This is a genomic window from Paenibacillus sp. LX16 (assembly GCF_036252815.1).
In the GTDB taxonomy this organism is placed as follows: Bacteria; Bacillota; Bacilli; order Paenibacillales; family Paenibacillaceae; genus Paenibacillus; species Paenibacillus polymyxa_B.
Genome location: NZ_CP141152.1, coordinates 3,096,201 through 3,557,573 on the forward strand (window position 1 = coordinate 3,096,201; position 461,373 = coordinate 3,557,573).

Annotated in this window: 442 protein-coding genes, 6 pseudogenes, 3 riboswitches and 1 other annotated feature (2 of these 452 running past the window's edge); of the genes and pseudogenes, 87 read left to right on the plus strand and 361 right to left on the minus strand. The window is 45.5% G+C overall.

Annotation, left to right across the window (positions count from 1 at the left end; all coding sequences use genetic code 11):
- The 6 genes from fumC to T3H97_RS13495 all read right to left on the minus strand — a co-directional run.
- Positions 1 to 16 carry the 5' portion of a class II fumarate hydratase gene (gene fumC, locus T3H97_RS13470; RefSeq protein WP_328799968.1) on the minus strand. It extends 1,373 nt beyond the left edge of the window, so the window shows 16 of its 1,389 coding nt (coding positions 1–16); its start codon is at positions 14 to 16; its stop codon lies beyond the left edge, outside the window.
- A gap of 164 nt (positions 17 to 180) precedes the next feature.
- On the minus strand, positions 181 to 1,725 hold the full coding sequence (locus T3H97_RS13475) for a 2-isopropylmalate synthase (protein WP_328799969.1): 1,545 nt from the start codon (positions 1,723 to 1,725) through the stop codon (positions 181 to 183).
- Positions 1,726 to 1,824: 99 nt separating this feature from the next.
- Positions 1,825 to 2,526, minus strand: coding sequence for a FadR/GntR family transcriptional regulator (locus T3H97_RS13480; protein WP_328799970.1), 702 nt, complete (start codon positions 2,524 to 2,526; stop codon positions 1,825 to 1,827).
- Between the two features lie 155 nt (positions 2,527 to 2,681).
- Positions 2,682 to 3,701 carry an aldose 1-epimerase gene (locus tag T3H97_RS13485; RefSeq protein WP_328799971.1) on the minus strand — a complete coding sequence of 340 codons (1,020 nt, stop codon included), beginning with the start codon at positions 3,699 to 3,701 and terminating at the stop codon, positions 2,682 to 2,684.
- Positions 3,702 to 3,838: 137 nt separating this feature from the next.
- Positions 3,839 to 4,642, minus strand: coding sequence for an MBL fold metallo-hydrolase (locus T3H97_RS13490; RefSeq protein ID WP_328799972.1), 804 nt, complete (start codon positions 4,640 to 4,642; stop codon positions 3,839 to 3,841).
- A gap of 126 nt (positions 4,643 to 4,768) precedes the next feature.
- On the minus strand, positions 4,769 to 5,065 hold the full coding sequence (locus tag T3H97_RS13495; RefSeq protein WP_061828288.1) for a hypothetical protein: 297 nt from the start codon (positions 5,063 to 5,065) through the stop codon (positions 4,769 to 4,771).
- Positions 5,066 to 5,227: 162 nt separating this feature from the next.
- Between T3H97_RS13495 and T3H97_RS13500 the strand changes: the two genes are divergently transcribed.
- Positions 5,228 to 6,460, plus strand: a complete 1,233-nt coding sequence (locus tag T3H97_RS13500) for an aminopeptidase (protein ID WP_328799973.1) — start codon at positions 5,228 to 5,230, stop codon at positions 6,458 to 6,460.
- A gap of 75 nt (positions 6,461 to 6,535) precedes the next feature.
- Here the strand turns inward: T3H97_RS13500 and T3H97_RS13505 are convergent, their stop codons facing one another.
- The 11 genes from T3H97_RS13505 to T3H97_RS13555 all read right to left on the minus strand — a co-directional run bounded on the left by T3H97_RS13505 (position 6,536) and on the right by T3H97_RS13555 (position 16,900).
- A complete protein-coding gene (locus tag T3H97_RS13505; protein WP_328799974.1) occupies positions 6,536 to 7,027 on the minus strand; it encodes a hypothetical protein in 492 nt (163 codons plus the stop codon).
- Positions 7,028 to 7,180: 153 nt separating this feature from the next.
- Positions 7,181 to 8,299, minus strand: coding sequence for a glycerol dehydrogenase (locus T3H97_RS13510; RefSeq protein WP_328799975.1), 1,119 nt, complete (start codon positions 8,297 to 8,299; stop codon positions 7,181 to 7,183).
- Between the two features lie 36 nt (positions 8,300 to 8,335).
- Positions 8,336 to 9,343, minus strand: a complete 1,008-nt coding sequence (gene bioB, locus T3H97_RS13515; protein ID WP_328799976.1) for a biotin synthase BioB — start codon at positions 9,341 to 9,343, stop codon at positions 8,336 to 8,338.
- Between the two features lie 203 nt (positions 9,344 to 9,546).
- Positions 9,547 to 10,848 carry a hemolysin family protein gene (locus T3H97_RS13520; protein ID WP_193373352.1) on the minus strand — a complete coding sequence of 434 codons (1,302 nt, stop codon included), beginning with the start codon at positions 10,846 to 10,848 and terminating at the stop codon, positions 9,547 to 9,549.
- 388 nt (positions 10,849 to 11,236) lie between these two features.
- Positions 11,237 to 11,692, minus strand: coding sequence for a spore coat protein GerQ (gene gerQ, locus T3H97_RS13525; RefSeq protein ID WP_103049198.1), 456 nt, complete (start codon positions 11,690 to 11,692; stop codon positions 11,237 to 11,239).
- 52 nt (positions 11,693 to 11,744) lie between these two features.
- Positions 11,745 to 12,167 carry a cell wall hydrolase gene (locus T3H97_RS13530; protein ID WP_039273182.1) on the minus strand — a complete coding sequence of 141 codons (423 nt, stop codon included), beginning with the start codon at positions 12,165 to 12,167 and terminating at the stop codon, positions 11,745 to 11,747.
- Positions 12,168 to 12,288: 121 nt separating this feature from the next.
- Positions 12,289 to 13,038, minus strand: coding sequence for an SDR family NAD(P)-dependent oxidoreductase (locus tag T3H97_RS13535; RefSeq protein WP_328799977.1), 750 nt, complete (start codon positions 13,036 to 13,038; stop codon positions 12,289 to 12,291).
- Between the two features lie 138 nt (positions 13,039 to 13,176).
- A complete protein-coding gene (locus tag T3H97_RS13540) occupies positions 13,177 to 13,572 on the minus strand; it encodes a DUF2500 domain-containing protein (RefSeq protein ID WP_013371386.1) in 396 nt (131 codons plus the stop codon).
- 187 nt (positions 13,573 to 13,759) lie between these two features.
- Positions 13,760 to 13,942, minus strand: coding sequence for a hypothetical protein (locus T3H97_RS13545; RefSeq protein WP_025720704.1), 183 nt, complete (start codon positions 13,940 to 13,942; stop codon positions 13,760 to 13,762).
- A 153-nt stretch (positions 13,943 to 14,095) separates the two neighbouring features.
- Positions 14,096 to 15,346, minus strand: coding sequence for a WD40/YVTN/BNR-like repeat-containing protein (locus T3H97_RS13550; protein WP_328799978.1), 1,251 nt, complete (start codon positions 15,344 to 15,346; stop codon positions 14,096 to 14,098).
- Between the two features lie 162 nt (positions 15,347 to 15,508).
- Positions 15,509 to 16,900: a branched-chain amino acid transporter BcaP gene (locus T3H97_RS13555; RefSeq protein WP_250271457.1), complete on the minus strand. Its 1,392-nt coding sequence runs from the start codon at positions 16,898 to 16,900 to the stop codon at positions 15,509 to 15,511.
- Positions 16,901 to 17,132: 232 nt separating this feature from the next.
- Here T3H97_RS13555 and T3H97_RS13560 point away from each other — a divergent pair, with 232 nt between their 5' ends.
- Complete coding sequence (locus tag T3H97_RS13560; RefSeq protein WP_013310450.1) at positions 17,133 to 18,062, plus strand: L-lactate dehydrogenase; 930 nt, start codon at positions 17,133 to 17,135, stop codon at positions 18,060 to 18,062.
- Positions 18,063 to 18,180: 118 nt separating this feature from the next.
- Here T3H97_RS13560 and T3H97_RS13565 read toward each other — a convergent pair whose 3' ends face one another.
- Positions 18,181 to 19,284 carry a DUF3900 domain-containing protein gene (locus tag T3H97_RS13565; RefSeq protein ID WP_165176927.1) on the minus strand — a complete coding sequence of 368 codons (1,104 nt, stop codon included), beginning with the start codon at positions 19,282 to 19,284 and terminating at the stop codon, positions 18,181 to 18,183.
- 386 nt (positions 19,285 to 19,670) lie between these two features.
- On the opposite strand from T3H97_RS13565, the gene T3H97_RS13570 reads away from it, so the two are divergent.
- Complete coding sequence (locus tag T3H97_RS13570) at positions 19,671 to 20,888, plus strand: MFS transporter (protein WP_328799979.1); 1,218 nt, start codon at positions 19,671 to 19,673, stop codon at positions 20,886 to 20,888.
- 756 nt (positions 20,889 to 21,644) lie between these two features.
- Positions 21,645 to 23,606 carry an endonuclease MutS2 gene (locus T3H97_RS13575; protein ID WP_328799980.1) on the plus strand — a complete coding sequence of 654 codons (1,962 nt, stop codon included), beginning with the start codon at positions 21,645 to 21,647 and terminating at the stop codon, positions 23,604 to 23,606.
- Between the two features lie 356 nt (positions 23,607 to 23,962).
- On the opposite strand, the gene T3H97_RS13580 is transcribed toward T3H97_RS13575, so the two are convergent.
- The 5 genes from T3H97_RS13580 to T3H97_RS13600 form a co-directional block, all read right to left on the minus strand.
- Complete coding sequence (locus tag T3H97_RS13580) at positions 23,963 to 24,868, minus strand: ROK family protein (RefSeq protein ID WP_250238986.1); 906 nt, start codon at positions 24,866 to 24,868, stop codon at positions 23,963 to 23,965.
- A gap of 63 nt (positions 24,869 to 24,931) precedes the next feature.
- Positions 24,932 to 25,735, minus strand: a complete 804-nt coding sequence (locus T3H97_RS13585) for an HAD-IIB family hydrolase (protein WP_328799981.1) — start codon at positions 25,733 to 25,735, stop codon at positions 24,932 to 24,934.
- A gap of 48 nt (positions 25,736 to 25,783) precedes the next feature.
- A complete protein-coding gene (locus T3H97_RS13590) occupies positions 25,784 to 25,951 on the minus strand; it encodes a hypothetical protein (RefSeq protein WP_328799982.1) in 168 nt (55 codons plus the stop codon).
- 356 nt (positions 25,952 to 26,307) lie between these two features.
- Complete coding sequence (locus T3H97_RS13595; protein ID WP_328799983.1) at positions 26,308 to 27,525, minus strand: MFS transporter; 1,218 nt, start codon at positions 27,523 to 27,525, stop codon at positions 26,308 to 26,310.
- Between the two features lie 33 nt (positions 27,526 to 27,558).
- The gene (locus tag T3H97_RS13600) at positions 27,559 to 28,560 is read right to left on the minus strand and encodes an ROK family protein (protein WP_328799984.1); all 1,002 of its coding nucleotides are present in this window, start codon (positions 28,558 to 28,560) and stop codon (positions 27,559 to 27,561) included.
- 208 nt (positions 28,561 to 28,768) lie between these two features.
- Between T3H97_RS13600 and T3H97_RS13605 the strand changes: the two genes are divergently transcribed.
- Positions 28,769 to 29,176, plus strand: a complete 408-nt coding sequence (locus T3H97_RS13605; protein ID WP_328799985.1) for a DinB family protein — start codon at positions 28,769 to 28,771, stop codon at positions 29,174 to 29,176.
- 106 nt (positions 29,177 to 29,282) lie between these two features.
- Here T3H97_RS13605 and T3H97_RS13610 read toward each other — a convergent pair whose 3' ends face one another.
- A complete protein-coding gene (locus tag T3H97_RS13610) occupies positions 29,283 to 30,239 on the minus strand; it encodes a tyrosine-type recombinase/integrase (RefSeq protein WP_328799986.1) in 957 nt (318 codons plus the stop codon).
- Between the two features lie 315 nt (positions 30,240 to 30,554).
- The gene (locus T3H97_RS13615; protein WP_328799987.1) at positions 30,555 to 30,932 is read right to left on the minus strand and encodes a hypothetical protein; all 378 of its coding nucleotides are present in this window, start codon (positions 30,930 to 30,932) and stop codon (positions 30,555 to 30,557) included.
- Between the two features lie 200 nt (positions 30,933 to 31,132).
- Here T3H97_RS13615 and aiiA point away from each other — a divergent pair, with 200 nt between their 5' ends.
- Together aiiA and T3H97_RS13625 are read left to right on the plus strand one after the other, a co-directional pair.
- Positions 31,133 to 31,888, plus strand: a complete 756-nt coding sequence (aiiA, locus tag T3H97_RS13620) for a quorum-quenching N-acyl homoserine lactonase AiiA (protein ID WP_328799988.1) — start codon at positions 31,133 to 31,135, stop codon at positions 31,886 to 31,888.
- Positions 31,889 to 31,957: 69 nt separating this feature from the next.
- Positions 31,958 to 32,092, plus strand: coding sequence for a hypothetical protein (locus tag T3H97_RS13625; protein WP_272638135.1), 135 nt, complete (start codon positions 31,958 to 31,960; stop codon positions 32,090 to 32,092).
- 38 nt (positions 32,093 to 32,130) lie between these two features.
- On the opposite strand, the gene T3H97_RS13630 is transcribed toward T3H97_RS13625, so the two are convergent.
- Positions 32,131 to 32,451: a hypothetical protein gene (locus T3H97_RS13630; RefSeq protein WP_328799990.1), complete on the minus strand. Its 321-nt coding sequence runs from the start codon at positions 32,449 to 32,451 to the stop codon at positions 32,131 to 32,133.
- Between the two features lie 367 nt (positions 32,452 to 32,818).
- Between T3H97_RS13630 and T3H97_RS13635 the strand changes: the two genes are divergently transcribed.
- Complete coding sequence (locus T3H97_RS13635; protein WP_007432475.1) at positions 32,819 to 32,986, plus strand: hypothetical protein; 168 nt, start codon at positions 32,819 to 32,821, stop codon at positions 32,984 to 32,986.
- Positions 32,987 to 33,105: 119 nt separating this feature from the next.
- On the opposite strand, the gene T3H97_RS13640 is transcribed toward T3H97_RS13635, so the two are convergent.
- The 11 genes from T3H97_RS13640 to T3H97_RS13690 form a co-directional block, all read right to left on the minus strand.
- Entirely contained in the window at positions 33,106 to 34,152 is a 1,047-nt protein-coding gene (locus T3H97_RS13640) for a FecCD family ABC transporter permease (protein ID WP_190299421.1), read from the minus strand.
- A gap of 1 nt (position 34,153) precedes the next feature.
- Positions 34,154 to 35,218 (minus strand): FecCD family ABC transporter permease, encoded by a 1,065-nt coding sequence (locus T3H97_RS13645; protein WP_103049184.1) that lies wholly within the window; start codon positions 35,216 to 35,218, stop codon positions 34,154 to 34,156.
- Positions 35,219 to 35,446: 228 nt separating this feature from the next.
- On the minus strand, positions 35,447 to 36,409 hold the full coding sequence (locus T3H97_RS13650) for an ABC transporter substrate-binding protein (protein ID WP_328802824.1): 963 nt from the start codon (positions 36,407 to 36,409) through the stop codon (positions 35,447 to 35,449).
- Between the two features lie 56 nt (positions 36,410 to 36,465).
- The gene (locus tag T3H97_RS13655; protein ID WP_328799991.1) at positions 36,466 to 38,181 is read right to left on the minus strand and encodes an ABC transporter ATP-binding protein; all 1,716 of its coding nucleotides are present in this window, start codon (positions 38,179 to 38,181) and stop codon (positions 36,466 to 36,468) included.
- A 38-nt stretch (positions 38,182 to 38,219) separates the two neighbouring features.
- Positions 38,220 to 39,227: an ABC transporter substrate-binding protein gene (locus T3H97_RS13660; protein ID WP_328799992.1), complete on the minus strand. Its 1,008-nt coding sequence runs from the start codon at positions 39,225 to 39,227 to the stop codon at positions 38,220 to 38,222.
- A gap of 219 nt (positions 39,228 to 39,446) precedes the next feature.
- Positions 39,447 to 40,367, minus strand: a complete 921-nt coding sequence (gene rbsB, locus T3H97_RS13665; RefSeq protein WP_328799993.1) for a ribose ABC transporter substrate-binding protein RbsB — start codon at positions 40,365 to 40,367, stop codon at positions 39,447 to 39,449.
- Positions 40,368 to 40,400: 33 nt separating this feature from the next.
- Positions 40,401 to 41,369, minus strand: a complete 969-nt coding sequence (locus T3H97_RS13670; RefSeq protein ID WP_013310465.1) for an ABC transporter permease subunit — start codon at positions 41,367 to 41,369, stop codon at positions 40,401 to 40,403.
- Between the two features lies 1 nt (position 41,370).
- Positions 41,371 to 42,852 (minus strand): sugar ABC transporter ATP-binding protein, encoded by a 1,482-nt coding sequence (locus T3H97_RS13675; protein ID WP_328799994.1) that lies wholly within the window; start codon positions 42,850 to 42,852, stop codon positions 41,371 to 41,373.
- Between the two features lie 29 nt (positions 42,853 to 42,881).
- Positions 42,882 to 43,316 carry a D-ribose pyranase gene (rbsD, locus tag T3H97_RS13680; protein WP_328799995.1) on the minus strand — a complete coding sequence of 145 codons (435 nt, stop codon included), beginning with the start codon at positions 43,314 to 43,316 and terminating at the stop codon, positions 42,882 to 42,884.
- The gene (rbsK, locus tag T3H97_RS13685) at positions 43,316 to 44,194 is read right to left on the minus strand and encodes a ribokinase (RefSeq protein ID WP_328802825.1); all 879 of its coding nucleotides are present in this window, start codon (positions 44,192 to 44,194) and stop codon (positions 43,316 to 43,318) included. Before rbsK ends, rbsD begins: the two co-directional genes overlap by 1 nt.
- On the minus strand, positions 44,187 to 45,215 hold the full coding sequence (locus T3H97_RS13690) for a LacI family DNA-binding transcriptional regulator (protein ID WP_134904186.1): 1,029 nt from the start codon (positions 45,213 to 45,215) through the stop codon (positions 44,187 to 44,189). Before T3H97_RS13690 ends, rbsK begins: the two co-directional genes overlap by 8 nt.
- Before the next feature lie 211 nt (positions 45,216 to 45,426).
- On the opposite strand from T3H97_RS13690, the gene T3H97_RS13695 reads away from it, so the two are divergent.
- Positions 45,427 to 46,155 (plus strand): DsbA family oxidoreductase, encoded by a 729-nt coding sequence (locus T3H97_RS13695; protein WP_190299426.1) that lies wholly within the window; start codon positions 45,427 to 45,429, stop codon positions 46,153 to 46,155.
- 94 nt (positions 46,156 to 46,249) lie between these two features.
- Here T3H97_RS13695 and T3H97_RS13700 read toward each other — a convergent pair whose 3' ends face one another.
- Positions 46,250 to 47,038 carry an SDR family oxidoreductase gene (locus T3H97_RS13700; RefSeq protein ID WP_328799996.1) on the minus strand — a complete coding sequence of 263 codons (789 nt, stop codon included), beginning with the start codon at positions 47,036 to 47,038 and terminating at the stop codon, positions 46,250 to 46,252.
- A 208-nt stretch (positions 47,039 to 47,246) separates the two neighbouring features.
- Positions 47,247 to 48,251 carry a copper amine oxidase N-terminal domain-containing protein gene (locus tag T3H97_RS13705; protein ID WP_328799997.1) on the minus strand — a complete coding sequence of 335 codons (1,005 nt, stop codon included), beginning with the start codon at positions 48,249 to 48,251 and terminating at the stop codon, positions 47,247 to 47,249.
- A gap of 249 nt (positions 48,252 to 48,500) precedes the next feature.
- Here T3H97_RS13705 and T3H97_RS13710 point away from each other — a divergent pair, with 249 nt between their 5' ends.
- Positions 48,501 to 49,418, plus strand: a complete 918-nt coding sequence (locus T3H97_RS13710) for an AEC family transporter (protein WP_328799998.1) — start codon at positions 48,501 to 48,503, stop codon at positions 49,416 to 49,418.
- Between the two features lie 342 nt (positions 49,419 to 49,760).
- On the opposite strand, the gene T3H97_RS13715 is transcribed toward T3H97_RS13710, so the two are convergent.
- From T3H97_RS13715 to T3H97_RS13745, 7 genes are all read right to left on the minus strand, one after another.
- Positions 49,761 to 52,832 carry a cellulose binding domain-containing protein gene (locus T3H97_RS13715; RefSeq protein ID WP_328799999.1) on the minus strand — a complete coding sequence of 1,024 codons (3,072 nt, stop codon included), beginning with the start codon at positions 52,830 to 52,832 and terminating at the stop codon, positions 49,761 to 49,763.
- Positions 52,833 to 53,313: 481 nt separating this feature from the next.
- Positions 53,314 to 54,486 (minus strand): M20 metallopeptidase family protein, encoded by a 1,173-nt coding sequence (locus tag T3H97_RS13720; protein ID WP_328800000.1) that lies wholly within the window; start codon positions 54,484 to 54,486, stop codon positions 53,314 to 53,316.
- Between the two features lie 114 nt (positions 54,487 to 54,600).
- The gene (locus T3H97_RS13725) at positions 54,601 to 56,733 is read right to left on the minus strand and encodes an ABC transporter ATP-binding protein (RefSeq protein ID WP_328800001.1); all 2,133 of its coding nucleotides are present in this window, start codon (positions 56,731 to 56,733) and stop codon (positions 54,601 to 54,603) included.
- 45 nt (positions 56,734 to 56,778) lie between these two features.
- Positions 56,779 to 57,675 (minus strand): ABC transporter permease, encoded by an 897-nt coding sequence (locus T3H97_RS13730; protein ID WP_328800002.1) that lies wholly within the window; start codon positions 57,673 to 57,675, stop codon positions 56,779 to 56,781.
- Positions 57,676 to 57,705: 30 nt separating this feature from the next.
- Positions 57,706 to 58,632, minus strand: a complete 927-nt coding sequence (locus tag T3H97_RS13735; protein WP_134902415.1) for an ABC transporter permease — start codon at positions 58,630 to 58,632, stop codon at positions 57,706 to 57,708.
- 49 nt (positions 58,633 to 58,681) lie between these two features.
- Complete coding sequence (locus tag T3H97_RS13740) at positions 58,682 to 60,325, minus strand: ABC transporter substrate-binding protein (RefSeq protein ID WP_328800003.1); 1,644 nt, start codon at positions 60,323 to 60,325, stop codon at positions 58,682 to 58,684.
- A 258-nt stretch (positions 60,326 to 60,583) separates the two neighbouring features.
- The gene (locus T3H97_RS13745) at positions 60,584 to 61,093 is read right to left on the minus strand and encodes a GNAT family N-acetyltransferase (protein WP_328800004.1); all 510 of its coding nucleotides are present in this window, start codon (positions 61,091 to 61,093) and stop codon (positions 60,584 to 60,586) included.
- Positions 61,094 to 61,209: 116 nt separating this feature from the next.
- On the opposite strand from T3H97_RS13745, the gene xerS reads away from it, so the two are divergent.
- The gene (gene xerS, locus T3H97_RS13750) at positions 61,210 to 62,310 is read left to right on the plus strand and encodes a tyrosine recombinase XerS (RefSeq protein WP_134903412.1); all 1,101 of its coding nucleotides are present in this window, start codon (positions 61,210 to 61,212) and stop codon (positions 62,308 to 62,310) included.
- A 14-nt stretch (positions 62,311 to 62,324) separates the two neighbouring features.
- Here the strand turns inward: xerS and mobB are convergent, their stop codons facing one another.
- From mobB to T3H97_RS13805, 11 genes are all read right to left on the minus strand, one after another.
- Positions 62,325 to 62,861: a molybdopterin-guanine dinucleotide biosynthesis protein B gene (mobB, locus tag T3H97_RS13755; protein ID WP_134903413.1), complete on the minus strand. Its 537-nt coding sequence runs from the start codon at positions 62,859 to 62,861 to the stop codon at positions 62,325 to 62,327.
- On the minus strand, positions 62,858 to 64,135 hold the full coding sequence (locus tag T3H97_RS13760) for a molybdopterin molybdotransferase MoeA (protein ID WP_328800005.1): 1,278 nt from the start codon (positions 64,133 to 64,135) through the stop codon (positions 62,858 to 62,860). Before T3H97_RS13760 ends, mobB begins: the two co-directional genes overlap by 4 nt.
- 323 nt (positions 64,136 to 64,458) lie before the next feature.
- Positions 64,459 to 64,590, minus strand: a complete 132-nt coding sequence (locus tag T3H97_RS13765; protein WP_257785361.1) for a hypothetical protein — start codon at positions 64,588 to 64,590, stop codon at positions 64,459 to 64,461.
- Complete coding sequence (locus T3H97_RS13770; protein WP_328800006.1) at positions 64,563 to 65,111, minus strand: accessory gene regulator ArgB-like protein; 549 nt, start codon at positions 65,109 to 65,111, stop codon at positions 64,563 to 64,565. Before T3H97_RS13770 ends, T3H97_RS13765 begins: the two co-directional genes overlap by 28 nt.
- Positions 65,062 to 65,775, minus strand: a complete 714-nt coding sequence (locus T3H97_RS13775) for a hypothetical protein (RefSeq protein WP_250239048.1) — start codon at positions 65,773 to 65,775, stop codon at positions 65,062 to 65,064. The genes T3H97_RS13770 and T3H97_RS13775 overlap by 50 nt, the downstream gene beginning before the upstream one ends.
- A 191-nt stretch (positions 65,776 to 65,966) precedes the next feature.
- Positions 65,967 to 66,419: an SRPBCC family protein gene (locus T3H97_RS13780; RefSeq protein ID WP_328800007.1), complete on the minus strand. Its 453-nt coding sequence runs from the start codon at positions 66,417 to 66,419 to the stop codon at positions 65,967 to 65,969.
- 221 nt (positions 66,420 to 66,640) lie between these two features.
- A complete protein-coding gene (locus T3H97_RS13785) occupies positions 66,641 to 67,396 on the minus strand; it encodes a DUF4247 domain-containing protein (protein ID WP_250239050.1) in 756 nt (251 codons plus the stop codon).
- A 13-nt stretch (positions 67,397 to 67,409) separates the two neighbouring features.
- Positions 67,410 to 67,916 (minus strand): DUF4178 domain-containing protein, encoded by a 507-nt coding sequence (locus T3H97_RS13790; protein WP_272638154.1) that lies wholly within the window; start codon positions 67,914 to 67,916, stop codon positions 67,410 to 67,412.
- 24 nt (positions 67,917 to 67,940) lie between these two features.
- On the minus strand, positions 67,941 to 68,348 hold the full coding sequence (locus T3H97_RS13795; RefSeq protein WP_013310484.1) for a DUF350 domain-containing protein: 408 nt from the start codon (positions 68,346 to 68,348) through the stop codon (positions 67,941 to 67,943).
- 131 nt (positions 68,349 to 68,479) lie between these two features.
- Complete coding sequence (locus T3H97_RS13800) at positions 68,480 to 69,148, minus strand: PspA/IM30 family protein (RefSeq protein ID WP_013310486.1); 669 nt, start codon at positions 69,146 to 69,148, stop codon at positions 68,480 to 68,482.
- 87 nt (positions 69,149 to 69,235) lie between these two features.
- Positions 69,236 to 70,258: an NADH:flavin oxidoreductase/NADH oxidase gene (locus tag T3H97_RS13805; protein WP_328800008.1), complete on the minus strand. Its 1,023-nt coding sequence runs from the start codon at positions 70,256 to 70,258 to the stop codon at positions 69,236 to 69,238.
- Between the two features lie 305 nt (positions 70,259 to 70,563).
- Here T3H97_RS13805 and T3H97_RS13810 point away from each other — a divergent pair, with 305 nt between their 5' ends.
- Positions 70,564 to 71,370, plus strand: a complete 807-nt coding sequence (locus tag T3H97_RS13810; RefSeq protein ID WP_328800009.1) for a polysaccharide deacetylase family protein — start codon at positions 70,564 to 70,566, stop codon at positions 71,368 to 71,370.
- 200 nt (positions 71,371 to 71,570) lie between these two features.
- Here the strand turns inward: T3H97_RS13810 and T3H97_RS13815 are convergent, their stop codons facing one another.
- The 3 genes from T3H97_RS13815 to T3H97_RS13825 form a co-directional block, all read right to left on the minus strand.
- On the minus strand, positions 71,571 to 72,239 hold the full coding sequence (locus T3H97_RS13815) for a 3D domain-containing protein (protein ID WP_165176983.1): 669 nt from the start codon (positions 72,237 to 72,239) through the stop codon (positions 71,571 to 71,573).
- A 6-nt stretch (positions 72,240 to 72,245) separates the two neighbouring features.
- Positions 72,246 to 72,420, minus strand: a riboswitch (cyclic di-AMP (ydaO/yuaA leader).
- 230 nt (positions 72,421 to 72,650) lie between these two features.
- Positions 72,651 to 73,373, minus strand: a complete 723-nt coding sequence (locus tag T3H97_RS13820; RefSeq protein WP_250239054.1) for an amino acid ABC transporter ATP-binding protein — start codon at positions 73,371 to 73,373, stop codon at positions 72,651 to 72,653.
- Positions 73,360 to 74,823: an ABC transporter substrate-binding protein/permease gene (locus tag T3H97_RS13825; protein ID WP_103049161.1), complete on the minus strand. Its 1,464-nt coding sequence runs from the start codon at positions 74,821 to 74,823 to the stop codon at positions 73,360 to 73,362. The genes T3H97_RS13820 and T3H97_RS13825 overlap by 14 nt, the downstream gene beginning before the upstream one ends.
- A gap of 148 nt (positions 74,824 to 74,971) precedes the next feature.
- Here T3H97_RS13825 and T3H97_RS13830 point away from each other — a divergent pair, with 148 nt between their 5' ends.
- Positions 74,972 to 76,150 carry a M20 family metallopeptidase gene (locus T3H97_RS13830; RefSeq protein WP_328800010.1) on the plus strand — a complete coding sequence of 393 codons (1,179 nt, stop codon included), beginning with the start codon at positions 74,972 to 74,974 and terminating at the stop codon, positions 76,148 to 76,150.
- 42 nt (positions 76,151 to 76,192) lie between these two features.
- On the plus strand, positions 76,193 to 77,263 hold the full coding sequence (locus T3H97_RS13835; RefSeq protein ID WP_328800011.1) for a glycine-rich domain-containing protein: 1,071 nt from the start codon (positions 76,193 to 76,195) through the stop codon (positions 77,261 to 77,263).
- An 87-nt stretch (positions 77,264 to 77,350) separates the two neighbouring features.
- Here T3H97_RS13835 and glgA read toward each other — a convergent pair whose 3' ends face one another.
- Both glgA and glgB read right to left on the minus strand, forming a co-directional pair.
- Positions 77,351 to 78,793 (minus strand): glycogen synthase GlgA, encoded by a 1,443-nt coding sequence (gene glgA, locus T3H97_RS13840; protein WP_328800012.1) that lies wholly within the window; start codon positions 78,791 to 78,793, stop codon positions 77,351 to 77,353.
- 21 nt (positions 78,794 to 78,814) lie between these two features.
- On the minus strand, positions 78,815 to 80,737 hold the full coding sequence (gene glgB / locus T3H97_RS13845; RefSeq protein WP_328800013.1) for a 1,4-alpha-glucan branching protein GlgB: 1,923 nt from the start codon (positions 80,735 to 80,737) through the stop codon (positions 78,815 to 78,817).
- Between the two features lie 235 nt (positions 80,738 to 80,972).
- On the opposite strand from glgB, the gene T3H97_RS13850 reads away from it, so the two are divergent.
- Positions 80,973 to 82,199 carry a glucose-1-phosphate adenylyltransferase gene (locus T3H97_RS13850; protein ID WP_328800014.1) on the plus strand — a complete coding sequence of 409 codons (1,227 nt, stop codon included), beginning with the start codon at positions 80,973 to 80,975 and terminating at the stop codon, positions 82,197 to 82,199.
- 80 nt (positions 82,200 to 82,279) lie between these two features.
- Here the strand turns inward: T3H97_RS13850 and T3H97_RS13855 are convergent, their stop codons facing one another.
- From T3H97_RS13855 to T3H97_RS13875, 5 genes are all read right to left on the minus strand, one after another.
- On the minus strand, positions 82,280 to 83,710 hold the full coding sequence (locus T3H97_RS13855; protein WP_250245242.1) for a sensor histidine kinase: 1,431 nt from the start codon (positions 83,708 to 83,710) through the stop codon (positions 82,280 to 82,282).
- Positions 83,707 to 84,405 carry a response regulator transcription factor gene (locus T3H97_RS13860; protein WP_023988960.1) on the minus strand — a complete coding sequence of 233 codons (699 nt, stop codon included), beginning with the start codon at positions 84,403 to 84,405 and terminating at the stop codon, positions 83,707 to 83,709. The genes T3H97_RS13855 and T3H97_RS13860 overlap by 4 nt, the downstream gene beginning before the upstream one ends.
- 1 nt (position 84,406) lies before the next feature.
- The gene (locus T3H97_RS13865) at positions 84,407 to 85,741 is read right to left on the minus strand and encodes a hypothetical protein (RefSeq protein ID WP_328800015.1); all 1,335 of its coding nucleotides are present in this window, start codon (positions 85,739 to 85,741) and stop codon (positions 84,407 to 84,409) included.
- Positions 85,738 to 86,463, minus strand: a complete 726-nt coding sequence (locus T3H97_RS13870; protein WP_328800016.1) for a phosphonate ABC transporter ATP-binding protein — start codon at positions 86,461 to 86,463, stop codon at positions 85,738 to 85,740. Before T3H97_RS13870 ends, T3H97_RS13865 begins: the two co-directional genes overlap by 4 nt.
- A gap of 82 nt (positions 86,464 to 86,545) precedes the next feature.
- Positions 86,546 to 87,703 carry an MFS transporter gene (locus T3H97_RS13875; RefSeq protein WP_254349638.1) on the minus strand — a complete coding sequence of 386 codons (1,158 nt, stop codon included), beginning with the start codon at positions 87,701 to 87,703 and terminating at the stop codon, positions 86,546 to 86,548.
- A 440-nt stretch (positions 87,704 to 88,143) separates the two neighbouring features.
- On the opposite strand from T3H97_RS13875, the gene T3H97_RS13880 reads away from it, so the two are divergent.
- Positions 88,144 to 89,061: an ArsR family transcriptional regulator gene (locus T3H97_RS13880; protein ID WP_328800017.1), complete on the plus strand. Its 918-nt coding sequence runs from the start codon at positions 88,144 to 88,146 to the stop codon at positions 89,059 to 89,061.
- Between the two features lie 66 nt (positions 89,062 to 89,127).
- Positions 89,128 to 89,892, plus strand: coding sequence for an HAD family hydrolase (locus tag T3H97_RS13885; RefSeq protein ID WP_328800018.1), 765 nt, complete (start codon positions 89,128 to 89,130; stop codon positions 89,890 to 89,892).
- 69 nt (positions 89,893 to 89,961) lie between these two features.
- Here the strand turns inward: T3H97_RS13885 and T3H97_RS13890 are convergent, their stop codons facing one another.
- From T3H97_RS13890 to pdhA, 8 genes are all read right to left on the minus strand, one after another.
- Positions 89,962 to 92,310 carry a type IA DNA topoisomerase gene (locus tag T3H97_RS13890; RefSeq protein ID WP_328800019.1) on the minus strand — a complete coding sequence of 783 codons (2,349 nt, stop codon included), beginning with the start codon at positions 92,308 to 92,310 and terminating at the stop codon, positions 89,962 to 89,964.
- 527 nt (positions 92,311 to 92,837) lie between these two features.
- Entirely contained in the window at positions 92,838 to 94,325 is a 1,488-nt protein-coding gene (locus T3H97_RS13895) for a glutamate synthase subunit beta (RefSeq protein WP_103049150.1), read from the minus strand.
- A 237-nt stretch (positions 94,326 to 94,562) separates the two neighbouring features.
- On the minus strand, positions 94,563 to 95,051 hold the full coding sequence (locus T3H97_RS13900; RefSeq protein WP_272638164.1) for a dihydrofolate reductase: 489 nt from the start codon (positions 95,049 to 95,051) through the stop codon (positions 94,563 to 94,565).
- 17 nt (positions 95,052 to 95,068) lie between these two features.
- Positions 95,069 to 95,863: a thymidylate synthase gene (gene thyA, locus T3H97_RS13905; RefSeq protein ID WP_013310507.1), complete on the minus strand. Its 795-nt coding sequence runs from the start codon at positions 95,861 to 95,863 to the stop codon at positions 95,069 to 95,071.
- Between the two features lie 254 nt (positions 95,864 to 96,117).
- Complete coding sequence (lpdA, locus tag T3H97_RS13910) at positions 96,118 to 97,539, minus strand: dihydrolipoyl dehydrogenase (RefSeq protein WP_134903213.1); 1,422 nt, start codon at positions 97,537 to 97,539, stop codon at positions 96,118 to 96,120.
- 3 nt (positions 97,540 to 97,542) lie between these two features.
- Positions 97,543 to 99,156, minus strand: coding sequence for a 2-oxo acid dehydrogenase subunit E2 (locus T3H97_RS13915; RefSeq protein ID WP_328800021.1), 1,614 nt, complete (start codon positions 99,154 to 99,156; stop codon positions 97,543 to 97,545).
- A 34-nt stretch (positions 99,157 to 99,190) separates the two neighbouring features.
- Positions 99,191 to 100,171 carry an alpha-ketoacid dehydrogenase subunit beta gene (locus tag T3H97_RS13920; RefSeq protein WP_039271308.1) on the minus strand — a complete coding sequence of 327 codons (981 nt, stop codon included), beginning with the start codon at positions 100,169 to 100,171 and terminating at the stop codon, positions 99,191 to 99,193.
- 100 nt (positions 100,172 to 100,271) lie between these two features.
- Positions 100,272 to 101,339, minus strand: a complete 1,068-nt coding sequence (gene pdhA, locus T3H97_RS13925; protein WP_013310511.1) for a pyruvate dehydrogenase (acetyl-transferring) E1 component subunit alpha — start codon at positions 101,337 to 101,339, stop codon at positions 100,272 to 100,274.
- A 255-nt stretch (positions 101,340 to 101,594) separates the two neighbouring features.
- Here pdhA and T3H97_RS13930 point away from each other — a divergent pair, with 255 nt between their 5' ends.
- Positions 101,595 to 102,329: an alpha/beta hydrolase gene (locus tag T3H97_RS13930; RefSeq protein ID WP_103049146.1), complete on the plus strand. Its 735-nt coding sequence runs from the start codon at positions 101,595 to 101,597 to the stop codon at positions 102,327 to 102,329.
- A gap of 143 nt (positions 102,330 to 102,472) precedes the next feature.
- Here T3H97_RS13930 and T3H97_RS13935 read toward each other — a convergent pair whose 3' ends face one another.
- Positions 102,473 to 102,937, minus strand: a complete 465-nt coding sequence (locus T3H97_RS13935; RefSeq protein ID WP_029517442.1) for a low molecular weight protein-tyrosine-phosphatase — start codon at positions 102,935 to 102,937, stop codon at positions 102,473 to 102,475.
- Between the two features lie 149 nt (positions 102,938 to 103,086).
- On the opposite strand from T3H97_RS13935, the gene T3H97_RS13940 reads away from it, so the two are divergent.
- Positions 103,087 to 103,728 (plus strand): thiamine diphosphokinase, encoded by a 642-nt coding sequence (locus T3H97_RS13940; protein WP_328800023.1) that lies wholly within the window; start codon positions 103,087 to 103,089, stop codon positions 103,726 to 103,728.
- A gap of 280 nt (positions 103,729 to 104,008) precedes the next feature.
- Complete coding sequence (locus tag T3H97_RS13945) at positions 104,009 to 104,506, plus strand: C40 family peptidase (protein WP_025724146.1); 498 nt, start codon at positions 104,009 to 104,011, stop codon at positions 104,504 to 104,506.
- A gap of 66 nt (positions 104,507 to 104,572) precedes the next feature.
- On the opposite strand, the gene T3H97_RS13950 is transcribed toward T3H97_RS13945, so the two are convergent.
- From T3H97_RS13950 to T3H97_RS13980, 7 genes are all read right to left on the minus strand, one after another.
- Positions 104,573 to 105,265 carry a response regulator transcription factor gene (locus T3H97_RS13950; RefSeq protein WP_328800024.1) on the minus strand — a complete coding sequence of 231 codons (693 nt, stop codon included), beginning with the start codon at positions 105,263 to 105,265 and terminating at the stop codon, positions 104,573 to 104,575.
- Between the two features lie 140 nt (positions 105,266 to 105,405).
- The gene (locus T3H97_RS13955) at positions 105,406 to 106,467 is read right to left on the minus strand and encodes a ThiF family adenylyltransferase (protein WP_134904740.1); all 1,062 of its coding nucleotides are present in this window, start codon (positions 106,465 to 106,467) and stop codon (positions 105,406 to 105,408) included.
- Entirely contained in the window at positions 106,464 to 107,231 is a 768-nt protein-coding gene (locus T3H97_RS13960) for a thiazole synthase (RefSeq protein ID WP_025724142.1), read from the minus strand. The genes T3H97_RS13955 and T3H97_RS13960 overlap by 4 nt, the downstream gene beginning before the upstream one ends.
- Before the next feature lie 2 nt (positions 107,232 to 107,233).
- Positions 107,234 to 107,437: a sulfur carrier protein ThiS gene (gene thiS / locus T3H97_RS13965; RefSeq protein WP_134904739.1), complete on the minus strand. Its 204-nt coding sequence runs from the start codon at positions 107,435 to 107,437 to the stop codon at positions 107,234 to 107,236.
- Positions 107,434 to 108,582: a glycine oxidase ThiO gene (gene thiO, locus T3H97_RS13970; protein ID WP_328800025.1), complete on the minus strand. Its 1,149-nt coding sequence runs from the start codon at positions 108,580 to 108,582 to the stop codon at positions 107,434 to 107,436. The genes thiS and thiO overlap by 4 nt, the downstream gene beginning before the upstream one ends.
- Positions 108,583 to 108,646: 64 nt before the next feature.
- Entirely contained in the window at positions 108,647 to 109,240 is a 594-nt protein-coding gene (locus T3H97_RS13975) for a thiamine phosphate synthase (RefSeq protein WP_328800026.1), read from the minus strand.
- 265 nt (positions 109,241 to 109,505) lie between these two features.
- A riboswitch (TPP riboswitch) is annotated at positions 109,506 to 109,614 on the minus strand.
- 93 nt (positions 109,615 to 109,707) lie between these two features.
- Complete coding sequence (locus tag T3H97_RS13980) at positions 109,708 to 111,261, minus strand: ABC-F family ATP-binding cassette domain-containing protein (RefSeq protein WP_023988981.1); 1,554 nt, start codon at positions 111,259 to 111,261, stop codon at positions 109,708 to 109,710.
- A 1,180-nt stretch (positions 111,262 to 112,441) separates the two neighbouring features.
- Here T3H97_RS13980 and T3H97_RS13985 point away from each other — a divergent pair.
- Positions 112,442 to 112,669: pseudogene (locus T3H97_RS13985) on the plus strand (helix-turn-helix domain-containing protein); the annotation flags it as partial.
- 89 nt (positions 112,670 to 112,758) lie between these two features.
- On the opposite strand, the gene T3H97_RS13990 reads toward T3H97_RS13985, so the two are convergent.
- Positions 112,759 to 113,352, minus strand: coding sequence for a TetR/AcrR family transcriptional regulator (locus T3H97_RS13990; protein ID WP_328800027.1), 594 nt, complete (start codon positions 113,350 to 113,352; stop codon positions 112,759 to 112,761).
- A 166-nt stretch (positions 113,353 to 113,518) separates the two neighbouring features.
- Between T3H97_RS13990 and T3H97_RS13995 the strand changes: the two genes are divergently transcribed.
- Entirely contained in the window at positions 113,519 to 114,514 is a 996-nt protein-coding gene (locus T3H97_RS13995) for an NADPH:quinone oxidoreductase family protein (protein WP_328800028.1), read from the plus strand.
- Positions 114,515 to 114,808: 294 nt separating this feature from the next.
- Here the strand turns inward: T3H97_RS13995 and T3H97_RS14000 are convergent, their stop codons facing one another.
- The 20 genes from T3H97_RS14000 to metH form a co-directional block, all read right to left on the minus strand.
- The gene (locus T3H97_RS14000) at positions 114,809 to 115,987 is read right to left on the minus strand and encodes an IS110 family RNA-guided transposase (protein ID WP_328800029.1); all 1,179 of its coding nucleotides are present in this window, start codon (positions 115,985 to 115,987) and stop codon (positions 114,809 to 114,811) included.
- 259 nt (positions 115,988 to 116,246) lie between these two features.
- Positions 116,247 to 117,236 carry a hypothetical protein gene (locus T3H97_RS14005; protein ID WP_328800030.1) on the minus strand — a complete coding sequence of 330 codons (990 nt, stop codon included), beginning with the start codon at positions 117,234 to 117,236 and terminating at the stop codon, positions 116,247 to 116,249.
- Positions 117,223 to 117,777, minus strand: a complete 555-nt coding sequence (locus T3H97_RS14010; RefSeq protein WP_250239088.1) for a hypothetical protein — start codon at positions 117,775 to 117,777, stop codon at positions 117,223 to 117,225. Before T3H97_RS14010 ends, T3H97_RS14005 begins: the two co-directional genes overlap by 14 nt.
- 1 nt (position 117,778) lies before the next feature.
- Positions 117,779 to 118,174: a hypothetical protein gene (locus T3H97_RS14015; protein WP_328800031.1), complete on the minus strand. Its 396-nt coding sequence runs from the start codon at positions 118,172 to 118,174 to the stop codon at positions 117,779 to 117,781.
- Positions 118,175 to 118,214: 40 nt separating this feature from the next.
- Entirely contained in the window at positions 118,215 to 118,694 is a 480-nt protein-coding gene (locus T3H97_RS14020) for a hypothetical protein (protein WP_023988985.1), read from the minus strand.
- A gap of 51 nt (positions 118,695 to 118,745) precedes the next feature.
- A complete protein-coding gene (locus T3H97_RS14025) occupies positions 118,746 to 120,830 on the minus strand; it encodes a hypothetical protein (protein ID WP_328800032.1) in 2,085 nt (694 codons plus the stop codon).
- Positions 120,820 to 122,655 (minus strand): ATPase, T2SS/T4P/T4SS family, encoded by a 1,836-nt coding sequence (locus tag T3H97_RS14030; RefSeq protein ID WP_328800033.1) that lies wholly within the window; start codon positions 122,653 to 122,655, stop codon positions 120,820 to 120,822. The genes T3H97_RS14025 and T3H97_RS14030 overlap by 11 nt, the downstream gene beginning before the upstream one ends.
- Positions 122,656 to 123,513: a hypothetical protein gene (locus tag T3H97_RS14035; RefSeq protein WP_328800034.1), complete on the minus strand. Its 858-nt coding sequence runs from the start codon at positions 123,511 to 123,513 to the stop codon at positions 122,656 to 122,658.
- Entirely contained in the window at positions 123,510 to 124,223 is a 714-nt protein-coding gene (locus T3H97_RS14040) for a hypothetical protein (protein ID WP_328800035.1), read from the minus strand. Before T3H97_RS14040 ends, T3H97_RS14035 begins: the two co-directional genes overlap by 4 nt.
- Positions 124,224 to 124,245: 22 nt before the next feature.
- The gene (locus tag T3H97_RS14045; RefSeq protein WP_328800036.1) at positions 124,246 to 125,232 is read right to left on the minus strand and encodes an SAF domain-containing protein; all 987 of its coding nucleotides are present in this window, start codon (positions 125,230 to 125,232) and stop codon (positions 124,246 to 124,248) included.
- 41 nt (positions 125,233 to 125,273) lie between these two features.
- Positions 125,274 to 126,764 (minus strand): protein kinase domain-containing protein, encoded by a 1,491-nt coding sequence (locus T3H97_RS14050; RefSeq protein ID WP_442955619.1) that lies wholly within the window; start codon positions 126,762 to 126,764, stop codon positions 125,274 to 125,276.
- A 183-nt stretch (positions 126,765 to 126,947) separates the two neighbouring features.
- Positions 126,948 to 128,006, minus strand: a complete 1,059-nt coding sequence (locus T3H97_RS14055; RefSeq protein WP_328800037.1) for a 23S rRNA (cytidine(2498)-2'-O)-methyltransferase RlmM — start codon at positions 128,004 to 128,006, stop codon at positions 126,948 to 126,950.
- Between the two features lie 22 nt (positions 128,007 to 128,028).
- Entirely contained in the window at positions 128,029 to 128,802 is a 774-nt protein-coding gene (locus T3H97_RS14060) for an ABC transporter ATP-binding protein (protein ID WP_328800038.1), read from the minus strand.
- Positions 128,799 to 129,113, minus strand: coding sequence for a thioredoxin family protein (locus tag T3H97_RS14065; RefSeq protein ID WP_328800039.1), 315 nt, complete (start codon positions 129,111 to 129,113; stop codon positions 128,799 to 128,801). Before T3H97_RS14065 ends, T3H97_RS14060 begins: the two co-directional genes overlap by 4 nt.
- Entirely contained in the window at positions 129,110 to 129,448 is a 339-nt protein-coding gene (locus T3H97_RS14070; protein ID WP_134903167.1) for a cyclic-phosphate processing receiver domain-containing protein, read from the minus strand. Before T3H97_RS14070 ends, T3H97_RS14065 begins: the two co-directional genes overlap by 4 nt.
- Before the next feature lie 71 nt (positions 129,449 to 129,519).
- Entirely contained in the window at positions 129,520 to 130,368 is an 849-nt protein-coding gene (locus T3H97_RS14075; protein WP_328802827.1) for a deoxyribonuclease IV, read from the minus strand.
- Complete coding sequence (locus T3H97_RS14080) at positions 130,358 to 131,176, minus strand: Fpg/Nei family DNA glycosylase (RefSeq protein ID WP_328800040.1); 819 nt, start codon at positions 131,174 to 131,176, stop codon at positions 130,358 to 130,360. The genes T3H97_RS14075 and T3H97_RS14080 overlap by 11 nt, the downstream gene beginning before the upstream one ends.
- Positions 131,177 to 131,246: 70 nt before the next feature.
- Positions 131,247 to 132,053, minus strand: coding sequence for a TIGR01457 family HAD-type hydrolase (locus T3H97_RS14085; RefSeq protein WP_328802828.1), 807 nt, complete (start codon positions 132,051 to 132,053; stop codon positions 131,247 to 131,249).
- Between the two features lie 506 nt (positions 132,054 to 132,559).
- Positions 132,560 to 133,489 carry a ribonuclease Z gene (gene rnz / locus T3H97_RS14090; protein ID WP_103049124.1) on the minus strand — a complete coding sequence of 310 codons (930 nt, stop codon included), beginning with the start codon at positions 133,487 to 133,489 and terminating at the stop codon, positions 132,560 to 132,562.
- 79 nt (positions 133,490 to 133,568) lie between these two features.
- Entirely contained in the window at positions 133,569 to 137,009 is a 3,441-nt protein-coding gene (metH, locus tag T3H97_RS14095; protein ID WP_328800041.1) for a methionine synthase, read from the minus strand.
- A 280-nt stretch (positions 137,010 to 137,289) separates the two neighbouring features.
- Here metH and T3H97_RS14100 point away from each other — a divergent pair, with 280 nt between their 5' ends.
- Positions 137,290 to 137,832, plus strand: coding sequence for a 1,2-dihydroxy-3-keto-5-methylthiopentene dioxygenase (locus T3H97_RS14100; RefSeq protein ID WP_328800042.1), 543 nt, complete (start codon positions 137,290 to 137,292; stop codon positions 137,830 to 137,832).
- A gap of 102 nt (positions 137,833 to 137,934) precedes the next feature.
- Here T3H97_RS14100 and T3H97_RS14105 read toward each other — a convergent pair whose 3' ends face one another.
- The 4 genes from T3H97_RS14105 to T3H97_RS14120 form a co-directional block, all read right to left on the minus strand.
- On the minus strand, positions 137,935 to 138,729 hold the full coding sequence (locus T3H97_RS14105) for an HAD family hydrolase (protein ID WP_328802830.1): 795 nt from the start codon (positions 138,727 to 138,729) through the stop codon (positions 137,935 to 137,937).
- Between the two features lie 155 nt (positions 138,730 to 138,884).
- On the minus strand, positions 138,885 to 139,394 hold the full coding sequence (locus T3H97_RS14110) for a hypothetical protein (protein WP_061831521.1): 510 nt from the start codon (positions 139,392 to 139,394) through the stop codon (positions 138,885 to 138,887).
- A gap of 120 nt (positions 139,395 to 139,514) precedes the next feature.
- A complete protein-coding gene (locus T3H97_RS14115) occupies positions 139,515 to 139,721 on the minus strand; it encodes a DUF896 domain-containing protein (protein ID WP_013310543.1) in 207 nt (68 codons plus the stop codon).
- A 108-nt stretch (positions 139,722 to 139,829) separates the two neighbouring features.
- Positions 139,830 to 140,198 (minus strand): LysM peptidoglycan-binding domain-containing protein, encoded by a 369-nt coding sequence (locus tag T3H97_RS14120; protein WP_328802831.1) that lies wholly within the window; start codon positions 140,196 to 140,198, stop codon positions 139,830 to 139,832.
- 188 nt (positions 140,199 to 140,386) lie between these two features.
- On the opposite strand from T3H97_RS14120, the gene lexA reads away from it, so the two are divergent.
- From lexA to T3H97_RS14145, 5 genes are all read left to right on the plus strand, one after another.
- Positions 140,387 to 141,013, plus strand: coding sequence for a transcriptional repressor LexA (gene lexA, locus T3H97_RS14125; RefSeq protein ID WP_013310545.1), 627 nt, complete (start codon positions 140,387 to 140,389; stop codon positions 141,011 to 141,013).
- Between the two features lie 282 nt (positions 141,014 to 141,295).
- A complete protein-coding gene (locus T3H97_RS14130) occupies positions 141,296 to 141,598 on the plus strand; it encodes a hypothetical protein (protein ID WP_328800043.1) in 303 nt (100 codons plus the stop codon).
- Positions 141,599 to 141,834: 236 nt separating this feature from the next.
- Positions 141,835 to 141,999, plus strand: coding sequence for a hypothetical protein (locus T3H97_RS14135; protein WP_013310546.1), 165 nt, complete (start codon positions 141,835 to 141,837; stop codon positions 141,997 to 141,999).
- A 41-nt stretch (positions 142,000 to 142,040) separates the two neighbouring features.
- On the plus strand, positions 142,041 to 142,181 hold the full coding sequence (locus tag T3H97_RS14140; protein WP_167348633.1) for a hypothetical protein: 141 nt from the start codon (positions 142,041 to 142,043) through the stop codon (positions 142,179 to 142,181).
- 699 nt (positions 142,182 to 142,880) lie between these two features.
- Entirely contained in the window at positions 142,881 to 143,372 is a 492-nt protein-coding gene (locus tag T3H97_RS14145) for a PLAT/LH2 domain-containing protein (RefSeq protein WP_328800044.1), read from the plus strand.
- A gap of 854 nt (positions 143,373 to 144,226) precedes the next feature.
- Here the strand turns inward: T3H97_RS14145 and T3H97_RS14150 are convergent.
- A complete protein-coding gene (locus T3H97_RS14150; protein WP_023989007.1) occupies positions 144,227 to 144,334 on the minus strand; it encodes a hypothetical protein in 108 nt (35 codons plus the stop codon).
- Positions 144,335 to 145,058: 724 nt separating this feature from the next.
- Positions 145,059 to 145,148, minus strand: a pseudogene (locus T3H97_RS14160) (YolD-like family protein); the annotation flags it as partial.
- Positions 145,149 to 146,031: 883 nt separating this feature from the next.
- On the opposite strand from T3H97_RS14160, the gene T3H97_RS14165 reads away from it, so the two are divergent.
- Complete coding sequence (locus T3H97_RS14165) at positions 146,032 to 146,358, plus strand: hypothetical protein (protein ID WP_328800045.1); 327 nt, start codon at positions 146,032 to 146,034, stop codon at positions 146,356 to 146,358.
- Between the two features lie 57 nt (positions 146,359 to 146,415).
- Here T3H97_RS14165 and T3H97_RS14170 read toward each other — a convergent pair whose 3' ends face one another.
- The 3 genes and pseudogenes from T3H97_RS14170 to T3H97_RS14180 all read right to left on the minus strand — a co-directional run bounded on the left by T3H97_RS14170 (position 146,416) and on the right by T3H97_RS14180 (position 148,782).
- Positions 146,416 to 147,708 (minus strand): Kelch repeat-containing protein, encoded by a 1,293-nt coding sequence (locus T3H97_RS14170; protein ID WP_328800046.1) that lies wholly within the window; start codon positions 147,706 to 147,708, stop codon positions 146,416 to 146,418.
- 279 nt (positions 147,709 to 147,987) lie between these two features.
- Complete coding sequence (locus tag T3H97_RS14175) at positions 147,988 to 148,458, minus strand: hypothetical protein (protein ID WP_328800047.1); 471 nt, start codon at positions 148,456 to 148,458, stop codon at positions 147,988 to 147,990.
- A 100-nt stretch (positions 148,459 to 148,558) separates the two neighbouring features.
- Positions 148,559 to 148,782: pseudogene (locus T3H97_RS14180) on the minus strand (hypothetical protein).
- Positions 148,783 to 148,920: 138 nt separating this feature from the next.
- On the opposite strand from T3H97_RS14180, the gene T3H97_RS14185 reads away from it, so the two are divergent.
- The 4 genes from T3H97_RS14185 to T3H97_RS26445 all read left to right on the plus strand — a co-directional run bounded on the left by T3H97_RS14185 (position 148,921) and on the right by T3H97_RS26445 (position 150,682).
- Entirely contained in the window at positions 148,921 to 149,316 is a 396-nt protein-coding gene (locus tag T3H97_RS14185; protein ID WP_328800048.1) for a hypothetical protein, read from the plus strand.
- A complete protein-coding gene (locus T3H97_RS14190; RefSeq protein ID WP_328802832.1) occupies positions 149,259 to 149,408 on the plus strand; it encodes a hypothetical protein in 150 nt (49 codons plus the stop codon). The genes T3H97_RS14185 and T3H97_RS14190 overlap by 58 nt, the downstream gene beginning before the upstream one ends.
- A 115-nt stretch (positions 149,409 to 149,523) precedes the next feature.
- The gene (locus T3H97_RS14195; RefSeq protein ID WP_328800049.1) at positions 149,524 to 149,865 is read left to right on the plus strand and encodes a transposase; all 342 of its coding nucleotides are present in this window, start codon (positions 149,524 to 149,526) and stop codon (positions 149,863 to 149,865) included.
- Between the two features lie 619 nt (positions 149,866 to 150,484).
- The gene (locus T3H97_RS26445) at positions 150,485 to 150,682 is read left to right on the plus strand and encodes an IS3 family transposase (RefSeq protein WP_180984606.1); all 198 of its coding nucleotides are present in this window, start codon (positions 150,485 to 150,487) and stop codon (positions 150,680 to 150,682) included.
- Positions 150,683 to 151,558: 876 nt separating this feature from the next.
- Here T3H97_RS26445 and T3H97_RS14200 read toward each other — a convergent pair.
- On the minus strand, positions 151,559 to 152,320 hold the full coding sequence (locus tag T3H97_RS14200; protein ID WP_328800050.1) for a collagen-like protein: 762 nt from the start codon (positions 152,318 to 152,320) through the stop codon (positions 151,559 to 151,561).
- 239 nt (positions 152,321 to 152,559) lie between these two features.
- Here T3H97_RS14200 and T3H97_RS14205 point away from each other — a divergent pair, with 239 nt between their 5' ends.
- The gene (locus T3H97_RS14205; RefSeq protein WP_328800051.1) at positions 152,560 to 152,994 is read left to right on the plus strand and encodes a hypothetical protein; all 435 of its coding nucleotides are present in this window, start codon (positions 152,560 to 152,562) and stop codon (positions 152,992 to 152,994) included.
- Between the two features lie 119 nt (positions 152,995 to 153,113).
- Complete coding sequence (locus tag T3H97_RS14210; RefSeq protein WP_328800052.1) at positions 153,114 to 153,335, plus strand: DUF6199 family natural product biosynthesis protein; 222 nt, start codon at positions 153,114 to 153,116, stop codon at positions 153,333 to 153,335.
- An 81-nt stretch (positions 153,336 to 153,416) separates the two neighbouring features.
- On the opposite strand, the gene T3H97_RS14215 is transcribed toward T3H97_RS14210, so the two are convergent.
- From T3H97_RS14215 to T3H97_RS14300, 17 genes are all read right to left on the minus strand, one after another.
- Complete coding sequence (locus tag T3H97_RS14215; RefSeq protein WP_328802833.1) at positions 153,417 to 153,650, minus strand: hypothetical protein; 234 nt, start codon at positions 153,648 to 153,650, stop codon at positions 153,417 to 153,419.
- A gap of 270 nt (positions 153,651 to 153,920) precedes the next feature.
- The gene (glnA, locus tag T3H97_RS14225) at positions 153,921 to 155,249 is read right to left on the minus strand and encodes a type I glutamate--ammonia ligase (RefSeq protein ID WP_013310575.1); all 1,329 of its coding nucleotides are present in this window, start codon (positions 155,247 to 155,249) and stop codon (positions 153,921 to 153,923) included.
- A 117-nt stretch (positions 155,250 to 155,366) separates the two neighbouring features.
- Complete coding sequence (locus T3H97_RS14230) at positions 155,367 to 155,780, minus strand: MerR family transcriptional regulator (protein ID WP_007430683.1); 414 nt, start codon at positions 155,778 to 155,780, stop codon at positions 155,367 to 155,369.
- Between the two features lie 83 nt (positions 155,781 to 155,863).
- Entirely contained in the window at positions 155,864 to 157,117 is a 1,254-nt protein-coding gene (locus tag T3H97_RS14235) for a methionine gamma-lyase family protein (RefSeq protein WP_328800053.1), read from the minus strand.
- A gap of 111 nt (positions 157,118 to 157,228) precedes the next feature.
- A complete protein-coding gene (hflX, locus tag T3H97_RS14240) occupies positions 157,229 to 158,515 on the minus strand; it encodes a GTPase HflX (protein ID WP_328800054.1) in 1,287 nt (428 codons plus the stop codon).
- A 113-nt stretch (positions 158,516 to 158,628) separates the two neighbouring features.
- On the minus strand, positions 158,629 to 159,612 hold the full coding sequence (locus T3H97_RS14245) for an AAA family ATPase (protein ID WP_328800055.1): 984 nt from the start codon (positions 159,610 to 159,612) through the stop codon (positions 158,629 to 158,631).
- A 115-nt stretch (positions 159,613 to 159,727) separates the two neighbouring features.
- Positions 159,728 to 160,423: a YdcF family protein gene (locus T3H97_RS14250; protein ID WP_328800056.1), complete on the minus strand. Its 696-nt coding sequence runs from the start codon at positions 160,421 to 160,423 to the stop codon at positions 159,728 to 159,730.
- Complete coding sequence (locus T3H97_RS14255) at positions 160,420 to 160,977, minus strand: ribonuclease FAU-1 family protein (protein WP_328800057.1); 558 nt, start codon at positions 160,975 to 160,977, stop codon at positions 160,420 to 160,422. Before T3H97_RS14255 ends, T3H97_RS14250 begins: the two co-directional genes overlap by 4 nt.
- Positions 160,978 to 161,142: 165 nt before the next feature.
- Positions 161,143 to 163,803: a PBP1A family penicillin-binding protein gene (locus T3H97_RS14260; RefSeq protein WP_328800058.1), complete on the minus strand. Its 2,661-nt coding sequence runs from the start codon at positions 163,801 to 163,803 to the stop codon at positions 161,143 to 161,145.
- A 190-nt stretch (positions 163,804 to 163,993) separates the two neighbouring features.
- The gene (hfq, locus tag T3H97_RS14265) at positions 163,994 to 164,239 is read right to left on the minus strand and encodes an RNA chaperone Hfq (RefSeq protein WP_023989043.1); all 246 of its coding nucleotides are present in this window, start codon (positions 164,237 to 164,239) and stop codon (positions 163,994 to 163,996) included.
- A 20-nt stretch (positions 164,240 to 164,259) separates the two neighbouring features.
- Positions 164,260 to 165,240, minus strand: coding sequence for a tRNA (adenosine(37)-N6)-dimethylallyltransferase MiaA (miaA, locus tag T3H97_RS14270; RefSeq protein WP_069289755.1), 981 nt, complete (start codon positions 165,238 to 165,240; stop codon positions 164,260 to 164,262).
- Positions 165,224 to 166,075: a class I SAM-dependent methyltransferase gene (locus T3H97_RS14275; RefSeq protein ID WP_328800059.1), complete on the minus strand. Its 852-nt coding sequence runs from the start codon at positions 166,073 to 166,075 to the stop codon at positions 165,224 to 165,226. The genes miaA and T3H97_RS14275 overlap by 17 nt, the downstream gene beginning before the upstream one ends.
- A 12-nt stretch (positions 166,076 to 166,087) precedes the next feature.
- Positions 166,088 to 168,262: a DNA mismatch repair endonuclease MutL gene (gene mutL, locus T3H97_RS14280; protein WP_328800060.1), complete on the minus strand. Its 2,175-nt coding sequence runs from the start codon at positions 168,260 to 168,262 to the stop codon at positions 166,088 to 166,090.
- A 63-nt stretch (positions 168,263 to 168,325) separates the two neighbouring features.
- Positions 168,326 to 171,145, minus strand: coding sequence for a DNA mismatch repair protein MutS (mutS, locus tag T3H97_RS14285; RefSeq protein ID WP_328800061.1), 2,820 nt, complete (start codon positions 171,143 to 171,145; stop codon positions 168,326 to 168,328).
- A 110-nt stretch (positions 171,146 to 171,255) separates the two neighbouring features.
- Entirely contained in the window at positions 171,256 to 172,491 is a 1,236-nt protein-coding gene (locus T3H97_RS14290; RefSeq protein WP_328800062.1) for a putative amidoligase domain-containing protein, read from the minus strand.
- 130 nt (positions 172,492 to 172,621) lie between these two features.
- Positions 172,622 to 173,179 (minus strand): outer spore coat protein CotE, encoded by a 558-nt coding sequence (locus T3H97_RS14295; protein ID WP_013310588.1) that lies wholly within the window; start codon positions 173,177 to 173,179, stop codon positions 172,622 to 172,624.
- Between the two features lie 126 nt (positions 173,180 to 173,305).
- Complete coding sequence (locus tag T3H97_RS14300; RefSeq protein WP_328800063.1) at positions 173,306 to 174,202, minus strand: LysR family transcriptional regulator; 897 nt, start codon at positions 174,200 to 174,202, stop codon at positions 173,306 to 173,308.
- 115 nt (positions 174,203 to 174,317) lie between these two features.
- On the opposite strand from T3H97_RS14300, the gene T3H97_RS14305 reads away from it, so the two are divergent.
- Entirely contained in the window at positions 174,318 to 175,634 is a 1,317-nt protein-coding gene (locus T3H97_RS14305; RefSeq protein WP_328800064.1) for an amino acid permease, read from the plus strand.
- Positions 175,635 to 175,655: 21 nt separating this feature from the next.
- On the opposite strand, the gene T3H97_RS14310 is transcribed toward T3H97_RS14305, so the two are convergent.
- From T3H97_RS14310 to T3H97_RS14330, 5 genes are all read right to left on the minus strand, one after another.
- Entirely contained in the window at positions 175,656 to 176,612 is a 957-nt protein-coding gene (locus T3H97_RS14310; protein WP_023989050.1) for an aromatic acid exporter family protein, read from the minus strand.
- A 119-nt stretch (positions 176,613 to 176,731) separates the two neighbouring features.
- Positions 176,732 to 177,565 (minus strand): ABC transporter permease, encoded by an 834-nt coding sequence (locus T3H97_RS14315; protein ID WP_013310592.1) that lies wholly within the window; start codon positions 177,563 to 177,565, stop codon positions 176,732 to 176,734.
- An 8-nt stretch (positions 177,566 to 177,573) separates the two neighbouring features.
- Complete coding sequence (locus T3H97_RS14320) at positions 177,574 to 178,386, minus strand: ABC transporter ATP-binding protein (protein ID WP_328800065.1); 813 nt, start codon at positions 178,384 to 178,386, stop codon at positions 177,574 to 177,576.
- Positions 178,383 to 179,471: an ABC transporter substrate-binding protein gene (locus tag T3H97_RS14325; protein WP_328800066.1), complete on the minus strand. Its 1,089-nt coding sequence runs from the start codon at positions 179,469 to 179,471 to the stop codon at positions 178,383 to 178,385. The genes T3H97_RS14320 and T3H97_RS14325 overlap by 4 nt, the downstream gene beginning before the upstream one ends.
- A 146-nt stretch (positions 179,472 to 179,617) precedes the next feature.
- Positions 179,618 to 181,135 (minus strand): carboxypeptidase M32, encoded by a 1,518-nt coding sequence (locus T3H97_RS14330; RefSeq protein WP_328800067.1) that lies wholly within the window; start codon positions 181,133 to 181,135, stop codon positions 179,618 to 179,620.
- A gap of 173 nt (positions 181,136 to 181,308) precedes the next feature.
- Between T3H97_RS14330 and T3H97_RS14335 the strand changes: the two genes are divergently transcribed.
- The 4 genes from T3H97_RS14335 to T3H97_RS14350 all read left to right on the plus strand — a co-directional run bounded on the left by T3H97_RS14335 (position 181,309) and on the right by T3H97_RS14350 (position 183,585).
- Positions 181,309 to 181,872, plus strand: a complete 564-nt coding sequence (locus T3H97_RS14335) for a beta-class carbonic anhydrase (RefSeq protein WP_061831592.1) — start codon at positions 181,309 to 181,311, stop codon at positions 181,870 to 181,872.
- Between the two features lie 251 nt (positions 181,873 to 182,123).
- Positions 182,124 to 182,696 (plus strand): PadR family transcriptional regulator, encoded by a 573-nt coding sequence (locus tag T3H97_RS14340; RefSeq protein ID WP_013310597.1) that lies wholly within the window; start codon positions 182,124 to 182,126, stop codon positions 182,694 to 182,696.
- A gap of 151 nt (positions 182,697 to 182,847) precedes the next feature.
- The gene (locus tag T3H97_RS14345) at positions 182,848 to 183,303 is read left to right on the plus strand and encodes a hypothetical protein (protein ID WP_328800068.1); all 456 of its coding nucleotides are present in this window, start codon (positions 182,848 to 182,850) and stop codon (positions 183,301 to 183,303) included.
- Positions 183,304 to 183,306: 3 nt separating this feature from the next.
- On the plus strand, positions 183,307 to 183,585 hold the full coding sequence (locus T3H97_RS14350; protein WP_013310599.1) for a YxcD family protein: 279 nt from the start codon (positions 183,307 to 183,309) through the stop codon (positions 183,583 to 183,585).
- 135 nt (positions 183,586 to 183,720) lie between these two features.
- Here the strand turns inward: T3H97_RS14350 and T3H97_RS14355 are convergent, their stop codons facing one another.
- The 11 genes and pseudogenes from T3H97_RS14355 to T3H97_RS14405 form a co-directional block, all read right to left on the minus strand.
- Entirely contained in the window at positions 183,721 to 184,635 is a 915-nt protein-coding gene (locus tag T3H97_RS14355; RefSeq protein ID WP_328800069.1) for an STM4011 family radical SAM protein, read from the minus strand.
- Positions 184,632 to 186,050 (minus strand): STM4012 family radical SAM protein, encoded by a 1,419-nt coding sequence (locus tag T3H97_RS14360; RefSeq protein ID WP_328800070.1) that lies wholly within the window; start codon positions 186,048 to 186,050, stop codon positions 184,632 to 184,634. The genes T3H97_RS14355 and T3H97_RS14360 overlap by 4 nt, the downstream gene beginning before the upstream one ends.
- A gap of 69 nt (positions 186,051 to 186,119) precedes the next feature.
- Positions 186,120 to 186,902 (minus strand): STM4013/SEN3800 family hydrolase, encoded by a 783-nt coding sequence (locus T3H97_RS14365; RefSeq protein ID WP_328800071.1) that lies wholly within the window; start codon positions 186,900 to 186,902, stop codon positions 186,120 to 186,122.
- Positions 186,895 to 188,235: an STM4014 family protein gene (locus tag T3H97_RS14370; protein WP_328800072.1), complete on the minus strand. Its 1,341-nt coding sequence runs from the start codon at positions 188,233 to 188,235 to the stop codon at positions 186,895 to 186,897. Before T3H97_RS14370 ends, T3H97_RS14365 begins: the two co-directional genes overlap by 8 nt.
- 67 nt (positions 188,236 to 188,302) lie before the next feature.
- Complete coding sequence (locus T3H97_RS14375) at positions 188,303 to 189,145, minus strand: STM4015 family protein (protein ID WP_328800073.1); 843 nt, start codon at positions 189,143 to 189,145, stop codon at positions 188,303 to 188,305.
- 232 nt (positions 189,146 to 189,377) lie between these two features.
- Positions 189,378 to 190,844, minus strand: coding sequence for an efflux RND transporter periplasmic adaptor subunit (locus T3H97_RS14380; protein ID WP_250239156.1), 1,467 nt, complete (start codon positions 190,842 to 190,844; stop codon positions 189,378 to 189,380).
- A 69-nt stretch (positions 190,845 to 190,913) separates the two neighbouring features.
- The gene (locus T3H97_RS14385) at positions 190,914 to 192,431 is read right to left on the minus strand and encodes a DHA2 family efflux MFS transporter permease subunit (protein WP_023989064.1); all 1,518 of its coding nucleotides are present in this window, start codon (positions 192,429 to 192,431) and stop codon (positions 190,914 to 190,916) included.
- Positions 192,432 to 192,446: 15 nt separating this feature from the next.
- Complete coding sequence (locus T3H97_RS14390) at positions 192,447 to 193,100, minus strand: HlyD family secretion protein (protein ID WP_328800074.1); 654 nt, start codon at positions 193,098 to 193,100, stop codon at positions 192,447 to 192,449.
- Positions 193,101 to 193,457: 357 nt separating this feature from the next.
- Positions 193,458 to 194,270, minus strand: coding sequence for a hypothetical protein (locus T3H97_RS14395; RefSeq protein ID WP_328800075.1), 813 nt, complete (start codon positions 194,268 to 194,270; stop codon positions 193,458 to 193,460).
- A gap of 20 nt (positions 194,271 to 194,290) precedes the next feature.
- Complete coding sequence (locus T3H97_RS14400) at positions 194,291 to 194,749, minus strand: flavodoxin (RefSeq protein WP_069289771.1); 459 nt, start codon at positions 194,747 to 194,749, stop codon at positions 194,291 to 194,293.
- 182 nt (positions 194,750 to 194,931) lie between these two features.
- A pseudogene (locus T3H97_RS14405) lies at positions 194,932 to 195,051 on the minus strand (hypothetical protein); the annotation flags it as partial.
- 312 nt (positions 195,052 to 195,363) lie between these two features.
- Here T3H97_RS14405 and T3H97_RS14410 point away from each other — a divergent pair.
- Complete coding sequence (locus T3H97_RS14410) at positions 195,364 to 196,227, plus strand: class I SAM-dependent methyltransferase (RefSeq protein WP_328800076.1); 864 nt, start codon at positions 195,364 to 195,366, stop codon at positions 196,225 to 196,227.
- Between the two features lie 9 nt (positions 196,228 to 196,236).
- A complete protein-coding gene (locus T3H97_RS14415) occupies positions 196,237 to 196,983 on the plus strand; it encodes an RluA family pseudouridine synthase (protein WP_328800077.1) in 747 nt (248 codons plus the stop codon).
- 135 nt (positions 196,984 to 197,118) lie between these two features.
- Here T3H97_RS14415 and T3H97_RS14420 read toward each other — a convergent pair whose 3' ends face one another.
- The 25 genes and pseudogenes from T3H97_RS14420 to T3H97_RS14540 all read right to left on the minus strand — a co-directional run bounded on the left by T3H97_RS14420 (position 197,119) and on the right by T3H97_RS14540 (position 229,991).
- A complete protein-coding gene (locus tag T3H97_RS14420; protein ID WP_328802834.1) occupies positions 197,119 to 198,621 on the minus strand; it encodes a DHA2 family efflux MFS transporter permease subunit in 1,503 nt (500 codons plus the stop codon).
- Complete coding sequence (locus T3H97_RS14425) at positions 198,605 to 199,090, minus strand: MarR family winged helix-turn-helix transcriptional regulator (RefSeq protein WP_328800078.1); 486 nt, start codon at positions 199,088 to 199,090, stop codon at positions 198,605 to 198,607. Before T3H97_RS14425 ends, T3H97_RS14420 begins: the two co-directional genes overlap by 17 nt.
- A 288-nt stretch (positions 199,091 to 199,378) precedes the next feature.
- Positions 199,379 to 199,849 carry a MarR family winged helix-turn-helix transcriptional regulator gene (locus T3H97_RS14430; RefSeq protein WP_328800079.1) on the minus strand — a complete coding sequence of 157 codons (471 nt, stop codon included), beginning with the start codon at positions 199,847 to 199,849 and terminating at the stop codon, positions 199,379 to 199,381.
- A 275-nt stretch (positions 199,850 to 200,124) separates the two neighbouring features.
- On the minus strand, positions 200,125 to 202,587 hold the full coding sequence (gene gyrA, locus T3H97_RS14435) for a DNA gyrase subunit A (RefSeq protein WP_328800080.1): 2,463 nt from the start codon (positions 202,585 to 202,587) through the stop codon (positions 200,125 to 200,127).
- A 22-nt stretch (positions 202,588 to 202,609) separates the two neighbouring features.
- Positions 202,610 to 204,589: a DNA topoisomerase IV subunit B gene (parE, locus tag T3H97_RS14440; protein ID WP_013310617.1), complete on the minus strand. Its 1,980-nt coding sequence runs from the start codon at positions 204,587 to 204,589 to the stop codon at positions 202,610 to 202,612.
- Between the two features lie 98 nt (positions 204,590 to 204,687).
- The gene (locus tag T3H97_RS14445; protein ID WP_013310618.1) at positions 204,688 to 205,677 is read right to left on the minus strand and encodes an ABC transporter permease; all 990 of its coding nucleotides are present in this window, start codon (positions 205,675 to 205,677) and stop codon (positions 204,688 to 204,690) included.
- Entirely contained in the window at positions 205,670 to 206,746 is a 1,077-nt protein-coding gene (locus tag T3H97_RS14450; RefSeq protein ID WP_328800081.1) for an ABC transporter ATP-binding protein, read from the minus strand. The genes T3H97_RS14445 and T3H97_RS14450 overlap by 8 nt, the downstream gene beginning before the upstream one ends.
- Positions 206,743 to 207,693: a GDSL-type esterase/lipase family protein gene (locus tag T3H97_RS14455; RefSeq protein WP_328800082.1), complete on the minus strand. Its 951-nt coding sequence runs from the start codon at positions 207,691 to 207,693 to the stop codon at positions 206,743 to 206,745. The genes T3H97_RS14450 and T3H97_RS14455 overlap by 4 nt, the downstream gene beginning before the upstream one ends.
- 174 nt (positions 207,694 to 207,867) lie before the next feature.
- Positions 207,868 to 208,548 (minus strand): TIGR00266 family protein, encoded by a 681-nt coding sequence (locus T3H97_RS14460; protein WP_013310621.1) that lies wholly within the window; start codon positions 208,546 to 208,548, stop codon positions 207,868 to 207,870.
- Positions 208,549 to 208,774: 226 nt separating this feature from the next.
- Complete coding sequence (locus T3H97_RS14465; RefSeq protein WP_328800083.1) at positions 208,775 to 209,515, minus strand: CAP domain-containing protein; 741 nt, start codon at positions 209,513 to 209,515, stop codon at positions 208,775 to 208,777.
- Between the two features lie 208 nt (positions 209,516 to 209,723).
- Complete coding sequence (locus T3H97_RS14470; protein ID WP_061831569.1) at positions 209,724 to 210,185, minus strand: GNAT family N-acetyltransferase; 462 nt, start codon at positions 210,183 to 210,185, stop codon at positions 209,724 to 209,726.
- On the minus strand, positions 210,178 to 211,362 hold the full coding sequence (gene purT / locus T3H97_RS14475) for a formate-dependent phosphoribosylglycinamide formyltransferase (RefSeq protein WP_328800084.1): 1,185 nt from the start codon (positions 211,360 to 211,362) through the stop codon (positions 210,178 to 210,180). The genes T3H97_RS14470 and purT overlap by 8 nt, the downstream gene beginning before the upstream one ends.
- A 129-nt stretch (positions 211,363 to 211,491) precedes the next feature.
- On the minus strand, positions 211,492 to 213,330 hold the full coding sequence (locus tag T3H97_RS14480; protein WP_328800085.1) for an ABC transporter ATP-binding protein: 1,839 nt from the start codon (positions 213,328 to 213,330) through the stop codon (positions 211,492 to 211,494).
- Positions 213,327 to 215,102 (minus strand): ABC transporter ATP-binding protein, encoded by a 1,776-nt coding sequence (locus tag T3H97_RS14485; RefSeq protein ID WP_029518158.1) that lies wholly within the window; start codon positions 215,100 to 215,102, stop codon positions 213,327 to 213,329. Before T3H97_RS14485 ends, T3H97_RS14480 begins: the two co-directional genes overlap by 4 nt.
- Positions 215,103 to 215,365: 263 nt before the next feature.
- Positions 215,366 to 219,025: a dynamin family protein gene (locus T3H97_RS14490; RefSeq protein ID WP_328800086.1), complete on the minus strand. Its 3,660-nt coding sequence runs from the start codon at positions 219,023 to 219,025 to the stop codon at positions 215,366 to 215,368.
- A gap of 484 nt (positions 219,026 to 219,509) precedes the next feature.
- Positions 219,510 to 219,782 carry a hypothetical protein gene (locus tag T3H97_RS14495; protein ID WP_013310628.1) on the minus strand — a complete coding sequence of 91 codons (273 nt, stop codon included), beginning with the start codon at positions 219,780 to 219,782 and terminating at the stop codon, positions 219,510 to 219,512.
- Between the two features lie 57 nt (positions 219,783 to 219,839).
- Positions 219,840 to 220,514 carry an endonuclease III gene (nth, locus tag T3H97_RS14500; protein ID WP_328800087.1) on the minus strand — a complete coding sequence of 225 codons (675 nt, stop codon included), beginning with the start codon at positions 220,512 to 220,514 and terminating at the stop codon, positions 219,840 to 219,842.
- Between the two features lie 213 nt (positions 220,515 to 220,727).
- Positions 220,728 to 221,378 carry a GerMN domain-containing protein gene (locus T3H97_RS14505; protein ID WP_250239189.1) on the minus strand — a complete coding sequence of 217 codons (651 nt, stop codon included), beginning with the start codon at positions 221,376 to 221,378 and terminating at the stop codon, positions 220,728 to 220,730.
- A 45-nt stretch (positions 221,379 to 221,423) separates the two neighbouring features.
- Complete coding sequence (locus T3H97_RS14510; RefSeq protein ID WP_328800088.1) at positions 221,424 to 222,923, minus strand: N-acetylmuramoyl-L-alanine amidase family protein; 1,500 nt, start codon at positions 222,921 to 222,923, stop codon at positions 221,424 to 221,426.
- 294 nt (positions 222,924 to 223,217) lie between these two features.
- Positions 223,218 to 224,792 (minus strand): N-acetylmuramoyl-L-alanine amidase, encoded by a 1,575-nt coding sequence (locus T3H97_RS14515; protein WP_328800089.1) that lies wholly within the window; start codon positions 224,790 to 224,792, stop codon positions 223,218 to 223,220.
- 232 nt (positions 224,793 to 225,024) lie between these two features.
- On the minus strand, positions 225,025 to 225,627 hold the full coding sequence (gene leuD, locus T3H97_RS14520) for a 3-isopropylmalate dehydratase small subunit (protein WP_104496924.1): 603 nt from the start codon (positions 225,625 to 225,627) through the stop codon (positions 225,025 to 225,027).
- Positions 225,628 to 225,647: 20 nt separating this feature from the next.
- A complete protein-coding gene (leuC, locus tag T3H97_RS14525) occupies positions 225,648 to 227,072 on the minus strand; it encodes a 3-isopropylmalate dehydratase large subunit (protein WP_069289784.1) in 1,425 nt (474 codons plus the stop codon).
- A gap of 480 nt (positions 227,073 to 227,552) precedes the next feature.
- Positions 227,553 to 227,669 (minus strand): YjcZ family sporulation protein, encoded by a 117-nt coding sequence (locus T3H97_RS14530; protein WP_434784538.1) that lies wholly within the window; start codon positions 227,667 to 227,669, stop codon positions 227,553 to 227,555.
- Positions 227,670 to 227,791: 122 nt separating this feature from the next.
- Positions 227,792 to 228,028 (minus strand): annotated as a pseudogene (locus T3H97_RS14535) (fibronectin type III domain-containing protein); the annotation flags it as partial.
- A 544-nt stretch (positions 228,029 to 228,572) separates the two neighbouring features.
- Positions 228,573 to 229,991, minus strand: coding sequence for a transcriptional regulator (locus T3H97_RS14540; RefSeq protein WP_328800090.1), 1,419 nt, complete (start codon positions 229,989 to 229,991; stop codon positions 228,573 to 228,575).
- Between the two features lie 497 nt (positions 229,992 to 230,488).
- Between T3H97_RS14540 and T3H97_RS14545 the strand changes: the two genes are divergently transcribed.
- From T3H97_RS14545 to hydF, 8 genes are all read left to right on the plus strand, one after another.
- Positions 230,489 to 230,914: a MaoC family dehydratase gene (locus tag T3H97_RS14545; RefSeq protein WP_328800091.1), complete on the plus strand. Its 426-nt coding sequence runs from the start codon at positions 230,489 to 230,491 to the stop codon at positions 230,912 to 230,914.
- 579 nt (positions 230,915 to 231,493) lie between these two features.
- A complete protein-coding gene (locus T3H97_RS14550) occupies positions 231,494 to 231,976 on the plus strand; it encodes a DUF2294 domain-containing protein (RefSeq protein WP_246773076.1) in 483 nt (160 codons plus the stop codon).
- A 127-nt stretch (positions 231,977 to 232,103) separates the two neighbouring features.
- Entirely contained in the window at positions 232,104 to 234,266 is a 2,163-nt protein-coding gene (fdhF, locus tag T3H97_RS14555) for a formate dehydrogenase subunit alpha (RefSeq protein WP_134904838.1), read from the plus strand.
- Positions 234,263 to 234,913, plus strand: coding sequence for a 4Fe-4S dicluster domain-containing protein (locus T3H97_RS14560; RefSeq protein ID WP_328800092.1), 651 nt, complete (start codon positions 234,263 to 234,265; stop codon positions 234,911 to 234,913). Before fdhF ends, T3H97_RS14560 begins: the two co-directional genes overlap by 4 nt.
- Before the next feature lie 32 nt (positions 234,914 to 234,945).
- Positions 234,946 to 236,451: a [FeFe] hydrogenase, group A gene (locus T3H97_RS14565; RefSeq protein ID WP_328800093.1), complete on the plus strand. Its 1,506-nt coding sequence runs from the start codon at positions 234,946 to 234,948 to the stop codon at positions 236,449 to 236,451.
- Positions 236,452 to 236,516: 65 nt separating this feature from the next.
- Complete coding sequence (locus T3H97_RS14570; protein ID WP_328800094.1) at positions 236,517 to 237,107, plus strand: 4Fe-4S dicluster domain-containing protein; 591 nt, start codon at positions 236,517 to 236,519, stop codon at positions 237,105 to 237,107.
- On the plus strand, positions 237,104 to 238,552 hold the full coding sequence (locus T3H97_RS14575) for an aspartate ammonia-lyase (RefSeq protein ID WP_328800095.1): 1,449 nt from the start codon (positions 237,104 to 237,106) through the stop codon (positions 238,550 to 238,552). Before T3H97_RS14570 ends, T3H97_RS14575 begins: the two co-directional genes overlap by 4 nt.
- Complete coding sequence (gene hydF / locus T3H97_RS14580) at positions 238,539 to 239,792, plus strand: [FeFe] hydrogenase H-cluster maturation GTPase HydF (RefSeq protein WP_328800096.1); 1,254 nt, start codon at positions 238,539 to 238,541, stop codon at positions 239,790 to 239,792. Before T3H97_RS14575 ends, hydF begins: the two co-directional genes overlap by 14 nt.
- Before the next feature lie 147 nt (positions 239,793 to 239,939).
- On the opposite strand, the gene hydG is transcribed toward hydF, so the two are convergent.
- The 3 genes from hydG to T3H97_RS14595 form a co-directional block, all read right to left on the minus strand.
- Positions 239,940 to 241,352, minus strand: coding sequence for a [FeFe] hydrogenase H-cluster radical SAM maturase HydG (hydG, locus tag T3H97_RS14585; protein WP_013310651.1), 1,413 nt, complete (start codon positions 241,350 to 241,352; stop codon positions 239,940 to 239,942).
- 47 nt (positions 241,353 to 241,399) lie between these two features.
- Entirely contained in the window at positions 241,400 to 242,458 is a 1,059-nt protein-coding gene (hydE, locus tag T3H97_RS14590) for a [FeFe] hydrogenase H-cluster radical SAM maturase HydE (RefSeq protein ID WP_223822128.1), read from the minus strand.
- Positions 242,459 to 242,708: 250 nt separating this feature from the next.
- Positions 242,709 to 244,325: an alkaline phosphatase gene (locus T3H97_RS14595; protein WP_328800097.1), complete on the minus strand. Its 1,617-nt coding sequence runs from the start codon at positions 244,323 to 244,325 to the stop codon at positions 242,709 to 242,711.
- A 239-nt stretch (positions 244,326 to 244,564) separates the two neighbouring features.
- Here T3H97_RS14595 and T3H97_RS14600 point away from each other — a divergent pair, with 239 nt between their 5' ends.
- On the plus strand, positions 244,565 to 245,482 hold the full coding sequence (locus T3H97_RS14600) for a LysR family transcriptional regulator (RefSeq protein WP_165177151.1): 918 nt from the start codon (positions 244,565 to 244,567) through the stop codon (positions 245,480 to 245,482).
- Positions 245,483 to 245,821: 339 nt separating this feature from the next.
- On the opposite strand, the gene T3H97_RS14605 is transcribed toward T3H97_RS14600, so the two are convergent.
- From T3H97_RS14605 to T3H97_RS14625, 5 genes are all read right to left on the minus strand, one after another.
- Positions 245,822 to 245,962, minus strand: coding sequence for a hypothetical protein (locus T3H97_RS14605; RefSeq protein ID WP_165082404.1), 141 nt, complete (start codon positions 245,960 to 245,962; stop codon positions 245,822 to 245,824).
- A gap of 81 nt (positions 245,963 to 246,043) precedes the next feature.
- Positions 246,044 to 246,847: a hypothetical protein gene (locus T3H97_RS14610; protein ID WP_328800098.1), complete on the minus strand. Its 804-nt coding sequence runs from the start codon at positions 246,845 to 246,847 to the stop codon at positions 246,044 to 246,046.
- A 71-nt stretch (positions 246,848 to 246,918) separates the two neighbouring features.
- Entirely contained in the window at positions 246,919 to 247,338 is a 420-nt protein-coding gene (locus T3H97_RS14615) for a hypothetical protein (protein WP_328800099.1), read from the minus strand.
- Between the two features lie 236 nt (positions 247,339 to 247,574).
- A complete protein-coding gene (locus tag T3H97_RS14620) occupies positions 247,575 to 248,855 on the minus strand; it encodes a helix-turn-helix domain-containing protein (protein ID WP_328800100.1) in 1,281 nt (426 codons plus the stop codon).
- 22 nt (positions 248,856 to 248,877) lie between these two features.
- The gene (locus T3H97_RS14625) at positions 248,878 to 249,696 is read right to left on the minus strand and encodes a carbon-nitrogen family hydrolase (protein WP_328800101.1); all 819 of its coding nucleotides are present in this window, start codon (positions 249,694 to 249,696) and stop codon (positions 248,878 to 248,880) included.
- Between the two features lie 176 nt (positions 249,697 to 249,872).
- On the opposite strand from T3H97_RS14625, the gene T3H97_RS14630 reads away from it, so the two are divergent.
- The 7 genes from T3H97_RS14630 (at position 249,873) to T3H97_RS14660 (ending at position 257,250) form a co-directional block, all read left to right on the plus strand.
- Positions 249,873 to 251,054 carry a pyridoxal phosphate-dependent aminotransferase gene (locus tag T3H97_RS14630; RefSeq protein WP_328800102.1) on the plus strand — a complete coding sequence of 394 codons (1,182 nt, stop codon included), beginning with the start codon at positions 249,873 to 249,875 and terminating at the stop codon, positions 251,052 to 251,054.
- Between the two features lie 241 nt (positions 251,055 to 251,295).
- Positions 251,296 to 252,501 (plus strand): glutamate 5-kinase, encoded by a 1,206-nt coding sequence (gene proB, locus T3H97_RS14635; RefSeq protein WP_328800103.1) that lies wholly within the window; start codon positions 251,296 to 251,298, stop codon positions 252,499 to 252,501.
- Positions 252,502 to 252,512: 11 nt separating this feature from the next.
- Positions 252,513 to 253,805 carry a glutamate-5-semialdehyde dehydrogenase gene (locus T3H97_RS14640; protein ID WP_328800104.1) on the plus strand — a complete coding sequence of 431 codons (1,293 nt, stop codon included), beginning with the start codon at positions 252,513 to 252,515 and terminating at the stop codon, positions 253,803 to 253,805.
- Between the two features lie 39 nt (positions 253,806 to 253,844).
- Positions 253,845 to 254,711 carry a pyrroline-5-carboxylate reductase gene (gene proC, locus T3H97_RS14645; protein WP_328800105.1) on the plus strand — a complete coding sequence of 289 codons (867 nt, stop codon included), beginning with the start codon at positions 253,845 to 253,847 and terminating at the stop codon, positions 254,709 to 254,711.
- Positions 254,708 to 255,919 carry a 2,3-diketo-5-methylthiopentyl-1-phosphate enolase gene (locus T3H97_RS14650; RefSeq protein ID WP_328800106.1) on the plus strand — a complete coding sequence of 404 codons (1,212 nt, stop codon included), beginning with the start codon at positions 254,708 to 254,710 and terminating at the stop codon, positions 255,917 to 255,919. The genes proC and T3H97_RS14650 overlap by 4 nt, the downstream gene beginning before the upstream one ends.
- Positions 255,916 to 256,593 (plus strand): 2-hydroxy-3-keto-5-methylthiopentenyl-1-phosphate phosphatase, encoded by a 678-nt coding sequence (locus T3H97_RS14655; protein ID WP_328800107.1) that lies wholly within the window; start codon positions 255,916 to 255,918, stop codon positions 256,591 to 256,593. The genes T3H97_RS14650 and T3H97_RS14655 overlap by 4 nt, the downstream gene beginning before the upstream one ends.
- The gene (locus T3H97_RS14660) at positions 256,594 to 257,250 is read left to right on the plus strand and encodes a methylthioribulose 1-phosphate dehydratase (protein WP_071558560.1); all 657 of its coding nucleotides are present in this window, start codon (positions 256,594 to 256,596) and stop codon (positions 257,248 to 257,250) included.
- 163 nt (positions 257,251 to 257,413) lie between these two features.
- Here T3H97_RS14660 and T3H97_RS14665 read toward each other — a convergent pair whose 3' ends face one another.
- The 27 genes from T3H97_RS14665 to T3H97_RS14795 all read right to left on the minus strand — a co-directional run bounded on the left by T3H97_RS14665 (position 257,414) and on the right by T3H97_RS14795 (position 283,646).
- The gene (locus T3H97_RS14665; protein WP_220029771.1) at positions 257,414 to 258,025 is read right to left on the minus strand and encodes a flavin reductase family protein; all 612 of its coding nucleotides are present in this window, start codon (positions 258,023 to 258,025) and stop codon (positions 257,414 to 257,416) included.
- A gap of 164 nt (positions 258,026 to 258,189) precedes the next feature.
- Positions 258,190 to 258,972, minus strand: coding sequence for a hypothetical protein (locus tag T3H97_RS14670; protein ID WP_328800108.1), 783 nt, complete (start codon positions 258,970 to 258,972; stop codon positions 258,190 to 258,192).
- Position 258,973: 1 nt separating this feature from the next.
- Positions 258,974 to 260,239, minus strand: a complete 1,266-nt coding sequence (locus T3H97_RS14675; protein ID WP_328800109.1) for a multi-tm2 domain protein — start codon at positions 260,237 to 260,239, stop codon at positions 258,974 to 258,976.
- Positions 260,240 to 260,334: 95 nt separating this feature from the next.
- Positions 260,335 to 260,805 carry a hypothetical protein gene (locus tag T3H97_RS14680; protein ID WP_328800110.1) on the minus strand — a complete coding sequence of 157 codons (471 nt, stop codon included), beginning with the start codon at positions 260,803 to 260,805 and terminating at the stop codon, positions 260,335 to 260,337.
- On the minus strand, positions 260,802 to 261,434 hold the full coding sequence (locus T3H97_RS14685; RefSeq protein ID WP_328800111.1) for an RNA polymerase sigma factor: 633 nt from the start codon (positions 261,432 to 261,434) through the stop codon (positions 260,802 to 260,804). Before T3H97_RS14685 ends, T3H97_RS14680 begins: the two co-directional genes overlap by 4 nt.
- 56 nt (positions 261,435 to 261,490) lie before the next feature.
- Entirely contained in the window at positions 261,491 to 262,219 is a 729-nt protein-coding gene (locus tag T3H97_RS14690) for a DnaD domain-containing protein (RefSeq protein WP_039271126.1), read from the minus strand.
- A 3-nt stretch (positions 262,220 to 262,222) separates the two neighbouring features.
- Entirely contained in the window at positions 262,223 to 263,518 is a 1,296-nt protein-coding gene (gene asnS / locus T3H97_RS14695) for an asparagine--tRNA ligase (protein ID WP_250239221.1), read from the minus strand.
- Between the two features lie 132 nt (positions 263,519 to 263,650).
- Positions 263,651 to 264,847 (minus strand): acetate/propionate family kinase, encoded by a 1,197-nt coding sequence (locus T3H97_RS14700; protein ID WP_013310675.1) that lies wholly within the window; start codon positions 264,845 to 264,847, stop codon positions 263,651 to 263,653.
- Positions 264,844 to 265,716 (minus strand): 3-hydroxyacyl-CoA dehydrogenase family protein, encoded by an 873-nt coding sequence (locus T3H97_RS14705; RefSeq protein ID WP_023989130.1) that lies wholly within the window; start codon positions 265,714 to 265,716, stop codon positions 264,844 to 264,846. Before T3H97_RS14705 ends, T3H97_RS14700 begins: the two co-directional genes overlap by 4 nt.
- Positions 265,717 to 265,852: 136 nt before the next feature.
- Positions 265,853 to 267,355: an AAA family ATPase gene (locus tag T3H97_RS14710; RefSeq protein WP_250239222.1), complete on the minus strand. Its 1,503-nt coding sequence runs from the start codon at positions 267,353 to 267,355 to the stop codon at positions 265,853 to 265,855.
- On the minus strand, positions 267,348 to 267,881 hold the full coding sequence (locus tag T3H97_RS14715; RefSeq protein ID WP_274481708.1) for a hypothetical protein: 534 nt from the start codon (positions 267,879 to 267,881) through the stop codon (positions 267,348 to 267,350). Before T3H97_RS14715 ends, T3H97_RS14710 begins: the two co-directional genes overlap by 8 nt.
- 411 nt (positions 267,882 to 268,292) lie before the next feature.
- Positions 268,293 to 268,817, minus strand: coding sequence for a cell wall elongation regulator TseB-like domain-containing protein (locus T3H97_RS14720; protein WP_328800112.1), 525 nt, complete (start codon positions 268,815 to 268,817; stop codon positions 268,293 to 268,295).
- Positions 268,818 to 268,854: 37 nt separating this feature from the next.
- Complete coding sequence (locus tag T3H97_RS14725) at positions 268,855 to 270,156, minus strand: amidohydrolase (protein ID WP_328800113.1); 1,302 nt, start codon at positions 270,154 to 270,156, stop codon at positions 268,855 to 268,857.
- Positions 270,143 to 270,796, minus strand: a complete 654-nt coding sequence (locus T3H97_RS14730; protein ID WP_013310684.1) for a redox-sensing transcriptional repressor Rex — start codon at positions 270,794 to 270,796, stop codon at positions 270,143 to 270,145. The genes T3H97_RS14725 and T3H97_RS14730 overlap by 14 nt, the downstream gene beginning before the upstream one ends.
- Before the next feature lie 44 nt (positions 270,797 to 270,840).
- Positions 270,841 to 273,708, minus strand: coding sequence for an ATP-dependent DNA helicase DinG (dinG, locus tag T3H97_RS14735; protein WP_328800114.1), 2,868 nt, complete (start codon positions 273,706 to 273,708; stop codon positions 270,841 to 270,843).
- Between the two features lie 155 nt (positions 273,709 to 273,863).
- Complete coding sequence (locus tag T3H97_RS14740; protein ID WP_061829188.1) at positions 273,864 to 274,496, minus strand: tetratricopeptide repeat protein; 633 nt, start codon at positions 274,494 to 274,496, stop codon at positions 273,864 to 273,866.
- A gap of 82 nt (positions 274,497 to 274,578) precedes the next feature.
- Positions 274,579 to 274,962: an aspartate 1-decarboxylase gene (gene panD, locus T3H97_RS14745; protein WP_013371641.1), complete on the minus strand. Its 384-nt coding sequence runs from the start codon at positions 274,960 to 274,962 to the stop codon at positions 274,579 to 274,581.
- Complete coding sequence (gene panC / locus T3H97_RS14750; protein WP_328800115.1) at positions 274,955 to 275,893, minus strand: pantoate--beta-alanine ligase; 939 nt, start codon at positions 275,891 to 275,893, stop codon at positions 274,955 to 274,957. The genes panD and panC overlap by 8 nt, the downstream gene beginning before the upstream one ends.
- Positions 275,890 to 276,789: a 3-methyl-2-oxobutanoate hydroxymethyltransferase gene (gene panB / locus T3H97_RS14755; protein WP_220025327.1), complete on the minus strand. Its 900-nt coding sequence runs from the start codon at positions 276,787 to 276,789 to the stop codon at positions 275,890 to 275,892. The genes panC and panB overlap by 4 nt, the downstream gene beginning before the upstream one ends.
- A gap of 345 nt (positions 276,790 to 277,134) precedes the next feature.
- Complete coding sequence (locus tag T3H97_RS14760; RefSeq protein ID WP_328800116.1) at positions 277,135 to 278,109, minus strand: biotin--[acetyl-CoA-carboxylase] ligase; 975 nt, start codon at positions 278,107 to 278,109, stop codon at positions 277,135 to 277,137.
- Positions 278,102 to 279,424 carry a CCA tRNA nucleotidyltransferase gene (locus T3H97_RS14765; RefSeq protein ID WP_328800117.1) on the minus strand — a complete coding sequence of 441 codons (1,323 nt, stop codon included), beginning with the start codon at positions 279,422 to 279,424 and terminating at the stop codon, positions 278,102 to 278,104. Before T3H97_RS14765 ends, T3H97_RS14760 begins: the two co-directional genes overlap by 8 nt.
- Positions 279,425 to 279,480: 56 nt before the next feature.
- Positions 279,481 to 280,644: an N-acetyl-alpha-D-glucosaminyl L-malate synthase BshA gene (gene bshA / locus T3H97_RS14770; protein WP_328800118.1), complete on the minus strand. Its 1,164-nt coding sequence runs from the start codon at positions 280,642 to 280,644 to the stop codon at positions 279,481 to 279,483.
- Between the two features lie 85 nt (positions 280,645 to 280,729).
- Entirely contained in the window at positions 280,730 to 281,422 is a 693-nt protein-coding gene (gene bshB1, locus T3H97_RS14775) for a bacillithiol biosynthesis deacetylase BshB1 (RefSeq protein ID WP_328800119.1), read from the minus strand.
- Positions 281,419 to 281,856 (minus strand): methylglyoxal synthase, encoded by a 438-nt coding sequence (gene mgsA / locus T3H97_RS14780; protein WP_013310694.1) that lies wholly within the window; start codon positions 281,854 to 281,856, stop codon positions 281,419 to 281,421. Before mgsA ends, bshB1 begins: the two co-directional genes overlap by 4 nt.
- A gap of 56 nt (positions 281,857 to 281,912) precedes the next feature.
- A complete protein-coding gene (gene dapB / locus T3H97_RS14785; RefSeq protein ID WP_039271105.1) occupies positions 281,913 to 282,716 on the minus strand; it encodes a 4-hydroxy-tetrahydrodipicolinate reductase in 804 nt (267 codons plus the stop codon).
- 31 nt (positions 282,717 to 282,747) lie between these two features.
- The gene (locus tag T3H97_RS14790; RefSeq protein ID WP_103048752.1) at positions 282,748 to 283,266 is read right to left on the minus strand and encodes a tetratricopeptide repeat protein; all 519 of its coding nucleotides are present in this window, start codon (positions 283,264 to 283,266) and stop codon (positions 282,748 to 282,750) included.
- Between the two features lie 50 nt (positions 283,267 to 283,316).
- Positions 283,317 to 283,646, minus strand: coding sequence for a nucleotide pyrophosphohydrolase (locus T3H97_RS14795; RefSeq protein WP_023989148.1), 330 nt, complete (start codon positions 283,644 to 283,646; stop codon positions 283,317 to 283,319).
- Positions 283,647 to 283,885: 239 nt separating this feature from the next.
- On the opposite strand from T3H97_RS14795, the gene T3H97_RS14800 reads away from it, so the two are divergent.
- On the plus strand, positions 283,886 to 284,755 hold the full coding sequence (locus T3H97_RS14800) for a YitT family protein (RefSeq protein ID WP_328800120.1): 870 nt from the start codon (positions 283,886 to 283,888) through the stop codon (positions 284,753 to 284,755).
- Positions 284,756 to 284,832: 77 nt separating this feature from the next.
- Here T3H97_RS14800 and T3H97_RS14805 read toward each other — a convergent pair whose 3' ends face one another.
- The 6 genes from T3H97_RS14805 to T3H97_RS14830 all read right to left on the minus strand — a co-directional run bounded on the left by T3H97_RS14805 (position 284,833) and on the right by T3H97_RS14830 (position 288,883).
- Complete coding sequence (locus T3H97_RS14805) at positions 284,833 to 285,678, minus strand: sporulation protein YpjB (RefSeq protein WP_328800121.1); 846 nt, start codon at positions 285,676 to 285,678, stop codon at positions 284,833 to 284,835.
- Positions 285,679 to 285,822: 144 nt separating this feature from the next.
- Positions 285,823 to 285,951 (minus strand): hypothetical protein, encoded by a 129-nt coding sequence (locus T3H97_RS14810; protein ID WP_328800122.1) that lies wholly within the window; start codon positions 285,949 to 285,951, stop codon positions 285,823 to 285,825.
- A gap of 243 nt (positions 285,952 to 286,194) precedes the next feature.
- Positions 286,195 to 286,839, minus strand: coding sequence for a DUF1405 domain-containing protein (locus tag T3H97_RS14815; RefSeq protein ID WP_328800123.1), 645 nt, complete (start codon positions 286,837 to 286,839; stop codon positions 286,195 to 286,197).
- Between the two features lie 173 nt (positions 286,840 to 287,012).
- On the minus strand, positions 287,013 to 287,192 hold the full coding sequence (locus T3H97_RS14820; protein WP_013371655.1) for an IDEAL domain-containing protein: 180 nt from the start codon (positions 287,190 to 287,192) through the stop codon (positions 287,013 to 287,015).
- 22 nt (positions 287,193 to 287,214) lie between these two features.
- Positions 287,215 to 287,721, minus strand: coding sequence for a gamma carbonic anhydrase family protein (locus T3H97_RS14825; RefSeq protein WP_190297499.1), 507 nt, complete (start codon positions 287,719 to 287,721; stop codon positions 287,215 to 287,217).
- A 52-nt stretch (positions 287,722 to 287,773) separates the two neighbouring features.
- Positions 287,774 to 288,883, minus strand: coding sequence for a hypothetical protein (locus T3H97_RS14830; RefSeq protein ID WP_328800124.1), 1,110 nt, complete (start codon positions 288,881 to 288,883; stop codon positions 287,774 to 287,776).
- A 215-nt stretch (positions 288,884 to 289,098) separates the two neighbouring features.
- On the opposite strand from T3H97_RS14830, the gene T3H97_RS14835 reads away from it, so the two are divergent.
- Both T3H97_RS14835 and T3H97_RS14840 read left to right on the plus strand, forming a co-directional pair.
- Entirely contained in the window at positions 289,099 to 289,413 is a 315-nt protein-coding gene (locus T3H97_RS14835; RefSeq protein WP_025722639.1) for a helix-turn-helix domain-containing protein, read from the plus strand.
- A complete protein-coding gene (locus tag T3H97_RS14840; RefSeq protein WP_134902449.1) occupies positions 289,368 to 290,252 on the plus strand; it encodes an IS3 family transposase in 885 nt (294 codons plus the stop codon). Before T3H97_RS14835 ends, T3H97_RS14840 begins: the two co-directional genes overlap by 46 nt.
- Positions 290,253 to 290,319: 67 nt before the next feature.
- On the opposite strand, the gene T3H97_RS14845 is transcribed toward T3H97_RS14840, so the two are convergent.
- The 3 genes from T3H97_RS14845 to T3H97_RS14855 all read right to left on the minus strand — a co-directional run bounded on the left by T3H97_RS14845 (position 290,320) and on the right by T3H97_RS14855 (position 292,212).
- A complete protein-coding gene (locus tag T3H97_RS14845; protein ID WP_068941607.1) occupies positions 290,320 to 290,922 on the minus strand; it encodes a histidine phosphatase family protein in 603 nt (200 codons plus the stop codon).
- Positions 290,923 to 290,992: 70 nt separating this feature from the next.
- Positions 290,993 to 291,619, minus strand: a complete 627-nt coding sequence (locus T3H97_RS14850) for an anti-sigma factor (RefSeq protein ID WP_328800125.1) — start codon at positions 291,617 to 291,619, stop codon at positions 290,993 to 290,995.
- Positions 291,616 to 292,212 carry an RNA polymerase sigma factor gene (locus T3H97_RS14855; RefSeq protein ID WP_172828252.1) on the minus strand — a complete coding sequence of 199 codons (597 nt, stop codon included), beginning with the start codon at positions 292,210 to 292,212 and terminating at the stop codon, positions 291,616 to 291,618. Before T3H97_RS14855 ends, T3H97_RS14850 begins: the two co-directional genes overlap by 4 nt.
- Before the next feature lie 681 nt (positions 292,213 to 292,893).
- On the opposite strand from T3H97_RS14855, the gene T3H97_RS14860 reads away from it, so the two are divergent.
- Complete coding sequence (locus tag T3H97_RS14860; protein WP_328800126.1) at positions 292,894 to 293,508, plus strand: class I SAM-dependent methyltransferase; 615 nt, start codon at positions 292,894 to 292,896, stop codon at positions 293,506 to 293,508.
- Between the two features lie 278 nt (positions 293,509 to 293,786).
- Here T3H97_RS14860 and T3H97_RS14865 read toward each other — a convergent pair whose 3' ends face one another.
- The 21 genes from T3H97_RS14865 to mtrB all read right to left on the minus strand — a co-directional run bounded on the left by T3H97_RS14865 (position 293,787) and on the right by mtrB (position 312,820).
- Positions 293,787 to 294,875 (minus strand): prephenate dehydrogenase, encoded by a 1,089-nt coding sequence (locus tag T3H97_RS14865; protein ID WP_069289822.1) that lies wholly within the window; start codon positions 294,873 to 294,875, stop codon positions 293,787 to 293,789.
- A gap of 26 nt (positions 294,876 to 294,901) precedes the next feature.
- The gene (gene hisC / locus T3H97_RS14870) at positions 294,902 to 296,005 is read right to left on the minus strand and encodes a histidinol-phosphate transaminase (protein ID WP_134904807.1); all 1,104 of its coding nucleotides are present in this window, start codon (positions 296,003 to 296,005) and stop codon (positions 294,902 to 294,904) included.
- 54 nt (positions 296,006 to 296,059) lie between these two features.
- Positions 296,060 to 296,866, minus strand: coding sequence for a tryptophan synthase subunit alpha (trpA, locus tag T3H97_RS14875; RefSeq protein WP_165177207.1), 807 nt, complete (start codon positions 296,864 to 296,866; stop codon positions 296,060 to 296,062).
- On the minus strand, positions 296,863 to 298,059 hold the full coding sequence (gene trpB / locus T3H97_RS14880; RefSeq protein ID WP_328800127.1) for a tryptophan synthase subunit beta: 1,197 nt from the start codon (positions 298,057 to 298,059) through the stop codon (positions 296,863 to 296,865). Before trpB ends, trpA begins: the two co-directional genes overlap by 4 nt.
- A complete protein-coding gene (locus T3H97_RS14885; RefSeq protein WP_328800128.1) occupies positions 298,056 to 298,727 on the minus strand; it encodes a phosphoribosylanthranilate isomerase in 672 nt (223 codons plus the stop codon). The genes trpB and T3H97_RS14885 overlap by 4 nt, the downstream gene beginning before the upstream one ends.
- A complete protein-coding gene (gene trpC, locus T3H97_RS14890; RefSeq protein ID WP_328800129.1) occupies positions 298,724 to 299,518 on the minus strand; it encodes an indole-3-glycerol phosphate synthase TrpC in 795 nt (264 codons plus the stop codon). Before trpC ends, T3H97_RS14885 begins: the two co-directional genes overlap by 4 nt.
- Positions 299,508 to 300,554, minus strand: a complete 1,047-nt coding sequence (gene trpD / locus T3H97_RS14895) for an anthranilate phosphoribosyltransferase (protein WP_328800130.1) — start codon at positions 300,552 to 300,554, stop codon at positions 299,508 to 299,510. The genes trpC and trpD overlap by 11 nt, the downstream gene beginning before the upstream one ends.
- 34 nt (positions 300,555 to 300,588) lie before the next feature.
- Positions 300,589 to 302,139, minus strand: a complete 1,551-nt coding sequence (trpE, locus tag T3H97_RS14900) for an anthranilate synthase component I (protein ID WP_039271084.1) — start codon at positions 302,137 to 302,139, stop codon at positions 300,589 to 300,591.
- A gap of 502 nt (positions 302,140 to 302,641) precedes the next feature.
- Complete coding sequence (aroH, locus tag T3H97_RS14905) at positions 302,642 to 303,016, minus strand: chorismate mutase (RefSeq protein WP_029517339.1); 375 nt, start codon at positions 303,014 to 303,016, stop codon at positions 302,642 to 302,644.
- Between the two features lie 2 nt (positions 303,017 to 303,018).
- On the minus strand, positions 303,019 to 304,113 hold the full coding sequence (gene aroB / locus T3H97_RS14910) for a 3-dehydroquinate synthase (RefSeq protein WP_103048738.1): 1,095 nt from the start codon (positions 304,111 to 304,113) through the stop codon (positions 303,019 to 303,021).
- Position 304,114: 1 nt separating this feature from the next.
- Positions 304,115 to 305,284: a chorismate synthase gene (aroC, locus tag T3H97_RS14915; RefSeq protein WP_328800131.1), complete on the minus strand. Its 1,170-nt coding sequence runs from the start codon at positions 305,282 to 305,284 to the stop codon at positions 304,115 to 304,117.
- Positions 305,285 to 305,513: 229 nt separating this feature from the next.
- The gene (locus T3H97_RS14920) at positions 305,514 to 306,314 is read right to left on the minus strand and encodes a CheR family methyltransferase (RefSeq protein ID WP_023989169.1); all 801 of its coding nucleotides are present in this window, start codon (positions 306,312 to 306,314) and stop codon (positions 305,514 to 305,516) included.
- Between the two features lie 30 nt (positions 306,315 to 306,344).
- Positions 306,345 to 306,788: a nucleoside-diphosphate kinase gene (gene ndk, locus T3H97_RS14925; RefSeq protein WP_039271067.1), complete on the minus strand. Its 444-nt coding sequence runs from the start codon at positions 306,786 to 306,788 to the stop codon at positions 306,345 to 306,347.
- Positions 306,789 to 306,898: 110 nt separating this feature from the next.
- Complete coding sequence (locus T3H97_RS14930; protein WP_061829212.1) at positions 306,899 to 307,873, minus strand: polyprenyl synthetase family protein; 975 nt, start codon at positions 307,871 to 307,873, stop codon at positions 306,899 to 306,901.
- Positions 307,870 to 308,736 (minus strand): menaquinone biosynthetic enzyme MqnA/MqnD family protein, encoded by an 867-nt coding sequence (locus tag T3H97_RS14935; RefSeq protein WP_328800132.1) that lies wholly within the window; start codon positions 308,734 to 308,736, stop codon positions 307,870 to 307,872. The genes T3H97_RS14930 and T3H97_RS14935 overlap by 4 nt, the downstream gene beginning before the upstream one ends.
- Positions 308,693 to 309,352, minus strand: coding sequence for a UbiX family flavin prenyltransferase (locus tag T3H97_RS14940; protein ID WP_061829214.1), 660 nt, complete (start codon positions 309,350 to 309,352; stop codon positions 308,693 to 308,695). Before T3H97_RS14940 ends, T3H97_RS14935 begins: the two co-directional genes overlap by 44 nt.
- Entirely contained in the window at positions 309,352 to 310,224 is an 873-nt protein-coding gene (locus T3H97_RS14945) for a UbiA-like polyprenyltransferase (protein ID WP_328800133.1), read from the minus strand. The genes T3H97_RS14940 and T3H97_RS14945 overlap by 1 nt, the downstream gene beginning before the upstream one ends.
- Entirely contained in the window at positions 310,217 to 310,945 is a 729-nt protein-coding gene (locus T3H97_RS14950; protein ID WP_328802835.1) for a demethylmenaquinone methyltransferase, read from the minus strand. The genes T3H97_RS14945 and T3H97_RS14950 overlap by 8 nt, the downstream gene beginning before the upstream one ends.
- 9 nt (positions 310,946 to 310,954) lie before the next feature.
- Positions 310,955 to 311,824, minus strand: a complete 870-nt coding sequence (locus T3H97_RS14955; RefSeq protein ID WP_328800134.1) for a heptaprenyl diphosphate synthase component 1 — start codon at positions 311,822 to 311,824, stop codon at positions 310,955 to 310,957.
- Positions 311,825 to 311,940: 116 nt separating this feature from the next.
- Complete coding sequence (locus T3H97_RS14960) at positions 311,941 to 312,492, minus strand: hypothetical protein (protein WP_328800135.1); 552 nt, start codon at positions 312,490 to 312,492, stop codon at positions 311,941 to 311,943.
- A gap of 97 nt (positions 312,493 to 312,589) precedes the next feature.
- The gene (mtrB, locus tag T3H97_RS14965) at positions 312,590 to 312,820 is read right to left on the minus strand and encodes a trp RNA-binding attenuation protein MtrB (RefSeq protein WP_013310730.1); all 231 of its coding nucleotides are present in this window, start codon (positions 312,818 to 312,820) and stop codon (positions 312,590 to 312,592) included.
- A gap of 37 nt (positions 312,821 to 312,857) precedes the next feature.
- Here mtrB and T3H97_RS14970 point away from each other — a divergent pair, with 37 nt between their 5' ends.
- The gene (locus tag T3H97_RS14970; protein WP_134904244.1) at positions 312,858 to 313,151 is read left to right on the plus strand and encodes a hypothetical protein; all 294 of its coding nucleotides are present in this window, start codon (positions 312,858 to 312,860) and stop codon (positions 313,149 to 313,151) included.
- Positions 313,152 to 313,222: 71 nt separating this feature from the next.
- Here the strand turns inward: T3H97_RS14970 and T3H97_RS14975 are convergent, their stop codons facing one another.
- The 5 genes from T3H97_RS14975 to T3H97_RS14995 all read right to left on the minus strand — a co-directional run bounded on the left by T3H97_RS14975 (position 313,223) and on the right by T3H97_RS14995 (position 318,688).
- Positions 313,223 to 313,495 carry an HU family DNA-binding protein gene (locus T3H97_RS14975; RefSeq protein WP_013310732.1) on the minus strand — a complete coding sequence of 91 codons (273 nt, stop codon included), beginning with the start codon at positions 313,493 to 313,495 and terminating at the stop codon, positions 313,223 to 313,225.
- 246 nt (positions 313,496 to 313,741) lie between these two features.
- Positions 313,742 to 314,728 carry an ABC transporter permease gene (locus T3H97_RS14980; RefSeq protein ID WP_328800136.1) on the minus strand — a complete coding sequence of 329 codons (987 nt, stop codon included), beginning with the start codon at positions 314,726 to 314,728 and terminating at the stop codon, positions 313,742 to 313,744.
- The gene (locus tag T3H97_RS14985) at positions 314,725 to 316,242 is read right to left on the minus strand and encodes a sugar ABC transporter ATP-binding protein (RefSeq protein WP_328800137.1); all 1,518 of its coding nucleotides are present in this window, start codon (positions 316,240 to 316,242) and stop codon (positions 314,725 to 314,727) included. The genes T3H97_RS14980 and T3H97_RS14985 overlap by 4 nt, the downstream gene beginning before the upstream one ends.
- Before the next feature lie 67 nt (positions 316,243 to 316,309).
- Positions 316,310 to 317,425: a sugar ABC transporter substrate-binding protein gene (locus tag T3H97_RS14990; RefSeq protein WP_328800138.1), complete on the minus strand. Its 1,116-nt coding sequence runs from the start codon at positions 317,423 to 317,425 to the stop codon at positions 316,310 to 316,312.
- Positions 317,426 to 317,755: 330 nt separating this feature from the next.
- A complete protein-coding gene (locus T3H97_RS14995; protein WP_328800139.1) occupies positions 317,756 to 318,688 on the minus strand; it encodes a zinc-binding dehydrogenase in 933 nt (310 codons plus the stop codon).
- 131 nt (positions 318,689 to 318,819) lie between these two features.
- Between T3H97_RS14995 and T3H97_RS15000 the strand changes: the two genes are divergently transcribed.
- Positions 318,820 to 319,731 carry a hypothetical protein gene (locus T3H97_RS15000; RefSeq protein WP_328800140.1) on the plus strand — a complete coding sequence of 304 codons (912 nt, stop codon included), beginning with the start codon at positions 318,820 to 318,822 and terminating at the stop codon, positions 319,729 to 319,731.
- Between the two features lie 330 nt (positions 319,732 to 320,061).
- Here T3H97_RS15000 and spoIVA read toward each other — a convergent pair whose 3' ends face one another.
- The 15 genes from spoIVA to T3H97_RS15075 all read right to left on the minus strand — a co-directional run bounded on the left by spoIVA (position 320,062) and on the right by T3H97_RS15075 (position 333,966).
- On the minus strand, positions 320,062 to 321,540 hold the full coding sequence (spoIVA, locus tag T3H97_RS15005; RefSeq protein ID WP_023989182.1) for a stage IV sporulation protein A: 1,479 nt from the start codon (positions 321,538 to 321,540) through the stop codon (positions 320,062 to 320,064).
- A gap of 421 nt (positions 321,541 to 321,961) precedes the next feature.
- Positions 321,962 to 322,312, minus strand: a complete 351-nt coding sequence (locus T3H97_RS15010; protein ID WP_250271026.1) for a 2Fe-2S iron-sulfur cluster-binding protein — start codon at positions 322,310 to 322,312, stop codon at positions 321,962 to 321,964.
- Between the two features lie 39 nt (positions 322,313 to 322,351).
- Entirely contained in the window at positions 322,352 to 323,002 is a 651-nt protein-coding gene (locus tag T3H97_RS15015) for a hypothetical protein (protein WP_250271025.1), read from the minus strand.
- Positions 323,003 to 323,180: 178 nt separating this feature from the next.
- Entirely contained in the window at positions 323,181 to 323,456 is a 276-nt protein-coding gene (locus T3H97_RS15020; RefSeq protein WP_013310741.1) for a stage VI sporulation protein F, read from the minus strand.
- A gap of 166 nt (positions 323,457 to 323,622) precedes the next feature.
- Positions 323,623 to 324,663, minus strand: a complete 1,041-nt coding sequence (locus T3H97_RS15025) for an NAD(P)H-dependent glycerol-3-phosphate dehydrogenase (RefSeq protein WP_039271042.1) — start codon at positions 324,661 to 324,663, stop codon at positions 323,623 to 323,625.
- Positions 324,656 to 325,264: a glycerol-3-phosphate 1-O-acyltransferase PlsY gene (gene plsY / locus T3H97_RS15030; RefSeq protein ID WP_039271041.1), complete on the minus strand. Its 609-nt coding sequence runs from the start codon at positions 325,262 to 325,264 to the stop codon at positions 324,656 to 324,658. Before plsY ends, T3H97_RS15025 begins: the two co-directional genes overlap by 8 nt.
- A gap of 11 nt (positions 325,265 to 325,275) precedes the next feature.
- Positions 325,276 to 326,598, minus strand: coding sequence for a ribosome biogenesis GTPase Der (gene der, locus T3H97_RS15035; RefSeq protein WP_013310744.1), 1,323 nt, complete (start codon positions 326,596 to 326,598; stop codon positions 325,276 to 325,278).
- 147 nt (positions 326,599 to 326,745) lie between these two features.
- Positions 326,746 to 327,972, minus strand: a complete 1,227-nt coding sequence (gene rpsA, locus T3H97_RS15040; RefSeq protein WP_013371699.1) for a 30S ribosomal protein S1 — start codon at positions 327,970 to 327,972, stop codon at positions 326,746 to 326,748.
- Between the two features lie 120 nt (positions 327,973 to 328,092).
- Positions 328,093 to 328,686 (minus strand): lysophospholipid acyltransferase family protein, encoded by a 594-nt coding sequence (locus tag T3H97_RS15045; protein ID WP_328800141.1) that lies wholly within the window; start codon positions 328,684 to 328,686, stop codon positions 328,093 to 328,095.
- Complete coding sequence (gene cmk, locus T3H97_RS15050; RefSeq protein WP_328800142.1) at positions 328,683 to 329,390, minus strand: (d)CMP kinase; 708 nt, start codon at positions 329,388 to 329,390, stop codon at positions 328,683 to 328,685. The genes T3H97_RS15045 and cmk overlap by 4 nt, the downstream gene beginning before the upstream one ends.
- 129 nt (positions 329,391 to 329,519) lie before the next feature.
- Positions 329,520 to 330,179 (minus strand): flagellar brake protein, encoded by a 660-nt coding sequence (locus T3H97_RS15055; protein WP_328800143.1) that lies wholly within the window; start codon positions 330,177 to 330,179, stop codon positions 329,520 to 329,522.
- A gap of 165 nt (positions 330,180 to 330,344) precedes the next feature.
- Positions 330,345 to 331,730 (minus strand): germination protein YpeB, encoded by a 1,386-nt coding sequence (gene ypeB / locus T3H97_RS15060; RefSeq protein WP_328800144.1) that lies wholly within the window; start codon positions 331,728 to 331,730, stop codon positions 330,345 to 330,347.
- A 264-nt stretch (positions 331,731 to 331,994) separates the two neighbouring features.
- The gene (gene prsW / locus T3H97_RS15065; protein ID WP_328800145.1) at positions 331,995 to 332,690 is read right to left on the minus strand and encodes a glutamic-type intramembrane protease PrsW; all 696 of its coding nucleotides are present in this window, start codon (positions 332,688 to 332,690) and stop codon (positions 331,995 to 331,997) included.
- An 86-nt stretch (positions 332,691 to 332,776) separates the two neighbouring features.
- Complete coding sequence (locus T3H97_RS15070) at positions 332,777 to 333,391, minus strand: genetic competence negative regulator (protein ID WP_013310751.1); 615 nt, start codon at positions 333,389 to 333,391, stop codon at positions 332,777 to 332,779.
- 197 nt (positions 333,392 to 333,588) lie between these two features.
- Complete coding sequence (locus T3H97_RS15075; RefSeq protein ID WP_029517316.1) at positions 333,589 to 333,966, minus strand: hypothetical protein; 378 nt, start codon at positions 333,964 to 333,966, stop codon at positions 333,589 to 333,591.
- A 94-nt stretch (positions 333,967 to 334,060) separates the two neighbouring features.
- Here T3H97_RS15075 and T3H97_RS15080 point away from each other — a divergent pair, with 94 nt between their 5' ends.
- Entirely contained in the window at positions 334,061 to 334,984 is a 924-nt protein-coding gene (locus T3H97_RS15080; protein WP_328800146.1) for a polysaccharide deacetylase family protein, read from the plus strand.
- A gap of 142 nt (positions 334,985 to 335,126) precedes the next feature.
- Here the strand turns inward: T3H97_RS15080 and T3H97_RS15085 are convergent, their stop codons facing one another.
- Together T3H97_RS15085 and T3H97_RS15090 are read right to left on the minus strand one after the other, a co-directional pair.
- Positions 335,127 to 335,468 carry a hypothetical protein gene (locus T3H97_RS15085; RefSeq protein WP_025723058.1) on the minus strand — a complete coding sequence of 114 codons (342 nt, stop codon included), beginning with the start codon at positions 335,466 to 335,468 and terminating at the stop codon, positions 335,127 to 335,129.
- Complete coding sequence (locus tag T3H97_RS15090; protein ID WP_328800147.1) at positions 335,465 to 336,052, minus strand: type II CAAX endopeptidase family protein; 588 nt, start codon at positions 336,050 to 336,052, stop codon at positions 335,465 to 335,467. Before T3H97_RS15090 ends, T3H97_RS15085 begins: the two co-directional genes overlap by 4 nt.
- A gap of 185 nt (positions 336,053 to 336,237) precedes the next feature.
- Positions 336,238 to 336,487 (plus strand) — a binding site (T-box leader).
- 261 nt (positions 336,488 to 336,748) lie between these two features.
- Between T3H97_RS15090 and serA the strand changes: the two genes are divergently transcribed.
- Complete coding sequence (gene serA, locus T3H97_RS15095) at positions 336,749 to 338,341, plus strand: phosphoglycerate dehydrogenase (protein ID WP_328800148.1); 1,593 nt, start codon at positions 336,749 to 336,751, stop codon at positions 338,339 to 338,341.
- A 221-nt stretch (positions 338,342 to 338,562) separates the two neighbouring features.
- Here the strand turns inward: serA and T3H97_RS15100 are convergent, their stop codons facing one another.
- The 6 genes from T3H97_RS15100 to T3H97_RS15125 all read right to left on the minus strand — a co-directional run bounded on the left by T3H97_RS15100 (position 338,563) and on the right by T3H97_RS15125 (position 344,271).
- A complete protein-coding gene (locus T3H97_RS15100; RefSeq protein WP_190297506.1) occupies positions 338,563 to 340,005 on the minus strand; it encodes an ATP-binding protein in 1,443 nt (480 codons plus the stop codon).
- A 1-nt stretch (position 340,006) separates the two neighbouring features.
- On the minus strand, positions 340,007 to 340,723 hold the full coding sequence (locus tag T3H97_RS15105) for a response regulator transcription factor (RefSeq protein WP_029517311.1): 717 nt from the start codon (positions 340,721 to 340,723) through the stop codon (positions 340,007 to 340,009).
- Positions 340,724 to 340,832: 109 nt separating this feature from the next.
- Positions 340,833 to 341,591 (minus strand): pseudouridine synthase, encoded by a 759-nt coding sequence (locus T3H97_RS15110; protein WP_023989197.1) that lies wholly within the window; start codon positions 341,589 to 341,591, stop codon positions 340,833 to 340,835.
- Between the two features lie 78 nt (positions 341,592 to 341,669).
- Positions 341,670 to 342,200: a spore maturation protein gene (locus T3H97_RS15115; RefSeq protein ID WP_013310760.1), complete on the minus strand. Its 531-nt coding sequence runs from the start codon at positions 342,198 to 342,200 to the stop codon at positions 341,670 to 341,672.
- Between the two features lie 7 nt (positions 342,201 to 342,207).
- Complete coding sequence (locus tag T3H97_RS15120; protein WP_039271021.1) at positions 342,208 to 342,951, minus strand: nucleoside recognition domain-containing protein; 744 nt, start codon at positions 342,949 to 342,951, stop codon at positions 342,208 to 342,210.
- A 57-nt stretch (positions 342,952 to 343,008) separates the two neighbouring features.
- A complete protein-coding gene (locus T3H97_RS15125) occupies positions 343,009 to 344,271 on the minus strand; it encodes a D-alanyl-D-alanine carboxypeptidase family protein (protein ID WP_328800149.1) in 1,263 nt (420 codons plus the stop codon).
- 205 nt (positions 344,272 to 344,476) lie between these two features.
- On the opposite strand from T3H97_RS15125, the gene T3H97_RS15130 reads away from it, so the two are divergent.
- Entirely contained in the window at positions 344,477 to 345,199 is a 723-nt protein-coding gene (locus tag T3H97_RS15130) for a protein-glutamine gamma-glutamyltransferase (protein WP_328800150.1), read from the plus strand.
- Between the two features lie 92 nt (positions 345,200 to 345,291).
- Here T3H97_RS15130 and ytfJ read toward each other — a convergent pair whose 3' ends face one another.
- The 20 genes from ytfJ to T3H97_RS15230 all read right to left on the minus strand — a co-directional run bounded on the left by ytfJ (position 345,292) and on the right by T3H97_RS15230 (position 364,900).
- The gene (gene ytfJ, locus T3H97_RS15135) at positions 345,292 to 345,783 is read right to left on the minus strand and encodes a GerW family sporulation protein (protein ID WP_328800151.1); all 492 of its coding nucleotides are present in this window, start codon (positions 345,781 to 345,783) and stop codon (positions 345,292 to 345,294) included.
- Between the two features lie 166 nt (positions 345,784 to 345,949).
- Positions 345,950 to 346,663, minus strand: coding sequence for a DUF2953 domain-containing protein (locus T3H97_RS15140; RefSeq protein ID WP_103048713.1), 714 nt, complete (start codon positions 346,661 to 346,663; stop codon positions 345,950 to 345,952).
- Positions 346,664 to 346,830: 167 nt separating this feature from the next.
- The gene (gene scpB, locus T3H97_RS15145; RefSeq protein ID WP_328800152.1) at positions 346,831 to 347,442 is read right to left on the minus strand and encodes an SMC-Scp complex subunit ScpB; all 612 of its coding nucleotides are present in this window, start codon (positions 347,440 to 347,442) and stop codon (positions 346,831 to 346,833) included.
- Positions 347,411 to 348,205 (minus strand): segregation and condensation protein A, encoded by a 795-nt coding sequence (locus T3H97_RS15150; RefSeq protein ID WP_328800153.1) that lies wholly within the window; start codon positions 348,203 to 348,205, stop codon positions 347,411 to 347,413. The genes scpB and T3H97_RS15150 overlap by 32 nt, the downstream gene beginning before the upstream one ends.
- A gap of 173 nt (positions 348,206 to 348,378) precedes the next feature.
- Positions 348,379 to 348,843 (minus strand): 6,7-dimethyl-8-ribityllumazine synthase, encoded by a 465-nt coding sequence (gene ribH / locus T3H97_RS15155; protein ID WP_013310768.1) that lies wholly within the window; start codon positions 348,841 to 348,843, stop codon positions 348,379 to 348,381.
- Between the two features lie 79 nt (positions 348,844 to 348,922).
- Positions 348,923 to 349,606: a 3,4-dihydroxy-2-butanone-4-phosphate synthase gene (gene ribB / locus T3H97_RS15160; RefSeq protein WP_328800154.1), complete on the minus strand. Its 684-nt coding sequence runs from the start codon at positions 349,604 to 349,606 to the stop codon at positions 348,923 to 348,925.
- Between the two features lie 60 nt (positions 349,607 to 349,666).
- Positions 349,667 to 350,332, minus strand: a complete 666-nt coding sequence (gene ribE, locus T3H97_RS15165) for a riboflavin synthase (RefSeq protein WP_328800155.1) — start codon at positions 350,330 to 350,332, stop codon at positions 349,667 to 349,669.
- Positions 350,333 to 350,662: 330 nt separating this feature from the next.
- Positions 350,663 to 350,836: riboswitch (FMN riboswitch) on the minus strand.
- A 68-nt stretch (positions 350,837 to 350,904) separates the two neighbouring features.
- On the minus strand, positions 350,905 to 351,372 hold the full coding sequence (locus T3H97_RS15170; protein WP_013310772.1) for an IDEAL domain-containing protein: 468 nt from the start codon (positions 351,370 to 351,372) through the stop codon (positions 350,905 to 350,907).
- Between the two features lie 219 nt (positions 351,373 to 351,591).
- The gene (locus T3H97_RS15175) at positions 351,592 to 353,880 is read right to left on the minus strand and encodes a thiamine pyrophosphate-dependent enzyme (protein WP_328800156.1); all 2,289 of its coding nucleotides are present in this window, start codon (positions 353,878 to 353,880) and stop codon (positions 351,592 to 351,594) included.
- Positions 353,880 to 354,893, minus strand: a complete 1,014-nt coding sequence (locus T3H97_RS15180) for a 2-oxoacid:acceptor oxidoreductase family protein (protein WP_103048708.1) — start codon at positions 354,891 to 354,893, stop codon at positions 353,880 to 353,882. The genes T3H97_RS15175 and T3H97_RS15180 overlap by 1 nt, the downstream gene beginning before the upstream one ends.
- 251 nt (positions 354,894 to 355,144) lie before the next feature.
- Positions 355,145 to 355,579, minus strand: a complete 435-nt coding sequence (locus T3H97_RS15185) for a peptidylprolyl isomerase (RefSeq protein ID WP_013310775.1) — start codon at positions 355,577 to 355,579, stop codon at positions 355,145 to 355,147.
- Between the two features lie 162 nt (positions 355,580 to 355,741).
- Complete coding sequence (lysA, locus tag T3H97_RS15190) at positions 355,742 to 357,109, minus strand: diaminopimelate decarboxylase (RefSeq protein WP_103048707.1); 1,368 nt, start codon at positions 357,107 to 357,109, stop codon at positions 355,742 to 355,744.
- Positions 357,110 to 357,219: 110 nt separating this feature from the next.
- Positions 357,220 to 358,905, minus strand: coding sequence for a spore germination protein (locus T3H97_RS15195; protein WP_103048706.1), 1,686 nt, complete (start codon positions 358,903 to 358,905; stop codon positions 357,220 to 357,222).
- Positions 358,906 to 358,931: 26 nt separating this feature from the next.
- Positions 358,932 to 359,354, minus strand: a complete 423-nt coding sequence (locus T3H97_RS15200; RefSeq protein ID WP_023989211.1) for a stage V sporulation protein AB — start codon at positions 359,352 to 359,354, stop codon at positions 358,932 to 358,934.
- The gene (locus T3H97_RS15205; protein ID WP_025723046.1) at positions 359,351 to 360,004 is read right to left on the minus strand and encodes a stage V sporulation protein AA; all 654 of its coding nucleotides are present in this window, start codon (positions 360,002 to 360,004) and stop codon (positions 359,351 to 359,353) included. Before T3H97_RS15205 ends, T3H97_RS15200 begins: the two co-directional genes overlap by 4 nt.
- Before the next feature lie 176 nt (positions 360,005 to 360,180).
- Positions 360,181 to 360,936 (minus strand): RNA polymerase sporulation sigma factor SigF, encoded by a 756-nt coding sequence (gene sigF, locus T3H97_RS15210; RefSeq protein WP_023989213.1) that lies wholly within the window; start codon positions 360,934 to 360,936, stop codon positions 360,181 to 360,183.
- 11 nt (positions 360,937 to 360,947) lie between these two features.
- Complete coding sequence (gene spoIIAB, locus T3H97_RS15215; protein WP_013310781.1) at positions 360,948 to 361,403, minus strand: anti-sigma F factor; 456 nt, start codon at positions 361,401 to 361,403, stop codon at positions 360,948 to 360,950.
- A complete protein-coding gene (gene spoIIAA / locus T3H97_RS15220) occupies positions 361,400 to 361,753 on the minus strand; it encodes an anti-sigma F factor antagonist (protein ID WP_013310782.1) in 354 nt (117 codons plus the stop codon). Before spoIIAA ends, spoIIAB begins: the two co-directional genes overlap by 4 nt.
- 96 nt (positions 361,754 to 361,849) lie before the next feature.
- Positions 361,850 to 363,043, minus strand: a complete 1,194-nt coding sequence (locus T3H97_RS15225; protein ID WP_328800157.1) for a D-alanyl-D-alanine carboxypeptidase family protein — start codon at positions 363,041 to 363,043, stop codon at positions 361,850 to 361,852.
- A gap of 213 nt (positions 363,044 to 363,256) precedes the next feature.
- Complete coding sequence (locus T3H97_RS15230; protein WP_328800158.1) at positions 363,257 to 364,900, minus strand: glycosyl hydrolase family 28-related protein; 1,644 nt, start codon at positions 364,898 to 364,900, stop codon at positions 363,257 to 363,259.
- Positions 364,901 to 365,104: 204 nt separating this feature from the next.
- Between T3H97_RS15230 and T3H97_RS15235 the strand changes: the two genes are divergently transcribed.
- Positions 365,105 to 366,316, plus strand: coding sequence for an O-antigen ligase family protein (locus T3H97_RS15235; protein ID WP_328800159.1), 1,212 nt, complete (start codon positions 365,105 to 365,107; stop codon positions 366,314 to 366,316).
- Between the two features lie 123 nt (positions 366,317 to 366,439).
- Here the strand turns inward: T3H97_RS15235 and T3H97_RS15240 are convergent, their stop codons facing one another.
- From T3H97_RS15240 to T3H97_RS15270, 7 genes are all read right to left on the minus strand, one after another.
- Entirely contained in the window at positions 366,440 to 367,264 is an 825-nt protein-coding gene (locus T3H97_RS15240) for a purine-nucleoside phosphorylase (protein ID WP_103048703.1), read from the minus strand.
- A 72-nt stretch (positions 367,265 to 367,336) separates the two neighbouring features.
- Positions 367,337 to 368,281 (minus strand): site-specific tyrosine recombinase XerD, encoded by a 945-nt coding sequence (gene xerD / locus T3H97_RS15245; RefSeq protein ID WP_328800160.1) that lies wholly within the window; start codon positions 368,279 to 368,281, stop codon positions 367,337 to 367,339.
- Between the two features lie 105 nt (positions 368,282 to 368,386).
- On the minus strand, positions 368,387 to 368,629 hold the full coding sequence (locus tag T3H97_RS15250) for a YqzK family protein (RefSeq protein ID WP_328800161.1): 243 nt from the start codon (positions 368,627 to 368,629) through the stop codon (positions 368,387 to 368,389).
- 166 nt (positions 368,630 to 368,795) lie between these two features.
- Complete coding sequence (gene fur, locus T3H97_RS15255; RefSeq protein ID WP_103048701.1) at positions 368,796 to 369,293, minus strand: ferric iron uptake transcriptional regulator; 498 nt, start codon at positions 369,291 to 369,293, stop codon at positions 368,796 to 368,798.
- Between the two features lie 99 nt (positions 369,294 to 369,392).
- The gene (gene spoIIM / locus T3H97_RS15260) at positions 369,393 to 370,046 is read right to left on the minus strand and encodes a stage II sporulation protein M (RefSeq protein WP_328800162.1); all 654 of its coding nucleotides are present in this window, start codon (positions 370,044 to 370,046) and stop codon (positions 369,393 to 369,395) included.
- Positions 370,047 to 370,234: 188 nt separating this feature from the next.
- The gene (locus tag T3H97_RS15265; RefSeq protein ID WP_328800163.1) at positions 370,235 to 371,431 is read right to left on the minus strand and encodes an endonuclease Q family protein; all 1,197 of its coding nucleotides are present in this window, start codon (positions 371,429 to 371,431) and stop codon (positions 370,235 to 370,237) included.
- Positions 371,432 to 371,435: 4 nt separating this feature from the next.
- Positions 371,436 to 372,047, minus strand: coding sequence for an NUDIX domain-containing protein (locus T3H97_RS15270; RefSeq protein ID WP_028540610.1), 612 nt, complete (start codon positions 372,045 to 372,047; stop codon positions 371,436 to 371,438).
- Between the two features lie 125 nt (positions 372,048 to 372,172).
- On the opposite strand from T3H97_RS15270, the gene mciZ reads away from it, so the two are divergent.
- Positions 372,173 to 372,316, plus strand: a complete 144-nt coding sequence (mciZ, locus tag T3H97_RS15275; protein WP_076159536.1) for a Z-ring formation inhibitor MciZ — start codon at positions 372,173 to 372,175, stop codon at positions 372,314 to 372,316.
- A 71-nt stretch (positions 372,317 to 372,387) separates the two neighbouring features.
- Here mciZ and T3H97_RS15280 read toward each other — a convergent pair whose 3' ends face one another.
- A complete protein-coding gene (locus tag T3H97_RS15280; protein WP_328800164.1) occupies positions 372,388 to 373,521 on the minus strand; it encodes a tripeptidase T in 1,134 nt (377 codons plus the stop codon).
- An 86-nt stretch (positions 373,522 to 373,607) separates the two neighbouring features.
- Here T3H97_RS15280 and prli42 point away from each other — a divergent pair, with 86 nt between their 5' ends.
- The gene (gene prli42, locus T3H97_RS15285; RefSeq protein ID WP_328800165.1) at positions 373,608 to 373,712 is read left to right on the plus strand and encodes a stressosome-associated protein Prli42; all 105 of its coding nucleotides are present in this window, start codon (positions 373,608 to 373,610) and stop codon (positions 373,710 to 373,712) included.
- 120 nt (positions 373,713 to 373,832) lie between these two features.
- Here prli42 and lipB read toward each other — a convergent pair whose 3' ends face one another.
- The 6 genes from lipB to T3H97_RS15315 all read right to left on the minus strand — a co-directional run bounded on the left by lipB (position 373,833) and on the right by T3H97_RS15315 (position 379,996).
- Positions 373,833 to 374,531, minus strand: a complete 699-nt coding sequence (lipB, locus tag T3H97_RS15290) for a lipoyl(octanoyl) transferase LipB (RefSeq protein WP_328800166.1) — start codon at positions 374,529 to 374,531, stop codon at positions 373,833 to 373,835.
- Positions 374,532 to 374,576: 45 nt separating this feature from the next.
- Positions 374,577 to 375,968 (minus strand): dihydrolipoamide acetyltransferase family protein, encoded by a 1,392-nt coding sequence (locus T3H97_RS15295; RefSeq protein WP_328800167.1) that lies wholly within the window; start codon positions 375,966 to 375,968, stop codon positions 374,577 to 374,579.
- Between the two features lie 88 nt (positions 375,969 to 376,056).
- The gene (locus tag T3H97_RS15300; protein ID WP_013310796.1) at positions 376,057 to 377,043 is read right to left on the minus strand and encodes an alpha-ketoacid dehydrogenase subunit beta; all 987 of its coding nucleotides are present in this window, start codon (positions 377,041 to 377,043) and stop codon (positions 376,057 to 376,059) included.
- A gap of 2 nt (positions 377,044 to 377,045) precedes the next feature.
- Positions 377,046 to 378,074, minus strand: coding sequence for a thiamine pyrophosphate-dependent dehydrogenase E1 component subunit alpha (locus tag T3H97_RS15305; RefSeq protein WP_025723034.1), 1,029 nt, complete (start codon positions 378,072 to 378,074; stop codon positions 377,046 to 377,048).
- Positions 378,075 to 378,214: 140 nt separating this feature from the next.
- Entirely contained in the window at positions 378,215 to 379,636 is a 1,422-nt protein-coding gene (gene lpdA / locus T3H97_RS15310; RefSeq protein ID WP_328800168.1) for a dihydrolipoyl dehydrogenase, read from the minus strand.
- A gap of 126 nt (positions 379,637 to 379,762) precedes the next feature.
- Positions 379,763 to 379,996, minus strand: coding sequence for a hypothetical protein (locus T3H97_RS15315; RefSeq protein WP_328800169.1), 234 nt, complete (start codon positions 379,994 to 379,996; stop codon positions 379,763 to 379,765).
- Between the two features lie 208 nt (positions 379,997 to 380,204).
- Here T3H97_RS15315 and T3H97_RS15320 point away from each other — a divergent pair, with 208 nt between their 5' ends.
- Both T3H97_RS15320 and T3H97_RS15325 read left to right on the plus strand, forming a co-directional pair.
- Entirely contained in the window at positions 380,205 to 380,801 is a 597-nt protein-coding gene (locus T3H97_RS15320) for a thymidine kinase (protein WP_328800170.1), read from the plus strand.
- A gap of 171 nt (positions 380,802 to 380,972) precedes the next feature.
- Positions 380,973 to 381,749, plus strand: coding sequence for a sporulation protein (locus T3H97_RS15325; RefSeq protein WP_328800171.1), 777 nt, complete (start codon positions 380,973 to 380,975; stop codon positions 381,747 to 381,749).
- Positions 381,750 to 381,851: 102 nt separating this feature from the next.
- Here T3H97_RS15325 and T3H97_RS15330 read toward each other — a convergent pair whose 3' ends face one another.
- From T3H97_RS15330 to T3H97_RS15490, 33 genes are all read right to left on the minus strand, one after another.
- The gene (locus T3H97_RS15330) at positions 381,852 to 382,256 is read right to left on the minus strand and encodes a hypothetical protein (protein ID WP_328800172.1); all 405 of its coding nucleotides are present in this window, start codon (positions 382,254 to 382,256) and stop codon (positions 381,852 to 381,854) included.
- Between the two features lie 371 nt (positions 382,257 to 382,627).
- Positions 382,628 to 383,134 carry a hypothetical protein gene (locus T3H97_RS15335; RefSeq protein ID WP_328800173.1) on the minus strand — a complete coding sequence of 169 codons (507 nt, stop codon included), beginning with the start codon at positions 383,132 to 383,134 and terminating at the stop codon, positions 382,628 to 382,630.
- Between the two features lie 165 nt (positions 383,135 to 383,299).
- Positions 383,300 to 385,000, minus strand: coding sequence for a methyl-accepting chemotaxis protein (locus tag T3H97_RS15340; protein ID WP_328800174.1), 1,701 nt, complete (start codon positions 384,998 to 385,000; stop codon positions 383,300 to 383,302).
- 287 nt (positions 385,001 to 385,287) lie between these two features.
- The gene (locus T3H97_RS15345; RefSeq protein WP_442955620.1) at positions 385,288 to 385,632 is read right to left on the minus strand and encodes a hypothetical protein; all 345 of its coding nucleotides are present in this window, start codon (positions 385,630 to 385,632) and stop codon (positions 385,288 to 385,290) included.
- Between the two features lie 521 nt (positions 385,633 to 386,153).
- A complete protein-coding gene (spo0A, locus tag T3H97_RS15350) occupies positions 386,154 to 386,957 on the minus strand; it encodes a sporulation transcription factor Spo0A (protein ID WP_023989239.1) in 804 nt (267 codons plus the stop codon).
- 216 nt (positions 386,958 to 387,173) lie between these two features.
- Positions 387,174 to 388,334, minus strand: coding sequence for a SpoIVB peptidase (gene spoIVB / locus T3H97_RS15355; RefSeq protein WP_328800175.1), 1,161 nt, complete (start codon positions 388,332 to 388,334; stop codon positions 387,174 to 387,176).
- A 123-nt stretch (positions 388,335 to 388,457) separates the two neighbouring features.
- Positions 388,458 to 390,176 (minus strand): DNA repair protein RecN, encoded by a 1,719-nt coding sequence (gene recN / locus T3H97_RS15360; RefSeq protein ID WP_250270980.1) that lies wholly within the window; start codon positions 390,174 to 390,176, stop codon positions 388,458 to 388,460.
- Between the two features lie 58 nt (positions 390,177 to 390,234).
- Positions 390,235 to 390,684, minus strand: a complete 450-nt coding sequence (gene ahrC / locus T3H97_RS15365) for a transcriptional regulator AhrC/ArgR (RefSeq protein WP_013310809.1) — start codon at positions 390,682 to 390,684, stop codon at positions 390,235 to 390,237.
- Between the two features lie 16 nt (positions 390,685 to 390,700).
- On the minus strand, positions 390,701 to 391,177 hold the full coding sequence (locus T3H97_RS15370) for a hypothetical protein (protein WP_328800176.1): 477 nt from the start codon (positions 391,175 to 391,177) through the stop codon (positions 390,701 to 390,703).
- A gap of 155 nt (positions 391,178 to 391,332) precedes the next feature.
- Positions 391,333 to 392,184, minus strand: coding sequence for a TlyA family RNA methyltransferase (locus T3H97_RS15375; RefSeq protein WP_250239295.1), 852 nt, complete (start codon positions 392,182 to 392,184; stop codon positions 391,333 to 391,335).
- Positions 392,185 to 392,260: 76 nt separating this feature from the next.
- A complete protein-coding gene (dxs, locus tag T3H97_RS15380; protein WP_039270954.1) occupies positions 392,261 to 394,159 on the minus strand; it encodes a 1-deoxy-D-xylulose-5-phosphate synthase in 1,899 nt (632 codons plus the stop codon).
- 107 nt (positions 394,160 to 394,266) lie between these two features.
- Entirely contained in the window at positions 394,267 to 395,190 is a 924-nt protein-coding gene (locus tag T3H97_RS15385) for a polyprenyl synthetase family protein (protein ID WP_328800177.1), read from the minus strand.
- Positions 395,162 to 395,422, minus strand: a complete 261-nt coding sequence (xseB, locus tag T3H97_RS15390) for an exodeoxyribonuclease VII small subunit (RefSeq protein WP_013310814.1) — start codon at positions 395,420 to 395,422, stop codon at positions 395,162 to 395,164. The genes T3H97_RS15385 and xseB overlap by 29 nt, the downstream gene beginning before the upstream one ends.
- Positions 395,412 to 396,776: an exodeoxyribonuclease VII large subunit gene (gene xseA, locus T3H97_RS15395; protein ID WP_328800178.1), complete on the minus strand. Its 1,365-nt coding sequence runs from the start codon at positions 396,774 to 396,776 to the stop codon at positions 395,412 to 395,414. Before xseA ends, xseB begins: the two co-directional genes overlap by 11 nt.
- A 12-nt stretch (positions 396,777 to 396,788) precedes the next feature.
- Positions 396,789 to 397,646 (minus strand): bifunctional methylenetetrahydrofolate dehydrogenase/methenyltetrahydrofolate cyclohydrolase FolD, encoded by an 858-nt coding sequence (gene folD / locus T3H97_RS15400; protein ID WP_328800179.1) that lies wholly within the window; start codon positions 397,644 to 397,646, stop codon positions 396,789 to 396,791.
- A 37-nt stretch (positions 397,647 to 397,683) separates the two neighbouring features.
- Positions 397,684 to 398,133 carry a transcription antitermination factor NusB gene (nusB, locus tag T3H97_RS15405; RefSeq protein ID WP_328800180.1) on the minus strand — a complete coding sequence of 150 codons (450 nt, stop codon included), beginning with the start codon at positions 398,131 to 398,133 and terminating at the stop codon, positions 397,684 to 397,686.
- A 135-nt stretch (positions 398,134 to 398,268) separates the two neighbouring features.
- Positions 398,269 to 398,502 carry a DUF2273 domain-containing protein gene (locus T3H97_RS15410; protein ID WP_023989248.1) on the minus strand — a complete coding sequence of 78 codons (234 nt, stop codon included), beginning with the start codon at positions 398,500 to 398,502 and terminating at the stop codon, positions 398,269 to 398,271.
- Between the two features lie 15 nt (positions 398,503 to 398,517).
- Entirely contained in the window at positions 398,518 to 399,057 is a 540-nt protein-coding gene (amaP, locus tag T3H97_RS15415; protein WP_013310819.1) for an alkaline shock response membrane anchor protein AmaP, read from the minus strand.
- A 73-nt stretch (positions 399,058 to 399,130) separates the two neighbouring features.
- Positions 399,131 to 399,544 carry an Asp23/Gls24 family envelope stress response protein gene (locus tag T3H97_RS15420; RefSeq protein ID WP_013310820.1) on the minus strand — a complete coding sequence of 138 codons (414 nt, stop codon included), beginning with the start codon at positions 399,542 to 399,544 and terminating at the stop codon, positions 399,131 to 399,133.
- Between the two features lie 125 nt (positions 399,545 to 399,669).
- On the minus strand, positions 399,670 to 401,013 hold the full coding sequence (accC, locus tag T3H97_RS15425; RefSeq protein WP_023989250.1) for an acetyl-CoA carboxylase biotin carboxylase subunit: 1,344 nt from the start codon (positions 401,011 to 401,013) through the stop codon (positions 399,670 to 399,672).
- Between the two features lie 61 nt (positions 401,014 to 401,074).
- On the minus strand, positions 401,075 to 401,566 hold the full coding sequence (accB, locus tag T3H97_RS15430) for an acetyl-CoA carboxylase biotin carboxyl carrier protein (RefSeq protein WP_328800181.1): 492 nt from the start codon (positions 401,564 to 401,566) through the stop codon (positions 401,075 to 401,077).
- A gap of 138 nt (positions 401,567 to 401,704) precedes the next feature.
- Positions 401,705 to 402,529 (minus strand): SpoIIIAH-like family protein, encoded by an 825-nt coding sequence (locus tag T3H97_RS15435; RefSeq protein WP_328800182.1) that lies wholly within the window; start codon positions 402,527 to 402,529, stop codon positions 401,705 to 401,707.
- Positions 402,530 to 402,591: 62 nt separating this feature from the next.
- Positions 402,592 to 403,233: a stage III sporulation protein AG gene (spoIIIAG, locus tag T3H97_RS15440; RefSeq protein WP_029517255.1), complete on the minus strand. Its 642-nt coding sequence runs from the start codon at positions 403,231 to 403,233 to the stop codon at positions 402,592 to 402,594.
- Between the two features lie 16 nt (positions 403,234 to 403,249).
- Positions 403,250 to 404,020, minus strand: coding sequence for a stage III sporulation protein AF (gene spoIIIAF / locus T3H97_RS15445; protein ID WP_328800183.1), 771 nt, complete (start codon positions 404,018 to 404,020; stop codon positions 403,250 to 403,252).
- 39 nt (positions 404,021 to 404,059) lie between these two features.
- Positions 404,060 to 405,250: a stage III sporulation protein AE gene (spoIIIAE, locus tag T3H97_RS15450; RefSeq protein ID WP_328800184.1), complete on the minus strand. Its 1,191-nt coding sequence runs from the start codon at positions 405,248 to 405,250 to the stop codon at positions 404,060 to 404,062.
- Positions 405,251 to 405,262: 12 nt separating this feature from the next.
- Positions 405,263 to 405,652, minus strand: coding sequence for a stage III sporulation protein AD (gene spoIIIAD, locus T3H97_RS15455; protein WP_013310826.1), 390 nt, complete (start codon positions 405,650 to 405,652; stop codon positions 405,263 to 405,265).
- An 8-nt stretch (positions 405,653 to 405,660) separates the two neighbouring features.
- On the minus strand, positions 405,661 to 405,864 hold the full coding sequence (spoIIIAC, locus tag T3H97_RS15460; protein ID WP_010345636.1) for a stage III sporulation protein AC: 204 nt from the start codon (positions 405,862 to 405,864) through the stop codon (positions 405,661 to 405,663).
- 12 nt (positions 405,865 to 405,876) lie between these two features.
- Positions 405,877 to 406,395, minus strand: a complete 519-nt coding sequence (spoIIIAB, locus tag T3H97_RS15465; protein WP_328800185.1) for a stage III sporulation protein SpoIIIAB — start codon at positions 406,393 to 406,395, stop codon at positions 405,877 to 405,879.
- Entirely contained in the window at positions 406,388 to 407,383 is a 996-nt protein-coding gene (gene spoIIIAA, locus T3H97_RS15470; RefSeq protein ID WP_328800186.1) for a stage III sporulation protein AA, read from the minus strand. Before spoIIIAA ends, spoIIIAB begins: the two co-directional genes overlap by 8 nt.
- 414 nt (positions 407,384 to 407,797) lie before the next feature.
- Complete coding sequence (locus tag T3H97_RS15475; protein ID WP_328800187.1) at positions 407,798 to 409,051, minus strand: aspartate kinase; 1,254 nt, start codon at positions 409,049 to 409,051, stop codon at positions 407,798 to 407,800.
- A gap of 196 nt (positions 409,052 to 409,247) precedes the next feature.
- The gene (gene efp, locus T3H97_RS15480; protein ID WP_029517249.1) at positions 409,248 to 409,805 is read right to left on the minus strand and encodes an elongation factor P; all 558 of its coding nucleotides are present in this window, start codon (positions 409,803 to 409,805) and stop codon (positions 409,248 to 409,250) included.
- A 33-nt stretch (positions 409,806 to 409,838) separates the two neighbouring features.
- Positions 409,839 to 410,912, minus strand: coding sequence for a M24 family metallopeptidase (locus T3H97_RS15485; RefSeq protein WP_061829060.1), 1,074 nt, complete (start codon positions 410,910 to 410,912; stop codon positions 409,839 to 409,841).
- 81 nt (positions 410,913 to 410,993) lie between these two features.
- Positions 410,994 to 411,575: a YqhR family membrane protein gene (locus T3H97_RS15490; RefSeq protein ID WP_328800188.1), complete on the minus strand. Its 582-nt coding sequence runs from the start codon at positions 411,573 to 411,575 to the stop codon at positions 410,994 to 410,996.
- A 286-nt stretch (positions 411,576 to 411,861) separates the two neighbouring features.
- On the opposite strand from T3H97_RS15490, the gene T3H97_RS15495 reads away from it, so the two are divergent.
- The 3 genes from T3H97_RS15495 to T3H97_RS15505 all read left to right on the plus strand — a co-directional run bounded on the left by T3H97_RS15495 (position 411,862) and on the right by T3H97_RS15505 (position 414,355).
- Positions 411,862 to 412,863, plus strand: a complete 1,002-nt coding sequence (locus T3H97_RS15495; RefSeq protein ID WP_328800189.1) for an ABC transporter substrate-binding protein — start codon at positions 411,862 to 411,864, stop codon at positions 412,861 to 412,863.
- A gap of 174 nt (positions 412,864 to 413,037) precedes the next feature.
- Complete coding sequence (locus T3H97_RS15500) at positions 413,038 to 414,030, plus strand: DUF1385 domain-containing protein (protein ID WP_328800190.1); 993 nt, start codon at positions 413,038 to 413,040, stop codon at positions 414,028 to 414,030.
- Between the two features lie 7 nt (positions 414,031 to 414,037).
- Positions 414,038 to 414,355: a hypothetical protein gene (locus T3H97_RS15505; protein WP_328800191.1), complete on the plus strand. Its 318-nt coding sequence runs from the start codon at positions 414,038 to 414,040 to the stop codon at positions 414,353 to 414,355.
- Positions 414,356 to 414,471: 116 nt separating this feature from the next.
- Here T3H97_RS15505 and T3H97_RS15510 read toward each other — a convergent pair whose 3' ends face one another.
- The 3 genes from T3H97_RS15510 to mntR form a co-directional block, all read right to left on the minus strand.
- The gene (locus tag T3H97_RS15510; protein WP_328800192.1) at positions 414,472 to 415,461 is read right to left on the minus strand and encodes a patatin-like phospholipase family protein; all 990 of its coding nucleotides are present in this window, start codon (positions 415,459 to 415,461) and stop codon (positions 414,472 to 414,474) included.
- Between the two features lie 95 nt (positions 415,462 to 415,556).
- Positions 415,557 to 417,299: a family 10 glycosylhydrolase gene (locus T3H97_RS15515; RefSeq protein WP_328800194.1), complete on the minus strand. Its 1,743-nt coding sequence runs from the start codon at positions 417,297 to 417,299 to the stop codon at positions 415,557 to 415,559.
- A gap of 136 nt (positions 417,300 to 417,435) precedes the next feature.
- Entirely contained in the window at positions 417,436 to 417,861 is a 426-nt protein-coding gene (gene mntR, locus T3H97_RS15520; protein ID WP_007430946.1) for a transcriptional regulator MntR, read from the minus strand.
- Between the two features lie 251 nt (positions 417,862 to 418,112).
- Here mntR and splB point away from each other — a divergent pair, with 251 nt between their 5' ends.
- Positions 418,113 to 419,177 carry a spore photoproduct lyase gene (gene splB / locus T3H97_RS15525; RefSeq protein WP_134903106.1) on the plus strand — a complete coding sequence of 355 codons (1,065 nt, stop codon included), beginning with the start codon at positions 418,113 to 418,115 and terminating at the stop codon, positions 419,175 to 419,177.
- Here splB and T3H97_RS15530 read toward each other — a convergent pair.
- From T3H97_RS15530 to adhE, 8 genes are all read right to left on the minus strand, one after another.
- Complete coding sequence (locus tag T3H97_RS15530) at positions 419,170 to 419,886, minus strand: cytochrome c biogenesis CcdA family protein (RefSeq protein WP_328802836.1); 717 nt, start codon at positions 419,884 to 419,886, stop codon at positions 419,170 to 419,172. The two genes, splB and T3H97_RS15530, sit on opposite strands and share 8 nt — an antisense overlap.
- A gap of 166 nt (positions 419,887 to 420,052) precedes the next feature.
- Complete coding sequence (metG, locus tag T3H97_RS15535; RefSeq protein WP_328800196.1) at positions 420,053 to 422,071, minus strand: methionine--tRNA ligase; 2,019 nt, start codon at positions 422,069 to 422,071, stop codon at positions 420,053 to 420,055.
- A 414-nt stretch (positions 422,072 to 422,485) separates the two neighbouring features.
- Positions 422,486 to 422,776: a membrane protein insertion efficiency factor YidD gene (yidD, locus tag T3H97_RS15540; protein WP_328800197.1), complete on the minus strand. Its 291-nt coding sequence runs from the start codon at positions 422,774 to 422,776 to the stop codon at positions 422,486 to 422,488.
- Position 422,777: 1 nt separating this feature from the next.
- A complete protein-coding gene (locus tag T3H97_RS15545) occupies positions 422,778 to 423,269 on the minus strand; it encodes a Fur family transcriptional regulator (RefSeq protein WP_328800198.1) in 492 nt (163 codons plus the stop codon).
- 253 nt (positions 423,270 to 423,522) lie between these two features.
- Entirely contained in the window at positions 423,523 to 425,745 is a 2,223-nt protein-coding gene (locus T3H97_RS15550; protein ID WP_328800199.1) for a copper amine oxidase N-terminal domain-containing protein, read from the minus strand.
- Positions 425,746 to 425,964: 219 nt separating this feature from the next.
- Positions 425,965 to 426,723, minus strand: a complete 759-nt coding sequence (pflA, locus tag T3H97_RS15555) for a pyruvate formate-lyase-activating protein (protein WP_328800200.1) — start codon at positions 426,721 to 426,723, stop codon at positions 425,965 to 425,967.
- 51 nt (positions 426,724 to 426,774) lie between these two features.
- A complete protein-coding gene (gene pflB, locus T3H97_RS15560; protein ID WP_103048672.1) occupies positions 426,775 to 429,036 on the minus strand; it encodes a formate C-acetyltransferase in 2,262 nt (753 codons plus the stop codon).
- A gap of 328 nt (positions 429,037 to 429,364) precedes the next feature.
- A complete protein-coding gene (gene adhE, locus T3H97_RS15565) occupies positions 429,365 to 431,977 on the minus strand; it encodes a bifunctional acetaldehyde-CoA/alcohol dehydrogenase (RefSeq protein WP_328800201.1) in 2,613 nt (870 codons plus the stop codon).
- Positions 431,978 to 432,235: 258 nt separating this feature from the next.
- On the opposite strand from adhE, the gene T3H97_RS15570 reads away from it, so the two are divergent.
- Positions 432,236 to 432,952 (plus strand): Crp/Fnr family transcriptional regulator, encoded by a 717-nt coding sequence (locus T3H97_RS15570; protein WP_013310849.1) that lies wholly within the window; start codon positions 432,236 to 432,238, stop codon positions 432,950 to 432,952.
- A gap of 139 nt (positions 432,953 to 433,091) precedes the next feature.
- Here the strand turns inward: T3H97_RS15570 and T3H97_RS15575 are convergent, their stop codons facing one another.
- Positions 433,092 to 433,859 carry a DODA-type extradiol aromatic ring-opening family dioxygenase gene (locus T3H97_RS15575; RefSeq protein ID WP_328800202.1) on the minus strand — a complete coding sequence of 256 codons (768 nt, stop codon included), beginning with the start codon at positions 433,857 to 433,859 and terminating at the stop codon, positions 433,092 to 433,094.
- Positions 433,860 to 434,175: 316 nt separating this feature from the next.
- Between T3H97_RS15575 and T3H97_RS15580 the strand changes: the two genes are divergently transcribed.
- Entirely contained in the window at positions 434,176 to 434,475 is a 300-nt protein-coding gene (locus tag T3H97_RS15580) for a hypothetical protein (protein ID WP_246773006.1), read from the plus strand.
- Between the two features lie 89 nt (positions 434,476 to 434,564).
- Here the strand turns inward: T3H97_RS15580 and T3H97_RS15585 are convergent, their stop codons facing one another.
- The 6 genes from T3H97_RS15585 to T3H97_RS15610 form a co-directional block, all read right to left on the minus strand.
- On the minus strand, positions 434,565 to 434,888 hold the full coding sequence (locus T3H97_RS15585; RefSeq protein WP_103048668.1) for a winged helix-turn-helix transcriptional regulator: 324 nt from the start codon (positions 434,886 to 434,888) through the stop codon (positions 434,565 to 434,567).
- A gap of 267 nt (positions 434,889 to 435,155) precedes the next feature.
- On the minus strand, positions 435,156 to 435,887 hold the full coding sequence (locus T3H97_RS15590) for a ThuA domain-containing protein (protein ID WP_328800203.1): 732 nt from the start codon (positions 435,885 to 435,887) through the stop codon (positions 435,156 to 435,158).
- A 20-nt stretch (positions 435,888 to 435,907) separates the two neighbouring features.
- On the minus strand, positions 435,908 to 436,876 hold the full coding sequence (locus T3H97_RS15595) for a sugar phosphate isomerase/epimerase family protein (RefSeq protein ID WP_061829051.1): 969 nt from the start codon (positions 436,874 to 436,876) through the stop codon (positions 435,908 to 435,910).
- A gap of 77 nt (positions 436,877 to 436,953) precedes the next feature.
- Entirely contained in the window at positions 436,954 to 438,036 is a 1,083-nt protein-coding gene (locus tag T3H97_RS15600; protein WP_061829050.1) for a Gfo/Idh/MocA family protein, read from the minus strand.
- Positions 438,029 to 438,796 carry a sugar phosphate isomerase/epimerase family protein gene (locus T3H97_RS15605; protein ID WP_328800204.1) on the minus strand — a complete coding sequence of 256 codons (768 nt, stop codon included), beginning with the start codon at positions 438,794 to 438,796 and terminating at the stop codon, positions 438,029 to 438,031. Before T3H97_RS15605 ends, T3H97_RS15600 begins: the two co-directional genes overlap by 8 nt.
- A 147-nt stretch (positions 438,797 to 438,943) precedes the next feature.
- Positions 438,944 to 439,276, minus strand: a complete 333-nt coding sequence (locus tag T3H97_RS15610) for a Gfo/Idh/MocA family protein (protein WP_328800205.1) — start codon at positions 439,274 to 439,276, stop codon at positions 438,944 to 438,946.
- Between the two features lie 166 nt (positions 439,277 to 439,442).
- Between T3H97_RS15610 and T3H97_RS15615 the strand changes: the two genes are divergently transcribed.
- Entirely contained in the window at positions 439,443 to 440,261 is an 819-nt protein-coding gene (locus T3H97_RS15615) for an AraC family transcriptional regulator (protein ID WP_061829048.1), read from the plus strand.
- An 83-nt stretch (positions 440,262 to 440,344) separates the two neighbouring features.
- On the opposite strand, the gene T3H97_RS15620 is transcribed toward T3H97_RS15615, so the two are convergent.
- The 5 genes from T3H97_RS15620 to T3H97_RS15640 form a co-directional block, all read right to left on the minus strand.
- Positions 440,345 to 441,829: an alpha-N-arabinofuranosidase gene (locus T3H97_RS15620; RefSeq protein WP_328800206.1), complete on the minus strand. Its 1,485-nt coding sequence runs from the start codon at positions 441,827 to 441,829 to the stop codon at positions 440,345 to 440,347.
- 295 nt (positions 441,830 to 442,124) lie between these two features.
- The gene (locus T3H97_RS15625; protein ID WP_328800207.1) at positions 442,125 to 442,421 is read right to left on the minus strand and encodes a DUF6171 family protein; all 297 of its coding nucleotides are present in this window, start codon (positions 442,419 to 442,421) and stop codon (positions 442,125 to 442,127) included.
- Between the two features lie 96 nt (positions 442,422 to 442,517).
- Positions 442,518 to 442,838, minus strand: coding sequence for a protein YxiS (locus tag T3H97_RS15630; protein ID WP_250239334.1), 321 nt, complete (start codon positions 442,836 to 442,838; stop codon positions 442,518 to 442,520).
- A gap of 72 nt (positions 442,839 to 442,910) precedes the next feature.
- Positions 442,911 to 443,855: a Gfo/Idh/MocA family protein gene (locus T3H97_RS15635; RefSeq protein WP_272638366.1), complete on the minus strand. Its 945-nt coding sequence runs from the start codon at positions 443,853 to 443,855 to the stop codon at positions 442,911 to 442,913.
- Positions 443,856 to 444,008: 153 nt separating this feature from the next.
- Entirely contained in the window at positions 444,009 to 444,698 is a 690-nt protein-coding gene (locus T3H97_RS15640; RefSeq protein WP_272638367.1) for a TerC family protein, read from the minus strand.
- A gap of 351 nt (positions 444,699 to 445,049) precedes the next feature.
- On the opposite strand from T3H97_RS15640, the gene T3H97_RS15645 reads away from it, so the two are divergent.
- Together T3H97_RS15645 and msrA are read left to right on the plus strand one after the other, a co-directional pair.
- Positions 445,050 to 445,667, plus strand: a complete 618-nt coding sequence (locus tag T3H97_RS15645) for a TVP38/TMEM64 family protein (RefSeq protein ID WP_328800208.1) — start codon at positions 445,050 to 445,052, stop codon at positions 445,665 to 445,667.
- A 179-nt stretch (positions 445,668 to 445,846) separates the two neighbouring features.
- On the plus strand, positions 445,847 to 446,818 hold the full coding sequence (gene msrA, locus T3H97_RS15650; RefSeq protein WP_254325358.1) for a peptide-methionine (S)-S-oxide reductase MsrA: 972 nt from the start codon (positions 445,847 to 445,849) through the stop codon (positions 446,816 to 446,818).
- A 105-nt stretch (positions 446,819 to 446,923) separates the two neighbouring features.
- On the opposite strand, the gene T3H97_RS15655 is transcribed toward msrA, so the two are convergent.
- On the minus strand, positions 446,924 to 447,727 hold the full coding sequence (locus T3H97_RS15655) for a lipid II flippase Amj family protein (protein WP_328802837.1): 804 nt from the start codon (positions 447,725 to 447,727) through the stop codon (positions 446,924 to 446,926).
- Positions 447,728 to 447,878: 151 nt separating this feature from the next.
- On the opposite strand from T3H97_RS15655, the gene T3H97_RS15660 reads away from it, so the two are divergent.
- Positions 447,879 to 448,328 carry a DUF2188 domain-containing protein gene (locus tag T3H97_RS15660; protein ID WP_328800209.1) on the plus strand — a complete coding sequence of 150 codons (450 nt, stop codon included), beginning with the start codon at positions 447,879 to 447,881 and terminating at the stop codon, positions 448,326 to 448,328.
- A 66-nt stretch (positions 448,329 to 448,394) separates the two neighbouring features.
- Here the strand turns inward: T3H97_RS15660 and T3H97_RS15665 are convergent, their stop codons facing one another.
- Together T3H97_RS15665 and T3H97_RS15670 are read right to left on the minus strand one after the other, a co-directional pair.
- A complete protein-coding gene (locus tag T3H97_RS15665) occupies positions 448,395 to 449,099 on the minus strand; it encodes a YitT family protein (protein ID WP_013310869.1) in 705 nt (234 codons plus the stop codon).
- A gap of 460 nt (positions 449,100 to 449,559) precedes the next feature.
- The gene (locus T3H97_RS15670; protein WP_328800210.1) at positions 449,560 to 450,450 is read right to left on the minus strand and encodes a DMT family transporter; all 891 of its coding nucleotides are present in this window, start codon (positions 450,448 to 450,450) and stop codon (positions 449,560 to 449,562) included.
- 302 nt (positions 450,451 to 450,752) lie between these two features.
- Here T3H97_RS15670 and T3H97_RS15675 point away from each other — a divergent pair, with 302 nt between their 5' ends.
- The 4 genes and pseudogenes from T3H97_RS15675 (at position 450,753) to T3H97_RS15690 (ending at position 454,913) form a co-directional block, all read left to right on the plus strand.
- Complete coding sequence (locus T3H97_RS15675; protein ID WP_069289864.1) at positions 450,753 to 451,154, plus strand: YhjD family protein; 402 nt, start codon at positions 450,753 to 450,755, stop codon at positions 451,152 to 451,154.
- 107 nt (positions 451,155 to 451,261) lie between these two features.
- Positions 451,262 to 452,725, plus strand: coding sequence for a spore germination protein (locus T3H97_RS15680; protein ID WP_328800211.1), 1,464 nt, complete (start codon positions 451,262 to 451,264; stop codon positions 452,723 to 452,725).
- A pseudogene (locus T3H97_RS15685) lies at positions 452,718 to 453,795 on the plus strand (GerAB/ArcD/ProY family transporter). Before T3H97_RS15680 ends, T3H97_RS15685 begins: the two are co-directional and overlap by 8 nt.
- Entirely contained in the window at positions 453,792 to 454,913 is a 1,122-nt protein-coding gene (locus T3H97_RS15690; RefSeq protein WP_328800212.1) for a Ger(x)C family spore germination protein, read from the plus strand. The pseudogene T3H97_RS15685 and the gene T3H97_RS15690 overlap by 4 nt, the downstream one beginning before the upstream one ends.
- A 14-nt stretch (positions 454,914 to 454,927) precedes the next feature.
- On the opposite strand, the gene T3H97_RS15695 is transcribed toward T3H97_RS15690, so the two are convergent.
- The gene (locus T3H97_RS15695; RefSeq protein ID WP_328800213.1) at positions 454,928 to 457,453 is read right to left on the minus strand and encodes a transglycosylase domain-containing protein; all 2,526 of its coding nucleotides are present in this window, start codon (positions 457,451 to 457,453) and stop codon (positions 454,928 to 454,930) included.
- Positions 457,454 to 457,669: 216 nt separating this feature from the next.
- Here T3H97_RS15695 and T3H97_RS15700 point away from each other — a divergent pair, with 216 nt between their 5' ends.
- The gene (locus T3H97_RS15700; protein WP_328800214.1) at positions 457,670 to 458,938 is read left to right on the plus strand and encodes a DNA polymerase IV; all 1,269 of its coding nucleotides are present in this window, start codon (positions 457,670 to 457,672) and stop codon (positions 458,936 to 458,938) included.
- Positions 458,939 to 459,088: 150 nt separating this feature from the next.
- On the opposite strand, the gene T3H97_RS15705 is transcribed toward T3H97_RS15700, so the two are convergent.
- Both T3H97_RS15705 and recG read right to left on the minus strand, forming a co-directional pair.
- The gene (locus T3H97_RS15705; protein WP_250239366.1) at positions 459,089 to 459,376 is read right to left on the minus strand and encodes a stage VI sporulation protein F; all 288 of its coding nucleotides are present in this window, start codon (positions 459,374 to 459,376) and stop codon (positions 459,089 to 459,091) included.
- 111 nt (positions 459,377 to 459,487) lie between these two features.
- Positions 459,488 to 461,373, minus strand: partial view of an ATP-dependent DNA helicase RecG gene (gene recG / locus T3H97_RS15710; protein ID WP_328800215.1) — the 3' portion only. It continues 163 nt past the right edge of the window; the window shows 1,886 of its 2,049 coding nt (coding positions 164–2,049); its start codon lies off the right edge, out of view — the gene reads right to left on this strand; it ends in the stop codon at positions 459,488 to 459,490.

The following is a 461,373-nucleotide window of genomic DNA, read 5'->3' on the forward strand; positions in this document are numbered from 1 at the left end:
CGATGCGGTAGTTCAACTCATTTCCTCCTCTTGGCCTATGTAATTCAGACAAAATATGGTGATCTCTCTTGCCTATTATACATTAAATTTCAAATGTTATCATTTATTTTGCAAGCGCTTTTTTACGATGAGGCCAGAGGAGGAAGAAGGAAAATTCGTCTACAAGCCTGACCACTAGGATCAACTAATGGTGATATTGCTTTTGGCATGTACTTCTTTTCTGTCCAGTAGCTTGTTCAGCGCATCGATGTAAGCTTTGGCGCTAGCTTCCAAAATATCAGTACTTGTGCCTATTCCCAGGGCTGTGTACTCACCTTGCCTCAAAATAGCGTGTACTTCCCCTAACGCATCTTTGCCATATGTTACAGATTGGATTGAATAATCCTCCAACTCCACCTCTTCACCGCTGGCCTTGTCTATAGCATGGAAAATCGCATCTACAGAACCGTTTCCCATTGCTACTTCATCAATTGCTGTCCCATCTTGTTTACTCAATCGAATGGATGCGACTGGAACCGACTGATTACCATAAGACACCTGAATGGAATCCAGTGTGTACATTTGAGGCGAGGCATTGCGGCTTTCGTCCATTAGAACGAGCAAGTCTTCATCCAACACCTGTTTTTTCTTATCCGTCAAGGCCTTGAATTCGCGGAACGCCTCTTGCAGCTGTTCCTCCGTCAAAGCATCAAACCCCATATCCGCCAGTTTTTCTTTAAATGCATGTCGACCCGAGTGCTTGCCCAACACAAGTTTACTTGTCTTCAGACCAATACGCTCAGGGGACATGATCTCATACGTTGTACGCTCTTTAAGCATTCCGTCCTGGTGTATACCGGACTCGTGCGCAAACGCATTGGCTCCAACAATGGCCTTATTTCCCGGTACCGACATCCCCGTACGTTTGCTCACCAGGCGACTGGTGGCATACAGCTCCTCCAAAACCAGACTCGTTTGTGCACCATAAAGCTCGGTTCTGGTATCAAGGGCCAGTGCAACTTCCTCGATAGGTGTATTTCCCGCTCGCTCACCGATGCCATTAATAGTACCTTCAAATTGGTCTACACCATTACGGATGGCCGCCAGCGTGTTAGCTGTTGCCATGCCAAGATCATCATGACAATGTGTGCTAAGTTGTATTTTTTCGATACCAGGCACTTGTTGTTTTACGATTCTAAACATTTCACCGAACTGATCCGGCGAGGCATATCCCACCGTATCCGGTAAATTGACGACTGTCGCTCCAGCACGAATCGCCATATCCACGACTTCACAAATAAAGTCCAGCTCGGTACGGCTAGCGTCCTCTGCTGAAAATTCTACCTTGCTGAAATACTTGCGTCCATAACGAATGGCAGCAGCAGCGGTCTCTAATACTTTCGCTTTATCCATTCGCAGCTTATGTTGGCGGTGAATGGGTGAGGTAGCCAGGAATAAATGAAGACTGGCATCCTCAGCTCCTCGTAGCGCCTCTCTGACTGCATCAATATCCTGTTCTTTCGAGCGTGCAAAACCAACCAGTGTTGCTTGGGTAACCTGTTTGGCAATCTCCTGCATGCTGATAATCTCACCAGGCGAGGTTGCTGGAAAGCCGGTCTCAATCCGATCTACGCCTAATTTTTGCAGCTGAAGGGCAATTTCCACCTTTTCTGAGCTGGTTAAGCTAACTCCTGGTGATTGCTCTCCATCTCTTAACGTTGTGTCCAACACCCATATTTTGCGCATACAGATACCACCTTTGGTTTGATTTTAGGAGATGCTCAAGTAAAAGGCTCAAAGATCATTATATTCATCTGATCATCTGATGTTTAAGGGTAAAAAAATTTATGAACTTCCCATATGCTTTTGCAGCTCCAGCTTGGTGCCTTCCAAATGTTGAATGCTATACAGCTCGGCAGCCTTGCCATCCTGATCCCGGATTGCTTCATATATTTTTTCATGCTGCAAAGTAAAATGATTTTGCATCGCTGGATCGGTAATGAGATTGTTCAATGCCTTGCGAATAGCCTCTACAAAGCTGCCATATACGTCTGTAAGCACCTTATTGCGAGTAGCTCCGGCAACAGCCAAGTGAAAAGTGATATCCGCATCTAAGTACCCAGACAAATTTCCAGCGGCTAAAGTTGCAGCACGACGGTCCAGCGCCGCACGCATTAAGTGTAAATCCTCGTCGTTACGACGTAATGCAGCCAATCTGGCAATCTCTAGTTCCAACACACTCCGCACTTCATAAACTTCAATAATTTCAGCACGGCTTAGACGGTAATCCAATGGTTCTTGAGAAGTCGTCGGTTGGCAGACAAAAGTTCCGTGTCCTTGCTTTTTCTCTAATAGACCGGCATGTACTAGAACGCTAACCGCTTCACGTACTGTAGATCGCCCGACTCCGAATAGCTTCATGAGCTCAGGCTCGGTTGGAATCTTAGTGCCCACATCCCATTCACCAGCAGCAATTTTTCGTTGCAGCTGTTCAGCTACTTCATCGGCGATTTGCTTGCGTTTGACGGCTTGAAAAGGAAAATTCATCTGATCATCTCCTGTTTCGTATCATACTATGACTGCTTGGCATTCTGCAACCTTTTTCGTCCTCTTTCCCCATTTGCCCTTACCTGTGCTTTACATACCCAAATAAAGCCTGCACCGTTGGACACGATACAGGCCTATAAGGATAAATTTAAATGCTAGGATTTCGATTTATTAGGTGTAATACAATACATACGGCTGGTTGCTTCAAAAATATGGCCTGGAGCCAGTGCAATCAATCCGATCTCCTCCGCTGGTAGGTCCGGACGATTCGGTGCATTGATCATGTTCATTTGCGGCTCAGGACAGATGAATTCCTTGTTCGCTTTGTTATTCCAGATCATCCAATGCTTATAAGCTGTACCTACATCGTATACGAGGGTAGCACCTGTCTTACTGTGTGTCAGTTCCATGTAGTTGCGTCCATTTTGCGGAGCTGCCGTGTAATGATTATCCATAGAGGCAAAATAAGGACTAACTCCCGTCGTCTTCAGCAGTTCCTCTTCCGGAGATAAAGGCTGGAACTGACCTGTGGCCAACAACCGTTCCGTCAGCTCACGACGCTCACCGATTGTGACCTTAATCTTGTAATCCTCAGGCGAGCTATCGGGTACGAACGGAACACGAATCGCTGTGTGAAAGGCAAATAAGTTGGGGATCGGTTGATCGCCCTCGTTATGGATCACATAACGCTGATGCAGGCCAAATTCGTCCAGGCTGTACGTTAACTTCATAGTAAAGGTGAAGGGTAAATAGCGGAACATCGGATGTCCTTCCCTTACATGCTGATTCATTACCACATAGCTACCTTGCTCCCCGGAACCGTAGTCCTCAACCTCCCACCGAACAGTGTGTAAAAAGCCGTGCAGATGGTTGTGGGTCGCCGCTTCATTTATCGGCAGCTCATATGTAACACCATTCCACAGGAATTTTCCATCCTCATACCGATTCGGAGGGAACAGGAAAGGAATTCCGTAAACGGACGGGCTTTGCTTAAAAGCCTCTATGCTCTCAGCATCTGGTTCACGCAAAAAAGAATATCCCGTTTCATTGTCACGAAAAGAAATCAGATTTGCGCCGTTTCCCGGCAGGGCAACTGCTTCATATCGTCCAAATTTAAGACGAATCGCCGGTATTCCATAATAAAGATCACCAATTGCAGCATGTTGTTGTGTCATCAAAAAATCCTCCTTGATGAAATGACGATGTTTAATGAAAGCGTTTAGCTTTTGGCTTGACTATACCATGCTGAGCAAAAAAATTCCACGTCCACACAAAAAACGATGCCCCGCAAGGCATCGTCCTTCACACATCACTACACATAACGTCCCTGTTTGGGTACAGCCATGTGCTCAAAATCTCCCGCCAGGCGCTCCAACTGATCTGTCAGCTCAGCACCATGCATGTAATGACCATGTCCTGTGACTGCAATCTCAGGCTTTAACTTGGCCAGCATTTCCACCGAACGCTGCGCAGCTTGCCAATCTGTTGTAAAATACGCAGGAGGCCCATGTATTTCTTTTTCCTGTAAAATAACGGCCAGTGCCGATTCCTGTTTCACCGTAATAAAAGCGTCACCGGCCACCATTAACCTTCTTCGCTCATGAAAAAGCGATACATGACCAGGAGTATGTCCTGGCGTATGCAGCCACTTCCAACCAGGGGCACCAGGGACACTGCCATCTTGGGGCAGGGAGGTGATGCGATCATCGAGATCTATAGCATCATTAGGGTATAAGAAGGAAATGCCCGACATTAAACCTCCCCCTACACTAGGATCAGGTTTTTGATAATCCTTCATTCCCGTCAAATAAGGTAATTCCAAAGGATGTGCATAAACAGGTGTACCCCAATGCTGTACCAACTCAATAACCGAACCTACATGATCAAAATGACCATGTGTAAGCACAATAGCGATCGGTGGGCCAGTAAACCGTTCCTCTGCCAGGCGTATAATCGAGTCTGTAAATCCTGTCATCCCCGTATCCACCAGCACCCAGGAACGGCTTCCCGGCTCCCCAATAAAACACATATTTACAAACAGCGTCCGTAAGCTCAGGAGATCGGGAGCAGCCTCTTCATTTGCCGTCATTCCTTCGGTGAACAGATGATTTGCCAAAGCTTCACCCTCCTATTCACATGGAATTTCTTGTTAATATCGACCTTTAGGCTTCCCCCATGTCAGCAGATTATGCGGACACTGCTAAATATAATCCGCTTGTCACGAAAATAGACCATGTTTACATTACTCGGGTAATTTGCTCCATGCCGTATCTAGCAAATAGTCGAACAAATCATCGTTCTCCTCAATCCAGCTATCCATTTGCAGCATCTCTTCCTCCACCCGTGGCTCTCCCGCAAAATGGAGACTGTAATCCCACTCCTTTCCCCTTTTGCTGTGGAATGTGATTTCATATACAGAACTCTGTCCCTCTACTTTAAATACCACTTGGCCCAGATAAGCACCATTCTCATCTTTTGTCATTTGTGCCTGTTGAATATGTACTTCTTTCACTTCCTGAGGTGAATTTTGCTCTGTCATTCATCTATCCGCCCTTTCATTTTCACTAAATAGTACCAAAACTGATTTGTGAACCTTTTCGTTACATTGTACAATATATAAGCTATGTGTGGAATTTGCAAAAAAACTGTGCAAGTTACCCAAGCCTTGTTTAAGGCTTTTCGTGAAATGGAGGAAAGTTACATGTCAGATTTTCAACAAAAATTGCAAAAATATGCCGAGTTAGCCGTTCGGGTCGGCGCCAATGTCCATCCTGGGCAGACACTCATCGTTCATGCGCCAATCTTGTCCGCCGAACTCGTGAGACTTATCGTCAAATCAGCGTATACTGCCGGAGCCAAGCTGGTTACAGTAAAATGGAGTGATGAGACCATTACTCGATTACAGTATGAACTAGCTCCTGATGAAACTTTTAATATTGCTCCCAAATGGTACGCAGCCGAAATGACTGAAGAGGTCGAAAATGGCGCAGCTGTACTGCATGTCATTGCAGAAAATCCGGATTTGCTTAAAGGGATTCCGTCCAGCCGAATTACTGCTGCCCAGCGCGTGCGTTCACATGAATTACGTCAATACCGCGAATATCAAATGGCCGACAAATTCAGTTGGTCTCTGATTGCTTATCCTTCAGCAGAGTGGGCTGCCAAAGTATTCCCTGATCTGCCAGCTTCAGAACAAATGGATAAACTGTGGGATGCCATTTTCAGCACCGTGCGTGTGGATCTGGATAACCCCGTGGAGGCGTGGAAAGAGCATTTGAAAAACCTTTCCAGCAAATCTGATATTTTAAATGCCAAACGCTATAAAAAGCTGCATTATCTGGCTCCAGGCACAGACCTCACCATCGAATTGGCAAAAGATCATCTGTGGGTAGCAGCCGAGAGCGTCAACCAACAGGGACATACTTTTGTAGCCAATATGCCTACCGAGGAAGTGTTTACAGCTCCGCTCAAAACGGGAGTGAACGGTAAGGTCAGCAGCACCAAGCCACTTAGCTACAGCGGAAATATCATCGACAACTTTTCATTGACTTTTGAAAATGGACGTATTGTCGATGTACAGGCAGAGACCGGTTTGGAAACTCTTCAGCATCTCATAGAAATGGATGAAGGTTCACACTATCTGGGTGAGGTTGCTCTTGTACCTCACAAGTCACCTATCTCTGATAAAAATATTTTATTTTATAATACGTTGTTTGATGAAAATGCCTCTAACCATTTGGCCATCGGTAATGCCTATGCATTTAACCTTAAAGGCGGCAAAGATATGACTCAAGAGCAGTTGGCTGCCAACGGCCTGAATTCCAGCCTGACACACGTCGACTTTATGATCGGTTCAGGTGAAATGGACATCAACGGCGTTACCGAGGACGGTACTGAGGAACCTATCTTCCGTAAAGGAAATTGGGCGATCTAACACGGCAAAAAGGCTCTCAACGCTTCATGCGTGAGAGCCTTCTTGCTTCATTCTATAGGCTATGTTAGATCTATTTTACAACGTGTTAATCCAAGAATTCGCTGCAATTCCAAAAACAATTTGTATCACGCTGATGATGAAAAAGACAATAAGGCAATTTACAACTCTTCGATTGGTGGTTTGATACATGGATAAAGATGATTTCACGTAAAACATGCTGCCCAATATTCCTATACACACACCGAAAATCCCCGAAAATAGCAATCCTATAACCAAGCTGACCACGACAAAAGCCCAACTCCAGCCCGGAACTTTACTCACAGGAACATAAGGTTGATTGGATCCAAGATATACACCGTCTACAGCTAAATCTGCTTTGTTGCCAATGACAACAACATTTACAGTTTTTTCTTTCAATCTAATTGGAAAATCAATCAAGTTCAAAAATGCGTTCTGGCTTTTAACCTTCTGCTCGCCTCCATTCACAATAATTTTTCCGCCAGTTAAACTACGCTTGTACTCAATACTATATTGAGTCCCATGGTCTTTTACATTCCATTTTGCCATCGCTAAACTCCTCTTAAATTTTAGGGAATCCATAAATATAATGCCGGTATTTCCTGATTATGTACCATAAAAATTATAACATAAGTTGCAAGTTAAATAATGGAAAAAAGGTCGCTGATCAGCGACCTTTGAATCTACTTTATTTCGATGAGGTTAGCTTTTATGTCCAATTTTAGCCTTGTAGGCAAGTGAATACTGGTCAGCCGCTAAAATCGCATCAAGCACATCATCCGCTGTGACAGCAAATGGTAGATTGTGAGCAGTTTCGCCTTCTTTGGTAGCAGCCTGAGCTACCCGGTACAAATCCTCTCGGGAAGCTTCCTGGAGCCTAATGTCTTCCAGCGTAACAGGCAGATCGAGTTTTAGATAAAAGTCAATATACCGCTCCACCTCAGACAAAGGTCTTTTTTCCAAGGCAAGCTGGACTAAGGTGCCAAAAGCTACCTTCTGACCATGTGTCAGGTGATGAATGTCCCCTTCCAGAACGGTAAAACCATTGTGAATCGCATGTGCGCCTGCCAAACCGCCGCTTTCAAAGCCCAAACCGCTTAGCAACGTATTGGCTTCGACTACCGCTTCAAGCGCAGGTGTGACGACTTTGCGTTTCACGGATTCATAAGCCTGCAGACCGTAATCGAAAAGAACTTCCTCACACTTAGACGCAATGGCTTCTGCCGCCAAGGTTGGCAAACCACCAGCCATTGTCGTTGCGCGAGCTTCAATGACCGCACGGACCTCAATCCACGTCGCCATGGCATCTGCAATGCCTGAGGAGAGAAACAAGGGCGGCGCTTGAGAAATGACTTTCGTGTCCACCAGGATCAGGCTCGGATTTTTACTGAAAAAGGTATACGTATCAAATGCACCCTCATCGGTGTACAAAACAGATAGTGCACTAGTAGGAGCATCTGTAGAAGCAGTCGTTGGAATAATTACAACTGAGGAACCGAGTAGTTCATTAACGGCTTTGGCCGTATCCAGCGTTTTACCACCACCTACACCAATGACAATATCAACCTGGGCGCTTCGTCCCTGATCCGCAATACGGTTGACTTCATTTTTCGATGCTTCCCCTTGAAACTCAATTTTAACCGCCGTAATATCAGCCTGTTCCAGACTTTTTACTACGCGGTCGGCTGCAATCTCCCAAACCAGCTTGTCCGCAATAACCAAGGCAGTATGACCTAATGGCTTAACATACTCACCTGTTTTATCAATCACATTTTTCCCTTGCACATATTTACCTGGACTAATAAATACTTTTTCGCTCATCGTTGAACTCTCCCTTCCAAGTTTGTACAATTTCTATTATACGGTTGAAAGGGCACACATCTCAATTTCGAAACCAAGATCTTCAATCATTTGATGATCAAATATGACCTCTTGGCCTTCTGTCGTTAAATAATCTCCTACAAAAATTGAATTCGCTGCATACAGGCAAAGCGGTTGTAACGAGCGTAAATTCAACTCTCGTCCACCTGCAACGCGTATTTCTTTGGATGGACAGATGAAGCGGAACAGTGCCAGCACCTTCAAAGCTTGGATAGGTGATATTCGCTTTGCTCCTTGCAACGGGGTTCCAGGGACTGGATTCAAAAAGTTAACCGGAATAGAGTCAGCATCTAACTCATGTAAGGCATAAGCCATTTGTACAATTTCCTCATTCGTTTCCCCCATGCCGATAATAACGCCAGAGCATGGAGACATTCCATGAGATTGAGCCATTTTCACAGTTTCGACGCGTTGATCGTATGTATGTGTGGTTGTAATCGAGGGATAGTTGGCCTTACTTGTATTTAAATTATGATTGTATCGATGTACCCCAGCCTCTGCCAACCTCCGTGCCTGATCTTCCTTGAGAATCCCTAAGCAGGCGCAAATTTTGAGCGGCATCGTGCGATTAATTTCTTCTACTGCCTCAATCACCTGATCCAGCTCTCGATTTGTTGGACCTTTGCCGGCAGCTACGATGCAATACGTCCCTGCTCTCCGCGCTACGGCTTCCCTAGCTCCAGCCAACAGTGATTCCTTGTCCAACATACTGTACTTGCTTACAGGCGCCGTGGATACGATAGATTGTGAGCAATAACCGCAATCCTCCGGGCACAGGCCACTTTTGGCATTGATGATCATGTTGAGCTTTACTTTTTTTTCATAAAAATGATGCCGCACCCGAAATGCAGCTTGCATAATCGGTAATAATTCCTCATCATCGGCTTCCAGTACCGCTATGCCTTCTTCCAGCGATACACGGCTGCCGTGTATTGCTTTTTCAGCCAACGAGCCCCAATCTATAACCTCGTTTAGTAAATTCATACCTTCTTGCCTCCCAAAATTTAATGATCATGTAAATGGATAAGATTTTCAACGTAGAGGAAGTATTTTTTATTGTCAACCCAAAGGATTATAATTAGGTTGACAATCATACGAACATCATATCAATTCATGTCCATTCTGTAAAGGAGACAAAATAAAAAGCGACCCCACATCGTTCAAGGTCGCTCTCTAGGTTTATTCCGTTATGAGACTCCTGCTTCTTCCACCACGATAGGCTGTTTTATCAGCCGAATACGTGAAATCCGCTTGTTTTCAACTTCTTCTACCGTGAACATACATCCCTCAAACATTACAGTCTGACCAGGCTGTGGGGGAATAACCTCGACATGTGAGTATAGCCAGCCCCCTACCGTATCATAATCCTCATGATCAAGATCCAGTCCAAAGCGATCGTTCACTTCATCAATTAATAACATGCCGTCAATGGAAAATTCCTCGTCATTAATCTGCTCACAACTCGGACGTTCCTGATCGAACTCATCCTGAATTTCACCAACGATTTCTTCCATAATATCTTCCAGTGTCACCATACCCGATGTACCGCCATATTCATCGATCAAAATTGCGATTTGCGTCTTGCTGCGCTGCATGCGTTTGAGCAGATCACTAATTTGCGTAGATTCCGGGACAGCAAGAATCGGTCGAATCATCGTACGGGTATCCAGTGTGTTCGCCCGTAGAAGGTCCTTAATATGGATAAAGCCGATAATATGGTCCTTATCTTCGGCGCAGATTGGATAACGGGTTCTCATGCTTTCCGTCGCAATCGCGAGATTTTCTTCTGTCGACTCATTACTGTATAAGCAGATCATCTCAGTTCGCGGAATCATGATTTCCCTGGCGGTCGTGTCGGTAAAATCAAATATATTATCAACAAGCGCCAATTCCGTATTATCAATTAGTCCGCTCTTATTGCTTTCTTTCATCAGAATGCGTATTTCATCTCCGGTATGCGCGGAATCGTCATTCTCGGATACCGGCTCCAGACGGAATAAACGCAGCAGGCTGTTCGCCATTCCATTTAACGCCCATATGAATGGATACATCAACTTGTAAAACCAAGTCATCAGCATGGCTGAATACAGCGTAATGGTCTCAGATTTACGAATAGCTATCGTTTTGGGCGCCAATTCACCCAACACAATATGCAGAATCGTAATAACAATAAATGCAATAACCACGGCAGTACCGTGCACATATACCGCTCCTAATCCAGCGGCTGTAAATACAGGTTCGATCAAATGTGCGATGGCCGGCTCTCCGATCCATCCTAGTCCCAACGATGCTAGTGTAATACCCAACTGGCAGGCAGACAAATAAGCGTCCAAGTTGTGTAACATATTGGCGGCGTACACGGCCTTTTTATTGCCCGCTTCCACCAATGTTTCAATACGGCTGCCTCTGACCTTCACCATGGCAAATTCCGCAGATACAAAAAAACCATTCAATAGTACTAATGCAAAAACAATAAATAAGTTAAACATACTCGGTAAAGGGTCACTCAATATGCTCCCCATCAGCCGTCATTACGGCAGACAGGCGCACCTCCTTCGGATAGTTTCATCATAGACAGAACGATAACACATCATAAGCAGCGTCAACTTCCCAACACATTCACTCCTTCCGGCTTCCAAAGCCATATTCCGCATAAATGATTAGATCATTCATCAGCTTATATTTAATTATATAACTATACTCTATACAGTCAAACCACAAGCAATGTCAGAAAAAACAGCTCCCCTATCATTTAGGTCATAAAGCTCTCGTTTTCGCCGCTTACCACAAAGAAAGCTACTATATTTGAGAAAGATTATAAACAAAATACATCCCCTGCCGTCTGGCAGAGGATGTAGACTCATATATATGAAGGCATCAGCGAACCGGGGATGCACCCGGGTTCCCGATGACGCCGGGATATTGGTATAACAATGGCTCATCAAAAGTAGCATAGTCCAGATTCACCATCAGCAAAATCGTCCGCTTGCCCGTAGCCGGATCACTGATAATAATGTGGTCACGACCCGCTGCTTCCAGAATACCTTTGAATATTTTCGCATTCCATTCCCGGTTATTTTCATACGTCATATAAAAGGTACCTGTTTTACCCAAGTTCAAGCGCAAAATGTTTTCAATATATGATTGCTCAAATTGTGGAGTCTGGCTCTGTACCACCATACCAGCCGGTGTCATCGCACTACCGCTGTTAACCTGAGGGGGGAAGGTGCTGATGGGCTGCATAGTTCCGACCGGATTCATCCCTCTGGGCCATTCGGGATACCCGCCACCAGCAGGATAAGAAACAGGACGGTAAGCTTGCTGTGAAATCATGTAAATTCCTCCTAAAATGGTTTTAAATTATTCAAACTCATGTTGAAGCGTTCTAATAGACGGCAGGACAATCCTGTACAGTGGGGCTAAAAAAGCAATGGGCTTTAAAACGTCCGGTATTGGTCTGGTTATACCAGGTGTTCGGACAGTCTCCTGCCGGTCTGAAAAACCATAATGCATTGGACGCCGGGCGTATTTTTTCCCCATTAATGACACGCCGGGCAAGACGAATGTCACGGTCACGGGCTCTTTGATAAAAGTACCCCTTTTGGGTAGCTTCAAATCCGCCTGGACTTTGAAACACCATATCGTTCATAAGGCGAATCCCCTGAAAGTCCAGACAATTGCCCAAAATCCTATTTACTCCGACATTGCCAACCATGAGCATCCCCTGCTCTCCTTCTCCTTCGGCCTCTGCCCGCATCAATCGGGCGAGTGTCCTTACATCCTCTGAGTTGGTCTTGATTACAGCCAACGCGTCCCCTCCTCGCTTCTCCATCACATACCCTATCATATGGTACAAATGCCCAATGGGTGACAGTCCAGAAAAACAAAAAAAATAGCCCCAAAATTGGGACTACTCATTTAGGCTTTTACTAGGGCTCGTAAATCATTTTACGCGTCATGCCACCATCTATTACCAGATTCGTACCAGTTACAAAATCATTGCCGGGTTGTGTCAAATACAGACAGGCCCGTGCGATGTCCTTAGGGATTCCTACTCGCCCAGACGGATGCTGTTGATGGTCTTCTGTACGCAATTGCTCATAATCCCCGGTTTCAATCCACCCTGGACTGATGCAATTGACCTGAATCCCGTCCTTTCCTAGCGATATGGCCATCGCGTGCGTAAGAGCCACAATGGCTCCTTTGGATGCCGCGTAGGCTTCTGTATCCGGCTCTGACATGAAAGCTCGTGTAGAGGTCATATTGACCACAGAGCCACCTTCTGTGTTTCGTTTCATCACCTTAGCCGCTTCCCTAGTGGCAATAAAACAGCTGCGTACGTTTGTATTCAGAATGTCATCCCATTCTGCTATCGTTAACTCATATGGAGATTTCCATTTGGACACGCCAGCGTTGTTAATTAGCGTATGAATCGTACCGTATTCTTCTTTCGTGGCACGGATTAGCGCTACAATATCTTCTTCCTTCCGCACATCACAAGGAATAAAAATGGCCTGATAGCCCTCGTTCCGGGCCGCTGCAGCGGCTGCGGCACCCTCTTCCTCATTGTGGTCGGCAAATACAACATGGGCACCCTGAGCAGCGTAGGCAAAAGCGACCTCTTTCCCGATGCCATGCGCCGCTCCTGTTACAATAACTACTTGTCCCTCAAATGACACAAATCATTCCTCCTCCTCTGAACTGCTCTGTTCTAGTATATATGTACCAAAATGTGCTGTACAAGAAACATCTACAGCCCCCTACCCTGGCTTCTCGCAGAAGGCTGTAAATGAATCCAAAAATAATTAGACTGAATTCTACATTTTAACCTGTTCCAAGCTATAGCGATTAAGACGCTGAAACCCGATATACCTTGTACCCTGAAAAGTAAGCCGTCCCTCATCCCCTTCAGCGCATTGACCATATTCTTCCCCAGATACTTTAAACTCCATCCGGTCGCCACTTTCCACCTCGAAAGTTACGTAATAGAAAGTATAGGTACGAGTCCCTTGTTCCTCCTGCCGCCTCTGTTGGAGATGTGTCCTTCTGGCTGTAATTCGGGAACCGACCGTCAATACAGGCTGTCTTTTATTCCGACTCCATTCCATGACTTCCCTGCCTGCAGACAACACGACAATACCCAACACGACAACAAAAAATACGGGCAGTACCGTGCCCAGCCAATCGAACATCCATAATGACTCAAAACCCATGCACCGCACTCCTCTCCGCCAGGTATTCCACAGGGAAACGACCGGGCATCCTGACCTGACCTAAGCTTTCTATAACAGTATATGTATGTTCCTGCCCAAATTTGATAGCAACCCTTAAGAACGCCAAGAGCCCCCACGAATAATCCGGGAGGCTCAAGATATGGCGATATCAGAATGATGCATCGATTTACACATGTACAAGCTGGAGATAACGTTGTGTTTCATCCAGAACTTCATGATCTTCGTCTTCAGCGTAACGCTCTGCACACTGCTTGCAGTCCTCTTCAGTCGTGCAACCATAGGCATCCTGGCAAGTATAACAAAATTGAAGGTAGTATTGGGTTAACATATGATCCTGATTCGCTCTCATGATTATCACTCCTATCGTTGTTTACAGGTTTAGTATAACAGCGGCTTATTCGTTAGTTTGTGATTTTTTTCACATATAGTCGTATAAAATTTAAATTTTTTAAAAATAAAACGCCCTAGGAAAAACACCCCAGGGCAATCACCTTTATAGCGATTATAAAATTCTCCAGTTCGCACCGCCGTCCGTCGTTTTCAGCAGCAGTGACTTCTTGTCATCAAGGCGCTCCAGAAGCAGCCAACCCACCGAAGAAGAAGCGAAACGGAGCTTAACCGATCGTGGGTAGTCTTTTAGCTTCAAAGGTAGCACTTTGTTGCCTCTGAGACTTGTCCACGTCTTCCCCCCATCCAATGTACGGCTCATTCCGGTCTCGGTTATGATCCACCCTTCCTTTTCGTTTAGAAACGTACGGCCAGGGATAATAGCATTAATGTTGCTACTCAGACCCAAAGGCACACCGTTCCATTGTGTCCCTGTATTGTTTGTAAACAGTCCGTTATATTTTATGACGTTATCCCCATAGCAAAGAACTGGAATCCAATACGAGGTACTGCTCCCTTTCAGAGACTGCTGGGCTTCTGCTTTGGCCTGAGGGCAGCCCTGAATTCTGTTAGCTACCGGCGTCCAGGTTTTCCCTTGATTCAAAGTCTTGTACAACTTAACACTGTTATCTAGATTGATCGCTACAAATCCCTGCTTGTTGGAAGAAAAGCTCATCCCCGCCAAACTGCCCCGATCGGGTAAACCTGAGCCAGATTTGTTAGATGTTATGCCAGAACTTTGCGCAACTTTATTCCACGTGGCTCCCCCGTCAGTGGTGTGATATAACAGTTTTTGTTGATCCTGCTCATTCAGTTTTACATATGCCATGATCCAGCCAGTAGTTGGATTTACATATTGAATCGAGCTCACATGATCCCCACTTGGAAGCGCTGAAACATCCCAGCTCTGTCCTCCATCTGCTGTTCTCAGAATGACGGTTGCTGTTTTGTCCAAATTTTGACGGACAACCCAACCGTGACGAGAATCAGTGAAACTGATGTCCTTTCCATATTCAAGCTTGTCTTGAAATTGGACGTTTTCGGAGGGGGAAATATTATTCCATGTCTTTCCGCCATCATGCGTATCATAAAGTCGGAGCTCATTATGGGTAACTCCCCAAACTAACCCTTTATTGTTATCAATTAAATGAAAATCCGCTATTCGCGTCTGTACTACATATTTGGCGTTAGGATCGCCCACCTTAGGAGTCACTGGTGGATTAATAGTAATCGTCTGACCCTGGTCATCAGGTTCCTGAATCGGAGGTTTAGTTAACGTATCTGGGGCTTCAGCAGAACAGGCAGTCAGTAGAATACCCGTCAGCAGTAGTACTCCCCCCAAGAGCGCACGCCAGCGCAGTTTCATATAAAAATCCTCCCTCGATGGCATGCTGTAATCACGTGCCAAAAGCTTATCTGAAACAGAATTATACCATAAACGCCTCTATGTGACACTTTTCGCGTAATGGCAAAAAAAACCGGACCCTTCACAAAAGTGCAGGATGCCGGTTTTTTATACTAGAATTTATTAAGATTTACGGTTCAACAAACTTTTGTGGTATCCATAGAAGAAATAGATCAACAATCCAAGCAGGAGCCACACAATGAATCCAATCCAGGTGCTAATATGAAGCTGAAGCATCAGACCGATGCAAACCAAAGCACTCAAAAGTGGGAGCAACGGAACCCACGGCACGGTAAAGCCTCTTTTCAAATCAGGGCGTTTCTTGCGCAGAACGATAACCCCTACCGATACCACAGCAAAAGCGAACAGGGTTCCAATACTCGTCAGATTGGTCAGTGCATGTAATGGGAACAATCCACTAGCCAATGCGATAATACTGCCCACCAGCCAAGTGCTTCGAATCGGTGTTTGAGTTTTGGCATTTACTTTAGACAAAAAAACGGGTAAAAGACCATCACGTGACATGGAGAAAATTAACCGCGTTTGACCAAACAACAGCACCAGTAACACGGTGGTCATCCCCGCAATCGCACCGACTGAAATCAATCCGGCAACAAAATCCTGATGAATAAAGCGGAGAGCAAACGCAACAGGATCACTTACCCCCAACTGCGTATAAGGTACCATTCCCGTTAGTACAACTGAAACGGCAATATACAGTACCGTGCAGATCGCTAGAGAAGAAATAATGCCGATGGGCATGTTCCGCTGCGGATTGCGCACCTCTTCGGCTGCAGTTGAGATGGCATCGAAACCCAAATAAGCAAAAAATACGATTGCAGCAGCACTCAAAACACCAGAAAATCCATAAGGCAAAAATGGTGTCCAGTTGGCAGGCTTAACATAAAAGATTCCGATTCCAATAAATAGCAATACAACTCCGACTTTGACACAAACCATAATTAAATTGAATCGGACCGTTTCCTTGGCTCCGAGACTCAGTAGCAGTGTGATGAGCATGATAATGCACACGGCAGGTAGATCTATAATGGTCCCCTTGGTCGAATCGAAGGCTGCGGTTAAAGCCAGCGGTAAATGCACATCAAATCCAGCTAGCAAGCCCTGAAAGTAAGCAGACCATCCACTACTCACAGAGGCGGCCGCCACTCCATATTCCAGAATTAGGTCCCAACCCAGTACCCAGGCCAAAATTTCTCCAAATACAATATAACTATACGCATAAGCGCTCCCAGCTGCGGGAACTGTAGATGAAAGCTCCGCATAACACAAGGCTGCCAGTACGCAGGCAATACCTGCAATAACAAAGGAGAGCATCAATCCAGGACCTGCATTTTCTGCTGCTGCCTTGCCTGTAATAACAAAAATCCCGGTACCGATAATACATCCTACACCTAGCATGGTGAGATCAAAGGCACCCATTGTTCTCTTTAAGTGACCTGTAGATCCGCTTTCCTCGTGCGGGAGCAGTCCTGTTTTTTTTCGAAATAAGTCCATATGCCGAATCCTCTTTCCATAATTTCATGCGTTAATATCGGTGCTGCAACGCTTTAGTGCGTGTTCTTATCATTCGATTAATTATTAGCGAGCTCGCCTTTGAAGTCAAGGAAAAATGTCATATTTCTTTGCGGTGGGTAAATTTATGCGGTACACTAAGTTGGAAAGATAAATTTTTAAGAAATACCCCAAAATGAAAAGGTATACAACCCGAGAAGGAGATGAGGATTTTATGAGCTTAAAACCTTACAAACGAAGTAGAGTGGCCATTGTCGGCATGGGAGCGGTTGGTACAACAACCGGCTATACCCTACTGCTGCGCCAACGCATGTCAGAACTTGTCTTTATTGATGTCAACGTCAAAAAGGCGAAGGGTGAAATGCTCGATATGAATCATGGGCTTCCCTTTCTCGGTGGTGTCAAAGTGTGGGCGGGTGATTATGAAGATTGCCGTGATGCAGATATCATTATTGTTACAGCGGGCGCTTCACAAAAGCCGGGAGAAACGCGCATTGATTTGCTGAAGCGTAATGCCGAAATTTTTGAAAGTATTATTGATAATATCGTCAAGGTCAATACACACGGCATTTTGCTGATCGCCACCAATCCAGTGGACATTCTCTCCTACATCTCTTGGAAACGCAGTGGTTGGCCTTCAAGCAGAGTCATTGGATCAGGAACGTTGCTGGACAGCGCACGCTTCCGCTATCTGATCGGGAAACAAAAGGGCATCGATCCACGAAGCATCCATGCCCATATTATTGGAGAACACGGCGACTCCGAGTTACCTGTATGGAGCACAGCCAACGTAGCTGGAACTCCCCTGGAACTGGGTGAAGAAACGAAAAATGAAATTTTTGAAAATACCAAAAATGCTGCCTATGAAATTATAGATGCTAAAGGCGCAACTTCTTATGCTATCGGGCTGGCTCTCGACCGAATTGTAGCCGCCATTCTCGGAGACGAGGGGTCGGTACTTAATGTGTCCACCTTGCTGGAAGATTATAACGGAGTATCTGACGTCTATTTAGGTGTTCCAAGTATCGTAGATCACAATGGGGTACGTGAAATTTTGGATCTTCCGCTCAATGACGAGGAACGTGCCAGGTTGCTTCAATCTGCGGACAAGCTGAAGGATCAAATTAGCAAAGTTCATATGTAGATTGGGAACATAAAAGCTAAACAAAACTGGCCTCCACAGCGGTAATATCCGTTGAGAGGCCAGTTTTTTAGTCATTATAATGTAAAAGTTCAGTTTGTCGTCTTGCTTTGCATTCGAATTACCAAGGTGGCGTATCGCCATCCACATCCTCATTTTCATGCTGGCGTTTCTCTTTAAGCCGCTCAGCCACCGTTTCAAACGATTCAGGTTGGAGCAGCTCAATCGGTGAAAATCCCTTTTCAAACGTAAAGGCATCACCTTCAATAATAAGTGCGTATCTATCATGAAGTTTCGTGATATGCAGCTTGGCGCCAAAGTCGGACAGTAGCCCACGCACGGCCGTATCATCTAGTTTGAAACGAACTTCAATTTCTGGTTTCAGCTCGACAATATGCTGTGCAGCCTCTACGACCTGAAGGGGTTCCCATTTTCCTTGCAAATCCCGTTTTTCGCTAGCCGCCCACAATTCCAGATCGCGCTCTTCCTGCTGTCTTTCCTCATTAGATGCATCTGGCCATTTGGTTTCTACATAGTTCTGAACGAAACCCATGACATGCTCATTAACAATTTCGGGCATGGATTGCTCATAGGTCACGAATTTCAAAAAATCTTCAAAATACCGGGCATGCGAAGACTGGTGAATTTTAAGCTCCCACTCATCGTTCATCCCCTCCTCAAGCATGTAAGGATACATGATAGATTTCATATTACGGGCAGAAATAGCCATTTCGACCTCACTCACCAGACTGCTTTCAGTAATTCTGGCAATTTTAGGTTCAAAATCACATTTAAGCACAAAAATAAACGGATCATCCGAGTGTGTATTCAAGGTAGCCTGTACAATGATCAGCGCTCCGCCGCGTACTGCGCTTGTATCCAGATACATCCGCACCAGATCGTCACAAGCATTTTTAAAATCTTCCTTATCCTCTGCTGCCCGCAGTCGGGCGAACATATTGAAATTTGGATTACTGCTCAATTCATGCTCTGGTTCGACGATAAAGCGGCCGATTTTGGTCGGTGCCTGCTCTGTGCTGGGATTTTTTTCAACCTTCCGCTTGCTAATACGAGTAAATTCCCCGTCCAGAAATTTTTTAACATCGCTTTCGTCATAATCGTAGTCGTCCATTGTAGCGTAATGCTTATAGGACTTACCACCCTGTCCTTCTTTTCCATCTACCTGAATTACAAAAAAAGATAAAAAATCCACTTGAAAGTTCATTTACGTCCATTCGCTCCTTTTCAGGCATGTACGCGTAATTATATCACTATGAATTTAAAAGGTACATCGGATTCAGATCCCTATCATTAGATAAACATTTTAGTTGACATAATATTAATTATGTTAATACTTTCTTGATTAGATATCATCCCCAATTCACAAGTTTAAAGTGAGTACTTTTATCACTATTCTAATTCACGTCCTTAAGGATCATTGGCCTCTTTATTTCCCATGCTCTACTTTCTTCATGATTCCAAAAAAATATTTGACTAAACAGTAGTTTATTTATTATATTATCTATTATTATATAGACAAAAATAAATTTTGTTTATTTAAAACGATATTCCAAGGGGTACGCCTTGAAAACGGGAAAGGAGAGTTTGTTGTTGTTTAAAAATCCATATATAAGGACCATTATCGCCTCCAATGCGCTACTAAATTTGGGCATTTGGGTGCGCAACTTTGCCATACTGTTGTATGTAACAGATTTGACTCATAATGATCCCGTATACGTATCGCTCATTTCGGTTGCTGAATTTATGCCTATTTTTCTGTTCGCTATCATTGGAGGAACATTCGCGGACCGTTGGCGGCCCAAACGGACCATGATTAGTTGCGATTTGCTATCCGCGGCCTCTATTTTTATTGTCTTGTTGGCATTATGGTACGGGTCATGGCAGGTGCTTTTGCTGTCCACTTTCTTTTCGGCCATTCTATCTCAATTTTCTCAGCCGTCTGCGATGAAGATATTTAAGCAGCATGTAGCACCAGAACAGCTACAGGGAGTGATGGCCCTTTTTCAATCTCTCATGGCATTATTTATGGTTATCGGCCCTGTTATCGGTACATTTATTTATCAACACTTTGGAATTTTCATTTCAATGTCTATAACCGGAATATTGTTTCTCATCTCGGCGCTTGTCCTGACTCGTATTCCACAAGATGAACAAGCACTTGAAATAGATGATCAACCACCTCATTTCATTCAAGAGCTTAAAGAAGGAATACGTTATGTATGGAATAACCGCACACTTCGCACGCTTGGGGGAACATTTACCGTACTTGGGCTGGCGGTTGGACTTATTCAACCATTAATGGTTTTTGTCGCCATCGAGAACCTTGGACAAAACAAGGAATTTCTGCAATGGCCGTTAATGGCGAACGGAGCGGCTATGCTGGTGGGAGGTGGCCTGATTATGGGGGTTGCCAAAAAAGTACAGCCGCAATTGCTGCTGGTGGCCGGACTTTTGGTCAGCACACTGACAACCTTTGGAGTCGGATGGTCGCATAATATTGTGCTGACAATGGCACTACAAGTTTTCAGCGGCCTATTTTATCCTTGCATTCATATCGGTATCAACACGATGATGATGAAAAATGCCGAAGCTGCTTTTATCGGCCGCGTCGGTGGTGCCCTCTCTCCCCTGTTCTCCGGGATGATGGTCGTCGGTATGAGTATCGGCGGAACACTCAAACACGAATCCTCCCTGAACACCGTATATACCGTGAGCGCCGGCTTGTTTTTGGTCGGAGCGATGCTATTGTTACCATTGCTTCGTGACAGGCAGCCCGTACAAGCTGTCATAGCCGATGATTCTGAATAACAGCACAAGAAACCGCCCCTGGAGATATGATATGGCATCCTCTAGGGGCAGTTTCTTAATGTTTGTATCATGATTTCATACGGAAATGACTCTCTCTTCCTCCATGCTGTCTTTTCTGTCTTTTCCACAATCGTGCATACAGGCCGTTATCATCCAACAGCTCATCATGTCGACCTAAGTTAACATAATTTATATTATGTTAACTTAATAATCATCACTGTACCAAATTAAAGAAGTCGGCCTTGACTTCAATGCCTGTCTGATCGTATAGTATGGTTATATCTTCAATTAAGGGAGAGATTTTGATGTCGGTGAACGTTCTTAACTAAGCAATTGCATATTCAGGGAGTAACACCAGGCGCTTGAACCCTTTGGGTACAGGTTTGTTTGTTGCTGTGTTGTTATCCTGATATTAGTTAAGAACATGCGGATATCATAAATCGCCTTCGGGATTATCTTCATCCAGGCCTTATTCCGTGCTGTGTTCAGCGCGGTTTTTTTGTTTTCAGATTTTGTAACTCCCTTTAAACGTCTTCCATTCGATCCAAATAGCTTAGCAAAGAGCTGTTGCGTGAATGAATTGGAAATACGGCACTCGGAACTACAAAAGCTGTATAACAGGCTTATTTGATGATAAATCCCCTCTTTCCTTAAGGGCGGAGAATGAACGTTTTGTTCATTCTCCGCCCTTTTTTATTTTAATAGCAAGGTTTCTAAAAAATCCTGACACTACACAACTAAAGGAGAGATTTATTCATGAACGAAACTACAATACTGCGTTTGGAATATGATCAAATTAAAACAAGAGTTTCCGAATGTGCTTTTTCTTACCTAGGTAAGCGTCACGCTGCTTCCATGCGGCCAATTACTGATCTCCGTACCATTAAAATTCGTCTTGACGAAACCAACGAAGCGTTACAGATCATTCGCCACGGAGCAAGCGTCCCTGTTCCTTCGTTGGAAGGAATGGAGCACATTCTTCAACTGCTCGGAACCGGGTATATGTTCAGTGAGCGTGATTTTTCTCATATGGCTCAATTCATTCGAAGCTGCATTCAACTCATAAAATATATGCATTCCAAGGCGGACGCTGCTCCAACCGTCAGCGCTTATGCATCTTCCATGTATAGCATGGAGCCACTTTTATCCGAAATCGAAAGATGTATTCATTCGGGACGTGTGACGGATATCGCCAGTAAAGAACTAGCTAAAATTCGCAAAAAAATTGCGGTTACTGAAGAACGTATCAAGAGAAAACTTGACTCTCTCACCAGCCGTCACCGATCCATTATGCAGGAAAATATGATTAGTCAGCGCAATGGCCGTTACGTGCTTCCAATCAAAAAAGAATTCCGTAAACAAGTGAAAGGCAATGTACTGGATGAATCGGGAAGTGGTCAGACGGTTTACGTTGAACCTGCCGAAATCACGAATCTGCAATTCGATCAGAGCGCGAACATGGCAGAAGAATCTAAAGAAGAAATGAAAGTGCTGGGAGACCTGACAGCAATGGCTGAGTCATACAACCGGGAATTAAGCATCAATACAGAGACTGTAGGTGTACTGGATTTTTTATTGGCAAAAGCCAAATACGCCATGACTCTGGATGCTGTCCCTGTCGAACTTAACCTTGACGGGATTATAGACATCCAAGGTGCACGTCACCCGTTGATGTCCAATGCCATGGTGCCGCTTGATTTCTCAATTGGTGAAGGATATTCCTCACTCATCATCACTGGACCGAACACAGGCGGAAAAACGATGGCCCTTAAAAGCGTCGGTCTATTAACACTAATGGTGCAATCTGGGCTACTGGTACCTGTTTTGCATGGCAGCCGAATGGCTGTATTCGAGGAAATTGTGGTAGATATCGGGGATGGACAAAGCATTGAACATGCTTTGAGCACCTTTTCTGCACACATCCGCAACATGATTAGCATTTTAGAAACAACAGGCAACTCTACTCTGATTCTGATTGATGAAATGGCATCCGGCACCGATCCAGGAGAAGGAGTAGGCCTCTCTATCGCGTTGCTAGAAGAATTCCATCGCCGCCGAGCGACAGTAGTGGCTACAACGCACTTTAGCGAAATTAAGCATTTTGCTGAAAACACATCGGGATTTCAGAATGCTCGTATGGAGTTTGATACCGAAACACTGCAACCTTTGTATCGCCTTCGTATTGGAGAGGCTGGAGAAAGCTATGCATATGCAATTGCTTTGAAGCTGGGCATGTGGACACGTATTATCGAGCGTTCTGAGGCTATTTCTGCAGGCAGAGCGTCTCGGAATACACAGGAATCGTTTGTTATTCCCCCTTCTGTAGATGATGAAAAATCTGATAATGCAAATAAGCCTCTCTCTAAAAAAGCAGCTTTAGACGGTACAGTCACAAAACGGGGGAAACAAGAAATTCCTCTTAAAACAAAGCCATTTGCCCTTGGTGATAGTGTTTATGTAGGCTATCTGGATCGAACTGGAATTGTATACAAAATCGAGGATGAACGGGGTAATGTCGGGATTTTGATCCAAGGACAGAAGCTGAACATTAACAAAAAGAGGCTCGTCCTTCACATCGCTGCTACTGAGTTGTATCCTGAAGATTATGATCTGGATATTGTTTTAGAAACCAAGGAAAACCGCAAAAAACGAAAACTGCTGGGACGTAAGCATGTCGAAGGACTGATGATTGAATCTCCCCCGGAAAACGAAATATAAACGCATGCGTATATTCTCAACTGAAAAGTAAGCTATTTTATATTGTCAGTGAAGCTTAAATCTGCAAGTGGATACTTGATAAGAGTGATCCACTTGCAGATTTCATCTCGATAAATAACATAATATATATTATGTAAACTTAATGATTTCTTACTAGACAGGACAAGATAAACCAGACATCGAAAGTTCATTTAAAAGTCGGCTTCTAACCTTCAATCCAGCTTCATTACATAAAGCTTCTATATCAAACGTCTGTAATGCAAAAAAAGGCGTGTCCAAAGTTAAGGCACGCTCTTTTATAGGTATATTATTTGTTTGAATTACTCAATCCCGCACTCAACGGAATATAACTTTTGTTATCGTTCAAGATGATAGGTTTGTTTGTAATTATATATAGCACCTTGCAAATTGGCTTCATTGCCTAATCTACTTTGTTCAATATCTGCACGCACAAAATTATAGATAGAATCCTTATAAAGCTTTTCTAGCTCTTCTCTAATGGTAATAACCAGTAAAGGATTTTCAGATATGCCTCCCCCAATTACAAACTTTTCAGGATCAAGTATGGATTGCAAATTAATGATTTGTGTTGCGATGTTCTTACAGTATTCTCGGAAAATTGTCTGGACCGTGTCATCACCTTCTTCAATGAACTTGAATATCTTTTCACCTGTCATAGAAGCTGCAGGAAGGTCTTTGGCTTTCGCAACGGTTTTAGTTAAAACAAAACTACTCCCCTGCATACCAAGCAGATAATCATCATTGTCTGCATTTTCGTTGTTCGTTCTAATGAAGGAGAACTCCCCAGCTGATAAATGATGCCCCTTCAGCAATTTTCCTTGAGAGATGATTCCACCGCCCATCCCGGTTCCAACGACCAGAACGACACCATCGGTAATCCCTTGTAATGAACCACGCCATGCTTCTCCAAGAGCAGCACACTTTCCATCATTTTCAATCGCTATAGGCTTCTGAAACGCTTTCCTAAAAACATCAAGCATATTTATATCATTAATATATCTTAATGAACCGCCATGCACCATGTGACCGCTTTCCGAATTCACAATACCTGGCATGCTGATGGCTATACCTTCACATTCATCTATAAACTGATTATGAATTTGCTTCAAAGCTACAAGTAGATTCTCAAGTGAGTCCAATGGAGTTTTAACTTTCCCCTTGCACATAAACTCACCTTGAAAATACAAACTAAATTTAATAAAAGAGCCACCAATATCAAAAACCAGTATTTTATTTTTCATGCTACGTATAGTCCTTTCATGAGGCAATTTGGGGTCTTCTCTCCATTACGATAATTAACATTATTACTTTTGTAAATCCATCATTTTTTTTATCGTTAATAAAACACCGTTTTCTTCATTGGATTTAGTAATAAAGCTGGCTGCATTTTTTGTGTTCTCACATGCGTTTTTCATAGCAAAACTATATTTTGCTATACTCATAAGTTCCACATCATTTTCACCATCTCCAAAAGACATGGTCTCATCCTCAGTAACCCCCAATATCTCTTGGAGTTTTCTTACCGTCTCCCCTTTATGGGTATGAAGTGCTGTAATATCCAGCCAATTTGCTTCAGAATCAACGATATAAATTTGACCCATTAGAGTCTTTTCAACATGTTTTCTTAATAAGGGACTTCTTCCAGCTGGGTCATATATAGTTATTTTAAGAAAGCTACTGTTGATTTGATCAAATGAATCAATCTTAATCACTTCTTTATACGAGCCTTTCACAATTTTATAGTATTCGTCTTGAATATGAGAATGAACAAATGCTGCTTCCGTTGTACATGCTATGATAATAAAATCATTGGAGAAACTTTCGATATCTCTTATCGCTTGTAATGCTAAATTGTGTTCAATCGTAAACTCTTTGACGACGACTCCATCCTTTTTAATCCGCGTAGCACTGTCCCCTAAGATCCAGATCCCTTTTCCGAGCTCGCCAAACAATTCTTCTACTCGTTCACATTGTTTACCTGTACAGGCTACAAAGGAAATATTATTTTCTTGCATTTCTCCATACACCTGATTAAATAATTCGACATCAAAAGTGCCACTATTATTTAGAAAAGTACCATCCAGATCACTTATCACCATTTTAAACATATATGAATCCTCCCTTAATATATAAGCTCTTTATTAGTCGAGTTTAATTTACAGCTTTTTATTTTCTTTCCATGGATCAACATCAAAATCTCTATTAAAATCTTCAAACATTCGTGCTGCAAGCTTTTGTACATGAGGAGAATGAGCTAAACTACTGATCACGAAGTACATAATGATAAAAATTATGATACATGAGATACCTTCTATCGCCCACACAGTCACACCTCCTTATTTCCGTAAATCCAACTTAGTGCCAGAACTTGATCCCTTTTAATAGGTGCATTGCATATCCTGTACACTTATTAAACCATTTAATTAAACACATTAATAAAGAGAGTAAAAAAAGCATCTTTATTAAGTGGACATACAAAGTTATTCAAAAAAATCATCGATGGAGCAGTAAGGTTTTACTTCCTTAGGCTGCCCAGATAATGCTAAGCACCAATAAGTACCAACCCATATAACTGAGCAAAGTAAAATCAGTGAGATCATAGAGTGTCCTCGCTTTCTCTTTTAGGTTACACGTTTACTTTAGCTGATGAAACGCGTTTCAGGTCAAGTGATAATTTCTTTTAACCCTTCAAAATTCTCTTTTTCAATGTACGATTCACTTGTTCTGAACTGAACAGCATAAAAAGAAGGAAAACAATGACTGCAATTGGAAAAAAATGAATACTTGCCTGAGAAGCTATAACTCCAAAAATGGGAGGGAGTAATGTTGTTCCTGTATAAGCAACTGCCATTTGATATCCCATGAGTTTAGAAGAATTCTCTTTACCAAACCGAGTTGGCGTTTCATGAAGAAGTCCAGGGTAAATCGGTGCAAGTCCTAACCCCATAAGAATAAACCCGGGTAACAAAAAGGTGACCTGCAAAGGAAGCAACAAAATAAGTCCTCCTGTAATTGCAGTAAGTTGACCAGCCAGAATTAATATACGATTATTTATTTTTAATGTTATGAACCCCGTAATGAGCCTGCCTACCGTAATTCCACCGTAGTATAAGGATATCCAGCCAGCTGCAGTTTCAGCTGCAATGTTTCTGGCCCCTACCAAATAGCTTGCTCCCCATAAGCCCACCATGGCTTCCACACCACAGTATAACAAAAAAGCAATAAGCGTGTTCTTAACTCCTTTCATTCGAATTAGCTTTTGTTTGGGTATGTTCTTAACTTGTACAGTATTGTGTTCTATCTGTGAGCAGTCTGATTGGATTTCGGTTATGGAATTTTGTATCGCGGCAACACATTTCCATAATGGTAGTGTAATGAGCAAAATAATAACAAGACTCAACTGGATCATGGATACGGCTGTATAGCCACTTCTCCATGAGTTGTAATTTGAAATGTAGAAAGACATAATAATCGGCCCCATCGTTGCCCCAACCCCCCAAAAACAATGCAGCCAACTCATATGATGTGCCTTATAATGAGTAGCCACGTATTGATTGAGCGCCGCATCAACAGCTCCCCCGCCAAGGCCAAGAGGAATTGCTAATAATACTAGCCAAAACAAAGAAGGTGCAAATGAAAAACCGAGTAGCGCTCCCGCAGTTAAAAAACAGCTCGCTAAAGTAATCTTGCCTGTACCTATTCTTTCAATAATACTTCCGCTAACTAGACTTGATACAATGGTTCCCCCTGCAACGACCATGGATACAATTCCAGCTGACCCAAAAGAAGCTCCAAGTTCAGGCCACATGACGGGCCAAGCTGACCCCAGCAGGGAATCTGGGATCCCCAAGCTAATAAACGAAAGGTAAATAATAATTAGAAACCACGTTGCCATCATTTCTCTCCTCCTCTCTCACTACACATATTTACATTATTTAAAGACAATGATCGGACGTTCCAATTCTTTTAGAGTTAACCCTCTCAACCCTGTTTTAAAATCTTCATAAAATAAATCTGAGAGAATGACGTCAGGATACAAAGGCATCTTATGCTTAGATTTGTAGGATTCTAAAAAATGAAAGAAAGATATTTCTTCCATATTCTCTCTATAGACCACAATTCGGTCAGGATCAAATACAGATTGTAATATTTGAATAATTTCACATATACTATTGAAGAAAACTTCCGTTCCCTTGCTTTCATCCCAAACTATCGACGGAAGGAATTTGATTTCACCAGCCAATCCATGTTTTCCTTTTAAAACCCCATTTCGCAAATAAATTCCCATCCCTGGGGGAGAATTCTCTGGAAAATAAATAGCCAGCACACATTCATCTTCATCTATTTGTTCTCTATAGACGTATCCACATACAGCGGCATTTACGTCATTCTCTACAATAACCGGCAAACCAAATTTGCTTTGCACATCCTCTGTCAACCGAATTCCATTTAATCTTTCATGACTGCTGACTGTAATTTCTCCATTTACAGATTGCCCCGGGATTCCTATACCAATAACTTTAATGGAAGGATAGAGAGAAATGATATCTTGAATCGTGGAATAAAATTGCGTAGCATTAAAAATTTGAAAGGGATGCTCTTCTTTCATCAGAACGTCCTCATTTAAATTAACTACCGTAGTACACACTACATCTGTCCCTTGTTTTTCATTAATATGTATAATCAGTGCTAGACTATACTCATAATTAAAACGATAGGTTAACGCATGCCTGCCTCCGTTAGAAGGGACGATTTCATCTTCAAAGATCTCACCATTATTAAGCAATTCCTGCATAAGGCTATTGATAGTTACCACACTTAAATCAGTCAATGCGGCTAGTTGGGGTTTTGTTGACTTACTGATCTGTTTCAATACTTTGCGAACCAGGTTCAGATTAATTTCTTTAATTAAATTTGTATTAGCTTTTTCCATACATAGCACCTTCTTTTTATAAAATCATAAAACCACTTTATAAAACATGTTTATAAAGTGGTTTTACTAATTTTGCAGCAAAATATTACCTATGTCAAGGCAAAATCATACTAACCTCTAATTCACCATTGCTTTCCAGCTTATTCTGAATTATTCTAATGCTAATCATAAGACGATCGCTAAAATAAGGAGGCTAGTCTATTGAAGAATGCTGTTGAAGAACTGGTCCAAAAAAGAAATACTAGGACATCTGTGCGACTCCGCTTCTAATAATCATCGAAGATTTATCATGATTAAGCATTCAACATCCCCTATCAAAATTGAATCGTATGCGCAAAATGAATGGGTGGCAGCTAATCAGTATCAGGAAGTGTTCTCTTACGTGGATGTCATACATCTATGGAAACTATTGAATAAGCAAATCATAAATGTGTTAAACTCATGTACATCATTCGATTCCAAGAAAAGATTTCAAAAAGATGACCACTCCACCGAAACATTACAGTGGCTAGTTGACGATTATATTCAGCATTTGCGGCATCATTTGGAGCAAATTATTCAAAACAAGATTAACGCTATGAAAAAGAATACTACGTTCATGATCGTAATGACCTAAAGCCATTGATGTGATTTTCAAGTCAGGATGTAATTCCACTCAATGAGTTTACATAATGATTATTATGTAAACTCATTTTCATTTAATCTCAACTTTCATGCTATACTTACAATCCTGATATTGGTATCTGAATATCCAGCTTATCCATTGCTTTTTCTTTTTCCCTATCAGTGACATGTGTATATACTGTGGTTGTCTGAATGGATGAATGCCCCAGTAGCTCCTGTACGGTACGCAGATCTGCTCCCTTACGTAATAGCATTGTCGCAAATGTATGTCTCAGCTTATGGCTGGAATAAGCCGCCCGGCGTTCCATACTCTTATCTTGCTGGAATCGTTCGAACGTTTCTGTAGCGATCTGTTGAATGGTGCGCACTGCCAGACGGCGGCCTTTTTGGGATACGAACATCGCATCCTCTTTACCTCTCCACGGCGTCAATCTTTCCTCCAACGCATGCTCTACAAAATCACACACGGCTTCCGGTACCGGGAGAGTACGCCACTTACGTCCTTTACCGAACACATCTAAGGTACGTCTTTCTCGGCTGTAATCCGAGACATTCAATGAATGAACCTCCCCCACCCGCAATCCCATGTAGACCATCAGCAGAAAAATAGCCATATTACGATTTGCATATTTCCCCTCCACCGCGAGCAAAAACGGATGAATATCCTTTTCATCCAGATAGACGGGCATACGATTCTTTTCAGTCTTTGCTTTTTTAATTCCCGCTGCCGGATTTGTGCTGCATAATTCAAATTCCTGTAGCGCTTTAAAAAAACTGTTCACCGCTGCATGCTTCCGGTTCCGCGTACTATCTCCGGCGCCCCCCTCCCGCGCTTTAGACAAATACGACATAACATGAATCTTCTTCACCTGATCGAGTGGTTTTTCACGCACCGTGCGTAAAAACTGTTTCACATCCCCCATATAATTTTTTTGCGTATGTATCGTATATCCCGCATCCTTCATCCAGATCAAAAAAGCTTCCAGCTCCTCAGTATATATTTCATCAATTTCTTCAGCTGTATCGAGCTCCACATGTCGCATCTCTTTTTTCATCTCGCTCGCCTCCAATTCAGTTCATATTCCGAAATATACTGTAAAATGATCATTTTCGTCTGATTTTTATCGACAATCCAATCGACATCTTCTGCAAGAGGGATTCTAAAAGTCGTTTTAAACCTAAACAGCGTATAATTTATATTATACGCTGTTTTTTGAGCGCTTTTTAAGTATAAATAAAACGCTCCCCTCTTGTCCAGCCTGGTATCGCCTTCAAGCAGACATTTCAAAGCACTTAACTGGGTGGCATAGGGTCAGAGAGGATTAATCCAGCAATGTAGACAAATTAAAACACGCTCAAGAAAAGTTCACCTAATGTAATTCATTCATATCTAAAACAAAACTAAATAGCCAATAGTCTTGCATGCGGCACCACTTCTCTACTTCATCCGCAAGCTGGGGACGCTGCTCTCGATCGGTAGCAGTCAAAATCGCCATAGTGGCCAAAACATGAATATCATGTGCAGTTTCCAGCTTGCTATCCGGATCACCTTTCGGCGCGTGCACCATCTCCATATGATAGCCTGCTAGCTGATTGTAATTTTCCCCCACTAGCAGCAGTGGATCACCAAGAATTTCACCGATTTTCGAGATGATGACCGTGTGATCCAGCTTCTGGTCAAATTTCGAGCAAAGCGTAGAAACAGTCTTGTTCACAGGAAAAGCATGAACTGGCCTGCCTGACGGCAAATTTCTGCTGGACGCCTACATGCCTTATCATTTAAACTATTAAAAATTAATTTTCGAAAGAGTGAGATTGCAACGACAGCATGAGTCTCCAGCACCCAGATCTTACAAACGAAAATACAAACATCACTTTCTGTCAGCCGAAACCCTGGTTAATAACTACATAATAATTATTATGTAAACTAAGATTGGAGGATAATTGTATGATTAACAAATTGTACTGGTTACCGATCGGGCAGCTTGATATTGATCGCTCCTCACTCAACCATCATGCACAGCCCGGTGAACTGGTGCGCCTGCAAATCTGGTCGTATCTGCTGGAGACAGATCACGGTCCGATTCTCATTGATACTGGTATGCCGGATTCGTTTATCGACAATCCAAATTATTTTAAAAGTACACCGTTTGAAGGGCGCTTCATTCCCCATATGTCAGCCGATGATAGTATCGTGGCTGTACTGGATCGGATCGGCTATCAACCGGACGATATCCATGCCATCGTAATCTCTCATATGCATATGGATCATGCCGGAGGCAATCCGCATTTTCCGAATACACCGATTTATGTGCAGCAGACCGAAGCAGACGCTGCGATCGGTAATCTGGAGTATGCGCCACCGGAATGCGTGCAGGCGGACTTGAATTACCGACTGCTTCAAGGGGATCATGAGCTGGTTCCAGGTTTGCAACTGTTCTATACTCCGGGTCATTCGCCGGGTCATCAGTCCGCGCTGGTCACAACAAAGGAATCGGGTCCGGTCATGCTGACGATTGATGTTGCCTACACGCAGGAGAATTACGCAAACGACGTGCCATTTGACGGCTTTAACCGTGAACAGGCACGCCAGTCAATCGCCCGCATTCAGCAGATTGTGCAGAAGGTTAAGCCGAATCTGTTGTTCTTCGGTCATGATCCTGAGCAGGTAGCCGTTCAGCCGGTATATCCACAATACAAATAATGATGATAAAGCAGCTATTTCTCCACCACTCCGGATCTTTTCGGTCCGGGGTATAAAGAAATTGGTATTATGAATGCATACAAAATAGACGTATCTGGAGCCGTGCTTCATTCGGATCATGGCTTCCAGTATACGTCTACAGCGTACAACACACGACTTGAAAAGTTCAGTCTCAAAGGCAAGTGGTGCGGACTGGTAGAATAGTCGTAATTCGGCCAGCTCCCCTCATGATCTCAATTTCTTCATCCGATTTTTAAATAATCATTATTGTATCTCCCCACTTCCAAAATGTTATAGCCTCTCTTATTCTTTTCTTTCATTAGGTAGTTGTAACGACTCCGACATTTAGAACTACAGAATGTGCTGATCTTCTGAAACAAAGCTACTTTTAGGCGCACAGATTGATTTTCTTCGAATACACGATTGATCCTTTGTATTAACTCGCTGGTTAGCCCTTGCTTGTTCTCAACGGAATGAGCAATACCCAATATAAGCTCTTGCAGTCGCTGCTCCACACTTCCTCTCTTAACTTGATGTTGTTCTAACTGGTTAATCACACTCAAGAAATATTTCTCCCGGGACAATAAGGGACTCGTTTTAGACGCTCCTTGCGGACAAATATTTTAAACGCATGGATGCGATTAATCCGTGTATATCAAAAAAGCAGCCTTCAGTTAAATTTTACATCAAGCTAATTGTCCCTAAACCCCTGTTATCTCCAGCATAAAGAAGTATATCTAAGAACTCATGGGGTGAGTCGCTGTCGACACGGCATGGATGATGAGAAAAAGTAATTTGCAGTCTCGCTCCGTTTTCCCTTGATCATCCAGCACGATATACTTAAAGAAGTCGAAAGGCAACCTTATATTCGGCCTATGCTCATTTCAAAAATGTAGGTTTATTCATGACAAAGGGAGTGTTCATTTATTTATGAGTACCGAAATGCTGGAACGTCGAAGTGAAATTCTAAAACGAAACATCCATCAGTTGCTGGTTCAGGAAAATCAACACGGCGTGACACGTCAGGAAAATTACACGTTGCATAAAATGATCAGAGAACTGCATCAAACCTCTCATGCCTTGAATACTTCCCGTTGAGATGAAAGGCAGCTAAATCAAATGAAACAAATAACCTTCAGCCCCACTTCTCCTTAGTGGTGTTGAAGGTTATTTGTTGTGTGTAGCCTTTAATTGACAGGTGGTATTCTTTCGTGATGTTACCCTTTGGAGCGACTCAGCAGATATAAGAAGTATGGCGCACCAAGGATGGCTACAATCAAACCTGTCGGAATTTCTTTCTGTAAAGGTAAAGATCGTGTGATCGTATCCGCTACAAGTACCAGGAGTGCTCCGACTAAAGCACAGGTTACCAGCAGCATTTTATGCTTCGGACCCACCAGCTTTCTCGCCAAATGCGGAGCCACCAAACCGACAAAGCCGATACCGCCACTAACCGAAACACTAGAACTGGCCAGTCCTACCGCAGCAGCCAGAAGGAGAATACGTTCCTTTTCGATAGGTGTACCCAACCCCGATGCCGTCTGATCCCCCAAATTAAGCACATTCATCACATTTGCTTTGTAGTATGCAAAAGGAAGCAATACAATCAGCCAAGGCAACAGAGCCATTACGAATTTCCAGTTTGAGCCCCAGATGCTTCCTGCTAACCAGTTAGCTACAAACGTGTAGCTTTCAGGTGTCAGCTTAAGAGTCATAATGATCATCGCAGCACTGATACCCGCCGCTACACCAATCCCGCTCAGCAGTAGCCTTGTTGGGGAAATTCCTTCGCCTTTCTTGTAAGAAAGCGCGTAGATCAGAATAGCAGCTGCTCCTGATCCAATCAGCGCAAGAGCGGGAAGTAAAAACAATGAATTCGTAGTTTGCATTGATGGAAAAAGCAATACAAACAGCATGACCATCAGCCCGGCGCCCGCATTAATCCCCAGAATACCAGGGTCCGCTAGACCGTTACGCGAAACCCCCTGCATGATGCAGCCAGAAACAGCGAGACCCGCACCGATTAGAAGGGAAATAACCATTCGTGGCAACCGGAATTCAAATAGGATTAATTCCTGCTGTGGAGTCCCTTGTCCAAACAAGGTTCTAAATAGCTCCATTGGCGAAAGCCGGATGGTTCCCGTATTCGCACTTATGGTGAACGCAGCAATGAGCAATACGAGCAGAATGACCACAACCATCCAATCATGGATTTTTTTACGATGACTAGCTTTGGCAATAGCCCCATTCGTAACGTTATTCATCTTACAGTGCCCTCCTTTCTTTACGTGCCAGATAAAGGAAGAACGGAACCCCAATTAAGGCAATAAGTACACCCACCGGTGTTTCCTCAGGTGCGTTAATCATACGGGCTGCCAGATCGGCAAACACAATCAGTAAAGCTCCCATAATGGCCGAGCATGGAATAATCCAGCGATAATCGACGCCAACCAGCTTGCGGGTTATATGGGGAATAATCAATCCCACGAAACCTATAGAACCAACCAACGACACCGCTGCACCAGCCAGAATCAGAACAAGAATCATTCCGACTACCTTTACCACCCCAGTTCGCTGACCAAGACTCAATGCAATTTCGTCTCCCAGACTAAGTAGCGTAATGGAGCGCGACAACATGAGAGCGCCGATAAAAGCTGCCACAACCCAAGGCAAAACTATACCAAGCTGAACCCACTTGGTTCCACTAAGCCCTCCGGCATACCAAAAGGCCAAATCCTGTCCAACATTAAAGTACAAACTGATCGCATCTCCTAAGGCAGACAGCAATGCCGTGACAGCTGCACCGGCCAATACAAGACGAACTGGCGTAAGACCTGATTTGGATATGGAGCTTGTACCATATACCATCACAACAGCCAGAGCTGCACCAACAAAGGAATACAACATTAACTGTAAAAAGGAAGAGCCAGGAAAAAGGGCGAAGCAAATCGCCATCGCCAAGCTGGCTCCCGAGTTCAGTCCAAGCAAGCCCGAGTCAGCAAGCGGATTTCGAGTCATTCCTTGCATAATTGCACCTGCAACGGCAAAGCAAACACCGATTAAAACTCCACCCAGAATTCGAGGTAGACGGATTTCCCAAATAATTTGATGGTTTTGTAACTCCGGTTTAAAATGGAAAACGGCGTTCCATACCTCTTCTAGCCTAATAGAGGCTGCACCAAAAGATAGGGATAGCGCGATGCCGAACGCTAAAAGTCCAAGCCCCACTGTCAGGATAAGCGTAGCCGCCCAAGGTCGCGAGTGGAATTGAGTCGGCGACTGGTTATGTTTACTTTGAGCGGGACCATCCGATGATTCTGATAATTTCATAACTATTGTTCACCCTTACTGTTGAATAGTATGTAGCTATCACGAACTGTGAAGAAGATGATGAAGATGATGTTGATAATGAGAATTATTATCACGCAATCTTTACTATTGTAAATTAATGTGGCAGCGGCTTCAATAGCAAATTTCGAAGAATGCCTAATGCTCTGCTCTATTGTGAACAAATAAAGCCCTTCGGCAATAAATACCAAAGGGCTGCCAACGAAGCAATTACTTCTGTGTGGCGTTCTCTTTATTCCGCTGGACGATCATGTCTGCGATTTCTTCAGCTTGTCCTACAATGGCAATGGGATCGAAGTACCAATATCGATCCTCCTGGAGCTCAAAAACCTTACCTTGTCGGACCGCATTCAGTGATTTCCATATGCTGTCTCCTTCGTAACCTCTCAAATCCTTGTTAACCGTCAGAAAGATATAAGAGCCGGCATATTGATTAATGACTTCTTTTGACACCGATTTCCATTGAGTCTCACCTAATAACTCTTTTTGGACAAGCGGCGGAGGTGTCAAATTCAGACCTCTGTATACCGCCTGTCCTCCTCTGCCAAAATTATCACCATATACATAGTATTCTTTTTCCGAAGCTTCCATTACGGTGAACGTATCTTCAGGCTGAACAATTCCCTTTAGCTTGTCACGTGCGGCCTGCATCCGCTGATCGTATTGGGCAAGCCATGTTTTGGCTTCCTGTTCTTTTCCAAGCAGCTCACCAAAAGCTGTCAGTTCCTCATGCACATTCTTGTACGTTCCATAAGGAATGACTATGGTCGGAGCAACTTTACTATATTTTTCATATTCAGAAGCATCTTTGGAACCAATCAGAATCATATCCGGCTGTAGAGCCAATACTTTTTCAATGGATACACTACCGCGATCTCCAATGCTTGCAATGCCCTGCACAAGCTCCTTCGAAAACGGATTATCCAGATAATATTTAACACTTCCCACAGGTTTAATTCCTAAAGCTAATAAATCATTCTGGTACATATCTACTACAATCCGCTGAGGGTGAACCGGAATCTTAATATCTCCATGAATCGTTTTGACTGTTTTCATTTCCTCTGACTTTTGTTCACTAGAAGTTTGATCCTGCTTTTCATCCGGTTGCTTTACATTTCCACCACAGGCGGAAAGAGCTAAAATGACTGACAGAAGTATCAATACAATCCACATTTTCTTTGTCAAACCTGTTCATTCCTCTCTCTATTTACGGTGTCATATCGGTCTATTTACGTTCCATATTGAGCTTGGTGCAGGCGGCTATATGCCCCTTTTACTGCCAATAACTCTTCATGTCTGCCTTGCTCGGCAATCCCTTGATCTGCAACTACGATAATGCGGTCAGCATTTTTGATCGTTGCCAGACGATGCGCGATAACGAGTGTCGTGCGGCCTTGGGAAAGCTCTGTCAACGCCTGCTGAATCGCGGCTTCTGTCTCTGTATCCAATGCTGATGTCGCTTCATCTAAAATGAGAATAGGCGGATTTTTAAGGAACATCCGGGCAATAGACAAACGTTGCTTTTGACCACCAGAGAGCTTCACACCTCGCTCACCGATCATTGTATCCAGACCATCCGGATATGAGCGAACAAGGTCTTCAATTTGAGCTCGACGAGCAGCATCCCAGATTTCTTCTTCCGAAGCATCGAGCTTACCATAAGCGATATTTTCACGAATCGTTCCATCAAAGAGGAATACATCCTGCTGTACGATACCAATCATGGATCGCAGCGATTCCAGCTTCATTTCACGGATATCCATTCCATCAATAGTAATGCTACCTTCCTCGACATCGTAGAAGCGAGGTAACAAACTGCAAAGTGTCGTTTTACCTGCTCCTGAAGGACCTACAAGCGCTACGGTTTCACCCGCATGGATAAATAGGTCCACTTTGCGTAATACCTTATCTTTGTTTTCGTAACCAAACGTTACACCTGCAAATTGAATATCTCCGTTAAGATGGCTAACCGCCTTGGCTCCTGGTAGATCTTCTACATCCGATTCACTTTCCAGCAAATCCAGATACCGTCGGAAGCCGGCAATCCCTTTCGGATACGTTTCGATGACAGAATTAATTTGTTTAATTGGCCCCAGGAATACATTAGACAGCATCACAAATGCGATAAATTCCCCGTAGGTCATCTGCCCTTCGATAACAAACCATGTTCCACACACAAGCACAAACAATGAAACCAGCTTCATTAGTATAAAACTAATTGAGGAATTCCAGGCCATAATCCGGTACGCGATCAGCTTCGTTTTACGGAAACGCCCATTATTTTCAGCAAAACGTTCCATTTCATGTGCTTCGTTGGAGAACGCTTGAACAACACGTATCCCGCTTACATTATTTTCAATCCGAGCATTATAATCCGCAATATCAGAAAACATACGATGGAAAGCAGCAGACATTTTACGGCTGAAATAAAGAGACAAGTAAATCATGAGGGGTACAATGATGAATGTCAGTACAGCCAGCTTCCAGTTAATACCGAGCATGATACCAAAGGCTCCCCCCAGTGTCATCAATGCGATGAACAAATCTTCGGGTCCGTGGTGGGCAATTTCCCCAATATCCATTAGATCGTTGGTCATACGTGAAACGAGATGCCCTGTTTTGTTATTGTCAAAAAAGCGAAAAGATTGCTTTTGTACCCGATCAAACAGCTTTTTACGCATATCCGATTCGATATTAATGCCCAGCTTGTGTCCCCAATAGGTAACCACGTAATTCAGGGCAGCACTTATGACATAAATACCGAGTAGAGCTAGGCAGGCATATAAAATCCATTTCCAGTTCCCGCTGGGCAGCAAATCATCGACCACCCGGTTGACTGCAAGCGGAAAAGCTAACTCCAGTAGTGCAGCCAGCAAGGCACAAGAGAAATCAATGATGAACAAAGTCCGGTAAGGACGGTAGTATTCAAAAAATCGTCTAAGCATGGTTATGACTTCTCCTTTCTTTTATTCAATTGAACTGATCACTTCGGATCAACGGAAAACATTTTAACAGCCTCATCGAGTGATTGCTCAACGGCTAGCGGTGAGTATGTAAACCACGGATCGGCTTTGATGAAATACACTTTGTGGTTTTTGACAGCCGGGAGATTTCTCCACAATGCACTTTGCTCAATTTGCTTAAGCATTCCGTCCTTGCTCGCTTCATCATAAACCAGCATAATAATTCGGTCTCCTGACAGTTCAGGTAACTTTTCCATTGAAATAACATCATAAACATAATTAAATCTCGGGTCCTTCGCCAGCTTCTGGCGTATGTACTCAGGAGGATTCAATTCCAGTGAACGGTAAATAACATGTCCTACATTCCGCGCTCCGTATACCCTTAACACATTCTTATCGTAGGCCATATAAATCGTAACCGTTTCATCTTTTTTGAATTTTCCAGCCAGCTTCTTTCGACCTTCTTCAGCCTTTTTGTTGAAACTAGCGATCCACTGCTCGGCTTCCTTGTCCTTACCCAGCACGGCTGCAACATTCCGCAGTTGCTCAAATACGTCGCCCTCTCCAAACGAAACGACCACGGTTGGAGCAATTTTCTCCAGCTGCTCCTTCACTTCTGGCGTGGTATATTCTGTTGTGATGATCAGGTCCGGTTGTAACTCCAGCACCTTTTCTACATTTGTCGGGTTCCCAATATCCGCAACTCCGTCAATCTTACCTTTTAAATAGTCGCCCTCCAACAAATGGGAAGCAGCACCTGCAGGCTTAACTCCCAAGGCCAGCATAGCATCCAAATATTGTGTCGTGACGACTCGCTGCGGATTTGAAGGGATACTGATCTTATTGCCAGTGGCATCAGTATACTCGCGCATGACAACCGTTTTGGATTGCCCGGAGGGATCATTAGTGCTAGTCTTGTCGTTTGTCTGGTTGTTACTAGCTGCGTTTCCACATGCACTCAATACAACCATCAAAAGAACCACAAGACAAAGCGTGGATTCCCATTTTAATCTGTACCTTTGTTGCACAATATACGTCCTCCTTAGATATATACAATTCATTATATGATAGTGATTCTCATTATCATATAATTGTTATTCTATCTTTTACCGTCTCTTCTTACAATACAAAAATAAAAAACTTCCATTTATGTGTATGTATCGTCATTGTAGAATAGCCAAAAAAAGGACTGATGCGCATTACAGCATCAGTCCGAATAGCTTAATATGTTGAGTCAAGCGCCCTTTTTATTTCGATTGATCCACTAACTCCAGCTTAGCGGGAATGGATGTTTTCACGGTTTTACCTTGAAGTACATCCTTGGCTGCCTGCACCGCCAATTGACCAATAAGCTCGGGTTGCTGAGCTACGGTGGCTGTCAGTTTCCCTTCCTTAATTGATTTAAGCGCATCCTCGTTACCGTCAAAACCGATGACTGGAATGTTCTTACCTGAGCTTTGGATTGCTTCGATCGCACCCAACGCCATTTCATCATTGTGGGCAAATACTGCCTGAACGTCCGGGTTGCCTTGCAGCAGATTTTCCATCACGTTCAAACCTTTGGTCCGATCAAAATCGGCCGATTGTTTGGCTATGACTTTCAGATCCTTATCTGCTACTTCATGAAATCCTTTTCCGCGTTCACGGGTAGCGGATGCTCCTGGGACACCTTCCAGCTCAATCACCTTGGCACCTTCTCCAACTTGATCAATCACATATCTGGCAGCCATTCGTCCTCCCTCTACGTTGTCTGAAGCGACGAGTGCTTTTACATCGCCTTTGTCAGCAGAACGATCCAGTGTAATAACCGGGATGTTCAATGCATTCGCTGATTGTACCACAGTGGAAATGGCCGACGAATCTGTCGGATTAATGAGTAACGCGTTTACTCCCTGTTGAATCAGATCATCCACGTCATTACTTTGTTTCGCCGAATCATTTTGTGCATCCACAACAATGACCTGCATTCCTTGTTTTTTGGCCTCTGCCACAACTCCGTCTTTGAGAGATACGAAGAATGGATTATTCAGTGTTGAGATCGACAAGCCGATTTTAATGTCCTTCAGGTTCGCGGCCGCTTTAGGTTTCGCCCATTCGGGCGGTTCCAAGGAACACCCTGTCATGAGCAGGAGCAGCAAGGCAGTCATGATTAATGTAAGCTTTTTCATATTTTGTGTCTCCTTCTACGCAGATTAGGTGTATTATGCGGATTTTTTACGGTCAATCAATACAGCAATAGCGATGACTATCCCTTTTACTACCATTTGATAAAAAGAATTAACCCCCAGCAAGTTCAAGCCATTGTTTAGTGTACCGATGATAAGCACACCGATTAACGTACCTACGATTCGTCCGCGTCCTCCCGAGAGACTTGTTCCACCTAATACGACAGCCGCAATGGCATCCAATTCATAAGAAGTACCTGCTGTTGGTTGCGCGGAGTTCAAACGTGAAGTCAAGATAGCACCCGCCAACGCGGAAAGCATTCCAGCCAGAGAGTAAATCCAGATTTTTACACGCGGTACTTTAATACCTGATACAATCGAAGCCTTCTCGTTACCACCAATGGCATACGTTTTGCGTCCGAATGGTGTTTTATGCAAAATGATCCATAGAACAGCAAAGGTAATGAGCATCGTAATCGCTGGAACCGGAATACCGAACTGATAGCCACGTCCGAACAATTGAAATACCAGACTGTCTCCGAGTCCTGTAATAGGGTTACCATTGGTATATACGAGTGTCAATCCTCTGAAAATGGTCATGGTTGCTAGTGTAGCGATGAACGGAGCCATTTTACCTTTCGTAATCATCAAGCCGTTGACCATCCCCATCACGCCACCCAATGCACAGCCGATGATAATCGCCAAAATAGGATCGAACCCGGCCAGCATCATATTTGCGACAAAAGCACTGGATAGTGCTAATATGGAGCCGACTGACAAATCTATTCCGCCTGTGAGAATAACGAAGGTCATACCGAACGCAATCAACGCATTAATGGATACCTGGCGCAATAAATTCAAAATATTAAGCGGTTCCAAAAAGCTGGGATTTAAGACCGATACGATAATCACTAAAATAATGAGTCCCAACAACGGGCCAAGCTTCTGTGTGATTTGTGACATTTGAAAGCCTTTGCTGCTTTTTGATTCATTCATAGTTGTCATATTACTGTCCTCCTGTAGCTAGCGTCATAATATTTTCTTGTGTGGCTTCTTCCCTGCTCAGCTCTCCGCTGATCTTTCCCTCGTGCACCACGACAATACGATCGCTCATGCCGAGTACCTCAGGGAGTTCCGAGGATACCATGATAATCGCGACTCCACGTTCGGTCAGCTCGTTCATCAACTGGTAGATTTCCCGCTTGGCTCCCACATCCACGCCTCTCGTCGGTTCATCAAGAATGAGTACACTCGGACCAATACCTACCCACTTGGCGATAACTACCTTTTGCTGATTACCACCTGACAAACTTCGAACCGTTGTTTCGCCCGATTGGGTTTTTATTTGTAAGCGCTCAATCAATGTGTTAACAAAATCCAGCTCTTTTTTACCTGAAATAAATCCTTTTGATGTAAAACTGAACAGATTGGGCAGCACCATGTTTTCACGGATGGAGAAATCCAGCACCAAGCCCTCATCTTTTCGGTCTTCTGTAATGAAGCCAATCCCTAATTTCACCGCATCATCCGGCTTACGAATAGACACTTTTTTTCCACGTACATGAATCTCACCACGATCCAAAGCATCCAGTCCAAATAACGCCCGCATGATCTCGGTCCGTCCCGAGCCCATCAAACCTGAAAAACCTACAATTTCCCCAGATCGTACAGTGAAATTCACATTTTCAAATAACCCTTTATGCGAAGCATTTTTGACCTCTAGCACCACTTCTCCCAAAGCAGGCGTTCTTACCGGGTAGCGTTCAGTCAGCTCTCTACCCACCATTTTCCGTACAACTTCATCAAAATTCGTATCGGGAATCGCCTGAGTATCCACCGTTTTCCCGTCACGCATGATGGTAATCCGATCACAGATCGCGAATATCTCCTCCATCCGATGTGAAATATACACAATCGAAACACCATCTTTTTTCAAGGAAGTAATAACCTCGAACAGCTTCTGAATTTCCCGTTCGGTTAAGGCGGCTGTCGGCTCATCCATCACGATAACTTTAGCATCCGTCATGAGTGCTTTGGCAATTTCAATCATCTGCTGTTGACCCACTGAACAATCGCCTGCTTCACCGTTCAATGGAAGATTTACCGAAAGCTTGCTGAATTGTTCGTTTGCTAGCGCTTTCATTTTAGAGCTATCTAGTAAGCCCCACTTGGATGTCATTTCCTTGCCGATAAACAGATTTTCCAGCACGGTCATCTCCGGCCACACATTCAGTTCCTGGTGAATAAAAGCAATTCCTTTTTGCTCCGCCTCTTTGGGGTTAGCAAAATAGGTTTCCTGACCGTCAATGATGATCGTTCCCTCATCTCGCCGATGCAGTCCGATTAAAATATTCATCAGCGTTGATTTCCCTGCACCATTTTCACCCATGAGGGCATGTACTTCTCCTTCACGAAGATCAAAGTCAACACCACTCAGTACCTGATTGGTTCCAAAGGCTTTGTGAATTCCTTTCATTTGAATCTGCATGCTGTACCCTCCTTTTGATTCAACTTGATTTATCCAAAATGAACTCCTGCCTGCAAGATACAATTAGCAAATGGCTTAGCCTCTCCCGTACGAATGACCGCCTTCGCATAACGGGTCAGCTCCTTGAATTGTTCATGAGGGCAAAACTCAATGACGGCAGCCTGCTTATTAAGCTGTGGCTGTTCTAATTGCTCCCCTGCAAAGGTGTACATAATATACTGTAATGCTTGTTCGTTTTCTTGTTTGATTTCTTCGGCCAACGTTATTTTTTCGATCACCATATCTGCTGCAATGACATCAACGACGTCCTGAAAAGACGGAACACCCAGTGTTAGCGCCAAATCAATTTTGGTAACGCCTTCAGGAACAGGTAAGCCGGCATCAGCCACGACAATAAAGTCCGTGTGGCCGAGATCCGTTAGTATTTTGGATATATGACTGTTTAGGATTCCATGTTTCTTCATTATAATTGCTCCTCCACTTCACGACGGGTTGGCATTCCACCTTGGGCTCCAAATTTGGTAACGGACAGTGACGCAGCACGATTAGCAAATTTCACACTGCCTGCCAGCGATTTTCCTTCAGCTAGCGCCACCGCAAAAGCAGCGTTGAACGTATCTCCTGCACCTGTTGTATCAACGGCTTCTACTTTATAAGTAGGAACCACGACTTCCTGTTCTCCGTCGAAGAACCGTACACCGTTGCTGCCCTCAGTCACAAACAGCTTGTTGGGATATTTACGCAACGCTTCTTGCAGGCTCATATCCTTAAACATAATGGCAGCTTCATGCTCGTTTGGCGTAATGTAGGTCGCATTCGCAATTACGCTTTCTTCCACTTCACGAGCCGGGGCTGGATTCAGCAACAAGGGTACCTGGTACTTCGCACAAATTTCACTTACATAAACAACCGTTTCCGACGGTATTTCCTGTTGAATTAACACAATATCCGAACTTCGGATGACGTCAAGCGCTTCTTCCACATAGGCGGGTGTCACTTCATTATTTGCTGCTTTTACCACGACAATACTGTTATCACCTTCAGCTAGTACAATATGCGCTGTACCGCTTTCCATATGTGTAACCGGTTTCACATAGCCAGTATGAACATGATTTTCTTTAAAATTTCGTAAAATCTGTTCTCCAAAATGGTCATCCCCTACACGTCCAATCATCGTAACGTCTGCTCCGAGTCGTGCTGCGGCTACTGCCTGATTGGCTCCTTTACCTCCAGGTACGGTTGTAAAGCTTTCACCCAATACCGTTTCACCAGCACCGGGACGTTTGGACGAAGTAACTACGAGATCCATAGAACTGCTTCCGATAATCGAAATTTTAGCCATCATAATCCACCTTTCTTGTCGTTTCCCGTTCTATAAATTTGACGGGCAATTGTATGCTTGAATAGGTAAGTACTTTCGAATGAAGATTAGGTACGCTTGACTTCGTTACTTGCGACTGCTCAATCAACTGAATGAGTAGTCCTGCTGCTTCCCAGCCCATTTCATAAGCAGGCTGTCGTATCGTTGACAAAGGCGGGAATAACAAACTACTTAATGGTATATCATCAAACCCGATAATTTGAACATCATCCGGGATTTTCTTTCCTAATCTATGTGCCTCATGCATCACCGCTGTAGCCACGATATCGTTACTTGCGATAACTCCGTCCGTATCCGGGTGCTTGCTAAACAGCTCTTTGGCCCACGACTCGGCCTCCTTGAACGAAAAGGAAGTTGTCTCGACCACATGGTAAGCAATTCCGGATTGCTGAAGCTCTTCAACCGCCCCGCGAAAACGGTCTTGTGCTGGACGAATATGTGCAGGACCCTGCATGACTGTAATTTGTTTGCTGCCGCGGGCAACCATTTCTTGAGCAGCCAAGCAACCGCCATGGGCTCCATCCGCATATACGGAGAGGCTGTCACTGGAAGTTCGATCGAGAAAAACGACCGGGATCTTCAGTTTGGCGTAACAATCGGCATCGGGATCATTGGTAGAAGAAATAACACCAACGACATTATTTTGAACAAAAGTATCCATGTAATCCAATTCTTTTTGGCGATCTTCATCACTATTACCGAAAATAATCCGAAAATCATTTTCCTGCATTCGATCCTCCACCCCACGAGCTAACAAGGGAAAGTAAGGGTTCGTAATATCCGGCAGCAGCAGGCCGATTAATCTGGACTTCTTTTTATACAAAGAACGTGCAACTTCATTAGGCTTGTAATTTAACTGCTTCACAGCAGCCTCTACCTTTCGCCGTGTATCCTCATGTACATATCCAGTTTCATTAATAACTCTGGATACAGTCGCTACGGAAACACCTGCAAAGCTGGCGACTTCTTTAATTGTTGTCATAGTGTAGGTTCAACTCCAATGTGTAACCGGTTACACATATAAAATATCACAGCATTAATTTTTTGACAAGCATTAATTATTTGCACGTTAAATGCTTTAGCTTTATAATTCTTATTGTAACTAATGAAGTTCCACCTTTATACACATTCTAAAGTGGGGAGCACCACTCCCAGTTACTCAATAAATACGTATATATGGAGGCTTTTTCCTGATGAATATCGAAGTTTGGTCTGATTATATGTGTCCATTCTGTTATATCGGCAAACGCCGTTTGGAGCAAGTATTACAGCAATTCCCACATCGAAATGAGGTGCAATTGACATTCAAGAGTTTTGAATTGAACCCGGATGCTGTGAGAGATAGTGGTAAAACGATCAATGAAGAACTATCAGCTAAATATGGGGTCAGTCTGCAAGAGGCTCAGGCTATGAATGATCGAATGAACGAAAACGCACGCTCTGCGGGTCTTGATTATAATATTCATGCCATGGTGCCGACAAACTCTCTTGATGCTCACCGCTTAACACTTTGGGCTCAAACACAAGGCAAAATGCTGGAGCTGAGCGAGCGTTTATTCCAAGCTGTTTTCATCGAAGGCAAGCATACAGGGGATCATGAAGTGCTGGTAGCGCTGGCTACTGAAGTTGGTTTGGATCAAAAGGAAGCGGCTGCTATATTAGCCAGTGACCGTTTTACCGACGAAGTTAGAGCTGATGAAGCCGAAGGCGCTGAGTTGGGTGTTCAGGGTGTGCCTTTCTTTGTATTTGATCGAAAATTTGCTGTTTCTGGTGCCCAGCCGGAGGAAGTATTTTATGATGCGCTTCAAAAAGCATGGGATGAACGCTCACCTTTCACCATGATAAGCGGCAGCTCGTCCAAACAAGATGCAGGTGGTATATGTACCGATGAGGGTTGTGAGCTTCCAGGCCGTGAGGGCTGAACAGTCCGTGAATGAAGATTTTCTATTCACTAGATAAATTTTAAAAAAGCGTGCCAGCTCCCAATTAAACCTGAGGCTGGCACGCATCTTTATTTTATAACGATTTAATCATTCCGCCATCCACAAGGATGGTGCTCCCTGTCAAATAGGATGAAGCTGAAGACGCCAGAAAAGCAACAACTTTACCGAACTCTTCAGGCTCTCCATACCGCCCCAAAGGAATACCCTCCTCTGCTTGTTTACGAACCTGATCCGTCGTTTGCTGGGTTTTCTCAGCTCGATGCTCGTCCAAGCTACGCACGCGATCGGTTGCAATTCTCCCCGGTGCTACAGTATGTACCAGAATATTATGAGGAGCTAATTCCAGAGACAACGTTTTCGCCAATCCAGCGACTCCAGTACGTAGCGTATTTGAAATGATTAACCCCGGAATTGGCTGTTTAACTGAGGAAGAAGCAATATTTAAAATCCTACCGCTTTGTTGTTTTTTCATATAAGGTAACACCTCCCGGATCAACCGGATATGACTAAGTAAATTTTGTTCAAAGGCCTGCATCCACACTTCATCTGTAAAATCATCAAAGGTACCGGCAGGAGGCCCACCCGCATTGTTAACCAAAATATCAACGGTGCCAAACAAATCAGCTGTACGGCGGATGGCCTGGGAGATATCTTCTGGTTTTGTTACATCGCAAACTACATATTCAACGCGGCCACTCGCTGTTTCCAGTAATTCCGCCTGCGTCCGCTGAAGCTCTGCTTCGTTCCGTCCTGAAATGAGGACATTCGCACCCTCGCGTGCCAGCTCCCGTGCGCTTGCCTTGCCGAGTCCTTTACTGGAACCTGCAACAAAGGCTGTTTTTCCCGTTAATCCTAAATCCATCTATGACACTCCCTTTTCTCAGTGTTCTCTATTTAATTGTACACATGACCAGCACATAATGCGAATAGCTTGGTAGTATCATGAAGGCTATCTATCTTCTCACCATTAAAAAGAATACGAAATCATTAATTGCAAGGTAAAACAAAAAGGCCAGACATTAAGTCAGAGGCCCTTTTTGCTTTACAAAATTTTGTTTGTTTACAGCACGTTATGATGTTGATGCAGGTGTTGTTATTGGCTGCTCGTATACAACAACGGACTGGCTCTCAGGCTCCCATTTAACATTTGTCCCCAAGGCCTCTCCGATTACCCTTACAGGTACCATTGTCGTCCCATCCACTATGGATGCTGGCTGCTCGATAGAATACGGCTGACCGTTAATATATGCTTTCGGACTGTTAACAAATAATTTGACGGACACGCCGTTACGGGTGACAGTAACAGTCTTTTCTTTCGGATCCCAGGAAACCTTTGCATCCAAAGCTTCGGAAGCTGTTCTAAACGGAACAAGTGTGGTCCCATTGCGGTTAATCGGTTTGGCATCGTATTCTTCACCATTCACGAACAGCTTCATACCCGACGGCCGTCCGGCCTTCTTCGAGAATTCACCCAGCTTTTTGTAGCTGTCCAGATCGGACACATTAGCCAGTACCGCCTCCTCCTGCATGTAAACGGCATCTGTCACATTTCCGTTTTCAGCCAGTAGCTCAGCTGCCTCAGTCAGTGCTTTACCAGAATTCCGGATCAATTCAAGTTCAGCAACCTGCTCCGAAGTCAAACGGTCCGGGTATTTCGTAAGCAGCAGATTCGCAATAACCGCTCCTGCCGGCTTATCCTTCGTATTTTCTACCGCGTGAAGCAGACCCTTGTAACCGTTGCGTCCCTTGTGACCATTATGGTCTTTGGACTCCCCGTATGTATCATCCGTTACTGCAACAGGTTCAGTTTTTCTGATTTCTGCGTGTTTGTCTTTTTTACTGTTTTCATCCTTTTTACCGGATGCTTTGTCCTTTTGTTTTTCGGACTGATCATTGTCTGAGTCATGGGGATTGATTAGCTCTTCCCCGCTCTTTTCATTCCCGTCTTTAACAGACGTCTTTGCTTCCTGTTTGTTCTCCTGATCATTTCCGCGTCCCTGCTTGGCTTCAGCGGTTCCCGCTGCCAATCCCAAGACCAGTATACACGCTAGTAAAGCTGTCCAAGTGTTTCTCATGATGCGATTCCTCCTTATAGTAAAGACCGGGCTCAAATGTCCCTAGATGTATTAACGGCTTCTCTAAGCTGATTTTTTATCTTTTCTTATCTAATGTGTGAAACACCACTATAGCTGCAGTCCAGATTGTCAAAATACTATAAAATTTTATTATACGCCTAACCTATTTACACAGTATAATGAGAATTACACATGCATTTTTAAGAACCAGCCTTTACATTCGCATAATAGAAAGAAGATGAAACAGACATGTTCGGCACCATTCTTTTGGACGTTGTTTTACCTATTTTTGTACTTATCGGTTTTGGTTGTATCATGCAGTATTATTTTCGACTGGATTTGTATACCTTAGCTAAAATCAATTTTTACTATATCACCCCCGCAGTTGTGTTTACGGGTCTTTATAACTCGGAAATATCCTTAATGCTCATGGGTGCGGTTTCGCTTTTTTATGCCTTGTACATAGCTATTCTGTACGTAATCAGCACTACCGTCGCCAGATCTCTGAAATACAGCCCCGGAATGCGTGGAGCTTTTACAAATAGTGTTATGCTAGATAATTCAGGAAATTATGGTCTGCCAATCAATCAGTTGGTGTTCAAAGGTGATCCGCTGGCCATTTCCGTTCAAGCACTGATTATGACCTTTCAAAGCTTTGTCACATTTACATACGGCACTTTTGTTGTGCAAAATGGCAAGGCCAATACTCGAAAAATTTTAATTAATTTTCTGAAAATGCCTGTTCCCTATGCGCTTGCGCTAGGTTTGCTCCTAAATCTGCTACATAGTCCATTGCCTAATTTACTGGCTGAACCTTTGAATTATATTAGTCAGTCGATGGTTGCCGTGGCTCTGCTTACTTTGGGAGCACAAATTGTGCAATATCCCTTTCGCTTGCGCCGGACAGCCGTGTACATCAGTATGGTACTACGCCTGATTGCTGGTCCAATGGTCGGTTTTATGCTCGTCTTGCTGCTGGGTCTTAAGGGGATTCCCGCTCAAGCCTTGCTCATTGCATCGGGTATGCCTACCGGTGTTAATACAAGTATTTTGGCGGAAGAATATAAAAATGAACCCGATTTTGCCGCACAAACAGTATTACTTTCAACGATTATGAATGTCATTACGATGACACTGTTAATTTCAGCATCCCGGCACCTTGTTTGAGGTATGATAAATATAAAAATTTGATTAGAGACGCTTTTTTTGTCTAAAGACAGGAGCGTTTCTTTTTCGAGATAAAGAGAACATACATTCCTAACGGTGTTCCTTTTTTTACTTAAAGTGGTGTGTTTGTTTTATGGAGATTGTATGCGAGAAGGAATCTTTTTCTATTATGAATTTTTCACATAGTGAAATAGTTATGCGTTTGAATTTAAACCTCTGCTGGTTGCTGTTTTTAACTTGAACTTCTTCTATTTTCAGAAAAGACTGAGGTGAACTAAATACTCAAAAAATAAAGCCAGCTCGCTCGTAGAGTGGCTGACTTAAGATTATTTTTATGAGGATTTAGGGCTCGATTCCCCATTGCTTGCTTCCAGACAGGTAAGCGGTTATTTTAGCAGAATCTTGTAAACTGTTTGCTGTGGGATTAAATGAATAATCATCGGTTTGTGTGTAACTGCTCCAGTCCTCTTTGGATATCCGGGTTTGCAACTCCACACTTTGACCGGGCTCTAAAGAACCCGCAGCCGAGTTAAACCCGATTTCTGCATAAGAATCTGCCCCTGGCTTCGCATTGGATAATGTTTTGAAGCTAGCAATCACATTCCCTGTACCGACGCTCGACCAATCCGTGAAGAAATTTTGTGCTTTCTCTCCGTTAATGGTGTAATAATAACGCAATGTCACGTCTGCTAGGGAAATTGATGAGGTTCCCGTATTGGTTATTTTAAATTTGGAACTGATTGTATTGCTTGTGGCGGATACATTCCCATTGAAGGTTTGCACCTTCAGAACGCCCTCGCCTGTTCCCGGCTCACTTGGCGTATCCCCTTTCACCGTAATCGTAAACAACGCATCATTGCCTGTGCTAAAATGGAAGTTTAGTGCTGTCTCCCCTTTAGGAAGTTTAGATAAATACTTGTTGGTAAGAACGACCGTTTCTTCACTAAACGTATAATCTTCACCTTTGTTCAACACCACACTCCCCTGCTTGATCGCTTCTAGCGTATTGCCGTTAAGTGTTAGCTTGACAGTAATATCCGCATTGCTGTTATTCACTCCATAGGTTGCAGTCGTTGGTGTAATACTTGCTTGCCCGGTAGATGGCTGATCACCACCCACACGATCTGCCACCAGAATGCCGCGGCCATTCGTTCCCAGATAAGCACGTCCATAAACCCGAGGGTCCCCAATAATTTTGGTCACTCGAGCATATTGATGCTTGTCATCATTAATGCGCGCCCAGTTTGCGCCAGCATCGTCCGAACGGTAAAATCCACGTGTACCATCTATTTTACCAACGATAAATACCGCTGCATTCGTACGGTTCGGCGCTGCCTTACCAAAGCCTATAAAATCCGCTTCCTGCACATTAGAGAGCTTGGTGAACGTAGCGCCGGAATCCTTGGAATGCCATAAGCCATATGGCCCTCCATCCTCGGAGCCTCCGGCGAACCATACATCTCCTTCTGCTCCTCGTACAGCATCAATATCAGCATTGCCTGCTGTCGGTAAGCCAGTTACCGCTGATGGCGTAAAGGATACGCCTCCATTGGTGCTTATATATATTTTCCCGGAGGCAAATGCGTAATATTTATTAGGATTCACTCGGTCAGAGACGATCTTTGCATTCGCTGGAATCCCTGTGCTTGCTGTCCATGAGTTGCCGCCAGTTTTGGAGTAGAACACACCTTTGTCTGATGTACTCCACAGTAAGCCATTACCATCTGCCGCTACGGCGATGCTGCCTCCTCCTGCTGTACCGGAAGGCTCGCTATTTGCTTTATACCAGTTGGCTCCGCCATCATTGGAAAAACCGATGGATTTGGCATTTGAATCTTTTTTATAATCCGCTTTACCTACCCGGGCCATATAAGAAGGATTCAGCTCGGCATAATCAATGCTTTCACTGCTTGTAAAGGTCGGATTATCCAGCATTTTAGCTGGAGCCTTGAATAAATCGTCGTGTCTGAATCCAGAGACATCACCTACTGCGCTCACCAAAGGTGCACCAGTTGGAGGGCTCACCAGATCCAAAATCGCCGTTTCCTCTACCCCTTTAGCGGCTACTGAAATATCCAGCTTTCCTCCTTTATCCCAATTGGTCAGGTTTTTAGAACCATAAATCGTAGCTCCGGTGCCATACAGCATATGGTCTGAATTAAATGGATCTATCTCCAGATCTCCGATCATCCACCCCAGCTTGGGCGATACTTCCGGTGGAGCAGGGTTCGCATTGAAAGTTAGCCAAGGCGCACCGCTTATATTCAGATTGTATTTCAGCTTGCGAGACGGATAACCATCGAATTCCCAAATAGGACTCCAGGTTGCCCCGCTATCCGTGCTGCGGTAAATCGTTTCATCCGGCCACCAGGCATTCAACGTAGCAACCATAAGTGTACCTGGCTTCTGGGCATCCACCGTCAGTCCACCATATCCAAAATGATTGTCCGCGCTGCTGCTGGCAACGGGGCTAATGTTAGTCCACTGCCCGCTTGCTGTATTCAATTTCCACAGTTCACCCTTTGTTCCGTCATATGGACCAGCTCCATCGCTATAAGAAATATACAGGTTGCCGTCTGGTGATAACACACCGTGATGTGGCAAATAGCCCGTAGGCTGTCCCGCTATAGCAGACCAGGTTGTCCCGCCATCTGTACTCCGATAGACACTTTGCTTTTTATCTGCAACACCTACATAGATCGTCTGCGTTGCTTTACTCGAAGAGCCTGTTTTTTTGTCAAAGGTGATCCACGCTAAACCAACAATGTCACTGGTATATTCATTGGAAGGGTCCTGTACATACGTCCCTGGATTCGGGAAGCTACTCACCTTGCTCCAAGTTGCTCCAAAATCAGAGCTTTTCCATAGTCCATTACCGCTTCGAGCTCCAAAGAACAAAATATTATTCTTATTTGGATCAATCGTCAGACGTTCACCCATTGAACGCCCCGGCATATTGCCCCCCACCTTAAAAGGAAGCTTGGTTGTCTGCCACGTGTTGCCCTTGTCGGTGGAACGCATAATCTGCCCGTTTTGTTTATCCCATGAATTAGTATACGTGCCTGTAGCTATATATACACGATTCGGATCAACAGGATCAGTCGCCAGTGCATCGACACCATTTTTATTCCAATCCTCCCAGCCCACAGAATCGGTCAGTGGAATCCAACTCTCATTGGCAGCATTCCAGCGATAAGCTCCTCCTATATCTGTACGGGCATAGATCAGGTCTTTTTCCGTTTCATTAAAAATAATGCCAGGTACAAAACCACCACCTCCACCCGTAACGACACTTTTCCAACTGTACTCGTCACTTGTAGCAGCATGGGCCGACGCTATCATTCCTGTCCAGGAAGCACCCGCTACCACAAGCGCCAAACAAGCAATTCTCAACCTGTTTTTTGCCTTAGTCAATGAATTCAACCTCCTTCTTCATTATCATTTGAATATGCGAGTCATTCTGAGATAAAAGTAATCAGCCGATTCTGAATACGTTCCTATCGTTATCGTTGCTTCTCACAAATCTGACAAATGTTTTCTCAGGCTCACCCCCATTCAACCAATATATACGGTGCAATGCTTGTTTTGTTAGCGCTTACATATGTGCCTTGCTCAATAGATTCGTCATCTTTTTCTCATTTCCTTGTGCGAAAAATCAAGATAATGCAATATTATCTCCTGCTCCGCAGCTTATAATAGGAGGCTTGGACTTACCTCAGAGTTAACACCTTTTATTTAATTCTATTATGAATTTTTCATATAGTGAATTAATTACTTTATTTTCATTCTTTATGGGTGTCAAAATACTTGGATTTACAACAAAAAACCGCGCTATGCGCGGTTCCAGCTTACATTGCATCCGTTAATACTGTCGTCAGTCATAAACATGTGCATATTATTGCAAGTATTCAAGCGCCAGAGCTAAAAAAATATGTCCTGAGACGAGCAATGCCCGCTCATCAAAATCAAAGTGAGGATGGTGATGAGCAAAATGCGTTCGTTCATCCTCATTGCGTGCACCCACATGAATGAAAGCTCCCGGTCGCTGCTCCAAATAATAAGCAAAATCCTCTGCTCCCATGACCGGCTTCAAATCCAAAAAAGCGTCTGCTCCATACAGTCTGCCGATGAGCTCACGTACACGTTCCGTTTCGACTTCGGCATTCACCAAAGAAGGATAGCCATTCAAATAGTCAATTTCGTATCCAGCATGATAAGCCTCAGTCAGCCCCTTGACGATACTGCGAATTTCATTCTCGACTTCCTTACGCACTTCCTTATTAAACGTACGTACGGTGCCTTCAATTTTGGCCTTATCTGCAATCACATTAAAGGCAGTTCCAGCTTGAAATACCCCAATCGTTAACACTGCTGATTCAATAGGGTCCACCCTGCGACTGACCACCTGCTGCAACCCGTTCACAATTTGACTGCCGATAACAATAGAGTCCACCGTCTGATGCGGTCGTGCGCCATGCCCGCCTTTACCGTTGATCTGGATCGTAAACGCGTCGACAGCCGCCATCGCGGGTCCACTCTTTAATCCAATTTTACCAAAAGGAATTTCAGATGCGAGGTGAATACCATATACCGCCTCTACCCCATCCAGACAGCCATCCTCAATCATAAACTTGGCTCCGCCAGGCGGTTTTTCTTCCGCATGTTGAAAAATAAACACAAGCTTTCCCTTCAACGCCTCACGGTTATGGCTCAATACGCGTGCCACTCCAAGTAACGCAGCCGTGTGTCCATCATGTCCGCAGGCATGCATAACACCCGGAACGGTCGATTTATAAGACACATCCTTTTCATCCTGAATGGGAAGCGCATCAAAATCAGCACGAAATGCAATCGTTCTACCTGGCTGACCGCCTTCTAAAAACCCGAGCACACCGTTTCCACCCACATTCGTTCTTACCTCAATGCCAAAAGAGCGCAATTGATCGGCGATAAATGCAGACGTATTCGTTTCTTCAAAAGAAAGCTCGGGATGCTGATGTAGATGTCTTCTCCACGCAATCAGCTCTTGTTCACCATCTTTTAATTCCTGAACCCATTTTTCTAGCATAATACCCTCTTTTCCTATTGAATTTATATACTTCTATCCTTATCTTACCATGAACAGCCTGTAGAATGTAGTTCTCTTATCATGCCAATAGTAGATCAAAGGGGTGTCTTCAACCTAGGCCGGGTAATGACAAGCGGCATAATGTCCTGTGCTAATCGCTGTCAGTTCAGGCACTTCCTCACGGCAACGCGAGGTCGTTAGTGGACAGCGGGTATGAAAACGACAGCCGGATGGAGGCTTCGTAGGCGAAGGAATCTCACCTTGTACCGTAATTAGCTCCCGGCGGTTTTTCGGATTTGGATTAGGTATCGAGGCAACAAGCCCTCGGGTATACGGGTGGGCAGGATGCCTGAACAACTCGTCACTTGGCGCAATTTCTACAAGTTTTCCCAAGTACATAACCCCTAACCGATCTGAAATATGGCGGACTATATGCAATCCGTGTGCGATAAATAAATAGGTCGTATCCAGCTTACGCTGTAAGTCCTGAAGCAGATTGATAATTTGCGCCTGAACGGAAACATCCAAAGCCGACACTGCCTCATCCGCCAAAATAAACTGCGGTTGCAGAGCAATGGCACGGGCTATCCCGATTCGTTGGCGCTGTCCTCCCGAAAATTCATGCGGAAATCGCATAACCAGCGAAGGTGATAATCCAACAGCGCTCAAGAGTTCCTCCACCCGTTCCTGCTTGGCCTTACCATTCAGCCCTTCATGAACCGCAAGCGGCTCCCCTATGATATCTCCTACACTCCACCGTGGATCAAGAGATCCGTAGGGGTCTTGAAAAATCATCTGCATATCACGACGAACAGATCGCAACTCAGAATTTCCTAAACGTGTTAGCTCCTGATTCTGGAACCATACCTGCCCCGAGGTCGAACGCTCCAGCTGCATCAGCATCCGGCCTAAAGTAGACTTACCACTGCCGGATTCTCCGACCAAACCAAAGGTTTCGCCCTTTCGAATTGAAAACGATACATCATCCACCGCTCGGATCGAAGCACCAGTCCGACCGGGAAAGCTTTTTTTCACCGGATAATACTTGCGAAGTCCATCCACCCGAAACAAGTCCTTCTTGTTCTGAACACTTTCCGTGATAGTCTCATTGGATTCAGGGGAGTTCTTTACCTGTATGCCATGAATGCTCACCTTAGCCCCATCAACAGCAGATACGTTCGTCACTTCTTCCTTTACTTCGGTTGCCTTTGCAACAGCATCTGCTGTGATCTGCCCTTTCACAGATAGCTCTGTAATACGCCAATCACCAGATGTAGCCAATTGCTCGGAATGCCAGCAAGCTACCTCCCTTTCACCCTTGGCTGCCAGCGGTGGCGCTTCGTTCATGCATTGATCCGTCGCATGCGGACAACGCGGGTGAAACAAGCAGCCTGAAGGCAATGCACTCAGGCTCGGAATTGCCCCTGGGATCGAAAAGAGCTTGCTGCTGCGATCTGTATCCAGTGTTGCCACCGAACGAAGCAACCCGATAGTGTAAGGGTGCAATGGCAGCTCGAACAGTTCTACCGTTGCTGCCTGCTCCACGACTCGACCGGCATACATCACAACAATTCGATCCGCAACCTCTGCGGCAATACCCAAATCATGCGTAATCAACAGAATCGACATGTTGAATTCTGTCTTTAATTCCTGAAGCAATTGCAAAATTTGTGACTGAATCGTTACATCCAGTGCCGTTGTTGGTTCATCCGCTATTAGCAGCTCAGGGCCACATGAAAGTGCCATTGCAATCATTGCCCGTTGTAGCATCCCACCGGACAGTTCTCCGGGGTACTGCTTCATACGAATTTCTGGTTCAGGAATCCCTACTCTGTTCAGCAAATGAACCGCATGAGTCCATGCTTGCTTTCGTGTCTTCCGGTCATGCTCCATGATGATTTCTATCAGTTGATACCCGATAGTGTACACCGGATCAAACGCCGACATCGGCTCCTGAAATACCATCGCCATCTTTTTGCCGCGAAGTGAGCGTAATTCCTGCTGCGACAAAACGGTCAAATCTATGCCCTGCAACCGTATTTGTCCTTGGGCAATTCGTCCGTTTTCATAATCGATTAGCCGCATAATCGCCTTGGAGGTAATCGTTTTTCCGCTGCCGGATTCTCCGACGAGGCAGATCGTTTCTCCCGCCCCGATCGTTAGTGATACGTTGTCGAGTGCTTGCAGCAAACCTTTTTCAGTGTGAAAATCGACCGACAAATGTTCAATCTCCAGCAAAGATGACAAGCGAACTCCCTCCTTCTATAGCACTTAAGAATAGGCTTCCTGATGCTAGTTTGCATTCTTTTTCGGGTCCAACTGGTCTCTTAGCTTGTCGCCCAAAATATTGACTGACAACACAAATAACGTAATGGCCAGGCCAGGAAAGGTACATATCCACCAAGCTACTGTCAAATATCCTCGTCCTTGAGACAATACTGTTCCCCAATCCGGAATTTCCTTTACCGTGCCAAGTCCCAGAAAGCTTAATCCCGATCCGGCCAAAATAGCGCTACCGATGCCAAGCGTCGCCATCACGAGCAAAGGGGACAAGGAATTAGGAAGCACATGACGCCAAAAGATGCCGAAGGGTGTAACTCCGATGGAACGCGAAGCAGTGACGTAAGGACGTCCTTTTATACTCATAATCTGGCCGCGCATAACTCTTGCATAACCGGGGGCAGCAGATATGGCTACCGCCAGCACAATATTGAACAAGCTTGGGCCAAGAGCCGCCGCAATCGCCAAAGCCAGCAGAATGCCAGGAATAGTCATCAAAATATCAATAAATCGCATCAGTATCGAATCCACTGTACCGCCAATGTAACCTGAGAGCGCACCAATAATTCCACCCACCAGACCGCCGACGAGTACCGACATAAAGCCAATAAACAGAGAATCCCGACTTCCGTGAACAACCAGACTGAATACATCCCGCCCAAAATAGTCCGTTCCGAACCAGTGAGAAGCACTTGGGCCTTGTAAAATATGGTCGCTTAACATTTCTGTGGGTGCATAAGAAGCAATCCATTGCGGAAACGCCGCACAGGCGATTACGAACACAATAATCAGTCCCGCCGCATATACGAACCCATCCGACACTCCACCGAATCGCAACCTTCCAGTTTTCCGAGCTATTTGCAGCTTTCTTTCCTTCCAAATTGTTTTGGCAGCCATTGTTTCTCTCAACCGACTTCCTCCTCCCTGAATCCTTCCGGCTTACGCCGAGCGTCTAACCCTTGGATCAATGAACGTATACGATATATCCACCAGTAGATTTACGATCACATACATGATGGCAGAGAACAATACAACTCCCTGCACAACTGGCAAATCTTTAGCCATAATTGCATCCGCAATTAAACGCCCAATGCCTTGCCGTGAAAATACCGTCTCACTCACAACTGCTCCGGCCAGCATTTCTCCCATCAGCATCCCGATCATCGTTATCGCTGGAATCAACGCATTGCGTAGCGCATGGCGATACATAATAACCTTCTCAGATAAACCCTTGGAACGGAGTGTTACGATGAACTGCTCATTAATGACTTCCAGCATACTGTTACGCACCATTCTGACAATGAACCCTGCACCGACAATGCCCAAAGTGAGAGACGGAAGCACAAGGGTTTTCCAACCGTCCGAGCCCATAGCAGGCAGCCATCCCAAGTGAATGGAGAAAATAAGCAACAGCAGAATGCCTGACCAGAATGTGGGCATAGAAATGCCGAACAATCCAACGATTCGTGCGATGATATCAATCGGCTTATTCCGATGAATGGCCGACAGCACTCCAAGCAGGACACCGATAATGACCGAAATAGCAGAACCGGCAAGCGTCAGCGCCAGTGTAGGCGGGAGATTGACCCATATTTTAGGCAGCACCGGATCAGCATTGAGCAGTGATTTTCCAAAATCACCTTGTAGCAGATTTCCGAAATAGTTCAAAAACTGAACATGAAAAGGCTGATCCACTCCCAGCTTATGACGCAAATTGGCGATCATCTCTGGCGTGGCCGTTGAAGGGTCAAGAATCGAATCTACCGGGTCCCCCGGAAGCAGATACAAAATGCTGAATACCAAAATACAGGAACCCAGAATGACCAACAAAGAAGTAACCAGTCTTTCTGCAACTGCTCTGATCATAGCCCACACTCCTTCCCGTCTGGATGGCCCCAGAAACTATTTAAAAATACTATTTTTGAATACGCACATCGTTAAAGAGCGGATAACCCACTACATCGAATTTGAGACCCTGCACCGACTTGGCGGCTCCAACCGTATAAGGGAAAACATAAATCGGAATGACAACGGCCTGATCGCGGATTAGCTGTTGCACCTTTTTGTAAATCTCCTCCCGCTTGGCATCATCCTTTTCAATAGCTCCCTGCTCCAACAGCTTGTCGACCTCTGGATTGGAGAAGTTAGGCAGTGTAGGCCGCTGATTTGGCGCCGCTGTGTGGTAAAAAGCATATAAAGCGTTCGGGTCCATATTGACCTGGCTATTTCCGTAGAAATCATAGTTCCCGTTCGTATATACAACTGTTGCAATATCCTTGGTAATTTCAATCTTCACATCAACACCGATTTTCTTCAGCTGCTGCTGAATAATGGCTGCAATGTCGTTCCGTTTTTCACGGTTCGGAGTGCCGTCTACATAATGCAGCGTCAGACGTTGTCCATCCTTCACCCGGAAACCATCCGTTCCCTTAACCCATCCCAACTCATCCAGTAATTGATTGGCCTTGTTAAGATCAGGCTGCAAACCGTTTTCCAGTGATTTATCATATCCAAAAATACCTGGAGTGAGTGGCGACCATGCCTGTTCATAAGTTCCTAGATACAGTGTTTTGACGATCGTCCCCACATCAATACCATATTGTAATGCCTGTCTGGCCTTCAATTCATTCCACGGTGTCTTCTTTTGATTAATGAACAGCGTATATGGCAGTCCTAGGGTATTGACCTGCAACAATTGAAAATTAGGGTCACTCTTCAACGTTAAAATGTTCTGCGGTGGGACGGTTTCAGCGGCCAAAGCCTGCCCACTCTGCACACTGCCGATCCGGGTCGCCTCCTCTGGAACAATTTTAAAGGTCACGCTGTTCAAATACGGTGCACCCTGATTCTCGACAGTTTCTGGTGCCCATTTGTAATCCGGGTTACGTTCGATTTTGATTTCTGCATTTTCGTCCCATTTTACAAACTTAAAAGGGCCTGTACCCACAGGATGCTTACTGAATTGATCTCCATATTTTTTAACTCCTGCCGGAGAAACAATGGCTACAGCCGGAACACTTAAATTGCTCAAAAATGCTTGCGATGGTCGTTTCAGATTCAATTTAATCGTGTATTCGTCAATCACCTGTGAGGACTCATAGGGAGCCAGCAAGTTAGCAGAATTACCTACTACGGCTTGCGGATCAATAATCCGATCATAGCTAAATTTAACGGCTTCCGCATTGAACGGAGTTCCGTCATGGAACTTAATGTCCTTGCGCAGCTTGAATGTATAGCTTTTGCCATCCTCGGAAACGCTCCATTCGGTTGCCAGCCAAGGCTTAATCGTATTGTCCGGCAGCTTTACCACCAAGTTATCGAAAATCGCACGATATACCCGAGATGCTACTGCCAATCCACTCTTATGCGGGTCCAGTGAATCCGGCGATGTTGCCAGGGCATAGGTAAGATCTCCACCTTCTACAGCTTGCTCGTTTGCTGCTGCATTTGCATCGGTATTCGTAGAATTGGCTCCGTTATTGCCCGAGCATGCTGATAAGACTAGCACCATCGACAGGGTTAAAGCTGCCATTTTTGCAAATCGACTTGTTCGTTTCATCTAAAAACACTCTCCGATCTGATGGGTGATGTTATGATTACATTGCATTTTGAGAGCCGATGCTCCATTGTTGATAATTCCAATCTGATATATATGAATTATGTTAATAACTGTATACCTGCGTTTTTATAGTGTCAATGCAGGTTCTAATTGGAATGATCTATAGATGGATAGAAGACTTGAATTGACAACAAAAAAGAGCCGACAGGATACTCTCCCCGACTCTTTTTTCAATGCTGATTTTCTATTTTGAATTTTTCAGGTATTGAAAAACTGGCTTATATTCCCTCGTACCGGATGTGTCTGTTCCCTGTACTCACCGTTCGTATAGCTCCCAATCACCTTGCGCCAAAAGGATTGTGCCGGCCTATTCGTGCTCATCTGCGTTACCTTCCAACGTCCGTTAAAACGTCCAAACAGCTCATGAGCCGCCCAAGTCCCAACTCCATTATGCCGATAAGGACGAAGTACAAAGAACTCAGCCATATAGTAGTCAGCTTCTCGATTGCTGGACATTCGGTCAACGAGTGCAAAACCCACAGGAACATCCTGTCTCCAGATCAGAAAAGGCAGCTTCTGTTCGCCGCTTGTCCAGTATTGATACAAGTCCGGATAAGCAGGGAATGTCCCCTTCTCAGTGACATCAATACGAAGATATGCCGTAAAATCGTATAAATAAAATTGCATGAGCTGCACAATAATGTCCTTTTGCGACTCCGGTGCACACTTAACAGACAGCTTCAGTTCCGATTTGATATTATACCCCATACTTTCACCTCTCTTGGCGGTTCAATCTGTTCTTTAACTTCGAATTACATCCCATCCAGTGCTGTTCAAAATATGCTAAAATACATATATATTATGACCGGACGAGGTGGAACCCAATGAATATACAAAAGATCATCGACCGGCGCAAACTAGATGAAAAAATGCCGGGATTACCATGGTACGTGCAGCAATTTATGGATTATAAGCTGCCCGACCTGTCCCCTTCCACATTACTAGAATATGTGCGGGATTACGAAGCCTTCTTTTCATGGCTTCGCTCGGAAGGCTTGTCTACCGGAGAAACGAATGCCCAAGTTACGCTGGAAGAGTTGGAGACACTTCATATGGACAGTATTACAGGCTTTCGATTATTCCTGTCTACTAAGCGCGAAGGCTCCAACTCCCGTATAACCATTTCACGTAAGCTATCGTCGCTGCGTTCGCTTTTTCATTATTTGAGTCAGATCGCTGAGGATGAACATTTTTATCCATTGCTCAAACGCAACATTATGGCCAAGGTCGAAATCAAGCGTATACATAAACCCAAGGATACGGCGGCCAAGCTTAAAGGTAAAATACTGGAAGAGGAAGAACTACTTGAATTCATCGGTTATATTTATGAAGGCTATGGTCAGGATTTGGCCGATAACAAGCAGGCGTTATATTCCTATGAACTAAATAAGGAACGGGACGCCTGCATCGCCAGCCTCATTTTGAACTCAGGCCTGCGCGTATCTGAAATCGTCAATCTGAATCTGGATGATTTAGACATAAACAATAAATTATTATATGTGTACCGCAAAGGCAATAACGACGAAACCTTTAAAACGCCGGTATATTTCCGCGAGCAATCCAAAGATGATCTCGCACTTTATTTGTCCCTGAGACATACCCGTTACCGCGCTCCAAAAAAAGAAAAGGCTCTCTTTGTCACACGTCCTAACGGCAGTACTGAAGGCAAACGGATGACCAAAAGAGCGATTCAGGCAATGATCATTAAATACGCCAAACGGTTCGGCAAGCCTTACCTTACCGTGCATAAGCTTCGTCATTCCTTTGCTACTGACTATTATTTACAAAATGATATTTACAAAACAAAGGAACAGCTGGGGCACGCTTCGACAGAAACAACAGAAGTGTATGCTCACCTGACTGACAAAACCATGTCTCAGGCGATCGAACGGCGGGTGGAGACTCTAACCGACTCAGCCGATTGATGTCTCACCCCTGCTCATTCCTCATTGCTTCTCTGCTTTTGAATCTGTTCGAGTAGCCAGCGGCCTGCGGGTCCGTTGGCCTCGGCAGGAAATATCTGTATCATTTCATCTGAGTAGTGACCTTGAGCCCAATCCATTTGATGCTCCCAAACCGCTACTCCCTGTACATTTGTCAGCTTACACGTAAGCTGAGCATCCGATTGTTCCCGCACCATGACCAGCTTTGGATAATCCTCCTGCTTGAAGCCTTCCAGCAACACACAATCATAGGCCTGAAAATGCCGGATCAGTCTGGTGGCAGGCTGACTATTCTCCTCTAAAATGGCTGTTCTTCCAGCCGAAACAATAGCTACGCCTTCAGCACCCGCCTGTCGGTGCTTGTACGTATCTGTACCCTCATGATCCATTTCAAATTCATGTCCATCATGCTTGATCACTGCTACGCGTAGACCTGACTTCTGCACATAACGAATCAATCCTCCGAGAAAGGTCGTTTTTCCCGTATTTTTGAATCCGACGATTTGACATACAAATGGATGTTTCGTATTCACGTCACCTGTCCACCTTGTAATACCAGTACACGCACCTCTTCACCTTTGCGTAATCCTTCTGTTGTAGGAGGAATCACGATCAGACAGTCGCTGTCCTTAATGGTCACCATGACACTGGATTCATCTACCCGCGCAGGAATCGCGTATACTTGCCCACCACGTATCTCCAAAGAGCTGCGTACAAAGCGTGTATAGTTGTTTACCTTTGTATAATCTGCGCCTAACTTCGCCGTCCAGGTTTGTAAATATGGCTGGTCCGAAGATAACATCATTTGGATTGTCGGTCGTACAAACAGCTCACTGCCTACAAAGCACGCACCGGGGTTGCCTGAAAGCGCAAATAACAGCTTGTCGTCAATCACTGCGGCTGTGGTCACACTTCCTGGACGCATCGTTACCTTGTTGAATAACATGTTCACATCTTCCTGTCGTACCAGGTCACCCATTATATCAAAATCCCCCACTGATACTCCTCCACTCGTGACCACGATATCATAGGCAGCTATCGCTTCACGTACAGAAGTACGGGCAAGGCTCAAATCATCATGAATGGCTTGTAAAATGAACGGCTCTCCTCCTGCCTCTCTAATTTGAGAAGCCAGCATATATGTATTACTGTTTCGAATTTTCCCCGGTTGTAACGGCTCATCCACTGCAAGTAATTCCGATCCTGTAGAAAAAACGGCCACCCTTGGCTTCCTGTAAACAGGTACCTGATGTACACCAAAAGTAGCCAGTACCGAGATGTGCCCCGCTCCCAGGCAGGTTCCCTTACTAAGCAAAAGCTGACCTTCCTGAATCTCATGACCAATCTGTGTTACATTTTTGCCAACTTCTGTACGCTTCTTCAATCCGACATATGTCTGTCCATTTTCCTCACGCAGCTGTGTTGCTTCCAGCATGACAACCGTGTCCGCTCCTTCAGGTAATTGCGCTCCTGTCATGATGCGGGCAGCCATTCCAGACTCCACCTGCTTGTCCGATACGGTGCCACATGGAATTTCATCAATCACATGTAACCAGATTTCCTGACCGGACGAGCACACTTCAGTGTCCGATCCACGGATCGCATAACCGTCCATACCTGAGCGACGAAAACGGGGATACGGGTGTGGTGCGGTCAAATCCATCGCCAAATAACGTCCATGCGCCTGCTCCAGCTCTACGTCTTCCCTTTCACCCTGTTTAACATGGCTAGCTATCCTGCTTTGTGCCTCTTCCACCTGAACTGCTTTACGCTGGAATTTTTCTGCGCTTAATGATGTATGATTCATATTTTCACTCCGTTCTTCTAAAATGCCCTCTTTCTGTTATAACGCTAAAAACGTTATCTGGCAAATCGGGGGGGGTGTCTAAGTATGTATGGCAATAAAAATAACCCGTGAATTCTACGGGTCATTTCTATAACTTTTTAAGTGCTTTAAGCTTATTATGAGACATAGAACAAGTGAAGTCAGATCCTTCGAATCGTACCTCCAAATGTGTTAGACTCGATCTCACAAACCAAGTCGTGATAGCTGAAAAGCTTCCTTGCAAGTCTGTGTGGTTAGCCCGATCGTATAAGAACAATGCCTCAAATTGAAAACGCGGTACTTCATCAGTTCTTTTCTTTTTTCTTAAGCTCAGCCGGTATCGGTTTAGCACCAAATACTGTTTTTTCATTTTTGGTAGATTCGTTAGCGTATTTTCCCAGTCTTATATTTAAAGCTCTCGCCAATCTCTTATCCATTTTCGTTCACCTCCTTTCCATAAAGGAAGAATGCTGAATGCTTGAATAGCTAAAGCTAAGCATATTATATGGGACTGCACAAAAAAATTCACTGCACAAACCAAAACACATACCGTTTTATAATATTTGTGGTTATTGGTCTTATGAATATAAATAAAATGATTGGGTGCATAAACTAAAAACACTAATATTGAACAAGCATTAATAATCGAAATTGTTGATAAATTTAAAGAGACGAAAGGTATAGTTACACATATTGCCGTTGTAAAACAGACACAAAATGTAAGATTATTGAAGTGTGCCCCTCCTGAAAATCTTCTTACAAACATGATAGTAATCAGAGCGAGTAATGATCCCAAAAAATGCCCGGTCATCCAAGCGATAACCGCAACCATTAGTATCGACGATACTTCGGTAATTTTTATACCAAGCGCATACTCCATCACTTCTACACTTGTTGGACCATCAGGATCAGCTTTTTTTATTTCCGTTGCGATGTACCTTGATAGCGCTTCTAGCACCCTCGTAATCTCCTCTCTCTGAAAAGAAATACGACAAACCGAAAGTAAGCAATGAAATGGATAGTAATCCTATGGTATTTGAGCTATAGAGCATATACAAAGTAATAAAAATGGTGGCAGCTGATATTAGAGCACCTAGAATTAACAGCTTATTTAGGGACGATAAGTAATTTTCAGCTCTTAAAAAATCATGTGGAGGCTGAATTATAAACGAGAAACCAAAGTTATATTTTCCCATCACAAAAGAAATAAAGTACGCAATAATAATAGAAGATAACTGAATAACGTAAATAGAAGAGCCAGAAGTATCATTAATAACACCTGGCTCTGCTACTCCGAAAAAATTTGCAAACAGAAATACAAAAAGTTGTAGGTTAATGTAGGCCGTTAGACCAGAACCAGCAGAAAAAGCGGCTAGATGGGTTTTGATCCCTAAACCAAATCTAAAAAAGATAACCATTAACAAATACTGAAGCGGCAAGTCTAATTTAGGCAAGCCTATAACTTCCCTCATTAGAAAGGAAAACAAAGCTATGCCAATTGCATAGAATAATATTTTTGTGCGATATTCCCTCACGGGAAGCATATAAAGCTTTAAGACCAAAATAACAGCGGCCAAAGCATCGAATAAACCAAGTAATATATATAAAAAAGCAGATAACACAGATACACCATCCTCTTATTTCGCCTGTTGTAATTGTATATTTTACTAATAGATGTGGCAATGAAATAATCTAGTAAACTGGTAATATTTGTTTTATGTAAGGTAAATATTTATTTTTGTCGTCAAAAAATATGAAAAGAACGATTTTAAAATCGTCCTCTTGTTGCAGTTTTAGCCTGTAACCTTCTGAATTATCTATCTGGCATCATCCTTTTGTCGAGCTGCTCAATTACAAGCGGCCAGGCCTGCTCATGTTGGTTCCTTGAATTCTCATCTGGAAAACCTACATGCGTTAAGTAAAGATGCGTGCCATTACCACGAGGTTTAAGCTCAACGGTGACCACTGTTTCAGTTCCCTTGGTACCGCCTTCGCCAGTAACCCATGTCAGCTCGATAAGTCTGTTTTGCTCAAGTCTTAGAAATCTTCCGTAATGTGGATGACGCTCCCCCCCAAAATGCGTTTCGAAAAAGAAGGTCGTGTTCACTTCAGCCTCCATTAATACTGATCCTGGGGCTGCAAACCAACTGTCAAACTGCTTCGTCCACGCCTGATACAGGACATTCGGAGGGCACTCCATTTTTCGTTCCACCGTTAGTTTAAATGGTCTTTGTGAAAGATCTGGCCAAGAAATAGATAGTGCCATTTGTTTTCAATCCCTCCAATCAAACAGAGTTTTGATTATCTCTACATTATTATATCCATAAAGGTGTAGGTTGCGGCTTCTTTTCATTATCTGTCAATTCACATTGAATGGCTGTGCCGCTAGATGATCACCAACGTCATCTCTAAAAATAAAAAAAGGAACTGTGCATCAGTACCACAGTTCCGCGAATCTTTTGTTTTCAAATAAATTGACGATACCCATCATCGTCGACTTCGTCGGCTGATTTTACCTGAACCGCTACGTGTTTTGGGCTTACTATAAGATCTACGCGGCGAATCAAATATGCTGGAACCGCCGCTATCGCTTCGGTCACGTGAAATCGAGCCTCTGCTCGGTGAACTGCTGGACCCTCTGTCGAACAAACTTCCGCTTGATCCAACGCTAGAATCCGAGTTCTTTCCTCTTCGGGTAACCGAACCTTTCCGCTCCACCGTAATCGGCGGAATCGCCTTTTTCTCCTGCACTGTAGGCGCACGATATTGGCCCTGAGAAGGTCGGTATACATCTCTGCTGGAGTAGCCTCGATAGGAGCCTGAACCACGCAACGAATCAAACAGAGCATCCAGTACAGTTGCGGTTAAGTATCCTTTTAGAAAGCTTGAACTGTAATTTTGCTCGACATACTTTTTACTGTCAATTTCAATGAGTGTATCTTCCTTCTTAGCTGGATCTTGCTGCAAATGGTACCACTCATCGCTATATACCAGAAACATCCGCTCATTGCTCTGCGGTGACATTTGCTCCGGTGTACGCTGTTCTTTCAATTCCTCCGCTACTTCCGGGACTGTCTTGCCAGCTGCCCGGTATACATACGAGGTCGAGTTTCCGCTGCCACTAACCGATTCCAGCGGATACGTATCTTTTACATTTGGCGCGCCGCAGCCGCTTAACACGGATACGAATAAGCTCAGCGCCACAATGACCTTTAATGCATACTGCCAGGTGCGTTTGCTCATGTGTAACCCTCTCCTAGCTTGCCCGAATAACCTTGACGTCTCCGGTAATCACTTCTTCTCCTTCATAAAGCATAAAGCGACCGTCCTGCCACTCTACCCGCAACAGATGGTAATCATCAGACTGGTATTGCCAAACATGCTGCTCTCCACCCTGTCGGAAAGGAGCACGGCCCATGACGGTAACATGCCCAGAATACTGCTCCTCCAAATGATACGTTGTATCATCCAGCTCTAAAATGGTCGGCACTTCCTCGGGGTTGTCAAGTCTGCCGTCGATGGGCTGATATAGTCCGAATTGCAGTGTTTCCCGTTCCTCAATATGAAGATAACTGACTTGATTACCATCCTGAAGCGTCAAAACAACGGCATTCCGGGCACGATTATGTACACGACCTACCACTTCATAGGTAACAAGCGACACTTCACAGATATCACCTGGATTTAAGTGAAGCATGCTTTTCTCTGCTTTTGGCGGCTCCGGCTTAGCAAATAGATTTGAAATTCGTTTCCACACACCCATGGTTATATTCCTGCCTTTCTTAGCCTAGAAGCATGCTGTAATGATCAAGGCGCCAACCAGATGCAGCGCTCCTGAAAACAGACCGAAACCAATTTTACCTTCCTGTGTACCTTTATCCAGGTCAAACTGAGCCCAGTACCGCAACAGCAGACGTACAATAACTTCCAAAACAAGTAGGATGACAAAGGCGATCACAGAATACACAAGCGCTTCGAGCAAATTATTAGCTGTAGCGATAGAGCCTGACAAAATATAGCCTTGTGCAACCAACTTCATAATCATTCGTACCGTTACGGCCATATTTCCAGCTTTCACTTCGGCAAAATCCTTATACTTCGTAAATAAAGAGTCGACATACATTAATGCGAAGATCAAAATAGCCCCCGCACCAGTCCATACAAGCATTGCTTTCATCGTTTCTAAAAAATGCATTTCATACCATCCTCCACATCTTCTTGACCTTCATATAATGCTTTACGCCTCCAGGCAGGGAAAAGCGAAGGAGAAAACGTTTCTCCTTCGCTTCCTGAGCAATCACACTTGGCGGTACTGCTTAAATGTTCTTATTTATTTTCGTATTGCTTTAACAAAGCGGCAAGCTCATCGTCCACGGCGCTTTTCTTATCCAGCTCTTTGAACTCCTCATCCAACGATTTTTCCTTAGAGGACATTTCGTTGCTCGCTTCGGCACGTGCTTCTGCTTGCAGCATTTTTTCTTCCATACGCTTCAATCCGGCAGTTGCCGTATCAGAGCTAAAACCGTTCATAGCTTTGTTAATTTCAGTTTGCGCTTTAGCTGCATTATAACGGGCAACCAGTGTCTCGCGCTTGTTTTTCATTTCTGTCAGCTGTCTGCGCATTTCATCCAGCTTGCCACGCAGGTTATCGGCTGCAGCTTTGTTCTGTTCGTAACCAGCTTTGAACTCGTTCATTTTTTGTTCAGCAGATTTCTTTTCTTCCAGCGCACGACGGGCCAGATCTACATTTTGTGCTTTTGCAGCGGTATGTGCCTGTTCTTCACGTTTCTTTACCAAAGCAGCCTGTTCTTCGTATTGCTGTTTGAACCTCTTTTCAATAGCAATTTGAGCGGCTACCGCTTTCTCTGCATCTTCCAGGTCCTCTTGCATATCACGAATGTATTGATCCGTCATTTTAATTGGATCTTCTGCCTTGTCGATAATGGCGTTAATGTTGGACATCGTAAGATCTCTTAATCGTTTGAAAATAGACATGTGAAGTTCCTCCTAGAGTTGAATGCTTAAATTTTAAGCTCTGTACACATGTTTACGCAAGCTTTGCAATGAGGGTTTCAAAAATATCTAAAAGCCGCGTAAGTAAGGCTCTGGGATGTCGGCCTGTACTTTTAGCTCCCGCGATGCATGCAGCGCCCAATAGGGATCACGCAGCATGGCACGGCCTATTGCTACCAGATCAGCTTCTTTTTGCTGAACAACCCGACGGGCGTCCTCATAATCATCCAGTAAACCAACAGCAATCACAGGTACATTCAGCTTTTCACGGATGGTATGAGCCAAATCCACCTGATAGCCGGCACGCGCAGACGGGCCTCCGCCAGAACCAATCGGACCCTCACCACCAGAAGAGATATGGAAAATATCCACACCTGCATCACGATATCGTTCCCCTACGCCTGTTATGTATTCCACATTATATCCATCCTCGACGTATTCTTTGGCAGATATGCGCATAAGCACAGGCATATCAGCAGGAAGAACCTCTTTAACAGCATGTATGACCTCAACACCGAACAGTGACAAATCCTGCCCATATTCATCTTCTCTGGTATTTGTTAAGGGCGAATGAAATTGATGGATCAGATAGCCATGAGCGCCATGTATCTCAACCGTATCAAAGCCGGCTTCCACCGCGCGGCGCGCGCCTTCTTTGTATGCCTGAACCAGTTCCCTGACTTCATCTATCTTTAAGGGATGCGGCTTTTTAAAGCGTTCGCTAAAAGGAATCGTGGACGGACCCACAGGTTGCTCAGCATCTTCAGCCTTGCGTCCAGCGTGGCCTAGTTGAATGCCGATTTTGGCACCATACTTGTGGACTTCCTCTACAATCTTACGATATGCAGGAATATGTTCGTCACTCCAAATACCCAAATCACGATCCGTAATACGTCCATCTGGATGGACCGCTGTCATTTCCACAATAATAAGTCCAGTACCTCCTACTGCTCGGCTCACATAATGGACATGATGCCAATCCGTCGGATTTCCGTCCTCGGCCTCCACACTGAATTGGCACATCGGGGGCATGACAATCCGATTTTTTAAAGAAAGCCCCTTTAATTGATAAGGAGTAAACAAGTCGGTCACTTTTATCCATCCTTCCTTCAATTCCATGTCTGTATAATTATGAATTACATCCCCATTATACACCAGCTGTCACGGGATACCGAATTCGTTGTAAGGCTAAAACTTGCGAAAATGCTCCTGTTTTCGGTCATGTTTAAGAGAATATGTACGTTTAGCTCCATCATCTTCATTGATAATCGTATCATCGTGGACTTCTTTCCAGACGTTTATGAGCCGAACTTGGTTACCAGCATATTTTTAATAGGACAGGTACATAATAGTCGAGAGCACCACTAGGTACCACTGCACGAAAAGGGGGGATACATATGCCGTACAGGGGAGTGTTGCCATGCTTGGCACTGTTACTAGCATTTTCAAGTTTACCCGTTCACGCGGATGCGCCTCCCAATATCGGAACGCCCCATCCCAAGGAAGCAGCTGTTGCTTCTTCTGTACATCTGAGTACAGATCGAGCTACTCCTACATTAGCAATGTTGCGTAAAAAACATGCGGACATTTTTAAAATGTGCGGCCCACACACCCGCCAAATTGCCCTAACCTTTGATGATGTGCCCGATTCTAGGTATACGCCGCAGGTTTTGGACGTATTACACGCCAATGGCATCAAAGCCACCTTTTTTATCGTCGGTCACCGTGCGGAAAAGCATCCGGGGATCATACGCCGTATTATCCGTGAAGGCCATGCTATAGGAAACCATTCCTATACTCATCCGGATTTTAGGAAGGCCACACCAGAACGCTTTCGCAACCAGATTACAAAAACAGAACGTATTTTACAAGCCAGAGCAGGTTTTCGCCCCAAGTTGATTCGTCCACCCTACGGTGAAATCACGGAGCCTCAAATCCAATGGGCACGTCGTCATGGCTATATGATTGTCAATTGGAATGTAGACTCTCTCGACTGGAAGGGACTAAGTAAAACACAAATTCAGCGCAATGTGATCCCAGCTACAGGGCCTGGCTCTATTATTTTAATGCACGCTGGTGGAGGTCAAAGTTCCAACTTGCAAGGCACTGTCCAAGCTCTGCCGGGTCTAATTCACTCTCTAAAAGCTAAGGGCTACAAATTTGTGACAGTCCCCCGGCTACTCCACACATCGGAACGGAAATAACAATATGTTTATGATTGAGCTACTAGCTAAAGCAACGTAAAAAGGCTGTCTTACCAGCAGAAGTTTTCTGCTCGTCAAGACAGCCTTTTTTTACGGATAGGACCCTGATAAGAGTCCGACCTAGTTATATGCGGTAGGATACAGGTATTAAGTTTACATAATATATATTATGTTTAATTAAACCGTATATACGTACAATGCTATTTATCAATAACGTACAGCTTCACATTTTGAAATCCAAAGTCGTTCACAAATGATTTGTTGCCAGGAATAAAGATATCAATCCGCTTTCCTGTAATGGCGCTGCCCTGATCGCGAGCGACAGCTACAAAAGAATGATCCGGCAAACCTGGGTGGGAATAGCCTGTAACCAGCACTTTCGTGCCCATCGGAATGACGTTCGGGTCTACCGCAATTGTACCTAGTTTAAGCGGATTGCCGTAGTAGTCCACTGCTCCCCATTTACCATTCTCATCGGCTGCGGCAGAATACGCAGAAGCCTTAACGTCAACTATTTTGCTATAGTTGAATGTTTTACCCCACGCTTCAATCGTTGGCCCCTCATTCGCTGGTGCTTTCTCCGTAAGAAGCTGCGGCTTCGAATCCGAAGCTGCCTTCACACTTTTTTCGCCAGGCACCTTAATTTGCAGACCTGCATATATATTGTTGGAGGCAATGTTTGGGTTCGCCTTCGTTAGCTCGTCTACCGATACTCCATAACGTTGAGCAAGCAAAAAAAAGGTATCGCCCTCTTTGGCAGTGTGAAGCGAAGCAGCATCCGCTACTCCAGCTGTCTGTGCCAGCCCTGCAATAGCTGCGGCAAGCACCGCAAATTTCATCGTTTTACCAATATGTTTTAGATGTTTCAAAGATATGTACCTCCTCTGTTATGCCTGCGAAGTTAGCTGTCGGATTCGGACTCAGGAGAAGCCCTATGCTTGTGCAATTCACCCCTAGGCATATTCCACATCGTCTTATGACGTATCGGAATGACTGCCAATTGTTACGTCCCCCGCACTTCCCATAGTTAGGACCCAGCATTCAGCGTTTGTCATAACCGCATGCTGTCCCGGTAAGTTTTGGCTTACTGCATAATATCACAATTTTGTAACCTTATCCGCATGAAAATGTTGGGAACCTTGAACATCATACTATACTCGTTACAATTTTGTCATCAAGAAATCGATATTTGTTACGAAAGTATGGGGAAATGGTGACAAAAAGAAAAAAAGTCCTCCGTCAAACGGAGGACTTTTTTTCTAGATTATATCAGCACTTCCTTACAATACTTTGGCAAGAAAATCACGGGTTCGATCATGACTTGGATTGCCAAATACCTGCTCTGGTGTACCTTGCTCCACAATTTGACCGTTATCCATAAAGATAATTCGATCGCCTACCTCGCGGGCAAAGCCCATTTCATGCGTTACGATTACCATTGTCATGCCGCCTTCGGCGAGCTTCTTCATTACATCCAGAACCTCTCCAACCATTTCAGGGTCCAATGCAGAAGTCGGCTCATCGAACAGCATTACGTGCGGCTGCATGGCCAAAGCACGCGCAATCGCAATACGTTGCTTCTGACCACCGGATAGCTGGTTCGGATAGGTATTCTTCTTATCCTCAAGCCCTACGGTACGCAAGAGTTCTAGCGAAATTTTTTCCGCTTCCTTCCCTGACTGTCTTCTAACCTGTGTTGGTGCAAGTGTCAGGTTCTGCAACACTGTTTTATGCGGGAACAGATTAAAATGCTGGAACACCATCCCCATCTTCTCCCGGGTTACATTAATATTATGGCCACGAGCTGTAATCGGCTCGCCCTCAAACAAAATCTCCCCGTCCGTAGGCTGTTCTAACAGATTCATACAACGTAAAAACGTACTCTTCCCCGAACCGCTGGGACCGATGATGACGACGACTTCACCTTTGGCGATATCTATATCAATGCCTTTTAAAATCTCATTCTTACCGAACGATTTACGCAGTTGTTTAACGGTGATCACTGGCTCTCAACTTCCTTTCCCATAAACCCAGCAGCTTAGACAAGCTGAATGTCATTACAAAATAAATAGCGGCTGCGATTACGAACGGACTTAATCCTTCGTAGGTAATGTTCTTAATGACCTGGGCCTGATACATAATATCCACCATCCCAATGGTCGAAATAATGGATGATTCTTTAATGATTGTAATAAACTCATTACCGATAGCAGGCAAAATAGATTTAAACGCTTGCGGCAAAATGACATGACGCATAGCTTTACCGCGTCCCATACCCAACGAACGGGCAGCCTCCATCTGTCCACGGTCTACTGCCTGGATACCTGCACGGAAAATTTCAGCCAGATATGCCGAGCTATTTAGAGACAATGTGATTATACCAGACTGGAGTGGAGTAAAATTGACACCCAGCGTCAAAGCAACCCCGTAGTGAATGATCATGAGTTGTACCAGCATAGGTGTGCCACGCAGGATCTCCACATAAGTGGTACCTAACCACTCAATGATACGTATACCACTCATCCGCAGCAAGGATACAATCAGACCAATGATAAATCCAAACAATACTCCGAGTGCAGACAGCAACAGAGTGTAGCCGATACCCGTAGCGTAAAAACTGCGGTATTTCCAAAAAATGTCTACTATGTTATTAGAAGAAACCTGTCGATCTGCTGAGAGCGCGCTCGCTTCTGTGGAAAACTTCTCAATCGACCCGTCCGCTTTCAGGCGAGCCAACGTTTTATTTACAGAGGCAAGTAATTCTGCGTTCCCCTTGCGTATACCTACAGCTGTTTCTGCTCCGGCATCCTCAGGCACCGCTTTGGCAAGTGTTACGGTACCATCTAACGTGTATCCTTTAGCAACCGTATCTTCGATCACAACAGCGTTGATACGCTGGGTCCGCAGCTGGAGTACCAGATCGGATATTTTGTCCAGTGAGGTTACAGTGGCATTGGGCACTTTTTGAGCAATTTCTTCCTGAATACTCCCTTTTTGTGCGCCAATCTTCTCGCCTTTCAAAGCATCCATCGTAGGATATTTGTCTTTATCCTCTGGGCGTACCATAATGACTTGCTTGGAGCGATAATATACATCTGAAAAATCAATGCTCTTTCTCCGCTCATCCGTTGGTGTCATACCGGACAGTACCAAATCTACGCGACCACTTTGCAGAGCAGGCAGCAAAGAGTCAAAACTCATGTCCTCAGGGACCATCTCCGCACCCATATCTTTGGCGATTTCCTTGGCGATATCCACATCGAACCCTACAATGGTATCCTTACCGTTAATGACTTTATGAAACTCATACGGCGGAAAGTCGGCACTCATGCCAACTACAAGTTTTTTCTGAGGCTTTGCTTCCGTTCCGTATGCATTGAGCATGGGAAGACCAGTCAACAGCAAGATAACCGCCGACAAAACCAGGGCGGTAAAACGATATGCCTTTTTCAATCTTTTTTTCTCTCCTTAAATTCTTTATAATAAATAAGATTGTGTCATTATAAATGAATATGCATGATTATGCAATGAATGTTATAGTACAATTTCAGCATACCTAACGCAGTACCTACATTACAGCTTATATAAAGGAGTTTTCAGCATGGATTTTAAACAGACCATTCAAAAGACAATTGAACAGCATGCCCCACGGTTTAAGGACATTTCGTTATATATAGGCGCAAATCCTGAACTTGGAAACGAGGAATTTCTGGCTGCTGCCCGTTTAAAAGAAGAACTGGTTTTTCACGGTTTTGAGGTTCAGTCACCCGTATTGGGCATAGAAACAGCCTTTATTGCAACTTACAAATCTGCAAAACCCGGACCGGTTGTCGCTTTTCTGGCAGAATATGACGCTCTGAAAGGTCTAGGACACGCCTGTGGGCACCATCTGATATGTATGATGAGTACCGGTGCTGCCGTCGGCCTCAAGTCGATCATCGACGAAACTGGTGGAGAAGTACGGGTATATGGCACACCTGCCGAAGAAACACGCGGTGCAAAGGTCCCGATGGCCGCTGCCGGGTTGTTTGATGATTGTGACATAGCGCTTATGACGCACCCTTATGACCATTATGAAAAATCAGGAAAATCGCTGGCGATTGATGCTGTGCAATTCGAATTCTTTGGTCAATCTGCCCACGCGGCTGCCAGCCCGCATGAAGGTATTAACGCGCTGGACGCTGTGATTCAAACCTTCAACGGCATCAACGCATTCCGTCAACAAGTAAAAAGTACAGTGCGCATCCATGGGATCATTAATCAGGGTGGGCAGGCAGCCAATATTATTCCCGATTATGCTTCTGCCCAATTTTATGTGAGGGCTGCTACACGTCAAGAACTGAACCTGTTGACTCACCGAGTTATTCAAATTGCTGAAGGAGCTGCTTTACAGACTGGATGTCGTTTGGAGACCTCCAATTATGAGACTTCTTATGATGAAATGGTCACGAACCGTGTACTATCCGATGCCTTTACCGCAAATTTGGTGCAGGCTGGCATTTCGCAAGAAGATATAACGGAAGGCGAAGATCACGGCTCCATGGATATCGGAAATGTATCGCTTCATTGCCCTGCTATCCATCCATACATTCAAGTTATTGACGAGAAGCATGCCTTGCATACACCAGAATTCCGCGATTTGGCGATGCAGGACCGGGCCATGGAAGGAATGCTGCTGGCTGCGAGAACCTTGGCATGGACTGCTTGCGATGTAATCACGAATCCTGAACTGCTAGCCCAGATAAAAAAAGAATTCTCTCTGCTGAATAACGAAAGCTAAATCTTAATTCCGTGTTCTTTCAGAAAGGAGCAGCCAGCCTTCATGGATAGTATGAGCAGCTTTTGGACGTTGTTTATTGTGGTGGACTTCATCATTTTTTGGTTTATATTCCGTGCAATACGCAGGAACCGGGGAAACAGAAAAACACGGCGCCGGAATGCTTTTTTCCTCAGCTCCCCTTCTCCTTCGTCCCTTACACAGGAGCGTCATCCAGAGATTACAGAGCTGATGCAGCTACTGGAGCAATCCATTCCCGCCTCCTATGCTCATAGCGTAAGGAGTCGTGTAATGGAAGCCCACCCAGAGCTGACGGACCAAGAATATGATTGGCGCTGGCATGAGCTAAAACGATATTTTATGCTATGCGCGATTATGAATAGAGTGCCTATGTTCAGTAGTGATGTGGATGAATTATGGCACGAAATGTTGATGTTTACCCGCGAATATCAGCAATTCTCGGAAGCTTTTTATGGTCGTATGCTTCACCATGCGCCCCATTCCGGCGGCTCTAAGCCGATGCCTGACGAGCGTGCGTGGTTTGACTGGTTGTATGTGGAATGCTTTGGCTGGAACCGCTATAGCGCCAGTTTGTGGGGTACTTTTTTTAATCATCCATTACCGAACGACGAGCTTTCGCGCTATTACAAACTCACAACTTCGGCGCAGCCAGCAGGTGACCGCTGGAATACGCAGGAGAATATAGCCATTTCACAGCAGGCCCAACAAGCGGTTCATAAGATTGTACAGCATCTACGCGAGCGAGTGAATAAAGCGGTGGATGATCCTGAGGGTAAGCAATTGCCTAAGGTCAACTATTTACAGGTCGACTATTTGTTATTAGCTGTTGTGTGGTATTCATGGTATCAACCTGAACAATTTGCCGTACACATGCACCCGGATGCTACAGGTAATGCCGTATTAGCTAGCTCATCCGGTTGTAGCTCGGCAAGCGGCTGCTCGAACTGGGATACGCATCACTCACACCATCATTCCTCCCATGACAGTTCTTATCATGGAGGCTCTTCTCACCATGATTCAGGCGATTCTGGTAGTCATTCTTCGTGTAGCAGCGGCTCTTCATGTGGAAGCAGCTGTGGTGGCGGGGGCGACTGATCATAGCAAAAAAGGGAATTCCTCAGCCAAACACTGGCTAAAGGGATTCCCTTTTTCATTAATATGACTATGGTGTTCCTACTCTGTTTAGTCCGTCTTTGTTAGTAAATGGTAAATATCCATATACGCTTTAGCTGAAACATCCCAACTATATTCACCTGCAAAAGCCGTCTGTGTAAGCTTCGACCAATGCTCAGATTGGCGATAAAAATGAACAGCACGACGAATAGTGTTCAGCATATCATGTGCATTGTAGTTCGTGAAACTAAATCCGTTTCCTTCCCCTGTGGACTCATTGTAAGCCTGCACAGTATCGTTAAGACCCCCTGTTTCTCGCACAATAGGGATACTTCCATAACGAAGCGCCAGCAGTTGGCTGATCCCGCAAGGCTCAAACCTTGATGGCATAAGATACATATCACTTGCCGCATATATTTTTCGTGACAGAGGTTCGCTAAAAGCGAGCTGCGCCGACATTTTCAGTGGATAGCGTCCCGCTGCCTCACGAAACCAATGCTCAAAAGCCGGATCCCCTGTTCCCAGCACGACAAACTGGATATCATCATAATACAAAATTTCGTCAAGCACTCTCGTTACCAGATCTAGCCCCTTCATATCTACAAGCCGGGTTACCATGGCAATCATAGGCACGTCCGGCCGCACCGGAAGACCTAGCTCCTTTTGCAGACCAATTTTGTTTTCCTTTTTCTTTGCCAGGCTCGTTCGATACTTCGTATAAATACGATTGTCCGTAGCAGGATTGTAGCTTTTGGTGTCAATTCCGTTCACAATCCCTGTTAAGCGACCCTGATCTCCCAATTTACGAAGCAGACCCTCCAGCCCATATCCGTAAAATTCCGTTTGAATCTCCTCTGCATAGGTTGGACTCACGGTCGTAACATGATCCGAGTACGTAAGCCCACCTTTCATAAAATTCAGTCTGCCATGATACTCCACACCCTCGGGGGTGAAATAGCTCCCATCCAGGTTGAGCAACTCGGTTAAGACCTCATACGGAAAATCTCCCTGATACAGCAGATTATGTATCGTAAACACCGTGCGAATATCGCTGTAGAAGGGCAAATGTCGATAATCGGCATTCAGAAGCAGCGGAACCATCGCTGTATGCCAATCATGACAATGCAAAATATCCGGCCGAAAGTTCAGTTCAGGCAGCATTTCTAAAATCGCTCGGTTAAAAAAGGAAAAGCGTTCGCCATCATCCATATAACCGTAAATACCTTCACGACCGAAGTAATACTCATTGTCTATAAAATAAACCTTGATTCCGTCTAATGTCAGTTCCTCTATTCCACAATATTGATTACGCCACCCTACGGCTACTTGCTTCACCACTACCGGACGCAGAGACTTTTTATAAGTATCGGAAATCCCCGCATATTTAGGTAAAATGATTCGGACGTCGCACCCCACCTGACGAAGTGCCTTCGGCAGTGCGCCAATGACATCAGCCAACCCGCCTGTTTTAATAAATGGATGTGCTTCTGCTGCCGCAAACAAAATGTTCATATGTGCTTCCTCCTTATGTGGTTAATCTGCTTTTTTAGGCCTCCGAGGCGCTTTCTTGAGTATAACGATGCTTAGGGGTGGTATGGTCACCTCCAAGCTGTGAAGCTGTCCGTGGCAAGGGATGGGGGCGGTCCGTATTACTCCCGTATTCAGCTGGTCACTTCCCCCAAAGTCCTTATGATCACTGTTCAGCAGTTCGATATAACTCCCGGCCTTTTCCAGCCCAATTCGGTAGTTCTCTCTGGGCACGGGCTGAAAGTTAATTAGCACGACCAGTGTATCTCCCGGCTTTTTACTTTTACGTAAATACGTAATTACGCTCTGCCCACGGTCCTCCGCTTCAATCCACTGATATCCATCCCACGAATGATCCAGTTCCCATAACGCCTTTTCCTGAATATACAAATGATTCAGCGCTTTCGTAAAAGCGTGCAGCGAACGGTGACTGTCATAATCCAGCAGAAACCAATCAAGCTGCTCCTCATCCTTCCATTCGATGAATTGGCCGAATTCCCCTCCCATAAATAAGAGCTTTTTGCCCGGTGAGGTGATTTGGTAACCGAGAAGCGTTCGAAGCCCGGCAAATTTTTGCTCATAGCTACCCGGCATTTTATCAAGCAGCGACTTCTTACCATGAACAACCTCATCGTGCGACAACGGCAGTGTAAAATTCTCGCTGTACGCATAAGCTATGGGGAATGTCAGCAAATTATGGCGCTCCGGCCTCTGATCGAAATCCGTTTCGATATAATCAAGCGTATCGTTCATCCAGCCCATATTCCATTTGTAATTAAAACCGAGTCCTCCATCGCTTACCGGGGAAGTCACCATCGGCCAGGCACTGGACTCCTCTGCCATCATCAGAGCATACGGATAATAGCGGAATACTGTTTCATTCAGTTGTTGAAGGAAGGCAATAGCCTCCTCATTTTCAATGCCTCCTTTAGAGTTAAAACGATATTGACCGTCCTGCTTTTCAAAATCCAGCCGTAGCATACTTGTCACAGCATCTACGCGCAGGCCGTCAATATGGTACACATCCATCCAGAATAGCGCATTAGATATCAGGAAAGAACGCACCTCCGGTTTGCTGTAATCAAACGTCAGCGTTCCCCAGCCTGGCTTTTCCGCAATCAGCGGATCCGCGTATTCGAACAGGGGCGATCCGTCAAACAGCCTTAATCCATGAGCATCTTTTGCAAAATGGGCTGGCACCCAATCCATCAGCACTCCAACTCCCGCCTGATGGCAACGATCCACCAAATACATAAAATCATGCGGTTCCCCATAACGGCTTGTGAGTGCAAAATATCCGGTGAGCTGGTAGCCCCAGGAAAGATCATACGGATGCTCACTCAGCGGCATCAGCTCAATATGTGTATACCCCATATCGGTCACATACGGCACAAGAAGCTCAGCTATTTCCCTGTATGTATAAAACGTACCATCTTCTTTTTGCTTCCAAGTGCCCAGATGAAGCTCGTATATGTGCAGAGGCTTTCCATAAGGTGCTCTACGTTTTCGGCGCCAAATCGCATCGTTCCAAGCATAACCATCTATAGAAGCTACCACAGAAGCCGTTGCTGGTCTCACTTCAGCACGTACCGCGTAAGGGTCTGCTTTCAGAAATCGTTCACCGTTTGCACCCGTAATATCATATTTGTAAAAAGTTCCTTGGGATATTCCCGGAAAAAAACGACTCCAAAAACCGGATTTGGGAACCCTATATAAGGAATCCTGTTCCCCATTCCAGTTGTTGCGATCTGTAGCAAGCCCGACATGGAGAGCATGAGGAGCCCAGACCGTAAAGCGGACGCCCTGTTCTCCGTTCTCCACAGTAAGGTGGGAACCCAAAGATCGGTAGCTGTGATAAAGCGTTCCTTCATGAAACAAATAAATATCTTCCGATGAAATAGCCTGTTGCGGAAGAGTTTGGTCTGTCATCACGTCACCACCCTTATATGTTTGTAAGTAAAAATGTATGAATCGGTAATGCATTCGCTTTTGGGTCAAAGCTGACCTGAGTTATTACCCCATTCTAGCCACATTGAACAAAAAAATGACTAGGAAAAAAATAAACCTTAGTTTTGGGGGAATCTTATATACCTTATGGTTTCAAGAGTACCCCATACCGTTTATGTATGTACTACACTGACAACTAAACCGGGAGGGAAACGAAATGTTTAATAAAGAATGCATTGCCATGCTGCTGGCAGGCGGAGAGGGACGTCGTCTTGCTCCCCTTACTTCAACGATTGCAAAACCCGCCGTACCTTTTGGCGGTCATTACCGAATCATCGATTTTCCTCTCAGTAACTGCGTAAATTCAGACATTGATACTGTAGGTGTCTTGACGCAATATGAGGCAGAATCCTTGCACGAACATATCGGGGATGGAACACCATGGGGTCTTACAAAAACAGATGACAAGGGAATTACCTTGCTTCCATCTTATAACACAGGTAACGCTGAATACTTAGGAACAGCAGATGCTATTCATAAGAATATCGAATATATTGACAGCCAAAATCCGGAGCATGTGCTTATTTTATCCGGTGATCATATTTACTATATGAATTATCGTGAAATGCTGAACTACCATAAGGAAAAAGGAGCTGCTGCTACCATTTCTGTCATGGAGGTACCTTGGGATGAAGCACACCGTTTTGGTGTTATGAGTGCTGATGAAGATCTGCGTGTCACAGAATTTGCAGAGAAGCCGGAGAAACCGGAAAGTAATTTGGCCTCTATGGGGATTTACCTTTTCAAATGGGATTACTTGAGAAATTACCTGTTAGAAGACGCACAGGATGCTCAATCCAGTCATGATTTTGGTAAAGATATCATACCTAAAATGTTAGCGGACCAAGAATCATTGTACGTTTATGAATTCCAAGGCTATTGGAAGGACGTAGGTACCGTTAAAAGCCTATGGGATTCACACATGGATTTGTTACACGAAGATTGTGCGATCGACCTTCAACGCAAAGACTGGCCGATGTATACACGTGAACGCCGCACAAGGTTGAGCGCACAAAAGGTACCTAACCGTCAAACACAACCCTTGGGCAGCTTGTTGCATGATTCCTGCCAAGTAGAGGGCCGAATAGAACGCTCCGTTGTATTTAGTGGTGTCGAGGTAGGTAAAGGTTCAACCATCAAAGAAAGTATCGTTATGCCTGACACACGTATTGGACGTAACGTCCATATTGAACATGCGATTATCGGTGAAGGTGCTGTGATTCGCGATGGTGCTGTCATTAAAGGTAATCCGGGCGAAATTATGGTCATCGGACCCAATGAAACGGTATTTGGTAAAATGGCGCTACGACCGCAAACTACACGTATGCTGAAAGAAGCTTACGAGCGCAATACACGCTTGCGTGCCGAAGGTTTTACTTCATAACGTTACCCCAAATTAAAAACAGCCAGCCCTCCCGATTTGAGAGGACTGGCTGTTTTTCTAATTACACCTATAAGTAGGCTTTAAATCTGCCCTTCAGTGAGTTGTGATGGTTCCACGGATGGCTCTGCTTGCAGAGCAGGTAATGAAACCGTAATGGTAGTTCCAGCCCCCAGTTCACTTCTGATGAGCATCTGACCATGATGGCGCTCGATAAACTGTTGCGAGATTGCCAATCCCAGTCCAGTACCCCCGTTTTGGTGATCTACCTGGAAAAAGCGGTCTCTGACTCTGGCAAGATTTTCTGCACTAATTCCAATCCCTGTATCTTGTACGGATATCTCGATATTGCCATCAATCCGTTGTAGAGACAGAAAAATAATCGAACTTTCATGCGAAAACTTGATTGCATTATCCACAATGTTCAAAAACACCTGTTTTAGACGGTTACCGTCTCCATGGACGAGATATGCCGTTTCCTCCGAATCCAGCTGAAGTTTTATCTGCTTCATTTCTGCTTTGGCCCATACGTTCAGCATAATCTCCTGCAAAAGCTCCCGTAGATCCACCGTTCCCATCACAAGCTTCATGGCATTTTGCTCCAGCTTGGAAAAATCGAGGATTTCCTCCACCAAGCCAATCAGTCGATCTGTCTCCTTAGAAATAATCTTCATCCCGATTTTCGTCTCTTCCGGGTCATAGCCGCCAGAATTTAACGTTTCACTCCAACCCTTAATAGATGTAAGTGGAGTACGCAATTCATGAGATATGGATGAAATAAAATCATCCTTGATTTGATTTGTTCTGACAATTTCCTGTGCCATATAGTTCAGAGTCGAAGCCAGTTCACCCAACTCATAGCGATAATCGCCTTCAATGCGTGTATCAAACCTCCCCTGAGCCATCTGAGCAGATACATCGCGGATATTATTAATCGGTCTAACAATGGAATTCGCGAGCCCTGTACTGACCACAAATACAATAATCAGTACAGCAGCCATGATGCCAAGAGAAAACAGCGTAATTGTAAACAGCTTATCATTTACCAATTCCAGCGAAGTCGTATACCGAATAACATACACCTGGTCTCCGACGATATTGTCCAGTTTTTGAGATACCGCCATCACCTGCTGCCCCGTACTCGGTTGCTTTCCGATCCATTTGCCTGTATCTCCAGCTAATGCTTGTGTCACATCACTTGTTTGCACACTTAGATCTGCTGCAAAATTCGTTGAGTTATCAATTACATTTCCCTGTTCATCGAGCAACTGCAGTTCAGTGAAGGGTAGAGAAAATGTATTTAACAAATAAGATTGCAAAGACTGTTCCGGCTCTTTGAATTTGGGTGCAAATTCACTTACTGATTCGATACGGCTTTCGATATGTTTGTAAATGGAGTCGTAATAGTACGACCGGAGTGCAAACATAAAAATGACTTCTACTAACAGAAGCGCCAAGAACACTACGAAAAAATAGTGAAGCACAATCTGTCGGCGAATCCCCTTTTTGATCATTGAGACTGACCTTTCCATTTATATCCATGTCCCCAGACTGTTTGTAAAAAAGCTGGCTCGGAAGGATTGTTTTCAATTTTCTGCCGCAGACGACGGATGTTCACATCCACAATTTTCGGATCGCCCATATATTCCTTGCCCCATACGTGATCAAGTAGAACATCTCGGCTGAGTGGCGTGTTTTCTTTTTCAAGAAAAAATTGAATCAGGGAAAACTCAGTCGGTGTCAGCTCGATCAGCTGCCCGCTCTTCTTAAATTGCTTAGCAATCAAATCTAGCGTGAACGGTCCGGATTGGAAGGATACTTTGGCTGCTGTTTCACGATGTACATTCACCCGACGCAATAACGATTGAATACGTGCAATCAGCTCCGTCGGGCTAAAAGGCTTGCTCACATGATCATCGGCCCCTACAGACAAGGCATACACCTTATCCTGCTCCTGTACCTTCGCTGTGAGAAAAATAATGCCGATGCGCTCATTTGTTTCCCGGATTCTCCGACAGACTTCAAAACCATCCATACCGGGTACCATTACGTCAAGCAGTGCAATATCAATATCCCGCACCGTGTTCAAAATATTCAGAGCCTCATGCCCTTCCGACGCCTCCAGCACCTCAAAACCGTTACGTTTCAAATTAATAACGATGAAGCTGCGAATGGATTCCTCGTCTTCCATGATTAAAACTTTACTCACTCTACTCTACCTGCCTTTCCCCCAGCTTGTTTTTAATGGTTTTACGCGGTTCCAGCTCACTGGATCGCTTAATGCCAATGACCTGCGCATTCGTTCGCCACAGTTGGCTATACCCTTCGTTGTTTCGCTCCCATTGTGACAACGAGAAAAATTTAATTTCCGCTATCGTTTTGTCTGTATCATCCAAAATGAAGCGCAAATAGCTGTCCTTCTTCGAAACTTTCGGATCAATTGTCACCTTGCCATGCAGCTCTTTCGGTAATCTGAAGTAGACCTGTTCATTAGAATCACGATACTGCTGCTGCTTAAAAAGCGTCCCTTTCGCCCCGTCCCACTGATAGAACGACACAAAATATGGAACCTCATCCAGCGGCTTGTTACTCCAACCTTTAGGCTTCTCCAAATTACCAAATTCCAGAATACCGTCACCATCCACATCACCACTGGCGATGGTCGCATCCTTGAAGGTGACATCCATAAGATTAAGCTTTCTGAGCTTGCCGTGATCCATCACAATAACATTGGAAACGGTAGTGGTCTGGGCAATTTTGGTGTCTATAATAATCCCCTGCCTACCCTCGGCTACCTTGCCAGCAACGACATTATAGACACTTAAGACCTGACTGTCCAAATCCAATGATCCGATTTCCTTAAAGGTTCCCCCACTGAATTGGAACGTTTTAACTGTAAAGAATTCATTACGTCGCAGCGTGATAATCGTCAAATCATTCAGATTATCCCCGTTCAAGTCCATCTTGTTATGGTTAAAATCATCTACGACGAAATCCGTATAACCTGTAGCATATATTTTCTCCAGAGTTCCTCCGGTATAGGAATACACGATGAGTCCCTTCTGATCCCCGCCATCTCCACTATCTCCGCTGGAAAAACCCGCTACAATATCGAGTGTTCCATCATTCGTTAAATCCACGAGCTTAAATGACTCCAGCACAGTGCCTTCCCCATCAAACGTCAGCTTCTTTACCCACGTTCCGCCCTGATCTTCAAACAAGGCACCATGTATTTTTACGCTCTCATCTGGCGTTTCATAAAAGAGCACTGCTTCGTCTGTGCCATCATTGTTTAGATCACCCGTTCGAATTGGCGTGGGGTCATCTGGGTCATTCGGCCTTAAAGGCTGTACCGCCCCTAGTTGCGTATTCACTGCACCATTCAACTGCTGTTTCTCGTCAGACATCGTCGGTGTCTCCATCAGCGAAATGGGATCGCTAATAACATTACAGCCGCTTAAAAATCCAGCAAGGAGCAGCAAGGAACAGCAGCCAGCCACCATTCTCAACAGCATTATTTTCACTTCTCTTGCCGTCCCCTTCACAATTTGTTCTTTTCTGCTTGTGTCAATCGTCTTCCCTGAATATCAAACACCAATTCTCCATCATTCAACCCCCATATACGGGAAGCAAAGCGTTCAGCCATTTCCAGCGGCAATACAGTAATGATCGTCACCCGCTCGTCAGAACACAGCTTGCGAAAAGTCTCCAATACATGCGCTGCCGAAGCTGGATCAAGTCCATTTACAGGCTCATCAGCTAAAATAACTTTAGCTCCGTGCACGAGAGCACGCGCAGTCGCTACCCGCTGCCGCTCGCCACCGCTGAGCTTGTCGCATTTATCATGCGCCTTATCCAGCAGACCCAGATCCTCCAGTACGTCCATCGCTCCCATATAATCGTCGGAACGCACCATACCGGTCACCATTCTCCACATTGGAGTTTGACCGGATCTGCCAATGAGCACATTTTTAAGAGCGGTTCGATTCATATTTAGATGCGGGTTTTGCTCCAGGTATGCCCATTCCCGCTTTATTTTCATCTTGCCCGTCCACCCGGATTTCAGCACATCATTGCCACCTACAATTAAACTGCCTTCATCCCATGGCTCTTGTAAAGCAAGACAGCGAAGCAGCGTTGTTTTGCCGCTTCCACTTGGCCCCACTATGGCAATGAATTCGCCCTGATGAATTTCAGCATCAATTCCTCGAAGTAGCCGGGTCCGTTCAGGCCCCACTTGCTTGGTCAGCTTCCGAATTTTAATCATCTAAGTAATTCCCCTTTGCGCGCCATCAATACTGTTTATATTTTATAGTAAATGTGAAACAAATACCATGCAAACCGCAGTTTTAAACCGCCGTTACTCTTTTTCTGGAAAACAAGCCTAACAATCCGAAAACAACGTAACTACCACCAAGGACAAGAAACATGCTGCCTTGAGTTCCAAAGTCCAGCAACCCTCCGCTAATATTAGGTCCGATCACACTTCCCAGATTAAAATGAAAGGATGCCAGTACATTCGCAGCTGCTAAAAATGATTTGGGCAACAGATCAGCGGCGTAGGCCAAACCGAGGGAGAAAAAGGAGCCTACTAAACCACCTGCTAGGGTCAGCAATATCAAAGTGAACATAAAATGATTGCCGCTCCAAGGTAGCAACATAAAGGTCATTCCCCCTGCTATACCTACGCTCATTAGCACCTTTTTACGTCCCCAACGGTCACTCAATATCCCTAGCGGTAGCTGCAGCACTAACCCTCCCAAACTGACGAACGGCAACAAGGCGGCGATTTCATCGGTATGAAAGCCAATACGCAGGCCATAGACTGGAAAGTTACTGTTCAGGCTCGCTTCCATATAGCCGTATAGAAATGCAGGCAAAAGAGCGTACCATGCCCAGCTGTAACTGCGACGAAATCTTTGAGTGGGACGCGCCTCGGACTCCAGCCTCTCTGGTCTGGAGTCCGGCAGCTTAATTAACACCAACAGCAAAACAAGCAAGCATAATAAGGCCAACGCAGCGAATGGAACCAGCATTCCATAATCGAGTAGCCATAATCCCAATGGTCCTAATGCAAAACCCAGACCGTATGACATACCATAAAAGGAAATGTTGCGGCCTCGCTTCTCTGCTGGAGTCACCAGCAATATCCATAGCTGCGCAGAGTAGTGTAATGCACTGTCACCAATACCTACTAGCAAACGCAGTATGAACCATACCCGAATATCAGGGATTAGCGGGAATAGCAGCAGCGTAACGAGCACTAGCACAAGCCCTCCGGCCATCAGCTTTTTGAACCCTAACCACCCCAATGTCCGTTCTGCCACCAACGTCATTGCGAATGAACCAATATACAGGGCAGCCGCATTCATACCGTTAAGTGAAGATGAAACTCCCATTTGTTCCAACGAGATAGACAAAATAGGTAATAATAAACCTTGGCATAATCCGGCAACAATAATAACAGCAATTAAAATAAAATAATGAACCCGTAACGACGACGACATCCTAGCTCCTCCTGATCGAACAAATAAAATAATTAAAATAAATGTTAAGAAATGATTTGCATTTGATTCCATAATCAATAATAATTCTTATCACTATGTATTCCATGCCGTCCTGCAAAACCAGCAAATCACATATACAAATTCAGGTGTAATTAGTGTATTAAAGAATAGAAGAAAAAAATCGCCATCTGAGATGACGATTTTACGGAAAGAGCTTGTCTGGTATGTATCCGACTCCTTCGGTTAAGGAGCCTCGTATGTTCAATCCGAACCCATTCACGTCACAACGCACTATTTCATATTATAGTGGACAATCCCTGGCAGAACAAGCCATAATAAATAAGTGAGCAATTATTAAAATGCTCATGTTTTGCTTATGGACGGGCTTAATTACGTTCACCGCTCTGGGCTAGAAGACAGAATAGGAGGCATTGGGTTCCATGAGTTATCAAATTAAAATAGACACTTCTCCAATTTATGAATTGCTCGGCAGCTTCATGGCCTATGTGACTAAAAAATGGGTCCAAGATATGGACTTGGGCCATGAATGGATCGACAAGGTAGATGCACGACTACAACATGAAGTTCGTACTGAGCTTGCTACAGCTCAGGATTGCCCTTTTAGCGATTATGACGCACTCTATGCCTGGGCGTTACTTCGACCGGAATCAGATGAAATATCTGATTATATCTCTTATTTGGACCACGGTCCGGATAAAGATATGTTTGAGCTACTCGTTCCGCATATCCCTTTTTTAACCTTTGAAGAATCTTTACGCATTCGCAAGGTATACGCACCACTTCTCAGATTGTGGGATCGTGACTATTTTCGGGCCTTGGAAGGCGAATTACGTGTGTTGGCAGAAGAAGACGCTGCGGAAAAGCGCATGCTGCTGAATAAAATGGAACCGGAAGACCTGGTTGAATATGCGACAGCTGGACTAGTCGTGCCACACATGGAAGACCTGGATACAGTAGTCCTATTTCCAGTTGTCCATAATCGCCCGATTAATTCATACTGTTTTTATACCCGCACACTGCTGATCCAGTATCCAGTAGATATTCCCGAGGAGAGCGAGGAAGAACCGCCTACGCTTCTGCTACGGCTCACTCGTGCGGTTAATGATCCGCAGCGGCTGCGAATTCTACGTTATGTAGCTCAAGGTCCTAAGTCTCTCGAAGATATGCGCCACGATTTGAGCCGTTTGGAAGATACACTCATGTCTGATATGATGATTTTACGAGTGGCTGGTCTGCTCCGTATTCACATCGGACGTTATCATAAGGAAAAATTCAGCATCCGTCCCGATGGCGCGGCTGATTTACAGGTATTTTTGGAATCCTATATTGGATTGTAATTTGAATTGTACTTTTAGTTATAACCGAAGCAGCGTTAAAGCTTTGGCTTGGAAGGAGTATGCATCATGTCGTATCCGAAGCAGCACATTTTATTTGATCTTGATGACACCTTAGTCCACTGTAACAAGTATTTTGACCTGATCCTCAACCACTTTTTCGATTTGCTTCAGGAATGGTTTGCAACTCATAACCTAACGAAAAATACGATTCGTGAAAAACAAATCGAAATTGATGTGGCTGGGGTTCATCAAGTAGGCTTTGCCAGCGAGCATTTCCCACAATCTCTGATAGATACGTACCAATTTTTCTCGGAACAATTCGGACGCCGTCTCGATTCTCGGGAAGAGCAAGAGCTTCGCTCTCTTGGCCGAAGTGTGTACGAACAGGAAATCGAACCGTATCCAGGCATGGTCGAAACACTGAGCTCTCTCCAAAAAGCAGGGCATTCCCTCCATCTGTATACTGGCGGTGAGCAGATCATTCAAGAAAGAAAGATTGAACAAATGAAACTGGCTACCTACTTTGATGACCGCATCTACATTCGCCAGCATAAAAATGTCGAAGCACTAGAAGAAATTATCCAGATGAATCGCTTGGACCGAAGCATCACCTGGATGATCGGGAATTCTCTGCGCACTGATGTATCTCCAGCCCTTGCCGCAGGTATTCATGCTGTATATCTCAAGCAGCCTAAGGAATGGATTTACAATATGGTTGAATTGCAAAAAAACGTGAACTCCGTGATGTATACGATACAGAAGCTAACGGAAGTACCACGGGTTATCCACGAAAGCATACAATTGCATCAACAAAAAAGGACCCTCGGATAGGGTCCCTTTTTTGTTTTTAAAATGTTATTCAACCTTTGATTCAGCTAAAATGGTGGTCTAAACCCTGTCTCAGGATTCCTCTCGAACGCTAAGTTGTCCTGTACCTGGTTCATTCAGAACAATTCGCGCTTTGACGGTCGATCCATCTTTACGTTTAAAAGACAACAATTGCGTCTGTCCCTTCGTCAACAGAGATTTGAGCATCGTTTCGGTAATCTGCTTTCCAGCATATTCCTTCCAAACGACAAATCCACAACCCTGCTTGTAGTGGCTGCACCCATACCCTTTGCGGCCTTCTATAATGCTTCCGCTGCAATTAGAGCGTGGGCAGCTACCCAAAGCTTGCCTTTGGCTCACTGAAATGCCTAAGGCTCCATGGGAAGAGCTGCGTGCAGCGGAACCAGCTGTTCCCGCAGCACGACTTGCTGGTGCTGCTGCCTGCTCCAGCGTTGCGCTTCCACCGCGTCCTGATGTAGCACGCCCCACCCCTTTGGCGGCGGTGCCTCCACTCGCGCGTACATTACGTGCGCCTTCTTTTCCAGCTGCACGCTTCCCCCTTGCTTCCTCGCCAAAGGCATTTGCCGGAGCCGGTGGCTGCTGCCTCACCTTGTCAATGATGGACAACGTAAATCTTTTAACGTTATCCATAAACTTCTCTTGAGCCGCCTCTCCCTTGGAAATTTGGTGTAGACGACGTTCCCATTGACCAGTCATCTCCGGCGAGGCTAATAGATCAACCCCAGCATGACGGATCAGGTCAATAGCCATCTTTCCCTTTTCCGTAATAAGAATCTTTTTGCCCTTCATTTCAATATAGCCAACCTTTTTCAATCGTTCAATTGTGGCGGCCCGCGTCGCAGGTGTGCCTAATCCAGCATCCTTCATAACCTCGCGTAATTCCTCATTCTCCATCTGCTTACCCGCGCTTTCCATCGCCTTAAGCAAGGTACCCTCCGTGTAGCTTTTAGGGGGCTGAGTCGCCTTTTCTTTCATCTCAGCGCGAACACAATCCACGGGACGCCCCGCATCAATCTCAAACTTCTTGTCCGTCCACTCGTCCGTTTCCTCTTCATCCTCTTTTTTCGGTGATTTACTCTTTTTACCTTTATCCTGATCAGCCTTACTCAAAACCACTTTCCAACCCAAGGAAAGAAGCTCTTTGATATTTGTTTTAAACAGATGCTTGTCCACCTGTGTCATTACGGTATGCATTTTGTATTCAGCAGGCGGAAAAAAATGTGACAAAAACCTGCGAATAACCAGGTCATATACATTTTGCTCCTCCTTGCTTAGCGTTCCCGGCCTTTTTAACGTCGGCAGAATAGCATGGTGATCCTCAACACGAGATGGATTGCAGACCGATTTATTCTGTTTATGGACCAAATTCGGGTTGGCTTGTTGGACCAGATCAGCATAAGGACCTGTCTCCAGCATCCGTAGCGCCTTGTGCATGCCGTCTATATTTTGCTCTGTCACATAGTTAGAATTGGTACGAGGATAGGAAATGACCTTGTGACGCTCATAAAGCGCTTGTGCCACATCCAGTGTTTTTTTGGCCGAATAACCATACTTGGCATTCGCCTCGCGTTGAAGCAGCGTTAAATCGTACAATTTAAAAGGATACTCTTTTGTCTGCTTCGTGTCATATTTGGTGATTTTACCTGTTTTTCCGCGAACGGCCGCAGCGATCGCCTCAGCTTCCTCTGGCTTCGTCAACCGATCCCCCTGCCACGCACCTTTGTACTTGATCTGATCTTGCTTAAATTCAGCCCACACATCATAGAAGGTTTGAGACTGAAATGCCTCAATTTCCTTTTCCCGGTCATGAATCAGTGCCAGCACGGGAGTCTGCACCCTTCCTACCGACAGCAGTGTGTTATGTCGTGTTGTGAACGCTCTGGAAGCATTCATTCCGATCAGCCAGTCCGCTTCACTTCGTGCCCTCGCAGCTTGAGTCAGAAATTCAAACTCCGAAGCATCTCGCAATCGTTCAAAGCCTGTCGCAATACTTTCCGCTGTCAAATCTGAAATCCACAGTCGTTTAACTGGCTGATGCAACTTCAATTGCTGTTGAATCAACGCGAAAATATATTGTCCTTCCCGTCCAGCATCACAAGCATTTACGATGGCATTGCAGCGTTTAGCCAGTTCACCAATCATTTTCAGCTGATCTTTTGTTTTCGGATTCGGTACAATTTTGAACTGCTCAGGGATAATAGGAAGATCCTTAATATTCCATCGTTTGTACTTAGCATCGTATGCATCCGGCTCAGCCAAACCCAACAAATGTCCGATCGCCCAGGTTACAATGTATTTCTCACCTTCCAAATAGGTACGGTTATTTTTAGCCCGCGGCTCCATAACAGCGGCAATCGTCCGTCCCATATCTGGTTTCTCAGCAATAATCAACGTCTTCATTCATACTCCATTCCTTCCTGACGGCCTTCTGTTTCTCCTCCATGAATCATACATATACATGGAATGTTAATGAAAACACAGGTATCCCGGCCTCATGCAAAAGGAGCCTTCTCCCGACGAAAGCTCCTTTGTAAATTCATTTAGTCAAACGCTTCAACAATATACGTGTATTATACCATAGATACCATGCTTCTCTCAGGTCATGATTTTAAACAGTCAACTAAAGTTATGTATATGTTAATTTATATTACATAATTATCGAATTTTAACTAATTTTCTTGTGAATTTATTCTTTTTTCTATAAAAAAGCTACACTAAACACCCTTTTTTATGTTATGATCAATATAGATAAGAAATATATGGTGAGATAATTAAATTAGAGTTATATTTTATAACATGAATTTCACAATGCCTCACAGCTCAATAATCATTTATTCATATTTCGCTTCTGACAGACTCAGCTTGAAATACAATAAAGCCCCATCCGAAGATGGAGCTTTGACTGATCCGTAACATAAAATTTATAATTATACCAAAACGGTAGCGCCCATGAGGTATTTATCAACCTCTCGTGCAGCTTCGCGACCTTCATTAATAGCCCACACGACAAGACTTTGTCCGCGACGCATATCGCCTGCAGCAAAAACCTTATCCACATTGGTAACATATTTTCCATAACGTGCTTTAACGTTGGAGCGACGATCCGTCTCCAAACCAATCTGCTCTACAATCGTTTGCTCAGGACCATCAAATCCAATGGCAATCAGAGCAATTTGTGCAGGGAATACGCGCTCCGTACCTGGAATCGGTTGATAGATTTTGCGCCCTGTTTCATCAACAATCCGTTGAATTTGAATGGTGTGCAGCTCTTTCAGATTACCGTTCTCATCACCTACAAATTTGGTCGTCATGATGGAGAACTCACGTGGATCTTCTCCGAACAACGCCTTCGCTTCTTCCTGTGCATAATCAAGAGAATACACGTTTGGAAATTGTGGCCAAGGATTGGCAATCGGATCACGCTCCATAGGCGCTTTGGTATGTGTGCCAAATTGAGTGACACTCCGACAACCATGACGCAAAGAAGTAGCTACACAGTCCGAACCTGTATCACCGCCACCGATTACAATAACGTCCTTACCTTGGGAAGACAAATAGTTGCCATCTTCCAGATTGGAATCCAAGTAGCTTTTGATGGTACCATTCAGATAATCCATCGCATAATGAACACCCTTCAAATCGCTACCTTCAATGTTGAATTCTCTTGGCTTCGTAGAACCACCGCATAGGACAACCGCATCATATTCAGCAATCAACTGATCGGTAGGGATATCTTTGCCGATTTCCGTATTTGTGATGAATTGAATACCTTCAGCCTCCAGCAAATCCACACGCCGCTGAACAACCTTCTTATCCAATTTCATGGACGGTATGCCATACATCAATAATCCACCCACACGATCTGCACGCTCATACACAGTCACGCTATGCCCTGCTTTGTTAAGCTGAGCAGCTGCAGCCAAACCTGCCGGACCCGAACCAACAATAGCCACTCGTTTGCCTGTACGCTTTTCTGGCGGATTAGGAACGACCCAGCCTTCCTCAAAACCCTTTTCGATAATAGCTTCCTCAATGGTTTTAATTGTAACAGACTGTCCGATCAGGCCGACTGTACACGAACCTTCACATGGCGCAGGACAGACACGACCTGTGAATTCCGGGAAGTTATTCGTTTTGTGCAACCGCTCTAGCGCTTCCTTCCACAAACCACGATATACGAGATTGTTCCATTCCGGAATGAGATTATGAACCGGGCAGCCTAGAGTTGCTCCCATGATATCCATCCCCGTATGACAATAAGGAGTTCCACAGTCCATACAACGCGCCCCTTGGGTACGCAGCTCTTCTTCAGACATATGCTTATGGAATTCTTCCCAATCCTTTATACGCTCTGCCGGGTCCCGGTCTGTAGGAAGCTGTCGTGTGTATTCCATAAATCCAGTTGGTGTAGACATGTTACGTTCCCCCATCTCTTCGCTTATGAACCCCGATCATCCATTCAGAATTTAAGTCAAATTCGAATTTGTCTGTTTGTATCATGAAAGGGTCTGTTCTCGTTGAATTTGATTTATTGTATCACAATACAGCGTAAAAGTAATGAAAACTTATGCAACTTTTTGCATCAACACCAAAAGGATTTTTTATATGGTTTATTAATTTTTCAAATGAGTGGGGTCGGATACAGTCTATTCTTATTCCGTTCTCTCGTAAACAACAAAACGGTACTCATATGGATTTTTGTCATCCTTGATACCCGGAGTCTCACTGACTATATTCCAGCCGTTCCAATCCAGCTCAGGGAACGTTGTATCGCCTTCAAAAGTCTCCTCAATCCGAGTCACAATCAGCCGATCAGCATGTGGCCAAAACAGTGAATAAATCTCCGCTCCCCCAATGACCATAAACTCATCCTGCTTGGCTAATTGGAGCCCTTCTTCCAGTGAATGAATCACTTCCGCACCTTCCACCTGATAGCGCTGATCTCGAGTCAAGACGATGTTACGTCGGTTTGGCAGGCTTTTTCCTCCAAAGGATTCCCACGTCTTGCGTCCCATGAGTACCGTTTTATTAATCGTCTGTTCTTTGAAAAAGGCCATGTCTCTAGGGAGGCGCCAGGGAAGTTTGTTATCTCGGCCGATCACACCATTTTGTGCCATAGCCCATATCATTGAAATGCCCATTTTTCCACCTCCTCTAATCAGATGGCGACAGGCGCCTTAATCCCTGGATGATACTCGTAATTTTCAAAAGCAAAATCGTCATAGGTATAATCAAAAATCGAATCCGGTTTGCGCAGAATTTTTAACTGAGGCAACGGATAAGGATCACGTTCCAGCTGTGTATGCACTTGTTGCATATGATTTGAATAAATATGCACATCGCCGCCTGACCAAATAAATTCGCCGGGCTCCAAACCACACTGCTGTGCAACCATATGCGTAAGCAATGCATAACTCGCGATGTTGAACGGCAGCCCTAGAAAGGTATCCACAGAACGCATTGTTAGCATACAGGAAAGCTTCCCTCCAGCTACATAGAACTGAAATACAAAGTGACATGGCGGCAACTTCATGGATTCGATTTCTGCCACATTCCAAGCACTGACGATGTGTCGTCGTGAATCTGGATTATTTTTAATAGCCTCAATGACATTCGCAATTTGGTCAATATGTTGCCCGTCTGTTGTTTCCCACGAGCGCCATTGCGATCCATATACAGGACCCAGATTCCCCTGCTCGTCCGCCCACTCATCCCAAATGGTAACTCCGTTCTCCTTGAGATAAGAAATGTTGGTATCTCCCCGCAAAAACCATAACAACTCATGAATAACGGATTTCAAATGTACTCTTTTGGTGGTCACCAAGGGGAAGCCCTTGGCCAGATCAAAACGGAGTTGTCTTCCGAAAACAGATAGTGTACCCGTTCCTGTACGATCCTCTTTTTTTACTCCATTCTCTAAAATATCCTCCAGCAGTTCCAAATAGTTACGCACGTTATTCCTCTCCTTTGAGCATGAATAAAAACCCGGCATCGCCAGATTCTAATCTTTAAAATTCTCTTTCTGCACCAATATCTATATTTAGTTTATCATGTACGGTGCTTCGTTGACCATGTACTGTGTGAATTTTCATGGTAGTCCTGAAAATCCTAAAGTTTGAAAAAAAAGAGACAAAGAGCGCAGATATAGCGCTCCTTGCCTCTCTTTGTCATGTATGAAAACCAAAAACGAGATAATGAAAAATGGTATTAGCGACGTGGTGCCAATGTATGGATCGGATGACCCAGCACGACTTCCGCTGCTTCCATAACGATTTCGCCCAATGTAGGGTGAGCATGAATAGTCAAGGAGATATCTTCGAGTGTAGCACCCATTTCAATCGCCAGACCCAGCTCAGCAATAAGGTTGGAAGCTTCCAGACCTACGATTTGCGTACCCAGTACCAGACCTGTGTCAGCGTCAGCTACGATTTTCACAAAACCTTCAGTAGCGTTCAGGGAAACCGCACGACCGTTTGCTCCATAAGAGAACTTGCCAACTTTGACATTGTAGCCTTTTTCTTTGGCTTGTGTCTCTGTGTAGCCTACGCTGGAGCATTCTGGATCTGTGAAAACGACAGCTGGCATACATTTGTAATCTACTACAGACGGCTCGCCTGCGATTGCTTCAGCAGCCACTTTACCTTCGTAAGAAGCTTTGTGTGCCAGAGCAAGACCAGCTACGATATCGCCGATTGCAAAGATGTGAGGAATGCTAGTACGTCCTTGGTGATCAACTTTCACCATCCCGCGCTCATCCAGTTCTACGCCGATCAGATCCAGACCCAGTTCACCGTCTGTGTTTGGACGACGTCCAACAGTTACAAGCAGATATTCAGCAGTTACTTCTTTGCTTTCGCCGTTAACGGAGAATTTCACCGTTACGTCTTTATCTGTTTGCTCTGCACTTTCAGCTTTAGCGCCAGTGAAGATTTCGATGCCAGTTTTCTTCATACTTTTCGCAACGATCGAAGTCATATCTTTGTCGAAACCAGGAAGCACTGTATCCATACCTTCAATGATCGTTACTTTGGAACCGAATTTAGAGTACATTTGTCCAAGCTCTGCACCAATGTATCCACCACCGATTACGATCAGGCTCTTTGGAATTTCAGGCAGGTTCAATGCTTCTGTAGAAGACAGAATGCGTCCGCCAAATGGGAATGGTTTCAGTTCGATTGGACGGGAACCTGTTGCGATAATTGCATTTTTAAAACGGTAACGTGGTGATTCATGTTCGTTGAATACACGCGCTTCGTTTTCGTTGATGAACATGCACTCACCATTGAAAACTTCAACTTTGTTGCCTTTGAGCAAGCCACTTACGCCGCCTGTCATTTTCTTAACAACGCCGTTTTTGAATTCTTGTGTTTTAGCGAAGTCCACTTTTACATTTTCAGCCGAAATACCGAAAGACTCGCCATGTTTAGCTGCTTCGTATTGATGAGCTGCAGAGATCAAAGCTTTGGATGGAATACATCCACGGTTCAGACAGACACCGCCCAGCTCAGATTTGTCAACGATCAATACGCTTTGTCCCAATTGCGCGGCACGGATGGCAGCTACATAGCCGCCAGGACCCGCACCGATAACCAATGTGTCAATATCCAGAGAAGCGTCTCCTACTACCATTGATTACACCTCCATAACAAGCAACTCAGGGTTAGCGAGCAGCTGTTTGATATAGTTCATGAAGTTTTGAGCAGTTGCACCATCAATAATACGGTGGTCAAAGCTCAGGGAAAGAGCCATTACTGGAGCGGCAACAATTTCACCGTTTTTCACGACTGCTTTTTCACTGATGCGGCCAGTACCCAAAATCGCAACTTCAGGGAAGTTAATGATTGGAGTAAAGAACATACCGCCTGCAGAACCGATGTTAGTGATGGAAATTGTGCTTCCTCTCATTTCGTTCGCAGCCAATTTTCCATCACGACCGCGCACAGCCAGATCACGAATGGAATCAGCAATCATCCAGATACTCTTACGATCAGCATCTTTGATAACAGGAACGATCAAGCCGTTGTCTGTATCTGTAGCGATACCGATGTTGTAGTATTTTTTGTAGACAATTTCGTTTGCTTCTTCGTCGATTGTGGCATTCAGAGCCGGGAATTGACGGGAAGCAGCAACCAAAGCTTTTACGATGAATGGCAGGTATGTTACTTTTGTGCCTTTCTTCTCAGCAATTGGTTTGATACGAGTACGGAAAGCAACCAATTCAGTTACATCTACTTCATCCATAATCGTAACGTGCGGAGCCGTATAAGCCGATTTAACCATAGCATTGGAAATAGCTTTGCGGATACCTTTAAATGGTACGCGCTCTTCCTCAGCACGTGGATCTGCTGCTGGCGCAGATGGTGCTGCAGCTTTCGCTTCTTTCTTAGCAGGCTCTTGTGCTTTTGCAGCTTCTTTCGCTACTGGTGCAGCCGCTTGACCTCCACCATTTTTGAAAGCTTCTACATCTTCTTTGGTGATTTTACCATTTTTGCCGGAGCCACTCACTTGAGCGATGTTTACACCTTGCTCACGAGCAAATTTGCGGACGCTAGGTGTAGCCAGTACGTCTTTGTTAGAAGCAGCTGGAGTTGCAGCTGGTTTAGTGTTAGCTCCGCCTTGTGCAGCATCCTGTTCTTGTTTAGCAGCAGCTGGTGCTTCTTCTTGTTCAGGAAGTTCACCCTCTGCAGCGATTACAGCTACGACTTGACCTACGTTAAAGATGTCGCCGTCTTTGGCAAATACTTCTTGTACTGTACCATTGACCGGACAAGGAACTTCAACTACAGCCTTATCGTTTTGTACTTCCATGATGATATCTTCATCTGTTACTTTGTCGCCGGGCTTGATGTGCATCTTGATGATTTCGCCTTCGTGAAGACCTTCACCCAGCTCTGGGAATTTATATTCAAATCTAGCCGTACCTGCAGCTCCGCCTTGTGCAGCAGCACTTGGCTCAGGGCTAACAGCTGGTGCTTCTGGTGCTTCTTCTTGTTCAGGAAGTTCACCTTCTGCATCAATTACAGCTACGACTTGGCCTACGTTAAAGATGTCGCCGTCTTTGGCAAATACTTCTTGTACTGTACCATTAACGGGACAAGGAACTTCAACTACAGCCTTATCGTTTTGTACTTCCATGATGATATCTTCATCTGTTACTTTGTCGCCGGGCTTGATGTGCATCTTGATGATTTCGCCTTCGTGAAGACCTTCACCTAGCTCCGGGAATTTATATTCAAATTTAGCCACGTTTAAAACCTCCCAAATTTACGGTGTGCTTTAATTAAAATTCCAATACTTTATTAACCGCATCAATGATACGTGTTGGCGTTGGCAACCAAGTATCTTCAATTTGAGCAAAAGGATAAACGGTATCTGGACCCGCTACACGCAGAACAGGTGCTTCCAGATGCAGGATTGCTTTTTCGTTAATTTGTGCAATAACTTCAGCAGCTACACCGGAGCTCTTTTGCGCTTCTTGAACAACGATGGCACGATTGGTTTTTTGAATAGAAGCAACAACGGTATCAATGTCAATCGGGCTAATGGTACGCAAATCAATGATTTCCACTTTGATACCTTTTGTTTTTTCCAGTTCATCAGCAGCTTTAACTGAAGTGTGCACCATCATACCGTAAGTAATGATCGTCACGTCGGAACCTTCACGAACTACGTTAGCTTTGCCCAGTTCAACTGTGTAATCATTCTCAGGAACTTCAGCGCGGAATGCATGATACAGGTTCAAATGCTCCATGAAAAATACTGGATCGTTGTCGCGAATAGACGCGATCATAAGACCTTTTGCATCGTAAGGGTTGGAAGGAACAACAACCTTGATACCAGGTGTTTGAGCCAGAAGACCTTCCAAGGAATCTGTATGCAGCTCGGCTGCCTTAACACCGCCACCAAAAGGTGTACGGAATACGATTGGAGAATTGTAACGTCCACCGGAACGGTAACGCATACGGGATGCTTGAATTGCCATTTGATCGAGAGCTTCAAAGATAAAGCCTACGAACTGGATTTCAGCTACAGGGCGGAAGCCTTGAATACCCAGACCCACAGCAAGACCCCCGATTGCGGATTCCGCCAGCGGAGTATCGAATACACGTTCTTCGCCAAATTCTTTTTGCAGACCTTCTGTAGCGCGGAATACGCCACCTACATGACCTACATCTTCACCGAAAAGCAGGACGTTAGGGTCGCGTTTCAACTCTACGCGCAGTGCGTCACGAATCGCTTCTTTCATGTTCATTTGTGCCATTTGCTTCATTTCCTCCTTAAACATTGACAGATCAATTTCAGTTCAGGTCAATCGAAAAGCAGACCGGATCGGGTTAGCGCCCGGTCTCTTTCAAGTTCAATTATTTAAAATCAGCTTTTTGTTCTTCCAAGTGCTTAGGCGTTGTTTCGAACATGCTATCGATCAGGCCAGGAATTGTCATTTTTTCTGTTTTCTCGGCTTTTTTGATCTCTTCGTTCACTTTTGCCTTAGCTTCTTCTTTTACGCGAGCTGTATCTTCTTCAGTCCAAAGACCTTTTTTCTCAAGGTATTTCGCAAAGCGGGCAATTGGATCTTTCGCATTCCATTCGCCTTCTTCTTCTTTAGAACGATATTTTGTTGCATCATCAGAAAGGGAATGCGGACGGAAACGGTACGTTACGGCTTCAATCAATGTAGCACCTTCGCCATTACGTCCACGCTCTGCAGCTTCTTGAACGGCTTTAATAACTGCAAGCACGTCCATGCCGTCAATTTTCACGCCTTTAATACCAGCAGCTACTGCTTTATGAGCGATCGAAAGAGCAGCTGTTTGTTTAGAAAATGGAGTCGTGATCGCGTAACCATTGTTTTGCACAAAGAAAATAACTGGCAACTTGTATACACCAGCATAGTTCAGGCCTTCGTAGAAATCACCTTCGGAAGAACCGCCGTCACCTGTATATGTAATGGCGACTTGTTTTTGCTTTTTCAGTTTGTAACCCATAGCAATACCCATAGCATGCAAAATTTGCGCGCCAATAATGATTTGCGGCATCAGTACATTAACACCGTCCGGCACTTGGCCGCCGTGTTGATGACCACGGGAATACAAAAAAGCTTGGTATAATGGCAGGCCATGCCAAACGATTTGCGGAATATCGCGGTAGCCTGGAGCAATAAAGTCTTCTTTTTGGAGCGCATATTCGCTACCAATCATGGTTGCTTCTTGTCCGGATACCGGAGCGTAGAAACCGAGACGTCCTTGACGGCCTAAGTTAACGGCACGGTCATCCCAAGTACGTGTAAATACCATTCGATACATAATTTCTTTCAATTGATCATCTGTAAGTTTAGGCAACATATCTTTATTGATAATTTCACCATCCGGAGAAAGTACGGACAACGCCTCAACTTCCTCTGTGTAAACTTCATAAGGAACCTTGCTCATTTTCTTCACCTCAACAAAAAAATTTGAATATCAAGTTCCGCTGTTATAGGATTATTATACACCTGTTATATCGCTCGCGTCAAAGATTTAGTTATTTTTTTTGAGTTTGCCACATTTTTGTGTGTGTAACAGGGTATGTTTTTTACTATAACAGCTTAGTACATGATTGAAATTTTAAACATCTATTGCAATCAGGGTAATCTTAACTTATTGTGATCCCGAATGCAAAATAATACCCAAGAAAGGTGACGAAAAATGACGGATTCTCGGTATTTAAAACGAACCATCCTTAAAGACGAAGTAGACAGCCGCTTTCTTGGCGAGACCAGAACTCTCCGGATATATTTGCCGCCCGGCTATAATGAAATATTGAGCTACCCGGTCGTATACTGTCAGGACGGAGAAGAATTTTTCAATTTTGGCCGCATTGCAACTCACGCCAACCGCCTCATTCTAGATGAGGGCGTCGAACCCTTCATTATTGTAGGTGTGGAAGTGAATACCAAAATCAGAACTCAGGAGTACGCTCCCTTTGGCAATCGTTTTGAGGCGTATACCGCCTGTTTTGCAGAAGAGATTATTCCCTATGTGGAGCAAAAGTATCCTATAAGAAAAGATGCAGCGTCCCGCATTTTGGCGGGGGATTCACTGGGAGGCAGTGTGTCTCTGCATTTGGCTTTGATGTATCCTCAGCTGTTCAACCGCATTATCAGCCTCTCAGGTGCTTACTATGAAGCTTCGCAGGAAATCATCGCCCGTGAGAAAGATCTATCTCATTTGCGGGTGTGGATGACGGTTGGCCTTCAGGAAGATGCATTTGAGAGTGATACTGGCATTTACAACTTTGTAGAGCTTAACCGTCAATGTGCAGATTTGCTGCGCGAACGGAACGCTGAAGTTTCTTACCGTGAAAAGGATGGCAAACATTTGTGGGGCTTTTGGCAAAACGAGTTGCCTGACGCGCTAATATATTTTTTGGATCGCGCCTGAGTAAATATTCTTCCAGGTAACTAAGGGGAATGGAGCATTGACCTACTAGGTCATAAAGCTCCTTCCTCTTTTTCATAATTTGGTTACGCTTTCAAAAATGTATAACGAAAAACGGCAATTATTGCCGTCATCTGTCGTTCACATTATAGCTTTTCTTCTACGATCTTGTCCAGCAAGGCGTCGCACCCTGCGTCCATTAATCGATAGGTCTCTTCAAAATTCCCTGTAAAATATGGGTCGGGTACTTCTCTTAATTTTTCTTGAGGAAGCAAATCCATAAATTTTAGAATATCGGCCTCCGCTCCACCTGCAATCTTTCGCATGTTTCGTTCATTAGAGTCATCCATGCACACAATATAATCAAACGCGTCAAAATCACGGCCCGTTATTTGCCGCGCCTGTATGCCTTGTTCGCTGATTCCATGCAGTTTAAGTTGCTTTAGAGTTCCCTCATGCGGGGGATTTCCGATGTGCCAGTCGCCTGTCCCGGCCGAGTCCACCCCGATTTCTGCGCCCAATCCCCGTTCCTGCGCTTTATGTCTCAGTATTGCCTCCCCCATCGGAGAGCGGCAAATATTGCCCAAACACACAAACAAAACGTTAATCATTTCGTTCTCCTTCCTATTACACGTTACACTTCCTTTTTTTCTGTTTCATTGTAGCCATGTCCTCCAAAATTGTGCAAGCCATATTTAACGCGGTATACTTAAAAACGATGATATATATAGGATCGTATCAGAAAGAAAGGATGTTGATTATGACAAAAAAACGAGCGATTGTATTTTCAGGCGGTCGTCTTAATGAAGAAGATTTACATCAAATACAACGCGATGATTTTATTATAGGTGCAGATAAAGGTGCTCTTTTCCTGATCGAGCACGGTATTACACCACATATCTCTGTAGGAGATTTTGATTCGATCACACCAGAGGAAAAGGAAAAGGTAGAATCAGCAAGCCAACGTATGATTGCGTGCGATCCAGTACTTAAAGACTTAACAGATACTGAACTTGCTTTGGAAATCGCTATGGACGAACAGGCAGATCATGTACTGCTGCTTGGTGTGACTGGCACCCGGATGGACCACACCTTGGCTAATGTTCAAATATTGGTACGCGCAATGCAACATCATATTAGCTGCGCTATTATGGACGCACATAATTATATTGAGCTCACCGGATCAACGCTTGAGATCCAGCCTATGGGTTATACATATACATCGCTGCTTCCTATGACTGCCGAAGTAACAGGCATACAACTGGAAGGATTTATGTATCCGCTACATAATGCCACCCTCAAAATGGGACAATCACGTGCTGTCAGTAATAAGCTAACGGCTCCAAAAGGTACGATTTCCATCAAAAGCGGTCTACTACTCGTTATTCAAAGCAAGGATTAATTATGACATTGTTGTAACTATTAAATAAGTTGTTTTTTCACTCAAAACCCTTTATTCATAAGGGTTTTTCCGTTTGTAGAGATCTATGAATCGATATATTTTTAACAAATTGTAATTTTTAATCGTTTTTTAATAATCACTGTGTAAGCCTTGTCCCTCAAGCATTTGAGAGTTCTTTTCCAACTATTAGGCGGCTTCAAAACTGTTATACTCAACGCTGTCAGTTAGTTAGCAACTCAGCAAAATATTGCACAAATCAATTTCTGGAGGTACTTACAACATGAATATGCAGAAAATCATAAAAAAGGTAATCATCGCAGGGGTCGCAGCCACGATCGGCTTTGGTACTTTTGCAATTGAGGGAACAAATACGGCACAAGCTGCCACTACTACTTCTGTTGGCCAAAAAGTAATTAACTACGGCGAAAAATATATGGGCACTCCTTATAAGTTTGGAGCTTCCACAAGCACGACGCGTAATTTTGACTGTTCTTCTTTCATGAAGCACATATTCAAGAAATACGGAGTAAATTTGCCGCGTACTTCTGTTCAACAGTCCAAAGTCGGACATGCCGTATCCAAGTCCAATTTAAAAAAAGGGGACTTAGTTTTCTTTTCAAGCGGTAGTCGTGCTACAGGACGCAACATTACCCACGTAGCAGTCTATATGGGCGGGGGTAAAATTTTGCACACTTACGGCGGACCTGGCGTGACCATCTCCGATTTGAACTCTAGCAACTGGAAAAGAACATACATTAAAGCACGCCGCGTGCTGTAGTATGAAACTCATTTTGAAATATGCGAGCCGGGACGAAAAGTTCCGGCTTTTTTTATATACCTAATACTATTCTAATACGGTTGGTGTTCTGAGTGAATAGCCAATCCCTCGTTCCGTACGGATCATTTTAAACTTATATCCTTTATCTACTTTAACCCTCAAATGTCTGATATAGACGTCTACTACGTTCGTATCAACGATATAATCATGTTTCCAAACATCCTTCAGAATTTGCTGTCTGCTACAAACTTGGTTAAGATGTATCGCCAGATGAAGCAAAAGATCGAATTCTTTCGGAGTTAATTCCAGCTTTTGCCCCCCTCTGCTCACCATTCTGCTTGCATTATCTATATGTAAATCACCCGCCTCGATTGCCCTTTTCACATCACGTTCAATACCAAAAATCCGCAATAAATTAGCCACCCTAGCCTGAAAAACTCTAGGATAAAAGGGCAGAACGATCACATCATGTGCTCCTTGTTCAAAGCATGAAACAATATGGTCCTCCTCATCTGATGAAGTCATTGCAAATAGCGGGACATGAGGATGGTATTGCTGCAATGTGCGAAGCAAACCATGTGAATCCGTCGGTTCATCTTCTATATTGAGCAGTAGCAAATCCACAGGATTATGGGCTACATAAGAGCTTGCATCTGTCGTATTGCTAACATGAACCACCTGATAACCTGCCTGTTCCAATGGATGAACAAATACGGGAGACGCTTCATTTACATCCACAAGTAAAATTAACGGGCTCATCTTTTCACCCACCTGGTTTGGACATAGCATTACATATTGGACACGAACAAGTTTGTTATAAGCCATTAAAGCATATTAATATTATTGTAACAAAAAAGCAGAAAATCATTCTCCAAAGAATGGCTTTCTGCTTTCATGGTTTAACCCAAATAGCGATGATACAGACTTCTTGCTTTTGCCACGTCCTTAGTCCCATGAATCAACGCTCTGCCATCTGCAAAAACAACCAAGCGATGCTCGCTTGTACTAAAGGAAACCAAAAACGGATTCCGCTCTACTTTTCCTTCTCCCAAAGAAGCAAATCTATCTGCTGTTTCTGCAAGATTCAGATGTGTCGGGTTTGCTGGTCTAATTTGAACGGTATCCCTACCGCACAAAACATCTGTCTTCTGCCGATGAGAGGCCGACAAATAGGGATACGTCGGTTGGCTGCCGCAAGAAGGACAGTTCTCCTTTTTAACGCTATCTACTGCTATCGCTACATACTCATTTTTCCACAAATCAAACGAAAGCAGCTTTCCTCTCAAATCTTCTGGATATCCACCAAGAAGTTTGAAAGCTTCCGTAGTTTGGTTAGCCGTGACCATCTGTACGGCCTGCGGAATAATCCCGGCGGTATCACAGGTTTCCCCACCAAACGGTACAGTTCCCAGCAGACAGTGAAGACAAGGCGTTTGACCCGGTAAGATGGTATAGGTTACACCATAGCTGCCCACACATCCCCCATAAATCCAAGGTATCCGATGCTTGAGTGCCATGTCGTTCATAAGAAGTCGGGTATCGAAATTATCGGTTGCATCCATCATGAGATCTACCCCCTGGATCAACTCTTCCAGCTCTTCCACCCCAACATCCAGTACATGTCCGTGTATAACCGTTTCCGAATTAATATCCTTTAATCTTCGCTGAGCAGCTACTGCTTTGGGATATCTTTGCGCAGCATCACTTTCCTGAAAAAGCTGCTGGCGCTGCAAATTGCTCCATTCCACATAATCCCGGTCTACGAGGCTCACTGTACCTACGCCCCCGCGAACGAGCGTTTCCGCAATACCTGTACCTAACGCTCCGGCACCTATGATTAGTACGTGGGAAGAAGCAAGCCGGCGTTGTCCTGTCGGTCCAAAGGGCGCGAATCTTTCCTGTCTGGAATAACGGTCACTTGGATGTGTTCCTCCTGCACCAGATTTGTCAGTTACCTTCATGCCTGAACCATGCCTTCTGTCGGACTGCTTGCTGAAGCATAACGTTTTACAGGAATCATCCCCGCCTCAAAACCATATCTTCCAGCACGAACAGCCAGTTTCATGGCCTCAGCCATTTTTACTGGGTCCTTCGCTCCTGATACGGCTGTGTTCAACAAAACAGCATCTGCCCCCAACTGCATCGCCATTGCCGCGTCACCGGGTGAGCGAATACCCGCATCGACAATAACCGGAACCTCCGCTTGTTCAATAATTAGCTCTAATGAGAACGGATTGAGCAAACCATGTCCTGTACCAATCGGCGAAGCTCCAGGCATAACGGCGTGTACTCCAAGCTCTTGTAACCTCTTCGCAAGAATCACATCGTCCGATATGTAGGGCAGCACGATAAAGCCTTCTTCTAACAGCTTTTCACTAGCTTTCAACGTTTCAAAAGGGTCAGGTAGCAGTGTCTTGCTATCCCCAATGACTTCCACCTTTATCATATCGCACAGGCCGGAGGCTTTTGCCAATTGGGCAATACGAATCGCCTCCTCTGCTGTTGTAGCCCCTGCTGTGTTGGGAAGAAGTGTATACCGGCTCAAATCCAGCATATCGAGAAAATGCTGCTTATCCCGTTCCTCCAAGTTCAATCTCCGTACAGCAAACGTCAATATTTCCGTCTCAGCAGCCTCTACGGCTTGGGATTGGATATCCAGATCAGAGAATTTTCCTGTTCCCAACAACAACCTCGAGGTAAAAGATGCTTTTCCAATGGTTAACATAATCAACCGCCTCCCACAAAATGTACAATTTCTAGGCAATCTCCATCTTTTAGTACTGCTTCATCATGATCTTCACGGGTCAATATATGCCGATTCAGCTCCACCACTACGGTTTTCACCTTTACATCAAGCTCATGTAGCAATTGATTCACATGAGTGATCCGATTAGAAAAGGTCATGCTCTGGCCGTTAATCGTCAGCTTCATAAGCTTTCCTCCTTGAGGAGCTCAGAAGAAAAACTACTTATCCCAAGTTCAGCCGCACCAGCCCCATTAAGCATAGCTGCCATCGCACGCCCGGTAGCATCACTCAGCAGGACACCGTTGCGATAATGCCCGACTGCAGCATATACGCCCTCGACCCCAGGAACAGCGCCTATAAAAGGGTGACCTGATGCAGCCTGTGGACGTAAGCCCGCCCAAGTGCGTATAAAAGAAGCTTCACGGACGCGCGGCAGCCAGGCAGAGGCACGTGCCAGCAACCCCTCCAAGCCTCCTACGGTCACTTCTTCGTCATATTGATGCGGAAGGCTCGTTGCCCCAATCCAAAGCTCGTTATTCTGTTTAGGCACGAGGTAAATATCATCAGCATAAATGGTGTATTCTAACGGGCGATCTTTCAAGGAGACCGCTACCGCTTCGCCCTTGACCGGATAAAGTGGATATTCAAACCCAACCTGCGCTAGCAATTTCATGCTATCCAAGCCTCCAGCAATAATGACCTGATCGCAGGAAAAAAAGCCACTATCTGTTCGAACACCGCAAACTCGACCATCCTGTATGACCAGTTGCTCTGCCTGTGTACCAGACCATACCGTTGCTCCCAGCACCGCAGCAGCACCTGCATAAGCACGGCAAAGCTGGACAGGAGCCACTTGTGTCTCCTTTGAGCGATATATTGCCCCGATCGCTTGTTCATCCAAACCTGGAATTCGTCGGGCCAATTCCCTCGCATCCCACCAGATAGGACAATCATCCTCTCGCGTTTTAGCAGCTTTCCAGCGTTTTTGGCCCTCAGTTTCCGTATGGAAAGGGGTCACAAATCCTTCTGTACGGAATTCCACCGAAATACCCGACAAACGCTCCAGATCACAGACAAGCTCAGGGAATGCATCTCGACTTCTGCGAGCAAATCGTGCCAGCTCAGAGTCGGTGAACTCTTCACTTTCCGCTGCCAGCATTCCAACCGCTGCTCCTGAGGCTCCCTCACCCGGGATCAATCGTTCCAGCATGATCGTACTTCTTCCCTCCTTGGCCACATGATAAGCAATGGAACTGCCGATGACACCTCCACCTATGACCAAGCATTCAGCATGTCCTATCGCTCTTGCCTCCGTGTGTATCTTTAGCATTTGTTTCGTGTCTCCTCTCCATAAACCATTCTGCTTCCAGCTTGCTTCTACTCTCGTTTTCTCGCTACAGGCTGTGAACTACAAGATCTGCCATTCGCCTATATTCCATCGCAGCTGCAACGGGCGATTCAGCCTCCCATATACCAGACATCACCGCAATTCCGCTTGCTCCGGCCATATAAAGCTCCGGGATATGGTGAGGTTGTATGCCGCCCAGCGCGATCACCGGAATGTTCGACAGCCTGCAAATATGTTCAAGCTGAGCTATACCCCGCGGTACAATACCAGGCTTACAATGGGTCTCATATACGTGACCATAAAGTACATAGTCCGCACCTGCCCGCTCGGCATTCTGCGCCTCCTCCAAGGAATGCACAGACACTCCACAGCGTGTACCCTTTGAAAGTAGGCTTTTCACATCCACAACAGGTAATCCATTAGCTGGTAGCTGGACGGCTCCAACCAAAGTAAGTAAAGCTACATCCACACGATCATTTACTACTATTTGTTGCAAAGGAACTTCCTGCTCCACCATGCTGCGAGTCAAAGAAAGCAATGCAGAGGCACCATTCTGTTTTAAACGTGCGTGTACATAATGAACATAAGGACAAATCACAGCAGCCACTTGGGCTGCTTGTGCAAAAGTGCCCTTTTCCATCGAAATTGCGTGTAATTCGATTTTGTCTTCACCTCACATTGGATTAAAGGATCTAAGCTTAGCCAGCCACGTCTACCAGCAGTAATGAAAGGGGATTGTATGTGAATCCGTCTACGGAAGCTCGAACAACTTAAAATGAACGAAACGCAAAAAAACCACTTCCCCAAGGAAGTGGTTTAACGAACGTCCAATAATCGAACGGACCATGATATCCGTATACGTGTATCGTCCCACGCACAAACAAAATAAAGACGGTGTTGCCTTGTTTGCACGGCGCTCACTTCCCTACGCTGGCATAACCCAGATCAGGTGCAAAGGGTCCGAAATCCATTTATTCCGTCTCAGCCGCATGGGCGGCTCCCCTAGTGTGACTATTTTATTGTATAAGCTAAAAATAGCTTAGCATATTTTCCTAATTCTGCAAACCCCACTTCGTGTGAAATATGCAGAACTGGATTTAACTGATTTTAGTTAACTTTACTTGACCATTCTTCCACATTCCACGTTTTGGTTACCCAATCCTCGTAAAAGTCCGGTTCGTGAGATACAAGCAATACGGTCCCTTTGTATTCCTTCAAGGCACGTTTCAGCTCATCCTTTGCTTTAACATCCAAGTGGTTGGTAGGCTCATCGAACAATACCCAGTTGCTTTCACGCATTAACAGTTTGCAAAGACGGACTTTAGCCTGTTCTCCACCACTAAGCGCTGATAGTGGACGCGTGATATGCTCATTTTTCAAACCGCAACGCGCCAAATGCGCTCGTACTTCATGCTGATTCAAATGCGGAAATTCATTCCATACATCGTCAATCGGTGTAATTTTCTCCGCCTTTACTTCCTGCTCAAAATAAGCGGGCTGCAAAAAATCACCTTGATAGGTTTTTCCACTGATTGGCGGAATTTTTCCCAATATGGTTTTGAGCAATGTCGATTTACCGACACCATTGTAGCCGACAATTGCAATCTTTTCGCCACGTTCAATCGTCATGGACATTTTAGGCAAAAGGGCATGTGTATAACCAATCTCAAAATCAATACCCTCAAATACCGTCTTTCCGCTTGCACGTGCCTCTTTGAATTGAAAGGTTGGTTTTGCGGCTTCTTCAGGCTTATCAATACGTTCGATCCGATCAAGCTGCTTTTCACGGCTCTTTGCTCGGCCTGAGGTAGAAGCACGCGCTTTATTACGCTGAATAAAATCTTCCTGTTTCTTAATAAAGTCCTGTTGCTTCTCATAAGCATCAATATGCTGAGCTTTGTTCAGATCCGCCATTTCAAGAAACTTTTCATAGTTAGCTGAATAACGGGTCATCTTGGCAAATTCAAGATGGTAAATAACATTAACGACCTGATTCATAAATTCAGTATCATGTGAAATAAGAATAAAAGCATAGGGATAATCCTTCAAATAGCGCGTAAGCCATTCAATATGCTCTACATCCAAATAGTTGGTAGGCTCATCCAACAACAGGACATTCGGCTTTTCCAACAGTAACTTGGCAAGAAGCACCTTTGTCCGTTGCCCGCCGCTAAGTGCAGATACATCCCGATCCAGTCCTATGGCCGACAGGCCTAGTCCATTCGCCATTTCTTCAACCTTCACATCAATGAGGTAAAAATCCCCCATATCCAGTTGCTCCTGAATTTCACCCATCTGTTCCAGCAACACTTCCAACTCTTCAGGAGAAGCATCCCCCATTTTGTCAGTAATCTGCATCATTTCCTTTTCCAATTCCAACAAAGGAAGAAAAGCGTCTTTTAATACATCACGTACCGTTTTGCCCGGTGTCAGCTTGGTATGCTGATCCAGATAGCCGTAACGTACACGTGGAGTCCATTCCACTTTCCCCTCATCCTTAAGCAATTTTCCAGTGAGAATGTTCATGAGTGTCGATTTACCAACACCGTTAGCTCCTACCAAACCTACACGTTCCCCCGCAAGCAATCGAAAGGAAACATTTTTAAATAATGCGCGGTCCCCAAAGTTGTGGGATACATTTTCTACAGTCAATAAACTCATAAGCTGTTTTTGGCTCCTTATTGTCATCGGCGCTGCCGACTGTTCTTATTTCATATGCATTTCGTTTCTTTCAAAGCTTTATTGTAGCACATTCTGCAACCATATCGGAATATTGAAAACAGTGAATTTTAAGGTTTTTTGGTATGGATCTGCCTAAAAAAAGAAAACCAGCTAATGTTTGTCAAGAGGGTCCACCAACATTCTAACGAAAAAATACGCCAAGGAGATGGCGAATTTTTCTATAAACTGAACGGTATGATCGTAATAGGTCGAGTATCAAATTCCATTTATTTGACTCTCACTCAAGAAAGCATTGATATCTAGGCTGTCACTGCTTCTATTGTGCTATCTTTTGACTTGGAGATTGTTCTATTTCTCTGCCCATTTCAAAACCAGTATATATAAGTAAACTAGTACAAATGCAATACCGTAAGAAATGAAAGTCCATAAATAGTTCCAGCCAGTGCTATAAGTAACTCAGCCCAGCCAAACAGCGCATAGTTCAGCAGCTGTTGTCACAGTGGTAAAAATAATAATCGGAAGAAAAGGACTCTTCTGCCACTTTTCGATCAAGTACACCATGAGTGATACTAGTACAGGATATACTCCTAGGTTGAACGGTAAAGTTGAAAAGGTTGCATCCTTTGTGATTGGTGTTACTCGCCAAAATCAAAATGTATGCCAATTGCATTAAACAGAAAGCCTACTGTTGAACCAAACGGAGCGACTCGCAGAACAATCTTTGGTTGTTCTACAAATACCAAAACTGCTATAAGCCATGGTATGAAGAACGCTAATACGAAATTTAGTACCATATGTGCGACCTCCGATGAGTTGTTCAAAATTCATAATTCAGTGATAAACTGATCCGAATATTAAACAGCGGCAGCCTTGGAGCATAAATAAAATTCCTCAACTTCCACTTGATTTAACGTATCTGTGGAACATTTATGGCTGAGAATAGTTTAGCCATGTGATGAATCTTTCAACCCCATCTAGAATTTTTTTTGTATAAATCCATAAACTTGATATGCTCTATTTAGGGGTCCAGCCAACATTCTTAACGAAAATATACGCTAAGCCCTTCAGTTGCTCAAAAAAGCCGACGTTCCTTACTCTAAGGGGTAGCGTCAGGAAAATGCGGATTTACAACGCTAAGCAAATTTTCCCGACGCTACCCCAATTAGAGCGTGATCTAATTCGAATGCGTCAACGTGAAGGAATTGATTTAGCAAAAAAGGAAGGGAAATACCGTGGAAGAGTCAAAAAGTATCACCATAAGCATGCCGGGATTAACTATGCAGTAAAGCTTTATCGGGAAGGCAAAATGACCGTAAAGCAAATTTGTGAAATTACGAATGTTTCAAGATCGGCTTTATATCGAAAGCTTTCAGAAGGGAAAAAATAGTTCGTTTTTTCCTTTAAAAGGCCAAATAGTGGAATAAATGGTTTAAAGAAAAAAAACATATTCGGTTGCTTTTCTTTATCGAACTGCTTTCATTTTTTAAAATTTAGGATCTGGAGAATTGATTCATAACATACAATTCGATAATAATTATGTAAGCTATCATCATCCCTCATTAACCACTGAATTAAGCTACCATCAATCATACACCGAATACTAATGGCAGATTGCTCGATATTATCTACTTTGAACACATTCTCTTCGATTCCCAGTGTGATAATATTTTTACAGATAGACCAACAGTTTTCGCAGAATTGTTGGTTAATTTCTTTATACCGATTATTATTTTTCACCTGTGCTAAAAAGTCTAAGTACACACGATAGAAAGTTTTATTTTCTTTAGGACTGATGAAGACCTGATTTATAAATGCTTCTAGCTTTTCAATTGCTGTTTCCTTTTCATCAACAGATTTAGCTTCTTTTTCATAAATTCTTGTCGTTATCCATTCAAATAAGTGAGCAAATACATCCGCTTTATTTTCAAAATAATAGTTTGTTACTCCTTTACTTACCTCTGCATAATCTGCAATATCCTGCAATGTCACAGATTCATAACCTTTTTCAGATGCAGCTTGAAAGGCAGCTTTTAATATTTGTTTGCGTCTTTGTTCAGCTTTTTTAACCATTCAATCGAACCTCCATTCGAAACCTAAGAATATTATACAAAATTTTATCAACTTGTACGAGTATTTTATACTGACTGGATAAAATATATTGACCAGACAGTATAAAATACATTACGATAAATTTAGATTTATGATTAAATAACTAGTTTGAAAGGGGAAATTTTAGATGCCAAAGGAATTTAGCGCTCTTGTCGTAAATAAAACGGAGGAAAATTTTTCAGTAAATATTGAATCATTTTCTTTTAATGACTTACCAGACGGAGATGTGACGATACGAGTTCATTACTCAAGTGTAAATTATAAAGATGGTTTAGCAAGTACTCCAAACGGAAAGATTGTTCAAAAATACCCCTTTGTTCCCGGAATCGACCTTGCAGGAACGGTTACTTCTTCAAACGATTCTCGCTATAAAGAGGGTGACAAGGTTATTGTCACAAGCTATGAGTTAGGTGTTTCTCATTATGGCGGATACAGTGAATATGCAAGAGTTCCGGGGGATTGGGTAGTACCTCTGCCAGATAATTTGACATTAAAAGAAGCAATGACCTTTGGGACTGCGGGCTTTACAGCAGCTCTTTCAATTCATCAATTAGAAAAAAATGGACTAACGCCAGAAAAAGGTCCTATTTTAGTTACTGGGGCAACTGGTGGCGTAGGGAGTATGGCAGTTTTAATGCTTGCCAAACGAAATTATCAGGTAACAGCAAGTACAGGAAAAGAATCCGAATATGATTACTTAAAGAAATTAGGAGCAAAAGAAGTTATTTCGCGCGAAGATGTTACACCAGAAAAAATTCGTCCTCTTGGAAAGCAGCGCTGGGCAGGTGCAGTTGACCCGGTAGGTGGTAAGACATTAGCATCTATTTTAAGCAACACTAAATATGGAGGATCCGTTGCTGTAAGTGGATTAACTGGAGGAGCCGAAGTGCCAACAACCGTTTTCCCTTTTATCCTTAGAGGTGTCAATTTATTAGGAATAGATTCGGTTTATTGTCCAAAAGATTTAAGAGAAACTTTATGGAACCGAATGGCAACTGACTTAAAGCCAGAAGGTTTAGGGACAATAATAAATGAAGTATCATTAAGAGAGTTACCCCAAACGTTAACTGACATCTTACAAGGTAAAGTAAGAGGCAGAACAGTTGTGAACATACTGGTTTAAAGTAAAACAACCTTTCAGTATCCTCTTGCAATAATAGTAGAATTTATTTTCTTATTCAATTAAAGGGCGCTTTAGTGAAGTAATTAAAGCATAATTTCTCACTTATAATACCGAAAAATTAGGATTTTTTATAGTTGGATTTCCTTAACGTTGTAAATCCGCATTTTCCTGACGCTACCCCATTATGCTCTCTTAGCGTATATTTTCGTTAAAATGTTGGCTGGACCCCATTTATAGGCATGACAAAAAAACTTTCTGCTCCTACAGAAAATTTTATGGATTAATATGGTTATTCTACAGACGATAGGGCTCGTTTTTACTAAGGATGGCGTATATGTGATGTATAAGCTTGTTTGCGCAGGCGATCACAGCTACCTTGTAAGGCTTGCCCTCTTTCTTTTTCTTTTCGTAATAGTGCTTTATTTTTTGATTTGCTCCTTGTCGCAGTCCACATTGAACGGCCAAGTAAATGGCTCTTCGTAGTCTCTTTGATCCTCGTTTTGTAATCCGATTATTCGTTGCTGTGAACTTACCTGAGCTGTACACCCCAGGATCTAGTCCTGCAAAAGCAACCAATTGTTTTGGCCCCACGAATTGTCTCGCATCTCCAATTTCGGCCACGATAGTAGACGCGAGTTTGTCACCAATCCCGGGAATGGATTTGAGCAAATAGACCTCGGGAAGATTTATAGAAATCTCCTCCATTTGTGTCTCTAATATTTCGAGTTGAGATTGAAAGGCAAGTAATAAGGTAATCATTCCTTCTAAAACGGCATGTTGAGAGACGCTTCGGCTAACTTTGGCTTTTTGCTGCAACGCTATGTCTAGCAGCTCTACTCTATCGTTAATCCACTTCTTGGAGTGAGAGAGCCTGGCATGCTCAAACAAAGCTTGAGAGGCATTTTCCACCTTACCCTGAAGGCAAGCTTGCAGGACTTTTAGAGCCGTTACCGAGTAAAGGTCATAAAATACGGGTTCAAATTCGGGAAATACCTGATCTAGCAAAGCCCGAGTATTTAGCTTAGCCTGTACATATAATGATGTTATAAATTCATGCTGTCTGGTCACATTTTGAAGCTCCGTGTGGGCTTCATCCCATGCCCGGTGCGGCTTTAAATCACCGCGGTAGAACATTTCAGCTAAGTGCCAAGCATCTGCTGCATCTGTTTTAACTTTGCGTAGCGTAGTCCCTCGAGCTCGCTTAGACTGCAAGGGATTCACAATGAGATGTGCGATTTCTTCTCGTATGAGAAATGCAACAAGCCCACGATGATAATGACCTGTTGCTTCTAAAACAACAACTGGAGCCTGGCCTGTGCGTTCCTGTAATTGTGTAACTACTTCGCGTAAACGACGAAAGCCTTGCTCTTCATGGAGAATTGTTTCCGCCTTTCCTAACGGCTCATTTCTTTGCATAAAGGGTTGAAATACACTCATTCCTTTTGATACGTCTAGTCCAATAACTGGTTCCATAATCCCCCTCCTACGAATATCCCGGTGTCCCCACGATGATTCCAACCTCATAGCTTCGCTTGTTATACGGGATCGCATGCCCCAACCAGCTCAAACATGGTCGTTGGTGATAGTGGGAGAACAGTTTTCTTGACGGGGTTATTTATTCCCCTAAAACCACCTAGTTCTTCCCGGCTATCGTCATCTTAAAACACCTATTAAAATAGGCCAACCAAATTTTTGGTTGACCTAATAATACGAAAACCACCCATGAGGGTGATTATTTTAAGCCATTATAACATTTGTACTCAAAGTATCCCGCAGCTGCTGCAGATTTTTCATCCGTAAAACGTTCACTCGCTTTAAAGGGAGCTGGACATGAATCTCTATAAAAATATTTCATTCCAGTATCTGGTTCTATGCCACCGATAATGTCTTGCTTTCTGACGACTCTCCCACCACCAAATCCATAGTTATTGTAATACCTGTCTCCGACCGGAATGCCTTGGATAAACGCGATCAGACCCACATCATCTACCGTGTTGTACCACTCCTCTTGCGGAATGATCGGTAGTGTGAATGTATAGGAGATGCCGTTACGTGCAGCTTTTTCGTTATGGACATTAATAATTCGCGCCAAGTCCTCTTGGACACTGCCAACAATGGTAGAACGACGTATTTGCTCAAAAGTTTCTAAATTATTCAGTAAAGATATAGGAGTCTGATCCTGAAGTTCCTTTTGAAAGCCCTCCACCCACCTGTGATTCCGCGCATCGTATGCGCGCACATAATTATCCAAGGTGAACCCCACACTGTTGCCTACTGAATCAAGATAGGCATATGGTTTTTTTTCGCTCCATTTGTGGCCAATAGCACCTTGTCCATGCTCGTCTGTATAGGCTTCTGAAGTGTACACATAATAACCGTCATAATCCAGAATTACAATGGCTGGTATGTAATCCAATAATGCACGTTGTGCTACTATATCCTCATCAATGCCTACATTAAGAAAAAGGGTGTGCAGGAACGTGTTCAGCGCTGCTTCTTTATCTACACGAAAAAACTTATCCGATCCGTATCCGGCCTCGCGTTCCTGACGTTCATTCTGTGAGAGCACGCCCCCTGCATCCTGAACTGCGGTACGAAGAGCCGACGTATATTTCATTTCTAGCTGCTGCACTTCACGCTGATTCTGCACCCGTAAGTCACTAACTACACCAAAGGGCAAAAACAAAAGTATAAATATGACTGCAAAATCAGTAATCTTCATTCAGAACCATGCCCCCGTAAGAAGCTGTAACTGCCGATTTGCCGCTATTTGCCCCAACGAGAAGCCATGATTTGTACAAGTCCGCAGGAGTCCGATTCGTATTATGTAACCGGACCGTAAAATAATCCCCGGCCATCAAGGTATACCGACGTGTCTGATCTGATTTTGGCTGCTGATTGTCAGGAAACAACACAGACAAGATTTGCGGATTATAGTACCCATCATATACAGTTTCATAATTGCCCAGAAAACTGTCTGGCTTCGCGGCATCTGCATAGTCCGGTACATATTTTTTGTGCATATGCTCCAAATCAACTTCGTACGTATTGCCTGTCAATTCCAGATCGCGCATAAAATCGTTATACATCGTCGGTGTAATGTAACCTTTGGTTCTTACCATATCAACAAAACGTACAGTTGAATGATACGTATTTAACCCGGATATATCATCCTGCCGTTCAGCAGCTTGAGCTGCGGGTACGATGTACAAAAGCAATACAGCGAGCAGCGCCCCCAACAACTTGGATATTGTTTGAACCACTTCAGTCTTCCCCCAATTTCTCAAAACGTACAGATGTTATGTCCCCATTCCCATTACGCTGTGGGTATATGGAATATAAAGAGGAAGCATCCAGGGCAGATACATCAGGCTCAAACGGTTCAGAATACGCATCGTACTCTGTCCCGTCGACTTGAATCGAAATCCCCTCCTGTAAGTTCATGCGAATTGCCTGTATGACCTGAGTTCCTTTAATCCGTTCCGGCAATCCCACCCCAGCAGTACGGGCTATTCGCCCTTCAGAATGCTCCTCTTGCTGTGATCTTAATTCCAGTGCACAATTCAGCTGGCTGGACAAGTCTGCTGCCGTTACACATGCGGTTATGAACAGAATAACTGACACACCCAGCCGCAGCATACTTGAAGCGTGATCAGACATACTCTCATCCCCCTTATGATTATTATCTTTGCTGTAGTGCTTAGGACTGGGTAAACAACAACCCACGGACAACGTTCGATTTGTCCTTGACGATTTCAGCCTTGAATTTGCCACTTGGATTTACGTATTCATTCTCTTTTTCATTAAGTGTATTCGTGATTTTTCCAGTCTTATCACTGCCGCCATTCACGGCGCCGTACTGTTCACTGTCTGGGCTAATGTTCAGAGCATTACCGTACCACTGGCCTGCCATATTTTTACCGGTTTTAATCTGAATGCCGAATTGGTCTTTCCCCTGAAACTTCCGCAGCGCGTTGGTCACCTGGGAACCGCTAATCGTTGTGCCGTCATATACCGTAAAAGAGGCTTGAGACAATTCGGTCTGGATATCAGCAAAATTGTTTTGTGCCGTTTTAGTCGCCTCCTGGGCTGAAATAAACAGTATAACTACAATCGTAATTAGAGCGATGGTCAAAAATATCCCAGCGGCTACCTTTAAAGCTGTTGATGCGTTATTCATTATTTTTCTCTCCTCAGCTTGTTATTTTGTATTAGTCATATTAGAACTTTCTTACTGAATTTTTTGTATTTGCTCATAATAGTTATCCATTTGAACAAAACTCATGCCGATCAACGGAATCACCAAATATAAAAAGATAAGACCATACATCGGGGCAAAACCAATCATCCTTCCCCAGATAGCCTTGCTGTCTATTATTTTTTCATACTCCTGTTTTCTTTGTTCGAAATAGTAGGACATATGGGATTCCAAATCATCAAAGGCCTCTCGAATCGTAATTTTACCTAAAGACAAATGAAGCTTATCCACGAGACGTTGAAATTCCGGCAAAGGTGCTTCTTCTTTTAGCAAGTCGAGAGCTGCCTCTGGCCCATGTTCATAATGAAGCAAACATTTTTGCAGAGGTCTTTTGAATATAACTGAAAATCTGTTCAGCCACTCCAATATTTCCTCGACGGACATTCGTTCCATAACCCGTAAAATGGAAATAACTGTTTGAAATTGATACACCTCATGCCTCATATCCAACCGACGCATTTTTCGTTGCAAATATAATAAAAGCATAGGCATTTGATAGGCTGCATACCCAACAATCAAACTAATCAGCACTTCCCACCACTTGATGTATTCATCATTCCAATCTTTCAGCTTTTGGAGGATACGCCAAGTATTTGTGGATAACTGTTCAGGAGTAGCAGTTCCATTAGCATTGTGCTCTAAAGCAGCGTACGTCTGTTCGTATGTGCTGTTCGACCTCATGTTCAGCGAATGCATGATTTTGCGATCAATCTCACTCTGCTTCAAAGCTTCTTTTTGCTCCACCGGACTTAAACGTCCAAACATTTGACCCGATTGCACTGGTGCGTGAAGGATATGCGTTTTCTCAGCTTCATGTAAAAAAAATATCGTACTGATACTGAGCACCACTCCTACGATAAAAAGAGCCATTCTGCGTATGTAGAGCCACTCCAGTTTAACCTCCGCACCACTTTCCTTTAATAGACGGGTTATTTGGAAATAAGTAGACATATGCTGACGCGGAATTAAAGAATCCACCACATTACGAATGATGGGAAAACGGTATAGCTTCTGCTCCCAAACCCTCCGGCCTCTACCCGCACGATATCCTGTCTCATCGGTCTGTTGCAGTTTCTGTAATAGGAAATAAGATACGATTATCACAATATAAACGGACAATTTCGTGATATAACCCAATTTCCCCTGATAAAACTCATCCATGGATGGAAAGCTGGATCTCGCCCATGTCTCGATTGGGGTGGTAAAGAAAACAGGTGCCAGTGCGATCACGTTTAGACTTTTAAATAGATAGTCCAGTTTATTTCTTCGCAGCAACTCCAACTGGATTTCGCGTGCGAGACTGCCGAGCCCCTTCAAATAAATGGAGCCCCCTTCCTCAACCCGGTCACCAAACTCCATTACCATATACGAGATACCGGCAAAAGCTTTTAAAAATCGATTAGGAGCCGACTCATAGTATCTTTCCAATGCTTCGTGCGGATCAACATCTGTTAGCGCCTCATGGATGAGTCGTGCGTGTCTCCCAGCCTCTGCCTCCGCCAAATCGGCCGCTTCAGATATGGCTTCCTCTACCATACCGTGCTGATGGTAATAATGACGTACATTGGCGAAGAATTCGATCATCTGTGCAAGTAGCCTTTTTTCCATCCGGCTAATGGCCATATCCAAAATAAGACTGTTAATTACCACTCCGCATAAAACGGCCAATATAGCAAACTCTATTCCTGGCTTCATCATGACCAGCACAGCGCCACTGCAAGCAAAAGTCCCCCAGATGAACAGTGTCATCTTCATGGTCTGTAGGCGAAGCTTGTACTCATCGTAGGCATGCTGACCAGCTAGTCGCTTACGTACACTCGTGATGTATCCGGATAAGAAAGGGACCTTCATACATAGCGCGTACAACTTATGCAGTAAGGCTTGCAGTTCACGTTGCAGTACCGCTTTTCCCTTGCGTCCTTCCTGCACAGAATAAATTCGTCCTCTGCGAACTGCATGACTACTGCGCTTACGCAACCCCCACAAAACTATATATAGAAGCGCAAAGCCCCCACCTGATATAAGTAAAATCCATAATAAAATTTCTTTAAGACTCATAGTCTTCCTCCCAATAGCGGGTCAAAAAACTGCGGAAATCTCTGGCATCCTTTACATTCATCTGCTCACACATTTCTTTTGTACTTTTGGCAGTTAAGGGCTCCATTGGTATATAGCTTCCGTTCCGATATTCCATAACGTGGCGATAACTATAGCTCGATGAAGCATTGGAGCCTGCATCCGTATGATCCGGGTCACGCGGCACACATTCTGTGATCCGTTCGATGTAGCGTCGCCCTTCCGCATCACGTTTGAGATGCACATCAAAGTTAATGACATGAACTACCTGTTCCTCAGCGATGCCTTCATGCTGAAATACTCCTGTTTTGAGCAATGAATTACGAAGTGAAAACACGAGATCACGAAATGTTTTGGCATGATGAGTAAAAATGGTGAACAGACTGGCAACCTGCGACATTTGAATCATCCAAGCAGCTACTTCATCACTTGCTACTTCGCCTAGTATATTGACGGTTCCATCTGTTTTTTTCTGCAAGTCAAGCCCTTGTTGTCCTGAAATATGGTCCGTTTCTCGAAAGGTAAGAATGTTACGGCGACTGTAGATGCTACGTAGATGCAGTTCAAAGGCCATTTCCTGAACACGAAGCGTATACGAAGCATAAATATGCTTGACCATCGCCATTAACAACGTCGTCTTACCTGAACCCTGCGCGCCTGTAATAGCAGTAATCCGGCTACCTTTCATTAAATAAGAAAGTAACTGGATTGGAAAATCAGCATTTTGTCCCTTAATTAACTGTTCCAGTGATGCGCTTTGAATATCGAATTTACGAACAAAGAAAGCCCACGATTCTGAGAAAGGAGGACGCACCACCACTACCCGCGACCCATCCTTCATTTCGTTGACCTTATAACCATTCGCTTCGGAAAGCTGTCCCGGGTAATTGTATTTGTAAATATTTTGGCACACCCTTTTAAGTTCACGCTCAGATCCGAAGGAAAGGAACGAAAGATGGATCGTTTTACCTTTATAAAAAATCCATACGCTCTCATAACCATTGGCAGTAGGCGCAGATGTTTGTTCAAATACATACCCATCCGAAGGCCAGTCTGATGACGCAGGAATCCCACCTTTCGGCATACCACTGACGCCCCCACTTACACCGTCGATCCGCTGGTCACGAATATCATCAATGACGGAAAAGCCTTTGTAATGCTGATAAATCCGCTGGACAATAATATCCACCTTCTCTAAAAAGGAAAGGGGCCGGTACTCACAGTCATAGATATAACGAATATCCTCTGCGGTAACGAGATAACTTCCATCTTCTTCACCTTGCTGTGAATACCTCATTTCGGCCAAGTCATAAGTATCCAGTAAACGTGATAGTGCATCAGCGCCAAACTTCTGCTGGTATTGGTAAAATATAATTTCGAATTGATCCTGTATGCTAAACAACTCAGGTCTGGAGAATGGCATAACAGTATCGACGATTTTCTCGTTCAAGCCGTAACCGTTAATCAGAAGCTCAGCCATCAGATTTTTAACAAAACGTTTATCTCCAATGCTGCCATTGGCACAGTCCTTTAACGCCCTGCGTAGTTCCGCCCTTTGATGGATACGCCGTCTATATTCCTCTTCATGCAATCCGGCATCCGCCATCTGGCTATGACTCAGTTCATGAAGTGCATTTTTAATATAATCTATTAATATTTCGAATGTGGCATCTTCGTTCTTTTTTTCTACCCGAAGGGTTGAATATCGCGAGTGAAGATTCCCTCGATATTTAACAATAATCAGTACGATGCACATCAGCACTATGCAGGTAAGAATCAATCCGTTTATCATTTGAGCGGACAGCATTTAAGCGCCCCTCTCCAAAGCCTTGAGCCGAAGATCGGACTCTGCCGCCTCCAGAATAGCTTTGCTGATATGCCGTATACTCTGCGCCCATCCTACGGGCATAAAAAGCTTGCGGCGCTGCTCTTTTTCACTTCGTACCTCACGCTGCACATGGCCGATCACATCCCTGCGGTTCCATGCGTCCATAAATCCGGTGCTATAAGGGACTGTATACAGAGCACCTTTGTAGCCATATCTCCTGCGAATATTCGTTTCATTCACTTGAGAATGCACATCATATTTCCCAAGTACTATTAATAAGGGTAACGATGAGTAGGTAGACAACGGAGACACGGATTCAAAATAAGCGTCTAATTCTCGCATATTCTGAGTAAGTGAAAGAACGGCCAGTTTGGCTCGTGCACATGCTTCATGCTGTACAGCCCCCCACCCTACTCCACTTCCTGCATCAATCAGCGTTAAATCATAATATTGATTCGCTGTATCGATTACTGCCCGTACAAGCCCTGGAGATAGTAACGGCGGTGCAGCTCCAAAGCTCGAGGTTCCCTCAAGTACATCCAAAGTATGTTTGAGTACAGGTGTCGTATAATTACGAATATTTTCTTTAGACAGTGTCCCTCGCAGAACTAAACGTGCGGCAGCATCCCAGCCCCCTTCCTGAAGCTGTAGGGTTGGATCGTCCATACCATACTCTTGTATAGGTAATCCTGATTCAATACCGGTATATCTACGTCCCAAATGAGTCAATAATAGTCTTCCTCTATATAGATTGCCTATGGTAATTGCTATTGCTGCCGCCAAAGAGCTACTTCCACTAGCCCCCTTAATGGGGCTCCAAAACAAAATGGTACTCATGCTCTACTCCTTTCCGCACGCTTTAGCGCACGACGACTCACTTTTAATTCCCAACTCATCCATTCCCCAATACAACGGCATAATTCTTTCTTATACATTCTGGATAGCGGCTTTAGTAGTAGCTGTTTTTTATGCTCATTTTCCAGTTTCAGAGCAAGCAGCCCCTCATCCCATGGCAGTACATATGGCTCTTGCTGCCAAGAAGCCGGGAAATGGTTCATGTATTCCCACAGATACGGCTCCTCCAGACCACAATCCACGGCCTGTAAAAATAGCTTGTGAAATACAAGATCTTTGGGGAATTTAGGTTGACTGAATAAATGCTCAAGCCAATTCTGTCCGTTGTGCATTAGCATACGGCTATAATCACTGACCCAAACTCGCAGTTCTGCCCCTTTCCAAACAGAAATAGGACAAAAATCAGGTAACTCTACATCCAAAATAACAATGTCATAAGTCTGCTCCGCCTTTTGATCAGTACTCATACCGATATGCAGGTCTTCCCATGCTGTAAATCCAATTGCTACATCAAAACCACTAAACTGTGTGATGGGAAGTGGTTTGTCGAGCATCCCTATGCTATACCGATACTGCCCCCGCAGCGTAGCATCCACAAGCAGTACCTGTTGGCCGGAAGCTGCTAATATGCTGCTGATGTATAACAAGGTATCGCTTTTGTCACAAAGCCCGGCAAATATCCATGTTTTCATACTTTCGTTCCTTTTCTCTCATTTATTTGGCATACGGATCAGAGCTTCCGCCCTGCGTCAGAATCTCTGTTTGTTCTTGATGATCCTGCTCGTTCTCATATTCATTTCTTGTAGCATCAATCCCGCTTGCTGAGTTTTCTATAGTAGCACCCGCATGCTGAGCTGCAATTTCCTCACTCAGACTTCTTTCCACGGGTGTTGAAATCACATTGTTTGACGAATTAATTGCATTTTCAAGCGAATCCCGCAGCTGCTTGGACAGCTTTTGTTCAGCCACGCGTATCAAATTCGGATCACTATTCATTAACGCTAACACCTGGGCATTAGGCGGATAGGTCGGGATTGCCTTGGGCTGAAATTGGGGATCGACATATGTCAGAGCATAAATGGATGCTTTATGCAGATAGGCATCAACAATCGCACTCGAAAGCGACAATATTTCCCGCTCATTCAAAGTGACCCAGACAATTGGACCTTCCAGTCGGGAAATCTTCTTTTTGGATAATAGAATGTAATCCTGACCTGTTGGAAATTGAATGCGGATATCCACTTCGTCACCCGACTTGAGGTTGTTGGGCAATACCACCACCTTTAGCTCACGGTTGCGTAAATCTTTAGGTGTGGGCTCATCAGCAGTAATCATGGCCGATGTAAGCACAGATCCCTTTTTTAGCTCAATCTTGGCTGTGGTACCGGAAACCTCACTTTTATCTGTCAGCAAATTTGATGGGGCCTGAGAACCGGGAACTTTAATTCCCTTCAAATCATTAGATGCAATCTGTTCGCCTGGAGAAATGTCACGGACAACCGCCCAACCTTTTTTCGCGGTTCGTTGCTCCTGCTCATACACTTTCCATTTCTGCTCTGCCTCTACTTCAGCCTGTTTCCTGACCTCATTCATTTGATGGATATTAACCATAAGGTAGCCAACAAAGATAATGCCAACAATTCCTGCGCCAATACAACCGGCGTATAGCTTTTGCTTACTGCTTTTTCTTAGCTTGGACACACAACTTCTCCCCTGCCTCTTTTTGATATATACCGTTCTATTTAGCGCTGTCGTTTAAGGAATCCGAAGCGTTTTTTCCGGGTATCTGGAATAACTCCGCGAAACAGCTCGTCCAGCACCTGATCCACCTCATCATCTCGTTCGAAGGGGTCTGAGTGGAACGGTAAAGCAAATACTTTATCGTGATCCAGCTCCTTACGAAGCCTGCGAACCGCCTCCGAGGTTGCAAATGGCAAGCAGTAATTCCATTTATGCTGTGGGTGGCGCTGAAGAGATCGGGCTAGCCCTGCTATATCCTGAACTCTCCATTCGGCCCCTGAGCCAACGACGAGCGGATAATCGGCTCTCAAGAATTCTTCCAGTCGTTCATTGTCCTGCCCACTCCCCAGGTCCAGTACGATAAATCTATAGGAACCACCCAACAAAGAAATGACATCCGCACGAGATGTTTGTCGCCAGTAGTGTACTCCATCAACTTCAAAACGCCGACTTGGACTCGATTGTCCAACGGATGTGCCTTCTACGACTTCTTGAAGTCGGGCAAATGCTTTGGCTGTGCTGTGCAGCTCAACCAAAGCTACGGAGCGGGACCTTCGAGCCAGATAGTGGCTCACCGCAATTGCTGTATGAGTAGCACCGGAGCCGGCAGATACACCCAGTACAGCCACTACCCTTGTACCTGCATAATCCATCGAGGCATCATTAACGGATATTCCTTGTTGAGCAGGCTGAAAATCAGCACTGCGCCGCAGTTCTCTAATGACCTCCCCGGCAGATTGAAATCGTTCCTCAGGATGCTGACGCAGCAGTTTTCGAATCACCGGAATCAAATGGCGAGGCAATTCCCCCCGTATATACCCTTCTACTCCCGCAGTCCACTCGCTATATTTGCCTCCTGTACAGAGATACAATAGCAGCGCTCCCAAACTGTATAAGTCTGAACGAGCATCCGTCTGACCAGCTCCATATTGCTCCGGAGCAGCGAAGCCCACTGTGCCCAGCTTTACCGTATCTTGATCCAGTTCAGTCTTATAGCTCCTCGCTATTCCAAAATCAATCAGTATAAATTCCATTTCTGGTGTCAGCATAATATTCGTTGGTTTCAGATCCCGGTAAATGACTGGCGGTTGACGGGTATGCAAATAATCCAACACATCCAGTACCTGCAAAGCGAATGGGACGATTTGCTCCTGTGGAATATAGCCTTGATAGCCCTTCATGTATGCTTCTAGCGTAATTCCTTCGATGTAATCCATGACCAGGTATACCGCACCAGATGGAGGATGCTCAAAAAAATCAACAATTCTCGGTAAACGTGGATGACTTAGCGAAATCAGCATCTCTGCCTCCGTGCGTACAAGCATCATCACTTGTGGCCCGGCAACAGACTCCTTCACCGCCCATTGCTTGCCTGGCAGTTTTAAATCCTCTGCCATGAACACGCGGCTCATTCCTCCCGAACCCAATGTGCGAACAATACGGTAACGCTCACCGACAATTGATCCGAATTCCAACTGTGATAGTTGCTTCATTATTCTCCTACCTCCTTTCTAAAGAAGACAACGCAAAAAAGGGAAAGCTGCCGCAAAATCAAATTTCCATGTCGCCATGAAAACCGTTTTCGCGGGATGCTTTCCCTTGATTTAAACATGATTATTATTTTTAAGGAACAATTTGGATTTATTATATAGCACACTTGTATCTATTGTAAAGTATTATTTTCCATACTTGATCATGTACAAGGTAATTTCATCTCGGTTATGGAATAGTTGCTTAGCTCGCTGAATCTGCATGCCGGACTCCTCAAATGAAGCAATTACATCATGAATGAGCGCCAAGGGCTTTTTATGCATTAGCTTGACCGTGACGATAGCAGTACCACCACTTCGCAAACTATATAGTAAATCAGTAACGAGCCTTGCCATTTGCTTAGGACTCCAGCTCATATCACAAACCAGCAGATCGAACGAATTCTCTTTAAATTTGACTTCACTTGCATTTTTACGCAAAAAAGTCAGATTGGCGTACTTCATCAGTGATGGCTCCATCTTTGCCGGATCAACCGCTGTAACTTTCAGTCCCCGCTCCAGTAAGAAGGAGGTCCATCCTCCCGGTGCTGCCCCAATATCCAGCCCCTGATGGAAAGCGCCAAAATCTATGCCGAACGTTGCTTCTGCTTCCAATAGCTTGAATTTGGCACGAGAAATTTGTCCATCTTCTTTCTGAAAACGAACCGCGCCTCCGCTCCAATCCGATAGGTTATCCTCAGGACGTGATACACCTGCATACCACGTATCTGTATCTGCAAAAACGGACACAATAACATCGGCGCCTTGTACTGTTTGCTCCATAGGTAGATCACTTAATTGTTCACTCAAAGCCTGCTTGAGCGCACCTGCGCTTTCAGTCCAACTGCTATTAGATCCTTTGCGCACTTGTAAAGAAACACGTTGATCCATCAGTTCCTTGCGGTTACGGATGAATGCAACCAGCCGCTCCTGCACCTGAACCAGATCCGTTCCTTCTTCCTGAAAATGAACAGGAAACAAGTGACGTAAAAACATCGGCGGCTGAGTTGTAATTGTCCTCACTGCCTCAATTTCTTCCGCAGGTAATGTAACCAGAAAAATTTCACCAGGTAAAAGCATCGTGCTTTTTACAGAGCCAAATATTCTTCTAAGCTCCTCTTGAGCATAGGGTGCAAAACCGTGATTGGCCGTACAAACAAATCTTGATGATGACAAAGTAGATTCACTTTGTTCATCTATACTCATATATAGTTCCTCCAAAATAACATTACCCTCCAGTGCACACCCGAATCCAGGGACGTTCTCCGTCCCAATCCAGCTCAACCGGAACTTCATATGTGTGCATAATCAATTCTTTCGTTAAAACTTCTTTTTTCGGTCCAGCTGCTGCGACCTTACCATCACGAATCAATGCAACATGCGTAAAGAGGGGGACAATCTCCTCAATGTGATGAGTCACATAAACCACTGATAAGTCTCGCTTGCGGAGCCGATCAATCTCGACCAGCATTTTTTCCCGCTCAAATAGATCCAACCCGGCACAAGGCTCGTCCATAATTAGCAGACGAGGTTCTGCCATCAGTGAGCGGGCCAGCATCACCTTTTTACGTTCTCCTTGAGATAACGTCCCCAGCGGGTGATGAATCAAGTCGCCTAAATTCATACCCTCCAGCAAAGATATGGCCTTCTCTTTTGCCTCTGTCGGAATTTCCTGATAAAAGCGCAAAAAAGCATACGCACCTGTAGCGACCACTTCCCAAACGGGATCTTTTAGCGTCAGCTTTTCCAGCAAGGTCTGGCTGATATATCCGATCTGTTTGCGAACTTCCCGCACATCACATTGACCATACATTTGCCCAAGCACTTCAACCGTTCCATGACTTGGAAACATATATCCTGTCATCATTTCCAGCAATGTTGTTTTACCGGAACCATTGCGACCCAGAATAGCCCAATGTTCACCTTCTCGTATTTCTAGGCTTACATCGTCCAAAATCCGTCTTTCTTCCCGCTGCAACGTAATGCTCCTCATGGATATCATTCCATCACGCTCCTTATTTTGCTCAGCAAGTGCTCTACAGATTCCATTTTGTAGATGATCTCAGGATCTTTGTTTTCACCATTATATATAAGAAGGGCGGGAACGCTGGATATCCGGTACTCCTGTACCAGTTCAGGAATATAGTTAATGTTGCTCTGCACCACTGCTTCTTCAGGGAGCAAATGCTCTGCTACCTCTAGCATTTTACGGGCAGCCGCGCATGTTCCGCACATGGGAGTGTACACAAACAAAGCCAGCTTGCATCCCTCCCATATGGCACGGCGCACCTCTTTTTGTCCGATCTCTTTCATCGTTCAGACCCTTTTCTAATCTCTTGCATACGCTCCTCGGGTATGGGCCCGTTATGCACGGTGACGCCCTCTGGCTTATTCGCATAGAGTAGCTCATACATGGCTCGCCGCCCCTCTGGACTGGAGGAATGCAAGTAAATTTCACGTGGATATAACCGTTTCCCTGCGATAGCAGCAGCCACATCCTTTCCCGTAGGCTGACCTGGACCCAAATCATAATCTAGCGATAGTATCGAAATAGGGTATTCATGAAGCAGCAGCAAACACTCATCCGCATCTCTTGCCAGCTTAAAGCCTGGAGGACAAGGCCGATAATCGTCCATAAACAAATACATCAACTTTTCCTCCTTTTTCCATATATGCAAGCTCACAAACCTTAAAGATAGTTATTATCAATCAGACCGATTTACTCCCAGCTTAGAATCATTTGAATATCCTCCTGATGTGTCCCATCAGGTCCCGTCTCACTCTCCAAAACGATAGGAATACCTCTTACAGCCTCCTGATCTGTTATCCAACGCATGCCCTCAATACCAATGTAACCTTGTCCCACACGGGCATGTCTGTCTTTTTTAGAGCCATATGGGTATTTAGAATCGTTCAAATGAACTCCACACAGAGCTGACCAATAGCCGAGACGATTCCCTTTTTCGATCAAAGCCTCGTCCATTCCACCGTTCCACAATCCCGCTGCATATGCATGACAAGTGTCCAAGCAAAAGCCGATACTGTCAGGATACCGGCACAACTGACGGATCTGCACCATTTCCTCAAGTGCGGTTCCCATGGGGCCATGATCTCCCGCCTGATTTTCGATCAATATTTTAGCATTTCCCTGCCAGCCTTCCAGCACATCATTAAAACAGTTAATGATGTTACGGTAGCCCTCTAGAGGGTCTAACGAATGCATATGACCAAAATGAACGACAATCCCTTTTGACCCACAGGCTTCAGCAATATCCAGATCATTGCGTAATGAAGCAATCGTCAGCTCATAAAGTTCCTGACCACGCTCGGACCCATGAGCCGGATTAACGGGATATGGTGAATGAGCAATGGATTGAAGCTGGTGCTCTAAACAGTAAGCGTTGCAAGCAGCAGCATCAGTAGCACTCCATTCCTTCAGCCTAAGACTACGAGGATTTTTTGGGAAATATTGAAATGAACGTCCCCCCTGCTCTCGCGCACGCATAGCGGCTTTGGAAAAGCCACCACGCGTACTCACATGGGAGCCGATGAGCAATTTAGGCATCATGCTGCTGTACCGGGCAATAAAATGCTTTTTTCCCCGCCAGTTCAACCCTTACAATTTTCCCGCCACTTGGAGATTCTTCTCCTTCGCGGTCATATACTCGACACTGATGATCAAATCCACCTGTTAGCGTGTCCCCCTCCATTAGAGGCATTTCCATGTACCCGCCTTCCGCTGTAGCTTCACGTAGTACGGATTGAGTGGCATGATATAGCTTTTCCACTTTTTCTGTCGACTGCACAATGTTCTGTACTTTGGAACCAGGTGTAAATCCGGCGATATAAGCAATTTCGTCTGAATAACAATTGCCAATACCCGAAAAAATCTGCTGATTCACCAGCGTTGTTTTCAAAATCCCCCGGCGTCCCTTCAGCCGTGCTGTAAACTTTTCCAACGTCATGCGACGGTCTAACGGATCAGGACCCAGGCCTGACAAAGCTTCTTCTGTTTCTTTAGCCGTTAGCAGGTGCAGATAACCTAAGCGTAGTCCGATAAAATAAAGCTTTACTCCACTAAAATCTAATTCGATCTGAACTGTACGCTCTGGACGCTGTTCCTCCGTTCCCAGATATAACAGTCCTCCGAGCATCAGATGAAGTACGAGCCGCCCGCCCGTGTTTAAATGAAAAATCAAATGCTTGCCTCGACGCTCTAAATATACAACGGTCGTTCCCAGCAATTGCTTCTCAAACGTTTCCACTTCAGTATTAATGGACTTTTCACGGCTAACCGTCACTCCAGTAATCGGAATGTCCAAAATTTGTTTTGATAATAAGATTCTGTAGTTTTCCATTTCAGGAAGTTCCGGCATAACAACATCTTTCCTTTCGTAGCTACATAGCTTTTAATTCTCGCAAGTTTTGTAAGACATATACTTTCTATTATTTCAGCTCTTCTTTCATCCAGTCCTGCAGTTCAGCGAGATTGTCAAACATCAGGTCAGGTTTCACTCCAACGGTACGCACATGTTCGTCCATATTAGCACGGGTCGTCACGCCCGACAGGATCAGAGCTGTTTTACAACCTGCTGCTGCACCTGCCGCAATATCTGTAAGCATATTATCGCCCACAACCAGAGCTTCATCCGCCCTAATATTTAAGCGGTTCAGCGCATAGTTCATCAATACGCTTGAAGGCTTACCGATGACAATAGGCTTTACCTGTGAAGCCGCTTCAATTGCAGCTCCAATCGTACCTGCACCTGGCGTCAGCCCATCATGTGAAGGCAATTGGAGATCCGGGTTTGTCAAAATAAAAGTGGCTCCTTCCCGAATCCAACGCATGGCAGCGGCCAGCGCATCATATGTAAATTGACGATCTATCCCCTGTACCACATAATCAGGATGGTTCTCAACAAGCTGCAAACCGGCCCCTGTGAGTGCCTCGCGTAATCCTGTTTCACCAATACAATACACACGAGCTCCAGGACTTTGCTGTGCAACATATTGTGCAGCTGCTAACGCCGAAGTATATACTTCATGGCTGGCCGCTTCAATTCCCATACCAACCAAATGCTCAGCCACCGATTCGGGTGTACGTGAAGCATTGTTTGTAACATAAGCATAAGGTATCTGGTCTGTACGCAATCGGGATATGAACAGATCCGCACCCTTGATCATCCGATTTCCATGATAAAGTGTTCCATCCAGATCAATTAGTAACGATTTTATCGCAATCCCCTCCCCCACTTCAAATCCATTCACATCATAGCATTAAAAATTATAATTCATCCCATGAACGATGTTCTCCTTCTTATTTAACCACCTTAATTATTCAGGTCATAAAATAATCGGCCGTCTCTATTCATCTCATCTATCTTAAGTCAAAAATGCTTATGAAGTCCATGAATTGCTGGTAAACCGTCCAAAATAGCGCCATTCCTCGCTAAAAGCCGTCGCTTTCATATATCATAAGTTCACTTCTTCGTCGAAATCCATCGAAGGCGCTATTTCCTCAAAGGAAATCTCCTGTATTTCCTGGTCATGCTCAAGAAATAATATCCTTTAAATTCGATATATAGAAACTCGAATATAACACGCCTCCATATGTGGTAGAACAAATTCATCCTCCACCACCATGCACGGGTTCTCATCTCTTGTCGCATCCTGCGCTTTCCCGGAAAATAATTTCGGTGAAAAACAAAGGCACCGAGGCAAGCCCCGGCACCCATGCACATATCTTCTCCAATCGTTTATTAACCGATATCGGGTACCGGTAACAACACATGCTGCTCCGCAAGCAATGAATTAGGAAATATGCTTTGCGCTTCCTCCAGCAATGGCTGAAGTTGCTCCTGATCTTTATACCTAGAACTAAAATGCGTCATGATTAACTGACCCGCACCTGCGGCTTTTGCAGCTTCCGCTGCCTGAAGCGCTGTACTATGATGATACTCGTAAGCTGTATCTGCCAGTTCATGCAGAAAAGTGGCTTCATGAACGACGACAGTTGCATCTTGAGCCAGCACTACCGTATTCGGGCAAGGTCTCGTATCCCCTAAAATTGTGATAATACGCCCTTTTTTCGGCGAACCCAGTACATCCTGAGGATGCAAAATAACCCCACCTTCTACCTCCACGCTTTCCCCACGCTTTAACTTACCGTACACCGGGCCGGGCTTAATACCATATCGCTCCAACAGCTCTTGGTTAAGCTTACCGGGTTTATCCATCTCTACAACTCGGTAGCCATAGCTGTCAATCCGATGATCCAGCAAAGCTGACTCTACCCGGAATTGTCCGTCATCAAACAGAACTCCGCCCGTATGCTCCACAATATGTAGTTGGTAATTGATACGCGATTGGCTGATCCCTAAAGATAGCTCGATATATTGCTGGATTCCAGGCGGCCCATATACCGTCAGTGGTGTCGTTCCCCCTTGATACGCCCTGCTGGAAAGCAGTCCCGGCAGACCAAAGAGATGATCCCCATGCAAATGGGTGATAAATATTTTTTCAAGTCTGCTTAGTTTGAGCGGCGAACGCAATACCTCTTGTTGAGTGCCTTCGCCGCAGTCGAACAGCCACATGCTTCTTCGTTCTTCCAGCAAACGAAGAGCGATGGACGTTACATTTCGCTGAATCGTAGGCACCCCTGCATTTGTACCGAGAAAATAAAATTCCATAACATTAACCTTCTTCCTGCTGACCAGCAAAAAACCTCCGAAGCTCGGAGGGTATTTGCTATCCCATCTGATAAAGGTGTTAAACCTTTTCGACGTTAAAATACTGCGCCTGAGGGTGGCTGAACACCATGGCTGATACAGAAGCCTCCGGTTCCATCATAAACCCTTCCGTCAGCTCAACGCCAATATCCTCAGGTTTTAACAACTGGAACAACGGCCCCTGATCCTCTAGATCTGGACATGCCGGATAGCCAAAGGATACTCGAATGCCTTGATATCTGGCACCGTGTCGCTGTTTCATTGTCATATCGGCAGGGTCCGGGAAACCCCAGCTATCCCTGATAATATGGTGAAGCCGTTCCGCTAACCCTTCTGCTACTTCGAGCGCTACCGCTTGAAGTGCATGCGAGCGCAGATAATCTCCTTTATCTTTCCACTGGGTAGATATCTGCTGAATCCCATGACCAGCTGTAACGACCATGAAACCTACATAGTCCATAACCCCGGATTCCACTGATTTCAAGAAATCAGCCAGACATAGATAAGGCTCTACCTGCTGGCGCGGGAATGTAAATGCGTGCAGTACCTTGCTCACATCCGACGGATCATAGATCAGAATTTGATCTCCTTGGGACTGCGCTGGAAAGAAACGATACATAGCATGTGCCTGGATGATTCCGTCTGTCACGGCTTCAAACATGATGCTGTCCACGGTTTCCTTTAACTGAATCGCTTTCGGATCTTCCGAAGCCAGCAGCTGTTCAACATTGCCTTTTAAACCAAGATGATGCCCCATTAGCATCTGCATATTCACGTAAGGCAAAATATAATTCAGTGGATAGTTGCGCAGTACATGACGATCCGTATCTGGTGGAATATAGACGGGCAAATCCTGAGCAATGTTAGAGCGCACAGCTCGAGTGAGTTTAGGGAGCGGCTTGGCTTCCACGACTATTGCCGCTTCAGCTTCTCGCTCAGCCTCCATGTCCTCAGCCATTTTTTTGCGGGATTCGGGATTCATAAGCTTATTGGCAATATCCAGACCATCCATAGCATCCTTTGCATAGGCAACCAGACCATCATACTCAGGACGGATACGATTTTTAGTGAACTTACGTGTTAAAGCAGCTCCACCCACCATTATTGGAATATCAATATTCGCATTTTTCAAATCCTGTGCGGTCAGCACCATTTGTTGTGCCGATTTAACAAGCAGCCCGGATAAGCCAATCATGTCGGCCTTTTCTTCACGGTAAGCCTCAATAATGCGTTCTGGTGGTACTTTTATACCCAGATTCACGATATGGTAACCATTGTTGGATAGAATAATCTCCACCAGATTCTTACCAATGTCATGCACATCACCTTTGACTGTAGCCAACAAAATCTTACCTTTTACTGAGGATTCATTCTTCTCCATGAACGGCTCTAAATAGGCTACGGACGCCTTCATCACTTCAGCGCTTTGCAGCACTTCTGCCACAATCAGTTCGTTATTGTTAAACAGTCGTCCTACTTCTTCCATTCCCTTCATCAGCGGGCCGTTAATAATCTCCAGCGAAGAATATTTCGCGAGCGCTTGCTCCAGATCCGGAATGAGTCCCTCCTTACTTCCCTCCACTACATAGGAAGCCAGTCGTTCTTCGAGCGAAAGGTTTGATATCTTTTCTTTTTTCTCCACTTTCTTGTTACGGAAAGCTGCTACAAAAGCGGACAAAGTATCGTCATTTGTTTTATAGATCAAGTCTTCCGCAAGTTTCCGCTCATGCTCTGGAATGGATGCATAACGTTCAAGCTTCTCAGTGTTTACAATCGCATAGTCCAGACCTGCTTTGGTGCATTCATATAAATAGACGGAATTGAGCACTTCACGACCCGCTTCCGGCAAACCAAAAGATACGTTACTGATGCCCAGGATGGTATGTACCCCGGGAAGCGCTTCTTTAATAATGCGAATGCCCTCAATCGTTTCCTTAGCTGAACCGATATATTGCTCATCACCTGTTCCTACTGGAAATACGAGCGTATCAAAAATTAGATCCTCCGCTGCCAAACCATAACGGTTCACCAACAGATCATACGAACGTTTAGCTACCTCAAGCTTATCCTCACGTGAAATAGCCTGTCCGCGTTCATCAATTGTTCCAACAACAACAGCGGCGCCGTACTTATGAATAAGAGGAGCCATTTTCTCAAATTTCTCTTCACCATCCTCCAAATTAATGGAGTTAATAATTGCCTTACCTTGCGAATATTGAAGTGCTTTATCAATGACTTTAATATCCGTGGTATCAATCACCAAAGGTACTTTTACCTTGTTTACAACCAGTTTCAAAAACGCTTCCATATCCGTCATTTCATCGCGATCCGGGTCCTGCACACAAATATCAATGACATGCGCTCCGCTTTTTACCTGAGCGCGGGCAATTTCAGATGCCTCTTCATATTTGCCTTCCACGATCAAACGCTTGAATTTGCGGGAGCCCAGAACATTCGTTCGCTCACCAACCATATACGGACGATTGTCCTGTTCAATATATACAGGCTCAATGCCTGATACGGCAGGAGGATGATGACCTACCAGCGGACGCGGCTCAAACTGCGCCATACTTTCACTCATAACTCGAATATGCTCAGGCGTGGTACCACAACAACCTCCAGCAATATTCAGCCAGCCTTTTTCAGCGAAAGCAGCCATTTTACGTGCTAATGAATCAGGCGATTCATGGTATTGGCCATTTTCATCGGGCAAGCCAGCATTTGGATAACAGCTAATAGCTGCAGAGGACATTTCAGACAGAGAGCGAATATGATCACGCATAAACTCTGGACCTGTAGCACAATTCAATCCAATCGAAATGGGATGTAAGTGTTCAAGTGATATGCAAAAGGATTCGATATTTTGTCCGGCCAACGTCGTTCCCATAGGCTCAATCGTGCCTGAAATCATTAGCGGAAGCTCGATACCTGTCTGCTCAAAAGCCTGCCGAATTCCGATGCTTCCAGCTTTGACGTTAAGCGTATCCTGTGAGGTCTCCAAAAGGAGTACATCCACGCCGCCTTCAATAAGCGCCAAGGCCTGCTCTTGATAGCTGTCAATCAGCTCAGCAAATGTAACACCACCTGTGACAGACAAGGTTTTCGTGGTTGGGCCCATAGCTCCTACTACAAAACGTGGCTTGTCCGCAGTGCTGAATTTATCCACCGCGTTACGCGCCAGTTTGGCCGCCACCAGATTAATTTCACGGGCACGTTCTGGTATATCGTAATCCGCCAAAACGACGGATGTTGCTCCAAATGTATTCGTTTCAATTAGGTCTGCTCCGGCCTTCAAGTAGGCTTCATGAATCCCTTGAATGACATCCGGTCTCGTTAGGACCAGCATTTCATTACAGCCCTCCAGCTCTTCCCCACCAAAATCATCGGGGGAAAGGTCTTCCTGTTGAATCATGGTGCCCATGGCCCCATCAAGAAGGAGTATTCTTCGTTGTAATGCATCCTGCAAGCTAACTTTATCCAAATTTCTTCACCCCCGCAAAACGTTAAATCCTAGTTTAGCAGAAACCGTATCATTTAGATAGATTGAAGTAAAAACATACGTTTTATACAGGTTGTTCTTTGTAAAAACGACTTCTCTAATCCATTTTTATAGTTTGTAGCATTACAGAACGTATTTAACCCTGACCCTTTAGCTATAGTCATTTGCATTATAAAATGTTGAAATCCTGTATTGTACAACCTTTCAAGACATGGTATTCTTTATACAACATTAATCCAAGTGGAAAAGAGGGAATAAATATATGGCCGAAATCTTAATACGTAATACGAAAGAACGGATTAGCGGTGAAGAACAAGTACGTGAATTTCTGGAGAGTCACGAGATATTGTATGAACATTGGGATGCTTCCAAATTGTCCGGGGAGCTGCAAGAGAACTTTACCTTAACAGATGATCAAAAGACCGCTGTTCTCAAAACATTTGAACCCGAAATCAAGGATTTAGCCGCACGTCGCGGATATAAAATATGGGACGTTATCACTTTATCTGAAGCAACGCCGAATTTGGACGAGCTGCTGGCCAAGTTTGAGCAAATTCACACCCACACAGAGGATGAAATCCGTGCCATTGTCGCTGGTAAAGGCATCTTCATCATTAAAGGCCCTGAAGAGATCGGCTATTTTAACGTAGAGCTTTCACCGGGGGACGTTATCTCCGTACCTGAAAATATACCTCACTTCTTCACTTTAATGGAGAATCAAAAGATCGTCGCAATCCGATTGTTCATCGAAGAAAATGGCTGGATTGCCGAACCGTATGAAGATCCAACCTTCATTAAAGCATAATTACGAATTTATCCTTGTGTGAATAAAAAGAACTCCCTCTGCTCTGTAACAATCGAGCGAAGGGAGTTCTTTTAATACTCGTTTCTAAAGACTATAGATTTCTTACTTTAACGATTGAATAATTCCGTCCAGTTCAGACAGATGCTTGATTTCGAACTTCGGCTTGATCTCTGTGGTATTGGTTTTAGCGTTTCGGTTCACCCACACCGAGTGTACACCTGCTGCCAACGCTCCTTGAATATCAGTCGTCAGCTTATCTCCTACCATTAAAGCATGTTCAGGCTCAATACCAAGAAGCCCCAAAGCATGTTGGAATATAGACGGATCAGGCTTGCCTCGACCAAATGAACCTGAAATGACAACATGATCAAAAAAAGGAGCTAATTGAGGAACTCCATCCAGTTTCTCCTGTTGTAGATCAGGGGAGCCATTTGTCAGCAATAACAGCTTGTAATGTCCCTTCAATTGTTCTAGAATCTCAAACGTTTCTTCATATATATGTGGACGCGCGCGTCTTTCCGAAGCAAATTGGGTAGCCAGCTTTTCCGCCAACTTCTCATTATCTATCCCTAGTTGCTGAAGTCCTCTGCGCCATGATTCCTTTCGATAAACAGGGGCCAACTGTTCCAATTGGCGGAATTCAGGTTGCTGACCTGCTGTAAAATTCGCCCACAATCCTTCAAACGGATTAATGCCGATCATTTGAGTAAAACTAAAGGTTTCATAGGATTCATACAAAGCCCGTGCTTCCTTACGTACGGCTTCCTCCAGAGTTTTAGGATCAACGCCTGCTTCACGGGAGCCTGTTTGGCACGCTGCATCAAATGCCTCTTCTACACTACGTTCATCCCATAAAAGGGTATCATCAAGATCAAACATTACCGCCTGAATCGTCATCTGAATTATCCACTCTCTTTCCACAGTATATGTACACCTATTTGCTCGGTTACGTATTTGAATCGTTATGTGTGCCCATATTAAGCAAGCGGCCGCAGCATGTTATATGAAATAACATCATACGGCCTTTGTTACAGAGCTACAGGTTAAATCAGTTATTTCTTGTCCACCTGTATCTGATTGGATAGCGCAAACTTCTCAAGTCGCTCTGCAATGGCATCCGTGTCATAGCGACCTAATGATTTTGTGAAAATGAAATTACCGCCCTTACCTTTTCTTTCAACGGTTACGTAACCCTTTTCAATCTTGATGGCTTTCATATCCCCTGCCGTCATTGGACGTTCTCTACCACCTTTCAGCATATAGAGAGTATCCTTTCCCACTTTCAGATAAGGACGACGGATGAAAAAGATAACAGCCAGCATCAAGTACAGGCCGAATACAAGCCAATCCATTCCTCTCATGCCAGTCTTAGTCAAAAAGTAACTCATAAGCATGTACAATACAGAAAGACCAGCCAGCATAATTGGCACAGTAATGTTACGGCCACGGAAAATATCCATTGCAGAACCTGCGCCGTTAATGGTTTGAATGCCTTGCTTTTTGCGCGATTTATTTAAATGCGCTGTGTTTTTGCGTACTTTTCTTTCAAATGATCGGGCCATCTCTCAATTCCTTCCCAGATATATTACAATAAAACAATTGCCTCAAAGCTGATCTATATAGATACCGAAAACGGTACCTAAAACAAAAGGCAGATTGCAGGCTTGGGCGCTTTAACAACTTTAATGCTTCAGCCCGTCATTTCCCTTCGATGTATCATCGTCCACAAATTCAATCGTTTCAAGCTGCTGCCGAAAATTACGACGAATGTTACCTAAATAAATTTCCCGAAGATTGGCGCGCTCTGTGGCTTCCTCTTCCGTCAATCCCTCGGATTTTGCTTTGCGCGCTAATTCATTGATGCGCTGTACCAAGCTGTCTATATCCAAATTGTGTCCCCTCCATAAAAGCAAAGATATAATACACTTTGACATGTAGAAAAGAGCTTGTCAAGGCTCCCGCATTACGCTCCCTGACAAGCTCTAATAGTCTATAGATCAGAAGTTAGGAAGCTTGAGTACCTGACCTGCCTGCACTCCCCGATCCTCCAAACCGTTAATCCGCACAATTCCTTCTATATATACCCGTGTATCCATTCGTTCCGGTTTATGATTTGCGGCAATCTCCCACAACGTATCTCCAGGTTGTACGGTCAGTTTAGTCACTTCTTCCTTGGAAGCTGAAGGTGCCGCGAAAACCGTAAGTACACCTGCCCCTGCAATCCAAGCAATAACCACTAAAATAAGAAGCTTAGGTAAAAGAGTATTAGTAATAATTTGCATAAAACGCGCTCTACCCTCTTTTCGGGTCTCCTGCAAATTTTCTGAATTCATCGGAAAAATACTTTGATAAGTGCTATATTTCATCATTGGCTGCGACCTCCAAACGTTTGTTCTTATGTTTTCACAATATAACACGAACATTTGTTTTGTTCAATAGAAAAGAGAACAAAAGTTCGTGATTATTTTTAGGGATTATTTAGAACTTATGTTTGTACGAACGGAGGTTCTATGCTATAATTTTCCCAAACGTTACTAAATGGGGTTGATACGGTATGTCTAAGATTTCGAGCCGCCAGCAGGCCATTCTTGAATTTATCCGCAATGAAGTGCGTCTAAAGGGATACCCCCCTTCTGTACGCGAAATAGGCGAGGCTGTCGGATTAGCCTCCAGTTCTACGGTTCACGGTCATTTGGATCGTTTAGAGAAAAAAGGACTCATTCGACGCGATCCTACAAAACCACGGGCTATTGAGTTACTCGGTCAAGACGAATCGGATAACAGCAACTTGATTAATTACTCCATTAGTCGTGTTCCCGTCGTCGGCAAAGTAACCGCTGGTCTTCCTATTACGGCGACAGAAAATATTGAAGATTACTTTCCTCTTCCCCAACACTTTGTTGGTGAGGATAAAATATTCATGTTATCTGTTGTAGGCGAAAGCATGATTGAGGCTGGGATTGCTAACGGAGACTATGTAATCGTACGTCAGCAGCAGACCGCTGATAATGGTGATATTGTTGTAGCTATGACAGATGAAGACGAAGCTACAGTTAAAACCTTCTACAAAGAAAAAGATCATATCCGGCTTCAACCTGAAAATCCAGCCTTTGAACCGCTTCGCCTGACACACGTCAGCATTTTAGGCAAGGTTGTAGGACTCTTCCGGGACTTCCACTGATTTCTCGTTCTTTCTTCCCCGTTATTCTTTCCACTAATACAAAACCGGCTGCCTAGGCAAGCCGGTTTTGTATTGCTATTATGTTTATTATGTATCTCACAACTATTTTTTCATTTCAGCAACCTATTCCTATTTTTTCTACTATAAAATCAGCCTCCCCTTCTCAAATAATTTTCCACTGATCTTGAGCAGCTATACTGTCATGGGCAAAACTAATAGATCTTTCTTTGATTTAGATAAATATGGTATATTAATTACTCATATCTCTGTAGGAGGAATTAAATGAAAAAAAATATAACTTCAGCGTTTGTTGTGATATTTATCGCCATAAGCTGTGTAGTTCCAACAATGGATCATTTGTATGCAAAAGAGAACTCCCACATAACAACCTACGACCGTATTCAGTACATACAAATACTTATCCATTTCAGGTATTTAGAAAAGCAACTCGAAGCTGTAATTTTCGAAAGAAATAATTATCCAGAAGACAGCCAAGAATATAAACAGCTCTCTGAACAACTGAATCATATTCTTGCTCAAGAGGCGTACTACGAGAAAAAACTTAACACTCTTAATAGTAAATAATTTTCATACTAACTGCCTATTATCTTTATCTATACTATTAGACTCATGCCGACCTGCCTGTAACATTCTCCTGCAACGTAAAGTTGAAAAGGCGAAGACAGGTTCGCATGAGTTTTTTTATTAACCATTAGAAATATAGGTACTAGCTTCTTTTTGCTTTTAATAGATTTATGCTGATACATTACTATCACAATTGACATATGTATATAGCAGAACTAAGCAAAGGAGATATGCAGATGATCAGAAATAGAGTTAAAACGTATAAGCATCGCATCGGGAAAAACAGATATCTGGTCGTTAAAGTCTTTCAAGCCGCAGCTGCTAAAACAGGAAGCGGAAATGCACTAGCAACCAATGCCTTGAATATCAAAATTTCCAAGCGTAAGCATAAACGCCACTAAGATTTAACCGCACCTTCATTTCTTTGAAGGGAGGTGATCATATGAGCAGAAGACATTGCAAACGTGATTTGAGAAGAAGAAGATTAAACATCCGTTCGACTCAAAGAGCCATTGCGCGTGCAAGAGGTAACGCACTGGCTGTTAATCTGTTTAGCGTAAATGATAGACAACGCAGACGTTAATAATCGTTTTCAAGCAAAAGCGGGAAGGATTCTTCCTGCTTTTTTTGTGTTAAACGATACACCCAACTCCTAAATTCCATGGAACTGCTAAATTCAGTTGCCTTCCTTTTAAATACCATCGACATATTCAACTATGCTTCCACTGGTTAAAACAGAAGCGAAATAGTACCCAGTCAAAGCAGCAGCATTCTTGACTCAAATACTTTGTGTACAACTGGCCACACCTATAGCCCTCAAACTTGCTTCAGCTTTTTTCACTTAAGTATTCTGGCTGTAAATCCGTCCAGGGTTTGTACGTTGCTGCATTGTTTGCTCAATTTTTTATTTTTAAATTTTGTAAGGCCCCACTTGCCCACCAACGTATTCCACAAGCTCCATCATATCCTACTCAACGGCTGGACTACAGATGCTCTTATCTGACTTAATGCAGCTGAAAACAATTCGATATTCGATCAACACTTCATATGTATGATTCATGTTGATCAACTCGACAATTCATTCTGGATAAGCGCTAAAAATCCTTCTCTAAATAATCATCCCCTTACATGATTATTCGAAAGCTAATATCCGACACATAAAGATAAAATACAACAAACAAAGACAAGAAAAAAATTTCTCTTCACAACCAATGAACTATGTACAAAAACATTACACATGTATAACATTAAATACAAATACTAGAAAGGTGGTAACAATTTAATGAAAAAAGTATCTTTACTAGCATCAGTAGCAATGCTTATCTCATCTGTAGCTTTTGCTGCCCCTTCTTTTGCAGATCAGGTCACAAGTGACACTTATAGTTCATTACAAGACTCAAATAGAAGTATAGAGTCTGTTACGCCTTTTGCTAATGTTGAATATGTCGTTACTGTAAATACGGCCAATCTCAAAGATGCCGGAACAGACTCGAACATCTCTATAACTCTGTATGGTTCTAATGGAGATTATGCTACCGCTACACTCAATGGTAGCTTTGAACAAGGAGATTCCGATACAACAAGAATCAGCACTAGTAACCTAGGTGACATCAGAAAAATTACTATTAGAACTGATGGATCTGGGTATAAACCAGGTTGGAAAATCGCTAATGTCAAAATATCTGGAAACGGGAAAACTTTGTCATTTGCAGGTCCTAACCGTTGGCTTGGTGACGGCGGTTCCGCAGATTCCGAAACACTTTTTCCATCCTAAAAACAAATATTCATACAAAAGACTCTGTCGATATTTGGATAGAGTCTTTTTGTTTTGGATGAATAATCCTACTAAAATTGTATCGCCGTAATTATAACCCCATCTCAAGAATCAATTTTAATAATAAACTCACTAATGGGAAAAATGTTATGTAAATTTGCCATATAAACAAAAGCTAAGAAATAACCGCTGGAAAAGTATATTGAATCTACTAAGAAAATCATAGCTTTAAAAAGAATTCAAGCATCAAATCACAACACCTAATTTTTCGATTTAGCATGTCTCTTCTAGCCCCAATACTTTTAAGTAGATCATGTGCATTTTTGAATATTGGATTATCATTTCCATCTACCTGACTTAACGCAGCTGCGAACAGTTCGGTATCCTACTTTACCACTTTGTACTTATGATCAACAGTTACATTACTCTCTTGTATTTTCACAATAATCTCATCCTCAATAGCTGCCAGTAAAAACAATTAACCCTCAAGCCAATCCTCTATCATAGGACACCTCCAAAGTATATTAAATCTTCTTAATACTATACTGAAAGATGTGCAAAGTATCGTGCGTATTATCGCAAATAAAAGGCTCATACCAGTTATTGTTGCAAACTAATAAGGCCCTATCTGAGATTAAATTTAGGTATTAGGAAGGATTGTACCCATTCTATGAAACATTCCCCTTCTTACAAAATACAATAAGCGCAAATCTATTATGGCAGGAAATCCACCAAGTATTCGCCAAAAGAGAAGCGAATACTGTGGCTATTGCCAAATAGCTTATGCGCTCATTGAGTTCAACTATTTGCCATCCATGAGTGAAGTGGTATTATCCAACAGTTCTTTTCACAAATTAAACCCAAAGTGATTTAGTGATGATAACTAAGAGAATAAAGAGCACTAAAATTGCCGCTGTAGAAGTCCATACACCGCCGCCACCTGCACCTTCATATGCACCCATGTCTTAAACCTCCTTTATTTGTCGTTCACCTTAATATATGTATAAATACGTTCAGTGATAGGGCATGCAGGTAAACAAAACAAAGGCTCACACCCAGATAAACCGGTAGAGCCTAATTATCTTTATAAAAGAATTAATTTCAAGATGATTACCAACAAAATGAAAAGTGCCAAGACAGCAGCTATCGATGTCCAAATCTTCCCGGCCGTTTCTTCGTAACCTCTTTCTATTCCTCTCACACGTAACGCCTCCTTTGTTTACTCCACAAGCTATGCGAGTCTTGTTTATGGGATGGACTTCTAGGAAAATAAAAAAACACCTTACCAGCGTATCCAGCAAGGTGCCACTGATAAGAACTTTTACTATTGCCACAACTAAAGAACAACAAGAAGGACTCCTACAGCATTTAGCTGATAGAGTCCTTCTTTATATCTGCCTTAATTTAATTGCATTGAGTTATGGCTTCGAGTATATATTTTTCACTCCTCCAGATTCAATTAATGAATTTTACTATATTCCAAAACAATAAACACCCCGTCAGCGTATGCCAGTAGGGTATCACCCATTCTTTCGGATTACATAACGATTTGGTGATATTTCAAAAGAATTTATATAAGGTCAGGCTGCTCGCCTTACGTTATTATACGTTCTGTCCAGTTCCAAGTGCCTTGGCTTGTTACTTTGATCTTATCCCCAACGACAAAAAGGCCGTATTTTGACGGCCTTTCATGAGCTTTAGATACGCTTCCTTATGTTCCGGTATGATGATGCGGCTGCTTTCCCATAATCCATTACCTTCGAGTCTTTTTGACATGTATGTAGTCTCCTGATGTGTTATGCACAAATTATATTCTGAGTACAAAAAATAAACTCCAGATCATTGGAGGTTTAATACCATATAATGCCTATTTCGAGACGAGGAAAATGTAATGATCTTTTGGTCACCATCCCAGCCCTCTATGATTACAATATAGAGCGCATATCGCTCTTATTGTCCCCTTCTTCCCAAAGCCAGCAACCGCGCGCCTTTATGTCCACTACACTGCTACCTGTCTTTATCTCCAGTTCCATCATGTTGGGCACCCGTCTTCGCTCAGCAGAATTATTGTAGAGTATTGGAGTAGCGTTCGATATCTGGTAACAAAGCGTTCAACTTCTTTGTTGCCCGGCGTTTCCGTATACTATACAGATCAGAACAATGAACGACGAAAGCGGACACAACTATTTTGCAACAATAGCGGAATAGACGGTTGCCAAAGTTACACTAAACTTTTGCAGAAGTTTACGATGGTGCACGTAAAGCCATGGAAAGAATATGGAGGCGATATGCCTGAGCCAATAGGATAAGACAAGAACAGCAGTAAATTTAATGTGTGTATTCCTAAAAGCCTACGTCGTCCATTGTCAAAAGGAGCTGCTGCCGAAAATTCTCCCTTGAATCAGCATTGCCTTTACAAATTGAGCAAATGAGGGATTTACAATAAAGTTTGGACCTCCCCCCCATCAACCCAGCCTAAACAGACGCATTGCAGTTCGTGCCAACCTCAAACGGCAGGTCATTCACCGCATTGGTGCCAAGATACTAAAGGCTGAGGATAGCTGCGAGTTCCCAAAAAACAGTTTTCAATAAAGCGTACAATCGCAGCAAGTTAGTACATTTGAATAATCAGGAAATATCCAAGTAGGAGGAAATAACCATGGCATTTGAAGGTTATAGAGAAGACAAGCGAGAACATTGGTTTGACTGGCCATTCCCCTTGTCGGTATCAATACTGTATGTGGATGCGGATGTAGATGTAGATGAAACAGAAACGAAATGGTACCTCATTGACGAACAAGAAAAACACTTGATCCGAATTAGGGATGAAAAGCAAATTGAACTGCTTCATCACTGCATGTATGGAGTCTTGTTAAATGACGAGAAGATCAACTGGATTATTGATAAAAATGGCGGTAGATTTACCTATCATGATGGTGTTGAAGATTTTATCAAATTCCAGAAAGAATACCTTGATACATTATAAGAGGCGTGAACAGTTAAAAGCTCTACCGACCAATTAAGGTTAGCAGAGCTTTTAAATTTATTTAGAATATTCACTTACTTCAAATGTTAGGATACGATCATATAGCATGTAATCCTTTCGGCTGCTGAATGGACCTTTATTATTATCGTGTTTATTAATGGCGTATGAAGCCGATCCAGAACCAGCCTGCTTGCCCTCATACCATGAGATAAAGTCATTGACCTCTTTCATGCTTAGGTCAAACTCCTTTTCCAAACCAGTTGTCATAGTAACCACCAGAATTGCACGGTCCCCAGTTGGTAGAGATGGATCAGTTGGTTCGGGAGTTGGTGTCGGCTCAGGTGTGGAACTGTCACTCTTCCCGAATATCTCTATAGTATTAACCGGAGAATTAGCCAATGTACTCTGACTTCCTCCAATAACGTAAATTTGTCCACCTAATGTTATAGCTCCAGCCCCACTTCTAGCTTGCTTTAAGCTAGCCTCAGGAGACCATTTATTCTGTTCAAAATCAAAGGATTCTACTGTATTAAGTTCATAACTACGTCGACCTGCTTCAGTTTTTCCAGCAATAGCAAATACTTTATTGGAATAAATGACAGCTTGGGCCTCTCCACGTGCTGTCAAAAGATTGGGTTTAGTTGACCAGTTATCGTTATCGGGATCATATTCAAGAAATGTGTTTAGTGAAACATTTGAATTATTATCAATATGTCTACCTGCTACAAGATAGATTTTGTCCTTATGTACAACTGCAGAGGAACCATGAAGTGTATTCGGCATAGGTTTCTTCGTTGACCAGCTGTCGGAAGCCGGATCATATACTTGGACAGTAGCAACTGAACGCGTATTTGTTGTCATCCCACCAAACACATAAATCTTTCCCTTATGCAAAACACTTGTCAACGAACCTAAAGCCTGCGGCATAGCTTTCCTAACACTCCATGTATCTGTCTGGGTATTGTAAACTTCAACATTATTTACTGAGGAGCCTCCTGTCCAGCTAAAGGCATTACCTGTATAGCCACCAATAACATAAATATCATTTCCATAAACAACGGAAGTTGCTGTAGAACGAGCCGTAGGCATGCTACTTCTTGAGGCCCATATATTATTTTTCGGATCATAAAATTGAACATCCTTATATGGGTTTGATCCTGAAGAACCACCGAAAATATATATCTTACCATTCAATTCAGAAACAGCACTTACCGCCTTAGGATTTTCTATAGTCGTTTTAATCGACCATTCATCGCTTACAACTTCTGCTTTTACCTCTATAGCTGACATATTCAAGAACACTATCACTACAATTAAAATACTCCATAATGCTTTAATTTTACTTATCACTCGATCTCCTCCTAGCAATATATTGAACTATTACGAAGATAAATCATTCTTAAGAACCTGTCTAAACATTAACTTGCTGATCTATAAATATAATCTAAATATTTGCATATTTATTTTTTATTGGGTATAAAAAAGACTCATACCAGTTACCCGGTTGAGCCTTTCACATCACTCTAAATTAAAAACTGATTAACGAAAAAAACTCTACCGACCAATTAAGGTTAGCAGAGCTATTTAATTTATTTTGGGTATTCACTTACTTCAAACGTTAAGGATTTTTTAATATTTAATTATAGCTGATCCTGCTCTAGCCCACTCTTTTGATTCTAATTGAATCCATCCATATACTTTTGAATCGGAGTTGATCTTTTGTTTTATCAGAGAAAGGTTCTCATAACTGCTGGAACCGTAAAGACTCCCTGTTTTTGGGGCAATTTTTACTGATAACGTATTTTCTATACTCGGTGTATTTTCATCACTTGTCCAGACCAACCGATTATAATAATTAGCATTAAAAGGATTTTCCAAACCATTAATTGAAAATTTCACTCTTTTCACTGTAACAGATACATCTGTATATGCCGTGTCATCTTTAAATAATACTGATTGTGATAAAACTATTTCTTGATTTGAAAAATTTTTGTAAGTGTCAAGCGTTACAGTTGCTTCATCTGCAGAAGCTGACAACGGAGCAATAACTGAAAACAACATAGCAATTGTGGAAAAAAATAAAGTAGCTTTCCTTCTCATTTTTTGTCCTCTCCTTCTTTTAATCTTCGTCAATAAACATACAGCTTAATGACTGTCAAAGTAAGGGAAGCTTTGTCTGACATGAAAAATACACATTTGATTAAGTGTTCTTTTTCGCGTCTACTCTAAATCTAAACTGATTCCTCATAAAATAGCTTCCGTTTAACTTAATCGACTCAGGAGAAAACTTATCTGAGTACCACCATAGTCTATAACCGATATTAAATCCTCGCCCAATGGCTGGACTACATATACTCTTACCTGGCTAAATCGCAAAAAAATCCTTCTATAAATATTCGTACCATTCCGTGATTCATTAAAAATAAAAATATTCGACATATAAAGATGAAATACAACAAACAAAGACAAGGAAAAAATTTTCTTCACGACCAAAGAACTATGTACAATATATTACCCATGTATAACATTAAATACAAATATTAGAAATATGGTAACTAATTAATGAAAAAAGTATCTTTATTAGCATCAGCAATGCTCATATCATCTGTAGCTTTCGCAGTACCTTCTTTCGCGGATCAGGTCACAAGCGACACTTATAGTTCATTACAAGACTCTAATAGAAGCATAGAGTCTGTTACACCTTTTGCTAATGTTGAATATGTTGTTACCGTAAACACAGGCAGTATTGTGGATTCAGGTACAGACTCAAATATTTCTATAACTCTGTATGGTTCTAATGGCGACTATGTTACGGCTGCACTCACTGGCAGCTTTGAAAAGGAGATTCTGATACTACAAGAATCAGTACCAGCAGCCTTGGTGACATCAGAAAAGTTACCATTAGGACTGATGGATCTGGAAGAAAACCAGGTTGGAGAATTGCTAATATCAAAGTAACCGGGAACGGAAAGACTTTCTCATTTGCAGGTCCTAACCGTTGGCTTGGTGACGGCGGTTCCCCAGATTCCGAAACACTCTTTCCATCATAAAAACAAGTACTTATACGATTCATACAAAGGACTCTATCAAGTTTGATATGATCCCCTTATAGTAGACAGAAAAGAGCAAGCCGACTAATCTGTCTATTATAGAGGGGATTTTTCTATGGGAGAAATAAGAAAAACTTACGATGTGAGCTTCAAGAAAAAGACAGTGGATCTGTACCTCAAAAAGGGAATCGGATATAAAAACGTGGCACGAGAAATGGAGATTGACGCTTCGCTGGTTCGACGACGGGTGAGACACTTCAAAGCCGAGGGAATAAAAGGTCTAGAGGAAAAACGAGACAAAGCACAAGGGCCTGGCATCGGCAGACCTCGAACACGCCCCGAAGATCCAGAGATCAAGCTGAAACGCCTCGAAGCAGAAAATGAAGTGCTAAAAAAGCTCTTGCAGATGTCAACGGAGGAATGGAGGCTGTACCCAAGAGTACAAAGTTTGCGGTGATCCAAGAATTGCTTAGTTAGGGACATAGCATAGTACTACTATATAAACTGGCCCGAGTGTTCAAAAGTGGTTTTTATAAGTGGATAACATGAAAGATGTTTGTTTCACCCAAACAGCGGGAAGATGAAGCTATGAAGCTAAAAATCATGGCATGTGACGAGGAACTGAAGGGAATATACGGTTACCGCAGGGTAAAGGTTTAATTGAATTAAATCTACAGCATACATATGAATCATAAGCCACGTACTTATGGTGAACTGGGGATCAATGCGATCATTCGTAGGAAAAGACCCTATTATTGCAAGAAAGAACCCTACGTCATTCCTGGCAATCATCTGAACTAGGAGTTTAAGGCTGACCAGCCGAATAAGAAGTAGGTAATAGACATCACTTACCTAATGTTCAATGGACTGAGACTCTACCCTTCCGCGATTCAGCATCTTTTTAACAACGTAATTGTTGCCTAACAGATCAGCCGCAGAAACGATTTGAGCCTGGTGTTAGTTACGGTGAAAAAGGCAAGGAAGCGACAAGATGCTCGAGGTGTTATACTACATAGCGACCAAGGATTTCAACCTCTCGCCAATATACCAACCTGCTCAAGCGATACGGAATACAGGTGTCCCGAAAAGGGAACTGCTGGGACAAGGCATGTATAGAGAACTTCTTCAGCAATTTTAAAACCGAGTGTTTCTATCTCCATTCCTTCCATTCAGCTCAACAGGTGGAGCATGCTGTTCAAAAGTATATCCATTTCTACAACCATGAACGCTTTCAAGAGAAACTAAACAACCTGACTCCTTTTCAGGCTGCTTAATTATTGCTTTTTGATAGCTGTCTACTTGACAGGGGTCACTTCATGATTGTGGATGCTTCTTAATTTACTTAGATCAGATAGTGACTTGACCTTCTTCGGTTTTTTATTTTCCAACTTACCACCGTGGAGAATGATTTCGAATTCCCGGTTTCTGTTCTTGGCCTTCATGAGCGCTCTAATCGTTGGAATGGTCATATTAGGCCGTTCTGAATCAGAAATACCATTACTCACGCATAAAGCCCAAAGTTCTACCCAGTCTATTTTCCGATCATTCTCAGGAACCTCTTGCTCTTCTTCGTCGTAGGCTCATAATCTTCATCAGGTGGAAACAACTCCTTATAGAAATCGTTCTAAGAGGCCATCCAACTCCTTAATGCCCTCTTTGTCTACATTCTCGTATACTTCCTCCGTCAGTCCTTCTACCCACACAAGGTTAAAGGCTTCCTTATGCAATGCTCAACTTTAGGCCAATCGACCTCGGCCCGTTCTTCTGTAGCTTCCCATTTTTCGCGACTAAACAAAAAAGAAAATTTATATTGATTGCCGCTCATGAGTTGTCGTACCTGACGGATCAAAGCAATAGTTCCGATTTGTCACAATAAAAAAGAAGGTAGGAAAAGTTTCCTTACCTTCTTAGCATTCATATTTCTATGTCTGAATAATATAAATTTACAATGTTATCCAGTTTAACTTTGAAAATAGGCTTTGGAGTAGTGGTAGTGTTTAATGGATCTTATTACTGCCACTACATTCTCTTGCCATGCTACACAATTGCGTCTGCTTAATATGAGTGGAATTAGACAAACTGACGATGGAAATCGTACAGTCTTTTCTAAGGCGGCTACATATGATGTTCTATATATCATTAAGAATGGCTTAAACAGTCAACTTTAATATAGTAAGAGTGGTATTGGTAAAGTTATGAAGTTGGGCTGGGGTTGCATTTGCATTTACCAATTGAATAGTTGTAGGAACGACCCCTACAGTAATAATGACTTCTGCCGAAATTGGTCCGCCACCGTTACCCGTGAAGGGAACAGGGGTAACAGGGATTCCATTTACGGTAAGGTTAAAGTCAGCATCACCTTGGTTATGAATTGTAAAATTTATTAGATAGCTCCCCGTTTCGTTGATTGTTATCGTTGTAGATGGAGGAGTGAAAGTAAATGCACCACCAACATTAGCTAAAACTCCAGTAAAGGTAATTGGTGAGTTACCCGGAACTGTGTCAGTTCCCGTGCCAGGATCTGCTCGGAAAACACTTAAGAAGTCTGTTATACCGGCGCCTGCAGGTCCCGCTGCCCCCGTTGCTCCTGCTGGTCCTACCGCTCCTGCTGGCCCTACTGCTCCTGCCGGTCCCACTGGTCCTGCTGGCCCTACTGCTCCTGCTGGTCCTGTTGGTCCGGGAATTCCTTGAAAACCTTGTAGCCCTTGCTGGCCTTGAGCACCTGGAACTCCCTGTGGACCCGGCAGTCCCTGAGGTCCTTGAGGTCCTTGAGGTCCTTGAGGTCCTTGAGGTCCTTGAGGTCCTCGGATCCCTTTAACAATAACTTTCGGTAACACTTTGACTTTTTTAACTACACATCTTCTAAATTTTCTCCGATGCATATTCTTTTGCCAACAATAATGTCGAAACATAATTAATGATCACCTCCAAAGTCTAGTCAAATTAGTTTATTGTGCAATTAACCAAAAAGATTGGGCTGTTGACTTCATCCAGGAAAAATAGGCATAGGTCTGACCCTATCGTGTTAGATTATACAGCTCTTTTTTCTGATGCTTAATATTCAGTTCAATCAACCGATCCAGATCCTACACTGTCTGCCTCTTTATATTTCCAGCTTGCAAATTCTTTACCCAAAAAGGGAGATGAGATAATGACTAGATTGTTAGATGCTCGAACATCTCAAAACGCAAGTTACGGTAATACAATCTCTATTCCCTTGCCAGCCAATACACCCGTTGCCATTGCTGAGCTTGGCTTAGATGTAACGGGCGCAGGGGAAAACATACGTGTACAATTATCAGGGATAGCTGAGCTTGCATTTCCTACCCCTCCACCATTTGACTCCGTTATTTCTTTTTCCATTGTTAGAGGCAATTTCGATTCGCTTGTTGCTTACGCCCTTTACTCTGTAAGTGTCTCCGAAGCAAACCCAAATGCTGTACAGGTCGTCACAATAAATGCTTCCGATTACAATATCCCTCTACCACCATCAAATGAATTGGTGTATACCTTATATCTATTTTGCACAGCGGATGCTACCCGAATAGGAATAGAAAGTTTTAATGCTGTTGCCTACTCAGATTAAAATTGCACCATCACATGGAGGGCAAAGCCCTCTTATTTTTCTTCTATCGGTCCTTGAGGGGACGATACTTTCCATCTGTCGTTCTTTTTTGGTATAGTTTACTTAAAGGGGCTGATCAAATGGGATTTATGTTTATTTTTATTGCGATTATTTTTTTCTCGCTTGGTATTTTAAGTAAACGAAATCCCACTTGGGGATGGCGTGCAAACGAAGCCTGGAAGATCAAAGGTGACTCTGAACCAAGTGATGCTTACATTGATGACATGAAATTTAGAGGTTCTGTTTCGATACTCTTTGGGTTCTTCTTTTTAACATGTGGACTTTTAGTTATATTCCTGTAAGTTATACTATCTGTTTTCAATCCTCAAAATACCCTTATCCAAAAGGCACTTTCTGTTTAGCTGAAGCTCCTAAAATATCATTTAGCATATTTTCAAAAACAGAAATCTGTCTCTTATCCATAGCTTCCTGTCACTCTCGAGAGTGAATGGTTTAGAAGAGCCAGTATACCCGAGTGTAGTCACTTCGTTTTCTAAGACTTTCAAGACATCCAACACATATTTTGCATTCAACGTTAGTTTGAAATTTTTTCCCTTGAAAGCGATTGGCGTTATGCTTTCTGTTCGGGCAAACGCATATATAAAATCATGCGGTATTGCTACTTGAAGCTAGGGCTACAATGAAGTATGTACAGGAGTGGCTTGGACATGGTAGCATCCAAATAACAGCCGACGTTTATGCACACATCTCCAAAAAAATAGAGATGAATAGCATGGAGAACTATGAGTCTGTTACTGAAAATTTATCCTGATAATAAAAATTTTGGGAGGGCAATTAGGGGGCAATTATAAATCAACTTAATATTTTTTTACCTACCACAAACAAAAAAATCCCTCAACGCTTAGAGCGCCAAGGGATTTCCCATTTTAGTAAAGAGTCAGATATTGATCGCGTTCCCACTGGTGAACCTGTGTTCTGTACATATCCCATTCAATTTCCTTAAGCTCATAGAAGTAGGCTAGAGCATGGTCGCCCAGTGCGTCAGAGATAACTTCGCTCCGAATAAGCTCAGACAAAGCTTCTTTCAAGTCGGCAGGCAGACTTGGAATGCCTTCTTCAATCCGCTCTTCCTCAGACATCACGTAAATGTTACGATCAATCGGAGCTGGCAGAGCCAACTGACGTTTGATACCATCCAAACCGGCTCTCAGCATCACTGCCAAGGCTAAATAAGGATTCGCTGCCGGGTCAGGGTTACGAACTTCGACGCGAGTGCTCAGACCACGAGATGCGGGAATCCGAATCATTGGACTGCGATTGCTTGCAGACCAAGCCACATAACAAGGCGCTTCATAACCTGGTACGAGACGTTTGTAGGAATTTACCGTTGGATTCGTGATCGCTGCCATTGCACGTGCATGTTTAAGAATACCAGCCATATAGTGGCGGGCCGTCTGGCTTAATCCGAGTTCGTCCGTTTCATCATAAAATACGTTTTCATTGTCCTTAAACAACGATTGATTGCAGTGCATACCGGAGCCATTTACACCAAACAAAGGTTTTGGCATAAAGGTAGCATGCAAACCATGCTGACGAGCAATCGTCTTAACAACGAGCTTGAACGTTTGAATCTGGTCGGCAGCTTTAATTGCATCTGCATATTTAAAGTCAATCTCATGCTGACCAGGTGCAACTTCATGATGAGATGCTTCAATTTCGAAGCCCATCTCTTCAAGCTTAAGTACAATTTCACGACGGCAGTTTTCACCCAGATCCATCGGAGCCAGGTCAAAATACCCGCCTTGGTCATTCAGTTCTGTAGTCGGCTCGCCTTTTTCATCCGTTTTGAATAAGAAGAATTCAGGCTCTGGTCCGACATTCATCGAAGTATATCCCAACTCTTCTGCTTCCTTAAGTACACGTTTCAAGATGCCCCGCGGGTCACCTGCAAACGGAACTCCGTCCGGCTTGTAAATATCACAGATCAAACGAGCTACACGATCCGAGGTTACCCAAGGGAATACAACCCAAGTGTCCAAATCCGGATATAAATACATATCAGATTCTTCAATACGCACATAACCTTCTATGGAAGATCCGTCAAACATCATTTTATTATCCAATGCTTTTTCCAGTTGACTAACCGGAATTTCAACGTTCTTAATAGTGCCCAGCAAATCTGTAAATTGCAAACGAATAAAACGAACATTTTCTTCTTTCGCAATCCGAAGGATATCTTCTCTGCTATAACTCACTCTAACCTCTCCCTTTCTGTAACGACTATATACGAATCGGTTGTTCTATAAATTACTTAAATGATGAGACCGGATTTTAAAGTAAAGCGACCTTATGCCAAGAGGTAAGTCAAAGCATTATCTCTTATTGAAGAACCGTGATAATTCGCCTTGGATTAGGGACACCTGTCCTGGTCTTTTGCCTGCAACAAGTTGTTGTTTCAGCAAGCGGTGAAGCTGAGTATCGGACATTTCACGGCGTTTGACTTCCGTATCTGCAGTAATAACCGTAGCTTCCTCCGATTCCTTGGTAACCGGATTCATGACTTGTTTAATTCCCGCAATGTTAACACCCTTCTCGATCAACGCCTTAATTTCAAGCAGACGCTCTACGTCATTAAAAGAAAAAAGACGTTGGTTTCCCGATGTACGGGCAGGAACTATCAAGTTATGCTGTTCATAATAACGAATCTGACGTGCTGACAAGTCCGTTAGCTTCATGACAATACCTATTGGAAATAAGGCCATATTTCTGCGAATTTCGTCGCCCATTTGTCATCAACCTTCCAGTGATCTATTATTCACCTTATTGTACATTTAGCTGATGCAAAGTGTCAATGACATGTTAGAAATACTCACAATAATTTACGTTCTTTCATCGTTTGCAGAGCCATAAGCACTCCAAATTTAACATGAGAGTAGGTTAAGCCCCCTTGCATGTAACCAATATAAGGCTCACGAATCGGAGCATCTGCGGATAGTTCCAAACTTCCCCCTTGTATGAACGTACCTGCTGCCATGATAACTGGATGCTCATAACCCGGCATATCCCACGGCTCTGGCACCACATGGCTATCCACGGCAGCCGCACGCTGAATGCCCTGTACAAAAGCAATTAGATGCTCTGGTCCGCTAAAAGAAATAGCCTGAATCAAATCCGTACGCTCTTCATGCCAGGCAGGTTTGGTCTCAAATCCCATTTCCTCAAAGACCGCAGCTGCGAATACACTCCCTTTAACCGCTTGCCCAACCAGTGTTGGGGCAAGGAATAGCCCCTGAAATATGCCTCGTGTAGTACCTAACATGGCACCTACTTCTCCACCGATTCCAGGTGCAGTTAATCGGTAGGATGCCAGCTCTACATACTTTTGTTTGCCGCAGATATATCCACCCGTTTCTGCAATGCCACCACCGGGATTTTTAATCAACGAACCTGCCATCAAATCGACACCGACCTGAGTAGGTTCCAGCTTCTCGGTAAATTCACCGTAGCAATTGTCAACAAAGACGATGACGTCAGGTTTTATTTCCTTCACACGTGCTGTCATTTCTTCAATATCTGCTACACTAAACGAAGCTCTCCAATCATAACCGCGTGAACGCTGAATACCGATCACTTTGGTATTGGCATGGATAGCAGCCTTCACCGCTTTCCAGTCCACTTTACCTTCCGCTGTCAGTGCGGTTTCTCCATAAGTAACGCCAAAATCCTGCAATGATCCTGTTCCGTCGCCGGGCTTCCCAATCACTTTGTGGAGGGTATCATAAGGTCTCCCAGTAATGTACAACAGTTCATCCCCTGGACGCAGCACACCAAATAAAGCAGTGGCAATTGTATGAGTGCCCGAGGCAAAATGCGGACGCACCAACGCTGCCTCCGCACCGAACACATCCGCATAGACTTCCTCCAGCACCTCACGCCCCCGGTCATTGTAAGCATATCCCGTAGAACCCGCAAAATGAAAATCGCTCACTTGCTTCCGCTGGAATGCCTGAATAACCTTCCACTGATTTGAATCTACAATATGATCTATGTGCTGTATACGTTCTTGTATTTTATGTTCTGCCGTTTCCTGAATTTGCTGAATTTCTGGACTAAAAACTACCATTTACCTTCTTGACCCTCTCTCTTACGCAGCCTTAGGCTATTCATGTTATATTATTGTTCGCTTTGAACGATGAGCATTATCATTTTATTGACCCAAATACATCATTAGATGTTAACCTTCTGTGAACTCGCTGAGCGCATGACCATACTTTTCGTACTCGCCTCTTTGAATTTCAACCTCATAAATGACATCATTGCCATCATACTCTGTCAGCAGTACATCTCCGATTCGATAAAGCACCGAGGTTAAGTCTCCACGTTCCGCAGGAATGCGGAATCTCAGCGTATCACCGCTCAGATGCTCTTGAATCAGTTCACGAATGCGCAGCAAATCCCCTTCATCAAAAGCGCTAATTTTCAAATAGCCCTCCCCAGAAGGAAGCATTTCCAGTTGCTCAGAGGTACAGGCATCTTTTTTGTTAAATAATACGATCTGAGGCTTGTCCGCAGCCCCTAGCTGTTGCAAGATCGTCTCTACAACTTTCATCTGTTCGTCTCGCATATCCGATGAAGCGTCCACGACATGCAAAATAAGATGAGCCTCATTCGCCTCCTCCAAAGTAGCACGGAAGGAAGCAACCAAATCATGAGGAAGATTTTGGATAAAACCAACCGTATCCGTAAGAATAACTTCTTTTCCACTCGGTAGCTCCATTGTTCTGGAGGTAGGATCCAGCGTCGCAAACAGTTGATTCTCAATATATACATCGGCTGCTGTCAGTTGCTTCAACAGCGTCGATTTGCCCGCATTGGTATAGCCAACAAGTGCAACCTGAACAATGCCGCTTTTTTGTCTGCGCTCCCTGTGCAAATATCGGTGACGGGTCACTTCCTCCAGTTGGCGTTTCAGATCACTGATTCGGTCACGAATATGACGACGGTCTGTCTCCAGCTTGCTTTCACCAGGACCACGTGTTCCGATTCCGCCACCGAGACGCGAGAGATTTTTGCCATGTCCAGACAAACGGGGGAGTAAATATGACAACTGCGCCAGTTCAACCTGAATAATACCTTCCCGTGTTTTTGCACGTTGAGCAAAAATGTCCAGAATCAACTGTGTCCGGTCAATAATTTTGAGATCCAGACTTTCTTCCAGATTCCGTACTTGAGCCCCCGAGAGCTCCTGATCAAAAATAGCTGTATTCGCTCCCAATTCTTCAGCAACTGCACGCAATTCCTCTACTTTTCCTTTGCCAATAAACCATTTTGAATCCTTGGCTTCCTTATTCTGTGTCAGGACGCTCAGTACTTCAACTCCCGCTGTCTCAGCCAGTTTCACCAGCTCATCCAACGAGTATTCCGTATTGATGCCAGATCGTTTGACTTCATCCGTAATTAGACTGACCAGTACCGCCTTGTCCTGCATTTCGGTTTGTGTATCATGAGTGGAGTTCGCCATATTGTTTGCTCCTTTATTTTCATCTCAACTCTCGAACAGAGACCGACCTGATGTCCAGGCCGGCCCCCGTTCGATGTCATACAATTCGATGTGATTCAGATTCCTATTATCGCCTATCTTTTGTCCATTTTCAAATCCTCTGGACGCAGCGTCATCAATTCCTGCTTGCCGGGTTGCCCGCTCCTGTACTGATTGAGCAACCTGACAGCTTGGTGCCGAATCGCTTTTTCAATCACGTTACGAACATATCGTGCATTACTAAATGCATGAAGACTGTCATTACGCTCGTTTAGCAAATGCTCCTTCATTTTGAGTATGGACTGAGGCATGAGAATATAATCCCGCTCCTTGGCCATCAGCTCGGAAATTTGGATGAGCTGATCCACAGTATAATCAGGAAAATCCAACTGGATTGGAAAGCGAGAAGGAAGACCAGGATTCGTTCGTAAAAAAAAGTCCATTTCCCCCGAGTATCCAGCGAGAATCAAAATAAATTGATTTTTTTGGTCTTCCATGGATTTTACCAAGGTATCAATCGCTTCTTTTCCAAAATCCTTTTCCCCTCCGCGTGCCAAACTGTAAGCCTCATCAATGAACAACACGCCGCCAAGAGATTTCTTTACCAGATCTCGCGTTTTTTGTGCCGTGTGGCCAATATACTCACCGACCAGATCAGCCCTCTCCACCTCAATCAGATGCCCCTTGCTCAGTACCCCCATTTTTTGCAGCATTTTAGCGATAATTCGGGCTACTGTCGTTTTCCCCGTACCTGGATTTCCTTTGAAAATCATGTGATATACGTGTGCATTGCTCAACAGTCCCGCATCCGTGCGCATATGGGCGATTTGCAAAAAGGCATATACCTCAAATACCAGGTCTTTGATGTTATCCAAGCCGACGAGATGATCGAGTTCTTTCTGAATTTCCTGATAAAGACTGAGATACTGCGGTAGCGCCTGTGACTTGGTTGAAGCCACTGCTTCCGTCTCGTCCACAGTCACCGAAGCTATCGGCTCCGGGCTACGCAGCACGACATTAATTTGTCTGGAAGGTCTCTCCTCCGACCGCTTGCCCGCGGCGATTCCCCGTCCGTTCATGCATCCATCACCTCAACATTTCTTCAGGCACAGCTTACCCTATTAATGTATTCGGTCTGGCATGTCCTTATTAGCATAAAAGCAACGGGAACGTGCACAAAGCCTTTTGTTTAATTCAGACAACCCAAGTTTGAGCGCTGATCCACCACCGTTGTAGCGTCCATTTAGCGTATGCCAATACTTCTCTTGATTGGTGAATTGGCATATTCAGCACTTTAGATTCCGTCAGAGCCATCTGAGGATGATCAAACTTCAAGAATTGAGCAATCTCCATCGCCCGAGGGCCATGATAGCTATGTGTAATGATCACGGTGGAGGTCCATCCATATTCCTTCATGATGCGCTGGCTATAGAGCAGATTTTCGTAAGTACTGGTCGCATGGTTTTCCAACACAATATGCTGTAAAGGAACCCCTCTATCTACCAAATAGCGTTGCATGCCCTCAGCCTCTGTATACGGAAAATCTGGTTTATCCAGTCCCCCACTTACAATTAGACGCTGTACCGTCCCGTTGCGGTATAAGCGCAAGGCTTCTTCCAGCCTTTCCTTCAATCCGGGGCTGGGCTCAGCTCCCCACATAGAAGCACCTAGTACGATACCAATTTGCACTTGCTGGAGCGGAGTGGTAGAGGCGGCCGTATTCATGTTCCACACTCGGATACCTGCCCATACCAATCCGACCAAAATGAAAATCATCAAACAAAGTACAAGACGCTTGGATACCATAAATATTTTCTTAAGGCGACTCTGCCTGCTTTTCAACTCAGAACGTTTGGGCCCAGTATTTTTAATCCACTGCAAAACTTTCACCGTTCTCTCTTGAAATCACCGTTGTGAAACCATTCTGCCCGGTGTTTCAGCGACATTTTAAAATAGGGGAACACGTGGGCATCTATCTGATGTAACACATCAGCCGCCGTACGATTAGCCAATTCTGCCTCTTGGTTTGAGATATGCCCCCGTTGTAACGCCTCCTCCAATTCATCCTCATCCACTAGAAAGATTTCACCGTTTTTAAGCACCACAACATCCAAATACAAATCGTCAAACCAAGGGACTCCTTGATCGGTCACACCCTGATTTCGGCAGGTATCAATGTACCATTCAACGATTTGCTCCCGGTTGTCAAACATAGCAGTCACCACATAGTGCTCACCTTTTGGATAATATTGCAGCCAGGAATATCCTTTATCGGCTATGCAAAACGTATGACCACCGTAACTTTTCCATAACGGCTCCTTGAGACTCAAAATTGTATACAGGGTCACATATCCTGTAAACGCGTCACTTTCTACATACCGGCAAGCAAACTTGCGATTGGTGATTCTGCGCCAGTTGGCCCGGTCTCCGAATTTGCGCTTCATAAATGATGTTCCTCTCCAACATTGGTAAAACCAGCTTACCATATTTAAACTGTACACTCAAAAATAACCCCTGTATTACAGCAAAAAAGGTATTTTCAGACTGTCAAAACAGTCCGAAAATACCTTTGATTTGAAGCCAATATCATCTTACATAAAACATATTTGCTAATCCCGGTTGTGACGTCCACGATTGGAGTTTGAATGACCGTTGGATTTGCTTTCCTGACTTCCATCCATAATAGCACCTGTGGTAGATGCATCTGTATTTTCTGGATTGGTCATAGTATTTTCATCAGTTATACCTGAATCCGGCGTAGTCGTCTGACCATTCCCCGTATTTGTATCGTTTCCGTTCCCAAAATTGTCGTTACTGTTGCCTGTGCCTCCAGTACCATTTCCATTGTTACCTCCAGGAGACGTTGGAACTTGGTCAGAACCAGTACCGTTATCAGTACCTCCAGGAGTCGTATTCCCCTGGTCTGTGCCGTCCTGACCCTCTATATTCTCGCCATTATCCGGTACAGTTCCATCCTGATTAGGATCATTTCCTAGCTGCGGATCTATCGGAGTAGTCTCTGTCGGAATTTCTACACTAATCGTATTCGAAGCTGCGGATTCTTTACCATCCGCTCCATAAGCTACGACATAGTATTGATACGTTTTTCCAGCTACAGGAGACGTATCTTCGCCACTCGTGCCTCTCATCGCCTCCATAATCGTCCTGAAGCTTCCTTCGGAAGACTCTTTACGATAAACACGGTATTGTACATTGTCTCCCTCTGCCGCATTCCAAGACAACGATACAATTTGGGTGTCCTGACTATAAGACCCGCTCAGCCCGCTTGGAGCGGTAGCCTTAACCGGCTCTTCTGGCTTCTGCTCTACTGGTGGTTCATATCCCTTCGGCTCGCTGAATTGCGTAACCGGATGCCCCTTGAGAGCTTCACCCATGACCCTTCCGAAAAAGGCTGCCGACTGCCCACTATAGTTTCTGAGCATATGTTTACTGTCCGGCTTATCATAACCCATCCATACTGCTCCGGTATATTCCGGTGTATAACCGACAAACCAGATGTCCCGGTTACCACTGTTACCGCTAATTCCACTTTGGGTCGTACCCGTTTTACCAGCTACAGGCCAGTCAATACGTGCTTTGCGACCTGTACCGCTATTGACTACATTTTGCATCATTTGTGTCATTTCATAAGCCGTTTTTTCACTCATTACAGATTTAGTTTCCTCTTCATGAGTATAAACAACTTGATCATCACTATTGTTAATTTGCTTAATAGAATAAGCTTTTTGGAATTGTCCTTTATTAGCAAAAGCGCTGTACGCCTGCGCCATTTCAAGGGTATTCGTTCCTTTGCTTAATCCACCCAATGCGATAGCAAGTGAGTGATCATTTTTGTCCATCGGAATGCCTACGCTCTCGGCAAATTGAACCCCTTTTTCCACACCGATTTGGTTCAGCAACCATACAGGCGGAATATTTTCAGACTTCGTAATGGCGTCGAGCATGCTGATGGTCGACGAGTAACCATGCAAGTTTTTCGGACTGTATCCGTTAAAACTCTGGCGTTCGTTACTCAAAGGGGTATCCATCGTAAACTTACCAGATTCAAGAGCTGGCGCATAGGCTACAATCGGCTTAAAGGCCGATCCTGGCTGTCTGCGGCTCTGTGTCGCACGATTGAAGGTTCCCTTTTTGTAATCCCGTCCGGGTGCCATCGCGGCAATTCCACCTGTCTGGTTGTTAATAATGACCATCGAGGCTTGAACAGGCTGATCGTCAGGACTTTTTTCGAACATGTCATCATCTGCCATCGCCTGATCTAGCGCATTTTGAGCCTGGGCATCCATTGTGGTATGAATTTTGTAACCGCCAATAATCAGATCATTGCCGCTAACTCCTGGCAGTGCATCCTCTGCCTCATCCATGACGTATTCCATAAAATTTTGATACTTTTGAACTTTTTCCGGTTGTTTGTAATCGTAATTTACAGCTTTGGCCTCTTCCATCTCTTGCTTCCCAATCATCCCTTGCTCAAACATCAGCTGGAGAACCACCGCACGCCGTGCCTTCGAGTTCTCCGGATTACTTATTGGATTATACTTGGATGGCCCTTTCGGAATAGCTGCCAGTGTAGCGACCTGCCACAACTTTAAGTCATTTAAATTTGTCACTCCAAAATAGCCTTCCGATGCTGCTTTAATACCGGAATATGAACGTCCAAACCAAATCCGGTTCAGATATAGCGTAATAATTTGATCTTTATTCAAATTTCGCTCCAAGGCCATTGCAATGGATACCTCAGTCGCTTTACGGAAAAAGGTTTTGTCACGTGTCAAAAACAAGTTTTTGGCCAGCTGCTGAGTCAGCGTACTGCCGCCCTCCACTGCCGAACGAGCTATAATATCCTTAACAGCCGCCCGACCGATAGACCAAATATCAACACCCTGATGCTCATAAAACCGTTTATCCTCTGTTGCCACAAAAGCTTTTTTCAGCAGATCTGGTATTTCTTCACTTTTAACAGGATCGCTTTTTTGCACAGACAACTCACCCATGAGCACACCGTTGCGGTCATAAACCTTCGAGGTCTCGTTCACTGTAATTTTGTCTTTGTTGGCTTTGTAAATTTTTTCGCCATTGACCATGACAAATAAATATCCACCAAGTGCACAGAATATGGCTAAGGCCGCTGTAATAAATAGCGTCCACCCCACTCGCTTACCTGTTATTTTCTTTTTCTTGCCCTTCGGCTTCTCTTTAGATGTGTTTCTATTGCGATTGCCGGATCTGGACAATGAATCGTTTGGCATTCCCCTGACTCCCTTTCGCTAATAATCATATGATACCTAACATAAGCTTAAAGCTTGCTGTCGGCAGCATGAAAGTAAACGGAATGAAAAGAACAACCCTGATCAGGTTGCTCCCGGTCACATTCCTATACAGTTAGACGAGACGGACGCCTGAAAAGTTTCATGAACCCGGGCGACCGTCAAGCCGTAATCAGTTATCGCTAGCGTTATCCTGTTGCTGTACAAGCGATACATTGCGTTGCGGTGTAAAGGTGGAGATGGCATGCTTGTAAATCAGCTGTTGCTTTCCATCCGAGTCGATCACAATCGTAAAATTGTCAAATGCTTTAATCGTTCCTCGCACCTGAAATCCATTGATGAGGTATACCGTTACAGGTATAGAATCCTTGCGCAATTGATTCAGAAACGTATCTTGGATATTAATGGACTTGTTCATTTTAGCCGTACCCCCAATAATCATTTGGATTGTTTTGAAGTATATTCAAGGTCTGTCCGGAACTTTCCTGCTATAATTTCGTGTATTCGGGCTGCATGAGCAGAAAAATTTCCGAAATCAGTGACATCTACCCACTGGATATCCTTCATATGGCGAAACCACGAGAGCTGTCGCTTCGCAAAATGACGCGTATCCCGTTTTAGCCAAGTCACCGCCTCTTCCAAAGACACCTCTCCCCGCAGGTAGGAGGATATCTCTTTATAGCCTAGACCTTGCATGGAGATGGCATCGCTTCGCACTCCCCGTTCCATTAAGGAGGTTACCTCAGCAACAAGCCCTTGATCGAGCATCCCGTCAATTCGGTCTTCAATACGTTTATATAGCATTTGCCTATCCATTGTCAAACCTACGATGCAGAGTTGGTAAGGAGATTCCTTTTTTTGACTGGCAAGTTGAGAGCTAAGTGTCGTTCCGCTAACATGGTAAATTTCCAGTGCCCGAACGACACGACGACGATCATTAGGATGCAGACGAAGTGCACTTTCGGGATCAACCGCCTGTAGTCGCGCATGAAGCGCGTCAGCTCCAAACTGTTCGGCATAGTCAAGCTGTTCCTGACGAAAAGCTTCGTCAGCCCCTACCTCGGAAAACTGGTATTCATAGCAGACTGATTCTACATATAAACCTGTTCCGCCTACGATAAACGGTAGCTTTCCTCTAGATTGAATATCAGGTATGAGTCGACGACAGTCTTCCTGAAATTGGGCTACTGAATATGGGTATTCAGGCTCATGAATATCAATTAAATGGTGCTTGATTCCTTCCATTTCCTGTTCGGAAATTTTGGCAGTTCCAACGTCCATATGACGGTATACCTGCATGGAATCCCCGGAAATAATTTCTGCGTCAAATTGTCGAGCCATCTCGATGCTTAGTTTCGTCTTGCCAACCGCAGTCGGGCCAACAAGAACAAGTAGTTTAGGCTTAGGTGCCACTGTCAATATCAATCACTCCGTACACAGTTTTCGTTGTGCCCCGCTGCTCCACACGGAAGCCGAGGCGGGCAAATTCCCCGCTACCCCGTTTTTCTTTTAATACAATTGTTTTTCGAGCAATCCGTTTCGCATGAACAATACTTTCCTCATTCAACGCGTCTGGATTAGCCAACCCTCTCAATGGACCAATTGCGCTGGAATCGAGCAACGGATCACGAAACATAGGGTCGAAATAAATAATATCTATACTGCGATCCGGCAAACTACGCAAATAGTCCAAATGATGACCAAAACGAACATCAATGTTGGAAAAGGCCTGATCTACTTCAGCGTTGCCGGAACGGTAATGCCTCATTCCATCCTTGATTAAAGCGTAGACGGGGAAAGAACTCTCCACAGCCGTGACTTGTCCAGAGCTTCCCGTTCCAATTGAAAATAAAAGAGAATCCGTACCAAGTCCTGCGGTGCAGTCCAGCACCGTATCACCCGGGACGATCCGGGCAGCCGTCAACATCGGGTCAGGTTCACCCTTTAATACCCGTTTGGCGCGAATGAAGCCCATACTCGGGTGAAAAACCATCGGTGGTTGTTCTGGACTAATCAGCCTCACTCCGCCCTGCACCAGAACCAACGCTTGACGGACTCTGTGAGCCACGATTAGCTTAGCTACCGATATGCCACGACGAGGAGCATACAGCACCCCTAACTCGGCTGCAAGCAGCTTCGCTCGCTCCATAACCTCAGCCGAGGGGGAATCCCCTGTCGTGACCAGTAATTCGACTTGCTTTTCCCGTAGCCTCGACTGCTCTTCTTCTTCACGGTTTTCCCGATCCTCAAACATATATATACTCCCTTACATTACTCTTTTAAACAGCTTCTCTAAATCATATGTGGAAAAGGAAACCACAATAGGTCGCCCATGAGGGCAAGTATATGGTTGTTTGCACGCTGCCAAACGCTCTAACAGAACGATAGCCTGTCGATCAGTCAGCTTCTGGTTTGCTTTAATCGAAGCCCGGCAGGAGCACATGATTGAGGCTGCTTCCCGCAGCTTAGCAAGATCAATGGCTCTTTCCTCCAGCACCCATCCGGCCATTTCCTCAATAACATCCGCTTCTTCCCCTTGGGGAAGCCAGTACGGGTAAGAGCTGACACGGAAAGTTTGACCGCCAAAATGCTCCAAATACACCCCCGCCTGCTCAAACCAGTGCAGCCTTGTTTTCAACTTTTCTGTCTCGGAAGGCGTAAAATCCAGTGTAATTGGTAGTAGCAGCTCCTGCGATACTGACTCGGGATTGCCGAATTTTTCATAATAAAATTCATAATTGACTCGTTCATGTGCGGCATGTTGATCAATTAAATACAAGCCCTGGTCGTTCTGTGCAATCAGATATGTCCCGTGGTGCTGACCGATTAAATTCAGTTCAGGAAAAGTGGGCAACTCTGGAACTTCTCTCGACACCGCTGCCAATTGCTCTGCATTCAGACGTTGCTGGCGCGGCTTCTGATCCGCGAAATGACGGGAATCCGTAGCGTGTCCTGCAATCGGCGGCACAGAAGATGAATAAGCAGCAGAAGCAGCCGTTTCCTGTATCCCTCCACTGTATAAGGAAGATGTGCCTATTGCGGAATTGTCTCCTTCGGGCGACTGTACAGTCGCTCCATCAGGGAGCAGCACGTCCCCTCTAACTTCACTCCCGTTGTTTTCTTCCACAAAATCTGCATCCAATTCCTCATCACTAATACTTTTACCAGAAAGGTTGTTTGCCCGTCCAATGGCTGAGAGGCTATCCCTGCTCGGACGTTGCTCACGCTCCTGGCTACCTCTGTTATTCTCTTCGTTCCTGTTCAAGTAATTGGATTGACGCGGTTCCTCGCTCTCCGGCGAGGTCACAGAAAGTGGCAGTGCTCCCCCCCGGTCTTTGCCGGAAGGAGCATCCCCTTCCACACCATTTCCCTTCGAGAAGTGAAACTGCTCCTGCACAAACGAGCCACTATCCTTGCCACCGATCTCGCGCTTGACTGCCTTCGGAATCAGCACTTGCTGCCCTAAGACAGCTTTTACCGAATCTTCAACCAGCTGAAACAGTTCAGCTTCTTTACTAAACCGTACCTCCAGCTTGGCTGGATGAACGTTAACATCCACCAAAGAAGGATGCATTTCCAGTTGGATCACAGCCAGCGGAAAACGATTGATCGGCAATAAGGTATGATATGCCTTGAGCAACGCCTGATTAAGCCCGTAGCTACGCACAAAACGCCCATTCACTACCGTCGAGATCGCATTCCGATTCGATCTCGTCCACTCTGGGCGGCTGACATAGCCGCTAATTCGGTAATCGAGGCTCTCTCCTTCTAGCAGCAGCATGGATTTCGCCGCAGAAGTTCCGTAAATAGCGGCAATCACCTGCAGCAAATCACCATTGCCCAGCGTTTGCAGCAATGTATTGCCATTATGCCGCAAAGTGAAGGCCACTTCCGGGTGCGATAGCGCCATTCGGTACAATACATCCGAAATGTGTCCCAGTTCTGTCTGGATTGTTTTCATATATTTCAGCCGTGCAGGTGTGTTATAAAACAGCTCCCGTACGGTAAAATCCGTCCCTTGCCTACTAGCAGCCTCCTCGTGAAGCAACAGCTTACCGCCCTCAATCACTAATTTACGGGCACGCCCGTCATCTCCGGCTGCTGTAAGCAGCTCTACTTTCGATACAGCCGCTATACTTGGCAACGCCTCTCCCCGAAAGCCGAGACTTGTGATCTGAAACAGGTCGCGACCATGTCCAATTTTGCTTGTCGCGTGCCGATAGAATGCCGTCTCCACATCCTCAGGCTCAATGCCACTTCCATTATCCGTCACCCGGATACTTTGCAGGCCGCCCTCTTCTACCCATACGTCCACCCGCGTACCGCCTGCATCAATCGCATTTTCCACCAGCTCCTTCACGACGGAGGCTGGACGTTCCACGACCTCACCGGCAGCAATCTGGTTCGCAATATGTTCATCCAGTACCCGAATTTTAGACATCCTTTTAACCTCCTCCTGCCTTCAAAGTGTGATGAAAAATAAGAATAATGTCACTTATTTTAACTACAGGCCATTGGCCTTGTTTTTAAGATCATTTAATAGCTGCATCGCCTGTAAGGGAGTCATATTCATGACATCAGCATTTTTCACCTTGCGCAAAATTTGGCGCACAATCGGATTAGTCTCTACTGCCTCTGCGTGGGGCTTGGAGGTGGCAAGCTCCTGATCACCGAAAATGGAGAGCTGTACCACTTCGGTTGCTCCTTGCACCAACGTGCTGGAATCCTCCACAGTCTGTAGAGTATCTTCTTTTACCAGGGTGGCCTGCTGTGATAAAGACTGAGCTGATGATACAGTTTCTCCGCTTTCTCGCAATGTCTGGCCTGAATTATATTCGGTCAAAGAAGAAATATCTTCCGTCCCTGAAACTGTACGAAGATCAGTCCCTTCCTTCCCTCCTACTACTATCTCGGTACCTGCCGTTACTTGAGCCGCTGCCTGTTCAAAACCATTCAGCAGTCCATTTGCTCGCTCAATAATGTTATTGGGCAAGCCTGCAAGCCGAGCACAATAAATACCATAGCTACTGCTAGCCGCTCCTGGTATGAGCTTGCGCAGGAAATTCACCTTGTCGCCGCTTTCCTGCACGGCCATAGAGTAATTTCGCAGCGAAGACAGGCCTTGCTCCAAATGCGCCAGCTCATGGAAATGCGTGGATACCAGCGCCTTACAGCCGATCGTGTCATGGACAAATTCGATAACTGCCTGTGCAATTGCCATTCCTTCACTGGTGGACGTACCTCGTCCTAGTTCATCAATAATGATCAAGCTTCGCGGAGTTGCCTTGTCCGTCATTACTTGGATATCTGCCATTTCGACCATAAACGTACTCTGCCCACCGATGAGATCATCCGCCGCGCCGATCCGTGTAAAAATGCGATCCAGCATCGGCACCTTAGCACGTGCAGCAGGGACAAAGCAGCCAATTTGAGCCATAATTGCAATAAGTGCGACCTGACGCATATACGTACTTTTCCCAGCCATGTTCGGCCCGGTGATAAGTAGAATATGCGCATCCGCTTCCTCCAACATCGTGTTGTTGGCGATAAAACCGCCATCTTTCATTACGGCTTCCACCACAGGATGGCGCCCCTGCTCCACTACGAAATCATATCCTGTAGTCAGCTCAGGTTTCACGAATCCCCGTTCCGCACTAACCGATGCCAGCGACTGATACACGTCAATTTCAGCCACTTGCTCTGCCAACTTTTGCAAACGGGGAATTTCGGCGTTCAGTTTACTGCGAAGCTCGGAGAAAAGCGTGTACTCCAGATCAACCATTTTATCCTCGGCTTCCAGAATTAGAGATTCCTTTTCCTTCAACTCTGGTGTAATATACCGTTCCGCATTTGCCAACGTCTGTTTGCGTTCATATCTACCTTCTGGTAATGAAGCCAAATTGGATTTGGTCACCTCGATATAATAACCAAATACTTTGTTGTATCCAATCTTAAGTGACCGAATGCCGGTTGCTGCACGTTCCTTGGCCTCTAGCTCAGCGATCCAACGCTTACCGTTCACACTCGCCTCGCGCAGTTCGTCCAGACGCTGATGGTAGCCTTCCTTAATAAGACCTCCATCCCTTACGGAAATCGGCGGTTCATCCGCCACCGCTTCCTCAATCAACGCACACAGGTCTGTACAGCTATCCAGCGTTTGTGCAATTCGTCTCAGCGTCTTCGAAGGAGATTCAGCGCACAGCTCGCGTAAAGAAGGAATTCGGGCCAGTGACAGCTTGAGGGCGATCAGATCACGTGCATTAGCACTACCAAAGGCGATCCGCCCAACTAGACGCTCCAGATCGTAAATCTCTTTAAGCTGAGCACGTACATCCTCTCGGAAAATAAACTGGTGGTATAGCTTGTCCACCGCCTCCAAGCGCTCCTCAATAAGACTGCTGCTCAACAACGGCTTGTCAATCCAACGACGCAACAGACGCGCTCCCATGGATGTCTCTGTGCGATCCAACAGCCACAGCAGCGAGCCTTTCTTGGAGCGTTCACGTACCGTCTCCACCAGTTCCAGATTCCGGCGGGTAAATGGATCCAGAATCATAAAATGGTTTGGCTCATATACCGAGATTTGGGTCAATTGGCCTAACGATCTTTTTTGCGTTTCATTCAAATAGGAAATCAGGCGCGATACGCACCGTCTGCGTTCCTCCGTAAGCCTTGCCCACGTGGGTTCCCCAAATTGATCGCGAACCAGATCATCCTTGGATTTGTCCCAAGCCGTATACACAACACGCCGTCCAACGGGGGACATACGGGATGTCACAAAATCGAGCAGATGACCATCCCCCAACATTTCGGAAGGCTCATAAATGTTAATTTCATCTAGTAGCCATTCTTTCGAATCAGGCACAGAGGTCACATACAATTCACCTGTTGACAAGTCGCACGCCGCAAGTGCCAGCATCCCATCCGTCTCTGTGACACATACCATGTAGTTGTTGGATTTGTCACCCAGCACCTTGCCTTCCATTACCGTACCAGGGGTCACAACGCGGACAATATCCCGCCGCACCATCCCCTTCGTAGCTGAGGCTTCCTCCATTTGCTCACAGATGGCTACCTTATAACCCTTCTCAATGAGGCGCTGTATGTAATTTTCAGCTGAATGATAAGGCACGCCGCACATCGGAATTTTTTCCGTGGCGCCACCCTCACGACCCGTAAGTGTAATTTCCAACTCCTTGGATGCAAGAATTGCATCATCGAAAAACATCTCGTAAAAATCTCCCAGACGGAAAAACAAAAATGCATCTTTAGCCTGCTCTTTTATGGATAAATACTGCTCAATCATCGGTGTATATTTGGACATACCGTTTACTAACCCCCACACTTTGTTCCGTTTAAACTTATAATTATCTCTCATTATATCAAAAATGACAGTCGATAACATGAAACCATTCCGGGTGTCGGCACTTGATTTTACGTAAGCTTCCAATACGGGCGCAAATCCCGTGATTCATCCCACTGCTTCCCCTTGCGGAGGCTGTCTAGCAATGGCGCTACATAAGCTTCATATTGCGAGTATATTTCCAGTGAAACCATATCCAAAATAAGAGGTTCCATATACTCCTTAAGCACAAATTGATTTCCTTCATAAAAGGCTCTGTGAGCCTCCTCCTCACCCAGCGGCCTACGTTGCAAACGCGGATATTGAGAAGCAATGAGAAACGCCATTCCAATCACACCTTTCGCCAGCTGTGGCGAGATAAGAAAACTGGGCAGTGTACGATATTCAAAGCCTCCATATGACTGACGGCGAAAATCACCCAAATTGCCATAATGCGGTCTGCGCCGAGCCGCACGCTTGTCTTCTAGTAGCGCCAAAGGCAGTGCCAAATAGTTATCCAGTGCCCGGAGCAAGGCACCGTTTAGCGAAACCCCGCTGAAATGCAGATGTCCGCCCAGCGGAAAACCCGGTTGCGGCATCCCCCCTGCCTGCCAGATGAGTGTGCGGTCGGCAATGCGCCGGGCTGCGGTTGCAAATGCTTGACGCAGATGCATCAGCAGACGGGCCGGATCTCCACTCGGCGCAGGACGAAGCTCAGCGACTGGATACAGTGTTCGTCCTCGACGCGTAACAGCATCGCAGCCGGCTATGCCGAGACGCCCCAAATATCTTGAGGCCGGAACGACCCGTCCCTCTGGCATACGAACCAGCACAAATTCAGGGTCCATTCCGATGAGTAGTCGATCTCTCCCTCGTTGCGCTGAAAGATTCTCACCCTCAACATCCCCTTCGCGCGCAGCAATTTCATATAGCGTGGCCAAACGTCTATCGTTTAGCCATGGCTGTGCCGAGACTTCGCGCACCTGACAGCTGCGCTCCCCCAGCGGCGTCAGTACCACCTCACCACTGTCCAAACCCAGTGTGTACAATGCACGTACAGCCAGCCGCTCCATCCGGACATAGAGCGGTGAGTGTTGATCCAGTTCAGACAGATCGTATGCGTGGACTTTGGAAGGGCCTTCGATGGCACGTCTACGAATTTCCAACACTCGCAGTTGATGGATTTGCACCGCGTAGCCTATCGCAAAATCTGCTAGGCTGCTATCCGTCCACTGAATCGCTATGCCTGAACGCTCCAGTCTACGCTTTTTTTCATCATTTGGCATCTGTCTGAAGCGTATGAGCGCCTGTCCCGGCTGCTGCATCATATTCCCCCCTACGAACCACGTACGGATTCATCCCAATTTCAACCCAAACAATAAAAAAGGAGGGCCTTTGCCCCCTGCGCAGAATCAGCCGGCGCAAAGAGTAAAGCGGCCCTCTTTTTGGTTACTTCTGTCAGAGCTCGTCGTCAATGAGGTCGGGGTCGAGCTCCTCATAGTCCCCCTCTTCCGCTCCAAAATCAAAGTCTTTGTCAAAATCATCGCTACTACCATTCGGGAATACTTCTACAACAATTTTCGTTTCCGCCACCAGCTCCACCGCAAATTCCCGCTCGACCCGGATCATTACGCTGCCACCTCCAGAAGACACACTGGCCTCGACGCAACTCGGCTCCTGTGTAGCTTCGGCGGATACTTCCACTGTAGACGCCCGGTGCTTCGGATCAAGATACGAGAGCGGCACATTTTCTACGTACGACACCGTTTCCTTGGCCACATCGGTCTGCGAGTTTTTATCGTATGAGTACCAAATATTGATATCATACGTCCCGACGACCTCAATGCCGTCCCCCGCCGCCACAGCTTCATACTGGTGGTTAATAATCCATGCCCCTAAAATGCTCGTCGGATTATTCGGCGGAGTTACGGTATGGGTTACGGTAGAGAATCTGCGACCTTTACCACAGATCGCTTTGGTAATAATCTCTCTACGATTTTTATGACTTAATGCCATTCTTGAACCTCCTCCATACAATCAATCATTCCATACATATGTATGCAGGTTGTGGGCGAATGTTGAGTGAATAGGCGAAAAGGAAAAAATATTATTTGTATAAGCATATGCCGCGATGGCTTGAACTCATGCACGCCAATGTGTTACATGCTGCTCAACGATCTGTAAAAATTCGCTAAGAGCCGGAGATTTCCACTTTTTCGTGTGATAAGCGACCTGAGTAGCCACCTGCTGTTCACTGTCATCCCAGGCTAAACGCGCCATTTTACCTTCTCGCAGCTCATTTTGTACCGTTACCAGCGGAAGCAGCGCAATACCCAATCCAGCCATGACACACTGCTTGATGGCTTCAATACTCCAAAATTCCAGGCTAGGGTCTGAAAAAATACCGTGTCTATTCAAATATTGCTCAAAAAGGATACGGTACGTACATCCTGCCTCCGTATGCAAAATGGTTTCGTCCTTCAAGTCGGCAGGCTCTACCCGGGTATAAGTAACCAGCGAATGCTTAAGTGGAGCAACCAAGGCCATCGGCTCGTGAATAAGCGTGGTGACATTCAGTTCTCTATCCTCCGTCTCAGGCTGAAGCAAAAAAGCCAAATCCAGCTCACCAGAACGGATCAAATCGCGTAATTCCCAGCATTCGCCGGGTTTAAGGACAATTTTAACCTTCGGATACCGTTCTTTATACTCACGGATCAGACTCGGTAGACGAAAAGCGGCCAGAGACTCTGGTGCTCCTATTTTCAGCGTGCCCGCCAATTCTGTTTCTGAACGAAGTGCATCCTTAGCCATAGCATGCATCTTGGAAATTTCCTGCGCATAGGGCAGCAGCCGTCGTCCGGCATCCGTCAGCATGATTTTTTTGCCAATGCGATCAAAAAGCGGCGTACCCAACTCTGTCTCTAGCGCTTGAATTTGAGCAGTGATACTCGACTGTGCATAATCCAGTATACGCGCTGCTCGCGTAAAACTGCCTGCCTCAACTACATTTAAAAAGGTAAACAAATGCCGCGATTCCATAATCCGCTCCTTCAATCGGTTTTTCCGATGCAAGCAATCGTTATATTCCGTTTTTCCGATAGATTGATTATCTGATAAGCTGGAGAAAATAACAAGAGAAAGAAGGCTTTTCTGCATGTCAAATGAAAGTAAACTTCAATCTACCATTGGTCTTCCACAGGCCATTGCACTCTATATCGGAGCTGTACTGGGTTCGGGGATATTGATTGTGCCTGGTCTTGCAGCCCAAATGGCGGGGCCGGCATCGCTGCTGGCATGGGGTTTTATGACCCTGCTCATCTTGCCAATGGCACTTTCCATGGGTCTTCTATCTGCCAAATTTCCGAATGCGGGAGGGGTATCGCATTTTGTCACGTTGGCCTTTTCACCACGTGCCGGTGCTTATATCGGGTGGTTTTTTCTCATGTCAGTTCCGATTGGGGCACCTGTTGCCGCACTCACCGGAGCCGGCTATATGACCGCAGCCATGGGGTGGGGAGAGGAAAGCCGCATGATGTTAGCCGCTGCTATGCTGGCGGTGGGCCTGATCATCAACTGGATCGGCATGAAGGTCGCGGGACGTATTCAGATCGCAGTCGTCATAGCTATCGTAGCCGTCCTTATATTCGCCATTGCCGCAGCACTTCCTCAGATGAAAACAGTCCACTTCACCCCGTTTGTTCCACATGGCTGGCTCTCCGTCGGTCAAGCGGCCGCGATTCTGTTTTGGTGCTTTATCGGTTGGGAGGCCGTGTCCCATATGTCAGAGGAATTCACCAATCCCCGGCGGGCGGCCGTTAGAGGTGTGACCATTGCAGCCGTCATTGTCGGTTTGCTTTATTTCTTAACTGCGCTGGCTACTGTGGGCACACAAAGTTACCTTGCAGGGGATTCGGATGCTTCACTCGTATGGGTGATTAGTCGGGCTATCGGGCCATGGGGCGCGATAATTGCAGGCTTGACGGGTATCTTTATTTGTACTGCTACTATTATTGCTTACGTTGGTGCCGCTTCACGTGTCGCTTATGCTTTATCCCGGCAAGGACAGGCCTTTCGCTGGATGGCCATGTTATCCCAACGATTCCATACCCCTATCGGGGGCATTGCTTTTCTTAGCATCTGCTTCGTGATCATTATGGTGTTGTACGGTAGTGGTACTGTTTCACTCACTAACCTGATCCAGTTCCCGAACGCCACCTTTATTCTGACCTATCTCGGCGGTTGTGCAGCAGGAATTAAGCTTCTACGTGGTAGTCGCTGGGGCGTTTCCATTAGTTGGATATCGTTCATCTCTACGGCGATCGTTTTCCCCTTTGTCGGATGGGCTATGCTGTACCCTTGCCTGATCACCGCTGTCTTATGGATCACAGACCGAATTCGGCACAAACGGACTTTGAATCATTCGGCTTCTACCATTACTGAACAAGAAAAGGCTACTGTCCGTCATGGATAGTAGCCGCTCAAGGCCTTTACTCTAATTTTTTACTGGAGTAGGGGCCTTGTCCTTTTTCGCAATTTTCAAATACTGATGAAGTTCATGTGTAAGCTGCAATAATGCCGAGCGAATCTCAAATTCCTCCCGGGTTGCGGGAAGCTCCATTGCTTTAAATTCTTCACGAACCTGCTCTAGCAACTTCTCGGTCTGCCCCGTATAATGACCTGCCAAAACGTCATTGCTAAGCTGGTCGAACAGCTCGGCAAGAAGCTTGGCCTGCGGCATATGCTGATACATTTGTGCGATCAACTGCATCATGTTTTGGATCGAATCCAACTGTTCTTTTCGCATATAAAAATACACATTCCAGCCCTCTTGGGGACGAAGCATCTGATTTTCCAAGGAACGCCCCGCCTCAGTAACCCCTTTGGCTATCACGCTGTTCGCTTCAATAACTTCCTTGCCATCCCATATGTATGCTGGACTACGCAGCGTATTGGCCATGTTTCTGAATATAACAGAAAATGTCCGATCCACCTCCTGCCGAATTTGTTGCATTGTATTATCAGAACCCGGCATATAGGCTAAATTGACAATCATCGCGGAACCCAGTCCAATCACTAGCAGAGCTAGCTGGGTCAGCAGTACCTCCATATCAATCACGCCGCCACTGAATACGCGAAAAACTACGACCGAACCGGTGACGATCCCTTCTTTAAAGCCCACCCGTACAATGACTGGAAACGCCGTTAAAATATATAATGCCAGTACCCAATCATGGAATCCGAATACTACAAACAAAACACAAGCAAAAAGAAGCCCCACGACGGATGCAAAAAATCTCGCCGAAATGGTACGGAGACTTCTCTTGCGTGTGACATCTACCCCCAAAATCGCTAAAAGCCCTGCTGAGGTGGCTCCATGAATGCCAAAACCCTCCGCAATAAGTACGGCCATTAATGCGGCAATAGCCGTTTTAATCGTACGAAAGCCCATGAAAAAATTCTGTCCTCTCTAGATGAAATCTGTTTTAGCATTTTCATAAATTTTAAGTATTTTCATTTTTCATGGTACTTTATTTTCACGTTTTACACAAATGTTCAGAAATTTTATTATTACCGATGAGGACGACCGGAAAGCAGACGATGCTCCACATACACGACCGCCTGATACATCAGTGTAGCTACGACAGCAATGATTAACAAACTCGACATAACCAGCGTGAAATTGAATACCTGAAAACCATAGATAATCAAATAGCCTAAGCCGTTTTTAGCCACCAGAAATTCACCAACAATCACGCCAACCCATGCCATACCGACATTCACTTTCAGCGTAGAGACGATTGCAGGAAAGGATGCAGGTAAAATCACCTTTTGAAACGTATCACGGCGTGATCCGCCAAACGTGCGAACCACTTTGATCAGATTCGAATCGACTTCCTGAAAGCTGTTGTATACGACTAGTGTCGTAATGATGACCGTAATGGAGAGGGTTGTCATTAGGATAGCAGTAAATCCCGCCCCAAACATGACGATAAAAATTGGACCTAGCGCCACCTTAGGCATACTGTTGAACACGACCATATAGGGATCAAGCACCCTCGACAAAAACGGTGACCACCAAATAAGTACAGCCAGCAACGTACCTAACAGTGTACCGAGTAAAAACCCCGCCATCGTCTCTCCCACGGTGACACCTACATGTCCCCATAATTCACCACTGACCGCATCCTTACCGATCTGGGTGAAAATTTTGCTTGGATAGCTGAACAGCAGTACATCAATCCACTTCAAACGGCCTGCAATTTCCCATAGCACAAACAAAAGCAGTAAAATAGCTGTCTGGACACCTGTCACTAACCATCGTTGCGAACGCCTGCTGCGTAAATACGCCTGATGTAGTCCTTGAATCCAACGTTGCTCAAGCTGATCCGCTTCGTCCTTCATATGTTAACTCACTCCTTTGCTCCCGAAGCCTCCAGTTCACCCCATATTTCATGAAAAAGCTCATTAAAACCCGGCTGCTCGCGTGCATAAAAAGGCTGAGCTTCTCGGATGCAATCCGGAATCTCGAAGGTACGTCGGATATGACCCGGATTTCGACCCATCACTATAATCCGGTCACTGACCGCAATGGCCTCGGCCAAATCATGTGTGACTAAAATAGCCGTCTTTCTCCGCTCGCGCAAGGTTTCCGCAATCAGATCTTCCAGCTGTAGCTTGGTTTGATAATCCAGCGCGGAGAACGGCTCATCCAGCAGCAGCAGTCCCGGATTGGTCGCCAGCGTCCGTACCAGCGCCACGCGCTGGCGCATTCCCCCAGACAGCTGGGATGGATGCAGATGCTCCTTCCCTCCCAGACCCATGCCTTCCAGCAACAGCCGTGTCCGCTCACGCGCAGCTTCATCTACTCTGTTGCCTAGTTCCAGACCCAACAATGCGTTATCCATGATCGTCCGCCACGGGAACAGATAATCCTGCTGCAACATGTAACCGACCTCAGGGCTCGGGCCACTTACCGGCTGACCTTGCAGCATAACTTGGCCTGCCGCTGGACGCAGCAGTCCGGCGATCATGGACAGGATCGTCGTTTTGCCGCAGCCGCTTGGACCGACCAAGCTGACAAACTCCCCTGTCTCTACGGAAAAATCAATATTCTCAACCGCCAGCGAAGCTTCACGATCCGTTACATAGACATGCGTCACGTGCTCCAGTCTCACCATCGGGCTGGTAGCGTCCGAAGTTAGACCACTCCGTTCCTCCATCATGACGAGCCTCCAGCACCGACATCTGCATCCGTAGATTCAGCTGTGCTCTTTTTCACAGGCGGTTCAGTATTCCCGGTAGAGCTTGACGAAATCGCTTGTTGTGCAAAGCTTGGGTTCACTAGCTTATCTAGTGCAACCGGACTTTTAAGCTCCCCTGCCGAGGTCATGACATCTTGTAAGTTCTTCCATTCCTTTTCCTCAATCATCGGGTTCAAAGCATAGGTACTCTGTTCCTTATATCGCTTGATACTACTCGTCAAAATAGCTAAATCTGTATCTTTAAAATAGGGCGTGATTGCTTCGGCAATCTGTTCAGGTGAATGCGTAGCAATCCACTGTTGTGCCCGATATACAGCATTTGTAAATTTCTGTGCAGCCTCGCTATTTGTGTTCAGGTAGCTTTGCTTAGCCATATATACCGTATACGGCAACTCGCCGCTCTCCACACCGATAGAGGCAACAACCCGCCCACGACCTTCCTTTTCAAAAATAGATGCCTGTGGCTCAAACAGCTGCACATAATCCCCTGTACCTGAGCCGAAAGCAGAGGCAACATTAGCAAAATCAATATTTTGAATCAGCTTCAGATCCTTGTGAGGATCAATGCCGTGTTTGCGAAGCGTAAATTCAAGTGACATTTGCGGCATTCCGCCCTTGCGTTGCCCCAAAAAATTTTGTCCTTTCAGCTTTTCCCATTCAAAGCTATCCTGCGTTTGACGGGCAAACAAAAAGGTTCCATCCTTCTGTGTCAGTTGGGCAAAATTAATGATAGGGTCCTCTGCCCCTTGCTGATACACATAAATAGATGTTTCCGCGCCGATCAGCGCGATATCCGCCTGATTGGACAACAACGCCGTCATCGCCTTGTCACCCCCGGGAATCGTTGCCAATTGGACATCTAGTCCCTCCTGAGCAAACATTCCCTGGCTCAAGGCTACATACTGCGGCGCATAAAAGACCGTACGGGCTACCTCGCCCAGTCTGATCTCAATCGTCTGCTCCCCTTTAGGGGCGCACCCACTGAGCAACAGTAATCCGAGTAGTGCCGCAGCCACCACAGCTTTGAAACGAGCGCCGTTTTTCATCCTTGTTCCCTCCCCACCTTTTTACATCGTTGACTTCATATATTGTTATGCGGCTGTCGATATAATCGTTAATCTCATACAAAAACCCCGCGTTCGCCCAAGGAACGCGGGGTAGATGCATATATGATTACTTTAGAGTTTCTAAATCACAGCTTGTATATGGAGGTATATTTCTCTTCCAGATAGTCGGCGAGATAATCCGGGTTCAGCTCCTCGCCCGTAATGGCTACAATTAACTCGGACGGCGTCCGGCTCTTGCCGTAACGATAAATCCGTTCGGTCAGCCATTGCTTGATTGGCTCAAGCTCTCCAGCGGCAATCAACTCCTCCAGATTTGGCAACTCCTTGCGTAGCGTCGCCAAAATTTGCGCTGCATACATATTGCCAAGCGAGTAAGAAGCAAAATAACCAAAATCACCACCAGACCAGTGAACGTCCTGAAGTACGCCCAGCCCGTCATTCGGTGGAAGAAGCCCCAGGTATTCCTTATATTTCGCATTCCACACCTCGGGGAGGCGCTTCACATCCAGCTTTTCATTAAACAACATTTTTTCAATTTCATAACGGATAATGATATGTAAATTATATGTCAGCTCATCCGCTTCAATACGAATCAGTGAATTTTCCACACGGTTGACTGCCCGATAAAATTGATCTGCCGTAACCTTCGCCAAACGATCAGGAAAATGCTTTTGCAAATCATCGTAATACCGAGCCCAAAAAGCACGACTGCGTCCGATTTTATTTTCCCACAAGCGGGACTGGGATTCATGAATCCCCATAGAAGTTCCTCCGGACAGTAGTGATCCTGCCAGCTCAGGAGCAATATTTTGTTCGTACAGCGCATGGCCTCCTTCATGCAACGAACTGAAAATAGCGCTGGTTACATCATCTTGCAGATAATGTGTTGTTATACGCACATCACCTGGATTTAATCCTGTTGCGAAAGGATGTACGCTCTCGTCCAAACGACCTGCATCAAAGTCATAGCCCATCTGTCCTAAAATGAACAGGCTGAACTTCTCCTGCTGCTTCACATCAAACACACCATCTAAAAAGCTCTTATCCGGCTGGTTTGGTGAAGCCTGAATTTTAGACAATAGTGGTAGAAGGCGCTTTTTGAGACGATCAAACACAGCATCCAGCTTATCAACCGTCATCCCCGGCTCATATTGATCCAAAAGCGTGTCATACTCTGTATCCTTAACACCCCAGTAGCCGATAAATTCACGCTTCATGTCTACGATTTTAGACAAGTAGGGTTCAAATCCGGCAAAATCGCTATGTTCCTTTGCGTCCTCCCACTTGCTCTCTGCCTGTGCTGCAAGAATGCTATACTCCCGGTATCGGTCTGCCGGAACCGAGCGATTCAGGTCATAATTTTTGCGGCATTCCTCCACTAATCTGCGATCATTGCCCTCCAGTTGCTCCAGCTTGTCTTCTGCGGCAAAAAATTGCAGCAATTGTCCCATCTCATCTGAGATCATCAGCTTGAACATTTCAGTGGACAGCATACCTAACGTCTCCGACCGAATGTCAACGCCCTTGCGCGGAGCACCCGTCCGTAAATCCCAGTGCAGCAGGCCTACTGCTTCGCCATAACTACTAATTTTGTGTGCAAGTTCCTTTAAAGCATTCAATTGATCCAACGTCTGTTGCGCCATAATTAAGGTCACCTCTTTAACTTAAAATGGTTAAAACTTTACAATACCTATACTTGATGATACTTATATTAAAAAGTATAATCAACACACAACATGTACGACCAGCTCCTACGACCTAAAACAAACGTTGGACTGTACATATCAAACTTTATTAGAATCTGGAGGGAACAATCGTGGATCACATCAAAGAAATTTTAGAGTACAATCGTGTTTTCGTAGAAAACAAAGAATACGAGGCCTATAGAACGGGCAAGTTCCCCAATAAAAAAATGGTCATTATCACCTGTATGGATACACGGCTAACGGAGTTGCTCCCAAAAGCTATGAACCTGCGCAACGGTGATGTTAAAATCATCAAAAATGCGGGTGCGATTATTTCACAGCCCTTTGGAAGCGTAATGCGCAGTGTGCTCGTCGCCCTGTATGAGCTGGGAGCAGACGAAGTCGTCGTCGTAGGCCATTATGAATGCGGCATGGCTGCATTAAATGCAGACCACATGGTCAATGAAATGCTCGATCGCGGAATTTCTCAGGAAGTGCTGAACACATTAGAAAATTCAGGCATTAAGCTAAATAAATGGTTAAAAGGTTTTGATAACATTGAGGAAGGGGTAAGAACTACCGTGAAGCTTATTAAAAATCACCCGCTTCTCCCCCCTAATGCCCCCGTTCACGGTATGGTTATTCATCCAGATACAGGAGCGTTAACGCTTGTCGTTGACGGGAATGAACAGTAAATAGGATACGCTTCGGCAGAAAGTTAACAGGGTAGTTTAAGCTCGTACGTACGAGCCTAAACTACCCTTTTTTATGAAAAAAAGCGCATATACGTGGAGAATGACAGGAGTCAATTTTGGCTAACCTGTGAACGACCTGTCTGAAAGTTGTCAAACCATACAGTTTCAGTGTACACTTTTCATGAAGCTGCAGAATACCTGCCGCAGTGCTGTTACAACCGTTACTATGATGGATGAAGGAGATAAGATCTATGAATTTACTATCGTATGGTCTGTTGGGGCTTCTCGCAAGAGAGGAATCCTCCGGCTATGATCTGATGTTGCGTATCCAGCCTTTTTGGCAGGCCAAGCACAGTCAGATCTATCCACTACTGGCCCGTATGGAGAGCAAGGAACTGCTAGCCTCCCGTTGGATTCAGCAGTCCGACAAGCCTGATAAGAAAATGTATACCATTACCGACAAGGGAATCCATATGCTTCAGCAATGGTCCCAGGAAGCGTTAGCTGCTCCGGTTACACGGGATGAATTAAGTCTTCGACTTTTCTGTCTTTGGTTGACGGACAAAAGTAGTGCCAATCGTATGCTGGAGGAACGCAAACGTCATTTTATTCAGAAAATCCAGCATCTTGAGGATATTCTGAACGACATTCCCGCAGAGAATTTACATTTTGGCAGTAAGAACTTTGGTGACTATATTTTAGTACAAAAAGGACTTTTGAATGCTAAAGCAGGTCTGGAATGGTGCCAAATGGTTCTGCGCATGCTGCTTGCCGGTGATGTCAGCGCGGATACTAATCCGTTTTCACTTAAGCCGCAAAGCTGAATGCTTTTACCAATCCATGCATAGGATTTATGGGCGTTATTATTTAATTTTTAAAAATTAAAATTCTTTGAAACCCTTTTCCATGCCATTCGTATTACTGGTAAGCGGTTGTTTGACCTATAAAAAAATTTACTAAGGGGGATATATTTACATGAAAAAAACATTCACTTTGAAAAATATGATGATGCTGATGATGGCTTTTACCCTACTCATTGCTATGATCGCACCATCTACAGCTGATGCAAGGCGAGGCGGCGGGTTTAAATCCGGGCCTAAATCATACCAATCTACACCAAGCAAGGCAAATGACAGCAGTGGCGTCAATAAGTCAGATAGCGGAACCAAGTCAGGAGCAACTGCTGGGAATACAAGCAGAACTGGTGGATTCCTTGGCGGTGGCGGCGGATTCCTGAAAGGTATGATGCTGGGCGGTTTAGCAGGTATGCTCTTCGGCGGATTGTTTGGTAACATGGGCGCATTGGGCAGCTTGCTTGGCCTTGCTGTTAACGTTCTCGCTATTTACGTCCTGATTATGGTCGGAGTAGGTATCTACCGTGCTATTAAAAATCGTCGCAGACCAGATGATTCCCGCGGAGGACGTTACTAAGCTATGATTTTGAGTATGGATGAGATTGTCAACGCTATTTGCTTGCATATGGCTGAACGCAAAGGTGTCCAGCCCACTGATGTGACAGTAGAATTAAGCTGGGAAGAGGATACAGGCTATTCAGCAGAAGTCCATGTACAGGGCCGCAGTCAATATCTGGTGGAAGCCAATATGATAGAAGCCATTCTGAGATACCTGTATTCTGAATACAATATTCGTGCCTATCGCGAACAAATCAGATTGGATCTGGATGAAGAAATTACTGCTATTGTCCAAACTTGATTATTTCGCATAGAACAGTCGTATAGAGTTACAAAAGAACCGACCTTTGCTTGATGGCAAGGGTCGGTTTTTTGTTGATCGTTTTTCTAATAGATCAAGGTGCCATGTATTACATTTAGACGCGGACGTACCTTGTTATATGGATTCATTTGCTCTATGAATAGCCTGTCTGCTAAATGATGGAGCCGGAGATAGCTGTACCTGCGGCACCCTTTCGAGTAAGCCACTACCGTACATTTCCCGAAACGGCTGCTCCTCCATATGAATATAGCCGATATAGCAGCCGCATTCTTTCATCCGGCACGGACGTTTGCCACTCAGACCCTCAAGACCATCCCTGTATAAGTGTCCAAGCACCCGTCGATCCTGATAGCAGTGCTTTACTCTTCCGTCACCCTGGACATAAAATACATCTTCACCGGCGCGACATGCCCGCCCCTGACTACTGTAATCCTGCAAATTCCATTGAAAATAAGGGTCAATTGCAGACAATTCAGCAACCTCAGCATCTGTATAATAATGTGGTCGATCCTTGTAGGCGTTGATCCACAAATAAACATCCCTTGGAAGTTGTGATCGCAAGGAACGAATAGCCGGAAATGCTTGTCTTAACCCGACGGTACCGACACTATAGGAAATACCAAGTTCATATAGCATCATAGCCTGCGATATAAAAACTTGCTCTTTCGTCTCTCCAGGGTGATATGTAGCCCACAGCGCAGCAGTCTCCGGGTTCAGTTCTTTCGTCCAATCCAGCTTAGTCGATAGATTCGTCTGTACCGCCACTTTTTCCACATGTGCCATGTGGGAAAACTCAATCATGGTCTTGCGATACCAGGAATGAATCAAGGCTTCTCCATACGGATTAAAAAAAATAGAGAGACGATACCCCAGAGCGCCCTGTTCCCGTACCCAATCGGAAAAACGTTCCAACTGGGCCCGATCCTTGTTCAACGTTTCCCGACTATCAACGTTCTTACTGAACGGGCAGTATGGGCATGTATAGTTGCATGAGGTCAACGAACCGCGATAATATAAGGTCGCTCTCATGCGCCTACATATCCTTCCATGCGCTCACGTACTGACGTGGAGATCATCCAGTCCCCAATCGCATCGGAATAGGCCATTCCTTCCTCTGTAAGGCGCAGCGTGCCCTCCTCGACGACAGCCATACCGGATTCTAGCAGCAATGACATTCCCGTAAAATCGTCCGACAGGGATACATCGAAGCGCTCTGCATAGGCCGATAGCTCCAAACCTTCCCCATGAAGAAGCGCCTTCAGGATAAAACGTCGCTTACTCTCATCCGCATCTAGAATAAAGCCGTAGTCAGCCAGATCATGACGTTCCGCAGTAACATAATCTGCGATAATACTACGCGTAGCTGCTGCACTAACACCATAACGGCTGGCATAGTGAACATTGCGTGTATAGGAGCGTGCACCACACCCCAGACCAGCCATACCTTCCTCCTGACAACTATAGGGCAAAAGCTCTTTGCTGGATAAACCATCATTTTTAGCAAAACGGCGCATGGAATATTGTACATATCCTGCCTGTTTGAGCCGTTCGCGCGCCACTTCATACAAGCTAAGACGAATATCATGATCCAGCCCGGTATAGCCTGGCTTTAAAATCGTATTTTCTCTAATATATAGCGGATAAAGAAAAATCTCTCCTGGCGAGTAAGACAGTGCTTCCTCTAAAGAATACAGCCAGGTTTCCACTGTTTGACCAGGCAGGCCATAGATCAGATCCACGTTCAGCAAAGGAAAGTTGTATTCCACCAGCCGCTCAAGTGCTTCTCTAACAAGTTTGGGCTTCTGAGGTCGGTAAATGGCGGCACTTTCTGATTCCACAAAGCTCTGAATTCCCATGCTGACACGATCTGTCCCGCGGCGCTTGAGCACCTCCAACCTATCCTCAGTCACAGTATCGGGAGAGGTTTCTACCGAAATAGAAGCTCGTTTAGGGTCCAGTCCCATAATATTTTCTGCAATGTCAAACAAACGCTCCACCAAAGGAGCTTCCAGTAAGGTCGGTGTACCGCCGCCGATCGCAAAACGCGAAAAAGGCCGACGGCCCATAATGGGTGCCCATTGCTTGGCTTGTCTTTCTAGCGCATCCACATACTCCTTATGTACATCCAGACGCTTGTCCGGCAAAGTGAAGAGGTTACAAAATCCACAGCGAGCCGCGCAAAACGGAATATGCATATACAAAAAATAGCTTTCTAACTCCTCCTTTTCCCACAACTCCTGCAATGAAAGCGGTGTATCAAACGAACGATAGGCCGTTTTATGCGGGTAAGAGTACAGATAGGAGCGATAGGGAGCTTCACGGATCGTGCGTGCCCATTCAGTAGGAGTTTCAGGCCACTGAAACCCAGATGGTGCTAAGTTTGTGTCTATCTCAGGGGCTACCGCACCCGTTGGATGCGAGTGATTCAGATTCATGGCTTTCATTTCTGCTCCTTCCTCGCGCTGGATTGATTTCTTGATATTTTACCAGTGCAATCTATATTTCTATTTGTTCTATAATATAAATTCGCGGTAAGGCACATTCCAGACTACCTCATGCGCCAGACGATGTCCTTCATAGCCGTCTTCCCCATAAGCTGTACCATGATCGGAAAAAACCATGCAAAACGTTTTGCTCCGATTTCGTAAGACATCAAACAAACGTCCAAGTTCACCATCCACATACCGCAAGGCTGCTCGTTGAGACTCCACTGAATCTTTAGCTGAGCCCTTCACAAAATAATGATTAGGCCCATGGATCGCTGATACATTCAGAAACAAAAACAAGCGCTGCGACGGGTCTGTATTCCCCAACAGTTTCAGAGCATGATTCACCTGATGCTCCGTCGAACGGGGGTTGGTAACGCCAAAGTTCATACGCCAGTAGCTTTCTTGAAAATATCCGGGCAATACCTTGGCAAGCTTATTTTTCTTCGTGAAAAAAATAACGCCGCCGATACAGATGGTCCGATAACCTTCACCCTCTAGCCCGGACACAATATCTGGGGCATCGAACAGCCAGGTATGTGGATGTGTACGCAGCCCCGTATCCTTTGTGTGAAACAGACGGATATGTGAAGTCTTATCCGTATTCGCTGGAGTCGGCAAAAATCCGCCAAAAAAAGCATGATGTGCAGCATAGGTAAAGCTACCCGGTGTATGGCGCTTTTCCCACGACCCGGAGCCGCACAAATTCGGACAGTTCTCTTCCTCCAACTTTGCTACATCATAACGCAGAGTATCAAGCGTAATCATGACAATATCATGAGAGCCGACAATTTGATTCATATCAGTCATATCTGTTTTTCCTTTCCGTACCCATGCTCCTATTAGCGAGGTGCTGCATTTCCCATTCATACGGATTCCAACCCTGATGCTCAACCCGGTACAGCAAATCACCGAACGGATTAACATCCAACACATAGGGATGACCGCCATGAGCCGGAACCAGCACATCCAGTCCAGCAACCATGGACGCTGGAAAAACACTCATAGCGGCTTTCGCCGTAAGCTGGACCGATTCCACCGTATTCTGTGGTAATCCTGCTTCCTTCAGCGAGAGCCGCTCATTACGCAAATGCAAATTCGTAATGGGGCTGTGGCTCAAACGTAAAACCGCATGGCAAGCTTCTGATCCGCACACGAGTTGGCGCACATCATAAACACGCCCATTCAGGGTCGCTTTGGGAATCCAGCGCTCCACATGTACCCCTTCCAGGCATAGCCAGTTAAGGATAGCATGAATGTCCTGCTTATCCGTATAACGACGCAATCGTCCGGCATTATAATACACGCGCTGTCCGTGTATGACTTCTGTTCCAATCGTGGTCACCGCCAGTTCCGCGTGTGTGTGGGGATGTACCTGATAGGCCATGACACCAGAAGCACCGGACCCACAAAATATTTTCACAAATACGCGGTGAAACCCGTTCTCCTTCATCGCCGTGTGCAGATCGACAACATCACGAAATGCACCACCTGAAGATGCAAGCACTGGCGGGACCCTTATATCTGCCTTACCTAAATCGGCGCTACAACGCCGTTTGTCGAACATCACGGCCACTTCCGCCGGATCGTTCATCCAGTGCGACGAGGGCCAGAGCTGAGCCACTTCATGCCGAAGCCAGGCCAGCAGACGGCAATAGCCCCGGAACCATTGTGCCGGGTGCCAAATACGACCGTGCTGCTCCTGCAGACGTCGCGCTTCTGCCGCCGATATACCTGTGCCTTGTGTCCATTCCGGACATGGCAACAGAGAATCGTCTCCCTCAGCATCCGGAGCGCCCAGAGCAATCAACTCTCGCTCTACCTCAAAGCTTTCGCCCGGTGCATCCAGGCGAAGCAGCGGGCCACTGTCCAACTGCCCCGCCAGTAACTGATCAATGCTCTCTTTCACATAGGCACTGCCATTCACGCTGTCTTGCGCAGCTTGTGCAGCTATTCGCACCATCAGCTCGCTCAGACCTTGTTTCTGCCGAATGGCTTCCAGCACATCTTTATAGGAAACCTCCAAAGCGGGTGGAAGCATTAATCTGCTTCGCGCCTCCTGCAGCCCGGTAGTTCGACGATTCCCCGGATTACCGAACAAGATAAACGGCTCGCTGACATTACAGTCTGACATCCTAACCATAGAGCCGCCTCACTTTAGATCATTTTAATTTTGAAAACAGTCCGTTTTAGAAATCCATTTGTACAAATTACTCAGTCAGTGATGGATAGCGCCAATCATCTTCCTCATCCGCTTCTTGTTGATCTTCCACGTTCACAGATAGACCCGAGCTTTTCCAACGTTGCATCATTTCACTAGACATATAATGATAGCTCAAATCCAGATGCTTCAGCCCTTTTATACTTTCACTAGCCAGCAGCGCCTCTGCACCTTTATCAGACAACGTACCTTGTGAGAGATCCAGCACTTCCAGTTGCCCAATCACAGGGGCATTAGCTGCTGCAATTGCAATTTCATCCTGTATTTCACTATCTTTGAGTCCCAAGTAAGTAAGTTTGGGAAAAGGATTGCTGTCCAAGAACGGCAAAATATCTTTGAGATTACCGTCAAAACCATAGTTTTCGACACCCAAATACAGTTCCAGCTTGCGCAGCTCAGGCAGTTCTGCATTGTGTATTTGCTGAAGAACGCTCACAGGCAGGCCGCCACAAATAATAACCAATTCCTGAAGGTGGTTATGATGAAGTGGTTCCAGACTCAGGCCCTGGCTTCCTTTAATATGAAAGGACTCCAACGCTGGAAACGCTTCTAATAACGGGGACAGATTTGTCTGGTTAATCCATGAAACCTCACACTCATCATATTCCATATCACCAATAAACAGCTTGCGTAACTTAGGGAAATGATCTTTAAGCTTCACTAACACTGGGATAAAATCATCTGGTGAGCTCTCATAGGCCCCGCCCCAATCTCCAATGATCAAATCCGTAACTTCCGCGCTCTCCGGCTTGGTTGCCAGTTCCTCAAGCAATTTAGTCATCGTTTGGCCATTCTCATAAGCTTCAAAATCCACTACCAATTTTACTTCCATCTTACAATTCCTCCGATCATTTATCTGAGAATGTAATAAATCTTGAAAACTACCTATTTCCAATTTAGTCTATCCTATTCTACCAATGTTCGTCAAAATTAGTCTTATATCGACATCAATCCTATGTAAAATATGCTTAATGAAATAAAAACAAGACAGACCGCTAAGCGGACTGTCTTGCGCATATATCTGTAATAAACTTCTACTATTATATAGTAATTCTAGAACCAAATTATTGGCTAATTGTAATCGGTGAGTTATCGGACAACAATGCCAGATTATTCACGATCACATTCTCCTCATTGCTCAAGCCACTGGTAACGAGTGTTTGTGAACCTGCCGTCTGAACAGTCTTCACTTCCTTACGTTTCGCATGGTCTCCGTTTACAACATATACATATTCTTTACCTTGATCCTTTTGCACTGCCGCAGTAGGAACAACGATGCCTTCTTGCGCATTGGCAGCGACAAAGCTGATATCAGCCAACATGCCGGATTTCAGTTTCGTGTCTGGATTCGCAACTGAGATTTTTACAGGATAGCCTTTTCCACTTGCATCCAACGGGCTTACATTTTTAACTGTACCTGTTGTTACAATGTTGGAAGCTGCAACACGAACCTGTACCTTGTCACCTGCTTTTACATTGTTGATCTGTTCTGCTGGAACATAGATTAAAGTATTGACCGTACTCAGATTCGCAATGACCAGCGCAGGAGACTGAGTGGATACCATTTCGCCCACTTCTGCATTTTTCGTACCCACAATACCATTAATCGGTGATGTAACAACGGTGTCATCCAATGCATCCTGAGCAATGTTCACATTCAGCTGAGCCTGTTTGAGAGATTGTTGGCTGGACTCGATAACCGCAGTATTTTGAGATACTTTGAGCTGATTTTGCGCATTACTGTAACCGCTATTGGCATTACTGTAGCTATTTTTTGCTGAATCATAGCTGTTGCGAGCTGTAGTTAGGGCCTTCTGCGCAGCTACCAGCTGATCTTGCGCATTAGCCTGCGCATTTTGTGCATTATTGTAAGCCGCTTCCGCATTCACAACTGCTGTTTTGGCTTGTTCTAATTGTGCTTGGGTGCTCGCACCTGCATCGAATAGACTTTGAGTACGTGTTACATTCTTCTGTGCATCTGCCAAAGCTTGCTGCGTTTGTTTCACCGTATTGGCTGCCGAGGAGACACCATGTGTTGCTTGTTCTACGGCTGTAGTGGCTTGATTAATAGCCCCCTGTGCCTGATTGATTGCACTTTGGGATTGAATCACGCCGCTCTTGGACTGCACTAAGCCCGAGTTTGCTTGAACCATCGTAGATTCGTGGGATGCTTGAGCGGTGCTTACTCCGGCTGCTGCCGCAGCTGCTGCGGCGCGAGCTTTCGCAACATTATTCCGCATGTCTTTATCATCAAGCTTGAACAGTACTTGACCCTTTTTAACCTCGGAGCCAATATCCACAGGCAGCTCAACCACTTTACCGCCCACTTTAGGCACAATGTTCACCGTCTCCGAAGGTGTTACCGTTCCTGTATAAATATTTCCCTGTCCGATGATGCCTTGCTGTGCTTGGCTGATTTTAACCGGAACGACCATGTCCTGAGCCGCCCCGCTATTACTGGAGCAGCCTGCCAGCACTGCGCCGCCGAGCACTAAAGCCGCTAATGTACTTTCTACTCTCAATATTTTCATGATAATTCCCTTTCTTTCTGTCCGTGGAAATAATGTAAGTCATCCAGTCGATATTTTGTACTTCACTTATTAAGCTTCCGGCTGTGTCTTTGCTTTCTTCCTCTGAATAAACAAAAAGATGAGTGGAATTGTGCAAAACAGCGGTATGGATGAAATGAGGAACGTATCCCCAATTCCTCTTGATGTAGCATCCAGTGTGATTAAACTACTTATGGATGACATCCATGAGCTGCCCAATGTCGCTTGTAGCGTATGAGCCGAGTCTGGTGTAATGGACTCCGAAATTTGCTGGGCATGAGCAGCCGAACGGCTTTGCATAATGGCGGTTAGCACCGCAATCGCCATAGATGCAGCCACAGTACGTACCAGATTGGACGCTGTAGACGCATTGGCCACCTTGCTCGGATGAACGGCATTCATGCCGACCGTGGACAATGGCATCATGCAAATACCAATTCCCAGACCCCGTAATGCCATTACGGTTTCCAACCAGGCATGCGAAGTATCTGGCGTAAGCTGGTGAAGATGATAGGTCATAAAGCTGGTTAGCGTCAGGCCCACAAGTCCCAAAGGCACAATGCCGAACTTATCAAACAGCTTCCCGGCAATAGGCATCATAGCCGCCATGGCAATGGCCTGTGGAATGAGGATAATACCGGTATCAATCGGTGACACACGCTGTATATTTTGCAAAAACAACGGTGTTAGGAACGTTCCTCCGTACATCCCCATCATGACTAGACTAGAGGCAATAACACTAATCGTATACTTTGAATTCTTGAATAATGAGATTTCAATTACAGCATTATCCTTGCCGCTTTCTACATAGATCAGAAAAACAAGTGCCCAGAAAGCAACAAACAGCAACGATACAATTCCAAAAGAAGTCCAGCCATCACGCTGGCCGTTGGTCAATGCGTACAAGAGTGTTCCAGCACAAGTTGCGGCCAGCAAAAAGCCTGGTAGATCAAACGGCTTCGGCTCTACTTTAGGCGGTTCTTTGATAAGAAGAATAACCATTAAAATGGCAAATAAAGCAACTGGCACACTGACAATAAACAAGAACCGCCAGTTAAACCACTCAATTAAATATCCGCTGAGCGTAGGTCCTACAGCCGGCGCTGCCATTGCGGCGATCCCCCATATACCAAGGGACATCCCGATTTGTTCACGCGGCATAATTTTGTAAATAATCGTCATACTCAGCGGCATAATAACACCACCGCCCAGACCAGCCAGCACCCGTGCTGCGATCAGGGAAGAATCACTCCATGCAAAAATACATATTCCCGTTCCCAGCGAAAAAACACTGAGTGCAAGAATCAAAAACTTTTTGTATCCGAGGCGCTGCTCCATATATCCGGTAATCGGTACGATTACACCAGATGCAAGCGTGTAACCTGTAATAACCCACTGAATACGTGTCGTCGTAGATCCTAAATCCGTCGTCAATCTTGGAATGGCGACATTGATCAGACTATTGTTCAGAATGGCGACAAAGGCGCCTAAAACGATAGCGAAAAAGGCAAGCCAGCGTTCTTTGGAAGAATCTGTCGAAGGAGCAGCAGCAATATCATTGGCAGCCACATGGACCCCTCCTTTTTAAGGTGTATGAATTTTTACTTCCACGTTCGTTCCAGGAATAAGCTTCAGATCCTTCGGCTTGTTCACAGCAATCTCTACAGGCACACGCTGAGTCACCTTGTTAAAATTACCACTTGTGTTCACTGCAGGAACGAGTGAGAACACAGCGTTGGAGGCTTCGCCTACTTTACGAACTTTACCCTGAATCACCTGGTCACCTGCTGCATCAAGCGTAATGTCAACAAGCTGTCCTGGTTTAATGCGGTTAATGTCATTTTCTTCAATATTCGTGGATACATACAAGCTGTTCATATCCACCATAGTTGCAACAGCACTACCCGGCGATCCGATTTCATGCTCTTTCGAATAAATCTTAATGACAGTTCCATTGATCGGCGCGCGCAGTACGGACTTGCTGATCATACTCGCATCTAACCCCGATACATCCTGCTCGGCAATCGGTTCATTACGCTGAATAACATCTCCTTCTTCCACATCAATGTGGCTTATTTCTCCGGAGATTTGCGGCATTACCTTATATTGATCGGCTTGAATGCGCGCATCGTCACTTTTAACAAAGTGTGTTGCTTGATACCAATAATAGTAGCCAATAGCTCCACCGCTCAGAACGAGCAGTACAATGAGGATTGGCAATACAGTTTTCTTACTCACTTCTTCCACCCCTGTTGTCCAAAAAATTTTTATTATTCAACGCTAATATTTTAAAATTGAAATATTAGGCCATTAAACCAAATGGAGAACGTAAATAAACACATGGCAACGTGCCATGCAAAAGACAGGACTTATTTTATGTACATAGGACAATCTGATCCTTGGTCCACAAACCGTCTTTTATATTTAAATATTTTCATATAACTATTGTACATTGAAATATTATAGATATATTTATCTATTCAGGCAACATAAATTTTCAGTTTTTTCATAATTTTTTTTCATAAAAAAGAACCTTGTTTCCAAGGCTCTTTCACGAAAAGGGATAGTTTACAATTAAAGGGTTACACAATAACGTTAAGAGAAAGGCGTAGGTACAGCTAACCGTTGTTTGCAGTTTTTCGCCTCCTGTCCTTCCTTCGTGTTCTTATTCATTCTATTCCCTTGAAAAGCTTGCTTTTCCATGCAACCCCCACAACGGCAGCGGTCTATCGTTCCATGTACATCTTCTTTGGAATCCCTCAATAGTCTCACGTAATCCAGAGATTGCTGTAAAGAAGCAGGCCCCGGAATGAAGCTAATCTTCTTGCCTTCCAGCAGACAGTATACCTCAATAAGCTGAGGAAGGGCCCCAAATGCGTAATAACAAAATACATTTGTCATATGTTGGAATGTGCTAATAACGTTAGGATTATAGTCAACGATGTACTTTTGAACGAGCAGGGAATCTGCTTCTGCTGATAGTTGCCAAGCAGCCTGAACAATAAGCGAAATATTGACCTCTAACTCAGGCACAGGCGTACAAAATTGTTCATACAGCATCACAGGCACCATCAAGTCATTGTTTAAGCCACAAATTTTTGACAACTCACCTGACACTTTATTTTTGACATCCCAATAATGGAACAAAGATTCAAAGCTGTCTGACTGCTTGGGCCACCATTTCTCCAGCACATACTGGACAGGGACTTCCCGCCGTACCTTTACTTCCATTCCAAAGTATTCGTTGAGCGCATGCCCTACTGCATATTGAACCCGTTGCCGCCAATTCCAGCCCTCACGCCCTCTTTTCCTCTGTGATTGACGGATTGGCTGTGGAGTTCTCCACATCTCCTCCAGCTGATAGTCGTGCAGAAGAGGAAAGCCGCTTAAGCTATCGCTATTGCGCATACCTATCCCTCACTCTCTTCTCAGGACACTTCAATACCAGCCTGTGCAAATTGTCTTCCATAAGCTCGGCAATTCTCCTTGTCATCATCCAAGGGATTGAATTCAATCTTCAGACTCTCTTGAATGACAGATGCGCCGCGTTCTTTGACTTTTTCCTCTACCAAGTCCACTGCGCCACAGAATTGCGTATAAGATGTATCTCCACTGCCAAATACTGCGGTCTTTTTACCAGACAAATCAAGTTCGTCTAGTTCCTCGTAAAAATCCAAAAATTCATCAGGAAGCTCACCATCTCCCCATGTATATACACCCAGTAGGAACCCGTCATATGCGAGCAGTTCTTGCGCGCTGCAATCATACGAAGCCTTCAACTCCGCCTCATGCCCTGCCTGACGGACGCCCTCGGCGATCAATTCCGCGATTTCCTCTGTATTACCGGTCAAACTGGCATAAGCAATCATGATTTTACCCAAGTTCATCCCTCACCTTTATTTGAAATATGGGATGCTTTCACTCCCTGTTACTCAAATAATATTTGATAATGATTCTCATTGTCAAATATTAATTTCAAAAACTAGCTTTAGTCTTAGGGAAATATACGCAAAACAGCCGCATTGCATGCGGCTGTTGGCTGATAAACTCTATGGATAAACAAATTATTAGTTACAACATAGGACATTACCATATAATGCGCTCCGCCAACATGAATCCACGCTTCGGCAGAAGCTTCGAACGAAGGCTCCATCTACCACAAAACGCTGGCTACAGGCAGTTTAGGCATTTGTGTTTAATTAAGTAAAATTTCAGCTGTGTTGATAAAAAAATATTATGTACGTACAATTGAATCCGTTTTTCATTATTATAATAAAAAACAGATTGTTGTACGTACAAGTGGGATTGATTTCATTTTAATATGAAAGCGCTATAATTACAAGTACATCCGAGAAAAAATATTTTGGACCATTTGACTACTTACTTATTTATGTAATCATTCGATTGTTGCTGAGGTTTGTTGTACAATAGACTCCATGTGGGAATTTCTGTGCAGCTTGCTGCCTGAATCCTGAATTGACTGCTGAAGGATGGATTGTACATGTATGTAGCACAAGAATGGAAAGACTATGAAGTAATGGATACAGGCGGTGGTGAAAAACTGGAACGTTGGGGTGATATTGTCCTGCGTCGTCCCGATCCGCAAATCATATGGCCTTTGGCCCAGGAAACAGCCGAATGGCGTAATGTTCATGGGCATTATCACCGCAGTTCCTCCGGTGGCGGCAACTGGGATATGAAAAAACCTATCCCCGAGCGCTGGACAATTAGCTATGGACCGCTTAAATTCCACATTAAACCCACCAGCTTCAAGCATACCGGTCTTTTTCCGGAGCAAGCAGCGAACTGGAGCTGGATGATGGATAAAATCAAAGGCGCAGGCAGACCGATTTCCGTACTGAACCTGTTTGCATACACGGGAGGAGCCACTACTGCTGCTGCGTATGCTGGAGCCAGTGTAGTTCACGTGGATGCCGCCAAAGGCATGGTACAGTGGGCAAAGGAAAACGTTCAATTGTCTGGTCTGGCTGACCATCCGGTACGCTTCATTACGGACGACGTATTCAAGTTCGTGCAACGGGAACAACGTCGGGGCAACCGTTATGATGCCATTATTATGGACCCTCCTTCTTACGGACGCGGACCGAACGGAGAAACTTGGAAGCTTGAAGAAAGCTTATACCCGTTTCTCGAATCCTGCATGAGCATCATTTCGGATCAGCCGCTGTTCATGCTCATTAACTCCTATACTACAGGTATTTCGCCTACTGTATTGCGCAACATGCTGAGCATGACCATGCAACAAAAGTACGGCGGACAAATTAGCGCTGGTGAAATCGGATTGCCGATCACACGCTCGGGATTGAATTTGCCTTGTGGTATTCTCGGACGCTGGGAGGCTTAAATTCCTCTTATGACTCATAATGAACTTACCCGGCATGAGCATGCACAACCGAACATTCCTGTCCTATATGAGGACAATCATGTTTTGGCGGTTGTAAAGCCTGTCAATGTTCCAACGCAAGAGGATGCCAGTGGTGATCCTGATCTGTTGTCATTACTCAAGGAAGATCTAAAAATTAGACACAATAAGCCTGGTAACGTTTTTTTGGGTTTAGTTCACAGACTGGATCGGCCTGTAGGAGGAGCCATGATTTTTGGTAAGACGTCCAAAGCTGCTTCTCGCCTGTCAGAGTCGGTTCGAAGTCGTCATTTTCACAAACTGTATACAGCAGTTCTAAATGGCGTTCCTACGGCCCCACAGGGCCGTCTAACCCATTACCTGCTAAAGGATAGCCGTACCAACACGGTGCAAACGGTTCGGCCTGGCACGGCTGGTGCGAAAGAAGCCATTTTGGAGTACCGCGTGATCGGACAAGCAGATGGACTCAGTCTCGTGCAGATTAAGTTGCACACCGGACGCTCACACCAAATTCGTGTGCAAATGCAGGCGATCGGCTGTCCCCTCTACGGGGACCAAAAATATGGCGGTCGTCTGAGCCGGCCCGGTCAACAGCTGGCGCTCTGGTCCTTACTCGCTGGAGCACCGCATCCGGTTAGCAAGGAAGATATGAGATTTCACTCGTTACCTCCTGTCCAATTTCCATGGAATGAATGGCCAAGGTCGCTTTATGAGAACATGATTACGTCTGAAATTTGAACCGGAAAGCCCTGCTCTATCTGAATATCGATCTTCAACCCCATTTGCACAAAGAACCTGCAACGCATGTGAGCAAACATGCATTGCAGGTTCTTTTTTTTGCAGAAAATTAAATTACTGCGTCATCTCATCCTTTTATGACGAGGAAGCCACGGACTGCCCCTTCTTGCTGTTTACCAGCTGTTGACGGGGATGGGCGTTTTGTGCATTCGTATTTTTGATAAAAAACGCTAAAATCAGAGCGGCCACACTCAACACTGTTGCAATGATAAAAGCCGAGTTAATCCCATAAATCGTAGCTTGATTTCCAGCAACCAGCATCCCAGCTTTGTCCGTAACACTTAGTCCCTCAGATGAAATAATCGATGTCAAACGGTTGCTGCTTTGTGTGGACATCACTGTAACCAGAATTGCCGTCCCAATCGAGCCGGAAATCATACGCAGCGTGTTACTCATCGCCGTACCATGTGCATTCAATCGTTGCGGAAGCTGATTCAACCCGGCCGTTTGGATCGGCATCATCAGCAACGACATCCCGAACATCCGCACCGTATAATTAATTAACAGTGTCATATAGGTGGTTGTTTCGGTCAACCGTGTAAATTCCCAAGTCGTTATAGCCATAATCAGCAAGCCAATTACAGACAACCAGCGTGCTCCAATTCGGTCAAAAATAGCCCCCGTTACAGGAGACATGAGCCCCATTAGAATCGCTCCTGGTAACATCAGCATACCGGACTGGAGCGGTGTAAAACCCCGAATATTTTGCAAATAAATCGGAAGCAATATCATACCGGCGTACAAAGCCATCGTCACAATCACATTAATGATTGTCGTCAAGCTGTACACATCGTATTTAAAGATACGGAACTCCAGCATAGGCTCATCTGCCTTCAGTTGGCGGACAATAAACAAAATAAGCGCAATTGTCCCAACGATAAGCGTAGACAGGACTGGAATACTTCCCCAACCTGATGTTCCTGCATCACTAAAACCGTATAACAGTCCACCGAAACCGAGCGTAGACAAAATGATGCTGGGAATGTCCAGCTTTGGCTTGGACTGCTCCGTTACATTTTTCAGAAAAATAAATCCGATCACAATTGAAATTACTGATATCGGCAGGATGATCCAGAACAATACCCGCCAGTCATAATGCTGTACTATATAACCGGATAAGGTTGGCCCAATGGCTGGAGCAAAACCCATTGCAATCCCCAGGGTCCCCATCGCCCGGCCACGACGCTCTATTGGGTAGATGTTCAAGATAACGACCATCATTAAGGGCATCATGATACCTGCCCCCGCGGCCTGAATAAGCCGACCGATCAGCAATATGCTGAAGCTTGGCGCTATAGCACATAACAGCGTCCCGATTGAAAAAATAGTCATCGCGCTAATAAACAATTTACGAGTAGAGAAACGGGCAATCAAGAACGCGGTCACCGGGATCAATACCCCATTCACGAGCATAAAGCCCGTGCTGAGCCACTGAGCTATATTGGCATCTATATTCAGATCACTCATCATTTTCGGTAAAGCCACACTGATCAACGTCTGATTTAATATCGCTACAATCGCGCCCATCAACAGAGCGGCCACAATGGGTGCTCTGCGTACATTACCTGGTAGTGTCATTTGAGGACTGCTCAAGTTGATTCATTCCCTTCGGTGTTAATTTCATGATCATTTGTTTATGGATATCCAGGACCATCTCTAGCTGCTCCTTCGGGATGTCCAGAATGGGCAAGACGCGCTCCATCCACATGGCGTCTACTTTTTGCATGATATCTTTCCCTTCCGGCGTAAGCGTCAGCACTAAGGATCTACGGTCATGTTCATGCCGTCCGCGAGCAATATATCCCGCCTTGGTCAAGCGGTCAACCACCCCACTCATAGAGCTGCTTCCCACATGCGCTATGTCTGCCAGCTCAGATAGCCCGATGTTGGGGAGTTTATTCAGAATTGCCAAAGCCATATGCTGAATGGCCGTCAGATCCAAATGCTGCTCCTCGTTCCAGAAGGCATAAAATATCGTTTTGTTAACCTCTCTTACCGATTGTATAATCCGGTACACCTCAAGTCTGTCTTCCTCTCTGTCACTCACTGGAACCATCCTTCTTTCTAATCCCCAATTCACAATCCATATACATATACATATACATATACATATACATAAACTAGAAACTATTTGCATACGAAATGTTATTTATTTATAACTATTATTTTATCATCTCTTATGTAAATGTCAACATTCACCCAAATATCACCTATACTTCAACACAAAAAAGCGCGGTATGAATACCACGATAGGTATTTACATCCGCGCACTCCTACTTGCCTTAAAATGATAACCTGCTGCGTACAGCTACTTTTCATGTAGCCACCATTCTATTTATTCTGCTCGCTCTATTTGTTCCTTTACTCCCTCAATCTCACTTGCTGATACTGAAGTTTTCGCCTTCGTTGTAATTTTCCCCAACAAATAAACGAGCAAATTTTGATTGTGCTGAGAAATTCGGTTTAGTGCAGAACCCAGAAAATCATCCCGTATTCGTAATCCACGCTCTACTTCTTCTCTCCCTTGATCCGAAATGACAATCCATACAATTCTACGGTCTTTTACGTCTCTGAAACGGGTGACCAGTCGATTCCGTTCCATCCGATCCAGCAGCATCGTAACCGCGGCTGGTGTGGTGGCGAGATATGGAATTAGTTGAGACGGCTTCATACGGCCGTATTCGTTCAAAACCTCCAGCACCGTAAGTTGAGCTTCGGTTAGTGATGGAGCCAGTTGCTGCTCCATATGAACCTTATAATCCTTAGCCATTCTGGACCAGATTTTCGCAAATTCGGTCGTTTGCATTTTGCCTCACTCCTTTGAATAACAGGGTCAGTAAAAGCATCAAAGTTACCGTATGGGCCACCGTCCGGATTGTATTTCATCACATTAAATTTTCGCCATTTAGCCCCGGTTTCCTGCCGTTTTTGGAGCATCAAATGAAAAGGGGAAGGAAGTCTCATCTGGGTTTTGAAGGCTGGTCAGGGTTCGACACCATGACGGCAAAAAGGTCCTCATTCGTGCCGGAATGGCACGAGAGGACCTCTCTTTTTCGAGCTAATAAGCGCTTGACTTTCCTATTATTCTATGGACTGAGAAGCTTGCGGCTCACTACGCAGCAGCACATTCACAATTTCGTCCTTCTTCTCCACTGGAGCCAGCAGCTTGCCTGTATCCTTTCGGTCGGTCAAAGGAGCCTTTTCCGAAAGGAAGGACATCGTTTGTCCTTCTGCTGTGATTGCAAATAATTGAACAGCTTCACGGCAATAGAAGGCAGCCACGATTCGAGTTCCATTCGAACGTACTCGTTTGCCTTCCTTGAACTCAAAGGTGGTGATACCTTTGCCGCCTCTTCCCTGTGTAGGATAGTCCAACAGAAGCGTACGCTTACCATAACCAGACTCGGTCAGCACCAACACTTCTCCTTCATCCTCTTCTACCCATAACGCCGCGATAATTTCATCGCCTTCCGCTAGCTGTATACCTTTGACACCAGCCGAGACGCGGCCCATCGCATTAACCTCTTGCTCCTTGAAGCGTATACTCATACCCGTGCGGGTAATCAGCATAATATCCCGGGTACCTTCGCTTAACGTTACCGATAATACCTCATCGTCCCCTGCTACTTTGCAAGCGGCTACGGCACTAGAACGTTTTGTAGCATATTCTTTCAATTCTGTACGCTTTACTTGGCCCTTCTTTGTTACAAATACCAGGCTTTTGCCGATTTCCTCGATGTTTTTAAGCGGAATAACACTTACGATACGATCTTCCTTCGATAACGGAATGACGTTGACAATTGGTGTGCCCGGCTCTTTCCACTTATACTCTGGCACCTGATGTACAGGCAGTAAAAAGTATTGTCCGCGCTGAGTGAAGACGAGCAATACATCCAGCGTATTCACATCAAGCAATTGGGTAACGTAATCCCCTTCTTTAACACCGGAACTTGAACGTTCCCCGCCAGAACGAGTGAATGACAACATACTTGTACGTTTCACATAGCCATCTTTCGAGAGTGTCAGCAGCACATCCTCTGCTCCCACCATGACCTCAAGGTTCACCTTAATCTCTTCTACCTCGCCCTGAATATCAGAACGACGGTCAATGCCGTACTTTTCGCGAATTTCCAAAAGTTCCTTGCGAATCAGGCTGATCAGCTTGCGATCACTTTCCAGAATAGAACGATATTGCGCGATTTTTTTCTGGATGTCACCTAGTTCTTTTTCAAGCGTGGTGATTTCCAGATTAGTGAGACGGTACAACTGCAAAGTCAAAATAGAATCTGCCTGACGCTCGCTAAAACCAAACATCCATTGCAAATTATTTTGCGCGTCCTGGCGGTTTTTGGAAGCTTTAATAGCTGCGATGACCTCATCCAGAATGTTCAGCGCCTTGACCAAACCTTCAAGCACATGGGCACGATCCTCTGCCTTTTCCAGTTCATACTGGATACGGTGAGTGACAACTTCGCGTTGATGGGCGATATACGCTTCCAAAATGGACTTCAGCCCAAGCTGATGTGGCGCTTTGTTCACAATGGCTACCATGTTGAAGTTATATGCCACCTGTAGGTCGGTTTTTTTCAGCAAATAAGCTAAAATCCCTTCCGCATCGGCTTCCTTCTTCAGCTCCACAACAATGCGCAAACCATTTCGTCCGCTTTCGTCACGAACCTCGGCAATCCCTTCCACCTTTTTCTCCAGACGGATATTTTCCATGGCGGTTACGAGCCTTGATTTGACGATCTGATACGGAATCTCGGTAATGACCAGCTGCTGCTTGCCTCCGCGCAAAGACTGAATTTCCGTTTTGGAACGAATATAAATACGTCCTTTTCCCGTGCGATAAGCGTCCTTGATGCCTTCGCCACCCATAATGAGTCCGCCCGTCGGGAAATCAGGGCCTTTAATAAAGGTCATAATCTCTTCCAGCTCAATCTCGGGCTTTTCCATCACTGCAATGCTGGCATCAATAACTTCGCGTAAACTATGTGTAGGAATCTCTGTCGCAAATCCCGCCGAGATCCCACTGGAACCGTTCACCAACAAATTTGGATAACGAGACGGCAACACAACGGGCTCTTTGGCCGAGTTATCAAAATTGTCCTTGAACAAAACCGTACGCTTTTCAATATCGCGCAGCATTTCCATTGCGATCGGAGACAAGCGAGCCTCCGTATAACGCATAGCTGCCGCCGGATCATCATCCTGGGAGCCCCAGTTACCGTGACCATCCACAAGCACGTGACTCATTTTCCAAGGCTGCGCCATCCGTACCATGCCGTCGTAAATCGACGAGTCACCGTGGGGGTGGTAATTACCCATAACGTCCCCAACGGTTTTGGCTGATTTACGATATGCTTTATCCGGCGTATTGCCCGAATCGTACATTGCATACAGAATACGACGTTGTACGGGTTTTAATCCGTCCCGTACGTCGGGTATCGCCCGATCCTGAATAATATATTTGGAATATCGGCCAAAGCGGTCACCGACCACTTCCTCCAGAAAAGCTGGCAAAAACTGCTCCGATAAGCTCATGTATACACCTCTTTTGATAGCACTACTCTACGTATTCCGTGAAATCTACGTTTTCCACGATCCAGCGCTTGCGCGGATCCACCTTATCGCCCATCAAAGTGGACACCCTGCGTTCAGCCTTGGCTGCATCCTCTATCTGAACGCGTAACAAGGTGCGTGAATCGGGATTCATCGTTGTTTCCCATAACTGATCAGGGTTCATTTCCCCAAGTCCTTTATAGCGCTGAAGCTCAAAATTTCGTCCAAATTCTTTTAAATAATTATCAAGTTGCTCGTCAGTCCAAGCATAACGCACCGTTTCGAGCTTACCAGACTTTCGAGTTATTTTATACAATGGCGGTTGAGCAATAAATATGCGTCCTGCATCAATAAGCTCTTTCATGTACCGATAAAAGAAAGTCAACAACAGCACTTGAATGTGTGCACCATCTGTATCTGCATCGGTCATAATGATGATTTTGGAATAATTGCTGTCTTCCAGCGAAAACTCTGTTCCTACCCCCGCACCAATAGCTGCTGTAATAGCACGGTACTCATCATTCTTCATAATATCCGCCAGTTTGGATTTTTCCGGATTCATCGGCTTGCCCTTTAGCGGCAATATGGCCTGAATTTTGGAATCCCGTCCCTGCTTGGCTGATCCTCCAGCCGAATCGCCTTCCACAATAAACAACTCATTACGTGTAAAATCCTTGGACTGCGCAGGCGACAGTTTACCATTCAAATTGGAACTTTCACTGCGCTTTTTACCAGAACGCATCTCATCCCGAGCTTTACGTGCAGCTTCACGCGCTCTGGATGCTTGAACTGCCTTCTTGATCAAAGTTTGTGCTATCTGCGGATTTTCTTCCAAAAAACGCTGCATCTGCTCAGATACGATGGCATCCACTGTACTCCGTGCCGAAGCGCTACCCAGCTGATCCTTTGTCTGGCCGACAAATTCAACTTCAGCCATCTTGACACTGATTACAGCCATCATGCCCTCACGTAGATCGTTGCCCTCCAAGTTTTTATCCTTTTCTTTCAACATCACCGTTTTGCGCGCATAGTCGTTCATGACACGAGTGTAAGCGGTTTTGAATCCCGTTTCATGCGTACCTCCGCCACGTGTCGGAATGGAGTTAACGAACGAAGCAATCGTCTCTGTATAACCCGCATTGTACTGGATGGCAATCTCTACTTCAATGTCTTCTTTCTCGGCATTAAAGTGAATAACATCATGTAGCACATCCTTGCCCTCATTCAGAAAAGCAACAAACTGACTTGCGCCACCTTCATAAAAATACTCATCTGACTTTCCGCTGCGTTCGTCTTTAAGTTGAATACGAAGGCCCGAATTTAGAAAAGCAATTTCCTGAAGGCGCTCAGCCAACGTATCGTAGTTAAAATGAATGCCTGCTTGAAAAACACGAATATCCGGTTTAAATGTAATTTTCGAGCCCGTCTTGTTAGTATTGCCCAGCACTTCAAGGCCTGTGGTCGGTTCCCCGACATGCTCCACGCCCTTCTTGTCCTGCCAATATTCAAACCGCTGACGGTGAATCTTGCCGTCCCGGTAAATTTCTACTTCAAGCCATTCCGAAAGAGCGTTCGTTACAGATGCACCTACACCGTGCAGACCCCCGGACTTTTTATATCCCGAACCGCCAAACTTGCCTCCGGCGTGCAAAATGGTGAATACAACCTGAGGCGTAGGAATTCCCGTTTTGTGCATTCCTGTAGGAATACCGCGCCCGTTGTCTGATACCGTAATGGAACCGTCCTTATGCATTGTAATATCAATGCGAGAGCAAAACTTGGCGAGATGTTCATCCACCGCGTTGTCTACAATTTCCCATACCAAATGATGCAGTCCCGAAGAACTGGTGCTCCCGATGTACATGCCCGGCCGTTTGCGAACTGCCACAAGCCCTTCGAGCACTTGAATGTCGTCCGCGCCATATTCTGAAGCTCCGCTTTGTGTGCCGGACACTCCCGCAGACAAGTCGATTTTGTCGACCATTCATGCTCCCCCTTTGTCTAATCGTAACCGTGTTTTGCCTTATTCTTGATGATTTTCACCAAAAATGCAAACAGATGTTTTCTTTTACCTTGTCCATTTTAATTCAATATATCCCGTTTCGTAAAGACGGCGAATGAAACAATCAATGCCGCAGCCCCCCAAATGCCCAGTACAGCTAAAGAAAAGGGTAAGGTCATTCCCTCAATCGGGGCGGGGCTTCCAGATAAATAATCGGTTAATTCGAGGTTAACCATAAATAAATATTTAGCACTCTGCCAAGATGAAGCCATGTTTGTCAAAATAGTGCCCGAAATAAGCGCAGCCATCATGACCACGATACTTGCCGCCGTACTTCGTACCAGGACAGATACCATAAAGGCTAACGAAGCTACCACAAGACTGACAAACCAGATCAATCCGGCTTGCAGCATCAGATAATGCCATTGTGGAATCGCGTGTACAGCAGACAAATCCACCGTCGATCCCACAATTTGAAATCCGGTAAATACCGGAACATTAAAACCGCGAAAACCAAAAAACAAGCCTGATATGAGATAGCTAATTATAAATACAGCCAAAATGATGAGCGAAACGAACATATACAATGTCAACAGCTTGCTCAGCAGTATTTTCCACCGCCTGACTGGGCGAGTCAGCAACATTTTTATGGTGCCTGTCGTCCGTTCTCCTGAAACTAAGTCGGAGGCAATGGCCATAATCAACAGCGGAACGAACAGATTTATGGAATTATCCATAAACTCTCTGGTAAAGGTGACGCCACTTGGCTCATTAGGATTCACGTCATTTTCCAGATAATATTGCATCTGCTGCACAAAAACCCGACGATAGGTCTTCCATTCCTCGGGAACCCGGTCACTTCCCAGCGAGTTTTGATTATCAGTAATCGCCTGACGTAGTTCGAGCCGCCAATCATTGCCGAATTTTTCGCGATTGTTTTCTGCCACTTTCATCTGAGCGTACGTAAAAATCGGCACAAGCACAAGTAAAACAAGCAAAATGACATAAAATCGTTTCTTCTTGATAATTTTGAGCGTCTCATTTTGTACGAGCGGTAAAATGTTATTCAAGTATCTCACCTTCCGTCATTTTCAGGAATAGCTGCTCCAGTGTAGGGTTGATTTTGGTTACACCTTTAACGGAAATACCGGAAGCCGTCATTTGTGTCACCAGCTCCGCAATATGCTCTTCATCCATTTCTGTAAAAATTGCATCGGCTCCGCTGCCTGCAACAATGCTGTCATCAATTAATTCATCGGCGTTCGTAATCATTTGCACATGCGGAGAATTTTGCAATATGGCAAGACCCTGATCACGAGGCTCCAGTTGCCATACTGCCATGTGCGAGTGCGTCTCAACCAGTTCCCGCACACCACCTACAGCTAGCACCTTTCCTCGACTTATAATTGCCACCCGATCACATAGCAGCTGGATTTCGCTGAGCAAATGGCTGGAAACAAATACAGCCATGCCTTCTGCCGCTAGCAAACGGATAAAAGCTCTCATTTCCTTGATCCCCTTGGGGTCTAACCCGTTCGTCGGTTCATCCAAAATGAGTAATTTCGGTCTACCTAGCAAGGCTTGGGCTATACCAAGGCGCTGGCGCATTCCGAGAGAATACGTACTTACTTTATCATGGATACGGCGATCGAGCCGAACCAGCTCAACGACTTCGCGGATACGCTGCTCGTCTACACCAGGCTGCATACGGGCAAAATGCTCTAAATTCTCCCACCCTGTCAGGTAGCTGTACACCTCTGGATTTTCCACAATAGAACCAATATGCCGTAAAGCCTGCTCAGGGTCACGATTTACATTATGACCACAGACGGTAATCGTCCCTTCCGTAGGCTTAATTAAATCGACCAGCATACGAATAGTCGTCGTTTTCCCAGCCCCATTAGGACCGAGAAATCCGAAAATTTCACCCGCACGAACGTCGAATGTTACATCATGAATGATCATTTTGCGTTTGATACGTTTCTTAACGTGCTGAACAGAGAGAACTGTTTCGTTATTGTTTCTGTCTCTGCCTACGCTGCCAACCTGATTGGCGGAATGGAAACTGGACAATGCATCCCTTGATGTCGAATTTTCGGTTATTCCAGCCTCAGTCTTGTCAGCAGATTGGATACTCATTGCTTGTTTCCTCCCTTTTTCACTTCAGCGGGTTGGCTGCTTGTAGACTGTTGTTCATTATCCACTTTATCGGCATCCTTCGTGTTTGCAACTGCAAACCCTTGCGCGATACGTTCAGCGATTGCCTGATAGCCCTGTCCGTTTGGATGAAAATGATCGGATGATAAATAGACGGGCAAATTTTGCTGGAATAAATCGAAAGTTGGAACCAGAGTCATATTGCTGTTTTGGTTGGTAATTGCCATAGCAGCCAGATTCCATTCCGTTACCACAAGATTACCGGGAATTTTCATTTCCTTCAGATCACTGAATGGATTATATAATCCGACATAGATAATTTTAGCGTTCGGATTGATTTTCCCTACCTTTGTCAGCACTTTTTGCAGACGTTTGGCGGCATCAGGCACAGCTTTACGCAAACCACTGAGTGTAGGCGGCTCTTTGCCAGTTTGGGCAGCCTGAGCCCCCTGAAATAAATCATTTCCGCCAATCGAGACAATAATAACGTTAGCCTTTTTCAACACATAAGAAACACCAGGCTCATCCAGCTTGGTCAATAGTCCTTGAGTCGTCAGTCCATTAATCCCCAGATTATTTATGAGCTGAGCCTTATGGCCTTCCTGATTATTTAACAAGCTCACCGACCGACGCACAAAACCACTTCCGGAGTCATCCCCCGTGCCTTTGGCTAGCGAATCTCCAATGGCAGCTACCCGAAACTCTCCCGTCTGATTAGTAGCGGATGGCGCAGTTTGTGTCTGCGATGGACCGGAATGTACAGGTTGAGTGCTAACCATTGGCTCTGGAGCCGTGATACTTTGTACTGCTGTAATAAATCCGTACAATAATAGCAATGTGGCGGCAGTGGAAACGGGACCGACAGACCGCCAAATCCATTTTGATGAATTCACTCGTGTTCCCTCCTGATAGCTTAGTGAAATAAACATAAAGCTTCTCATATCATTTTGCAAATAAACCGTTCGGATAAAAGCGCAATAAATGCTTAGAGTCAAATATAATTTCCCATGAACATGCAAAAAAAGGATGGCAAATGGCCATCCTTATACTATACTTTCTTGTGCGAACGGTTGTTCTTCTCATCTCTAATCAGACGAATCAAACTATTTGCTATCAGGGATAAAACTTTTGATCCATTGTCCAAAACTGCTCGGATTTCGACTTTGTATCAGTACCGTTCCTTCACCGCGAAAGCGGCATACAAGTGCTTCTCCACTCGTTACGCTGGACAACCAGCCTTTAGATGCTTTTTCAATTTTATAATCCATATAATCCGGCCATGCCACCAGATGAGCATTATCAATAATACGCTCCTCTCCTGGCGCGATATAAATGGGATGAATGGCTCCATAAGAGGACAGGAATACCGTACCTCGACCACTGATTTCTACGATAAAAAAACCTTCACCGGAGAATAAACCTTTCATCAGGTTTTGCATTTTGGTGCTAACCTCAATGCCTTCCGTACAAGCCAGAAAACCGTCCTTTTGGACGAACAGCCTATACGTGCCATCCAGTTCCACCGCTTGTACATCACCTATACTAGCAGGGGCTAACAACACCTCAGCCGGTCCCCGGGCTGCCCTCAGTTCTTGAAAAAAGAATTTTTCTCCGCTCAGCATTCTGCCTAAACCACGTAACAGTCCACCATCTACCGTCCCCTTTATATCTACACTGGAAGACATGGAAACCATCGCTCCCATTTCTGCTTTAATCATTTCCCCGGGGTTCAACTGCACCTTGAGCATAGCAAAGGCACCTTCATGCACGATTTCGTAGCTCATTTGTTCACCTGGCTTTCCATAAGTAGTCTGCTATCCATTCAACTTGCTGCTATCATACTATAAATACGTCCCTTATGTCTTTTCTGGTATAAAGCAATGGTTATGCCACTGGAGGATTAAGAGACACCAAAAGACCCGCTGAACGTGTCAGCGGGTCTCTAGATTAACGTCACGTCACTATCTTTTCGTAGCAGCGACAAACGTTGGGAACGTATTTACTATCATCTTAGTTACGTGTGAACTCTTGTACCCAATACCCATTGTAGTAAGCCACACCGATTTGTGTAAACTCTGCCTTCAAAATATTCTCACGATGTCCCTGACTGTTCATCCAGGCTTTCATCACTTCTTGTGGTGTTTGTTGTCCCATAGCAATATTCTCACCCGCATACGTATAAGTTACACCGAATTTTTTCATCATATCAAATGGTGAACCATAGGTCGGTGATGTATGGGAAAAGTAGTTGTTCGTACTCATATCCTTCGCCTTGACTAAGGCTACTTCTGTAAGCTTCGCATTCGATGCGAGGGGCTTGAGACCTTTTTGGCTGCGCTCGTTATTTACAAGCTTTACAACCTCAGCTGCAAATTGGGACTTGCTGAGTTGTGCATCCGTACCTGCAGACTGACCCGCGCCTGAGTTTGTGTTTTGTTTTTGGGTCTGTTGCTTGGTACCCGACTGCGAAGCCTTTTGGCCATCCTGTTTGGTTGTTGTTTGTTTGCCGGATGAAGGATTTGCTGTTTTGTTTTTAGCCTTGTCTTTTTCAGAAACATCCTTAATTACGCTCTTTGTTATCGTAGTCGTCCCGTTAGACATATTGACGGTATATCCATTATTTTGAAACCATTGTTGCAGTTGGGCAGTCAAATCGTCAGCTGGTGAAGCTGATGCCGGAACGATGAATCCTGCGGATAAAATGGCGCTAAGACTTCCCATCACCAGTGTTTTTTTCAACATATTCTTCATTTCGTCATCTCCTTGTTGTATAAATGCCTTGGTGTGAACGCGTCTGGTTACAACTTTGTAATCTTTACTCTAGCAGTATATCATGTTTTATAGCAGGATCAATGGTATAAAAGTTGGAAAAAAAATAGCCCCGCTCGGAATTGACCCATGCGGAACTAAGTTAAAAGTAGTGAGGCTTTAAGTATTAGATTGTCTTGTTATAGGCTGATTATCTAAGCTTTTTGCTGAAACGGTAGCCTTGCTTTTCAAAGCCGATTCGATTGTAGAATGCTCGGGCCTCTACTTGTTTGATGCGGTTATTCGCTCCGGTAATGAATAAATGATAGCATCCTTGCGCACGTCCCCACTCCTCACCACAAGCCACCAGGCGCTTGCCAATGCCCTCGCCGCGATACTCCCCGCTCACGACCAGCATGGTGATTTGTACGGCAGGATCAGGATAAGCCAAGCTTTGAGCCGTATGCATGCCGATTACTCCGACAACACGACCATCCATTTCTGCAACCATCATATTCGCTTGACTGTCCTCCCGCGCTGTTCCCATAACTTCTTTCATTACACCACAAGTCATCGGGTATCCGACTTCTCTTAGTAGTCCAGTTACGGCTTCGCAATCGCCAAGCTCTACGGAACGAATTGTCAGTACTGGAATCATCACATTGTTAGACATGATTTACCTCCACTTTCAGCATATTAGCAGCTTCTTTGGCCGTCTTCCGTGCTGTTTCCACATCTTCTGCAGCGCTAAGCGCTACAGCCATCCGGCGTCCCGGCTTGGTTTCAGGCTTCCCGAACACTCGCACCTGTGTCCGGGGTAGCAATAATGCATCATGCAGACCGCTTATTACAAAATCCCGCGTAGTCACTTCTGCCTTCAAGGTAGCTGAAGCTCCTGATGTAAGCAGCGTGACGGATAGCACCGGGAATCCGAGAATAGCCCGCACGTGAAGCGCAAATTCCGACAAATCCTGCGTGATCATGGTTACCATTCCTGTATCATGCGGACGAGGGGATACTTCACTGAATATGACGCCATCAGCTGTTAAAAATAGCTCTACGCCAAACAATCCGTAACCACCCAGTTCATCCGTAATCGTACGGGCAATGTCTTCCGCCTCCGAAAGCTGCTTGTCCGTCATGCCATGAGGCTGCCAGGATTCGACATAATCCCCATCTTTCTGAATGTGGCCAATCGGTGGGCAAAAAGTCGTACCCGAAACCGATCTGACGGTCAATAAAGTGATCTCGCTCTCAAACGGGACAAAAGCTTCAACAATGACACGTGTTGTTTTGGCACGCGCGCCTTCCAGCGCCGTATTCCAGCAGGATTCTGCATCTTCGAGTGCCCGGCATACAGACTGCCCTTTACCCGACGAACTCATCAAGGGCTTGACCACACATGGCGTGCCCAACTCATGAACCGCCGACCGCAACTGCTCAAAGTTATCAGCAAAACGATAAGCAGCAGTCGGAAGCTGTAATTTCTCGGCAGCCAGCCTGCGGATACCTTCCCGGTCCATCGTAAGACGGGCGGCACGGGCCGTTGGTACTACGTGAAATCCTTCTTGCTCTAATTCTTCCAAAGCACCCGTAGCAATAGCTTCGATTTCAGGTACAATTATGTCGGGCTTTTCCTTACGAATTAGTGCCTTCAACGCCTCAGCATCCTGCATATCCAGACAGTGAGAGCGATGGGCCACCTGCATTGCTGGAGCCAGTTCATAGCGATCTACAGCAATACATTCCACGCCAAGCCGCTGAGCTTCAATAATGACTTCTTTTCCCAATTCGCCGCTACCCAGCAGCAGCATCTTCTTAGCCTTGGCAGAAAAAGGAGCACCCCACATCTTGAACTCTTCCCCCTCTGACGAAATTGCTCTGATCTCTTTTCATCTTTATTTTCAGGGTTTAGCTCCAAGAATGCAATAGTGCTCGGCATTAAAATTTACAAAAAACGCGATTTTTTGATCTTTTTTTTACAAAAATCTGAACTGTGCTTCCACCAGCCCCCGATATATTCCATGTTTTTTCATCAATTGTTCATGATTACCACTTTCTTGGATTTCCCCATGATCCAGTACAACGATATGATCAGCATTACGGATGGTGGACAAACGGTGAGCGACCATAAAAGAAGTTCTGCCTTCCAGTAAAACCTGAAGAGCCTCCTGAATTTTCAACTCCGTTTCCGTATCAATACTGGCTGTGGCCTCATCCAGAATAAGAATTCGCGGATTAGCCAGCAAGGCACGAGCAAAGGATAAGAGCTGTCGCTGGCCCATGGACAGCATTCCCCCCCGCTCCTCTACCTCTGTTTCATAGCCAGCTGGCAAGTGAACAATGAATTCATGAGCATTGACCGCCTTCGCAGCCGCTTCAATTTCCTCATCCGTTGCATCCAAACGGCCAAATCGAATATTATCACGGATCGTCCCCGAAAAAATAAATGTATCCTGAAGTACGATGCTAATCTGGCTTCGCAAGCTCTCCACCGTGACATCACGCACATCATGACCGTCAATCGTAAGCCGCCCTGACGTAATGTCATAAAAACGGCTTAGCAGATTAATAATTGTACTTTTACCTGATCCGGTATGACCCACAAGCGCTATAGATTGACCCGCCTCGACAGAAAGATTAATACCTTTAAGCGCCTGACGTCCCTTTTCATACTCAAAAATGACCTTTTCAAATTGGATGTCTCCCCGAATGGGCGGCAAGGCTATTGCTCCCGGTTTGTTTGCAATATTCGGCTGTTCATCCATAAACTCAAAAATTCGTTCTGACGAAGCCATCGCAACCAGTAACTGATTATACATTTGGCCCAGCCGATTAATCGGCTCCCAAAAGTTCCCAACATAGTTAGCAAACGCAACCAGTAGTCCCACCGTAAGTTGGTCTGTCTGAATTAAATGCGCTCCAAACCAAAACAGCACAAGCGTACCAAATCCCCCGGTAATATCAATAAGTGGGCCAAAAACCTGATTCATGGCAGAAGCCTTATCCCACGATTTTTTGCTAGAGCTGTTCATGTCGTCGAAATAAGCCATGTTTTCCTGCTCCTGCGTATACGCTTGTGTCACACGAATGCCCTGAATAGACTCATTCAAATGAGAGTTGATACGCGAGTTCTTCATACGCACTTCTTGCCAAGCGCGACGGATGCGAACGCGCAGCTTGGTCGAGATCAAAAACATGATCGGAACAGTGACAATTACCGCTAAACCGAGCTTCCAGTTAATAAGCAGCAAAATGACAATAATTCCGATAAGCTGTACGCAGTCAATCAGGACATTCACTGCACCGTTCGTAAATAGATCCTGTAGCGAGTTAATGTCGTTCGTCACGCGCACTAATACAGAACCTGCCGGTCTCTTATCAAAAAAGTTAAAAGATAGCTTTTGAATATGCTTGAACAAATCTTCACGCAAATCGTAAATAACCCGTTGACCGATAATATTGGTGAATTTAATGCGGTACGTGCTGGCTGCCCATTGAATTAAATATAACAAGAGCACGGCACCCGTGATGAGCAACAGCAACTTTACGCTGGGCAGTGCAGGCCATGCGGGAGCAATTGCTTTATCAATGGCCAGACTGATCAAATAAGGAACGGTCAGCTTGGTAATGGTGCCGAGAATCATCATGACCAGAAGGATCGGCAAAATCTGACGGGCATAAGGCTTCATGTATGCCAACAAACGTTTGAATTCTGACCAGTTAAACGGTTTGTCAATGACATCATCATCTTGATAGACAAAGCGCTCATTCGTTGGTTTTTTTAACGGTTTGACTTTTTCTGTGGGTATATTCATGGTCTCACCTGCCCTTCGGATACACCGTCTGGAGCCTGAGCTATGTAATCGGCGTATTGAATATGATACACATCCTGATATGGACCTGGAGTAGCAATGAGCTGTTCATGTGTTCCACGCTGAACGATTCGTCCTTCCTCAAGCACCACAATTTCATTAGCATGACGAAGCGAAGAGATTCGATGAGCGATTATGAATGTTGTTCGACCACGCATAACCTCTTGAAAACCGGTCTGTATTTCATGCTCTGTTTCCATATCGACCGCACTGGTAGCATCATCCAGAACCAGAATCTTCGGATTTTTGAGTAGTGCGCGCGCGATGGCGATCCGTTGTTTCTGTCCTCCGGACAGTCCCAATCCACGTTCTCCGACGACAGTGTCATATCCCAGCGGTAGTTCAGTTATGAATTCATGCGCCTGAGCCAGTTTGGAAACACGTATGATGTCATCCATACTGACATGACTTAAACCATATGAAATATTGTTGCGTATAGAGGACGAAAACAAAAACGTCTCCTGAAACACGGAAGAAATTTGAGCACGCAAATCGCGAATCTTTAAGTGACGTATATCCTTGCCATCCAACTTGATACTTCCTGCATTCACATTATAAGCGCGCATGAGTAATTGAATAATGGTAGACTTCCCTGACCCCGTTCCTCCTAAAATTCCAATGACTGATCCTGGCGGTGCGTCTAAATTGATGTCAACAACAGCAGGAAGCTTATTTCCGTAAGCAAAGGTAACATGTTCAAACGTAACATGTCCTTCCACCTGATCGGCATCGAGTGTAAGTGCTCCGGCTTCATCGGTTACATCTATGGACTGATTTAGCAGTTCCAAGACCCTTTCACCAGAAGCTTTGGACTGCGTATAGTTATTGATATGAAAGCCAATGCTCCAGATGGGGCCGATAATATACCAAATTAAGCTAAAGAAAGCGACGAGCTGCCCCAAGGTCATTGACTTCTGAATAACCAGATACCCCCCCATGCCCAACAGAAGGACCACACTGACAGAAGCAATCAGTTCCATAGCGGGGAAAAACCGACTCCATAAGGAAGCAGCCTGAATTTGATTACTCTTGTATTGTTCATTACGTACTGAAAATTTCTCAACTTCATAGGATTCGCGGGCAAAAGATTTGACGGTTCGCACACCTGTTATATTTTCTTGGACCGCTGTCGTCAAGGCGCTAAGGGCAATCCGCATTTCCTGAAAGGTGGGATGAATCCGGGATTCAAACTTGAATGTGACGAAGAGCAGCAATGGCATGCTGATCATCGTAATGAGGGTGAGCTGCCAGTTAATATACAGCATCATCATAGAGCCGAATACGACCATCAGTAGCACATTGAGGAGTTGGGCAAAACCAAACCCAATAAAGTTACGAATTGCCTCCAAATCACCAGTCAGTCGGGACATGAGATCACCCGTTTTGGCCGTGTCATAATATCTGAAGGACAGAAATTGCAGCTTTTCGTAACAAGCATTGCGGAGTCGGTACGCCAGATAGTTACCTAGCCGTCCACCAAAAAAACCATGTAAAAATTGCATGAACCCTTTGATGATGACTACTCCCAGCACAGTCAGAGCCAGCGCCGGGACTTTCCCGAAGTCACCGGGAATGATAGCGTTATCAATGAGCCTTTGAAGCAGGTTCGGATACACCAGTCCCAGAGCCGTCGCTATCGCAAGGCATAAAATAGAAAGAAACAGATAGTGTCTCCTCTCGCGAAAAAAAACTTGCAGTTGCCTGAGCACTTCCATGTCAATGTCCCTCCATTAGTTGCACGACGTTGTTATATGGCTTAGTGAAGTTTACCATTCGCGTTCCAAGGCGGCAAAGAGGATAACGAGCCGTATTCAGGCAGGTTATCAATTGGTGGGTGATTAGACAAATTAAATCGCTTTCTTATTATTGAATATGGCTATTTACTCAGTATTGCTTTCTTTTTGGAGCATGCATAAAACACCGGGTTGTCCCACAACCCGGTGTCCTGAACTTAAATAAATGGTGTACTTATTTATCTTTACTCCAAAGCCGCAATCTTGCCAGCAAGCTCTTCCCAAACCTGTGGCTGCTCACCGCCCATAAGCGCATGCTCCATGCCACGAGTCGTCTCCAGCATTTGCTCTCGAAGCTGAGCTTTCTGCCACGTTTGCTCCTCCTGCATCAGCGTAACGTAAAAAGAAGACATTCGTTCTCGTTGCTGATCCACAACTTCCCCGATTTGCTCGCGTAATATCGGCTCCAGTTTGGTTTGTAGATTTGCTCGACCAGTTCCTTCAAAGAATAGCTTTGGATTTTTAAAGCTATTCCAATAATCCTTCCAATGAATGGACTCCTGCAGGGAAATTTCATTCAGCTCGGGAACAGCCCATTTTCTGGATTCAGGAATTGTGCAATCTAGTCCTGGCAACTGATGGTTCATGTGTTCTACGCATTGTTGTATAGCCTTGTGCACCAAAATTTGGCCCGTTTTTTCCAACCGGAGTGTGGTTGCCAGTAATTCCTGTGACAGCTCCAGTTCAATTAAACGCATCAGCTCACGACCACAAGATGCAAAAGCCGAGCGAAGATCACCTACTCCTTCACGTAGAACAGATGGATGAAACGCCTCTGCCATAAATTCTCCAATCCGATAGGACAGCCTTTGACGTACATGATACAGCAGTTCATCGGTTTCGCCCGATAACACAGATACACCATTGCTGTCAGTCAGGCCTAGGAGCGTATGCTCCAATTCCCCACGGATGCGAGTTAATCGCTCTAATCGGATCTCACGTTCTTCCACGCTATACCGGGCTTCGGCTGCATGTTGCTCTATGCGGTTCCGCAGCCGGGCCAGTTCCTGCATAGCAGAAGCAATGGACAAACCTGCCAGCTCTTCGGCTGCAAATGCCGAGAAATCATCTTCAAATGCATCAAAACGTGAAGCTGAACGCAGCGAAGCCTCTCCCTGTTCGGCAGCTTCCAACGCCAGCATACTGGAAAGCGGATAAATACGTGGCTTTCGGATACCATTCGCCTGTAGTTGTTCCTGTACATGCCGGGTAACAGAATGAAGTTCTTCTTCAGAAGAAGCCAGATCTGATGCATTCACAATAAAAAACGTCTGATCCAGCGCCAAGGTCTCTTTGACTCGACCTAATTGATTCAGGAACTGCCGATCTCCTTGCGTAAACGCATGGTTATAATATGTGACAAATACTAGAGCGTCCGCATGCTTCATATAGTTGAAGGTTACGCCTGTGTGCCGTGCATTCACAGAATCCGCTCCAGGCGTATCCACTAGCACGATGCCCTGACGGGTCAGAGCGCAATCATAATAAAGGTCGATATGCTCCACAAAGCATGATTTGTGCTCAGACGCAACAAAATCCCGATACTGCTCTAAATCCACCTGAAGCTGTTGTCCCAGCAAGTTTTCAGCTTCTTCCCATCCCGCTGCGGCAGCCTTCAAAAAACTATAATGAGGCCTACCCGCAGGATGGATGCCTTCCGGAGATAAAGCATGAACGGCTTCTTGCCAGCCCGCTGCCGCTGGCTCCCCCAATCCTAATAGCCGAAATGAGTATTTAAGATCTTCCCGCAACGCGTCCACTGATTTCATATGGACGTCAGCCGTGGCATGGCGCTCAGCACTTGCAGGCGCCATTATGCGGTTAATCGCCGCTGTCGTCGGATGCGGTGATACGGGCAACACAGCTTCACCCAGCAAAGCGTTGGCGAAGCTAGATTTCCCAGCGCTGAACGCTCCGAACAGCGCCAGCGTAAACTGCCCACCCTCCAGCGCAGCGGCGCGGGCATGTAAATCCCGTACCGCCGTTTGCATGGCAGGGTATGGGCTTACCAGGGCAGCGGCAGCCTTCAATCGGGCCGCTGCTGCATCCAGCCGCGTGCGGCGGCCTCCGGCGGCAGGCTGTGCTGCCGCCATTCCTGCTAGCGGCTGCGCCGATGCGTTGCGCGAGCCAGCAATGGCGGGCCGTGCAACGCCCGTTGGTGCCGCAGCTGGCGAGGCAGCGCCGGTATCGGACGCAGGTGCAGGCGCGTCCGCACGGGGCAACCCGCTTGGCGCGGAAGCCTGAGGCAGCAAGCTGCGCAGCAGGCTGGCGTGCGAAGCCGAGGCTTGCACGCGGGTGCTGTAGCGGCTCGCCGCGTCCGCCTGCGCCAACAGCGCAGTGCGTGCATCCGCGAGAGCCGCGCGGCGGGTTTCGGCTCGCACTGCAAGCTGGGCCAGCAGCTGGTCTACCAGCGTTAGTGCCTTACGGCGGCAATCGGTGGTCACAGCAGCGCGTAGATCCTTGCAATAGTTCAACGTATACTCCGGCGACAACGCATTTTCCTTCACCATCTGCTCTACCAGTTGCCGGTCCGTCACAGGACGGATGTCATCCAGCTCCTGCTCCATTGCAGGGGACCACAAACCCTGACCGTCACCCCAAGATCTCAGTAACTCACGCACATGAGGAATTAGTTGACCCTCCACCTGATCAGTCAGCATTCCTGTCAGCCGATCCAAACGGCGTTTCTTTTCTCGCCCAGTCTTCCCTCCAGCAAACCATAGCCCTGTTTTGAAGCCCGGCTTGCGGCTCTCTAAGTATTCGCCTGCGGCTTCACGTAGCTCCGCTGGCGTCAAATGTGCGTGTTCCAGTAGATGATCCAGCTCTTGACGCAGTCGTTTACGCTCCTGCTCCGGAAGCATCTTCCAGTGTTCATCTTCTTGCTGCAAGGTTTTCTGCTCTATATCCAGGCGCAAAATGGCTTCTTCTCCACCTGCTTCTTTTAGCAGTGTGTTCAGTTCCTCTTCTTCAGCTGCCTGCACAGTCTCCACATGTTGCTCTACCAAATGGTGCATAGAGGACACTAAACTGTATGCCAAAAGCTCTGTTTTTCGCTCCAGCAATTTCGGAATCAGGTGCGTCAACTGTTTCCACTGGTTCCATGGATGATTCTGCTCCTTCAAGGAAGTAAAAAGGATATCCGTATAATGAACCTGCCAGGCATGGAAGCTCGTCTCCACCTCATTACGATAACGTGTAAATGAAAGCTCTCGCTCCCGGTGTTTATCGATTTGATTGATGATCAAATATAACGGCTTGCCCCAATCCGACAAACTTTTGGCAAAGGACAAATTATTTTCAGATTGGACATGGTTGTAATCCATCACATAAAAAACAATATCTGCCCAATGTAAAGCAGAATGTGTCGCCAGCGCATGTCCCTGGTCTGTAGAATCTACGCCTGGTGTATCCAGCAACACTCCTCCGCTTGCTAATATCGGAACATCTTCCCACACTTGAACCGATTCATAGGCTCCACCATTTTTACAATACTCAGCAAGCTCGGAGAGGGAGGCTTCCATGATTTCCGACTCTGGATTTTCCGCTGATTTGGCTGTATGAATGAGCGCTCTCGGACGCCCATAACGGATGGACACTACATTAGCACTCGTAGGCACAGGTCCAGATGGCAGCACGGTTTTACCACACAGGCTGTTAATCAAGCTCGATTTCCCCGCTGAAAAATGTCCACAAAAGGCAATGGTCAGCTCCTGCACATATGCTTTTTCCAGCAGATCACCTATCGCCTTTGCTCCCGCTTCGTCCCCGGCTTTACGCAATGTATTCTGTATCTGTTCTATCGTATCCAACCACTTTCCCGCATCGCCTGTAATCGTTTGCATCATAAGCTACGGTTCCACTCCTTATCACTTGTCTGCACCAAATAGCTATATTGTAGCATTCCTAAGCCGTTGTGAGAATCATCACATCAAAAAAACTAAACAGCGCTCCCCGCCAGTACCTGGCTCTAGGGAACGCTGTTTTTGTACATGATAATAATAAGTTCATTTTATTCTGTCCAAAACGGATCATTAGGAATAAGTATTAAGGCAACCGAATGCATTTCATCAAAGTTCCCCTTAAAGGACAACGACGAAGCAGTTATGTATACAACGGGTGAGCCTACTCATCACGTACATTCACCTTTTGGAACATGGGGAACGCGATACCATAATTCAGGGTGCAAAATGTATGCACACTTCATTGGAATCAGGCTCTAGCCATATCAGGATGGTCTGCAAGGTTCATGTATAATGCGCCTTCGGGCTGGTTAAACCAGCCGAGCCGCCTACACCGGAACATGCAACGCATGTCGTCCGCTAATTGAACTTAATTGGCTGCAGTCTCAAGCACTGGCAGCAAAATTTCAAATACTTGACCATGCTGTAAAATCGTAATCCCACGGGATTTGTCCTTCATTACGACCACTTCTGGCTTTTGTGACATACGCTCCAGATAATGCTCAGGTACATCACCGGAATGACTAACCGTGATTCCCTCAAGCTCGCGCTCTTCGTTTTCAGCAAATTCTGTAGTTACAATTTGCTCGAAAATATCAGAGAACGCTTCAAAATTGTCTGTATATACCGAAATGCACTTCATACTCTTCATCCTTTTCTACACATAAATGGTTAAACCCTTTGTTACCTCTGTGGGTCTTTAAGCTCTACGTTCCTTATCTTTTCTGATAAGAGACGTTTTCATACGTTTCTTGCCTTCCCTGCACACATCAAGCAACGGACATACCTGACATTGAGGATTTTGAGCTTTGCAATGGTAGCGTCCGAAAAAAATAAGCCTGTGGTGGGTCAAAGACCATTCATCCCTAGGTACCCTCTTCATCAGCTTTTTTTCCACCTCAAGCACTGAATCATCCCACCCTGCAAAACCGAGCCGTTTGGAAATACGCTCTACATGCGTATCTACCGCAATAGCTGGTACATTAAAAGCAGTAGATACTACGACGTTAGCCGTCTTGCGGCCGACACCGGCTAGCTTGACCAGTTGATCGTGCTCCGAAGGTATCTCTCCCCCGTACTGGTCTATTAAAATACGACAGAGGTTATGAATATGCTTGGCCTTGTTTCGGTACAAGCCGATTCTGCGAATATCCTGCTCCAGTTCCTCAAGAGGAACTGCCAAATAATCCTCAGGTGACTTGTATTTTTGAAACAGGTCTGCCGTTACTTTATTGACCATCTGATCGGAGCATTGAGCAGACAATAACACGGCGATCGTTAATTCAAAAGCATTGTCATGGTTCAACTCACAATGGGCATCCGGAAACATCGTACCGATGGTGTCCAATATATGACGTGCGGTTGCTGCATTCACGGAAATCCTACCTCCTACCAAAAAAAACGTCTTGATACGGGATAACCCGCATCAAGACGGTCACTCTAAATAATCATCCGGAAAGAAACGAATACTATTTGTGCATGACTGCCTGCATAGGCGAGAAATACACTCCTATATTATCATTATCTGTCACAGATTGCACGTGAAAAGTGTGTAAATCCCCAAGAAATTTTCATACCGTCTGATCGGTTAGCGACTCATGGGATGATCCAAATCTACATGTCCCATTAAGGACTCCAGAGATTGCCCATCTACGAGCAAATCCAGCGTTTTGACTTCCTTGAATTGGAACATCGTTTTCTTCAAGGCATCGATAGCCAATTCCTCGCCGCCAGCTCCCAATCGAGCCTCGTCCGGTAGGGATATATCAAAAGTCAATGCACCGTTATCCAATTTGATCTTATGCACGGAAATTTTATCGGACCACAACGGGATGAGAGCAGAATCCCCACTCTTTTGCAGAGCTTCAAACGATTTTTGCAATTTTTCCAGCTCGCTTGGATAGGTAATTTCCTTTTTCTGTTCCTTCAAGCCGTTCTCTTGTGTATCCGTATAGTAGACCGTAATCTGTTGTGTTTGTCGATCTCCTGAATTTTCCGTGTCCGTCTTGGTCTTTGTAGGCTCTGTTGACGGAGATGCAGGTGTTTGACTCGCCCCGTTATTTTCAGCAGACTCAGCCGATGAATCAGGGGTCGTCTGTTCAGGTGTACTATTTTGTGCGTTAGAAGTTTGTGTTTCCTGAGATGGAGTCGCAGGAGCCGTTGTTTGCTTAGAGGCACATCCTGCACCTGCAATGGCAAACAACGCCAGCAGACCTGCAATTACGATTTTCTTGTTCATATGTCCCCCTCCTTACTTGACGTTGGCAAGCGTTTTGTTAAAGATTTATTTTACGCCAAGATACTCTGTGATGCCATCAGCAATCCCTTGAGCTACCCGGTTTTGAAAATCTTCATCAAACAGTGTGGCTTCCTCTTTTGCATTACTCAGATATCCCACTTCAAGCAATACCGCTGGCATAGTCGTTTCCCGAATCACATGGAAATTGCCATAACGAATGCCCCGGTCTGTCAGACCCGTTGCAGGAGCAAAGTACTTATGCATAACGTTGGCGAACGCTTTGCTTGCACTACGCTGGTAATACGTCTCTGTACCGTTGGAAGCTGAGCTACCGCTGCTGTTAGCATGAATGGACACGAACACGTTAGCATTAAGGTTTTCAGCTACTTTTACGCGCTGTTTAAGCTCCAAGAATGTATCATCACTGCGTGTCAGCACAACCTCAAGATTGGGGTTCTGCTTTAATATGCTTTCTACTTTCAGAGCCATAGCCAGGTTGAAGGTCTTTTCATAATTTTTTCTCGAAACACCAACTGCACCAGCATCTTTGGCTCCATGACCAGCATCAATAACAACGACCTTTTTACCATTGCTGTTAGTTGGTGATGTCTGTGTGTCATCCGGCTGTGAGCCATCTGGTAACGTTGCGTCTGGCGTGGTATTCACTGAATCCTTGGAAGCCAAATCGACGATAACACGATTCGATCCATCATTATATGCGGTATAATTCATGGCATGTTTCAAATCAATAACAACGCGCACCGTTGAAGGTTCCTTTTGAAACAAAGCATACCGGATACCGGACACATCCGCTTCATTCTCAATGTCCAACGAACCATTTAAGTTGCTATCCAGCTTCTGCTGGTCTCCAAAATTGTCAGCAAACGCAGTCGCTGGCAAATCCACCACTACCCGATCAGGGCCTGTCATCGTAAACGCTTTCGGCTTGACGGCACTGACTGTTGTGATGGTTAAACGGTTTTGGCTGAAACTAATTCCCTGCACCTGTGTAACACCTGAGTTCGCATTATTCGTTGGCGCAGTAGCACTTCCAGTACCTGTACTGTTATTTCCAGACTTAGGAGGTGTAAATTCCCCGTTTCCAGACCCGCTACTGCGGGTATATAATTTTACGGACTTGGAGCTGCCGTCCCATTTTACGTCCAGTCCCATTTGCTCGCCGATAAAACGAAGCGGTACAAGGGCATAATTGGAACGCAGCAGAGGCGAAGCATCCAGACTAATGTCGCTTCCATTGACAGTCGCCGTCTTACTTCCGATTATCATTCGGATCGAGGTACTGTCTTTCTCAATCGTTATGGTTCGCGCCTGCTGCTTCCATGTCACGTCATATCCCAAATTTTCAGAAATTACGCGTAGCGGGACCATTGTACTTCCGCCAATTACTTGTGCCTTAGCACCACTAGGGACACTTAACTGTTGATCGTCGAGATAGATTTGTGTTCCACTCGAAGCCGCATGTCCATAACCCGGAACCGCCCACATGAAGACAAATAATAACAACAAAAAACCAAATTTCTTCATTCGTCACCCTTCCATTCATAATTTTTTTGCCACATGCTCCGGTGCGGCGACCTGATATACGCGCTTATGTAATATCAGACAACCTTTTAGACGTTATCTCACACCAAAAGTTGCGAATATATTCCATCATAACAGAAATATACGTGCCAAAGAACTACTTTTGTCGAATTTTGACTAAAAATATAGATCATTCGCTTTCCGTCAAAAGTCACAGCCGGTAAAACTAAAAAAGCTACTTTTCACCCCCATGAATTTTCATTAAAAGGTGAAAAGTAGCTTTTATTGTAAACATCCTTAGTTAAGTGATTCAGTTGCTCCTGTGCCTGTTCCAAGATACTCCTTCAACCCATCGACAATACCTTCGGCGATCTTCTCCTGTGTTTCTTCTGTGAACATGGCTGCTTCATTTGATAGATTACTAAGGTAGCCACATTCCAGCAATACAGCGGGCATTTGTGATTTTCTCGTCACCACATGGTTTGCCACCTTAATGCCGTTATCCTTGAACTCGGTTGCCGCTACAAGATGCTTGTGCATGATCGTGGCCAAGCTCAAACTTTCCTGACGTGCATAATAGGTTTCAGAGCCATTGGCTTTTCCGTTATTAGAAGCTGGCATACTGTTACCATGAATGGATACAAACACGCTTGCCTGTTGACTATTAGCGAGTTGTGGTCGTTCATCCAGCGTGGGATACGTATCTCCATTGCGAGTCAATACGATTTGAATATCAGGATCATTTTGCAGAAGCTGCTCGACCTTTAACGCTACCGCCAATGCAAATTCCTTTTCATGTCGCCCAGTCACACTACCTGCTCCAGGGTCCTTACCACCATGTCCGGGATCAATGACGACGATTCGCCGTCCTTCGACATTCGTTGGTGCCATCACCTCCGGGTTCACACTACTCTCAAGCAACTGAAGGGTGACTTCACCTGCGCTGTTTTTAGAGAGATCGTAATCATGTGCTTGATTCAAAGCAATGACGATACGTGCGCCCCCTTTTGTTCCATCCGCAGGAGCGAATCTGATTTCCTGTACATCCTTGCTGTCACTATTCGTCAACGCCCGTGTGCCATCGCTACGAATCGGGAACGACTGGAGAAAGTCTGCGGCCAGTGAAGCCTCTGGTAAATCTACAACAATACGGTCAGGCCCCCTCATTTTGGATACTTTAGGGGTTATATCTTTGTTCAGAGAAATCTTTAACGTTTCACCCTCAAAAGTAATATTTTGTACAAGCAACGCATTTGCTGTGGTCTGTTCTGTATTTTGCTGCTTGGTTGGTGAAGATGCGGCTTCAGTATGCTTGTCTGCTTCAACTGGGTTTATTGTCGTCGCTGTTGCTAAAGACGTTTTATTGGTGCTAGTTGTACTCTGTGTTGACGTTTGCGACGATGGTTGGGATTGAGACTGTTTATTCGCTTGTTGAGTCGCAGCCTTTTGACTGAGATTTACGGATTTACTTTCATTATTCCAATCTACTTTTAGCCCCATTTGCTCCCCAACAAAACGCAATGGAACCATGGTCGAGCTGCCCCGAAGCACAGGAGGTGCATCCAGACTAACTGTTTTTCCGTTCACATCAGCCGATGTACGGCCTACATACATAGACATATCGGTACTGTTTTTTTGGATTGAGATTTTATAGGCTTGTGGTTCCCACTTGAACTGATACCCCAACTGCTCCCCAACCACCCGGAGCGGTACCATGATTTTTCCATTAACCATTTCAGGTTTGGCATCTGCAGGCGCTTCCACCCTTTTGCCATCTAAAAACAAATCTGCTCCAGCCGCATTCACATGAGGGGAGGACGGCCACAACCAAATCAAGATAGCCGCTAGTATCACCCAACCATATTTCTTCATCCTCATTCCCCTAACTTATATATGTATTTTTGGTATTTCTCACAGACACAGTCCTTCAACCAATTTACATTTACAATACCATGCTGAGTCGAACCGTCAACCCCTTATTTTCCAATTTATTTTTTTGAGCATGATAAAAGCCCGCAGGCAAAAGAATTGCCAGTACGGGCTTTCTGTCTAACAAATGAGCAAGCTATATGGCTTCGTAATGATACTGAACTTGGAATTATGATTATGCGCCTTGTTTCGCAGCGCGTTTTTGTTCATACGCCAGAATTTCAGATTCATGCTGGAGCGTCAGGCCAATATCGTCCAAGCCTTGCAGCAGGAACTGGCGGCGATGTTCATCCAGATCGAATTCAATTCGCAGACCATAGTCGTCAGTGATTGTTTTTTCATTCAGGTCTACGTTCAATTGGTAGTTATCATGCTGCGCCGTACGCTGGAACAATTCCTCTACTTGCTCTTCAGACAGCTTGATCGGCAATATACCATTTTTAAAACAGTTATTATAGAAGATATCTGCATAAGACGGAGCAATTACACAACGAAACCCATAGTCCATAATCGCCCACGGCGCATGCTCACGTGAGGAACCGCAGCCAAAGTTAGCGCGAGAGATCAGCACAGATGCCCCTGCATAACGAGGCTTGTTCGGTTCAAATTCAGGATTGATATTGCCCGCTTCATCAAACCGCCACTCGTAGAACAGAAACTGTCCAAAGCCCGTACGTTCAATTCGTTTCAAAAACTGCTTAGGAATAATAGCATCTGTGTCCACGTTCACCCGATCCACAGGTGCTACAATTCCTTTTAATGTTGTGAAAGCTTCCATCGTAATTCCTCCTCTGTATCCTAGCGGACTACTTCTTCCTGCTTGAATTTCCAATCCCGTACATCAACAAAATGCCCATGAATCGCCGCAGCGGCTGCCATTGCTGGAGATACCAGATGAGTCCGTCCTCCGCGTCCCTGACGACCTTCAAAGTTACGATTAGAGGTCGAAGCACAACGCTGTCCCGGTTGCAGTACGTCTGGATTCATCGCAAGACACATACTGCATCCCGCTTCACGCCACTCAAATCCTGCTTCTTTAAAAATGACGTCCAGTCCTTCTTCTTCAGCCTGAATTTTCACACGACCCGAACCTGGTACGACGATGGCCGTTACTTTGTCAGAAACCTTGTAACCTTTGGCAACTTCAGCGGCTGCACGCAAATCTTCAATTCGCCCGTTGGTGCAGGAGCCGATAAACACATAATCAATCGCAATATCCGTGATCGGAGTACCTGGCTTCAAATCCATATATTCAAGCGCTTTTTCAGCTGCTTTACGTTCATTTTCGGTTGGCAGTTCTGCCGGAATCGGTACGGTTGAGGAAATATCTGTCCCCATACCCGGGCTGGTGCCCCAGGTTACTTGCGGAATCAAAGCATCTACGTCAAACTCCAGCACGACATCAAACTCAGCGCCTTCATCTGTGACAAGCTCTTTCCACTCAGCAACCGCTTGCTCAAAAGCAGCTCCTTGTGCTACATGTTGACGTCCACGCAAGTAATTGAAGGTGGTTTCGTCCGGTGCAATCATTCCTGCTCTGGCTCCGCCTTCAATGGACATGTTACACACAGTCATGCGCTCTTCCATGCTCAATTCGCGGATGGATTCACCTGTGTACTCAATAACATAGCCTGTAGCGAAATCTGTACCGTATTTGGCGATGACACCCAAAATCATGTCCTTCGCTGTTACACCAGGTTTGCGGCGGCCTACAAAGCGAACTTCCATCGTTTTGGCTTTGGCTTGCTGGAGACATTGTGTTGCCATTACGTGCTCTACCTCACTGGTTCCGATACCAAAAGCGAGTGCTCCGAACGCCCCGTGTGTGGAGGTATGGCTATCACCACAAACAATCGTTTTGCCCGGATGAGTGAGACCAAGTTCAGGCCCCATAACGTGAACGACGCCTTGGTCCACCGTATCCAGATCATACAGTGTGACACCGAAATCACGGCAATTTTGAGTTAATGTATCGATCTGCTGCTTGGAAATCGGGTCCGTAATATTGTAACGGTCCTTAGTCGGCACGTTATGATCCATCGTTGCAAACGTAAGCTCTGGACGACGCACCTGACGGCCGCTAAGACGTAATCCCTCAAACGCCTGTGGCGATGTTACCTCATGTACGAGGTGAAGATCAATGTACAAAATACTCGGCTTACCCGCTTCCTGATAGATGACATGGTTATCCCAAATTTTCTCGAACATGGTCTTTTTACTCATCATTATTCACCCCTGTGTTTTTCGAACCTAGTGGAGAGAAGCTACGGCTCTCTCTTGAATGTCAACAATATACCACGGGATATTTAATTGGTCTAAGATATGATATCTATAGAAGTGATAGGTTAAGGCTATAAGGATGGATAAGGTGAATATAGGCGGTTCATTGCACTGTTTCTCTATCAGTCTTTATTGTAATTTCAGCCGCTCCGGCGTGGATCAGGCGTCGTTAAGGGTTATTCCCCTGCCTACTCCGGAAAAGCGGCTGAAGGTCATTCTGCTGTTTTCAAAACGTTGTTGTTTCACCAACTTCTTTAGGGTTGGGGACGGGCCGAACGGCGAACCTTATAAATTCCTCAGGACCTAATGTAGCTATGCTTAAGAAATTGAATTCAACCCGCTTTAGTAATTATGATCAAAAGGATAAAAAGTACAGGCTAAACAGCAATTCGAAAAATTGCCGGTGGTGGAGCTTAAGAATCTTTAAAAATGAATTAATTTCAAGATGATTACCAGCAAAATGAACAGTGCCAAGACAGCAGCAATCGATGTCCAAACTCTTCCTGTGATTCCCTCGTAGTCTCTTTTCGTTTCCCCCACACGTAACACCTCCTTTATTTTAGGGTACTATACTCCATAGGCTATGCGAGGTCTTGGTTAAAGGAAGGGCTTCTTAACAAAAAAAGCTCGCTGACCCATTAAGGTCAGCTGAGCTTTTTGATTTATTTAGAGTATTCACTTACTTCAAACGTAAGGATACGATCAAACAGCATGTAGTCCTTGCGGCTGCTGAATGGGCCTTTATTGTTATCGTGCTTGTTAATGGCGTATGAAGCCGATCCAGAACCTGCCTGCTTTCCCTCATACCAAGTAATAAAGTCGTTCACCTCTTTCATGCTTAGGTCGAATTCTTTTTCCAATCCTGTTGTCATGGTGACTACCAAAATTGCATGGTTTCCTGTTGGTTGCTCAGGATCAGTTTGACCGCCTCCTCCTTATGGAGTAGAAGACGCTTCGTTGGAATTCAGAATCAACGCCATTCACAATACCCTCCGCTACTTCTCTTCTAATACTCTTTACAATCACCCTTACGCATGTAACTAACAATTTTCATTGACTCTAACTGGTAATAAAGCTTAAAAGTTTTAAAAAACACATGTTAATATTATACATATAATATAGCTTACATACACTAAAGAGGCCCCTCACCTGTGTAGCCAGTAGGTTGTCACCGATGCTTTCGGATCACACAACCGTGCTTCCGATGTGTTGTAATAAGAATAAATGAGTTGGGTAATTCTGTAAATATTTATATGTATAGTTTATGCTGATCACATCAAGATAGTTATTCGGTGAATTCTGTGGTAATTCCTGTACTGAAGAAAGCTCTGCTAACCTTATGGTCGGCAGAGCTTTCTTTTGCTTTAGAATCCCCCAATTTGTACAAGGGTCTGAATAAGCTGATCATGATTGTGGGCGGGTACAGTTATAAAAAACAAAAAGCTACTCGCAACAATTAACAATGCCATTTTTTTCAACATTACTTAACCACACCTTTTCAATTAGATTGGAGAACTCTGTTTTGATTTCAGGAGTCGCATGGACTTGAAAACGCATAAACAGACCAATACAATTTATAAAGTTTGTTTCATTAGTTATTATATGTGACTTTGCCATTGCATACATCAAGTATTTAAAGCCATCACTGTATTTCACCCGATGTAAATAATAATGAGCCATTTCATAAGCAAACCATGCGAAATAGTCTGGTATTACTTGTTGGGTATATATATCAGATGATGTTGGGAGTTGAGAAAATGAATTAATATTCGTTTCAAAACGTGAAAGAACATCATCCACATCTATTTCATATCGGTTAGCCGCTATCATAACGTTCAACAGCTTTGAGAGTTTCTCATTTTCGTTAGCGGTTGATGTTGCCGCTATATATTCAACATAGTCTGGCAGCACGCTAACATCTCCAGACAGGAGTTTATTGACGTACGTGTTACCTTCTGCCCACTGACTGAACAAGTTTACCCAGTGTTGAGTATCTTCATCAGTCTCTTTGACCCAATCTAAATTCGCATAGGCGTATGTATATTGTAAAGCTTGTTGATAATCGCCTTGGGCTTCACAAACACTAGCACACAACAAATCGGCGTAAGCAATGTATCCAAATAACGGACCTCTAGTTTCCTTTTCATGCTCCCTATTCTTTCGATTCTTCTGCTGATGCTTTATGAAATATTGCACTTCCGCTTTCCCTCTCATTTGCCTTGCCATTTCCTCAACCTTGTCCCACTTACGCAAAGACCTATACACGTTCGCCAAATCCTTCAATGCGTCAAGTTGGTCCATTTCATCCAGACGTTCAATGTAAGGCTCGAACAACGTAGCTGCCTTGAGGTTGCGACTTTGATCGTCACCAACCTGAATCGTGAACATTCGATACTGACAGATCGCCAATCGTTCAGAATGTTGGTACTTCTCCGTTTCAGCTACACCCTCATAGAACAGTAACGCAGCATCATGTCGTCCCTGTGCTAATAGCACTTCTGCCATATCAAATAGTTTAGGCGAATAGAGTAGGTTGTCCATAATGGTTCCTACCACTCGACGGATCGCATCCAGCTTGTCCAATTCCGCACAACGATACAAAAATGGCTCGATTCGTCTCATATTCGGGGGGGTGTCGATGATGTAGTTTTCTATAAATAGGTCGTAAAAGTATCCTTCTGGTAAACCCATAGCCTCGGTAATGCGATCTATCTGGTTAACAGACATAGATTTATTGCCTGACACTATGCTACTTACTATCCCCCTATTCATGCCCGCTATATGCCCAAACTCCATCATGCTCAAACCTTCTTGCTTAAGATATTGTTCCAATTCTGCTCTAATCGTGGGTGTAACTTTCATAGATAAACCACCCTCCATACAGAAGTACCAATATTTATATATTATCACACTCTATTGTTGTCCATAATTTAACAGTTGTCAATAATTTTTATTTATTTGCATCGAATGTCGAAGTATATAAAATAAGCAGTTCCAAAGAGTCCTTTTGAATTGCAGTCAAATATCCTACCACTGTTACCCTTGAGACTTATGGTAATGGAAATATAAGCCTTCAAAAAAGCAGACACTTACATTGATCTTGACTGTACAAAAGTATGGAAGGTTACTTGCTGAGTGGGACTACAAAAATCCGCTGAATTAACAGAGGCTTTTCATACCTGTATCTTAAATTAGTTTTGCTGCTATAACGCTACGAGTTTTAAAGAGAAATATTGTTCGGTGAATATAAAGTTGTAGACGGACAATACGTCATTAAGCTAACGGGCAGTTTAACTTGATTGGTGATATTATGCTACTCTAATATAAATAAGCAAATAATTTAATCAAGAGGTGTAATAATGCGGTTTCATGAATTTTATATCGGACAAGTATTTAAAACTAAGTCTTTAAAATTAACTAAAGAGGACATTACCAGATTTGCAAGGGAGTTTGACCCGCAATATATGCATTTAGATGAAGAGAAAGCATTACAAGGCAGATTTAATGGAATTATCGCTTCAGGAATTCAAACATTAGCTGTTTCTTTTAAGCTTTGGGTTGAAACAGGCAGTTACGGTGATGAGGTTATTGCTGGAACTGCTATGAATAATATTAAATTTATTAAACCAGTATATCCAGGCGACGAATTGTACACCATTGTTGAAGTGATTGGAGTAAAAGAGAAGAGGAATGGAACAGGACTCGTTACTGTATTGCTGTCGACTTTCAACAACAAAGAGGAGCAAGTTTTTGAAGGCGATTTAACCGTTCTGGTTAAACAGTAAAGTTTCATAAAAAATCAATTATTACAGGTTTGAAGAGGTCCATGCATTTTAACACGGACCTCTTCTCTTTATTCTAACGTGGCTTGACTTGCGGCTTCATGTTCAGCCACACATTGCAGTAAATCCTTCTAAGCCATCATTTGGCGACCTTGACGTTGCCCTTCTCCAATTGAATTTCATATAGATTTTACATCTTGAACCTGTACTTTACCACCATTTTGGATAACATATCTATGCCTTCTGGTGTTCGACTAGCATTTCCGTCCAATGTAATAATAATAAATTGATATTGCAAATCATATAAATGAATAATTTACTATTAAATCTCTGAGATTCGCACTGTGCTATTTCAGTATAGAGGGCTGAGAATGCCATTTACTAATCTCAGCCCATATTATGTCATTCAGCTGCTTTTGTATTGGAGCTGTACAAACAATACGACGGAATGAGAAGCATCATACAAACCATAGAGGTATAGCTACTTCAAGAGCGGTCTAATCTATGTAAATTTTTGGTTCAGTGTAATGAATTTCACATCTTTCCGGGTCAACCTGTTCTACCATAGAAGGGTGATACGCCGTGCTGGGCAGACCACTTTGGTCGGGACGGTTACGTCTTGTTCTAAAACCAGCTACACAGGCTGCCTGGCATGCGCGGCAAGTACGCCTTTATTTTGATTCGAAGCGGAGTGTCCAGATGTTGAATACCGAATTGGAATACCGTGAGCGCATCAGGAAGTTGGCCGTATGTATTGTCAAGCACTACCGTGGAAAAGGACCGGACAACGTCAAGGTTTCACTGGATTCGCCGCTCCGGATTACGGTAGAAATTCGAGGTACATTGTCTAATTTGTCCGAAATTCTCGTTCATGAAGGGGCCGAGGACAAGGTCAGGGAATATTGGAACGTCCTTCGTCCTTATCTGGAAAAGGAGTTTATGAACGAAGCCGAAAAAACACTCGGCAGTCCCTTCACTTATACTTGGGAGGTCTGCCCCTCCGTCCATGGAGACGGACACATTATCATTACTCTAGAACTACAACACATACACCGGTTGGATTAGCGGGAAGGAGCTTGTCTCCTCGCTCGCGGATAAGCCAGTACAGGATGCAGCGTAAAGCGGCATTTTTGTATTGGCTTTTTTTATGTTACGAGTTTCATCTATTTCATATAAAAGAGGTGCTGCACTTATGGCAGACAAGGTATTGACCGTATGTCCCTACTGTGGGAGCGGTTGTCAGCTTCATTTGCTGGTGGAAAAAGGACAGGTAATTGGCGCAGAGCCGGCTGGTGGTCGTACGAATGAAGGAACGTTGTGTCTGAAAGGACACTATGGATGGGATTTTTTGAATGACCCGCAAATTCTGACTGCACGCTTGCGCAAGCCCATGATTCGCAAAAATGGAGTTATGGAGGAAGTGGAGTGGAAGGAAGCCATTCAATATACTGCCGAACGGCTGTCAGCAATTAAGGAAAAATACGGACCCGACTCCATTATGGGAACGGGCTCCGCACGCGGTCCGGGAAATGAAGCCAATTATGTCATGCAAAAGTTCATGCGGGCGGTCATTGGCACGAACAATATTGACCATTGCGCTCGTGTATGCCACGGCCCTTCTGTGGCAGGTTTGACTTACTCGCTCGGTGATGGAGCTATGTCCAACTCTATTCCTGAAATTGAACACTCAGATCTCATTTTCGTGTTTGGATATAATGCACCCGAAACACATCCGATCGTCGCAAGACGCATTGTAGCTGCCAAGCAAAGAGGCGCCAAAATTATTGTATGCGATCCGCGCATGACCGAAACAGCTCGTATTTCGAATATGTGGCTACCCCTAAAGGGCGGTTCGAACATGGCTTTGGTGAACGCTTTTGGTCATGTACTTGTGCATGAAGGACTGTACGACAAACGATATGTGGAAGCAAACACAGAAGGCTTTGCCGAATACGTAGACAGTATTAAAAAGTATACTCCCGAATATGCGGAAGGCATCACGGGGGTCAAGGCGGCCGACATCCGGGCGGCTATGAGGGAATATGCAAAGGCCCCTACCGCTACAATTTTGTACGGAATGGGCGTATGTCAATTTTCACAGGCCGTTGATGTGGTAAAGGGGCTCGCTTCCCTTGCACTGTTGACGGGAAATCTGGGCAAGCCGAATGTGGGTATCGGACCAGTACGGGGACAAAACAATGTACAGGGTTCCTGCGACATGGGTGCTTTGCCGAATGTGTATCCCGGCTATCAGGATGTAACAGACAACACAGTCCGCAAAAAGTTTGAAAAAGCATGGGGTGTTGAGCTGCCGCGTAAAAAAGGCTATCCACTTACAGAGGTACCGCACCTCATCCTGAAAGAGAACAAGCTGAAAGCTTATTACATTTTCGGCGAGGACCCTGTACAAAGTGATCCGAACGCCGCCGAGTTGCGTGAAGCCCTAGACCAATTGGAATTTGTCGTCGTCCAGGATATTTTCATGAACAAAACAGCGCTGCACGCTGATGTCATCCTCCCTTCTACTGCCTGGGGCGAGCATGACGGTGTATATTCTTCGGCAGATCGGGGCTTTCAGCGCATCCGTAAGGCCGTTGAGCCACAGGGTGATGTAAAGCCAGACTGGGCTATTATTAGCGAGGTTGCTACCGCCATGGGCTATCCTATGTCCTATGCAAACACAGAAGAAATTTGGGATGAAATGCGTAGCCTCAGCCCATTATTCTCCGGTGCCAGCTACCAAAAAATGGAGCAGCAAGGCGGCGTGCAATGGCCCTGCCCTACTGAGGATCATCCAGGTACACCGTATTTATATAAAGGAAATCAATTTTCGACACCTAGTGGCAAAGGCAGATTATTCGCCTGCGAATGGCGTCCGCCACAAGAACAACCGGATGCAAAATACCCGCTTGTCTTGTCCACAGTCCGTGAGGTAGGTCACTATTCCGTTCGTACCATGACTGGCAATTGCCGCGCGCTGCGCCAGTTGTCTGATGAGCCTGGCTTTATTCAGATTAGCCCAGAAGACGGAGCAGATCTGAATATTCTGGATGGCGAAATTGTTGCCATATCCTCCCGTCGGGGACGCATCATGGCACGGGCACAAATCAGTGACCGTGTGCAACAAGGTGCGACCTACATGACCTATCACTGGTGGGTTGGAGCATGCAACGAGCTGACCGCTGATTTTCTCGATCCGGTATCCAAAACCCCGGAATTAAAATACTGTGCCATCCGTCTGGAACGGATCGCCGACCAAGCGCAGGCCGAACGTGATGTACATGAATCGTACCAACGGATTCGCAGACAGATGAACGTCCAGGAAGCTGTTTTGGCTGATAAGGTGACGAGATGAGCGGCACAGGGAATATGATGCACCGTCCGACAGATAACCGGTCAGCTTCGACGAGTAGAATGGGAGCAGCCTGTAGAACAAGCGCTGTTGCTTCTTCTTTTGTAGTCGCAGACGCCGGGCAGTGCATCGGCTGCAAAGCCTGTGAACTGGCGTGCTTCGCCGTTCACAGTCAGGCTAACGGTATAGGAGCTTCGGTCGGAACCGTCAGCGTACCTGTTGTACCCAAGGTGTATGTTGTACGTACAGGGGAGATGTATGTGCCGGTGCAATGCCGGCATTGCGAAAATGCCCCCTGCGCACATGCCTGTCCGGTACAGGCCATTCGTCAGGAGGACGGCGTCGTTATGATTGATGAGGAACGATGTATCGGCTGTACCTCCTGTGTTTTGGCCTGCCCTTTCGGGGCAATTGAGGTGTCTCCGGTCTACCGGGCAGGACACGTTGTAACGCAGTCCGGCCTGACTCACCGCGCAAATCGAGTCGCCCTTCCCCGCACCGCGGCAAGCAAATGCGATCTGTGCGCGGAAACAGAGAACGGACAGCCTGCATGTGTAGATGCCTGCCCGAATCATGTCCTACGGCTGGCCAAAGGTATATCCGACTCGCCTCCAGAGCCTCGGCGGGAAGTATTTTTCCCACGCCTATAAGGTCAAAATCAGCCGCAGAAAGGTAGAAAACCATGTCAACCACAATAGACAAGATCTCTTCACCTCCTTGTATGAAGACGACTGATTGTACAGACCCTGTCATTCATATTGACCCTACGCTCTGCACGGGATGCAGACGTTGTGCTGGGGTTTGTCCAGTAGATGCCATAGAGGGACTACCCGGAGAACCGCAAACCGTTAATGCAGACCGATGTGTTATTTGCGGTCAATGTGTACAAATATGCAGCGTATACGCATCTGACTGGGCAGGTTCATCTCCACAGGAAGGCGCCGCTAGACGGCTGGAACGTATACAAGAACGCGATATGCCTGCCGACATCAGAGAGCCGCTATTCGCTGCCTATTATAGCTACAACTTGAATAAGGTAACCGAGATGATGACCAAACCTGGACAGTTTCGGATCGTCCAATGTGCTCCAGCCATTCGTGTTTCACTCGCGGAGGAATTCGGAATGCCGTTCGGCACCTTGACGCCTGGGAAAATGGCTGCTGCTTTGCGCCGCCTTGGCTTCGACCGGGTATACGACACCAACTTTGGAGCTGACGTGACCATCATGGAGGAAGGCACTGAATTAATTCGTCGCGTGACCGAAGGCGGTCCCTTACCCATGTTCACATCCTGCTGTCCAGCATGGGTCCGATTTGCCGAGATTGAATATCCCGATCTGCTAGACCATCTATCCAGCTGCAAATCTCCGATGCAAATGTTAGGAGCGCTAATCAAATCTTATGGCGCACAACTGGACGAGGTGGAACCTGCGAATATATACAGTGTTGCCATCATGCCCTGTACTTGTAAACAATTTGAATGCGATCGTCCCGAAATGGAATCTGACGGTTACCGTGATGTGGATGAGGTACTGACCACGCGTGAACTTGCATACTGGATCAAGCAGCGCGGAATTGATTTTGCGAACCTGCCTGATGAAGAATTCGATTCACCGTTAGGACAATATTCAGGTGCAGGCTCCATTTTTGGAGTCACCGGAGGAGTCATGGAAGCTGCCATCCGTACAGGTTACGAGCTGCTGACGAATGAAAAACTGCCGAAGCTCCAGCTCGATTTTGTACGTGGTGAGGAAGGCATTCGAGTAGCTGAGGTACAGGTAGGCAAGCTGCAGCTCAAGGTAGCGGTCGTCGCCGGGCTACAACATGCCTATCGGCTACTGGATCGTGTCCAGGCGGGCGAATGTGATTATCATTTTATTGAGGTGATGGGCTGCCCTGCTGGATGTATCAGCGGAGGGGGACAACCCAAGCTCATGTTAGAAAAACAACGAATTGAAGCTTATCGGGCACGTAAATCTTCCATCTATGGACATGATGCTGCACACCAGGTACGAAAATCGCATGAGAACCCTCACATCATCAAACTTTATGATGAATTTCTAGGTGAGCCGCTGGGTCATGTATCGCATCATCTGCTGCATACGACCTTCCAACAACGGGGGCCCGGCAAGCAAAGCCGCAGTAGCACTATTTCCACCAAAGGGGATACGGGTTACTCCATTCATTAATATGTTAAGTTATTTTTATGCTGTATACATTATATTTGTCGTTAGTTAGAGAGGAGTCGAATTGTATGAACCGTTTTGTTTTAGCTGATCCCGATCAGTGTATCGGCTGTCGTACCTGTGAAATCGCATGTGTCATCGCACATTCAGCGGAGAACCCTTTTATCTCGCCAGATGATGAGTTTCATTTTCACCCTCGTCTGAAAGTTATCAAATCATTTGGAGTCACTGCACCCGTTCAGTGTCGTCACTGTGAGGATGCCCCATGCGCCAACGCTTGTCCGAACGGCTCCATTACGAACGCAGATGGCTGCATTCTCATTAATAGCGAAAGCTGCATTGGCTGTAAAACCTGCATGATCGCCTGCCCTTACGGCGCGATTACCATGGTACCCGAGTATCGAAACGGGCAGCCTGTAGTGCAGGACGGATTGTATACCAATATGTCAGGTCGTTTGCAACCCAAAGAACGCATGATTGCTAGCAAATGTGATTTATGCGAAGGTGTCGACGGCGGCCCAGCCTGCATTGGTAAATGTCCAACACAAGCCCTCAGGCTGGTCGAGCCAGATCTGGTTCATGCCCGGGTAGAGGAAAAACGCGCTGCAAGTGCACGTCAGCTACTGCATATGACACGCATTCCGGCAACGGGTCTATGACCGAAGGTTTCCCTCTGCCTACAAATATGCGAACCGAGCGGGATGCGCTAGGAGAGATGGAAATTCCAGCAGATGCCTTTTACGGTATTCACACTGCACGCGCGATGAACAATTTTGCGGTCAGTGGCAGGCCCGTGAACCAAAACTTGATCCACGCTCTTGTGTTGGTAAAAAAAGTAGCCGCTCAAGTAAATGGTGAGCAGAAACGAATTCCTGCCCAACGGGCCTCTGCCATTGTAAATGCCTGCGACGAAATACTCGCCGGGAGGCATCAACATATGTTTACCGTGGATGCCATGCAAGGCGGCGCAGGCACCAGTACCCATATGAATGTAAATGAGGTCATTGCTAATTTGGCCATCGTACAGCTGGGAGGCAGACCAGGGCAGTATGAGATTTTACATCCGCTGGATGATGTGAACTGCTGCCAGTCTACGAATGATGTCTATCCGACAGCGCTACGAATTGCAGCGATACGGCTGCTTCGGCCTTTATGTGACACGATGTCTTCATTACAGGATGCTTTACAGCACAAAGAAACAGAATATGCCGACTTGCTCAAGCTAGGCCGCACTCAGCTAATGGATGCCCTGCCCATGATGGCCGGGCAGGGCTTTGGTGCCTACGCAAAGGCTATAGCGCGCGACCGCTGGCGTCTCTATAAAGCTGAAGAGCGGCTGCGGGAAATCCCTATTGGGGGCACGGCGATTGGCACAGGTATGAACGCGCCCCGCGCATACAGCTATCGGATGGTCGAAAAGCTGGCGGATGAGACTGGCTTTGGACTGAGTCGCAGCGACCACCCGATGGACCCGATTCAAAATATGGATGTCTTTGTGGAGGTGTCCGGTCTACTCAAATCAGCCGCCGTGAATCTTTACAAAATATCTGGCGATTTTCGCCTACTGGCCTCTGGTCCTTTCGGTGGTATTGGCGAATACACGCTGCCTCCAGTTCAGGCGGGATCCTCTATTATGCCTGGTAAGGTCAATCCGGTAATAGCTGAAATGGCAGGACTCACAGCCATGCGTGTGATAGCCGAAGATGCGGCTATCACTATGGCCGCTGCCTCCGGTCAGTTGGAGCTAAACGCATTCCTGCCGCTGATTGCCGAATCGCTGCTGGAATCGCTACATATTCTGAACAACGCGGTTCGACTATTCGAGGAGCGATGTGTGCGCGGCCTGATCGTGCGTGAGGAACGCTGTACTACAAATCTGCGTAACTCAGCCGTGATGGCTTCTGCGCTGGTCGCGGAGCTTGGCTATGATGAAGCTGCCTCTATTGCATCTGCAGCCATTGTGCAAGGTCGCGCACCAGAGGATATTGTAGAAGATCGCGGCCTACTGACCCGTTCGCGGATTGACCAATTATGCCATCCCTATACAGTAACCAAGCCCGGAATTCCGGGACAGGAAGAAGGAACTCACCATGGGAATGAATGATACCCCTCGTAGCAATCGACCACATATCGTCCTGCTCGGTCGCCGCAACGCAGGCAAATCCAGCATTCTGAACACCCTGACTGGTCAGCCCGTCGCTGTGGTATCTCCTGTAGGAGGAACGACCACGGACCCCGTTTTCAAACCAATGGAGCTGCTCCCAGCGGGTCCCATTGTTCTGGTGGATACCGCCGGACTGGACGATGAGGGTGAGATCGGGGAGCTGCGCCGCAACAAAACGCTCGAAATACTTAATAGTACAGACTTGGCCTTGCTCGTTATCGACGCCACCGTTGGTGTCGGACCATTCGAGCATGAGCTACTCGAAAAGCTCCGCACCAAAAAGATTCCTGTTATTGGGGTATTGAATAAGATAGATACCCTGACTGAATCAGATAATACCGCTACAAAGCTGGCAACTGAACTGGATCTCACCCTGATTCCTTTCAGTGCATCTTTGCTTTGGGGAGACACGGAACTGAAAAAAGCTATTACTAATACGCTCCCTCAAAACGAGGATCGTTTCCGTATCGTCGGTGACCTGTTGTCACCCGGCGATGTTGTTGTGCTGGTCGTTCCCATCGACAAAGCTGCACCAAAAGGCCGATTGATCCTGCCACAGCAGCAAACAATCCGCGATACACTAGAGAGTGATGCCATCGCTGTAGTGACCAAAGAACATGAACTACGATTGACGCTGGAGAGATTGGGACGCAAGCCTCGCTTGGTCATTACCGATTCACAGGTTTTTATGAAAGTAGCGGCCGACACGCCTAAGGATGTGCCTCTTACCTCTTTTTCCATCCTGTTTGCCCGTCATAAAGGCGATCTGGACGAACTGGTACGAGGTGCAAGAGCCATTGATCGCCTCAAGGATGGAGACCGTGTACTCATTGCCGAAGCCTGCACTCACCAATGCCAATCTGACGATATTGGTCGAGTGAAAATTCCCCGCTGGCTCCGCCAAACGATAGGCAAACGTCTCATCATCAAGCATGCATCCGGCTCCAGCTTCCCTGATGATCTGAGCGAATACGCACTGGTTATTCATTGCGGTGCATGCATGCTCAATCGGCGTACGATGCTTCATCGAATGTCGGAAACCAAAGCTGCCGGAGTGCCGATTGTGAACTATGGTATTTTCATCGCTTATGTACAGGGGGTCTTTCCCCGTGCTATTGAATGCTTCCCATCTGCTATGCTGGCATGGGAGCAAGCTGTAGAAGCCGGCAGTTATTCCTAAAAGGCCTCATCTCATCATTAATATTTTTTTCCAGACACACAAAAGCAGCCGCGCTGATTCCAACGCGACTGCTTTTTATTTTCAAGTTCTATTATAAATCATGAGAATTTTCATAGCGTGAAATGATATTACGAATAATATAAATTGCTAAAAATACAAATCGCGCTCGCCTGCTTCCAGTCGTTCCAGTCTGTCAAGCGTCAAACGGCGTGTCGATTCACGTGGTATACGCTCCAGATTTTCTCGCAGAGCGGCAGCTCCCAGTTCACGTGCCTCCTCATCCCCATAATCCAGCAGATATTCTTGAAAGGTAAGCAGCGAATTCGGCTGGCACACATTATGAATTTGTCCTGATTTGGCAAGCTCCATGAAACGATCTCCTGTTCGCCCCTCACGATAGCAAGCTGTGCAGTAGCTCGGCATATATCCACCACGGCACAAACTTTTAATAATTTCCGATGGTGAGCGATGATCCCCCACCTCAAATTGAGGCTTATCATCAGTTTCCTGTTTTGCATATGCCCCTACGCCTGTAGCTGAACCTGCACTAATCTGCGACACGCCTAGACCAATGACGCGGTCTCTATATTCCGGCTCCTCGCGAGTGGACAGGATCATACCAGCATAAGGGACAGCCAGTCGAAGAACAGATACAATTTTCATAAAATCCTCATCGTTGACCAGGTACGGATATCGCTCCAGATCTACATTTTCAGCCGGACGCAATCGTGGAACTGAAACCGTATGAGGGCCACAGCCAAAGGCTTCTTCCAAGTGTTCGGCATGTTTCAGCATCGCTACGGTCTCATAGCGGAAATCATACAAGCCGTACAACACACCGATCCCCACATCATCTATACCCGCACGCATGGCTCTGTCCATTGCGGTGGTGTGCCAATCAAAGTCCCGCTTTGGTCCCTGCAGGTGGAATTTACGATAGCTTTCCCGATGATACGTTTCCTGAAATAAAATATACGTACCAATGCCCACCTCTGCCAGCTTCCGATAGTCCTCCTCGGTTGTGGATGCAATATTCACATTGATCCGCCGAATGCTGCCGTTATCTACCTTGACCTCATAGATCTGGCGCAGACAATCGACGATATAGTCAATGGGACAATGGACTGGGTCTTCCCCCGCTTCCAGCACGAGCCGCTTGTGTCCCAGTTCTTGAAGCACTCTAACCTCCTCCACCAATTCCTCCGGTGTCAGACGGCTACGAGTAAAGCTGTCATTGGTATGTTTATAACCACAATATTCGCAGTTATTCACGCAGTGGTTGCTTACATATAAAGGGGCGAACAGCACAATCCGGTTGCCATAAATTTGTTCTTTGACTGCTCTCGAAGATTTGAACATCTCTTCCAATAATTCAGGATCATCCACATGCAAAAGAGCCGCCGCTTCACTCGCACTCAGTCCCCGGCAGGCTCTCCCCTTTTCTAAAATTTCTAAAATACGGTGTCGATCTGTTGCCTCTTGTTTCCCCTGCTCCACTGCTGCCATAATCTCTGCTTCATTAATAAAATCCGCCGACACTTTCTCCCGTACTCCACTCACGTATACCCATCTCCTTATTTATGGTTACTGCAATGTTTCCGTTGGCCTCACAAAGTTTCCTGTCTCATAAGCTGTCGTTGCACCCTCAAACTATCGCCGCGCCCCATATCGACTTCAAATCCCGCTCCGCGAATCCGCAGCTCCAGGCAATGTCGACATTGGGCAGACTCATCGCCCAAACATATTTTATTCTCATAAATCGCATACTTAGGTCTCACCGCCAGTGGCGACAAATTGGGCATCACCACATTTGCTCCCGCCTGAAGCGCCTTCTCCCTGCCTTGGGGATGAATCGTTCCCATTGCCGTGGACGCCGGAATAAGTGCATCTGGAACGACCAATCGGGATAACGAAATAATATCGAGTGCCTTTTCCATGCTCCCCTGACTGGCATCCCGAAGCGGCGTGTTGCTATGCGGTAGAAAAGGACCAATCCCGATCATATCTGGTGACAGGCTGTGTAGATAGACCAAATCGTCTGCTAATTCACTATTCGTTTGTCCTGGTAACCCCACCATACATCCGGCCCCGATCTGAAAACCGATTCGTTGCAAAGCCAGCAGACGGCTTCGCCTGCTTTCCATCGTCATCGTCGGATGCAGCTTGGCGTACAAATGGGGGGAAGCTGTCTCATGCCGCAGTAAAAAACGGTCCGCGCCCGCCTCGTATAATTGCTCATAAGTTTCATCATCCCGCTCACCGATGGACAGTGTAACCGCCACATCCGCAAAACGGCTTTTAATTTCCCGAATCAATTTCGTCAGCCGGGCTGCTGTAAACCAGTAATCTTCCCCACTTTGCAGCACAAAGGTCCGATAACCGAGTTCATACCCCTCCGCACAACAGGCCAGAATTTCTTCTGGCTGCAAACGGTAACGATCTGCCTGTTTATTCGAAGCGCGCAGCCCACAGTACATGCAGTCCTGACGACATATACTGGAGAATTCAATTAATCCCCGTAAAAAAACACCTTTGCCATAGCGCTCCAATTTGGTGCGAGCTGCCAGGTGTCTCAGTTGAGCCCGCAGCGTCGGCTCATCATCCAGACGTGTCAGCAGCTCCATCATTTCCGTATGCGTCCATTCCTTGCCGTCAGCTAGACGCAGTAATAATTCGTCCGTGACTCATCCCTTCTTCCCTCGTCCATCCGGACTTCACATCATCAGCGGCTTGTACCGTACATGTATTATTCTAGCAATATCGGAGAGGTTGTAACGTGATTAGTTTCACAGAAAATCCCATTTTATAAAAACCTCCTCCAACTTCTGCCCCAAAAAATACACATTTAAATCAACACACAAAAAAGCTGTCTCTTCCTCTAATGGAAGAAACAGCCCTTGTCGATGGTTCTGCTTACTACTGAATCAAATCAATCGCCTGCTGGGGTACAAAATAATCAACGCCGTTAAATACAACTACACCGTTGAGCGTGGTATTTTTACCATTCAGCGTAGCGACATTTTTGTATACCGGAAGCTCCAGCTTGTTACTGCCTTTGGTCACTGTAATAACTTTCGTGTCCGCAGTAAACTTAGCTCCTTTAGCTTCAAAAGCGGCTTTTGCAGGAACAAAAAGCTGCTTGCTGACCGTATCCAAATCCAGTCCAAGTACACGTGTCATATATTTATTCACATCTGTATTGTCGATTACACCGGTTGGACGGTCTCCGTTCGGCGCATACGTGTACAACACGACATCGCCTCCTGTATGTCCGCCTGTAGTCCAGCCAATATTCGCACGTTTGCTAATGATCGGTCCGACAGCATAGTTCATGCTGCCTTCTTTGGCATCTTTAATGGTTTTTACTTCTTCGTCTGTCAAATCAGTGATGCCAAAATATGTGGAAAGCACCTCTTTAATATTGCTGCGATCTGCATTCAGCTTGGCTTCCAAGCCTTCACCCGTCAGCTTCGCTTTTTTCAGCGGGTCTATAAAAGAAGCTAAAGGTGTTTTGTCATAATTGCTAGTTGTATCGCTGCTACCAATCGTCAATCCACCGTTTCCGTGGTCTGTCACTGCTACGACGACTGTATTTTGGTTTTGCTTGGCGTAATCCACAGCAACTTTCACTGCATCGTCAAATGAAAGCACGTCACTAATAATTCCGGTTGGGTCATTTGCATGGGCGGCCCAATCCACTTTACTGCCTTCTACCATTAAGAAGAAGCCTTTATCGTTTTTGGACAACACATCAATTGCTTTCGATGTCATTTCCGCCAGACTAGGTTCCTTGGATGCATCGCGATCCAGGTTATACGCAAGTGCTTCGGGAGAAAAGCTTCCCCAGAGCTTGCTGGAGGCCGAATTTTTCAACCCTTCAGGTGTCGTGACAAAGTCATAACCCTGGTCTTTAATTTGGGCTACCAAATCTTGGCCATCTTTACGCCCTGCTGCCTCCAAAAACTTGCCGCCTCCACCTAACACTACATCAACCCCGTTGTAGGCTTGCTGCATGCTGAGCGCATCATAATTTTTACGATCAGGATAATGTGCGGTAAAATCAGCTGGTGTCGCATGCATAATCTCCGAAGTCGCAATAATTCCGGTCGATTTCCCTGCCAGCTTGGAAGCCTCGAGAATGGAAGCTACAGGCTTTTTGGCGTCACCCGCTGCAATGGGTTGTTGTCCAGGCATTGTCGCTTCATCAGGAAGGACACCTACATACCCAGTATGAGATTTATGTCCTGTGGCAAAAGCAGTACCCGCTGGAGCAGAATCGGCAATTGGAGCATCCGCAGAATGCGTACGCACCATGCCGCTTGCCATGCTGTCTAACGTTAGGGAAGATCCTTTGTACCATCTAGCCAGTGCAGTAGCGTCATTAGCCATACCGTCTGGAATCAAAATAATTACGTTTTTAATCGATGTGTCCTTTTCGACTGCCATCGCCGTTCCACCGCTCACTGCTAGCATCATAGTCGCTACGAGTGCGGCCACCGATTTTTTCGTATGTATCCCCCAACATTTTAGCATTTACTTTCCTCCCAGACACTTTTTTGTACAACCAGAACTAAGATTAATCACGTTTTATCAGGAGAATGTTAAATGAATTGCTTATCTGTATTAAAAGACTTTATTTGTGAAAAAACGCTTCATCTATATAAAACTTGTGACACATGGGATTCGTTAAGATTGGGAATTCCATTTTATTATTGTATAATCAGTCTATGATGTAATAGGTAAAGCTTATAAGATAAGGGGCGCAAAATTCGATGGAATTCAGACAGCTTCAGTACACCCTGCAAATTGCAGCGGAAAAAAACTTCTCACGCGCAGCAGAAAAACTGCATATTGCTCAGCCCTCTTTGAGCCAACAATTGTCCAAACTGGAAAAAGAACTTGGGGTACTTTTATTTCAACGCAACACCAGCACGGTGGAATTAACACATGCAGGAGCAAGCTTTGTAGAAAAGGCAAAAAAAATAGTCGATGCAGTCGAGCAGCTCCGGCAGGAAATGGACGATATTTCTCAACTGCGAAAAGGGAAGGTTGTGGTTGGCAGTATGCCTATCACAGGTTCTCATTTGCTGCCGCATGTGCTGCCTGTATTCAAGAAGGCTCATCCGGACATTGAAATCGTGTTAGTCGAGGATTCATCCATGAATCTAGAGAAAAAAACTGCCAGTGGGGATACAGATCTCAGCCTGCTATCTCTTCCATTAGTTGAACCTACACTTTCCTATGTGCCCATCGGTGAAGAGTGGATTGATCTTGCCGTTCCTCCAGGTCACCCCCTAGCCCTGCGTAAAAACGGAGGCCATCCGCAGCCTGTGCATATGGAAGAGCTGAAAGATGAGCCTTTTGTCGTGCTGAAAAAAGGGCAAGGCTTTCGCAAGCTGACGATGGATTTGTGTCATCAAGCTGGCTTTGAACCTAATGTGGTGTTTGAGAGCACTAATATGGAGACGCTCCAATCGCTCGTAGCGACAGGTATGGGAGTGACACTCGTCCCCCGTTTTATCGCCCGGGCCGCCAGCAGCGAGTTCGTTCCAGCATTATTGCCACTCGCCGAACCTACCCCTAGCCGTACCCTGGCCATTGCTTACCGAAACGGACGTTATTTGTCTAAAGCTGCCGAAGCCTTTATTGATACCTTCCGAGAAACGGTCGAGCAACTTTCTCAAAAGTAGCTTCGAATGTGAAAAGGACCGTCTTCCTCCCTAGCCAAAGCCAGAGAAGAAGGCGGTCCTGGGGCTTCGCCCCTATACTTTCAATACTTCATTTACTTTACGGGTTCGATTACACTGTTGCGATGTTGCTTCCATCTGTCTTTAACGAACCACATTTCATGTTCATTTGAATTTCATGTCAGCCTCGCCTGATTACTTTACGCTTGCTCGGAAACTCCACTTTATCCATCCCGCATCACTTCTTTCCTTAAGGTCTCTAGCCTTGGTCTCCCAAGAGTGTCCTACCTCAGTTCCAATGTGCTGTGTGATCCCAAAGTGTCTGTCCTCGCCTTGTTGTGATCAGGGTCTCCCTAGATGTGGTGGACTTTTGTCCTGATCATAGCCCATTTCATAATTGTTTCCGACAACCTGTCTATTTAAGCCTCTCGGCCGTGACAGGCCATCCCTATTCGCCAGTTCGGATCTACTTTGGTTATCCATCGTTATCAACCTCCTGGTGTCGGGATACTATTATAATACACCTATGGGCTGTATCTGAAACAGGTATCATAAAAAACTTTTTTATGATCGAGAAGAACCAAATGCTTGCTGTACCTCGGCTTCACTCACTTGTGTTTTAAAGACCCATTTCGAAGGATCTTGAGGTGAATAAATGACCTCTATAATGCTTCCTTGCTGCAGCTTGGATAGTTGGGAAGAAAAAACATCCTTTTGCGTGGTTACATTAAAGGTATCGCCGTTGCTTTTCGTAACACTCAGCGTAAATTGAAGCTTAATTTTATTGGGTCCCGCTTCACCCATGAGTGTAACATCCAGCACCTTTGCATATGCCTGCTCACCGGTTTTGGCAATTTCCATCAGCTCAGGCGATACGCCCTGCTTGACCATTTGCTCATTCATTAACGCTTGTAAATCCGTCTGCGACACCTGCCCTTTCAGGTCAAGTCCTACTTTCATTTTGTCTTTCTCCGATATTACGAGGGGAATGATCGAGCCTGGCTGAAATTGAGCTAGGGAGGTCAAAGGAATAATCGTCGTCAAAGCAGTATCATATTTGTCTTCTCCATGTTTGGTTACGGTCAACCCAAGCTTTACCTGCGGCTGATTGTTTACATAAGTCCCTGTTTGCTGAACACTTGTAATAACCCCAACCCCAGGAACACCCTTCTTGACCTTACCGCCTCCAAAAAACACACCTAAAATGCCAGGTAGAAAAATCAGTGCAAAGCCTATATAAATTAACGGCCTATACCACGGGGCATCCATAATCACAAATGGATCATTCCATAAATAGTTAGCCAAAAATGGTGAGAAGCCTACGCCAAACACCAAAAGTACCCCGATCAGACTCAAAAATCCTTTCATCCTCCAAAACCCCTTTTTCAATCATCTGTTCAAATTATATGTCAGCGAGAAAGGTGAAACGACCTACTCATTTACACTGTCACCAGACCCATATAAATCAGCTCCGATGGATTTACCGGATTGCTCCCCAGACCCACCGTATCTCCAGGCCGCGGAATTTGCAGCTTGGATACGAGTGTTTCCAACGTTTTTGGGTATCGATTACCGCTTACTTCCGTCACATCCAGCACTAGCACCACGATCGGATCAAAATTCACGAGCTTCCCGGTATCTGTTACCGAAATAACAACCGCAGTCGCTGCCATCGACAAACCACCGTTAGCTGCCGTTTGAGCTTGTCTTGCCGAGTTTAGGCTTTGGTTGATCTGTTCCCGATGCTCTTTGGGTACCAAACCTTTCATCAATAATCCTGACAGGCCTTTATTCATCAGTTGATCTGCTTGTTCTATCGCATCCAGCTGTTTTTTCTTTTTACCGAAAAAGTTCATCATGTGGTTACACCTCGTATTTTGTATTGTCGTACCTTATGAATTCAGTATAGAAGAGGGTATCTGACATCACAATACGTTTTGGCGCATACAAAAAAACCGGAAAAACAGGAGCCTTAACCTGTATTTTGTCGGTTTATTTTTGAACTTTGGCACGGTTTGCACAAAATTTCGCACTCTTCCGAGTATTTTTTCGAACGATCCATCCGATAGTTTTGTGAAAAGCGAAAGATTTCAGGTTATTTTTTTCGTAAAAGATAGACCAATTTGCGATAATACGCCGATGATTCTTTATAACGACGACTGTCCTCGGACACCACAGCCAGCGTTTCATACAACTGTTCAAGCCGCGCTGGATGCTGGAGAGCTTCAAAATAAGGCAAGCATTGCAAGGCATGCATCCAAAAGGCGTCTTGATTTCCCTGCGCAAGCGCAAGCTGGCTTTCATAAAAATCAAGCCCCATTTGCTGATCTGTTGTCAGATTGGTTTGGCGAAGCTGATCCAAATGCTGTGACAGCAGCCCCCAGTTTTTCCGGGTAAATGCGATTTCACAACGATATATCAGCGTAACGGGCAGCATCATCTGTTGCATTTCCTCCCGCTCCCGGCTCACCAGCGCTTCAAAACGTGCTACTTCCTCCAAAGCCTTATCCAGCTCGCCAATCGATGTTAGCATAATAATCCGGTTGTTCAGGATGGTTGTGAGCATATCTGGTGCATTTTCCAAATAGACCAAATTGGCCTCAGCCATAGACAACGTTAACAGCGCTTCCTGTACAGAACCCATGGCAAAACAATATCCGCTGTAAGCCACATACAGGCCCGTCAAACGGTGAAAAAGCCGATCATCATATACCCTGCGCATCGTCTGCTCGAATACCTGCTTCGCCTGATCAAATTGCTTGACCTGAATACAGGCCTCTATCATAATGTTTTGCGCATTCAGCCAGTTTTCCGTCCCCTCTTCCACCAGACGGCTTAGCTGCGTAACGTTATTCAGCACCTCATAATAATGATTTTTAGAGCGGAAATACTGGATTTTATAAAACAAAATTGCTTTTTTTAGCGGTACGGGCAGCTCCACCTCATCCGAACGGCCAAACTTCTCCAAATAAAAATTCAAGTAGGTCTGATGTAAATATTCATAGGCCGTTAGGTCATTTAATTGCTGGTAATATACGGCCTTCATCAAATAAGTCGTCATTTCCACCACAAGCGAATCATTGCGATCCTCCAGCTGATCCACATAGCTTTCCGTAGCAGGATTAGCCAGCTTGGACAGCTCTGTGAAAATCTTATCCGCTGTAGCCAGCGTCTCGTCATCCTCTGCCGCTGCACGCAACAGGTAGGATGGGTTTACACCTAAACGCCCAGCAATTTGCTCGGCCAGATCCTCTGCCAACGGGTATCGGTTAGCCAGTATATTCGCAAAATGTGCGGGTGTCACCAGCCCGTCTACCAGCTCTTTACGGGACAAGTTTTTCTTTTTACACAAAAATTCAATGCGTTCCTTAAGCATGGAGTATTCCTTTCTACACTGATTATCGGTCATACAGTGAGGGACGCCGATCTTCAAACGCCGGAATCCGACCACGCACGTCCTGCACCAAGACAGACTCAATCGTTCCTGTGAGAATCTCCTCCTGCTCTCCGCCCTCGGCAATGATTTCTCCCCATGGATCAATTATGAGCGAATGCCCGAAGAAATCAGTTTCTCCGCTACGACCTACCCGGTTACAAGCAATGACATACATCTGATTTTCTATAGCACGTGCGGTCAGCAAGGTACGCCAGTGATGAAGCCGGGGATGAGGCCATTCTGCGGGTACGATCAGCAAATTTGCGCCCGACAGGGCCAAACTGCGGGCTAGTTCAGGAAACCGGATATCATAGCAGATCGACGCACCTGCCTGAATCCCGCCATCCAGTGCGAATAAAACCTTTTCTTCGCCAGGCTGCAAATATTTTTCTTCATCCATAAGTCGGAATAGATGAATTTTGGAATACGAAGCAACCTCTCTGCCTGTTCGGTCAAAAACGAGCATCGTATTATACACATGACCGTCGCTTTTTTTCTCTGCGATCGACCCAGCTACTACGTTCACTTCATGGGTAGCAGCGAATGCTGCTATCCATGCCCGAGTCTCCATCCCTTCCTTGTCCGCCAGCTCATGAATACGATCTAAGGCATAGCCTGTGTTCCACATTTCCGGCAGGACAATCAGATCCGGCTTTAGTTCGACTTTCATCGCTTGTTCCATTAAAGCTTGGATATGATTGCGGTTTTCCGGGGGGTTTCCTATCTCTATATGAGCTTGTATGAGTGCAACACTGAACGGCTGAGCTTCCTGATACGTCAAAATCCTTCATCCTCCTTGTGAGCCAGAGCTTCCCATGACCCATTATCCGGTATTTTCTCCCATCATAGCCCGATCAGTCTGGATTACGCAACCATTCAAGCTTAATCCCCCCTATACAACTCGGTAAAATCGTGATAAATTATTTCTTAAACTATTCCAAAAGGTCGTGTGAATTGATGACTCATTTTTCTATTCCCTCCGCTGACGTCATGAAACAGTTACCCACTCAATTTTTTGCCACACTTGTACAAAATGTAAACCGTGAAATCGCGGCGGGGCATGATGTCATTAATCTCGGACAGGGGAACCCCGACACTCCCACTCCTTCTCATATTGTAAAAGCTTTGCAGGAATCAGCGGATAATCCGCTGTATCATAAATATTCGCCATTTCGCGGTTACAGCTTTCTCAAGGAAGCCGTTGCCCAGCGCTATCAGGAGGATTACGGTGTGACGCTCAACCCTGAAACCGAGGTCGCCATCCTGTTTGGCGGAAAAACGGGTTTGGTTCAGCTGCCGCAAGTCTTACTCAATCCCGGCGATGTGTGTCTCGTCCCTGATCCCGGCTACCCGGACTACTGGTCTGGTGTAGCCTTGGCTAAAGCGGAAATGTCTTTTCTCCCATTAAAAGAAGAGAACCGTTTTCTGCCCGATTATGAAGCCATTTCCGAGGAAGACCGCCGACGCGCCAAGTTAATGTTCCTTAACTATCCGAATAATCCAACCTCGGCAACGGCTCCACTTTCCTTTTACAAGGATACGGTTGAATTCGCGCAACGTAACGGTATTGTAGTTGCCAGTGATTTCGCCTATGGCGCTATTGGATTTGATGGCGAACGTCCGGTAAGCTTCCTCCAGGCTGAGGGTGCTAAAGACGTGGGGATTGAGTTCTATACCTTATCCAAAACGTACAATATGGCGGGCTGGCGTGTTGGTTTCGCGCTCGGTAATGCCGAAATCATCTCGATGATTAATCTGCTGCAGGATCATATTTATGTAAGCTTGTTTGGCGGCATTCAGGCAGCGGCGGCGACAGCCTTGACGGCCTCGCAGAACTGCGTAGGCGAGTTGGTAGCCCGCTATGAATCACGCCGTAACGCTTTTCATGATGCACTTGGGCAAATAGGCTGGAAGGCGACGCGCCCAAGCGGCTCCTTTTTCAGTTGGCTGCCTGTGCCGCAGGGCTATACTTCGGCTTCTTTTGCCGATCTGCTGTTGCGGGAAGCCAAGGTGGGTGTCGCTCCAGGGATCGGCTTCGGGAGTGGCGGCGAAGGATATGTGCGAGCGGGCCTGCTGAGCTCAGAAGCTCGACTGACCGAGGCGGCTGATCGAATTGGCAAGCTAAACCTGTTTGGTTAAGCCGTATTTTCCAGCTACAACTTCTTTGCCAAACCTGGTCTTTTCGTGGTATTCTGTATCCAATATCATTTAGCGCGTTGAAGGGACTATTAAGAGAGACTCGGTCCTGTTCAGAGAGTAAATTCCGATAGGCTGCAAGAATTTACCTGGACTCTCTCCCAACTCCTATCCCCGAGCGCCCTGCGCAATCAGGCGGTCCCTGCCGTTAACAGGTTTCAAGTGGGATGATCATGAATCATCAATGAAGGTGGTACCGCGGAAGCACAAACTTTCGTCCTTTGCATACAAAGGATGGAAGTTTTTTTGCATTAAAAAGAGTAAAATTAAGGAAGTGGACGTCTTGTCAACACGAATCGTCATTAAAATCGGAAGCAGCTCTCTGACTGGAGTGGAAGGTGGCTTGAATCGGGAAGCCATCGCTTATTTTGCCCGGGAAATCAGCTTGCTTCGCGCAAAAGGTCATGAAGTGCTGCTGGTTACATCAGGCGCAGTAGCCGCCGGATTCAGGGAGATTGGGTACCCGTTTCGCCCTAAGCTACTGCATGAAAAGCAGGCGGCAGCGGCTGTTGGCCAAGCTCTTCTCATGCAGGCCTATGAGCAGGCTTTTAAAAATTTTGACCTAGTGATCGCGCAGATTCTGCTAACCCGCAGTGACTTTTTGAGCCGCAAACGGATGAATAATGCCGGAATGACCGTAGAAGAATTGCTGCGCCAGCAGGTTATCCCGATCTTTAACGAAAATGATACTGTATCGATTGACGAATTGAAATTCGGCGATAACGATATGCTGTCCGCACTGGTTGCCAATCTGGTCAAAGCTCAGCATCTGATTATCATTACGGACACCGATGGCGTATATACGGCAGATCCGCGCAAGCATCCGAATGCCGTACGTTTTGAACGTATCGAAGAAATCACAGAGGAAATTTATGCATTAGCTGGAGGTTCTGGATCGTCTGTAGGTACTGGCGGCATGCGATCCAAGATCGAAGCTGCCAAAGTCGCTACACGCGGCGGTGTACCTGTATATGTGGGACGCGTAAGCGCGAATGGTGATCTAGACGCAGCCGTCGAAGGACACGGACCGGGAACTTATTTTGACACCCACCTCTCTTCACTTCCGATGAAAAAACAATGGCTTGGATTTATGTCCACCCCTCTGGGCGCGGTGCATGTAGACGAAGGGGCCGAGGAAGCGTTGGTTCACGGAGGACACAGTCTACTTCCGGTTGGCGTACGACGTGTCGAGGGCAGCTTTCATGCCGGAGATGTCGTTGAGGTGCTCGGACCGGAAAATAAAGTGTTAGGACGCGGCATCGTCAATTATGATGATGAACAGCTTCGAATGGTACAAGGATTACCTAGCGGCGAGGTTGTGGGCAAAATTGGTCCCATTCACCGGCTTGAGGTGATCCACAGGGATGAATGGATTACATTATGTATGTAGGAGGCCGTAACATGAGTGATTTAACGACTAACACAGCTGCAACCGAGGAGAATCAGTTTAGCGAAGTACGAACCAAAGCGAATCTTGCCAAAAAAAGTGCCGGGGCCATGAACCGACTGACTACAGCACAAAAAAACGAAGCATTGCTTGCTATGGCAGAAGCTCTAGTGAACCATACAGAAGAACTGATTGCAGCAAACCATAATGACCTGAAACGTGGACGGGAACAGGGAACATCAGAATCGCTGCTCGACCGCCTCAAGCTGACCGAGGACCGAATCGGAGCTATTGCCGAAGGATTACGCCAAATTGCGGCACTGCCTGACCCGGTCGGCGACACCCTTGAGCAAATTGAACGTCCAAACGGTCTGCGAATTGAGAAGATACGTGTGCCGCTGGGTGTCATCGGCATCATATATGAAGCGCGTCCAAATGTAACCGTGGATGCCGCGGGCCTGTGCTTGAAAACAGGCAATCCGGTTGTGTTACGTGGTGGTTCGGCCGCCCTCTTCTCCAACCGCAAGATTATCGAAGTACTCCAGCAGGCACTAGACGCAACAGCTGTGCCACGCGAGGCGCTTCAACTTATTGAGGATTCAGACCGTGCCTCGGTCAACGAAATGCTCACCTTGAACGGCTTGCTGGATGTAATTATTCCACGCGGCGGGCGTTCACTCATTCAAAATGTTGTTCAGAACGCTACCGTACCTGTCATCGAAACCGGAGCTGGTGTATGCCATACCTTTTTGGACGCTACAGCGGATACCGCAATGGCCGAAGCGATTACACTCAATGCCAAGGTACAAAGACCGTCCGTGTGTAACTCAATGGAAACATTGCTCGTACACTCGGATTATGCACAAGCACACTTAACAGGATTGGCAGAACGCTTTCGTGATGCGGGGGTTGAGCTACGCGGCTGTGCACGCACACGAGAATTGGCTCCTTGGGCTGTTCCTGCTACAGAAGAGGATTATGGCACCGAGTATAATGATTACATTATGAACGTAAAGGTCGTGGACAATCTGGACGAAGTACTGGAGCATATTACCCGTTACGGTACGAAGCATTCAGAGTGTATTGTCACCGAGGACAAAGCCCATGTCGAGCGTTTTCTGCAAGAAGTGGACGCGGCAGCCGTGTACCACAATGCATCCACTCGCTTCACGGATGGCTTCGAGTTTGGGTTTGGTGCCGAGATCGGAATCAGCACACAAAAATTACATGCCCGCGGTCCAATGGGATTGCCTGCCTTGACTTCAACCAAATATCGCGTGTACGGTACTGGACAAATCAGGGAATAATAACTTAAATCAATCTGTATCCTTGGAGGTTATGAATCTATGTGTGAATCACAAACAAAGGTTTTAATTAATGAGCAAATTACATTTTTCGGGGCAGGATCAATGGCAGAGGCTATTATTCGCGGAATGGCGGCTCGTTCTGTCGTCAAACCTAGTGGTATTACCGTCATCAACCGCAGTAATCAGGCTCGCCTTGAGGAACTTCAAAAGCAATATGGAGTCTTGTTCCAAACCGAGGATGCCGCCAAAACCGAGCTTCTGCGTCGTTCTCCGGTCATTGTGCTTGCCATGAAGCCCAAGGATGCTGCACAAGCACTTGGACAGCTCGGCCCACTTCTGTCTGATGAGCAGCTGATCATTTCGGTAATCGCCGGATTGTCTATTCGTACGATGCAAACGTTGCTGGGTCGCAAGCAGCCGATCGCACGGACGATGCCCAATACATCCAGCTCAATTGGGCTGGGAGCCACAGGTATTAGCTTTTCCAAGGAGATCAGCGAGATCCAGCGTAAAAACGTGCTTACAATGTTCGAATCTGTAGGTACGGTAACGGTTATAGAAGAAGAGAAAATGGATGTTTTGACCGGGATATCTGGAAGCGGCCCTGCGTATGTCTACTACCTGATGGAAGCCATGATTGCCGGAGGAATCCGTGGTGGCTTGACCCCTGAGCAAGCGCACGAACTAACGGTGCAAACTGCGCTTGGAGCGGCACGTATGGTGCAGCAAACCGGAGAGGAGCCTTCTGCCCTTCGCCACAAAATTATGTCTCCTAATGGCTCTACGGTAGCTGCATTGGAAATGCTAGACAAAGGTGACTTCTACGAAACGGTGATTGCGGCGGTGCAGCGGTGCGCTGAACGATCCCGCGAGATGGGAGCTGTACTCAAGGAGGGAATTGAATGAGCTATTGCTTGGCGACCTACCGGGTATACGATGACAAAGCCGATTTTAACCAAAAGGCCCAATCTATTGCCATCGGCATGACGGTGGGCAGCTGGACTGAGCTCCCGCAAGCCAAACGGGACGCGATGCAAAAGCATCTTGGCTCTGTTCATTCTGTGGATATTCACGATGGAGGTCCCGGTGAACGGTACGCGGACCTGACCATCGCTTACCCGGATGTCAACTTCAGCCGAGACATTCCCGCTCTGCTAGTCACGGTCTTCGGAAAAATTTCGATGGACGGCCGAATTAAGCTAACGAAGCTGGGTTTCTCGGAAGCATTTCGCTCTGCTTTTCCAGGACCGAAATTCGGTATCAGCGGCTTGCGCGAACAGCTTGGCGTGTATGATCGCCCCCTTCTCATGAGTATTTTCAAATCTGTGATTGGCCTCAATTTGGACGAACTTCGTGAACAGTTTACCCGGCAGGCTCTCGGTGGCGTTGATCTGATCAAGGACGACGAGATCTTGTTTGAAAACGCGCTGACGCCGATTGAAAAACGTGTTGAAGCCTGCATCAAAGCCGCCGAAGCCGCTGAGCGTGAAACCGGTAAAAAGCTGCTGTATGCCGCTAATCTAACGGGACCAACCTCGCAGCTTAAGGCGCAAGCTCTCAAGGCCATTGATGCGGGTGCCAACGCGTTACTGTTTAACGTGTTGGCCTACGGTTACGATGTGCTACATGAACTTAGCTGCGATCCCGCCGTCTCAGTGCCAATTGCTGCCCATCCTTCGTTGGCAGGAGCTGCTTATCCATCGCCACATTATGGTATTTCGGCGTCCGTCCTGCTCGGTCAGCTTATGCGGCTGGCTGGCGCTGACCTCGTGCTCTTCCCTTCTCCCTACGGCTCAGTGACGATGCCGCGTGATGAAAACATGGCGATCCGCGATGAGCTGGTCTCCCCTGATCTACCGCTGAAGGCCAGTATGCCGGTCCCTTCCGCAGGGATTCACCCGGGCCTCGTGCCCCTCATTGTACGTGACTTTGGTACCGACGTCGTGGTCAACGCCGGGGGCGGCATTCACGGACATCCGCTGGGTACAGAAGCTGGTGGGCGCGCCTTTGTGCAAGCAATTGAAGCGGTACAGCAGAATGTCCCCCTAGCAGAATACGCCCGTACTCACCCCGAGCTGCAATCTGCGCTCGACACTTGGGGTGGCGAACGATGAGCATAGCAAAGAAGCCCGTCATTTTTTGCGATTTTGACGGGACAATTACGAACAGCGACAATATTGTCGCCATTATGAAGCATTTTCAGCCTACAGGCTGTGAGCCCATCATGCATCAGATCGTAAATGGGCATACATCCATTCGTGAAGGCGTAGGTGCGATGTTCGCCTTGATGCCTTCGGAGCAAAAGGACGAAATTATCTCATATGTACTTGGACAAGCTGGTATACGCGAGGGCTTTGCCCGCTTTTTGGTCTATGTACGAGAGCAGCAGATTCAATTTTTCGTCACCAGTGGCGGCATTGATTTTTTTATTGATCCATTGCTAAAACCCTTTAACATTCCACACGACCACGTCTATTGCAACGGAGCGGATTTTTCCGGGGAGCGCATCCAGATTACGTGGCCGCATCCATGTGAGGAACCGTGTACAAATGATTGTGGCATGTGTAAAACGACTGTAATTCGTCAATACCCTTCCGAACAATACGAACGGATTTTGATTGGCGACAGCCTGACCGATTTTGAAGGAGCTAAAATTGCCGATCTTGTGTACTCCCGTTCGCATCTGACTTTAAAGTGTCAAGAGCTTGGCGTACCACATGTACCCTTTGAAACATTTGATGACATTATCGAGGATTTAAAGCAAAAACAGGAGCAAGGGGTGCTGTAAATGAGTTTTAACTTGGCAGACATTTCATTGGAAGAAAAACGCCGTGCACTGGAAGAACTCGCTGATGTCAAAGAACTATTCGCATCTCGCAACTGGTTCCCAGGCACGAGCGGCAATTTGTCGATCCGAATCGGTGACTTTCATCCCGAACAATTTTATTTTGCAGTCACCGCCAGCGGCAAGGATAAAACCAAGCGTACTCCGGAAGATTTTCTGTTCGTAGACCAGTACGGAAAAGCGGCAGAAGCGACAAACCTCAAGCCAAGCGCAGAGACGCTTATACATTGCGAAATTTACCGCCTGACAGGCTGCGGAGCTGTTTTTCATGTGCATACCGTGTTTAATAATCTGATTTCCGAATATTACGGTGAGCAAGGCGCTGTACCTATCCAAGGTATTGAGCTGATCAAGGCTTTTAACATTTGGGAAGAAAATGCTGCGATTGATATTCCTGTGCTGCCTAATTACGCAGATATTGCCTCGATTGCCAAGCTGGTGCCCGGTGTGCTGAATGATCAGGTGCCTGGAATTTTATTGCGTAACCACGGCATTTATGCGTGGGGCCGTGATGTATTTGAGGCAAAAAAGCATTTGGAGGCGTTTGAATTTTTGTTTGAAACGACGTATCGCTCCCTACTGCTGAAAACTTTGAAGTAAATAAACTCATAAATATCAAAGATGCTTATCATTATTTGTAAAAGTGGTCATTGAATATCGAGAACGGAGCCTAAGCGATAGCACAGGAACGTTCTCTTTTTTTATAATTAGGGTATTCTACTAGCCACATAAAATCTTAGGCATGCTGTAAAAAAAACGCCCCCTATTGGGGACGCTCCAGCGTGAATTGCTCTCCTAGCTTCGCATAGTTGTTCCCAGCCAACCGACTTACTGGACGCAGCTCCTTAGCAATCACATACGTATTTTGATACGCTTCCTCGGACAAATGATACTGCACAACGCGTCCGATTAACAGGTCACAGGCAGGTGTGTCCTCCTTGCCTCCCAACGGTATAACTTGTTCCAGAATACATTCCATGCGTATTTTCGCTTCTGCCACACCGGGAACTTCGATTTTTGTACTTTTGACCGGGGTAAGGCCTGCCAGTGTGACCTCACTCTCCTGCGGCAACAGACGGGAAGCCGTCACATTCACCGCTCCCACATTGTCCTCGTCTGTGATATGTACGACAAATGCCTTATGCTCCATCGCATTACGTGCTGTATCTTTGGGTACTCCATCAACACGTTGTACGGATACAGACAGCAGTGGCGGTTCAGAGGCTACGATGGAAAAATAACTGAACGGCGCACCATTTAGCACCCCTTCGCTGCTCAAAGTCGTTACAAAGGCTACCGGCCTTGGGATAATACTTCCGGTCAACAGCTTATAATTTTCACGCCCTGTAAGCGTATCAGGATTCAACGAAATCATTTTTCTCCCTCATTTCCGATCACAATCGCTATTCGACTGCACATCATCAAGTTTCGCCTGATAAGCAAATACACCATTTAGCTAGCAACATGGATGACATCTCAGGCTTCCCTTTCAGTATCGCGTGAATGATATAAAATGTAAAGTTGGAGCTGGAGATCTCCCTATTTTTCAATGATATTTCCTCGGCTATCGCGCACAGTAACCATAATTCCCTCAGGTACAACAATCGTAACATCAAGCTGCTGCTGAGTCTGCATAAACCGTGTCGGAATTTGACCCAGTAATACATACAAGGTATCGCCGATTTGCTTGGTCTGGTATAAATCTTGTCCTTTTATTTCATCCTCTTTACCTGTGTATACATAACTTCCAAACACATGCACCTCCGGTGAGGTGGTTGCGTCAATTTTGACCGCATAAGGATCTTCTCCCTGTACAATCACCTTGGTCACTCCGGCAGGCAGTTTTTCATGCCAGTCTGGTAGAACCCTTGTTTCCTGAACCGAACTCATTATTTCTCTGACTTGCGGAGTGATCCCCAATGAACTGACCAAGGCAAATCCGATACAGCAAAAAACCAATACTGCCGTAATAAACATACTGAATAAATCATAACGAATGCGCTCGCGCGTCCCTTTCCAAGCAGTATACATTAAAATTTCCAATCCCAGTAAAACAAAAACGATTGGCCACCAGGTCAACGCCTGATCCAGTATACCAGCTCCCCAAAACTTGGAGGCAAACGTTACGCCCCCCAGCAGGACAAGGAAAAGTCCCATGGACAGTCTGCCAACTTTCCACACCCCTGCCGGAGCGTTTGACGCTTTAAAGGAACTATTTTTGTTAGATGATGTACCCAATATACCTGTGGCGCCTCCTCCATCGCTATGAGGATGATGGGCTCCCTTTAAGGGAGCCTCACTCTTTGAAAATTCAGTATCCATTCTATTCCTTCTCCTTTACTTGTTTAGATTTGGAATTCCCGATCATCATCCAAATACCACCGCCGATCAACAATAAGGATACGATAATCGTCCGTAGATACATGTCAACCAAATTATAAATCTCTCCGTTCGGAAACAGACGATCCAGAGTAGGAACTAGTACGTTGATTAAGATGTAATAGGCGCCCAGCAATAGTAACCCCAAGCCTACCCAGCGGTGATATTGTGCAAACATACCAATCACAGGCTTGTCGATCAGCGGCTCCCGGCCATAACGGCTTACTTGCTGCAATGCATCAAAAAAGCTGTAAAACCAGACCACCGGAATCAGGAACAAAAAGAGTGAAAGATGCAGCACGTCCAATATATAGGTGAAGCCTAAAAACAGAAGCATGAGCTGTAGTCCGCGCTTTTGCAAACCAATATACATATGTCCGGCACCGGGAAATACCGATAAAATGGTAGCCAGCATTTTGCTCCGCCGTCCCTCGACTCTTCCATGCTCCAATTCCTCAAACAAAGTCCGGTCCTGAAGCATTTCTCCCGCTTGTTTCCGATGTACATGCTGCACCGCATCAAACATGCAATACAGCCAAATGATCGGCAGCACGCCCGCAAATGCCAAAAATCCGGATTCGTTAGTGATGCTGGTAATAAAGACTAGGATCGCTCCAAAGCCAAAGAAGGATAGCAGAAAGGACAGACCACGCTGCATCAGCCCCAAATGGAGGTGTCCCAATCCAGGAATGAACGACAGCAAAATCGTAAAAAAGCGTTCATTCTCCGATCCTCTTTGAAAAGCAGGCGATCCTGCTACACCATAGTGTCCTTGTTCATAATGGTTATAACCCGGACCATATCCCATTCCTGCTCCCGATGCGTCCGTATCTGTGTGTGTTGCCCCCTCTGATACCTCTCCTGTTAAACCTGCCTGTCCATAAGGTCCACTTTGCGAGTAAAAGCCATATGGATTAGGTCCTGCATGAGGAGGATATGGAACAGCGGCTGCACGAGGATCATAACGCAACAAGCTAATAATGATATGCAGCGTGCTCAGTCCCCAGAAAAGGGCGGCAACAAACATACTGGCCAATAAAGGCATTTCGTCACTTGATATCACTGAAAAAAATAATCCTCCCGCCAGACATCCGAAAAATAAAATGGTGTACACAAACGCATTGGCTTTTCGGGTCCAGTAATAGTGTCCTACACCGGGAATGATGTTTAATAGAAATGCCAAGAGCTTGCTTCTTTCCGTATAAGGCATCGCTACACTTCCTTTCTATTTATGGGATTTTGATAAAGTTCCCAATTGAAGGTTGTTATTTTTGAGTTTTTTCATCTCAGCCTTTATCCGATGATTTAGGGCTTTAATTTATCGAGCCAGGTTGTCGTAGCTCGCATGACTTCTTCACTGTAAGAAACACGTTCTTTTGGAGGAATCGGCTTTCCGCCTGTTTGCGGCATCAATTTGTCAAAGGCTCCGCTGGACAACAAGATTAACGTCAGACTTGCAGCGACAACATAGTGAAACACAGGTTTTTCAAACCAGCGGCGTTTTTTGAACATAACTTGACTCGGTTCAGCTTCTATCTCGGGAAGGACGGCCATTACCTGATCTGTGAAGCGCTCCGTATCCATCCAGGCAGAATAATCTTTCAATGTTGACTCTAGTTGCTCCAGTGCAGCAAGGTATAACATCAGCGCCTGTTCGTCTTCCAGCAGGAGCTTTTCCAGCCGGATAGATTCCTCTATCGTACAAGTTCCTGTAATGTAAGCATGCCAGTCATTCGATTGCCCTTCAATCCACGGTTTATCCTGTTGGTCAGTCATTGCCATTCCTCCTCCTTCCAGTGGTTTCGAATCCATAGCCGCGCCCGATAGAGTCTCGACTCTACCGTTTTTAAAGCTACCTGCGTCTCTTCTGCAATTTGATCGTAGGTTTTGCCCTGCATATAATAGGCGTTAATAATATCCCGATGTTGCTGGGGCAACTGGGCGATTTTTTGCGATAGTTCTACAGTTTGCTCCTCGCGGATGAGACGGGCCAGCACATCCTCATCCCGGGAAGGGAGCTGAACAAGGGATTGTGCGACATCTATAAGCTCTGCGGGCCGTCTGTCCTGTTTTCGCTTAATATCCAGCGCTTTGTGGAGCGCAATTCGGCTCAGCCACGTTTTAAATCCTTCGTTCCGGTACTGGGGGAGAGACTTGTACACCTGAACGAACGCCTCCTGCGCGGCATCTTCGGCTTCCTTGCTGTCATGCAATACCGAATAGGCGATATGAAATACATGCTTGCTGTACAGCTCTACGATCTCACGGAACGCCTGCCGGTCACCGGACCGTATTCGTTCAATGATTCTCTCTATATCAATGACGCTCTCCCCCTTCCCAATACTATAGACGCCAGGAAATTTCCTTCCCCTGCATATTTCGAAAAAAATATTTAAAAAGGACACACCCTCCTGACGGAATGGTGTGTCCTCTATCATCAAAGCCTATTTAGACTGATATATCAATTGCGTCCACCACCACGGAATCGCTGGGCGTATTCTTTGGCATCCTGTGCATTACGAACACGGTTTCGGCTCCACTCCAGCAAAATACGGTCTATATACCGAAAATGTACTTTCCCTGCAAATACCGCTTCCTTCAAAGCCAGCAAAATCAGCTCCTCGGGATACCGATCCTGATCCACCCAGCTGGTGATCGTCTCGTATTCCATCGGTGATAATGGTCGTCCGAATTCTTTCTCGAAAATCGTGAACAAATTCCGTTCTTCTGTAAGCGGGGATTCCGATATTCCATTCAGTAAATCCGGCTTTCCGGCAAACAAAATGTCATCTTCATCAGGCTGCTCGTTACGTTCGGCGATCATACATTCTGCCAACTTACGATATAGCCCCGTCAAATTGTAACGTTCGAATTGTACGGATGAACTACGGTCTTCTACGGAATCGATTCTCAAAAATCCTTCTTTCATGAGCTTGCTGAAATAGAGCGCGATTTCGTTCGCAGTGCATCCGATACGGGCCTGCAATTGCTCCCATGTCGGAAACTCATTACGTTCCGCTTGTTTAAAGGCAAGCAACTGCATCAGTAGCAGCATTTCGCCATCTGCCAGCCGAAGTGTTCGATAATGCTTGAGCAGGGCGTAGGGAATCTGGACCATTCCGGCTTCCATAGCAAAGGCTACTCCCTCCGCCCATTCTGCCGCTGATGTCTTGTCGAATGATCCGGTCATCGGTTACGGATACAAACGATACAGCATACGTGGGAACGGAATCGTTTCACGTACATGATCGAGTCCACAAATCCATGCTACTGTACGCTCCAGGCCCAGTCCAAAGCCGGAATGCGGAACGGTACCATAGGTGCGCAGATCCATATACCATTGGTAGGCTTCACGAGCCAAGTTATGCTCGTTAAAACGTTCTTCCATCAATGCTGGATCATCAATCCGTTGGGAACCCCCGATAATTTCGCCATAGCCTTCAGGAGCGATCATATCGGCACACAGAACAACCTCTGGACGGGTTGGGTCTGGTTTCATATAGAATGCCTTAATGTGAGTCGGCCAATGTGTAATGAACACAGGTTTGTTATATCTTTCGGCAATCGCCGTTTCATGAGGAGCACCAAAGTCTTCCCCCCATGGGATATCAAATCCTTCACCTTGAAGGAAGGCAATCGCCTCATCATACGTAATACGTGGGAATTCGCCTTGAATTTGTTCCAGCTTCGAAACATCGCGTCCGATGGTTTCAAGCTCCTTCGCACAATTTTTCAGAACAGATTGCACGATATGGCTTACAAACTGCTCCTGAACGCGTAAGGATTCTTCATGATCCACAAAAGCCATCTCAGGCTCGATCATCCAGAACTCAATCAGGTGACGACGTGTTTTGGACTTTTCCGCACGGAAAGTTGGACCAAAAGAATATACTTTGCCCAGCGCCATTGCCGCGGCTTCCATATACAACTGTCCGCTTTGTGTCAAATATGCATCTTCGTCAAAATATTTAATATGGAACAACTCTGTTGTGCCTTCTGCAGAGGAAGGGGTCAAAATAGGTGGGTCCACCTTCGTAAAGCCGTTGCTGTTAAAGAATTCCTGTACAGCACGGATAATTTCCGCTCGTACGATCAGAACAGCACGTTGCTTGGCAGAACGCAGCCACAAATGACGATGATCCATCAAGAAATCTACACCGTGTTCTTTAGGTGTAATCGGGTAGTTTTCGGTCAAATGAATAATTTCAATGCCTGTAACCGTTAATTCAAAGCCCGATTGGCTACGCGGTTCTTCACGTACTACTCCAGTAACGTAAAGGGAGCTCTCTTGAGTCAAGGATTTGGCGTCATTCCAAATTTCCTCGGACACTTCGCTTTTCACGATAACCCCTTGAATATACCCGCTACCATCGCGCAGTTGCAGGAACTGAATTTTACCACTAGATCGTTTATTGTTTACCCAAGCGCCGATTGTAACCGTTTCCCCTACATGGCGGCCCACTTGGGCAATAGTACTTTTATTCGTCATGACCGTCTCTCTCCTCTTAACCGAAAATCAAACAGCCCTTCCCCCTGGGTTAGGCTGTTTGCTCTCGCTGTTTAGTGCATGCAGAACTCAAACAATAGTCCGCATGCATAAAGTTTACACTTTCGAATCGAACTACTGAACCAGACGGAACGTGTCGCGGGCAATAACCAGTTCTTCGTTCGTCGGAATGATCAGTACTTCTACCTTTGAATTTGCAGTTGTAATCCGGCGAGGCTCGCCAGAACGAATAGCATTCAATGATTCATCCAGCTCGATACCGAGGAATGTCAGTTGCTCCAACACTCTCTTACGCAGAACGATGGAGTTCTCGCCTACACCTGCTGTAAATGCAATTACGTCTACTCCGTTCATTGCGGCAGCATACGATCCAATGTATTTGCGCAGACGGTATTCATACATTTCGAATGCCAATGTAGAATTAGCTTCGCCTTTTTCCATACCTTCTGTGATTTCACGCATGTCACTGCTGATACCGGAAATAGCTAAAAGTCCACTATGCTTGTTCAGCATAGAATTGACTTCATTGACAGTCAATTCTTCTTTGTTCATGACATAAGGTACGATTGCTGGGTCCAAATCACCACTACGAGTACCCATCATAAGACCTTCCAGTGGAGTCATCCCCATGGAAGTATCAACAGACAAACCGCCTTGAACTGCTGTTACACTACCACCATTACCGATATGACAAGTGATAATCTTCAGGTCTTCCAAAGGACGACCAAGGAATTTGGCTGCTTCCTTACTCACAAAGTCATGGGAAGTACCGTGGGCACCGTAACGACGAACCTTGTACTTATTGTACAACACTCTTGGAATGGCGTACATATAAGCTTTTTCTGGCATGGTTTGATGGAACGAGGTATCGAATACTACAACCTGCGGTACATCTGGCATATTTAATTCAGCTGCTTTAATCCCCATCATGGAAGCAGGGTTATGCAGTGGCGCCAGGTCGAATAAGCGGCGGATTTCACTTTTCGCTTCAGGCGTTACAACTGCTGACTGTTTGAAGATTTCGCCTCCATGAACCACACGGTGGCCCACAGCCTGAATTTCGCTAGTACTGGAGATTACACCATGTTCTGCATCTGTGAGTGCGTTCAGCACTTTACGGATGGCTGTAGTATGTTCCAAAATTTCGCTAACTTCAGTGTATTCTTCTTTATTGGTTGGCTTATGCGTCAGAATGGAGGAATCCATACCGATGCGCTCTACCAATCCCTTTGCCAGAACGGACTCGTCCGTCATATCATACAATTGGTATTTCAGGGAAGAACTCCCTGCATTGATTACGAGAATTTTCATATCCGGTCACCATCCTTGTCGTACTTAAAGAAGCCTTCGCCCGATTTTACGCCCAGATTACCTGCACGCACCATTTTCTTCAGTACGATGGACGGACGATATTTCAATTCGCCGAATTCACGGAACATACGCTCCAGAGCAGCCAAAACGGAATCCAGACCAAAGCGGTCAGCCATTTCCAAAGGACCGCTTTGGAAGTTATAGCCGATTCGCATAGCGTCGTCGATATCATCAGCGGAAGCTACGCCCTCTTGAAGTACATGAGCCGCTTCGTTAATCAACAGACAGATTATCCGGCTTGTTACGAATCCAGGAGATTCGTAAATCATGACTCCTTTTTTCTCCACTATTTCTTCCACAAACATTTTAGTGTTTTCAAATGTATCGTCCGAAGTTTTCAAACCACGAATAATTTCTACAAGATCAATACGGGATACTGGATAAATAAAGTGCATACCAATAACACGCTCAGGATACTTGGTCGAGCTGGCAAGCTCGGTCAGGCTCAGCGTGGATGTATTACTTGCAAGAATAATATTGCTTGGACACACATGGTCCAGCTCTTGGAACACTGCTTTCTTCTCGTCTAGATTCTCTGTAATCGTCTCAATGACCATATCGCAGCTGCCGAGCTCCGCCAAATGGATTACTTTTTGAATACGGGATAAGATCAATTTTTTCTCAGCTTGAGTAATTGCCCACTTCTCCAGTTGTTTATCCAGACTCGTTTCAATCATATTATAGGCGTAGTCTAGTTTCTCTGGTGTCTGCTCTACCAGCAGCACATCGATTCCTTTGGACGCGAGCATTTCAGAAATCCCCTGTCCCATGGTGCCGCCGCCGATGACGCCGATTTTTTTAAATTGCATGATTCTTTACTCCACCCTTTCCTGGTCACTCTCATATATTGTATCCTTCTTTGTCGAAAAATACATGTTTATGTCCCAATAGATAATAATATCTTAGCACGGACTAAAAGTAAAAAAAAATAACCAGCATAAAAAATTATGCTGGTAATAAAGCATTTTCACTAAATTGACATCTAAATTGGTCTCCAGACAGAGTTTCTTCCTTCATCAGGATGTCAAGTGAGTTGTCGAACACAGGACGATGCTTTTCCAGCAGCTCCAAAGTTCGGGTATGCAGGTCAGCCATAATCTCGCCATTTTCCCGCATAAGTTCTTCTTTGGTTACCATTTCCATGTTAATAATGCCAAGGGAAGTCAAACCGGAAGTCATCATCGTATGGACGATGTTCAGAGCCTGCTCAAAATCATTACTTGAGCCGGTACTGCGACCGCCATAGTACATTTCTTCCGCCGTAGCCCCTGCAAGCGAGATCATAATTTGCTCCTCCAGGAACTGCTTGGTATATAAATAATGCTCTTGCTGTGGATTGTGGCGCACATAACCAAGCGCTTTCCCACGTGGGCTAAGTGCTACCTGGCTTACGCTGCCGGGACGAACAATTTCAGCCATAATAGCATGTCCTAGTTCATGAATCGCTACACGTTTTTTCTCTTCCAACGTCGATTCTCGATCAGTCTTTTCACCCATCATCACTTTATCGATTGCCATCGACAGATGCTTCTGCGCAATCATTTTCTGATCTTGTCTCATCGCATAGATTGCCGCTTCATTCATCACGCTCTCCAGCTGTGCGCCGGAAAACCCGTAAGATTCCTCGGCAATTTTATCGAGATTCGCATCTTCTTGAATCGGTTTGTTCTTGGCATGAATTTTAAGAATATGAAGGCGGCCTTTCTTATCAGGCAAATCCACTTGAATATGACGGTCAAAACGCCCTGGACGCGTTAAGGCGCTGTCCAGCATTTCTTTGCGGTTTGTTGCCGCAATGATCAAAATCCGCGGTGTATCTGCCGAATAAATACCATCCATTTCTGTCAGCAACTGATTCAAAGTCTGATCATATTCTCGTTGCTGTCCACCCTCACGTTTACCACCAATTACGTCGATTTCGTCAATAAAAATAATTGCATTTTCCTTCTTTTCCTTGGCTGCACGAGTACGTGCCTCCCGAAACAACTCACGGACACGACCTGCTCCAACACCAACGTACATTTCAACAAATTCACTACCTGAGGCTGCAACAAATACAGAATTAGTGTAGTGTGCCGCTGCCTTCGCCATCAGCGTTTTTCCTGTTCCCGGAGGACCTGTGAGCAGAACGCCTTTTAATGGACGGATACCAAACTTAGAAATTTCATCATGTCGATTCAAAAAATCCAAGGCCTCGCGCAGTTCCTGCTTAGCGCTTTCTTGCCCACCGATTTCCTCAAAAGTCAGCTTGTCCGGACCAATTTTTTTACGTTTGCGCTCTTGCCCAGCACCTACGGCCAAGCCGCCACGCGCATGCATGAGCATTAACAAGCCGCTGAGCATCACGCCAGCAATTAAAAGAGGGATAATATTTACCCCTATAAAAACGAGAAATATAATGGTTATCGGCACAATGCCGATTAATATTTCCTTGATCCATCTAGGCATTAGGCCATACCCCCATTTGCTGAGATTGACGTGGCAAAACGATAAACTTGGTCGCTTTACCTTCGCTGAGTCGGATATAGACATTGTTCGAATCCATGTCGGTATCAGCTTTGATACCCGTCTTTTTCTTTTTCATCTGCTCAACTGTAGATGAAATTTGAGTATACTTTTTATTTTCCATCGCTTCGGCTACAGGAAACATAGCCTCAGACCACCATTGATTTAGTGCTACATTGGAATGATCTGCGATATCCAGCTTAATGGTGCGGCTGCCAATGATGGATTGTCCCTTTTGCTTAACTACATCGACCAATCCGGCAACATCCGCCTGCGGTTTGAGATCTAGTTTCAATACGACCTGATCCTGTTTAATATCTATTTGAGCGCTTGTCACGCCTGGATATTGAGAAACTATTTTTTCCAAAGGACTTTGCATTGTAACCTGACGGTAAATGAACCATCCCCCAAATAGCAGCAAAGCTGCCAAAACTGCCGCCACAACGATAGGAACTGCACGCAATTTCAAACAACATCCTCCTCTCAAAATGTAAAACTCAGAAGAAACGGGACGAATGTCAACAAACAACCAAATTGCATGATCTTACAGTGATCAGCAATTCTTTTTTCTATCATTTTTGTCTATCACTTATAAAATATAGTATATCATAACGTATATCTAATATCGAAGGCAATGTGTGGAGGAGTTGTGATGAGGCAAAATCTTTGGTTATGGTGGAGGTGTGACGCTGCGTGTAGGATTTGATCTTACGATCGCTGCTGCCCGCCATAAAGATGAATTTCGCTGGCTTTCAGCTCATCTTTACGGCATAGCAAGACTAAAAGACGTAAATACGAATTTCATCGTATTTACGTCTTTTTCTTGAGCTTTTAATCATTTACTAGTCATTCATTCCACATCTGCCAATCCTCACACCGCTCAGTTATTGGGCAAAGTATACTTTACACCCGTCGCTCCCCCATCTGAAAAACGGTAAAAGGTATAGTAATGATGGCTTCCATCATCGTAAAACAGTTGCCACACATATTCGCCATTGAACACACTCGGCTGGAGGCTTACAATTTTTACATTTGGAAGCTGCTGCTGAATTAGCGCCGTCATTTTTTGCTCGTCGACTCCGTTTTTCAGCAGCTCGGTATGAACACCGCTATTATCCGCGGCAGGTATGTTAGGTTGTCCCTCCACTTTTTGAAAAGGAACCCAAACCATTATATTTTCATTCTGTGCATTTTTCCCTTGAACCACCCAATATACCTGATCCCACACAGTCTTCCATGTTTGAGTCGTGCTAACCAGACCACCTGATTGCTTAGCCTTAATGATAGCGGCATTTTCCTCAGCCACCTGGTCTTGAGTAACATAGGAATAATACCAGAAAATGCTGACCAGGATCAGTATCACGGCCAAAATGGCGACCGCTATCCACTTTTTCTTATTTTTCAAACCCGTGCTTCCTCTCTAAGGGGATGTGACACCTGAATTAGCGCGACAGCAGCCCTTCAAAGGCGGCTTGTGCCTCATGTTTGATACGTTCCTCGTCCATAGTCAGGCATTCGCCGTTTTTCACAACCTGACGACCGTCTACCCATACGTGAGCCACGTCTTTGGCGCTTGCAGAGTATACCGCATGGGAAATAAGATCTGTACGCGGCAAGAAATGTGCCTGATTCAGATCCAGCGCGATAAAGTCAGCCTTGTTGCCTGCTGCCAACGCTCCTACTTCTTTTAAACCAATTGACTTTGCACCGTATTCTGTTGCCAGACGCAGCGCTTCACTCGCAGGAACTGCCGTAGGGTCACCAGATACACCCTTGTGAATAAGTGCTGCCAGACGCATTTCCTCGAACATATCCAGGTTATTATTACTGGCAGGACCATCCGTTCCGAGAGAAACGGTAACCCCTGCACGCAGCAATTCAGGCACTCTTGCCACACCACTTGCCAGCTTCAAGTTGCTACCTGGGTTGTGCGAAACCGCTACACCACGTTCAGCCAGTAAAGCTATTTCTTCGTCGTTCAAATGAACGCCATGGGCAACAAGCGAAGGACGGGAGAAAAATCCAAGCTTATCCAAATGTGCAACTGGACGCAAACCGTAGTCGCGTACGTTTTGCTCCACTTCGGCGATCGTCTCAGACATGTGCGTATGCAGCGGCAAATCCAGATCATGCGCAGCTTGTACGAATTTTTCAATAAACGCAGGTGGACAGGTGTATGGCGCATGCGGTGACATCATCGTTGTAATACGCCCGTCTGCTTTACCATGCCAGTTACGCGCAAAAGTCACGGCCTCAGCCAGCTTGATTCGCTGTTCTTCCTCCGAACATAGTCCAATTGCTCCACGCATCAGACTTGCACGAATACCTGACTCTTCAGCTACACGAGCCACCTCATCCATATGATCGTACATGTCCAGGAAGGTCGTTGTACCACCTTTCAGCATTTCCAGCACAGACAAGGACGTACCCCAGTACACGTCGGTAGATGTAAACTTGGCTTCCATAGGCCACATTTTTTCCTGAAGCCATACTTGAAGTGCCAAGTCATCTCCATGCCCACGCAGCAGAGACATCGCCGCATGACCATGAGTATTAATCAGACCAGGTAAAAACAAAAGCCCCTTACCATCGATCGCTTCCGTCTCTTCCTCACCGGCAGGCAAAGTCTCGCCAATGTAAGTAATGCGGCTATCCTCCACAATCATAAAACCATGGATTACCCCAACTTCTGGTCCATTTACGGCAAAAAAGCCGTTTTTAATCATCCATTTATTCACTGTCATATTGTGTTTCTTCCTTTCCGTCCTCCAAATAATAAGCGAGGCTAAGCAAATCAGTTGTAAAGTCTGTGGCATGAATCCGAATGTTGGCCGGTGCCTTGAGAGTAGTCGGTGCAAAGTTCAGGATCGCTCCAATTCCGCTCTCAATAAGCCTGTCAGCCACGTGCTGTGCTTCAAAATCAGGTACGGTAATAATCCCGATTCGAATGTTTTTTTCTTTCACAGTCGCTTCCAGTTCATCCATCGGTTGCACGACCAATGTATTGATCTTGGTCCCTACCTTATCCGGAAACGCATCAAATACCGCTACAATCTTCATATTGTCTTTTAAATAAGCGTTATAATTCGAAAGGGCTTGCCCCAGATTACCCGCTCCGACCAATACTACATTAATTTGCTGATCGATTTTCAGGATATGGCGTATTTTCTCAATTAGATAAGAAACATCATAACCTATACCCTTCCGACCAAAATCTCCAAAATAGGCGAGATCTTTACGGATTTGGGCCGGGTTCAAATCTAGCCTCTGCCCCAACTCTTGAGAAGAGACCGTAGCCACCTCCCGTTTGTGAAGTGCATTCAGATAACGTAAATATACGGGTAACCTCCGTACGACAGCCTCTGAAATTTTATCTGATTTCATACTTGCTCCCCCTAATTGTAACGAACATACTTAGTGTCCGTCCGTTATGCCTCGGTCTCCGGGGCGGATTGGAGCCATTCGGCGATGCGGGGCACCATTTGCTCCGATGGCATATGCTCCATTTTTGGTCCCGGTAACGAGTACAAAAAGTGCTTTCCGTAATAGGATTCGATCACACGCGTATCGTAAACGATAACGACCCCGTGGTCGCTCGCTGTACGAACCAACCGACCAAATCCCTGTTTGAAGCGAATGACCGCTTGTGGTACAGACAGCTTCATAAATGGATTCTTCTTCTGCTGCTGGAGCAGCTCGCTTTTTGCCTCCAGCAACGGGTGATTCGGCGGTTGAAACGGCAAGCGAACAATGGCCAGACAAGTCAGAGCCTTCCCCGGAATATCGACGCCTTCCCAGAAGCTGCTGGTTCCGAGTAATACAGAAGCTTTGGCTTCCTGAAAACGGCGGGTTAGCTTGCTGCGACTCCCACTGTCCATACCTTGTCCCAGCACAGTAATTTCGCTGGATGCTAAGACCTCTTTGAGCGGCTCATACACTTGCCGGAGCATCCGATAGGAAGTAAACAGAACGAGCATTCTCCCCCGCGTCGCCTGAGCAGTCGCTCCTAGAGAGCTAACGAGCATATCTACAAAGTGTGCATCTCCTACACTGCCCTTCACGCTTGGGAAATCCCGTGGAATGACCAGCAACACCTGATCCCTGTAATTAAAGGGTGACGGGAGCTGCGAAGTCATCAGCCGCTCTTGATCTGCGGCCTCCTGCAAGCCGAGCTGATCGATCATGTACTGAAACGACTTATCTACCGATAAGGTAGCAGACGTCAGAATAATGCTTCTTTTTTTGTCAAAAAACATTTCTTTCAACTGGCGGCTCACATCGACGGGCACCGCATAAAATTGTAATGATTTACTGCGGAATTGCCCACTCGCTTCGAGCCAGTATACGGTTGTTTCATCATCGAGTCGCATAAAAAAGCGCAAATTTTCTCGAATCCCCGCCAGATCCTTGAGCAGACCCGTGATATCTGTAATAAGGCTATCCGCCGCATAATCGTCATGTTCTTCCTTGACGTCCAGCATCAGCTTGTCGCCCTTGCGCAAAATTTCACTCATCGTTACATATAGCTGATTTTCCAAAGCCCCCGCCTGATCCCACTTTGCAGGCTTGGCTGAAGGTTTGAGACGGGAAGAAAACTGTCCTGTTTCACCCGGTGTCGCATCGCTTCGCTCTGGCAACATGCCAAACAGCTTGTCGCTTAGCAGGTCCCAAGTTTCCTTAACCTCTAACACGAGCGGATACATCTGATCGATGGTTGAGGCCCAATCCGTCGACTTCTCGTGCCCCGATTTCGCCAACTGTTGACGAAGTGAAGGCAGTTGTCCATTCTTGCTGTCTTTGAACAGTCGCGTCAGTGTATGCACGAGTGTGAAATATTTCATATGCATACCTAGGTGCTTACCAGCTACTTCCTCCAGGTGATGGGCTTCATCAATCACCAGATGTTCATAGCTCGGCAATAACTGGTGGCTAGCTTTGACGTCAGTGAACAACTTAGAGTGATTCGTAATAACAACATCCGCTATCCCTGCTTCATGGCGTGCACGATGATAATAGCATTTGCGGAACCATGGGCAAGAACGACCAAGACAGGACTCTGAATCACTCGCCACCGTTTCCCAGAAATCTCCACCACGGTTGCTCAGATTCAGTTCTTCATCATCACCGGTTTCTGTTAGCGTCAACCAGACGATCATCTGAGCAGCTGTAATTAAATCTTCCTTCGGTGTCGCGAAGTCTCTTCTGTTTATTTTATGTTCAAACTTACGCAGACACAAATAATGTCCCCGACCCTTGAAAATAGCAGCCCGGAACGGAAACGGAATCACCTTGGTCAGCATCGGAATGTCGCGCTCGCGTAATTGCTCCTGCAGGTTGATCGTATGTGTACTTACCATAACTCGCTGTCCTTTTTTCACACTGTGATACAGCGATGGGAGCAAATAACCGAGGGACTTCCCTGTTCCTGTACCTGCTTCGATCAGCAGATGCTTGTCTTCACTCAGTGCCTGATTTACACCCTCAATCATCTGTATCTGTGCCTCGCGCTCCTCATATTGGCTCAAGGATGAACGCAAATTGTCCCGTACATCATCCATGTACTCCTCAAAGGAAACACCTGACAGTGGATTCGGGTCATCTTCTCTACGCGGAGCAGCTAGCTCCGTCCAATCTTCCACTTTTAGCGCAAGCTGACGAAAAAACTGATGTCCCTCCAAATCCTGAATAGGATCAAGCTCTTTCTCTTCACGCACCCCATCAAGAAACCATCCAAGGTCACTGTCTTCCTCTGCAAACAAATCGCTAAGCCGCTGTATCGTTATCAGAGGTAATGCTTGAAGCTCACCCAGACACTTTAAAAACACCTCAGCCGTAGCTAACGCGTCGCTGTCTGCTTGGTGAGGGCGATCATGTGCCAGCCCAAACTCAGAAGACACAAAACCCAACTGATACGAAGATAGCGATGGAAACATAATTTTCAGAAAATCCATTGTATCCAAGATTCTTCCGCTAAACGGCAAATATCCGCACCGATCCAGAGCGTTTTGCAAAAAATTAAAATCAAACGCCACATTATGACCGACCAGTACAACATCGTCCAGCATAGGCACGAGCTCCATCATCATTTCTTCAAGTGCAGGAGCATCCTTGACGTCATCGTCTGTAATTCCGGTCAATCCGGTGATAAAAGGGGGAATAGATCTGCCAGGGTTTACATAAGAACCGTAAACACGGGAAATGCTGTTATCATGATCTATAATTGCAAGTCCGACTTGAATGATGTCATCCGCGGACTGGGTGCCTGTCGTTTCAAAATCCAATACCGCAAATTTCATTCGGGCTAATCCTTTCTTAAGACACTTACAAAAATAATAACTCTGTATATTAGCATAGCAGAAGATCGCCTGTTTGGAAATTAAGACAGCCAAAAAAGACGATGCACACGCCGCCTGAGAGGTGGGCATGCATCGTCTTACTCGGTGTCTGACAACTACATCCAGGTCATCATGGAGCTGTCGTATCGAAGCTTTTCGGTACCGGACAGACAGGCTTCCATATTGTGCAGCGGCTCGGGTAACGCAGGATCGAACTGATGTGCGAGAGCAAAACATTTTTGCGCCTCCTCTACGTCAGCCTGCTTTGCCAACAGACAGCCTAGCGCATTATAGATGACCGCCTTCAGTCCTGCCTGCTCAGTCAGGTCCAGCACCTTCTGAAAATGGCATACAGCCTCTGCTGGATCATCCAGTTGAAAATAGGCCATTCCCATATACATGCGACTCTGCCAGCTGTTCGGAAAATGCTGTAGTACCTGCTCAAATTGTTGGATCGCCTCAGGGTACATGAGTAATCGATAATACCCTTGCCCCCGATTAAAAGCTGGCAGCTCTTTTTCAGGTAGCTCCGTGTCAGACATATCGGTCTCCGCGGAAAACCCGGCCGCACGCAGGCACACCATTTTTTCCTCAAAGGCCAGCCACTCATCCATAATTCCGTCACTCATTCTCCGCAGCAGACTCCAGTGCTGTAGCAGCTCCTGCCTGCGGGAGCCCTGGGCTGATGGGTAATGCTTCACGATATCATCTAACATGCTGTTCATTTCTGCGAATACATGCTGGAACATGTGCATCCCGCCCTTATGAAAGATGGATTAATACACTCACATTTTTCGCTTAAAAGACGAGTTTCATCCGCACTCCCATTCATTACATGATCGTCGCGTGTACTTCTTTGTTCATCGTTTGGGCTGGTTTATTATGTTCATCAACAAATACCACTGTTGGTTTGTATGTTTTGGCCTCTTCATTCGACATGGAAGCATATGAAATAATAATGACTGTATCACCAGGCTGCACCAAACGAGCTGCCGCACCGTTGAGACAGATAACACCGCTCCCACGCGGTCCGGGAATAACATAGGTTTCCAGTCGAGCTCCATTGTTATTGTTTACAATTTGAACCTTTTCATTCTCCAACAAATCCGATGTCTCCATGAGATCTTCATCTATAGTGATACTCCCCACATAGTTCAGGTTAGCTTCTGTAACCGTAGCGCGGTGAATTTTGGATTTCATCATGGTTCTAAACATGGGAAAGCACCTCCGCCTTCTGTATTATTATATTGTCAATCAGTCGGGTATTGCCAAATTTCACAGCCAGCGCTACGATGACTTCTTCCCGAACATCACATAGCCGCTGCTCGGGAAGAAGGGGCTTCAGACCGGGAAAAGTTAATATTTCAATGTAATCAATGTCTGCTAAAGGAGAGGAAGTAATGGTGGACTCCACCATTTGATGTAGCTGACGAATCGTAATTGTGTTTGTTACTATATCTTCGCTCACTTCTTGCACCTTACGCAGTGACTGAGACAGCACCAACGCCTGCTCGCGCTGTTCTGCACTTAAATACACATTACGGGAGCTGAGGGCCAAACCATCCGCCTCTCTGACGATGGGACAAGGTACGATAGTCACGTTCATATTGAGATCAGTCACCATCTGCTGGAGCACAGCAACCTGCTGTGCGTCCTTCATTCCAAAGAAAGCCAAATCAGGACCTATCATGTTAAAAAGCTTGGCTACCACCGTAGTCACACCATCAAAATGGCCGGGACGGGAAGCACCGCACAAACGATCTGTCAAAGCGGATACTCGAATTTTGGTTTGGGTTGGTTGTGGATACATTTCTGCTACAGTTGGCAAAAATACAATGTCCACGCCTTCGCGCCGTGCTACCTCCAAGTCTCGAGCTTCATCGCGAGGATAGCTGTCTAGATCTTCATTTGGTCCAAATTGAATCGGATTCACGAAAATGCTAAGCACGACCGTATCCGCCATTTCACGCGCCTTGTGCATCAAGCTCGCATGCCCTTCATGCAGGTATCCCATTGTTGGTACAAAGCCAACTTTATGTTGCTGTAAAGAGGTAGAACCGTATTTCTTTTTTGTTTCGCTTGTCCCAAGCTGCCGACGTTCAGCAATAACCTTCCGCAGCTGAGCCACTTCTCTTACGATGATCATGATCGAGATTCCACCTTTTCCTTAGCTTGTTCCTGTGTCTGTCCTTTTGCCTTACCGTACAGGGATTCCACAACGCGGTCATCCGCGCTGAACACATGCTCTGCGGCCGGAAATGCCCGCCCTTTCACATCACTCACATATTGCTCAATACTGCTGCGGATCAAGCCGCCTACATCGGCATAGGTTTTAACAAAGCGTTTGCTGAAATAAGGCGATGCGTACTGAATCAGATCGTGATAAACGAGTACCTGACCGTCACATCCACGTCCAGCACCAATTCCAATGGTTGGAATGGAAAGCTCTTTTGAAATCGCTGTTGCCACTTCCTCAGTTACCAGTTCCAGTACAATGCCAAAAGCACCCGCCTGCTCCAGCGCCTTGGCGTCCGCCATTAACCGGCGTGCGTCCGCTTCGTCCTTGCCTTGAATGCGATAGCCGCCAATTTGATTAACCGATTGCGGAGTAAGCCCGATATGTCCCAATACAGGCACACCTGCCTGAACAGTTGCTTTTACGACATCGGCAATTTCAGCTCCGCCCTCCAGCTTAACAGCATGCACATGTCCTTCCTGCATCAAACGGCGGATGCCCTGAAGACTTTCTGATACGCTGCTGTGATATGTCATAAAAGGCATGTCCGCTACGATAAATGTATGTTCCGCGCCTCTTGCGACTGCCCGGGAATGGTACACGATATCATCCAAGGTTACAGGGATGGTTGAATCGTAACCAAGAACTACGTTACCCAGCGAGTCACCTACGAGAATCATGTCAATTCCCGCCTCCTCAGCTATTTTAGCCGATGGATAATCATAGGCGGTCAGCATACTGAGCGGAATGCCCTCTTGCTTCATTTTTTTCATTTTCACAATATTCAGTGCTTGTTTTCCTGCCATTGCGAATGGCTCCCTTCCATCTTTTTTTGGCACAAAAAATAACCTTTTATGAACGCCTGTACATCTGCGTCATCAAAAGGTCCGAACAGCCAAAAAAGACACTCATTTTGAGATCGTCCCTTCTGTCTCGGTCCTGTTCGGCTCAGAGCAGAATCCAACGTAACCTTCAAATGAAGTTATGATGGTCTTACAAACTTGCTAAAGTAGAGCATGTGCCCCTGGAGTGCAGCTCGGACCGTCCGATGCCGCCTCCTGCACAGTATAACAAAAAGCATCAGCTTTTTCACGTGAAGTTTTGCACAGGGAATAGAACGATTTCGGTCGTTTTCATATCTAGGGGTGCTTCTACAATTGTATATCCCCTGAAATGACCTGAATTCGCTCTCCTTGATCCGTATCTACCACGAGTGCCCCGGAAGGGTCCAAGCCAACAGCTGTACCTTCTACAGTTATCCCTTGTCCGGTATGTGCCCGTACGCTACGGTTCATAGTCACGGACAAAGCCTCCCACAGCATGGCTATAGGCTGGAACCCCTGCTCGGCATACAACTTACTTAGCTGTTCCATCTCTTCCAGCACTGAGGCGATCAGCACAGTACGGTCAATTTCACGCCCTGCTTCTATTTTCAAGGACGTTCCCACCTGCGATAACTCCTCCGGGTAATCTTCTTTATTTAAATTCACATCAATGCCAATCCCTGCAATACAGTATCGAACCCGTTGATCCTCTGTTGCAGATTCCAGCAGAATACCGGATACTTTGCGACCATGAATCAGCAGATCGTTTGGCCATTTGATACCAGCCTCCACACCCGTCAGCCGACGAATGGCCCTACACACTGCTACACCTGTAAGAAGCGTTAGCTGAGGGGTAAAAGCCAAGGGCTGGGTAGGGCGCAACACAATGCTCATCCAGACTCCTTTACCACGAGGTGAATACCACTTTCGTCCCAAACGCCCCCGACCTGCCGTTTGTTCCTCTGCAAGCACTACTGTCCCCTCTGGCGCGCCCTCTTCTGCCAAACGCATGGCATCCTGCTGAGTGGATACCGTCGAATCCAGTACAACGATACGCTGGCCAAACGATTGGGTATTTAACATATCGGCCAATTTGGAGACTTCTAGCCGATCCGGTCGGGATATCAACCGATAGCCCCGACGCGAGGAGGCATCAATGTTGTAGCCGAACTCACGCAGTTTGTTGATCTGCTTCCATACTGCTGTTCGGCTAACCGAGAGGCGGCGGCTGATTTCCTCCCCTGATACGTAATCGGATGTACCTTCCTCCAGTATGCCTAACAATCTTTCATGATTATTCACTACTCATCACCCGTTTCGCTTCCTGAAGCAATGTTTCTGTTTCATTCGGAATATCTCCGCAGGCAACAGCTTGTAAAAGCTGTTCCATCATCTGACCTAGCCAAGGTCCGCCTGGTCGATTCATCGCCTGAACCAGTTCATTTCCTGTAATATTTAAATCTTTGATACGAACGACTACAGCCTGCTTTGTCCACGAGCTTGCCAGTTCGGCTGTTTTCGCCACATGCTTTTCTACCCACGGCGGTAATCCGCGGAATGAAGCAGGCAGTGTCTTGTAAAGTTCAAGCCAGTCTGAAGCTGTATCTTTTCCCAGTCTAATTAGCAGTCGAATCCAGCTACGACGCAGTACCTCAGCGTTGACAATGTCAGACTCCCCCGGAACGGAATCGCCAGCTATGGCACTAGCACTGTAGATTAATTCGGTCTCCCATTCCAGCAGATGAACCAGCCGAAGTCGTACCGCGTTGGAAAAGGTCCAAGCTCTTAGTAGCTCGTCCGCTGCCTCTGAGGTAAGTCTACAAGACATTAAGAGCAGGCCCCACCGCAGTTCTTCTTGCAGTTGAACGATCCCCTTGAGCGCCCCTACTTCACATTGTTTCCAAGGAACTGGAACCTTCGTACAACCGAGTAATCCGCTACGGCTCAGCATCTCCAACCCACGTAAAGGGTCAGGGCCCGCTAGCATCTTTTCCAGCTCGACCCGCACACGTTCCATGGCTATGTAACGAAGTCCCTCTCTACGCCGAATCATGCCTTTCCAGGTGTTGTAAGCAACACGGAACCGAAACACAGAGGCAAAACGGATGCAACGCAGCATTCGTAACCCGTCCTCTTCAAAACGTTCCTCGGCTCGGCCTACACAACGAACGAGAGCGGCTCGTAAATCGGCTTCTCCTCCAAATGGGTCCACACGCTCTCCGGTTTCTGCCATCGCAATCGCATTCATAGTAAAATCCCGTCGCATCAGATCCTCACGGATATCCTTAACGAAGGCAACTTCCGTTGGACGGCGGTGATCGGCATAACCACTTTCCGTACGAAAAGTGGTTACCTCGAATGCATGGCCGCCCTGCATGACCGTAACCGTCCCATGCTGAATTCCTGTCGGAATGACGTGAGGGAATAGCGCTATGACCTGTTCAGGCTCAGCCGAAGTAGTCAAATCCATATCATGAATGGCTCTTCCTAATAGCTCATCCCGCACACAGCCACCGACCCAGTAGGCTTCGTGGCCTGCTGCTGATAGTGTATGTATGACCTCTCTGCCATGAAATGCCATCTCTTGGTCAGAATATTGCCAAGTATTTGTATTCATAGGGTTTCCCCCTTTGCAAGTATTCAATATAAAAAAACGGACGCGAGTCCGCCCACTTAAACGCTGATCGGTTTAAGATCCGGTACCTCGCGTCCTAACACACGGTAATATATCTCTTCATATTGACGGGTAATCAGCTCATCACAAAAAACGGTACGAGCGCGGGTCAGACACGCTTCACGGAAACGTTCCGCCATCGCTTCATCGGACAACAGCTCTACTGCATAATCAGCCATTGCCTCAGTATTACCGATTTCAGCAAGATACCCCGTACTTCCATGCACAACGAGTTCAGGTACTCCCCCTGCCTGAGAACCGATTGTCGGCACTCCACAAGCCATTGCTTCCAGTGCAACCAGACCAAAACTTTCTTTTTCCGAGGGAAGCAGCAGCACATCCGCCATAGAAATCACTTCTGCGATCTGATCCTGCTTACCTAAAAAGAAGACCTTATCTTGCAGACCTAAATTCTCGATTTTGCAACGGATTTTTGGAAGATCCGGTCCTTCTCCCACCAACAGCAGCTTCGCAGGTACTTTACGTTGCACTTTTTCAAATATATCCAGCACATCTCCCACTCTTTTGACAGGACGGAAATTGGAAATATGCATCATTATTTTTTCATCCGGTTGGGCAAAATCTCTTCTAAGCGCCGCGGCATCTCGTGGATAATATACCCGTTTATCTACAAAATTGTAGGTTAAATCAATAGGTCGTGTAATTTCCAACGCATCTATCGTCTCCCGAATCAAATCCTTGGAAACCGCCGTCACAGCGTCACTTTTGTTAATAGCCAGCCGAATCAGATCCTTCAACGACTCATCCTGTGCCAACACTGTAATGTCCGTACCGTGCAAGGTGGTTACCACCTTCAGATGATCACCCACCATTTCCTTCGCCAAGTATGCGCATACTGCATGTGGTACCGCATAATGAACATGGAGTACATCCAAATTCTTCATTTGTGCGACTTGGGCCATTTTGGTCGCCAGTGACAAATCATAGGGTGGATATCTAAACACGTAATAATCGTTAACTTCAACCTCATGATAAAAAATATTTTTCTGAAACGCCCCGCCTAATCTGAACGGAATGCTATTGGCAATAAAATGGACCTCATGCCCTTTTTCTGCCAGCAACTTACCTAACTCAGTAGCCACTACGCCGGAGCCCCCCAACGACGGGTAACAGGTAATTCCAATTTTCAATTTGTCATTCAAGCTAAGCTGCCTCCTTCCGCTCATCAGTGATAACTTTCCTGCCGATTTATTTTAACATTCTGCAAAATGCTCAAGTATAGAATTCTTATGTGAATAGCTTAACCAGATATGGCGTTTTGGACGCAAAGCCTTCTGCATACGAAATCAGTTTGCGCTGACCCAACAACGAGTCGCGAGCTTTTACGCGTTCCACATATCCCTGATTTAATGGTGTGGATACTGTATCCTTTCCAGGCGCTGCCTGAAATTGCGAAGCATAACTCAACAAAGACCGTTCTTTGGCTTCATAATGCTCGGTGATATCCACAATCAAATCCGTTCTGCCAATATCATTAATAAAATAAAAATATAATTGCTCTACCTGTACCGCAGGATTTTCTGGCATAAAACGTCGCAACTTGGCGTTAAATACCGCTTCCTCCACTAACTTGCTGCACATGACATGGTCTGGATGCCGATCCTCCCAATAAGGAGCAAATATGACTTTCGGTGCATGGCGCCGTATTTCTGCTGTAACTGCAGCTACATGTTCTGGAGTTACATATAATCCACGATCCGGCAGACCTAGATTCGTCCGCACGGCAAGTCCGAGTACTTTTGCGGCGTGTTCTGCCTCTGCCATACGAGTATCCACATCACCATTGGATGACATTTCAGCCCGCGTCAAATCGCACACACCCACCTTTAAACCAGCGGCTGTATGCTTGGCAATCGTGCCTCCCATTCCTATTTCTGCATCGTCGGCATGGGCTCCGAAAATCAAGATGTCCAGTGTCATTTTATATCACCCTGCTGGTCAATCCCCGGTTTATATTTATGTACCAGCTCACGCCAAGCAAAATCGCCACGGTCTAGCGCCTTAACCAGTATTTCAGCAGTTGCAACGTTGGTTGCCAGAGGAATCCCTTGTACATCACATAGACGTAACAGGGCGCTAATATCCGGCTCATGCGGCTGGGCCATAAGCGGATCACGCAAGAATATAATCAAGTCCATGTCATTTTGTGCAACCATAGCCCCGATTTGCTGATCTCCTCCAAGCGGCCCGGACATGAAACGGTGAATTTGAAGCTTGGTTTGCTCCATAATGCGCAGACCTGTTGTACCTGTTGAAAATAACTGGTGATCTGTAAAAACATGCTCATAGGCCGTTATGAAATTTACCATTTCATCCTTTTTTCGGTCATGCGCTATAAATGCAATCTTTAACATTCAAAGTTCCTCCTGCCTCATTCTATAATTTCATTCGTCAAATCATTCGCGTATTCTTAATCGATGTAATGCTCAAATCCATATACAAGCCCTGGCTGCTCCATGACCTTCTGAATACCGATTTTAACACCCGGCATATAGCCCGCCCGTTCATAAGAATCCTGACGAATTTTCAGAGATTGGCCAAACCCTCCGAATATCACTTCTTGCTGTGCGAACACACCGGGAAGACGGACACTGTGGACACGGAACCCTTGATAGTAACCCCCCCGTGATCCTTCTAACGTTTCTTCCTCTTCCGGGTTACCCTGTCGTAGCTCTTCACGCTGTTCGGCGATCAGCTCCGCGGTCTTAATGGCTGTGCCCGATGGCGCGTCCAATTTTTGGTCACCATGATATTCGATGATTTCCAGATGTGGGAAGTATTTCGCTGCCTGAGCCGCAAACCGCATCATCAAAATGACTCCAATCGAAAAATTTGGCGCGATCAAACCGCCAATCTGCTGCTCACGACACTGCTTGTCCAGTTCATCAATCTGTTCGGGGGTAAACCCTGTCGTTCCGATAACCGGACGAACTCCATGCTTAATAGCAAGCGCTGTATGTGCGTACGCAAAACGCGGCCCCGTAAAATCGACCATGACATCCGCTCGACTATCCAGTAATGCCTGCTCCACATCCTCCACAATAGCGATACCCGCTTCCGGTAGTCCGACGAGAAGGCCGGCATCACTGCCGGCATGTGTTCTGTTCACTGCGGCCACAAGCTGTAGTTCCTCATCCTGAAGAACCAATTTGACAACTTCACGGCCCATACGCCCTGCTGCTCCTACAACAGCCACTTTTATTGGTTCTGACATATCCCTACAACTCCTTATGCATCCATTTGTGCTAGATCTGTTCATTCATCTGCTGGCATAACTTCTTCATGAGGTTGGCAAGCTGCACATTGTGAGGAAACAGTGCAGCCGCCTCACGAGCAGCCTGCACAGCCAGCTTATACTCATTCAATTCGTCATAAATCAATGCGAGCAGCAAAAAAGCATCCCCACATAACGGATCGAGGGCTATTGCTCGTTCCAGTAGCAAAATCGCATCCTGACGCACCTGTGGCGTAACTCTGTCGACATCCAGCATTTTTCTGGCCTTCTCCGTATGCTGCCTAGCTTCCTGTGCATGCAGATGGAGAACATATTCATCCTGCTGTGGAGCGAGACGAACCGCATGCTCTGCATAGGCGAGAGCCTGCTCCAAACGACCACTGCGAGCATAGGTAACCGAGCACCGGAAATAATGCTCCGCATGATCAGGCTGGGCTGAAATTGCTTTTTCAAACCATTCCACGGCCTGCTCAAAATCGTTCTGCAAAATGCACTGATAAGCTTTCTGAACGTATTCCTCCGCCTTCATGACACTGCACCTCCGGGTAACCGGTTTGGTACAGCATATGTACAAAACGCCTAATCGGTGTCCTTTTTAGTCCAGCGATTCGCGTCACGCGTGTTAAATTTTTGCATGACCTTATCATGAGCCTCGGTCAAATTTATACCTAGTGAGTTCGCAAAGCAAACTGTGATGAACAAAATGTCCCCCAGCTCTAGCTCAATGGAATTGTCCGCCTCATCCGTTTTTTTCGGTTTCTCGCCAAAGGAGTGATTGACTTCCCTCGCCAGTTCCCCGACTTCCTCAGACATCCGGGCCAACATCGCCAAAGGACTAAAATACCCTTCCTTAAATTGAGATATATACTGGTCTACCTCACGTTGAATTTCATCTAATGATTTTTCCATGAAACACGCAATCCCCCCCATGTGCAGGTTTATTCATATGTTATCGTAAAGCACATTTTAAAACAAATTTTTTTTAATTCAGGATTTTGCAAAATCCTCAATTGTGTACTTATGATCCCAACTTACAGTCATCAGTCTTTTAAAGCTACCGTAAAAAGGTATACTACATATAAGGAGCTGCGATTTAGCAAAATCAGCATGAAGTCGTTCTTCCTTAAACTGCTACTGCGAGGGATTATATGAAGATATCCAAGTCCATGGAACAGCTTAAACTGATTTTACCCATTGTCCTCGGGACCGCCATCTATGCTTTCGGTCTGCTTTATTTTATTATACCCAGTAAACTGATGGAAGGTGGTATTACAGGGATCACCCTACTGCTCAATTATGCTTTTTCGATTTCACCCTCTCTCTCCACATTGCTTCTGAACATTCCTTTATTTTTAATTGGGTGGAAAATGCTTGGGGGCAAGCAAATTCTATATACAGGGGTAGGTATCGGGTCTCTCACTTTTTTTCTGTGGTTGTATGAAAAAATGATTCATTTCGGATGGATGGGAACATTTCAAACTGAACACGATTTTATACTTTCTTCATTATATGCGGGGGTTACGCTTGGGGCCGGATTAGGTATTGTGTTCCGCTTTGGCGGCACCACGGGCGGCTCGGATATAATCGCTCGTATTCTAAACCGAAAGTTTGGCTGGAGTATGGGAAGGATTCTGCTGGTCATTGATATCGTCATTATCGGTGCTTCACTACTTTACATACCAAAAGAAAAAATTCTATATACATTAGTCGCCGTGTTCATCGCGTCCAAAATTATTGATTTTATACAAGAAGGGGCCTATTCTGCCAGAGCCTTTATGATTATCAGCGACCACACGATGGACATTGCGGATATTATTATTAGGGACATGGATCGCGGAGTTACTATTATTCCGGCTGTAGGTGCATTTTCCAAGCAGGCCAAGCATGTTGCCTATTGTGTCGTGCCTCGTCAGGAAATACGACGCTTGCAGCAAATTGTTAAATCGGTTGATCCGCGGGCGTTTATTATCATACAGGATGTGCATGATGTACATGGAGAGGGGTTCAAGGAGGAATAGCCCGGAAATCCGGGCTATGGGCTAACATATATGGATGGCTCAGCAGTCAACGACGCGAATGTTCGAATTTTGTATCGTTATCCAGAGAAACCAGCTCGATATTTACGATAACCTGCATAGACCAGCGCCAGCAGAACAATCATGCCGATTGCCAATTCTGCCCGGCGCTCACTTTCACGCGGGATAAATGGCGCCAGGGCTGTGGCGTCTTTTTCACGTCCAAACAAGGCATTAAACGTCGGATTTCCCTGATCCAACGCCCCTCTAATCGCTGAGGCATCTGCATTTTGCTGATCCCCCAATCCTATGACATAGGAAATCCATGAATCAGCTCGGACAACTTCACTTGTTCTGCCATGAATCAATGCTGCTGTACGGATCGTCTCATAGTGGTCCTCCAGCACTGCGGCTCCAGCTTTGAAACCCTTCATGTTGCCTTTAGCAAACTGGCTGTTCAAGCCACTAACATCTTCTTTTAAAATCTTATAATACTGCTGCCATAAGGGCTGGCGCGGATGTGCAAGCGCATCTGTCGCAAGTCGTAAATTGGCCGCAGCCTTCACCCATTCATCCGGGGATGCTTGGACGGACTGTGTAGCTTGCTGCACCTCAAGGATGCTGCCGGACAAAGCATGAATGGCCTCTACAGATAACGCTGCCTGCACCTGTCCAGTGCCAAACCATCGACTCACCTCGGCTACATCCGCGCGCGCTTTTTCAATGTTCCCGTCCATCACATCCCGATACAGTATCGCAGCTGCATGATCCAGTTCCTCAATTTCTTTTGTATTTCCTATGGGTTTTGACTGATCACGTGCTTCTACCATACCTGGAGGGACGCAGACGGACAGCAGCAGGATCATAGATAAAACAACACTCGAAACAATACGTATCATAATTTGAAACGCCTGACCCCTAATCATGGGACATCCCTCCTCACCTTACTGTATGGCAAGGCTACCGGGACTAGAACTTGCTTTAGGACAAATCGTTTGAAGCCGGGTTATGCCCGAGACAAAATAGGAAACATTCGTTGATTTCCTTTACATGTGCTTTGATTTTTAGTTTTATAAAATAGCGTCGTATCTTCCTGTTTCAACAGAGAAATATTGCAGCCTTCCTGTTTCTCTTGGTGTAAAGCCAAAAACCACCTTCTTCGTTTCTTGTTTCGTTACCGCTGACAGTATGATATCCATAGGTATTTCACCTGGCCCATAAATATCGTAACAGTTCATCGTATCCCCTTCAAAATCTGCAACCACAATCGTATCGTATTGAGGTATATACCAAAATTTATCTTTAAAAAACGGCTCAACCCTTGATTTCTATAGTTGGTATCCGTCATTACAGTTCCATAATTAAAGCTCTTTCTTATTTTATGAGCATCACGATTCCTTTTTTAAATATATATTCTTTTTGGTTTCTAACAATGTTCATCTCTATTTTTCCACTTCTACTCCCATTCGATTGCGCGCAAACATGGCAAGCCATGCCGCTATAATACCGACAAGGGTCAGCATATAGGTAAAAGCACAGACTTGTGGTACATCATCCGTTAGCGTCTTCGGAAGATACGGATATATACCAAATGTATAATCCATCGTATCATTTAACAATGTCCAGAGTGCGGCTAGACATAAGGCAATCCATTTACAGGTGAAAAAACGTACGAACAGCAGTGCTTCGACCGCCATTGCCGTGTGAGATGCCACCAGCATCCAATCCTGCCATATCATATGTCCCCCCTGCGCAACTCCCCAAAAAATAATAGCTGAAGCCCAGATGCCATATTTTACACTCGTCACAACAGCCAACGCCTCTATGATCTGGCGAATTACCTTCAAGCTCTTGAGACGCGGAAAATAGAGCAAAAATGCTATAGAGATCGTAAAAAACAGACTCGCCGTCGGACTATCAGGCACAAATACAATCTGCCACATTGGGTGATAATTTAGTGTATACTCCAACTGCCCCCCATACCATATGTATCCATACACCGTTCCAACCAGATTACTCCAGAACAGCAGCCATAAAAAAGGCCGGCTCGTCAAGAACGACCGGCTCCATAAATAAGATAACGACACGTCCTTCATCCTCCGTTCATACGACAGTTGCCTTCTACAGACCCCATCCTACAAAGACTATATCATATCCAAGCGTATCAAAAAAACCTGACTGCCGCTACAGTCAGGTTTGATGATTATAATCACGAACTAAAGATTCGTCTGAAATCCAACTTAGGGTTCCTAAGATTGTTCTAACTCATTGCTTTCAGCTCATCCGTAAGATGACGAAAAGCTACTTCATCTCCGGAGGCTAGCGCCTCATCAATATCCTTGTAGAGTTTTTCACTCCGGTGTTTACGTAATGCCTCGTCCAAAACCATTTCAGCAGACAGGCCCAACATTACTTCATAAGTAACCTTCATTTTATCCATAGGATGCACCTCCAACATGAGTTTAAGAGATCCTATATTCTTTTCCTTTCGCCACATAGCTGAGTGCCGTTCGTGACATCCGCTGCAAATCTACATCTGTCAATTCGCGCACCACTTTGGCAGGTGTACCGAGAGAAAGAGTATAGGGTGGTATTTTGGTATTTTCCGTAACGACCGACCCTGCTCCTATTAAAGCATATTCACCAAGCTCCGCTCCGTTGAGTACAATGGCCCCCATACCGATTAAAGTGCCTTTGCCTACCGTACAACCGTGGATTATTGCAGCATGACCTACCGAAATGTCATCCGCCAGCAACAGGGGCTGATCCGTGTTCACATGTCCCACGACACCGTCCTGAATATTGCAGCGTTCACCGATGATGATAGGCGCCATATCTCCGCGCAGTACGGCATTAAACCATACAGAGGAATCTTGACCGATCGTTACTTTTCCGACAATTTTTGCTCCTTCTGCCACATAGACAGATGAATGGAGCTGTGGCATGTTTCCGTTATAGTGAATCAGCATCAACTTCACCCTCTCATTTTGGGTGAAATTCTATCAACATGTGTGCTGCTTGTCAATGGAGCCGTATACCCGAGTCGTTCCGTCCAATGCGGCACTCTCCCGCCAACTTCAGCCCCCAGGCCGTCATCTGTACAGATGGTCCCGTCGAATGTTCACCCTGACGAAGCATACCCAAGTGAAGCATCATTCGTATAATCCTCTGATCAAAGACCGAACGGGACGTATCATAGTAAAACGGTCGAATCAGTGGGCCGATATGTACAAAAAGCGACTCTGAGGACGTCCAGGGCCTGGCACATTCTCCAATCCAGTAGACTAGAGAAAGCAAATTAGGTACGGCTCCTTTATACAATCTTAACCAAAACCTGAATAGCTGTATCATTTCTTCCTCAATTGTATGCTCCTGATGCGCTTCTCCCTTTGCCGTCAGCACAACTTGGTCCCCTTTCTCCTCAATGTACTTGGAGTGACGGGCATAATCATACAGTAGTGCCATTCGGTCTGGATAAAACTTAAAAGAGGAGCCATACCCGAAACGCCATCCTCCCTTACCCAAAAGCGGCTCCGCAATGTGCAAATGTTCCATCAGCTGCTGCTGATTGCGACGATACCAAGCTCCCTCGGGATTTAGCGGAACCTCATGCTGTCTCATGTATTGAAGGAAAAGCCGTAAATCCTCTGCCAGCAGATGCCCTTCATCTCGGTACGACGACGGTTCGCTTACCCGGGTCATTCCGTTTTGGAAGTCATGTACCATAACACGTCGAAAGCGCTCCTTCATATCCAACGGAATTTGGAACAAATACCTCGTATTGTGCGTCGAACCGTTGAACAACCAGCCACTAGAACGCAGACGGGTCACAATATCCCTTGGCCGCTCACCAGGATTCTCGTTCTCCTCAACAGACTGTTTGGCTATTGCAACCAATTCCTCCATGCTGAAATACGGTCGGTCATCGAACAGCAGCGCGTTCAAAAACCTTACCTCTGACAACCTCAGCTCCTTGACCTGCGTCTCAAAAAAACTACTGCTACCGAGCTTCGTCAAAATCCCCTGGATCAACTCATGTTTGGAATTAGGTTTACAGTCACAATCGTAATACACCGCGATTCTGTTCAAATGCACAATATCCGCAAATGTCAGCATATCCGCCAGATTCATTGTTCCATCGCCTCGTCACTGGACTGTCATCCGGAATTGATTCTTACCTGTTGTACCCACAGCTTTGACGGATTGTTCAGACTCTAAACCTCTTTTTTTGCAAAGGTATAATTAAAAAACAAAAAAGACCACGACTCCTATGAAGTGCACCCCTTAGAATAGACATTGGAATAAACCCCTGGTTTATCCGATGAAATCTAAGGGGTGCATTTTTTATGCCGGCGAAAAAGGGAACAAAGTTTAACGAGTATACGTTTGAAACCAAGGTAGAGGCCATACGACTCCATATTGAAGAAGGTTGGACGTATCGTAGACTCATGGAGAAGTTTGGGATCGCAGATCGACATCGATTAAAAGAATGGATGCGCAAATACAAGCAACTCGGTGAATTCGGGCTCATGGACCAGCGAGGACGGCGTAAGGAGTATATCGATCAGGATAGGTATGTACAGAAGCTGAGACGGGAAAATGATATGCTAAAAAAGTGTTTGGAAATCTGGATACAGGAGATGAAGCACACAAATATATAACCATTGAGAAAGCTGCGAAAGACTATCCTATTAGCAAACTGTGTACGCTTTTCAAAGTCTCCAGAAGTGGATATTACGCCTTCTTAAAGCGTAGAGGAGCAGATCGAGATCGGGACGCGAAAGCACTTGTGAAGAAAGTGTATGAGCAGTATAACGGGGTCTACGGCTATCGCCAAATTCAACTATTTTTGCAGCACGATCATGGAGTCTGGATGAACCATAAAAAGGTACTCCGGCTCATGCAGGTCTTGGGAATCCGCTCACAAATTCGCCGGAAACATCGCTGCAACTATGCTTCCTCTACGAAAGGTCGTGTGGCGAAAAATCTGCTAAAACAGGATTTCAAGGCGGACAAACCTAATCAAAAATGGGTCACAGATATCACGCAATATCGTGTGGGGGATTGCTGGCTATATCTGTCTGCGATTAAAGACTTGTTCAATAACGAAATTATCGCGTACCAGATGAGCCATAGAAATGATAACGAACTGGTTTTACAGACGTTTCGACAAGCCTTTAAACAGCAAAAAGACGTGACTGGCCTCATCGTTCACAGCGACCAGGGATTCCAGTACACGTCCCATGCGTACCATGACATGTTGCCAAAGGTTGGCGCCCGGATCAGCATGTCTCGCCGAGGCAATTGTTATGATAATGCCTCGATGGAGAGCTTCTTCTCGCATCTCAAAACGGAAGGGCTCTACCCATATGATATCCGAAATATGGACGGGGCACAAAGGAGAATAGAAGAATATATTCGATTTTACAACCAATGTCGACCACAACGAAAGTTAAATAAGCTGCCTCCGAAAGAGTATCGGAAGCAGCTTATAGCCTAGGGTCTTTTTTCAGTGTCTATAAAATGGGGTCTTGACCACTATGATAAGTAGAAGCCTTGGTCTTTTACTAACTTTTTGAGTTACAGTCACTTTTCTCTTGCAAATGCTTCGTGCAATTATACAAAAGTGGTGCCCAATCCATATCCTCACGCTGGAGTACACTAAGTGACAAATTGCCGATTCGTTCCGTGAATTTTTCCTGATACAGAGCCTTATACAAATTAGCCAAAAAACCACCGTGGGAAACGACCAGCAGATTCTTGTCCCGATTTTCCGTCCAAATGGCTTCCATAAAAGCTAGCCCGCGAAGCTGAAGATCCGCATCGCTTTCCTGCCCTAGATCCAGCAGATGCCAGTCGACTCCCCACTTTTCTTCACGCTCGGCCTGGGTCATACCCTCGACCTGACCATAAGCACGTTCTCTTAGTCGATCATCAGGCTCTAACAACGGGAGATGTAGAGCAGAAGCAATAATCTCCCCGGTCTCTTTCGCTCTGGAGAGACTACTTGTAATAAGCCCGTCCCAATGATAAGGCTCTTCCTTTAATCGTTCTGCCAGCAAGCGTGCCTGCCGACGCCCTTCCTCATTCAACGGAATATCACTGTGACCCTGGATTTTCCCTACCGCATTCCAATCCGTCAATCCATGTCTGATCAAGCCAATAAGCATCGTGTCGTTTCCTCCGCTGTTTTGTTATTCAGGCATTGTTATGAATTCATATTGGAGCCCAGCTGTCCTGCTAATTTCTGACCCTTCTCGCCCGATGTATCCAGCCCAGAGAAAATAAAGCTAGCGCTAGTGCCAATACAGACAACAACATCCAGTATTGCGGATAAGTAGGAACAATGCTTGCAACCAGCGGGTCCATAATGCCACTATTCACATCTTTAATGTGGTAATGATATTGTGGAGATGTACTTGTAGTTTCCAGCAGACCTGTCGGTAAAATACCCGTGTCCATGACAGGTGCCGCTTGAGGGGGATTTTCCTGAGAGGAGCTTCCATTCCAGTTCAAAAACAAAAAGCTGCACAAAAATACGGCCAAGAAGCCGGCGATCCATACAGACATATACTTACGGGCTGCTGGGTTCACACGTGCACGACGATGCTCGCCCGGAACAAGCCACGGTGATTCTTCATAAATTCGATCCATGACCCTGCGATTCATCGCCTCTAGCCTATCATCTGTTATTTCAAAAGAGATGTCACGAATAGCGGATCGATTTTCTTTTGACAAATTCCAATCATTTTCTTCCGAACCATGCTCCCACCCGGCAGACGAGCTTTTGGCCCGTCTGCGCTCCGAGTCTTGTTTCGATACATTTTTGCCTGTAACGAACAAATCCTCAGTGTCCCTGGATTTCATTGGCTGCTCATCCCTTCGTTTTCCTCATAGAGAGGCTCAAAAAAATAAGGCTCCAACTGCGTCTTCACACTGGATCTTGCCCGGAAAAGCAATGACTTCACTGCACTGACCGTCTGTCCTAAAATAGTCGCAATCTCCTGATAATCCAATTGCTCATATTCACGCAATATCAGTGCAGATCGCTGCTTCTCAGGCAATCTATTGATCGCTTCACGAACCATTTCTACCTTCTCGCCGCGAAGGACAGCCTGCTCCGGAATTACATCCGATGGAGCTACCGGTACATAACCGCTCTCTTCCAATGGAACCTGACCGCTACGGTGCTTGCGAAGCTCACTTAGCACCGTATTGCGTGCAATCGTATATAACCAAGTGGAGAACGATGCGTCTACCTCGCGAAAGGAGTGCAGGCTCCGATACGCTTTATAAAACGTCTCTGAGCACAAGTCCTCAGCAATCATTTCCAGGTTCGAACTTTTCAGCATATGATAAACAAAAGCTAAAATTTTACGTTGGTGCCGCCTCATTAATTCTGAATAAACCTCAACATTACCTTGTTTGATTTCCTGAATCATCTGGGAATCTGTCATCATCCGAGTGAGACCCTCCTCGCCCATACATGTGCTGTTTTCCCGTTCGATTCTGTCTATATATACCGAACAGGTCAAAAAAAGTTGCGCCCTCTGCGCAAATGGATGAAACAGCATCATGGAACATTTGTTATTTTCTTACCCTATGTAGTGCCAACATTAACGGTGCTATCCCCAACAATATTCAACATCCAAAATGGACTTACCCATTGTACCACAAAATGTCCGTCAGTAAAAAAGTCCAAAATCCCAACGATTTCTACCAATGCCTCCCTAACGCTGGCACCTGATTCATTTATACAGCTTTTCAGGGGATTTTAGATTTTTTCAAGATTAAATGACAAACCCATTGAAAGTGTTCTATTCAAATGCATCAATAAGGATAAATACACAAAAAGAAAACGCTTTAAAAAAAATATTGACAAAATGAAAACGTATACATATAATAAAAGTACAGTATGGTTTCTCTCCACTCCTATCCTACTCAGCTACTTCACTAAAAGTAGCTACCACCCGGGGCTTTACCCGGGTGGTCTTTTTTTGTTTTCCAATACTCCTCTTTACCTTACTCACCTACCCCATATGTGGGTTGATAAAATACATCAATATTTTACCAATTATTTGGTTGTCCTATTAAAACACATTATTATATAATTAATTTTTTCAATAGATAGGGGGCAGGAAATGAATAATAAGTGGAACAAGGCTGTATATAAGATTTGGTCTCCAATTTATGATAACTTTTTCAATTCAGGTAGCTTCCTCAATTCTAGAAAGATTATATTTCAAGAAAAGTCATTTAATAGCGAGCAAAAAATACTTTTTGTAGGTGTAGGAACTGGAGCAGATTTAGAATTAATAAATCACTACGGGCTGGATATTACTGCCATAGATTATTCACCTGAAATGCTTAACAAAACAAAGGATAAATTTACCAACAACTCCATAAAATTCTTGGAAATGGATGCTCAACAAATGAATTTTATGGATGAGCAATTTGATATAGTAGTAGGAAGTTTAATTCTCTCAGTAGTACCTAACGCAAATAAATGCTTCGATGAGATGGTGCGGGTTTTGAAAAAAGACGGGGAAATTATTATTTTCGATAAGTTTTCTCCTAAAGGAAAAAAGCCCTCATTATTCAAAAAAACGATAAGGCCCGTTATTAAGGTGTTAGGAACCGATATAGGGTTGAATTTTGAAGAACTGTTTGAAACCCAAAAAACAAAACTGCGGATCAAAGAGGATGCACCTATAATGTTCAACGGTATGTATAGAAAGATAGTAATTACAAAATAACGCGTAGCTCCACTACCTCTTCAAGTAACAAAAAAGCGAGCGAAGAGAACCTTCACCCGCTTAGATCTTTTCTTACTACTTCATTCCCAGAAAGTGTGGTGCTTTTAAGGCGGTCCATAGCGTAGAGGTTCATTTGAATCTGGAGAAGCGTAGCGTTCGCCTTTGCCTGCGGACTTTCCCCTTTGAATATATATTCAGAAAATCCGCAGGCAACAGCGATCGTAAGATGTAATGAATCGCGGAGCGGTGCCCCTTTAACCAACACACACTTTCCTTCCTTATACCACGACTTTATAGCCCATCGAATCCAGCAGAGTCTTGGCACGCTCCCAATCCTGCTCTTGACGGAAGGAAAGCCGCATGATGCCTGGGACATCCTCCCGGCTTTCAATGATTTGCATATTGCTCAGATTAATGCTGTGATTCCCCAGTTCCATAGCAATTCGCCCGATAATCCCTGGGGTATCCGGTACATCAATATACAGATCAAACGTGGAGACGATGACTCCTTTACGACGCTCTGGCAGTTCACTGCGGAAGTGCCCAGCTGTCAAAAACTCGTCAGCGATTCCCTCACCGTCTTGTATTCTCAGTAAATGGGTAAAACGCTCAATCTGTCCGTTCCATTCTTCCAACAGGCCTAGTAAAACTTCACGATTGCTCAGTAAGATGTCCCGCCACACAACCGGATCACTAGAGGCTATCCGTGTAATATCACGGAACCCGCCCGCAGCCAATGTACGGTACAACGGATTTTCATCATTGTGCTTTCGCACCTGATTCACCAGCGCCGCTGCAATAATGTGCGGAAGATGGCTAATCGCACCGACAATATCATCATGCATATCAGGTTGGACACGCACAACATGAGCACTAGTATATTTTAATAAACGTTCCAGTGAACTGTATGCTTCCTCAGGCACACCCTCTGCCGGGGAAAGCACATAATATGCGTTTTCAAACAACAATGCGGAAGCAGCCTTTACACCGGAACGCTCCGAACCGGCCATCGGATGACCACCGATAAAGTAAGCGTTGCGCAAAGAAATTTCTGATGCTTTTTTGGCAATTGCCGATTTCGTGCTGCCTACATCAGTGATAATACAACCCGTTTTAAGCGGTAGCTTGCTTAACAGTTCGAGATAATGCTCCAGTAAGCCCACAGGTACGCATAAAAAAATAAAATCGGCATCCTCTGCCGCTTCTTCAACCGAAAGAGTCGCGGTGTCCACGACACCACGGCTTAACATCGGTTCCATCAGTTCAGGGAGATGGGCGTGGCCGACAACAGTAATATCCGGCTTCCCTTTAAAACAAAGTGCGAGGGACCCACCAATCAGTCCCACGCCGAAAATGGCAATCTTCATCAATTATCAAATCCCATCTGCGGAAATTATAGGCGTACTTTCGCCGCTTCCGCCCCCAGGACCTGTTCCAGCGCACGAATAAACAACTCATTTTGCGGCTGCGATCCAACCGACACCCTAATATATGTCGGATATTTGTGATGACCTGCGCGAATAATCACACCTTTACGAAGCAACTCCTGAAATACCTCACCGGATGGACGACGTACATCTAGCATAATAAAATTACCATGTGCCGGGAAAGACTCCAGTCCTAGACGCTTGAGCTCATCTTGCAAGTAAGCTCTGCCCTCTGCATTACGATCTCGACATTCTTGAACAAATTCCTGATCTTCCAAGGCAGCAATGGCCGCAGCCTGCGCTACCCGTGATGTATTAAACGGCTCACGAACCTGATTTATCAAACGAATGATTGACTCGGCTCCCATACCATAACCAATGCGCAGCGAAGCAAGCCCATAGATTTTGGAGAAGGTGCGTAGTACAACCAGGTTTTCATACGCTGGCAACAAACGAATGCCGTCGGGATACGAGCGATCCGTCACAAACTCGGCGTAGGCTTCATCCAGAACAACCATGATGTGCTTTGGTACTTGGTCCAAAAACGCAATCAGCTCTGCTTCGGGTACAATCGTGCCCGTGGGGTTATTTGGATTACAGATCCAAATAATTTTCGTACGATCATTGATGTGGGACAGCATAGCATCCAAATCATGTACACCGTCACGCAAAGGCACCTCAACTGCAACCGCTCCCTCAATTTCCACATTACTTTTGTATACGGAAAATGTCTGATCAGCCATAATGCTTTCTTCCCCGGGAAGGAGGAAAGCACGCGTAATCAACGCAATAATTTCGTCAGATCCGCAGCCATAGATAAACTGTTCCTCTTTTAAACCCGTCCGTTTAGCTAGTGCCTGTGTCAAAGCTACGGCACTTCCGTCAGGATATACACTAATGTTGGCAAACTCCTGCTGAATGGCCTGCAACACTTTGGGAGAGCTACCATACGGATTCTCGTTCGAGGCGAGCTTGATGACTTCATCGAGTCCCAGCTCACGTTTTACGTCTTCAATCGGTTTACCGGGCTGATATACTGGCAAATGTACAATATGCGGTTTAGGTTGCATGCCCCTACCTCCTCTATCCAATCAGAACATATTTATTACTTTCTATTTTGACAGTTACTGCTTTAATTGTGCCACAAAATTATGAATTTGCAAAAGACCTTCTTGCCTGCGCGTAGAATCATTCAGCAATGGAATGGCCTCCTCCACCTGACGTACAATTGCACTACCGACCACAACTCCATCGCAAATGTTTGAAAACCGGGCTACCTGCTCTTGAGTAGAGATCCCGAAGCCAACCGCTACCGGAATATCCGTATGCCGTTTGACCTGCGCGATAAAGCCCTCTATACCTTCAAAAAAGGAGGCTCTTTCCCCAGTTACACCCAGCGAAGATACACAGTATACAAATCCACGGGCCTGACGGACAATTCGTTCGATCCGCTGTTCAGAAGTTGGAGCCACCAGAGGAATCAGATGCACACCCACCTCTGCTGCCCGTCCTCCCAGCTCCTCCGCTTCCTCAAGCGGAAGGTCCGGAATAATCAGACCGCTGATACCGTGCTCCTGCAAGCCTGCAAAGAAAGCATCCATACCCATCTGTAATACAGGGTTATAATACGTGAACAGAATAAAGGGCAGGCTTGAACCTGCCGCCCTGGCCAAAGAAGCTGTCTCCATGCACGTGCGGATGGAAATTTGCCGTTTCAGTGCACGCTCAGACGCACGCTGAATGACAGGACCGTCAGCCAGCGGGTCGGAATAGGGTACACCCAGTTCCAATATGTCAGCTCCGGCCGACTCTAACTGCCGAATGATCTCTATTGTAGTATCCACATCCGGGTCGCCTACCGTCAGAAAAGGAATTAATGCCGTTTTGCCTTCATTTTTAAGGCGACCAAACGCCTGATCAATTAAATTCATGACGGATTTCCTCCCAAATACTTGATAATGGAATCCACATCTTTATCCCCGCGTCCAGACAAACAAATAACGATAATATCATCTGTCGTCAACGTAGGTGCCAGCTTGGCGACCTGCGCAACTGCATGTGCCGACTCTAATGCAGGAAGTATTCCTTCAGTACGGCAGAGGAGCTGAAGCGCATCCAACGCTTCCTGATCCGTGATCGGAACATATTGGGCCCGCTCAATATCTTTCAGGTATGAATGCTCCGGTCCAACGCCTGGATAATCTAGTCCAGCCGAGATGGAATGCGCAGGCTGCACTTGTCCGTACTCATCCTGAAGCAGGTAACTCATAGAGCCTTGGAAGACCCCTTGTGTTCCCTTGGTCATTGTAGCTGCATGGAATTCCGTTTCGACACCTTTTCCAGCGGCCTCTACGCCAATCAAAGCGACACCCTGATCCTCAATAAAAGGATAAAACATGCCGATGGCATTGCTTCCGCCACCGATCGCTGCCACAATGACATCCGGAAGTCTGCCTTCCTTCTCTAGGATCTGGCGACGTGTTTCATCACCAATCACGCGTTGGAAGTCCCGCACCATCATTGGATACGGATGCGGGCCGACAGCTGAACCCAAAATATAGAATGTATCATGGACATGGCTGACCCAGTAACGCAAAGCTTCATTCCCGGCATCCTTAAGTGTACGTGTACCCGATGTCACTGGAATGACCTCAGCACCTAAAAGCTGCATCCGAAAGACGTTCAGCTGCTGGCGCACAGTATCCTCTTCACCCATAAACACCTTGCATTCCAATCCGAGCAACGCAGCCACAGTCGCTGTCGCGACACCATGCTGTCCCGCACCTGTTTCCGCAATGACCTTCTGTTTGCCCATACGCTTCGCCAGCAATCCTTGAGCCAATGCATTATTGATTTTGTGGGCACCGGTATGATTTAAATCTTCGCGCTTTAAGTAAATTTTAGCCCCGCCCAAATGCTGGCTCAGACGCTCCGCATGATAAAGCGGCGTTTCCCGACCAGAATAGTCCTTTAGGAGCCCGTTCAACTCTGCTTTAAACTCGAGATCATCCGCGTACTTACGGTAGGATTCCTCCAATTCAATCAGTGCGTTCATCAACGTTTCCGGTACAAAACGTCCTCCAAATGTTCCAAAACGTCCGTTGTTATCAGGTAATTGTGTCATGCCTGCTTCACCCTTTCTACGAATGCTGTGATTTTTGCAATGTCCTTGACTCCGTTCGTCTCTACACCACTGGATACATCCAGCCCTTCGGGATGATACTCATGAACTAGCTTTTCCGCATTATCGGCATTCAGCCCGCCGGCTACAAACAAAGGAATTCTATGTTGATGGGTCCAAGCCTGATAGGCAGGAATTCGATCCCACGCAAACGTTTTTCCGGAGCCGCCACCATACAGGGGATCGTATGTATCCAGCAGTAAAGCGTCAATTATCCCGACATAGGCATCCAATTCGTCCGCCGAGCGTTCTGTTCGTCCTTGACTGTCCACAGACCATGCCTTGAATACCTGTATACCAAAATGCTCTCTAATCTCCCGACAGCGCTGCGGGCTCTCCTGTCCATGCAGCTGTATGACATCCAAGGGTGCTTTCTCCATCACATCATTTAACAGTGCATCACCAGGGTTCACAAATACACCCACGCTGCGCGGTCTGCTGCCTGAGGTCCATTCATCCAATACGCGAAGCAGCTTTCCAGCCTGTACGCCGTCAATCCGGCGCTTGCTGTCAGCAAACACAAAACCTATATAATCGACCGGTAAGTTTACCATAGATTTTAGCACTTCAACGCTTTGAAGTCCACAAATTTTTATGCCCGTTTTGTTCATGCTTTAACCCCGTCCATCAATTCGGCTACAGCCTGTCCTACATCTTCCTTGCGCATCAGATGCTCCCCCACCAAGATACCGTGTGCACCTACCGAATGCAGATAATTAACATCTTCCGGTCCCGCAATTCCGCTCTCACTGATGAACGTAACCCCTTTAGGAATTAGTGAGATCAGCTCCTCTGTCGTCTGGAGACGAGTCTCGAATGTCCGCAGATTTCGGTTATTTACACCAATCAAGGTTGCTGTCCCCAGCTCCAGCACCGCTTTAAGCTCCTCACTGTCATGCACCTCTACCAATGCGTCCAGCCCGAGGTCCCTGGCAATCTGTAAAAAGGACCCTAATACACGTGGTTCCAGGATAGCGGCAATCAATAGCACCGCATCCGCTCCCAGCAGACGAGCTTCATATATTTGCCGTTCATCAATGATAAAATCCTTTCGCAGCAGCGGAATCTTCACCTGATCGCGAATTTGCTGTAAATATTCAGGGCTCCCCTGGAAATACGTCACATCTGTCAGTACAGAAATGCAATCCGCTCCTGCTCCCTCATATGCACGTGCAATGTCCACCGGATGGAAATCCGGTCGAATCAGCCCTTTGGATGGGGAAGCCTTCTTCACCTCAGCAATCAGTCCGAGCGGACGATTGCGTCTGCTCGCGATCGCATTTTCGAATTCTCTCGTCGCAGGTAAATCAGCAATTAATCGTTCAGCTTTACTTATTTGAAAATGCTTCTTAAGCTGCTCCACTTCTTGTCGCTTCGTCACCACAATTTTGTCAAGATACATATTGATATTCCCCCGTTGCCTGTATTAATTGATCCAGCTTGGAAATTGCCAGTCCCGAGTCAATGGCTTCGGCCGCTCGTGCTACTCCGTCCGTCAAGGTAGCTGCTGCCCCTGATACATAAATGCACGCTCCTGCATTGGCTAACACAACATCCCGATAAGCTCCATGCTCTCCGTTCAAAATTCGTCGTATGATATCAGCGTTAACCTGTGCATCACCGCCCAGCACCTGATCGAGAGAATGCGTCTGCAAGCCCAGATCCGACGGATGAAGCTCGAACGTGTGAACCTTGCCGTCCTTCAGTTCGGATACTCGTGTCGCAGCTGAAATACTAATTTCATCTAACCCATCCAGACTACTGACAACCATGGCCCGTTTGGAGCCGAGCTGGTTCAATACCTCGGCAATGACTTCCGTTTTGCTCGCGTCATAAATGCCCAACAGTTGCCGATCCGCACCTGCCGGATTCGTCAAAGGACCAAGCATATTGAATACCGTCCGCACACCCAGCTCGCGACGCGGCGCGGCGGCATGCTTCATAGACGGATGATACAGCTGTGCGAATAAAAAGCAGATGCCGATTCGGTCCAGACATGACCTAGCCTGATCACTCGTCAAATGAATGTTGACTCCCAATGCCTCCAGGACATCAGCGCTTCCGGCACGGCCACTTGCAGAACGATTGCCATGCTTTGCTACCCGTACAGACACCGAAGCTGCGATGATCGCGGAAATCGTGGAAATATTAAACTTGTGAATACCGGAACCTCCAGTGCCACATGTGTCCAGCAAGCGACCTCTGTCTTCTTCAGCTTGCACTGGACTAGCGTAGCTACGCATAGCCTCGGCAAAACCAGTGATTTCATCTACCGTTTCCCCTTTGAGGCGAAGAGCCGTCAGCAGCCCGCCAATTTGCGCCTGTGTAGCACTTCCACTCATAATCTGTTCCATTACGCTACGGGCCTCCGTACGCGAAAGATGCTGTCCCTCCATGATCCGGCTTAACCCCACTTGCATCATGTCATGTCGTTCCATTGTCGTCTCCTCCTCAAAATCAGATTTTTGTTTGTTACGGAGTATACAAATAATCCTGGTTGATGACGCTGTTATAGGGCTGTGTCGTTGCCGGGAACATCACTTCTGCCGTGCGGATTGCCTTCAGCAATGCCTTTGCTTTGTTTACCGTCTCCTGATACTCGCTTTCCGGAACCGAGTCCCACACAATTCCAGCGCCTGCCTGGACATAGGCCCGGTTCTTTTTAAACACAATCGTGCGAATCGTAATGCAAGCGTCCATATTGCCCGAGAAGCCCAAATATCCAATCGCCCCTGCATAGGGTCCACGTGCTTCCCGCTCCAACTCAGCAATAATCTCCATGGCCCGTAGCTTCGGAGCCCCCGATACAGTGCCAGCTGGCAGACAAGACAGGAAGGCATCGAAGAAATCTTTGTCCTCACGTAGCTCACCCGACACATTGGATACTATGTGCATGACATGGGAGTAGCGTTCAATCTCCATAAACGTATCGCATTTGACTGTGCCAAACTGTGATACACGGCCCAAATCATTTCTTCCCAAATCGACCAGCATCAGATGTTCTGCACGCTCTTTTTCATCGTTTAACAGTTCTTCAGCAAGTGCTGCATCTTCTGTCTCCGTTACCCCACGCGGTCTCGTTCCTGCAATAGGACGGGTTTCTACCCGACCGTTTTCCACCTTGACGAGTGCCTCAGGCGAAGTGCCTACGATGATCTCGTCATCCATTTTCAAATAATACATATATGGCGACGGGTTCATCGTGCGCAGCACGCGGTATACCTGTAAAGGAGAGGCCTCTGTATCAATGTGAAAACGCTGGGATAGTACAACCTGAAAAATATCACCGGAGCGGATATACTCCTTCGCCTGCTCTACGTTTGATATAAACTGTTCCTTCGTCACATTGGATTGAATCTCACCCAGTTCCACATCATCTGGAATGGATGCCGATCCTAATCGCTCAGGCTGAGGTTGCTTGCGCAGATACTGTGCCGTTTCCTCCAACTTGCGTTCCACATCAGCATAAGCAGCACGAATGTCCTCATCGCGGAACCCTTCACCTACATGAACATTGCCAACTAGCAAAATTTGCTGTTTCACATGATCAAAGACAATGACTTGATCGCAGAACATAAAACGAATATCATCCATATTCAAATCATCTACCGAGTGCTCTGGCAGCTTTTCATAGTATTGAAGCAGGTCATATCCAAAAAATCCGATAGCCCCGCCTGTAAATGGAGGCATTTCTTTCAGTTTCGGACTGCGGTATTTACGTAGCAATGCTTTGAGCGCTTCAATCGGCTTGTCGTTTAATATTTGTCGTTTACCGTGTTGTTCCAATATCAAACGTCCTTTTTTACCCGAGACCATTAGAAACGGGTCTGTACCGATGAATGAATGTCGCGCCCACTGTTCGCCTCCCTCTACACTCTCTAGCAGAAAGGCACGGTCCCGCTCGGCATACCGACGGAAAATCCGAATCGGCGTCTCCATATCAGCCAGCACTTTTTTGTATACAGGAATCAGGTTAAATTCACTCGCCATCGTTATCACTTGCTCCACATGCGGCGTTAACATGAGATCACTTCCTTTCCAAATTGGCGCAGAACCAAAGGAGAGAATATAAGAAAAACGTCTATCGACGTACCTTCACGGAGGCCAGACCGCGTGTAGCGGAAGTTTTTCTTGCGATTATAGAATTGTTCAGCTCCGCTGAAAATTTTATAAATTCTATAATCGTAAAAAAGCCTCTACCGGTAAGGTAGAGGCTGTCAGTTATTGAAATTATAAGAATGCTCCATATGTAAAATGACTACAGCAAATAGACAAGTATACACTCATCCCTTTTGTATAACCGCACAGGTTGCTTCAAATAAGCTTCTCTGTAGAAGAATATCTCTTCAAGGACAAAAGCTTACCCGCTCCGGCCGGTCTCTGTAATCTCATATGGAATTGGCTAAGGCTGCACTCTTCTCATCTCAACTCTGTCTCTGGCTAACTCTACTCTACTTAACTCTGCTACACACACTATATCTCATGGGATGTTACTTTGGCAACCATCAACTTAAAAAACAGGCGCTTATTTCCCTTGGGAAGCTAGATCCGGTCTTAAGGCCTGCGCTCCGTTCAAATATACATGTTTAATTTCCCGCTGGGATTTATCAGTGTTCACCTGTACCATCAGACGGATGCACTTGGGCAAACTACCTGCCACAGGAACTTCTAATGCACACATGAGCGGAACCATATCCCAGCCATCAAGCTGACGAATGGCCTTGGCTGGAAAGGCAGTATCCAGATCATGAGTCACCGTAATCCATACGTTACTAATATCCTCCGGCTGAATTTCATTGTAAGATACAATTTCCTCCAGTAGTTGGCTTGTTGCTTCCAAAATTTCATTTTCTTCATTATTCGCTACGGTCGTCGCGCCACGAATTCCACGATTGTACATCGTTACGCCCCCTCTTTTAACTGTTCAATAACTTGTCGGATGTAAGAGACGGAAATATCCTTCACAACCTCCACGTGCCCGATGCTACGTGGGACGACAAAAGTAATGCTGCCTTCTTTGAACTTTTTGTCATGCATCATTGCGTCCAGGAGCCGATCTGTATCGAGATGTGACGGAAGGGAGGTCGGTAGCCGTAGCGAAGATAACATATCCTTCGTTTCATCTACCAAAGAAGAATCTGCACCCAGCTTCACACCCAGAAGTGCGGAGCCGACCATACCAATAGAAATGGCTTCCCCGTGTAAAAATTCACCATATCCCGCAATGGCTTCAATCGCATGACCAATCGTATGACCTAGGTTTAGAATAGCGCGTAAATCATTTTCTCGTTCATCGCGTGACACCACTTCGGCTTTTACGGAACATCCCTTTTCCAGACCGTACTCCAGAGCTGTCGCATCCAGCGCAAGTAAATCAGTCGCATGGTCACGGCACCACTGGGCGAAATCAGCATCCCAGATCAAGCCATGCTTGATCATTTCAGCAAGCCCCGCAGATACCTCACGAGGAGGTAATGTTGACAACGTATCTACGTCATACAGCACGAGTTCCGGTTGATGAAACGCTCCTATCATATTTTTCGCCAAAGGATGATTGATGCCAACCTTACCGCCCACGCTACTGTCATGGGCAAGGATCGTAGTGGGGATCTGTACAAACTTGACACCTCTCATATAAGAAGCCGCCACAAATCCAGCCAAATCGCCCACCACACCACCACCAAGTGCAATAACGGCTGAATTGCGATCCAAGCCGCCCTCAATGGCTGCTGTTATGACCTGCTCAAATACAGCAAGCGACTTGGAGGTTTCACCTGGCTTAACGACAAAGGACACCGTCTTGTAGCCAGATGCCTGAAGATTGCTCTCCAATGTTGCCAAGTAGAATCCCGCTACATTTTCGTCAGAAACAATCAACAACGGGCTTTTTTGCGCAATTCCTCGTTCCTTCAACAACTCTCCGGCTCGATGTAACAGCCCTCGTCCGATATGAATAGGATAAGAACGTTCGCCAAGCTGTACCGTCAGCGTACTCATCTTAGTACCGCCCCAGTTGTTCTTCGTAGGATGCAATATTCGCGCGAATCTCTTCAATCGAATCCCCACTGAATTTTTCTAGCAAAGCTTTCGCAATCTCCCAAGCTACGACATGCTCCATGACTACGCTTGCCGCTGGCACTGCACATGCATCCGAACGCTCAACCTGTGCAGTGAACGCTTCCTTTGTATCAATGTCGACGCTTTGCAGAGGCTTGTAGAGTGTAGGGATCGGCTTCATTACGCCACGAACCACAACTGGCATTCCATTCGTCATGCCACCCTCAAAACCACCCAAACGATTGGTACGACGGTGATATCCACGTTCCTCATCATATAGGATCTCGTCATGCACCTGTGAACCGCGCAATTCACCTGCTTCAAAGCCAATGCCGATTTCCACGCCTTTAAATGCATTAATCGACATGACGCCTTGTGCGATACGTGCATCCAGCTTCCGATCATACTGTACATGGCTGCCCAGACCAATCGGAACACCTTCTACAATACATTCCACTACCCCACCGACTGAATCACCTTCTTGCTTGATCAGATCAATGTATGCTTCCATTTTCTTTTCGGTTTCTGGATCGGTTACTCTCACCGAGGAGGCTTCTGTCAGGGCAATCAGCTCATCAATCGGCAAATCACGGTAAGGAGCTTCGATTTCCCCAATACGGATGACCTGACCTGCCACCTTGATTCCGAACTCAGCCAGCAATTGACGGGCCAAACCGCCGCATGCCACACGAATTGCTGTTTCACGTGCACTGGAGCGTTCCAGCACGTTACGAAGGTCCTTCAGGTTGTATTTCATTCCGCCATTCAAATCCGCATGACCCGGACGTGGCCGGTGAACCCGACGCTTTTCTTCATCACTGCCTTCAATAGGCTCAATATTCATAATGTTCTGCCAGTGCTTCCAATCGTTATTTTCCACAACCAGCGCAATCGGTGCACCTGTGGTATAGCCGTGACGTACGCCTCCGGCAATCTTCGCCGTATCTTTTTCAATCTGCATACGCCGACCCCGTCCATACCCTTTCTGACGACGGTGCAGCTGAAAATTCAATTCCTCAAAATCCAATTTTAAATTGCTCGGCATACCCTCTACAATGGCAGTTAGCTGGGGACCATGCGTTTCCCCCGCGGTTAAATAACGTAAACTCATGACGCGTTCCCCCTTTAAACTGTTAAACTGTGCATCGCTAAAATCTTTAACTGTGCTTCATTATAGTATACGCACCTTTCTTTGACAAGAAAAGCCACGTGTATGCAGATAAACAAAAACACGCCTCTTAGCCAAAGGGGCTAAAGGACGTGCTTTGCTGATAAGCCAACCATCAATTACTCAAGGATATAAATAAGTTCCTACAAAACTTTGGATGATATATGCAGGCTTATGCTTTTTTGCGATAAAAAAAGGTTTCCGTCGATTCCAGACCATATTGGTTAGGAGAAAAGATTTGCTCTGTACTACCGACAAATAACACACCGCCGGGACGAAGACTGGCTGCAAACTTTTGATACAACGTATGTTTGGCCTCTTCTGTAAAATATATCATTACATTTCGACAGATAATGAGATCATAGCCATCCTCAAACCGATCCAGCAGCAAGTTTTGCTTTTGAAATTTCACGGCTTGTTTCAAACGGTCATCAATTCGATACATCGCACCATCCGGCTTAAAATATTTGCTAGCCACCTGCTCAGGCACATCCTTGAGCGAACGCTCCAAATATTTGCCTTCCTTGGCTTTTGCCAATGCACCGTCATCAATGTCGGAAGCTGTAATGGAACAATTTCCCAAAATCCCTTTACCGTCGAGAACCATAGCCAGGCTATAAGGCTCTTCACCAGTCGAGCAGGCCGCACTCCACAGCTTAAGCTTCTGCTTCCCCACAAGCAGTTGTGGCAAGATTGTATCCCGTAGTACTTCCCACCGATTGGGATTTCGCCAAAATTCCGAAACATTGATCGTCATCCGATCCAGAAATTCATAGAATAGAGGTTTTTCCTTCATCATGGCATCATAAAAAGAAACAAAACTGGGAAACCCGTTTTTGTTGCGAAGCGTAGTTAACCGCCTTTTCATCTGTGCTTCTTTGTATTGTGCAAGATCAATACCTGTGCTGTCCTTGATTTTGCGGATAAACGCTGTGTAATCGGGGTCCGTCTGACCCAGTTCCATATCCGTCATGCTACCATCCTTCTTCATACGTAATTTAACTTACATCCAGGTCGCCACACTTTTTTCATACCGAACGGATTCTTCCGGCATGAAAAAATTTGCAATCTCGCGCTCTGCGCTCTCCGGTGAATCTGAACCATGAATGAGGTTAAACGGTGTATGTGCTGCAAAATCTCCACGAATTGTGCCCGGAAGTGCTTCGGTTACTTGCGTTTTACCAATCAACAAGCGGGAAAGCGTAACGATGTTATCCCCTTCCCATACCATAGCAAACACAGGGCCTGATGTAATAAAACCTACAAGCTCTTCAAAAAAAGGCTTGCCCACATGCTCTGCATAATGCCGTTCTGCCTGTTCTCTTGATACTTGCACAAGCTTGCCAGCCGCCATTTTGAAGCCCTTGTCTTCCAGACGACTGATGATACGTCCAATCAGTCCACGTTGTACACCATCCGGTTTAACCATCAAAAAAGTACGATCCATCAGCTCACTCCCAATCCAATCTAATGTATTTATACAGTACTAAACTGTATTGTAACAGAAAGCTTGGAAACGGTTAAAGTATTTTGTCACAGCAAACCCAAAACACAACTTTAGTAGGAGCGGCGTGTTACAAAATGAGCAATATCGCGTAGCGTCTTTTTTGTTTTGACATCTGGTAGTAAGTCCAGCGCGTTTAGCGCTTTATTAATATATCGGTCGGCGAGAATTTCAGCTTTAGCGATTCCTTCACTTTTTTTGATCATATCCACCGCTTTGCGTGCATCTCCTTGCCCATCTCCATCCTGAATGCGGCGGATTTCAGCCAGTAGATCGGCACGCAACTCAGGCTGTTCGAGTGCATAAATCACCGGAAGCGTAATATTCCCCTGTCTCATATCGCTGCCCGGCGGCTTGCCAATCTTTTTTTCCGTGCCACACAGATCGAGCAGATCATCCTGAATTTGAAAAGCCATGCCTACGTTATAGCCGTAGCTGTACAGCAGGGAATTGATACTCTCCCGTGCCCCTGCAGCCATAGCTCCCAACTGGCAACTAACCGCAATCAACAATGCCGTTTTGCGCCGTATGCGAAGCAAATAATTACGCACACTCTGATCCACATTAAAAAAATCACGAATTTGTTCCATTTCACCAATGGACATCTGCACTAGCGCTTTAGACAGTACTCGGTGAATGTCGGGATTCGGCAGTCCAGCAGCAATAGACAGCGCACGTGCATATATGTAGTCTCCGGTGTACATAGCCACCCGATTGTCCCATTTGGACTTCACGGTGGGTTGACCGCGTCTCATTTCCGCATCGTCAATCACATCGTCGTGAACGAGAGAGGCAGAATGAATCAGTTCCAGAGGTACCGCTATACGCTTGAGCTTGTCCAGATCATATTCTCCAAACTTGCCTCCCAGCAATACAAATACGGGACGCAAACGCTTGCCCCCTGCTTTAAGCAGATGAAGCGACGTATCATTAATCAACGGTTCCGTACTGTCGATACTGCGGTACAACTCTTCTTCTATAAAGTTCATATCCTTCTTTAATAAACCAAACAAATCCAATCGTTTCATTCTTTCACCCGTGTCAGCGTATTGTCACTCCAGAGAAGCGGCTTCACTCGTCGGTCAAGCAGCCCCAGTTCATGCGCATACTGAAAATAAAGCTCTAAACCTTGTTGTTGCTTCTCTCCAAAATCATAACACAGATTAGTAAAGTAGCGCTCCCAATAATCTCGCAGTCCTCCAATTTCCTCGCATGCTTCAGAAATAACAGGCGTCAGGTCCGACAGACTACGCTGCTTGCTTGCGCGGAATGCACTTGCAATTTCAGCTACTGCCGCGGGATTTTGAGCAGCAACAGCACGTCGTACTGCCCATACAGCAAAAGTCATACTGTAGCCCGTCCAGCGCTTCCACTCTTCTCCGAGGTCCGTAACATACAGACCTTCACTTCGCCAAGATGCCTTAATCGCGTGATCTCCAATCAGTAGCCCTGCATCTGCCTGTTCCAGCATCAAGTCAAGATCTGGCTCACAGTCAAAATAGGAAGGCTGACCTTCCCATGCCTTTTGCATCAAAATTTTCAACAAATTCACGGATGTAGCAGACGTATTCGTTAGTGCAATGGTTCCGTTTTTGATTTCGTCCAGCGGCTTGCGTGAAAATAGTAGAATGGATTGCACAGGACCATCTGCACTGACGGATAAATCCGGCAACAAAAGCATTTCCTCAGCACCCGATGCATACGCAAAGGAGGACATCGCACTGATATCCAAACTCCCATTCAGCATACCTCGATTCAATTCAGCCGGAACTTTAGAAACCATCTCCGCCGAATGGAGAAGCTTAGAAGGATTAAAATAATGAAAAATAGGCCAAGCGTTTGTATATTTAATTTTTCCGATTGTGATTGTCTTGGTGTCCGGTGTCGGCATCGGAATCCCCCCATCTCGTAAACAGTTGATGTTCTATACGCAAGCTGTCCAATACTTTGCCTACGAGGAACAGCACAATATCATCCAGCGTTTTCGGATGAAAGTAAAAAGCCGGCATAGCCGGAATCATTTTGACGCCGAGTCTCGCAAGCTTAAGCATGTTTTCCAAATGAATGGCATGTAGAGGCGTCTCACGAGGCACAAGGATCAGCGGACGACCTTCCTTCATCATCACGTCCGCCGCTCTCGCCATGAGATTATCGGACGAACCGTGTGCTACTGCTGACAACGTCCCCATCGAGCATGGCATGATAATCATCGCATCCACCAAATAAGAGCCGCTTGCGATCGAAGCTCCAATATCTGTGAACGGATGGTATACAAGAGAACCGGGACGGCCTCCGAATTGTTCATTCAAAGCCCCTTCCCGGTCAGTCACATTCCAGCCCAACTCCTCTTTCAATACCCGCCAGCCAGCATTGGAAACGATCAGGTGAACTGTGTATTGCAAGTCCAGCAGAGTCTCTACCAGTCGCACACCATAAATGCTTCCGCTCGCGCCTGTAATGCCAATAACGATTCGTTTGCCTTGATGTCCGCTCACCTGATTATTCATTAGTATTGACGCACCACCAAATCAATCAGTGTAAAGGCAAATACGACAGTGCTAAGTACACCGTTCATAGTAAAGAATGCCGTCTGCAAACGACTCAAATCTTTTGGAGATACAATATAGTGTTCATAAAATAAAATGATATACGAAATAATCATGCCCGCCAGATACCACCAGCTTAAATCTGCAATAAAGAACAGTACAATAAATCCGATCGCCGTAATGACGTGGAATGCCCGAGCGATGTTCAACGCACCTGCTACGCCAAAACGGGCAGGAATAGAATAAACTCCTTCGTTTTGGTCAAAATCTATATCCTGACAAGCATAAATTACATCAAATCCCGCCGTCCAAAATGCAATCGTGAGATATAGTACGATAGAGGTCAAATCTATTTGTCCTGTTACTGCAACCCACGCGCCTAGTGGCGCCAAACCAATGGTCAGACCAAGTACAATATGGCAAAGCCAAGTGAAACGCTTGGTGTAAGAGTAAAAAACAAGCATAAAAAAGGCCAGCGGAAACAGCTTGAACGCCAGCGGACTTAACTTGAATGATGCCCAGAATAACAACACCAAACTGACGATAATAAAAATCACCACTTCGCTCGATTTGAGCAACCCCGCCGGGATAGCGCGTCCTGCTGTGCGCGGATTTTTCCCGTCAATCACCCGGTCAATCATACGATTGAAGCCAAAAGCCGCGCTACGTGCGCCAACCATAGCTAGCAGGATCCAGCCGATCTGCGGCCAGGAGGGAAGGTTGCCTGTCACGATAACAGACCCCAATACAGCCCCCATGAATGCAAATGGGAGCGCAAATAACGTATGTTCAATTTTAATCATTTCCAAAAAAATAGCGATTTTCTTAAACATGCTGACTCTCCTTGATTCCAATGTGCAATGCCGCAATGCCTCCGGTGAGTGAATGAGCCTGAACATCCTTCAATCCGACTTCACGGAAGATGTCAGCCAACTCATCCCTTCCTGGAAAAAGCGCCAACGAATCAGGGAGCCATTTATACTGCTCATAACGTTTGGCGAACAATTTGCCGAGCATGGGCAAGATGTGTTGAAAATATGTGTAGTAAATTCCCTTGAACGGCTGCCAAGTAGGTTTGGACAATTCCAGACATACGACCTGCCCGCCAGGTTTGACGACTCGCTGCATCTCCTGTAACACATGGCGCAGATCAGGCACGTTGCGCAGACCGAAACCAATCGTCGCATAATCAAATGAATTATCTTCAAAAGGTAGTTCCATCGCGTTGCCCTGAACAAGCTTAATTTGCTTTTCACGGGATTCTGATGTAATCTTACGCTCGCCAACATTGAGCATGTTCTGACTAAAATCCAGTCCTACGATGTGACCACTTTCACTTGCACGCGCCATCGCAAGCGTCCAGTCACATGTGCCGCAGCAAAGATCGATTGCCGTATCGCCGCACTGCATGTTCATTTTTTTCATCGTAAATTTCCGCCAAGCCTTGTGTCTGCGAAAGCTCAGTATATCGTTCATCAAATCGTATTTACCTGCTATGCTTTCAAACACGCCATGAACGAATTGCTCTTTCGGCTTGGTGTCGCTTGATCCCATCACGTTCACCTAACCTTCCCTCACAACTGGGTGCGGACTATTTAGCAGCTTCAGGAAAGGCTCAAGCATGCGTTCAAATTCCTCGATCCCCGTATTTTGATCATCTGACAGGATCTGCCGGATGTGTGTAACAGCCGTGCGAAGCTTGTCCAGTATCGCATCCTCGGCTTTGTATTTCAGAACAAGCTTACGCCATGCTTCAGTGTCAGTACCACTCTCTGAAAGCAATGCCTGCTCGTTCCGGTCCCCGTTACCATAAATATGCCAAAACATATATCCGAAACGGGACTTGTCCGGTTCTGTCCGCTTGCCCCATTCCTCCACCAAGGTATCACAGAGGGCAAATTTGTTGAGAAGCTGCTTCCAAATTTCCTGATCCTGTACTGCTACAAGTGAAGTGAATGATAAAAAAAGCTCCTTTTTGAAACGAACCATCTGAGTTAAATATTGAGTTGCATCCAAGCGGAATTGCTTCATTCCCCAGTACAGACTCATTTTCCCTGCGTTCACTTCACATACAGCATCACTCAGCTTCGAAATGGCCGTAATGCGGCCTGCCAGTGCAAGCAGCTGATAAAAACGACTGCTAAAATAGTCCCCAGCTAACACTTTCAGCTGTCTGGAACGCATCTCTTCCGGGCTCCGTATACCGGATAAAGTATCAATCATATCATGCGTATCCAGCCCCATCTGCACAAGTGAGGTTACCAATGCGTACAGTTCGTCCTCACTGGCATGCAGCTCCTGCGCATTCCGGTTCAAAAACACAAACATCAAACGGGTACGGCTGTCAGGAAAAGCCGGCATTTCCGTATGTTGTTGAATCATGTCGTATTCCACATATTTCCTTGCTAATTGGGGTACGCGATACGGTTTCATCCTAAGCCTCCGAGACATGACTTTCTGCTATACTCAAATAATTGCAATGCCTTATATTATATCACAATTTAAAATGATTCGCGACTAAAGTACTGTAGGTCCACCGGCAAAAACATCTAATCTGTATATACACCGTTAAACCTGTTTTGCCACATGGGCGTTACTGTAATGCGGAAACGGGATTTCAAATCCTCTGGCAATTCCGCGCCTTCCCGGTTCCTCAGCTGTTCCAATGCCTCGTTTGTCCACTCGTTCCGACGTATATCGGATGCAAGCAACAAATGACGTTCTCCTGACCATTCGTCCTGCGTCACCACCCGAAGCAACAATTGCCGTACATTCGTCGTTCCATAAAAGCTAAAAGAGGCAAGCTCTGCCATGTTTTGATAAATCTCTAGTGGTGTGGTTTCTTCCTTGGAAAGCTTGACATCCAGGGTCAAGACTGAATGTTCCCAGCTTGCGCTTGCAATCGGTGTGGTCAATGGTAGCTCGTTCAGTGCATCCACCAGATTGTCATCCGACAGCAGCACCCGTTGCTGAGGCGAAATCGTCGCCTGTGTCTCACGAACTGCTGCGGTTCCTGAGTCCAGCACCTGTAAGGACGGCAGCAACACAGCTGCTGCGATGGTTATGAGAATGGAGCCACCGAATACAATCCAAGGTTTCATCAGAGCCTCCCCTGACCTCTACCCATAATGTGGGTTTGCTACGGTAAAGGTCCTCACTCTCATTCTACAACAAAAAAAAGCAGGCTATGCCTGCATTTTAATCCTCCGTATCTACTACCCCGTGCTTGGTCATCACAACGGCTTTGCCGCGAATTTTAATAGCAGAAGTATGATCCGTAAATTGGACGATCAGTACCTCGCCCTTGTCCAATTTTTCTGAATGATGTAGGCGTGTATCCTGACCTCTGGTCAGACCAAAAACCTGACATCCGTTGCTTTTCGCTTTAATTACGACGTACTCACTGCTACCCGTCACGTTATCTTCCATGTCCTTTTCCTCCCTGAGAGCCGAAGCTATACTTTTTATGATGGAGATTCAAGCTTGTTTTGTCAACTACATGCTTTCCGCGCTACCTGCAACAATTAGCGTGTCCCGAGCCATACTATCCGTGCAGTCCCATCCATTAAAGAAAGGAACGGATCTGATGAAAAACTATCTTCCCGCCAATCTCAGTCCTGCCCAGATCGAACGGCTTCAACAGTTAGAGCATGAATTTGCCGAGCTAACAGGTGAACCCCTAGTGCTGATCGCTTATGCCTCGCGTAACGGCAGGACAGCTTCCTCTTCTTCAGTCCATAGCACCTCTACCACGAAGTAAACAGGACAAAAAGAAAAGGCCGTGAATCAAATTCACGGTCTTTTCAGCGCATTGGGAATATGTAAGAAATCTTATTTAATTCCGTCTTTGAGCGCTTTACCCGGTTTAAATGCCGGAATTTTGCTCGCAGGGATTTCGATTTCTTCTCCTGTTTGCGGGTTACGTCCTTTACGTGCGGAACGTTCACGAACCTCAAAGTTCCCGAAACCTACCAGTTGCACTTTATCTCCGCTTTGCAGCGCTCCAGAGATCGCCTCAAATACTGCATCGATTGCTTTGGTTACGTCCTTTTTGGACAATTCAGTGCTTTCAGAAACCTGATTGATCAAATCCGTTTTATTCATAATATTCACCTCCCAATTCAAGTGTAGTCCAGCATTAAGGTTATCGGTGTTATGACCGATATGAAGTCGCCTGTATAAAATAACCCGGGCGGCATACTGCCTTCCATAATGTTATCATCTGTTTCCGTTTCGTCGTTAAATATACATAGAATATACCTAACCTCCGCAATATAGGCCGAAACTGGCGTTTTATGGCACCCTTCTTGCGTGGAACAAGGTTTATAGTAATACAGTCCACAGACAATTTCAAGTACGACGACGGTTTAACACGTAAAAAGTAACGGCCAGCGCAAGCACCAGCACTACTCCCTTGACAATATCATGAGCAAAATATTGCACATTCATCATCGTTAGTCCATTAACCAACACACCGATCAACACCGCACCAATAAATGTACCAATGACATTGGGTTTACCAGCACCAAAGACCGAAAAACCGACGAATACTGCAGCTACCGCCTCCATGAGCAAGGGGGAACCCGCGTCAATTTGGCCTGAGCCTACTCGCGAGGCATACAAAATACCGGCAATCGCCGCAAATACGCCTGAAGCAACATAGGCCAGAGTACGGACTTTTTTTACCCGTATGCCCGACAGACGAGCAGCTTCCTCATTTCCACCCGTTACATACATTTGACGCCCGTGCTTTGTATAGGTCAAGAAAACATGCACCGCTGCCACAGCCAGCAACAGTAAAATAACTGAAATCGGGATACCCAACCATTTACCTTGCCCCAGCAAAAGAAATGCAGGAGATATCTCCCCGGGCGCCTTGCTGCCATCGGGAAACTGCATATGATTGTATATGGTATAGCCCTGGGCGTACGTTTTGTGAATCCCGCTTACAATATACATGATTGCAAGGGTTGCGAGCAAATCAGGAATACGCAGTTTAATGATCAGTAATGAATTCAACAGTCCTACCAAAGCACCGACAACCAGAGACACAATAATGACCACAGCAACAGGCTGCTCATACCAGACCATCAAAGAAGCTGAAACGACCGTTGTCAAAGATACTGTAGCTCCCACCGACAGGTCAAAACCGTCCACAATAAGTGACAACGTCACACCAATGGCTACGAAACTCACAATGGCAATTGATCCAAGAATGTCCATTAAATTATCATACGTCCAGAAATAAGGTAATGTAGATGAAAAAAACGCCAACACACCTATAATGACAACTACGGCACCGTAACGAAATGAGACGTTTAACCATTTTTCCTTCATGAATGCACCTCTTCACCGCCGCTGGCATACAACAGAAGCTGTTCCTGTTCCACTTCGCCCCGCGCAAATTCCTTTATAATTTTGCCATCATACATCACTGCAATCCGATCACCAATGCCAATCCCTTCAGCAAATTCACAGGTTAGATAAATGATCGCTTTTCCTTGCTCCGCCAACTCGCCAATGATACGGAAAATATCACTTTTTGCCCCTATATCTACACCCTTGGTTGGCTCGTCAAAAACAAATACATCCGCTCCGGAATGCAGCCATTTCCCAATCGCAACCTTTTGCTGATTCCCGCCACTTAGATATTTAACATTCTGACGGAGCGATGGCGTCTTAATACTGAGAGAGGCGACAATCCCATTACCGTTATTTCGTTCTTTACGCCGACTGATGAAACCAAGGACACTCAGCTTCCCCAAAAGCGGAAGGCTGAGGTTTCTTTCCACACTCTCCTCAATCAACACCCCCTGCTTACGCCGCTCCTCGGGTATGGACACAATTCCTTGAGCTACCGCGTCCGCTGGCTCTCTCAATCGAATGGAGCGACCTTTAAAGGTCAGCTCTCCCTTATCCGGCTTGTCTGCTCCTGTAAGAAGTCGTGACAGCTCTGTCTTGCCTGCACCAACCAAACCCACAATAGAGAGAATTTCACCACATCGGACTTGTAAATCAACGCCGTGCACTCGTAATCCTTTGTGAAGCCCTTTTGCTTCCAATACCGTTTCACCAATCGGTACCTCTGTTTTTGGGAACTCCTCTTCAAATGTTTTCCCAAGCATATGCGTAACAATGTCTCCTACACTTAAATCAGAGGCAGACCCCGTGAACACGCGCTCACCATCACGCATCACCGTAACATGGTCACTGTGTTCGATAACCTCCGGCAATCGGTGTGTGATGAGGATACATGCAACTCCCTCATCCTTGAGTGTATGGATTGTGCGGAACAAACGTCGCGTTTCTTCCTCGCTGAGCGGCGCCGTAGGCTCATCAAAAATGATGGTATTTGCTTGCTGTGTCAAAATGCGTGCGATAAGCACAAGCTGTTTTTCTGCCAACGTCAATTCAGACACATATCGTCGTACGTCAATATCTACCTCCAGACGTGCTAATGCCTCACGCGCTCGTCTTCGCATAGACCCCGGTGCAGCCCACCATCGACCATCAGGTGCAGACAAATCGTCCATTACAATATTTTCAGCGACAGTTAACTGAGGTACAAGCGCTGAATCGACCTCTTGATACACACAGTGAATTCCCGCTCTTTTAGCCTCCCACGGTGAACTAATGTTCAGTTCCTTGCCATCAACTACGATAACTCCCTGATCGGATAGATATGCACCGGACAAAATCTTCATCAATGTGCTTTTCCCTGCCCCGTTGGCGCCCAGCAGAGCGTGAATTTCGCCACCCTGCACCTTAAAATCCACGGCTCGCAGCGCATCTACACCAGCAAACTGTTTGCTGATTTTTTTCATTTCCAATGTATATACTTGTGAACTCATGGTGCCCCCTCACGCCTGCTTATGATAAAAGCGCGCCGAAGCGCGCCTTTTGCATGATGCAAACATTTTATTTGGACGTTTCATATTCCTTCATCCAATCCTTATAGCCCTGCTCGCTTTGGCCCCATCCCTTCACATATTGGGACAGTTCGGATGTGGAAATTTGCTTATCTGGCAGCGCTTCGCGTTGCACATATACAGCCTTCAGTACGACTTTCTCCTCCGGATTATCCCCATGCAGCTTCTGATATGCATAGCGCACTTGTACGCGCCCGATATCTGTTGGATCTACAGCTGCCGAGGCCACCCAAGGATTTTTCGGGTCCTGGATCATTTGCAAGTCCTCGTCGCTCATGTCAATGCCGTAGACTTTAATTTCCGTACGTCCCGCTTGTTGGATGGCACGGGCTGCACCTTTGGCAAATTCATCCCAAGCCGCCCAGACAGCTGTAATTTCGCCCTTAGGATATTGCTTTAATACAGCTTCCATTTTGGCTTGCGTATCCAATGCAGGATTCTGAGCCGAACCAAAAGTCGCAATTTCTTTAATATCCGGATTGGATTTCAAAAATGCACCATAAGCAACCTGACGACGTTCCATCGGTGCAAATCCGGCAACCCATACTTTCACAATGTTGCCTTTGCCACCGATATCCTTTTTCATTTGCTCCAGCGTCAGCTCAGCCATGCTTTGATCATCCTGTGAGAGCACTACCGCACCCGGGACATTGACCGCAGCATCGAACACGATAACCGGAATATTGCGGGAAATTGCTTTTTTCAGCCCTGTCTCCAGCAATGCATCACCGTGATCAGTCAAAATGACATCAAACTGCTGGTTAATCGCACTATCAAGCAGAGAAGCCATTTTAGCCTTATCGTTATCTGCCACAAACTTAGTCAGCGTACCGCCAAATTTCTTAACTTCCTCTTCCACGCCTTGAACATACTGTTGCGAAAATGTGCCCGTGTTAAACTCCATGATCAACGCAACCCGTTTACCCTTTAGATTTAAATTGTCCGTTTTTCCGTTTGTTGTATTCGATCCCGCAGTGCTTGTCCCTTGAGTGCCGCTCTGTGTTTTCGGCACGCCACATGCAGTGACCAGCAAAACCAGCACCAGTAGCATGATAGCCCCTAGCCCTAGCTTTTTGTTTCTTTGGAGCTCTTTTTGGATATTCATGATTTCATTTCCCCCTCGTTCAATCACAAAATGATTCAAATTTGATACTTAATATATCGCTTTAAACCAAGTATGTAAATAGGTTTTATAAAATATAGAAAAAATTCCGACTACATATGACAAAATACGACAATACTACAAAAAAATTAAACAACCGCCCCCGATTGAATAACGGGGAACGGTTGCTGCATAGAGGTGCTTTTTAGTTCTCTACTTGACAGAGTACGCCACAGGGTCGATTTTTGCTTATGCTTAAAATGTGAACATCATGAGCGGAGATAGCCTGGAGATACACTCTCCTTGTCATTTTCAATATGAGGACGCTCCCATCTAACTTATTTGGAGCACTGCTTTACCGGAAAACTTCCGATCTATCAGTTGTTGGGCAATAGTTCCAACTTCCTTCCACGATGCCTCCACTTCGATCCTTGGTACTAACTGGCCTTTTGAAACAAGCTCACCTAGTAATTTCAGATCTTCCGCTGGCGAATAGCGATTTATCTCCTCTCCTAGAAAGAAGCTGTACAAGGTCCTACCACCTAAGCCCCTGATATTAATCGTTGCGAAAGGTGAGGACGAATGTCCCATGGATACACAAATCCCTTCTGGCACAAGCTGAGGTAGTAATGCAGCTAGCGTATCACCACCTACTGAATCCAAAATTAGATGATAAGGTCCAAATGTATCAACCGATGAAATCGCCGTATCTCCAACGATAACCTCATTAGCACCAGCCTCTTGAACAAGTAGAGCTTTTCCCTTTGTTCTGGCTACACCTACTGTAAAAGCTCCTGATTGCGCTGCTAGCTGGTGTGCAAAAATCCCAACTCCGCCAGTCGAGCCAGTTATCAATATTCGCTTACCGAGCAGCATTCCTCCTTTTCTAAGCGTATAGAGCGCTGACAGACCGGCTACCGGTAAAGTAGCAGCCTGGGCGAAGGTAATATCATCGGGAAATTCAGCCAGTAATGAAGTAGGGGCAGCAACTTGTTCGGCCCATGCTCCCATTGGGAGAAGGCCTACCACACGGCTTCCTTGTTTCGGACCCGTGCCATCTTTGGCCTGCTCGATGACGATCCCAGCAAAATCCCAGCCTGGTCTGATCTGTCTTCCATTATTTCTTGCATCTACAACTTCACCCCGATTAAGAGAGAAGGCCTGTACTTGAACTATCGCTTCCCAAGGCTGGGCCTGTGGGGCGGCAACTTCCTTTATCGCGAAATATCCTGAAGCAAATGGATCTGTTACAATTGCACGAACCATACGATCTCCTCCATGATTATCATTGAGAACCCCTTGTAAATAGCTCACCTTTTTCACAATGTAGTATACTGTAGGGAATCATCTGCACCAAGTGTAGAACTACACCTCATTATGAAAAGGATTGAAAAAGGATGACCATGCACAAGGACGAGGACTTCCAATATAAAACATTAAAAATCGTATTGGGAGAGATTGAAGCTGTTCGCATGAAACGTCAACGGGAATATAATGAGCTATCTCACCCGTTATTGAAACGATTTACTCAGCAGGAGCTTAATGATGAGGCATGTCCTACGTATAAAAATCTATTGGTTGGACGGTCTCGTCGAATACCGGATCGGCAAACGATGATCCATATTGCTGAGTATCTGGAGTGCAGTTCAGATGAGCGCAATGATCTTCTCCTCGCCGCCGATTATCTTCCGATCCATTACGAATTGGAAGGACGGTCTCTGGAGCTCGCTCTGGAGCAAACGCAGCAGATCATGAGTAATTTGCCATTTCCGGCAATGATCGTTACTCATACCTTAGATATCAAGGGGTTAAATGAGCCGTTTCGCCATTTATTTGATATCCCCTCCGATTCTTTTATGAATGGCAAACTGAATAAAGTTGATTTCCATTTTAACTCCGATTTTTCCATTCGTCCCCGTTCTACCTTCGATGCTGAGTCGTTCGAACAGTGGGAGTCTCATGCTATTTATGGGATACAAGCTTTCAAAAGATATAACATGTTTTCCCGATACGACGATTGGTATAAAAAGTTAATTGACAAATTTAAAAAATATGACTATATTAACAAATATTGGAGTATGCAGCCAAGCGACTCATCAAATGAAGTTGAGCACACCAAAATCATTTTGGCCAGAATGGGAACCATGGCCGATTTAGTCCCCATTCGCTACAAGCTAATTCATCTTTCTGTAAGCAGTCACATGTATCCTGGAATTGAAGTGTACCTACCGATTGACGAACCTGCACGCAGAGTATTTGAATATTTGGGGTGTCCTGCCGAATGCCAGAACTACGCTATTAATGAATAGCCAGTCAATTGCTATATCGATTATAAGAATCGTTCATTGCAAATTAAATCAGCCTCGGTGCTACGTTGGAAGAGACCAAATGTGAAGATGACTACCAGGGTAATCACGTTGTGAAACTCATTAATCGGATTGTTACATTTGAACCTAAATCCCGCTAGGAGAAACGAAAAGCTCAATAAAAACAGAGGTAGTCTAGGACTTTATTTTCTCGTCCATGGCTACCCCTGTCTGGTTTTAGAAGTCAGTCTAATATTTTGTTTTTGCGAATCATAGAGAGCCAATTGCTCTCCACGGTATTTCTCTTATACATTTTTGGGGTGTGGCTTAGCCTTAAAGAATAATAGCAATGAGACCGCCGGAGCCTTCATTAATGATACGACCCAGCGTTTCCTGCAGCTTATAGCGTGCATTGTCCGGCATCATAGCGATTTTACCCTGAATGCCTTCCCGTACAATAGAATGCAGCGAACGTCCGAAAATGTCTGACTCCCAAATTTTGATTGGGTCATTCTCAAAATCCTGCATCAGATAGCGCATAAGCTCCTCACTTTGCTTCTCTGTTCCGATAATCGGAGCAAATTCCGATTCCACATCGACACGAATCATGTGTATGGAAGGTGCTGTTGCCTTGAGCCGCACACCAAATCTTGTACCCTGACGAATCAACTGCGGATCGTCTAGTGCCATCTCGGACAATGACGGCGCGGCAATGCCATATCCCGTTGTCTTGACCATTTCCAGCGCCTCGGCGAAGCGGTCGTACTCCCGTTTGGCATGGGCAAAATCCTGCATCATTTGTAGCAAATGATCCTTGCCGCGAATCTCTACCCCGACGACTTCGACCAAAATCTGGTCATACAGCTCATCGGGAGCATACAGATCAATTTCAGCTACGCCCTGCCCCATATTCATCCCGCTCAACCCGGCCCTGTCGATGAATTCATATTCCATAAACTGGCCAACCACTCGATCTACATCACGCAGGCGTCGAATATCTTTAACCGTATCGCGAACGGAATTTTCATAATTGCTACGCAGCCAGTGCTCTTCGTTCAGTACCATGACCCAGCTCGGCAGGTTCACATTCACCTCGTGCACCGGAAATTCATACAATACTTCACGAAGTACGCCTGTAACATCATCTTCCGTCATAGTCGCCGCGCTAAGTGTCATGACTGGTATATCGTACTTGGCAGCCAGCTCACTGCGAAGCTGGAGTGTTTCATCACTGCGCGGATGCGTGGAGTTGATAACCAAAACAAATGGTTTGCCAACTTCCTTCAACTCCTCAATGACGCGTTCCTCCGACTCTACATAAGAGCTGCGCGGGATTTCCGCAATCGTGCCGTCTGTAGTGACTACCACACCGAGCGTCGAATGCTCCTGAATAACCTTGCGCGTACCAATTTCTGCCGCTTCCTGAAAAGGAATGGGTTCTTCGAACCATGGTGTGGAGATCATTCTCGGACCATTTTCATCCTCGTAACCTTTTGCTCCTTCTACTGCATATCCTACACAGTCAACCAGACGTACATTCACGTCCAGTCCTTCCGTTACTTTGATCTGGACGGCATTATTCGGTACGAATTTAGGCTCCGTCGTCATGATCGTCTTTCCTGCCGCACTTTGCGGCAACTCGTCTACGGCGCGGGCACGGTCCGCCTCACTTGTAATGTTTGGCAGAACAATCGTCTCCATAAACCGCTTGATAAACGTTGATTTTCCTGTTCGGACTGCGCCGACGACCCCAAGATAAATGTCTCCTCCGGTGCGTTCGGCAATGTCTTTAAAAATGTCCACTTTCTCCAATGAAATCCCCTCCTCAAAAGTCTCCGAAGGAAAAATGCTTAAAGAGCATCCGCTTCGTGTTCAACCAACTGCTTGATCCCAGATGCGGCAGAACAGCCTTTAAAATGCCCGGAAGTCGTCCGCCGCCGAGATTCAGGAGACTGATGGAATCGGCGAAACGGCGTAAACTCGTACATGCATTTGGACTGATACCATCATATGTATCCCCTCCGTAAAATATGTTTAGTTTTTTGAAAAATAGATTACGACAGAGCGATCATTGCAGAAACGATATTTTACGTTTGGGTCCACTCATCTAATATATGCGGGGCAAGGCTCTCCCATGACTTTGTCGCTAGACTAAATAAAAAAAGGATGTTTCTCCTGACTGTTTCGAGTCATCGGAAACCATCCTTTTTTTATTCTCCTGATATAATCGGCATTACCACAGTTCATCATCCATCGCCTGACGCTCCAGTTGCCGCCTGATAGCCGCCTTGAGCTTATCCTCCGGTATGTTTACCTCCATATCGCCTTGGACACGGGCCTGGCAGGATAAGCGTATTCCTTCATCCAGTAAAGGTCCCAGCTTCCGCTGCTCTGCATCGCTGGGTTGACCTACGAATTCAGCCCATTCCGGTGATATTTGTACCTTACACATCAGACAGGCTGCTTTTCCGTCACAACGAGTGGGAATATATACACCCGCTTTACGAGCAGCCTGAAGCAATGACGTACCCTGACCGACCTGTACGCGCCTGCCTGACGGCTTGAACGTAATCTGCACATTCATAAACGGCCCTCCAGTCGTCTTTCTCCTTACACACACAGCTTATACTTCATTGCCCATCTGGATGACAGAGTGCAACTCTGGCCAAGGCAGAAGTTCCGCAAGCTTGTCCAATTGCTCCTCATTCCAAATATTACTGACTAGTAGCTGCTTCAGTACAATTATATGACGTCGCGGGTCGCGCTGCATAACATCTGCAATCGCTTTATATCGGTCGGGTCGATTTCGCAATATATTGAATAAAAGTTCATGACTGAGCGGCATCAGACGCAGTGAAGCTCTCCCCAGCTCAAGCTGAACCCCAGCCGACCAAAGTAGTCGCTCAATCTCTAAGCGGTATAACGCTCCGCCACATAATACCTCAAATCCTCCCACCAACTCGACTGGAAATCCCTCCAGATCATAGTGGCTCAGCAATGAAACGTAAGAGCCGCTACGGTCAACCTGTTGTCGATCTATACTCATACCCAGGGGGTGCGCATGAAGCTGCATTGCGGCATGAATATCCGCATAAATATCAATGTCCCGAGGCAGGCGATCCAATTCAACTTCTTGCACAAGTAGTGAACAGCTCCCGCCCAGCATCCACGGAACCGACACTGTTGACCAGCTCTCAGCCAAGCTACTCAGCGCAACTGCCAGATTGTGAGGAAGCCTGTCTACTAACACTGATGATATTGCCTCCTTCAACATCGTTTCCTCCTTTGCTGTCTTTCCTTCCGTTTCCTGATGGGCATCATTATAACATGTTCGACAGAGCAGTTCGATATTTTGTGCACTGAAAAAGAGGTTAGCTGCTCCAAAATATAAAAAAAACCGCGAACCTTCCCGGTTCACGGTGAATAATACTAACCGGCGTGCGGCCAGCGGTCTATTTTTTCATCATCATTTTCATCAACGCTTCCATATTGGAAGGATTCATTCCGCTCTTTTTGACGGCACCAACGATATCCCTTACTGTATCTTCCGACACCGGAATGTTGGCCATCGCAGACACCTGCTTGATAAGCTGACGCAGTTGCGCTTCGCTTTGAAGCGTGTCCGCCTTTACCGTGCCTGCCAGCTTTTTCACTGCATTTTCGGATATGTTTTTGCCGCCTTTTTTGTTAATGGCCTTCAATGCATCTTTCGGAAAGTTTTTATTCACAATCTCCCCTCCTCCGCCATTGCTCAACTCAGTCTATGAGTGGCGGAGTCAAAAGGTGATTAAGCGTACGTAAGACATGCCAAACGCCTAACTAAAAAAGGCTATCTCATTATAGAAAAAATCTACCATGAGACAGCCTTTATATTATTAAAGCTCATCCTAGCCCTTAAGAATGCCATTGCTCCCAAGTTTGAAGTGGCATGACTTCCATCTCGGTCTTAGGATCGCGACCCATCAGCGCCTCAACGGCCTTACGGACGTCACGTCCTTCAAACAGTACTCCATACAGTACCTCTGTAATAGGCATCTGAACACCTAATTTTTGAGAGATGGCGTATGCCGCTTTTGTCGTTCGAATACCTTCTACGACCATGCCCATAGATTCCAGCACAGCATCAAGCTGTTGGCCCTGTCCCAATAGTGACCCTGCACGCCAGTTGCGACTGTGACGACTCGTTGCAGTGACCACTAGATCGCCAATACCAGCCAGGCCGGCAAAGGTTAATGGGTTAGCGCCCATCTCAACTCCGGCACGGGTAATTTCAGCCAATCCACGGGTCAATAAAGCCGCTTTGGCATTATCACCGAAACCAAGTCCGTCTGACATTCCCGCACCCAATGCGATAATGTTTTTTAGCGCCCCGGACAGTTCCACACCGAGCAAATCGCGGTTTGTATAGACACGGAAATAGGAGTTCATGAACAGCCCCTGTGCGGCCTGTGCAGCTTTCTCATTGGAGGAAGCTACAACGACCGTTGTAGGACACTTCCTCACCACTTCTTCCGCATGACTTGGACCAGACAGCACGGCAATATCGCCCTCCGCGACTTCCAGTTCTTCCGAGATCACCGTGGACATACGTTTGAGCGTTTCAGTTTCAAAACCTTTAATGGCATGCACTACCAGCATATCCTTGCTAAAATGAGCTTTCAGACTACGTGCTACCTGACGAGCAGCAGCAGAAGGAGATACGATTATCACTGCTTTAGCACCAGATACCGCAGTCTGCATGTCAGTTGTAGCTGAAATGCGATCAGACAAAATGGAGCCCGGTAAATAATGCTCATTCGTATGCTTCTCATTGATTTCAGCTGCTTGCTGCTCGTTTCTCGTCCAGACAGAGACATCGTTGTTATTGGCCGCAAGAACGGAAGCCAGGGCTGTTCCCCAACTCCCCGCGACCAGCACAGCTATTTTCTCAGACAAGACGATCTCCTCCTTTGGAGCCAAGCTTATTCTCATTCCCCCGTACCAGCTTGACTATGTTGGTACGGTGTCTCCACACAGCGAACAGACAAATGATTAGAGCCGTCCAGAATAACGGCCATGCATAACCAAGCACGAGTAATATCCAGGGGGTCAAAATGACAAATATGAGCGACCCCAAGGATACGTAACGCGTCATTACGATTGCAAGTATCGCAATGATTCCAGCATATAGTGCGGGCAGTAAGGCAAGCGATGCTAATACACCAATAGCAGTCGCAATACCTTTTCCTCCACGGAAGTGAAAATATATCGGCCAGTTATGGCCCGCAATCGCTGCAATGCCGCACAAACCCGATACCCAGGATGATTCTCCACCTAACCAGTGCCCTATTAGCACTGCAATAACCCCTTTAAGTACGTCCAGCAGCAGTACCAGAATAGCTGGGCCTTTTCCAAGTACACGCAGCGTATTCGTCGCACCGGCATTGCCGCTTCCATGCTGGCGAATGTCGATTCCTTTTAATTTTCCATACAGCAAACTAAAGCTGACAGAGCCAAGCAAGTAACTGAGTACGATGGCAACGATTTGTAAAATCAACCTATTCGCTCCTAACTTTCGTCAGACTTGCGCCGTGTAAAGATACGAATTGGAGTTCCTTCAAAATTGAAGGCGGCGCGAATTTTGTTCTCCAGATAACGCTCATACGAGAAGTGCATTATTTCTGGATCGTTTACGAATACAACCATCGTAGGCGGCTTAACAGCAACCTGGGTCACATAGTTAATGCGCAGACGACGTCCCTTGTCTGTTGGTGGAGGATTGATGGCAACCGCATCGGAAATTACATCATTCAGCAAATGTGTCTGAATACGCAATACATGCTGTTGTGCCACATGCTGGACAACTGGAAGCAGCTTTTGTAGGCGTTGCTTCGTTTTTGCAGACAAGAACACAATCGGAGCATATGTCATAAACAGAAAGTGATCGCGAATTTTCGTTTCAAACTGGTGCATCGTTTTATCGTCCTTGTCCACGACATCCCATTTGTTAACGACAAACAGCGATGCTTTACCCGCTTCATAAGCATAGCCAGCAATGTGCTTATCCTGCTCAATAATGCCTTCCTCGCCGTTAATAACGACCAGTACAACATCTGCACGCTCAATGGCACGCATGGCACGCATTACACTATATTTTTCGGTCGTTTCATATACCTTGCCACGTTTACGCATACCTGCCGTATCAATCAGCACATACTTTTGACCGTCTTTTTCAAAAGGTGTATCAATTGCATCACGCGTCGTGCCTGCAATGTCACTAACGATAACCCGTTCTTCTCCCAGAATGGCGTTAACCAGTGAAGATTTACCTACATTCGGGCGGCCGATCAAGGCAACACGAATAACGTCTTCATCATAGTGATCTTCTTCCAGCTCAGGCAAATTGGACGTAATGGCATCTAGCAGGTCGCCTATCCCTGTTCCATGACTACCAGAAACAGCGATTGGATCACCAAATCCATAAGAATAAAACTCATAAATCAGATCGGCGCGACTGAGGTTGTCCACCTTGTTGACAGCTACGATGATCGGTTTACCCGAACGATATAACATTTGAGCTACCTCTTCATCTGACTGTGTAATTCCTGCTTTCGCATCACTCATGAATACAATTACATCTGCTTCTTCTATTGCAAGTTCGGCCTGCATACGGATGGATTTTAAAATGACATCCTCACCATCAATCTCAATGCCGCCGGTGTCAATAATACTGAAGGATTTGCCATTCCACTCCGATATACCGTATATACGGTCACGAGTGATTCCCGGTTTATCTTCCACGATGGACAAACGATCCCCGATAATCCGATTAAAAATAGTGGACTTACCCACATTCGGACGACCAACGATAGCCACAACGGGTCTTGCCATAAATTCACTCCTCCTGTCAATTCTTCCGCTATCATCATAGCAAAAAACATACCTATTGGCGATATGGTCACGTAACAACAATCGGCGAACCCTCTGGGTCCGCCGATGGTGTACGTTATGCTTATTATAAAATGTATTGATTTAAACTCATTTAAATTTGTTCAGCTTATCGCCAAAACGCTCGCCGAGCGTAATGCTCAGACCGGAATTATTGAGGGAAACGTTAGGATTATTCAGTTCCTCACGAGGTGCACGAGATGCACGTGGTGCTCTTTCTGCTTTAGGAGCAGCTTCAGGAGCTTCCTCAGTTTCTTTAATGCTCAGGCTAACACGTTTTTCGGAAGGATTCATTTCAAGAATTTTAACTTTCACTTCTTGTCCTTCTTCCAGAACTTCTTGTGGAGTTCCAATGTGTTTGTGGGAAATTTGGGAAATATGAACCAAACCTTCCACGCCAGGAGCGATTTCAACGAATGCACCGAAGTTAACCAGACGTTTTACAACACCTGTTACGATGTCATTGTTGTTGAATTGTCCAGCAGCCGATTCCCAAGGACCAGGCTGTGCAGCTTTCATGCTCAGGCTGATTTTTCCTTTTTCAGGATCTACTTTCAAGACTTTCACTTTCACTTGATCTCCTTCAGAAACTGCATCAGAAGGCTTATCGACATGAGTCCAAGCAATTTCAGATACGTGAACCAGACCGTCCACGCCGCCAACATCTACGAAAGCACCAAACTGAGTCAGACGTTGAACCGTACCTACGATTTCTTGGCCTTCTTTCAGCTCAGCCATTACTTTAAGCTTGTTGGCTTCGAATTCTGCTTCCAGAACGTCTTTTTGAGAAAGGATCACTTTGTTATTTTCACGATCCAGTTCTTTTACAACAACACGCAATGTGCGGCCTTTGTAATCACTGAAATCTTCAACGAAGTGGCGTTCTACCATGGATGCAGGGATGAATCCGCGCAGACCCACGTCTACAACGATGCCGCCTTTAACGACATCATTCACAACAACTTCAAATACTTCTTTGCTTTCGAACAGTTGCTCCAACTTTTCCCAAGCATTTTCACTGTCGATTGCACGTTTGGACAGAACAAGTTTTTCCTTGCCATCGTCAATGCTGATAATTCTAGCTTCAACCTCTTGGCCTACTTGTACTGCTTCTTCTGCGTTATCCAGACCAGAAGACAACTCGCGAATTGGAATAACTCCATCGTATTTATATCCAATGCTTACTACCGCTTGGTTATCTTCCAATTTCACGATTGTACCCTTAACGGTGTCACCTTTTTTCAGGGAGACGATTTGATCGAGCTCGTCTTGATTTGCCGCTTCAGCAGCTTCTTGATTTTTAATTTCTTCCGACATGTCAATACCCTCCTCAATTCAAAAAAAACCATTTATTTAAACCTGCGCATGGCAGAGTTCAAAACATAAATAAACTTTTGTTCTAGTTTTCCGAGCTTAGACACAATTCATGCAAGCCTTTCAGTTATTCGTAGGCTTACCCGTTTCCTTCATCGTGCGAATACGAGACATAATTGCTTCTGTTGCCAGTTCAAGCGGATCTCCTTCGATATCGGCACCCTTTTGGTAAGCGTCCAAATTGACAGGTTTACCGTATAACACTTTCGTTTTACGGAAAAGCTTGTAATCACCAATAATGGCGACCGGAACGGCAGCCGCTCCACTGCGTAGCGCGAAGCTTGCAGCACCCTTTTTACCAATTCCTCCAGATCCTCTGGAGCCTTCGGGAAAAATCCCCATAACCTTACCGTCACGCAAAATGTTCAATGCCAGCTTGATGGATTCCTTACTTACACCACCGCGTTTGACCGGAAAAGCTCCCAGTTTCCCAATTAGTGGACCCAGTACAGGAACATTAAACAGCTCGGCTTTTGCCATAAAGTGAACCTTTCGCTTCAGCAAAATACCGACTGTAGGAGGGTCAAGATTACTAATATGATTAGAACACAACAGCACTCCGCCCTCGGCAGGAACATTTTCCCTGCCTACCGCCTCAAGTCTAAACAGAACGCGGTAAATAAGACGCAAAATACTGGCGCATACAGTATATATCATTGGCTGATCTCTCCATCCTTCTCCGTTAAGCAATAAGATACGATCGTATCAACGACATCCTGAATGCCCATATGGGTCGTATCGAGCACGATGGCGTCCTCACTGCAACGAAGCGGGGATACCTCCCTCTCCTCGTCAAGCTTGTCACGTGCCGCAATGTCACGTTCTAGCTGCTCCAGAGTGATATCATCAGTTTCGCTCAGTTCTTGAAAACGGCGAGAGGCACGTTCCTGAACACTTGCGGTCATGAACACCTTGACTTCCGCATCGGGAAGTACAGTTGTTCCAATATCGCGACCATCCATAACGACACCCTTGCGCGCAGCCATCTCACGCTGGTTTTCAGTCAAACGTGTACGTAAACCAGCAATACTTGAATACTGTGACACGTTGCTAGTCACTTCCATCGAACGGATCACAGTGGTTACATCTTCCCCGTTACAATAAACCTTTTGGCCTGTGGGGTCCGGTACTAATTCAATCACCAGCTCAGGTACATGTTGAAGCACTTTTTGTACATTTTCTGCAGGAATTTCCTTGCACATCATGTACCACGTTGCTGCTCGGTACATGGCGCCGGTATCTACATATACATAAGAAAGTGCTTTCGCCACCAGGCGGGCCACTGTACTTTTCCCTGCACCAGCAGGTCCATCAATGGCTACATTTATTTTGTTACTTAAAGATACATGTTGCCTTGCCAACAGGGAATTCCTCCTAACCTAACCTCAAGAAAAAAGCAGGCATTGCCTGCGACGTGAAAATTATACCACACATTTATAGGCGATGCAAAATAAGCGACAGGTTTACTAAAAAAGAAAAATTTCGGATGATTAAGATTTTCCCCGGAATTCCAGCTGTCTTTCAAAGCAATATTTAATCAGTTTTTGGCGCTCTTGATCAGCGATTTTCTCATATTTCAGCATAATGAGCTTGCGACCGTTTTCCATCTGCTGAATGCGCACAATTTCAGATTGGAACGGCACATGCTCCTGAGTGCCGTTTTTATATGGAACCAAAATCCAGCAAGACAATGATTCTCCTTCTTCAAGATGATGAGTTCCCTGGGTCTGAAAAGAAACACCCCCGCCTCCTACATCATGTGTCTCTGCTACAAATCTGGACTCGTTCGCACCATGCTTTACTGCAATTTCCAAGTTGGCCTTAACCCGAAGAAAGTTTCGGCGCTGAATTTTGCTGATGCTGTCTGGAGCAGGTTTGTGAATGCGAACCATCCGGAGGATATCCTCTTTAAAACCCGTAACGTGGGTATTGAAATAATTTTTAATCCCACCCTCGCTCATAAAAAATATAGACAGCTCTTCCCCTAGAAACAATTTTTTTAAGTGCCCACTTGTTTGTGACATAGGAATTTCAATTAGAAAGTTCTGTGACTCCTCTTCCGCAATACGAGACTTAAATTCAAAAATCTCGTCCTTATGGTCAGTACCAGCCACTTGTATGTATAATACATCATTAATTTTGGGAAACAAATGATCCACCATCCTTGTCCATTAAAAGCTCTAATTAAGGTATATAATACCACGACTTTGTGCCTATATTAAGCATTATATTTGTTCGATCTATGACTAAAGCACAAAAAACCTCCTTCAAGAAGGAGGTTTAGAGTGACTATTGATTCATTTTCATGTAATCAACTACGCATTACTTGCAGTAACCTGAGGTTCATCTGAATCTTTAACCTCTTCAATCGTTTCTTCCATCCCCGTATTGGCGTTAATGTATAATCGGTAAACGGAACCATTGATTTTACCACCAAATTCATAACACAGAACTTCATTCGAAAGTTCATTTTCAATTAAAGCTTTACGGTGGTAAGTTTCACGAAACTCAGGATTCAATTTTGCTCTTGCTGCATTCAAATTCAATTTCGCTTGCGGAATGCGGCGGAGATGACTATGCTCATACACATAATCACTGGATTGAAAACCGATCACTTGTCCGTTATCAAGGCCTGATCTGACAGTGATTTTTTCTGGATAGATAATCACGTCCCCTTGTTGGCTCGCAAATGTAATATTAGCTAAATTTCCGCTTTCATCATACGCAACTGGCTTCATTCCTTTGTAACCTTTTTGTTCAAGGTATTCACTAGCATAGCGAATCGCTTCATTACGTGTTGCTTTTTTAGGGCCTACTGCTCTCATGTCATGATAAGAAATAAGCTTGCCGCCTTTTTTCGTAAAATCCATACTGGCCACGGGTTGCTTCTTATTTAGCAGGGTAGCTGTATAAGATGCCCATTCCGTTCCTTTACCGTTTTCGTTCACACGGATCTGACTTTCCGGTTTTCCTGTAAATTCAGCGGCATTTCGTTTAATTTGTTCTGCATTCACTGCCGGGAGACTCAATTTTTTCACAGAGCGTTTATCATAGATGCTGGCTACAGACGGTCCCCAATCCAGTTCCTTGTAGTTTTCCACCTTTTTGTCCACGGTTTTAAAGCCATCAATAATGGTATTGTCCTTCGGCCCAGTTTGCGAACCTGCCGCCATATCTACATCCATCCATCGTAAATTTTTGCTAAGGACCTTTTGCTGCACTTCCTGCATGTTTTTCGAAATTTCTTTGGAATTGTTATATAACGTTTTCAGGTTCGAAATTTCTTTCTCATTTAAAGGCTCGTGATCCAGATCACGAACAGCAGTCTGATACGAAAATGCAGATAGATGCGACAGCAAATCCTTGGCATGATTAAAAGGCATTACATTCAGAGGCAACTGATTAACCTCATTTTGGGCCTCACTTGCAATCCTCCACACGTTCATCAAGCATTTGCGGTGCATCGCGTGTGAAGTATTATGGACAGCAACCGCGTTACCGAGTTGAGAATGCAGCTGATCCATATGAAACGATAAATCGTGAAATGCACGCTGGTATTGATTTTCCGCTTTAATCGACATGCTATTTGCCTGAAGAGACACCTCTTTTCTCATCTGGCTTTGCTGATAACCCCACACAAATGCTCCTATCATCATCAGGGTAACCACCGGGAACAATACGGAACTAAGTCGCTTATACATATTGGGAGTCTCCTTTCTTCAAGTACACTACCGATAGTGTGACAAGAAGAATGCTCTCTTATGCATGGTTTTCCATGACTTCAACAATAAACTCACAGTTATCGCAAATGCAGCGTTTAAAGCCGGTCTGAATCTGTCCTTGCTCTATGCGTCCTCTCAGCACAAAGCGTTCTCCGCATCTTTTACAATGAATTCTAACTTTTATACGCAAAAAAAGACACCTCTTTCTCTAACAGGTTTGTCAGATCAGTGTGTCCCATTTTGTTACATGTTAACCTTTTCTTCCCGTTTTAACAAACGAAAAGGAGAACGGTTATTAGCTCGACTGATCTTCGCCATTCCTCCATACCATAGAAAGGCCATAAGTGGAATGATAAACCAGATCCAGTCATGCGAAAATTTCAATAAAATCAAATCGTATACTCCGTGCCAGAACCATGGAAGCACCAATGACAGCAGCAACATGTATTTGCTCCTCAATCCCTCTGAAAACTTGGCCTTCCCCATGTAGTAGCCCATCATTACGCCAAACATCGCATGACCAGATACCGGTAGCAATGATCTCATCAGCATCATGCTAACCGAAGCATGGCCCGCCCAGGCATATAACAGATTTTCAACCGTTGCAAATCCGAGTGAGACTGCGGCCGCATACAAAATACCATCATAAGGCTCGTCGAACTCGGTATGATTATAGATGATGTGATACAACAGAAACCATTTAAAAAACTCTTCCACTCCGGCTGAAATGCCGAACGCCTGGATTAACGTGTGATCCCCTAGCCAAAGCAGCAGCCCGCGTTGAAAAATCATGACAGGAAGAACCACCAAAAAGCCGAGCAAAAACACTTTAATAACCATGTGCAGTGGCTCCGAATCATACCTGTCCTTCAAGTAAAAATACATTAATAAGGCGAGACCCGGCGCTGTGGCTGCCGCTAAAACTGAAAACAGAAGCACCGATCATCCCTCCATAAAAATGAGTCGGCTCTGCTTTCAGCGCAGAGCCGACAAATTCACTTCGATATCACTTTCAATAAAACGAATCAAGAACGGCTGTCAAAATGAGTGCAGATGACAGCAACTGCCTGTTCAGGAATGACCAGCTTGCCGTATTCTTCCAACATAGCTGGTGTAACGGATGAGCCTTCTCCAAATTCAGCAAGAACCGCGATTAAAGCCGCAAGCTTGGACTCCTCTACTTCTTCTGGTTCCAAATGCAGAATCCATTTTCCTCTATAATGATACAGCTTACCTGCTTCCGTAGTGTTGCTACGAAGCATATGAGCCGCTTCTATGAGTACTTCGAAATCGCTAAACGCGTAAACGATGGAATCGCTATGCTCCAGCGTGACTTCCATTTCGTAGACTTCCTCTGGAAGCTCCTCATCGGGACCCGAACCATACTGTTGATGGTCATATTTTCCCCGGGTGACGATAACAACCATTCCTTGAGCAGGAAGCGCAAAGACTTCGACAGCTAACGGTCCCGTGGCGTCGAAGCCCAGTTCGCTGTATGCCTGATCCATCATTTCGGTAAACAGCTCATGAACTCTTGGAATTTCTTGCCACATATCGTCTTTTTGAATACCGCGTTCGCTCAAATCGTCAAAGGTAAGGAAAATCCGTATCTTGTCCTGACTTAATCTTTCTATTTTCATACTGGACCCTCCTCCTGGCAGCCGAGTGTTATTAACAGATTATGATGAAATTATGATGCCTGTGATGAAAATGGTTCTATGTAATCATGTTATCATTTTATAATCGTAAATGCACGCAATAAAAAGATAAAAAAAAGAATCATTTGAACGGCTTTTACAAAAAAGCCGCAAAATGATTCGGAATAAAGGTTTCTGGGTTACAATCCCGGTACGGCTGTATGAGTTTCTTTCAAAATTTGCTCGACCTCACGTTTAACATCGGGACTTGTGCTGATGAAGTCTTTAATCAACTTCATATTCTCTTCTTTGTTCTTGGCAGTATGGGCGTTATAAGCGGTTTTATCTGTTTGTGAATGATGGTCTTGATCCTTATGGGTGTCTTCTTTATTGAGCGTAATCTCGCCCATCCCGGGGAATGCCGCGTCCATCATTTTAGTACGGGCTTGCTGCACTAAATTGCCGCCTTTTTTTCCACCTATGTCCATAGATAAGCCCAACATGTTGCGGTTGCGGGAGATCATAGAGCTTGCGACAGCGCCCAAAACGATTCCCAAGAAAAATGAAGATGTTTTCACAATTAGAACCTCCCTTTGTGGTAGAATCAAGCATAGTGTTCGTCAGTAGTGACAAACTCATACGGTATAAAATACAGGAAGGTGAGATGAAATAATGGGTACAAAAACAGCAGCCATTTTGTTCACCGCATGTCTGCTGCTTAGTGCTTGCACTGCAACCAAGCCTGAATCTGCGGCAACAAGCAACCAGCAGGATTCGGTAGCGCCTGACTCAAGTAACAGCGCCAAAGATCAGAGCAACGTCTCTTCCCCAAAAAGCAGCAGTAAGCAAGCAGGCAGTGACGATCATAACTCAGCGGATAAAACCAATGCACAAAATGATAAAACCAGCGAAAGCAACGAAACAGGAGCTGCGACATCTGCAACTACCAATAACAAAATGTATCACTTGGACAAAGCTTACAATGTAATCCCTAACCAACAAGGTACCGAAAAAAAAGTCGTGTTATTGACCTTTGATGATGGTCCTAAGGAAGCAGCAATGATTAACAAAATCATAGATGTACTGGACAAACACAAAGCGAAAGCGATTTTCTTCGTAAACGGTTACCGTGTAAAAAAGCATCCTGAGTTGCTCAAACTTATCCATGACCGTGGACAGCCCATCGGCAACCATAGCTGGGATCACATCGTACTGAAGAATAAATCTGAGCCCGAGGTCAAAAAACAGATTGAAACGGTACAAAAAGCTGTTAAGGACATTACAGGTCAAGCCCCCGTCTTCTTCCGCCCCCCTCATGGTGCAGGCGGGGACGTAGGTCGCAAGGTCGCTAAGGAAAACGGTCTCCTATACATGACATGGTCCGTCGGCTCTCTAGACTGGACAATGAAAAAGAATCAGCCTAATAAAACGGAGGCACTTCTCAAAAATGTAACAGAACAACTTCATCCAGGCAGCAATATCCTGATGCACGAACTGCCATGGACAGCTGAGGCGCTGGACAGTCTATTGACGCGCCTTGAGCAAAAGGGTTACCAATTTGTCGATCCGCAAGGGATTGAGGTTCCTGCCAGCTAGTAGACACTTGCGTATACTCCGGATTAACTATAGATAATGCAAAAAAGGCCTCCATTCTCCGTTATTCATGCGGAGATGGAGGCCTTTTCACCGTATCATTACGCGCCTTGACCTAAGCACAGACGTCCATAATAACTTTATATTACCAAAGCATTTCACTGATGGGTGGTGCACCCTTAATGCCCCACCACAGTAACGCTGCAGTAATCAGCACAAAAAGAGTACTCAAAAAATTTAAAAACCACTTGCTTACCCGAATACGGCGGGACGGAAACATTTCTGCCCGCGTTCGGTACTCACTGGCAGGAGTGTCATCCTCCATCGTCACAGCAACTTCTGGTGCAGCGGCAACGTGAGCCAATTCTGGCACGGGCCGTGAAGCACGGGAGCGAACTGGTTTAGATTTTGACCTGTCCTCCTCTTTGCCTTTGCGACCATTTCGACGGCTGCCATAGGTCTGCACTCTGCTAAGTTCCTGATTCATTCTTCATACCTCCGAAAACGTAACGCTAAACCAGATATAAGGTCAATCACAAAATGACAAATGATCGGTGCCCACAGACTACCGGTCTGCACATATATGTAGCCCAATCCATAACTGCTAAGAAAAACCCAGCCAGTGGGAATCCAATGCCGTAAATATCGGATATGAATCACCGCAAACAAAATGCTTGTCCAATAAGGACCAAAGCTGTACTGAATCGCACCTCTGAACAAGAGTTCCTCACAGATAGAAACGATAGCTGCTATACAAATAATATGCCACACCGGACGATTTTGAAACAGCATTTGGTTAATACCACCGTCATCCATAGCATCCTCAGGCATAATCCGGGATAGCAACAGATCCACAAGCAACATAGCGGCGGCCAATCCCAATCCCCACCATAAGACGTGCAGAGTGTTCGGCAATGCAAATAGTTCTAACACATTTCTTTTCTGAAAAAATATCCAGATTGCGCCAATCAGCAGGGTCAGCCCCTGAGTTAGATACAAATTGTAAATCAGCAAGCGGTCGTTCAATTCATGAATTTGCGCTCTTTTCCATTTCACTTTAAGCTTTTTCATAGTTAGTTAGTCCTCTGCATAGTCTTCTTTAGCATCATAGCCAAAAAGTCGGGCGGATTCAAGAAGACTTAAATCTTAATTTTCCGCATTCTGTAGCTATATATCTAGCCTGCTATCCTCACATGTCGCATGTCCTATTGACATGCCCATGTAAGCCATGATACATTATGAAAAAATTATTAGCGACAACAACAATGATGGAGAAAAGGTATTGATTTCGTCCTCAGAGAACCGGTGCTTGGGTGGAAGCCGGTGACGAAGTAACTACTTTCAGCGCTCCTGAGTTATTGCACCGAGGTCTAGGGAATATTTCCCGGCATTAGATGCAATCGGCAGAAAACCGTTATCCTTTCGGTCATTTTATGACCGCTGAAGGCAGTCCATTGCGAAATGGCTGCGAATTAGGGTGGTACCACGATAACTCTCGTCCCTTACTATGGAGATAGTATGTGATTCGGGGGTTTTTTTGATGCCCGAAAACCGCAAAGCGTCTCCGCACAAGACTTTTGGTCGTTAGTTTGGTGCATAATGCTATCCCATTCCTTTTCTGCGTCAATGCGTTATCACACTAGTATTTTACACCGCTCTCCTGTACTTTTAGAAGTATTTCAAGTTTTTTCATGTTCTTTATGGAATGTATTTCAGTTTGAAGTACATCCTGTCCATAAAAGAAGTTAACTTTGAGGAGGAAACCAAATGTTTAAAGTGTTAGTATCCGATCCGATCAGTGACCTGGGCATCCAGCAACTGATGGATGCAGACGATGTCACGGTGGACAAGAACACAGGTCTCAGCGAGGATGAATTGGTTCAAATTATTGGTGACTATGACGCATTACTCGTTCGAAGCCAAACTCGGGTAACCGAACGCATCATGACGGCAGGTAAGAACCTCAAGGTTGTAGGGCGAGCTGGGGTCGGAGTGGACAACATCGACCTCGAAGCAGCAACACAACGCGGGATTATCGTTATTAACGCTCCTGACGGCAACACGATTACGACATGTGAGCACACTTTTGCGATGATGATGGCTCTAGCACGTCATATTCCACAGGCATATGCCAAAACCATTGGCGGTACATGGGATCGTAAAACATTCCTCGGTGTCGAACTACGCAACAAAACACTTGGAGTCCTCGGCATGGGACGTATCGGCAGTGAGGTGGCTAAACGTGCTAAAGCATTTGGCATGAGCATCCTCGGCTATGATCCATTTCTAACGGAAGAACGCGCTGAGAAGCTTGGCATTAAGCTGGCGAGCGTGGACGAAATTATCCGCAACGCAGATTTTATGACCGTACACACACCATTAACACCGGAAACGAAACATATGATTGCTCGTCCACAGTTTGAAGTGATGAAAAAAGGAATGCGCATCATCAACTGTGCCCGGGGCGGAGTTATCGATGAAATGGCTCTTGTTGAAGCCATTGATGAAGGTATCGTTGCCGGTGCAGCCTTTGACGTATTCGAGTCAGAGCCGCCAACACAGGATCACCCATTCCTGAGTCATCCGAAAATTATCGTCACACCACATCTGGGTGCCTCGACTGTCGAAGCTCAGGAGAATGTAGCTATCGATGTGTCCGAGCAAGTGCTGCATATTTTGCGTGATGAGCCTTTTAAAAACGCGGTCAACATGCCTCCAGTACCATCCAACGTCATGACGCAATTGCAGCCATATTTCTCGCTTGGAGAGAAGCTGGGCAGCTTTGCCGCTCAGATCACGAATCAGGCTGTACGTGAAATTCAGGTAGATTACGCTGGTGATTTGTCCTCTGTGGATACACAGCCGCTGACACGTTATATTTTGAAAGGTGTACTTAGCCGTCATCTGGGCAGCGATGTGAACATTGTAAACTCTGTACATCTGGCCAAAACACGTGACATCCATCTTGTCGTATCTCAGGCGCCCGCCACCAAGGGTTTTACCAACCTGATTACCGTTACACTCAAAACGCAGAGCGGCGAAGAGCAACGTGTATCTGGCACCCTGCTGGCAGGCTATGGCGAACGTATTGTTCGGTTGAACCAGTTCCCGGTAGATGTGGCACCGGAAGCTCATTTCCTGCTCATCTCCCACAATGATAAACCAGGCATTATCGGTCGTGTCGGCACCTTGCTTGGGGAGAACGGCGTCAATATCGCATCCATGCAAGTAGGGCGTAAAATTGTCGGCGGTGAAGCCATCATGATTCTGACCGTCGATAAAGCCGTGCCAAAAGACGTGCTGATTCAACTCGTTGGTTTGCCAGAACTAAATACTGCCCAAGAAGTAGTGCTAAATTAGTTCCAGACATATTGAGAAGTCCATGGTTTTATAATAAAGAGAGGCGCCTGGCTACCCAGGCGTCTTTTTCTCTTATACCGTTATCTGTCATGAGAGCAATCATCATGCATGAAACAGGATGTTCCACGTTGAACAAGATAAATGTTGATTTTTCAACAAAAAGCACCCTCTTCCGAGGATGCCTGCAAACCGGGGTATATCAGCTGGGGCTTATAAGCCTGTTACAGACCCAGCTTTGTTTTGTTGGAGATCGGCAGCAAAATAGTAAATTCCGTCCCTTCCCCCAATACGCTGGCAGCAGAGACAGAGCCTCCGTGAGCCTCTACAATGTTCTTGACAATAGCAAGCCCCAAACCAGTCCCTTTATCCTCACCACGTACTCTGGCCTTATCTGCCTTGTAGAAGCGGTCGAAAATATAAGGTAGATCCTCGCTGGCAATGCCTACACCTTCATCCTTAATCCGAATACGGATTAACTCATGCCGTTCTCCCAAAATTCGATCCGCCGCAATAGTAACCTTTTTCCCGCCGGGTGTGTGTCTAAATGCATTATCCAGCAAATTGGTCAATACCTGTTCCAATCGGTCTTCATCTGCCTCAGGCAGCAGCAAACGTTGACCATGCTCATGGTAATCGAGTGTCAGTCCCTGTTCCTTTGATCGTACCGTAAATTTACGGTGAACACGCTCGATCAACTCATTCACATCCACTTCCTGTCGGTGCATGTCTGTATGACCAGCCTCCATTCGGGCCAGATCAAGCAGATCCTTGACTAACCTTCCCATGCGTAATGACTCATCATGGATGACCTGCACCAGTTCCTCGGATTCTTCTGGTGAACCCGCCATACCATCCAGCAACGCCTCACTGTAGCCCTGCATCATAGATAAAGGTGTACGGATTTCATGAGATACGTTGGCCACAAAATCGCTTCGCATCTTCTCAAGCTTCACTTCTTCCGTAATATCTCTAAGCACAGCTACTGCACCGCGGATTGCATTATCCGTATACAGAGGCGCCATCTGCACCGACCAGGAGCCCTTCTTGACATGGATATAGTCTCCGACATCCTCCCCCCTGTCCATAACGGTATGGAACAGAGACTGCAAAGGCTCAGGTACAGAAGCTCCAAACTCCTCCAGATCACGCTCCTGCCACTCCAGCTTTTTCCAGATATCCAATAGACTTTGTGCCGGCGGATTCGTCAAGATGATTTGTCCGCTTCTGTCGAAGGTGATTACGGCATCAGACATGCTTCGCAGTACGCTGGATAAATGGTTTTTCTCCTCATTCAGACTGCGGATCGTTGCTTCCAGTTCCGTAGACATATGATTAAAAGTTTTCGCCAGTTCTCCAATTTCATCACTGGTCACCAGCGAAAGCCGAGTATCATACCTTCCCTCACGAATCGCATTCGCCGCCTGAATCAACAGCTGCATAGGCTGTGTGATTTTAGTAAAAAGGAATAGGGCAAAAAAGGTCGTCAATAAAAATCCGACAATACATGTATAGGTGAACAAATGCTTAATTTCCGTCGATTCATACGCCGCAAAATTTCTGTTGATGTACGGTAATAAAAAAAGCCCTAGAAAAATAAGCACAGAGCCTACAAGACAAATGATGGTGATCCACAGCTTGCCTACCAGCGATCTCCAGAAGTTCACGTTATTTTGGAACCTCCAGCTTATAACCTACGCCCCAAACGGTCGTAATCATAGCCGCTGCCTCTGGTGATACCTTATTCAGCTTTTCACGAAGCCGTTTCACATGCGTATCCACAGTGCGCAGATCACCAAAAAATTCGTAATTCCAAACGTCTTTCAGCAGTTCTTCGCGCGAGAAGACTTTATCTGGCGACACCGCCAAATAGTGCAACAGCTCGTACTCTTTAGGCGTGAGACTGATTTCAATCCCACCCGCAGTTACCCGGTGCGCATCATGCTCAATGATAAGATTCGGAAAAACAATACTATTGCTTGGTACCGCCTCTTTCGTTAAAAAGGCAGTTTCCGACGAACGGCGTAAAATCGCCTTCACCCGGTAAATGACTTCTCGCGGGCTAAAGGGCTTAACCACATAATCATCGGCTCCGACTTCAAAGCCTTGTACACGGTTCACTTCCTCACCTTTGGCAGTCAGCATAATCACAGGTGTAGCTTTGGTCTGACGTAGCCGTGTACACACCTCAATTCCATCCATCCCCGGAAGCATTACATCGAGCAAAATAATGCTGTAATCGCTTGCAGTCGCTTTTTGGAGGGCAATCTCCCCATCCTCAGCTTCGTCAATTGCATATCCTTCTTTTTCCAGATACATCCGCAGAAGGCGTCGAATGCGTTCTTCATCATCTACAATTAATATGCGGTTGCTTTGTTCTGACATATTCCCAGCCCCTTCGCTAAAAAAAGCATTCTCTCTATTTTACTATTTTCCCGTGCTTGGTCAAACTTTACTCTCATCCAACAGTCTCTTTACACCAAAAAGGCCGGGGTTATGACCCCCGTCCTGTCCGTTTCTTTTTCGTGTTGTCTGATTTGGCAAGTTGAATGAGACGGTTGATTTCGTCCTTGGTTAGGGGTCTGGTCAGACCGCGCTTCAAGTTTTGTAGCAAAAGATCTCCGAAGGCTATCCGCTTGAGTCTGATGACTGGGTGTGAAATGGCCTCAAACATCCGTCTTACTTGGCGATTTCTGCCTTCATAAATGGTAATTTGGATCACAGACTCCTTACCATTTGGATCTACATCTTTATATTCTACCTCGGCTGGTGCTGTAATGCCATCTTCCAGCACGATTCCCTTTTTCAGCTTGTCCAGCTCAGTACCATGCGGAACGCCTTTGACTGTTGCCACATATGTCTTGGGCACATGATGCTTGGGATGGGTGAGCAGATTGGCGAACTCGCCATCATTGGTAAGCAACAGCAGTCCTTCGGTGTCGTAATCGAGACGTCCTACCGGATATACGCGTTCCTTAACGCCTTTCAGATAGTCTGACACGATTTTACGGCCTTCCGGATCGGAAGCGCTCGTAATGACCCCTTTAGGTTTGTTCATCATCAGATAGATTTTTTTCTCGGTTTTGATCGGGCGTCCCTTTACCGTAATCATATCTTGATCAGGGTCTGCCTTCGTTCCCAGTTCAGTTACGACAACCCCGTTCACTTCCACGCTGCCCGCCTGAATAAGCTCCTCACATTTACGTCTGGAAGCTACACCAGCTTGGGCCAATATTTTCTGCAATCTTTCCATGTTCGCTAATTCACCTCATGCTAATGATACCCATCCATGAGCAAAATCACAACCCCCGTTCAAAAAACGATGCAGAAATTAAAATACAAGCAGGCAAATGGCAATGGCTGCCACAAAACCAACCACATCTGAAAATAGTCCTACCTTCAAAGCATACCGTCCATTGCGGATACCTACCGCACCAAAATATACAGTTAGTACATAAAGCGTCGTGTCTGTGCTGCCCTGAATCGTTGATGCGATCCGACCGATCATGGAATCCGGGCCATAAGTGCGAATTAGATCCGTCGTGAACGCAAGTGAACCGGTGCCCGTCAATGGACGAAGCAAGCCTAAAGGCAGTACCTCACCGGGTACACCCCAGTGTTTAATCCATGGGGTTACCCAGGAGATCAAATAGTCCAAAGCGCCGGATGCTCGAAAAATGCTAATCGCCACCATCATGCCTACGAGATGAGGAATAATGCTGATGGCGGTAGAAAAGCCGTCTTTGGCTCCATCTACAAAAGAATCGTAGACAGGTACCTTTTTAGCATATGCATATAAAGGAATAAAAGCGAGAATAACCGGAATGGCCCAAGTCGATACGAGGTTTATAAAATTAAGCATGCCTCCCTCATCCTTTCCAAGTGGTGTCCCTGCCCTTGGCAGCCGTGATTCCCGTTCGCGGAACGGCAGGTGAAGATACGGGCAACGTCGTTGAAGAGGCAGCGGATGTTGGTGCTGATGAGGTGAGTGGTGCCAAGGATGTCTGGGACGGCGGAATTGCTGGAGGACGACGGCGCAATTCTCGACTACGGTACCAACGGTCCGCCGCAATTGCGGCAAAGGTGGCTATTGCGGTCGCTACCAGTGTCGTACCGACGATTTCTGCCGGATGTGCGGAATGAAAATTAAGCCGTATCGCGATCAACGTCGTAGGTATAAGCGTAATACTGGCTGTATTCAGGGCGAGCAGCGTACACATGGCTGGTGTGGCGGTTTGCTTATCTGGATTGAGCGTCTGCAGCTCTTGCATAGCCTTGATTCCCATCGGTGTGGCTGCATTCCCCAGACCCAGCAAATTGGCGCTCATATTGGACAAAATGTAACCCATAGCGGGATGATTACGCGGAACATCAGGGAAGAGAAAGGCAACCAAAGGAGAAAGCAGCTTGGATATTTTCTGTAAGAGCCCACCATCTTCAGCCAGCCTCATCATGCCCATCCAAAACACCAGCACACTTATCAGTCCAAAGCACACAGTAACCCCCGTAGTTGCCCCGTCAAAAGCCGCTTTCGTCACTACCTCAATATTTCCCTGTGCAGCAGCAAATACAAATCCAATACAAATCAAAGCCACCCATATGAGATGAATCATGGCTGATTCCTCCTTTTCCCAATGATGTGACACGTGCAGCTCTATTTCCTGGTTGACCTATGCTCCAAACAAATTTTTAAGGATTTCGTTCCATCTGCTCGTCCAACCACGTTGCTGAGTATTGTTCGCAGGATCTTGTGCAGTTGGAGTCTCCTGCTGTGGCTGTACGGTACTTTGAGCAGGCAGCTTACTACCTTTTTCATACACAGGAACAGAACCGATAAGTTTACCTTCCAATAGGAATTCGACCCGTCCTCGTAAGCCAAAAGATACGTCCGCTCTATCTGCAGAAGTGGAATTTTTATATAACACCAGTCTTTTGTGCAAATGGGACTTCTCACTATCATGTAAAGGATAAGCAAAGCTTGTACCTGTTAAAAGTGGGTAACCATCGATAGGCTGCTGCTTGTCCGTAATCGGAATGAGCGGATAATATCGGAATCCGTAATCAAGCATACGGGCATGATCGTTCCAATCGTCCCCATCATTCAAGGTAACGGCAGCGAGCTGGCGACCGTCCCGTGTGGCCGAGCTGACCAGACAGCGAAACGCTTTTTTGGTAAAGCCTGTTTTCACGCCGTCAGCTCCCTCATACAGCCGCAGCATTTTGTTTTTGTTGTGCCATGAGTAGTCCCAAGAATCGTTGGGATTCGGCGCTTTTTTCAGTTCTGTTTTTACAATACGGGCAAAAGTTGGATTATGCAGCGCATAAGCAGTTAGCCGGGCCATGTCATTGGCTGAGGAATAATGTCCCTCGGCATCCAGCCCGTGAGGATTAGCAAAATGTGTATGGCTTAGCCCAAGCTGAACCGCCTTGTCATTCATCAAATGGACAAATCCCTCTTCTGTCCCCCCCACATGCTCAGCAATGGCAGAGGCTGCATCATTACCAGAACGGAGCATTAAGCCGTACAGCATATTTTCCAGCGACATTTGTTCACCCATTTGCAGAAAAAGCGAGGAACCTTCTTTGGCATACGCGGTAGGACTCACCTTTACCCGGTCCTGCAAGCGTCCATGTTCAATGGCCACAATTGCAGTCATAATTTTGGTCAGGCTGGCAATGCGTAGCTCCCGGTCACCCTCGGTAGAATATATGATTCTTCCTGATGTGACATCAATTAAAGAAGCAGCCTGTGCATGGGTTCCTAATGCAGGCGGCGCTGCTTCAGTTGTTATCGCTCCCCGAACGGGCTGTGGACTCAGCAACGTAAGCGGCAATGACAAAATAAGCAGAAGCACCAGCGGCAAAACAAATGCGCGTGCCTTATTCAAGAAATGGCTGTGGTCCGCGTGGATGTGTTGCTTTTTTTTAAACATTTGGATTCCTCCGGTTTTGAGCAAGTCTTGTACCATTCTATGTCCAAGCTGTTCAAAGTATGTCCACCTTTATAACAGAAAATTCCTTTATGGGACAGCCATTAGCTGCTCCCCTTTTGCTTTCTTTCTACATAAACCAAGCAACTTGCCCTCCTGAATACATATAATTAGTTACTAAAGTTAAATAGGGATCGGGGGTTACAATATGCAGCGTCTCCAATTTGAAATGGTTTTAAGAACGCGGATTGTAGAGTCCGCAGAAGCATTGCATCGAAGTGGTGTATCCTTTGCCAGTTTTGCCACCGCACGTTGCAACCCGCAATTTTGGGATTTAACGGAAAAAGGTGGCTTTCAGATCAAAGCAGGTGTCACACCGGCACAGGGGATCAGAGATATCTTTTTAAACGGTCATCAATACGCTTTCGAATGTGCAACAGCTATGGTTATTGTGCTGTACAAAGGAGTGCTGGATTCCATTCTGGAAAGTGAGTTTAATCGGATTTTTGCAGATATACTGCTGTATGACTGGCAATATGACAGCGACCTCAGGCTCATACAGCAGCAAGGAAGTCACAAGGCGGCTCCTGGCGATATTCTGTATTTCAACAATCCGGATGTGTCGTCTGAAACATTGGAATGGAAAGGAGAAAATGTCGTCAAGCTGAAGGAAGACTTGTTTTATGGACATGGGATTGGCATCTTGCCGGCGAAAGGTATTATCGATTCCCTGAATCAACATCGTCGGCCGGAAGCCACGGTATCTGCTTATTTGACGAATGAAGTGATCTATCCGGACTTCATCTACCTATCGCAGTTTGCTGCCGAAGGAAATCGAAAAAATGAATTCTCGCTGCATACTTTGTATCACCAGGAATACAGTGACCATATACATGCTGTCATTGGGAGAAGGCAGTATATTCGGGGATAGGGTCAAGTACAAGCAGAAAAAGAAGGTATTCCTTAGCCTATACTCGGCTTTGGGATACCTTCCTGAGAGAACACTTTTAATTTCAATAACTTTTACAAGTAAGCCGGGCCAGAATGACTGTGATCCGTAGCAACATCTACAGGTACCTGTGGGGGTGGAGTCTGCCCGTTGTCGCCTGCATTCCGGAAGATAGACTGAACCTTATCAATCAGGTATGGCGTGGAGTCAATGAGCTTCTCAATCAGATGCGTTTGATTGTCCAATGGAACGATTTGTGCCCCCTGTTTGCCAACAACCAGAAAAGCAATGGGATGAATAGATACGCCACCACCACTACCCCCTCCAAAAGGATGACCTTCCTTCCCGCTATGATTACCCGATGCCGAGGAAGTATGAAGTGCCTCTTCGTCTACGTTAAAATCACTTCCCCCGGCAGCGAAACCAAATCCTACCTTACTGATTGGCAAAATAACGGAACCATCGGGTGTTTCCACCGCGTCTCCCACAATCGTATTCACGTCTACCATGGCTTTGATGTTTTCCATTGCGGTTTGCATGAGCCCTTGAATCGGGTGATCTGACATGATTAATTCCTCCTCTGCTTATCTCAAGCTTAGACTGCCTTTTCTTTCGCTATTGTGCGCAGGGGTTCAAGGAAATATGTATGTCATTCGATTCGGTTATGCCCTAATCTGGAGGACACTGAAATCCCAAAGTTCAGAAAGATTGAGTTTCATCACACTTCATTGTTTATCTTTCATTGTTAGCTTGAAGATCTTCATTTTTTTTGAAAAAAACCCGCTTCCATGCCTCGGGTCCACCCGGAACGCGCCATATGCGGTAAGATAAGATGAGCATGGAGAAAATTAAATAGCCGAGCGATACGTTTGCTTCACAGTTCAAAGTGGTGGTAAAACGCAAGCGATCCACCCAATACGGCACAACATACAGCTTAGGGGTACAATCCATGCGCACAAAGCTGGAAGCAAAACCGATCAAGGTCGTTTTTAATCCCCACAAAATACCGGTTGAGGTAGCTGTATAAGCCGCGTCAGCAAGACTAATGTTGGTGGACCACTCCATTTTGGACATCGTCACATGTGCCAATGTATGTCGCAACCATCGATTGAAGGATTTCGTTCCCTTTAGCAAAACCCGTATATCATATATAAATTGCTTGATTTTTTCTGTATCAATATTACCGCTATCCACGGAAGCATCCGTTTTATGTATGTTTTTGTTGCGATCAAGCCGATAGAGAAGCCCTTTTTTTAAACCTGTTATGAGAATGGCCGGAATATCGTAATTTATTTTAATCATCCCGTATAGAAATCTGATCTCTAGATGCGCCCGATCATCATTGTCATGTTTGGCAATATCCAGCTTTAATCGAATACGAGAGAGCAGAATAGCCAGCACAAGTAATATAACGACGATGATGGCGATACTGATCCATTTCCACACTGGCGAGTCCTCCCTACCTTTTTGCTATAGATATCATGGCAAAAATAGTATGACCGTTCGCCGGAAAATCATGCATCTTAAAATACCAACAGCCAGCCCCCAACTACTTGAGGACTGGCTGTCTATTTGAAATTTTATATAAGTGAGCCGCAAGATCCGGATGAACTCTATTGGGATTCAAGATCCAGATCGTTGGCTTCAGGCTGGCTGCTCTCCAGACGCTCGAACAATAATTGAGTCTCTTCCTCCAAATTGTCCGAATCCTCGAACAACTCCGGTTGTGGTAGATCTGCCAAAGAGCCCAGACCGAAATAATCCAAAAATGATTTCGTCGTTCCGTACAATATTGGCCGTCCGATGGCTTCAGCTCGACCTTTCTCTTCAATGAGCTCCTTGTTGACCAGTGTATGTATGGCCCGTTCGGATTTGACACCCCGAATCTCTTCGATTTCGACTCTTGTAATGGGCTGGCGGTAGGCTACAATGGCCAATGTCTCCAAAGCAGCTTGAGACAGTGAGGCACGGGCCGGAGAATAAGCGAGCTTTTCAAAGTAAGGTGCATGTTCGGATAAAGTTGCAAGCTGATAATGACCAGCAATACGGATAAGCTGCAGGCCTCTTCCTCCCTGCTCCATGTCCTGCTTCATATCTTCCAGGCACTGTTCAATCAGCTCTTGCTGCTGCTCTACAATGTCGGCGATCTGCTTGGTGGACAACCCTTCCTCTCCTGCGAGAAACAGCAGTCCCTCAATAATTGATTTCAGCTTCAGATAATCCATTAACCCGTAAATCCCCTCTCCACTCCATTACAATATCATCGAAAAGCTTCTCCTGATAACAGAAAATTTGTTTCATTTTCATCAGTTCAAGGATAGCCAAAAAGGTCACAACCACTTCATGCCGATACATATCCTCATGCATCAGCTTGGAGAACAGCAGCCGTCCTCCATTCCCCACCATCTCTAAAGCTCCAATAACTTGCTGGATACGGTCCTTGACTGATATTTCGTCCCGATGAACACGGGTTACCGTCGTACGTCGTTCTGCTTTGCGCAGAGCACGCTGAAAGGCCGCAACCAAATCGCTTGCATGCAGCCCATGCACCGGATTTGCGGGTTCAGTGGGCAGGAATGCACTTAGATCTTCTGGCTCCTTGCCATAAATTAGACTCCGCTCCCACTCACGTTCACTTAAATGGCGAGCAATCCCTTTATATTTACGATACTCCACCAGCTTGCGGACCAGTTCCTCACGTGGATCATAATCCTCATCCTCATAAAAATCCAAATCGTCATATTCCATCACAGGTGGCTTGGGAAGCAACAATTTACTCTTAATGGATAAGAGCGTCGCCGCCATCACCAGAAACTCGCTCGTAATGTCCAGTTCCAGCTCCTGCATACTGTGCAAAAAAGCCATATACTGATCAGTAATATCGCTAATCGGGATATCCTGAATGTCGATCTCGGCTTTATCAATCAGATGCAACAGTAGATCCAGCGGACCCTCGAATGTTTCCAGCTTGTAGTTTACGACTGTCAATGTGCTTCCCCCTGCCTTACTCCAATCATCATTCAACAATACCTTTCCCTATAGCACTTATGCTCTACGTTATCAATCCCTCTTTCTGTAGTATATACGTCATCGCCTTGCTTAACAATCCAATCCCTTTTTCACCTTGCATTTTATACCGTTCTATTCAGCTATTCCTATCATTAAAATTGCTTGCCGAGATTGGCCATTTCAATCGCAGCCAGTGCGGAATCCCAACCTTTATTACCAGCCTTCGTACCTGCTCGTTCAATAGCCTGTTCAATGCTTTCTGTAGTCACTACACCAAAAATAACGGGTACTCCCGTTTTCAAGCTGCTTGCTGCCACACCCTTGGCCACTTCATTGCAGACGATATCATAATGTGAAGTAGAACCACGGATGACCGTTCCCAGCGTAATTACGGCATCATATTTGCCGCTTGCAGCCATTTTTTGTGCAATTAGTGAAATTTCAAATGCACCCGGAACCCAGGCTACATCAATTTCATCTTCCTGTGCACCATGTCGTTGAAGTGCGTCAATTGCGCCGCTTAACAGCTTGCTTGTAATAAACTCATTAAATCTGCCCACCACAATACCATATTTTAAACCGTTCGATACGAGATTACCTTCTAGAAAACGTGCCATGTTTAATCAACCTCTCTTAGTTTAATTATTTAGGGACTTCGGATAATACTTCAGATTTACTTGGAACCGAGATGTATTTTTACAATGACAAACGACGACGGTATTCCACCAAATGCTGAATACTGATCAGCTTCAATTGATGTCGCTTGGCGACCACTGCCAGATCAGGCAGGCGGGCCATTGAGCCATCTTCCTTTATAATTTCGCAAATGACCCCAGCAGGCTTGAAGCCACTGAGTCGGGCCAGATCAACAGCCGCTTCAGTGTGACCAGCACGCTGCAAGACGCCACCATCGCGAGCAATCAGCGGGAACATGTGACCAGGCTTGCGGAAATCACTTCCTGTGACTGCTTCGTCTGCCAAGGCGCGTACAGTCAAGGAGCGCTCGGCCGCTGAAATACCCGTTGTTGTCTCCATATGATCTACCGATACCGTAAAGGCAGTACCGTGGAAATCTGTATTTTGCTCTACCATAGGATGCAATTCCAAGACCTCGGCTCTTTGTCGTGTGATTGGCACACAGACCAACCCGCGACCTTCTGTAATCATGAAATTAATGACCTCAGGCGACGCTTTTTCAGCCAAAGCGATAAAATCGCCTTCATTTTCGCGCTGTTCATCATCGACTACAATGACGACCTTACCTTTTTTTAAGTCCTCCAACGCTTCTTCGATGGAATCCAAACGAATCTCTTCGTCATGTTCCAACTCGCCATGCTCTATGAAGTTTGCCATTGCACTTGTTTGGCTACCTCTATCCATAACACTTTCCTCCTTATGTCTTGTGCCACGAATGCTCCTAAACAGGCTTACCATTCAATATCAGGCAAAGCCGTGTTTCGCCAAATAGTCCAAACTGAGAGGAGCCTTTTCTACTCTCTCCGCCTCCGCTGCACCTCTGTAACTTAAAAGCTGTTCTACATATTTGCCCAAAATATCGCATTCGATATTGACGGTATCCCCCTCACGTTTGGCTTGTAAGGCCGTTTCGGATAAGGTGTGGGGAATAATGGATACGGCAAAGGTATCTCCCGTACGCTGTGCGACTGTGAGGCTGATACCATCAATTGTGATTGACCCTTTGAGAAGAATATATTTAAATAATGTTTGATTTTTAGGCTCAATTTCGAACACAACTGCATTCTGGTCTGATGTCACCCCGCGAATCGTTCCCGTCCCGTCCACATGTCCTTGCACGATATGTCCTCCGAACCTTCCGCTCGCCGCCATCGCTCGCTCCAGATTGATTCGGCTGCCTGATCTCAACTCTTTCAGATTACTGCTGCGAAAGGTTTCCGGCATCACATCAACCTTAAAGTCTTTCGTACCGATCTGTATCGCTGTCAGGCAAACGCCATTCACCGAGACACTGTCTCCTATTTTCAAATCGCCCAACACCACGGAACCCGAAATCCCCAGCACCATCGCTTCACCGCTTTTAGAAATCGTTTGAATGCGACCCACTTCCTCGACCAATCCGGTAAACATGCCTTCACTCCTTTCCACTACATTTCAGTTTATCCCTAATTCATCGGCTATAAGCGCAAAAAACCCCCAGTTCGGATTCAATCCGTCATGGGGGTGATGAGAGTCACATTTGTAGTATACAAGCGCAGTTCATATGCATCTTAAGACGACATGAAATCATAGGTTTGCCAATAGAAAGCATGACTGAGGATACAACCAAATACGCTCTGAACACCATCAAAAAGAAAGCTTAAGCAAGCTATCGCCCGATGCTGTCCTACAACGAAATAAGCCGTACGCACAATTGGGTATGCTAAAAATCGGCACATGTCACGTCATGCACATGCGCTTCGTATCCTTCTCCCATCCAGACTATACTGTCGGTCCCGGATTTGCACCAGGTCCACCTTCTGCCGATCATTCAGCATCCGGGTCACGGACTAAGCCATGCTGTTTCTCACAAAAACGATCCACAAACATGTCATCACCGCCGGTGGGGAATTTCGCCCCGCCCCGAAGGATCTTGCTCTTATTTAATTGAATTAACATTAAACTTGTTACGTATATTAGCACCGACTTCTAAAAAAAGCAAGTTATCTAATAGAAGCTCCTGCTTTGGTTTTGACATATTGGCTGGAGAGTTCTTCAAACCAGGTTTTGTCATTCATATGAAGCGCCAAGTCAATCAAATCGGCCAATTCCTCGACTCCCAACTCTGTTGCATGATCAAAGGTAATTACGGCTGAAGCAACAGGTCCCCGCCCTTCCTCAGAACATGCTTCATAATCCAGGCGCACATCAACATGTCCGTCAATAAACTCGCATTTCAGAAAATAAATAATTTCGCACATTAAAATGGGGCGTACCTGTGTTTCTAACACGCAATCCATCACCTTGGCAGAATAATGCTGGTTCGTCAGCGTGAATTTGTGTTCTGTCGCTGCCAACGATGCCCGTCCAAAATCATCCGTAAACTTTAGCTCCACTGGCTTGATGTTCATAACCTTAGGGATCTGCTTCTTTATAATTTCGATTATTTCAACTGTATTCAGCTTAATCATTACCTGCACCTCATTGCATCTTAAAATTCAGAAGAAAACTTTTTAACGTGCCTCTTATAGGCCTCCACTCCTATATCGGAAATCATTACCTGTTTTTTTATGCTTCAACCCATAAACGACAAAAAAGATTCTTTGCGCAATAAGCGCAAAGAATCTTGATCGAACCACTACGATAACAGCGGCTAACAATGTTAATCGATGATTATGCAAAAAACGTAATTATAGCTCTGAAATTTCATGTTTCTTTTTCAGGATAGTCCAGCGACGCTCAATCTCCTGCTCAAAGGTAGCCAGCGTAGCCTCCTCCTTGAGAAGATGCTTCGTTTTACCCATTAATTTCAACCATTCAGCAGCTGGAATCCGTTTCCCCTTGTCTTCCGGATTGTACGTAATCGTCGTACTGCCTTGCTCTATTTCGTACAAAGGAAAGAAACAGGACTCGACTGCGGCGCCCACAATGCTGGTGCCCAGTCTGTCTTCGGATTTCCAATTCAGCGGGCAGGCGCACAGGATCTTACCATAGGCCGTACCCACGTTGTTCGCATACCATTGAGCCTTGGCTGCTTTGCGCAGCATATCCTGCGGATGACTTTCAGCTGCTGTAAAAGCATACGGAATGTTACAAGCAGCCATGATTTGCACGGTATCCTTGTGATGTCCTTGCTTTCCTTTTTGCATTTTCCCTACACCCGACGTACTAGTCATGTGACCAACCGGAGTGGAGTACGATTGCTGTGAACCTGTATTCATGTACCCTTCGTTATCATATTCCAGCATGATCAGCTTATGATTACGCAGAGCCGCACCAATCGCAGAACCCATACCTATATCCATCCCACCGTCACCACTAATCATGATAAATGTCGGATCGTCCGACATTTCAATTTCATTACGGCGCTTCATTTCCATGTAAGCTTCCAGCGCTCCCGAAAGTGTAGCGGCCCCGTTTTGAAAAAGATTGTGGATCATCGGTTGTTTGTGTGATGTATATGGATACCCTGTCGTCGTCACATATACGCAGCCTGTCTGGAACAGTACGACAATATCCCCTTCAATACCTTTGAAAAACAGTTCCAGCGCAGACAATGCCCCACATCCTGGGCAAGCCCCGTGACCTGGTGTAAGACGGCGTGGTTTGGTTGTCAACGACCGCAGGGGTGGTACCTTGACTTTGAGCTTCCCAGTCGTCTCGTCCGGCGTAACCTGAATCAGGCCCGTACGGTATGCATTACCACGTGGCGGCTGCATAACTTGCGGCATCACCTTGTCCGGTGAACCCGGATTAATTCCGTAATAATCAAAGGGCTTCTCCGCTCGTCCTGCTTCTGCCGCCTCAATCGCAAGCTGGAAGAACGCCTCAGCATCTTCCGCATAAAAATCCTTGCCACCCAAGCCAAAGATACGGCTCAACACGAGTGTCCGATTCAGCGGGTCCTCCTGCAAGGCCGCCTTAATCTCATGCGTTAAATTACCGCCGTCTGCCCCATACGAGTCTGCACGTTCACCTACCAGCAGCGCCTTGACATCGCGCAATGCTTCCCGCAGTTGTGCGGCTGGGAACGGTCGGATGATATTCGGACGTATCACACCGGCTTTAATCCCGCGCGCACGGAGTTGATCCGCCACATCCTTGGCCGATTCAGCCGCCGAATTCAACAGGAATACCGCGACCTCAGCATCCTCCATTTGATACAGATCTAAAATCGGGTATTCCCGACCGGATAAAGCGGCATATTCTGCTGCTACCTGCTCATATACTCCTTCTGACAGCTTCAGTGCTTCGGACAGCTGAACATGATTATTCGTCAGGTCATCACCGTTCATATGCGCACCTACGGTAACAGGATGATCAAAATCAGTAATATTCGGATAATTTAAGTTCGGGTTAGGACCTACAAAACCGCGCACGGTCTCAGCATCTGCAAAATATTGCACTTTACGTTTTTGATGGGACGTATAAAAACCGTCATATGCAACCATTACAGGCAGCCGAACATCGCTATGCTCTGCGATTTTTAGTGCCATGATGTTCATATCATACACAGCCTGTGGTGTACTTGCCGTCAAAATGACCCAGCCTGTATTCAAACCATAGTACAGATCCGAATGATCCCCGCGAATATCCAGGGGACCACTGACAGCTCGTGTCACCAGATTCATAACCATTGGAAAACGGGTACCTGACTGAACAGGTAACTGCTCCAGCATGTACAGGAAACCTTGCGAACTAGTGGCGTTCACAACCCTCGCTCCCGCTGCGGCAGCTCCATAACAAATCCCTGCCGATCCGTGTTCTCCGTCTGCTGCAACCAGCTTAATATTATGCTGACCTCTCGTTCTCATCTGATCCAGATACTGCGCTACCTCGGTAGATGGAGTAATCGGGAAATATCCCATCATATGATAATTAATCTGCGCAGCCGCCGTAGCTGCCATTTCATTACCGGATTCGAACGTTGTCACTTGCGCGGCGCCTGTCTGTTTGAGTTCTTCCTCCAGTTTTGCCATTACGCACGCCCTCCTTCATATGCCGGAAATTGGTGGGCAACTCGATTCTGTTCCGCCCATCCCCATTGTTCGCGACGCGAGCTTAATGCCCCCGATGGGCAAATATCTACACATTTCAGACATCCTTTGCAATACTGGTAATCAATCCCTTGCAAAAATGGCATCATTCTTCCGCGTTTGTCAGCTTGCTCTTCCCATACAAAACAGTAATCCGGGCAAATCGAATCACACTTGGCACAATGGGTACATTTATCAGCTTCATAGTCAGGCACATACCCCTGACGTGAACCACTAACATCTCTCGTCATGCTGTTTCCCTGAGTCGCAATAACGCCCCCCAGTAGTTGGGTTTCGTATCCCAGCAATGGCTGCGGACGTTCAAAAACCCGATCCTCTGCGCCATCAGTAACTGGATATACGTGCAGTTCCATTTCCTCATAACCACGGTTAAACGTACGCAGATTAGGTTCCACTAACAGCGGATTTTTCTTTTCAAAGGTACTGCGTATAACCGATCTCATCGCTTCCGGGTCCAGGAAATCACAGACACGGAACAAGGCACCGAGCATGGACGTATTTAGTTTGGTTCGCTCTTCCAGTGCGATGCCCATCGCATCCACCACCGCAAGTGTACCGGATATCAGTCCCAAATCAGCCCGTATTTCTTCTGCTGGACGCGTGGAATTAACCACTACAATCCCATCCGCTGGCAGTCCGCTGATTACATTTACCGTTTTGTATAACGTTTCATGGAAAATGCCTACCACATGCGGTTGCTCAATCGGACTGTGATCCCGAATATCGACCTCCGGCTCACAGAAGCGGACGAAGCTTTTAACCGGAGTTCCCTTTTTTTCCGAACCGTAGGACGAAAAATTTGAAGCATTCAGCCCCAGACCAAGCACCCCGGTTTCGGCCAACATTTTGCCAGCCAGATTAGCGCCGAGTCCACCAATGGATTCCAGCCGGATTTCAAAAAATCCGAGTCGATTTGTGCGCGTTAAAATAGACAATGTGATAAGCCCCCTTCTTTTCCAATCCTTACTGAGTTTGAATACTCATATAAAATAAATGGAAAATGCATTCTTATGGAAAGGCTATCACAACACTTACTTTTCGAATGTGATCTTACGCACTGTAATGCCTACGTGATTGCGAAAATCAATAAACCGTCAAACAAAAGACAACAAAAGCCGCCCTGTCCAAAGACAGAACGGCTTAGGTGCAACGCTATTTGAGAAAGATCATGTAATTAACGGTAAAATTACACGTCAAATACTTTAACCTCTTTCATTTTGTCGCCTTGTTTTACAGCATCAATGAATTCCATACCTTTGGTTACTTTACCAAATACAGTATGTACTCCATCTAAATGTGGTTGTGGAGCGTAGCAGATAAAGAATTGGCTGCCACCTGTGTTGCGACCTGCATGAGCCATGGACAGAACGCCTTTGGCATGCTTTGTTGTATTCGTAGCTGTTTCACAGTCAATCGTGTAACCAGGACCGCCTGTACCGTTACCGATTGGACAACCACCTTGAGCAACAAAGCCCGGAATGACACGGTGGAAGCTCAAACCGTTGTAGTAACCGCTGTTTGCCAGCTTTTCAAAGTTAGCAACGGTGTTTGGAGCTTCTTCTGGGAAAAAGTCAATTTCGACGATACCGCCGTTTTCAAGATCTATTCTACCTTTTTTCATTGTTTGTATCTCCTTTTCAACCTGTTTTGAGAACTAAATAACATCAAGTTCCAGTTTACTATGAATTGCCGCGCTTAGCAAAGTCTTGTCCAAAAAAAAGAGCCATTGCCCCCGGTGTATTATTACCGACTCAATGGCCTGCTTGATCTTACAATTCTAAAATCAGGACGAAACGGTAATCTTGGCGTTGGGCTGAACCACCGTACTAGCTTGATCACGAATCAAGCGCTGTGGCACAACATCGTTACGTACGATATCTTCGTAGGTTTCCCGACGCACTACCAACTCGGCCTCACCGTTGTTGACAAATACAACTGCTGGTCGACGTATTCGGTTATAATTACTCGCCATGGAGTAATTGTAGGCTCCGGTTGAGGCAACAGCGAGCAAATCGCCGCTATTTATACGAGGCAGCTCTACATCCCAAATAAGCATATCGCCACTTTCACAGCATTTGCCCGCAATGGACACCGTCTCTTCGTTCGTATCCTGCGCTCGATTAGCCAGCATCGCTTCATACTTCGCCTGATACAGTGCAGGGCGTGGATTATCTGTCATCCCGCCATCTACCGAGACATATTTGCGTACCTGCGGGATATCCTTGATGCTTCCTACCGTATATAAGGTCGTGCCTGAATCGCCTACAATACTGCGTCCTGGCTCAATCCAAATTTCTGGAAGTTCATCGTAAAGTCCTGAAAAATAAGTTTTCACCGCTTCGCCGATAGCCTGTACATAGGTGGATACTTTCAGTGGAGTGTCCTCTTCTGTGTAGCGAATGCCAAATCCCCCACCCAGATTAATCACTTTGAAAGAAAACTGAAGCTGTTCCTTAATTTCTCTGGAAAAAGCTGCAACCCGTTCAGCAGCCATTTGGAAGCCATTCACTTCGAATATTTGCGAACCGATATGAGAATGTACCCCCAGCAGGTTAAGATGATCCAGCTTGATAGCCTGTTCCACTGCTTGGCGTGCTGTACCGTTACCAATGTCAAAGCCAAATTTCGAATCTTCTTGACCTGTGGCCATATATTCATGCGTATGCGCCTCAACCCCTGGTGTAACCCGCAGTAAGATATTCACCTGCTGTTCTTTCTCGGAGGCAAGGGCCTGCAACAAATGCAACTCCATTTCGCTATCGACGACGAAGCAGCCAATTTGCGCATCTAACGCCATTTCAATTTCTTCTGGTGTTTTGTTATTGCCGTGGAAATGGATTCGCTCTGCCGGGAACCCTGCTTGTAGCGCAGTAAACAATTCTCCACTGGAAACTACGTCAAGCGACATCCCTTCTTCAGCAGCTAAAGCGCACATCGCCATAACACAAAACGCTTTGCTTGCATAAGCAACTTGAAACTTCAATCCGGTTTCACGAAAAGCTTCTATGAATTCCCGGCAGCGCCGGCGGACTAACTGTTCGTCAACAATATATAGCGGCGTGCCAAAACGCTCTTTCAAAAGCGTTGTATCACAACCGCCGATCTCCAAATGTCCATTGCTGTTAATTTTACTGCTTCCATGCAAATACATGTTCTGGCGCCTCCCTTTCTGGAACAAGCTAGTCATATTCCATCGAATGTTTACACCAGTATAGCAAAAAAAACATCAAGAACAATGGATTTTTATGCAGATCATTTATATTAATGCTCCTGTCCATTGCCTGAGTTCGAATCTGTGTCGGCATCCGTATGGGGCATACGCGTATTGTCCCTCGTTTTGTTAGATGACGGGCGGTTAGGTGCATCTAGTACAGGCATACGGAACAAGATGGAAGCTAACGCTTTGGCATTAAAAGGAATGAACGGCCACAAATACGAAGAATTATATGACCGATGCAGCGTCAGCATCAAAATGATCAGTGTCGTACCCACGACAAAGCCCGGTACGTGAAAAATTGCAACAGCAACCAGCAGGAATAGTCGAATCAGTCTATTCGCCAGCCCTAGCTCGTAGCTCGGTGTTGCGAACATTCCTATGGCAGCGACAGCCATATACAGCACGACCTCATTCACGAAAAGTCCCGTCTGAACCGCTATATCACCGACCAGAATCGCTGCGATCAAGCCCATAGCGGAAGCCAGTGGTGTCGGAGTATGCACAGCCGCCATTCGCATAAGATCGACCCCTAGTTCTACAATGATAAACTGGGCAATCAGCGGAAGATGTGCTTCCTTTTGAGGACCAATAAAATCGAGAAAAGCTGGTTTTAATTCGGGATTGATAACCATTAGCAGCCACATGGGAAGCAGAAACATCGAGGCAAATATGCCTAAAAAACGTACCCAGCGCAAATAGCTTCCCATAAAAGCGGTTTGCCGATTCTCTTCTGCATGCTGACACAAGTCAAAAAAAGTGGTAGGCAAGATCATCACGCTGGGTGAGGTATCGACGAAAATAACGAGCCTTCCTTCCATAATATGCGAAGCCACGACATCTGGTCGCTCCGAATATCGTACTAATGGATATGGATTCCAACCTTTATTGATAATCGTCTCCTCTAATTGCTTATCAGCCAGAGGAATACCATCCAAATTAACATTTTTAATTTTGTCTCGTACAGTATCAACCATCACCTTATCCACAATATCGTCAATGTAGCCCAAACATACGTCTGTTCGGGTTCGACGTCCGACCTGCATAGCCTCAAATTTAAGTCCTGGGTCCCGCAAACGTCGGCGCACCAAACCTACATTTGTAAGCATTGTTTCAGTAAACCCGTCACGGGCACCGCGCACAACCCGCTCCAAAGAAGGTTCCTCCGGACTACGCACCGGATAATTACGAGTATCCAGAATAAGGGAAAAACGTTCGCCTTCCATGAAAAAGGCACTCATCCCTGTCAGCACCTTGTTAATGACGACAGACATCTTATCTGTCTTCTCCACCTGAATATGTGGAATAAAATTTTCGAAATACGCTTGTAGTCCATCCGAAGAGAGATTATCCGGCGTCAGATAGGTGAGCCGCTTTAGCACTTCAAGCATGATCTGATCCTTCGCAAAGGTATTTAGGAACAGATATCCGGTATGACGCCCACCCAGTGTCATTTCCCTGAATACAACATCAAAGGTCTCCCCCAAACCTAATACTGTTTCAAGTGTATTCTTATTATCCTTCATCCTCGGCGATATATCATCTTCGGCCTGCCAGTAGCGAACGGACTCCTCTACGTTATCAGACCGCTCACTCTCTTTTTTGTGTTTAAAACGTGCAGATTCCTGCGCCTGCTTTTCCTGCCATGGACTCAACTCTTCTCCGTCAGTATGATATTCCTTTCCGATTCCCCCGTCTTCTTGATGTTGCTCTTGACCCGCTCTGTGATCCATATTCCTTGCCCCCTTCGCTTTCGTTGTTAACGGTTGTATACAAACCAGTCAAATAAGGAACCCGTCACCTTCCCAAGCACCATTGCCATTAATAGGCCGAGCATATACACGGTCATGTGGAGTCGCTTGGCGAGTATAGGCAGGAGATTCAATACCTCCGTTAAAGCCGCGGCGAGCAAGCCAATAAACACTCCGCAAAATAACCCAGGTATCCATGTAAATATGCCCGGTAGTGGCAAGCAAATGTTCCAAAAATCGACCACAGTTCCCAGTACCGAACCTACAATCATTGCCTTTTCGTATGCACGTGATTTTTTATACGTACGGGTGAGTTGTGCTAATCGCGGCATGATATCCAGCACAATAAAAAAAGCAATTACACCGCTACCCACCGCAAGGCCCCCAGCAATACCTAAAATAATCTGAAGTGCAGCCTGTACAAATATCATGGTTTCTTATCCTTTGTCTGCAGACGGGCCATCTTTTCATATTCCTCTGCCACAACATACTGATCCACATTTTCCTGGTACAGATACATCTCCACCTCCAGCGGCGTCGGCTCCTCGTTCCAATTTTTCTTGAACAAGTGATTAAAAAATACGATCATGCCAAAGCCGATGCCGATCGAGTAAGCAATTTGAAACAGGTACGGATGCTCATCCTTACGTCCCGTAATCATCTCTACAATCCGAACCTGTACCTCCATCATGCTAACGTCGGCATGAAAATTCATAATTGTCAGCGCAGAGCCAAAAAACAGAAGCACCCATACCAAAACAAACAGTATTTTGGACGGCTTACGGGGTTTCTCCACGAGTTCCACAAGTACATGTGGCTTCCCGAGAGATTCAACTACGACCCCCGGAATATGATCTCTAATTTTTGCTATGATCTGCAGCATGTCTATCAGTATCAGATTACCGTCCTGGTGCTGCGGCCGCTTGAGAACAAGCTCAAGCAGATCCTTTTCCCATTCAGGATTAGTCAGCAGATGGGCTACATCACCCAAATGTAAATCCTGCCCTTGTATCATGCGGACACGGCTGCGGAGCCGCAAGTAGACAATAGGAGCTACTGTAGGAGCCGGACTATGAGTCATCCGATCCCCTCCTTATCCTCGTAATTATCGATTAGTATGGAACGAAGCAAGGAAACCTATTCTGTGTATTGTCCTTTATCCCACGCAAAAAAGAGTACCCCTGGCCATTAAAATGGCTTTGGAATACCCTTTAGAAATACGTCAGCATAAGGATTTCACTAAGATCCTGGCTGTTATTATTGGGCAATCTGATCGCGGATCAGTTGTAAAATCTTTTTTTCCAGCCGTGATACCTGTACCTGAGAAATACCAAGCCGACTTGCAACCTCTGATTGAGTCTGATCCCGGTAATAGCGCAAGTACACAATCAACCGCTCCCGCTCAGATAGTCCGCCAATGGCCTCATTGAGTGCCAGCTTGTCGAACCATCTTTCCTGTGATTCGTCAGCAATCTGATCCATAAGTGTAATCGGATCACCGTCATTTTCGAACACCGTTTCGTGAATGGAGGTAGGCGGCTTATTAGCCTCCTGCGCAAAAACAACATCCTCCGGTGTCACTCCCAGCTCATCAGCAACTTCCTTGACTGTAGGCAGACGGTTGAGCCGTTTGGATAGCTCGTCTTTCATTTTGCGGACCTTATTGGCCGTTTCCTTCAAGGAACGGCTAACTTTGAGTGTACCGTCATCACGCAGGAACCGTTGAATCTCACCGATAATCATTGGTACTGCATATGTTGAAAATTTGACTTCGTAGCTGAGATCGAATTTATCCACCGATTTTAACAAGCCGATGCAACCAATTTGAAAAAGATCGTCAGGTTCATACCCCCGGTTCATAAAGCGCTGCACGACAGACCAGACGAGCCGGATATTACTATTGACCAGTGTCTCACGAGCCTCATTATCACCGGATTGACTCAGTGCAATAAGCCGCTTGACTTCCGCATCCTCCAAATAGCTGTGCGAAGTTTTTTTTCCTCCTGCTTCCATAGGATCAACTCCTAATTATATAAAGCTTTCTTGGATTCAATCCTTTTCTTCATCCGGACCGACGTGCCTCCGCCCGGCTCACTGACTGCTTCAAACTCATCCATGAAATTTTCCATAATCGTAAAGCCCATGCCGGAGCGTTCCAATTCAGGTTTGGACGTATATAGAGGTTGCTTGGCAAGTTCCAGATCCTCAATTCCTCGGCCTGCGTCCTCAACAACCAACGTAATCACGTCCGCTTCAATCCCGACTTTGATCGTTACGACACCTGACGGATCGCTGTCATAACCGTGAATTATACTGTTTGTCACTGCTTCAGACACCACGGTTTTCAAATCGCTTAGCTCATCCATTGTGGGATCAAGCCTGGAAATAAATGCCGCGACAGCCACACGAGCAAATGCCTCATTCTCCGATTTGGCAGCAAACTGCAAGCTCATGAAATTGTTACCCGTGCCTTCTCTCATGACACTACCTCCAGTTCCGTGAGCGCATTTCCCTCGTTGTCATATATGGGCATGATTTTGAACAGCCCTGACATATCCAGCAGTCGGTGTACTGGCGGATTGACATCACAGACTGCCATTTTTCCGCCCTTTTGCTTGATCAGTTTGTACCGCCCCAAGATAACGCCAAGGCCGGAGCTATCCATAAACTGAAGATTCTTCAGGCTGAGCACAATATGCTCGCATTGCCGGCGCTGAATCGCCTCATCCATTTGCATACGGACCATGTCCGACGTATGGTGATCAAGCTCACCAGACAGCCTTACAATCAGTACCCCCCGGTGATGCTCCATTTCAATTTGCAGGTTCATGCTTACTCACTCTCCTCCCGGTCTTGGACAAGGATTTCTACGTAGCCGCAGACGATTCCTGCCCTCCGACAAAACTAGAAGAAAACCCCGTAAAATCTACAAAGAAAATAGGTTCGACATGGTACGTTTAAACAATTTCCACCATCCGGCCTTTTCGATAGCCACAGGCGAAGTGATATTAAACTCCTTGAGTCGTTGTCCATCCTGATAGACGACCAGCTTACCGACTGGGTCACCAGCCCGGACAGGAGCTTTGAGGCTTGGGGCCAGTTGCAATTCATGACGCAACGTTTGTTTGTTGCCACCTTTTTTCACCAACACACTGTAAGAACGGTCAGCCTGAATTTTCAGCTCTGGCAATACGCCTTTTTCAACTTTTACGCTGCCCAGCAATTCACCCGGCTTGTATATAGATTTCATTGTATATTGAGAAAATGCATAGTCGAACATGGAAGATACTTCATTGTTGCGTATCTTCGTATTTGGCTCCCCGAGCACAACAGCTACGACACGCAAGCCATCACGCTTCGCAGTAGCGGAAAGACAGAACTTTGCTTCTGCCGTATAGCCTGTTTTCAGCCCGTCTGCTCCAGTATAGAAACGGACAAGTTTATTCGTATTCACCAGCCAAAAGGGTTTGACTGAGGATTTGCGCAAATAGTCCTGATAGGCTCCCGTATATTTCGTAATTTGCGGGTATTTCAACAACTCCCGGCTCATAACCGCAATATCATGCGCAGAAGAATAGTGATTTTCTACGGGTAAACCGTTGCAATTGGCAAAATGCGTATCCTTGAGCCCGAGTTGCTTCACCTTGGCGTTCATCATCTCAACAAATGCCTGCTCAGACCCTGCAATTTTCTCAGCCATTGCCACAGAGGCGTCGTTGCCGGAAGCCATCGCAATTCCCTTCAGCATCTCATCGACCGTCATTTCTTCTCCCGGCTCCAAGAAAATTTGCGAGCCCCCCATTGAAGACGCATATTCGCTGGCTCGAACTTTATCGGTCAGCTTGAGCTTGCCATCCTGAATGGCCTCCATTGTCAGCAACATCGTCATAATCTTGGTGATGCTCGCTGGAGGAAGCTTTTCACGACTGTTTTTTTCATAGATGACTGTGCCCGTATCTGCATCCATCAGGATCGCCGAGAGAGCCTCGGGAGCTAGCTCAGCCGCTGATCCCTTTTTGGTTTTGCTTTCAGGTATGCTTTCTTCGGCCCAACCGCCGACAGGGACGGCAGTCAAGGCTACCAGGCAAGCCAGGATGAACGCCACCACTTTTTTCTTCACAATCGGTTCCCTCCTCAACATATTGGCGTAAAGCACCGGAGCCCATTTACTTAACCCTCCGGCCTATTCGCGTGCTGCTAACCATTGTCGTCAGAATGAAAGAAAAATATTCCATATGGATAAAAACATCAAATAGCACCAAGCTGAGTCAGCATGGTGCGCATTTTCCAATATATAAAATGACAGAACAGCTATCGTCTATGAAATAATTGTTTAAATTCGGCTAACGGTGAGATATGTGATTCCTCCACCCGGTAGAATATCCATTGTATTTTGACTAAACACCCGTATATCAATAAAAGAATTCGCTTCCAGTCTAAGTTCCATTGCTCCATTCAATGCACTATAGTTCAGTCCGCCAATTACCCTATCATCGAGATAAGCATAGGCTGAACTCCCGGCTACTTGTTCATCATTCAGATGAAGTGCCAGCCGTGTGCGGTTGCCGTCCACTTGGGGATCGGTCGAAATGTAGACTTGTATTCTGTATTTCCCAGCTCGCTTGGCTCGCCATCGGCTATTCACCGCATCGAATTCGATCAGCTCATCATGGTTGATTTGATTGAACTTCACCTTCTGCCAGCTACCTGCGGGGAGATTTTGCCTCGATCCCAGGTAGGCTTTAACAAAGGTTTCGTCCAAATGCTCAATCCCGTTGTTCGAGTATTTCTCGACCAGCAGCAAAGCCTGCCCTGTCCCATTATTCTCGTCATAACGATTATTGCTATAGCTAAAATCCAAATGTGAGCGAAGTGTCACCTGCTGTGTGGAAGAGCTACCAGAGAAAGAAATAAGCTGCTTTAGATTACGAGGATACCCTCCCACCTCGTCCACCAAAACTTTTTTGCCAATGACCACATCCACAAAATAGTTACATACGGATTGGGTGTCATCGAATTTGTCCGCTATCGCTAAAATGGAGTCACGCAAGGCCACATTTTTTGTTTCTTTGGTAGCACCAATTTGAATAAAAGAAGGCACTGTCATCTTATGCTCTCTGCTTAGTCCCTCAAACCAGCAGCCTATAAATTCAGCGTTCATAAAATCATTAATTAGAATGGGAATATCATTGGAACTTCCATCCTTAATGTACTGGCTAGCTAAAAATCTGGCCCCGTTGGAGCTATTCAGATCCAATGCCGTATCGTTCCCCAATGTAAAAAGCGCTATGCTAGTAAACTGTGAACTTCTATTCTGCAAGTGAATCCCTGTTTTATTGTAATTAATCTCCGTGCATTTAAATAAATTCACATCACTTTCGTAGCCCCAAAAAGCCGTTTCAAAATGCTCAATTAGGACGTTATCCAGGGCAACTCCGCCGCCCTTCCAATCCTGAATACCCAAAGTACCTTTGCCATAATATCCTCGCTTCACTGACTGCGAAAACGGATTATTTAATGTGGCTCTGTCAGCCCCCTCGTACCGGATCGATAAGTCATGAAACTGCACATTTTGAAATCCGCTAAACGATGGTAGACTTTCATCTCCAATTTGAAAACAAGGACCCGTACCATAATATTCAATCGACGTAACACCTTTGCCTTGTCGGTATCTGCCCTTATGAATGCCAAAAATGCGCACACCCTGCTTGCGAATCTGTAGGGTAGAGGTTATTTTGTATCGTCCACTGGGGATGTGAAGAATGGAATAATCGGGGGTCTTATTAATCAATTCCTGTAAAGCTGCCGTGTCATCCTGAATACCATCACCAGCAGCTCCAAACCAACTTACGTTTACACTGCGTTCAATGAATTCTTTTTCAATGGTTTTAAAATTTTCATTTAATTGCTGCGGTGTTAAGTCTTTGCCTGTACCACTCAAATTCAACTTCAAACGGTCTGTAAAATGATCCGCCACCCGAACACCCCCATGTTTAAAAACGTAAAAAGTTCCTTTTTAACCAAGCCGAAGAATTCTTCATTTTCTTAGCATGGACTGAGTATATGCACAATAGGGCTTGCTCTAGGCTTGAGAAAAATGAAAATAAATATTTTATTATTATTGTACAAGAAGATACGTTTTGTATATTATAGATACATAATGTATCTAGGCGGTGAAATCGTGAAACATGTACTTACAGTAGCTGGTTTACTGGCTTTTTCGATTCCTTATGCTTGTCAGGGTTTGTCCCCCAGAGTTATCACGATTTCCCTGCTTATCCTGTTGTTCAGCTATACCATGCTACTACCTTCACTCAAGTCATTGATCGCAACCTTAGCCGACAATCCATTGCTTACTTTACTCATGCTGTACATCGCTGCCTCCTGTTTATGGGCTGAACAAGAGCAGACCTCTTCCTTGCTGATGGTTCTCAAATTTCTTGCCTTCTCTACCTTTGGACTCTATTTGGTCACCCATTATACAACACAGGGCTGCATTCGCCTCTTAGTCGTTACGTTAAGTATTTTGAGCATACTCAATCTACTCGCCGTTTTGCTCGTTCCCTCCTTTGCTATTCATGGTGGCGTAGAACATACTGGGCTATGGAAGGGCATCTCTGGTCATAAAAATACACTTGGAACTCTCTCTCTGTTAAGTTTTGTTTCACATGTTATTTACTTTTTCAGGGGTAAACATAAAGTTTTGCATATTGGCTTCATCTTACTCAATGCCTTATTGCTCATCGAGTGCCAATCTACCACCTCTTTGGTACTGACATCTTCGCTCTTCGTATTTATATTGTTTATATTGCTATTCAAGAGAATCCGAAGCATTGCATTACGCGGTTTCTTCATTAGCTGTTCCTGCTTGTTCGTTCTTTTGGGTTTGGTATTCATCTTTACTTATGGAGATGCGATTGCGTCGGAATTTGGAAAAACAACGACCTTAACTGGAAGAACGGAAATCTGGCAGGGGATTGGTGGTGCTATTCAGAGCCATTACTGGTTCGGACATGGTTACGGCTCCTACTGGGCAGCCCGGCCCAGTATCTATGCGAACGGAATTCGATTTGATCTGACAAGCAGCCATAGCGGTTTCCGAGATCTATGGATCGATGTGGGCCTTACAGGACTACTGGCAACAATTACAATCGCCATAACCACTTTATTTAAATTCAGAATTGGTAAAGCAGATATGTATACATGGTTGACGGCAGCGGTTTTTTTCTTGTTTATCATATTGAACAATATAACGGACAGTCGTTTCCTGAACTCGCTATCCATTTACTGGATTATTTTCATGGTTATTGTGATTAAGGTGCAAGAACGACATAAACTGGCTGTAGCAGAAAAAACGAATTCAACTGCATTGAGCACACAGTCTCTTCATTAGGAGATCATCCTCAGCTCAACCGCTGTATGTGAAAAAGAACCCCGTAGCCACGCCAACAAGAGGCGTTCGGATACGGGGTTCTTGGGGTATATGTCCACCGCTTCGGTTGAACATATACCCAATCTACATTTGTGGAATAATCGCTAGCACTAGTTTTAAAAATTGCTCACGTACCTTCTCTGCCGTCTCCATCACTTCACCATGGGACAAAGGCTGATCCAGAATGCCTGCGGCCATATTCGTGATACAGGAGAAGCCCAGTACCTCAATACCTGCATGACGGGCTACAATAACCTCAGATACGGTCGACATACCCACCGCATCTGCGCCCAGTGTACGCAGCATGACGATTTCAGCAGGCGTTTCATAGTTAGGTCCCAGCAATCCAGCATATACACCTTCTTGCAGGCTGAAGCCCTGTTGATTAGCCGTTTGCTTAGCAATTTCACGCAAGCGGCGGCTGTACGCCTCCGACATGTCTGGAAAACGAACACCCAGACCAGCATCGTTCGGTCCGATCAATGGATTTTGTCCTGTCAGATTAAGATGATCCGAGATGACCATCAGATCGCCTGCTTCGTAGGAAGTGTTTACACCACCTGCTGCATTCGTCACCAGCAGACTTTGAATCCCCAATTGCTTCATCACCCGAACTGGGAAAGCCGTCAGCTGCGGGCCATAGCCCTCATACATATGAAAGCGCCCTTTCATCATGACGACAGCGCGACCTTCAATCGTGCCTAACAGTAATTCTCCCTCGTGACCTTCTACCGTCGATACAGGAAAATGGGGAATATCCTGATAAGGAATACTAATTCCATCCTGAATTAAATCGGCCAGAATACCGAGACCTGATCCCAGAATAAGACCAATCTCTGGACGAATCCCGCTCTTGGCAAGGATATAATCTGCTGCTTCCTGAATCGTAGCTTGGTTGGTTGTTGACATTAATATCTCTCCTGACTTGAACAATCGTAAAGTTATAGTCATTATCACATTTTCTATGATAGCAAAGTATCGTTACGTTCGATCTTTGCTTTCATGAGAAGTGCGGTTACCGCCGTGCGGGTGATGCTTCTCATATACTTCCTTCATATTCCGTCTTGCCGTCTGCGCATATACCTGCGTCGTTGACAGGTCAGCATGACCCAGCATTTCCTGTACAGAGCGTAAGTCTGCTCCGCCCTCCAGCATATGTACCGCAAAGGAATGCCGCAGCGTGTGGGGGGTGATATCCTCGCTAATGCCTGCTTCCTGGCCGTACTTCTTAATCATTTTCCAGAAGCCCTGTCTACTGAGACGCTGTCCGGATACGTTCAGGAACATGGCTTCCTGCTCTACCTGAGCTTCTTCACCCTGCCCGGATTTCAGCAATAATAGACGCTGCTCGTCCATGTAGGCTTGTGCCCACTGTGATGCCTCACGGCTGATCGGTACAACACGCTCCTTGCCTGCCTCGCCGCCACAGTGCACAAAGCGCAGATCGGTGCGCACATCACGCACGTTTAGGGCAATCAGCTCCGATACGCGAATGCCCGTCGCATATAGCAGCTCCAGCATCGCCTTGTCTCGCACCCCTTGCGGGGCAGTCACATCCGGTGCGGCCAGCAAACGCTCTATCTCATCCTGCGTCAGCACCGAGGGCTTCTTTTTAGTCGCTTTAGGCAGCTCCAGCAGAACGGACGGATCATGGATCGTAATTCCCTCCCGAATAAGAAAATGAAAAAAGGAGCGAATGGAGGCGACGCTACGTGATATCGTCGCCGCAGCTTTTCCCTGTTCCTTCAAACGGCCCAAATACAGTACCAGATGTGACCGTTGAACGTTATCCGGCTTCTCAATTCCACAGCTTTCTGCGAACTCGACAAACTGCTGTACGTCTCGTTGATACGCTTCCAAAGTGCTGCGCGACAAACCCTTTTCCTCTTCAATATATTGAGCGAAAGGTTGAATGTACATTTTCATGAGTTCCAAAAGTCTCCTTGTTCTGCATACAGCGGTTCAGTCTCAGCGTCTGCTTCTTCGTGTGCTGCCTTCATTTCATAAGCTCATCAAGACCGATTACTTAGACTATTCACCATACCAGTAAAAGAAACGTAAACGTTCCAACACTGCTATTCGATGCTCGGACCCTTCATTTACTTTTTGTCCGCCAAATACCTTAACTGCATGTCCTTCCGGTATTCGGTAATGATCTACAGGTGTTATCCAATCTGTAAACAGCCTGAGGCTAAAAAAGAACATACATACCAGCACTCCGAACAAGATTACCAAACGCAGCCATTTTAGTCCTCTCCGCAACGATAGTACCATGTAAATCAGCCGCCTTTTCCCCAGAATATAGTCCCTATTAGGACTCTCTATGGAAGGGTATGACAAGCTATTCCTTTTTATACCGCTTAATCCCGAACAACAGATTCCGAACCAAAAAAGCTCTCCCGAACGCATCTTCGTCGGTGAGAGCTTGGGTAGTCAGCTTTTAGTCCTGAGATTTGTTTTTTCTGGATTTGCCCAAGGTTTTCTGAGCGGTCGTATCGTTCTTCGCCTTACAACGATAACAAATACCGTGGAAGTCCAAACGATGATCCACTACGGTAAAATTATATTCCCGTTCCAGGCGCTCCTCCAATGGTCCAAGCCAATCTTCCAGTATTTCATCTACACTGCCACACTGCACACATATCAAATGGTGATGGTGATGTTTGGTTGTATCGCCGCGCAAATCATAACGCGCAACGCCATCACCAAAATTAATTTTCTCCACGACATGCAGTTCACTTAGCAGTTCTAGGGTACGGTATACGGTTGCCAGACCGATTTCGGGAGCTTTCTCTTTGACGAGCATAAATACATCTTCCGCACTCAGATGATCATCTTCGTTCTCAAGTAAAACTCTGACGGTGGCTTCCCGCTGAGGCGTTAGTTTGTAGCCCTGGGATTGCAGCTGCTGCTTAATTTTTTCGATCCGTGCTTCCATGTGTCTCCCTCCCCCTGCAAAGCTACTGCCTACTGCACTTTTTTCACTCCTATTATTATAGGGGGTCTATACAAATAAAGTCAAACATTTTGAAACGGATCAAGATGACACGGAAGCTGTCAGCATAGGAGTGACCCATTGCATCATAACCGGGGTGATCCAAGTTTCAAAGGACGCGCTACCAATAAGAAGCACCATCATCACAGCAGTCAATCCTGCGTAAGACAGCAACGGACGCAGCATTCCGTCTGACGGCCGGGTAGCGAGTATTTTGGTTTTGATCATATGGATGGAAAAAGTCATCGCAGCCACGCTGCAGACGAGCAGTACCGGAATCACGAGCAGGTTATGGGGAGCAACTGAAACCAAAGAAAATAGCAGTCCTTTCCACGAATATTGCCCCACCATATAACCTACTGAAAATCCGATTAGCACACCCTTGAGGAAATTCAATACAAGAATGCCCGGCAGACCAATAACCGAAAGGCCACACACCCAAATTAGGCCGACCCATTTCAGATGTAAAGATACGCTATCCCAAAAGGTCGAGGCCGCCTGCGAATCAGCGAAGCCCTGTTCGTTTTGATTGACCGTTACAAAAAAATCCTTCAGGTAACGGGACAAATCCTGTAACTGCTCCAGCGAGAGTGCGTTTACCATAAGTGCACCAAAGACGACTCCCACCATAAACAGCACAGCCAAGAAAACATAATACGGCGTCTGATCCTTTAACGTATGACGAAACCATTGCATAGGCGTCCTGCCCCTTTCATCTGCTTGTTTGTCCAAAAAACAACCGTAATCCGACGGCTGATGGCAAGAAATGGGGCAGCTTTCGCTGCAGATCAAACATCACGAATGATGTGCCAAGCCAGCGGCATAGATAATTTATGGTTATGAACAAGCAGACGCTGATATGCCTTTAGAGGGACAAGACTTTACTAGGACTTAGCTATTTTGCCGTATGTTCCACCACCACCGGACACAAGCGACAGTCGCCCCTCGCGTGAAAGCACAATTTGCTCTGCTAGCACTTTTCCGACGACTGCTGCTAAATCCTCCTGTGTAACCTCATGTAAAATATTCATTTCTGTTCCAAATGCAGCCAATAGCTGGTTCAGCTTGGCTTTGCCCAGACCTGGAATAAACTCCAGTGGAATCTGGTAAATGTACGGCGGACGATGAGATGGAATCATGGGTTGCTCACGGTCGGCAATGCTCCATATTCGATCCAGCACACCACGCACCAGCTTGGTATGACCACAGTCAGGACAACGTTCATCCGCCATCTGTTGCTCGTCAATAATCGTACCGCAGCTTTGACAGTAAGACCGATGGTATTTGCCCAGTTTCGGATTTAATCCGTAGTTGGCACGCACCCGTCGTCCTTCCCGCCGCTCCAAAGCCATTCTGAATTCATCAAAACACGGCTTCGCCAGTGATAATTTGTTGTATTCTCGTCCGATTTTCCCAAGTGAATGGGCATCTGAATTCGTGAGAAAGCTGAAGCGATCCAGTTCCGAAATCAAACCGGCCATAGATGAATCTGCGCTCAACCCCAGCTCCACCCCACTGATGAGGTCCATATCCAGCAGTTCCTCCATACGAGCCGCTGAACTGCCGTATATACCCTTATGAGGAGTAAAGACGTGTGCAGGCACCATAATGCCTCCACGTCCGTAAATTTGCTGCTGCAATTCGCGTGGCGGTGCATAGATTCGTTGTGAGCTAAGATTAACATTTTTCATATGCCGGGCCAGCCATTGGGTAAAATCCTCCATCGCCGCCAGATCTGGAAAATAGGCCAGTACGTGCGCCTCAGGACGACCTTCAGCACGTATTTCCAGCTCCGTGCCAAGGAGAATAACCGTATCCCGGTATGCGATACCGCCGCCGCTGATTTCCTTCATTTCACCCGTATGTAAATAGGTACGAATATCCTCCTGTACATTAGGTGCATGGCAGTCAATGATACCAATCAGCCCAATTCCTTTGCGACCGGAGGCTTCCTTAGCTATGTTGGCAAAGGTCAGATCGCGGCTGCCACTAATTTTGACCGGATTTCCCTTCTCTGTTCTACCAATATGAATATGCAAGTCTGCAAAGTAGTCGTTAAGTTCTACTCTATTTTCATCCATCCGCTTAGAAGCTCCCTGTATGTTGGCGGAGTTGCCATGCATAGACGGCCAAAATCGTTTTAGCATCACTAATCCGTCCTTCACGAATGAGCGTCTGTGCTTCTTCCAGCGTCACCTCAAACAACTCCAGAAATTCATCCTCATCCGGTTCCATCTCACCTAACTCCAGTTCTTCGGCCACATACAGATGAATGATTTCATCCGCAAAGCCAGGAGAGGTATAAAAGGAGTGTAGCAGCTTCAACGACTTGGCAGTATAACCTGTCTCTTCTCTCAGCTCACGCCCCGCTGCTTCCATCGGGTCTTCACCCCGCTCTAGCTTACCTGCAGGAATTTCTACCTCACAGCGCCCCATCGCCTGTCTGTACTGGTCCACGACCAGCATTTTCCCTTCATGTAGAGCCAAAACAGCCACCGCACCTGGATGCTTTACGATCTCACGCTTGCCAGTGGAGCCGTCGGGAAGCTCTACCGTATCTACCTGTAATGTAATGACCTTTCCCTCAAAGATAGGCTGTGTGGACACGGTCTTTTCCTCCAGCGCAGGATTGGAATAAGGCTTGCGATGTGCATCGTTTGTTGGATTGTTCAATTGTCCGTTCGTTTGCTCGTTCATCGGTAAGTTTCCTCCTTCATATCTATCTTTCTTTATTAATTATCACCAAAGTTAGTCTAACTTGTCCACTTTGTACATATGCTGGTGGTAGAATAACAAACTTCCTGTCCTGAGGAGATGCAGAAATGAAAAGCTACCGTACTGAAAGCACCCTCCATATCGTTGGTAAAGCCTGGCAGATTCAAGCACTCTTGCGTCAATGGCAAAAGGAACATGGCCCTACAGCCACCATCGCTTCGCTAGCTGTTCCAAAAAAGGTTCAGGTCTAAAGACGAAGGAACGCTGTTCCTGTCTTTAACCTGAACCTTTTTTCAGTATGTTGCAAGTGTATAATACAAATTTATTTTGTGGTTTCTTGAATCAGAGCTACAACAACTTCAGCAACCTTCACCAGGTCATCGGCTTTGATCTTTTCCTCTGTTGTATGGATGTTCTGGTAGCCCACAGCCAAATTCACCGTTGGAATTCCAAGCCCGTTGAACACATTAGCATCTGAGCCACCACCGGAATGAAAGGTTGGCGTTGCCAGTCCCAGTCCTTGAATTGCACGCTGTGCAACCTGTACAACTTCATCATGCTCCGTAAAGCTGAAAGCCGGATAGATGACTTCACTGCGGAACTCTCCCTGTGCACCAAATTCGCGTGTGGTGGTTTCCAGCGCTTCACGCATATGCTGGATTTGATGATTAACCTTTTCCTGCACAATACTACGTGCCTCTGCACGGATCAATACAAAATCGCATACCACATTCGTCGCGCCGCCGCCCTCGAAACTGCCGATGTTAGCGGTCGTTTCCTTATCAATCCGTCCAAGTTTCATTTTAGAAATTGCTTTAGAAGCGACCTGAATGGCACTAATGCCATCTTCGGGATTTACCCCCGCATGAGCAGACTTCCCAGTTATCTTCATTTCAATACGTGCCTGCGTTGGGGCAGCTATACAAATAGAGCCGACCTCACCATTTGAATCCAAAGCATATCCGAAATCAGAATCTAGCACTTCCGGCTTCATCGCCCGTGCACCCATCAATCCAGATTCCTCGCCAGCCGTAATCACGAACTGGATTTGACCATGGGGAATATTCTGCTCGCGCACGACACGAATCGCCTCGAACAAAGCAGCAATTCCCGCCTTGTCGTCAGACCCCAGAATCGTTGAACCGTCACTACGAATCCAGCCATCCTCACCCAACTGCGGCTTAATGCCTTTACCCGGAGTAACGGTATCCATGTGGCAGGTAAAAAATAATTTGGGTGCTTGCTCTACACCTTCCGCTTTCCAGGTGACGATCAGATTGCCTGAACCATGTCCAGTTCTTTCGCGAGAATCGTCTTCCATTACTTCCAGCCCGAGTGCATTAAACTTTTCTTTTAGAACGCGTGATATTTCCTGCTCATTTTTCGTTTCGCTATCCACCTGTACGAGTTCCATAAATTCCTGTATGATTCGGTCTTTTACTACTTTTACTGTCATTTAAACTTTCCTCTCTTTCCCGATTACGCTACAATACGGATAGATGTTCTTATCTATGACTTAAACCTATCTTAAAGGAGTTACACATGTCGAACAAAAAATGGGTTCGTTTTTTCGTCTACATTATGCTCGCAGCTATGGTTGGTTCTACGCTGTTCATGGTAATTGAGCCGTTTATTATGCCACTATAATAACTATACCGCTCAAGGTATCCGGCTGCTCTAAGGCACTATTGAAGCCTTGAGTGGACGAGCTGTTACGTAAAGCAAACAGGCGGGCTTCCGTGTAGATACACAATAGCCCGCCTTACTTTATTGGAAAGAATGCGTTTGCCAATGCGCAACAAATGAAAATTGCTGTTCAAAGTACGGTACAATTTCCTTCGCAATCTGCTCCACCGACATAGGCTTCTGTATGCAGTCCTCCAATGATGTCACACCGTATTCCTGAATTCCGCACGGGACAATGCCCTCAAAGCCCTCATGCTGTATCCCTGATTTGATGTTAAAGGCAAAGCCATGGCTGGTTACGAAGCCCCGACGGTGCTTACACTTGTTGAATTTGACGCCAATGGCCGCAATTTTAAGATTCCCGATCCATACCCCCGTATATTCAGGCTTACGGCTCCCCTCAACTCCATAAGATGCCAACAACCGGATGATCACTTCTTCCAGACTTCGAAGATATCCGTGCAAATTCAAAGCCTCCCCGTTGCCGAGCATAAGTAGAGGATATCCGACAAGCTGCCCCGGCCCATGATATGTAATGTCTCCCCCACGGTCAATCTGAAAGACGCTGATTCCCTGCTCCTTCAGTTGCTCTGGTGTGAGGAGCAAATGTTCAGGATGCCGCTGAGAACCAATCGTGTAGGTCGGTGGATGCTGGAGAAGCATAAGCGTTTCTCTTGCCTCTCCCGCATCCAGCTTTCCCACAATCTCCTTCTGGACATCCCATGCATGGGCATATTCCATCCTATTCGTATAGGTTACATCAAGCGGTCGTCTGTTCACGGCCTGTCACTTCCTCTCCGTACATTTCCCCCACTGTTCGGATGATTAGTACAGCTTCGTATCCAAAGTGTAGCCTTCTAGATTTTCTTTAACCCGTTGCAAGAATCGTCCGCAAATCACTCCGTCCAAAATGCGATGATCCAGCGACAAGCACAGATTAGCCATCGAGCGAACCGCAATCATATCATCAATAACCACGGGTCTTTTGACAATGGATTCAAAGGTAAGAATTGCAGCCTGCGGATAGTTAATCACCGGATAAGATAAAATGGAACCAAAGGAGCCTGTGTTGTTTACAGTGAACGTTCCGCCTTGCATGTCGTCCAGTTTGAGCGTGCCTTCCCGGGTTTTACGTGCCAAATCGTCAATTTCACGAGCTAATCCAGCAATATTTTTCTGGTCCGCTTTTTTAATAACAGGGGTAAGAACGGAGTCCTCTGTACCCACGGCTAGCGAAATATTGATATCTCTTTTGACGATAATTTTGTCCACAGCCCACACCGAATTCATGATCGGATATTCCTTGATTGCATTCACGACTGCTTTCATGAGGAAAGCCAGATACGTAATATTGATGCCTTCTTTTTGCTTGAACTCGTTTTTGATCTTGTTGCGGAGCATTACCAGGTTGGTCACATCCACCTCAATCGTCGTCCATGCATGTGGAATTTCGGAAACGCTTTGTCGCATATTGCGAGCAATTGCACTGCGAATGGGTGTAACATCAATAAAATACTCGGATCTGTTATTGTTGCCACCCTCAACTTCGATCACAGGAGCTTTTGGAGCCTCCGTCAAATGAATCCCACTGTTACGAACCGGAATAGCAGGGTCCATATTTTGAATCGGTGTACTGTGCTGAGTGGCAGACTGCTGTCTTCCTGCAAAAGGAGAGCCTTGTCCTGATGTTGTCGCAGTCGGCTGTCCAGATACTCCAGTGAGAGCAGAACCGCCCTGCTGCACATAATTCAGCACGTCTTTGCGGGTAATTCTTCCCCCCATGCCCGTGCCTGGTACTTGGCTTAAGTCCACATTATGCTCAGCAGCCAGGGTTTGCACCGCTGGGGAAAAACGTCCTCTCATGGACTGATCCGATCCAGCACTCTGCTGAGATTGTGTTTGTACGGTACTTTGAGATGCTGGTGCAACAGGTGTCGCTCCTGATGCCGCCGCAGGTGCAGCCGACTTCGTCTGGATACGGCAAATTAACTCGCCTACCGCTACTGTCTGACCTTCCTCTGCCAACAGATCACCCATAATGCCGTCCAATGTGGATGGGATTTCTGCATTCACTTTATCTGTAATAACCTCGCAAATCGGCTCGAATTGCTCTACCGTTTCACCAGGTTGTTTGAGCCATTTGGCAATTGTCGCCGATACAAGCGATTCTGCCAATTGTGGCATGGTCACGTCGTTCCATTGTGTTTGGTCTGACATTTTTTCAACTCCTTAACATTATAGGAGGTCGCGTTTTACCGCTGCCCCCGCTATACTTTTGGAATGCTTTCGTCCAATCTGCCCTATATTAATACATTGCAAGACGGCGCATGGCTTCCTTAACTTTATCCTTGTTTAACATATAAAACTTCTCCATCGGTGGACTGATCGGCATGGCTGGTACATCAGGAGCACATAGACGCTCAATCGGCGCATCCAGCTCGAACAGACACTCCTCGTTAATAATTGCCGATACCTCGGCACCGATGCCGCCCGTTTTATTGTCCTCATGCACGATTAATACCTTACCTGTATGTCGTGCAGCCTCAATAATGGCTTCGCGATCCAGCGGTTGGAGTGTGCGCAAATCCACAACATGTGCGGTAATGCCCTCTTCCTTCTCCAATTCCTCAGCAGCCTGCATAACAAAATGCAAAGGCTGGCTATATCCGATGACCGTAATATCGTCACCCTCACGTAATAGATTAGCCTTGCCAATCGGAACGATATAATCATCCTCAGGCACTTCACCCTTGATCAGCTTGTAGGATTTTTTATTTTCAAAAAACAGCACTGGATCAGGGTCACGAATGGCTGCTTTCAACAATCCTTTTGCGTCATAAGGTGTAAATGGAGCAACAATTTTCAAACCCGGCGTACCAAAAAAGATAGATTCTGGACACTGAGAGTGATACAAACCACCAAAGATACCACCACCGATTGGCGCGCGGATTACCACAGGACAGTTCCAATCGTTGTTAGAGCGGTAACGGATTTTAGCTGCTTCACTAATAATCTGATTCGTCGCCGGAAGCATGAAGTCCGAATATTGCATTTCGGCAATCGGCTTCATTCCGTACATGGCTGCACCAATCGCAACCCCGGCAATAGCCGACTCAGCTAATGGCGTATCCATGACACGTTGCTCACCGAATTGGTCCATAAGCCCCTTTGTCGTTGTAAAAACGCCGCCCTTCACCCCGACATCCTCACCTAATACAAAAACCGTTTCATCCTGCTCCATCTCTTCTTTCATGGCAAGACGAATCGCATCAATATATTCCATAATCGCCATCGTTACCGGCCCTCCCCATCGCTATCTGCATACACATGCAGCAGCGTATCTTCGGGCTTTGGAAAAGGCGCTTTATCTGCATATTCAATCGCTTCCTTGACTTCGAGCAGCAGCTCAGCCGACAGATCCGCATCCTTGGCCTCATCCCAAATGCCGCATTCAATCAAGTAGCTTTTCATACGGGCTACGCCATCCTTGGCCCAGTTCTCATCCACTTCTTCCTTGGTCCGGTAAGCCAGATCATTATCCGAGGTGGAGTGAGGAGACAGACGGTACATCATGGCTTCGATCAGCGTAGGACCTTCACCGCGGACAGCACGTTCCCGTGCTTCCTTCACCGCCGCATATACGGCCAACGCATCATTACCATCGACTCGAATCCCTGGAAAACCATATCCCAAAGCACGGTCGCTTACCTTGCCTGCCAACTGTTTATGAATCGGAACCGATATCGCATATTGATTGTTCTCGCACATAATGATGACTGGCAGCTTCTGTACACCAGCAAAGTTACAGCCTTCGTGAAAATCTCCCTGATTGCTGGAGCCTTCCCCAAACGTAACAAACGATACAAAATCCTTTTTCTGCATTTTGGCAGCCAAAGCTACACCTACTGCATGCGGAACCTGTGTCGTTACTGGGCTGGAGCCTGTCACAATACGCAGCCGTTTACTACCAAAATGTCCTGGCATCTGGCGACCGCCGCTATTGGGATCATCTGCCTTGGCAAATGCCGACAGCATTAGTTCGCGCGGCGTCATTCCTACCGCAAGCACGAATCCATAATCCCGATAATAGGGAAGAAAATAGTCCTTTTCCCGGTCAAGGCCGAAAGCTGCACCTACTTGTGCCGCCTCCTGTCCAATGCCAGAAACGTGGAAATTAATTTTCCCTGCCCGTTGCAGGAGCATGTTGCGCTCGTCAAATCTTCTTGCGAGCAACATATATCTGTACATATCAATAACTTGTCCGTGAGTAAGTCCCAGCTGTTCATGTCTGAAGCCAGCGTCTACAGCGCCTTTAGAACTCATTGAGGCACCTCCTTAAGTGTCAAACATCCTACTTCCAGTACCTAGTACCATCTTGTCTTAAAACCTGGTACTAAACTCTGGCTAACCCCATTATAATCCTTTTCTCCCCAAAAAGAAAAGCACCGATTTATTTGAAATGTTTATATGCCAATCGCCTGTCCATCAACGGCCAACATCGCTTCTCCCAAAATCTCCGACAACGTCGGATGCGGATGAATAAGTTGTCCGACTTCCCACGGCGTAGCATCCAGCAGTTGCGCAAGAGCGGCCTCGCTGATCAGATCCGTCACATGCGTACCGATCATATGTACACCGAGAATATCATTGGTCTTCTCGTCGGCCACTACTTTGACGAAGCCGTCCCGACTGCCGTATACTAGCGATTTTCCGATAGCTTGAAAAGGGAACTTCCCTGTCTTCACCTGATGTCCACGCTCACGGGCTTCTTGCTCCGTTAAGCCGACGCTCGCGGCTTCAGGACGTGTATAAATACACCGCGGAATCAGATGGTTAGGTACACTGTGAAACTCTTCGCCCGCCAGATGATGAACCGCCTGCAAACCTTCATGGCTTGCCGCATGCGCCAGTTGTAAGCCGCCGATGCAATCTCCAATGGCGTAAATATGTGGTTCATTCGTCTGCAAATGCTCATTAACCGAGATAAAGCCACGCTCTACGCGGATATCCGTATTTTCCAGCCCGATATTTTCTACATTTGCCTGACGCCCTACAGAAATGAGCAGTTTGGAAGCGCTGAGGGTTTCGGTTTCTTCCCCTTTTTGCACGTCAATCTGGATACCTTCCTCATCCTTGCCGTATGTTTCAGCCAGCACTTGCGAACCCGTCAGCACCTTGATACCACGCTTGGTTAACAAGCGCTGCATTTCACGTGAAACGTCTTCGTCTTCCGTGGGAATAAGTCGATTCGTGGCTTCAACCACCGTAACCTCCACGCCAAAATCATTTAGCATGGAAGCCCACTCCACGCCAATAACGCCACCGCCCACGATGATCAGGGATGCTGGTAGCTTCTCCATAGTTAACGCTTCGTCACTACTCAGAATAAATTCACCATCTGGCTCTAGTCCGGACAGCACACGCGGGCGTGATCCCGTTGCAATAATGAGATGTGCAGGAACAATCGTTTCCATCTCACCATCTTCTAGTTCCACAGCAACTGCCCCGCTTTTTGGAGAAAATATAGACGGCCCAATCACGCGTCCCTTACCGCTCAGCACCGTAATTTTATTTTTACGCATCAAAAATTGAACGCCCTGATGAAGCTGCTCCACAACGGCTTCCTTACGCTCCTGAACCTTGGGAAATACAAGCTGTGCTCCCGATGTCTCGATACCGTATTGTGCACTTTCTTTAATCGTGGCATATACTTCCGCACTGCGTAGCAAGGCCTTACTCGGAATGCAACCACGGTGTAGACAGGTTCCGCCAAGCTTGTCCTTTTCGATGATAACCACTTCTTTGCCTAGCTGGGCGGCACGAATGGCTGCTACATACCCCCCGGTTCCTCCACCCAAAATAGCGACATCACAATGTATAGTCATGTTTCTCCTCCATTAACAATTGATTATATATAGCTTATTGTACTCTCTTTATTTCACTGTACAAAATATAGCGTTTAGGCATAGGCTACAAAAAAGCTAACCCTTTAATCCAGATCTCTTTCCATATCATTCATACAGCGCATCTCGTAATTTGGTAGACATCCTTGAACTTTGTGCTGATTTGGCTCGCAGCGCCTTGCGAAATGATTCATTTTGTTTGCGCAGAAAGTTCAGCTCTGTCTCCAGCTCAGTGACGAGTTCTAGAGCTTGCGGGCTGATCAGCCCTTGCTCCAGTAATGCTCCTTTTTTGGCACTATAATCCGTATTTTTTTCGTCCATGCCTTTCACTCTTCCCTTCATTCCACTACGCTTCACCATATCATGCCCGCGGCGGCAGAGCAATGACGACCACATTTACGTTTTAGGAATGGACATACAAAAACATGTCGAAAATCAATATATTTTCTCTAGTCTGTATGCGGCTGGTTATGGTAATCTATAATGGCGTTTTCTTTCGGAGAAGAAGATTTACAGTGTTATGTACATGTTACAGAGAGGGGAATTCGCTTTGCCTACAGGACGAATTACGATTATTACAGGCCCCATGTTCAGTGAAAAATCCGGCGAATTGATTCGCCGCTGTCAAAAACTAATCCAATACGGGCATCGTAAAGTGGTCGCTTACAAACCCGCTGAAGATAACCGCTATGCCGAGGACGAAATAGTAAGCCGGATCGGATATCGGCTGCCCGCTATCTCTATCCCAAGAAAACTCACAGATGAGCTCGTTCAGCGTATTTTGCAAGAAACAAAAGATGCCGACGTGGTTGCCTTTGATGAAGTCCAGTTTTTCAGTCGTCATATTATGTCGCTCATACAAGAGTTAGCTTATTGCGGCAAGCATGTCATTGCCGATGGGCTGAATCTGGATTATCGAGGCAAGGAGTTCGGCTATGTCGGTGGTCTGCTCGCCATGGCGGATGACATCGAGAAGCTGACTTCCTTTTGCGCTGTATGCGGTAGCTCGGAAGCAGTATTTACGCAACGAATAGTAAATGGTAACCCTTCCACTGTGGGACCTATTGTGATGATCGGTGACTCTGAGGCTTATGAGCCTCGTTGTCGAAATTGCTTTATACCTCCTCATAAAGTGAACTGCGATTAGTGGACAGATAGATCGACAAGCTGCAATATGCCTACATGAGTACCAGTGACTTTTTTCTTGCATTTTTTTGGAACGATTCGAACCATTGCCCCGTATATCCGGTTAAGCTGTACAAGTTTTTAGTTTTCGTTTGTATATCATGACCATGAGATTATATGGGGGGACGAAATAATGAGTTTTTTTAACAAAATCTTAGCAAGCGCAGGAATTGGTTCAGCTAAAGTCGATACGCTGGTGGATCAAGCCGTATATGTGCCTGGGGAAGAACTTAGTGGCATCATGCGCATCAAAGGCGGCAAAATTGATCAGGAAATCGGCAAAATTGACATCGAGCTCAAGACTGAATATATCGTGGAGCACGATGATAAAAAAACTATCAGCACCTGCTGCATTGCACGGATTAAGGTATCTGACGGCTTTCATCTAGAGCAAGGACAGGAGCTTGAAATTCCTTTTTCCTTCAGATTGCCGTTGGAAACTCCTGTTACTCACGCCAAACAGCCTGTCTGGCTGGAAACAGCATTAGATATTGGCATGGCTTTGGACCCAACCGATCGTGATTCACTCAAAATCGAGCCACATCCCTATATGAATACAGTGTTTGAGGCGGTTCACCTGTTGGGCTTCCGATTCCACTCCTCCTCTTGCGAACGTCACCCTAAGCTGGGACGCGGTGTTCCATTCGTACAGGAGTTTGAATTTACGCCTGGCTCGGAATATGCACGGGATATCGAGGAGCTAGAGTTGGTAATGCAGTTGGAACCCGAGGGTGTGCATGTGCTTGTAGAAGTAGACCGCAGGGGCAGAGGGTTATCTGGTTGGCTGGAGACTGCCTTTGACATGGATGAGCGTCATGCCTGGTTGAGCTTAAGCCGGGAAGAGCTATCCTATGGACCGGATCACATAGCAGATGCGCTTGAGGAATTGATTGACCGGCAAATTAGATAACAATGTAGAACATAAACAAAACTCCTAACCAATTTACTATAGGTTGGGAGTTTTTATTAATTTAAGAATTTTTTAATGATGGTCCTCAACAGTCTGTATAGACTAAAGTGGCAACATATCCTGTCTTTCCGCCTTATGCTTACATTCTTTACATACCCCGTACAGCGATCCATTGTCATCCGCATAGAAGGTTAATTTGTCTTCTTTTTTACAAAAGGAGCATTTTTGCTTGCCTGTGCCCTGGATAGAGTCAGACAGTCCAAATCCAGTGTGGGTCTGAATACCTGCTGCTTTTGTATTCGCGCGTGAACCGGAAGCCACTTTAGACTTAGATTCATTTCCAGTGCGGGATTGTCGAGCAGACTTACGAGGACGAAATTCAACGACATTACTGCCCCGCTGTTCATTCACTTGTTTGTTGCTGCTGCGACTACGCCTTGCTTTAACAATCCAACCCAACGCCACCAACAACACGCCAAAGCACACCCAAGTCAGACTATTCCACATGCTCTCATCCCCGCCTTTGCTTTAGAATCAATTGGGTTAATAACACTAGCCCGTTCAATGCGATGACTTAGCCTATAGTTTTATTCATTAAAATATATCCGTGTGTACAGCCTCTGTGCTGTTCATCCAATGCCTACCCATATAAAAACCGTACCCTCTAATGCAACATCCGACTCGTCTCTTAGCAAGAAATTGAGCATGTTAGGTAACTCATCTTTTCCTGAGGAGTACATTGACCCGTTTTACAAATTGTACATCATCCTTTTGAAAAACGATAATATCTACTCCCTGGAAATCATTCTCCTTACCATACTTATCATAATGCCTATTACTGCCCAATGGTGAGAACAAAAATGCCCCAGATGGCTACATTACTCCTCTTGATAATAAAAATCAATGAATCTTTTCGTCAATGGATTAAACTTATCAAAACGTTTGCGATGCGGTAAAAAACCTGACTTATGTACTTGTTCTGCTAGTGTTTCTACATGTTCAAATCGCTTGAAAAAGGGCAACGCAAAAGCGTATATATCTTCAACGATCTCTTGGATCACTCGTTCTCTTTCTGCTTCTGTGGACACAAGGTAATCCCTGTTTTCCGTATATTTCTTGGTGAGAGCAATCAACTCACTGTGAAAACAAGCCCCAGTACTATACTTCTTTTTTATTCTTTTGGATTCTACGATAATATAAACTTTTAATGCACCATATTTAGTCGCACCAAAACTAATTTCAAATATAAATTCCTTGGTTTCTTTTTTCAAAACTTTTCTGCTTTTCAGATATTTAAAATCACTCAAAAATGGTGTAGCTATAATTTTGTCTATCGCTAACTGACGTAGTTCACTTGCTTTAAGTTCAGTCTTATTATCCATCATGTCACTCCAACCCAAAGAATTTCACACCATTATATCATATCGTTCCAATTACAGGCTCTTCATATCTCCACCCTTTAATCACAATATATTAATAAAAAAACAGAAAAAAGCCGCTCACAATAGAGCAGCTAGTTCCTCTGAAACATAAAAAGCAGTATACGAACATTATACTTTGAATTTACCAATTTGCCCTTGCAGGTCTTCCGCCATTTGGGACAGATTTCTTGCAGAAGAAGCAATTTCCTCCATAGATGCCAGCTGTTCCTGAGTTGCGGCAGATACGTGTTGTGTCCCTGCTGCGGCTTCCTCAGCAATCGCTGAAATTTGTCTGACAAAACCAACAATCTCATCAGTACTTGCAGACATTTGTTCTGATCCGGCAGAAACCTCTTCAATTTCACTGGCCACTTTATTTACGGTTTCCTGAATGAGTTCAAAGGATGCGCCTGCATTTTGTACAACTTCACGACCTGTCATGACATCCTTCCCGTTGGACGCTACCGCCTCAATAGCATGGGTAGTATCCTTTTGAATCAATCCCACAAGCTCCGTAATTTGTTGAGCAGAATGAGCCGATTGTTCAGCCAACTTGCGAACTTCGCCTGCAACTACAGCAAATCCGCGACCATGTTCCCCTGCGCGGGCCGCTTCAATCGCAGCGTTCAAGGCAAGAAGGTTGGTCTGACTAGAAATATTGGTGATAACATCAATGATCTTGCCAATTTCGTCTGAGCGCTCTCCCAATCCAGCCATGAGATCTGCCAATCCATTCATCGAATCATTCACGGCATTCATCTGCGTAACTGCCTGTTGAATCATCTGGTTACCTTCAGCCGATTTATGGGCCGCATCTTGCGCAGATGCGAATACATTTTGCGCGCGGATGGCGATTTGTTCAACACCGATAGACATTTCCTCAATAGCTTGGGACGATTTCGTCACCATATCTACCTGGTCTCCTGTTCCAGTAGCTACTTCTTGCACCGTTTCGGTTATTTGTGCAGAAGCTTGGCTATTTTGCTCTGCGCTGGCCGTCAATTCTTCTGAGGAAGTGGTTACCAGCTCAGTCGTCTTACTCACAGATTGAATCAGTTGACGAAGGTTCTCAACCATGACATTGAAGGAATGTGCCAACGTACTGATCTCATCCTTGCCCTTCACAATGATAGCTTCACTTGTAAGATCACCCGATGCGATACTTTCAGCAGCACGACTGATTCGCAAGATAGGTTTAGAAATAATTTGGGCTATGATGATTGCCATGATCAATGCTAATATAACGGCTGCTATACTCAAAACGATGACCAGTTGTCTACCTGAAATAAAGTTGTCAACAGCTTCTTTCGTAGTCTGTTTAGATCCATCTGCATTCAATTTAATGAGCTGACTGATTATATCGTTTGAATTATACCATAACTTATAGGACTCTTGATGAAGGATGCTTGATTGAGCGTAATCATTAGCTTTACCAGCTTCGATCACTTCAGGCAACTTGTTCAGATACTCTGTATAAGTTTTGGAGAATTCTTCATACATTTCACGTTCTTTAGGGGTAGCAATTAATTTTTCGTATGTTTTTCGGCCGTCCTCAACCTTTTTTAAAACCTTATCATATTCGGCCTGAACCTTCTCCATTTCCTCTGGGTCACGTTCTACAATAATATTTAATGAGAGCCGTTCAACATCAGATACATCACCATTTAGTGTTCCCAGGATGGTCACACTAGGCATCCAATGGCTATCAATTTCCATCGAAGTGTCACCTAGGTTTTTCATTTTTGAGATAGATACTGTACTAATCACGATCAGCAGGATTATTACCGCAAGAAAACCCAATATCAATTTTGTTCGAATGTTAAATTTCATATATTCGCTCCTCAGTTCTCTTTATATTAGATACTATATCGACAAGAAACGACACATTGTTTATATCAAAATTAAAGAGAATTTCAGAACTGTTTACAAAAGGAAAATTTTTCTTCGTGATGGTTGGTGCAACTGATTCAGGTTTATTTTATATACAGTGTGAAGGGTATTATGTCTCATAATTCCCAATTGTTCTGCCATTTAGCGAGGGAGATGTTGAAAATCTTCATTCACTCATTCCATCAAACTCAAAAAAAGGATACCCAAAACGGGTATCCTTCTATGTTTTACTTCCTAGCAATCACCATAAATCGTTCTGAATTTGTCCTTATTCCTATTTCGGTTTGATTGTCCAAAATAAATTGTTGGAGTATTTGAAAATCAATTTCTTCTTCTCCGAAGTTAGGAATAATTGGAGTGTTTTTCAAGAGAAATATTAAGTCTGTAGGAGTCTGATAATATTCGTTTGCATTGAATTCAAATGACTGTATGTCGTTAAAGCCAGCATCACTTAATTCCGTAATATATTTAGCTTTTAACGAGTCTTTCTTAGGACCCCATGCCTGTCCTCTTCCAAACGCTTCTTTAATATTTAATTTGTCGTTTTCACTTACTTGCTGTGTCAGGAACATACCCCCCTTTACTAACACCTTTGCTATTTCTCTTGCAAAAAACAAGAATGTCTAGAAGAGATTACATTAATGTCTAGAAGAGATTACATTAAAGAAATTCTCAGGAAAATTTAGATTTTCAGCATCGGAAACTAAATACTTCGAACAATACGGAAAGACATCCGATTCACCTCATTTGAAAGATGGTTTTAATTATATTTCTAATAGAGCTTGTCAATCAAGCAATAGTTCAATAATAATTCTTTATAACTTTGGTAGAACGATCACTGATAGCAATTAAATGACGATAATTGAAGAAAACTTTAAATTGTCCAGTTGAAATTCAAAATCGTTCATAAAAAATACCGCTCCTTTACTGGTCTTTGGAAGACCCAATAAAAAGGCGGTATTCATTGTCTACTATTCAGGAGTTTATCAGTGTGGGGGCGGCTGTTATGGAGATTAGTAGCCATCCCTGCAATTATCTTTGACAAGCGTCAAAACACAAAAGCCCCTTGCTTCCATCAATCATTCTGACCCTTTCAGGACACCTTGTTCTCAATTCTCAGCTTATCTGCCACCATCGCTATGAATTCACTATTCGTTGGTTTGGACTTACTGATATTAATGGTGTAACCAAACAGGTGTGAAATGCTGTCGATATTTCCGCGGGTCCATGCTACCTCGATAGCATGACGAATGGCGCGTTCTACGCGAGATGCCGTCGTTTTGAACTTTTCTGCGATTGCCGGATATAATGTTTTGGTGATGGCTCCCAAAATTTCGATATTATTGTACACCATCGTAATGGCTTCGCGTAAATATTGATAGCCTTTGATGTGAGCTGGTACACCAATTTCATGTATGATGGCCGTGATACTGGCATCCAGGTTTTTCGTCTTACCCATAGGTACAACGTTGGACCGCATGGATGAAATGGTCACCGGACTGCTGCTAACTAACTGCGGTCCCACTAATTGGCGAACACGGTTAGCCAGCACTTCCATGTCAAACGGCTTCAAAATATAATAAGATGCCCCGAGCTGTACGGCCCTCTGTGTAATATTTTCTTGACCGAATGCAGTCAGCATAATGATTTTCGGCTGTGGAGTCAGGTTCATTTCTCTTAAACGCTCCAATACACCGAGACCATCCAGATGAGGCATAATAATATCTAAAATAAGTACATCAGGTATGTTGCGGGATTCTGCGATGCGTTGGAGCACTTCTTCGCCGTTATAGGCGATTCCTGTAACTTCCATATCCTCCTGATCGGAAATATATTCAGCAAGCAAATTCGTAAATTCCCGGTTGTCATCAGCCAACAATACCTCAATTTTTTGCAATGTACTTCCTCCTCATTGAGTGATATTCCATTGTGATATCTGTTTACAGTATATAAATATTTCTTGTCGGAGTATATGATTTCGACATCGAATTATGAATTCCTTCTGTCGAAAATTATTTTTATTTATTTTTTTTATAGTTTCTATTATAATTGATTCTTTATCTTGCAATTATGAGTTATTCCCCTGCTTTTCGACAAAAAAATCTTAAGGCCACTAGCTCGCCTTAAGATTAGAAGATGATTTCAAGCTTACGTTATTCTGCATGATTCCTGCATCGCGTAGCATCCATTCGATAAAACAACCGTAACCTGACTTAGGATCATTCACAAATACATGTGTCACAGCCCCGATAAGCTTGCCATTTTGGATGATCGGACTACCGCTCATTCCTTGCACGATTCCCCCGGTCTTATCCAACAGCTTTGGATCTACAATGCGAATCACAAGTCCTTTTGTTGCTGGTTTGTCCTGCTGAGAAATGTGTACAATTTCCGCCTGAAACCGCTGAATTTGTTGACCTTCCAGTACAGTCAAAATTTCTGCAGGTCCTTCCTTTACTTCATTCGCAAGAGCCACCGGAATAGGAGTCGAATACAATCCATATTGCGGCTCATCTGACATTTTCCCAAAAATTCCGAAATTCGTATTTCGTTCAATATTACCTAATACCCGATGATCTTTGAGAAAATGAGCGCGTTTTTCTCCCGGTTCCCCACTTTGGCTTTTCGCAATTGACGTCACATTGGACTGGACAATCTCTCCGCTCCCCACAACAATAGGGGTTTGGGTATTCATATCGGTAATTACGTGGCCCAAGGCCCCGTATACACCCTGGTCCGGTGCGTAAAACGTTAATGTGCCTACACCTGCAGCCGAGTCTCTAATATACAACCCAAGCCGCCACGCTTTGTCATCTTGATCATATGCTGGTGTTAACTTGGTGGAAATGGTCTGCTCCCCTCGGCAAAGCGTAATGTCGAGCGGCTTTTTATTCTTACCTGCTTCGTCTACTGCCTCAGCAACCCTTGCCAGGCTATTGAGTGGTTTGCCGTTCATGTGTGTAATCCGATCCCCTAGGCGAATCCCCGCTGTTTCACCAGGTGACACCTTACGATCATTACTTTCCTGAATGATATGGTGACCGACGACAAGCACTCCTGAAGATTTTACTTTGACCCCAATCGTCTGCCCCCCCGGGTATACTTTTAAATCGGGAATTACACTTTCTTGGGTTGTCCTCATGCCTTTAGAGCCGAACAAATCCAAAGAAGCTTGTGGAGGCAGCGCTGCTTGCACATGCTGAGCGTTACCGATAGAACACATAAGAAAAACAAGCAAAAGACCGAGCAATTTGATCCTGGAGTAAAAATTCAATGGCTGTCACGCTCCCTTTGCTTCTTTCGCTTGACGAGTAAAGGTGGTCGCCAATTGCGTACCTATAAGGTAACCTTGCCCCCAGGCTTTTATAACTGTTAAACATTACGCCATCCGCTCTTTTCAGGCTTTCTTTCCTTCCGCCAAATTCAGCATTTCCTGTGCGTGATGCAATGTTTTTTCGGTAATTTCCACACCGCCCAGCATCCGTGCCAATTCTTTGACACGCCCATCCTCCGTAAGCCCCTCAATTTGAGTCATGGTCCGTCCATCATGAACATTTTTCTCAATAAGGTACTGATGATCTGCCATACATGCCACCTGCGGCAAATGAGTAATGGAAAACACCTGACAAACGGAAGATAAACGATATAGCTTCTCGGCAATGGATTGAGCTGCACGACCACTAACCCCGGTATCCACCTCGTCAAAAATGAGTACTGGAATTTGATCATGACGTGCAAAAATACTTTTCATCGCCAACATGATACGTGATAACTCACCGCCTGAAGCGATCTTACCAAGTGGACGGAGTGGCTCACCTGGATTGGGGGAAATAAGAAATTCCGCATTATCAATGCCCTGCTTGGTAGGTCTCACCTTCAGACCTTTATATTCATATCCCCGTGGATCTTCAATTGGATCAATGCGCACCTTGAGTGACGTTCTTTCCATCTGGAGGTCTTTTAGCTCCTGCTCCACTTGCTCTGCAAGCTCTTCAGCACAAATTTCACGTGCTTCTGTAAGCTCTTCCGCAATCTCCAGCAAATCCGAAAGCAACTCATCCCGTTTTGCAATGAGCTGCTCCAGCCGCTCATCTTTATTTTCCAGCAGATCGGTTTCCTGCTCAATACGGCTATAGTATTCCAAAATCTGCTCTATACTATCACCATATTTTCGCTGTAATCCGGTAATCTGATTCAAACGTTGCTCCACTTCATGCAGCTTGCCTGGATTAAATTCAATATCCTCACGATAAGAACGTAATTGGAATGCTGCGTCCTCCAACTGGTAAAAAGCAGACTGAATCTGCTCCGCAATGGGCTGAAGGCTTTTGCTGTCATAGCTTTGAACATCGTTTAATCTGGACAACACGTTATTGATCGTATCCAGTCCACCTCTGCCGCTTAGCAGTTCGTATGCTCCTGATATCCCATCCATCATTTTCTCACTATGGGATAGCTTGACCCGTTCCTCTGCCAATAATTCATCTTCTCCCAATTTCAACTCCGCCGCAGCGATCTCTTCTAATTGAAATCGGTACATATCCAAAAGCTGATAAGCCTTTTGACTGGAGCTTTGCAGTTCTCTTACTTCTTTTTCCGCTTTGACAAACGCATTGTACCGCTCCCGATAAAGCGTTTTGACCGGACCGATGACTGAATCACCGAACGTATCCAGCAGCGCCAGATGGCGATCAGCACGTAGCAGGCTTTGATGCTCATGTTGCCCGTGGATATTGACGAGTTGCTCACCTACCTCACGCAGCATCGTTAAATTAACCATCTGGCCGTTAATTCGAGAAGAGCTTTTCCCTTGAACCGTAAGTTCGCGACGAATCAGCAAATGCTCCTCCGCATTAGCCTTAATTCCTTGTTCCTCTAGTGTATTCCAAACTGGATGTTTTACTGGCAGTTCAAATAAGGCTTCCATCTCTGCTTTATCACAACCGTAACGCACTAAATCAGCAGAGCCCCTACCGCCTGCAATCAGCCCAAGCGCATCGATAATAATGGATTTACCAGCACCTGTTTCCCCGCTCAACACATGAAATCCTTTATAAAAATGAACATCAACGGCCTCTACAACCGCCAAATTCCGTATAGACAAAGTGACCAGCATCGTTCTTTCACCTCTATGATGTACAAATTAAAACGCCTAATATGCGTAGCCATTATAATTAGGAAATGTAGCCCATAAGACGATTAACGATAGCTTCGCTGTTTTCTTCCGATCGGCAAATAATCAAAATGGTGTCATCCCCGCTAATCGTCCCCATAATCTCGGACCATTCAATATTATCCAATAAAGCTGCAATCGAGTTGGCTGTTCCTGGCAGGCATTTCATCACAATCAGATTGGTTGTGTAGTCAATATGCAAAAAGTTATCGACCAACGTACGTTTCAGTTTCTGGGCCGGATTGTAACGCTGATCTGAAGGCATCGAATATTTATATCTGCCATCGTCCATTGGAACCTTGATGAGCAGCAATTCCTTGATATCACGCGATACGGTCGCCTGCGTGACCTGAAAACCAGCCTTACGCAATGCTTCAACCAGATCATCCTGCGTCTCAATCTCATGTTGTGAAATAATTTCTCTAATTTTAATATGTCGTTGACCCTTCATATAATCCTCCTATGGATTAACCTTCATATTCCTCTTCTTCGAGGTCTTCCACTAATGTAATAAAGCGAATACTTCGCTCGTCCGTATCAACGTACAATACACCCGCGCAACCCGGATAGAGCAATAAATACGGCATGAGCCTGTCCCTTACATCAGGACCACTCCACTCCATTGGTTTCTTGCGGCGTGACGTTTTGACCATATATGTCGAACCGTTTCGTACAGCCACGTAGTCTATAAACAAACGGCTATACACGGTATGTCCATTCACTTTAAAAGCAAGCGGTATTTTCATCTTCCCGCCCACTACTTCATATCCTGCTTCTTCGAGTAGGTCTGTGGCAGGCCCTTCGTCCAAGTCCTCGTTAATCGGTATCGTCTTTAGCACAAGCGGCCCTGGCTCCTTCAACCAGGCACGTAGGCTATATAAAGCCCATATCCCTAATATCACCCCGATCACAGCGATGATAACCGTATCATATCTTGTGTCCATGGACCGATCACCTCATGGACATATTCTAGGACAAGATGTAAAATCCCTTTTCCTTTGTACATCTCATTATAGGCGAACGTGAGTTCTATAATCAATCCCTCACACCAAAAAGAGGTTCCCTTAAGTTCACAGAACTCATGGAGAACCCCTGAATGTTACTTACGCGATGGACCATTATTAAAAGTCTGACCTGCTTCCTGAACGGTACGTTCAATCAGTGGTCTGAAATCCATCTTCTCCAGCTGCGATTCTGCAGCAGGAAGCCCATCCAAACGCCAATGCGCTAAAAATTCAATATTGCCTTCTCCACCTGTAATAGGCGAATAAGCCAAACCTTGCAGCGTGAGTCCAAGCTCATGTGCAAACATCAGAATGGTCTGCAACACTTCTTTATGCGTAGCAGGATCACGGACCACACCGGATTTCCCGACCTTTTCGCGTCCAGCTTCGAATTGCGGCTTGATTAGAGCTACAATATCAGCAGGTTGATGCAACAAGGCAAGCAGCGGGGGCAAAATAATTCGTAATGAAATAAACGAAACGTCAATACTTGCAAAATTCGGCACGGAACCATTCAAATCCGCGGGTGTCATATATCTGAAATTCGTTTTCTCCATTACGCATACTCGTTCATCATTACGAAGGGACCAATCCAGCTGATTATAACCTACATCAATGGCGTATACATATTTAGCTCCATGCTGAAGTGCACAATCCGTAAAACCTCCAGTGGACGAGCCAATATCCAGCATTGTCCTGCCCTTCATATCCAGCTCAAATTGACGGATGGCCTTCTCCAGCTTCAATCCTCCACGGCTTACATACGGATGCACCGAACCCTTAACTTTAAGCTCGCTGGCACGTGGTACCTTCATCCCCGCCTTCTCGATCCGTTCGCTGTCCGCCAGTACTAGACCAGCCATAATCGCAGCTTTAGCTTTTTCACGGCTTTCAAAAAAGCCTTGTTCTACAAGTAATACATCAATGCGTTCCTTCGGAACAGACATGTTAATCTCCCTTTAAGCAGCCAGGCTGCTCTTGTCATACTTTTTATAAACGTCATGGACTTCACTTCAAGTTACCCTATACGGATTGTCCCATGCCATATGCTGGCTCAGCAGCCCATTTACGCAGCTTTAAGCATACATCTTCAATGGTAAGGCCTACTTCAGCACGCTGCTCTTTGATGGAGCCATGCTCCACGAACAGATCGGGAATCCCCATTAGGCGCACCTGTGCCTCTTGTATTTCGGCTTTAGCGTAAAATTCCAGTACAGCGCTACCCAAGCTTCCTGCTTCAGAAGCTTCTTCCAATACGATCAGCTTCGTATGCTGACGAGCCAGCTCACGCAACATATCCTCGTCCAAAGGCTTCAGGAAACGGGCATTCACCACGCCCACTTGCAAACCTTCCCGTTTCATCGCCTCCGCAGCCTCTGTCGCCACCTGGAGCATCGGTCCTGATGCGATTACAGCAAAGCCCTCGCCTTTACGCAGGAGCTCCCAACTGCCGATGGGAATAGCCTGTAATTCTTTATCCATCGGCACGCCAACCACATTAACACGCGGGTAACGATAAGCAATTGGACCATCTTCATAGTCGAGCGCTGTTTTCATCATATGGCGTAGCTCGTTCTCATCCTTTGGCATCATAAGCACAAGATTCGGGATATGACGCAAGAATGCCACATCAAACACGCCATGATGAGTTTCCCCGTCAGCCCCAACAAAACCTGCACGGTCAATCGCGAACATTACGTTCGCATTATGGCGACAGATATCATGCACAATCTGGTCATAAGCACGCTGCATAAAAGTGGAATACACCGCAAACACCGGCTTCATCCCCTCCATTGCCAACGCAGCACACATGGTAGCTGCATGCTGTTCAGCAATGCCTACGTCAATCATACGGCTAGGAAACTCTTTACTAAACGGTACCAGTCCTGATCCACCAGGCATAGCAGGCGTGACCGCAACGATGCGCTCATCCTGCTCAGCCAGCTCAATCAGCGTTCGGCCGAAAATTTCCGTATACATCGGATTACCTACAGCTTTGAGTACCTGACCCGATTCAATTTTGTAAGGGCTGATTCCGTGCCATTTGTGTGAATCTGCCTCTGCAGGTTTATAGCCCTTGCCCTTGGTGGTAACGACATGCACCAATACAGGGCCAGTGACATTATCAGCCTGCTGGAAGGTTTCGATTAGCTTCGGCAAATCATGTCCGTCCACAGGACCGAGATACGTAAGTCCCAGTTCCTCAAACAGTACACCAGGCACCATCATATATTTAAGACTGTCCTTGACACGGCCAGCCGATTTGGCAAGTTTACCGCCGATCGCGGGTATTTTTTTCAGCAAAACTTCCAGCTCATCTTTTGCTCGCAAATAATGACGGTCCGAGCGGATTTTACTCAAATAATTATGCATGGCCCCTACATTAGGCGCTATGGACATTTCGTTGTCATTCAGAATGACCATTAAATTTTTGCGCTCATGTCCGATATGATTCAACGCTTCGAAGGCCATTCCCCCAGTCAACGCGCCGTCTCCGATCATTGCAATGACTTTATTGTCCTCGCCCTTCAAATCTCGAGCCAAAGCCATTCCCATTGCGGCCGACAGAGAAGTGCTGCTATGACCGGCTTCCCAAACATCATGCTCACTCTCGCTTCTTTTTACAAAACCACAAAGTCCATCACGCTGACGAAGTGTATCAAAACGATCCATTCGCCCTGTCAATATTTTGTGTACGTAGGCTTGGTGCCCAACGTCATAAATCATCTTGTCCTTCGGACTGTTATAGCAATAATGCAGGGCGATCGTGAGCTCAACCACTCCCAGATTCGATGCCAGATGCCCCCCAGTCACGGACAGCTTCTCAATCAAAAAGCTCCTGATTTCCTCGGCTAGAGAAGCCAACTCCTCAACCGACAGTGATTTCAGATCGCCTGGTTGCTTTATGTGTGGAAGCAGCACGCATATCTCCCCGCTTTCCTTCAAGTTTGTGAGTAAAGTTAACAAGTATTATATCACACTTTTTGACTGTGCTTAAACGCAGACAAGTCAAAACAGCTCTAACGCAACTAATGATCACGCTTCATCAGGTAATCGGCTATCTCCAGCAAACGAGAAGAATCGGGAATACCGCTCTCTGTTATCACTTTTTTAGCAGATGTGGTGAGTTCCTCCACCTGCTGCAAAGATGCGTCCATACCAATGAAATACGGATAGGTAACCTTCTCCTGTTCAACATCACTTTGCGTTTTCTTACCCATTTTGCTCTCATCGCCTATGAGGTCCAGTATATCGTCCTGTATCTGAAAAGCCAGTCCCAAGTCTCGTCCAAAGCGGCGAAGCGCCTCTAATTGACTCTTGTCCGCCCCACCAATCCGTCCACCTGCCAAGAGCGAGAAAATAATCAAATCAGCAGTTTTATGAAGATGGATATATTCCAGTTCCTCGATCCCCGTCATTCCTTGCTCTCCTGACATATCGGCGACCTGTCCGCCTACCATGCCCCGCGCGCCACTCATTTCGGACAAATCCTCAACAATGGACAATAGCGCATCGGATGAAACACCGTGACGCCGTCCTGCTTGCACAATGCTGTAAAAGGCATGGGTCAACAAAGCATCACCCGCAAGGACGGCAACCGCCTCGCCGTATACCTTATGATTCGTTAGCTTACCTCGCCGATAATCATCATCATCCATGGCTGGCAAGTCGTCATGAATGAGAGAATACGTATGTACCATTTCTACCGCACATGCCACTGGCAACGCAGCTTCCCTGCTTCCACCGAATGCTTCAGCAGCAGCGATCACAAGCAGAGGCCGCAGCCGTTTTCCGCCTGCGGTGAGTGAATAATTCATAGATTCTCGAAGAACATCGGGAATGTTCCAATCGGCCGGGAACTGCTCGGTCAGCGCAGACGAAACCGCATCCGCCGTCCCGGTTAAATATTCCTTGAACGACGGTCTATTCAAGCCCTTCACCGCCGTTTTCATCTAATCCGCCGCCAAAAGGCTTCTTGCGCAAATCTCCATCCTCTTCCACGATCATTTCAATTTTACGTTCGACCTGCTCCAGCTTTTGACTGCAAAGCTGAGACAGCTTCATCCCCCGCTGGAACAAATCAATGGCTTGCTCCAGAGGAACGTCTCCATGCTCCAGTTGTCCGACAATTTCTTCAAGAGCGGCCATAGCCGCTTCAAAATTCAATTCCGTTTCATTCGCCACCGTGCTTCGCGTCCTCCTTCATTCCCCATACTTGGCAGTCCAACTGCCCATCACTTACTTTAATCTTGATGGAATCTCCCGGCTGTACGTCTTTGAGCGACTTAATCAGCCGTTTCTCCTGCTCATCGTATACCAAGCTATAGCCTCGGGCCATGACTTTGAGTGGGCTCAGCGCATCCAGCTGACGAATTCCCGTGTGCAACTGCTGCTGTCCCGTTTTCGTAATAGCACGCATCGCAGACTCCAGCTGACGTTGCGCCATATCCGTCTGCTTGCGTGCCGAACGAATTTGTTCACGCGGATTAAACCGTTCTAGTACCTGACGCATACGTGCATTCTTTTCTGCGTTCAAACGTGAACGGTTACCCGCTGCGCGGATTAGCCGCTGATGCAGCATGTCCATTCGCTCTGCATGCTGTAGCATATAGCGGCGTGGGTGCAGCAGGACTGGTGAACGCTGAAGCCTCGCCAAGCGTTCGCGGCTGGTTTCCAGCCGCTGCCGGAGGGCGTTACGCAGGCGTTGCTCACGTTGGAGCAACTGATCCCGTAGCTCTGCCTGATTAGGCACAGCCAACTCAGCTGCTGCGGTTGGCGTTGCTGCACGCAAGTCAGCCACAAAATCGGCAATGGTAAAATCCGTTTCGTGTCCAACTGCCGAAATAACCGGAATGACCGATGCGTAAATGGCGCGCGCAACCGCTTCCTCATTAAACGCCCACAGTTCTTCCAACGAGCCACCTCCCCGTCCGACGATCATCACCTGAACCTCTTGCATACGATTCATAGCTTCAATTGCCTTGACGATCGAGGGTGCGGCTCCTTTTCCTTGTACAAGCACAGGATACAACACAATTCCAGCTTGCGGGTATCGCCGTTGAAGGGTCGTAATAATATCACGCACAGCCGCTCCGGTCGGTGACGTAATCACGCCAATGGTAGCCGGATGGGCAGGGAGATTACGCTTACGAGCAGTATCAAACATTCCCTCTGCATCCAGCTTTTGCTTGAGCTGTTCGTAAGCCAAATAAAGGCTTCCTATACCATCAGGCTGCATTTGAGTCGCATAAAACTGATATTGTCCATCTCGTTCGTACACGGATACGTTTCCCCGGGCAATAACACGCGTACCTTCTTTCGGTACGAAGGGAAGCCGCTGATTATGGGTTGCAAACATAATCGAACGTATGCGGCTCCCCTCATCCTTGAGCGTAAAGTACATGTGACCACTCGAATGATGCGTAAAATTAGAAATTTCCCCGCGTATCCATACATCAGACAGTACCTGATCCGATTCCAGTTTCATCCGGATATAACGATTCAGGTCCTTTATAGAGTAAATACGTTGTTCAGCCACAGGCAGCTGCCCTTATGCCAAACCGTGCGACCGCTTGGCCGCTACAAGTGTATTTTGCATCAACATCGTAATCGTCATCGGGCCTACTCCGCCGGGAACAGGCGTAATCGGACCAGACACTTGCTTCACGCTCTCAAAATCAACGTCCCCTGCCAGCTTTCCGTTCTCCAGACGGTTCATCCCCACATCTATCACTACCGCTCCGGGCTTCACGAACGAAGCATCAATAAAGTTGGCTTTGCCGATCGCAACGACTAAGATATCCGCTTGTCGACTTAGTTCCGCCATATTCGCTGTACGGGAGTGGCACATCGTAACCGTAGCATTTTCACGCTGCAACAATAAAGACACCGGCTTACCTACGATATTACTGCGACCAATAACTACCGCATGTTTACCAGCAATCTCCACTCCAGCACGCTTGATTAACTCAATGACTCCAGCAGGAGTACAAGGCAATAGACTATCGTCACCGATGACCAAATTTCCTACGTTCACCGGATGAAATCCATCCACATCCTTCTCCACTGCAATCGCATTAATGACAGCTTTTTCATGAATATGCTTTGGCAACGGCAGTTGAACCAAAATCCCATGGATAGTACTTTGATGGTTCAGCTTGTCCACTAGTTCCAGTAATGCTTCCTGCGAAGTATCTGTTGCCAACCGGTGAACCTCTGAGTAATAGCCGAGATCATGGCACGCCTTTTCCTTGTTTTTAACATACACCTGCGAAGCGGGATCTTCGCCTACCAATACAACAGCCAGTCCCGGTTGAAAGCGGTGCTCTTTCAGACGAAAGACCTCTTGCTGAATGCTCGCGCGAATATCCTGAGAGATTTGTTTACCATCAATGATCGGTGCTGACATGTTTAACCACTCTCCAACCTGATTCAGTAGTCTCTACTTAAAAACGTGCTTTCAATTGCTCCAGTTCTTGAATCACTCTTCCCAGTACACCATTAACAAATTTACCGGATTCCTCGGTACCAAAGTGCTTCGACAACTCAATCGCTTCATTAACAGCTACCTTGGCTGGAACATCCTCACGAAAAATCATCTCATATGCCGCAAGTCTCAAAATTTGACGATCTACACGTGAAAGTCTGCTGATCTGCCAGCCTTTTAGATAATCCACCAACAGCCCATCAATGGCTTCCTTATGCTCCCACGTACCCCGCACATGCTCTAAAACATACGCTCTTAACACTGCCGCGTCTTTAACGACAACTTCCGCTTCGTTTTCCTCAGCGGCTTCCTGAAGCAACATGTCCACGGCTGATGCCGCATCCACTTCATTCATTTCCATATGGTACATACTCTGTACCGCTAATTCCCTCGCCAGACGTCTTTTCATGCCCTGCCTCCTACGCTTGCCTATATCTATTTTTCATTCTAACCAATTTCCACAAAAAAACCTGTGAACGCATCCTCCAAAACGTTGGGCGCAAAGAAGCTACAGCTCTATTTTGGAGAACACGTATCACAGGGTTCATTTAAAAGGACGCCAACGCTGCGACAACCAATCGCCCCATTCCTTCCAAGGGAGAAATGAACCAAGCGCTGAATCGCTACGTCTTCCTAGCGTATATCCGATGAACACCATCAATGCAAAGAACAACATATTCCAAAAGCCTGCCCACAAATAAATAAAACCGAAAAAAATACCAGCCGTGATCCCCATGATCCGGCCCTTGTAACTTCCCCATATTTCTTTCCAGGGCATCAGGGAAAATCACCTCTATTCCACACGACTCTTAAAGCTGGGTGACTGAGAAACATTAGCGATGTACACCGACACATTGGACACAGGAATTCCTGTAATTTCTTCCACATGATCGTGTACCCCCTTTTGTACCTCGGAGGTTAACACCGGAATGGAGCTTTCCCCGTCTACAACCGCCCGAATCGTAATATCAAGTCCCGATTCCAACACGCGAACGCGTGCTTTCAAATCCTGCATCCCGCGAAATCGGGAAGCTGCTTTGAGGCACAGATTTTCAATGGTGTCCACTGAAATCTGAATGTCACCATATTCCGTTCGTTGATCAATAGAATGCTGTACGGTTTGGTTCCGTCGAATAGAGATATAAAAAAAACGAAGACTCAATAACAACAGAACCCCTGCAATAATCAGGCTGGTAAACCACACCACTCGCTCATCCTCAATACTTAAAACATACGGAATGGCCCCGCTCAGGAGGAGGATGGCGAGAATGGAAATAATTCCGATACTTAAGCTGTACAAGAACAGCAGAAGTCTGTCCATAACTTTAGCCACGAAACGCACAGCCTCCTTAAATTAGAGTAAACCCTCGACCCATAAGGGTCGGGGGTTTGTACAAAGTATCGCTCTATTTAACCCGTCCGGCGCCCAGCACTTCTGGCTCTTCTACTTTTTCGGCATTTTTGAATTGAACATCATGAATTTGCACGTTCACTTCAACAACGTTAAGACCTGTCATGTTCTCAATCGAACGCTTAACATTATGCTGAATAGCAGCAGCCACCTCAGGCAGACGGTTACCGTACTCAATAATGACGGAGACGTCTACAGCAGCTTCACGCTGTCCGACTTCCACTTTTACACCTTTAGATAAATTTTTGCGACCTAGCAGTTCGGCAAACCCACCAGCAAATCCGCCACTCATTCCCGCTACGCCTGGTACCTCAACGGTAGCCAGTCCGGCAATGACTTCAATAACTTCTGGGGCAATTTGAATCTCCCCAATTTCTGTACGTTCGAATTCGGTTGGCACTGTGCTCATACCTTCAACACCTTTCGGTCAAAATAAGTTTCATTCCAGCTTTGGATTTCAAAGCAGACATGCTCACTTATTATCCATACTATATCATTTGGCGTTCATTATGACAAACTGAGGAAATATACCGATTAAACTTCGTTTTCCTCCAAAAATTTAATATCAAAATCGCCTTTAATAAAGGTCGGATGCTCTAGCAAACGCTGATGAAAAGAAATCGTTGTGGGTATGCCCTCAATAGCAAACTCAGACAAAGCCCGCTTCATTTTGGCAATTGCATCTTGCCGTGTAGGTGCCCACACAATCAGCTTGGCGATCATAGAGTCATAATAAGGAGGAATGCTATAACCTGGATATGCTGCACTGTCTACCCGTACTCCAGGACCGCCTGGAGGCAGATAAAATCCGATTTTACCCGGTGCAGGCATAAAATTGCGATCCGGGTCCTCAGCGTTAATACGGCATTCTATCGCCCAACCATTGATGGTGACTTCTTCCTGCGTAAAGGAAAGCGGATGTCCTTCAGCGACAGAAATCATTTCCTTAATCAGGTCTACACCAGTAATCATTTCTGTTACGGGATGTTCTACCTGAATACGTGTATTCATTTCCATGAAATAGAAATTATTGTCCGGGCCGAGCAAAAATTCGAGAGTACCTGCACCAGAGTATTGAACGGCCAAAGCTGCACGAACAGCTGCCTGACCCATTTCTTCACGGACATCCTGCGAAAGCACAGGACATGGTGCTTCCTCCAACAACTTCTGACGACGACGCTGCACAGAGCAGTCCCGTTCGCCCAAATGGGCAACATTACCATGCTTGTCCGCTATGATCTGTATTTCCACATGTTTCATACCGGTCAAATATTTTTCTAGGTACACACCCGCATTGCCAAATGCCTTTTGCGCCTCCTGCTGAGCGGTAGTGATTTGCTGAATGAGGTTATCCTCATCTTCGGCGATACGAATACCTTTACCTCCGCCACCTGCTGTGGCCTTGATAATTACCGGATATCCGATATCACGTGCGATGCTGATCGCATCCTGCAAATCCTCAACCAGCCCGTCTGAACCCGGAATAACCGGAACTCCGGCATCCTTCATGGTCTGCTTGGCAACGGCTTTATCTCCCATTTTGTTAATGGCTTCAGGAGAAGGACCAATAAACGTAATATTACACGATTCGCAAATTTCAGCGAAGTCTGCGTTTTCCGCCAAAAATCCGTAACCTGGATGAATGGCATCACATTCAGTCAATGTAGCAACGCTCATCAGGTTCGTAAAATTAAGGTAGCTGTCCTTAGATAGCGTCGGTCCGATACAGTAAGCCTCATCTGCGAGACGCACATGTAACGAATCCTTGTCAGCTTCCGAATATACGGCAACTGTCGAAATATTCATCTCGCGGCAAGCGCGAATGATACGAACCGCAATTTCTCCACGATTCGCAATCAATACTTTTTGAAATGTCATGACTTTATCCTCCCTGGGAGCAGTCTTGCCGAACCCTCAAAAGAGGGTACAAACAAGCTTTTTACTCCGGTTTCACAAGGAACAATGGCTGGCCATACTCGACCAACTGTCCGTTTTCGGCTAAAATTTCCACAATTTCGCCCTTCACTTCAGCTTCCAGCTCATTCATCAGCTTCATCGCTTCAATGATACATACCGTTGTTTTTTCGCCCACTTTGCTGCCAATACTCACATACGGAGCCGTATCCGGGGATGAAGAACTATAGAAAGTGCCTACCATCGGAGATACGATTTTATGTAGATTGCTTGCATATTCCCTCGGTTCCCCAACAGTTGCAGGTCCAACATCGGACTGTACTTGTGGATTTGGAATAACAGCTTGTGGTTCCACTGCATAAGCAGGTGTTGCCACAGGAGCCTGTACCGTAACGATCTCGCTTTTGCCAGGTTTCCGGATCAACAGGCGAGTTCCTTCATTTTCAATTTCAAGCTCATGCACAGACGTTTCATCCACCAGCTTGATCAATTCCTTAATCTCGCTTAATTTAAACATCTCTATTAATCACTCCTTCAGCATTTTGCCGGTTGCTGATTACATTGTTGAAACAGCTTTATGTATTATATCACAATCATTAAAAATAGAAAGAGCCCGGAATAATGCAGAAATCCGGGCTTTTTCGCGTTTTTTGTCTTATTGTGTAACATACTGGACACTGATCTTATCCTGCGTTACGTTCAGTTCCTTCATGACTTTATCAACAATTGTTACCGCTTGCTTAGCATCCAATTTTTCACTCAGAACCACTACTTTGTATTTATCAGCATCTTCCTCACGGACGACCGCATTGGCGAACTGCTGCTGAAGCTCTTCTTCAATTCCAGTAATTTTAGCCTGCTTATCTTCAAGTACATGTAATTCCTTTTGAGCCTCCGCAGCTTTCTTTGGTGTGCTGTCGTTCATTGCGGTAGTCAGTTCATCATTTTTCTTCTGATTTTCCACGTCCCGTTCCAGCAAATAGTTGTCAATCACAGCTGCTGCTGTAGGTTGGGCAGCTTGATCGGTTGCCACTTGATCCAGTACCTGCTGGTCGGTTTTGGCTGTAGAGGCTGCTTTGTCGTCACTTTGTGCTGTCGCGTCCGTCTTAGTTGCAGTTGTGTTTTGATCGGATGTCGCTGGTTCAGTAGTAGGGGTATCTGCCGTATCTTTATCGCCTTTTGAGTTTTCTGTTGCTGGGTCAGTTGTAGAAGCCGTATCCGACTTTGTGGAAATTGCTGATGCTCCATCAGTTACTTTTCCATTCGTCACTACTTCATTTACCTTCAGTTCGTTCAATTGTTCCTCTGTCTTCGTCGTTGCTTCCTGTGCGGCATCCTGCTTAACCTTGCTCACTTGCTCACTATCGGCTACTGGTGGATTTGCAGGGCTTGAGTCCTCTGTAAACAAATAATACGCAGACAGCACGACCATTAAACTCAGCATGGACACCAGCCAAACGGTTTGTCTTTTATTATTCATGTTCCGTCCTCCATATTCATAAATGGTTTAAAATATAAACTTCTTTGTTTCTAAATTCCAAATTATCCCTGCTTGCGCGGTACGACTGAAATTTTGTAGGAAGGTACATTTAGTCCCTTCTGTACAGCATCGACAATTAGCTGCTTCACTGTAGGGTTTTCTGCCCCCATAGCCACAACAAGCACTCCCCTCACCTGCGGTTTTACTTTTTTTGTCACAATCGGAGTGTGCTGACCACCTGATGACTCATAGGTGACAATTTCACCATCACGTGTATATTGAGTAGTGTGCCGTTGTCCACCATTGGCGTCCGTCTCGTTATTCTCTTCCTGCATGTCCTTTACATTGCGTTGAACGATAACTTCTTCGGTAGAGTCTACCGTAACCATGACATCGACGGTTCCTACGCCAACAATCTGCTCTAGCATCTGTTTCATATTGTCCTCAAAAACCTTCTCGATCCCGGCAAAGGAACTTTCTTCACCTGTTGTTGTCTCTAACGTAGGCTCATTTTTCATCACACCAGGCGGTTCACGGCCTACGTTTTCTGGATCGACCTTTTTCACATTAACGAATGAATTAAAAAGCATGATCGCTACACCGATAAGGCCAAGTATAAGCAACCAACGAAATGAGTTGAATCTTTTCGCCCCATCCGCCCCTCCACCCAGCCATTGCTCCAGCTTTTTCAGCCATTTGCTCATTTCTGCTCACCTCCTGTTACCATTCATGTGTTCCATCCTGCGATGAAACCACCTGAACATTTTTGCTGTCTATCCCCCATTTTTCACGTAGAAGTCCTGTAATTAAGCCAAAAGCTTTTGTATCCGTTGGCTTTCCGTCCTCAGCAGTTTTATCAGGATTACGATCATCTTCTCGCGTTCCTTCATTAAAATCTGAATTTTTTGTATGTGTCGGTTCCACACGAATATTCACTGTCTTTTCGGCTACAGGCTCCACCATAATCGGCTTGGCATCTGCACCAGGCGAGACGTCTGTGTTGTTCTTTTCTTTTTCTGGCTGCTGCTCCGCCAATTTGACCACTACCGACTGGACACCCGTTCCTGCCTCCAGCTCCGATTCCTTCTGTTGAATCTTTGCAAGGGTAACCTGGACCGACTGAATTGCTAACCCAGTATATTGTTCCAATTGTCCTTTCATTTCCTTAGCTACCTCTTTGCCAGCCCATTGCATGGAGCTTTGTTCTTGCTGTTGCTTCAACTGGCTGCCTTTTGCTAAAATCTCCTCCAATGTCGGTTCCCTCTTGCCTGTCTCAGCCTGACGTTGAAGATCCAATGCTCGCCCTAGAACCTCGGAGGGGCTGCTGCTCAGTAAGCGCACGACCGGAGACAGCAACGTCAGCAAAATAAGCAGGCTAAGAACGAGTTTGACATACCTTTCCATAGATCGGCTCGGTAAGATCATATCGACAAAAGAAGCCAGCAACACGATTAGCACCAGTTCCTTAAGCCAGCCTCCCAGCCAAGTCACGTCACTCTCCTCCCCCCTTGTTGGTTTACATGCATTGGTTCACCTCATCATGACCGTCATATTGCCTGCTGCGAGCATGACTGTAATCGCAAGGAAGGACATTAATCCCACTGCCGCCAACGCCGCGAAAACATAAATCATACTCTTGCCGATCGCATCCAGACAATCCACGATAGGCGTATCACCCAAAGGCTGCATGATCGCTGCTGTCACTTTATAAATAAGCGCCAGCGTCAGAATCTTGAGGGCGGGAAAGGCGCACAGGAACAAAATAATAATGACTCCTACCAGACCAATGGCATTTTTAACGAGCAGCGAAGCCGAAATGACTGTATCTGTCGCATCTGCCAACGCCTTGCCGACCACCGGAACAAAGCTACCTGTAATATATTTGGCTGTACGGATCGTTAATCCGTCAGTAACGGACGATGTCAAGCCTTGTACCGAAATGACTCCCAGAAAAATGGTCAGCAGCACTCCCAGCACTGCTACTCCAGCGTTCCGCAACAGATCGGCTAGCTGGGTCAGCTTGTATTTGCCCGTCAGCGAGTTGACCAAGTACAGCACAGCCGAGAAGAACAGCAGCGGGAAAACCAGCGTATGAATGACCGTTCCGACTGTGTTGATCATAAATACAATCAGCGGGTGGGTCACCGAAACTGTTACGACGTTCCCCATCGAGGCTAGCATGGTAAACAGCAAAGGCAACATTGCCATCATGAAGTGAATCATGCTATCAATCGCTTCTTTGGCATAACCAATCGCTACACTAAAGCTATTAATCGCCAAAATGATAATGACCATGTATACGATAGCGTAGGCCACTTTGCTGACCTGTTTGCTTTCAAAAGCGCTTTGTAGCGTTTCCAGCACCATACTCATAATGCTGAGCATGACGATGGTGACAAGCAACTTGGCATTTACTCGGATTTCATGGATGAAAAAATCAGCTATAGCGCTCAATACACCCTTTATGCTGAACCCTTCACCGCCTGGAAGCAGCATGTCCATGAAGGAAGGCGTTTTCTGATCCGGGAAAAATCCGCCGTATTGCTGCATGAGCCCGTCCCAATAATGTTCTACTTCATCTTTGGGCATTTGCTCCGCCTGCTGTCTGATCCATTCGTTTGTCGGTGTATCTGCAAAGAGGAACGCAGCCGAGGCACACCAGAGACATAGCAGCAACATTGCAATTACTTTGAGATTCGGCATGCCCCCCAGCCTTTTCATGGCATCACCCCCTCAGGCGGGCATCAGCTTCAGAATGGTATCAATAATAATGCTGATAATCGGGATAGCAAGCACCATGATGAGCACCTTTCCGGTAAGCTCAATTTTGGAAGCAATCCCGTCTTGTCCTGCATCCCGAACGATTTGCGCTCCAAATTCAGCAATATAAGCGATACCGATTATTTTCAAGACGGTTTTAAAATAGATCATATCCATGCCTGAAGACCGGGCCAGTCGCTCCAGTACAGCAACCACAGATCCGATCTTGCCAATCAGCAGCAAAAAAATGACGATTCCCGCAGCTGTTGCAATCAAAAAGGCAAACATCGGCTTCTGTTCCTTAATGACTAAAATAAGGACTGTGGCAATGAGGGCGAAGCCCACCACCTGAATAATTTCCATGTGTCCACCTACTGAAAAAGAAAGATAGATTTGATCTCTTGCAGAAGGTTATCCAGCATTCGCACCACCATGAACAGGACCACGACGAAACCGATGACCGTTACCCAGTGCGCCATGTCTTCTTTGCCCATTTGCTTTAATACGGTATGAATCATAGCGATAATAATGCCAATTCCGGCAATCTGGAAAATCGCATTCACTTCTAAATTCATTCGAGCACCCCGCTAATAGATCAAAATGACGATCAATGCTCCGATCAGCAGTCCCAGGCTCCTGCTCATACGCTCGTACCTCACCTGATCTGCCTGCGCCTGCGCTTCCTCATGGGATAACTGCTGGATGGTCAACGCAATGTGCTTGATCTGGTCTTCACGGTCGCTGGTTCCAAGACTGTAAGCAAGCTGCCGCATCGCTTCCTTCTCGGCTTGATTCATAGAGGAACGGCTCCACGAGTCTTCAATGGCTTTATGCAAGCTTTCTCTGGCAGTCAGGCCAAAAGAGGGGTGCATCCAGCGTGAGGCTTGCTGAAACAGAGTGCGTAAGGGCTCTCGCAAGGGCTCTCCTGTCTTGGCGAAAGCATCTGGTAGCGGAGACACCCCGTAGGAAACCTCGGTGGTCAGTCTTTGCAGCGCAAGAATCAACTCCCTGATTTGCCGCGGCCTCATCGCAAACTGCCTTGCCCGCTGCCAGCCTGCCAGCGTAGCGGCCAGTATAACCAAGGCTGCACCCAGCAGCTTAAGCATAGGAGATGCCCCCATTCTGCCCTTCTCCAGGCAGTGTAAGCCTGCGCTGCTTGGCATCTGCCAGCCGAAATGAGACGCCCCGGCTCGTCCGCTCCAGCATGACGTAGAGCTGGAACAGCTCTTGCCCTGTAGTTAATCCAGCAAAAGCAGACCGGGTCGCCATTTCAGCCACATCGCGACCATGTGCGGAAGCAATGACTGCAATGCCTGCATGAAGTGCTTCGCGCACCGCCTCCGCATCTTCCGGTCGTCCGATTTCATCAACAATGAGGACATCCGGTGACATCGAGCGGATCATCATCATCATGCCTTCTGCTTTCGGACATCCGTCCAATACATCGGTGCGAGGCCCGACATCAAAACCGGGGATACCTTTGTGACTACCAGCGATCTCAGAGCGTTCGTCTATAATGCCTATCTTGAGTCCATTCCGTCGCCCCCCATTGCTTTCCATCTCTCCGTAACTGAGTTGCCGAGCCAAGTCCCTAAGCAGTGTCGTTTTGCCATGCTGAGGAGGGGACAAAATGAGAGTGTGCCGGATTTTCCCGGACATTCGATCTGCTACATAAGGCAATATCCGATCAGCTATGCCGGGAATTGCACGAGCAATTCTTACATTAAAGCTGCTTATATCCCTCAAATGCTCCACTCGTCCTCGGTTGAGCACGGTTCTCCCTGCCAAGCCAATACGATGACCGCCAGGGATCGTAATAAACCCTTTACGAAGCTCCTCTTCCATGGTATACAGGGAATGATTGCTGATAAAATCCAGCAGTCGGTGGGCATCCTCACGGTCAGGCTTATAGGCTTCCACATGGTTCAAAGTCAGCCGACCCGTAGACGTTACAAAATGATGATCACCATTTGCATTAATTTCCAACGGCCTTCCTTCCCTGACCCGGATTTCTTCCAGTTGCTTAAATACCGTTTCTGGAAGCCTTCCGAGTATACCGTGCAACGGTTCGGGAAATAACTCCAGCCATTCCATACCGATGCCGCCCCCTCACAGTTGTCCTTTTTCTTTAAGACAAGTCTATGGTTGACTCTCGCTTTTTATGCCGAAAATATATTGAAAACCTAGGCAAACTTTTGCTAACTCCTATCAACGCTCAACAGACCTTTCCCCCGCTTGTTAAAGCACCTATTCTCTAATTCGCACAAATAAAAAAGGGCCTCTCAAAGCCTTGTCGGCTAAGGGAAACCCTTGGGTAGAAAAGATAGATTCAGCAAAAAAAGAGGCTGCCCCTCAGTCTAACTCTCACTGATGGGACAACCTCTTAACCTACTGCTGTATTCTATGATTTATCAAACTATAAATAGAGGGCATATAATGTATCAACCTTTACCTGTCATAGCATCGTTCACATTAGACATATTCAGGGTCTAGATCACGTTGCAGTTATTAACGACGGTCTTGCGGTCCACCCACAAACGCTTGCTCCTCGGTGTCCAGGTTATAAGCTGTATGCAGCGCCTGAATAACCTCATGAAGTTTACCCGCTTCAATTACACACGATACTTTGATTTCAGATGTACTTACCATTTTAATGCTAACGCCTTGCTCTGCCAGTACGGCAAACATTTGCGCAGCAACACCCGGATGGCTAACCATTCCTGCACCTACAATGGATACCTTCACCAGGTTTTCCTCAGAAGTTACTTCACGGTATGGAAGCTCTCCACGAATACCTTCCAGCGTCTTCAGTGCTGCTTCACGATCCGTCAGAGCTACTGTAAAGGAGAAATCCGCTTTACCAGCTTCAACCCCACTTTGTACAATAATGTCTACATCAATTTTGGCTGCCGCCAGTGTTCCGAATACTTTCGCCAGTACACCAGGGATATCCGCGACGCCCAAAATACTGATTCTTGCTACATTTTTATCATATGCAATCCCACTGACTACAACGCCCTGTTCCATTACTGCATCCTCCTTTACGACCGTTCCTTCATTATGGTTAAAACTGGACCGCACAATCAGCGGTACCCGGTTATGTTTGGCATATTCTACCGCACGAGGATGCAATACAGCTGCACCCAGATTGGCTAATTCCAGCATTTCATCATAAGAAATTTCTTTTAGCTTACGAGCAACTTTCACGATCCGTGGATCTGTTGAATATATACCGTCCACATCCGTGTAAATTTCGCAGGCATCCGCTTGAATCGCCGCCGCCAGCGCAACGGCCGTCGTATCAGAGCCACCACGTCCCAGCGTCGTAATGTCTCCCTCTGCAGACATCCCTTGGAAACCAGCTACAACAACGATCTTGTTGCTGCACAGTGCATCCAGCACACGCTGAGGTTGAATATCCGTAATCCGTGCTCGACCAAAGTCAGATTCAGTACGAAAACCAGCCTGCCATCCCGTAAACGATACCGCTTCATGACCCAACTGCTGAATAGCCATCGACAATAAGGCGATTGAAATTTGCTCACCTGTCGTCATCAACATATCCAACTCACGTGCAGGCAACTGCTCATTCAACAATTTGGCCTGGTCAATCAGTTCGTCTGTCGTGTCTCCCATTGCGGAAACGACCACTACACATTGATGCCCTTCACTCTGTTTCTCAACAACGCGTTTTGCCACGCGCTTCATGCGCTCCGTGTCACCGACGGAACTGCCTCCGAATTTCATGACATACAAAGACAACGTTATTCACTCCCTCAGACTCAACAGTATGTAACCTTGAGATGGCACCAAACGACTGAACGTGACATCCTGCGGCATAACTTTAGTACAGTATAATACGAAAGTGCTGTGTGGAGCCAATGTTTTTTAATATTAGTGCTTATAAAAATATCCCCTGCCCTTAACAAGGACAGAGGAAATCTAAAAGTTGCAAATTTTATGCGCGAGACATGTATTTGCCGTCACGTGTATCAATCAACAATACGTCATCTTGGTTAATGAACAAAGGAACTTGAACATTCAAACCCGTTTCCAGTTTGGCATTTTTGGTAGCACCTGTAGCCGTATTACCTTTAATGCCTGGCTCTGTTTCGATTACTTTCAGTTCCACGCTTGTAGGCAGGTTAATACCCAGAATTTCGCCGTTATAGCTGACGATATTTACATTCATGTTTTCTTTCAGGAAGTTAAGCTCCCATTTCAGTTGATCGCTGGACAATGTGAATTGATCATATGTTTCATTATCCATGAATGTATGGTCGTCTGCACTAGCGTACAGATAGGACACACCACGATTTTCGATTTGCGCCCGACCGATCGTTTCACCCGCACGGAATGTACGTTCAACGGTGTTACCGTTACGCAAGTTTTTCAACTTTGAGCGTACGAATGCTGCACCTTTACCCGGTTTTACGTGTTGGAAATCCAGCACCGTAAAAATATCTCCGTCTACCTCGACGGTCAAACCTGTTTTAAAATCATTAACGTTAATCACTAAAATACCCCTCCTACAGGACTGTTATCGTTATTAAACGACTGTAAATTCTTTGCTCGAATGTGTTAATACTTTGATGCCGCTATCTGTAATAACGATATCATCCTCGATCCGTACACCGCCCAATCCAGGCACATAGATACCTGGCTCGACCGTTACCACCATACCCGGCTCCAGAATATCATCACTCGCCTTCGACAGACGTGTAGATTCATGTACTTCAAGACCCAGACCATGACCTGTACTGTGCCCGAAATTGTCTCCATAGCCATGGCTCGCAATAATATCCCGGGTCAGTGCATCCGCTTCACGGCCTGTCATACCCGGCTTAATATGTTCGAGTGCGTGAAGCTGCGCCTTAAGTACAATATCGTAGATCTCACGCAATTGGGGCGCTAAATCCCCTTGTGTAGCCACTGTACGTGTCAAATCGGAGCAGTAGCCATCCAGCAACGCACCAAAATCAAACGTAATCAGCTCGCCTGCTTGTACTAACTTAGCACTGGCTACGCCATGAGGCAGAGCCGAACGAACCCCGGAAGCCACAATTGTGTCAAATGAAGAGGATGTAGCTCCCTGCTTGCGCATGAAGAATTCCATTTCCAGATCCAGCTCACGCTCGCTGACACCTGGCTTGATGTAAGGTAATATGTGTGCAAATGTAGCATCTGCCAAATCCGCTGCCCGCTGCATCACTTCCAGCTCTTCTGCATCCTTGTACACCCTTAACTTCTCCACAATGCCCGACACCGGAACCAGTGAAATAGGTGACAAATCTTCGCTATAAGCTTTATGCGTCGCAACAGTTACAGCGTCTTGCTCGAAGCCTGTTTCGCTGATCTGATGGGAAGACAGCAATTCTTTCACCGTTTCCATGACCTGTGCAGCGTGCTGCACCACCGTGAAGCCTTCGGCTTGTTCGGTCGCTTGCGTCATATAGCGAAAGTCAGTCAGCAAATAGCTATGGGATTCCGTAATCAGCACATAACCCGCCGAACCTGTGAAGCCTGTCAAATATCGACGATTGACAGGGCTAGTAATTAGCATAGCCCGCAGATTATGCTCGCCCAGCGCCTGCCGCAGCTTTAACACCCGGTCATTCTTCATCTTTCATTCCGCTCCCCTCTGTCAAATAACCAAATGCTATTTTAACACAGGGAATAGGCGCTTGAGAAGTTTTTGTTACGTTCAGCCCTCAGCTTTCTCAGGCTCGCGCTTTCTTTCATCCGTATACTCGACAGCAACGGTATATCCGATAAATAGTCCCCACAGCATAAACACACAAATTTCCGTATATAAGGAATTCCATGTTAACCGATCAGGAGGATTCATCATCCCTAGCTTAGGACCTGTTAATACAAATAAAACAACCCACCAAATCAGGCCATATACAATTCCGGGTAAAGGACCCTTAAATCTGCGCAGCAACAGAGTGTACACCAGTGAAGCTACGACGGATAATGCAATAAAAAACAGTAGCCCTACCAGGTGCCCCGCCATGGTGTTCATAAACGAATGCTTGAAAAAAGGCTCTGCGAGAAAGGCAGGCGCTACTACCGTAAAGTGCAACTTATAAAACAGCCAGCGCAGCAATCCCCAAAGCAAACCCGCAAAAAAACCCAACTCAAGTGCAAAAGGAATGAGAGGCGTATGTATTTTGCCTGACTGCTGCCTGCCTCTACCACTGTCGTTATGATTACGTTGATCCTGAGATTCGCGAGACTGCTCCTGTTCATCTCCTATCTTGGGTATAGAGTAGGTTTCACTCATGTTGTTTAATCCCCTTTCAATATGCAAACTTTTTCCATGGTAAAGACTATTGCAATCGGAAATGCATGTACTTCCATCGGATTCTGCATTCCCATTTTGCTAGGTAGTATGCTCAAAAGGAGGATCGTTTAACAATGAACCGGAATGCTGAATAATAGCAGCTTACCAGTTAAGCGTTCGGACCCGTTTTTTGCATTGACAAAATTTCAATCCTCTATCATAATATAACGATGAAAATGATAATCATTATCATTTTATAAAAACATATATACAGGAGAACGCTTCTATGAAAAAGGGACTAATTGGGATTTTATTGTTAATGGTTTTTACGCTCACTCTGGCAGGTTGCGGAGCAGCCGACAAAGCATCGGATAAAGATCAGGCACCCACGTCGGGTAGCAAACCGACTGACACAGCGACCGATCCTGTGACGGTAAAGCATAATCGTGGTGAGATCACGCTCAACAAGCCCGCACAGCGTGTCGTAGTACTGGAATGGACATTTACAGAGGATTTGATTGCATTGGGCGTTCAGCCGGTTGGTAATGCTGACAACGCCAACTACAAGGTGTATGTGACACCGGAGGCGGCTCTGGACAGCAGCGTGGTCGATGTCGGTACGCGTAACGAGCCGAACCTGGAGGCGATTGCTGCATTGAAGCCGGATCTGATCATTTCCAATGTTGATGGGAATGAAGCTATCTATGATCAACTCAAGGCCATCGCTCCGACGATCGAATATAATCTGAACGATGGTAACGGCTACGATCATGATAAAATGGTAGAAATTTTTAACAGCATCGCAGTCGCTCTTGGAAAAGAAGACAAAGCTAAGCAGGTGCTTGCCGAACTGGATCAGCATTATGCTGAAGCCAAAGAAAAGCTCGCCGCTGCTGGCAAGTCGGATTATCATTATATACTGACACAGGCTTTCACTTCGCAAAATGCGGCCAGCCTCCGTATGTTTTCGGATAACTCAGTCGTCGTGGCAACACTAGCGAAGATCGGTATGATTAACGATTGGAAACCGAGCAAAGTTGAACAGTATGGCTTTTCAACAGTAGGCATTGAAGCTCTGTCTGCCGTTCAGGACAGTAACTTTATCTATATTGTGCAGCCGGATGATAATGTTTTCGGCGAACCCATGAAAAATAATTCGGTCTGGAACGGTCTGAATTTCGTTAAAGAAAAACGTACCTACTCACTGAGCGGTACGACATGGACGTTTGGCGGCCCTCTCTCTTCAAAAGGGCTGGTTGACCAGGTTGTCGGGGCGATTACGCAATAGGTTGTTTCCGATATTCATTCGGTTTTATAATGATTAGCATTTATGTGAGCAGTTTGACGCTCCATAAATGCTTTTTTTATAAGCCTGTGGTTTCACCAGTTTCATCTAACTAGATATTCCCTTCCAAATTCGATACAATATACAAAAAAGCATGTATTAAGAGAGGTGAGACGGTTGTCACAAGCATCCAAGCCTGTGAGCTACGGCGGTCAGGCAGTCATTGAAGGTGTCATGTTCGGCGGCAAGCGTGTCAATGTCACGGCAGTTCGCCGCAAAACTGGCGAAATCACATATTTGGAAGTACCACGCAAGGAGCAATCCTGGGTATCCAAATTCCGCAGAATTCCTTTATTGCGGGGGATTGTAAGCATCATCGACTCCAGCGCTAAAGGTACCAAGCATTTAAACTATTCGGCCGATGCGTATGCTGATGATGAAGTAGATCCGGAGCAACGCGCTGAGCAAAAGAAAAAAGAAGAATCTCGCTGGAGTCTGAGTATGATGATCGGTGTGGCGGCGGTCGGTATTTTGTCATTCCTGTTTGGCAAAATTGTATTGACTCTCGTTCCGGTTATTGTAGAGAATTTCCTGTTCGGTAGCTTGTTTCACAGCCAAATTTTGCATAACCTCGCAGAAGGAGCTATTAAGCTGATTCTGTTACTGGCTTATTTGTGGGGTATTTCCCAAACTCCGTTAATTAAACGATTGTTTCAATATCACGGTGCAGAGCATAAAGTAATTACAGCATTCGAAGCTGGGGAAGAACTAACTCCGGCCAATGTGCAAAAATACAGTCGTCTACATTACCGCTGTGGTAGTAGTTTTATTATGCTGACTGTGATCATCGGGGTGCTTGTCTATTCCTTATTTACCTACGATAATCTGTGGGAACGTATGGGGCAACGGCTTTTACTACTTCCGATCGTACTGGGGCTTTCTTTTGAATTTCTCAAGCTGACCAATGCCCTTCGTGAAATTCCGGTACTTCGTTATTTAGGTTACCCCGGTCTGTGGCTGCAACTACTTACCACCAAAGAACCGACTGATGATCAAGTGGAGGTATCTATTGCCTCATTTAAGCGTATGCTTGAATTGGATGCTGAGTTGGAAAATGTACCTGTAAAGGAGACCTTCAACAGTCCGGTCCTTGATCCTGTGAAAGGATGAGTGAATAATGAACAGACATGCCGTTATTTTCTGGCTTACCCTTGCTTTGGGTGCATATGGGATTGTGGATATGCTATGGAGAGGAAGCTGGGGCTTTCTCATGAGTTTACTAATTCCCGTCCTTGTTTTTGCAGTTATATTTCTGCTATACAAATACCTGCCAGGACAACGCAATCGTCCCAAAATCAAACCCTCTGTGCGTACCATGGCCAAAACAACCAACTCACGTAAGCAGCAGACTACAGGCAAGCGCAAAGCGTATCCTTTTCATGTGATTGAAGGTTCTAAGGGAAAGAATGAAGAAGAACAACCTAAATATCATTAATGATAATCATCCTTTAAAATGTAGCACAAAGGAGCCATCACCCGCGTATTCAAATATGACCGGGAAGAGGCTCCTTTTTTACACCCTTTTAAATTAACTTTAACTGCGAGTTAGTGTTATTTCATAGCGTACATGGTATCCTTCATCAATTGGTACTTGCTATACTGCTGCTGGTAAGAAGTGATGCTCCATTTGTGGAAAAAAGCATCCCCTGCCTGCACACCGGAAGCATACAACAAATCACTTTGCTCTGTAGAAATGTTAAATTGTGCAGTGCGGATACCCAATGTTGGAATCTTAATCGTCCGATACCGATTCTCCTGCTCAATATATCGCTCATCGTGTGCTGATAGCATGGTATCAAAAATAGCCTGCAGCATGGTCAATGGACCCCGTATATAAGAAACTTTGGTCTCAGTACCCGTTTTGCCCACCATTTGAAACCCTACCGTTGGAATCGTTTTGGCCTCACGTTCATTTACAGGCTCATCAAAAAGCCACAAGGGCAAATTGCTTAGTAAAGCCCCATCAACTACAAAAACAAATTGCTGAGAAAAGGTCTTTCCCTTGGCAAGTGCAGAATCAAGCCTTAACATAACAGGATCAAAAAAATAAGGGATACTTGTGCTCATTCGAATGGCTTTAGCTACCTCCAGTGAAGAGGGATTGATACCAAAACGTTTGATATCCTCAGGAAGCACTAGAATGCGTCCATTCGTGATATCTGATGCAATAATGCGCAGTTTGCCAGGAGGTAAATCCGCGAATGTACGTACCCCCTTAGCTCGTAATAGCTCACGCACCCAGTGCTCCAGTGCCTCCCCTGAGTAGAGCCCTTTTTTAAGAAAGATACGAGCTGCTGGTCCAACCCACTTAATATTGAACACTGGAGAACGTCGTAACAACTTGACCAAGGGGGTTTTCTCAATTACGGCTTTCATTTCATCCGCAGAGTATCCCGCAGCCAATAAAGCAGCTACAATAGCACCTGATGATGTACCTGCCAAACGATTGAACACAATTTCATGCTCCTCCGCAGCCTTAACTGCACCTGCCAGCGAAATTCCCTTAACCCCTCCACCCTGGAACACAGCATTGATCAGCATAGATCAAAAAACCTCCGTTCTCTTGGGAGTAAGCAGTTCTACTGCTTATGTATGAGAACGGAGGCCCAAATAGAACCTATATGATCCAATTTATATCACATTTGATAATAATTTTGAAGAAGCTGAATGAGTCCGTATGGATTTTTACGCAAATGCTGTGCACTAAAGTAAATATCCCCTTTGACCTGTTTATAATCTTCGTTCAGTTCAAGCTGCTTAATTAGCTCTTGAGCCGTTTGCCAGCCCTTTTCAGGGGTGCCGATCTTATAAGGAGAATGACCGATATACAGCTTAACATCTGAGTTTTTGACCTCATTGGACCACCATGCGACAAGCTTGTCATATCCCGCCGCCGGGAAACCGATACTCCAGTAAATTTGTGGAGCTACATAATCAATCCATTCTTTGTTAATCCAGGTTCTTACATCCGCAAACGTCGTATCATACGCTGTAACGCCTGCCTTCGTGTCTGAACCCGTTAAGTCCTGAGATTTGTTACGCCATACCCCAAAAGGGCTAATTCCAAATTGAACTTTCGACTTGCTGGCATGAATACTTTTGCTCAAATCGCGAACAAAATTGTTCACATTATCTCTCCGCCAGTCGCCCTTGTTAGAGATTTTGTTGGCATTATATGCTTTGAAGGTCGCATCATCATCAAAAGTCCCGCTGTAAGGATAAAAATAATCGTCCAAATGGACGCCGTCAATATCATATCCGTTCACGACCTCCATAATCGCCGCAATGACATGCTGACGTGCAGCCGGAATTCCTGGATTGATGTACAATTGGCTACCATTCTTAACAATCCAGTCTGGATGTTGATTAGCCACATGATTTGCAGCCAAGCCGCTGGTTGTTCCTGTAGAATTCGCACGGAACGGATTAAACCAGGCATGGAATTCCATGCCTCGCTTATGCGATTCGCTAATCATAAATTTCAAGGGATCATAGCCTGGATTTTTACCTTGGGTGTTGGTCAAATACTTGCTCCATGGTACGAGACTCGACGGATAGAGCGCATCGCCGCTGGCACGAACCTGAACAAATACCGCATTGATGCCCATCCCCTGCAAATCATCGAGCATTTTAGTAAACTCCTGCTTTTGCTTCTCGGAGCTGCTTCGGGCAGCAGAAGAAGGCCAATCACCATTAATGGTAGAAATCCATGCCCCACGCATGGAAGTTGAAGCCTTTACCTGAACAACATTTGCCTGTGAAGAACTTGAACCGTCCTCACTAGTAGACGTTGACGGTGAAGTGACAACCGTCTGCTCATTATCGCCGGCTCCCTGATCCGTACTTACACTCTCCTGATTGCCAGATGCAGACGTATCTGATGTGGAAGCACTGTTTCCCGCCGAGCTACTCCCACCCGTAGAGACACCTTCCTTACCACTACTTAGCGTAATGACTCGCTCTGAAGCTTGCCAATCCACTTTTAATCCCAACTCTTCCCCAACAAAACGCAGTGGCACCATGACTCTCCCGCTTGTCATACGGGCAGATGCATCCAGTCGAACTGACTTACCATTCACCGTAGCGCTTTGTGCACCATTCTCCATAGATATATTTTTGTTCTGTGCTGTAATCGTTACCGTACCGGACGATTCCGACCAGTTGACCTGAGCGCCCAATCCCTCACTAATCACTCGCAAAGGAACCATCGTAACATTGGCTCCCTGTACAATATACGGTGACGCGTCACTTTGCAGGGACTGTCCGTCCAATATAATTTCAATATTACCAGTTGGAGCTGCTTGAACTCCAGGAACGATGGCAGTCTGCACTGCTAAGAGTAGGCCAGCAGCCATTGCCACTATTTTCTTTCGATTCATATTATTACAATCCTCCGCTAACCCTGTTAATTTTAACCCCTATCTTGTCCTGCTATATAATGGATAGACGCTAATAACCGGATATTTGTTGCGGTCGGGACAAATAAAAAAGCATCGTCCGTAAGGACAGATGCTTTTAGGAATCTCCACTCAATTCCTTGTGTATGTCATGAAGCTGGCGCAAGCGATCTTCATCCCGACGAAAATACTCAACCAATGTTTCGATACGGGTGATGGAATCCCAGCTCAAATGATGCTCAATACCTTCCACATCTTTATATATCAGGTCCTTGTCAACCCCAATCATATCTAGAAATTGCTCTAATAACTGATGGCGATCAACCAACCGTTTGCCGACCTTTTTCCCTTTCGGTGTCAAAATCAGTCCCCGATACTTCTCATATACAAGATAATCGTCTTTATCCAACTTCTGAATCATTTTGGTAACAGACGAAGGATGCACCTCTAACCCCTCTGCGATATCCGAGACACGAGCATAGCCTTTCTCATCAATCAGTTGGTAAATGCGTTCCAAATAATCTTCCATGCTTGGCGTTGGCACTTGTTTCCCTCTTTTCTGTTATTGAACGGGCGCTTACCGCCTTCATTTCCTGCGTTAAACCTACTATGTAATGATACATGTTATCATTGCCCATTGGCAAGTCTCATCCCTTCACTCACAGCTATTGCCACGATTTGTTCAATTTAAGCCGGGCACACTAATCTTGTCGTCCTGTATCGTTTATTTCTGCGGCAATATGTTAAAGTTGGACACCAGAGCACTGTGGATTTATTTCGAAAGGAGCGTTAGCCATGTCAACGCTTGAGCGTACTCCTGTCCAAATCAGAGGAACCAAGCCATTTTTGCCTGACCTGGTGTTTTTTGAGCCAGACGCACTGAATTATCCCAAGGGCCAGCGTATTATGGATTGGGTTAAAGCCAAGGATATTCCGTATCGGATGACTACCTCTCACAACCGAATTACCAATTTACCAGGTGAAACTGAAGTTGAAAAGTACCGAATGGCAAAAAAAACTTTGGTAGTCGGTATCCGTAAAACGTTAACTTTTGACCAATCCAAGCCCTCTGCCGAATACGCCATCCCCATTTCGACTGGTTGCATGGGGCACTGTCATTACTGTTATTTACAAACAACCTTGGGAGCAAAGCCGTATATTCGTGTATATGTCAACACTGACGATATCTTATCAGCAGCTAAAGCTTATATCGAGGAGCGTGCGCCTGAAATTACCCGTTTTGAAGCAGCTTGTACCTCCGATCCGGTTGGTTTGGAGCATATCACCGGAACGCTTGGAGACTTGATTCGTTTCATGGCAGATGAGGAATTTGGTCGTCTGCGTTTTGTTACTAAATATCATCATGTTGATCCATTGCTGGATATTAAACATAATGGTCATACTCGCATCCGCTTTAGCATTAATTCCGATTATGTTATTAAACAGTTTGAACCTGCAACTTCACGCTTCGAGGAACGTATTGAAGCCGCGGGCAAAATCGCACGAGCCGGTTATCCACTGGGGTTCATCATTGCACCCATCATCTGGTATGACGGCTGGGAAGAAGGTTACGGCGAGTTGCTGCGCAAATTGGGAGAAACCTTGCCCCAGCATGCTACAAAAGATTTGACGTTCGAATTAATTCAGCATCGCTTCACCAAAACATCCAAAGCTGTCATCGAGAAACGTTATCCGAAAACCAAGCTGGAGATGGACATAGAGAAACGCAAGAAAAAATGGGGCCGCTGGGGACAAAACAAATATGTTTATCCCGATGAACAGCAAAATGCACTGCGAGAGTTTATCACAGAGCGCATTTTTGAACATTTCCCTTTGAGTCGTATTGAATATTTCACATAACTAACATCCAATCTGGGGTAATCTGTTGTAAAAATAGCGTTACATCGGTCATATGATCCGTTACCAGTAAAATGCCAGTGATAACAAGTAGTATGCCACCTGTTTTGATGAGAATGGAGGTATAGCGAGAGGATAGTCTAACAGAGCCTGCCAGCAAAGCTAATACAAAAAATGGAATCGCAAAGCCAAGCGCATAGCCTGTAATCAGCTTGAACCAAATGTGATGCTCTACTGCCGCCAAAGCGATAATGGCCGTTAGCATGGGACCGATACAGGGCGACCAGCCTGCCGCAAACCCAATTCCGATCACAAAGGAACCGGCGTACCCGGCAGGCTTCCATGTCCAGCGAAGCTTATGCTCCCTCATTAGAATCAAAGGACGCACCACACCAAGAGATACCAGTCCCATTAGTAAAATAAGTAACCCTGCTACCACTCTTAGCGTATCCCCATAATTGGCAAACCATTCTCCAAGCAACCCGACACTTGCGCCCAGTGAATAGAAAACGACCGAAAAGCCCAATACAAAAGCAAGCGTATGTCCCATCGTACGATAACGAACCTCGGCCTTGTGCCGTCCTTCAGCCAGTTCACGCGCAGACATCCCTGTCATATACGATAAATAAGATGGATACAGCGGTAAACAACACGGTGAAAAAAAAGAAACCAGTCCGGCTACGATCGCCAACCCGGCGTTGATATTTGTCATCATCATTTCCCCCCACCTGTCTTAAATGAACACGAGCAAACAAGCCCTGCCTACTAAAACATACGTATAGCGGGAGCAAAATATGATGCAAGCCAAAAAGCGTATGCCCAGGAAGAATGATTCCCGGACATACGCTCATTACGTTCTTTTATTTTTACATAGCGTACTACTTTACAACTGCACCATTCGGCATACCTTCCGGTACGGTGGCCAGCGTAAGCTGATCTCCATGTGATGCTGCCAAAATCATACCTTGCGACAGCTCTCCCCGAAGTTTTACTGGCTTAAGATTGGTCACACAGATCACCTTGCGCCCAATGATATCTTCAGGCGTATAAAACTTCGCAATCCCTGATACTACTTGCCGCTGCTCATAACCAAGATCAAGTTGGAGCTTCAACAGTTTATCGGCCTTCTTCACAGGCTCGCAGGCGACGACCTGAGCAACGCGCAGTTCCACCTTGGCAAAATCCTCAATTCCAATCTCTTCCTTTGCCTCCGGGGCTTCCTGGCTCCCCTCAGATGCATTTTGCGGTTGAACTTGTGCTGTAGCTTCTTCCGGTTTCTTCCCCCCAGTCATTGCTTCCACGATAAAAGCAACCTCTTGCTCTGAATCCAGACGCGGGAAGATCGGATTACCTTTGACCAGCTGCGTTCCTTCCGGAATACGACCAAACTGCTTACCGCTATCCCATGTAGTCAGCTCACCTTGGCTAATACCAAGCTGTTCCCAAATTTTATGAGGAGCACGGGTTAAGAATGGCTGGAGTAAGATGGAAGCGATACGCAAGCTTTCTACCAAATGCAACATAACCGATGCCAATTCGCGACGTTTTGCCTCATCCTTAGCCAAATTCCATGGTTGCGTCTCATCAATATACTTGTTGCTGCGGCTAATAAATTGGCTAATCGCCGTTAATGCCACGGAAAACTCCATGTTTTCCATGGCTTCTTCTACTTTGCTATAAGTCGATGTTGCCATGTCTTCCAAAGCTCCGTCGAATGCTGTTACATTCGCTTCATAAGCCGGAACCTTGCCATCAAGATATTTATCTACCATCGCCACGGTACGATTCAATAAGTTGCCCAGATCATTTGCCAAATCCGAATTAACTCGATCTACAAAACTTTCTGGTGTAAATGTTCCGTCTGCCCCAAAAGGCACCTCGCGCAGTAAGTAGTAACGAAGTTGGTCCAGACCATAACGGTCAATCAACGTCACCGGGTCTACAACATTGCCTTTAGATTTCGACATTTTACCGTCTTTCATGAGCAGCCAACCATGTGCAAATACTTTTTTAGGCAACGGAAGATCCAGCGCCATCAGCATGATCGGCCAATATATCGTGTGGAACCTTACAATCTCTTTACCTACGATATGCACATTTGCAGGCCAGAATTTATCATACAACTCGGTATTGGAAGAGCCATAACCCAAGGCTGTGATGTAGTTGGAAAGTGCATCAATCCAAACATACACGACATGCTTCGGATCCCCCTTCACCTTAATGCCCCAATCGAAGGTAGTACGTGATACAGCCAAATCCTCCAGACCCGGCTTGATGAAGTTATTGATCATCTCTTTTTTACGTGATTCCGGCTGGATAAACTGTGGGTTCTCTTCATAAAATTGCAGCAACCGATCAGCATACTTGCTCATACGGAAAAAGTAACACTCTTCCTTGACCAGTTCTACAGGGTGTCCACTATCCGGGCTTTTTCCTCCAGCCACATTGCCTTCGGCGTCCTTCACCACGTCAACCAGCTGAGTTTCTGTGTAGTACGTCTCGTCAGGGATGCTGTACCAGCCTTCGTATTCTCCCTTGTAAATATCGCCTTGCTTCAGCAAACGATCAAAAATTTCCTGTACGACAGCCTTATGACGTTCCTCCGTAGTACGGATAAAATCGTCATTGGAAATGTCGAGCTTCCGCCACAGTTCTTGAATACCTGCCACAATATCATCTACGAAACGTTGCGGCGTTTTGCCTGCTGCACTCGCTTTCTGTTCAATCTTCTGACCATGCTCATCCGTTCCTGTCAAATAGCGCACTTCATAACCACGTAGCCGCTTGTACCGGGCCATTGCATCTCCCGCAACCGTCGTGTAAGCATGACCTATATGTAGCTTGTCGCTCGGATAATAGATCGGAGTCGTAATGTAAAATGTGTTCTCATTGGACATGTGTGTTGCCTCCTGTTTTGTTCACGGCAGCTCAATAAGATCTGCTGACATGATGGTACTCCAATTCATGAAATTGGCACAAATTGGGCACAAAAAAGACCCCCGCCCCTATGGGACGAGAGTCACCTCACGCGTTACCACCCAATTTTCCTGTATCCTCGCAGACTACAGGCTTCACCGGTCACATCTGACCGCCCATTAACGCTGGAACACGCCTCCCCCTTACGCTTGCCTCCTAAGCACTAATAACTGTGGCAAATACGCTCGAAAAAGGTTCCTCCAGGACCATATTCAGGCTTCGCTCCAGACCGGTTTGCAGCTAACCCCGGCTCTCTGTACTGGACAATTCACCCTACTCATCCCTTCGCAGGAAAACAATATTAACCAAAATATAACCAAATCCGCATAGCGCTGTCAAGTCAGGCCCTTCTCGGAGTGGGTAGCCAAACGATCTTCGCTGGACCTATCTGTCCTCTTTTTTGCAGGAGGGACCAAATCTACACCGCCCGGATGAAAGGGATGGCACTTGGCTATACGCTTTGCAGCAAGCCATGAACCTTTGAGCGCACCATGCACCTCTACCGCCTCCAAGGCGTACGCCGAACACGTTGGATAGAATCGGCAGGTAGCCGGCTTTAACGGTGAAATATAGGAACGATAAAACTTAATCGGAGCCTGTACCACTCTGCGTGTGGTGATTTTCATTTCAGTAGCCCCCGTGGCTGTGAGTGTGACTGCTCGTCTGTCTGAATCCCCTATCCGAATTACTATCAGTATGTCCATTCTTCTGTTGACATTCTTTACAATAACCAAAAATTTCAAACTTGTGCTCGACGATTTGGAATTGATCCGTTGTATCCGTCATTTGCATTGGGCAAAAAGAAATCGGTAATGTTTTCTGACAGCTCAAGCAAATCATATGGTGATGGTGATGATGCTCATTACAGCTCACCTTGAACTTCATTCCATCCTCAAAAGATACCTGTTCCAGCACACCCAATTCCTGCATTACACGCAGATTACGATAAACCGTATCAAAGCTAAGTCCACTGTACTTCTTACCCATATATTCATAAACGTCTTTGGGGGACAGATACCCTTCATTCTCGGAAAATAACGTAGCCAACGTCTTGCGCTGATCTGTAATACGCAGCCCCTGAGCGGACATTGTTGCAATAATCTCATCCTTTGTCAGCATGCGTTTCACCCTCCCCTGTCTGTAGTTTCAGGTTTTCTGATGCAGGCTTAGGCTTGCATCTATTTATTATACCACGATTAAAGTCAATATTATAAGAGATATTCGTATCTATACATAAGAAAAAGACGCTCTCCGGCGCTACGACCAAATTCGCAGCAGGAGAACGCCTATATTCTGCAAGTGACATCGACTTTTAAACGGTGAATGACGAGACCCAAGGTCTAAGCCGGCAAACAGCACCGGTTATTTCATATTAATTTTTAATAGCTGGTAAAGGCATAACTACTACGGAAACCGGCAAGTTACTTCCTGCAGCAGCAGTGAAATACATCTCTACACTTTCCTCGATATGCCCTGTGCGATACAGCACACTCATCTCATTTGGAGCCCATACCGAGCCGTTTGTCGGGATACCCACAACCTGATTGTTTACCATCGCATAGCCGGAATATTCGCCTCCACGCGGGTTGAACGTAATCAGTGAATACGGTGCTACATGATCCAATTTAACTTTATATACAACACCAAAATTACCGGCATTGGAAGCAGAAGAGCCGTCTAGACCATCCGTACCAATCAGGTTCGGATCTACCTTATTATCACCAAGAACGATACGTTGAGCTGTTTTACCAACCTCTTCGGTATAATTGAGCGAGATATCCGAATTAGCGTACGTTCCACGGTTATGAATACCGTCCTTAGGCAGTTTTGCCAGTGTAGGCAACGCGGTTAACGGATCTACATTTGCATCTAACACAATTACAGTGTATTGAATAGGTTGATCCGTATACAAATCGGATAACAGAGATATGACCTGTTTTTGCTTGATTTTTTGTGCATTCAAATCCTCTAGAATAATGCGGCTTTCCCCAGGATTTAGAACTGTGCTAGAACGCTTGCTTCCATCCTGCATGGATTGAAAATATCGTTGAATCGAGACTTTACCCGCAGCAGTGGCAAATTCAGATGGTCCAGCAAAACCAGAATTTTCGACATTCATGTTGGCAGGAGTAATATTGTTGTTGGTCGCAATCACGTACATTTTCACATCTCGACCCGTTTCATTCACATGATGGACGAGTATGCGCGTGCTGCCTGATCCGGTTTCCTGATACACAATTCCGTCCTGAAATACACGTTCCGGGCTGTTAGCACGGATCAAAAGACGCGGTGAAGATGTACTAGTCAAAGGAATGGTAGCCATGGTAGGCACCTGACTGCCGTCTACTGTATATTTATCACCATATGGTGTGAAGATTTTATTGAAATCATCTTCGTTGTACAGCAATTCATTCGTAATTTTAATTGTTTCACTTTTGGTACCTGTTGCGCCGTGCTTATCAGTCACAGTGAGTGTGATTGTTACATCACCTGGTTGGAAGAAGGCAAGTTTCTTATTCTCCCAATCACGCTTAGTGATAGCATTCTCATCATCTGTACTCAGGTCGGTAATGGTGATTTTCTCACCCATTTTGTACTCTTTTTTATCAGTTGTAAACAGAGCCACTGGCGGCTGATTTGGTGGTCTTACTGTAATTGTAACTGAGTAAGGATCACTCCAGTTCCCAGCAGAGTCAAGAACAGAATAGGTAACTACATATGTACCCGGCTCCTGAAATACGTCCTGCTTACCTTCCCAACGTTGGTTCACAATCGGAAGACCTGTAGGAGAAGATTCCTTCGTCAAATACGTAACTTGGGTTTCGCCCGCATAGATATCTTTTTGTTGAACCGTGAAGGAAGCTTTAGGTTTCTGATTCAAATCCATGATAACTTGTTTAGTCGTATTATTCACAGTATAAGGAATATTTAAGGCCTGTGTAATCGAGGTCAATGGCACCATAAATACGTTCTTTTGCTGAAAAGCCGGTCCCTTCATTTGTCTGGCTTCACCGTTAACCGTATAAACCTTGCTGTCTGTTTTAAAGCGCATGACATTTGTTCCTTGTGTGATTACGGTTTCTTTGGTGGCAGTGTCATAACTAAACTGCAATCCGACACGGCTGACAAGTGAACGGATAGCTACATAGGAAACTCCGTCCTTCACGGTCATCGGCTGAGTTGCTGTGTACACCTGTCCGTTTTGTTCCATTTTCGCGCTGTTTAAGTACAAAATCAATTGATTAGCACCCATGGATGTTGGAGCTCCACCAGGATTGGTGATCGTTCCGTCTCCACCGTATACATCATTGGATACGTTCGATCCGTTGGTTGTATCCGTAGGTAGGCCAGTCAATGGATCATTGGATACGCCTGTGTTATTAGGTGTCACCGTGTCAGTTTGTGTGCTAGTTCCATCTTGATCTCCGATACTATTCTGAACGCCTGAATCAGCAACATTGGCCTGAGTCTGCTGTGCGCTAACCGAATCGGTGGATTGAACGGTTGTTGATGCTGCTTCTGCTCCTACAGGGGCTACTGCGGCCACCTGAGCTACCGCAAGGGCGGTGAGCATGGTCCATTTCTTGAAATTCATTGTCTGTCTCCTTCTATCACCAAATTATTATCATTCCCGTAAAAAGTCATACTATTAGACGCGTCAGTTGTTAAAAAGTTTCTGGAAATTTTGCTGATCATGAAAAAAAGGGAACTTTCTCCTGTGACTGCAAAAAATTCAACAACAAAAAACCGCCGCCCATCTGACCTGATGTGGCGGCGGCTTCATTACTAGGAAATAGCTTTTGAGCCATTTACATTATGATGGACGACAGACAGAATTCTTTCCTGCAGTCTCCAGACGACCCTCTTCAATGAGTCGGTATGCACGTTGAACTTCTTCATCTGTAGGAGATGGAACTCCCTCCAACGGATACTCCTTACCAAGCATTTCCCATTTGTAAACACCCATTTGGTGGTAAGGTAAAATTTCGAATTTCTCGACTCCGTTCAACGTTCCGATAAACCGTCCCAAATTCAATAAATCTTGCTCGTCATCATGAATACCCGGTACAAATACGTGTCTAATCCACATTTTGCGCCCTTGCTCAGACAACCAGCGAGCCGTACTTAGCATACGGTCGTTAGACTTGCCTGTAAGCTTAATATGCTTGTCATTGTCAATATGCTTAATATCCAGTAGCACCAAGTCTGTTACGTCCAGCAGTTCATGGATACGGCCCGCGTCATTAAAACCGTTACTGTCCAGTGTCGTGTGCAAATTCCACCGACGTTTCACTTCTTTGAACAGCTCTGCGACAAAATGAGCTTGCAGCGTCGGTTCTCCACCGGATACGGTCAATCCGCCTCCTGAAGAACGGTAATAAGCTAAATACGGCTCAATCTCAGCCAATACCTCCTCCAACGTCATCGGATTACCTTCATTCAAGGCCCAAGTGTCCGGGTTATGGCAATATTGACATTTCAACAAGCATCCTTGCATAAAGAGCACGAAGCGGATGCCGGGACCATCGACGGTCCCGAAGGTTTCCAATGAGTGTATGTGACCTTTCAACATGTTGCATCATCCTTCCCGCATCCGCTATGCGTGCGTCATTGTAATACTTATTTACATTGTACCGTGGAAAGTACGGTTAATAACATCCAATTGTTGTTCACGAGTCAGCTTGATAAAGTTAACGGCATAGCCGGAAACACGAATCGTCAGCTGTGGATAGTTTTCTGGGTGTTCCATTGCATCCAACAGTTGTTCGCGAGCAAACACATTGACATTCAGATGATGTGCGTGGCTTCCAAAGTAGCCATCCATCATCGAAACAAGGTTTGTTTTGCGAGTTTCTTCTTCTTTACCCAGTGCTTTAGGCACGATGGAGAAGGTATTCGAGATACCATCCAGACTGTGTTCATAAGGCAATTTGGCTACGGAACTCAGAGATGCCAAAGCACCTTTTTTATCACGGCCGTGCATTGGGTTTGCCCCTGGTGCAAACGGTTCGCCTGCTTTACGTCCATCCGGTGTTGTACCTGTTTTCTTACCGTACACCACGTTGGAAGTAATAGTCAGTACAGATTGAGTAGGAACCGCATTACGATAAGCTTTATGCTTGCGAATCATGCTCATGAAGCTTTCTACCAGTTCCACAGCGATGTTATCTACACGGTCATCGTTGTTACCGTAGCAAGGGTATTCGCCTTCGATTTCAAAGTCAACGGCAATCCCTTTTTCGTTACGGATTGGTTTAACTTTTGCAAATTTAATGGCACTCAAGGAGTCGGTAGCAACTGACAGACCCGCAATACCACAAGCCATGGTACGGAGAATATCACGATCATGCAACGCCATTTCAATGCGTTCGTAGCTATATTTATCATGCATGTAGTGAATAACATTCAAAGTGTTCATGTACAGTTTTGCCAGCCATTCCATCATAGGTTTGAAGCGACTCAACACTTCTTCGTAATCCAGAACCTCACCTGTAATAGCTGGGAATTCAGGCCCTACTTGGACGCCAGATTTTTCATCTTTACCACCGTTAATTGCATACAGCAGAGCTTTTGCCAAGTTGGCGCGAGCACCAAAGAATTGCATTTGTTTACCGATTTTCATTGCCGATACACAACAAGCAATACCATAATCGTCTCCATAAATCGGACGCATCAGATCGTCATTCTCATACTGAATGGAGCTAGTCTCAATAGAAACTTTAGCACAATATTTTTTGAAGCCTTCAGGCAGTTTTTCCGACCACAGTACAGTCAGGTTTGGCTCCGGTGCAGGTCCCAAGTTGTAGAGAGTGTGCAGGAAACGGAAGCTGTTTTTAGTTACCCGAGTTTCTCCAGTTACGGACATACCACCAATGGACTCAGTAACCCAAGTTGGATCTCCACTGAACAGTTCATTATAGTCAGGTGTGCGCAAGAACTTAACAATACGCAATTTCATAACAAAATGATCGACCAGTTCTTGTGCTTGCTCTTCTGTCATTGTACCCTCTTCCATATCACGTTGAGAGTAAATATCAAGGAAGGAAGATACACGTCCTAAGGACATTGCTGCACCATTTTGTTCTTTGATTGCTGCAAGATATCCAAAATATACCCATTGGAAAGCTTCTTTCGCATTGTTAGCAGGTTTGGAGATATCAAAACCGTGCTCAGCAGCCATTTGTTTCAGTTCATTCAAAGCACGAATTTGCTCGGAAATTTCCTCACGCAGACGAATTACATCTTCTTCCATGGAATCAACTTCAAGGCTTTTCAGTTGCAGTTTTTTATCTTGAATCAAGAAGTCTGCACCATACAAAGCTACACGACGATAGTCACCGATAATACGACCACGACCGTATGCATCTGGCAAACCAGTAATGATACCAGCTTTACGAGCTGCTCTCATTTCATCTGTATAAGCGTCAAATACACCTTGGTTGTGCGTTTTACGAATATGAGTGAAGATATCAATGATACTTTCTGGTACTTCAAAACCATAGGCTTTGCAAGCGTCGATCATCATCCGAATTCCACCAAACGGTTGCAAAGAACGTTTGAATGGAGCATCTGTTTGTACACCGACGATTTGTTCTTTATCCCGGTCCAGATAGCCAGGCTTATGTGAAATAATGGTGGATGGCGTATTCACGTCTACATCAAGCACGCCGCCGTTTGCCAACTCTTTTTTAGTAAGATCGGATACAATATCCCACAGTGCAGTTGTGTTAGCGGTAGGACCAACTAAAAATTCTTCATTGCCAACATAAGGTAAGATATTGGTTTCAATAAAATCGTTGACGTTGACTTCTTTAGTCCATTTACCTTTTTTAAAACCTCTCCAGCCAGATTGTTGCTCTTGTAATTCTCTCTCAATCACCGACATGTAAATCCCTCCAAATTGTTTGGTCTTCCGGACTTGTGATTTTTTTCACGATAAAGCTATTTCTTGAGCCCGGCCTGTTCACCGATGCCTTACGCTCAGTGTCGGGACCTTTCTTACACCCTTATTGTAGAATAATGATAGAGTGTAGTATGTGATAAAAATCACAATATGAGTGATTTTTATCACTTTATTTTCCCTAGCTTCACGCCTATATCCTTAGCCTTGCCGTTCACCTCCCTTCCCAAACCAACAGGCCCTCTATATAGAGAGCCTGCATCGGTATTGAACGAGAAAATGCTTTTTCACAAGCCTCTTCGTACCTATTATATTATTGGTCAAAACGTCCGTAGAAGGCATTGCGATATACGTCAGCCAACTCAGTAACCAGTGGCAACTTCGGATTTGCAGTTGTACATTGATCTTCAAATGCGCGGTCAGCCAGATAGTCTACACGTGATTCGAAATCCTTCGCATCGAAACCGATTTGTTGGAACGATTCCTCGATACCAAGTGTTTTGTTCATCTTACGGATCGCTTCGATCAAGCTGTTAACCCCTTCTTCGGTGGTGCGTGCAGGCAGTCCCAGTATGCGCGCGATTTCTGCATAACGCTCATCCGCAACAAAGTGCGAATATTTAGGGAACGAAGCAAATTTTGTCGGTTTTTTCGCATTATAGCGAATGACGTGCGGCATCAAAATGGCATTCGTGCGGCCATGCGCTGTATGGTATTGTCCACCCCATTTATGTGCAAGACTGTGGTTAATGCCCAAGAATGCATTAGCAAACGCCATACCAGCAAGTGTGGAAGCATTATGCATTTTTTCACGAGCCAGCTTATCACCGGTCAGAGCCGATTGTTCCAGGTATTGGAATACCAATTGAATGGCTTTAATCGCCAGACCGTCTGTGTAGTCATTAGCCATTACGGACACGTAAGCCTCGATAGCATGTGTCAGAACGTCCATACCTGTGTCCGCTACAGCTGTTTTAGGCAGCGAATATACAAACACTGGGTCAATAATTGCCACATCAGGAGTCAACTCATAGTCAGCCAGCGGGTACTTCGTGTTGCCCAGGTTTTTGTCCGTAATTACTGCGAACGATGTAACTTCGGAACCTGTACCCGAGGTTGTAGGGATAGCTACAAATTGTGCTTTTTGGCCCAAACGTGGGTACTTGTAAATCCGTTTACGGATATCCATGAATTTTTGTTTTAAGTTATTGAAATCAGTATCTGGATATTCATAGAACATCCACATGCCTTTAGCCGCATCCATTGGCGAACCGCCGCCCAATGCGATGATGCAATCCGGTTGGAAACGTCTCATCATTTCAGTACCACGTTCTACCGTAACTGTCGATGGATCTGGCTCTACTTCAGAGAACACTTCGATAGCTACTGGTGTTTGGCGTTGATGCAGATAATGAATAACACGATCTACATATCCAAGTTGTACCATCATAGGGTCTGTGATAATGGCTACACGTGTGATATCAGGCATTTTAGCAAGATACTGTGTCGAGTTTTTCTCAAAATAGATTTTGGAAGGTACTTTGAACCATTGCATATTCACCGTCCGTTTCGCCACCCTTTTCACATTAATCAAATTGACTGCCGATACGTTCGACGAAGTCGAGTTACGACCGTACGAACCGCAACCGAGTGTCAACGAAGGAAGGTTGGTGTTGTAAATGTCGCCAATCGCACCATGTGTGGAAGGTGCATTTACAATGATACGTCCTGTTTGCAGACGGTTTGCGAAGCGAGCGATAACGTCCTCATCGTTCGAATGAATAGCGGACGAGTGGCCCATGCCCCCGAATTCCACGACTTCAGCAGCGCGTTGAATACCTTGTTCCGCATTTTTTACTTTATAGCAAGCCAATACAGGACTCAATTTTTCCGCAGACAATGGGAATTTTGTTCCTACCCCTTCAATCTCAGCGACCAAAATTTTAGTTCCTGCTGGTACTGTGATACCACTCATTTCAGCAATTTTCACAGCAGACTGCCCGACGATAGCTGGGTTCACTGCACATTTCTCGACATTCATAGCTCCTTGAGTGAGCTTAGCTGCTTCTTCTTTATTTACAAAATAACAGCCGTTAGCGATCATCAATTTTTTCACTTGTTCGAAGATTGGTTCTTCGATAATAACCGCTTGCTCGGAAGCACAAATCATACCGTTGTCGAAAGATTTAGAGAGGATGAGATCGTTCACAGCCTGTTTGATGTCTGCTGTTTTTTCAATAAAGCAAGGCACGTTACCTGGGCCTACACCCAGAGCAGGTTTACCGCAGCTATATGCCGCCTTAACCATGCCTGATCCACCAGTTGCCAGAATCAGCGCCACATCAGGGTGGTTCATCAGTACATTGGTCTTATCCATCGAAGGTGCTTCAATCCATTGAATACAATCAGCTGGAGCGCCATGTTTAACAGCTGCTTCGAGCAAGATGCGGGCTGCTTCCGCACTACACGATTGAGCAGATGGATGGAAACCGAAAATGATTGGGTTACGTGTTTTAATGGCAATCAACGCTTTGAACATCGTAGTCGAAGTCGGGTTTGTCACTGGAGTGATCCCCATGATAATGCCGACTGGCTCTGCTATCTTTTGAAAACTGTCAAAATCATTGTCCTCAATGACACCGACGGTTTTTTCATTTTTGATACTATGATAGATATATTCTGTTGCAAACATGTTTTTGGTGATTTTGTCCTCGTACACACCGCGTCCTGTTTCTTCAACAGCCAACTTCGCCAGGTACATGTGTTTATCCATCCCTGCGAGTGCCATAGCTTGTACGATTTCGTCAATCTGTTCCTGATTCATACTCATGAAAGCTTGCTGTGCCCGGTTCCCCCGGTCAATCAGCGTTTGAATATACTGCTCTGCGCTTTGCTCTTTTTGGATAACCTCGTTTTTAACAGCCATTTCCCTCATCCTCCTGTTATCTCGTGTACTATCTCTTGTTCACGCACTGATCGTAACACAGCTTTTCAAGATATATTGTGATTTTTTTCACAATCTATTTAAAATTTTATTTTATGAAGTGAATTAAATCACAAAGTTTGGAATTCTGCCACTTTTACCCCCTCTTCTTGCCCCAAAAACTCATTGCACAGGTATATAATGAATTTGAATTGATCAAGTTGCAGATAAAAAACATAGGATACAAAGGGGAAATGGACGATGAGAAACCCTACAAATGTAATGGAAGCCCGCGGCAACACCTGTTGCTTCTCGGAGGCCAGCTTCAACCGATTGCAAGTGATGATGAAAGATCGAGTTATGCCAGAAAGCTCGCATCTGTTCTGGGAAGGAGATACAGCGGATAAGCTGTTTTATATTAAGCGCGGACGCGTGAAAGTAACCAAAACAACGGATGAGGGCAAGGAACTTATTCTATATATGTATCAAAGCGGCGATCTTGTTGGTCAAGCCGATCCATTTTTCGGTACTAAGCATTCCTTTTCTGCTGAGGTTCTGGAAGACAGTGATATTGGCGTAATCGATCATACAGATCTGGAGTTGCTTATTTGCCAGCATTGTGATTTTGCGATTGACTTTATGAAATGGATGGGTTCGCATCACCGCATTACACAAACTAAGTTCCGCGATTTGATGATGTATGGCAAACCAGGCGCTTTATGTTCAACACTCATCCGTCTATGCAATACCTATGGTGAGCCTCACGGCGAACATATCCTGATTCATAAAAAAATTACTCATACTGACTTATCAAATATGATCGGTGCGACCCGGGAAAGCGTAAACCGGATGCTTAGTGATCTACGTAAGAAAAATGCAGTAGAATACGATAATGGCATGATTGTTGTCAAGGATTTGGAAATGCTGCAAGGCGTATGTCATTGTGAATTGTGCCCTCGTGAGATTTGCCGGATATAATAAATCGTTTTTTATGTAAAAAGGAGTGTTATAAGCCATTATAGCTTATAACACTCCCTAATTTATTTCCACTCCCCTACTTATATAGGAGCAGTAGCGAAGCATTTTAACAATAGTTCTTCTTCTGTCAACACACTTTTTAAAACTGTAAGCATAGATAACTTAAATTCCCCATCTCATAGCTTCTATGGATGACCTTGGCTTTGTTTGCAGGATTGCCACTCCCCATTGCAATAAACAACGGTACAAAGTGCTCTGCTCTTGGTACGGCTTGACGAGCATACGGTGCTTTGCTTTCATAGTGATCCAAAGCCTCTATATCTCTACTTTGTACTTTTTCAATAATCCAATCATCAAAATCTATAGCCCAAGGTTCTGTTTTCGTTTCCCCCCATTTGACGATACGCAGATTATGAACAGTCACGCCACTGCCAATGACCAGAATATCCTGTTCTCCCAGTCCACGTAGCACTTCACCAATGACATATTGTGCTTTGGGCAAGAGATATGGATTTACAGAGATCTGAACTACCGGAATGTCTGCTTCAGGATACATACGATGCAACAATGTCCAAGATCCATGATCCAGTCCCCTCACCCGATCAGTTTGTACGTCAATGCCCTTTTGTTCATATAATTTTTTTAGCTTATTGGCCAGTTCAACAGAACCATGTGCTGGATATTTCACCGCGTACAGTTCCGGTGGGAAACCACCAAAATCATAAATGGTATCGTACACGTCATCCATCGAACTGATCGTCAACGTTTGCGCTTCCCAATGAGCAGTAAAGATAACAACCGCTTTAGGACGAATGCTTTTCCCCAGTTGCTCTAAAAATGAAGTATAGTCCGTCTGTTCAATAGCAAGCATCGGTGAGCCGTGGGCCAAAAATAAAGATGGAATCATATAATATCCCCTTGTCATCAATAATTTATTTTATTAATTAAGTAACTTTATGTAAGTAATAGTACATAAGTAACAGAGTAATGTCAACACAGATTTCAACATACACTTAAAGATCAAAGACTCCATAAATAAAGATTGATATAGGTATAAAGTCATAGTAATATGTAACTAATAAATTTTAAATTTCACTATATATCAATACAAAGGACTGGTTTCTATGGAGATATATACTTCTAATTGCCCAAAATGCGGTTCTGTTTTTCGTCAAAACCTTAGAAACCTATGTAGTACTTGTATTCAGGAAGAAAATATATTCTTGGACCGCTGTTCTAACTATCTATGGAAGCATCCTTCTACTCATACCCGCCAGCTCAGTGATGTAACCGGCACACCTATGGAATTGCTCACAGACTGGGTAAGGGCAGGCAAGTTTCCCTCCACATACAGTCAGCTTGATTATCCTTGTGAATCCTGCCGTTCCCCTATTTATGCAGGAAGACTTTGCCATTCCTGTTTGGGTACATTCCGTTCGGCCGCGCTGGATATTCAAACCCGTGTCCCCCGTCGTACAACAGCAGCATTATTCTCAGTTGCGGGGCGCGTCAAAGGCTATTAAGCCGTGTAGCCTATACACAAAATAAAAAAACAGCCTTTTTCCTAGGAAAAGGCTGTTTTGCTATGAGAAACGCTTATTTAGTTTGTTGCTCATCTGATCCATTCCTCAGCCCAATATTGAATCTGTTCCATAACCGGCTGAAGTGCACGGCCTTTGGTTGTTAGCTCGTATTCAATGCGGACAGGAGTTTCCGGATATACATGACGTGTAAGAATTCCTTCATTTTCCAAATCTTTCATTCGCTCTGATAACATTTTGTCACTCATTGTGGGAATCAGATTGGAAATATCCTTAAACCGCTTAGGACCGCTCATCATGGATTGAATAATTAATCCATTCCAACGCTTACCCAAACATGAAAAGGCGGTTTCAAAACGCGGACACATTTTTGTACATTGCGGTTGACTCTCCAAATTTTTCACCTTCTTTTACATTTCGGTTTGATAAAGCTTTCCTTTTGTTAGTATATATCATTTTAGCATACTTTATCCCGAAAGAAAACACTTTCTTCTTAAATTAAATACCTGCGCCGATAAAGTTGCCATGACCAAAACTGATTATACAACAAACCAATACAGCAGGTATATGTCTAAATCGTTAAATACAAAAAGGCGGAATCCCAAGAGGTTCCGCCTATCAATCTGTTCATTATACAGCTCATCAAAATGTGATGATTGTCATTATACCAACACTCCACCGAGAGGTCTCATAGGTTCAGTTCTACCATATATTGGTTTGTTAATATTTGTCGGAGAAGTCCAACGAATGCTGTTGGCGATAACTTTCAAAATATCAGGCTGGTAATAAGTCGGATAGGTCTCATGACCTGGGCGGAAATAGAATATCTTACCGCTACCTCGGCGGAAAGTACATCCGGTTCTAAATACTTCGCCGCCTTCAAAGTTACTAACAAATACCAATTCATCCGGCGCTGGAATATCAAAGAACTCGCCATACATCTCTTCCTGCTTCAACAAAATTTTGGCATCTATGCCTTCTGCAATGGGATGTGACGGATTCACCGACCAAATAATCTCCTGTTCACCTGCCACCCTCCATTTCAGATCGCAGCTAGTGCCCATTAGGGATTTGAATGGCTTAGAAAAATGGCCTGAGTGCAGCACGATCAAGCCCATTCCTTCCTGCACTCGCTTGACAACACGCGCCGTAACTTCATCGCTCACCTGATCGTGGGCTTTATGCCCCCACCACAGCAGCACATCTGTGGAATTCAGGATATCTTCTCCCAAACCATGCTCGGCATCATCACGCAGAGTAGCTGTTCGAATGGCAAATCCCTCTCCTGCCAGGCCGTCAGCCAACGCTTTGTGTATCCCGTCAGGATATATCTGTTTAGCTTCATCATTCAACTTTTCGTTCAAAAATTCATTCCAAATGGTGACGTTAATCATCAACATTTCCCCCTATTAGGTTAGACCCACCACATCTCGCTCAGCGGTTCTTCAATCAGTACCTGGCGAAGATTGTGGACGGCCTTAGTAAAGCCTTCCTCCACGGACATCAGACCATCTTCATGCTCAATACTCACTACATAATCGTATCCCACCAGACGCAGAGCACTGATAATATCTGCCCAGGTTTTTACATCATGTCCATAACCCACAGTTCGGAACTGCCAAGCGCGATCTAGCATTTTCGTATATTCCTGCATATCGGTAAGTCCATATTTATTTACATTGATCGGATCAATCGTCGTATCCTTGGCATGAAAATGGTGAATGGCTCCCTCTCGGCCCAAAATTTGAACCGCCTGCACTGGGTCAATTCCCTGCCACCACATATGGCTCGGATCCAGATTAGCACCAATGACCTCTCCCGCAGCTTCACGCAAACGAAGCAAGGTCGCTGGTGTATGAACGGAGAAGCCCCCGTGTAGCTCCAGCCCAATTTTAACATGATGATCTGCTGCAAATTTCCCCGTCTCAGTCCAGTAAGGAATAATTTTATTCTCCCATTGCCACTTCAATACTTCCTGAAAATCATTAGGCCACGGAGCCACAGGCCAGTTTGGATATTTCGCATCCTCATGATCACCCGGACAGCCAGAGAAAGTGTTCACAACTGGAACTTCCAGCTTTTCTGCCAATCGAACGGTTTTAAGAAACGTATCATGATCAGCCTGGGCCAAATGCTTTTGCGGATGGAGAGGATTGCCGTGACAGCTAAGCGCACTAATCGTTAGTCCGCGGGACTCTACTGCCTTTTTGAAATTTTTGAGCGCTGTATCATTCTCCAGCAACTCATCCGGCTTACAATGCTTATCCCCAGGGTTGCCGCCTGTACCGATTTCTACAGCATCCAATCCTTGAGAAGCCACATAATCCAGCGCCTCCTCCAGCGAACGTCCGCCAAACAACACCATAAATACTCCAAGTTTCAAAAGAAATCCCTCCCTGTATCATATGTGAAAAAAGCTGCTTTCATTATAATGATGGTCTATTCGGGATAATTACGGGCTTAGTCAAAATAGACAGCTTTCCCCGTACGAGCCGATTCATAGATAGCTTCCAAAATTTCAGTAACAACCAGTGCCTGTTCCGGCTTCACAAGAGGTTCTTTGTCGTCCAGAATAGATTCGATCCATAGACGCGCTTCACGGTCTGCCTCATTTTCCGTTTCTCCAGAGTAAAAGGCAACACCACCTGCATCCAGATCTATTTTCGTATCAAACAAGCGGCTGTTCTTTTCCCCGTTAATGCGCAATCCATCCTGCATATCGGCTCCGCCTTCGGTACCGCATAACAGCGTCTTCGCTTCGCCAAACTCTACAACGTTCAATGCCCAGCTGGACTCTAGTACAATCGTAGCTCCATTTTGCATCGTAATAAAACCAAAAGCTGAGTCCTCTACCTTAAATTCCTCAGGATTCCAAGGTCCAAAGGCATTTGCTGCATCTTTACGATCCCCTAGCTTATGGAAGGTTGAACCTAGTACGCTTTTAGGCTTGTAATTATCCATCAGCCAGAGTGTCAGGTCGAGTGCATGCGTGCCAATATCAATAAGGGGACCACCGCCCTGCTTCTCTTCATCCAAGAATACTCCCCAGGTCGGAACGGCGCGACGGCGTAGAGCAATGGCTTTGCCCAGATAAATGTCTCCAAGCTCTCCTTGTTCGACCAATTGCTTCAGATACAAACTGTCATCACGATAACGGTTTTGATACGCAATAGACAGCTTCTTACCTGTACGGTTGGCCGCATCGAGCATTTCCCGTGCCTGCTCTGCAGTTTTAGCCATCGGTTTTTCACACAGCACATGCTTACCTGCCTCAAGCGCCGCTACTGTAATTTCCGAGTGCGAGTCGTTGGGTGTACATACATGTACGACTTCAATGTCTTTATTTTCTAACAGCTTACGGTAATCGCTATAAACTTGCGAGCCTTCAACTCCAAACTTTTCTGCTGCCTCTTCAGCGCGCTCCTGAATGATGTCACAGAATGCAACGATTTCTGCACGCTTCTGCTTGGCAAGACTCGGCAAGTGTTTGCCGTTGGCAATGCCTCCACAACCAATAATTCCGATTTTGAGTGTTTTAGACATGAATATTTCCTCCCTGAGCTGCGTATTGTTGGAGCCATTTAATGCTGGTTTCAATGCTTTCGATTGGAGGGTTTGAGCAGAAATCCTGTTCGACGACGATCCAATCCACACCTGCCTGAATAGCGGCGTCTGTAATGGCCTGAAGCTGCACTTCGCCTTTGCCAAGCTCTACAGTCACTGCTTTTTGTTGCTCGTCACGTGCCATATCCTTTAAGTGAATGATAGGCAGGCGTCCATTATAACGTCCGATGTATTCCACTGGATCATAGCCCCCATAGTATACCCAACAAGTATCCATTTCGACCTGTAACAAATCATCGGAAACCGCATCATATAAAGCATCGAATACCGGGCGATCATTGATTTTTTCTGTCAATTCAAAATCATGATTATGATAAGCCAGTATCAAGCCCTGTTCTTTCACTTTTTCACCAATACGATTCAAATTAGCAAAAAGTTCATCCCACTGTCGCTGTTCTTCGGTTAAATAAGGAACGATTAGGTATTTATTTCCCAATTCTTTGTGGTATGCAATCTCCTCATCCAAATGATCCAGCAAACGAGAATATTGTATATGAGTTCCGACAACTTCCAGATTCAGCTCATCCAAAAGCGCTCTGACATCCTTGGCATTGCGTCCGAAAAAGGTATGAAATTCTACCCCTTTATAGCCAAGCTCAGCTACCTTGCGCAATGTACCTTCAAAATCCTGTTCAAGCTCTTCCCTTACTGTGTACAATTGCAATCCTACTTTAGCCATTCCCCTTCACCTCTTTAGTTAGGATTAATTTTCCATTATATCTGTTCCATAATACAAATCCTCGTCCGGTTTGAAGGTGCTTTCCATCGTAATGTGATTGTCTTCCAATGATGAACGCTGAAAAGCATGCATAGCTTCTAACACATGTTAGGCCAGCTCAGCATTAGCACGATGGTCCGTAAATTTCAATGCGCCAAAATGCAATTCATTGTAGACATGCTTGCCTGCCTCTAATATCGCCACATCTGACCGTGCATGGCTGCCAGGCACGGTCAGATTAAGCCCAATCTCAGGCTGACGAAGCAATTCATCCACTTTGTATACGTTTTCAATGTTGAATTCATCGGCCCTCTCCTTGGCCCTCTTATCCAGTAAATCAGCGACGGCCACCACCTCAATAAGTGGGCTCTTTTGGAGATTTTCAAGATATACCGAGCTAATAGTACCGCATCCGATAATCCCGGCCTTCCTTCGTTCCACGTCGTCACACTCCTTGGCCTCCAACATGTACTTTCTCATCTAACATGTAAGCTTTACAGTTCACATAGTATTCTATTTCTGTTTCGTTTAAAATGAATAATATGATTAAAACATGAACAATCTGGTCAATATTTGAAACAGCCATATGCCCAAAGGAGTCATCATCATGTCTATCGTCGAGCCTTGTCAGGTTCTTACCGCAGGCTATTCCTTCCATCGAAAGCCCTTTTATTCGAACCAGCCTGATGGGATCAAAAATTATTTATTCCGTTTGCAAACAGATGGACGCTGCCAGGCCCGCATCAACGGGGAAATGACACGGATTGAGGCGGGTGACCTACTGCTATTCAATCCTACCGAGCCTTATGAACTGGATATTCATAGTGAGTTGAATCCCATGGGAGAACAGGTCGTGGAAAGTGGAGATTATCACATTTTTTTCGGTGGTTCCTGGGTAGATGAGTGGTGGAACCATCATAAACGGCCCAACAGAATTAAGGTTCAGCTCACAGAAGCCCTGCTTGGCCTATTTCGTCAGCTTGTGATGGAGCAACGACGTATTTCTAATCCTTACCCGGAAATATCAAGTTATTACATACGCATTTTATGTTTGGAGTTTGACCGTATGCTATCCGATCATCCTATCGCTACTCATCATAACTATCTTGCGTATCAGATTAAAAATTATATTGAAGAAAATGCATCCTCTAACTTCAAGCTGGATGACGTGTCTTCACACGTCGGTATCAGCGTATCCCGAGCAGTACATCTGTTTAAGGAAACATTTGATACGAGCATTATGCAGTACACGCTGGACATCAGGCTTAACATGGCGAGAGAACGAATCATTTTCAGTCCCATGTCACTGGAACAAGCCGCCGAATCGTCAGGATTTGCAAATTACACGTATTTTCACCGTGTGTTTCGTTCCCGCTTCGGTATGTCACCCAAGGAATTCAGGGTGATTCACCGCGAGCAATTGTAGGACAAAGAGAGCGTTCACCTGAACGCTCTCTTTGTTCATAACCAATAATAGTGAGTACTGCTTACATACCACGACCCAGTTTTTTACGGAGCAATTGTCAGCATCACTACCGACATTGGTGGCAGTGTAACATCCAAATGCTGACCTTGCAGCTGATAGGATGTGAAAGCTTCCTTTTTCACGCGCTCTGGCTGATCAAACGTATTATGTGCCTGCATATCGTCACTGGCAAGGACAACACCGCTGATCTTTTTAATCTCTTCCAATCCTCTTAGCTCCAAATTCAAGTTTGCCGACTCGCCCGGATGGACGTTGCAAAAGCTAATATGAATATTGTCATCCTGCGCCTTGGAGGCAGACACGCTTACTTGTGGGATGGAATCCCCGTCATATTCATAATCGCCTACCTTTACATGAACAGCCAGTGCTTGCGCATCCTGATGCACCTTAAACATTTCAAATATATGGTATGTCGGCGTCAACAGCATAGCAGGGCCTTCGGTCAGAATCATTGCTTGTAAAACATTGACCATTTGAGCAATATTCGTCATCTGTACTCGGTCATAGTGATTATGGAAAATGTGTAGGTGCAGCCCAGCTACCAGCGCATCACGCATCGTATTTTGCTGATACAGGAAGCCCGGATTGGTTCCCGGCTCAGTCAGGAACCAGGTTCCCCATTCATCGACGATCAGTCCGACCCTTTTGTCAGGATCATATTGGTCCATAATGGCTGAATGACGAGTAATCAATTCATCCATATGCAATGATTTTTTCATCGTCTCGAACCATTCCGCTTCATCAAAACCGACTGCTTGCCGTTTCCCTTCCCAGTTTCCCGGGATCGTATAGTTATGCAGGCTCAAACCGTCCATAAGATGCCCAGCTTCACGCATCAACACTTCGGTCCAACGATAATCATCCACATTCGCCCCACCTGCAATCCGATAAATGCGGTTTTCGCCATAGTTACGGACATATGTCTGATAGCGGCGATACAGGTCGGCATAATATTCTGGGCGCATGTTACCGCCACAACCCCAATTTTCGTTACCCACTCCAAAATATTTGAGCTTCCATGGTTTCTCACGACCGTTTTCCTGACGCCATGCAGCCATCGGGGATTCTCCATCAAAGGTCATATACTCTACCCATTCCGACATTTCCTGAACTGTACCACTGCCGACATTTCCACAAATATAAGGCTCTGCATCTAAAAGTTCGCACAATTGAAAAAACTCATGTGTGCCAAAATGATTATTTTCAACCACACCGCCCCAATGCGTATTTACCATTCTCTTACGGTTTTCTTTTGGCCCTATACCATCTTTCCAATGATATTCATCGGCAAAACAGCCTCCCGGCCAGCGCAGCACAGGAATGTTCAGCTTTTTCAGGGCTTCCACCACATCATTACGAATTCCGTTTGTATTCGGAATCGGTGAGTCCTCTCCAACCCATATGCCTTCATAAATGCAACGTCCAAGATGCTCAGCAAATTGTCCATAAATGTTTTTATTAATAATGCCTTGTTTCCAATCGGTATTAACAACAATAGAACCCTTCACAACAAACCCTCCCCAAAAATATTAAGATTGTTGGAACACCCGCACAAATGTTTGCGCTTTCATTTTTGGCCTAAATATCACTCATACCACCGATTTTCTTTCGATCTTAATTTTTACGCATCATTACTTTTAGTAAACATTAATATAAATATTAATAATTAAACAAAAACATTTCACCTGTTTAATATATTTTATTGTCTACTTTTTGTCAATCGTTAAGAAATGGTCCAATCAAACCAAAAAGCCTGCCATTAAGGCAGACCAAGGTATGACTACTTTAACCCGTAATCCAGGTTCAGCCGAGCCTGAGCATTGTGGCTGTTCCTATCCACCGTGAACCATGGTAACTGGGACAATTTTGAGCTGCCGCCAAAGCACGTACACGAACAATACTTCCGCTGATACCACACGTATGCCCAGACATTAACTCTTCACATTGTGAGCAGGCCAACAGTCTGGCTTCGTACACTTCATCATTTACACATTCCATTTTGGGTCTCATGTTGGTTAGAATTCTGGTAATTTGCTCTTCCGATATCGAGATATCTCTTTCACAGCCTTTACAGGTACTTGGCACAGGTATATCTTCCATCGTAAGCTTACCCTCCCCATCAACAATGTCTTAAGTAAATACAGTGAGTCCATGATGCCATAAATGATAGCAGTATATTCTTTATTCTGGCCAGCCCTATTTCCGTACCGATGGAAGGCTCGCAGCTGCCTCAGATACGACCATCGCCAAGTCCTCATTTCCGAACATGGACAGTACCCCTAATACCGTATCCAGCGGAATATCACCCGCTTCTTCACGCGATACAGTCAACTTGCGTACTCGTAGCAGACGCTCGTTGCTATCCTGATGCGGATACGCTACACGATATAATTCCTCTGGCTCCAACCCGTGATTGATACACCATTGCGCAAATACAAGGATCATCATATCTTCTTCTTGCTTATAATTTTCAATGATGGCTTCTTCTAGCTGTTTACCACGGTTATCTTCTTCCATTCATTCATTTCTCCTTCAACCTAATTCTTGATGTCTGTCTGGACTGTTAAGATCACGTTCGGACGTCCCATATTAATCACTCAAACGGCTGATCAGTTCGTCAGCCAGCATATGGCTTTCCAATACTTTTCCAGCCCGTACAGCACACTCCTCCGGACGATGAATATGCTCCAGAAAATGATTTACAACTCCGGTGAATCCCCGTCTTTCCAAAATCGTATCCCAGCTTCCAAAAGCTTGCGTTAGTGGTGAATGATTTTTTTGCATAAAAACAGCCTGTTCCATATTTGTTACTTCAACAGACCGTCCTGCCCCGTGAAGCTCCAGCTTCTCTATGTCAGCTCCTGCCTGTCTACTCATACTGTAGCTTCCGGTAGCATTCCCCAAACGTACGGTCCCGAACGCAGCATCCATATATCCTTCACTCGTCGTATTCAGACTACTATGCAGCAGCTCATAATCATCGCCACCCAGCCACAAAAGCAAATCAAGCATGTGAATTAAATCATCATAAACCGTCTGTGCCGCCGGTCTTCGATCATATCCAGTACGGTGTTTAATGGCCGCACATTGACTGAATCCACCTGCTTCCTCTAACCATGCTTTAGCAGCTACATAATGCGGGGCAAAACGTCGATTAAAGCCCACTGCCAGCAGCACGGCCTGCGCTTCCGCAAAAGCGGTCATCTCCAGATTCTGACGAACATCATAGGACAACGGTTTATCCACATAGACGGCAATCCCTTTTTCAATACACGCCATAACCAGATCAAAATGAGCTTCGGTCGCGGCATGTATAAATACAGCTTCCGGTTCCCATGCTAGCAGCTCCTTCACATCTGTCGTTCCTCTTGGCAACCTATATTGCTCCATAATGGAACTCACCGGCTCCTGTGAACGGTTCATGACACCTACAATATCTACACCTTGGTGTGCTGCCAGTAACGGCAAGTACACTTTACGAGCAATACCACCCAGTCCTGCAATGGCTACTCTTGTCTTCGTTTGCTTGTCCATTTCGTTCCCACCTTTAATCACTCACTCATCTGTTGTCTAGTTTACATGGAAGTCTGCTGACAAGCAAAGAAAAGAGACTGCTCCGGGTCCAGTTGGACCTAACGGAACAGCCTCTATGGCATGAACGTTCAGCTTCAGCTAATGTAAGTTAGCTTAGGCGTGCTGCGCTTGCTTTCTTGTTTTTTCACTTTTAATTCTTTTAACACGCATCCCAATGGCTACAACCAGAACCACAACCAGAACCTCAAAGCCGTATTTAACGACCCCGTTCATAAACCAGTGTGCAATCAGCGGTTCCGCCACCACCATTTTGGCAGCAGTATAAGCCAGTACAGCAGCACCAATCGTAATAACTACTGGGTAACGTTCAGTCAGCTTCAAGATAATCGTACTTCCCCACACCATGATTGGAACGGAGATTGCCAGACCCAGTATAACAAGCAGCATGTTTCCATGAGCTGCTCCCGCAACAGCAAGTACATTGTCGAGGCCCATCATCGTATCCGCGATAATAATCGTGCGGATCGCTGCCCACATTTGATTCGTAGCTGAAATTTCATGTTTTTTCTCTTCGACCAGCAACTTATAGGCAATATAGATAAGTGCGAGTCCCCCAATCAAACGCAATCCATAAATTTGCAATAAATACGTGACCAGCACTGTAGCAATCACACGAATGATGACCGCTCCGACCGTCCCCCAAATAATAACCTTCTTTTGATTGGCCTTATCAACATTGCGAGCCGCCAAACCGATTACGATCGCATTGTCACCAGCTAGCACCAGATCAATGATAATGATGGATACTAATGCGGTTAAAAACTCAATTGACAAAAAATCCATACGTTTCTCCCACCTTTTTTATTTATTTGTTATACTGTACATAGTTCAGCGCTTTATACTAAAAAAGCGCCATTTCACGGAATCCGGAAACGGCGCTTGACCCAAATTTGGCATCAAAAAAAGACCATTTACCCGGATTCCTAAAATCCTGGCAAAGGTCTCGCTTACAACATTACGTTGCCAATAAAGCCGGGGATTAAAAATCCCGTAATGACGACTTTACTCGTTGAGCTACTCCCCTTTGGGAACTATTCTGTTAGTGGCAGTATAGCACACATTATTAGGAATGTGAACCCTATTTTTTTCTGTATAAGCGATAAGCCGAACAGGGATATTGAAAGAGGTATGTAAATGAAAAAATGGCTACTCGCCGCGGCTTATGTTTCGCTGCTTTGCATCGCGTTTATCTACAGATATGATTGGCTCACCTGGGCGGACAAGCAAACCTCCTTTCCAGTTCTGCTACTGCTCGCATTTTTATTCGCGTTAATACCGTTTGTGCCTTACAAGCTGATTATCGCCTCCATTGCTTATGCCGCAGGCCCCTGGCAAGGTGCTCTGATCTGCTGGCTGGGCACTACATTGGCTGCGTTGGTCGTTTTCACTGCAGTACGTACCCTGTTCCGTGACAAAGGACGTGCCTATTTGAAGCGGGTTCCCGCATTGGAGCGCTTCAATCGAGTCATGGAGAGGGAGCCTTTTGCTGCTATTCTGCTGGCTCGTCTGATTCCAGTCATCCCCCAAGCAGCGGTAAATGTATACGCTGGAGTAGCAGGGTTTCCGTTTTGGAGCTTTATCCTAGGTACAGCTATTGGCAAGCTTCCCGCAATTGCGGTGTATGCTTATGCTGGTGGCACCTTTGCAGAACACCCAATCACCGGTTTGCTCATTTTGGTGCTATATACTGCACTTGTGGGCGGCGGCTTTATACTCTACCGAAAAAGGCTTCAACGCACCAATAGAATATAATGCGATAGTTTGCCACCGTCTCTGTAGGATGTTTCATTGCGATTTTTGAGGGCAGAGCCAGTTACACTGCCGTTTGGTTTCTGACGTTTCGTTGGATTTTGCAAAAATATCGTATATAATTTAATTGTAAGCTATTTAAATAACAACTAATTAAACATTCTCAGATTGGAGTGATAAATATGAGCACCAACAATCCACACACGGTAGAAAAAGCAACTTTTGCAGGTGGCTGCTTCTGGTGTATGGTTTCCCCTTTTGAGGAATTACCCGGTATTTTGAAGGTTAGATCTGGATACACAGGGGGACATACCGAAAATCCTACCTATGAAGAGGTGTGTTCTGAAACAACGGGGCATGTGGAAGCCGTACAGATTACATTTGATCCACAAGTTTTCCCGTATGAAAAACTGTTGGAGCTATTCTGGCAGCAGATTGATCCAACGGATGAAGGTGGACAGTTTCACGATAGAGGTTCATCCTACCAAACGGCTATTTTCTATCATAATGAAGAGCAGCGAATCAAGGCAGAAGCTTCTAAAGAAGCTTTGGCTCAAAGTGGCCGCTTCGACAAGCCGATTGCTACACCGATTCTGCCTGCGGCCACTTTTTATGAAGCAGAAGAATATCATCAGGACTATCATAAGAAGAACCCCGCTCATTACAAACGCTACCGCAAAGGTTCGGGACGTGAAGATTTTATCGAGCAAAATTGGTCCGGCAAGATTGATAAATCCGATCTTAAAGATCGGCTGACGCCTATTCAATACGAAGTAACGCAAAAAAACGCGACCGAGCGCCCTTTTCAAAATGAGTTTTGGGATCATGAGGGTGAAGGCATTTACGTGGATATCGTATCAGGAGAGCCCTTGTTCAGTTCATTGGACAAATATGATGCAGGTTGCGGTTGGCCCAGCTTTACCCGTCCGCTGCGCAGCTACAATGTCAAAGAAAAAACTGACCTCAGCCATTTTATGATCCGTACCGAGGTGCGAAGTCGTGAAGCTGACTCCCATTTAGGGCATGTATTCGATGATGGTCCAGGTCCAGATGGTTTGCGTTATTGCATCAATTCTGCCGCGCTCCGTTTTGTGCCTCAAGAAGATTTGGAGCGTGAAGGATACGGAGCATATAAGTCATTATTTGAAAAGTAAGTAGCCATAGAATCATTGGGGCTGACCCGCGATCTATCTTTAATAGATGATCACGGGCCAGCCTTTTTTGGGATATGGCCACACATCATTACGTAAGCTAGCAATTTAACTCATTACCCATCCAAGCCAAATGGCTAGCGGTACTAGCAATAGCTGAGCTAATAAAGTACCTGCCAAACGCGAGATGATCATCCAACCGTACATGCTGTTCATCCCAGTTAAGGGTAGCTCCCCTCGTAGCGTTTTCTCCGACAGAACCGCCAATCTTGGATCAATTAACAAGGTCAGTAATACCGTTGCGACGCCATTGATTAGACCTGACGACATTGACATTGCTGTACCTTGAGCAGGCCACAGGAATGATGCATATAAAGCAGATACTACTCCGGTTGTATAAATCGCAGTAACAGCTATATTCAGAATAATTAGACGCTTGGGTATCGCTCCGCTAATCAGTGAAGTAAGCATGGACCAGGTGGGGCGCTTTATGTAGTAGCCTGCATGTTTCCAGCAACTTCGCAGCATTAAATGACGCACCAAAGCCGGAATAGATCCGGTATGCTCCAAATGCACAATCCATCTGGCTGACATGCGTACCACTGTTGGATACAGTAATATAGCAAGCATGGTTCCAACGGTTGCTGCCAGCAATACCCCATGCATATATAGTTCCAGTCTAATATCCGTTCCGCCCACTTGTACTGCAGCTTTAGCCTGATCGACCATCCCTCCGAGTAAAGGCCCCTGCGCCATGTTAGAGGTGCGTGAAACCAACAGCAGCATTCCCGCAACGGTTAACGCCAATCCAATCCGACGCGCTCGCAAACCACCAAGCCGGAGAGCATAGGACAAGCTATCTGTAGTATGAATGATGATAGTCAGCAAAAAAACAAAACCCCAGGCAAGCAAATGCTTCACTCCTTTTCCTCGTATTCTGCACACCATTATACGCTTTTTCTCAAGATACATTTTACAATATATTCATTTCTTTGATTTCCGTTTGTTTAAGCCGACAACGGGTAATACATAATACATCATCTGCTATAAGGAGTGTGCAACTATGCCTTGGAACAAACATGATTACCCTCCATCCATGAAAAACCTGGAACCTCGTGTGAGAGAAAAAGCCGTTGATATTGCTAACGCCCTACTCCGTGACGGCTATGAAGAAGGGCGCTCGATTGCGATTGCCACTTCCCAAGCCGAGGAATGGAACGATAATCATCCAGCCGAACAAGATGAGAAACCGACAAAACGTGAAAAACAGCATTCAAGCGAAAATGTACACAAGCACCATTCCGCTTCATTCGATGAGAAGGAACCCATTCATGTGGTGCCGTACGAGGATCACTGGGCAATCAAAGAAGAGGCACACAACCAGCCCATTTCAACCTTTAAACACAAAAGTGAGGCGATTGATGAAGCTCAAAGTTTTGTAGAACGACAACAGATTTCTGCAATTATTCATGACCGGAATGGACGCATCCATTCTACTTTAAAGCCTTCCTGATAGAAGCTGAATACAGCGAAAGGGTGTTACGAAAGAAGACTTCTCTCCTGACGTAACACCCTTTCCTTATTGACGAAGGCTGTGGACGACCGGCACTGTTTTGGCAACTACCTTTTTAGCGGGAATAGCCGCTGGCAGTACCTTTTTCACAGGTCGGTGCAGTTGGAACGTGGTCGTCCATGTAATTATTTTTCCGGCAAGCCACACAGCCAGTATTGTAAACATAGTTTCCTTCATAGGCAGATACAACAATGATAATCCGAGTACGATGATGTCACTGACAATAAACACGTTGCCGATTTTCCACCCACGCCACTCACTGATCAGCAGAGATAAGATATCATCGCCCCCGGTTGCTCCACCGAATCGCAGTACGATTCCGGCTCCCAAACCTGTAAGCACCCCACAAAGTAGAGCAGCTATCAGCAGATTTCCATGTAGATCTATAACCAGAGTCGAATACTTCTCAAATCCTGCATAAAACAGTGAAAACGCGACGGCTCCGATTAACGCAAGCAGCATAAATCTTCTGCCCTTCAGTACCCATGCCAGCAATATGACGGGAATATCAAGCAGCAACATACTCCATGCTGGAGATATGCCAAACGCGTAATGTCCCAGCAGGGCCAAGCCTGCAAATCCGCCTTCTGACAAATGATTTTGAGCATTAATGTGATAGTACGTAAAAGCTAAAATGCATGTTCCGAGCAACATGACAGCAATCTGTCTCAATGCTCCATTGTTCACGATAGATTCGTAAGTTTTCCTCATACAGGCTCCCTCGGTTTCTCGTAAGTTTGATGTGGATGAACCCACTCTTACGGAAGCTACCTGATAAGATGTGCCTGGAGGACTTGGTCCTTCGCATGTACAATCCCCTCTTCCGCAGAGTTGGCTTTCGCAACTTGACGTTACTCCGCGGAAAAGCTAAGTATAAGACAGATCAAATCGTTTCCAAATCGTCCTTTGGGGAAGTATCCTTCGGGGACACATGGTATCCTGATCCTTTCTTTTGTGGAATAAAACTCCGACATTTCTGTGGTGCATATAATTCTATAATTTATTATACCACACCTTGTCACCTGCTAAACAGCTTGCTTTTTTGCTGCACCATATTTTATTTTATGTGTGAGCATGCTTTATTGTATGTGCGAATTAACGTATTATACCGAAGGTTTGGCGAATGTACATTTAATATAGCCCAAAGCGTATTTTATTTCTGTTTAGATTATTATCCACTTAATTTGGCGGTTCTACGCTGGTTGGCCATAAACACCCCTCCAAGTATAAGGAGCAGCCCGGTAAGAACGTTCCAGCCGATATGTTCATTCAGGAGCAAAAAGCCCCATACGATGGCACTTACTGGTACAAAATACGTCACCGAAGAAGCAAATTCCGCACTCCCCTGCAAAATCATGTAGTTGAACAAAATATATGCTACTCCTGATCCTAAAACTCCCAGTCCTATAAGGGAACCCAATACACCTGGATCAGAAACAATCGATAAATCAGGTCTCTCCACAATTGCCATCATAATGCCACCCCCTACCACCGCACCAAACAGTGTCGCAAAGGTAGCCTGATACATAGAAAGATTGGAGAGAAAACGTTTGGAGAGCTGTGTTCCAAATCCGTAGCAGAGAGTCGCAAGCAGCATACACCCAAAACCCACAGGATCAACAGAGATAATAGATGCAGGATTAATACCCAATAAAATAATAATTCCTACAAAAGCGAGCCCCATTCCTAACCACTGCATTCGATGAAAAATAGCCCCGAAAAAAACAAGCCCCACCAACATGGTCCATATTGGCGTGGTGGCATTCAATACAGAAGCCATGCTGCTAGCTATTTTGGTCTCGCTAAAACCGATCAATGTCCATGGCAAAACCATGTTGACCAAAGCTACTAGAGTAACCGATTTCCACGGAATGCTTTTAATTTCAAACGGCCTGCGCATAAGTAGCATTAGTAAGACGATAAAAATAAGTCCAAAGCTGGATCTAAGAAATACTATAGTCCACGGTCCTACTTGATGTAGCAACAACACCTTGATAAACATAAACGAACCGCCCCAAATGAGGCTCAACAGTAATAAAGCTGCATATAACGAACGTGACAATATGTATACCTTCTTTCTCCACTTTCTTAAGTTATTTTGTAGAGGCTAACCGCGGTCAGAACGATCTCCCCTTTTATGTAAGTTTTTATCCATTAGCTTAACACAAACTCTGTTTGACTGTCATTGGCGATAAACGCAAGAATTCTTTACACAATGGCACATGGGTATCGCTCTCTACCACTTTTCCAATAATTGAGGATTGCTTTAGCCATGGAAAAATCCCTATGATGAGGTATAAACAGAACACACGTTCTATATACTGATTATATATTGTATTCTTACTCGGAGTAAAGGAGATTTTTATGCCAAGCCAAAAGACACTGAACCACAAGAATAAAGCTCCTTTGCCTTCTGAAGAAGACGCAGGGCTAGTCAAGATCTGTGTACTTCTAACTCTTGTGCTGGATGTGCTGGAACGAGACATTCGTATTATACATACCTCTCCTCTAAAAATGCCCGATTTGTATGTTCGTAGCCTGACTGGAGTACAACAGCGTGTAGCTGTTCAATTAGCAGAAACAAAGGCGCGAATGAAAACACTAGGGGTTAAAATATACAGCGAAATCCGAAATCATGAAGGCGTAGAGGTTTTGTATATATGCCGCGGCTATCAAAGGCGATTTTTCATGCTTTCATCCTTTGCCCGCAGCGAGGTCCGGCGGAAACTGGGACACTATCTAGGAATTGATCCGACGCAAGATTAACCCCCTTCTAATCTGGTGATTCAAGAATGGATAAGTCGCCAGATCATGGATAAACTCAGTCCATTTGGCACACATTATGCCTATCTCGTCCAAAAGGAGGTGCTCTCTTGGCTGGACATGACGCAGCTTCCGTTGATTTAAGCAGAAATGTTTCCTTTATTGAGCAAGCACTTTTTTATACGGATGATTTAAAAAAACAGGCAATTTCCGTTGACGGCAAAAACGGTATGCTGCTCTATATTGATTCGCTCGTAGATCAGGAGATGATTCAAACTCATATCCTGAGTGCCTTATATGAGAAAACCGACGCAGTCTCTCATCAAATGTTCACCACCTTAAGCAGTCAAAAAGACACCGACCTTCAAAATGCTGCTGATTCGCTTATTCAGGGATATTGCATTTTTATGATGAATGGAGCGGAAGAATTTTTTATCCTTTCTTCCGAAAAGACGTATACTCGCAGTACGGACGAACCAGAAAACGAAGGGATTATTCGCGGACCGCACAATGGATTCATTGAGCAGTTATCCATCAATCTGAATCTCATTCGCAAACAAATTGTCACCCCGTCACTGGTTGTACGCTACTTTTATGTGGGATCTAAAACTCGAACTAAAATCGCTATTGTCTATGTTCAAGACTTGGCTAATCCTGAGCTGGTGGAAGTAGTGAAAACGAGAATTAAAGCGATTTCCTCCGATATGGTGCTCCCTCCCGGTTTTATTCAAGAGTTTACGGAGGACAACCCTTTTTCCCTTTTCCCTCAACAGCTCAGCACGGAACGACCGGATCGTGTGACCGCCAATCTAATGGAGGGTCGGATTGCGATTTTGGCTGAAGGTAGCCCTACTGCTCTAATAGCTCCCGTCTCTTTTTTTGCATTTTACCAAAGCCCAGATGATTATCACGGCCGTTGGATTATTAGTTCATTTCTAAGAATGATTCGAATGATGAGCTTTTTGATCGCTTTTACGCTACCTGCTATTTTCATTGCGACGATTACTTTTCATCCAGCTATTTTGCCATTAGAGCTGGCGCATACCATTAAAAAATCACTGGAAAATGTTCCATTTCCAGCGATTGTGGAGGCTATGCTGCTTGAATTGATCTTTGAGGTGCTGCGAGAAGCCGGGGTTCGTCTACCCAGTCGGGTTGGCCAAGCTATTGGAATCGTTGGCGGTCTAGTCATCGGAGATGCTATCGTTCGGGCTGGTCTTGTGTCATATACGATGATCATCGTTGTCTCGTTAACAGCCATTTCTTCTTTTTTAGTGCCTTCTCATGAAATGAGCTCAGCGGTTCGTATCCTTCGTTTTCCGATGATGATTGCTGCAGCCTTGTTTGGATACATCGGCATTGCTTTTGGTTTACTTTTTCTTACCATCCACCTTTGCAAGCTGGAGACTTTTGGTACGCCCTACTTTGCTCCTCTTGCACCATTCCGGCTTGGTGATATGAAAGATGTTTTTTTCCGCTTCCCGATTTGGACATTTCATCAGCGACCATATGATTCCCAAGCCCAAAAATTAAAGCAGGAGAACGACTCTAGGAGCTGGAAACGACATGAATAAAGAAAGCACCATTGCACCGGGTCAACTATTTTTTCTCATTATCAAGTTTGAGATTGGCGTAGATATTTTGTCACTTCCTTACCAGATGCACCTTTCAGCTAAAGGAGGAGGTTGGATATCTGTCATTATTGGCGGCCTGCTGATTCAACTCATTATTTTAATGTGCTGGCTCCTGCTAAGACGTTTTCCCTCCTCATCCATTTATCAAATATTAACTCAGATTACTGGTTCCTGGATCGGGAAAGGATTAACTATAGCTTATGCTCATGGGTACTTCGGTTCTTGTGAATGCTTATGACGTCATTAACCGCTGGATGCTGCAATATACTCCCCGCTGGGCTATACTCGCCTTGTTTTTGTTTAGCAGCATATACCTGGTTCGTGAAAATTTAAGAACGATTACCCGGGTACTTGTTTTAATCTCATTTCTGATTTTGCCCATGATGCTGTTAATTAGCTATGGTATAAAGCAGTCCAATCCGCTTTATCTGCTACCTCTAACTGAGGCGGGATGGCCCAATATTATTGTTGGTTCAAAAGAAACGCTTCTGGCGATGTTTGGTTTTGAATTCATTCTTGTCGTCTTTCCCATGGTTGAGGGCAAAAGTATAGGCAAGCTTAAGTCAATTCTGGCAGCTAACGCGATCGTGGTCCTATTGTATTGTTTTACCGTATTTACCTGTACAACCGTATTCAGCCCCCAACAGCTTGAATTAATGCCGGAGCCAGTCATTTATTTACTCAGATCCATTCCACTGGGGACGATGGATCGGGTCGATTTTATTTTTCTACCGATTTGGCTCATTTCGATCTTTGGTGCTATAAGTGGTTATTATTATGCTGCCTCTTACGGAATAAGCTATCTATTCAAGCAAAAAAGTCACAAAAAGGCGGTTCCCTTTGTTGTGCTCACCTCATGTTGTATTGCCTACTTGCCTCAACGAAGAGAAGATTTCGAGCTCATTGGTTCCATAGCCAATAATTCTGCTTATATTTTTCTAATTGTGTTCCCTTTTCTGCTGCTGATCCTGTCCTATCTCTTCAAAAAAAAGGAGGGACCTGAAATATGAAAAAAAAGAGCAGAGCGCTTGGAATGCTAACTCTACTCATTTTTATAACAGGCTGCTGGGATCAGGACAATTTGAAGGATGCCCGATTGGCAAATGCATCGGCCTATGATCTCACTCCTGAAGGCATGTTGTTGCAAACGCTAGAGGTTGTAGACGATTCTCAAAGCAATCAAGGTAAAAGCACCAATGAAATTCATTCAGGTACCGGTCATTCCGTTCGGCAAAGTACAGACAAAATACGAGCCAAAGTAACCGGGGATATCCGCTTTTTCAAATACGGAGTTATGTTGTGTGGTTCAAGCTTGGCCCGAAAAGATCTATATCCCTATCTGGATGTGCTGTATCGTGAGCCTGACAATCCAACTTCCCATGTCAAGGTAGCTATTGTAGATGGGTTAGCTGGGGAAATAATAGATCAACAAAGCATAGGCAGTCTCTTGATTGGCGAATTTATAACCAAAAAAATCAGAAGCCTTGAGGAAATGTGCATGTTTCCGGAAATGACACTGGAGACACTGCTCTCCCCAATGCTTGATCCAGGTCAAGATTTTGTACTTCCCTATCTTTCCAAAGAAGGAAAAGATGTTACAGCACGTGGAATTGCCTTATTTCACGGACAAAAGTTCACAGGAAGTCTAAGTAGCGAGCAAGGTGTTTTATATGTCCTGATGACTGGAAAGTGGAAAAATACAGCTCGTTTTGTAAAAAGGATACATTCCGGACCTGTTGGTGATGTGCAAAACTTTATTACGTATCAGGCTAAAATCCAAAATGTCAAACGTAGCCTTAAAGTGAAAGTTCAGCGCGATGGACAAATTGATGTGGAGCTTAACCTGAAATTGCCTGTGGATATTGTTGAATATGCACGAAATCATCTTCAAGATAAAGCTAACGTCCGGCGTCTGAACCGTCAACTTTCCGAAATTATGACCCAAGATGCAGAACAAATTATCCGTACACTTCAGGAAAATGAATGTGATGCCTTTGGCGTAGGCAGACAGTTGATCGCTCATCATCCAGCAGTATGGAAAAGTGTAGATTGGAATGAAGAATACCCCAATGTCCGTTTTCATCCGCAGGTCACTGTAGACATTGTCGGGAACGGCATTTTAAACTAAACCGTCCCCGTCGTTTAGTTTTTGGGTTGATCAGATATTATCTCTGGATAAATAACTTCGTCAGATTGGGCTTTTGGAGTCTCACCCTGGCTTTCCGATTCAGAAGGAATCCCCTGTTCGTTTTCAACAGAAGGTTGCGAAGTATCTGTTGATGGCACATCGTTATTCTCATCAGGCATATCTATCTCTGTGTCTGCGTCAGGAACAGCAGAATCCGTTTCCTCTGGTGGAATTTTCTCTTGATCTATTGTAGGGACCTCAACCTCTGGAACTTCTTTTTCCTTGATATCTGGTTTGGACGGGACCACTGGTCTAGCAGAACGCGGAAGCTGTTCTCTTCCAACTTCAGTAGGCACATACTTTTGATTAAACCAGTCAGTCACGAGTTGACCCGATTGACGGGAATAACGCCCTGGCAGCTTACCTGTAAGGCTAGAAACCGTAACTCTTACAACACCTTCCGGCCGTATAAAGTGCTTATTCTTAAAAAGCTCAGGCTGGTCCTTAACCGCCTCATTCATGATCAGTGCCCACACTGACTGTGCTCTGGAATGGCCTTCTTGAGATAATGTATTAACCTGTTGACGGTAACCAGCCCAGACGCCTAGTGTAACGTCAGGTGTGTACCCCATAAACCACACATCACCAAAGTTTTGTGTCGTACCGGTTTTACCGGCGATATCAATGGCACCGTAGCTTTTAAAAGCATTTTGCAGGCGTTTACCAGTTCCCCTCGGATCTGATATAACCGTTTTGAGCATATCCGTCATCAGAAATGCGGTTTGCTGCGAATATACACGCTTCGTCTGCGGTTTAAATTCATATATGATCTTTCCGTTGGCATCCGTAATTTTGCTGATCAGATGAGGTGCATTATATACACCCATATTGGGAATCGTTCCGTATGCTGCGGTCAGTTCCTCGACGGATACCCCTTTACTTAGTCCACCCAAAACCCCTGTCTGAGCATGTTCATCCTGCGGCTGAATCGTCGTAATTCCAAGAGAACGCACAAAATTCCAAGCGTTTGGAATTTTAACTTCATATAGGAACAGCCTCAGCGCAGGGATGTTGATTGACCGATTGAGTGCTTCACGGGCTGTCATAAGCCCCTCGTACCGTCTGTTATAATTTTTAGGAATATGATAACCTTTACGCCCGTCTTTCAATATGATTTGTGAATCATCAATAAGACCGGCTGGCTGAGTGTAGCCCTTTTCCAAAGCAGGTAGATAAGCAGCAATAGGCTTCATGGCAGAACCGGGCTGACGTGTCATTTGAGTTGCATAGTTCATTTGCTCGGTATTAAAATCCCTGCCTTCGATCATACCAAGTATGGCCCCTGTTTTATGATCAATCATGATTGCTGCAATCTGCTCTAATCCCTTTTTCTTACTGTATGGAGAAAAGTTTTGTGGATTGGCTGCAATCTGCCGCATATTGTTATAAATTTTTTTATTTATCGTTGTATAAATTCGATATCCGGACCGTTGTAACTCTTCTCGCGTATTTTGAAGAAGCTCGGCATGCTCAGGCTTGGAAATCTCGGCTGGCGTGATATCCGGATTTTGCTGGAGCGCTAACAATTGGGCGGCTTCCCGCTCCGTCTCCAGCATCAAATAAGGGAATGTGTTATAACTTTTTTCGCGATGTGGCGCAAGAGTCGCTTTCACATCAAATTGAAGCGCCTCGTTATATTCGGATAGCGTAAGTTTACCTGTTGCCAGCATTCTCCCCAACACGACACGTTGGCGCTCCATCGCTTTATTGAAGCCTTCTTCATCAAAGTTCCCTTTACCATCAAAAGCGGAATAAACAGATGGTAGTTGCGGGAGACCTGCCAAATAAGCCGCCTGAGCAATATGAAGCTTATGTAGATCACTTACATTAAAAATCCCTAATGAAGCAGACTTGATTCCATATAAATTGTAACCAGCGGAACCATTACCAAAGGGCATTTTGTTTAAGTAAGCCGTTAATATTTTATCCTTGCCCATAAACCGCTCCATACGCAGTGCCAGCAGCATTTCCTTCACCTTGCGGCTGTCCGTCTTATCCAGACTGAGAAAAACCCTTCGGGCTACCTGCTGCGTCAGTGTGCTGCCGCCTGTTTGGCGGTTTTCATTCAAAAGCTTCTGCTTAACAGCCCGAGCTGTTCCCTTTAAATCCACACCACGATGCTCATAAAATTGGCTGTCTTCCGTTGAAATGAGGGCGTCCACAATAGACTGAGGAACATCCTTCAGATCAACGAGCTGTCGATCCTCCTCCATGCGCATTCTTCCAACCGGAGTTACCTGATCATTAAAAAATACAAAGCTGGTCAGAGCGTTCTCATTTACCTTTTCATATATCAACTGACGTGATCGTACAGGTTCATCATGAACCAGTGCCGCTACATAACCGGATATAAGACCTCCAGCAAATAGCACTCCAAGTACACCCGCAAACGAGAACCACTTGATATTAATCAGCAAAACTCTGCCAAAAATACGCCACCTACTGCGTTTTTGAGATGATGGTCGACGTTTTGGGTTCATAAAAATGGTTTTCTCCCCTCAATATTCATTCATTTCCACTTGTTTTTGCTCAAGATATTATGATACGCCATGTTAGGTTTTCCGTAAACTGTAACGTTCCAAAAAATACATTTGTATTAGGAACACTTGTTCTGTATATAATACTACTATAAAAGTATACATTCAAGAATATTTTGAAAGGATAATCCACACATATCAGGAGAGGAGGTCGAACTTTTGAAGGAACGCAGAAATAGAACCATATTCTTATCAGACTGCCAAAGTTTTTATACCAGCATCGAAAAAGCAGATGATCCCAAATACCAACATAGGCCACTCGTTGTGGCCGGTGACCCTGCACTTCGTTCAGGCATTATTTTAGCTGCGTGTCCGCTGGCCAAAAAATACGGTATATCTACAGCAGAACGTCTGGGAGAAGCGGTGAAAAAATGTCCTGACCTTATCATTGTACGTCCGCGTATGCAGCATTATATCGATGTCTCATTAAAAATAACAGAAATTTATAATGAATATACGGATTTGGTTGAGGTTTTCAGCATTGATGAACAGTTTCTGGATATGAGCGGAAGCCTCTCCCTGTTCGGGGATCCGGTGAGTATTGCAAGTGAAATTCAGCAAAAGGTACTGGCACAAACAGGAGTATGGATTCGAATTGGTATCGGCTCCAACAAGATGCTGGCTAAAACCGCAACAGATATATGGGCTAAAAAAAATGACAGTGGCATTTTTTTGTTGCCTGCATCCGATATTGCAGCGTTGCTATGGCCCCAGCCAGTACGTCTTATGTTCGGCATCGGTTCGCGCATGGAACGGCATTTGGAGAAGCTTGGACTACACACCATTGGAGATATCGCACGTACTCCCTTACCCCGGCTACAGGACAGATTCCGGTCTCATTTCGGTAAGCAGTCCGATATTCAGGCAGAGGTAATATGGCGAACTGCTAACGGGATCGATCACAGCCCGGTCAAGCCGGAAACATTTAATACACCTCCCAAATCCATCGGTCATATGATGACTCTTCCTCGAGACTATCTCCAGCCTGCGGAAGTGGAAACCATCCTGCTTGAACTAACAGAGGAGGTGTGTCGGGACGCCCGCCGCAAAGGATATATGGGCTCGGTTGTGACTGTTCATTGTATATGCAGTCCCTACGAGGCACCAACCGGATTCTCCCGACAAATGAAGATACCCGATCCTACAAACCATACCCAAAAGGTATATGAAACCGTTAAAAAAATCTTTTATACTTTTTGGAATCATATGCCTGTGAAGCGCACAGGAGTTACTTTAAGCGGATTGGTGGATGATCAACTGTATCAATTGGATTTTTTTGAGGATCAGGAGCGATCCCGTGCTTTGGAAAAGGTGACGGACACTTTAAAGGATCGGTACGGTCAGTCCATCATCATGCGCGCATCGTCGTTAACAGATGCCGGACAGGCCATGGAACGGTCTATCAAAATTGGCGGTCATTACAAATAAAAAGTCTCATGATAAGCACACACTAGCTATTGCCCGGGGAATGAACTAAAACAAACCAAAAAGGATCGCCTGATATCAGGCAATCCTTTTTTTATCTGTGCTTCACAAAAAAACATGGAGAGCGCTTCGAAGCACCTCTTCAAACAGCAATCAACGGAACATTCCCCACAGCTTGATTAGATGGAATGTGTTGGACGGATCAATTTTTTGTGCCAATACGAAGGCGGTCAATTGCTCCTCCTGCGCAGCCGTCAAACGCTCGTTTAAAATAGCAGAAGTGGACTTCACAAGATGACGTACCTTAGCTTTATTTTGCAGGTCCGCTTTAGTCACACCTTCGATCTGCTGCTTAACCCGATCCTTGAGCGCACGATTCTTCATTTTCAACTTAATCCGCTCCACCAGTTGCGGACTGATTCCATATTGCTGATAGCTCAATGTTGCCACACCTCCCATATCATTCGGTCATTCCCAAATATATGACGGCCAGCCTGTCCATTGTGCCTAACTGTTTAAAACGTTTTGAACAGCCTCATGATTCATGGTGGATTAGTCGATGAGATCCCCCTGGAAAATCTGCTCTTTTTGCAAATAACCGCGCAGTGCTTCATACTGCGGAGATGTCCAAAAGGAAGCATCCTTGATCAGATCAGTTGCATCCTCACGCGCCTTTTCCAGCACCTCAAAATCCGCTACCATATCTGCTAAACGAAACTCGGGTAGCCCACTCTGCTTGGTGCCAAAAAAGTCACCCGGCCCTCTCAAATCCAGATCACGTCTAGCTACCTCAAAACCATCATCCGTATCGGTCATAACCTTCATCCGCTCCTGACCAACCTCCGACTTAGGATCAGCGATCAGTACACAATACGAGGCATGTGCTCCCCGTCCGACACGTCCACGTAATTGATGTAACTGGGACAGCCCAAAACGATCCGCATCCATAATGATCATTAGCGTCGCATTGGGGACGTCCACCCCCACCTCCACAACCGTCGTTGAAACGAGTAACTGAACCTCATTCGCATAGAAAGAACGCATAACTTCTTCCTTTTCTGCGGGAGTCATTCGTCCATGTAATAGCCCCACGCGGTAATGTGGAAAAGCCTGTTGCATTTGAATATGCAAATCGATGGCATTCTGTACGTCCAGCTTCTCCGATTCTTCAATCAACGGGCAAATCAGATAAGCCTGCCGTCCCTGATCTACCTCGCGGGAAATAAAACCAAGTACCCGATCCATCAGTTCGTGCTTCACCCAATAGGTGGAAATTGGAATACGCCCCTTCGGCCGCTCTGACAACGTAGAAACATCCATATCGCCAAACGCAGTGATAGCCAGCGTACGAGGGATCGGTGTGGCCGTCATTGTCAGCACATCGGGATTATAGCCTTTGCGACGCAGTACACTACGCTGGTTCACTCCGAATCTATGCTGCTCATCCGTTACAACAAGCCCAAGCTGGCGAAAATATACATCTTCCTGAATGAGAGCATGGGTGCCTACTACAATGTCCAGCTGACCCATTTGGAGAGCAGCTAGCAACTCCTTACGCTTCTTCCCGGTTGTACTCCCAGTCAGTAGACCTACACTGATTCCAAAGGGCTCAAACAGCTTGTGAAGCGACCGCATATGCTGCTCGGCCAATATTTCGGTTGGCACCATCAGCGCTCCCTGAAAACCAGAACGTACTGTGGCAAATAAACCGATGGCAGCAACAACTGTTTTACCTGACCCAACATCTCCCTGAAGCAGACGGTTCATACAATAAGGTGAGCGTAGATCGTGCAGTATTTCAAGCTCTACCTTCTTCTGTGCATCCGTTAATTCAAAAGGCAAAGCCCTTACAAATTCACGAATCGTGGCGTTATCCACTGTATGTACCACCCCGTCCGCTCGACCACGATTTAACGCCCGGAATGCCTGCATTTTCAGCTGAAATAAAAATAGCTCCTCATACACCATCCGCCGACGAGCCTCTTGCCCCTCGCGGTTGTCCTGAGGCTGGTGTATACCCGCAATAGCCTGCTTGCGCGGCATCATACTATATTTGCGTACAAGCAACTCAGGCAATATTTCGGGGATCATTTCACCAAACTGCTGGAGCGTCTGATTCATCGTTTTTCGCATCCAGCTTTGCGTAATCTTGCCGCCTATAGAGTACACCGGTTGAAGTGTCCCCGAGCGGGCTACTCCTTTATCAGGAAACTCAGAATCTGCAACAGTCATCTGCATACGTTTGAGGTCCCATTTACCAGTCACCACAATTTCACGACCTGAGGTTAGCTGCTCCTTCATGAAATGCCGATTAAACCACGTCGCGGTAAACATCCAATCCTCAGCCATCAATTTACAAGTCAACCTTGATTTGCGCCCGTAACGCTGAAGCACCGGAATGCCCATAATTTTGGCCTGTACCGTAATCTTATCTCCGT

Bases quoted from the DNA above. Each gene is read 5' to 3' on its own strand.
- T3H97_RS14235 (WP_328800053.1), bottom strand. From the start codon at position 157,117: ATGGTAGTTTTTAGTCCAGAAATTCAGCAAATTCAGGAAACGGCAGAA.
- T3H97_RS15420 (WP_013310820.1), bottom strand. From the start codon at position 399,544: ATGAGCACAGTGCCAACCGAATTCGAACGTACAGAAATTGGGGAGATT.
- T3H97_RS14515 (WP_328800089.1), bottom strand. From the start codon at position 224,792: ATGAAGAAATATGGTTGGGTGATACTAGCGGCTATCTTGATTTGGTTG.
- T3H97_RS14105 (WP_328802830.1), bottom strand. From the start codon at position 138,729: ATGACGATTCAGGCGGTAATGTTTGATCTTGATGATACCCTTTTATGG.
- der (WP_013310744.1), bottom strand. From the start codon at position 326,598: ATGGCAAGACCCGTTGTGGCTATCGTTGGTCGTCCGAATGTGGGTAAG.
- T3H97_RS15615 (WP_061829048.1), top strand. From the start codon at position 439,443: ATGTCTATCGTCGAGCCTTGTCAGGTTCTTACCGCAGGCTATTCCTTC.
- panC (WP_328800115.1), bottom strand. From the start codon at position 275,893: ATGATCATCGTAAGAGAAGTGGCTCAGCTGCGGAAGGTTATTGCTGAA.
- T3H97_RS13540 (WP_013371386.1), bottom strand. From the start codon at position 13,572: ATGGGTTTTGAGTCATTATGGATGTTCGATTGGCTGGGCACGGTACTG.
- T3H97_RS15185 (WP_013310775.1), bottom strand. From the start codon at position 355,579: ATGAAAAAAGGTAGAATAGATCTTGAAAACGGCGGTATCGTCGAAATT.
- T3H97_RS14120 (WP_328802831.1), bottom strand. From the start codon at position 140,198: ATGAAATATAGCACTTATCAAAGTATTTTTCCGATGAATTCAGAAAAT.
- T3H97_RS15485 (WP_061829060.1), bottom strand. From the start codon at position 410,912: ATGAAGAATGACCGGGTGTTAAAGCTGCGGCAGGCGCTGGGCGAGCAT.
- T3H97_RS14200 (WP_328800050.1), bottom strand. From the start codon at position 152,320: ATGTTTCGACATTATTGTTGGCAAAAGAATATGCATCGGAGAAAATTT.
- spoIIAA (WP_013310782.1), bottom strand. From the start codon at position 361,753: ATGAACCTGCAAATTGAAATGGAGCATCACCGGGGGGTACTGATTGTA.
- T3H97_RS13795 (WP_013310484.1), bottom strand. From the start codon at position 68,348: ATGCATTTTTTAGAAACGATGAAAGCAATGCTTGTATGGACTGGTGCG.
- T3H97_RS13885 (WP_328800018.1), top strand. From the start codon at position 89,128: ATGTCGTATCCGAAGCAGCACATTTTATTTGATCTTGATGACACCTTA.
- T3H97_RS14290 (WP_328800062.1), bottom strand. From the start codon at position 172,491: ATGATGCAGCAGCCGGGACAGGCGCTCATACGCTTCAGACAGATGCCA.
- xerS (WP_134903412.1), top strand. From the start codon at position 61,210: ATGAATATACAAAAGATCATCGACCGGCGCAAACTAGATGAAAAAATG.
- lysA (WP_103048707.1), bottom strand. From the start codon at position 357,109: ATGTATTTGCATGGAAGCAGTAAAATTAACAGCAATGGACATTTGGAG.
- T3H97_RS13550 (WP_328799978.1), bottom strand. From the start codon at position 15,346: ATGAAACTGCGCTGGCGTGCGCTCTTGGGGGGAGTACTACTGCTGACG.
- rbsB (WP_328799993.1), bottom strand. From the start codon at position 40,367: ATGAAAAAGCTTACATTAATCATGACTGCCTTGCTGCTCCTGCTCATG.
- glgA (WP_328800012.1), bottom strand. From the start codon at position 78,793: ATGAACATTTTGTTTGCGGCAGCAGAAGCACATCCATTTATTAAAACA.
- T3H97_RS14575 (WP_328800095.1), top strand. From the start codon at position 237,104: ATGACCGAAGGTTTCCCTCTGCCTACAAATATGCGAACCGAGCGGGAT.
- dapB (WP_039271105.1), bottom strand. From the start codon at position 282,716: ATGTCAGAACCAATAAAAGTGGCTGTTGTAGGAGCAGCAGGGCGTATG.
- T3H97_RS13855 (WP_250245242.1), bottom strand. From the start codon at position 83,710: ATGATCAAAAAGGGGATTCGCCGACAGATTGTGCTTCACTATTTTTTC.
- T3H97_RS14175 (WP_328800047.1), bottom strand. From the start codon at position 148,458: ATGAGAAGGAAAGCTACTTTATTTTTTTCCACAATTGCTATGTTGTTT.
- trpC (WP_328800129.1), bottom strand. From the start codon at position 299,518: ATGTATCTTGACAAAATTGTGGTGACGAAGCGACAAGAAGTGGAGCAG.
- T3H97_RS14765 (WP_328800117.1), bottom strand. From the start codon at position 279,424: ATGAATACAAATACTTGGCAATATTCTGACCAAGAGATGGCATTTCAT.
- T3H97_RS14725 (WP_328800113.1), bottom strand. From the start codon at position 270,156: ATGACAGTGAATAAATGGATGATTAAAAACGGCTTTTTTGCCGTAAAT.
- T3H97_RS14230 (WP_007430683.1), bottom strand. From the start codon at position 155,780: ATGGGCGACGAAATTCGCAGAAATATGGCCTTATTTCCAATAGGTATT.
- T3H97_RS15015 (WP_250271025.1), bottom strand. From the start codon at position 323,002: ATGTTGAAGGAGGCAATATCATCAGTGTTAGTAGACAGGCTTCCTCAC.
- T3H97_RS15575 (WP_328800202.1), bottom strand. From the start codon at position 433,859: ATGATTCCATCTTTATTTTTGGCCCACGGCTCACCGATGCTTGCTATT.
- T3H97_RS15675 (WP_069289864.1), top strand. From the start codon at position 450,753: ATGCCAAGCCAAAAGACACTGAACCACAAGAATAAAGCTCCTTTGCCT.
- ytfJ (WP_328800151.1), bottom strand. From the start codon at position 345,783: ATGTCAGATCACCCGATTCAAGGGCTCATGCAAACCGCAATGGAAAAC.
- T3H97_RS14365 (WP_328800071.1), bottom strand. From the start codon at position 186,902: ATGACTGATATGAATCAAATTGTCGGCTCTCATGATATTGTCATGATT.
- T3H97_RS14410 (WP_328800076.1), top strand. From the start codon at position 195,364: ATGTATGTAGCACAAGAATGGAAAGACTATGAAGTAATGGATACAGGC.
- T3H97_RS13510 (WP_328799975.1), bottom strand. From the start codon at position 8,299: ATGAGCGAAAAAGTATTTATTAGTCCAGGTAAATATGTGCAAGGGAAA.
- fdhF (WP_134904838.1), top strand. From the start codon at position 232,104: ATGGCAGACAAGGTATTGACCGTATGTCCCTACTGTGGGAGCGGTTGT.
- T3H97_RS14275 (WP_328800059.1), bottom strand. From the start codon at position 166,075: ATGTTTGAGGATCGGGAAAACCGTGAAGAAGAAGAGCAGTCGAGGCTA.
- T3H97_RS13920 (WP_039271308.1), bottom strand. From the start codon at position 100,171: ATGGCACAAATGAACATGAAAGAAGCGATTCGTGACGCACTGCGCGTA.
- T3H97_RS13595 (WP_328799983.1), bottom strand. From the start codon at position 27,525: ATGATGGCAACGTGGTTTCTAATTATTATTTACCTTTCGTTTATTAGC.
- T3H97_RS15240 (WP_103048703.1), bottom strand. From the start codon at position 367,264: ATGTCAACAACCAACCAAGCTACGATTCAGGAAGCAGCAGATTATATC.
- T3H97_RS14675 (WP_328800109.1), bottom strand. From the start codon at position 260,239: ATGCCTTATACGGAAAGAAGCAAGCTCTTGGCATTTCTATTAAACATC.
- T3H97_RS13610 (WP_328799986.1), bottom strand. From the start codon at position 30,239: ATGAAAAAAGAGATGCGACATGTGGAGCTCGATACAGCTGAAGAAATT.
- T3H97_RS14605 (WP_165082404.1), bottom strand. From the start codon at position 245,962: ATGGATAACCAAAGTAGATCCGAACTGGCGAATAGGGATGGCCTGTCA.
- T3H97_RS15125 (WP_328800149.1), bottom strand. From the start codon at position 344,271: ATGTTTAAAAAAAAGCAACACATCCACGCGGACCACAGCCATTTCTTG.
- T3H97_RS15325 (WP_328800171.1), top strand. From the start codon at position 380,973: ATGAGTTTTTTTAACAAAATCTTAGCAAGCGCAGGAATTGGTTCAGCT.
- T3H97_RS14495 (WP_013310628.1), bottom strand. From the start codon at position 219,782: ATGAAGTGCATTTCGGTATATACAGACAATTTTGAAGCGTTCTCTGAT.
- T3H97_RS14450 (WP_328800081.1), bottom strand. From the start codon at position 206,746: ATGAGTATCCAATCTGCTGACAAGACTGAGGCTGGAATAACCGAAAAT.
- T3H97_RS14305 (WP_328800064.1), top strand. From the start codon at position 174,318: ATGTCAAATGAAAGTAAACTTCAATCTACCATTGGTCTTCCACAGGCC.
- T3H97_RS14070 (WP_134903167.1), bottom strand. From the start codon at position 129,448: ATGTATTTGTTTATGGACGATTATCGGCCTTGTCCTCCAGGCTTTAAG.
- gerQ (WP_103049198.1), bottom strand. From the start codon at position 11,692: ATGATTTCACAGCAAGCTTACCGTCCTGTTTCTTATCCTGCTGGTGGC.
- T3H97_RS14970 (WP_134904244.1), top strand. From the start codon at position 312,858: ATGATGGAGATTCAAGCTTGTTTTGTCAACTACATGCTTTCCGCGCTA.
- T3H97_RS13480 (WP_328799970.1), bottom strand. From the start codon at position 2,526: ATGAATTTTCCTTTTCAAGCCGTCAAACGCAAGCAAATCGCCGATGAA.
- T3H97_RS15070 (WP_013310751.1), bottom strand. From the start codon at position 333,391: ATGAAAATAGAAAGATTAAGTCAGGACAAGATACGGATTTTCCTTACC.
- T3H97_RS14415 (WP_328800077.1), top strand. From the start codon at position 196,237: ATGACTCATAATGAACTTACCCGGCATGAGCATGCACAACCGAACATT.
- recN (WP_250270980.1), bottom strand. From the start codon at position 390,176: ATGCTGGTCACTTTGTCTATACGGAATTTGGCGGTTGTAGAGGCCGTT.
- T3H97_RS15435 (WP_328800182.1), bottom strand. From the start codon at position 402,529: ATGAATAATAAAAGACAAACCGTTTGGCTGGTGTCCATGCTGAGTTTA.
- trpE (WP_039271084.1), bottom strand. From the start codon at position 302,139: ATGTTAACGCCGCATGTGGAGCAAGTGATAACGATGGCGAGTGAATTT.
- T3H97_RS14130 (WP_328800043.1), top strand. From the start codon at position 141,296: ATGAAAAAAAATATAACTTCAGCGTTTGTTGTGATATTTATCGCCATA.
- T3H97_RS13645 (WP_103049184.1), bottom strand. From the start codon at position 35,218: ATGAAATTATCAGAATCATCGGATGGTCCCGCTCAAAGTAAACATAAC.
- T3H97_RS14690 (WP_039271126.1), bottom strand. From the start codon at position 262,219: ATGACCGGATCATTCGACAAGACATCAGCGGCAGAATGGGCGGAGGGA.
- T3H97_RS14485 (WP_029518158.1), bottom strand. From the start codon at position 215,102: ATGGAAGTGCTCAGGCAACTGCAAGTTTTTTTTCGCGAGAGGAGACAC.
- scpB (WP_328800152.1), bottom strand. From the start codon at position 347,442: ATGGATTATCTGAAGCTGAAATCAATTATTGAGGGACTGCTGTTTCTC.
- parE (WP_013310617.1), bottom strand. From the start codon at position 204,589: ATGGTCGACAAAATCGACTTGTCTGCGGGAGTGTCCGGCACACAAAGC.
- T3H97_RS14700 (WP_013310675.1), bottom strand. From the start codon at position 264,847: ATGAAAATTCTCGTAATCAATGCAGGGAGTTCTTCCCTGAAATACCAA.
- rbsD (WP_328799995.1), bottom strand. From the start codon at position 43,316: ATGAAGAAACATGGAATCCTAAACAGTCATATATCCAAAATACTAACG.
- spoIIM (WP_328800162.1), bottom strand. From the start codon at position 370,046: ATGCAATGGTTTCGTCATACGTTAAAGGATCAGACGCCGTATTATGTT.
- T3H97_RS15085 (WP_025723058.1), bottom strand. From the start codon at position 335,468: ATGAATCAGGAACTTAGCAGAGTGCAGACCTATGGCAGCCGTCGAAAT.
- T3H97_RS14420 (WP_328802834.1), bottom strand. From the start codon at position 198,621: ATGACACTACCAGGTAATGTACGCAGAGCACCCATTGTGGCCGCTCTG.
- T3H97_RS13790 (WP_272638154.1), bottom strand. From the start codon at position 67,916: ATGGGTGTGTGGAAACGAATTTCAAATCTATTTGCTAAGCCGGAGCCG.
- T3H97_RS13690 (WP_134904186.1), bottom strand. From the start codon at position 45,215: ATGACAACAATTAAAGAAGTCGCCAGCTTTGCAGGTGTTTCCGTAGCG.
- T3H97_RS13635 (WP_007432475.1), top strand. From the start codon at position 32,819: ATGAGTACCGAAATGCTGGAACGTCGAAGTGAAATTCTAAAACGAAAC.
- T3H97_RS13940 (WP_328800023.1), top strand. From the start codon at position 103,087: ATGACAAAAAAACGAGCGATTGTATTTTCAGGCGGTCGTCTTAATGAA.
- T3H97_RS14800 (WP_328800120.1), top strand. From the start codon at position 283,886: ATGAAGATATCCAAGTCCATGGAACAGCTTAAACTGATTTTACCCATT.
- ypeB (WP_328800144.1), bottom strand. From the start codon at position 331,730: ATGTATAAGCGACTTAGTTCCGTATTGTTCCCGGTGGTTACCCTGATG.
- T3H97_RS15600 (WP_061829050.1), bottom strand. From the start codon at position 438,036: ATGTCTAAAACACTCAAAATCGGAATTATTGGTTGTGGAGGCATTGCC.
- T3H97_RS14945 (WP_328800133.1), bottom strand. From the start codon at position 310,224: ATGTTTAAGAAAATCGCTATTTTTTTGGAAATGATTAAAATTGAACAT.
- T3H97_RS13640 (WP_190299421.1), bottom strand. From the start codon at position 34,152: ATGAATAACGTTACGAATGGGGCTATTGCCAAAGCTAGTCATCGTAAA.
- T3H97_RS15345 (WP_442955620.1), bottom strand. From the start codon at position 385,632: ATGTTCCTGACACAGCAAGTAAGTGAAAACGACAAATTAAATATTAAA.
- T3H97_RS14665 (WP_220029771.1), bottom strand. From the start codon at position 258,025: ATGATTTCGTTGAATCCTGATACGCTTACAGGGCGTGAAAATTATAAG.
- hisC (WP_134904807.1), bottom strand. From the start codon at position 296,005: ATGCAACCTAAACCGCATATTGTACATTTGCCAGTATATCAGCCCGGT.
- pflA (WP_328800200.1), bottom strand. From the start codon at position 426,723: ATGTTGAAAGGTCACATACACTCATTGGAAACCTTCGGGACCGTCGAT.
- T3H97_RS14030 (WP_328800033.1), bottom strand. From the start codon at position 122,655: ATGCTGTCCGCTCAAATGATAAACGGATTGATTCTTACCTGCATAGTG.
- T3H97_RS14020 (WP_023988985.1), bottom strand. From the start codon at position 118,694: ATGAATAACGCATCAACAGCTTTAAAGGTAGCCGCTGGGATATTTTTG.
- T3H97_RS14955 (WP_328800134.1), bottom strand. From the start codon at position 311,824: ATGAAACCGTATCGCGTACCCCAATTAGCAAGGAAATATGTGGAATAC.
- T3H97_RS14320 (WP_328800065.1), bottom strand. From the start codon at position 178,386: ATGATGGAGGAACGGAGTGGTCTAACTTCGGACGCTACCAGCCCGATG.
- xerD (WP_328800160.1), bottom strand. From the start codon at position 368,281: ATGAAAATGTACATTCAACCTTTCGCTCAATATATTGAAGAGGAAAAG.
- spoIIAB (WP_013310781.1), bottom strand. From the start codon at position 361,403: ATGAGAGAAGGCACGGGTAACAATTTCATGAGCTTGCAGTTTGCTGCC.
- mtrB (WP_013310730.1), bottom strand. From the start codon at position 312,820: ATGGAAGATAACGTGACGGGTAGCAGTGAGTACGTCGTAATTAAAGCG.
- T3H97_RS15695 (WP_328800213.1), bottom strand. From the start codon at position 457,453: ATGAACCCAAAACGTCGACCATCATCTCAAAAACGCAGTAGGTGGCGT.
- T3H97_RS14330 (WP_328800067.1), bottom strand. From the start codon at position 181,135: ATGGCGCAACAGACGTTGGATCAATTGAATGCTTTAAAGGAACTTGCA.
- T3H97_RS14400 (WP_069289771.1), bottom strand. From the start codon at position 194,749: ATGAACTTGGGTAAAATCATGATTGCTTATGCCAGTTTGACCGGTAAT.
- T3H97_RS14980 (WP_328800136.1), bottom strand. From the start codon at position 314,728: ATGAAGGAAAAATGGTTAAACGTCTCATTTCGTTACGGTGCCGTAGTT.
- leuC (WP_069289784.1), bottom strand. From the start codon at position 227,072: ATGAGTAAAAAGACCATGTTCGAGAAAATTTGGGATAACCATGTCATC.
- folD (WP_328800179.1), bottom strand. From the start codon at position 397,646: ATGTCAGCACCGATCATTGATGGTAAACAAATCTCTCAGGATATTCGC.
- T3H97_RS14805 (WP_328800121.1), bottom strand. From the start codon at position 285,678: ATGATTAGGGGTCAGGCGTTTCAAATTATGATACGTATTGTTTCGAGT.
- mgsA (WP_013310694.1), bottom strand. From the start codon at position 281,856: ATGTTAAAGATTGCATTTATAGCGCATGACCGAAAAAAGGATGAAATG.
- T3H97_RS15195 (WP_103048706.1), bottom strand. From the start codon at position 358,905: ATGGATCACAGAGCGGGTCAAGAGCAACATCAAGAAGACGGGGGAATC.
- prli42 (WP_328800165.1), top strand. From the start codon at position 373,608: ATGTCGAACAAAAAATGGGTTCGTTTTTTCGTCTACATTATGCTCGCA.
- accB (WP_328800181.1), bottom strand. From the start codon at position 401,566: ATGTTTAAATTAAGCGAGATTAAGGAATTGATCAAGCTGGTGGATGAA.
- T3H97_RS15205 (WP_025723046.1), bottom strand. From the start codon at position 360,004: ATGACTCATAGTCCGGCTCCTACAGTAGCTCCTATTGTCTACTTGCGG.
- T3H97_RS14080 (WP_328800040.1), bottom strand. From the start codon at position 131,176: ATGCCGGAACTTCCTGAAATGGAAAACTACAGAATCTTATTATCAAAA.
- T3H97_RS14830 (WP_328800124.1), bottom strand. From the start codon at position 288,883: ATGAATCTGGCGGATATGCTGACATTTGCGGATATTGTGCATTTGAAC.
- T3H97_RS14060 (WP_328800038.1), bottom strand. From the start codon at position 128,802: ATGATATCCATGAGGAGCATTACGTTGCAGCGGGAAGAAAGACGGATT.
- panD (WP_013371641.1), bottom strand. From the start codon at position 274,962: ATGTTTAGAACCATGATGAAATCCAAAATTCACCGCGCTACGGTTACA.
- T3H97_RS13935 (WP_029517442.1), bottom strand. From the start codon at position 102,937: ATGATTAACGTTTTGTTTGTGTGTTTGGGCAATATTTGCCGCTCTCCG.
- T3H97_RS13585 (WP_328799981.1), bottom strand. From the start codon at position 25,735: ATGTTTAAAATGGTGATAAGTGATCTGGATGGTACTTTTCTAAATAAT.
- T3H97_RS13975 (WP_328800026.1), bottom strand. From the start codon at position 109,240: ATGGAAAAGGGCACTTTTGCACAAGCAGCCCAAGTGGCTGCTGTGATT.
- T3H97_RS14470 (WP_061831569.1), bottom strand. From the start codon at position 210,185: ATGTCTAACAATGTGATGATTCCAGTACTGACAATTCGTTCCGTAGAG.
- T3H97_RS14865 (WP_069289822.1), bottom strand. From the start codon at position 294,875: ATGAAGATTGCCATTTTCGGCGTGGGACTGATTGGTGGGTCCCTCGCA.
- T3H97_RS14345 (WP_328800068.1), top strand. From the start codon at position 182,848: ATGAAAAAAACATTCACTTTGAAAAATATGATGATGCTGATGATGGCT.
- lpdA (WP_134903213.1), bottom strand. From the start codon at position 97,539: ATGGTAGTAGGAGACGCTTCTCTGGATATTGACACATTGGTTATCGGT.
- T3H97_RS14990 (WP_328800138.1), bottom strand. From the start codon at position 317,425: ATGAATATCCAAAAAGAGCTCCAAAGAAACAAAAAGCTAGGGCTAGGG.
- T3H97_RS14985 (WP_328800137.1), bottom strand. From the start codon at position 316,242: ATGAGTTCACAAGTATATACATTGGAAATGAAAAAAATCAGCAAACAG.
- mciZ (WP_076159536.1), top strand. From the start codon at position 372,173: ATGAAAAGCTACCGTACTGAAAGCACCCTCCATATCGTTGGTAAAGCC.
- ndk (WP_039271067.1), bottom strand. From the start codon at position 306,788: ATGGATCGTACTTTTTTGATGGTTAAACCGGATGGTGTACAACGTGGA.
- T3H97_RS14025 (WP_328800032.1), bottom strand. From the start codon at position 120,830: ATGAGTCTTAAAGAAATTTTATTATGGATTTTACTTATATCAGGTGGG.
- T3H97_RS13900 (WP_272638164.1), bottom strand. From the start codon at position 95,051: ATGGGCATTTCAATGATATGGGCTATGGCACAAAATGGTGTGATCGGC.
- T3H97_RS13575 (WP_328799980.1), top strand. From the start codon at position 21,645: ATGAACGAAACTACAATACTGCGTTTGGAATATGATCAAATTAAAACA.
- T3H97_RS14205 (WP_328800051.1), top strand. From the start codon at position 152,560: ATGACTAGATTGTTAGATGCTCGAACATCTCAAAACGCAAGTTACGGT.
- T3H97_RS14075 (WP_328802827.1), bottom strand. From the start codon at position 130,368: ATGATGCCTAAATTGCTCATCGGCTCCCATGTGAGTACGCGTGGTGGC.
- T3H97_RS13670 (WP_013310465.1), bottom strand. From the start codon at position 41,369: ATGACAACTATGAATGAATCAAAAAGCAGCAAAGGCTTTCAAATGTCA.
- T3H97_RS15530 (WP_328802836.1), bottom strand. From the start codon at position 419,886: ATGACAAATATCAACGCCGGGTTGGCGATCGTAGCCGGACTGGTTTCT.
- T3H97_RS14510 (WP_328800088.1), bottom strand. From the start codon at position 222,923: ATGAAGAAATTTGGTTTTTTGTTGTTATTATTTGTCTTCATGTGGGCG.
- T3H97_RS15370 (WP_328800176.1), bottom strand. From the start codon at position 391,177: ATGGACACAAGATATGATACGGTTATCATCGCTGTGATCGGGGTGATA.
- T3H97_RS15175 (WP_328800156.1), bottom strand. From the start codon at position 353,880: ATGGCAAAACTGGAGGAAGAACTCAAACAGACAGGCGCCGCGCAAGTG.
- T3H97_RS13655 (WP_328799991.1), bottom strand. From the start codon at position 38,181: ATGCTTAGACGATTTTTTGAATACTACCGTCCTTACCGGACTTTGTTC.
- T3H97_RS14355 (WP_328800069.1), bottom strand. From the start codon at position 184,635: ATGAGAGCGACCTTATATTATCGCGGTTCGTTGACCTCATGCAACTAT.
- T3H97_RS15495 (WP_328800189.1), top strand. From the start codon at position 411,862: ATGAAAAAGGGACTAATTGGGATTTTATTGTTAATGGTTTTTACGCTC.
- metG (WP_328800196.1), bottom strand. From the start codon at position 422,071: ATGTCCAATGAGAACACATTTTACATTACGACTCCGATCTATTATCCG.
- T3H97_RS15510 (WP_328800192.1), bottom strand. From the start codon at position 415,461: ATGCTGATCAATGCTGTGTTCCAGGGTGGAGGGGTTAAGGGAATTTCG.
- T3H97_RS13710 (WP_328799998.1), top strand. From the start codon at position 48,501: ATGTTCGGCACCATTCTTTTGGACGTTGTTTTACCTATTTTTGTACTT.
- T3H97_RS13980 (WP_023988981.1), bottom strand. From the start codon at position 111,261: ATGAGTTTATTGACTGTAGAAAATGTATCCCACAACTTTGGGGACCGC.
- T3H97_RS14570 (WP_328800094.1), top strand. From the start codon at position 236,517: ATGAACCGTTTTGTTTTAGCTGATCCCGATCAGTGTATCGGCTGTCGT.
- T3H97_RS15295 (WP_328800167.1), bottom strand. From the start codon at position 375,968: ATGTCAGACCAAACACAATGGAACGACGTGACCATGCCACAATTGGCA.
- T3H97_RS14185 (WP_328800048.1), top strand. From the start codon at position 148,921: ATGAAAAAAGTATCTTTATTAGCATCAGCAATGCTCATATCATCTGTA.
- T3H97_RS14795 (WP_023989148.1), bottom strand. From the start codon at position 283,646: ATGGAAAAATCATTAGATGAAATTCAACGTGAGGTAGACCAGTATATA.
- T3H97_RS14455 (WP_328800082.1), bottom strand. From the start codon at position 207,693: ATGTTTATTTCACTAAGCTATCAGGAGGGAACACGAGTGAATTCATCA.
- T3H97_RS15000 (WP_328800140.1), top strand. From the start codon at position 318,820: ATGACCATGCACAAGGACGAGGACTTCCAATATAAAACATTAAAAATC.
- T3H97_RS14860 (WP_328800126.1), top strand. From the start codon at position 292,894: ATGAATAATAAGTGGAACAAGGCTGTATATAAGATTTGGTCTCCAATT.
- T3H97_RS13890 (WP_328800019.1), bottom strand. From the start codon at position 92,310: ATGAAGACGTTGATTATTGCTGAGAAACCAGATATGGGACGGACGATT.
- T3H97_RS13555 (WP_250271457.1), bottom strand. From the start codon at position 16,900: ATGGACTTATTTCGAAAAAAAACAGGACTGCTCCCGCACGAGGAAAGC.
- T3H97_RS14055 (WP_328800037.1), bottom strand. From the start codon at position 128,006: ATGAGTATAGATGAACAAAGTGAATCTACTTTGTCATCATCAAGATTT.
- T3H97_RS14145 (WP_328800044.1), top strand. From the start codon at position 142,881: ATGAAAAAAGTATCTTTACTAGCATCAGTAGCAATGCTTATCTCATCT.
- T3H97_RS14050 (WP_442955619.1), bottom strand. From the start codon at position 126,764: ATGAAGCAACTATCACAGTTGGAATTCGGATCAATTGTCGGTGAGCGT.
- serA (WP_328800148.1), top strand. From the start codon at position 336,749: ATGTTTAAAGTGTTAGTATCCGATCCGATCAGTGACCTGGGCATCCAG.
- thiS (WP_134904739.1), bottom strand. From the start codon at position 107,437: ATGAAGCTGACGATTAACGGCCAGAGCATGACCTTTTCTAATCGGATC.
- T3H97_RS13745 (WP_328800004.1), bottom strand. From the start codon at position 61,093: ATGGGGTATAATATCAAATCGGAACTGAAGCTGTCTGTTAAGTGTGCA.
- T3H97_RS14960 (WP_328800135.1), bottom strand. From the start codon at position 312,492: ATGAAACCTTGGATTGTATTCGGTGGCTCCATTCTCATAACCATCGCA.
- T3H97_RS14395 (WP_328800075.1), bottom strand. From the start codon at position 194,270: ATGCGCAATAGCGATAGCTTAAGCGGCTTTCCTCTTCTGCACGACTAT.
- T3H97_RS14705 (WP_023989130.1), bottom strand. From the start codon at position 265,716: ATGCAATTTAAAAAAATCGGCGTCATCGGCGGCGGCACCATGGGACAG.
- T3H97_RS13945 (WP_025724146.1), top strand. From the start codon at position 104,009: ATGAATATGCAGAAAATCATAAAAAAGGTAATCATCGCAGGGGTCGCA.
- T3H97_RS13695 (WP_190299426.1), top strand. From the start codon at position 45,427: ATGAATATCGAAGTTTGGTCTGATTATATGTGTCCATTCTGTTATATC.
- T3H97_RS14150 (WP_023989007.1), bottom strand. From the start codon at position 144,334: ATGGGTGCATATGAAGGTGCAGGTGGCGGCGGTGTATGGACTTCTACA.
- T3H97_RS15115 (WP_013310760.1), bottom strand. From the start codon at position 342,200: ATGCTTAATTTTATAAACCTCGTATCGACTTGGGCCATTCCGGTTATT.
- T3H97_RS13565 (WP_165176927.1), bottom strand. From the start codon at position 19,284: ATGAACTTTCAAGTGGATTTTTTATCTTTTTTTGTAATTCAGGTAGAT.
- ribH (WP_013310768.1), bottom strand. From the start codon at position 348,843: ATGGCACGTTTTCTAGAAGGTAATCTCGTATCGAACGGTTTAAAATAT.
- trpD (WP_328800130.1), bottom strand. From the start codon at position 300,554: ATGGAACGACATGACATGATGCAAGTGGGGTTAAGCCGGATCATGGAG.
- T3H97_RS15605 (WP_328800204.1), bottom strand. From the start codon at position 438,796: ATGGCTAAAGTAGGATTGCAATTGTACACAGTAAGGGAAGAGCTTGAA.
- T3H97_RS13605 (WP_328799985.1), top strand. From the start codon at position 28,769: ATGCTGTTGAAGAACTGGTCCAAAAAAGAAATACTAGGACATCTGTGC.
- T3H97_RS14325 (WP_328800066.1), bottom strand. From the start codon at position 179,471: ATGAAAAACGGCGCTCGTTTCAAAGCTGTGGTGGCTGCGGCACTACTC.
- T3H97_RS14740 (WP_061829188.1), bottom strand. From the start codon at position 274,496: ATGTTCCAGCATGTATTCGCAGAAATGAACAGCATGTTAGATGATATC.
- splB (WP_134903106.1), top strand. From the start codon at position 418,113: ATGTCAACGCTTGAGCGTACTCCTGTCCAAATCAGAGGAACCAAGCCA.
- T3H97_RS15665 (WP_013310869.1), bottom strand. From the start codon at position 449,099: ATGAGGAAAACTTACGAATCTATCGTGAACAATGGAGCATTGAGACAG.
- T3H97_RS14975 (WP_013310732.1), bottom strand. From the start codon at position 313,495: ATGAATAAAACGGATTTGATCAATCAGGTTTCTGAAAGCACTGAATTG.
- T3H97_RS15250 (WP_328800161.1), bottom strand. From the start codon at position 368,629: ATGGTACTATCGTTGCGGAGAGGACTAAAATGGCTGCGTTTGGTAATC.
- T3H97_RS14995 (WP_328800139.1), bottom strand. From the start codon at position 318,688: ATGGTTCGTGCAATTGTAACAGATCCATTTGCTTCAGGATATTTCGCG.
- trpB (WP_328800127.1), bottom strand. From the start codon at position 298,059: ATGACACAATTACCTGATAACAACGGACGTTTTGGAACATTTGGAGGA.
- T3H97_RS13990 (WP_328800027.1), bottom strand. From the start codon at position 113,352: ATGGTTAAAAAAGCTGAACAAAGACGCAAACAAATATTAAAAGCTGCC.
- spoIIIAG (WP_029517255.1), bottom strand. From the start codon at position 403,233: ATGAGCAAATGGCTGAAAAAGCTGGAGCAATGGCTGGGTGGAGGGGCG.
- spoIIIAD (WP_013310826.1), bottom strand. From the start codon at position 405,652: ATGGAAATTATTCAGGTGGTGGGCTTCGCCCTCATTGCCACAGTCCTT.
- ribB (WP_328800154.1), bottom strand. From the start codon at position 349,606: ATGGATAGAGGTAGCCAAACAAGTGCAATGGCAAACTTCATAGAGCAT.
- T3H97_RS13955 (WP_134904740.1), bottom strand. From the start codon at position 106,467: ATGAAGGTAACTGACAAATCTGGTGCAGGAGGAACACATCCAAGTGAC.
- T3H97_RS14660 (WP_071558560.1), top strand. From the start codon at position 256,594: ATGAGTTTTAACTTGGCAGACATTTCATTGGAAGAAAAACGCCGTGCA.
- T3H97_RS15200 (WP_023989211.1), bottom strand. From the start codon at position 359,354: ATGATATTTGTACAGGCTGCACTTCAGATTATTTTAGGTATTGCTGGG.
- rbsK (WP_328802825.1), bottom strand. From the start codon at position 44,194: ATGGCTAAAATTTCGATTATCGGAAGCAGTTCTATGGATCTCGTAGTT.
- T3H97_RS15630 (WP_250239334.1), bottom strand. From the start codon at position 442,838: ATGGAAGAAGATAACCGTGGTAAACAGCTAGAAGAAGCCATCATTGAA.
- T3H97_RS13880 (WP_328800017.1), top strand. From the start codon at position 88,144: ATGAGTTATCAAATTAAAATAGACACTTCTCCAATTTATGAATTGCTC.
- T3H97_RS14100 (WP_328800042.1), top strand. From the start codon at position 137,290: ATGGCCGAAATCTTAATACGTAATACGAAAGAACGGATTAGCGGTGAA.
- T3H97_RS15410 (WP_023989248.1), bottom strand. From the start codon at position 398,502: ATGCCCTGGAAAGAAATATGGGGAAGTTACAAGGGCCGGATCATGGGG.
- T3H97_RS13495 (WP_061828288.1), bottom strand. From the start codon at position 5,065: ATGACAGAGCAAAATTCACCTCAGGAAGTGAAAGAAGTACATATTCAA.
- T3H97_RS13830 (WP_328800010.1), top strand. From the start codon at position 74,972: ATGGATTTTAAACAGACCATTCAAAAGACAATTGAACAGCATGCCCCA.
- T3H97_RS14015 (WP_328800031.1), bottom strand. From the start codon at position 118,174: ATGTCTGATCACGCTTCAAGTATGCTGCGGCTGGGTGTGTCAGTTATT.
- T3H97_RS15590 (WP_328800203.1), bottom strand. From the start codon at position 435,887: ATGATTAACGTCACCATTTGGAATGAATTTTTGAACGAAAAGTTGAAT.
- T3H97_RS14790 (WP_103048752.1), bottom strand. From the start codon at position 283,266: ATGAAGGCGGAGGAATACGTTCAGAAAGCTTATCAGTGCATTTTGCAG.
- T3H97_RS14810 (WP_328800122.1), bottom strand. From the start codon at position 285,951: ATGGATATCATACTGTCAGCGGTAACGAAACAAGAAACGAAGAAGGTG.
- T3H97_RS14710 (WP_250239222.1), bottom strand. From the start codon at position 267,355: ATGCCTAGATGGATCAAGGAAATATTAATCGGCATTGTGCCGATAACC.
- proB (WP_328800103.1), top strand. From the start codon at position 251,296: ATGAAGGTGGTACCGCGGAAGCACAAACTTTCGTCCTTTGCATACAAA.
- T3H97_RS13505 (WP_328799974.1), bottom strand. From the start codon at position 7,027: ATGGCAAAATGGAATGTAAAAGACCATGGGACTCAATATAGTATTGAG.
- T3H97_RS14655 (WP_328800107.1), top strand. From the start codon at position 255,916: ATGAGCATAGCAAAGAAGCCCGTCATTTTTTGCGATTTTGACGGGACA.
- rnz (WP_103049124.1), bottom strand. From the start codon at position 133,489: ATGGAATTTTATTTTCTCGGTACAAATGCAGGGGTGCCTACGATTCAG.
- T3H97_RS14315 (WP_013310592.1), bottom strand. From the start codon at position 177,565: ATGAAGGACGAAGCGGATCAGCTTGAGCAACGTTGGATTCAAGGACTA.
- T3H97_RS15090 (WP_328800147.1), bottom strand. From the start codon at position 336,052: ATGAAAAAGCTTAAAGTGAAATGGAAAAGAGCGCAAATTCATGAATTG.
- T3H97_RS13720 (WP_328800000.1), bottom strand. From the start codon at position 54,486: ATGCTAGAAAAATGGGTTCAGGAATTAAAAGATGGTGAACAAGAGCTG.
- sigF (WP_023989213.1), bottom strand. From the start codon at position 360,936: ATGGAAGCAGGAGGAAAAAAAACTTCGCACAGCTATTTGGAGGATGCG.
- T3H97_RS15640 (WP_272638367.1), bottom strand. From the start codon at position 444,698: ATGGATTTTTTGTCAATTGAGTTTTTAACCGCATTAGTATCCATCATT.
- T3H97_RS15080 (WP_328800146.1), top strand. From the start codon at position 334,061: ATGGGTACAAAAACAGCAGCCATTTTGTTCACCGCATGTCTGCTGCTT.
- T3H97_RS13545 (WP_025720704.1), bottom strand. From the start codon at position 13,942: ATGAGAGCGAATCAGGATCATATGTTAACCCAATACTACCTTCAATTT.
- bioB (WP_328799976.1), bottom strand. From the start codon at position 9,343: ATGAATTTACTAAACGAGGTTATAGATTGGGGCTCGTTGGCTGAAAAA.
- T3H97_RS14430 (WP_328800079.1), bottom strand. From the start codon at position 199,849: ATGCAAACGACCGAATTTGCGAAAATCTGGTCCAGAATGGCTAAGGAT.
- T3H97_RS14680 (WP_328800110.1), bottom strand. From the start codon at position 260,805: ATGACTGACCAACAGGATAAACCGTGGATTGAAGGGCAATCGAATGAC.
- T3H97_RS14140 (WP_167348633.1), top strand. From the start codon at position 142,041: ATGAGCAGAAGACATTGCAAACGTGATTTGAGAAGAAGAAGATTAAAC.
- lexA (WP_013310545.1), top strand. From the start codon at position 140,387: ATGTCTAAGATTTCGAGCCGCCAGCAGGCCATTCTTGAATTTATCCGC.
- T3H97_RS15265 (WP_328800163.1), bottom strand. From the start codon at position 371,431: ATGGATGAAAATAGAGTAGAACTTAACGACTACTTTGCAGACTTGCAT.
- lpdA (WP_328800168.1), bottom strand. From the start codon at position 379,636: ATGACTATACATTGTGATGTCGCTATTTTGGGTGGAGGAACCGGGGGG.
- hydF (WP_328800096.1), top strand. From the start codon at position 238,539: ATGGGAATGAATGATACCCCTCGTAGCAATCGACCACATATCGTCCTG.
- T3H97_RS14195 (WP_328800049.1), top strand. From the start codon at position 149,524: ATGGGAGAAATAAGAAAAACTTACGATGTGAGCTTCAAGAAAAAGACA.
- T3H97_RS13520 (WP_193373352.1), bottom strand. From the start codon at position 10,848: ATGTTTAACTTATTTATTGTTTTTGCATTAGTACTATTGAATGGTTTT.
- T3H97_RS13780 (WP_328800007.1), bottom strand. From the start codon at position 66,419: ATGGCACTATCTATTTCTTGGCCAGATCTTTCACAAAGACCATTTAAA.
- T3H97_RS13760 (WP_328800005.1), bottom strand. From the start codon at position 64,135: ATGAATCATACATCATTAAGCGCAGAAAAATTCCAGCGTAAAGCAGTT.
- T3H97_RS14350 (WP_013310599.1), top strand. From the start codon at position 183,307: ATGATTTTGAGTATGGATGAGATTGTCAACGCTATTTGCTTGCATATG.
- T3H97_RS13475 (WP_328799969.1), bottom strand. From the start codon at position 1,725: ATGCGCAAAATATGGGTGTTGGACACAACGTTAAGAGATGGAGAGCAA.
- T3H97_RS14935 (WP_328800132.1), bottom strand. From the start codon at position 308,736: ATGCCGACACCGGACACCAAGACAATCACAATCGGAAAAATTAAATAT.
- T3H97_RS15515 (WP_328800194.1), bottom strand. From the start codon at position 417,299: ATGAATCGAAAGAAAATAGTGGCAATGGCTGCTGGCCTACTCTTAGCA.
- T3H97_RS15550 (WP_328800199.1), bottom strand. From the start codon at position 425,745: ATGAATTTCAAGAAATGGACCATGCTCACCGCCCTTGCGGTAGCTCAG.
- T3H97_RS14210 (WP_328800052.1), top strand. From the start codon at position 153,114: ATGGGATTTATGTTTATTTTTATTGCGATTATTTTTTTCTCGCTTGGT.
- T3H97_RS13810 (WP_328800009.1), top strand. From the start codon at position 70,564: ATGCCGTACAGGGGAGTGTTGCCATGCTTGGCACTGTTACTAGCATTT.
- T3H97_RS14835 (WP_025722639.1), top strand. From the start codon at position 289,099: ATGCCGGCGAAAAAGGGAACAAAGTTTAACGAGTATACGTTTGAAACC.
- accC (WP_023989250.1), bottom strand. From the start codon at position 401,013: ATGACATTTCAAAAAGTATTGATTGCGAATCGTGGAGAAATTGCGGTT.
- T3H97_RS15490 (WP_328800188.1), bottom strand. From the start codon at position 411,575: ATGAGTGAAACCTACTCTATACCCAAGATAGGAGATGAACAGGAGCAG.
- T3H97_RS14670 (WP_328800108.1), bottom strand. From the start codon at position 258,972: ATGGATACTGAATTTTCAAAGAGTGAGGCTCCCTTAAAGGGAGCCCAT.
- T3H97_RS13500 (WP_328799973.1), top strand. From the start codon at position 5,228: ATGTCAGATTTTCAACAAAAATTGCAAAAATATGCCGAGTTAGCCGTT.
- T3H97_RS14490 (WP_328800086.1), bottom strand. From the start codon at position 219,025: ATGATGCAAACGATTACAGGCGATGCGGGAAAGTGGTTGGATACGATA.
- T3H97_RS15130 (WP_328800150.1), top strand. From the start codon at position 344,477: ATGCAGCGTCTCCAATTTGAAATGGTTTTAAGAACGCGGATTGTAGAG.
- T3H97_RS15315 (WP_328800169.1), bottom strand. From the start codon at position 379,996: ATGAAGGGAAGAGTGAAAGGCATGGACGAAAAAAATACGGATTATAGT.
- nusB (WP_328800180.1), bottom strand. From the start codon at position 398,133: ATGAAAAGACGTCTGGCGAGGGAATTAGCGGTACAGAGTATGTACCAT.
- T3H97_RS14370 (WP_328800072.1), bottom strand. From the start codon at position 188,235: ATGGTTAGGATGTCAGACTGTAATGTCAGCGAGCCGTTTATCTTGTTC.
- aroB (WP_103048738.1), bottom strand. From the start codon at position 304,113: ATGAGTACGCTGACGGTACAGCTTGGCGAACGTTCTTATCCTATTCAT.
- proC (WP_328800105.1), top strand. From the start codon at position 253,845: ATGTGTGAATCACAAACAAAGGTTTTAATTAATGAGCAAATTACATTT.
- aiiA (WP_328799988.1), top strand. From the start codon at position 31,133: ATGATTAACAAATTGTACTGGTTACCGATCGGGCAGCTTGATATTGAT.
- T3H97_RS14540 (WP_328800090.1), bottom strand. From the start codon at position 229,991: ATGAAAGTTACACCCACGATTAGAGCAGAATTGGAACAATATCTTAAG.
- T3H97_RS14035 (WP_328800034.1), bottom strand. From the start codon at position 123,513: ATGAGTACCATTTTGTTTTGGAGCCCCATTAAGGGGGCTAGTGGAAGT.
- T3H97_RS13650 (WP_328802824.1), bottom strand. From the start codon at position 36,409: ATGTGGATTGTATTGATACTTCTGTCAGTCATTTTAGCTCTTTCCGCC.
- T3H97_RS13600 (WP_328799984.1), bottom strand. From the start codon at position 28,560: ATGGAAAAAGCTAATACAAATTTAATTAAAGAAATTAATCTGAACCTG.
- T3H97_RS15010 (WP_250271026.1), bottom strand. From the start codon at position 322,312: ATGAATGTGCAGATTACGTTCAAGCCGTCAGGCAGGCGCGTACAGGTC.
- aroH (WP_029517339.1), bottom strand. From the start codon at position 303,016: ATGTACAATCGTGGAATTCGTGGCGCGACGACCGTAGCGAATAATGAA.
- T3H97_RS13930 (WP_103049146.1), top strand. From the start codon at position 101,595: ATGACGGATTCTCGGTATTTAAAACGAACCATCCTTAAAGACGAAGTA.
- T3H97_RS15660 (WP_328800209.1), top strand. From the start codon at position 447,879: ATGCCTTGGAACAAACATGATTACCCTCCATCCATGAAAAACCTGGAA.
- T3H97_RS14640 (WP_328800104.1), top strand. From the start codon at position 252,513: ATGAGTGATTTAACGACTAACACAGCTGCAACCGAGGAGAATCAGTTT.
- T3H97_RS14545 (WP_328800091.1), top strand. From the start codon at position 230,489: ATGCGGTTTCATGAATTTTATATCGGACAAGTATTTAAAACTAAGTCT.
- thiO (WP_328800025.1), bottom strand. From the start codon at position 108,582: ATGCTAAAGATACACACGGAGGCAAGAGCGATAGGACATGCTGAATGC.
- T3H97_RS15305 (WP_025723034.1), bottom strand. From the start codon at position 378,074: ATGAGTTCTAAAGGCGCTGTAGACGCTGGCTTCAGACATGAACAGCTG.
- T3H97_RS15375 (WP_250239295.1), bottom strand. From the start codon at position 392,184: ATGTCTGTTCCGAAGGAACGCATTGATGTATTACTTGTAGAACAAGGC.
- T3H97_RS15645 (WP_328800208.1), top strand. From the start codon at position 445,050: ATGAAAAAATGGCTACTCGCCGCGGCTTATGTTTCGCTGCTTTGCATC.
- pflB (WP_103048672.1), bottom strand. From the start codon at position 429,036: ATGTCGGTGATTGAGAGAGAATTACAAGAGCAACAATCTGGCTGGAGA.
- T3H97_RS14480 (WP_328800085.1), bottom strand. From the start codon at position 213,330: ATGAATATACCCACAGAAAAAGTCAAACCGTTAAAAAAACCAACGAAT.
- T3H97_RS14065 (WP_328800039.1), bottom strand. From the start codon at position 129,113: ATGAAAGAGATCGGACAAAAAGAGGTGCGCCGTGCCATATGGGAGGGA.
- T3H97_RS14340 (WP_013310597.1), top strand. From the start codon at position 182,124: ATGAATTTACTATCGTATGGTCTGTTGGGGCTTCTCGCAAGAGAGGAA.
- purT (WP_328800084.1), bottom strand. From the start codon at position 211,362: ATGTGGGGTGCTCCTTTTTCTGCCAAGGCTAAGAAGATGCTGCTGCTG.
- glgB (WP_328800013.1), bottom strand. From the start codon at position 80,737: ATGACAGACCAAACTCTTCCGCAACAGGCTATTTCATCGGAAGATATT.
- T3H97_RS13835 (WP_328800011.1), top strand. From the start codon at position 76,193: ATGGATAGTATGAGCAGCTTTTGGACGTTGTTTATTGTGGTGGACTTC.
- T3H97_RS14310 (WP_023989050.1), bottom strand. From the start codon at position 176,612: ATGGGCTTTCGTACGATTAAAACGGCTATTGCCGCATTAATGGCCGTA.
- T3H97_RS14845 (WP_068941607.1), bottom strand. From the start codon at position 290,922: ATGCTTATTGGCTTGATCAGACATGGATTGACGGATTGGAATGCGGTA.
- T3H97_RS14000 (WP_328800029.1), bottom strand. From the start codon at position 115,987: ATGGAACCAGTTATTGGACTAGACGTATCAAAAGGAATGAGTGTATTT.
- T3H97_RS15120 (WP_039271021.1), bottom strand. From the start codon at position 342,951: ATGATTCATCTCATATGGGTGGCTTTGATTTGTATTGGATTTGTATTT.
- T3H97_RS14650 (WP_328800106.1), top strand. From the start codon at position 254,708: ATGAGCTATTGCTTGGCGACCTACCGGGTATACGATGACAAAGCCGAT.
- T3H97_RS15625 (WP_328800207.1), bottom strand. From the start codon at position 442,421: ATGGAAGATATACCTGTGCCAAGTACCTGTAAAGGCTGTGAAAGAGAT.
- T3H97_RS14255 (WP_328800057.1), bottom strand. From the start codon at position 160,977: ATGAAGCGCAAATTCGGAGACCGGGCCAACTGGCGCAGAATCACCAAT.
- fur (WP_103048701.1), bottom strand. From the start codon at position 369,293: ATGGAAGCACGGATCGAAAAAATTAAGCAGCAGCTGCAATCCCAGGGC.
- panB (WP_220025327.1), bottom strand. From the start codon at position 276,789: ATGGCAGGAAAACAAGCACTGAATATTGTGAAAATGAAAAAAATGAAG.
- T3H97_RS15690 (WP_328800212.1), top strand. From the start codon at position 453,792: ATGAAAAAAAAGAGCAGAGCGCTTGGAATGCTAACTCTACTCATTTTT.
- T3H97_RS14820 (WP_013371655.1), bottom strand. From the start codon at position 287,192: ATGGATAAAATGAAGGTTACTTATGAAGTAATGTTGGGCCTGTCTGCT.
- T3H97_RS15570 (WP_013310849.1), top strand. From the start codon at position 432,236: ATGAGAAACCCTACAAATGTAATGGAAGCCCGCGGCAACACCTGTTGC.
- bshB1 (WP_328800119.1), bottom strand. From the start codon at position 281,422: ATGACACTGGACATCTTGATTTTCGGAGCCCATGCCGACGATGCAGAA.
- asnS (WP_250239221.1), bottom strand. From the start codon at position 263,518: ATGACGAATAAAAGTACTATTGCCCAAGTGGGCCGCCATGTAGGGGAA.
- T3H97_RS14920 (WP_023989169.1), bottom strand. From the start codon at position 306,314: ATGACGGATATGGAACTGGGTCAGACGGACCCCGATTACACAGCGTTT.
- T3H97_RS13560 (WP_013310450.1), top strand. From the start codon at position 17,133: ATGAGCTTAAAACCTTACAAACGAAGTAGAGTGGCCATTGTCGGCATG.
- T3H97_RS14110 (WP_061831521.1), bottom strand. From the start codon at position 139,394: ATGGCCCGATCATTTGAAAGAAAAGTACGCAAAAACACAGCGCATTTA.
- T3H97_RS14630 (WP_328800102.1), top strand. From the start codon at position 249,873: ATGACTCATTTTTCTATTCCCTCCGCTGACGTCATGAAACAGTTACCC.
- T3H97_RS15270 (WP_028540610.1), bottom strand. From the start codon at position 372,047: ATGAACGAGCAAACGAACGGACAATTGAACAATCCAACAAACGATGCA.
- trpA (WP_165177207.1), bottom strand. From the start codon at position 296,866: ATGAATTTAATTGATCAGGCGTTTGGTCGCCTTAAAAATGAAGGCAAA.
- gyrA (WP_328800080.1), bottom strand. From the start codon at position 202,587: ATGAGCTTATCGGAGCAGTTTTTGCCAGCTTTTCTGGAGGAAGTGGTC.
- T3H97_RS14260 (WP_328800058.1), bottom strand. From the start codon at position 163,803: ATGCCAAACGATTCATTGTCCAGATCCGGCAATCGCAATAGAAACACA.
- T3H97_RS14825 (WP_190297499.1), bottom strand. From the start codon at position 287,721: ATGCTGATTCACTATAACGGAAACATGCCACAGCTCCATTCATCTGTC.
- T3H97_RS14620 (WP_328800100.1), bottom strand. From the start codon at position 248,855: ATGCTTAAGGAACGCATTGAATTTTTGTGTAAAAAGAAAAACTTGTCC.
- T3H97_RS14245 (WP_328800055.1), bottom strand. From the start codon at position 159,612: ATGAACGGACGGGGAATCGCCGCGGGCAAGCGGTCGGAGGAGAGACCT.
- T3H97_RS13735 (WP_134902415.1), bottom strand. From the start codon at position 58,632: ATGATCAGAGCAGTTGCAGAAAGACTGGTTACTTCTTTGTTGGTCATT.
- T3H97_RS13800 (WP_013310486.1), bottom strand. From the start codon at position 69,148: ATGTCTATTTTCAAACGATTAAGAGATCTTACGATGTCCAACATTAAC.
- T3H97_RS13740 (WP_328800003.1), bottom strand. From the start codon at position 60,325: ATGAAACGAACAAGTCGATTTGCAAAAATGGCAGCTTTAACCCTGTCG.
- ribE (WP_328800155.1), bottom strand. From the start codon at position 350,332: ATGTTTACCGGATTGGTCGAGGAAGTGGGTCGCATTCAAACGATTTCT.
- T3H97_RS13765 (WP_257785361.1), bottom strand. From the start codon at position 64,590: ATGGATAAGAGATTGGCGAGAGCTTTAAATATAAGACTGGGAAAATAC.
- T3H97_RS13875 (WP_254349638.1), bottom strand. From the start codon at position 87,703: ATGTCGTCGTCGTTACGGGTTCATTATTTTATTTTAATTGCTGTTATT.
- T3H97_RS14950 (WP_328802835.1), bottom strand. From the start codon at position 310,945: ATGGGATCAAGCGACACCAAGCCGAAAGAGCAATTCGTTCATGGCGTG.
- T3H97_RS15280 (WP_328800164.1), bottom strand. From the start codon at position 373,521: ATGACAGTAAAAGTAGTAAAAGACCGAATCATACAGGAATTTATGGAA.
- T3H97_RS13870 (WP_328800016.1), bottom strand. From the start codon at position 86,463: ATGATTAAAATTCGGAAGCTGACCAAGCAAGTGGGGCCTGAACGGACC.
- T3H97_RS14380 (WP_250239156.1), bottom strand. From the start codon at position 190,844: ATGAAAATATTGAGAGTAGAAAGTACATTAGCGGCTTTAGTGCTCGGC.
- T3H97_RS14610 (WP_328800098.1), bottom strand. From the start codon at position 246,847: ATGAAAGGATTTTTGAGTCTGATCGGGGTACTTTTGGTGTTTGGCGTA.
- pdhA (WP_013310511.1), bottom strand. From the start codon at position 101,339: ATGAGCAAGGTTCCTTATGAAGTTTACACAGAGGAAGTTGAGGCGTTG.
- T3H97_RS14505 (WP_250239189.1), bottom strand. From the start codon at position 221,378: ATGAACAAGAAAATCGTAATTGCAGGTCTGCTGGCGTTGTTTGCCATT.
- T3H97_RS15385 (WP_328800177.1), bottom strand. From the start codon at position 395,190: ATGAAAACGGCGGTGAAGGGCTTGAATAGACCGTCGTTCAAGGAATAT.
- T3H97_RS14930 (WP_061829212.1), bottom strand. From the start codon at position 307,873: ATGAAACGATTGGATTTGTTTGGTTTATTAAAGAAGGATATGAACTTT.
- T3H97_RS13675 (WP_328799994.1), bottom strand. From the start codon at position 42,852: ATGCAGATTCAAATGAAAGGAATTCACAAAGCCTTTGGAACCAATCAG.
- T3H97_RS13850 (WP_328800014.1), top strand. From the start codon at position 80,973: ATGTTTAATAAAGAATGCATTGCCATGCTGCTGGCAGGCGGAGAGGGA.
- T3H97_RS13960 (WP_025724142.1), bottom strand. From the start codon at position 107,231: ATGTTAACCATTGGAAAAGCATCTTTTACCTCGAGGTTGTTGTTGGGA.
- T3H97_RS14615 (WP_328800099.1), bottom strand. From the start codon at position 247,338: ATGATGAACTTTTTCGGTAAAAAGAAAAAACAGCTGGATGCGATAGAA.
- T3H97_RS15300 (WP_013310796.1), bottom strand. From the start codon at position 377,043: ATGGCGATTATGGAATATATTGATGCGATTCGTCTTGCCATGAAAGAA.
- T3H97_RS15170 (WP_013310772.1), bottom strand. From the start codon at position 351,372: ATGATTAAGCTGAATACAGTTGAAATAATCGAAATTATAAAGAAGCAG.
- T3H97_RS14465 (WP_328800083.1), bottom strand. From the start codon at position 209,515: ATGAAGAATATGTTGAAAAAAACACTGGTGATGGGAAGTCTTAGCGCC.
- T3H97_RS14005 (WP_328800030.1), bottom strand. From the start codon at position 117,236: ATGAAGATTACTGATTTTGCAGTCATATTTATACTTTTGTTTTTGCCC.
- T3H97_RS13895 (WP_103049150.1), bottom strand. From the start codon at position 94,325: ATGTCTACACCAACTGGATTTATGGAATACACACGACAGCTTCCTACA.
- T3H97_RS15045 (WP_328800141.1), bottom strand. From the start codon at position 328,686: ATGATATATACTGTATGCGCCAGTATTTTGCGTCTTATTTACCGCGTT.
- T3H97_RS13580 (WP_250238986.1), bottom strand. From the start codon at position 24,868: ATGAAAAATAAAATACTGGTTTTTGATATTGGTGGCTCTTTTATTAAA.
- T3H97_RS14560 (WP_328800092.1), top strand. From the start codon at position 234,263: ATGAGCGGCACAGGGAATATGATGCACCGTCCGACAGATAACCGGTCA.
- spoIIIAE (WP_328800184.1), bottom strand. From the start codon at position 405,250: ATGAAAAGGCTGGGGGGCATGCCGAATCTCAAAGTAATTGCAATGTTG.
- spoIIIAB (WP_328800185.1), bottom strand. From the start codon at position 406,395: ATGCTTAAGCTGCTGGGTGCAGCCTTGGTTATACTGGCCGCTACGCTG.
- T3H97_RS15110 (WP_023989197.1), bottom strand. From the start codon at position 341,591: ATGGAAAGATTGCAGAAAATATTGGCCCAAGCTGGTGTAGCTTCCAGA.
- T3H97_RS13785 (WP_250239050.1), bottom strand. From the start codon at position 67,396: ATGAGCAAACGCACCTGGCAGTATGCATTAAAGGTCATTGTGGCGCTG.
- T3H97_RS13995 (WP_328800028.1), top strand. From the start codon at position 113,519: ATGCCAAAGGAATTTAGCGCTCTTGTCGTAAATAAAACGGAGGAAAAT.
- T3H97_RS15635 (WP_272638366.1), bottom strand. From the start codon at position 443,855: ATGGACAAGCAAACGAAGACAAGAGTAGCCATTGCAGGACTGGGTGGT.
- T3H97_RS14460 (WP_013310621.1), bottom strand. From the start codon at position 208,548: ATGAGCTACGAAATCGTGCATGAAGGTGCCTTTGCTATGCTCAAGGTG.
- T3H97_RS14885 (WP_328800128.1), bottom strand. From the start codon at position 298,727: ATGAACAAAACGGGCATAAAAATTTGTGGACTTCAAAGCGTTGAAGTG.
- T3H97_RS14165 (WP_328800045.1), top strand. From the start codon at position 146,032: ATGGCATTTGAAGGTTATAGAGAAGACAAGCGAGAACATTGGTTTGAC.
- spoIIIAA (WP_328800186.1), bottom strand. From the start codon at position 407,383: ATGGAATGGCTGGAGTTATTTCCCGAACCGTTGCACGGTATACTCGGA.
- mutS (WP_328800061.1), bottom strand. From the start codon at position 171,145: ATGTCCAAATATACACCGATGATTGAGCAGTATTTATCCATAAAAGAG.
- hflX (WP_328800054.1), bottom strand. From the start codon at position 158,515: ATGGCGAACTCCACTCATGATACACAAACCGAAATGCAGGACAAGGCG.
- dinG (WP_328800114.1), bottom strand. From the start codon at position 273,708: ATGAAATTTGCGGTATTGGATTTTGAAACGACAGGCACCCAGTCCGCG.
- aroC (WP_328800131.1), bottom strand. From the start codon at position 305,284: ATGAGTTTACGTTATTTAACCGCGGGGGAAACGCATGGTCCCCAGCTA.
- T3H97_RS14300 (WP_328800063.1), bottom strand. From the start codon at position 174,202: ATGGAATCGCGGCATTTGTTTACCTTTTTAAATGTAGTTGAGGCAGGC.
- T3H97_RS15330 (WP_328800172.1), bottom strand. From the start codon at position 382,256: ATGTGGAATAGTCTGACTTGGGTGTGCTTTGGCGTGTTGTTGGTGGCG.
- ahrC (WP_013310809.1), bottom strand. From the start codon at position 390,684: ATGAAGGGTCAACGACATATTAAAATTAGAGAAATTATTTCACAACAT.
- T3H97_RS14595 (WP_328800097.1), bottom strand. From the start codon at position 244,325: ATGCTAAAATGTTGGGGGATACATACGAAAAAATCGGTGGCCGCACTC.
- T3H97_RS14375 (WP_328800073.1), bottom strand. From the start codon at position 189,145: ATGGAAGTAAAATTGGTAGTGGATTTTGAAGCTTATGAGAATGGCCAA.
- mutL (WP_328800060.1), bottom strand. From the start codon at position 168,262: ATGTCTAAAATTCGGGTACTGGATGAACATATTGCGAACCAGATTGCT.
- spoIIIAC (WP_010345636.1), bottom strand. From the start codon at position 405,864: ATGAATTTAGAAGTGAATGCGATTTTCCAGATTGCCGGAATTGGCATT.
- T3H97_RS15105 (WP_029517311.1), bottom strand. From the start codon at position 340,723: ATGTCAGAACAAAGCAACCGCATATTAATTGTAGATGATGAAGAACGC.
- T3H97_RS13625 (WP_272638135.1), top strand. From the start codon at position 31,958: ATGAATGCATACAAAATAGACGTATCTGGAGCCGTGCTTCATTCGGAT.
- T3H97_RS14360 (WP_328800070.1), bottom strand. From the start codon at position 186,050: ATGAAAGCCATGAATCTGAATCACTCGCATCCAACGGGTGCGGTAGCC.
- T3H97_RS14600 (WP_165177151.1), top strand. From the start codon at position 244,565: ATGGAATTCAGACAGCTTCAGTACACCCTGCAAATTGCAGCGGAAAAA.
- T3H97_RS15505 (WP_328800191.1), top strand. From the start codon at position 414,038: ATGAACAGACATGCCGTTATTTTCTGGCTTACCCTTGCTTTGGGTGCA.
- hfq (WP_023989043.1), bottom strand. From the start codon at position 164,239: ATGAACAAGTCCATTAATATCCAAGATACGTTTCTGAATCAATTGCGC.
- T3H97_RS14295 (WP_013310588.1), bottom strand. From the start codon at position 173,179: ATGGCATTAAGTCATAAAAATCGTAGAGAGATTATTACCAAAGCGATC.
- msrA (WP_254325358.1), top strand. From the start codon at position 445,847: ATGAGCACCAACAATCCACACACGGTAGAAAAAGCAACTTTTGCAGGT.
- leuD (WP_104496924.1), bottom strand. From the start codon at position 225,627: ATGGAAGCTTTCACAACATTAAAAGGAATTGTAGCACCTGTGGATCGG.
- rpsA (WP_013371699.1), bottom strand. From the start codon at position 327,972: ATGTCGGAAGAAATTAAAAATCAAGAAGCTGCTGAAGCGGCAAATCAA.
- T3H97_RS14855 (WP_172828252.1), bottom strand. From the start codon at position 292,212: ATGATGACAGATTCCCAGATGATTCAGGAAATCAAACAAGGTAATGTT.
- T3H97_RS13950 (WP_328800024.1), bottom strand. From the start codon at position 105,265: ATGAGCCCGTTAATTTTACTTGTGGATGTAAATGAAGCGTCTCCCGTA.
- yidD (WP_328800197.1), bottom strand. From the start codon at position 422,776: ATGAAAATCACCACACGCAGAGTGGTACAGGCTCCGATTAAGTTTTAT.
- T3H97_RS15545 (WP_328800198.1), bottom strand. From the start codon at position 423,269: ATGCTGACAAAGGATGAGATTATTGCAACAATGTCCGCTCAGGGGCTG.
- T3H97_RS13705 (WP_328799997.1), bottom strand. From the start codon at position 48,251: ATGAGAAACACTTGGACAGCTTTACTAGCGTGTATACTGGTCTTGGGA.
- T3H97_RS14135 (WP_013310546.1), top strand. From the start codon at position 141,835: ATGATCAGAAATAGAGTTAAAACGTATAAGCATCGCATCGGGAAAAAC.
- T3H97_RS15335 (WP_328800173.1), bottom strand. From the start codon at position 383,134: ATGATGGATAATAAGACTGAACTTAAAGCAAGTGAACTACGTCAGTTA.
- T3H97_RS14940 (WP_061829214.1), bottom strand. From the start codon at position 309,352: ATGAATAATCAGGTGAGCGGACATCAAGGCAAACGAATCGTTATTGGC.
- T3H97_RS14565 (WP_328800093.1), top strand. From the start codon at position 234,946: ATGTCAACCACAATAGACAAGATCTCTTCACCTCCTTGTATGAAGACG.
- T3H97_RS14040 (WP_328800035.1), bottom strand. From the start codon at position 124,223: ATGAAAACATGGATATTTGCCGGGCTTTGTGACAAAAGCGATACCTTG.
- adhE (WP_328800201.1), bottom strand. From the start codon at position 431,977: ATGGCTGTTAAAAACGAGGTTATCCAAAAAGAGCAAAGCGCAGAGCAG.
- T3H97_RS14850 (WP_328800125.1), bottom strand. From the start codon at position 291,619: ATGAAATCCAGGGACACTGAGGATTTGTTCGTTACAGGCAAAAATGTA.
- T3H97_RS13485 (WP_328799971.1), bottom strand. From the start codon at position 3,701: ATGACACAACAACATGCTGCAATTGGTGATCTTTATTATGGAATACCG.
- T3H97_RS13700 (WP_328799996.1), bottom strand. From the start codon at position 47,038: ATGGATTTAGGATTAACGGGAAAAACAGCCTTTGTTGCAGGTTCCAGT.
- T3H97_RS15340 (WP_328800174.1), bottom strand. From the start codon at position 385,000: ATGAAATTTAACATTCGAACAAAATTGATATTGGGTTTTCTTGCGGTA.
- T3H97_RS14730 (WP_013310684.1), bottom strand. From the start codon at position 270,796: ATGAAATCAGATAAAATTTCAGAGGCTGTCGTACGGAGGTTACCCGTA.